The 461,373-nt window shown below is 63.6% G+C and carries 408 protein-coding genes, 12 tRNA genes, 7 pseudogenes, 2 riboswitches and 1 other annotated feature (1 of these 430 only partly in view); of the genes and pseudogenes, 227 read left to right on the top strand and 200 right to left on the bottom strand.

Features of this window, described 5'->3' with window-relative positions; translation table 11 throughout:
• On the top strand, positions 1–279 hold the 3' portion of the coding sequence (locus A7Q26_RS11075) for an acylphosphatase (RefSeq protein WP_066859410.1). Its footprint begins 3 nt before the window's first position; 279 of the gene's 282 nt are visible here — the last part of the coding sequence; its start codon lies off the left edge, out of view; its stop codon occupies positions 277–279.
• Between the two features lie 124 nt (positions 280–403).
• Here A7Q26_RS11075 and A7Q26_RS11070 read toward each other — a convergent pair.
• Positions 404–2,407, bottom strand: a pseudogene (locus A7Q26_RS11070) (TonB-dependent receptor).
• A gap of 355 nt (positions 2,408–2,762) precedes the next feature.
• Positions 2,763–2,985: riboswitch (cobalamin riboswitch) on the top strand.
• A 184-nt stretch (positions 2,986–3,169) separates the two neighbouring features.
• Here A7Q26_RS11070 and A7Q26_RS11065 point away from each other — a divergent pair.
• Complete coding sequence (locus A7Q26_RS11065) at positions 3,170–5,095, top strand: TonB-dependent receptor plug domain-containing protein (RefSeq protein WP_066859409.1); 1,926 nt, start codon at positions 3,170–3,172, stop codon at positions 5,093–5,095.
• A 35-nt stretch (positions 5,096–5,130) separates the two neighbouring features.
• On the opposite strand, the gene A7Q26_RS11060 is transcribed toward A7Q26_RS11065, so the two are convergent.
• A complete protein-coding gene (locus A7Q26_RS11060) occupies positions 5,131–5,988 on the bottom strand; it encodes an ABC transporter substrate-binding protein (protein WP_066859408.1) in 858 nt (285 codons plus the stop codon).
• 71 nt (positions 5,989–6,059) lie between these two features.
• Here A7Q26_RS11060 and A7Q26_RS11055 point away from each other — a divergent pair, with 71 nt between their 5' ends.
• The 15 genes from A7Q26_RS11055 (at position 6,060) to A7Q26_RS10985 (ending at position 21,621) form a co-directional block, all read left to right on the top strand.
• Positions 6,060–7,034, top strand: coding sequence for a FecCD family ABC transporter permease (locus A7Q26_RS11055; RefSeq protein ID WP_232313770.1), 975 nt, complete (start codon positions 6,060–6,062; stop codon positions 7,032–7,034).
• Positions 7,028–7,825 (top strand): ABC transporter ATP-binding protein, encoded by a 798-nt coding sequence (locus A7Q26_RS11050; RefSeq protein WP_066859406.1) that lies wholly within the window; start codon positions 7,028–7,030, stop codon positions 7,823–7,825. The genes A7Q26_RS11055 and A7Q26_RS11050 overlap by 7 nt, the downstream gene beginning before the upstream one ends.
• A riboswitch (cobalamin riboswitch) is annotated at positions 7,823–8,007 on the top strand. It overlaps the preceding gene by 3 nt.
• Positions 8,008–8,172: 165 nt before the next feature.
• Complete coding sequence (locus tag A7Q26_RS11045; protein WP_066859405.1) at positions 8,173–8,580, top strand: DUF1636 domain-containing protein; 408 nt, start codon at positions 8,173–8,175, stop codon at positions 8,578–8,580.
• The gene (cobT, locus tag A7Q26_RS11040; RefSeq protein WP_066859404.1) at positions 8,577–9,593 is read left to right on the top strand and encodes a nicotinate-nucleotide--dimethylbenzimidazole phosphoribosyltransferase; all 1,017 of its coding nucleotides are present in this window, start codon (positions 8,577–8,579) and stop codon (positions 9,591–9,593) included. The genes A7Q26_RS11045 and cobT overlap by 4 nt, the downstream gene beginning before the upstream one ends.
• A complete protein-coding gene (locus A7Q26_RS11035; RefSeq protein WP_066859403.1) occupies positions 9,590–10,159 on the top strand; it encodes a histidine phosphatase family protein in 570 nt (189 codons plus the stop codon). The genes cobT and A7Q26_RS11035 overlap by 4 nt, the downstream gene beginning before the upstream one ends.
• Positions 10,156–10,875, top strand: a complete 720-nt coding sequence (locus tag A7Q26_RS11030; protein WP_066859402.1) for an adenosylcobinamide-GDP ribazoletransferase — start codon at positions 10,156–10,158, stop codon at positions 10,873–10,875. The genes A7Q26_RS11035 and A7Q26_RS11030 overlap by 4 nt, the downstream gene beginning before the upstream one ends.
• A complete protein-coding gene (locus tag A7Q26_RS11025; RefSeq protein ID WP_066859401.1) occupies positions 10,872–11,852 on the top strand; it encodes a threonine-phosphate decarboxylase in 981 nt (326 codons plus the stop codon). The genes A7Q26_RS11030 and A7Q26_RS11025 overlap by 4 nt, the downstream gene beginning before the upstream one ends.
• Positions 11,845–12,783, top strand: a complete 939-nt coding sequence (cbiB, locus tag A7Q26_RS11020; RefSeq protein WP_066859400.1) for an adenosylcobinamide-phosphate synthase CbiB — start codon at positions 11,845–11,847, stop codon at positions 12,781–12,783. Before A7Q26_RS11025 ends, cbiB begins: the two co-directional genes overlap by 8 nt.
• A gap of 22 nt (positions 12,784–12,805) precedes the next feature.
• Positions 12,806–13,318 (top strand): bifunctional adenosylcobinamide kinase/adenosylcobinamide-phosphate guanylyltransferase, encoded by a 513-nt coding sequence (gene cobU, locus A7Q26_RS11015; RefSeq protein WP_066859399.1) that lies wholly within the window; start codon positions 12,806–12,808, stop codon positions 13,316–13,318.
• Positions 13,319–13,488: 170 nt separating this feature from the next.
• Positions 13,489–14,409 carry a formylglycine-generating enzyme family protein gene (locus A7Q26_RS11010; protein ID WP_066859511.1) on the top strand — a complete coding sequence of 307 codons (921 nt, stop codon included), beginning with the start codon at positions 13,489–13,491 and terminating at the stop codon, positions 14,407–14,409.
• Positions 14,402–14,752, top strand: a complete 351-nt coding sequence (locus A7Q26_RS11005) for a hypothetical protein (RefSeq protein ID WP_232313759.1) — start codon at positions 14,402–14,404, stop codon at positions 14,750–14,752. The genes A7Q26_RS11010 and A7Q26_RS11005 overlap by 8 nt, the downstream gene beginning before the upstream one ends.
• A 74-nt stretch (positions 14,753–14,826) precedes the next feature.
• Complete coding sequence (locus A7Q26_RS11000; RefSeq protein WP_232313758.1) at positions 14,827–15,678, top strand: formate/nitrite transporter family protein; 852 nt, start codon at positions 14,827–14,829, stop codon at positions 15,676–15,678.
• Positions 15,679–15,813: 135 nt separating this feature from the next.
• Complete coding sequence (locus tag A7Q26_RS10995) at positions 15,814–18,918, top strand: response regulator (RefSeq protein ID WP_066859397.1); 3,105 nt, start codon at positions 15,814–15,816, stop codon at positions 18,916–18,918.
• Positions 18,915–19,778 (top strand): CheR family methyltransferase, encoded by an 864-nt coding sequence (locus A7Q26_RS10990; RefSeq protein WP_232313757.1) that lies wholly within the window; start codon positions 18,915–18,917, stop codon positions 19,776–19,778. Before A7Q26_RS10995 ends, A7Q26_RS10990 begins: the two co-directional genes overlap by 4 nt.
• A complete protein-coding gene (locus tag A7Q26_RS10985; RefSeq protein ID WP_066859395.1) occupies positions 19,768–21,621 on the top strand; it encodes a response regulator in 1,854 nt (617 codons plus the stop codon). The genes A7Q26_RS10990 and A7Q26_RS10985 overlap by 11 nt, the downstream gene beginning before the upstream one ends.
• Positions 21,622–21,836: 215 nt before the next feature.
• On the opposite strand, the gene A7Q26_RS10980 is transcribed toward A7Q26_RS10985, so the two are convergent.
• The 6 genes from A7Q26_RS10980 to gyrA form a co-directional block, all read right to left on the bottom strand.
• Positions 21,837–22,040 carry a hypothetical protein gene (locus A7Q26_RS10980; protein ID WP_066859509.1) on the bottom strand — a complete coding sequence of 68 codons (204 nt, stop codon included), beginning with the start codon at positions 22,038–22,040 and terminating at the stop codon, positions 21,837–21,839.
• Positions 22,041–22,172: 132 nt separating this feature from the next.
• Positions 22,173–23,714 (bottom strand): SpoVR family protein, encoded by a 1,542-nt coding sequence (locus tag A7Q26_RS10975; protein ID WP_066859394.1) that lies wholly within the window; start codon positions 23,712–23,714, stop codon positions 22,173–22,175.
• Positions 23,711–25,018, bottom strand: coding sequence for a YeaH/YhbH family protein (locus tag A7Q26_RS10970; RefSeq protein ID WP_066859393.1), 1,308 nt, complete (start codon positions 25,016–25,018; stop codon positions 23,711–23,713). The genes A7Q26_RS10975 and A7Q26_RS10970 overlap by 4 nt, the downstream gene beginning before the upstream one ends.
• Positions 25,019–25,055: 37 nt before the next feature.
• Entirely contained in the window at positions 25,056–26,999 is a 1,944-nt protein-coding gene (locus A7Q26_RS10965; RefSeq protein WP_157102528.1) for a PrkA family serine protein kinase, read from the bottom strand.
• A gap of 382 nt (positions 27,000–27,381) precedes the next feature.
• Complete coding sequence (locus A7Q26_RS10960) at positions 27,382–27,729, bottom strand: DUF952 domain-containing protein (protein WP_066859391.1); 348 nt, start codon at positions 27,727–27,729, stop codon at positions 27,382–27,384.
• Complete coding sequence (gene gyrA / locus A7Q26_RS10955) at positions 27,726–30,404, bottom strand: DNA gyrase subunit A (RefSeq protein ID WP_066859390.1); 2,679 nt, start codon at positions 30,402–30,404, stop codon at positions 27,726–27,728. The genes A7Q26_RS10960 and gyrA overlap by 4 nt, the downstream gene beginning before the upstream one ends.
• A 277-nt stretch (positions 30,405–30,681) precedes the next feature.
• On the opposite strand from gyrA, the gene A7Q26_RS10950 reads away from it, so the two are divergent.
• The gene (locus A7Q26_RS10950) at positions 30,682–31,956 is read left to right on the top strand and encodes a hypothetical protein (protein WP_066859389.1); all 1,275 of its coding nucleotides are present in this window, start codon (positions 30,682–30,684) and stop codon (positions 31,954–31,956) included.
• Positions 31,957–32,056: 100 nt separating this feature from the next.
• The gene (locus A7Q26_RS10945; RefSeq protein WP_066859508.1) at positions 32,057–33,301 is read left to right on the top strand and encodes a tetratricopeptide repeat protein; all 1,245 of its coding nucleotides are present in this window, start codon (positions 32,057–32,059) and stop codon (positions 33,299–33,301) included.
• A gap of 27 nt (positions 33,302–33,328) precedes the next feature.
• On the opposite strand, the gene A7Q26_RS10940 is transcribed toward A7Q26_RS10945, so the two are convergent.
• Positions 33,329–33,802, bottom strand: a complete 474-nt coding sequence (locus tag A7Q26_RS10940) for an Lrp/AsnC family transcriptional regulator (protein WP_066859388.1) — start codon at positions 33,800–33,802, stop codon at positions 33,329–33,331.
• A 204-nt stretch (positions 33,803–34,006) separates the two neighbouring features.
• Between A7Q26_RS10940 and A7Q26_RS10935 the strand changes: the two genes are divergently transcribed.
• The 3 genes from A7Q26_RS10935 (at position 34,007) to A7Q26_RS10925 (ending at position 36,926) form a co-directional block, all read left to right on the top strand.
• Entirely contained in the window at positions 34,007–35,731 is a 1,725-nt protein-coding gene (locus A7Q26_RS10935) for a sensor histidine kinase (protein ID WP_066859387.1), read from the top strand.
• 50 nt (positions 35,732–35,781) lie between these two features.
• Entirely contained in the window at positions 35,782–36,819 is a 1,038-nt protein-coding gene (locus A7Q26_RS10930) for a polysaccharide deacetylase family protein (RefSeq protein ID WP_066859386.1), read from the top strand.
• Between the two features lie 31 nt (positions 36,820–36,850).
• Positions 36,851–36,926, top strand: a tRNA-Ile gene (locus tag A7Q26_RS10925).
• A gap of 42 nt (positions 36,927–36,968) precedes the next feature.
• On the opposite strand, the gene A7Q26_RS10920 is transcribed toward A7Q26_RS10925, so the two are convergent.
• Positions 36,969–38,078: a glycosyltransferase gene (locus A7Q26_RS10920; RefSeq protein ID WP_066859385.1), complete on the bottom strand. Its 1,110-nt coding sequence runs from the start codon at positions 38,076–38,078 to the stop codon at positions 36,969–36,971.
• Positions 38,079–38,137: 59 nt separating this feature from the next.
• On the opposite strand from A7Q26_RS10920, the gene A7Q26_RS10915 reads away from it, so the two are divergent.
• From A7Q26_RS10915 to A7Q26_RS10885, 7 genes are all read left to right on the top strand, one after another.
• Positions 38,138–39,001, top strand: a complete 864-nt coding sequence (locus A7Q26_RS10915; RefSeq protein WP_066859384.1) for a lysophospholipid acyltransferase family protein — start codon at positions 38,138–38,140, stop codon at positions 38,999–39,001.
• Positions 39,002–39,029: 28 nt separating this feature from the next.
• Positions 39,030–39,674 carry a phosphoribosylanthranilate isomerase gene (locus A7Q26_RS10910; protein WP_066859383.1) on the top strand — a complete coding sequence of 215 codons (645 nt, stop codon included), beginning with the start codon at positions 39,030–39,032 and terminating at the stop codon, positions 39,672–39,674.
• 99 nt (positions 39,675–39,773) lie between these two features.
• Positions 39,774–41,015, top strand: a complete 1,242-nt coding sequence (gene trpB / locus A7Q26_RS10905; protein ID WP_066859382.1) for a tryptophan synthase subunit beta — start codon at positions 39,774–39,776, stop codon at positions 41,013–41,015.
• A gap of 2 nt (positions 41,016–41,017) precedes the next feature.
• Entirely contained in the window at positions 41,018–41,833 is an 816-nt protein-coding gene (trpA, locus tag A7Q26_RS10900) for a tryptophan synthase subunit alpha (RefSeq protein WP_066859381.1), read from the top strand.
• Positions 41,830–42,678 (top strand): acetyl-CoA carboxylase, carboxyltransferase subunit beta, encoded by an 849-nt coding sequence (gene accD / locus A7Q26_RS10895; RefSeq protein ID WP_066859380.1) that lies wholly within the window; start codon positions 41,830–41,832, stop codon positions 42,676–42,678. Before trpA ends, accD begins: the two co-directional genes overlap by 4 nt.
• Before the next feature lie 37 nt (positions 42,679–42,715).
• Positions 42,716–44,050 carry a bifunctional folylpolyglutamate synthase/dihydrofolate synthase gene (locus tag A7Q26_RS10890; RefSeq protein ID WP_066859379.1) on the top strand — a complete coding sequence of 445 codons (1,335 nt, stop codon included), beginning with the start codon at positions 42,716–42,718 and terminating at the stop codon, positions 44,048–44,050.
• A 67-nt stretch (positions 44,051–44,117) separates the two neighbouring features.
• Positions 44,118–44,558: a DUF6628 family protein gene (locus tag A7Q26_RS10885; RefSeq protein ID WP_066859378.1), complete on the top strand. Its 441-nt coding sequence runs from the start codon at positions 44,118–44,120 to the stop codon at positions 44,556–44,558.
• Here the strand turns inward: A7Q26_RS10885 and A7Q26_RS10880 are convergent.
• Both A7Q26_RS10880 and A7Q26_RS10875 read right to left on the bottom strand, forming a co-directional pair.
• Positions 44,543–45,868: an AmpG family muropeptide MFS transporter gene (locus A7Q26_RS10880; RefSeq protein ID WP_066859507.1), complete on the bottom strand. Its 1,326-nt coding sequence runs from the start codon at positions 45,866–45,868 to the stop codon at positions 44,543–44,545. The genes A7Q26_RS10885 and A7Q26_RS10880 overlap by 16 nt on opposite strands.
• A 75-nt stretch (positions 45,869–45,943) precedes the next feature.
• Complete coding sequence (locus A7Q26_RS10875; RefSeq protein WP_066859377.1) at positions 45,944–46,402, bottom strand: response regulator; 459 nt, start codon at positions 46,400–46,402, stop codon at positions 45,944–45,946.
• A gap of 174 nt (positions 46,403–46,576) precedes the next feature.
• Here A7Q26_RS10875 and A7Q26_RS10870 point away from each other — a divergent pair, with 174 nt between their 5' ends.
• The 3 genes from A7Q26_RS10870 to A7Q26_RS10860 are packed head-to-tail and all read left to right on the top strand — an operon-like array spanning position 46,577 to position 49,058.
• The gene (locus A7Q26_RS10870) at positions 46,577–47,764 is read left to right on the top strand and encodes a pseudouridine synthase (protein WP_066859506.1); all 1,188 of its coding nucleotides are present in this window, start codon (positions 46,577–46,579) and stop codon (positions 47,762–47,764) included.
• Positions 47,761–48,300, top strand: a complete 540-nt coding sequence (rsmD, locus tag A7Q26_RS10865; RefSeq protein WP_066859376.1) for a 16S rRNA (guanine(966)-N(2))-methyltransferase RsmD — start codon at positions 47,761–47,763, stop codon at positions 48,298–48,300. The genes A7Q26_RS10870 and rsmD overlap by 4 nt, the downstream gene beginning before the upstream one ends.
• A gap of 2 nt (positions 48,301–48,302) precedes the next feature.
• Complete coding sequence (locus A7Q26_RS10860; protein ID WP_066859375.1) at positions 48,303–49,058, top strand: class I SAM-dependent methyltransferase; 756 nt, start codon at positions 48,303–48,305, stop codon at positions 49,056–49,058.
• 14 nt (positions 49,059–49,072) lie between these two features.
• On the opposite strand, the gene A7Q26_RS10855 is transcribed toward A7Q26_RS10860, so the two are convergent.
• Positions 49,073–49,519, bottom strand: a complete 447-nt coding sequence (locus A7Q26_RS10855; RefSeq protein ID WP_066859374.1) for a globin domain-containing protein — start codon at positions 49,517–49,519, stop codon at positions 49,073–49,075.
• Between the two features lie 109 nt (positions 49,520–49,628).
• Between A7Q26_RS10855 and A7Q26_RS10850 the strand changes: the two genes are divergently transcribed.
• A complete protein-coding gene (locus A7Q26_RS10850; protein WP_066859373.1) occupies positions 49,629–50,090 on the top strand; it encodes an Rrf2 family transcriptional regulator in 462 nt (153 codons plus the stop codon).
• On the opposite strand, the gene A7Q26_RS10845 is transcribed toward A7Q26_RS10850, so the two are convergent.
• Positions 50,065–50,556, bottom strand: coding sequence for a Fe-S oxidoreductase (locus A7Q26_RS10845; protein ID WP_066859372.1), 492 nt, complete (start codon positions 50,554–50,556; stop codon positions 50,065–50,067). The genes A7Q26_RS10850 and A7Q26_RS10845 overlap by 26 nt on opposite strands.
• Positions 50,557–50,692: 136 nt before the next feature.
• Positions 50,693–51,091 (bottom strand): GFA family protein, encoded by a 399-nt coding sequence (locus A7Q26_RS10840; RefSeq protein WP_066859371.1) that lies wholly within the window; start codon positions 51,089–51,091, stop codon positions 50,693–50,695.
• 118 nt (positions 51,092–51,209) lie between these two features.
• Here A7Q26_RS10840 and A7Q26_RS10835 point away from each other — a divergent pair, with 118 nt between their 5' ends.
• Both A7Q26_RS10835 and A7Q26_RS10830 read left to right on the top strand, forming a co-directional pair.
• The gene (locus tag A7Q26_RS10835) at positions 51,210–53,486 is read left to right on the top strand and encodes an ATP-dependent helicase (protein WP_066859370.1); all 2,277 of its coding nucleotides are present in this window, start codon (positions 51,210–51,212) and stop codon (positions 53,484–53,486) included.
• A 57-nt stretch (positions 53,487–53,543) separates the two neighbouring features.
• Complete coding sequence (locus tag A7Q26_RS10830) at positions 53,544–54,134, top strand: potassium channel family protein (RefSeq protein WP_325229675.1); 591 nt, start codon at positions 53,544–53,546, stop codon at positions 54,132–54,134.
• A gap of 29 nt (positions 54,135–54,163) precedes the next feature.
• Here the strand turns inward: A7Q26_RS10830 and A7Q26_RS10825 are convergent.
• The 3 genes from A7Q26_RS10825 to A7Q26_RS10815 form a co-directional block, all read right to left on the bottom strand.
• Positions 54,164–54,239 (bottom strand) — tRNA-Ala (locus A7Q26_RS10825).
• Positions 54,240–54,412: 173 nt separating this feature from the next.
• Positions 54,413–54,488 (bottom strand) — tRNA-Ala (locus A7Q26_RS10820).
• 88 nt (positions 54,489–54,576) lie between these two features.
• Positions 54,577–54,915 (bottom strand): TIGR02300 family protein, encoded by a 339-nt coding sequence (locus A7Q26_RS10815; protein WP_066859368.1) that lies wholly within the window; start codon positions 54,913–54,915, stop codon positions 54,577–54,579.
• Positions 54,916–55,064: 149 nt separating this feature from the next.
• Between A7Q26_RS10815 and aroA the strand changes: the two genes are divergently transcribed.
• From aroA to A7Q26_RS10785, 6 genes are all read left to right on the top strand, one after another.
• Positions 55,065–56,405, top strand: coding sequence for a 3-phosphoshikimate 1-carboxyvinyltransferase (gene aroA, locus A7Q26_RS10810; RefSeq protein ID WP_066859367.1), 1,341 nt, complete (start codon positions 55,065–55,067; stop codon positions 56,403–56,405).
• On the top strand, positions 56,402–57,031 hold the full coding sequence (gene cmk, locus A7Q26_RS10805; protein WP_066859366.1) for a (d)CMP kinase: 630 nt from the start codon (positions 56,402–56,404) through the stop codon (positions 57,029–57,031). The genes aroA and cmk overlap by 4 nt, the downstream gene beginning before the upstream one ends.
• Positions 57,032–57,206: 175 nt before the next feature.
• Positions 57,207–58,919: a 30S ribosomal protein S1 gene (gene rpsA, locus A7Q26_RS10800; protein WP_066859365.1), complete on the top strand. Its 1,713-nt coding sequence runs from the start codon at positions 57,207–57,209 to the stop codon at positions 58,917–58,919.
• 163 nt (positions 58,920–59,082) lie between these two features.
• Positions 59,083–59,385, top strand: a complete 303-nt coding sequence (locus tag A7Q26_RS10795; RefSeq protein ID WP_066859364.1) for an integration host factor subunit beta — start codon at positions 59,083–59,085, stop codon at positions 59,383–59,385.
• A gap of 48 nt (positions 59,386–59,433) precedes the next feature.
• Positions 59,434–59,519 (top strand) — tRNA-Leu (locus tag A7Q26_RS10790).
• Positions 59,520–59,702: 183 nt separating this feature from the next.
• Complete coding sequence (locus tag A7Q26_RS10785; protein WP_066859363.1) at positions 59,703–61,487, top strand: cation:proton antiporter domain-containing protein; 1,785 nt, start codon at positions 59,703–59,705, stop codon at positions 61,485–61,487.
• Here the strand turns inward: A7Q26_RS10785 and A7Q26_RS10780 are convergent.
• From A7Q26_RS10780 to A7Q26_RS10760, 5 genes are all read right to left on the bottom strand, one after another.
• A complete protein-coding gene (locus A7Q26_RS10780) occupies positions 61,484–62,431 on the bottom strand; it encodes a glutaminase (RefSeq protein WP_066859505.1) in 948 nt (315 codons plus the stop codon). The two genes, A7Q26_RS10785 and A7Q26_RS10780, sit on opposite strands and share 4 nt — an antisense overlap.
• Before the next feature lie 66 nt (positions 62,432–62,497).
• Entirely contained in the window at positions 62,498–62,989 is a 492-nt protein-coding gene (locus tag A7Q26_RS10775) for a methylated-DNA--[protein]-cysteine S-methyltransferase (RefSeq protein WP_066859504.1), read from the bottom strand.
• An 80-nt stretch (positions 62,990–63,069) separates the two neighbouring features.
• On the bottom strand, positions 63,070–64,473 hold the full coding sequence (locus A7Q26_RS10770) for an efflux transporter outer membrane subunit (protein WP_066859362.1): 1,404 nt from the start codon (positions 64,471–64,473) through the stop codon (positions 63,070–63,072).
• A gap of 5 nt (positions 64,474–64,478) precedes the next feature.
• Entirely contained in the window at positions 64,479–67,652 is a 3,174-nt protein-coding gene (locus tag A7Q26_RS10765) for an efflux RND transporter permease subunit (RefSeq protein WP_066859361.1), read from the bottom strand.
• A 3-nt stretch (positions 67,653–67,655) separates the two neighbouring features.
• Positions 67,656–68,816, bottom strand: a complete 1,161-nt coding sequence (locus tag A7Q26_RS10760) for an efflux RND transporter periplasmic adaptor subunit (protein ID WP_066859360.1) — start codon at positions 68,814–68,816, stop codon at positions 67,656–67,658.
• Positions 68,817–68,935: 119 nt separating this feature from the next.
• Here A7Q26_RS10760 and A7Q26_RS10755 point away from each other — a divergent pair, with 119 nt between their 5' ends.
• Positions 68,936–69,526 carry a TetR/AcrR family transcriptional regulator gene (locus A7Q26_RS10755; RefSeq protein ID WP_066859359.1) on the top strand — a complete coding sequence of 197 codons (591 nt, stop codon included), beginning with the start codon at positions 68,936–68,938 and terminating at the stop codon, positions 69,524–69,526.
• 161 nt (positions 69,527–69,687) lie between these two features.
• Here A7Q26_RS10755 and A7Q26_RS26160 read toward each other — a convergent pair whose 3' ends face one another.
• The 4 genes from A7Q26_RS26160 to A7Q26_RS10740 all read right to left on the bottom strand — a co-directional run bounded on the left by A7Q26_RS26160 (position 69,688) and on the right by A7Q26_RS10740 (position 75,065).
• Positions 69,688–69,813 carry a hypothetical protein gene (locus tag A7Q26_RS26160; RefSeq protein WP_269747245.1) on the bottom strand — a complete coding sequence of 42 codons (126 nt, stop codon included), beginning with the start codon at positions 69,811–69,813 and terminating at the stop codon, positions 69,688–69,690.
• A 103-nt stretch (positions 69,814–69,916) separates the two neighbouring features.
• A complete protein-coding gene (locus A7Q26_RS10750) occupies positions 69,917–72,808 on the bottom strand; it encodes a M16 family metallopeptidase (RefSeq protein ID WP_066859358.1) in 2,892 nt (963 codons plus the stop codon).
• 121 nt (positions 72,809–72,929) lie between these two features.
• Positions 72,930–74,309: a DEAD/DEAH box helicase gene (locus A7Q26_RS10745; protein WP_066859357.1), complete on the bottom strand. Its 1,380-nt coding sequence runs from the start codon at positions 74,307–74,309 to the stop codon at positions 72,930–72,932.
• A gap of 285 nt (positions 74,310–74,594) precedes the next feature.
• The gene (locus tag A7Q26_RS10740; RefSeq protein ID WP_066859503.1) at positions 74,595–75,065 is read right to left on the bottom strand and encodes a pyridoxamine 5'-phosphate oxidase family protein; all 471 of its coding nucleotides are present in this window, start codon (positions 75,063–75,065) and stop codon (positions 74,595–74,597) included.
• 97 nt (positions 75,066–75,162) lie between these two features.
• Between A7Q26_RS10740 and A7Q26_RS10735 the strand changes: the two genes are divergently transcribed.
• From A7Q26_RS10735 to A7Q26_RS25880, 11 genes are all read left to right on the top strand, one after another.
• The gene (locus tag A7Q26_RS10735) at positions 75,163–75,738 is read left to right on the top strand and encodes a NifU family protein (protein WP_066859502.1); all 576 of its coding nucleotides are present in this window, start codon (positions 75,163–75,165) and stop codon (positions 75,736–75,738) included.
• 85 nt (positions 75,739–75,823) lie between these two features.
• Entirely contained in the window at positions 75,824–76,450 is a 627-nt protein-coding gene (gene tsaB, locus A7Q26_RS10730; protein WP_066859356.1) for a tRNA (adenosine(37)-N6)-threonylcarbamoyltransferase complex dimerization subunit type 1 TsaB, read from the top strand.
• Entirely contained in the window at positions 76,447–76,926 is a 480-nt protein-coding gene (locus A7Q26_RS10725; RefSeq protein WP_066859355.1) for a GNAT family N-acetyltransferase, read from the top strand. Before tsaB ends, A7Q26_RS10725 begins: the two co-directional genes overlap by 4 nt.
• 112 nt (positions 76,927–77,038) lie before the next feature.
• A complete protein-coding gene (locus A7Q26_RS10720; protein ID WP_066859354.1) occupies positions 77,039–77,461 on the top strand; it encodes a MucR family transcriptional regulator in 423 nt (140 codons plus the stop codon).
• Between the two features lie 121 nt (positions 77,462–77,582).
• Positions 77,583–78,005 (top strand): Fur family transcriptional regulator, encoded by a 423-nt coding sequence (locus A7Q26_RS10715; protein ID WP_017184208.1) that lies wholly within the window; start codon positions 77,583–77,585, stop codon positions 78,003–78,005.
• Positions 78,006–78,011: 6 nt separating this feature from the next.
• A complete protein-coding gene (locus A7Q26_RS10710) occupies positions 78,012–78,770 on the top strand; it encodes a lysophospholipid acyltransferase family protein (protein ID WP_066859353.1) in 759 nt (252 codons plus the stop codon).
• Between the two features lie 9 nt (positions 78,771–78,779).
• Entirely contained in the window at positions 78,780–80,129 is a 1,350-nt protein-coding gene (miaB, locus tag A7Q26_RS10705; protein ID WP_066859352.1) for a tRNA (N6-isopentenyl adenosine(37)-C2)-methylthiotransferase MiaB, read from the top strand.
• A 121-nt stretch (positions 80,130–80,250) separates the two neighbouring features.
• Positions 80,251–81,249 (top strand): PhoH family protein, encoded by a 999-nt coding sequence (locus tag A7Q26_RS10700; RefSeq protein WP_066859351.1) that lies wholly within the window; start codon positions 80,251–80,253, stop codon positions 81,247–81,249.
• A gap of 19 nt (positions 81,250–81,268) precedes the next feature.
• Positions 81,269–81,781, top strand: a complete 513-nt coding sequence (gene ybeY, locus A7Q26_RS10695; protein WP_066859350.1) for an rRNA maturation RNase YbeY — start codon at positions 81,269–81,271, stop codon at positions 81,779–81,781.
• 8 nt (positions 81,782–81,789) lie between these two features.
• On the top strand, positions 81,790–82,725 hold the full coding sequence (locus tag A7Q26_RS10690; protein WP_066859349.1) for a hemolysin family protein: 936 nt from the start codon (positions 81,790–81,792) through the stop codon (positions 82,723–82,725).
• 111 nt (positions 82,726–82,836) lie between these two features.
• The gene (locus tag A7Q26_RS25880; protein ID WP_066859348.1) at positions 82,837–84,315 is read left to right on the top strand and encodes a DUF2142 domain-containing protein; all 1,479 of its coding nucleotides are present in this window, start codon (positions 82,837–82,839) and stop codon (positions 84,313–84,315) included.
• A gap of 39 nt (positions 84,316–84,354) precedes the next feature.
• Here the strand turns inward: A7Q26_RS25880 and A7Q26_RS26225 are convergent.
• From A7Q26_RS26225 to A7Q26_RS10670, 4 genes and pseudogenes are all read right to left on the bottom strand, one after another.
• Positions 84,355–84,729: pseudogene (locus A7Q26_RS26225) on the bottom strand (phosphatase PAP2 family protein); the annotation flags it as partial.
• Between the two features lie 178 nt (positions 84,730–84,907).
• Positions 84,908–86,323 carry a dihydrolipoyl dehydrogenase gene (gene lpdA, locus A7Q26_RS10680; RefSeq protein ID WP_066859347.1) on the bottom strand — a complete coding sequence of 472 codons (1,416 nt, stop codon included), beginning with the start codon at positions 86,321–86,323 and terminating at the stop codon, positions 84,908–84,910.
• Between the two features lie 17 nt (positions 86,324–86,340).
• A complete protein-coding gene (locus A7Q26_RS10675; protein WP_066859346.1) occupies positions 86,341–86,757 on the bottom strand; it encodes an acyl-CoA thioesterase in 417 nt (138 codons plus the stop codon).
• Positions 86,757–88,049: a pyruvate dehydrogenase complex dihydrolipoamide acetyltransferase gene (locus A7Q26_RS10670; RefSeq protein ID WP_066859345.1), complete on the bottom strand. Its 1,293-nt coding sequence runs from the start codon at positions 88,047–88,049 to the stop codon at positions 86,757–86,759. Before A7Q26_RS10670 ends, A7Q26_RS10675 begins: the two co-directional genes overlap by 1 nt.
• A 186-nt stretch (positions 88,050–88,235) precedes the next feature.
• On the opposite strand from A7Q26_RS10670, the gene A7Q26_RS10665 reads away from it, so the two are divergent.
• A complete protein-coding gene (locus A7Q26_RS10665) occupies positions 88,236–88,691 on the top strand; it encodes a universal stress protein (RefSeq protein WP_066859344.1) in 456 nt (151 codons plus the stop codon).
• Between the two features lie 121 nt (positions 88,692–88,812).
• On the opposite strand, the gene rnr is transcribed toward A7Q26_RS10665, so the two are convergent.
• Entirely contained in the window at positions 88,813–91,113 is a 2,301-nt protein-coding gene (rnr, locus tag A7Q26_RS10660) for a ribonuclease R (protein ID WP_066859343.1), read from the bottom strand.
• A 95-nt stretch (positions 91,114–91,208) separates the two neighbouring features.
• On the opposite strand from rnr, the gene A7Q26_RS10655 reads away from it, so the two are divergent.
• Both A7Q26_RS10655 and A7Q26_RS10650 read left to right on the top strand, forming a co-directional pair.
• On the top strand, positions 91,209–92,330 hold the full coding sequence (locus A7Q26_RS10655; protein ID WP_066859342.1) for a 2OG-Fe(II) oxygenase: 1,122 nt from the start codon (positions 91,209–91,211) through the stop codon (positions 92,328–92,330).
• Positions 92,331–92,377: 47 nt separating this feature from the next.
• A complete protein-coding gene (locus A7Q26_RS10650; protein WP_066859341.1) occupies positions 92,378–93,445 on the top strand; it encodes a PA0069 family radical SAM protein in 1,068 nt (355 codons plus the stop codon).
• 209 nt (positions 93,446–93,654) lie between these two features.
• Here the strand turns inward: A7Q26_RS10650 and dnaE are convergent, their stop codons facing one another.
• Positions 93,655–97,200, bottom strand: a complete 3,546-nt coding sequence (dnaE, locus tag A7Q26_RS10645; protein WP_066859340.1) for a DNA polymerase III subunit alpha — start codon at positions 97,198–97,200, stop codon at positions 93,655–93,657.
• 122 nt (positions 97,201–97,322) lie between these two features.
• Here dnaE and A7Q26_RS10640 point away from each other — a divergent pair, with 122 nt between their 5' ends.
• Positions 97,323–99,134, top strand: a complete 1,812-nt coding sequence (locus A7Q26_RS10640) for a diguanylate cyclase (RefSeq protein ID WP_066859339.1) — start codon at positions 97,323–97,325, stop codon at positions 99,132–99,134.
• Here A7Q26_RS10640 and A7Q26_RS10635 read toward each other — a convergent pair.
• Together A7Q26_RS10635 and A7Q26_RS10630 are read right to left on the bottom strand one after the other, a co-directional pair.
• Positions 99,120–99,812 carry an ABC transporter ATP-binding protein gene (locus tag A7Q26_RS10635; RefSeq protein ID WP_066859338.1) on the bottom strand — a complete coding sequence of 231 codons (693 nt, stop codon included), beginning with the start codon at positions 99,810–99,812 and terminating at the stop codon, positions 99,120–99,122. The two genes, A7Q26_RS10640 and A7Q26_RS10635, sit on opposite strands and share 15 nt — an antisense overlap.
• Positions 99,805–101,055 carry a lipoprotein-releasing ABC transporter permease subunit gene (locus A7Q26_RS10630; protein WP_066859337.1) on the bottom strand — a complete coding sequence of 417 codons (1,251 nt, stop codon included), beginning with the start codon at positions 101,053–101,055 and terminating at the stop codon, positions 99,805–99,807. The genes A7Q26_RS10635 and A7Q26_RS10630 overlap by 8 nt, the downstream gene beginning before the upstream one ends.
• A 507-nt stretch (positions 101,056–101,562) precedes the next feature.
• Here A7Q26_RS10630 and A7Q26_RS10625 point away from each other — a divergent pair.
• Positions 101,563–102,030: an Hsp20 family protein gene (locus A7Q26_RS10625; protein WP_066859501.1), complete on the top strand. Its 468-nt coding sequence runs from the start codon at positions 101,563–101,565 to the stop codon at positions 102,028–102,030.
• 128 nt (positions 102,031–102,158) lie between these two features.
• Here A7Q26_RS10625 and A7Q26_RS10620 read toward each other — a convergent pair whose 3' ends face one another.
• The 8 genes from A7Q26_RS10620 to ccmC form a co-directional block, all read right to left on the bottom strand.
• Positions 102,159–104,087, bottom strand: a complete 1,929-nt coding sequence (locus tag A7Q26_RS10620; protein WP_066859336.1) for a potassium transporter Kup — start codon at positions 104,085–104,087, stop codon at positions 102,159–102,161.
• A 131-nt stretch (positions 104,088–104,218) separates the two neighbouring features.
• Positions 104,219–104,863, bottom strand: a complete 645-nt coding sequence (locus A7Q26_RS10615; RefSeq protein WP_066859335.1) for a tetratricopeptide repeat protein — start codon at positions 104,861–104,863, stop codon at positions 104,219–104,221.
• Positions 104,860–105,270, bottom strand: a complete 411-nt coding sequence (locus A7Q26_RS10610) for a cytochrome c-type biogenesis protein (RefSeq protein ID WP_066859334.1) — start codon at positions 105,268–105,270, stop codon at positions 104,860–104,862. The genes A7Q26_RS10615 and A7Q26_RS10610 overlap by 4 nt, the downstream gene beginning before the upstream one ends.
• Positions 105,267–105,794 carry a redoxin family protein gene (locus A7Q26_RS10605; protein WP_232313756.1) on the bottom strand — a complete coding sequence of 176 codons (528 nt, stop codon included), beginning with the start codon at positions 105,792–105,794 and terminating at the stop codon, positions 105,267–105,269. Before A7Q26_RS10605 ends, A7Q26_RS10610 begins: the two co-directional genes overlap by 4 nt.
• Positions 105,791–107,734 (bottom strand): heme lyase CcmF/NrfE family subunit, encoded by a 1,944-nt coding sequence (locus A7Q26_RS10600; protein WP_066859332.1) that lies wholly within the window; start codon positions 107,732–107,734, stop codon positions 105,791–105,793. The genes A7Q26_RS10605 and A7Q26_RS10600 overlap by 4 nt, the downstream gene beginning before the upstream one ends.
• Positions 107,735–107,861: 127 nt before the next feature.
• Complete coding sequence (gene ccmE, locus A7Q26_RS10595; protein ID WP_066859331.1) at positions 107,862–108,308, bottom strand: cytochrome c maturation protein CcmE; 447 nt, start codon at positions 108,306–108,308, stop codon at positions 107,862–107,864.
• Between the two features lie 10 nt (positions 108,309–108,318).
• Positions 108,319–108,450, bottom strand: a complete 132-nt coding sequence (locus A7Q26_RS26155; protein WP_269747243.1) for a hypothetical protein — start codon at positions 108,448–108,450, stop codon at positions 108,319–108,321.
• A gap of 1 nt (position 108,451) precedes the next feature.
• Positions 108,452–109,177, bottom strand: coding sequence for a heme ABC transporter permease CcmC (ccmC, locus tag A7Q26_RS10590; RefSeq protein ID WP_066859500.1), 726 nt, complete (start codon positions 109,175–109,177; stop codon positions 108,452–108,454).
• 237 nt (positions 109,178–109,414) lie between these two features.
• Between ccmC and purF the strand changes: the two genes are divergently transcribed.
• Together purF and A7Q26_RS10580 are read left to right on the top strand one after the other, a co-directional pair.
• Entirely contained in the window at positions 109,415–110,875 is a 1,461-nt protein-coding gene (gene purF, locus A7Q26_RS10585; RefSeq protein ID WP_232313755.1) for an amidophosphoribosyltransferase, read from the top strand.
• Positions 110,876–110,962: 87 nt separating this feature from the next.
• A complete protein-coding gene (locus tag A7Q26_RS10580; protein WP_066859329.1) occupies positions 110,963–111,673 on the top strand; it encodes an SDR family NAD(P)-dependent oxidoreductase in 711 nt (236 codons plus the stop codon).
• Positions 111,674–111,676: 3 nt separating this feature from the next.
• Here A7Q26_RS10580 and A7Q26_RS10575 read toward each other — a convergent pair whose 3' ends face one another.
• Together A7Q26_RS10575 and A7Q26_RS10570 are read right to left on the bottom strand one after the other, a co-directional pair.
• Positions 111,677–112,942, bottom strand: a complete 1,266-nt coding sequence (locus A7Q26_RS10575; RefSeq protein WP_066859328.1) for an SAM-dependent methyltransferase — start codon at positions 112,940–112,942, stop codon at positions 111,677–111,679.
• Positions 112,943–112,978: 36 nt separating this feature from the next.
• On the bottom strand, positions 112,979–114,355 hold the full coding sequence (locus A7Q26_RS10570) for a cryptochrome/photolyase family protein (protein ID WP_066859327.1): 1,377 nt from the start codon (positions 114,353–114,355) through the stop codon (positions 112,979–112,981).
• 195 nt (positions 114,356–114,550) lie between these two features.
• On the opposite strand from A7Q26_RS10570, the gene A7Q26_RS10565 reads away from it, so the two are divergent.
• Genes A7Q26_RS10565 through A7Q26_RS10535 form a run of 7 tightly spaced genes read left to right on the top strand, consistent with a single transcriptional unit; the run spans position 114,551 to position 121,321 of the window.
• Positions 114,551–115,036, top strand: coding sequence for an RNA pyrophosphohydrolase (locus A7Q26_RS10565; RefSeq protein ID WP_066859326.1), 486 nt, complete (start codon positions 114,551–114,553; stop codon positions 115,034–115,036).
• Between the two features lie 55 nt (positions 115,037–115,091).
• A complete protein-coding gene (locus A7Q26_RS10560) occupies positions 115,092–116,000 on the top strand; it encodes a DUF481 domain-containing protein (RefSeq protein WP_066859325.1) in 909 nt (302 codons plus the stop codon).
• Between the two features lie 58 nt (positions 116,001–116,058).
• Positions 116,059–117,300, top strand: coding sequence for a hydrolase (locus A7Q26_RS10555; RefSeq protein ID WP_066859324.1), 1,242 nt, complete (start codon positions 116,059–116,061; stop codon positions 117,298–117,300).
• Complete coding sequence (locus A7Q26_RS10550) at positions 117,297–118,316, top strand: arginine N-succinyltransferase (RefSeq protein ID WP_066859323.1); 1,020 nt, start codon at positions 117,297–117,299, stop codon at positions 118,314–118,316. The genes A7Q26_RS10555 and A7Q26_RS10550 overlap by 4 nt, the downstream gene beginning before the upstream one ends.
• Positions 118,313–119,572, top strand: a complete 1,260-nt coding sequence (locus tag A7Q26_RS10545) for an N-succinylarginine dihydrolase (RefSeq protein WP_066859322.1) — start codon at positions 118,313–118,315, stop codon at positions 119,570–119,572. The genes A7Q26_RS10550 and A7Q26_RS10545 overlap by 4 nt, the downstream gene beginning before the upstream one ends.
• Before the next feature lie 31 nt (positions 119,573–119,603).
• Entirely contained in the window at positions 119,604–119,819 is a 216-nt protein-coding gene (locus tag A7Q26_RS10540) for a hypothetical protein (protein WP_066859321.1), read from the top strand.
• Between the two features lie 53 nt (positions 119,820–119,872).
• On the top strand, positions 119,873–121,321 hold the full coding sequence (locus A7Q26_RS10535; protein WP_066859320.1) for a cobyric acid synthase: 1,449 nt from the start codon (positions 119,873–119,875) through the stop codon (positions 121,319–121,321).
• Positions 121,322–121,375: 54 nt separating this feature from the next.
• Here the strand turns inward: A7Q26_RS10535 and A7Q26_RS10530 are convergent.
• Positions 121,376–121,452 (bottom strand) — tRNA-Arg (locus A7Q26_RS10530).
• Between the two features lie 51 nt (positions 121,453–121,503).
• A tRNA-Arg gene (locus A7Q26_RS10525) sits at positions 121,504–121,580 on the bottom strand.
• A gap of 141 nt (positions 121,581–121,721) precedes the next feature.
• On the opposite strand from A7Q26_RS10525, the gene A7Q26_RS10520 reads away from it, so the two are divergent.
• Positions 121,722–122,216, top strand: a complete 495-nt coding sequence (locus A7Q26_RS10520) for a hypothetical protein (protein WP_066859319.1) — start codon at positions 121,722–121,724, stop codon at positions 122,214–122,216.
• A gap of 36 nt (positions 122,217–122,252) precedes the next feature.
• On the opposite strand, the gene ppdK is transcribed toward A7Q26_RS10520, so the two are convergent.
• From ppdK to A7Q26_RS10505, 3 genes are all read right to left on the bottom strand, one after another.
• On the bottom strand, positions 122,253–124,952 hold the full coding sequence (gene ppdK, locus A7Q26_RS10515) for a pyruvate, phosphate dikinase (RefSeq protein WP_066859318.1): 2,700 nt from the start codon (positions 124,950–124,952) through the stop codon (positions 122,253–122,255).
• A 141-nt stretch (positions 124,953–125,093) separates the two neighbouring features.
• The gene (gene glyS / locus A7Q26_RS10510; RefSeq protein ID WP_066859499.1) at positions 125,094–127,268 is read right to left on the bottom strand and encodes a glycine--tRNA ligase subunit beta; all 2,175 of its coding nucleotides are present in this window, start codon (positions 127,266–127,268) and stop codon (positions 125,094–125,096) included.
• Positions 127,268–128,140, bottom strand: a complete 873-nt coding sequence (locus tag A7Q26_RS10505) for a glycine--tRNA ligase subunit alpha (protein ID WP_066859317.1) — start codon at positions 128,138–128,140, stop codon at positions 127,268–127,270. Before A7Q26_RS10505 ends, glyS begins: the two co-directional genes overlap by 1 nt.
• A gap of 135 nt (positions 128,141–128,275) precedes the next feature.
• Here A7Q26_RS10505 and A7Q26_RS10500 point away from each other — a divergent pair, with 135 nt between their 5' ends.
• From A7Q26_RS10500 to pth, 4 genes are all read left to right on the top strand, one after another.
• Positions 128,276–129,169, top strand: a complete 894-nt coding sequence (locus A7Q26_RS10500; RefSeq protein WP_066859498.1) for a TraB/GumN family protein — start codon at positions 128,276–128,278, stop codon at positions 129,167–129,169.
• Between the two features lie 4 nt (positions 129,170–129,173).
• On the top strand, positions 129,174–130,055 hold the full coding sequence (locus A7Q26_RS10495) for a TraB/GumN family protein (protein ID WP_443018157.1): 882 nt from the start codon (positions 129,174–129,176) through the stop codon (positions 130,053–130,055).
• 155 nt (positions 130,056–130,210) lie between these two features.
• Entirely contained in the window at positions 130,211–130,825 is a 615-nt protein-coding gene (locus A7Q26_RS10490; RefSeq protein WP_066859315.1) for a 50S ribosomal protein L25/general stress protein Ctc, read from the top strand.
• Between the two features lie 120 nt (positions 130,826–130,945).
• The gene (gene pth, locus A7Q26_RS10485) at positions 130,946–131,512 is read left to right on the top strand and encodes an aminoacyl-tRNA hydrolase (protein WP_066859314.1); all 567 of its coding nucleotides are present in this window, start codon (positions 130,946–130,948) and stop codon (positions 131,510–131,512) included.
• Positions 131,513–131,599: 87 nt separating this feature from the next.
• Here the strand turns inward: pth and A7Q26_RS10480 are convergent, their stop codons facing one another.
• From A7Q26_RS10480 to A7Q26_RS10465, 4 genes are all read right to left on the bottom strand, one after another.
• Positions 131,600–132,904 (bottom strand): HlyD family type I secretion periplasmic adaptor subunit, encoded by a 1,305-nt coding sequence (locus A7Q26_RS10480; RefSeq protein WP_066859313.1) that lies wholly within the window; start codon positions 132,902–132,904, stop codon positions 131,600–131,602.
• Entirely contained in the window at positions 132,901–134,628 is a 1,728-nt protein-coding gene (locus A7Q26_RS10475) for a type I secretion system permease/ATPase (RefSeq protein ID WP_066859312.1), read from the bottom strand. The genes A7Q26_RS10480 and A7Q26_RS10475 overlap by 4 nt, the downstream gene beginning before the upstream one ends.
• On the bottom strand, positions 134,625–136,037 hold the full coding sequence (locus A7Q26_RS10470; protein ID WP_232313754.1) for a TolC family protein: 1,413 nt from the start codon (positions 136,035–136,037) through the stop codon (positions 134,625–134,627). Before A7Q26_RS10470 ends, A7Q26_RS10475 begins: the two co-directional genes overlap by 4 nt.
• Before the next feature lie 269 nt (positions 136,038–136,306).
• Positions 136,307–136,391 (bottom strand) — tRNA-Leu (locus tag A7Q26_RS10465).
• A 147-nt stretch (positions 136,392–136,538) separates the two neighbouring features.
• Here A7Q26_RS10465 and A7Q26_RS10460 point away from each other — a divergent pair.
• The 6 genes from A7Q26_RS10460 (at position 136,539) to A7Q26_RS10435 (ending at position 142,804) form a co-directional block, all read left to right on the top strand.
• Complete coding sequence (locus A7Q26_RS10460; RefSeq protein WP_066859311.1) at positions 136,539–136,964, top strand: MerC domain-containing protein; 426 nt, start codon at positions 136,539–136,541, stop codon at positions 136,962–136,964.
• A 265-nt stretch (positions 136,965–137,229) separates the two neighbouring features.
• The gene (zwf, locus tag A7Q26_RS10455) at positions 137,230–138,693 is read left to right on the top strand and encodes a glucose-6-phosphate dehydrogenase (RefSeq protein ID WP_066859310.1); all 1,464 of its coding nucleotides are present in this window, start codon (positions 137,230–137,232) and stop codon (positions 138,691–138,693) included.
• On the top strand, positions 138,686–140,512 hold the full coding sequence (gene edd / locus A7Q26_RS10450; RefSeq protein ID WP_066859309.1) for a phosphogluconate dehydratase: 1,827 nt from the start codon (positions 138,686–138,688) through the stop codon (positions 140,510–140,512). The genes zwf and edd overlap by 8 nt, the downstream gene beginning before the upstream one ends.
• Positions 140,513–140,641: 129 nt before the next feature.
• Positions 140,642–141,616, top strand: a complete 975-nt coding sequence (gene glk / locus A7Q26_RS10445; protein ID WP_066859308.1) for a glucokinase — start codon at positions 140,642–140,644, stop codon at positions 141,614–141,616.
• A gap of 2 nt (positions 141,617–141,618) precedes the next feature.
• Positions 141,619–142,239 carry a bifunctional 4-hydroxy-2-oxoglutarate aldolase/2-dehydro-3-deoxy-phosphogluconate aldolase gene (gene eda / locus A7Q26_RS10440; protein WP_066859307.1) on the top strand — a complete coding sequence of 207 codons (621 nt, stop codon included), beginning with the start codon at positions 141,619–141,621 and terminating at the stop codon, positions 142,237–142,239.
• A 52-nt stretch (positions 142,240–142,291) separates the two neighbouring features.
• A complete protein-coding gene (locus A7Q26_RS10435) occupies positions 142,292–142,804 on the top strand; it encodes a hypothetical protein (RefSeq protein WP_066859496.1) in 513 nt (170 codons plus the stop codon).
• A 182-nt stretch (positions 142,805–142,986) separates the two neighbouring features.
• On the opposite strand, the gene A7Q26_RS10430 is transcribed toward A7Q26_RS10435, so the two are convergent.
• From A7Q26_RS10430 to A7Q26_RS10410, 5 genes are all read right to left on the bottom strand, one after another.
• Positions 142,987–143,571, bottom strand: a complete 585-nt coding sequence (locus A7Q26_RS10430; protein ID WP_066859306.1) for a gamma carbonic anhydrase family protein — start codon at positions 143,569–143,571, stop codon at positions 142,987–142,989.
• Positions 143,572–143,583: 12 nt separating this feature from the next.
• Positions 143,584–145,794, bottom strand: a complete 2,211-nt coding sequence (locus tag A7Q26_RS10425) for a spermidine synthase (protein WP_066859305.1) — start codon at positions 145,792–145,794, stop codon at positions 143,584–143,586.
• The gene (gene hemB / locus A7Q26_RS10420; RefSeq protein ID WP_066859304.1) at positions 145,794–146,789 is read right to left on the bottom strand and encodes a porphobilinogen synthase; all 996 of its coding nucleotides are present in this window, start codon (positions 146,787–146,789) and stop codon (positions 145,794–145,796) included. The genes A7Q26_RS10425 and hemB overlap by 1 nt, the downstream gene beginning before the upstream one ends.
• Positions 146,790–146,872: 83 nt before the next feature.
• Positions 146,873–148,381, bottom strand: a complete 1,509-nt coding sequence (locus tag A7Q26_RS10415; protein ID WP_198162910.1) for an FkbM family methyltransferase — start codon at positions 148,379–148,381, stop codon at positions 146,873–146,875.
• 45 nt (positions 148,382–148,426) lie between these two features.
• On the bottom strand, positions 148,427–150,016 hold the full coding sequence (locus A7Q26_RS10410) for a M28 family metallopeptidase (RefSeq protein ID WP_066859302.1): 1,590 nt from the start codon (positions 150,014–150,016) through the stop codon (positions 148,427–148,429).
• Positions 150,017–150,134: 118 nt separating this feature from the next.
• Between A7Q26_RS10410 and A7Q26_RS10405 the strand changes: the two genes are divergently transcribed.
• On the top strand, positions 150,135–150,884 hold the full coding sequence (locus tag A7Q26_RS10405; RefSeq protein ID WP_066859301.1) for a head GIN domain-containing protein: 750 nt from the start codon (positions 150,135–150,137) through the stop codon (positions 150,882–150,884).
• Positions 150,836–151,558, top strand: a complete 723-nt coding sequence (locus A7Q26_RS10400; RefSeq protein ID WP_066859300.1) for a GIN domain-containing protein — start codon at positions 150,836–150,838, stop codon at positions 151,556–151,558. Before A7Q26_RS10405 ends, A7Q26_RS10400 begins: the two co-directional genes overlap by 49 nt.
• Before the next feature lie 273 nt (positions 151,559–151,831).
• Here A7Q26_RS10400 and A7Q26_RS10395 read toward each other — a convergent pair whose 3' ends face one another.
• The 5 genes from A7Q26_RS10395 to A7Q26_RS10375 all read right to left on the bottom strand — a co-directional run bounded on the left by A7Q26_RS10395 (position 151,832) and on the right by A7Q26_RS10375 (position 158,357).
• Positions 151,832–152,956: a tyrosine-type recombinase/integrase gene (locus tag A7Q26_RS10395; RefSeq protein ID WP_066859299.1), complete on the bottom strand. Its 1,125-nt coding sequence runs from the start codon at positions 152,954–152,956 to the stop codon at positions 151,832–151,834.
• 21 nt (positions 152,957–152,977) lie between these two features.
• A complete protein-coding gene (locus A7Q26_RS10390; protein ID WP_066859298.1) occupies positions 152,978–155,818 on the bottom strand; it encodes a type ISP restriction/modification enzyme in 2,841 nt (946 codons plus the stop codon).
• Between the two features lie 67 nt (positions 155,819–155,885).
• On the bottom strand, positions 155,886–157,118 hold the full coding sequence (locus tag A7Q26_RS10385; protein WP_066859297.1) for a tyrosine-type recombinase/integrase: 1,233 nt from the start codon (positions 157,116–157,118) through the stop codon (positions 155,886–155,888).
• 209 nt (positions 157,119–157,327) lie between these two features.
• Positions 157,328–157,401 (bottom strand) — tRNA-Gly (locus A7Q26_RS10380).
• A gap of 47 nt (positions 157,402–157,448) precedes the next feature.
• A complete protein-coding gene (locus A7Q26_RS10375; protein WP_066859296.1) occupies positions 157,449–158,357 on the bottom strand; it encodes a sugar kinase in 909 nt (302 codons plus the stop codon).
• 175 nt (positions 158,358–158,532) lie between these two features.
• Between A7Q26_RS10375 and A7Q26_RS10370 the strand changes: the two genes are divergently transcribed.
• Together A7Q26_RS10370 and A7Q26_RS10365 are read left to right on the top strand one after the other, a co-directional pair.
• Positions 158,533–160,494, top strand: a complete 1,962-nt coding sequence (locus tag A7Q26_RS10370; protein ID WP_066859495.1) for a hybrid sensor histidine kinase/response regulator — start codon at positions 158,533–158,535, stop codon at positions 160,492–160,494.
• Between the two features lie 151 nt (positions 160,495–160,645).
• A complete protein-coding gene (locus A7Q26_RS10365) occupies positions 160,646–161,524 on the top strand; it encodes an alpha/beta fold hydrolase (RefSeq protein WP_066859295.1) in 879 nt (292 codons plus the stop codon).
• A gap of 27 nt (positions 161,525–161,551) precedes the next feature.
• Here A7Q26_RS10365 and A7Q26_RS10360 read toward each other — a convergent pair whose 3' ends face one another.
• Positions 161,552–162,484: an NAD(P)H-dependent flavin oxidoreductase gene (locus tag A7Q26_RS10360; RefSeq protein WP_066859294.1), complete on the bottom strand. Its 933-nt coding sequence runs from the start codon at positions 162,482–162,484 to the stop codon at positions 161,552–161,554.
• Positions 162,485–162,622: 138 nt separating this feature from the next.
• Here A7Q26_RS10360 and A7Q26_RS10355 point away from each other — a divergent pair, with 138 nt between their 5' ends.
• Positions 162,623–163,681, top strand: a complete 1,059-nt coding sequence (locus tag A7Q26_RS10355; protein ID WP_066859293.1) for a hypothetical protein — start codon at positions 162,623–162,625, stop codon at positions 163,679–163,681.
• Between the two features lie 70 nt (positions 163,682–163,751).
• On the opposite strand, the gene radC is transcribed toward A7Q26_RS10355, so the two are convergent.
• Positions 163,752–164,423, bottom strand: a complete 672-nt coding sequence (gene radC / locus A7Q26_RS10350; protein ID WP_443018156.1) for a RadC family protein — start codon at positions 164,421–164,423, stop codon at positions 163,752–163,754.
• Positions 164,424–164,584: 161 nt separating this feature from the next.
• Between radC and A7Q26_RS10345 the strand changes: the two genes are divergently transcribed.
• From A7Q26_RS10345 to A7Q26_RS10310, 8 genes are all read left to right on the top strand, one after another.
• Positions 164,585–167,815, top strand: coding sequence for an intermembrane phospholipid transport protein YdbH family protein (locus A7Q26_RS10345; RefSeq protein ID WP_066859291.1), 3,231 nt, complete (start codon positions 164,585–164,587; stop codon positions 167,813–167,815).
• Positions 167,812–168,000, top strand: coding sequence for a YnbE family lipoprotein (locus A7Q26_RS10340; protein ID WP_066859290.1), 189 nt, complete (start codon positions 167,812–167,814; stop codon positions 167,998–168,000). Before A7Q26_RS10345 ends, A7Q26_RS10340 begins: the two co-directional genes overlap by 4 nt.
• Positions 167,997–168,395: a YdbL family protein gene (locus A7Q26_RS10335; RefSeq protein ID WP_066859289.1), complete on the top strand. Its 399-nt coding sequence runs from the start codon at positions 167,997–167,999 to the stop codon at positions 168,393–168,395. Before A7Q26_RS10340 ends, A7Q26_RS10335 begins: the two co-directional genes overlap by 4 nt.
• 170 nt (positions 168,396–168,565) lie before the next feature.
• Positions 168,566–168,889, top strand: coding sequence for an AtpZ/AtpI family protein (locus tag A7Q26_RS10330; RefSeq protein WP_066859288.1), 324 nt, complete (start codon positions 168,566–168,568; stop codon positions 168,887–168,889).
• A gap of 47 nt (positions 168,890–168,936) precedes the next feature.
• Positions 168,937–169,722 (top strand): F0F1 ATP synthase subunit A, encoded by a 786-nt coding sequence (locus A7Q26_RS10325; protein ID WP_066859287.1) that lies wholly within the window; start codon positions 168,937–168,939, stop codon positions 169,720–169,722.
• A 54-nt stretch (positions 169,723–169,776) separates the two neighbouring features.
• Positions 169,777–170,004 carry a F0F1 ATP synthase subunit C gene (locus tag A7Q26_RS10320; RefSeq protein ID WP_004207392.1) on the top strand — a complete coding sequence of 76 codons (228 nt, stop codon included), beginning with the start codon at positions 169,777–169,779 and terminating at the stop codon, positions 170,002–170,004.
• Between the two features lie 87 nt (positions 170,005–170,091).
• Positions 170,092–170,586 (top strand): F0F1 ATP synthase subunit B family protein, encoded by a 495-nt coding sequence (locus A7Q26_RS10315; protein WP_066859286.1) that lies wholly within the window; start codon positions 170,092–170,094, stop codon positions 170,584–170,586.
• Positions 170,579–171,193 (top strand): F0F1 ATP synthase subunit B family protein, encoded by a 615-nt coding sequence (locus A7Q26_RS10310; protein WP_066859285.1) that lies wholly within the window; start codon positions 170,579–170,581, stop codon positions 171,191–171,193. The genes A7Q26_RS10315 and A7Q26_RS10310 overlap by 8 nt, the downstream gene beginning before the upstream one ends.
• 626 nt (positions 171,194–171,819) lie before the next feature.
• On the opposite strand, the gene A7Q26_RS10305 is transcribed toward A7Q26_RS10310, so the two are convergent.
• Positions 171,820–173,202, bottom strand: a complete 1,383-nt coding sequence (locus tag A7Q26_RS10305; RefSeq protein ID WP_066859284.1) for a DEAD/DEAH box helicase — start codon at positions 173,200–173,202, stop codon at positions 171,820–171,822.
• A 121-nt stretch (positions 173,203–173,323) separates the two neighbouring features.
• The gene (locus A7Q26_RS10300) at positions 173,324–173,758 is read right to left on the bottom strand and encodes a hypothetical protein (protein WP_066859283.1); all 435 of its coding nucleotides are present in this window, start codon (positions 173,756–173,758) and stop codon (positions 173,324–173,326) included.
• Between the two features lie 77 nt (positions 173,759–173,835).
• Here A7Q26_RS10300 and A7Q26_RS10295 point away from each other — a divergent pair, with 77 nt between their 5' ends.
• The 7 genes and pseudogenes from A7Q26_RS10295 (at position 173,836) to A7Q26_RS10265 (ending at position 180,311) form a co-directional block, all read left to right on the top strand.
• A complete protein-coding gene (locus tag A7Q26_RS10295) occupies positions 173,836–175,275 on the top strand; it encodes an FAD-binding oxidoreductase (protein WP_066859282.1) in 1,440 nt (479 codons plus the stop codon).
• Between the two features lie 118 nt (positions 175,276–175,393).
• Entirely contained in the window at positions 175,394–176,182 is a 789-nt protein-coding gene (locus A7Q26_RS10290; RefSeq protein WP_066859494.1) for a SapC family protein, read from the top strand.
• 295 nt (positions 176,183–176,477) lie between these two features.
• Positions 176,478–176,552 (top strand) — tRNA-Glu (locus tag A7Q26_RS10285).
• A 160-nt stretch (positions 176,553–176,712) separates the two neighbouring features.
• On the top strand, positions 176,713–177,273 hold the full coding sequence (locus A7Q26_RS10280; protein WP_269747248.1) for a tyrosine-type recombinase/integrase: 561 nt from the start codon (positions 176,713–176,715) through the stop codon (positions 177,271–177,273).
• Positions 177,274–177,323: 50 nt separating this feature from the next.
• Positions 177,324–178,551 (top strand): annotated as a pseudogene (locus A7Q26_RS24570) (IS3 family transposase).
• Positions 177,605–177,721 (top strand) — a sequence feature (AL1L pseudoknot). It overlaps the preceding pseudogene by 117 nt.
• 53 nt (positions 178,552–178,604) lie before the next feature.
• A complete protein-coding gene (locus A7Q26_RS10270) occupies positions 178,605–179,252 on the top strand; it encodes a hypothetical protein (RefSeq protein ID WP_066859280.1) in 648 nt (215 codons plus the stop codon).
• Positions 179,253–179,264: 12 nt separating this feature from the next.
• A complete protein-coding gene (locus A7Q26_RS10265) occupies positions 179,265–180,311 on the top strand; it encodes a hypothetical protein (RefSeq protein ID WP_066859279.1) in 1,047 nt (348 codons plus the stop codon).
• Here A7Q26_RS10265 and A7Q26_RS10260 read toward each other — a convergent pair.
• Positions 180,306–180,836, bottom strand: coding sequence for a sensor histidine kinase (locus tag A7Q26_RS10260; protein WP_066859278.1), 531 nt, complete (start codon positions 180,834–180,836; stop codon positions 180,306–180,308). The two genes, A7Q26_RS10265 and A7Q26_RS10260, sit on opposite strands and share 6 nt — an antisense overlap.
• Positions 180,837–180,985: 149 nt before the next feature.
• Between A7Q26_RS10260 and A7Q26_RS10250 the strand changes: the two are divergent.
• From A7Q26_RS10250 to A7Q26_RS10240, 3 genes and pseudogenes are all read left to right on the top strand, one after another.
• Positions 180,986–182,075, top strand: a pseudogene (locus A7Q26_RS10250) (IS3 family transposase).
• Positions 182,076–182,474: 399 nt separating this feature from the next.
• Positions 182,475–183,716: a cytochrome P450 gene (locus A7Q26_RS10245; protein ID WP_066859276.1), complete on the top strand. Its 1,242-nt coding sequence runs from the start codon at positions 182,475–182,477 to the stop codon at positions 183,714–183,716.
• Positions 183,717–183,874: 158 nt separating this feature from the next.
• The gene (locus A7Q26_RS10240; RefSeq protein ID WP_198162909.1) at positions 183,875–184,462 is read left to right on the top strand and encodes a TetR/AcrR family transcriptional regulator; all 588 of its coding nucleotides are present in this window, start codon (positions 183,875–183,877) and stop codon (positions 184,460–184,462) included.
• 39 nt (positions 184,463–184,501) lie between these two features.
• On the opposite strand, the gene A7Q26_RS25875 is transcribed toward A7Q26_RS10240, so the two are convergent.
• Positions 184,502–184,870 carry a hypothetical protein gene (locus A7Q26_RS25875; RefSeq protein WP_232313753.1) on the bottom strand — a complete coding sequence of 123 codons (369 nt, stop codon included), beginning with the start codon at positions 184,868–184,870 and terminating at the stop codon, positions 184,502–184,504.
• Between A7Q26_RS25875 and A7Q26_RS10235 the strand changes: the two genes are divergently transcribed.
• Positions 184,863–186,806, top strand: a complete 1,944-nt coding sequence (locus tag A7Q26_RS10235; protein ID WP_232313752.1) for a TonB-dependent receptor — start codon at positions 184,863–184,865, stop codon at positions 186,804–186,806. The genes A7Q26_RS25875 and A7Q26_RS10235 overlap by 8 nt on opposite strands.
• A 39-nt stretch (positions 186,807–186,845) precedes the next feature.
• Here the strand turns inward: A7Q26_RS10235 and A7Q26_RS10230 are convergent, their stop codons facing one another.
• The gene (locus A7Q26_RS10230) at positions 186,846–188,114 is read right to left on the bottom strand and encodes an alkyl sulfatase dimerization domain-containing protein (RefSeq protein ID WP_066859493.1); all 1,269 of its coding nucleotides are present in this window, start codon (positions 188,112–188,114) and stop codon (positions 186,846–186,848) included.
• A 151-nt stretch (positions 188,115–188,265) separates the two neighbouring features.
• On the opposite strand from A7Q26_RS10230, the gene A7Q26_RS10225 reads away from it, so the two are divergent.
• Complete coding sequence (locus tag A7Q26_RS10225) at positions 188,266–189,072, top strand: SDR family NAD(P)-dependent oxidoreductase (RefSeq protein ID WP_066859273.1); 807 nt, start codon at positions 188,266–188,268, stop codon at positions 189,070–189,072.
• A gap of 18 nt (positions 189,073–189,090) precedes the next feature.
• On the opposite strand, the gene A7Q26_RS10220 is transcribed toward A7Q26_RS10225, so the two are convergent.
• Positions 189,091–189,303, bottom strand: a complete 213-nt coding sequence (locus A7Q26_RS10220; protein WP_066859272.1) for a ferredoxin — start codon at positions 189,301–189,303, stop codon at positions 189,091–189,093.
• Between the two features lie 107 nt (positions 189,304–189,410).
• Between A7Q26_RS10220 and A7Q26_RS10215 the strand changes: the two genes are divergently transcribed.
• From A7Q26_RS10215 to A7Q26_RS10200, 4 genes are read left to right on the top strand one after another with little or no spacing between them, the layout of a single operon-like run.
• Positions 189,411–190,604 (top strand): NAD(P)/FAD-dependent oxidoreductase, encoded by a 1,194-nt coding sequence (locus A7Q26_RS10215; RefSeq protein WP_066859271.1) that lies wholly within the window; start codon positions 189,411–189,413, stop codon positions 190,602–190,604.
• 22 nt (positions 190,605–190,626) lie between these two features.
• Positions 190,627–191,274 carry a TetR/AcrR family transcriptional regulator gene (locus A7Q26_RS10210; protein ID WP_084439088.1) on the top strand — a complete coding sequence of 216 codons (648 nt, stop codon included), beginning with the start codon at positions 190,627–190,629 and terminating at the stop codon, positions 191,272–191,274.
• Between the two features lie 23 nt (positions 191,275–191,297).
• On the top strand, positions 191,298–192,524 hold the full coding sequence (locus A7Q26_RS10205; RefSeq protein WP_066859270.1) for an acyl-CoA dehydrogenase family protein: 1,227 nt from the start codon (positions 191,298–191,300) through the stop codon (positions 192,522–192,524).
• A gap of 10 nt (positions 192,525–192,534) precedes the next feature.
• The gene (locus tag A7Q26_RS10200) at positions 192,535–192,849 is read left to right on the top strand and encodes a putative quinol monooxygenase (RefSeq protein ID WP_066859269.1); all 315 of its coding nucleotides are present in this window, start codon (positions 192,535–192,537) and stop codon (positions 192,847–192,849) included.
• Positions 192,850–192,855: 6 nt separating this feature from the next.
• Here A7Q26_RS10200 and A7Q26_RS10195 read toward each other — a convergent pair whose 3' ends face one another.
• From A7Q26_RS10195 to A7Q26_RS10185, 3 genes are all read right to left on the bottom strand, one after another.
• Entirely contained in the window at positions 192,856–193,932 is a 1,077-nt protein-coding gene (locus A7Q26_RS10195) for a CaiB/BaiF CoA transferase family protein (RefSeq protein WP_198162908.1), read from the bottom strand.
• Position 193,933: 1 nt separating this feature from the next.
• Positions 193,934–194,863 (bottom strand): 3-keto-5-aminohexanoate cleavage protein, encoded by a 930-nt coding sequence (locus A7Q26_RS10190; RefSeq protein ID WP_066859267.1) that lies wholly within the window; start codon positions 194,861–194,863, stop codon positions 193,934–193,936.
• Between the two features lie 78 nt (positions 194,864–194,941).
• The gene (locus tag A7Q26_RS10185) at positions 194,942–197,599 is read right to left on the bottom strand and encodes a LuxR C-terminal-related transcriptional regulator (protein WP_232313766.1); all 2,658 of its coding nucleotides are present in this window, start codon (positions 197,597–197,599) and stop codon (positions 194,942–194,944) included.
• A gap of 195 nt (positions 197,600–197,794) precedes the next feature.
• Here A7Q26_RS10185 and A7Q26_RS10180 point away from each other — a divergent pair, with 195 nt between their 5' ends.
• From A7Q26_RS10180 to A7Q26_RS10160, 5 genes are read left to right on the top strand one after another with little or no spacing between them, the layout of a single operon-like run.
• Positions 197,795–198,958 carry an acyl-CoA dehydrogenase family protein gene (locus A7Q26_RS10180; protein ID WP_066859266.1) on the top strand — a complete coding sequence of 388 codons (1,164 nt, stop codon included), beginning with the start codon at positions 197,795–197,797 and terminating at the stop codon, positions 198,956–198,958.
• 39 nt (positions 198,959–198,997) lie between these two features.
• Positions 198,998–199,999 carry a quinone oxidoreductase family protein gene (locus A7Q26_RS10175; protein ID WP_066859265.1) on the top strand — a complete coding sequence of 334 codons (1,002 nt, stop codon included), beginning with the start codon at positions 198,998–199,000 and terminating at the stop codon, positions 199,997–199,999.
• Entirely contained in the window at positions 199,996–200,775 is a 780-nt protein-coding gene (locus A7Q26_RS10170) for an SDR family oxidoreductase (protein WP_066859264.1), read from the top strand. Before A7Q26_RS10175 ends, A7Q26_RS10170 begins: the two co-directional genes overlap by 4 nt.
• Complete coding sequence (locus A7Q26_RS10165; RefSeq protein WP_066859263.1) at positions 200,775–201,632, top strand: SDR family NAD(P)-dependent oxidoreductase; 858 nt, start codon at positions 200,775–200,777, stop codon at positions 201,630–201,632. Before A7Q26_RS10170 ends, A7Q26_RS10165 begins: the two co-directional genes overlap by 1 nt.
• Complete coding sequence (locus A7Q26_RS10160; protein ID WP_066859262.1) at positions 201,629–202,135, top strand: nuclear transport factor 2 family protein; 507 nt, start codon at positions 201,629–201,631, stop codon at positions 202,133–202,135. Before A7Q26_RS10165 ends, A7Q26_RS10160 begins: the two co-directional genes overlap by 4 nt.
• A gap of 13 nt (positions 202,136–202,148) precedes the next feature.
• Here A7Q26_RS10160 and A7Q26_RS10155 read toward each other — a convergent pair whose 3' ends face one another.
• Genes A7Q26_RS10155 through A7Q26_RS10140 form a run of 4 tightly spaced genes read right to left on the bottom strand, consistent with a single transcriptional unit; the run spans position 202,149 to position 207,570 of the window.
• Positions 202,149–202,976 carry an SDR family NAD(P)-dependent oxidoreductase gene (locus A7Q26_RS10155; protein ID WP_066859261.1) on the bottom strand — a complete coding sequence of 276 codons (828 nt, stop codon included), beginning with the start codon at positions 202,974–202,976 and terminating at the stop codon, positions 202,149–202,151.
• A 39-nt stretch (positions 202,977–203,015) separates the two neighbouring features.
• On the bottom strand, positions 203,016–204,173 hold the full coding sequence (locus tag A7Q26_RS10150) for an acyl-CoA dehydrogenase family protein (protein WP_066859260.1): 1,158 nt from the start codon (positions 204,171–204,173) through the stop codon (positions 203,016–203,018).
• Positions 204,161–206,338 (bottom strand): 3-hydroxyacyl-CoA dehydrogenase NAD-binding domain-containing protein, encoded by a 2,178-nt coding sequence (locus A7Q26_RS10145; protein WP_198162907.1) that lies wholly within the window; start codon positions 206,336–206,338, stop codon positions 204,161–204,163. Before A7Q26_RS10145 ends, A7Q26_RS10150 begins: the two co-directional genes overlap by 13 nt.
• A 26-nt stretch (positions 206,339–206,364) precedes the next feature.
• The gene (locus A7Q26_RS10140; protein WP_066859489.1) at positions 206,365–207,570 is read right to left on the bottom strand and encodes an acetyl-CoA C-acetyltransferase; all 1,206 of its coding nucleotides are present in this window, start codon (positions 207,568–207,570) and stop codon (positions 206,365–206,367) included.
• A 145-nt stretch (positions 207,571–207,715) separates the two neighbouring features.
• Between A7Q26_RS10140 and A7Q26_RS10135 the strand changes: the two genes are divergently transcribed.
• The 7 genes from A7Q26_RS10135 to A7Q26_RS10105 are packed head-to-tail and all read left to right on the top strand — an operon-like array spanning position 207,716 to position 214,361.
• A complete protein-coding gene (locus A7Q26_RS10135) occupies positions 207,716–209,380 on the top strand; it encodes a class I adenylate-forming enzyme family protein (protein WP_232313750.1) in 1,665 nt (554 codons plus the stop codon).
• Between the two features lies 1 nt (position 209,381).
• A complete protein-coding gene (locus A7Q26_RS10130; protein ID WP_066859258.1) occupies positions 209,382–210,164 on the top strand; it encodes an SDR family NAD(P)-dependent oxidoreductase in 783 nt (260 codons plus the stop codon).
• A 10-nt stretch (positions 210,165–210,174) separates the two neighbouring features.
• Entirely contained in the window at positions 210,175–211,017 is an 843-nt protein-coding gene (locus tag A7Q26_RS10125; RefSeq protein WP_066859257.1) for a fumarylacetoacetate hydrolase family protein, read from the top strand.
• A 27-nt stretch (positions 211,018–211,044) separates the two neighbouring features.
• Complete coding sequence (locus A7Q26_RS10120; RefSeq protein ID WP_066859256.1) at positions 211,045–211,986, top strand: VOC family protein; 942 nt, start codon at positions 211,045–211,047, stop codon at positions 211,984–211,986.
• 25 nt (positions 211,987–212,011) lie between these two features.
• Positions 212,012–212,737, top strand: coding sequence for an alpha/beta fold hydrolase (locus A7Q26_RS10115; RefSeq protein WP_084439073.1), 726 nt, complete (start codon positions 212,012–212,014; stop codon positions 212,735–212,737).
• Complete coding sequence (locus tag A7Q26_RS10110; protein WP_066859255.1) at positions 212,734–213,513, top strand: SDR family oxidoreductase; 780 nt, start codon at positions 212,734–212,736, stop codon at positions 213,511–213,513. Before A7Q26_RS10115 ends, A7Q26_RS10110 begins: the two co-directional genes overlap by 4 nt.
• A 50-nt stretch (positions 213,514–213,563) precedes the next feature.
• Positions 213,564–214,361 carry an alpha/beta fold hydrolase gene (locus A7Q26_RS10105; RefSeq protein ID WP_232313749.1) on the top strand — a complete coding sequence of 266 codons (798 nt, stop codon included), beginning with the start codon at positions 213,564–213,566 and terminating at the stop codon, positions 214,359–214,361.
• Between the two features lie 54 nt (positions 214,362–214,415).
• Here A7Q26_RS10105 and A7Q26_RS10100 read toward each other — a convergent pair whose 3' ends face one another.
• The 6 genes from A7Q26_RS10100 to A7Q26_RS10075 form a co-directional block, all read right to left on the bottom strand.
• Entirely contained in the window at positions 214,416–214,928 is a 513-nt protein-coding gene (locus tag A7Q26_RS10100; RefSeq protein WP_066859253.1) for a nuclear transport factor 2 family protein, read from the bottom strand.
• A 96-nt stretch (positions 214,929–215,024) separates the two neighbouring features.
• Positions 215,025–215,339 (bottom strand): 2Fe-2S iron-sulfur cluster-binding protein, encoded by a 315-nt coding sequence (locus A7Q26_RS10095; protein ID WP_066859487.1) that lies wholly within the window; start codon positions 215,337–215,339, stop codon positions 215,025–215,027.
• Positions 215,339–216,559, bottom strand: coding sequence for a cytochrome P450 (locus A7Q26_RS10090; protein WP_066859252.1), 1,221 nt, complete (start codon positions 216,557–216,559; stop codon positions 215,339–215,341). Before A7Q26_RS10090 ends, A7Q26_RS10095 begins: the two co-directional genes overlap by 1 nt.
• A gap of 109 nt (positions 216,560–216,668) precedes the next feature.
• Complete coding sequence (locus tag A7Q26_RS10085) at positions 216,669–217,685, bottom strand: zinc-dependent alcohol dehydrogenase (RefSeq protein ID WP_066859251.1); 1,017 nt, start codon at positions 217,683–217,685, stop codon at positions 216,669–216,671.
• 59 nt (positions 217,686–217,744) lie between these two features.
• Complete coding sequence (locus A7Q26_RS10080) at positions 217,745–218,530, bottom strand: SDR family NAD(P)-dependent oxidoreductase (RefSeq protein ID WP_066859250.1); 786 nt, start codon at positions 218,528–218,530, stop codon at positions 217,745–217,747.
• A gap of 5 nt (positions 218,531–218,535) precedes the next feature.
• Entirely contained in the window at positions 218,536–219,678 is a 1,143-nt protein-coding gene (locus tag A7Q26_RS10075; RefSeq protein ID WP_157102525.1) for a sulfotransferase family protein, read from the bottom strand.
• A gap of 145 nt (positions 219,679–219,823) precedes the next feature.
• On the opposite strand from A7Q26_RS10075, the gene A7Q26_RS10070 reads away from it, so the two are divergent.
• A complete protein-coding gene (locus A7Q26_RS10070) occupies positions 219,824–220,669 on the top strand; it encodes a helix-turn-helix domain-containing protein (RefSeq protein ID WP_198162906.1) in 846 nt (281 codons plus the stop codon).
• Here the strand turns inward: A7Q26_RS10070 and A7Q26_RS10065 are convergent.
• The 13 genes from A7Q26_RS10065 to A7Q26_RS10010 all read right to left on the bottom strand — a co-directional run bounded on the left by A7Q26_RS10065 (position 220,657) and on the right by A7Q26_RS10010 (position 233,434).
• Positions 220,657–221,169 carry an SDR family NAD(P)-dependent oxidoreductase gene (locus A7Q26_RS10065; RefSeq protein WP_232313765.1) on the bottom strand — a complete coding sequence of 171 codons (513 nt, stop codon included), beginning with the start codon at positions 221,167–221,169 and terminating at the stop codon, positions 220,657–220,659. The genes A7Q26_RS10070 and A7Q26_RS10065 overlap by 13 nt on opposite strands.
• A complete protein-coding gene (locus A7Q26_RS25870; protein ID WP_232313771.1) occupies positions 221,085–221,393 on the bottom strand; it encodes a hypothetical protein in 309 nt (102 codons plus the stop codon). Before A7Q26_RS25870 ends, A7Q26_RS10065 begins: the two co-directional genes overlap by 85 nt.
• Positions 221,390–223,003, bottom strand: coding sequence for a GMC family oxidoreductase (locus A7Q26_RS10060; protein WP_066859247.1), 1,614 nt, complete (start codon positions 223,001–223,003; stop codon positions 221,390–221,392). The genes A7Q26_RS25870 and A7Q26_RS10060 overlap by 4 nt, the downstream gene beginning before the upstream one ends.
• Positions 223,000–224,148, bottom strand: coding sequence for a serine hydrolase domain-containing protein (locus tag A7Q26_RS10055; RefSeq protein WP_232313747.1), 1,149 nt, complete (start codon positions 224,146–224,148; stop codon positions 223,000–223,002). The genes A7Q26_RS10060 and A7Q26_RS10055 overlap by 4 nt, the downstream gene beginning before the upstream one ends.
• A 23-nt stretch (positions 224,149–224,171) precedes the next feature.
• Positions 224,172–224,696 (bottom strand): VOC family protein, encoded by a 525-nt coding sequence (locus A7Q26_RS10050; protein ID WP_232313746.1) that lies wholly within the window; start codon positions 224,694–224,696, stop codon positions 224,172–224,174.
• Between the two features lie 35 nt (positions 224,697–224,731).
• Entirely contained in the window at positions 224,732–225,646 is a 915-nt protein-coding gene (locus A7Q26_RS10045; RefSeq protein WP_066859244.1) for an oxidoreductase, read from the bottom strand.
• Between the two features lies 1 nt (position 225,647).
• Positions 225,648–226,046 carry a MaoC family dehydratase gene (locus A7Q26_RS10040; protein ID WP_066859243.1) on the bottom strand — a complete coding sequence of 133 codons (399 nt, stop codon included), beginning with the start codon at positions 226,044–226,046 and terminating at the stop codon, positions 225,648–225,650.
• Positions 226,043–226,492 carry a hypothetical protein gene (locus tag A7Q26_RS10035; RefSeq protein ID WP_066859242.1) on the bottom strand — a complete coding sequence of 150 codons (450 nt, stop codon included), beginning with the start codon at positions 226,490–226,492 and terminating at the stop codon, positions 226,043–226,045. The genes A7Q26_RS10040 and A7Q26_RS10035 overlap by 4 nt, the downstream gene beginning before the upstream one ends.
• An 8-nt stretch (positions 226,493–226,500) precedes the next feature.
• Positions 226,501–227,664: an acyl-CoA dehydrogenase family protein gene (locus A7Q26_RS10030; protein ID WP_066859241.1), complete on the bottom strand. Its 1,164-nt coding sequence runs from the start codon at positions 227,662–227,664 to the stop codon at positions 226,501–226,503.
• Positions 227,665–227,733: 69 nt separating this feature from the next.
• Positions 227,734–228,555 carry an SDR family NAD(P)-dependent oxidoreductase gene (locus A7Q26_RS10025; protein WP_066859240.1) on the bottom strand — a complete coding sequence of 274 codons (822 nt, stop codon included), beginning with the start codon at positions 228,553–228,555 and terminating at the stop codon, positions 227,734–227,736.
• Positions 228,556–228,601: 46 nt separating this feature from the next.
• Positions 228,602–230,272 (bottom strand): arylsulfatase, encoded by a 1,671-nt coding sequence (locus tag A7Q26_RS10020; RefSeq protein ID WP_084439071.1) that lies wholly within the window; start codon positions 230,270–230,272, stop codon positions 228,602–228,604.
• Positions 230,272–232,665: a TonB-dependent receptor gene (locus tag A7Q26_RS10015; RefSeq protein ID WP_066859239.1), complete on the bottom strand. Its 2,394-nt coding sequence runs from the start codon at positions 232,663–232,665 to the stop codon at positions 230,272–230,274. The genes A7Q26_RS10020 and A7Q26_RS10015 overlap by 1 nt, the downstream gene beginning before the upstream one ends.
• A 91-nt stretch (positions 232,666–232,756) precedes the next feature.
• A complete protein-coding gene (locus A7Q26_RS10010; protein ID WP_084439070.1) occupies positions 232,757–233,434 on the bottom strand; it encodes a TetR/AcrR family transcriptional regulator in 678 nt (225 codons plus the stop codon).
• Positions 233,435–233,491: 57 nt separating this feature from the next.
• Between A7Q26_RS10010 and A7Q26_RS10005 the strand changes: the two genes are divergently transcribed.
• A complete protein-coding gene (locus A7Q26_RS10005; RefSeq protein ID WP_066859237.1) occupies positions 233,492–234,415 on the top strand; it encodes a Rieske (2Fe-2S) protein in 924 nt (307 codons plus the stop codon).
• Between the two features lie 17 nt (positions 234,416–234,432).
• Entirely contained in the window at positions 234,433–235,479 is a 1,047-nt protein-coding gene (locus tag A7Q26_RS10000) for an aromatic ring-hydroxylating dioxygenase subunit alpha (RefSeq protein WP_232313745.1), read from the top strand.
• Positions 235,480–235,579: 100 nt separating this feature from the next.
• On the opposite strand, the gene A7Q26_RS09995 is transcribed toward A7Q26_RS10000, so the two are convergent.
• Positions 235,580–236,368, bottom strand: a complete 789-nt coding sequence (locus A7Q26_RS09995; RefSeq protein ID WP_066859236.1) for an SDR family NAD(P)-dependent oxidoreductase — start codon at positions 236,366–236,368, stop codon at positions 235,580–235,582.
• A gap of 1 nt (position 236,369) precedes the next feature.
• Positions 236,370–236,936, bottom strand: coding sequence for a nuclear transport factor 2 family protein (locus A7Q26_RS09990; protein WP_157102524.1), 567 nt, complete (start codon positions 236,934–236,936; stop codon positions 236,370–236,372).
• Between the two features lie 24 nt (positions 236,937–236,960).
• Here A7Q26_RS09990 and A7Q26_RS09985 point away from each other — a divergent pair, with 24 nt between their 5' ends.
• From A7Q26_RS09985 to A7Q26_RS09965, 5 genes are all read left to right on the top strand, one after another.
• On the top strand, positions 236,961–238,355 hold the full coding sequence (locus A7Q26_RS09985; protein ID WP_066859234.1) for an aromatic ring-hydroxylating dioxygenase subunit alpha: 1,395 nt from the start codon (positions 236,961–236,963) through the stop codon (positions 238,353–238,355).
• A gap of 23 nt (positions 238,356–238,378) precedes the next feature.
• On the top strand, positions 238,379–238,939 hold the full coding sequence (locus tag A7Q26_RS09980; RefSeq protein WP_066859233.1) for a 3-phenylpropionate/cinnamic acid dioxygenase subunit beta: 561 nt from the start codon (positions 238,379–238,381) through the stop codon (positions 238,937–238,939).
• 166 nt (positions 238,940–239,105) lie between these two features.
• Positions 239,106–240,692: a phytoene desaturase family protein gene (locus A7Q26_RS09975; protein ID WP_066859232.1), complete on the top strand. Its 1,587-nt coding sequence runs from the start codon at positions 239,106–239,108 to the stop codon at positions 240,690–240,692.
• Positions 240,689–240,907 carry a hypothetical protein gene (locus A7Q26_RS09970; RefSeq protein WP_066859231.1) on the top strand — a complete coding sequence of 73 codons (219 nt, stop codon included), beginning with the start codon at positions 240,689–240,691 and terminating at the stop codon, positions 240,905–240,907. Before A7Q26_RS09975 ends, A7Q26_RS09970 begins: the two co-directional genes overlap by 4 nt.
• Positions 240,904–241,428, top strand: a complete 525-nt coding sequence (locus A7Q26_RS09965) for a flavin reductase family protein (RefSeq protein WP_066859230.1) — start codon at positions 240,904–240,906, stop codon at positions 241,426–241,428. The genes A7Q26_RS09970 and A7Q26_RS09965 overlap by 4 nt, the downstream gene beginning before the upstream one ends.
• Before the next feature lie 78 nt (positions 241,429–241,506).
• On the opposite strand, the gene A7Q26_RS09960 is transcribed toward A7Q26_RS09965, so the two are convergent.
• Complete coding sequence (locus A7Q26_RS09960; RefSeq protein WP_066859229.1) at positions 241,507–242,382, bottom strand: SDR family oxidoreductase; 876 nt, start codon at positions 242,380–242,382, stop codon at positions 241,507–241,509.
• The gene (locus A7Q26_RS09955; protein WP_066859228.1) at positions 242,382–243,185 is read right to left on the bottom strand and encodes an SDR family oxidoreductase; all 804 of its coding nucleotides are present in this window, start codon (positions 243,183–243,185) and stop codon (positions 242,382–242,384) included. Before A7Q26_RS09955 ends, A7Q26_RS09960 begins: the two co-directional genes overlap by 1 nt.
• A gap of 41 nt (positions 243,186–243,226) precedes the next feature.
• Here A7Q26_RS09955 and A7Q26_RS25545 point away from each other — a divergent pair, with 41 nt between their 5' ends.
• Together A7Q26_RS25545 and A7Q26_RS09945 are read left to right on the top strand one after the other, a co-directional pair.
• Positions 243,227–243,490, top strand: a complete 264-nt coding sequence (locus A7Q26_RS25545) for a hypothetical protein (RefSeq protein ID WP_198162905.1) — start codon at positions 243,227–243,229, stop codon at positions 243,488–243,490.
• Positions 243,474–244,124: a TetR/AcrR family transcriptional regulator gene (locus A7Q26_RS09945; RefSeq protein WP_066859226.1), complete on the top strand. Its 651-nt coding sequence runs from the start codon at positions 243,474–243,476 to the stop codon at positions 244,122–244,124. The genes A7Q26_RS25545 and A7Q26_RS09945 overlap by 17 nt, the downstream gene beginning before the upstream one ends.
• Here the strand turns inward: A7Q26_RS09945 and A7Q26_RS09940 are convergent.
• On the bottom strand, positions 244,121–246,541 hold the full coding sequence (locus A7Q26_RS09940) for a TonB-dependent receptor (RefSeq protein ID WP_066859225.1): 2,421 nt from the start codon (positions 246,539–246,541) through the stop codon (positions 244,121–244,123). The two genes, A7Q26_RS09945 and A7Q26_RS09940, sit on opposite strands and share 4 nt — an antisense overlap.
• Before the next feature lie 227 nt (positions 246,542–246,768).
• Here A7Q26_RS09940 and A7Q26_RS09935 point away from each other — a divergent pair, with 227 nt between their 5' ends.
• The 5 genes from A7Q26_RS09935 to A7Q26_RS09915 are packed head-to-tail and all read left to right on the top strand — an operon-like array spanning position 246,769 to position 251,219.
• Positions 246,769–247,923: a sulfotransferase family protein gene (locus A7Q26_RS09935; protein ID WP_066859224.1), complete on the top strand. Its 1,155-nt coding sequence runs from the start codon at positions 246,769–246,771 to the stop codon at positions 247,921–247,923.
• Between the two features lie 14 nt (positions 247,924–247,937).
• A complete protein-coding gene (locus A7Q26_RS09930) occupies positions 247,938–248,717 on the top strand; it encodes an SDR family NAD(P)-dependent oxidoreductase (RefSeq protein ID WP_066859223.1) in 780 nt (259 codons plus the stop codon).
• On the top strand, positions 248,714–249,460 hold the full coding sequence (locus A7Q26_RS09925) for an SDR family NAD(P)-dependent oxidoreductase (RefSeq protein ID WP_066859222.1): 747 nt from the start codon (positions 248,714–248,716) through the stop codon (positions 249,458–249,460). Before A7Q26_RS09930 ends, A7Q26_RS09925 begins: the two co-directional genes overlap by 4 nt.
• The gene (locus A7Q26_RS09920) at positions 249,457–250,689 is read left to right on the top strand and encodes a hypothetical protein (RefSeq protein ID WP_066859221.1); all 1,233 of its coding nucleotides are present in this window, start codon (positions 249,457–249,459) and stop codon (positions 250,687–250,689) included. The genes A7Q26_RS09925 and A7Q26_RS09920 overlap by 4 nt, the downstream gene beginning before the upstream one ends.
• Positions 250,686–251,219, top strand: a complete 534-nt coding sequence (locus tag A7Q26_RS09915) for a VOC family protein (RefSeq protein WP_066859220.1) — start codon at positions 250,686–250,688, stop codon at positions 251,217–251,219. Before A7Q26_RS09920 ends, A7Q26_RS09915 begins: the two co-directional genes overlap by 4 nt.
• Before the next feature lie 69 nt (positions 251,220–251,288).
• On the opposite strand, the gene A7Q26_RS09910 is transcribed toward A7Q26_RS09915, so the two are convergent.
• Positions 251,289–252,230, bottom strand: a complete 942-nt coding sequence (locus A7Q26_RS09910; protein WP_066859219.1) for a hypothetical protein — start codon at positions 252,228–252,230, stop codon at positions 251,289–251,291.
• 177 nt (positions 252,231–252,407) lie between these two features.
• Positions 252,408–253,430 carry a LysR family transcriptional regulator gene (locus A7Q26_RS25135; protein WP_198162904.1) on the bottom strand — a complete coding sequence of 341 codons (1,023 nt, stop codon included), beginning with the start codon at positions 253,428–253,430 and terminating at the stop codon, positions 252,408–252,410.
• A 110-nt stretch (positions 253,431–253,540) separates the two neighbouring features.
• Here A7Q26_RS25135 and A7Q26_RS09900 point away from each other — a divergent pair, with 110 nt between their 5' ends.
• On the top strand, positions 253,541–255,838 hold the full coding sequence (locus A7Q26_RS09900) for a TonB-dependent receptor (RefSeq protein WP_198162903.1): 2,298 nt from the start codon (positions 253,541–253,543) through the stop codon (positions 255,836–255,838).
• Positions 255,839–256,145: 307 nt separating this feature from the next.
• Positions 256,146–256,814 carry a hypothetical protein gene (locus A7Q26_RS09895; RefSeq protein ID WP_157102521.1) on the top strand — a complete coding sequence of 223 codons (669 nt, stop codon included), beginning with the start codon at positions 256,146–256,148 and terminating at the stop codon, positions 256,812–256,814.
• An 88-nt stretch (positions 256,815–256,902) separates the two neighbouring features.
• Here A7Q26_RS09895 and A7Q26_RS09890 read toward each other — a convergent pair whose 3' ends face one another.
• The 6 genes from A7Q26_RS09890 to A7Q26_RS09865 form a co-directional block, all read right to left on the bottom strand.
• On the bottom strand, positions 256,903–258,132 hold the full coding sequence (locus A7Q26_RS09890) for a cytochrome P450 (RefSeq protein WP_066859484.1): 1,230 nt from the start codon (positions 258,130–258,132) through the stop codon (positions 256,903–256,905).
• 62 nt (positions 258,133–258,194) lie between these two features.
• Positions 258,195–260,579: a TonB-dependent receptor gene (locus tag A7Q26_RS09885; RefSeq protein ID WP_066859215.1), complete on the bottom strand. Its 2,385-nt coding sequence runs from the start codon at positions 260,577–260,579 to the stop codon at positions 258,195–258,197.
• A gap of 129 nt (positions 260,580–260,708) precedes the next feature.
• Positions 260,709–261,452: an SDR family NAD(P)-dependent oxidoreductase gene (locus A7Q26_RS09880; protein ID WP_198162902.1), complete on the bottom strand. Its 744-nt coding sequence runs from the start codon at positions 261,450–261,452 to the stop codon at positions 260,709–260,711.
• A 2-nt stretch (positions 261,453–261,454) separates the two neighbouring features.
• On the bottom strand, positions 261,455–262,816 hold the full coding sequence (locus tag A7Q26_RS09875) for an MFS transporter (RefSeq protein WP_066859213.1): 1,362 nt from the start codon (positions 262,814–262,816) through the stop codon (positions 261,455–261,457).
• Positions 262,817–262,890: 74 nt separating this feature from the next.
• Positions 262,891–264,363: an MmgE/PrpD family protein gene (locus tag A7Q26_RS09870; RefSeq protein ID WP_066859212.1), complete on the bottom strand. Its 1,473-nt coding sequence runs from the start codon at positions 264,361–264,363 to the stop codon at positions 262,891–262,893.
• Between the two features lie 25 nt (positions 264,364–264,388).
• Positions 264,389–265,267, bottom strand: a complete 879-nt coding sequence (locus tag A7Q26_RS09865; protein ID WP_066859211.1) for a fumarylacetoacetate hydrolase family protein — start codon at positions 265,265–265,267, stop codon at positions 264,389–264,391.
• Positions 265,268–265,431: 164 nt separating this feature from the next.
• Here A7Q26_RS09865 and A7Q26_RS09860 point away from each other — a divergent pair, with 164 nt between their 5' ends.
• The 5 genes from A7Q26_RS09860 (at position 265,432) to A7Q26_RS09840 (ending at position 271,498) form a co-directional block, all read left to right on the top strand.
• Entirely contained in the window at positions 265,432–266,574 is a 1,143-nt protein-coding gene (locus A7Q26_RS09860) for a CaiB/BaiF CoA transferase family protein (protein WP_066859210.1), read from the top strand.
• 88 nt (positions 266,575–266,662) lie between these two features.
• Positions 266,663–267,565: an acyl-CoA thioesterase gene (locus A7Q26_RS09855; RefSeq protein WP_066859209.1), complete on the top strand. Its 903-nt coding sequence runs from the start codon at positions 266,663–266,665 to the stop codon at positions 267,563–267,565.
• Entirely contained in the window at positions 267,552–268,757 is a 1,206-nt protein-coding gene (locus A7Q26_RS09850) for an MFS transporter (RefSeq protein ID WP_066859208.1), read from the top strand. The genes A7Q26_RS09855 and A7Q26_RS09850 overlap by 14 nt, the downstream gene beginning before the upstream one ends.
• Before the next feature lie 147 nt (positions 268,758–268,904).
• On the top strand, positions 268,905–270,557 hold the full coding sequence (locus tag A7Q26_RS09845; RefSeq protein WP_066859207.1) for an FAD-dependent oxidoreductase: 1,653 nt from the start codon (positions 268,905–268,907) through the stop codon (positions 270,555–270,557).
• Positions 270,558–270,568: 11 nt separating this feature from the next.
• The gene (locus A7Q26_RS09840) at positions 270,569–271,498 is read left to right on the top strand and encodes a cupin domain-containing protein (protein WP_066859206.1); all 930 of its coding nucleotides are present in this window, start codon (positions 270,569–270,571) and stop codon (positions 271,496–271,498) included.
• A 23-nt stretch (positions 271,499–271,521) separates the two neighbouring features.
• On the opposite strand, the gene A7Q26_RS09835 is transcribed toward A7Q26_RS09840, so the two are convergent.
• Entirely contained in the window at positions 271,522–272,505 is a 984-nt protein-coding gene (locus A7Q26_RS09835) for a LysR family transcriptional regulator (RefSeq protein ID WP_066859205.1), read from the bottom strand.
• A 216-nt stretch (positions 272,506–272,721) separates the two neighbouring features.
• On the opposite strand from A7Q26_RS09835, the gene A7Q26_RS09830 reads away from it, so the two are divergent.
• From A7Q26_RS09830 to A7Q26_RS09810, 5 genes are read left to right on the top strand one after another with little or no spacing between them, the layout of a single operon-like run.
• Positions 272,722–273,417 (top strand): SDR family NAD(P)-dependent oxidoreductase, encoded by a 696-nt coding sequence (locus A7Q26_RS09830; protein WP_066859204.1) that lies wholly within the window; start codon positions 272,722–272,724, stop codon positions 273,415–273,417.
• Positions 273,418–273,427: 10 nt separating this feature from the next.
• A complete protein-coding gene (locus A7Q26_RS09825) occupies positions 273,428–274,642 on the top strand; it encodes a cytochrome P450 (protein ID WP_066859203.1) in 1,215 nt (404 codons plus the stop codon).
• A gap of 22 nt (positions 274,643–274,664) precedes the next feature.
• On the top strand, positions 274,665–274,886 hold the full coding sequence (locus A7Q26_RS09820) for a ferredoxin (RefSeq protein ID WP_066859202.1): 222 nt from the start codon (positions 274,665–274,667) through the stop codon (positions 274,884–274,886).
• The gene (locus A7Q26_RS09815) at positions 274,883–276,118 is read left to right on the top strand and encodes an NAD(P)/FAD-dependent oxidoreductase (RefSeq protein ID WP_066859201.1); all 1,236 of its coding nucleotides are present in this window, start codon (positions 274,883–274,885) and stop codon (positions 276,116–276,118) included. The genes A7Q26_RS09820 and A7Q26_RS09815 overlap by 4 nt, the downstream gene beginning before the upstream one ends.
• Positions 276,115–276,918: an SDR family NAD(P)-dependent oxidoreductase gene (locus A7Q26_RS09810; protein ID WP_084439066.1), complete on the top strand. Its 804-nt coding sequence runs from the start codon at positions 276,115–276,117 to the stop codon at positions 276,916–276,918. Before A7Q26_RS09815 ends, A7Q26_RS09810 begins: the two co-directional genes overlap by 4 nt.
• A 44-nt stretch (positions 276,919–276,962) precedes the next feature.
• On the opposite strand, the gene A7Q26_RS09805 is transcribed toward A7Q26_RS09810, so the two are convergent.
• On the bottom strand, positions 276,963–277,160 hold the full coding sequence (locus A7Q26_RS09805; protein WP_066859200.1) for a ferredoxin: 198 nt from the start codon (positions 277,158–277,160) through the stop codon (positions 276,963–276,965).
• A gap of 227 nt (positions 277,161–277,387) precedes the next feature.
• Here A7Q26_RS09805 and A7Q26_RS09800 point away from each other — a divergent pair, with 227 nt between their 5' ends.
• The 3 genes from A7Q26_RS09800 to A7Q26_RS09790 are packed head-to-tail and all read left to right on the top strand — an operon-like array spanning position 277,388 to position 281,755.
• Positions 277,388–278,881 (top strand): aldehyde dehydrogenase family protein, encoded by a 1,494-nt coding sequence (locus A7Q26_RS09800; protein WP_066859199.1) that lies wholly within the window; start codon positions 277,388–277,390, stop codon positions 278,879–278,881.
• Between the two features lie 10 nt (positions 278,882–278,891).
• Positions 278,892–280,142, top strand: a complete 1,251-nt coding sequence (locus A7Q26_RS09795; protein WP_066859198.1) for an MFS transporter — start codon at positions 278,892–278,894, stop codon at positions 280,140–280,142.
• A complete protein-coding gene (locus tag A7Q26_RS09790) occupies positions 280,133–281,755 on the top strand; it encodes a spinster family MFS transporter (RefSeq protein ID WP_232313744.1) in 1,623 nt (540 codons plus the stop codon). Before A7Q26_RS09795 ends, A7Q26_RS09790 begins: the two co-directional genes overlap by 10 nt.
• A 99-nt stretch (positions 281,756–281,854) precedes the next feature.
• Here the strand turns inward: A7Q26_RS09790 and A7Q26_RS09785 are convergent, their stop codons facing one another.
• From A7Q26_RS09785 to A7Q26_RS09770, 4 genes are read right to left on the bottom strand one after another with little or no spacing between them, the layout of a single operon-like run.
• Positions 281,855–282,808, bottom strand: coding sequence for a LysR family transcriptional regulator (locus A7Q26_RS09785; protein ID WP_198162901.1), 954 nt, complete (start codon positions 282,806–282,808; stop codon positions 281,855–281,857).
• Positions 282,805–283,938, bottom strand: coding sequence for a PrpF domain-containing protein (locus A7Q26_RS09780; RefSeq protein ID WP_066859196.1), 1,134 nt, complete (start codon positions 283,936–283,938; stop codon positions 282,805–282,807). The genes A7Q26_RS09785 and A7Q26_RS09780 overlap by 4 nt, the downstream gene beginning before the upstream one ends.
• Positions 283,935–285,056 carry a CaiB/BaiF CoA transferase family protein gene (locus A7Q26_RS09775; RefSeq protein ID WP_198162900.1) on the bottom strand — a complete coding sequence of 374 codons (1,122 nt, stop codon included), beginning with the start codon at positions 285,054–285,056 and terminating at the stop codon, positions 283,935–283,937. Before A7Q26_RS09775 ends, A7Q26_RS09780 begins: the two co-directional genes overlap by 4 nt.
• 17 nt (positions 285,057–285,073) lie before the next feature.
• Entirely contained in the window at positions 285,074–286,045 is a 972-nt protein-coding gene (locus tag A7Q26_RS09770; RefSeq protein ID WP_198162899.1) for a ketopantoate reductase family protein, read from the bottom strand.
• 241 nt (positions 286,046–286,286) lie between these two features.
• Between A7Q26_RS09770 and A7Q26_RS09765 the strand changes: the two genes are divergently transcribed.
• From A7Q26_RS09765 to A7Q26_RS09745, 5 genes are all read left to right on the top strand, one after another.
• Positions 286,287–287,441, top strand: a complete 1,155-nt coding sequence (locus A7Q26_RS09765) for an acyl-CoA dehydrogenase family protein (protein ID WP_157102520.1) — start codon at positions 286,287–286,289, stop codon at positions 287,439–287,441.
• A gap of 9 nt (positions 287,442–287,450) precedes the next feature.
• Complete coding sequence (locus tag A7Q26_RS09760) at positions 287,451–288,344, top strand: enoyl-CoA hydratase/isomerase family protein (protein ID WP_198162898.1); 894 nt, start codon at positions 287,451–287,453, stop codon at positions 288,342–288,344.
• Entirely contained in the window at positions 288,341–289,531 is a 1,191-nt protein-coding gene (locus A7Q26_RS09755) for a CaiB/BaiF CoA transferase family protein (protein WP_066859193.1), read from the top strand. Before A7Q26_RS09760 ends, A7Q26_RS09755 begins: the two co-directional genes overlap by 4 nt.
• The gene (gene prpB / locus A7Q26_RS09750) at positions 289,528–290,442 is read left to right on the top strand and encodes a methylisocitrate lyase (RefSeq protein WP_066859192.1); all 915 of its coding nucleotides are present in this window, start codon (positions 289,528–289,530) and stop codon (positions 290,440–290,442) included. The genes A7Q26_RS09755 and prpB overlap by 4 nt, the downstream gene beginning before the upstream one ends.
• Before the next feature lie 84 nt (positions 290,443–290,526).
• Positions 290,527–291,684: a CaiB/BaiF CoA transferase family protein gene (locus A7Q26_RS09745; RefSeq protein WP_066859191.1), complete on the top strand. Its 1,158-nt coding sequence runs from the start codon at positions 290,527–290,529 to the stop codon at positions 291,682–291,684.
• A gap of 6 nt (positions 291,685–291,690) precedes the next feature.
• Here the strand turns inward: A7Q26_RS09745 and A7Q26_RS09740 are convergent, their stop codons facing one another.
• The 4 genes from A7Q26_RS09740 to A7Q26_RS09725 all read right to left on the bottom strand — a co-directional run bounded on the left by A7Q26_RS09740 (position 291,691) and on the right by A7Q26_RS09725 (position 298,138).
• A complete protein-coding gene (locus tag A7Q26_RS09740) occupies positions 291,691–292,191 on the bottom strand; it encodes a nuclear transport factor 2 family protein (RefSeq protein ID WP_066859190.1) in 501 nt (166 codons plus the stop codon).
• A 13-nt stretch (positions 292,192–292,204) separates the two neighbouring features.
• Entirely contained in the window at positions 292,205–293,677 is a 1,473-nt protein-coding gene (locus A7Q26_RS09735; RefSeq protein ID WP_066859189.1) for an aldehyde dehydrogenase, read from the bottom strand.
• A gap of 68 nt (positions 293,678–293,745) precedes the next feature.
• A complete protein-coding gene (locus tag A7Q26_RS09730) occupies positions 293,746–295,980 on the bottom strand; it encodes a TonB-dependent receptor (protein WP_066859188.1) in 2,235 nt (744 codons plus the stop codon).
• A gap of 46 nt (positions 295,981–296,026) precedes the next feature.
• A complete protein-coding gene (locus A7Q26_RS09725) occupies positions 296,027–298,138 on the bottom strand; it encodes a PQQ-dependent dehydrogenase, methanol/ethanol family (protein ID WP_198162897.1) in 2,112 nt (703 codons plus the stop codon).
• A gap of 700 nt (positions 298,139–298,838) precedes the next feature.
• On the opposite strand from A7Q26_RS09725, the gene acnA reads away from it, so the two are divergent.
• On the top strand, positions 298,839–301,517 hold the full coding sequence (gene acnA / locus A7Q26_RS09720; protein WP_066859186.1) for an aconitate hydratase AcnA: 2,679 nt from the start codon (positions 298,839–298,841) through the stop codon (positions 301,515–301,517).
• A gap of 172 nt (positions 301,518–301,689) precedes the next feature.
• On the opposite strand, the gene A7Q26_RS09715 is transcribed toward acnA, so the two are convergent.
• Positions 301,690–303,945: a TonB-dependent receptor gene (locus A7Q26_RS09715; RefSeq protein ID WP_198162896.1), complete on the bottom strand. Its 2,256-nt coding sequence runs from the start codon at positions 303,943–303,945 to the stop codon at positions 301,690–301,692.
• Positions 303,946–304,221: 276 nt separating this feature from the next.
• Positions 304,222–305,403, bottom strand: coding sequence for a cytochrome P450 (locus tag A7Q26_RS09710; RefSeq protein ID WP_232313743.1), 1,182 nt, complete (start codon positions 305,401–305,403; stop codon positions 304,222–304,224).
• A gap of 146 nt (positions 305,404–305,549) precedes the next feature.
• On the opposite strand from A7Q26_RS09710, the gene A7Q26_RS09705 reads away from it, so the two are divergent.
• A complete protein-coding gene (locus tag A7Q26_RS09705; RefSeq protein ID WP_084439062.1) occupies positions 305,550–306,269 on the top strand; it encodes a TetR/AcrR family transcriptional regulator in 720 nt (239 codons plus the stop codon).
• Here A7Q26_RS09705 and A7Q26_RS09700 read toward each other — a convergent pair.
• From A7Q26_RS09700 to A7Q26_RS09690, 3 genes are read right to left on the bottom strand one after another with little or no spacing between them, the layout of a single operon-like run.
• A complete protein-coding gene (locus A7Q26_RS09700) occupies positions 306,262–309,744 on the bottom strand; it encodes an indolepyruvate ferredoxin oxidoreductase family protein (RefSeq protein ID WP_066859183.1) in 3,483 nt (1,160 codons plus the stop codon). The genes A7Q26_RS09705 and A7Q26_RS09700 overlap by 8 nt on opposite strands.
• Positions 309,737–310,444 carry a glutathione S-transferase family protein gene (locus A7Q26_RS09695; protein WP_066859182.1) on the bottom strand — a complete coding sequence of 236 codons (708 nt, stop codon included), beginning with the start codon at positions 310,442–310,444 and terminating at the stop codon, positions 309,737–309,739. The genes A7Q26_RS09700 and A7Q26_RS09695 overlap by 8 nt, the downstream gene beginning before the upstream one ends.
• Positions 310,431–310,739 (bottom strand): Rieske (2Fe-2S) protein, encoded by a 309-nt coding sequence (locus tag A7Q26_RS09690; RefSeq protein WP_066859181.1) that lies wholly within the window; start codon positions 310,737–310,739, stop codon positions 310,431–310,433. The genes A7Q26_RS09695 and A7Q26_RS09690 overlap by 14 nt, the downstream gene beginning before the upstream one ends.
• Positions 310,740–310,948: 209 nt before the next feature.
• Here A7Q26_RS09690 and A7Q26_RS09685 point away from each other — a divergent pair, with 209 nt between their 5' ends.
• Positions 310,949–311,977, top strand: coding sequence for an AraC family transcriptional regulator (locus A7Q26_RS09685; RefSeq protein WP_157102518.1), 1,029 nt, complete (start codon positions 310,949–310,951; stop codon positions 311,975–311,977).
• A gap of 20 nt (positions 311,978–311,997) precedes the next feature.
• Here A7Q26_RS09685 and aldA read toward each other — a convergent pair whose 3' ends face one another.
• The 3 genes from aldA to A7Q26_RS09670 all read right to left on the bottom strand — a co-directional run bounded on the left by aldA (position 311,998) and on the right by A7Q26_RS09670 (position 315,979).
• On the bottom strand, positions 311,998–313,425 hold the full coding sequence (gene aldA / locus A7Q26_RS09680; RefSeq protein WP_066859179.1) for an aldehyde dehydrogenase: 1,428 nt from the start codon (positions 313,423–313,425) through the stop codon (positions 311,998–312,000).
• A 17-nt stretch (positions 313,426–313,442) separates the two neighbouring features.
• Positions 313,443–314,657: an alpha-hydroxy acid oxidase gene (locus tag A7Q26_RS09675; RefSeq protein ID WP_066859178.1), complete on the bottom strand. Its 1,215-nt coding sequence runs from the start codon at positions 314,655–314,657 to the stop codon at positions 313,443–313,445.
• A gap of 71 nt (positions 314,658–314,728) precedes the next feature.
• Complete coding sequence (locus A7Q26_RS09670) at positions 314,729–315,979, bottom strand: cytochrome P450 (protein WP_066859177.1); 1,251 nt, start codon at positions 315,977–315,979, stop codon at positions 314,729–314,731.
• A 240-nt stretch (positions 315,980–316,219) separates the two neighbouring features.
• Between A7Q26_RS09670 and A7Q26_RS09665 the strand changes: the two genes are divergently transcribed.
• The 5 genes from A7Q26_RS09665 to A7Q26_RS09645 are packed head-to-tail and all read left to right on the top strand — an operon-like array spanning position 316,220 to position 319,926.
• Entirely contained in the window at positions 316,220–316,939 is a 720-nt protein-coding gene (locus A7Q26_RS09665) for an ester cyclase (protein WP_066859176.1), read from the top strand.
• 14 nt (positions 316,940–316,953) lie between these two features.
• Positions 316,954–318,027, top strand: coding sequence for an aldo/keto reductase (locus tag A7Q26_RS09660; protein ID WP_066859478.1), 1,074 nt, complete (start codon positions 316,954–316,956; stop codon positions 318,025–318,027).
• Positions 318,024–318,386: an EthD domain-containing protein gene (locus A7Q26_RS09655; protein ID WP_066859175.1), complete on the top strand. Its 363-nt coding sequence runs from the start codon at positions 318,024–318,026 to the stop codon at positions 318,384–318,386. Before A7Q26_RS09660 ends, A7Q26_RS09655 begins: the two co-directional genes overlap by 4 nt.
• 23 nt (positions 318,387–318,409) lie before the next feature.
• Positions 318,410–319,609, top strand: coding sequence for an MFS transporter (locus A7Q26_RS09650; RefSeq protein ID WP_066859174.1), 1,200 nt, complete (start codon positions 318,410–318,412; stop codon positions 319,607–319,609).
• A complete protein-coding gene (locus tag A7Q26_RS09645) occupies positions 319,606–319,926 on the top strand; it encodes a DMT family transporter (protein WP_066859173.1) in 321 nt (106 codons plus the stop codon). Before A7Q26_RS09650 ends, A7Q26_RS09645 begins: the two co-directional genes overlap by 4 nt.
• A 6-nt stretch (positions 319,927–319,932) precedes the next feature.
• Here A7Q26_RS09645 and A7Q26_RS24560 read toward each other — a convergent pair.
• The 4 genes and pseudogenes from A7Q26_RS24560 to A7Q26_RS09625 form a co-directional block, all read right to left on the bottom strand.
• A pseudogene (locus A7Q26_RS24560) lies at positions 319,933–320,249 on the bottom strand (2Fe-2S iron-sulfur cluster-binding protein); the annotation flags it as partial.
• Positions 320,246–321,172, bottom strand: a complete 927-nt coding sequence (locus A7Q26_RS09635) for an enoyl-CoA hydratase-related protein (RefSeq protein WP_066859171.1) — start codon at positions 321,170–321,172, stop codon at positions 320,246–320,248. The pseudogene A7Q26_RS24560 and the gene A7Q26_RS09635, both read right to left, overlap by 4 nt.
• 15 nt (positions 321,173–321,187) lie before the next feature.
• Positions 321,188–322,393 carry an acetyl-CoA C-acetyltransferase gene (locus tag A7Q26_RS09630; RefSeq protein WP_066859170.1) on the bottom strand — a complete coding sequence of 402 codons (1,206 nt, stop codon included), beginning with the start codon at positions 322,391–322,393 and terminating at the stop codon, positions 321,188–321,190.
• 13 nt (positions 322,394–322,406) lie between these two features.
• Complete coding sequence (locus A7Q26_RS09625) at positions 322,407–323,189, bottom strand: SDR family NAD(P)-dependent oxidoreductase (protein ID WP_066859169.1); 783 nt, start codon at positions 323,187–323,189, stop codon at positions 322,407–322,409.
• 138 nt (positions 323,190–323,327) lie between these two features.
• Between A7Q26_RS09625 and A7Q26_RS09620 the strand changes: the two genes are divergently transcribed.
• Complete coding sequence (locus A7Q26_RS09620; protein WP_066859168.1) at positions 323,328–324,383, top strand: NAD(P)-dependent oxidoreductase; 1,056 nt, start codon at positions 323,328–323,330, stop codon at positions 324,381–324,383.
• 456 nt (positions 324,384–324,839) lie between these two features.
• On the opposite strand, the gene A7Q26_RS09615 is transcribed toward A7Q26_RS09620, so the two are convergent.
• A complete protein-coding gene (locus tag A7Q26_RS09615; protein ID WP_198162913.1) occupies positions 324,840–325,433 on the bottom strand; it encodes a PAS domain-containing protein in 594 nt (197 codons plus the stop codon).
• 430 nt (positions 325,434–325,863) lie between these two features.
• Between A7Q26_RS09615 and A7Q26_RS09610 the strand changes: the two genes are divergently transcribed.
• Together A7Q26_RS09610 and A7Q26_RS09605 are read left to right on the top strand one after the other, a co-directional pair.
• Positions 325,864–327,135, top strand: coding sequence for an ammonium transporter (locus A7Q26_RS09610; RefSeq protein WP_066859167.1), 1,272 nt, complete (start codon positions 325,864–325,866; stop codon positions 327,133–327,135).
• A 4-nt stretch (positions 327,136–327,139) separates the two neighbouring features.
• Complete coding sequence (locus A7Q26_RS09605; RefSeq protein WP_066859166.1) at positions 327,140–327,985, top strand: glycosyltransferase; 846 nt, start codon at positions 327,140–327,142, stop codon at positions 327,983–327,985.
• Here the strand turns inward: A7Q26_RS09605 and A7Q26_RS09600 are convergent.
• Complete coding sequence (locus A7Q26_RS09600) at positions 327,982–329,313, bottom strand: MFS transporter (RefSeq protein ID WP_066859165.1); 1,332 nt, start codon at positions 329,311–329,313, stop codon at positions 327,982–327,984. The two genes, A7Q26_RS09605 and A7Q26_RS09600, sit on opposite strands and share 4 nt — an antisense overlap.
• A 187-nt stretch (positions 329,314–329,500) precedes the next feature.
• Between A7Q26_RS09600 and cyoA the strand changes: the two genes are divergently transcribed.
• From cyoA to A7Q26_RS09565, 7 genes are read left to right on the top strand one after another with little or no spacing between them, the layout of a single operon-like run.
• Positions 329,501–330,616, top strand: coding sequence for a ubiquinol oxidase subunit II (gene cyoA / locus A7Q26_RS09595; RefSeq protein WP_084439059.1), 1,116 nt, complete (start codon positions 329,501–329,503; stop codon positions 330,614–330,616).
• 5 nt (positions 330,617–330,621) lie between these two features.
• Complete coding sequence (gene cyoB, locus A7Q26_RS09590; protein ID WP_066859163.1) at positions 330,622–332,622, top strand: cytochrome o ubiquinol oxidase subunit I; 2,001 nt, start codon at positions 330,622–330,624, stop codon at positions 332,620–332,622.
• Between the two features lie 29 nt (positions 332,623–332,651).
• Entirely contained in the window at positions 332,652–333,254 is a 603-nt protein-coding gene (gene cyoC / locus A7Q26_RS09585) for a cytochrome o ubiquinol oxidase subunit III (protein WP_232313762.1), read from the top strand.
• Positions 333,251–333,667 carry a cytochrome o ubiquinol oxidase subunit IV gene (gene cyoD, locus A7Q26_RS09580; protein WP_066859161.1) on the top strand — a complete coding sequence of 139 codons (417 nt, stop codon included), beginning with the start codon at positions 333,251–333,253 and terminating at the stop codon, positions 333,665–333,667. The genes cyoC and cyoD overlap by 4 nt, the downstream gene beginning before the upstream one ends.
• On the top strand, positions 333,664–334,383 hold the full coding sequence (locus tag A7Q26_RS09575) for an SURF1 family protein (protein WP_066859160.1): 720 nt from the start codon (positions 333,664–333,666) through the stop codon (positions 334,381–334,383). The genes cyoD and A7Q26_RS09575 overlap by 4 nt, the downstream gene beginning before the upstream one ends.
• Entirely contained in the window at positions 334,380–335,705 is a 1,326-nt protein-coding gene (locus A7Q26_RS09570; protein WP_066859159.1) for an ATP-binding protein, read from the top strand. The genes A7Q26_RS09575 and A7Q26_RS09570 overlap by 4 nt, the downstream gene beginning before the upstream one ends.
• On the top strand, positions 335,695–336,228 hold the full coding sequence (locus A7Q26_RS09565; protein ID WP_066859158.1) for a response regulator transcription factor: 534 nt from the start codon (positions 335,695–335,697) through the stop codon (positions 336,226–336,228). The genes A7Q26_RS09570 and A7Q26_RS09565 overlap by 11 nt, the downstream gene beginning before the upstream one ends.
• A gap of 55 nt (positions 336,229–336,283) precedes the next feature.
• Here the strand turns inward: A7Q26_RS09565 and alaS are convergent, their stop codons facing one another.
• The 5 genes from alaS to A7Q26_RS09540 all read right to left on the bottom strand — a co-directional run bounded on the left by alaS (position 336,284) and on the right by A7Q26_RS09540 (position 343,471).
• The gene (gene alaS / locus A7Q26_RS09560) at positions 336,284–338,950 is read right to left on the bottom strand and encodes an alanine--tRNA ligase (protein ID WP_066859157.1); all 2,667 of its coding nucleotides are present in this window, start codon (positions 338,948–338,950) and stop codon (positions 336,284–336,286) included.
• Positions 338,951–339,018: 68 nt separating this feature from the next.
• On the bottom strand, positions 339,019–339,297 hold the full coding sequence (locus tag A7Q26_RS09555; RefSeq protein WP_198162894.1) for a barstar family protein: 279 nt from the start codon (positions 339,295–339,297) through the stop codon (positions 339,019–339,021).
• A 16-nt stretch (positions 339,298–339,313) separates the two neighbouring features.
• Positions 339,314–340,573 carry a M24 family metallopeptidase gene (locus tag A7Q26_RS09550; protein ID WP_066859155.1) on the bottom strand — a complete coding sequence of 420 codons (1,260 nt, stop codon included), beginning with the start codon at positions 340,571–340,573 and terminating at the stop codon, positions 339,314–339,316.
• Positions 340,560–341,186 (bottom strand): glutathione S-transferase family protein, encoded by a 627-nt coding sequence (locus tag A7Q26_RS09545; protein ID WP_066859154.1) that lies wholly within the window; start codon positions 341,184–341,186, stop codon positions 340,560–340,562. The genes A7Q26_RS09550 and A7Q26_RS09545 overlap by 14 nt, the downstream gene beginning before the upstream one ends.
• 170 nt (positions 341,187–341,356) lie before the next feature.
• Complete coding sequence (locus A7Q26_RS09540) at positions 341,357–343,471, bottom strand: malate synthase G (protein ID WP_198162893.1); 2,115 nt, start codon at positions 343,469–343,471, stop codon at positions 341,357–341,359.
• 138 nt (positions 343,472–343,609) lie between these two features.
• Between A7Q26_RS09540 and A7Q26_RS09535 the strand changes: the two genes are divergently transcribed.
• The 4 genes from A7Q26_RS09535 (at position 343,610) to A7Q26_RS09520 (ending at position 348,325) form a co-directional block, all read left to right on the top strand.
• Complete coding sequence (locus tag A7Q26_RS09535; protein WP_066859153.1) at positions 343,610–344,533, top strand: LysR family transcriptional regulator; 924 nt, start codon at positions 343,610–343,612, stop codon at positions 344,531–344,533.
• Positions 344,534–344,543: 10 nt separating this feature from the next.
• Positions 344,544–346,811 (top strand): NADP-dependent malic enzyme, encoded by a 2,268-nt coding sequence (locus tag A7Q26_RS09530; RefSeq protein WP_066859152.1) that lies wholly within the window; start codon positions 344,544–344,546, stop codon positions 346,809–346,811.
• A gap of 52 nt (positions 346,812–346,863) precedes the next feature.
• Complete coding sequence (locus A7Q26_RS09525; protein WP_066859151.1) at positions 346,864–347,550, top strand: L,D-transpeptidase family protein; 687 nt, start codon at positions 346,864–346,866, stop codon at positions 347,548–347,550.
• Between the two features lie 61 nt (positions 347,551–347,611).
• The gene (locus A7Q26_RS09520) at positions 347,612–348,325 is read left to right on the top strand and encodes a GNAT family N-acetyltransferase (protein WP_066859150.1); all 714 of its coding nucleotides are present in this window, start codon (positions 347,612–347,614) and stop codon (positions 348,323–348,325) included.
• Positions 348,326–348,547: 222 nt separating this feature from the next.
• Here the strand turns inward: A7Q26_RS09520 and groL are convergent, their stop codons facing one another.
• Together groL and groES are read right to left on the bottom strand one after the other, a co-directional pair.
• Positions 348,548–350,191 carry a chaperonin GroEL gene (groL, locus tag A7Q26_RS09515; protein ID WP_066859149.1) on the bottom strand — a complete coding sequence of 548 codons (1,644 nt, stop codon included), beginning with the start codon at positions 350,189–350,191 and terminating at the stop codon, positions 348,548–348,550.
• Positions 350,192–350,319: 128 nt separating this feature from the next.
• On the bottom strand, positions 350,320–350,607 hold the full coding sequence (gene groES, locus A7Q26_RS09510; RefSeq protein ID WP_066859148.1) for a co-chaperone GroES: 288 nt from the start codon (positions 350,605–350,607) through the stop codon (positions 350,320–350,322).
• A gap of 378 nt (positions 350,608–350,985) precedes the next feature.
• On the opposite strand from groES, the gene A7Q26_RS09505 reads away from it, so the two are divergent.
• Together A7Q26_RS09505 and yghU are read left to right on the top strand one after the other, a co-directional pair.
• Positions 350,986–351,420 (top strand): universal stress protein, encoded by a 435-nt coding sequence (locus A7Q26_RS09505; RefSeq protein ID WP_066859147.1) that lies wholly within the window; start codon positions 350,986–350,988, stop codon positions 351,418–351,420.
• An 87-nt stretch (positions 351,421–351,507) separates the two neighbouring features.
• Positions 351,508–352,376 (top strand): annotated as a pseudogene (gene yghU, locus A7Q26_RS09500) (glutathione-dependent disulfide-bond oxidoreductase).
• A gap of 203 nt (positions 352,377–352,579) precedes the next feature.
• Here the strand turns inward: yghU and A7Q26_RS09495 are convergent.
• Positions 352,580–353,191 (bottom strand): NAD(P)-dependent oxidoreductase, encoded by a 612-nt coding sequence (locus A7Q26_RS09495; protein WP_066859146.1) that lies wholly within the window; start codon positions 353,189–353,191, stop codon positions 352,580–352,582.
• Positions 353,192–353,295: 104 nt separating this feature from the next.
• Here A7Q26_RS09495 and A7Q26_RS09490 point away from each other — a divergent pair, with 104 nt between their 5' ends.
• The 3 genes from A7Q26_RS09490 (at position 353,296) to A7Q26_RS09480 (ending at position 357,046) form a co-directional block, all read left to right on the top strand.
• The gene (locus tag A7Q26_RS09490; RefSeq protein ID WP_066859145.1) at positions 353,296–353,685 is read left to right on the top strand and encodes a winged helix-turn-helix transcriptional regulator; all 390 of its coding nucleotides are present in this window, start codon (positions 353,296–353,298) and stop codon (positions 353,683–353,685) included.
• Between the two features lie 124 nt (positions 353,686–353,809).
• Positions 353,810–355,114, top strand: coding sequence for a chromate efflux transporter (chrA, locus tag A7Q26_RS09485; protein WP_084439058.1), 1,305 nt, complete (start codon positions 353,810–353,812; stop codon positions 355,112–355,114).
• A gap of 120 nt (positions 355,115–355,234) precedes the next feature.
• A complete protein-coding gene (locus A7Q26_RS09480; protein ID WP_066859144.1) occupies positions 355,235–357,046 on the top strand; it encodes a DUF885 domain-containing protein in 1,812 nt (603 codons plus the stop codon).
• Between the two features lie 214 nt (positions 357,047–357,260).
• Here the strand turns inward: A7Q26_RS09480 and A7Q26_RS09475 are convergent, their stop codons facing one another.
• Positions 357,261–358,745, bottom strand: coding sequence for a replicative DNA helicase (locus tag A7Q26_RS09475; protein ID WP_066859143.1), 1,485 nt, complete (start codon positions 358,743–358,745; stop codon positions 357,261–357,263).
• A 114-nt stretch (positions 358,746–358,859) separates the two neighbouring features.
• Here A7Q26_RS09475 and A7Q26_RS09470 point away from each other — a divergent pair, with 114 nt between their 5' ends.
• The 6 genes from A7Q26_RS09470 (at position 358,860) to A7Q26_RS09445 (ending at position 364,820) form a co-directional block, all read left to right on the top strand.
• Complete coding sequence (locus A7Q26_RS09470) at positions 358,860–359,342, top strand: UPF0262 family protein (RefSeq protein WP_066859142.1); 483 nt, start codon at positions 358,860–358,862, stop codon at positions 359,340–359,342.
• A 13-nt stretch (positions 359,343–359,355) separates the two neighbouring features.
• Positions 359,356–360,039: a GH25 family lysozyme gene (locus A7Q26_RS09465; RefSeq protein WP_443018155.1), complete on the top strand. Its 684-nt coding sequence runs from the start codon at positions 359,356–359,358 to the stop codon at positions 360,037–360,039.
• Positions 360,039–360,497 (top strand): cytidine deaminase, encoded by a 459-nt coding sequence (locus A7Q26_RS09460; protein WP_066859473.1) that lies wholly within the window; start codon positions 360,039–360,041, stop codon positions 360,495–360,497. Before A7Q26_RS09465 ends, A7Q26_RS09460 begins: the two co-directional genes overlap by 1 nt.
• A gap of 6 nt (positions 360,498–360,503) precedes the next feature.
• Entirely contained in the window at positions 360,504–361,058 is a 555-nt protein-coding gene (gene dcd, locus A7Q26_RS09455) for a dCTP deaminase (protein ID WP_066859141.1), read from the top strand.
• A gap of 14 nt (positions 361,059–361,072) precedes the next feature.
• Positions 361,073–361,843, top strand: a complete 771-nt coding sequence (locus A7Q26_RS09450; protein WP_066859140.1) for a metallophosphoesterase family protein — start codon at positions 361,073–361,075, stop codon at positions 361,841–361,843.
• A 136-nt stretch (positions 361,844–361,979) separates the two neighbouring features.
• The gene (locus tag A7Q26_RS09445; RefSeq protein ID WP_066859139.1) at positions 361,980–364,820 is read left to right on the top strand and encodes a TonB-dependent receptor; all 2,841 of its coding nucleotides are present in this window, start codon (positions 361,980–361,982) and stop codon (positions 364,818–364,820) included.
• A 58-nt stretch (positions 364,821–364,878) separates the two neighbouring features.
• On the opposite strand, the gene A7Q26_RS09440 is transcribed toward A7Q26_RS09445, so the two are convergent.
• Together A7Q26_RS09440 and A7Q26_RS09435 are read right to left on the bottom strand one after the other, a co-directional pair.
• Positions 364,879–365,568 (bottom strand): anti-sigma factor family protein, encoded by a 690-nt coding sequence (locus A7Q26_RS09440; protein ID WP_066859138.1) that lies wholly within the window; start codon positions 365,566–365,568, stop codon positions 364,879–364,881.
• A complete protein-coding gene (locus A7Q26_RS09435; RefSeq protein ID WP_066859137.1) occupies positions 365,565–366,053 on the bottom strand; it encodes an RNA polymerase sigma factor in 489 nt (162 codons plus the stop codon). Before A7Q26_RS09435 ends, A7Q26_RS09440 begins: the two co-directional genes overlap by 4 nt.
• An 89-nt stretch (positions 366,054–366,142) precedes the next feature.
• Between A7Q26_RS09435 and A7Q26_RS09430 the strand changes: the two genes are divergently transcribed.
• On the top strand, positions 366,143–367,393 hold the full coding sequence (locus A7Q26_RS09430) for a S8 family serine peptidase (RefSeq protein WP_066859136.1): 1,251 nt from the start codon (positions 366,143–366,145) through the stop codon (positions 367,391–367,393).
• Between the two features lie 99 nt (positions 367,394–367,492).
• On the top strand, positions 367,493–368,119 hold the full coding sequence (locus tag A7Q26_RS09425; RefSeq protein ID WP_066859135.1) for a hypothetical protein: 627 nt from the start codon (positions 367,493–367,495) through the stop codon (positions 368,117–368,119).
• An 85-nt stretch (positions 368,120–368,204) separates the two neighbouring features.
• Here the strand turns inward: A7Q26_RS09425 and A7Q26_RS25860 are convergent, their stop codons facing one another.
• The 3 genes from A7Q26_RS25860 to A7Q26_RS09415 form a co-directional block, all read right to left on the bottom strand.
• Positions 368,205–368,378: a hypothetical protein gene (locus tag A7Q26_RS25860; RefSeq protein ID WP_232313742.1), complete on the bottom strand. Its 174-nt coding sequence runs from the start codon at positions 368,376–368,378 to the stop codon at positions 368,205–368,207.
• A 210-nt stretch (positions 368,379–368,588) separates the two neighbouring features.
• On the bottom strand, positions 368,589–369,296 hold the full coding sequence (gene ctrA, locus A7Q26_RS09420) for a response regulator transcription factor CtrA (RefSeq protein WP_066859134.1): 708 nt from the start codon (positions 369,294–369,296) through the stop codon (positions 368,589–368,591).
• A 279-nt stretch (positions 369,297–369,575) separates the two neighbouring features.
• A complete protein-coding gene (locus tag A7Q26_RS09415) occupies positions 369,576–370,469 on the bottom strand; it encodes a LysR family transcriptional regulator (protein WP_066859133.1) in 894 nt (297 codons plus the stop codon).
• A gap of 128 nt (positions 370,470–370,597) precedes the next feature.
• On the opposite strand from A7Q26_RS09415, the gene A7Q26_RS09410 reads away from it, so the two are divergent.
• Both A7Q26_RS09410 and wrbA read left to right on the top strand, forming a co-directional pair.
• Positions 370,598–371,317 carry a pirin family protein gene (locus A7Q26_RS09410; protein WP_066859132.1) on the top strand — a complete coding sequence of 240 codons (720 nt, stop codon included), beginning with the start codon at positions 370,598–370,600 and terminating at the stop codon, positions 371,315–371,317.
• Positions 371,318–371,434: 117 nt separating this feature from the next.
• Positions 371,435–372,034, top strand: a complete 600-nt coding sequence (gene wrbA, locus A7Q26_RS09405) for an NAD(P)H:quinone oxidoreductase (RefSeq protein WP_066859131.1) — start codon at positions 371,435–371,437, stop codon at positions 372,032–372,034.
• Between the two features lie 124 nt (positions 372,035–372,158).
• Here the strand turns inward: wrbA and A7Q26_RS09400 are convergent, their stop codons facing one another.
• Positions 372,159–372,365 (bottom strand): hypothetical protein, encoded by a 207-nt coding sequence (locus tag A7Q26_RS09400; protein WP_198162892.1) that lies wholly within the window; start codon positions 372,363–372,365, stop codon positions 372,159–372,161.
• Between the two features lie 146 nt (positions 372,366–372,511).
• Between A7Q26_RS09400 and A7Q26_RS09395 the strand changes: the two genes are divergently transcribed.
• Positions 372,512–372,967, top strand: coding sequence for a carboxymuconolactone decarboxylase family protein (locus A7Q26_RS09395; RefSeq protein WP_066859130.1), 456 nt, complete (start codon positions 372,512–372,514; stop codon positions 372,965–372,967).
• Positions 372,967–373,827: a sigma-70 family RNA polymerase sigma factor gene (locus A7Q26_RS09390; RefSeq protein WP_066859129.1), complete on the top strand. Its 861-nt coding sequence runs from the start codon at positions 372,967–372,969 to the stop codon at positions 373,825–373,827. The genes A7Q26_RS09395 and A7Q26_RS09390 overlap by 1 nt, the downstream gene beginning before the upstream one ends.
• An 87-nt stretch (positions 373,828–373,914) precedes the next feature.
• Here A7Q26_RS09390 and A7Q26_RS09385 read toward each other — a convergent pair whose 3' ends face one another.
• Together A7Q26_RS09385 and A7Q26_RS09380 are read right to left on the bottom strand one after the other, a co-directional pair.
• Positions 373,915–374,469 carry a hypothetical protein gene (locus tag A7Q26_RS09385; protein WP_066859128.1) on the bottom strand — a complete coding sequence of 185 codons (555 nt, stop codon included), beginning with the start codon at positions 374,467–374,469 and terminating at the stop codon, positions 373,915–373,917.
• Between the two features lie 98 nt (positions 374,470–374,567).
• On the bottom strand, positions 374,568–375,518 hold the full coding sequence (locus tag A7Q26_RS09380; RefSeq protein ID WP_066859127.1) for an acyltransferase family protein: 951 nt from the start codon (positions 375,516–375,518) through the stop codon (positions 374,568–374,570).
• 69 nt (positions 375,519–375,587) lie between these two features.
• Between A7Q26_RS09380 and A7Q26_RS09375 the strand changes: the two genes are divergently transcribed.
• The 4 genes from A7Q26_RS09375 (at position 375,588) to A7Q26_RS09360 (ending at position 378,365) form a co-directional block, all read left to right on the top strand.
• A complete protein-coding gene (locus A7Q26_RS09375) occupies positions 375,588–376,265 on the top strand; it encodes an RluA family pseudouridine synthase (protein ID WP_066859471.1) in 678 nt (225 codons plus the stop codon).
• Positions 376,252–376,656 (top strand): alternative ribosome rescue aminoacyl-tRNA hydrolase ArfB, encoded by a 405-nt coding sequence (gene arfB / locus A7Q26_RS09370; RefSeq protein WP_066859126.1) that lies wholly within the window; start codon positions 376,252–376,254, stop codon positions 376,654–376,656. The genes A7Q26_RS09375 and arfB overlap by 14 nt, the downstream gene beginning before the upstream one ends.
• Positions 376,657–376,700: 44 nt before the next feature.
• The gene (locus A7Q26_RS09365; RefSeq protein WP_066859125.1) at positions 376,701–377,186 is read left to right on the top strand and encodes a GAF domain-containing protein; all 486 of its coding nucleotides are present in this window, start codon (positions 376,701–376,703) and stop codon (positions 377,184–377,186) included.
• 147 nt (positions 377,187–377,333) lie between these two features.
• Entirely contained in the window at positions 377,334–378,365 is a 1,032-nt protein-coding gene (locus A7Q26_RS09360) for an RcnB family protein (protein ID WP_066859124.1), read from the top strand.
• 29 nt (positions 378,366–378,394) lie between these two features.
• Here A7Q26_RS09360 and A7Q26_RS09355 read toward each other — a convergent pair whose 3' ends face one another.
• The 3 genes from A7Q26_RS09355 to A7Q26_RS09345 all read right to left on the bottom strand — a co-directional run bounded on the left by A7Q26_RS09355 (position 378,395) and on the right by A7Q26_RS09345 (position 383,209).
• Positions 378,395–380,911, bottom strand: coding sequence for a sensor domain-containing protein (locus tag A7Q26_RS09355; protein WP_066859123.1), 2,517 nt, complete (start codon positions 380,909–380,911; stop codon positions 378,395–378,397).
• Between the two features lie 117 nt (positions 380,912–381,028).
• Positions 381,029–381,847 carry an arginyltransferase gene (locus tag A7Q26_RS09350; RefSeq protein WP_066859122.1) on the bottom strand — a complete coding sequence of 273 codons (819 nt, stop codon included), beginning with the start codon at positions 381,845–381,847 and terminating at the stop codon, positions 381,029–381,031.
• 114 nt (positions 381,848–381,961) lie between these two features.
• Positions 381,962–383,209 carry a threonine ammonia-lyase gene (locus tag A7Q26_RS09345; protein ID WP_066859121.1) on the bottom strand — a complete coding sequence of 416 codons (1,248 nt, stop codon included), beginning with the start codon at positions 383,207–383,209 and terminating at the stop codon, positions 381,962–381,964.
• A gap of 98 nt (positions 383,210–383,307) precedes the next feature.
• On the opposite strand from A7Q26_RS09345, the gene A7Q26_RS09340 reads away from it, so the two are divergent.
• Together A7Q26_RS09340 and A7Q26_RS09335 are read left to right on the top strand one after the other, a co-directional pair.
• Positions 383,308–384,177: an NAD(P)-dependent oxidoreductase gene (locus tag A7Q26_RS09340; RefSeq protein ID WP_066859120.1), complete on the top strand. Its 870-nt coding sequence runs from the start codon at positions 383,308–383,310 to the stop codon at positions 384,175–384,177.
• Positions 384,174–385,904 carry an amidohydrolase gene (locus tag A7Q26_RS09335; RefSeq protein ID WP_066859119.1) on the top strand — a complete coding sequence of 577 codons (1,731 nt, stop codon included), beginning with the start codon at positions 384,174–384,176 and terminating at the stop codon, positions 385,902–385,904. Before A7Q26_RS09340 ends, A7Q26_RS09335 begins: the two co-directional genes overlap by 4 nt.
• Positions 385,905–385,941: 37 nt before the next feature.
• Here the strand turns inward: A7Q26_RS09335 and A7Q26_RS09330 are convergent, their stop codons facing one another.
• From A7Q26_RS09330 to A7Q26_RS09230, 21 genes and pseudogenes are all read right to left on the bottom strand, one after another.
• Positions 385,942–387,684: an MFS transporter gene (locus A7Q26_RS09330; RefSeq protein ID WP_066859118.1), complete on the bottom strand. Its 1,743-nt coding sequence runs from the start codon at positions 387,682–387,684 to the stop codon at positions 385,942–385,944.
• 2 nt (positions 387,685–387,686) lie between these two features.
• Positions 387,687–388,433, bottom strand: coding sequence for an FkbM family methyltransferase (locus tag A7Q26_RS09325; RefSeq protein ID WP_066859117.1), 747 nt, complete (start codon positions 388,431–388,433; stop codon positions 387,687–387,689).
• Positions 388,430–389,575 (bottom strand): glycosyltransferase family 4 protein, encoded by a 1,146-nt coding sequence (locus A7Q26_RS09320; RefSeq protein WP_066859116.1) that lies wholly within the window; start codon positions 389,573–389,575, stop codon positions 388,430–388,432. The genes A7Q26_RS09325 and A7Q26_RS09320 overlap by 4 nt, the downstream gene beginning before the upstream one ends.
• Positions 389,572–390,885 carry a hypothetical protein gene (locus A7Q26_RS09315; protein ID WP_198162891.1) on the bottom strand — a complete coding sequence of 438 codons (1,314 nt, stop codon included), beginning with the start codon at positions 390,883–390,885 and terminating at the stop codon, positions 389,572–389,574. The genes A7Q26_RS09320 and A7Q26_RS09315 overlap by 4 nt, the downstream gene beginning before the upstream one ends.
• Positions 390,882–391,619, bottom strand: coding sequence for a class I SAM-dependent methyltransferase (locus A7Q26_RS09310; RefSeq protein ID WP_066859115.1), 738 nt, complete (start codon positions 391,617–391,619; stop codon positions 390,882–390,884). Before A7Q26_RS09310 ends, A7Q26_RS09315 begins: the two co-directional genes overlap by 4 nt.
• Positions 391,620–391,681: 62 nt before the next feature.
• Positions 391,682–392,812: a glycosyltransferase family 2 protein gene (locus A7Q26_RS09305; RefSeq protein WP_066859114.1), complete on the bottom strand. Its 1,131-nt coding sequence runs from the start codon at positions 392,810–392,812 to the stop codon at positions 391,682–391,684.
• Positions 392,813–392,816: 4 nt separating this feature from the next.
• Positions 392,817–394,166, bottom strand: a complete 1,350-nt coding sequence (locus tag A7Q26_RS09300) for a sugar transferase (RefSeq protein WP_066859113.1) — start codon at positions 394,164–394,166, stop codon at positions 392,817–392,819.
• A gap of 65 nt (positions 394,167–394,231) precedes the next feature.
• Positions 394,232–394,522, bottom strand: coding sequence for a hypothetical protein (locus A7Q26_RS09295; protein WP_066859112.1), 291 nt, complete (start codon positions 394,520–394,522; stop codon positions 394,232–394,234).
• Positions 394,523–394,527: 5 nt separating this feature from the next.
• A complete protein-coding gene (locus A7Q26_RS09290; protein ID WP_066859111.1) occupies positions 394,528–396,423 on the bottom strand; it encodes an XrtA/PEP-CTERM system amidotransferase in 1,896 nt (631 codons plus the stop codon).
• Positions 396,424–396,434: 11 nt separating this feature from the next.
• A complete protein-coding gene (xrtA, locus tag A7Q26_RS09285; protein WP_066859110.1) occupies positions 396,435–397,970 on the bottom strand; it encodes an exosortase A in 1,536 nt (511 codons plus the stop codon).
• A complete protein-coding gene (locus tag A7Q26_RS09280; protein ID WP_066859109.1) occupies positions 397,967–399,181 on the bottom strand; it encodes a TIGR03087 family PEP-CTERM/XrtA system glycosyltransferase in 1,215 nt (404 codons plus the stop codon). Before A7Q26_RS09280 ends, xrtA begins: the two co-directional genes overlap by 4 nt.
• Positions 399,178–400,251, bottom strand: coding sequence for a FemAB family XrtA/PEP-CTERM system-associated protein (locus A7Q26_RS09275; protein ID WP_066859469.1), 1,074 nt, complete (start codon positions 400,249–400,251; stop codon positions 399,178–399,180). The genes A7Q26_RS09280 and A7Q26_RS09275 overlap by 4 nt, the downstream gene beginning before the upstream one ends.
• Positions 400,252–400,263: 12 nt before the next feature.
• Positions 400,264–401,334, bottom strand: coding sequence for a FemAB family XrtA/PEP-CTERM system-associated protein (locus A7Q26_RS09270; RefSeq protein WP_066859108.1), 1,071 nt, complete (start codon positions 401,332–401,334; stop codon positions 400,264–400,266).
• The gene (locus A7Q26_RS09265; RefSeq protein WP_066859468.1) at positions 401,331–402,176 is read right to left on the bottom strand and encodes an XrtA system polysaccharide deacetylase; all 846 of its coding nucleotides are present in this window, start codon (positions 402,174–402,176) and stop codon (positions 401,331–401,333) included. Before A7Q26_RS09265 ends, A7Q26_RS09270 begins: the two co-directional genes overlap by 4 nt.
• 721 nt (positions 402,177–402,897) lie before the next feature.
• Positions 402,898–403,863: pseudogene (locus A7Q26_RS26315) on the bottom strand (XrtA/PEP-CTERM system-associated ATPase); the annotation flags it as partial.
• A gap of 23 nt (positions 403,864–403,886) precedes the next feature.
• Positions 403,887–405,491: a hypothetical protein gene (locus A7Q26_RS09255; RefSeq protein WP_066859106.1), complete on the bottom strand. Its 1,605-nt coding sequence runs from the start codon at positions 405,489–405,491 to the stop codon at positions 403,887–403,889.
• On the bottom strand, positions 405,488–406,408 hold the full coding sequence (locus A7Q26_RS09250; RefSeq protein WP_066859105.1) for a P-loop NTPase: 921 nt from the start codon (positions 406,406–406,408) through the stop codon (positions 405,488–405,490). The genes A7Q26_RS09255 and A7Q26_RS09250 overlap by 4 nt, the downstream gene beginning before the upstream one ends.
• A gap of 14 nt (positions 406,409–406,422) precedes the next feature.
• Entirely contained in the window at positions 406,423–407,943 is a 1,521-nt protein-coding gene (locus A7Q26_RS09245; protein WP_066859104.1) for an XrtA system polysaccharide chain length determinant, read from the bottom strand.
• 2 nt (positions 407,944–407,945) lie between these two features.
• Complete coding sequence (locus tag A7Q26_RS09240) at positions 407,946–408,590, bottom strand: XrtA/PEP-CTERM system exopolysaccharide export protein (protein WP_066859103.1); 645 nt, start codon at positions 408,588–408,590, stop codon at positions 407,946–407,948.
• A 131-nt stretch (positions 408,591–408,721) separates the two neighbouring features.
• The gene (locus A7Q26_RS09235; protein ID WP_066859102.1) at positions 408,722–409,954 is read right to left on the bottom strand and encodes a pyridoxal-dependent decarboxylase, exosortase A system-associated; all 1,233 of its coding nucleotides are present in this window, start codon (positions 409,952–409,954) and stop codon (positions 408,722–408,724) included.
• Entirely contained in the window at positions 409,951–411,477 is a 1,527-nt protein-coding gene (locus A7Q26_RS09230; RefSeq protein WP_066859467.1) for an acyl-CoA ligase (AMP-forming), exosortase A system-associated, read from the bottom strand. The genes A7Q26_RS09235 and A7Q26_RS09230 overlap by 4 nt, the downstream gene beginning before the upstream one ends.
• 83 nt (positions 411,478–411,560) lie before the next feature.
• Between A7Q26_RS09230 and A7Q26_RS09225 the strand changes: the two genes are divergently transcribed.
• Positions 411,561–412,571 (top strand): GNAT family N-acetyltransferase, encoded by a 1,011-nt coding sequence (locus A7Q26_RS09225; protein ID WP_157102515.1) that lies wholly within the window; start codon positions 411,561–411,563, stop codon positions 412,569–412,571.
• A gap of 27 nt (positions 412,572–412,598) precedes the next feature.
• Positions 412,599–412,889: a phosphopantetheine-binding protein gene (locus tag A7Q26_RS09220; RefSeq protein WP_066859101.1), complete on the top strand. Its 291-nt coding sequence runs from the start codon at positions 412,599–412,601 to the stop codon at positions 412,887–412,889.
• A gap of 76 nt (positions 412,890–412,965) precedes the next feature.
• On the opposite strand, the gene trxB is transcribed toward A7Q26_RS09220, so the two are convergent.
• Positions 412,966–413,928 carry a thioredoxin-disulfide reductase gene (trxB, locus tag A7Q26_RS09215; RefSeq protein WP_066859100.1) on the bottom strand — a complete coding sequence of 321 codons (963 nt, stop codon included), beginning with the start codon at positions 413,926–413,928 and terminating at the stop codon, positions 412,966–412,968.
• A gap of 186 nt (positions 413,929–414,114) precedes the next feature.
• On the opposite strand from trxB, the gene mtgA reads away from it, so the two are divergent.
• Positions 414,115–414,813, top strand: a complete 699-nt coding sequence (gene mtgA / locus A7Q26_RS09210; protein ID WP_066859465.1) for a monofunctional biosynthetic peptidoglycan transglycosylase — start codon at positions 414,115–414,117, stop codon at positions 414,811–414,813.
• Positions 414,814–414,869: 56 nt separating this feature from the next.
• On the opposite strand, the gene A7Q26_RS09205 is transcribed toward mtgA, so the two are convergent.
• The 6 genes from A7Q26_RS09205 to A7Q26_RS09180 form a co-directional block, all read right to left on the bottom strand.
• Positions 414,870–417,371 carry a TonB-dependent receptor gene (locus A7Q26_RS09205; RefSeq protein ID WP_066859099.1) on the bottom strand — a complete coding sequence of 834 codons (2,502 nt, stop codon included), beginning with the start codon at positions 417,369–417,371 and terminating at the stop codon, positions 414,870–414,872.
• Between the two features lie 368 nt (positions 417,372–417,739).
• On the bottom strand, positions 417,740–419,008 hold the full coding sequence (gene clpX / locus A7Q26_RS09200) for an ATP-dependent Clp protease ATP-binding subunit ClpX (RefSeq protein ID WP_066859098.1): 1,269 nt from the start codon (positions 419,006–419,008) through the stop codon (positions 417,740–417,742).
• A 139-nt stretch (positions 419,009–419,147) separates the two neighbouring features.
• A complete protein-coding gene (locus tag A7Q26_RS09195; protein WP_066859097.1) occupies positions 419,148–419,783 on the bottom strand; it encodes an ATP-dependent Clp protease proteolytic subunit in 636 nt (211 codons plus the stop codon).
• A 90-nt stretch (positions 419,784–419,873) separates the two neighbouring features.
• Entirely contained in the window at positions 419,874–420,881 is a 1,008-nt protein-coding gene (locus A7Q26_RS09190; RefSeq protein ID WP_066859096.1) for a glycosyltransferase family 2 protein, read from the bottom strand.
• 141 nt (positions 420,882–421,022) lie between these two features.
• Complete coding sequence (gene tig, locus A7Q26_RS09185; RefSeq protein WP_066859095.1) at positions 421,023–422,618, bottom strand: trigger factor; 1,596 nt, start codon at positions 422,616–422,618, stop codon at positions 421,023–421,025.
• A 59-nt stretch (positions 422,619–422,677) separates the two neighbouring features.
• Positions 422,678–422,762 (bottom strand) — tRNA-Leu (locus A7Q26_RS09180).
• 124 nt (positions 422,763–422,886) lie between these two features.
• Between A7Q26_RS09180 and A7Q26_RS09175 the strand changes: the two genes are divergently transcribed.
• The 3 genes from A7Q26_RS09175 (at position 422,887) to A7Q26_RS09165 (ending at position 424,812) form a co-directional block, all read left to right on the top strand.
• Complete coding sequence (locus A7Q26_RS09175) at positions 422,887–423,081, top strand: hypothetical protein (protein ID WP_066859094.1); 195 nt, start codon at positions 422,887–422,889, stop codon at positions 423,079–423,081.
• Positions 423,082–423,260: 179 nt separating this feature from the next.
• Positions 423,261–423,866, top strand: a complete 606-nt coding sequence (locus A7Q26_RS09170; RefSeq protein ID WP_066859093.1) for an RNA polymerase sigma factor — start codon at positions 423,261–423,263, stop codon at positions 423,864–423,866.
• Entirely contained in the window at positions 423,784–424,812 is a 1,029-nt protein-coding gene (locus A7Q26_RS09165; RefSeq protein ID WP_066859092.1) for a FecR family protein, read from the top strand. Before A7Q26_RS09170 ends, A7Q26_RS09165 begins: the two co-directional genes overlap by 83 nt.
• On the opposite strand, the gene A7Q26_RS09160 is transcribed toward A7Q26_RS09165, so the two are convergent.
• From A7Q26_RS09160 to A7Q26_RS09150, 3 genes are read right to left on the bottom strand one after another with little or no spacing between them, the layout of a single operon-like run.
• A complete protein-coding gene (locus A7Q26_RS09160) occupies positions 424,813–425,514 on the bottom strand; it encodes an NAD-dependent deacylase (RefSeq protein ID WP_066859091.1) in 702 nt (233 codons plus the stop codon). It lies immediately after the preceding gene.
• A gap of 40 nt (positions 425,515–425,554) precedes the next feature.
• Positions 425,555–426,208: an MOSC domain-containing protein gene (locus A7Q26_RS09155; RefSeq protein ID WP_066859090.1), complete on the bottom strand. Its 654-nt coding sequence runs from the start codon at positions 426,206–426,208 to the stop codon at positions 425,555–425,557.
• Between the two features lie 57 nt (positions 426,209–426,265).
• A complete protein-coding gene (locus A7Q26_RS09150; RefSeq protein WP_066859089.1) occupies positions 426,266–426,484 on the bottom strand; it encodes a DUF2945 domain-containing protein in 219 nt (72 codons plus the stop codon).
• Positions 426,485–426,607: 123 nt separating this feature from the next.
• On the opposite strand from A7Q26_RS09150, the gene A7Q26_RS09145 reads away from it, so the two are divergent.
• From A7Q26_RS09145 to A7Q26_RS09130, 4 genes are all read left to right on the top strand, one after another.
• On the top strand, positions 426,608–427,786 hold the full coding sequence (locus A7Q26_RS09145) for a glycosyltransferase family 4 protein (RefSeq protein ID WP_066859088.1): 1,179 nt from the start codon (positions 426,608–426,610) through the stop codon (positions 427,784–427,786).
• 28 nt (positions 427,787–427,814) lie between these two features.
• Complete coding sequence (locus A7Q26_RS09140) at positions 427,815–429,131, top strand: replication-associated recombination protein A (protein ID WP_066859087.1); 1,317 nt, start codon at positions 427,815–427,817, stop codon at positions 429,129–429,131.
• Entirely contained in the window at positions 429,128–429,985 is an 858-nt protein-coding gene (locus A7Q26_RS09135; protein ID WP_066859464.1) for a hypothetical protein, read from the top strand. Before A7Q26_RS09140 ends, A7Q26_RS09135 begins: the two co-directional genes overlap by 4 nt.
• A 29-nt stretch (positions 429,986–430,014) precedes the next feature.
• Positions 430,015–430,089: transfer RNA gene (locus A7Q26_RS09130), tRNA-Thr, on the top strand.
• Between the two features lie 477 nt (positions 430,090–430,566).
• Here A7Q26_RS09130 and A7Q26_RS09125 read toward each other — a convergent pair.
• Positions 430,567–431,007, bottom strand: coding sequence for a cupin domain-containing protein (locus A7Q26_RS09125; RefSeq protein ID WP_066859086.1), 441 nt, complete (start codon positions 431,005–431,007; stop codon positions 430,567–430,569).
• Positions 431,008–431,129: 122 nt separating this feature from the next.
• Between A7Q26_RS09125 and A7Q26_RS09120 the strand changes: the two genes are divergently transcribed.
• Positions 431,130–431,432 carry a glycine zipper 2TM domain-containing protein gene (locus A7Q26_RS09120; RefSeq protein ID WP_066859085.1) on the top strand — a complete coding sequence of 101 codons (303 nt, stop codon included), beginning with the start codon at positions 431,130–431,132 and terminating at the stop codon, positions 431,430–431,432.
• A 115-nt stretch (positions 431,433–431,547) separates the two neighbouring features.
• On the opposite strand, the gene A7Q26_RS09115 is transcribed toward A7Q26_RS09120, so the two are convergent.
• Positions 431,548–431,823 (bottom strand): hypothetical protein, encoded by a 276-nt coding sequence (locus A7Q26_RS09115; protein WP_066859084.1) that lies wholly within the window; start codon positions 431,821–431,823, stop codon positions 431,548–431,550.
• 153 nt (positions 431,824–431,976) lie between these two features.
• Positions 431,977–432,384, bottom strand: coding sequence for an EVE domain-containing protein (locus A7Q26_RS09110; RefSeq protein ID WP_066859463.1), 408 nt, complete (start codon positions 432,382–432,384; stop codon positions 431,977–431,979).
• Between the two features lie 102 nt (positions 432,385–432,486).
• Here A7Q26_RS09110 and A7Q26_RS09105 point away from each other — a divergent pair, with 102 nt between their 5' ends.
• Complete coding sequence (locus A7Q26_RS09105; RefSeq protein WP_066859083.1) at positions 432,487–433,434, top strand: isopenicillin N synthase family dioxygenase; 948 nt, start codon at positions 432,487–432,489, stop codon at positions 433,432–433,434.
• Positions 433,435–433,491: 57 nt separating this feature from the next.
• Here A7Q26_RS09105 and A7Q26_RS09100 read toward each other — a convergent pair whose 3' ends face one another.
• Positions 433,492–433,875 (bottom strand): dihydroneopterin aldolase, encoded by a 384-nt coding sequence (locus tag A7Q26_RS09100; protein WP_066859082.1) that lies wholly within the window; start codon positions 433,873–433,875, stop codon positions 433,492–433,494.
• A 122-nt stretch (positions 433,876–433,997) separates the two neighbouring features.
• On the opposite strand from A7Q26_RS09100, the gene A7Q26_RS09095 reads away from it, so the two are divergent.
• The 4 genes from A7Q26_RS09095 to A7Q26_RS09080 are packed head-to-tail and all read left to right on the top strand — an operon-like array spanning position 433,998 to position 436,959.
• Positions 433,998–434,534: a GNAT family N-acetyltransferase gene (locus tag A7Q26_RS09095; protein ID WP_198162890.1), complete on the top strand. Its 537-nt coding sequence runs from the start codon at positions 433,998–434,000 to the stop codon at positions 434,532–434,534.
• A gap of 58 nt (positions 434,535–434,592) precedes the next feature.
• Positions 434,593–435,159 (top strand): DUF1285 domain-containing protein, encoded by a 567-nt coding sequence (locus A7Q26_RS09090; protein ID WP_066859081.1) that lies wholly within the window; start codon positions 434,593–434,595, stop codon positions 435,157–435,159.
• The gene (locus tag A7Q26_RS09085) at positions 435,156–435,767 is read left to right on the top strand and encodes a CoA pyrophosphatase (protein ID WP_066859080.1); all 612 of its coding nucleotides are present in this window, start codon (positions 435,156–435,158) and stop codon (positions 435,765–435,767) included. Before A7Q26_RS09090 ends, A7Q26_RS09085 begins: the two co-directional genes overlap by 4 nt.
• Positions 435,748–436,959 carry a CCA tRNA nucleotidyltransferase gene (locus A7Q26_RS09080; RefSeq protein ID WP_066859079.1) on the top strand — a complete coding sequence of 404 codons (1,212 nt, stop codon included), beginning with the start codon at positions 435,748–435,750 and terminating at the stop codon, positions 436,957–436,959. The genes A7Q26_RS09085 and A7Q26_RS09080 overlap by 20 nt, the downstream gene beginning before the upstream one ends.
• On the opposite strand, the gene A7Q26_RS09075 is transcribed toward A7Q26_RS09080, so the two are convergent.
• The 3 genes from A7Q26_RS09075 to A7Q26_RS09065 form a co-directional block, all read right to left on the bottom strand.
• A complete protein-coding gene (locus A7Q26_RS09075) occupies positions 436,923–438,677 on the bottom strand; it encodes a putative bifunctional diguanylate cyclase/phosphodiesterase (protein ID WP_066859078.1) in 1,755 nt (584 codons plus the stop codon). The two genes, A7Q26_RS09080 and A7Q26_RS09075, sit on opposite strands and share 37 nt — an antisense overlap.
• 60 nt (positions 438,678–438,737) lie before the next feature.
• On the bottom strand, positions 438,738–441,026 hold the full coding sequence (gene parC, locus A7Q26_RS09070; RefSeq protein ID WP_066859077.1) for a DNA topoisomerase IV subunit A: 2,289 nt from the start codon (positions 441,024–441,026) through the stop codon (positions 438,738–438,740).
• A 117-nt stretch (positions 441,027–441,143) separates the two neighbouring features.
• On the bottom strand, positions 441,144–442,064 hold the full coding sequence (locus tag A7Q26_RS09065; RefSeq protein WP_066859461.1) for a LysR substrate-binding domain-containing protein: 921 nt from the start codon (positions 442,062–442,064) through the stop codon (positions 441,144–441,146).
• 131 nt (positions 442,065–442,195) lie between these two features.
• Between A7Q26_RS09065 and A7Q26_RS25540 the strand changes: the two genes are divergently transcribed.
• From A7Q26_RS25540 to A7Q26_RS26150, 5 genes are all read left to right on the top strand, one after another.
• Positions 442,196–442,366 carry a hypothetical protein gene (locus A7Q26_RS25540; protein ID WP_198162889.1) on the top strand — a complete coding sequence of 57 codons (171 nt, stop codon included), beginning with the start codon at positions 442,196–442,198 and terminating at the stop codon, positions 442,364–442,366.
• A gap of 63 nt (positions 442,367–442,429) precedes the next feature.
• A complete protein-coding gene (gene otsB, locus A7Q26_RS09060) occupies positions 442,430–443,209 on the top strand; it encodes a trehalose-phosphatase (RefSeq protein ID WP_066859076.1) in 780 nt (259 codons plus the stop codon).
• A 32-nt stretch (positions 443,210–443,241) separates the two neighbouring features.
• A complete protein-coding gene (locus A7Q26_RS09055; protein ID WP_269747240.1) occupies positions 443,242–445,059 on the top strand; it encodes a glycoside hydrolase family 15 protein in 1,818 nt (605 codons plus the stop codon).
• Positions 445,056–446,462 carry an alpha,alpha-trehalose-phosphate synthase (UDP-forming) gene (gene otsA, locus A7Q26_RS09050; RefSeq protein WP_066859459.1) on the top strand — a complete coding sequence of 469 codons (1,407 nt, stop codon included), beginning with the start codon at positions 445,056–445,058 and terminating at the stop codon, positions 446,460–446,462. Before A7Q26_RS09055 ends, otsA begins: the two co-directional genes overlap by 4 nt.
• A 31-nt stretch (positions 446,463–446,493) precedes the next feature.
• Complete coding sequence (locus A7Q26_RS26150) at positions 446,494–446,628, top strand: hypothetical protein (protein WP_269747239.1); 135 nt, start codon at positions 446,494–446,496, stop codon at positions 446,626–446,628.
• Between the two features lie 17 nt (positions 446,629–446,645).
• Here the strand turns inward: A7Q26_RS26150 and A7Q26_RS09045 are convergent, their stop codons facing one another.
• The 4 genes from A7Q26_RS09045 to wecB form a co-directional block, all read right to left on the bottom strand.
• Positions 446,646–448,778, bottom strand: coding sequence for a GumC family protein (locus A7Q26_RS09045; protein ID WP_066859075.1), 2,133 nt, complete (start codon positions 448,776–448,778; stop codon positions 446,646–446,648).
• Positions 448,778–449,452, bottom strand: a complete 675-nt coding sequence (locus A7Q26_RS09040; protein WP_232313741.1) for a polysaccharide biosynthesis/export family protein — start codon at positions 449,450–449,452, stop codon at positions 448,778–448,780. The genes A7Q26_RS09045 and A7Q26_RS09040 overlap by 1 nt, the downstream gene beginning before the upstream one ends.
• A 153-nt stretch (positions 449,453–449,605) precedes the next feature.
• Positions 449,606–450,916, bottom strand: coding sequence for a UDP-N-acetyl-D-mannosamine dehydrogenase (gene wecC, locus A7Q26_RS09035; RefSeq protein WP_066859073.1), 1,311 nt, complete (start codon positions 450,914–450,916; stop codon positions 449,606–449,608).
• A 78-nt stretch (positions 450,917–450,994) separates the two neighbouring features.
• Positions 450,995–452,128, bottom strand: a complete 1,134-nt coding sequence (gene wecB, locus A7Q26_RS09030; protein WP_066859072.1) for a non-hydrolyzing UDP-N-acetylglucosamine 2-epimerase — start codon at positions 452,126–452,128, stop codon at positions 450,995–450,997.
• A gap of 167 nt (positions 452,129–452,295) precedes the next feature.
• On the opposite strand from wecB, the gene A7Q26_RS09025 reads away from it, so the two are divergent.
• Complete coding sequence (locus A7Q26_RS09025; protein ID WP_066859071.1) at positions 452,296–453,609, top strand: UDP-glucose dehydrogenase family protein; 1,314 nt, start codon at positions 452,296–452,298, stop codon at positions 453,607–453,609.
• Positions 453,606–453,734, top strand: coding sequence for a hypothetical protein (locus A7Q26_RS26145; RefSeq protein ID WP_269747238.1), 129 nt, complete (start codon positions 453,606–453,608; stop codon positions 453,732–453,734). Before A7Q26_RS09025 ends, A7Q26_RS26145 begins: the two co-directional genes overlap by 4 nt.
• A 6-nt stretch (positions 453,735–453,740) precedes the next feature.
• Here A7Q26_RS26145 and A7Q26_RS09020 read toward each other — a convergent pair whose 3' ends face one another.
• On the bottom strand, positions 453,741–454,589 hold the full coding sequence (locus A7Q26_RS09020) for an ABC transporter permease (RefSeq protein ID WP_066859070.1): 849 nt from the start codon (positions 454,587–454,589) through the stop codon (positions 453,741–453,743).
• Between the two features lie 116 nt (positions 454,590–454,705).
• Here A7Q26_RS09020 and A7Q26_RS09015 point away from each other — a divergent pair, with 116 nt between their 5' ends.
• Positions 454,706–455,398 carry a GcrA family cell cycle regulator gene (locus tag A7Q26_RS09015; RefSeq protein ID WP_066859069.1) on the top strand — a complete coding sequence of 231 codons (693 nt, stop codon included), beginning with the start codon at positions 454,706–454,708 and terminating at the stop codon, positions 455,396–455,398.
• 60 nt (positions 455,399–455,458) lie between these two features.
• Here A7Q26_RS09015 and A7Q26_RS09010 read toward each other — a convergent pair whose 3' ends face one another.
• Positions 455,459–456,301: an outer membrane protein gene (locus tag A7Q26_RS09010; RefSeq protein WP_066859068.1), complete on the bottom strand. Its 843-nt coding sequence runs from the start codon at positions 456,299–456,301 to the stop codon at positions 455,459–455,461.
• A 158-nt stretch (positions 456,302–456,459) separates the two neighbouring features.
• Between A7Q26_RS09010 and parE the strand changes: the two genes are divergently transcribed.
• Positions 456,460–458,436, top strand: coding sequence for a DNA topoisomerase IV subunit B (gene parE / locus A7Q26_RS09005; protein ID WP_066859067.1), 1,977 nt, complete (start codon positions 456,460–456,462; stop codon positions 458,434–458,436).
• A gap of 50 nt (positions 458,437–458,486) precedes the next feature.
• Complete coding sequence (locus tag A7Q26_RS09000; RefSeq protein WP_232313740.1) at positions 458,487–459,770, top strand: serine hydrolase; 1,284 nt, start codon at positions 458,487–458,489, stop codon at positions 459,768–459,770.
• 43 nt (positions 459,771–459,813) lie between these two features.
• Here A7Q26_RS09000 and A7Q26_RS08995 read toward each other — a convergent pair whose 3' ends face one another.
• On the bottom strand, positions 459,814–460,470 hold the full coding sequence (locus tag A7Q26_RS08995) for a uracil-DNA glycosylase (protein ID WP_066859066.1): 657 nt from the start codon (positions 460,468–460,470) through the stop codon (positions 459,814–459,816).
• 23 nt (positions 460,471–460,493) lie between these two features.
• Here A7Q26_RS08995 and folK point away from each other — a divergent pair, with 23 nt between their 5' ends.
• Entirely contained in the window at positions 460,494–461,003 is a 510-nt protein-coding gene (folK, locus tag A7Q26_RS08990; RefSeq protein WP_066859065.1) for a 2-amino-4-hydroxy-6-hydroxymethyldihydropteridine diphosphokinase, read from the top strand.
• A gap of 41 nt (positions 461,004–461,044) precedes the next feature.
• Positions 461,045–461,120, top strand: a tRNA-Lys gene (locus A7Q26_RS08985).
• Positions 461,121–461,373 lie beyond the last annotated feature (253 nt).

Here is a 461,373-nt window from a genome sequence, read left to right as displayed (position 1 = left end):
CCGCTTGTCGCCCGCCGCCTGATGATCCACGGCCGGGTCCAGGGCGTCTGGTACCGCGCCTGGACGGTCGAGACGGCGCGCGGGCTGGGGCTGGTGGGCTGGGTCCGCAATCGAATCGACGGCTGCGTCGAGGCGCTGGTTCAGGGCGAGGCGGACCGGATCGACCGCTTCATCGCCCTGGCGCAGGATGGTCCGCCCGCAGCGCAGGTCGCGCGGATCGATGCCACGGATGCGCCGGTCGAACCGTTCCATGCGTTTGACAAGCGGGCGACGACCTGAACCTGACCGTCGCCGCGCGGGGGCGCCTCATCCGGGCTTGAACCGGATGACGTCGCCAGGCGCCGCCTTCACGAAGGCCGGCGCGGGAGGGGAAATGCGAGTTCGGCGCTGTTGCCGCACTGGGTCAGCGGCTGAAGCTCAGGCCGATCCAGAGCGTGCGCGGCGTGCCGAGGTCGATCGATCCGCCCGCATTGCGGGTCACGATCTCCTCGTCGAACAGATTTTCGCCACGCGCCACTAGGCTCACGCCATGGCCGATTGGCAGACGCGCGACCGCATCCATGGTCAAGGCGTCGGGCAGGACGTCGCTTTGCAGATCATCCTCATATTGATCCGCGACATAGCGCAGGGTCGCCGACAGTGACGGCCCCTGCTGCGGCGCCCAGGCCAGCGTCGCGCTGGCGGCATGGCGCGGACTTTGGGCCGGGGTGAAGCCGTCAAAGGCCGCGCCGGGGGCATGGACCGTGCTGTGGCTATAGGCGTAGGAGGCCGACAGGCGGACATCGCCCAGGGCCGCCGCCGCCGTCAGTTCGATCCCCTTGGCGACGATCCGTTCGACATTCCGCCGCTGGCGGGTGATGCTGTCGATCGTCACATTGGCGATGGCATGGTCCAGCCGATTGTAGAAAGCGGTCGCCGACAGGCTGATCCCCTCGGCCGGGGTCAGGTCGATCCCGGCTTCCGCCCCCTTCAGCTTTTCCGGCACCAGCGCATCGTTGGCCCGTGTCGTGATCGGAAAGACGACGAAGGGGCGATAAAGTTCATTCAGCGTCGGCAGGCGGAACCCGCTATAGGCCGCCGCCCGCAACGCCAGTGCGTCGCTGGCCTTGTAGAGCGCGCCCACCTGTCCCGACACTTCCCAGTTGGACCGGTCGGCAAAGTCCCCGCCAGTCGCCGCGCCGGTCGTGGCGCTCACCTGCCGGTAGAAGCCGTTGCGGATCGTCCAGCGATCCGCCCGCGCGCCGCCGGTCAGCACCAGTTTTCCGATGCTCCAGTCGTCCTCGACGAACAGGCCGGTCGTCCACTGATCGCCACCGGCATGGCGCAGGAAGGTGCGCGGATTGCTGGCGATATTGGCGTTATAGGCGTCCTCGTACATGTCGCCGGTCGCAAAGCGCGTATCCGCGCCGATCCGCAGCACATGGTCGGCACCGACCGGAGGGCGCAGTTCGATCTTGCCGCCAAGGCCGGTGGATGGCGTGTTGCGCTGGTCGAGCGACTTGCGGAAGCTGGAGGACGAAATGACGATGTTGGAGAAGTTGCGCGTTTGGATATAGGCCAGCGCATCGACTTGCCACGGCCCCCGCGAAATATAACGGATGCTGGCATCCTGCCCCTGGCTCATGCTGTCCGCGCCGACAAAGCGCAGCGTGCGCTTATCCTCGAACAGGGTTGCGCGGAATTGCAGTTCTGACGTGGCGCCGATCGGCGCGACGGCGCGCAGATTGGTCGACCAGCCATCATAGGCGGCCGGCACGGTCGCGGCGTTGCGCTGGCTCTTTGGCGTTGTCTGGAAACCATCGCCCCGGTCCCAGCTGCCCGACAGGGAGACATAGCCGCTGCCCACGTCCGGCGTCACGGTCGCCGACAATTCGGTCGAATCGCGGCTGCCGTAGAAGGCGCTGGCGGCGACATCGGGCAACTGGTCGCGGGTCGCGCTCGCCATCTCGATCGTGCCGGCGACCGCGCCCGCTCCGAAGGCGCCGATGCCGCCTCCGCGGGTGACGCGCACCACCGACAGCCGTTCAGGAACAAGCGCGCTGAAGGGGATATAGCCGAAGAAGGGATCGGCGATCGGCACCCCGTCGAGCAGCATCAGCGTGCGGCTCGACGCATTGCCGCCCAGCGCGCGCAGCGTCGCGCCCTGATTGGACGGATTGGAGGATCGGCTGTCCGACCGGCGGAACTACTGGAAGCCGGCGACATCGCCCAGCACCGTCTCGATCCGCCCGGATGCGCTGTCCAGCAGCCGCTGCCGCTCGATCACCACCGATCCATAGGCCGGCGTGCCCGGCGGCAGGTCAAGCCCCGCGCCGGTCACGACGATGGACGGCGCATCCCCCGGCGCTTCGGCCCAGGCGACAGTCGGGACAGCCAACAACAGGATGGACAGACACGGCTTCTTCATGGCGCTCCCCTCGATTTGGCCCCCTTTGTGGTTTTTCACCGCTTTTGCAAACGGAAAGGGGCCGCTGGCGATATCCCTCTCCGTAGATGGCGGGCTTAGGACGCTCGACGCCTTGCGGACTGAAACCGGCGAAATGCCGCATGAGAAGTTCGCTACGGCCCAATGCGTCCCATAGCCCGAAAAAGCATTGGATATTTTTGCGGTCAGGATCTGACCCGTGGAATGTCCAGCACATGGCGCCATTCGCCTTACATGTTGCCCGTGGTCTATAGCTGGGCTTCCAGCCCCCAAACGCGAAAGCCGTTTGCGAAAATGGCGCCTGGCGCTATGGGCAGGCGCGTGGGGAGCAGATGCGCCCCGCATGATCGCGCCGGTGCCCCTCGGGGCTTGAATGGGAACATGGTGAGGCGGCTTCGTTCAGAGGCCGGCAAATCCAGGGCTGTCCCTGCAACTGTAAGCGGTGAGCGCGATGCACGGGTTTCCGGAACGATCCGGGACGGCCACTGGGGAAACCTGGGAAGGTGTGCATCGCGCGACGACCCGTGAGCCAGGAGACCTGCCGGCGTGGGTCGCTCATTGTCCCAGGTCCAGGGAAAGGCCGGGGCACGGAGAATGTCCGTCGAGCGACGACCAAGCGGCGCGGGCCGCTTCGGCGCAGGGTATGCGGGCGCATGACGCCGGCTCGCCGGTCCTGCGCCGGTCGATCGCACGCTGCGCATCGGCAGGCCCCGCCTTCGTTGCCGGTGTTCGGAGGGGGCCTCCATGAAATTTGTCACGACCATTTCCCTGATTGCCATAACGGCGGCGGCGCCCGCGCTGGCGCAAGCGCCCGACGGCGAAGCCAGCGCCCTGCCCGGCGACGCGATCATCGTCACCGCGTCACGCTCCGGCGAGGGCGTGAAGGCGAGCCAGTTGGGCGCGTCCGTCACGGTGATCGACAATGCCACGCTGGAAGCGCGGCAGACGCGGATCGTGTCCGACGTGCTGCGCGACGTACCCGGCATTGTCGTCAGCCGCATCGGCGGGGTCGGTGGCCAGACTCAGGTTCGCCTGCGCGGCAGCGAATCCAACCATGTGCTGGTGTTGATCGACGGCATCGAGGCGGCCGATCCCTATTATGGCGAATATGACTTCGGCACGCTGATCGCCGATCCGGCCGCCCGGATCGAGATATTGCGGGGCCAGCAATCCTCGCTCTACGGCTCCGATGCGATCGGCGGCGTGATCAACTACATCACCCTGTCGGGCCGCGAAGCGCCGGGCATCAGTGGTCGGATCGAGGGCGGCTCCTTTGGCACCGTCAGCGGCGCGGCACGCGTCGCGGGCGCCGGCGACGGCCTCGATTATGCGCTGTCCGCGTCCTATTACGACACGGACGGCTATCCTACCGCGCGCGGCGGCAGCAGGGACATCGGCTCGCAAAGCCTGGGCACGAGCGGAAAGCTGAACTGGACGCCGACCGACAATATCAAGCTGACCGGCGTGGTGCGCTACAGCCTGACCAAGGCGGACACCAACAACAGCGAATTCGATCCGTCCAGCCCGCTCTTCGGCTACACCGTCGACAGCCCCGGCGTGCGGTATCGTAACGAAGCGCTCTATGGCTTGCTTTCGGCGCAGATCACGGGACTGGACGGTCGTTGGATCAGCACCTTGTCGGGCCAGTTCGCGGACACTACGCGCAAGGGCTATGCCTCCTATGGTTTCGACTATGGCGACAAGGGACGGCGCTATAAAGGCTCCCTCACCTCCAGCCTGACACTGGGCACCGAGGCGGTCACGCACCGCATCACCGGCGCTGTCGATGTGGAGCGGGAAAGCTTCCGCAACCTGTCGAGCTTCGCTTTCATGGGCAAGCGGCATACCGACAATCTGGGTGTGGTCGGCCAGTATGAACTGACGGCGGGCGGCCTCTCGCTCGGCGGTTCGGTGCGCTATGACGAAAATGACCGGTTCGACGACACCACGACCTGGCGGGTCCAGGGCAGCTATCTGCTGCCCACGGGCACGCGCATCCGCGCCGCCTATGGTACAGGCGTCAAGAACCCGGGCTACTACGAACTTTATGGCTATATGGACGGCACCTATATCGGCAACCCGAACCTGAAGCCGGAAAAGTCAGAAGGCTGGGAGGCGGGATTGGAGCAGAGCGTCGGTGGCTGGGCGACGATCAGTGCGACCTGGTTCGATTCCACGCTGAACAATGAAATCTATACCTCCTATCCCGCACCGGACTATGTCGCGACGCCCGCCAACCGCGACACGAAGAGCAAGCAGCATGGCATCGAAGCGTTCGTCAGCGCCCAGCCCCTGCCGCAACTGCGCTTCGACCTTGCCTATACCTGGCTGAAGGCGAAGGAGGATGGCGTCCGCGAAATCCGCCGGCCGAGGCATGTCGCGAGCGTCAACACCACGGTGACGAGTGCCGACCAGCGCTTCGCGACCACGCTGACGATCCGCTATAACGGCAGGACGACCGACACCGCCTATACCGATCCCAGCTATGTTCCCGTGACCGTGTCGATGCGGGAATATGTGCTGGTAAACCTTAGCCTCGACTACAGGATGTCCCGCAATGTGGCGCTGTTCGGCCGGATCGAGAACCTGGCGGACGAGCAATATGAGGAAGTGTTCAGCTTTGCGACCGCCGGTCGCGCTGCCTATGGCGGCGTGCGGCTGACCTTCTGATGACAGGGACGGCGCGCCATCGCTCCGGAAGCCTGTCAGCGATGCGCGCCGTCCAACCGCGTGATCTGATCCGCCATGCTACGCGCCGCGCGCGCGTAGCTGGGACCGCCGCACACCGTCCAGGCCTGTGGGATACTGATGCGTGGAATGTCGCGCAGCGCGGGATGGTGCAGCATTTCGCTGCCCTGATCGGTGATGCGGTCGGTCGCGCTTTCCACGATCAGGAAATCGGGCCGGGCGGCCACCATTTCCTCCAGGCTGACCTGCGCCAGCGCCGGCTTCCCCAGTTTCGCGGCAAGGTTCACCAGCCCCATGCGCTGCATCAGGTCGTCGATCAGCGTGCCGGTGCCGGTCATGAAGCCGCGTCGCTGATAATAGGCGGCGACCCGTCCAGCGCCCGGACGAGGCAGATCGGCGAGTTCGCGCTGCATCCGGGCGATCATCGCCTCCCCCCTGTCACGATGCCCAACCGCGGCTGCGGTCGTGCGGATCGAACGGTAAATGTCGCCCAGCCGGTCGGCGCTCTCAAGATCAAGTGCCCTCACGTCACGATCGAGACCCATCAGAACCGCGTTGCCGCGCGCCGGCATACCCGCCACCAGATCGGGGCCGATGGCCAGTATCTGCTCGGCGGAATGGGTGAGGATCGGCAATCCGCGCGCCCTTGCCGCTTCGGCCGACATCTGGGTATCGACGGCATTGCGGGTCAATCCCGCGATCTGTCGCCGATCGGCCAGCGCCAGCACCAGTTGATCGGCACACAGGTTGAGCGACACGATCCGCTGCGGCGGCCGGGTTGCGCTGGGCGCGGCGCGGAAGGCGGTGGCCAACAGCCCGGAACCTGCCATGGCGGCACACAGGCAGGCGAAGAGAAGAAAGACCTTGCGCAACATGCGTCTTCCCATAATCGCACCTTCATGCGTGGCAAGGCGATAAGATGACAGAGACGACGCACAATCGCGCCATGCTCCTTGCCGGGTTGGCGGCCGTGGCGGCCGCTGCGACCATTGGCTCGCTGCTGCTCGGCCCGGTCGACATTCCGATCGCGCGGATCTGGGCGGCGCTCTTCGGCGGGGCGGATCATGCTACACGCGTGATCCTGTTCCAACTGCGCCTGCCCCGGACGCTGATTGCCCTTGCCGTCGGCGCTATGCTGGGGCTGGCTGGCGCCGCGATGCAGGGCTATCTGCGCAATCCTCTGGCCGAACCGTCGGTGCTCGGCACATCGAGCGCCGCGGCGCTGGGCGCGGTCGGCGCGATCTATTACGGCCTTGCAAACATCCATCCGGTGATGCTGCCGCTTCTGTCGATTGGCGGCGCCTGTCTCTCGCTGCTGCTGCTGTTCCTGCTGGCCGGTCGGTCGGAAAGTCCATTGACGCTGATCCTGGCCGGGATCGCCGTGGCGACCGTGGCGCAGGCCGGGATTGCTCTGGCGCTGAACCTGTCACCCAATCCCTTCGCCGCCATGGAGATCATGACCTGGCTGATGGGTAGCCTGGAAAATCGGTCGTTCGACCATCTCTGGATCGCCCTGCCCTGCATCGTCGCCGGCCTGGCGTTATTGCTGTGGAATGCACGATCGCTCGATGCACTCACCCTTGGCGAGGATGGCGCGCAGGCGCTGGGCGTCGACCTTCGCCGCACGCGGTTGCGGCTGATGCTGGGCACGGCCATCGGCGTGGGCGGCGCAGTAGCCGTGTCGGGCGCGATCGGTTTCATCGGCCTCATCGTGCCGCATCTGCTGCGCCCGCTGACGGACCGCAGCCCTTCGGCGATCCTGCTGCCCTCGGCGCTGGGCGGCGCGGCATTGCTGACCCTCGCAGACATGGCGGTGCGGTTGATCGACACGGCGAACGAGTTGAAGTTGGGCGTGGTGACAGCATTTCTCGGCATCCCGATCTTCCTCCTCCACCTGATGCGCGAGCGGCGGCTATGGTGATGCTGGAACTGGACCGGGTCTGCGTCGCACTGGGCCGCCGCCAGGTGCTGAGCGGCGTTTCGGCAACCTTCGGCGCCGGGGCGCTGGTAGGGATCGTCGGTCCCAACGGCGCCGGCAAATCCACCCTCGCGCGGGCCATGCTGGCGCTGGTACCCGCGCAGGGGCGCGTCCTGATCGACAGCTCAGATGTGGCCGCCATGCGCCGCGATGACCTCGCCCGGCGGATCGCCTATCTTCCCCAGGGCCAGACGCTGCACTGGCCGCTAACGGTCGAGCGCCTGGTCGGCCTCGGTCGCCTGCCCCATCTCGGACCCATGTCGCGGATCGGCCCGCACGATGCCGCCGCCATCGACCGGGCGATGACGCGGGCCGATGTGCTGGACCTGCGGCAGCGAGTCGCGACCGAATTGTCCGGCGGCGAACGCGCACGTGTCCTGCTGGCAAGGGCGCTGGCGGTCGAAGCGCCCACCCTGATCGCCGACGAACCGCTCGCCAGCCTGGACCCCGGCCACCAGATCGACGTCATGGACCTGCTCCGCGCACAAGCGCATGACGGCGCGCTCGTCATCGCCGTCCTTCATGACCTGACCATGGCGGCTCGCTATTGCGACCGGCTCCTGCTGATCGATCAGGGAAGGCTGGTCGCCGACGGCACGCCTGCGGATGTCCTGACCAACGGCCATCTTCGCGACGTCTACGGGATCGAGGCGGAGGTGCATCTGGGCGGAGCCTGGCCAACGGTCACGCCGCTGGCGCGCAGCCCGTTGACCGCGCCATCGAAATCGATGTAACGCGGCGTCGCGACAGGTTCCCCGGAGACGGGGACGAAGATGGGAACGGGACAAACCCGGCTGCCCCTGCAACTGTACGCGGCGAGCCATCGGCCATATGCCATTGGGACGAATGTCCCGAGAAGGCGGCCGACCGGCGCTGACCCGCAAGCCAGGAGACCTGCCTGTCGCCGTCGTCTTTCGCGCGGACAGGGTGAGCCGGGCGGACGGGGGTCAACCCGAGCGACGACAGGGAAGCCGCGCGAAGCGCGGTCGATGTCGTGCGCGCCAGGGCAATCGCATCGGCCGGTTCGGGCGGCATTGTCGATGGGGGTAGCCGTGCCGCTATTTGTTGAGCGAGATGTCCAGTGCTGAAGCCGGTCGATACGGGACCGGCCGTGGTGGCGTGCAACACCTGCCGTCACAGTCGCGACGCGCGGGAAGATCAGGACGGCGCGCGCGGTGGCGCGCGACTGGCCGCCGCCCTGAAACGCGTGAAGGCCAGCGATCCGCGCTATGATGGCATCGCCGTGCAGGAAATGCCGTGCCTCTTCGCCTGCCAGGATTTCTGCACCGTCCACCTGCGCGCGCCGGACAAGGTCGGCTATGTGCTGGGCCGTTTCGAGCCGGGCGAAGAGTCCGCCCGCGCCATCCTCGACTATGCCGTCCATTATGCGGCGAGCGAACATGGCCGCGTGCCCTTTTCACAATGGCCCCAGGGCGTCAAAGGTCATTTCATCACGCGCACGCCGCCACCGGGATTTGTCGCCGAATGACCAGCTATGGCTCGATCGCCGCCTTCGAAGCCGCGCTGTCCGACTTGCCTGCGCCGGATTGGGTGGCGGAGGCGGCCGCCCGCGCGCGGCAGGCGCAATTGACCAAGCCGGCTGGCTCGCTCGGCCGCCTGGAGGACGTCGCTATCTTCCTGGCGGGCTGGCAGCGCCGGGAACGCCCCCGAATGGACCGGGCGCGCGCGGCCGTCTTTGCGGGCAATCATGGCGTCACTGTCCACGGCGTCAGCGCCTTCCCGACCGGCGTCACGGCGCAGATGGTCGCCAACTTCCGCGCGGGCGGCGCGGCCATCAACGCATTGTCGGGCGCAGCCGGGCTGGACCTCAAGGTCGTCGCTCTCGACCTGGACCGGCCCACCGCCGATTTCTCGGCGGTGGCTGCCATGACGGCCGCGGAATGTCTCCACGCGCTGAATGCCGGAGCGGCAGTGGTCGAAGAAGGCCTGGACCTCCTCGTCCTCGGGGAGATGGGCATCGGCAACTCTACGTCCGCCGCTGCCATTTGTGCGCGCAGCTTCGGCTCCGCAGCGGAAACCTGGGTCGGTCCGGGCACGGGCGTCGATGACGCGGGCATCAGCCGCAAGATCGACGTCATAGACCGCGCGATCGCACGCCACGCCTCGGCGCCCCGCTCCGCCTTCGAGACATTGCGCCTTGTTGGCGGCCGGGAAATCGCGGCCATCGCGGGCGCGGTGCTGCGCGCGCGCCAGCTCTCGGTGCCGGTGCTGCTCGACGGTTTCATCTGCTGCTCGGCGATCGCGCCGCTCGCCGTCGAACGTCCCGCGATCACGGCGCATTGTCTTGCTGGCCATTGTTCGGCCGAGCCAGGTCATGCCCGATTGCTCGAACAGCTCGACCTGGCGCCGTTGCTGTCGCTGGGGATGCGTCTGGGGGAAGGTAGCGGGGCAGCGGTCGCCGCTGCCGTCGTCCGCGCTGCCTTGGCCGCGCATGATCAGATGGCGACTTTCGCGCAAGCCGCCGTCTCCGGATCGACATGAACAGCTTTCCGCTGCACCTGCTGCGCCATGGCGCACCGCTGCATCCCGGTCTGATGCTGGGGTGGAGCGACGACGCGCCCACGACGGAGGGCATCAGCGCCTGCGTGCGGCAGGTGGCGGATCTCGATGTAGAGCGACTGGCCACGTCCGACCTGCAACGATGCAGCCTGACCGCCAGCGCGATCGGCGATGGCCGGCACCTGCCGGTGGAGAGCGATCCCCGCTGGCGCGAACTGGACTTTGGCGCATGGGACGGTTTGCCGGCCAGCGCCATTGATCCTGACGCGATCGGGCGCTTCTGGAACGATCCCGACCTGCACCCCCCGCCCGAAGGCGAGCGCTGGGCGGCCTTGGTCGACCGCATCGGCGCGGCCATTGCGGGCCTCGCGCCCTGCCCCACGCTGGTCGTGACCCATGGTGGCGCGATGCGTGCCGCGCTTCACATCCTCTGCGGCATCCCCCTGCCGCAGCTGTGGGCATTCGACCTGCCTTATGGTGCGCTGCTTTCGCTGGACGTCTGGCCGGGCACGCCCCGCGCCGCCCGGATCAAGCGGTTGCGCGCATGAAGGGGCTGATCCTCGCCATCCAGTTCCTGACCCGCCTGCCGATGCCCCGCGTCGCCGCGGACGGCGGGGATTTCGCTGCCTCGATCCGCTGGTTTCCGGCGGTCGGCTTGATCATCGGCGCGATGATCGCGGTGGCTGCCTGGGGTGGCGCGCTGATCGATCCGTGGCTCGGCGCCCTCGGCGCATTGACCCTGTGGGTGCGGATAACGGGTGGGCTTCATCTCGATGGGCTGGGCGACATGGCCGATGCCGCCGGCGCAGCGCACAAGGACCGCGCGCGGCTGATCGCGGTCCTTGCCGACCCCCATGTGGGCAGCTTCGCGGTCGTGACCATCGTCCTGCAACTGATCGCCAAGCTGATCCTGCTCCGCCTGCTCATCGAGACGCAGGCTTTCGCCATGATCGCGGTCATCCCATTTGCCGCGCGTATCGGTCCCCTCTTCTGGTCCCGCGCCCTGCCGCAACTTCATGATGGGCTGGCGGCGCAGTTCCGCAACGCGGTTCGTGTGCGCGATCTTGCGATATGGACCGCGGCCCTCGCCGTCATTGCACTGGCCTCTCCCCCGCTGCTCGCGACGCCCCTGATCCTGCCGTTCTGGGCCATGTGGCTCCGTCGCCGCATCGGCGGCATTTCGGGTGACGGGCATGGCGCGGGCATCGAGGTGGCGGAAAGCCTGCTGCTCCTGTCTGCCTTGCTGTGGGTTCAGGCGGTATGACGGACATCTGGACCTGGCATGGCGGCGCGCTGGAGGCGGCGAAACGCCATTTCGGGGCGGGCGCGGAACCGTGGATCGACCTGTCGACCGGCATTAATCCGAAAGCCTGGCCCGGCACGGCGGGACTCTCCATCGACTGGCGGCGCCTGCCCGAACCCGACAGTTTGCGACAACTCGAAACCGCAGCAGCTGTCCATTTCGGTGTCGACCCGCAGCATGTCTGCGCCGTACCGGGAACCGAAACGGGGTTGCGACTGGCGGGGTGCCTGATCGGCGGCCCGGCCCGCCATGTCGCTCCCAGCTATCGCACCCATGGCGAAATGATCGCAGGCTCCAGAGCGATCGAATGGATCGCCACGGGCGTCTCATCGGAAACGCTGATCCTCGCCAATCCCAACAATCCCGACGGTCGGTGGCTGGACCGGGAGCAAATGCGCGCATTGCTGGAGGCGCGCGCGCATCACGGCTGGCTGCTGGTCGACGAAGCCTTTGCGGACAGCGATCCGGCGATCAGCGTTGCATCTTTGGTGAGCGAAACGCGAAGGCTGCTCGTCTTCCGCTCCTTCGGCAAATTTTTCGGGCTGGCCGGCGTGCGCCTTGGCTTCGTGATCGGCCCCTCGCATGTGCTGGCGCCGTTGCGGGAGCAGTTGGGCGCCTGGCCACTTTCCACGGCGGCGATCGCGATCGGGACCGCCGCCTATCGCGATCGACCGTGGATCGCGGCAACCCGCGAGCGGTTGGACCACGAAGCCGCGCGGCTTGACGCCGTGCTTGTGCGATGCGGGCATCAGCCGATCGGTCGCTGCCCGCTGTTCCGGCTTATCGAGACGGACGAGGCGCCTCAACTGTTCGACCGGCTGGCCCGCGCGGCGATCCTGACGCGGCCCTTTGAGCCCGACCGTCGCTGGTTGCGGATCGGACTGCCGCCCGACCAGGCGGCGCTTGACCGTCTCGAGCGGGTCATGGCGCATGGCTGATCCGGTCGCGCTGGGCGCACTGATGCTGGACGCCGCGCTCGGCTGGCCCCATTCGCTCTATCGCCGCATAGGCCATCCGGTCGGATGCTTCGCGCGCCTGATCGATGGATGCGAGACGCGCTGGAACCGGCCGGAGCGATCATTCGCCGTGCGCCGGGCGCTGGGTATTGTCACGGTCCTGATGCTCGTACTGAGCAGCGGCGGCCTGGCCTGGATGCTGGCTCGCCTCGCAGCCCAGGTTCCGGGAGGTCTTGCCTGGACGGCTCTTGCCCTGTTCGCTTGGCCGGGCCTGGCCCAGCGCAGCCTGTTCGATCATGTCCGCCCGGTTGCCATCGCGTTGGAAACCGGCGATCTGCCGGCCGCCCGCATCGCCGTCAGCGCCATTGTCGGCCGCGACACGGCGGCCCTTGAAGAATGCGGGGTCGCACGGGCCGGCATCGAAAGCCTCGCCGAAAGCTTTTGCGACGGGGTCGTGGCTCCGCTCTTCTGGCTGCTGGTCCTGGGGCTGCCCGGCATCTGGGTCTATAAGGCCATCAACACCGCGGACAGCCTGATCGGTCATTATGAGCAACGCTGGCGCGCTTTCGGCTGGGCCGCAGCCAGGACGGATGATCTGCTCAATATCATCCCGGCGCGACTGTCCGGCCTGCTGCTCTGCGTTGCGGGCGGGGGCGGCTGGCGTATATTGTTGCGCGACGCGCGTAACCATGCGTCCCCCAATGCCGGGTGGCCCGAAGCGGCCATGGCGGGGGCGCTTCGTGTCCGCCTTGCCGGCCCCGTATCCTATGACGGTCATGTCCATGCCAAGCCATGGATCGGGGGCGAGGGACTGGATGCGATCGCCGGCGATGTCGGACGTGCGCTCGCCATTTACCGCCGCGCCTGCATTCTGCTGTGGCTGATCGCCGCTGTCGTCGCGTGGTTGTCATGACCCTGCCCAAAAGGAGCTTTGCATGGACGGACATCGCCTTTTCGTGCTGGGTGGCGCCAGATCCGGCAAGAGCCGCCATGCCCAACAGCGCGCCGAGTCGCTTGAAGGACGCCTGACATTCGTCGCGACCGCCCAGGCCGATGATGATGAAATGCGCGACCGCATCGCCCGGCATCAGGCCGATCGCGACCAGCGCTGGAGGACGATCGATGCTCCCGTCGCTCTCCCCGAAGCGATCCAGGCGCTCGACGGCCGGGACCATGTCCTACTGGTCGACTGCCTGACCCTGTGGTTGTCCAACCTCTTGCTGATGGATGCCGACATTCCTGCCGCGTGCGATCGGTTGACGCGGGCCGTCGGTGACTTCTCCGGTCACATCATCCTCGTCGCAAATGAGGTCGGGTTCGGGATCGTCCCCGACAATGTGCTTGCCCGCCGGTTTCGCGACGATGCCGGTCGGTTGAACCAGCGGGTGGCGGCGATTGCCGATGAAGTCCTGCTGGTCGCAGCAGGGCTGCCGCTCCGTCTGAAATAAATCCGTGCGCCGCCAGTAGAATATCTGCCGATCGGGCCATTGCGGCGCTCCGCCTTCCATCGCTACAATGCAGCCTGCACCGTCCGTTGGAACATATCGCGTCATGCCTTTGCCGGCCCATCTTCCGAACAGCCGACATGACTGAGATCGCAGTCGCACGCACGCAGGACATGCGCTTCGTGCCTGGTGGAACCTTCCTGATGGGCTCGGACCGCTTCTATCCGGAGGAAGCGCCCGCCCGGCGGGTCCAGGTCGACGGCTTCTGGATAGACGAGGCGCCCGTCACCAACCGGGACTTCGCCCTGTTCGTCGCGGCCACCGGTTACCGCACGCTGGCGGAAATCGCGCCGGACGCCAAGGATTATCCCGGCATGGACCCGGCCATGGCGCGGGCCGGATCGCTCCTCTTCCAGCGCACAGCCGGCCCGGTGGACCTTTTCGATTACAGCCAGTGGTGGACTTTCAGCTTCGGCACGGATTGGCGCCATCCCCACGGCCCGGACAGCAGCGCGGAGGAATTGCCCGATCACCCCGTGGTTCATGTCGCTTATCAGGATGCCGAAACATATGCCCGCTGGGCCGGCAAGGCGCTGCCGACCGAGGCCGAATGGGAATATGCCGCACGGGGCGGCCTGGACGGGGCGGACTATGCGTGGGGCGACACGCTTGCGCCTGACGGACGGATGCTTGCTAATTACTGGCAGGGCGCCTTTCCCTACGGCAATACGCTGGAGGACGGCTATGAGCGCACGTCGCCCGTGCGCTCCTATCCCGCCAATGGCTATGGCCTCTACGACATGATCGGCAATGTATGGGAATGGACGACAGACTGGTTCGCCCAGCACCGGATAGAGCGCAAGGCGAAGGGGAGTTGCTGCGTGCCGTCCAACCCCCGCGGCGGGACGAAACGTGAGAGCTTCGACCCAGCGACGCCCCGCGTCTCCATCCCCCGCAAGGTGCTGAAGGGCGGATCGCATTTGTGCGCCGCCAATTATTGCCAACGCTATCGGCCGGCAGCGCGCCATCCCCAGGCGGTGGACAGCGCGACCAGCCATATCGGTTTCCGCTGCATCGTTCGCGATCATGGATGAAGATAGCGCGGAACCCTGCACGCCACAGACCATTGTCGCCGGCGTGACAAAAGCCACTCCCTTCACGCTCGCCTTCGACTGCTGGAGCCTCGGCGTCGAGGCCTGGTCCGTGATCGGGCTGCGCATTCCCCGCCTGATGGCCGGCAATCCGGCGGCCGCGATCGAGGCGCACCGGATGGTTGCGGAAAAGATCGAGGCAGTCACAATCCTGCAATGGAAGATGATGACGGGGGAACTCGGACGAACGGGCCACGAAGCGCTCGCCCATTCGGTCGCCCATTACCGCAAGGCGGTGGCGAAGAACCGGCGCCGTCTGGGCGGAAGGCGCGCCGCGCGGGGATAAACGCGATCGGCACCAAATGAAACGGGTGCGGAACAGACTGGTCGCCTCGGCGTCTCACCAGGATGGACGATCATTTGAAACCTGACCATGCGCTCTCGGCAGATGAAGCGCGCGACGTCAACCAGCGGCGCGCGAGTTCGCCCATGGTCGTCCACGAGGTCGTCCGGCTACAGGGCGAGGAGGAGTTGAAGCGGCCCATCCTGTCGATGGTCCTGTCCGGCATGGCAGCTGGCCTTGCGATCAATGCCTCGCTCCTCACCGAACTATATCTGCGTATGCGTCTGCCCGACACACGGTGGGCGGAACTTATTTTTCTCGCCGGTTACCCGGTCGGCTACGTCATCGTCATCATGGGCCGGCTCCAGTTGTTCACGGAAAGCACCATCACGGCGGTTCTGCCCGTCGCGGCGCATCCGGATTGGGAAAATCTGGGTCGGCTGCTCCGCCTCTGGTCCACCGTTCTCCTGGCGAACCTGCTTGGCGTCGTCATCGTGGCTGCGCTGATGGCAAACGAAGTCATCATCACACATGACCAGCGTCTGATCGCACTGGATATATTGGAGAAGCTGCCGCGCCAGGAGGGGCTTCAGACCCTGACCCTCGGTATCCCCGCCGGTTTCCTGATGGCGGCCATCGCGTGGATACTTCCCAGTGCGAAAGGCAGCGAATTCTGGGTCATTTCGATGCTGACTTACGTCATCGCGCTAGGCGGGTTCAGCCATGTCGTGACAGGTTCGTCCCAGAGCGCGTTTCTCTGGCTGAACGGCGTCATGTCCTTGACCGAGATGATGGCCGACTTCATCCTGCCTGCGCTCGTCGGCAATGTCATCGGAGGAACTGGCCTGTTCGCGGTTCTGGCCCATGGGCAGATGCGGAGCGATGTAAAGGCTGCGGAGCAGGATGCCGACGCGGCCCCTCCGTCCTGATGGCGATGCGTCGCGGGAACTCTTTGCGGATTTGCTCGTTCGTGCGGAGCGGCCGCGCGGGGGCCGGCATCTTTGCAAGGGGGTATTGATCCAGTGCGTCGCGGTCGGCCGGCCGCTCGTCCAGATCCGATCATCATGAAGAACAAGTACGCTGGTAGCACCAATTTCGTCCAAGGCTGGCTCTATGCAGGGCTGATCGCCCTGCTCATGCTGCCGTTCCTCGCAGACCTTGTCTTCCCGCTGGGGACGGCCGTGTGGGTGGCTTATCTCCTTCCGGTGGTGCTGGCCTATCTGGCCCGGCGACCACAGGTACCATTGATCACCGCCACGGCGGCGACCATCTTGACCGCGACGGGCTTTTTCTACGCGCCGGCCGGCGTCGATCCGACGGTTGCCTTTCTCAATCGTTCACTCGTCGTAGGCGTCTTCTGGATTCTTGCCGTCATCGGATTGCTTTTCATCCGCAACAGGCTGGCCATCTTGCAGGAGGAATGGTTGCGCGGCGGGCAACTCGGCCTGGCCAAGGCGGTCGGCGGCGAACAGCCCTTGGCTGAACTGGCCAACAGCGCGCTGACCTTTCTGGCCGAATATCTCCAGGCGCAGGCCGGCGCGCTGTATATCGCCAACGGCGACGGCTTCCGCCGTTACGCCACCTATGCCGTTCCCGCCGATGCGCCCCTGCCGGAGCGGTTCGACGCCGGCGACGGATTGCTGGGACAGGCCGTCGCCGACCGTCGCAGCTTCCATCTCGACAAGGTTCCGGCGGACTATCTGTCCTACGGATCGGCCCTTGGTTCCGCCAGGCCCGAGACGCTTGTCATCGCCACCGCTCAGTCGGGTGGCGCGATCAATGCGGTGATCGAACTCGGCCTGCGCGCTGGCGCGGGTGACAATGCACTTGCGCTGCTCGATCGGGTTCACGATCAACTCGGCGTCGCCATCCGATCGGGCAAATATCGGGCGCGGCTGCGCGAACTGCTGGAAGAGACGCAGCAGCAGGCGGAAGAATTACAGGCGCAGAGCGAAGAATTGCGCGCCAATAACGAGGAACTGGAACAGCAGAGTCGCCAACTCCAGGAATCTGCCGCACGGCTGGAGGCCCAGCAGGCGGAAATGGAGCAGACCAACGTCCAACTCGAGGAGCAGGCCCGCCAGCTGGAAATTCAGCGCGATGACCTGTCCCGGTCGCAAAGCTCGCTCAAGACCCAGGCAGAAGAACTCACACAGGCGAGCCGTTACAAATCCGAATTCCTCGCCAATATGAGCCATGAGTTGCGCACACCGCTCAACTCGCTGCTCATCATGGCGCGATTGCTGGCGGAAAATCGGGGTGGCAACCTGTCTGCCGAACAGATCCGCCATGCCGAGACGATCGAAACGTCGGGGAATGACCTGCTCAACCTCATAAATGACATTCTCGACATATCGAAGATCGAGGCCGGCAAGCTGGAGTTGCAGCCGCGCCGCATCCGCATCGCTGCGATGCTGGACAAGCTGACCGCGATCTTCGGCCCGTCCGCGGAGGCCAAGGGGCTGAGCTTTGCGGCGGACGCCGGCCCTGGCACGCCCGTCGACATGGAGAGCGACCCGCTTCGGATCGAGCAGGTGCTCAAGAACTTCCTCTCCAACGCGATCAAGTTCACCGATCGAGGCTCGGTGTCGCTGGAGGTGGCCAGTCGAGACGATGGCCGCATCGCCTTCACGGTCCGTGACACCGGTGTAGGTATTGCGGCGGACCAGCAGCAGCTTATCTTCGAGGCGTTTCGACAGGCGGACGGAACCATCAGCCGGAAATATGGGGGAACCGGGCTGGGTCTCTCCATCTCCCGCGAACTGGCCCGGCTGCTGGGAGGACAGGTCGAGGTAGAGAGCAAACCCGGTGAAGGCAGCGCTTTCACGCTCATCCTCCCCGAACGCTTCGATCCTGCCGTAGCGACGCTGGCGGATGTGCCGCAGGGAACCGCCACGCTCCGCACGCCGCCATCGAACCCGAAACCCGGTCGCACGCGCCCCGGTCCGGCGACGCCGGATGATCGCGAGCAGCTCTCCGGTGACGCCCGGGTCATTCTGATCGTCGAGGATGATCCGGTATTTGCCCGGATTCTGTGCGACATCGCCCATGAACTCGGGTTCCAGTGCCTGGTGGCGGGGACGGCGGATGAAGGCGCGCTGATGGCACGGCAATATGTGCCGAATGCCGTCATCCTGGACATGAACCTGCCCGACCATACCGGCCTTTCGGTGCTGGACAGGATCAAGCGCGACGTGCGGACGCGGCATATTCCGGTCCATGTCGTTTCCGTGGACGACGACAGCCAGGCCGCTCTTTCCAGTGGCGCCATCGGCTATCTCTTCAAGCCTGTGCGCGAGGCACTGACCGACATGCTCGCGGGGCTGGAAGCCCGCATGTCCCAGCGTGTGCGGCGGGTGCTGGTGGTCGAGGATGACGCGCAGCAGGCCGAAAGCGTCAAGCTGCTGCTGGCCTCGCGTGATGTCGAAACCATCCAGGCTCATTCGGCCGCCCAATGTTTCGAGCAGCTGGGTCAGGAAACCTTCGACTGCATGGTGCTCGACCTCAACCTGCCCGACAGTTCCGGCCTCGACCTGCTCGATCGGCTGAGCAATGATGATGCGGTCGGTTTTCCGCCGGTCATCGTCTATACCGGCCGCGACTTGTCCCATGACGAGGAAATGCGCCTGCGACGCTATTCCAAGTCGATCATCGTCAAGGGCGCCAAGTCGCCCGAACGACTGCTCGATGAAGTGACGCTGTTCCTGCATCAGGTCGTGTCGGACCTGCCGGAACCGCAGCAGGCGCTGATCGCCAAGTCGCTCAATCGCGATGCCGCGCTGGACGGGCGCAACATTCTCGTGGTCGAGGACGACATCCGCAATGTCTATGCCCTGACCTCGATATTCGAACCGCACGGCGCGAATGTCCGGATCGGGCGCAACGGGCGCGAAGCGCTGGACCTGCTCGACGAAGCTGCCAAAGGTCTGGCCGATCCGGTCGACCTGGTGCTGATGGACGTGATGATGCCGGAGATGGACGGGCTCACGGCCACGCGGGAAATCCGGACCAAGCCCTGGGGCAAGCAATTGCCGATCATCGCGCTGACCGCCAAAGCCATGGCACGCGACCAGCAGGATTGCCTGGATGCGGGCGCCAATGACTATCTCGCCAAGCCGCTGGACGTCGACAAACTGCTCAGCCTGACCCGAGTCTGGATGCCGCGATGAGCGAGCCGATCTTCGCACCCCATGAAGAACTGGAACTGGATCTCCTGCTGGAGGCGATCCACCGCCATTGCCATTACGACTTTCGTGGCTATTCGCGAGGCTCCCTTCACCGTCGCCTCGCTCGCGCGCAGCAACGCCACCATTGCGAGAGCCTGTCACAGCTACAACATCTCGTGCTGCGCGACTCCTCGGTTTTTGCCGATCTGATGGGGTTCCTCACCATCCAGGTGAGCGAGATGTTTCGCGACCCGGCCTATTTCCGCGCGCTCCGCGAACAGGTGATCCCGCACCTGCGCACATATCCTTCGCTGAAGGTCTGGATCGCGGGATGCGCAAATGGCGAGGAATTCTACTCGATGGCTATCCTGTTCCGGGAGGAGGGACTGGAAGATCGCACCATATTCTATTGCACCGACATCAGCCCGGCCGCGCTGGAGAAGGCGGAGGCGGGTATCTATGATCTCGACCGAATCCAGCAGTTTACCGAGAACCATCGGCTGGCGGGCGGCAAGACGTCACTGTCGGACTATTATACCGCGGCCTATGGTGCGGCCGTGTTCGACAAGGGCCTGCGTCGCCGTGCGGTCTTTGCCGAGCATAATCTGGCCAGCGATGAGGTGTTCGCTGAGGCGCAGCTGGTTTCCAGCCGCAATGTCCTGATTTATTTCGACCGTGACTTGCAGGATCGCGCACTCGGCCTGTTCGGCGGTTCGCTCGTGCGAGGCGGCTTCCTGGGGCTGGGTTCGAAAGAGACATTGCGGTTTTCGCGCTACTCCGATGCCTTCGCTGATTTTGACGAACATCAGAAAATCTATCGCCGCAACCTCATCGACCTGAAAGCGCTCGACCATGCTGCCTGAGACCGCAAAAATCCTCGCCGTCGACGATGTCGAGGAAAATCTGACGGCGATCGAGGCGTTGCTCAAGGCGGACGGGATCGAGATCATCAAGGCCCGGTCCGGACTGCAAGCACTGGAACTGCTTCTCGTCGAGGATGTCGCGCTGGCTCTGCTCGATATCCAGATGCCCGGCATGGACGGGTTCGAACTGGCCGAACTGATGCGCGGCACCGAAAGGACGCGCCGTGTGCCGATCGTATTCCTGACCGCCGTCGGCACCGACGAGATGCGGCGCTTCCGGGGCTACGAGGCCGGGGCGATCGACTATCTGTTCAAGCCCGTCGACCCGGACATTCTGCGGCACAAAGTCAGCATTTTCATCGAACTATTCCGGCAGCGACAGGAATTGGCGCGGGAAAGGGATCAGCACGCCGCCGCCCTTTCCCGTTTGCAGGCACATGGCGACAACTCCCCGCTCGGTATCGTCGAGTTCGACGCGGGCCAGCACATCATCTCCTGGTCGGCCGGCGCCGAGCGAATGTTCGGCTGGCGCGCGCCCGAAGTGGCGGGTTTTAAGGCGCTGGAATTCGATTGGCTCGACCCGGACGACGCCGGAGCCTTCAGCACGCTGATCGGCGACATGATTGCCGGGCGCAGGCTGAGGGACATGCAGCCATTGCGAATGCGTACTGCGCAAGGGACCAGCCTGGATTGCGAATGCTATTGGTCCGCTTTGCTCGATGCGCGCGGACGCCTCGTGTCCGTTAACGCCCAGATCCTTGACGTTACCGAACGCAAGCGCGCCGAAGAGACGCAACGCCTGCTCGTCGGCGAACTCAACCATCGGGTCAAGAACACGCTCGCTTCGGTTCAGGCCATTGCCGTGCAAACACTTCGCCATTCCAACGGCCCCTCCGATTTCGCACCGACCTTTACCGGCCGCATACATGCGCTCGCCCGCGCTCATTCGCTCCTGAGCAGTTCTACCTGGCAGGGCGCGCGGCTGAGGGAACTGATCGATGGTCAGGTGGACATCGGCGCGGTCGATGTCGGGCAATGGGACATTAATGGGCCGGAACTGGAACTTGCGCCGGAGTTGGCGCTGCATCTCGCGCTCATCCTGCACGAACTGGTCACCAATGCCCATAAATATGGGGCGCTTTCGATGCCGGGAGGACGATTGAGCCTGAACTGGGCAGTCAGGGACGATCGCCTGCTCATTAACTGGGAAGAGCGCGGAGGTCCGAGCGCAGGTACCCCGACGCGAAAGGGCTTCGGCACGGCGCTGATCGAGCGTAGTATGCGCGCCGAAGGCGGCGCGGCAGTGGCTGACTACGCATCCGAAGGCGTGCGCTGGACCTTGTCCCTTCCGATGGGGCCGCGCATCAATCGCGTCGTGTCGCGCGACGCGGGAAAGGAACTGACGAGCAGCGACCGCAGCGGGCCACCGGTCGCCATTGCCGGCCGCAACATCCTCCTGATCGAGGACGAGCCGCTGGTCGCGATGGAACTGGCCGCGCTACTCGAAGATCATGGCGCCGTCGTCCCGGCGGTCGCCGCATCGGCCGACGAAGCCATGGCGCTGGTAAAGACCGGCGGTTTCGACGCCGCCCTGCTGGACGGCAATCTTCAGGGCGCACCGGTCGATGCCATCGCACAGGCACTCGCCACCAACGGCATTCCGTTTGCGTTTGTTACCGGCTACGGCCGCGAAAATCTGCCGGCCGGCTTCGACAGCCATCCCGTTATCGGCAAGCCTTTCGACCGGTCGACCATCCTCAATGGCGTGACAACTCTGTTTTATTCATGCCAAGGAAGTGCCGCCTGTGCGCAAGGCACAATCCAGCGCCCTGGCGTAGGATGACGTTTGAGCTAATCCTTCGAGGTTCGCTTGCAGGATTTGCTGATCCCGGCGACTGGCGGGGCGAGGCAGACTTGCAAATCCGTACTACTGATCAAGAACTGGGGAGACGCCATGGGAATAAGCAGGCTGCCTAGATACTCGTCCGAGAGGGCGAAAAACTACTCCAGAATTACATTCCGCGTCCGTGGTACTGCATAAGGCGCTTCCCACGGGACTCACTGAAACGGAGCGGCGGAAAGCTCCAGCAAAGGCCGGTTGACAGGCGCGGCTTCCACCCCACCGGCTTCCGCGCGGCGGCGGAATTCTGCCGCCATTGCCTGGTGCATCTTGCGCGCCGAAACGTCGTCCGTGCTCCTAGCGAGTTGTTCGTGCATACGCGCCCGCTCCAGGCATTCTGCGGAGGTAATATCATTCACCATGACGCACTCCTGCTGTTTCGCGAGTACTCCGTCGCGTGCCACCCGCAGAAAACGCGCGGATTTTAACGCTTCCACCGCCGAATGGAAATGGAATCTTCACCGATGCGGCAAACGGCGCGATCACGGCCAATCCTAGCGCAGCCAGTTGAGCCTGGGTTGGGCGACATGGTTCTTCAGTTCGCGGCGCGTATCGGCATCAACCTCTTTCAGGGCGACTTCATAACCCCATAGATTGGCGAGGTTTTGCAAAACCAGGACGGCGTCACCGGGATCGAGCACCACCCCGTCCAGCACCGAATGCTCCAGCATCAGTCTGCGGTCGCCAGCCAGATCGACATCGACGACCTGAATGTCCGGTTCTTGTCGCCCGATATCATATTCGCGCGCCAAAGCCCGCCGGATCCGTCGGTAGCCGCGTTCGTCATGAATTGCGTCGACCCGCAATTCCGACTCGCCCGTCCGATCGACAATGCTGAACAGCCGCCAGTGTCGGATCAGGCGGGGGCTGAGAAATTGGGAGACGAAGCTTTCGTCCCGATAATTGGCCCATATATCCTTCAGCACCTCGACCGGATCGCCGGATCCGGCAATCGTGCCAAACCATTCACGATCTTCCTCTGTCGGTTCCCGGCAGATCCGGTCGATATCCGACATGATGCCGAAGCCCAGCGCATAGGGGTTGAAGCCGCCGAAGTGGCCGGAATCATAGGTAGGTTGATAGACGACATTGGTATGCGACTGGAGAAATTCCATGAAGGCGCCGTCGGTGAGCAGGCCACGCTCATGCAGCGTCGTCATGATGCGATAATGGGTATAGGTCGCCGCCCCCTCATTCATCGCCTTGGTCTGGCGTTGGGGATAGAAATATTGGGCGATCAGGCGGACGATACGCAGCACTTCACGCTGCCAGCTCTCCAGCCGGGGCGCCGTCTTTTCCAGGAAATAGAGGATATTTTCCTGGGGCAGACCGAGCGCGGCGCGGCGTGCGTCGCTGGGCACCGCGTCGGCGCGAGCGCCGACGGGCACAGTGCGCCACAAATCGTCATAGATGCGGTCGCGATAAGCCTGCCGCTCAGCCTCCCGCGCGGCCTCGCTCTTGAGGTCACGGGGACGGACGCGGGGATAGCGATGAACGCCCTGGTTCATCAGTGCATGGGCCGCGTCCAGCACACGCTCCACCGCCAACTGGCCATAACGTTCCTCGCACTGGGCGATGTAGCGCTTCGCGAATTCCAGATAATCGAGAATCCCTTCCGCATCGGTCCATTGCCGGAAGACATAATTATTCTTGAAGAAATGATTATGCCCAAAGGCAGCATGGGCTATCACCAGCGTCTGCATGGTCGCACTATTTTCCTGCATCAGATAGTTGATGCAGGGATTGCTGTTTATGACCAGTTCATAGGCCAACCCCCGCTGTCCCTTTCGATACAGCATTTCATTGGTCACGAACTGTTTGCCGAAGGACCAATGTTTGTAGAAGAGCGGCATACCGATCGACGAATAGGCGTCCAGCATCTGTTCCGCGCTGATGATTTCTATCTGGTTGGGATAGATATCCAGCTTCATTTCCTTGAGCGCGATCGGCTCGATCGCATCATGGATACGGTTGATAAGAGCAAAATCCCAATCGCTGCCCGTGAACAGCGGGGCATCCGCCTGCCTCGCCTTCATCCGCTTTTCTCCGCCATGCCCCTGCGCTGGAATAGTTCGCGGAAGACTGGATAGATTTCCCGCCGATGATGCACCTTGCGCATCACGAAATGGCGATGCGCTTCACTGACCGGTGCATAGGCCTGCCACAGGCCGGTGGTGGTGCCGATCATGTCGACATCGGCAAACTCCTCGCGCCCGACCTCCAGATAAGCGACATATTGCGACATGGGCAGGATGTCGTCCTGCATCAGGTTCACCACTCGGCCATTGTCCGACTGCATCGTATCGCCGTCCGAAGCCTGCGCCACATAGATGTTCCAGTCGTCGGGCCGATAGCGTTCCTTGATCACTTCCAGCAGCTTCTCAAGCGCGCTCGATACCAGCGTCCCGCCCGTCACCGTGCTGTAGAAAAAGGTCTGCTCATCGACCTCCGCCGCCCGGTCGGTGTGATGGATGAACACCACTTCAACATGCTCATAGCAGCGTGACAGGAACAGATGGAGCAGCGCGAAGAACCGTTTGGCGAGATCCTTCATATGCTCGGTCATGGAGCCGGACACGTCCATCAGGCAGAACATCACCGCCTGCGCAACGGGCTTGGGCACCGTTTCGAAGCGGCGGTAGCGCAGGTCGACCGGGTCGATATAGGCGATCAGGTTGCGCCGACGGATGATATGTGCCCGCTCCTCACGCAGCGCTTCCAATCTTGCGGCACCGTCGGGTGTGGGCGGACTCTGGCGCTCGATCTCGGCGATCTCGTCCTCGATCCGCCGCAGCTCGCCGCCACTCGGCCGGCGCAGCGCCAGCCGACGCGACAGCGCCTTTTGCATGGTGCGCGGCACGGACAGGTTGGACGGATTGCCTGCGGTCGAATAGCCCGCGCGCCTGATCCCGTCGACTGCGCCCCCGATCAGCCTACGCTTCGCCAGGTCGGGCAACTCCAGATCATCGAGGAAAAGGTCTAGAAATTCCTCGCGGCTGAGCACGAACCGGAAATCATCTTCCCCCTCGCCCTGCCCCGCCTGCGATCCCGCTCCCCCACCGCCGCCGGGGCGCTTGATCCTGTCGCCCTCCATATAGTCGCGATTGCCAGGCAGTACGCGCTCGCGATTGCCGCCCTGCGCTGCGCGGTGCAATGTGGGTTCATGGATGGCGTCCCGCTGGATCGAAATCTGGCCCTGCTTGTCCAGATCCTTGATGCTGCGATCCTTCAGGCTGTCACGCACCGCCTGCTGCACATAGGCCTTCGCCCGACGCACGAAGCGTTGCCTGTTGACCAGGCTTTTGCCCCCCGGATTCAAACGTCTGTCGACTATGTGCATGGCACCGCCGGTTTGTCTTCGAGGAAGCCTGGCTCCGTCATCCCGCCTGCTTGACGCGGATATACCATTCGACCAGGCGCCTGACCTGCCGTTCGGTATAACCCCGCTCGATCATGCGGGCGACGAATTCATCATGCTTGGTCGCCGTCTCGCCGTCCTTCTTCGATCCGAAACTGATGACCGGCAGCAGATCCTCGACCTGGCTGAACATCCGCTTCTCGATGACTTCGCGGATTTTTTCATAGCTGGTCCAGCTGGGATTGCGCCCGTCATTGCTGGCCCGCATCCGGAGTGCGAACTTCACCACCTCGTTTCGAAAATCCTTTGGGTTGGCGATCCCCGCCGGCTTTTCGGTCTTGGACAATTCCTGGTTTATGACCTCCCGGTCCAGCAACTGGCCGGTATCGGGATCCTTGAAATCCAGATCCTCGATCCATGCGTCGGCATAGGCGACATAGCGGTCGAACAGGTTCTGGCCATAGTCGTTGTAGGATTCCAGATAGGCCTTCTGGATCTCGTTGCCGATGAACTCGGCATAGCGCGGGGCCAATTCGCCCTTGATGAACTCCAGATAGCGGGCCTCGACGTCGGCGGGGAATTGTTCCTGCCGCACCATCCCTTCCAGCACATACATCAAGTGAACAGGATCGGCCGCAATCTCGTTGCTGTCATGGTTGAAGGTTGCCGACAGCGCCTTGAAGGCGAAACGGGTGGAAGTGCCCGACATCCCTTCGTCCACGCCGGCCGCGTCCTTATACTCCTGGAGGCTTTTCGCTCGCGGATCGATCTCCCGCAGCATTTCGCCGTCATAGACGCGCATCTTTGAGTAGAGGTTGCTATTCTCATGCTCGCGCAGCCGGGTCAGCACCGAAAAGCGGGCCAGCATGTCGAGCGTTCCTGGCGCGCAGGGCGCCTTGCTGAGGTCGGATTCCCGCAGCAGCTTCTCGTAGACCTGCCGTTCCTCGCTTGCTTGCAGGGAATAGGGCACCTTGATCACGTAGATGCGGTCAATAAAGGCTTCGTTATTCTTGTTGTTCTTGAAATTGGCCCATTCGGATTCATTGCTGTGGGCCATGACGATGCCGTTGAAGGGAATGGCGCCGATATTTTCCGTACCGATATAATTGCCCTCCTGCGTCGCGGTCAGCAACGGGTGGAGCATCTTTATGGGCGCCTTGAACATCTCGACGAATTCCAGCATCCCCTGGTTCGCCCGGTTGAGGCCGCCCGAATAGCTGTAGGCGTCGGGATCATTCTGCGAGAGCATTTCCAACTTGCGGATATCGACCTTGCCGACCAGCGAACTGATATCCTGGTTATTCTCGTCTCCCGGCTCGGTCTTGGCGATGGCGACCTGCCGCATCCGTGAGGGCATCATCCGCACCACCGAAAAGCGCGTCAGGTCGCCGGCATATTCGTCCAACCGCTTGCGGCACCAGGGACTGATCATTCCCGTCAGGCGACGGCGGGGAATCGCATAATTTTGCTCGATGACGTCGCCATGGGTTTCGGCGTCGAACAGCGCCAGCGGACTTTCGAAGATCGGGCTGACCTCGTCCCCGGCCTTCAGCACATAGATGGGATGGACTTCCATCAGTGCCTTCAAACGCTCGGCCAGCGAGGATTTGCCGCCGCCAACCGGGCCGAGCAGATAGAGGATCTGCTTGCGCTCCTCCAGCCCTTGGCTCGCATGACGCAGGAAGCTGACGATATGTTCGATCGTCCCTTCCATGCCGTAGAAATTGGCGAAGCTGCGATAACGACGGATCGTCCGGTTCATGAATATCCGGCCGAGCCGCTGGTCGCGGGACGTATCGATGATGTCCGGCTCGCCGATCGCCGCCAGCAAGCGCTCAGGAGCGGATGCGTGCATCAGCGGATCGCTACGGCATCCCAGCAGATAATCCTCGATGGACATTTCGGCTTGCCGCCGATCGTCGAACTTTGTCGCGAAGCTCGAAAACAGTTCATTTTTCGTCACAGGCGACTCCCGCCACATGCGCCACTATGTTGAATATAATACGAAAGCGGGGACAAAAACAGCCCGTACAAGATGGCAATCGAAAAATGGTCAACATTGACAAGGACGCGCTAAATTCCTCGCAAAATCCGCGATGACATCCATTTTCAATTATGATTGACTTCCCACTTCTGGGAAATTTCAAATATCGGCAGGACGAATTACGACGCCGACACACAAGCCTGGTGCGCCGATATACTGCCACGGCGATGAACGATCGCCTCCAAAAGGCATAATGTCACCACTTGCCCTCGCAGGGAAGAGGCTTCCATCCGTTCAACTAGTCCGACGACCGCGATTCAGGCGTGCGCCCGAAGCCTGCCGTCCGAAACCCTGCCGAAGATCAAAAGCCGGCCGGGAAGAGGTGATTGCCCTGGTCGTCCAGACGCAGCACCACCTTGCCCGCCACTGCGGTCATCGGCAGGTCGCCATAGAGGTGAGGAAAGAGTGCTCCGCCGCGCGATTCTTCCCACCGGATGGCGTCGCCGAAAGCGGCGAGGTCGACCATCAGCATGACCAGCCGATCCTGCCCCGCAAAATGCTTGGCGACGGTCTCTGCCGCCTGCTCGCGCGTCGACATATGGATATAACCATCGGTCAGGTCGATCGGCGCCCCTTTGAAGACGCCGTCGGCCCTGAACTGGTCAAATTGCTCGGCGGTCAGGACCTTGTAGGCGAAGAGGTCGCTCACGCTTCAGTGGCTTCCGGTTCGCCATCCTCGTCGCTTTCCTCGATCTTGGCCGCGCTCACCACATGCTCGTTATCGGCGACGTTGAACAGGCGGACACCGGCCGAATTGCGGCCAATGACCCGCAGGCTGTCGAGGCCCATGCGGATGAGCTTCGCCTGATCCGTGACCAGCATCAGCTGGTCCGCCTGGGTCGCCGGGAAGCTGGCGACTACCAGGCCGTTGCGGCCGATATTGTCGATATTGGTGATACCCTGACCACCGCGTCCCGTGCGCCGATAGTCGTAGGCGGAGGACAGTTTTCCATAGCCATTGGCGCAGACGGTCAGGATGAACTGTTCCTTGCCTTGCAATTCGGCGAAACGTTCCTCGCTCATCTGCGGCGTGCCTTCCTTCTCCGGCTTCCATGGAGCAAAGCGGAGATAATCGTCGCGTTCTTCCTGCGACGCGCCCGCGCGGTGCAGGACCGAGAGCGAGATCACCTCGTCATCACCCTTGAGCGTCATGCCGCGCACGCCTGTCGAGGTGCGGCTCTGGAATTCGCGAACGTCGGTTGCCTGGAAACGGATCGCCTTGCCCTGGCGCGTGGCGAGAAGGACGTCATCCTCCTCCGTGAGCAGCGCGACGCCGATCAGGCGGTCGGTGCTCTCATCATCGAAGCGCATGGCGATCTTGCCGTTCGAGGGGATGTTCGCGAAGGCATCCATGCTGTTGCGGCGAACCGTGCCGTTCGCGGTCGCGAACATGACGTGCAGATCCTTCCAGCTTTCCTCATCCTCGGGCAGCGGCAGGACCGTCTGGATAGTCTCGCCGGGACCGAGCGGCAGCAGGTTGACCATTGGTCGGCCGCGTGTCGCCGGGCCGCCTTCGGGCAGGCGCCATACCTTCATGCGGTACACTTTGCCCGCAGTCGAGAAGAACAGCACCGGCGTATGGGTCGATGTCACGAAGAGTTCGGTTACGGCGTCCTCATCCTTGGTCGCCATGCCGGAACGCCCCTTGCCGCCGCGCGCCTGGGCGCGGAAGCTTTCGAGCGGCGTGCGCTTGATATAGCCCTGCACCGTGACGGTGACGACCATCTCCTCGCGCTCGATCAGATCCTCGTCCTCGATTCCGTCGGCAGCGGCCGTGATCTCGGACAGGCGCGGTGTTGCGAACTCGCGCTCGATCGCCTCGAACTCCTCGCGCATCACGGCATAGAGCTTCACCCGGTCGCCAAGGATAGCGAGATATTCCGCAATGGCTTCGGCCAGTTCGGCCAGTTCCTTGCCGATTTCATCACGGCCCAGCGCCGTGAGGCGATGGAGGCGCAGATCAAGGATGGCGCGAACCTGAATGTCGGACAGCTTGTAGACGTCGCCATGGACATCTGTTTCGACCGCTTCGACCAGGCGCAGATAGGGCGCGATCTCGCCGATCGGCCATTCGCGCGCCAGCAGCTTTTCACGCGCTTCGGCCGGACTGGACGAGCCGCGAATGATCTTCACCATCTCGTCGAGATTGCTGACCGCGACAACGAGGCCGAGCAGGATATGAGCGCGGTCCCGCGCCTTGTTCAGCTCATATTTGGTCCGGCGAGTGATGACTTCTTCGCGGAACCTGACGAAGGCTTCGATGATCTCCCGCAGGCCCAGCAGTTCCGGACGACCGCCGCGAATGGCCAGCATGTTCGCCGGGAAGCTCGACTGGGCCGGTGTATTGCGCCACAACTGGTTCAGCACCACATCCGGCGTCGCGTCGCGCTTCAGGTCCATGACGATCCGGACGCCTTCACGGCTCGATTCGTCGCGGATGTCGCTGATGCCCTCGATCCGCTTGTCCTTCGCGGCTTCGGCGATCTTTTCGACCAGGCCGCTCTTGCCGACCTGATAGGGGATGGCCGTCAGCACGATCGAGCGGCGGTCGCCACGCCCTTCCTCGACCTCGTGGCGCGCGCGCATCATGATCGAGCCGCGCCCGGTATGATAGGCGCTGCGCGCGCCCGACTGCCCGAGAATCAGCGGCGCGGTCGGGAAGTCCGGCCCGGGGACGATCTGGATCAGTTCGTCTGTGGAAATGGCGGGATTGTCGATATAGGCCAGGCAGGCCCGCAGCACTTCGCCCAGATTATGCGGGGGGATGTTGGTCGCCATGCCGACCGCGATGCCGCCCGCGCCATTGACCAGCAGGTTCGGGAAGCGTGCGGGCAGAACCTGCGGCTCATTTTCCGAGGCATCGTAATTAGGCTGGAAATCGACCGTGTCCTTGTCGAGATCCTCCAGCAGGGCGCCGGCCACCTTGGCCAGGCGCGCTTCGGTGTAGCGCATTGCCGCTGGCGGATCGGGGTCCATCGAGCCGAAATTGCCCTGGCCGTCGATCAGCGGCACGCGCATCGACCAGTCCTGGGTCATGCGCGCCAACGCATCGTAGATGGAGCTGTCGCCATGCGGGTGATATTTACCCATCACCTCACCGACCAGACGGGCGGACTTGCGATAGGGGCGATTGTAGACGAAGCCAGATTCCTGGGCCGAGAAGAGAATCCTGCGATGGACCGGCTTGAGGCCGTCGCGCACGTCCGGCAGGGCGCGGGCGACGATGACCGACATGGCGTAATCGAGATAGCTGGTCTTCATCTCCTCGACGATGGAGATGGGACTGATGTCCGAAGGGTCGGCGAGGACAGTCTCGTCGGTCAAAGCGATTCTCTTTTTTCAGGATGATGATGTGCTGCCCGATCCCTAGCCCAGCGAAACAAATCTGTCACCCCTCGCGCGCGCTCGCGCGCCTGCGCGCGCAGCCTAGGCAGTATGTGCCCGCTCATGGCCGCTAACGGAACGAAGGCGACGCATAACGGTTGCAAATCGTGCCGATTTAGGCTTGTTCAATGCCCATTCACGCGTCGCCCCCTAATCGGCGCTTAACCCCGAAAGGTCGCCTGAGTCCCCTGTCAGGCACGCAAAGGAGATGAGGATCATGCGTTTTGTTACCCCGGTGGCGCTCGCGCTGGCTCTGGCGCTGACGGGCGGCGCCGTTTCGGCACCCGCCTTTGCCGCGAAGAAGGAAGAGAAGAAGGCTGGACCGAAGCTCAACGTCTCCCCCGACGTGATCAAGGCTTTGCAGGCGGCGCAGAAGGCAGCGGAAGCGCAGGATTTCGCGGGTGCAAAGGCCGCGCTGGCCGAAGCCGACAGCAAGGCGCAGTCGAACGACGACAAATATCAGATCGGCGCGATCAAGCTGAACACCTCGATCGCGGCTAAGGATAATGCCCTTCAAGGCGAGGCGCTGGCCCAGATGCTCGACAGCGGCCTGACGCCGCCGGAACAGGCGGGCCAGTTCAATGCGGTCGCTGCCGATCAGGCCTTGGGCGCGAAAAATTATGACCTCGCCATCCAGCGGGCCGAGGCGGCTCTGGCCGCCGGATACAAGCCTGCCGCGGTGAATCCGACGCTTGCCCAGGCCTATTTCGGCAAAGCGGGGACGGCCAACGCTTCGGCCGAACCGGCACGCGGCTTCAACCAGAAAGGGCTTGCCGCGCTCAAGGCTGCTGCGGATGCCGCGAAGGCTTCGGGGCAGCCCGTGCCGGCGCAATGGTACCAGATTGGCGTGGGCCGCGCCGAAGCGGCGAAGCTGCCGGAAGTGACGGAATGGGCGAAGATGGCCTATCAGGCCGAGCCGAGCGGGCAGAATCTCCGCACGCTCGTCCGCCTCTTCCAGCGCGCCAATCCCGCGATTTCCAACCGCGAAAATCTGGACGTGCTTCGCCTGCTGGGGGCTTCCGACGGGCTGGTGATCGCGGCCGACTACACCGAATATGCTGAGATGGCGTCGAAGACCGGCATCTACGGCGAAGTGAAGTCGATCATCGACAAAGGCCGTTCGAAGGGCGTGCTGAGCGCCAGCGCGGGCGCCGATGTCTACCAGACCGCCGTGCCCAAGATCGCCGGCGACAAGGGTTCTCTCGGTTCTGCCGAAGCCGACGCGAAAAAGGCGGCTAACGGCAAGATCGCGGCGGCCACTGCGGATGCGTATCTCGGCTATGGCGACTATGCCAAGGCGGCGGCGCTGTTCGAACTGGCCAAGCAGAAGGGCGGCGTCGATGCGGATGAGGTGAATACCCGCCTTGGCATCGCCAAGATGATGGGGGGCGACACGACCGGTGCGAAGGCAGCGTTCCAGTCGGTCCAGGCCGGATCGCGCAAGCAGATCGCCGACCTTTGGCTGGCCTATCTGGGCACCAAGGGCGCCTGATCCTGCCACGCGCTGCCGCCTCCACGGCGGCAGCGCCGCGCTGTATGTTGCAATGATGCCGGCAGGTTCCGGTCTGGATATGGGGGAGGCCAGGACGGCCATGCGTGTATCGACGGTTATTTCGTGCGGCCTGTCCGTGGCGGCGGCGGTAATGCTCGCTGGCACGCCTGCTCTGGCCAAGAAGAAGCTGGTGGTCGCCGGCCCGCCAATCACGATGTCGGACGTGTTTCGCGCCAATGTGGAGTCCGCCGAAGCGGCGCTCAAGGCAAGGGATGTGACGACGGCGGCGACGCATATCAACGCTCTGATGCCGACGACCGATTTCGAGGCCTATGCCGCAGCCGGCCTTCGCTATCAGCTCGCGGTGCAGCGGCGGGACGTGCAGGCCCAGCGGATCGCGCTGACCGATCTGTTCAAGACGACCGCCGTTCCCCGGACAGACGCTCCCCGCTTGCGCTACATCGCGGGCTACCTTTCCTATGTCGTGGGCAATTATGATGATGCCCTGGCCCAACTCGATTACGCCAAGACGCTTGGCTATGACGGCGTGGATGCGACGATGCTGAGGGCGGACATCGCCATGCGGCGCAACAAGCCGAAGGACGCCCGTCCCTATTTGCAGGCAGCCATCGTGCAGAAGCGCGCTTCTGGCGAACCCGTTCCGCTCCCCTGGATCGACCGCAGCATCGCCATGGCCTATCAGGCCGGGGACTGGGCCGAAGTCAGCCAGCTATACCGCGAGCGGCTCGCGCGATCGTCCAGTCCGGAGGACTGGCGGTCGGCACTGACCAACTATCTGTCCGTCGGCAGCCTGGAGTCCCAGGCCCAGCTTGATCTCTACCGGTTGCAGGCGGCCAATGGGGCGATGGCGAGCGAGCGCGACTATCAGAACTATGCCCAGTTGGCGGAAAAGGCCGGCTATTATGCTGAAGCCAAGGCCATCATCGAGTCCGGGCGCAAGGCCGGCAAGCTGACCCCGACTCAGGCGGTCACGAGCCAGTTGCTCAAGAGCGTGACCCCCAAGGCCACCAAGGAAATTGCGGGCTTGCCCGCACTGGCGAAGAAAGCAGCCTCCGCATCGACCGGCAAGGATGCGCTGGCGCTGGGGGACAGCTACGTGTCGCTGGGTCAATTTCCGCAGGCGGTCGAGCAATATCGCCTGGCCTTGACCAAAGGTGGCGTCGATGCCGGACGGGTCAATGCCCGGCTCGGCATGGCGCTGGCACGATCAGGCGACCTGGCGAGCGCCCAGACCGCACTCAGTCAAGCTGGCAATGGCGACTGGGGGAATGTTGCAGGATTCTGGTCGGTCTGGATCGACCAGCAAAGCAAAAAGGCGGCATAAATCCGCCTTTAACCTTCCGCTGCCGGCTCAAACCGGCAGCGGCACGCCCGGCAGATTCTTTGACGTGCGGATGGTGAGCGACGTCTTCACGCTCACGACATTGGGGGCCGGCGTCAGCTTGGACGTCAGGAACTGCTGGAAGCTTTGCAGATCCTTGGCCACCACCTTCAGAATGAAGTCGATTTCACCGTTCAGCATGTGACATTCGCGGACTTCCGGGAGGCCGGCGACATGATCCTGGAACGCCTTGAGATCGGCTTCCGCCTGGCTCTTCAGACTGACCATGGCAAAGACTGTGATGGTGTAGCCCAGCATCGCCGGGTCGACCACGGCATGATAGGAGGTAATGGCCCCAGCCTCCTCCAATGCGCGCACGCGGCGCAGGCACGGAGGAGCCGTCAGGCCCACTTTCCGGGCCAGTTCCACATTGGTCATTCGTCCGTCCTGCTGCAACTCTCCAAGGATCTGCAGGTCGATGTCGTCGATATTCGGCCCGGCCATTATTCCGATTATTTCCTGTCCTGTTTGAGAGGCTCATCATAATAATGTTTCAGGACAATGCAATTGTCCCACTATGCGACGTTGCGTTTCTGTCGCGACACCGACTCTCTTTCCCTTTTCGTAACGAATGCCTATCCATAGCATCTGCAACGGAGCGCGCGGTCTGACCCCAGGTCGGTCCAGCGCCGCATATGGGGATTTCGGGTGCGGTTCAACGATCTCATGCTTACGGTGCTGGCGGCGGATGACCCCAGTGGCCCGAATGCGGTGACGTTGTGGCGCCAGTGCGTAGACCTGCTTGCCCAGCAGGATCGGGCGGATCGCGCGCCGATGGCGCCTGAAGAAAAGTCCGCGCTGCTCGACCGGCTGAGCGGATTGCGGCCCAAGCTCAGCGAGGCCCAGCGAATCGCAACCGTGGTCGAACTCGGACGGCGGCTGCGTTCGACGGCACTGGTGTCCTTTTTCGGAAGCGATCGACCGTCCATCGCGGCCGCCGCGATGGCGCGGGCGGAACTGCCTGACGACGCATGGGCGAGTCTTTTGCCGGAACTCACGCCCACGGCTCGCGGCGTGTTGCGCGGCCGCCGCGACATGGGGCCGGCGACGCGGCAGGGCTTGGAGGCATTCGGTCCCACCGATCTCGTCCTCACCACCGCACGGCAGGACATGGTGGGCGACCCTGCCCTGTTACTGACCGGTGAAATGGCAGCGGTCGAGGCAGATGGCGCACCGGAAATGCGGAGCGCAACAGTCACGCCCTTGCGACCACCCGCTCGCGGCGAGGACCAGATCCGTAACCTGGTGGATCGCATCGCGCAATTCACCAGCACGCGGCGGCCAACGCCCGAGCCTGCGCCGGCACCCGAAGAGACCCGGCCTGCCGCGCGCGCCTTCGCCTTCGAAACCGACGCAGCCGGCGTGATCCTGTGGATAGACCAGGGTCCGCGCGCGGCATTGATCGGCCTCTCGCTGGGAGAAGCCGTGATGGAAGGCGGTAGTGGACCGGACGGTCATGTCGCGGGCGCTTTTGCCCGGCGCAGCGCCTTCCGCAATGGCCGCTTCAGCATTGTCGGAGGCGCGATGGACGGGGAATGGCGGCTGTCGGCCACGCCGTTCTTCGATCCGCGTTCGGGACGTTTCCAGGGCTATCGCGGCCAGGCGCGCAGGCCTTATCTGCATGAAGTTGCCACGCCGCCGGAATCGCCGCCAATCACTGGCCTGTCGGCTGATTCGCTGCGCCAACTGGTGCATGAACTGCGCACGCCGTTGAACGCCATATTGGGCTTTGCCGAGATCATCGAGCAGGAACTGTTCGGCCCGGCGGGTGACGCCTATCGCGATATGGCGGGCAAGATCGCGGTCGATGCCCGCCATCTGCTGACCGCATTCGACGATCTGGACCTGGCGGCGCGCGCGTCGCGCGGCGATGAACCTGCCGCTCCCTGCCTGATCGATTCCGCGCATCTGGTCATGCAGGTCGCTGCCCGCTTTCGCGAACAGAGTGGAGCGGCACTGCCCGCGCCGCTCGACATTGCCATAGCCCCGAATTTGCCGCCGCTGCTGATCGATCCGGTCCAGGGCGAGCGCATGGTGCAGCATCTGTTTCGCACATTGATCTCCGTCTCGCCGGCGGGTGAGGCCGTGACGGGAGCCTGCTGGATGCGTCCAGATGGCGCGCAAGGCCGCATCGTGCTCGCGGTCGACCGGCCGTCCAGCCTCGTCGGCCTAGAAGAGAGGCAGCTGCTAGATCCGGGCTATGGTGCGGATGGCGAGTGGGCGGACGGGCCATTGCTGGGCATCGGCTTTTCGCTGAGACTCATCCGCAGTCTGGCCAGCAGCTGCGGCGGCGGTCTTGAGATCGAATCCGGCCGCCTGCTGCTGGTCCTGCCCGCCGCATCGGCGGCGAACGACGCGGCGGATCTGGGCTGACACACAATCAGCGAAACTCTCTGGCAACCATTGGCCGCTAGGGACGTGTCATGACTGCTTCCGTACATGACGGCAATCTGCTGGCGCCGCCGCTGGCCGAGGATATGATCCACCTCGATCCCGCGTTCGGGACACGCTTCATGCTCTTCATCGATACCGAGGAAGAGTTTGATTGGAATGCGCCGTTCAGCCGCGCAGATCATGCCGTTTCGGCGATCGACGGTATGGCGCGCGGTCAGGCCTTTTTCGCGGCGGCCGGGGTCAAGCCTGTCTACGTGACCGACTATCCCGTAGTAGAATCGGACGCGGCGGCCGCTATGATGGGGGAATGGGCAAGCGACGGAGCGGCCGATATTGGCGCCCATCTCCATCCGTGGGTCAATCCGCCCCATGTCGAGGATGTCAATGCGGCCAACAGCTATGTCGGCTTTCTGCCCGAGGCGGTCGAGCGCGCGAAACTCGAAGCGCTTTGCCGACGACTGGAGGAACGCTTCGGCGTGCGTCCCACGGCCTATCGCGCGGGGCGTTATGGCGTTGGGCCAAACAGCGCCCGCTTGCTGGAGGAAGCGGGTTTCAGGCTCGACAGTTCAGTTCGCAGTCGGTTCGATTACAGTGCGCAACATGGTCCCGATTTTCGCGGCCTGCCGCAAAATCCCTATTGGGCCGGACCCGCGCGCACTCTGGTAGAATTGCCGCTGTCCACAGCTTTTGTTGGAATGATGCGCGGGGGCGGAGAGCGATTCTATCGGGCGGCCCAAAGCATGGGCCCGATTGCTGGCGCCCTGTCGCGCGCGCGGATGTTGAGCCGGGTGCCGCTAACCCCGGAAGGCGTCCCGGCGCATGAAGCGATAGCGGCGATCGACGCGCTGATCGAGGAACGCGCCAGGGTTCTCAACTTCAGCTTCCACTCGCCCACGCTCGAACCGGGACACACGCCCTATGTCCGCACCGAAACGGACCGAAGCGCTTTTTTCGCGTGGTGGGACGCCATATTGACCCATCTCGCCAGGCGCGGCGTCCGCGCCGCCAGCCTCGGCGAATTGCTCGCGGCCATTCCTGCGCGCAGGAAGGCTTGCCAAGCGGCGTGATGCTGCCTAATCCCGCCCATGTTCAAGGGTGGGGCCTGTAGCTCAATGGTTAGAGCTGGCCGCTCATAACGGCTAGGTTGCGGGTTCGAGTCCTGCCGGGCCCACCATGAATTTCAGGGAGCTGGCGATTTTTGCGAAGCTTGAGACGTTTAGCGCAGCTTCTCGATCCGCACGACCGCCCCCTGCTTCACCCAATAGTCAAACCCACCCCAGCGGATCCGGTCCGAGCAGGCCGCCGCCAACTGCATCCCCAAATGCGTCCAGCACACGGCAAATGGCGCCAATATGTCCCACCAGAGCGATCGGCGGGCCGCCTGCACCTGCTCCGGTTCCAGTATGTCAGCGATGATCCGCGCCCGCACCAATGCCCTGCCCGCCGCCGCCCCGTAGCCGATCATGACTGCGGGCCAGCCGCCATACAGCAACGCCCACAACCAAAACGCCGACTGGACCGCGACCAAGGCGGTCGCCAAGCGCCACATGCCCGCGCTGTTGGTGATGACATGCCGATATTGTCGAACGCCGAAGGCCAGCGCCCCACTCGCCTGCAACGGGCTCGCCACCAGCAAGTCCCGCACCGGCCGCAGCCGCAGCTTCGCGCGCCAACCGGCCAGCCCAACTGCCATGTCGTCGGACAGCCGCCCCGCCAACGCCGAATCCAGGTCCAGCCGGTCCGCCACCGCCCGCGATATCGCCATCGCGCCGCCCCAGGGCATGGTCGCGTTGGCCGACCGCGGCATTGTCGCTAATTGCATCTCCACCGCGCCGACCAGCGCCGCGACCATGTTGCGTTCGGGGAGTAGAAGCCGATAGCCGGTGACGATGTCCGCCTTGTCCCGGACCAGCGGGAAAAGCAGCCGTCCGACCAGCCGCGTCGGCGGATCAATGTCGGCATCGATGAACAGCAGCCAGCGATCCTCTGGCCGCAAAGCGCGTAGCGCCGCGCGCAGCTTATGCACCTTCTGGCCTTCATCCTGCGCGATTCCGGCGGCGACGATCTGCACCCAGCCGCCTTCCCGCGCCGCCAGCGCGTCGGCCGCCGGACAGACGCCCGATGTCGCAATCAGCAAACGAAAAGCCGCGCTTTGCGCTTTCAGCCGCGCGATCAGTACCGGTCCGCCATCCCAGTCGTCGCGGACGCTCAGAATGGCCACTGCGCCATCGGGAGCCTCGATCTTCCGGTCTGTCGGCACATGGCGCAGATACAGCGCCACCCCCATGAGGGTCAGCGCCTGAAGCAGCGCCCATATCCAAAGCATGATCGTCACGGCGCTGCGCCCCTTTACCGTCTCAACTGCTGCTGTATGACGCTATCTTCATGCTCTCCAACCCTTTTCTCTTCATGCTGCTTCGCCGGTTGCCGGCCACCCCGGCATCATGGCTTGGAGGGTGGCTGTCATCCCGCATCGCACGCCCGCGCATGAAGTTGCGGGATGCGCGCGCGCGCGCCAATCTGGCGCTCCTCCGCCCCGATCTGACCCCCGCCGATCGCGAATCCCTTCTGACGCACCGCTGGGAAAATATGGGGCGCACCCTGGCGGAACTCGCCAATATCGACCGGCTGGTCGACGGAGCGCATATCCAGGTCGAAAACGCGGCGGACTATCAGGCCGTGCTGGACGCGCCGCGTCCGCTGATCGGTCTGTCGGTCCATCTGGGCAACTGGGACCTGCTGGGCGCGCATGGCAAGGCATCGACCGACCGGCCCGGCCTTGGCGTCTATGCGCCCCCGGCCGATGAAAAGACCGCTGCTCAACTCGGCAAGGCGCGGCAAAGCTATATGGATGAAGTCGTAACCGGCGATGGTGCGGCACGCCGCATATTGAGGCATCTGACCCGCCATCCCCGCGCCAGCCTGTTCATCCTGCTGGACGAACGGCGCGACCGGCAGGTCTGGTTTCCGACGTTCGGCCGGCCGGTGGAGCCGTCCGGCAATCTGTCGATCGCGCTGCGGCTCGCGCGCAAGACCGACGCGCGTTTCCTGCCCTTCTATCTTCTTCGTACCAGCGGCCCCCATTTCAGGCTCCACTGGCATCCGCCGCTCGATCCCGCGATGATGAGCGACGCAGAGATCGTCGCCGCGCTCGATCGGTTTCTGGGAGACGCCTGCATCACCCATGCCGACCAGTGGCTCGCATTGCATGACATGGACCTGACCGCAGACGGCCACCATGTGACTTGAACGTCCATCCCCGCTAAAGCCCGCTGCCATGTCCCGACTCGCGATCAAGATTTGCGGCCTTTCTACGCCCGAGACTGTGGGGGCAGCCGTTCGCGCGGGCGCAAGCCATCTGGGCTTCGTCCATTTCCCCAAAAGTCCGCGTCACGTCGAGCCTGAGCAAATGGCCGCGCTCGCTGCAGCCGTCCCGGCCCATGTCGAGCGGATCGCGGTTGTCGTCGATCCCGACGACGAACAACTCACCGGGCTGACCAGGAGCGGCGTGCTGACTGCGTTCCAGCTTCACGGCAAGGAAAGCGCTGAACGGGCGGCGGCCATCCGCCAGCGTTTCGGCCTGCCGGTATGGAAGGCAATCTCGGTCAAGACGCGTGCCGACATCGATGGCGCCAGCCGCTATTCGGGCGCTGTCGACCGGCTGCTGTTTGACGCCAAGACGCCCGACGGCGCGGCTCTCCCTGGCGGCATGGGTCTGCGCTTTGACTGGACATTGTTGTGCGGCCTTTCCATCCCGTCGCCTTGGGGGCTGTCGGGCGGCCTGTCGATCGCCAACGTGTGCGAGGCGATCCGTGTCACCGGCGCGCCTCTGATCGACGTTTCGTCTGGTGTCGAAGACGGGCCGGGCATCAAGAGTGTGGACAAGATCACGGCCTTCTGCAAAGCGGTGTCCGCATGTTGACGCTGAATGCCCTTGCCCTGCGCATCGAAGGACGATGGCGCTGATCGCTTCCCTTGAACCGAAGCGAACACCCATATCTGTCCCGGAAAGACTGACATCATGATCGATATTGCTACCTTGCCCAACAGCCTGCGATCCCAGCCCGACAAGAGCGGCCATTTCGGCGCATTCGGCGGCCGCTATGTCGCCGAAACGCTGATGCCGCTGATCCTGGAGCTGGAGAAGGTCTACAAGGCCGCCAAGGCTGATCCCGAATTCGACGCCGAATATACCGAACTGCTCCGTTCCTACGTCGGTCGCCCCAACCCGCTTTACTATGCCCAGCGGCTGACCGAAGCGCTGCGCGCCAGAGCGGAGCCGGGCAAGGGCGCAAAAATCTATCTGAAGCGCGAGGAACTGAACCATACCGGCGCGCACAAGATCAACAATTGCATCGGCCAGGCGCTGCTCGCCCGGCGCATGGGCAAAAAGAAGGTCATCGCCGAAACCGGCGCGGGCCAGCATGGCGTGGCCACCGCGACCGTCGCTGCCCTGTTCGGCATGGAATGCAAGATCTTCATGGGCGCGAAGGATGTGGAGCGGCAGAAGCCCAATGTCTTCCGCATGAAGCTGCTGGGCGCGGAAGTGATCCCGGTCACATCGGGATCCGCTACGCTCAAGGATTCGATGAACGACGCGCTGCGCTACTGGGTGTCGAATGTGCATGACACATTCTACATCATCGGTACGGCAGCGGGGCCGCACCCCTATCCCGAACTCGTCCGCGATTTCCAGTCGATCATCGGCAAGGAAACCCGCGCGCAGATGCTGGAGGCCGAAGGCCGCCTGCCCGACTTGCTGATCGCACCGGTTGGCGGCGGCTCCAACGCCATCGGCCTGTTCCATCCCTTCCTGGATGATCCCGAGGTCGCGATGATCGGTGTGGAAGCGGCGGGCGAAGGGCTGGACAAGAAGCACGCCGCGAGCCTTGCCGGCGGCGCGTCGGGCATCCTCCACGGCAACCGCACCTATCTGTTGCAGGACGAGGACGGCCAGATCACTGAGGCCCACAGCATTTCCGCCGGCCTCGACTATCCCGGCATCGGCCCGGAACATAGCTGGCTGCACGAGATCGGCCGGGTGCAATATATGCCGATCAGGGACGACGAGGCGCTGGAGAGCTTCCAGACGCTCAGCAAGCTGGAAGGCATCATCCCCGCGCTCGAATCCGCCCATGCCGTGGCGGCGGCCGAACAGATCGCGCCGACGCTGGACGCAGACAAGATCATCGTCATCAACCTGTCGGGCCGGGGGGACAAGGACATCTTCACCGTCGCCGACGCGCTGGGAGTGGAGATGTGAGCATGGATCGTCTGGCCTCCCGCTTCGCCGCCTGCAAGGCGCAGGGCCGCGCCGCGCTCATCACCTTCGTGACAGCCGGCGATCCCGACGTTGCCGCCACCCCAGCCATCCTCGACGCGCTGGTTGCGGGCGGGGCGGACATCATCGAACTGGGGATGCCCTTCACCGATCCGATGGCCGATGGCCCGGCGATCGAACTGGCGAACCTGCGTAGCCTTGGTTCCGGCACGAAGACTAAGCATGTCTTCGCACTTGCCGCTGATTTCCGGGCGCGTCATCCCGATACGCCCCTGATCCTGATGGGCTATGCCAATCCGATGCTGGTGCGGGGGCCCGACTGGTTCGCCGATCAGTGCAAGGCTGCGGGCGTCGACGGCGTCATCTGCGTCGATATCCCGCCGGAGGAAGATGCCGAGGTCGGCCCCGCCCTGCGCGGCGTCGGCGTCCACCTTGTTCGACTGGCGACGCCGACCACCGATGCAGCACGCCTGCCCGCCGTGCTCGATGGCGCCAGCGGCTTCCTCTACCATGTCGCCGTCGCCGGTATCACTGGCAAGCAGCAAGCGGCACAGGCCAATATCGAAATCGCTGTGGAAAAGCTGAAGGCGGCCACCGACCTGCCGATTGCGGTCGGTTTCGGCGTCCGCTCGCCCGAGCAGGCCGCCGCGATCGGTCGCATCGCCGACGGCGTGGTGGTCGGATCGGCGATTGTGGACATCGTGGGATCACATGGCGATGCCGCAGCTCCCTTCGTCCAGAATTTCGTCGCTGCCCTCAGCAGCGCCCTCACCGCAAACACCCAAGAGACCGCCGCATGAGCTGGATCAACCGCGTCCGCAACGCCCTCCCCTTCACGAAGAAGGAAACCACAGCCGAGACGCTGTGGCACAAATGCCCCTCCTGCATGGAGATGATCTTCATCAAGGAGTGGGAGGAGAATCTCTCGGTCTGCCCGCGCTGCGACCATCATGGCCGTATCGGGCCCAATGAGCGGTTCGAGCAGATCCTCGACGCCGGCTTCATCCTGCTGCCGACACCGCATGTACCCGAAGACCCGCTCAAATTCCGCGACAGCAAGCGCTATCCCGATCGCATCAGGGCTGCCCGCAGCGCCACAGGCGACCAGGATGCGCTGATCAACGCGCGCGGCGCGATCGACGACGTGCCCCTCGTGATGGGCGTGCAGAATTTCGCCTTCATGGGCGGTTCCATGGGCATGGGCGTGGGCGCGGCCTTCATCCAGGGCGTCAATGACGCGATCGCCCATAAATGCCCTTATGTCATCTTTACCGCCGCCGGCGGCGCGCGGATGCAGGAGGGAATTCTTTCCCTGATGCAGATGCCCCGCGCCACCGTGGCGATCCAGAAGCTCCATGCGGCCGGCCTGCCCTATATCGTCGTGCTGACCGATCCGACGACGGGCGGCGTCACCGCGAGCTATGCGATGCTGGGCGATATCCAGATCGCCGAGCCGAACGCGCTGATCGGCTTCGCCGGACAGCGCGTGATCGAAAACACGATCCGGGAAAAGCTGCCCGAAGGATTCCAACGCGCCGAATATCTGCTGGACCACGGTATGCTCGACATGGTGGTCCATCGCAACGAATTGCGCGATACGCTGGCGCGTGTGATCGGCTATCTCAGCCCGCGCGCCGCCGCCTGATCCAGACATCATCGCGCGACAGGGGGGAGCAAGCGCCATGGCCGACCACGCCGTTTCGGATGATCCCCAGGTGCAAGCCCAACTAGACCGGCTCTGGTCGCTGTCGCCCGGTGCCGATGTGCTGGGCCTGGAGCGCATCACCCGGCTGCTGGAGCGTCTCGGCGATCCACACCGCGCCCTGCCCCCGATCTTCCATGTGGCCGGCACCAATGGCAAGGGGTCGACCTGCGCCTTCCTGCGCGCGGCAATGGAGGCGGACGGCAAGAGCGTCCACGTCTTCACCTCGCCGCATCTGGTCCGCTTCAACGAGCGAATCCGGGTGTCGGGCCAGCTCATCGCCGACGAACAACTCGCCCGTTACCTGGAGCGCGTCCTCGATATCGCAGAGGGCGTGAACGCCAGCTTCTTCGAAGTGACGACCGCCGCCGCCTTCCTTGCCTTTGCTGAACATGACGCCGATGCCTGTATCGTCGAAGTGGGGCTTGGCGGGCGGCTCGACGCCACCAATGTGATCGTCGATCCGGCAGTGTGCGGCATCGCCCAGCTCGGTATCGACCACCAGGCTTTCCTGGGCGACACGCTCGATCGGATCGCCGCCGAAAAGGCTGGTATCGCCAAGCCCGGCGCCGCGCTCGTGACCCAGCGTTATCCCGACTCGCTCTTCCCGGTGATGCAGGACGCCGCCGATCGGGCCGGCACGGTTTGGATCGGCCAGGGCGAAGGATGGGACGCAGCCGTCTATCGCGACCGGCTCCATTATCGCGACGCTCTGGGCAGGCTCGACACGCCAATGCCGCGCCTTGCCGGCGCGCATCAGGTTCAGAATGCTGCCCTCGCCTTCGCCATGTTGCGCCATCAAAATGCGGTGCCGCTTCCCGAAGCCGCGCTCAAGGCCGCCCCACTCTGGGCGCAATGGCCCGCACGGCTACAGCGGCTGGAGCATGGCCCGTTGATCGCTCCCCTCCCCGAAGGCAGCACAGCGTGGCTGGACGGCGGCCATAATGCAGGTGCGGGCGAGGCGATCGGCGCCTATTTCACCGCCGACCGGCTGGAAGGGCAGAAACTGCACCTTATCATCGGCATGTTGGCCAACAAGGAAATGGACGCCTTCCTCGCGCCGTTCGCTGGCAAGATCGCGCATATCCATGCCTTGCCCGTGCCCGGGCATGACCATCATCCGCCTGAACGGTTCGCGGCCGTTGCCGCGACGTGGGGCATCGGCTGCACGGCCCACGCCGGGCCGGAAGCGGCCATCCGGGCCGTCGCGGCTGGCGCAACCGCGTGGGGCAACGCGCCGCCAAAGCTTTTGATCGGCGGCTCGCTCTATCTGGCGGGCGAGATTTTGCGACTGAATGCGCAACTGCCTGATTGAATATACTTGCGACTGACTCGCAATAGCGTATGCTGCGTTACCTGACTAACGCAAAAGGCGCGATTCTATGGCTTATGGAGAGACATCCCCCCTCGACCTGCCCCGTCCCATCCCGGGGGGCTATGGCAATCGCCTCTTCCTGTTCGTGATGCGGCGCATGGCGACTGCCGGCGTCAATGATGCCCATGCCGCCAATGCAATGCTGGGCGCCTTTGGCCGCAGCTATCGCAGGCCATTGGTGCTGATGCGCGCGATGATGCTGGAACTGGCGCGCGCGTCGAGCCGCAAGATATTGGTCGCGCCCTGCTGCTGCGCCCGCATGACCGCCGATGAAGCTCTGATGATGCAGGCGACGGGCGATGCCCTGCGTGATCCCAACGCCGCTTATGGGCGGGTCAGCGAACTGCTGGGCAACGATCATGCGCTGGGTGCGCTCACCTGCCTTCAGGCGGTCGCGCAGGCCCATGCGGACCTCGGCCGTCCGCTCGATCTCTACGCGGCGGGCTGACCGCCCGCCTCGGTCGCCGCGGTCCCGACGCTGGCATCGATCAGCCCGGCACGCATCATCAGCCAGAAAAGAAGGATCCCCGGCACCGCCAATGCGGTCGTGAACAGGTAGAAATCGACATAGCCGAACCGCTCGATCAGCGCGCCGGCGGTCGTCCCGGTCAGGAAGCGCCCGACGATGCTCGCCGCCGCCGAAATCAGCGCATATTGCGCCGCCGTAAAGCGCAGGTCGCATAGTGCGGAGAAATAGGCGACCACCGTCACGCCCCCGATGCCGCTGGCGAAATTCTCGAAGCCGATGGCCCCCGCCATGCCCCAGTTGCTTTTTCCCAGCGCGGCCAGCGCGGCGAAGCTGAAATTGGAAATGCACATCAGGATGAGGCTGAGCAGCACCGAGCGCTTCATGCCCAGTCGCGCATAGAAAATACCGCCGACGAAGATGCCGATCAGATAGGCCCAGAAACCCATGCCGACGTCGTAAATGGCGATCTCGTCATTGCTGTAGCCCATGTCGTCGAACAGCAGGCGGAAGGTCAGGTTCGCCAGCGTGTCGCCGATCTTGTGCATCAGGATAAACAGCAGGACGAGGAGCGCCCCCCGGCGCTGGAAGAACTCGACCAGCGGCCCGGTGATCGAGGCCATGACTTCGCCGACGCCGCGACGGGCGACTGGTTCCCGGTGTCGTTCCGGCTCACCCATGATAAGCCCGGTCAACATCGCCGGAAGGGCAAAGGCCGCGCAGGCCAGATAGGCGCCGTGCCAGCCGATCCTCGCCGCCAGCACCAGCGCCAGCGACCCGGCGGCGACCGATCCTATCCGCCAGCCATATTGCGACATGCCCGAGCCGACACCCAACTGTTCCGGTTTCAGCAGTTCGATGCGATAGGCGTCTATGACGATGTCGTAGGTGGCACCGGCCACGCCCACCAATATCGCGGCATAGGCGGTCTGGACCAGGCTGGTCTTGGGATCGACCAGCGCCAGATAGCTCATTGCGGCCATGACGAACAGCCCGGCCAGGATCAGCCACGATACGCGCTGTCCCAACCGACCGAGAATCGGCAGCCTGACGCCATCCACGATCCAGGCCCATAGCCATTTCAGATTATAGACGAGGAAGGCGAGCGTGAACGCCGTCACCGCCTTCTTGTCGATCCCGTCCTGTGCGAGCCGCGTCGTCAGCGTTGCGGCGATCATCGCAAAGGGCGCACCCGACGAGACGCCCAGAAAAAAGGCGGCCAACGGCGCCTTCTGCACATAGGGCTTCACGGCGTCGAGCCAGCCATGGCTGGCATCAATGGTATCGGTCATGGATGCGCGCGTCCCCCGTGGCGTCAATTCGGGGGCCACCATATGGCCTGATCGCGCGCTGGCAAGGGGCGACGATCAGCCTTCGGCGGCGAACAGGCTGAGGCCATGCGGTAATTTCGGTCGACGGGCGCCGCGCAACACCGCGTCGACCACATGGATCGCGGCGACCAGTTCGCGTGGCGCATAGGGCTTGGCCAGGCATCCGACCGCCAGCGTGCGCGCGTCGATCGGACAGCGGCCCGTGACGAACAGGACGGGTAGCCCCAAGGCAGCGGCGTGGCGCGCGACGTCGACACCGCTTTTCTCGCCATGCAGGGCGACGTCGGCGATCACCAGATCGACCCCGCCTTCGTCGATGACGCGCACGGCATGGCCATATTCATCGACTGTCGCAGCGATGCGATAGCCGGCCTGCTCCAGCGCATGTTCATTGTCGAAGGCGACCAGCGGCTCATCCTCCACCACCAGCACGGTGCGGACGGCCTTGCGGCGCGGCCCGCGAACGTCTCCCTCTTTCACCAATCCGAAAAACATTTGCCAAGTCCGCCCTGTTTCCGCCATGCACCCGATGAAACGCCGCGCTCCCGGACAGGGTTGCCCAGGGACCGCCCAGGTCCCCCTCACCCAAACGCCGGAGCGGCACATTTCAGCCTGTTGCTGGCTTTCGCCCATATGGGAATGGCCAGTGCGCAAGAAAAGGAACTGCCCGTGTCACCGCCGAAAAAATCCGGACCTCCCCGCCGGGCAGGCCCTGGCGGGCCGAAACGTCCCGGCGGTCCCGATCGGCCGACGGGCAAGCGCCCGGCCGCGCCCACCTCACGCGCCACTTCGCTGAAGGACGACGATGCAAGACCCCGCGCCGATCGTGGCAAAGGCGATCGGACAGAGCGCCCTCGCGCGGATCGCCCCCGTCCGGACAGGGCGCGCGTAGATGCCCCACGCGCGGCGGCCCCCTCGCGTCGTCGCGCGGCGCCACAGGACAGCCCCGCCAATCTGAGCGAAGGCGACCGCACCGATCGTCCCCGCGCGGAGCGGAGCCGGCCCGAACGACAGCGGACGGAGACCCGCAAACCCTATTCGCCACGCAAGCCGGGGGCAAAGAAGCCAGCGCCCGCCCGCCCCGCCAATCCGCACCCGGCCCACGCAGCCGCTTCGGACGGCAAGGGCGAGCCGCAGCGCATCGCCAAGCTGCTGGCTCGCGCCGGCATCGCCTCCCGCCGGGAAATCGAGCGGATGATCGAAGAAGGACGGATCGCGAAGGACGGCGTCCTGCTCGATACGCCCGCCACCCTGCTCACCTCGCTGCACGGCGTTACGGTCGATGGGATCGCCGTCGCCGCGCCGCCGCCCGCGCGCCTCTTCCTCTTCCACAAGCCGGTCGGCTGTCTTACGACCGAGCGCGATCCGGCCGGACGGCCAACCATTTACGACCGCCTGCCCGCTGGCCTGCCGCGCCTGATGCCGATCGGCCGGCTCGACATGAATACCGAAGGGCTTCTGCTGCTGACCACCGATGGTGGTTTCAAGCGCCAGATGGAATTGCCCTCGACGGGCGTGCCGCGCACATATCGGGCGCGCGCTTTCGGTGAAGTCAGCCAGCAGCAACTGGAGGATCTGTTCGACGGGCTGGAGATAGACGGCATCCGCTATGGCCAGATCGAAGCCAATCTGGAACGGCGCACGGGTCGCAATCAGTGGATCGAAATGGCCCTGACCGAAGGCAAGAACCGGGAAGTCCGCCGCGTGCTCGAGCATCTCGATCTCAAGGTCAATCGCCTGATCCGCACCAGCTATGGCCCCTTCCACCTGGGCGAGCTGCCGGTCGGCGCTGTCGAGGAGGTACGCCAGCACGACCTGATCCAGTTCCGCAACAGTCTGAAAGCCGACACGAAATGAGGATCATTTCCGGCCAATGGCGCGGTCGGCCGCTGACTGCGCCCAAGGGCGATGCCACGCGCCCGACCGCCGACCGTACCCGCGAGACGCTCTTTTCCATGCTGACTAGCCGGATCGGATCGTTCGAGGGTCTGGCGGTGGGCGACTTTTTCGCAGGCTCCGGCGCACTGGGATATGAGGCGCTGTCGCGCGGCGCGGCCTCCTGCCTGTTCGTGGAGCAGGACAAGGCGGCGCTGGACGTGATCCGCGCCAATGGCGAGAAGTTCGGTGTCCGTCCCGACATCCGGTCCGGCAGCGTCATGTCACTTGGGCCGGCAGCCAGGCCGCTCGACCTCATCTTCATGGACCCGCCCTATAATACGGGCGCGGGGCAGGTGGCGCTCGACAAGCTGGCGCGGCTCGGCTGGACGGGCAGCGCGACCTGGGTCAGCATCGAGACTGACCGGCGGGAGGATGTCGAGGTCAAGGGGTTCGCCATCGACGCCGTGCGCGACGTGGGCAAGGCGCGACTTACCTTGCTGCGCGCCGAGGACTGAGCATGATGGCGGAGCGTGCGCCCAACTGGTTCGACCAGGGCGGCGCCAGCTACCTGCTCTATCGTCCCGGCTATCCCGATGATCTGGCGGCCGTGCTGGCGGCGCTTGCGCCTGACCGCCGACTTGCGGTCGATGTCGGATGCGGCAATGGTCAGTTCACCCGCCATCTCGCCGACCATTTCGAGACGGTCGTCGGCGTCGATCCCAGCGCCGACCAGATCGCCCATGCTGCGCCTGATCCACGGATCGTCTATCGCTGCGGCCCTGCCGAAGCGCTGCCCGTCGCGGACGGATCCGCCGGCCTGATCACCGCGGCGCAGGCGGCACACTGGTTCGACCTTCCGGCCTTCTACGGGGAGGCACGGCGCGTCGCGTCCAGGGGCGCGGTCATCGCCCTGGTGAGCTATGGGGTCGTCCGGCTCGACCCCGGACCGATCAACGACCGGCTGGCCCGCTTTCATGATGAGGATATAGGCCCCTATTGGCCGCCCGAACGCCACATGGTCGAAAATGGCTATGCCGACATGGACTTTCCCTTCGCGCCCATCGTCGTGTCGCCAATGGCGATCCACCGTGAATGGAGCGCGCGTCAGTTGCTCGGCTATGTCGGCACATGGTCGGCTGTCCGCCGGGCGCGCGACGCCGGGCAGGCGCAGCGACTGGCGGATTTCGCGGCCGAGCTGACCGCATTATGGGGCGATCCCGATCAGACGCGCGCTATCCTGTGGCCGATCAGCGTGCGGGTGGGGCGGCTTTAGTCCGCCCCACCGGTTCAGGCCGCGGCCGCGTAGGCCTCTTCCTCCTTGGCGATCAGGATATCGGCCAGGAACTGATAGGCCTCCGCCCAGGCCGCCAGGACTGCATCGGTGGCGACGTCGTTACCCAGCACCTCGCGGATCGCGGGCAGCAGCGCTGCGGCGACCTTCGGATAATGTTCCGGTTTCACCCCGGTGTCGACATGGCGGGCTACCATCCGCGAGACCGCACCGCCCAGCGCCTCCAGCTTGTCGATATTCTCGGCATAGCCCAGGATCGCCGCCGCCAGTCGCCGCGGCTGCTCGCCGCTTTCCTGCGCCGCCTGGTCGAACATGGCCTTTACCTCCTCGTCCTGGAACAGGCGGGAATACATGGCGGTGGTGATCGCGACGCCGTGCTGGCGCAGCGCAGGACCGGTGGATTTCACGATGGCGATGGTTTCGGCAGACAGCGAATTGGACACCTGATGGACCTTTCTCCAGAGTCGATAAGGTGCATTTACAATACATGTTATAAGATGTAAATGTGTTACATGTTTCAAGGCGCCTGTTGCGCCCCTATCGAGAACAGCGATGCAGCTGACCCGCCACACCGATTATGCGCTGCGCGTGCTGCTCCACCTGACCGTCGTTCCGACCGGTCGCGCGACGATCCCGGAAATCGCGACGGCCTATGGCCTGTCGCGCAATCATCTGATGAAGGTCGTTCATCATCTGGCGCAGGGCGGCTTCATCGAAACCCAGCGCGGGCGCGGCGGCGGCTTTACCCTGGCGCGTCCACCGGCGCACATCCGCATCGGCGCGGTGGTACGGCACAGCGAGCCGGACATGAAAATGGCGGATTGCGCGGCTTGCGCAATCCGCCCGGCCTGCGGCCTGTCAGGCGTTCTGACCGAAGCGACGAACGCCTTTCTCTCTGTTCTCGATCGTTACAGCCTGACCGATGCTGCGAGGGACCGGGGCCGGCTGGCGGCGTTGATTGCCGCCCTGCCCGCCCCTGCGCCAGGCGTCAGCGAGGCTTGCGTCCCTTCCTGACCTCGCCGGGATTGATACAGCTGTCCTGCACTGCGCGCGAACAGACCGGATAGTCCTTCGCCTCGCTCGGGGGCGGTGTCATGTTGCCGCCCACCGTCACAGGATTCGAGGAGGAGCCGACTGGCGCGGCCGGGTCTTTAGGCACCTCGGCGGGCGCCGGCGTCATTCCGGGATCGGCGGGAACAGCGCCGGTGGGCAGTCCTGCATTGGGATCGGCACCAGCAGGCGGCGACGGCGGCATGGCAGGTTCAGCCGGTGTGGCCGGCATGGCTGGATCGGCCGCCGGCGGCGGCATTGCTGGATCGGCGGCCGGGGGTGGCATCGTGGGCGTTGCGGGATCAGCGGGCGGTGTCATGGCGTCACCGGGAGGCTGGCTGCTCGGCGCGGGCGTCTCCTGCGCGACCGCGATTCCGGACAAGGTGGTGAAACTCAGCAGGGCCGCGCCCGCCAGCAGAATCTTTTTCATCGGGATCATCCTTTCCTATGTTCTTCGCCCCGTTCGCCCGATCGGGCAGCGAAAGAACCGGCAGGATGGGTTGGACGTTCCTTACGCCGACGACCAGATGTGCCGGATGCGCGCCGGACGACCTTTCTTCGCGCGTTCAGTCCCCTTCGGGATAACGGTCGAACTTGGGAAGATCATGGGCCTTGTCCATCCAGGGTGCCGCTTCCGCCATTTGCACATGCGCCTGCGGCGGTAGCGCGGCGGGATCGTCCAGCGTCGCGGTCTGGATGTCGATCGATCCGGGGAAGATGACGGGATTGGTGTAGAACAGCCCCGTTCCGCAAACCCCGCAGAAATGGCGGGTCGCGTTTTGCGAAGACTGGTAGCGCACCGGATCGCCGCTGATCTTCACCTTCTCCTCCGGAAACAGCGCCCAGCCAACCATCGGCGCGCCGGCGCTGGCGCGGCAGTCGGCGCAATGACAGATTGCGCTGTAGGCGGGGTCGCCCTCGGCTTCGTAGCGGATCGCGCCGCACTGGCATTTACCCGAAACCATGGCTCGTCCCTCCTTGCGTGATTCGCCTTTTGTTCTCATAGAAAGGCCCCCACGGCAAGGGCACGCGTCAAGGCCGTACCCCTTGCTCAACCTTCCCCCTGTCCCTAGTTGATCGAAGATGATGCTGCCAGCCCCCACTCCCAACGACCCGCCCTATCTCAAGGGGCTGAACGAACCCCAGCGGGAAGCCGTGCTGACCACGGAAGGCCCGGTACTGGTGCTGGCCGGCGCAGGCACGGGCAAGACCGCGGCGCTGACCGCGCGGCTCGCCCATCTGATCGCCACGCGCCGCGCCTGGCCGTCGGAAATCCTGGCTGTTACCTTCACCAACAAGGCGGCGCGGGAGATGCGCGTGCGCGTCGGCGCGATGATCGGCGATGCGGTGGAGGGGATGCCCTGGCTCGGCACCTTCCACGCCATCGCCGCCAAGATGCTGCGGCGCCACGCTGAACTGGTCGGACTGCAATCGAATTTCACCATTCTCGATACCGACGACCAGTTGCGGCTGATGAAGCAGCTGATCCAGGCGGAGGGGATCGACGAGAAGCGCTGGCCCGCACGGCAGCTGGGCGGGCTTATCGACCAGTGGAAGAACAAGGGCTGGACGCCCGATGATGTCGGCGCGGGCGAGAGCGAGGGCTATGCCCATGGTAAGGGGCAGAAGCTCTACGCGGCCTATCAGGCGCGGTTGCGCGACGTAAATGCGTGCGATTTCGGTGACTTGCTGTTGCATGTTCTGACGATTTTGAAGAAGCATCGCGACGTGCTGGAGCAATATCAGCAGAAATTCCGCTATATCATGGTTGACGAATATCAGGACACCAACTCCAGCCAATATCTATGGCTGCGGCTGCTGGCCCAGACCCGCAAGAATATCTGCTGCGTGGGCGACGACGATCAGTCCATCTATTCGTGGCGCGGAGCCGAGGTCGCCAATATCCTGCGGTTCGAAAAGGATTTTCCGGGCGCGACGATCATCAGGCTGGAACAGAATTATCGCTCCACGCCCCACATATTGGGCGCGGCGTCCGGCGTCATCGCGGAAAATGGCAATCGCCTGGGCAAGACGCTCTGGACCGACATAGATGTCGGCGAGAAGGTGCGGGTGATAGGCGTATGGGACGGGCCGGAGGAAGCCCGGCGGGTCGGTGAGGAGATTGAGGCGGTCCAACGCGGCGGCGGGTCGCTGGACGAGGTCGCGATCCTGGTCCGGGCCCAGCATCAGACCCGCGAGTTCGAAGACCGCTTCATCCAGATCGGCTTGCCCTATCGCATCGTCGGCGGCTTCCGCTTTTACGAGCGCGCGGAAATCCGAGACGCCCTCGCCTATCTGCGGCTGGTCAACCAGCCTGCCGACGACCTGGCGTTCGAGCGGATCGTCAACGTGCCGAAGCGTGGCCTGGGCGACAAGGCAGTGGAGAAGCTGCACCGACTCGCGCGGGCGCAGGGCATCCCCCTCGCTCTCGCCGCTGCACGCATCCTAGACACTGACGAACTGACGCCGCAGGCGCGCCGTTCGCTGGGCGCGTTTATCGCCGATCTCGCCCGCTGGCGCGATCGGGCGGCGCAATTGCCTCATGCCGAACTGGCGCGGCAGATATTGGACGAAAGCGGCTATACCGCGATGTTGCAGGCGGAGCGCACCACCGAAAGCGCCGGGCGGCTAGAAAATCTCTCCGAACTCGCGCGCGCGATGGAGGAATATGAGACGCTGGGCGCCTTTCTGGAGCATGTCAGCCTCGTCATGGACAATGAAGCGCAGGCGGATGAGCGCAAGGTCACCATCATGACCATCCACGCCGCCAAGGGCCTGGAGTTCGACACCACATTCCTGGTCGGCTGGGAGGAAGGCGTGTTCCCATCGCAGCGAGCGCTGGACGAAGGCGGGCAGAACAGCCTGGAGGAGGAACGGCGGCTCGCCTATGTGGCGATCACGCGGGCGCGTCGGCGCTGCACCATCATTCATGCCGCCAACCGCCGCATCTACGGCCAGTGGACCAGCAGCATCCCGTCGCGCTTCGTCGGCGAATTGCCGCCCGAGCATGTGGAGGAAGAAAGCAGCATGTCGGGCGGCGCGTCGCTGTGGCGCGCCAACTGGTCGGAACGCGACGATCCTTTCGCCAATGTCGCGAGGGGCAGCGGGCGCGGGCCGGGCTGGCAGCGGGCGCAATCGTCCGGCCAGTTCAGCCGCGAGCCGGTGCGAATCGTTGAGGCGCGTGCGTCCGCAGTGTCGCTGGGCAACAAGGGACGCAGCGACATGAGCGTGGGCCTGCGCGTGTTTCACCAGAAATTCGGCTATGGCACCGTTGCGGAGATCGAGGGCAACAAGCTGGAGATCGATTTCGAGACGGCCGGGCGGAAAAGGGTGATGGACAGTTTCGTGTCACTGGCTTGACGCCGTGCCCGCCATTGTCTGAGAACGCCCGCGTCGCTGCATATGAGATGCCGGCCGGTGATCGAACCCAAGGCCCGCAATGGCGCTTGTGGACAGGACGGAAGCCCAGCACAATGTGATGCGATGACGCTCGCGCAACAGCTCCTCGCCGCCACATTCGTCGTAGCCACGACAGTCGTGGTACATCTGATTGGCCTGGCTCTGCTTCTTGCCGTCCTCAGTCGTTATCGTCGTGCGTCACGCCGTCTGCTGGTCATTGTCCATAATGCAGCCGCAATCCTGGTGGCGGCCTTCGGCCTTTTTGCGCTTCATTCGATCGAGATCTGGATATGGGCGGGCGTGTATCAGTGGCTGGCGGCTTTTGCCGACTTCGAACACGCCATTTACTTCTCGACCTCGACCTATGTCACGATCGGCTATGGCGACGTCGTTCTGCCGCCGGGAATGCGGATCCTGGGCTCGATCGAGGGGGCCAGCGGCATCATCCTGATCGGCTGGTCCACAGCCTTCTTCTTTTCGATCGTCGACCGGATGAAGCTGCTGGAACGCCAGTTGGAAAGCGACCATGCGCGACCCCCAGCCGACCTATCCGACGCCACCCATAGCGAGAAGGCAGAAAGGCGCTCGGCAGAGCCTGAGAAAGGCTGAGCCGGCAGGCGACAGCGCAGATTGGAAAATGGTGGAGCCTAGCGGGATCGAACCGCTGACCTCCTGCATGCCATGCAGGCGCTCTCCCAGCTGAGCTAAGGCCCCATCGTAGCGGCATCGGCCGCTATATGGTCAGGCCATGTCCGGTCAAGACCGTCGGCCGATTATACTGTCCCTCGCGATGCCGGGCGGAGGCCTTTCACAACCTCAAGCCCTTGCTTTACGCTCGGGAGTTTTTCGGGAAAATGTCCCCCGGACATTTTCTGCCTCCGAAACACTGGTGGAGCCTAGCGGGATCGAACCGCTGACCTCCTGCATGCCATGCAGGCGCTCTCCCAGCTGAGCTAAGGCCCCGTCACCAGTGAAGCGCCGTTTGGGTCCGGCGCTTCGGAGGTCGCTGCCTCTAGGGTCAGGCGACCCCGTTGGCAAGCACAAAATTCAATTAATTGTCGTCGTCATTATCGTCGCCGGCAGCGTCGACGCCCAGGTCGTCGTCACCGCCCAGATCGACGTCATTGTCCGGCGAATCGCCATCGTCATCGACGTCCAGATCGATGTCCAGATCGTCGTCGGCGGTCTCCAGCTCGCCATCGGCGGTCTCGATGACCTTCTTGGGCGCAACTTCCTCATAAGGCAGCGGCTGCTTCGACTTCAGCACCGGTTCCGGTTCCCAGGCGGTGTTGCAGTTGATGCAGTTCACCGGGTCATCCTTGCCCAGGTCGTAGAAGCGAGTCGCGCATTTCGGGCAGGTCCGCTTCGTGCCCCATTCAGCCTTCACCATGTCCGGCCTGTTCCTTCTTCGATGCTCAAACAGAAATCACGCGGCGCGACGGATGTCGCCCGCGAAACGTCGGGCGCCTTGCCATAGCGAAACCGCGCTGTCAAAAGCCGCTCGCATTTTTTCGGTTCCAAGACATCGGATACCCCCCAGTGACCCAGCATGACGAACAGCCCGCCCCCCGCACCTTCACCGCCGCGCCGCCCCTGTCCGGAAGCGTCACCGTACCGGGGGACAAGAGCATTTCCCACCGATCGCTGATGCTGTCGGCTCTCGCCGTTGGCGAAAGCCGGGTGGAAGGGCTGCTGGAAGGCGAGGACGTGCTGGCCACGGCCGCCGCCATGCGCGCCATGGGCGCGGACATTCAGCGCGACGACGACGGCATCTGGCATATCCATGGCGTCGGAGTCGGCGGCCTGCTCCAGCCGCAGACCGCGATCGACATGGGCAATAGCGGCACCTCGACCCGCCTGCTGATGGGGCTGCTCGCCAGCCATGACCTGACCGCCACTTTCATCGGGGACGCGTCGCTCAGCAAGCGCCCGATGGCCCGCGTGACGGAGCCGCTCTCACGCATGGGCGCCAGCTTCACCACCAGCCCCGGTGAACGCCTGCCGCTCACCATGAAGGGCGCCTGCCCGGCCGTGCCGCTCGACTATCGCCTGCCCGTCGCGTCGGCCCAGGTGAAGTCCGCGATCCTGCTCGCCGGCCTCAATACGCCGGGCATAACCCGCGTCATCGAGCCGATCCCGACCCGCGATCATAGCGAGCGTATGCTAAAGGGCTTTGGCGCGGACATCGATGTCGAGGTCGAGGCGGACGGCACGCGTATCATCACGCTGGTCGGCGAAGCAGAATTGAAGCCCCAGCAGATTGTCGTGCCGGGCGACCCCTCTTCCGCCGCATTCCCCATGGTCGCGGCCTTGCTGGTGCCGGGTTCGCGGGTGACGATCGCCAATGTCGGCCTCAATGCGACACGCGCCGGCCTCATCGACCTGCTGCGCGAGATGGGCGGATCGATCGAGGTCGTGAACGCCCGCGAGGTCGGCGGCGAGCCGGTCGGCGACCTGATCGTCACCGCATCGGCGCTCAGGGGCATAGAACCCGATCCGGCCCGCGCGCCCAGCATGATCGACGAATATCCCGTCGCCTTCATCGCCGCCGCCCTCGCCGAAGGCCGCAGCATCTTCCGCGGCCTGGAAGAATTGCGAGTCAAGGAATCCGATCGCATCGCAACGATGGCCGAGGGGCTGCGCACCATTGGCGTCCGCGTGGAGGAACTGGAGGATGGCCTCATCATCGAGGGCAGCGGCGGCGCGGCGCTGGCCGGGGGCGGCCCGATCGCGACGAAGCTGGACCATCGCATTGCCATGAGCTTCGCCGTCGCCGGCCTAGTATCGAAGGATGGCGTTACCATCGACGACATGCGCCCGGTGGCGACCAGCTTCCCGACCTTCCTGCCGCTGCTCCAGTCGCTCGGAGCCATCGCATGATCATCGCCGTGGATGGCCCGGCCGCTTCGGGCAAGGGCACGATCGCCAAGGAACTGGGGCGGCATTACGGACTGCCGGTGCTCGACACGGGCCTGCTCTACCGCGCGGTCGGTCTGTCGGTCCTGAAGCAGGGCGGCGACCCGGACCTTGAAGCCGACGCGCTGGCCGCGTGCGACTTCGGCGACGCGATCCTGAGCGATATGGCGCTGCGCAGCGAGGCCGTGGGCAGCCTCGCCTCGCGCGTGTCCGTCCACCAGAGCGTGCGTGACGCGCTGGTCCAGCGTCAGCGTGACTTCGCCACGCAGCCGGGCGGCGCCATCCTGGACGGGCGCGACATCGGCACGGTGATCGCCCCCGATGCCGACGCCAAGATATTCGTCACCGCCAGCGTCCATGTCCGCGCGCAGCGGCGCTACAAGGATGCCCTGGCCCATGGCGGCCACCCCGACATGGACAGCCTGATCGCGGACATCCAGGCCCGCGACACCCGCGACATGAGTCGCGACCATGCCCCCCTGAAGGTCGCCGACGGCGCGGACTTGCTAGATACGTCGGATTTGACTATAGACGCCGCCGTCCAGCGGGCCATCGCGCTTGTGGACGCCCAGCTTGAAGGTCGCCCCTGAGGCGTGACCCGATAAGGCGCGCGGATATTCCGGGCGCCCTTTTCGCTTTTCATGGCCGAGCGTTCCAACGCCCAACTCCTTGGATACGTTCAGGGTATTCGGCCCTGCGCGTGGTTTGGCCAAAGACCATCGGATACAACCGATTGGCCAGCAATGACGAGTGAAGGACTATATAATGGCCTCTGTGGCATTCCCCTCGCGCGACGATTTCGCCGCGCTGCTCAATGATTCTCTCGGTGGCGAGGACGGCGGCTTCGAAGGCCGCGTCGTCAAGGGCACCGTTACCGCCATCGAAAACGACCTCGCCGTCATCGACGTCGGCCTGAAGTCGGAAGGCCGCGTGCCGCTGCGCGAATTCGCGATGCCCGGCCAGAAGGCCGACCTGAAGGTCGGCGACGAAGTCGAAGTCTATGTCGACCGCGTCGAAAACGCCCATGGCGAAGCCATGCTGTCGCGTGACCGCGCCCGCCGCGAAGCCGCCTGGGACAAGCTGGAAGCCGAGTTCACCGAGAGCGCCCGCGTCGAAGGCGTCATCTTCGGCCGCGTCAAGGGTGGCTTCACCGTCGATCTGGACGGCGCTGTCGCGTTCCTCCCCGGTTCGCAGGTCGACATCCGCCCCGTGCGCGATGTCACCCCGCTGATGGACATTCCGCAGCCCTTCCAGATCCTCAAGATGGATCGCCGCCGCGGCAACATCGTCGTGTCGCGCCGCGCCATCCTGGAAGAAACCCGCGCCGAACAGCGCAGCGGCCTCATCCAGACGCTGGCCGAAGGACAGATCATCGAAGGCGTCGTCAAGAACATCACCGATTATGGTGCGTTCGTTGACCTGGGCGGCATCGACGGCCTGCTGCACGTCACCGACCTGTCGTACAAGCGCATCAACCACCCGAACGAGATGATCAACATCGGCGATACCGTCCGTGTCCAGATCATCCGCATCAACCGCGACACCCAGCGCATCAGCCTCGGCATGAAGCAGCTGGAAAGCGATCCGTGGGAAGGCGCATCGGCCAAGTATCCCGTTGGCGCCAAGCTGTCGGGCCGCGTCACGAACATCACCGAATATGGTGCGTTCGTCGAACTGGAAGCCGGAATCGAGGGTCTGGTCCACGTTTCGGAAATGTCCTGGACCAAGAAGAACGTCCACCCCGGCAAGATCGTGTCGACCAGCCAGGAAGTCGAAGTTCTGGTTCTGGAAGTCGATCCCGAGAAGCGCCGCATCAGCCTCGGCCTCAAGCAGGCCCAGAACAACCCCTGGGACAGCTTCGCCGAACGTCACCCGATCGGCTCGACCGTCGAGGGCGAAGTCAAGAACGCGACCGAATTCGGCCTGTTCATCGGTCTGGACGGCGACGTCGACGGCATGGTCCACATGTCGGACATCGCCTGGGGCATTTCGGGCGAAGACGCGCTGGCGCTGCACCGCAAGGGCGAGACGGTTCAGGCCGTCGTTCTCGACATCGACGTCGAGAAGGAACGCATCAGCCTCGGCATGAAGCAGCTTGAGCGTGGCGGCCCTGCCGCTGGCGGCACTGCCGCTGCCGCTGCCGGTCTCAACAAGAACGCGATCGTCACAGTGACCGTTCTGGAAGTTCGCGACGGCGGCCTGGAAGTCCAGGCTGGCGAAGATGGCGCCGCCGGCTTCATCAAGCGCAGCGACCTGGGCCGCGACCGCGACGAGCAGCGTCCGGAGCGCTTCCAGATCGGCCAGAAGTTCGACGCCATGGTGACCGGTTTCGACCGTGCCAAGAAGCCGACCTTCTCGGTCAAGGCGATGCAGATCGCCGAAGAGAAGCAGGCTGTGGCTCAGTATGGCTCGTCGGACAGCGGCGCGTCGCTGGGCGACATTCTGGGCGAAGCCCTCAAGGCCAAGAGCGAAGGCTGATCCCCTTAGGGATTACCTCAGAAAAGCCCGCCGGAACCCAGGTTCCGGCGGGCTTTTCTCATTCTTGGCCATCCGAAACGATCTTGCGCCAGCCAATTGCCAACTTCTTGCAAAAGCTTTATGAAATGCAGGAGGGGAACAGCAGAGGGGCGCTGGTGGAGCAATGATCCGATCGGAACTGATCCAGAAGCTGACGGAAGAGAATCCGGAACTGACCGTTCCGGAGGTCGAGCGCATCGTCGACCTTTTCTTCAAGGAAATCGTCGATCGACTGGCCACGGGTGGGCGGGTCGAATTGCGGGGCTTCGGCGCCTTCACGACGCGCGCCCGCGAAGCGCGCACAGGCCGCAATCCGCGTACCGGCGAACAGGTGCCGGTCTGCGCCAAGCGCGTACCCTATTTCAAGCCGGGCAAGGAAATGCGCGAACGGCTGAACGCCGTCGGCGAAACCGCTGCCGAGGCTTGACCTCGCCCGCGCCAGCCTTCAGGGGGAAATCCGCCCTGAAGGTTTCGGGCGGACGTGGCGAAATCGGTAGACGCAGCGGACTTAAAATCCGCCTTCCCCTGGAAATGCGGGTTCAAGTCCCGCCGTCCGCACCAACCTGATTCGACTGGGTTTTCCGGCGCGCTTTGCCTTGATGAGGTCTAGCCGTTCCTACAGTCTATTTCGGCACTGTTCCGACAGGTCAGTCCGCGGGTGGAAGCCCGGCCCCGCCCGGATAAATTCGGGCTTTTTCTTGCGCAGGGGTAGAAATTGCCCGCGCCAGCCGCGATGATGGCCGCATGGCAGGCGTGATCAATCCCAATAGTTTCAGTGACTCCCTCGTCATTCTTGGCGCGGCGGGGCTGGTCATTCCCGGCTTTGCCCGTTTTCGCATCAGTCCGGTGATCGGCTTCATCCTGGTTGGCCTGGCGGTCGGACCGGCGGGTCTTGGGGCGTTGGTCGGCCAATATCCCTGGCTCTATCATGTCACCATCTCCAACCGGGAAGCGATCGAACCCTTTGCCGAACTCGGCGTCATCCTGCTGCTCTTCTCGATCGGGCTGGAACTCAGCTTCCGGCGCCTGTGGACGATGCGGACGCAGGTCTTCGGCGTTGGCGCGGCCGAACTGATCGGCAGCGGCCTGCTGATCGCGGCCGGCCTCTATCTGCTGGGACAACCCACCGCCGGTGCGATCGGGCTGGGACTGGCGCTGGCGCTGTCCTCGACCGCCGTGGTGTTGCCGATGGTCGGCACCCAGACGGCCGTCGGCCGCGCGGCCTTCTCCATGCTGTTGTTCGAGGATCTCGCCCTCGTCCCCATCATCTTCATGCTGGGCGCGCTGGCGCCGTCCGTTGCCGCGAGCCCGGACGGCGCATGGAGCGAAATGGCCAGCACATTGCTAAGAGGCGGCGTGACAATCGCCATCATGCTGGTGATGGGCCGCCTCTTCCTGCCCCACGTCTTCAGCCAGGCGGCGCGCACCAAGAGCCCCGAGGTGTTTCTGGCGGCCAGTTTGCTGGTTGTCATCATATCCAGCATGGCGACGTCGATCGCCGGCCTGTCGCCGATCGTCGGCGCGCTGCTCGCGGGCCTGCTGATCGCGGAAACCGATTATCATGGCGAGGTCGAGGTGATGACCGCCCCGTTCAAGGGGCTGGCGCTCGGCGTATTCCTCATCACCGTGGGCATGAGCCTGGATGTCCGCGTCATTCTCGCGAACTGGGAAAGCCTGCTGCTGGCGGTTGTCGGCGTGGTGGTGGCCAAGATGCTCGTGACATCGACGCTGCTCTACATCTCGGGCGCGCGCAAGGGCGTGGCGCTCGAAGTCGGGGTGCTGATGTCCAGCCCTTCCGAAACGACGCTCATCGTGCTGTCGGCGGCCGCTGCGGCCCAGTTGATCCTGCCATCGACCGCCGCCTTCTGGCAGATCGTGACCGCGATCGGGCTCACCATCACGCCGCTGCTCGCGCGGGTCGGCCATGACATTGCCCGGCGACTGGAAATGGCGCTGGGGGAGGAAGTCGTCGAACCTGAACATGACCAGACCGAGGCGGCCGCTGTCGTCATCGGTTTCGGCCGGGTCGGGCGCATGGTGTGCGACCTGCTACGCACGCATAACCAGCGCTTCATCGTCGTGGAATCCGACCCCGATGTCGTGGCGGAGGCGCGACGGAGCGGCTATCCGATCCTGTTCGGCGATGTCGCCCGTGCGGAAATGCTGGACAAGCTGCGGCTGGGCCATGCCCGCGCGCTGATCCTGACGATGGACGATCCTGTGCTGTCCGTGCGAGTGACCAAGCGCGTGCGCGGCTGGGTGCCCGACCTGCCGATCATCGCGCGCGCGCGCGACACGGATCATGCGGCGCAACTCTACAAGGCCGGGGCCAGCGACGCGGTCCCGGAAACGCTGGAAAGCTCGCTACAACTGGCGGAGACGGCGCTGGTCGACCTGGGCGTCGCGATGGGCCCGGTGATCGCGTCCATCCACCAGATGCGCGAGGATCTGCGCGTTGGGATCAAGGATGCGGCGCAATTGCAGACCGCGCCCAAATTGCGCCGCCTGCGCGCCGACGAGATCGGCTAATCCGCGTCCAGCGACGCCGGGCTGAACACCGACCAGCCGGTCCGGCGCGCCAGTTCCTCCAGCGCGCGGGTGCCCAGTTCACTGTTGCCGCTGGCGTTCAGCCCCGGCGACCAGACTGCGATCGACGCGCGGCCCGGCACGATCGCCAGAATGCCACCGCCGACGCCTGACTTGCCCGGAATACCGACGCGAAAGGCGAAATCGCCCGATGCGTCATAATGCCCGCAGGTAAGCATCAGGGCGTTGATGCGCCGCGCGCGGCGCGGCGACACCACCCTGCCCCCGCCGGGATGGCGGCCATCCAGCATCAGATAGCGGCCGGCCAGTGCGAGTTGGCGGCAGTTCATCTCGATCGCGCACTGATGGAAATAGGTGCCCAGCACGAGATCGACGGGATGACGGACATTGTCGAACGCCCGCATATAGTTGGCGAGCGCCATGTTGCGGAAACCGGTCGCGGTTTCCGACGCAGCCACCGCCTCGTTGATCGCGATGCCGTCATCGCCCGCGAGGTAACGGACGAAGCGCAGCATTTCCCCGATCGCCACGCGCGGCTGATGTCCGCCCAGATTGACGTCAGCGACGACGATCGCACCCGCATTGATGAAGGGATTGCGCGGGATGCCATGCTCATGTTCCAGCTGGACGATCGAATTGAACGCATTGCCAGAAGGCTCCCGACCGACCCTGTCCCAAAGCTGGTCCCCGACCTTGCCCAATGCCAGGGTCAAGGCAAAGACCTTGGATATGGACTGGATGGAAAAGCCCATATCAGCATCTCCGCCCGTCAGGAGGCGGCCGTCCGCCGTCGCGATCGCGATGCCGAACTGGCCCGGGTCGACCTTGGCGAGTTCAGGAATATAGCTGGCGACGGTCCCGCGTTCATCCGCCTCCGCCATGGCCGCCACAATATCGGCGACGATCGCATCCAAATCCGGTGTCATGGTCGCGCTGCATATCCCCGCTTCGGTGCCAAGCATAGGGAAAGCACAGATTTTGGACAGCCATAATCAGCCCCGCCGATGCGCCTGTTCATGCGCGAGCAGCCAGCGCTTTGTCTCCAGCCCGCCCGCAAAGCCGGTCAACGCGCCGTTGCTGCCCACGACCCGGTGGCAGGGCGCGACGATCGACAGCGGGTTGCGTCCGTTCGCGGCGCCGACCGCGCGCACCGCGGATGGATGGCCGATGGCGCGCGCAATCTCGGCATAGCTCCGCGTCTCACCATAGGGAATGTCGAGCAGCGCGCTCCAGACGCTCTGTTGGAAATCAGTGCCCCGCGGATCGAGCGGCAGGTCAAAACGATGTCGGCGACCGTCGAAATAGGTCGTGAGCTGGGCGATCGCTTCGACTAGGACCGGATGATCGGGCTGCTCCCGCTCCGCGTCAAGGCGGACCCGTCCAGGCGCGTCGTCCGGCCAGAGGATCGCGACCAATCCGACGTCACTCGCCACGAGCGGAAGCGCGCCCACCGGCGACGGGAATGTCGTGCGGACAAGGTTCATGTGGATCTCCATCGTTGCCGCGCCGCCATAGCGCGGAACGATGACCTTCACTTCCTTTCCCTTGCGCTCAAAGCGACGGCCTATTTCAGGCCGCCACCCATTGCGCGGTAGAGTTCTACCAGATTGGTCGCGCGGGTCAGCCGCGTTGCCAACAGGCTCTGCTCAGCCGTGTAAAGCGAACGTTGCGAATCCAGGGTGGTCAGGAACGTGTCGACACCCCCGCGAAACCGTGCCTCCGACAGGCGGTAGGCGGTCCGGGCCGCGTTGCGCTGCGACGTTTGCGCTTCGAGTTGCTGCCCCATCGTCCCACGCCGGGCGAGCGCATCGGCTACCTCGCGGAAGCCGGTCTGGACGCTTTTCTCATAGGTGGCGAGCATCGCGTCATAGGTCGCCTTGGCATAGCGGAGATTACCCTGGTTCTTGCCGAAATCGAAGATGGGAAGCGTCGCGGAGGGCGCCACCGACCAGAAGTCCGATCCCGATGCGAACAGGTTGGACAGCCCCAGACTGACCGATCCGAGCGCAGCAGTCAGTGAAATGTTGGGGAAGAAGGCCGCGCGCGCCGCGCCGATATTGGCATTGGCGCTGCGAAGCTGATGCTCGGCCGATGCGATGTCCGGCCGGCGCAGCAATATTTCGGAAGAAATGCCGGCGGGCAGCGTGTCGATCGTCACGCCGGATTCCGGAAGGGACTGCGGCAGGTCTGCGGTCGGGACGGTGGTGCCCGCAAGCAGGTTGAGCGCATTCTGGTCCTGCGCGACCAGAGTCGTCGCTTCCGCAATATCCGATCGGGCAGCGTCGTAGCTGGTCTGCGCCTGCCGCACCTCCAGTTCGGAGGCGACGCCCTTGTCGAAGCGCGCCCGGGTCAGTTCCAGCGTCTTGCCGAACGCCTGCTCCAGATCGCGGGCGATACGCAGCCGGTCCTGATCCGCCGCCATGGTAAGCCAGGCATTGGCCGTTTCCGCGATCAGCGTCGTCTGCGCCGCGTTGCGATTTTCCACGCTGGCGAAATATTGCTCCTGCGCGGCTTTAGTCAGGTTTCGCACCCGGCCGAACAGGTCGATTTCCCAGGCCGAAATGCCGACCTGCGCCTGATAGATGTCGGCGCGTCCGGAACCGGCCTGCGAAAAGGGCTGGTCCTGATAGGTGGCGGTCCCGCCCGCGGCAACCGTGGGCAGCAGGTCGGCGCGCTGCACCTTATATTGCGCCCGCGCCTGTTCGACATTGGCCAGCGCCAGGCGCAGGTCGCGATTATTGGCGAGAGCGGTTTCGATCACCCGCGCCAGACCGGCATCGGTGAAGAAATCGCGCCAGCCGGTATCCGCAGGCACGATCGCCCCCTGCCCGTCAGCGGGGGTATAGGCCGGCCCCTGCGGACTGGTAGCGGGCACCGGCAGCTCCGGCCGGACATATTTGGGCGCCATGTCGCAGGCCGTCAGGGCCAGCGAAAGGGCGACGGCGCCGAGCGCGTTCATTTTGCGCATGGTGTTCAAGCCTCCTGCGGGGCGCCGGACGTTGCCGTATCGCCTGCCGCTTCCTGGTTCTTATGTTCGCGGAACAGCCGCTTCACGACGGTGAAGAAGACCGGGACGAAGAAGATCGCCAACACTGTCGCCGACAACATGCCGCCGACCACCGCCCAGCCGATCGCATTCTGGCCGCCAGCCCCTGCCCCCTTCGCGACCGCCAACGGCAGAACGCCGAAGATGAAGGCGAAACTGGTCATAAGGATCGGCCGCAGGCGCAGCTTGCCCGCCTCCAGCGCCGCCTGCGCGGGAGACAGTCCTTCACGCATCTTTTCCTCGGCGAACTCCACGATCAGGATCGCGTTCTTCGCCGACACGCCGATGGTCGTGATCAGGCCGACCTGCAGATAGATGTCATTGTCGAGCCCGGCCAGCGTCGCGGCGATCACAGCACCCAGCACGCCCAGTGGCACCACCAGCATGACCGCGATGGGAACCGACCAGCTTTCATACAGCGCGGCAAGGCAGAGAAACACGATCAGCATCGACAGCGCGTAGACATAGGGGGCCTGGCCACCGGACGTGCGTTCCTCGTAGGAAATGCCGTTCCAGCTGTAGCCGATGCCCGCAGGCAGCTTGGCGGCATATTCCTCCATCGCCTGCATCGCCGCGCCGCTCGATACGCCCGGTGCGGGCGCGCCCTGGATGTTCATAGACGGAACGCCGTTGAAACGCTCCAGGCGCGCCGGTCCCTGGACCCATTCGGTCGTGGCGAAGGCCGACAGGGGCGCCATGGCGCCAGTGCTGCCACGGACATGGAAGGCGCCGATGGCCTCGGGCGATGTGCGGAACGGCGCATCCGCCTGCACATAGACCCGCTTCACGCGGTCACGGTCGATGAAGTCGTTGACGTAGGAACTGCCCAGATTGGTGCTGATCGTATCGTTCACGTCGGCCTGGGCGATGCCCAAAGCGCCGGCCGCGGCCTGATCGACATTAAGCTTGAGCTGGGGCGTATCTTCCAGCCCGTTGGGACGGACCTGCGCCAGGCGCTTGTCCGCCATCGCCATGCCGAGCAACTGGTTGCGCGCTGCAAGCAGCTTGTCATGGCCCAGATTGGCCTGATCCAGCAACTGGAAGTCGAAACCCGACGCGTTGCCCAGTTCCTGCACCGCCGGCGGGACGAAAGCGAAGGCCATGCCGGCGGAGATTTTCTGAAAGGCCATGTTGGCGCGCAGCGCGATGGCCGGAACCTGGTTGTCGCTGCCCTGGCGATCCTCCCAATCCTTCATGCGCGCGAACACGATGCCGACATTCTGCCCCTGTCCGACGAAACCGAAGCCCGCGATCGTGAAGACCGCCGAGACATTTTTCTTCTCATCGACCAGATAATGATCGCGCATCCGGGCGAGCGCGCGCTCGGTTTCCTCCAGCGTCGTGCCCGCAGGCAGCGACACCTGGTTGATGATGATCCCTTGGTCCTCGTCCGGCAGGAAACCGCTCGGCAGGCGCAGGAAGATGAACGCCATGCCGATCACGATCAGGCCATAGACCAGCATCGTACGGCCCCAACGACGCTCCACCTTCTCGACACCCCGGCCGTAGCGGACCACGCCCTTGTCGAAGCTGCGATTGAACCAGTCAAAGAAGCGACCGAAGATCGAACCGACCGGCCCGTTCCAACTGTGCCCATGCGAAGCCGGCTTCAGGATGGTGGCGCATAGTGCGGGTGTCAGGATCAAGGCGACCAGCACCGACAGGATCATCGAGGAGACGATCGTGATCGAGAATTGGCGGAAGATAACGCCGGTCGATCCGCCGAAAAAGGCCATCGGCAGGAACACCGCAGACAGCACAAGGCCGATGCCGATCAGCGCGCCGCTGATCTCGTCCATCGACTTTCGCGCGGCCTCCTTGGGGCTTAGACCTTCATCCTGGATCAGGCGTTCGACATTCTCGACCACCACGATCGCGTCGTCGACCAGCAGGCCGATCGCCAGCACCATGCCGAACAGAGTCAGCGTGTTGATGGTGAAGCCCGCCACGCTCAGTATGGCCAGCGATCCCAGCAGCACCACCGGCACGGCAATGGTCGGGATCAACGTCGCCCGCCAGTTCTGGAGGAACAGGAACATAACGACGAATACCAGCAGGACGGCTTCGAACAGAGTGTGGATGACCTGCTCGACCGACAGCCTGACGAAGGTCGAATTGTCGACCGGGAAATCATATTTCACCCAGCTCGGAAAATTCTTCGACAGTTGATCGACCCGGCTCTTGACCGCATCGACCGTGTCGAGCGCATTCGCGCCCGGCGCGAGCTTGACGCCGAAGCCCGAGGCCGGATGGCCATTGAACTTCACACCGAAGCCGTAATTTTCCGCGCCCAGCTCGACCCGCGCAATGTCGGACATCAGCACGACCGAACCGTCGCTGTTGCTGCGCAGGCGGATGTTACGGAACTCTTCGGGGGTGCGTAGGCGCGACTGGGCTGTGACCGTGGCATTGAGCGCCTGCCCCTTTGGCGAGGGCGATCCGCCAATCTGGCCCGCCGAGACCTGCGCATTCTGTGCGGTGATCGCTGATTTGACGTCGCCGGTCGTGACGCCCAGATTTGCCATCTTGTAAGGATCGAGCCAGATACGCATCGCATATTGTGACCCGAAGAGCTGGGTATCGCCGACGCCGGTCACACGGCTGATAGGATCCTGGAGGTTCGACGCGATGAAGTCGGCGGCATCCTCTTGGTCGTGGATGCCGTCATCGGCGTAGACCGACATGATGAGAAGGAAGCTGGAGGTGGACTTGCTGACGCGTAGCCCCTGCTGCTGCACCTCCTGCGGCAACAGCGGCGTGGCCTGCGACAGCTTGTTCTGTACCTGGACCTGCGCGATGTCGGGATCGGTGCCCTGTTCGAAGGTCAAGGTGATGTTAAGATTGCCCGAACCGTCACTGGTCGACGAAAAATAGCGCAGATTGTCGATGCCCTTGAGCTGTTGCTCGATGATCTGCGTGGTCGTGCTTTCCAACGTCTGGGCATTGGCGCCCGGATAGCTGGTCTGGACCGTCACCGCCGGGGGCGCGATCTCGGGGAACTGGGCGACCGGCAGCGAGCGGATCGCCAGCAGACCGGCCAACATGATGACGATGGCGATGACCCATGCGAAGATGGGCCGGTCGATGAAATAGCGGGCCATGGTTCAGTTCGCTCCGCCCTGTGCGGCATTCTGCGCCGCTGCGACCTGCTGCGGAGCGCCGGGCTTCACCACCGTGCCGGGGCGCAGGTTGACCAGCCCCTCGACGATCAGCCGGTCTCCCGGCTTGAGGCCGCTGGTGACGATCCATTTGTCGCCGGCCGCGCGATCGACCTCTACCTGGCGAAGTTCGACCTTGTTGTCCCGGCCCACGACCATGGCCGTGGCGCGGCCGCGCGGATCGCGGCTGATGCCCTGCTGTGGCGCCAGGATCGCCTGCGTTCGCTGACCTTCGACCAGTCGCGCGCGGACGTACATGCCAGGCAGCAGCAGGCCATCGGGATTGGGGAAGGTCGCGCGGAGGGTAACGGCGCCCGATGTCTGGTCGACCGTCACTTCCGAAAATTGCAGCCGTCCTTCGATCGGATAGCTGCTGCCGTTGGGAAGCAGCAAGGTGATGCGTGCGCCATCCGCCTCACTCACGCCCCCGCTCTTCATCGCCTGCTTGAGGTCGATGATCTGCGCAGCGGACTGGGTAACGTCGACATAGACCATGTCGGTGCGCTGGATGGTGGTCAGCGCGTCAGCCTGGCCAGCCTGGACGAGCGCGCCGGGAGTGAAGAGCGACCGGCTGATACGACCGGAAATGGGCGCGCGGATACGGGTGAAATTCTGGTTCACCTGCGCCGCCTGCACTGCACCACGCTGCGCCGCAACATTGGCGCGCGCCTGCTGCGCCGCCGCAACCGAGTCGTCATATTGCTGCTTGCTGACGGCATTGATGGCGACCAGTTCCTTGTAGCGCTGCGCCTGAAGGCTGGTCGATTGGATCGTCGCATTGGCACTGGCGAGCGAACCCTGCGCCTGCGCGAGGGCTGCGCGATAAGGTGCATCATCGATTTCATAGAGTAATTGCCCCGCCCGCACGAAGCCGCCCTCCTGGAACAGGCGACGACGGATGATTCCGCTGATTTGCGGGCGAACTTCGGCCGTTTCAAAGGCCGTGACACGACCCGGCAGCTCGTTCAGCAATGGCACCGACTCGGTCTTGAGCGTCACGACGCCCACGGCGGGCGGCCCTGGCGCTGGCGGAGCGCTCTCGCCGCACCCACTCAGCGCCAAGGCCGACGCGCACGCCAGCAATCCAGTGAAAATCCCCTTTTGCATCGCCTGATTTCCGTTTCGATTTGGATCATATGTATGGAATGAACGTTCATTCCGCTTGCCGCGCAGGTAGGATCATGCCACAGAATATTCAAGAGGCGAAAAACGCCAAGGGGTAGAAAATGGTTGCAGTGCAACATGAGAGAGATGGCAGAAGCCGCATATTGTCCACCGCGCGCGACCTGTTCGCCACGAGGGGCTTTCACCAGACATCGATGGCGCAACTCGCTGCCGCCGCGCAGGTTTCCGTGGGTCAGATCTATCGCCTATTCAAAGGCAAGGAAGACATTATCGAAGCGCTGGTGAAGGCCGATTCCGACGCATGGGCTACGGATATGGCCGCGTTGCGCTCGCAACTCGATGCCGGGGCGATGAGCATCGAACAGACATTCGAGCAGATATTGCTGCACGGGACCGACAATGCGAACGACGAGGCGCTGTCGTTCGACATTTTGGCGGAGGCGTTCCGCAACGAGGCCGTTGGCGAGACGATCGGCACGCTGTGCGTCGGATTCCGCTCCATCCTTCGGGAATTTGCCTGCGTCGCCAATCCCGAGCTTTCAGGGGAAGCCCTGGATGCCGCCGAAGAACTGATTCTTGCCTGCATGTTCGGCCTTGGCCATCGCAGCCTGTCGCGACCCAAGCTGAGCGCTCCGATCGCGGCCCGCCGCGCCGCCCAGATGATCATCGCCGGGCTGAAGGCCGTCCGCTGACCGGCGTCAGCGCAGCCGCCGGTACACGTCTACGGTTTCGTTGGCGCAGCGATCCCAGCTATAGCCGCCCGCGTAAAGGCAGATTGAGATCGTATCGGGCGTACTCCCATGGGCCCGGGATGAAAGGCCGGGCTGGCCGCGAGCGAGACCGCAATGATCCATTAAAAGCGGATCTCACGCACGCCATTGATCAACGTCGAGCGCTGCGACAATTCCCAGCTGTAGCGGCCGATGCCCGAAAGCTGCTGCTCGAGCGCCTCGACGGACAATCTGACCCGCAGGCTCACTGCACGCCGTCCGACATTCCCGATAGTCTCCAATCAGCTTCGGCCGCGCGCCTGGCGGGACGGTCGCTGCCGGAGCAAGCGAAATGACCGGCCAGACCCATAGCTATTTCGCCGCCGCGCCTTCAGGCAGGACGATCGCCGACCAGCTCTTGCCCGGAACCAGATATTTGGCGGCCAATGCCTGAAGCTCCGCCGGCGTGACGCTCAGCAGATCGCGGGACATGGACTGCATCGCCTGGATGTAGCGGGGATCGTGGGTCGCGCCTTCCATCTGGTTCATCCAGAAGGCGTTGCCCGTGCTGGCGCGCATCAGCAATTGCTGCATCGGCGCTACCGCCCGCTGCAATTCATCGGCACTGACCGGGTTCTTGGCGAGGTCGGCCGCGGTCGCCTTGACCACATCGTAGAAATAGCTGATCCGATCGGGCCGGATCTGGCTGGTGACGAGGATATAGCCACCGTTTTCGTATGAAAAGGGCCAGTTATTCTGGACACTAGGGGAATAGGCCGCGCCTTCGGTCGACCGCAGCTTGTCGAACAAGCGATCGTTGAAGATCTGCGTCAATATCTCAAGCTGGCGCGCCTCCTTCTGCAAGCCGAACCCACCCGATGTCGGCCATGCCATGACCGCGGCGGCCTGATCCTTGTCGCCATTGTGGCGCAGGATGACGGGCGCCTCGACATGGGCTGGGAAGCGCATCGCGCGGTTCGTGGCCGGAACCGGCGTATCGGGCCGCGCCGGCAGCGCGCCGAAGGTCGCCGCCACGGCATTGATCGCGTCCTGCGGCTCGACATGGCCGAAAATCTGGATTTCGATCGGCCCGGAGGCCAGTACCGGCTCCCAGGTCGCGCGGAAAGCCTGGGGCGTCAGCGCCTCGATTTCCGCGCGTGACGCGGTGCGGAAACGCACATCCTTGTCATGGAGCAGCCAGTTGAGGTCACGCCCAAGCACCGCGTCGGGGGACCGCGACATCGCGTCATAAGCGACGATCGCACCCGTCTTCACCCGACCGATCGGGGCGGGGTCCCATCCGGGCGCCGCCAGCTTGGCCGCGAACAGGCGCAACTGATCCTTATAGTCGGCCGGTCGCGTGACCGCCTGCAATTCGAAGGCGTCGTCGTCGATACCGAAATCCAGGCCCATTCGCCGGCCGATGGTCAGTTCGTCCAGTTCCCGCTGCCCCAGCTTGCCGATGCCGCTGGCGACCAGCGCATAATCGCCCGCCCAGCTCGCCACCGGCCTTGTCGGCGAGAAGGCCTGCTGCCCGTGCCCGAACCGCACATTGATACGCACCTTTTCCGGCTCGGCATCATTGGCGAACAGGATCAGCTTGACGCCGTTGGCGAAGCTGATGCTTTCCATGCCCGGCAGCCCCGCCTGCGTCCGAGATACCACGGCCCCGGGTGTCCCCAGGCTCGGCAGGTCGTCCATCGTTACCGGCTTGTCCGCCAGGCGGGCGTTCGTCGCCGCCTTGACGGGCGCAGCGACGGCCGCCGCCAGCTTCGCATCCACGCCCGGTTCCACCTTGCCCGTCACCAGCATCGCGCGGAATACCCCGGCCGAAAAGAGACGCCGCGTCGAATCCAGTATCTTGGCCGGAGTCATGGCGGGCTTCCCCGCGCGAAAAATATCGACGGCCGCCTGCGGACTGACCGTCGTCTCGCGAATATCAACCGCGCTGACCAGATCGCTGGCCTGCTTGGCGCCCGCTTCCGTCGATGCATTTTCGACCTGGATCGCCAGCGCCATGTCCATCTGCGCATATTCGCGGTCTATTTCCGCCTGGCTTGGCGGCGTGGCCTTGGCATCCTCCACGATCGCGCGGACGTCCGCCAGCGCCTTTTCCCAATCATTGCCGCTGGGGATGATCGACAGGAAAGTGCCGTCCGCCGACCGGCTGACATCCTGCTGCTCGACGCTGGCCTGGAGGAAGCTGCCCCCCGCGCGGGCCGCCTGCTCGAACCGGCGGCCGATGATCTGCAACGCCAGCATGTCGGTCAGCTTGTCCTGATTGTAGACGATGGTATCGGCATGAGGTGTCCAGTGCCGCAGCCAGGCCATCGTCAGCCCCGTTGGCGCGCCCGGTTCCACCAGAAAGCGGGTCGCGGGCAACGTCGCGTCCGGCGTGCCGAAGTCGGGGATCGCCGCCCCTTTGCCAGGCACCGTCCAGCCGGCAAAATTATCCTTGATCAGTTGCTCGGCCACGGCGGGGTCTATGTCCCCCGATATGGCGATGACGGCATATTCCGGGCGATACCAGCGCTGGTGGAATGCTTCCATCCTCGCCGCGGTCGCCGCGTTCAGCGTCGCCACCGTGCCGATCGGCGCATGTTCGGCGAGGGGCTGGCCCGCGAAGAAATGCTGGCGACTGGCGTCCGATATGCGGCTCTGCGGCCCGTCGCTCTCGCGCTTTTCCGCCAGCACGACCGCCCGCTCGGCGCTGACCGCACTGTCGACGATGTTGGGATCGACCATCATGCCGGCCAGGATCTTCATGCTTTCGCCCAGCGTCGCCTGCGTCGCCTGCGGCAGGTCCAGCGCATAGGTGGTCCCGGTCGGGGTAGTCTGGGCGTTGCTGTCGCTGCCGAAGGTCACGCCAAGCCGCTGCCAGATCCGCTTGGATTCGCCATCAGGCACATGGCGGGAGCCCCGGAAGGTCAGATGCTCCATATAATGGGCGTAGCCCTGTTCGTCGTCCCGCTCCATGAGCGAGCCGGCGTCAATCCGCAGACGGACCGAAACCTGCCCCGGCGGCACGCCATTGCGCCGGATCGCGTAGCGCAGTCCGTTCGACAGCGTCCCGAACCGCCAGGCCGCGTCGATCGGCACATCGCTATTTTCGTAGAGCCACGGTCGGACCTGCGCCTGGGTCGTTCCCGCAGCGGCCGGTGCGGTAGTCGTGGCGGTCCTTGCTGCGAGCGGCAGCGAAGACCCCGACAGAAGCAGGGCAAGGATGGTGAGCGATGCGGCCGGACGGCGGGAGAAAAAATGCATAGGCGCGAAAGCCTAACGGCATTTTCCTGAATGGCCACTGACAATCATGGTCATGCCTGCCTTCGTTTCGGTCGCGCCGGGAAACTTTCCCGACGCGTCCGAAGCGAACGGCATCAGGCAATCAGCGCGGGGCGCCGGTGCGCTGGACCGCGCCCTTATGTGCGCCCACGCCGCCACGACGGCGACGGCGGAACGGCTTTTTCTCACCGCCCTCCGAATCCGCGCGATGCGCCCGGTCGGGCGTCCCGCGCTGCGCCTTCTGCCCGTCCTGGTAGCGGCGCTGCCCTTCGGCCCGCTTGGCCTGCTGCTGCGGCGTCTGGCTCGGCCCCTTGCGCGGTGCGGCGGGCTTGGGAAGGTTGCGAACCGCCTCCAGGAAATTCTCCGGAAGCGGTGCTATGTCGAGCTTTACGCGCGTCGCCTTCTCTATGGCCTTGAGATAGGGCCGTTCATCATCCGCCACGAAGCTGATCGCCACGCCCTCGGCGCCGGCACGCGCGGTGCGACCGATGCGGTGGACATATTGTTCGGGCACGTTGGGAATTTCGAAGTTGATGACATGGCTGACGCCCGACACGTCGATGCCGCGCGCAGCGATGTCGGTCGCGACCAGCAGTTTCACCTTGCCCTGACGAAACGCCTGGAGCGCGGTCGTGCGCTGGCCCTGGCTCTTGTTGCCATGGATGGCAAAGGCATCGATGCCCGCGCCTTCCAGGAAACGCACGACCCGGTCGGCGCCATGCTTGGTGCGGGTGAAGATCAGGGCGCGGTCAATATCCTCGGTATTGAGGACGATATGCAGCAATGCCTGCTTTTCCGCCTGATTCACGAAGGTCGCCTGCTGACGCACCCGTTCCGCCGTGGTGGATTGCGGCGCAACGCTGACCTTGACCGGATCGTTCAGGAACTGGCCGGCCAGCGCCTCGATCTCCTTGGGCATGGTGGCGGAGAAAAACAGGTTCTGGCGGTCGCGCGGCAGCAATTTGGCCACCCGGCGCAGCGGATGAATGAAACCCATGTCCATCATCTGGTCGGCTTCGTCGAGCACGAAGATTTCGGTGTCCTTGATGGTGAAGGCGCGCTGGTCGATCAGGTCGAGCAGGCGGCCGGGCGTGGCGACAACGATGTCGACACCCTGCGACAAAGCCCGGATCTGCTTGTTGATCGGCACGCCGCCGAACACGGTTTCGACCGACAGCTTGAGGAAGCGGCCATAATCGCGGAAGCTCTGCGCGATCTGCGCGGCGAGTTCGCGGGTCGGCGACAGCACCAGCATCCGGCAGCCCTTGACCGGCGTCACCTTGGGATTGCGCGCAAAATAGTCGAGACTGGGCAGCGCGAATGCCGCGGTCTTGCCGGTGCCGGTCTGGGCGATGCCGCACAGATCCTTGCCCTCGAGCAGAACGGGAATCGCCTTCTGCTGGATTGGTGTCGGGGTGGCATATTTCTTTGCGGCAAGCGCCTTCAGGATTGGCTCGGACAAGCCAAGATCTGTAAATTCCATGGATAAACTCACAAGTCGGCCATGCGCCGACTTCGCTGCGGACGCAGCAAGGGCGCGAGGCGGGTTACGAAACGACCCGCGTGAAAAGGGAAGCCTCAAGCTTGGCGCAGACTGTCATTGGCCGGTCCTCCAACCCTTCGGGGGTTCGGGACGATCACGCTGCCAATCGCTGGGGACCACAGGGGTCATCTGCTGCGCTGCGGCGCATATGGAGGAAGTGCGGGCAAATAGCAAGCGGCCCCGACCATCACAGCGGAGCCGCCACATTCTTGAATGGAATAGGGATCAGAGCGCGACTTCGGCGTGCTTCCCCTTCATTTCGCTCCGCACGTCGCCGCCGAACATCATCTTGAACACACCTTTGAGCGAGAGGTCGGCGCGCCAGATTTCAGCCTTACCGAGGTCCAGCCGAAGCATCAGCAGGTTGGGATCATTCCGCCCGCCCGGATACCAGGCCTCCACCTGCTTCGACCAGTAACGATCGATCACCGCCGGGTCGGTCTCGGGCACGAGCGTCCCTTCGATGCAGGCGAAGAGATGATGGTCCTTGGCCACGAACTGCGCCATCGCCGGTCCACCGGGCGCCAGGCGATTGTCCTTGGCCGTATAGAACCAGAAGCAGTGATTGGCCTGCGGATCGAGTTGCGCCGTCATCGGCAGGCTGTGTTCCGCATTGCCCTTCAATCCCACCATCAGGAAGGGGCTGCTCGACAGATCGGCCCAGAAACGGTCGCGGATATCGGCTTCGTCGGTCATCATCCTGTCTCCTTAAGGCTTTCCCCTTCAATGGTCGTCGCACGACGAAGTTCCCGAAACGCTTGATCTTGGTCGCGCCAATCGCCACATGAGCGCCATGTTGATCGAGACCGAACTGACGCCCAACCCGGCCACCATCAAATTCCTGCCTGGCCGCGAGGTCATGGGTGCGGGCACGCGCGATTTCGCGACGCCCGAGGAAGCGGAGGCCTCCCCGCTGGCCGACGCCCTGTTCGGCCTGGGTGACGTGACCGGCGTGTTCTTCGGCAGTGATTTTGTGTCGGTGACGATCGCACCGGGATCGGAATGGTCGGACGTGAAGCCCGACATTCTTGCCACGCTGCTGGAGCATTTCTCCGCCAACATGCCGCTCTTCGCGCCCGGCAGCGCGGCCGGCATCACTGTCCCGGCCGATGATGACGGCTTTGCCGACGACCCGGAAGATGCCGAAATCATCGAGCAGATTCGCGAGCTGATCGACACGCGTGTCCGCCCCGCCGTCGCCAATGACGGCGGCGACATCATCTATCGCGGCTTCGACAAGGGCACCGTATACCTGAAGATGCAGGGCGCTTGCTCGGGCTGCCCCTCCTCCACCGCGACGCTGAAGAACGGGATCGAGCAACTGCTCAAACATTATGTTCCCGAAGTGACCGAGGTGCGCGCGGTCTGAACCACGCCGCCGATTTGGCAAATCCGGCCGGATCGACTAACCGCTAGGCGAATCCGCATCCTGCGGCCGCTTGAGGGAGTGATTTTTGCGCCTGCTGGTGATCGACACTGCGACACAGGCCCTGTCCGTGGCGCTGCTGGAGGACGGTGCGCCGATCGGCCGATTTCACGACATTGTCGGGCGCGGCCATGCCGAAGCGCTGTTGCCCGCCATCGCCGCCCTGCCCGATGGCGGTCGAGCCGGCGCGATCGCCGTCGATGTCGGACCCGGCAGCTTTACGGGTGTACGCATCGGTATCGCCGCCGCGCGCGCGTTGGCGCTCGCCTGGAACATCCCGCTGCACGGCTACAGCGCCCCGGCACTGATCGCTGCGCGCGCGGCCCGGTCTCATGAAGGCGGCCCGCTGATCGTCACCATCACCGGCGGGCATGGCGAGCTTTTCTGGCAGAGCTTCACCGCCGACGGCCTGACCGCCACCAGCGACATCGCCTCGACGCCGATTGCAGCGCTTGCCGAACGGATCGACGCAACAACCATCTTCGGGACAGGGGCCGAAGCGCTGGTCACCGCGCGCGGATCGGGCGCAGCGGCGACTCTGTACCCCGATGCAGGCGACTTCATGCTGATCGCCGACCTCGCGCCCCTGCCCCCGGTTCCCATCTACGGCCGGGGCGCGGACGCAAGGACCATGGCGGAGCGCGCCGCATCATGATCCCCGGCCTCGTGCTCGACAGCTATGACGAAGCGGATCGCAACGCGATGTCTGACGCCATGGATGTCATGGTCGCAGCCTTCGACCCGGTCTTTGGCGAGGCGTGGACGCTGCCTCAGGTCGCCGGCGTCATGATGATGCCCGGCACCTGGCTGACGGTCGCGCGGGTGGACGCCACACCGCTCGGCTTCGCACTGGTCCGGTCGGTGCTCGACGAATGCGAATTGCTGCTGCTGGCCGTGGCTCCGCTCTGGCGCGGGCGTGGTGTCGGGGAAACCCTGTTGCGCGATAGCCTGACGACAGCGCGCCGCAGAGGCATCTTGTCGATGAACCTTGAAGTACGCGCCACCAACAACGCCGTCCGCCTGTATGAGAAAGCAGGCTTTGAATATGTGCATCGGCGCCCTGGTTATTATCGTGGTAAAGATGGTCAACTTTATGATGCACTGAGTTTTCGCAAAGACATGCGAATTTGACGCATTCCGGTATTGCGAAATGGGACGCCAAGGTTTAGCGAGGCCGTACCGCTCCTGAAATCAATTCCTCGGGCGGGTCGCAACACAATATAGCCTTGTAGGAAATAGAAAAATGGAAACCGAATCGGCTCAGAGCGAACTGCTCATTACTTTGACATCGGATATTGTCGCCGCCCATGTGTCGAACAACAGTGTAGCGGTCTCGGACGTATCTTCGCTGATTCAGAATGTTCATGCCGCCCTGTCGGCTCTGAACCAGCCGGTCGCCGCCCCGGAAGTAAAGCCGGAGCCAGCCGTTTCGGTCCGTTCGTCGATCAAGCCGGATTACATCATCTGCCTTGAGGACGGCAAGAAGCTGAAGATGCTCAAGCGTCACCTGATGACCCATTATCAGATGACCCCCGAAGATTATCGCGCCAAGTGGGGCCTGCCGGCCGACTATCCGATGGTCGCGCCCAATTATGCCGAACAGCGCCGCAGCCTGGCGAAGAAGATCGGCCTGGGCACCAAGCGTCGCCGCACCCGCAGCAAATAATCGTCGCACCTGGCAAAAGCCGGTTGCAAGAGGGGCGCGTCGTGGACGCGCCCCTTTCCTGTCTGGGTAAAAGCCGCTAGGCTTTGTCCGAATTTTCGCCAAAGCCAATAAGCGAGCCTGCATGAACCGCAAAATCGACGTCGAAGCCCTGTGCCATGAAAAGGGGCTGCGCATCACCGAGCAGCGCCGGGTGATCGCCCAGGTGTTGAGCGACGCAACCGATCATCCCGATGTCGAGGAACTGCATAAACGCTCTGCCGCCATCGACCCCGGCATCTCCATTGCGACGGTTTACCGCACCGTGCGCCTGTTCGAGGAGGCCGGCATCCTGGAACGCCACGACTTCGGCGACGGGCGCGCCCGGTATGAAGCGGCGCCGGAATCGCACCACGACCATCTCATTGATGTCGAAACCGGCAACGTCATCGAATTCGTGGACCCGGAACTGGAACAGTTGCAGAAGCAGATCGCCGAGAAGCTGGGTTTCCGCCTGGTCGACCATCGCATGGAACTCTACGGCGTCGCGCTTGACCGCAAGAACTGATCCGACTTGGCCCGCCTGCGTCGACTGGTTCGCATCGGGGCGCTCGTCGGCAGCCTGCTGATCTGCCTTCCATTGCACCTGATCTGGCGGCTTGTCCGCCGCAGATCGCCTTGGCCGCGCCGTTTCCTGGGGCTGGCCGCGCGCTCGGTCGGGGCAGAGGTGCGGATCGAGGGGCGCCCGCATGACGGCGATATATTCCTGCTCGCCAATCATGTCAGCTGGATCGACATCTTGGCGCTGGGCGGCGCGACCGGCGCCGCCTTCGTCTCGCATGACGGCGTGGCCGGCTGGCCGGTCATCGGCTGGCTCGCCGCACAGAACAACACTTTGTTCGTCACGCGCGAACGGCGCGGCGCACTGTCCGGCCAGCTCGACGCGCTGCGCGCCGCGATGCTGGGTCATCAACCCGTAGCGCTCTTTCCGGAAGGCACAACCAGCGACGGCAGCGGCTTGCTGCCGTTCAAGCCATCGCTGCTTGCGGTGCTTCTCCCACCACCGCGCGCGGTGATGATCCAGCCCGTGCATATCGACTATGGCGACGCGACCCACGCGATCGCCTGGCATGGCGACGAGCCTGCCGGCGCCAATGCGAAACGCATCCTGGATCGCAAGGGGCGGCTGCCGGTCACGCTCCGCTTCCTGGAGTCGTTCGATCCCGCAGCCTGCGCCGATCGCAAGGCGATCGCCGCCCTGGCACATGGAAAGATCGCGCGAAGCATTGCCATGCATCAGCGCCCTTCCGCTCCGGCCTTGCCCCCTGTATAGCTGGACAGCATGAATCGTAACGACGCCCCAAAGACTCCAGCGACTTTCCACGTCAAATCCTTCGGCTGCCAGATGAACGTCTATGATGGCGAACGCATGGCCGAGATGCTGGGCACGCAGGGCATGACCGTTGCGGCGGACGGCAGCGAAGCCGATCTCGTCATCCTCAACACCTGCCACATCCGCGAAAAGGCCGTGGACAAGGTCTATTCCGACATTGGCCGCCTGACCCGCGAGGATGGCACGCGCCCGATGATCGCCGTCGCCGGCTGCGTCGCCCAGGCGGAGGGGAGCGAGATCCAGCGCCGCGCGCGCAGTGTCGATATCGTCGTCGGCCCGCAAGCCTATCACCGCCTGCCCGACCTGATCGACAAGGCGGGCCGCGGCGAGGACGCCGTCGATACCGACATGCCACTGGCCTCGAAATTCGGCGCCCTGCCCGCCCGTACAAAGCAGGCCCGCCCCACCGCCTTCCTGACGATCATGGAAGGCTGCGACAAATTCTGTACCTATTGCGTCGTGCCCTATACGCGTGGCGCGGAAATAAGCCGGTCGTGGAGCGCGATCATCGACGAGGCCAAGGCGCTGGTCGATGGCGGCGTGCGCGAGATCACCCTGCTCGGCCAGAATGTGAACGCATGGACGGGCGAGGACGACAAGGGCCGCAAGCAGGGCATGGATGGTCTGGCCCGCGAACTGGCGAGAATCCCGGACCTGAAGCGCATTCGCTACACCACCAGCCATCCCAACGACATGAGCGACGGCTTGATCGCCGCCCATGGCGACGAACCCAAGCTGATGCCCTTCCTCCATCTGCCGGTGCAGTCGGGCAACAACCGCATTCTCAAGGCGATGAATCGCAGCCATAGCGCGGAGAGCTATCTGCGCATCATCGAGCGCGTGCGCGAAATGCGGCCGGACATCGCGCTGTCGGGCGACTTCATCGTCGGCTTCCCCGGCGAAACCGACGCTGAGTTCGAGGATACGCTGAAGATCGTCGAGCAAGCGCGTTACGCCCAATGCTACAGCTTCAAATATAGCCCCCGTCCCGGCACGCCCGCCGCCGACATGGATCACCAGATCCCGGCCGCGGTCATGGATGACCGGCTTGCCCGGCTCCAGGCGCTGATCAACCGTCATCAGGTGGAATTCAACAGCGCCACCGTCGGCCGTACCACGGACATTCTTCTGGAGCGAAAGGGCCGCTATCCCGGCCAGGTCATCGGCAAGTCGCCCTGGCTCCAGTCGGTGGTCGTGACCGCGCCGGAACTCAGCATCGGCGACATGGTCGAAGTCGATATCATCAGCGCCGGCCCGAACAGTCTGGCCGGCGAAATCAGCAGGAGGAAGGCCGCTTGAACCTACTCAAAGTCGTTCCCGCACACAGGGGAACCCATCTCCGAACCTGTCCTTCAGGCTCAATCGAAGGGAGATGGATCGCCGCTTTCGCGGGGATGACGGAAAAAGGGAGGATCTGAGCATGGCCAAGAAACCGCATCACCGCGAAGACATCGCCGAACGCGCCCGGCTCGAAGTCACGTTCGACCGGCCGCATCTACTGGGTGCGCTGTTCGGACAATATGACCAGAATCTGGTGGCGATCGAAAATCGCCTGGGCGTCTATATCGCCGCGCGCGGCAACAAGCTCCAGATCGAGGGCGAGGCCGAAGCCGCCGCCCGCGCGCGGGACGTGATGACCGGGCTCTACAATCGCATCGTCGCGGGGCAGGAAATCGATGCCGGTGCGGTCGAGGCGGTGATCGCCATGTCGTCCGAACCGACGCTCGACGGCATCATCCGCCAGGATGTTGCCGAACCGCCCAAGGTGATGATCCGCACGCGCAAGAAGACCATCGTTCCGCGCTCCGCGACACAGGTCACATACATGGAAGCGCTGACCCGGAACGACATCATCTTCGCGCTCGGCCCGGCCGGCACCGGCAAGACCTATCTCGCCGTCGCGCAGGCGGTGAGCCAGCTCATCACCGGCAGCGTCGATCGCCTGATCCTGTCCCGCCCCGCCGTCGAAGCGGGCGAGCGGCTGGGCTTCCTGCCTGGCGACATGAAGGAGAAGGTCGACCCCTATCTCCGGCCGATCTACGATGCACTTTATGATACGCTGCCGGCCGAACAGGTCGAGCGACGCATCGCATCGGGCGAGATCGAGATTGCTCCGCTCGCCTTCATGCGCGGTCGTACCCTGGCCAATGCCTTCATCGTGCTGGACGAAGCCCAGAACACCACCATTGCCCAGATGAAGATGTTTCTGACCCGCTTCGGCGAGGGCAGCCGAATGGTCATCTGCGGCGATCCCAAGCAGGTCGACCTGCCGCAACCGGGCATATCGGGCCTCGCCGACGCGGTTGCGCGGCTCGATGGCGTGGACGGAATCGCGATGGTGCCCTTCGGCATTGGCGACGTCGTCCGCCACCCGGTCGTCGGCCGTATCGTCCAGGCCTATGAGGGGCCGGATGCCTGATAAATGGAAAGATGTCTGAATGATTGAAGTCGCCGTCCTCCATGAAGAAGGCTGGCCCGGCATCGACTGGGACCTGCTGGCCCAGCGTGCCGTCGTCACCGCCATCGCGCACAGCCCCTATGCCGCTTTCGCGACGGACGAAGCGCTGTACGAGGTGGCGGTCAAGCTGACCACCGACGAGGAGGTGCACGCCCTCAATCGCGCCTATCGGGACAAGGACAAGCCGACCAACGTCCTGTCCTTCCCGATGGTGCAGGACGATCTGCTGGAAGTCACCGGCAACACCGATGATGGCGAAGTGCTGCTGGGCGATATCGTGCTGGCCGAAGGCGTTTGCGCCGCAGAGGCCGCAGAAAAGGGCATATCGGTTGCCGATCATGCCACGCATCTGATTGTTCATGGGACTTTTCATTTGCTTGGATATGATCATATGGACGACAATGAAGCCGAAGCGATGGAAGCGCTGGAGATTGCCGCGCTCCTCAGCATGGGCCTTTCCGATCCCTACGGGGACCGCGTAACAGGGGACTGAGTAGAAATATGGCTGAAGGCAGCCCGAAGGACAGCGCCTCTTCGAAAGAAGCGGACAGTAGCAACGAGGGCGGCTTATGGAGCGGCATCAAGTCGCTCTTGTTCGGCGAGGGTGAGGAAACCAGCCTCCGGAAGGAGCTGGAGGAAGCGCTCGACGAATATGACGAGGACGAGCAGGACGAGAACCCGCCGGCCAAGGGCGACCTGTCGGCGATCGAACGCCAGATGGTCCGCAACCTGCTCCATTTTTCCGAACATACGGTAGACGACGTGGCGGTACCCCGCTCCGACATCATCGCGATCGAGGAGAAGGCGAGCTTCGCCGATCTTGCCGCCCTGTTCGCCGAAGCGGGTCATAGTCGCATCCCGGTCTATCGTGAAAATCTCGACACCATCGTCGGCATGATCCACATCCGCGATGCCTTCGCGATCCTCGCCGGAAAGGCGCCGGTGCCCGATACGCTGGAACCGCTGATCCGCCAGCCGCTCTACGTGCCCGAAAGCATGGGTGCGCTCGACCTGCTCGCCGAAATGCGCGCCAAGCGCACCCATCTCGCCATCGTGCTGGACGAATATTCGGGGACCGAAGGGCTGCTAACCTTCGAGGATCTGGTCGAGGAAATCGTCGGCGAGGTCGAGGATGAGCATGACGACGCGCCCGAAGCGATGCTCGTGCCGCTGGAAGGCGGCCTCTGGGAAGCGGACGCCCGTGCGGAACTGGATGATGTCGCGGAGGAGATTGACGAGCGGCTGGGCGATGTCGAGGAAGATGTCGACACGCTGGGTGGCCTCGCCTTCGTCCTCGCCGGCCGCGTACCGGAACCCGGCGAGATCGTCGAGCATGGGACGAGCGGCTGGAAACTGGAGATCGTCGCCAGCGACGGCCGCCGCGTCACGCGCTTGCGCCTGCACCCGCCGGTCGAACGGGAAGTGGTGGACGAATGAAGCTGCACGCCGGCAATTTCCGGTAACTGACGCGAAATATTAAGTCTCTGCGCGCATAGCATGGCCTCGGAAAAAGCTGGGCGTGAACCGTCCTGTTGGGCATGGCGGGCGATGCGGAACGAACGACAATCGATGCGACGATATGGCAGCGCGGACATGCTGTTCGCTGCGCCTTGGAGCGGTGTCGAAAAGCTGCTGCTGGCTATCGTCTGCGTGGCCACCCTGTTTTTCGCGATCGTGACGCCGCCCTTTCAGGCACCCGACGAGAATCAGCATTATATGAAGGCGCTCTCGCTGGCGCAGGGCAATATCCTGACCGAGCAGCGCGGCGAGGCGATCGGCGCCGACCTGCCGCGAGCGGCGCTCGACATCCACGCCGTCGATTTTCCGACCGACGTGCCGCCAACGCCCCGTCGGTTCGAGCGCGACCAGTTGACCCGCAGCGCCGCTGCCGATCCCGCGCGCGCCGGCACGGCCTTCGCCGACTTCCCCAATGTCGCCAGCTATGCCCCCAGCCTCTACGCACCGGGCGCGGCGGGCCTGACGATCGGCCGGACGCTGGCGCTGCCGTGGATCGACGCCTTCTTTGTCGGGCGGCTGGTCAATGCGGTGACGGGCCTGATGTTGCTGATCGCTTCGCTCGCGCTGTTGCCCTTTGGCCGCAATGCCATGCTGGCGACCGCGCTGCTTCCGACCTTCGCCTATCAAACCGGCTCGCTGTCACCCGATTCCGTCATCAACGGTCTTGGCTTCCTCGGCCTCGCGCTGGCGCTACGCACCGGCTTCATGGGCGCCCCGCCGACGCGATCGGCGGCGCTGGTCGTAACCGCGCCGGTGCTTGCGCTGTGCAAGGGCGTCTATCTGCCGCTGATAGCGGCAGGCCTGCGCTGGACGGGCGATCGCCGTCCATGGCTGATGCTGGGCGCAATGGCGCTGGGCGCGGTCGCCTTCATCGGCTGGATGCACTATTCCGGCGGCAGCCAGGCGCTCTATCATATCCAGTCCCGCAAGACCGGCGAAACGATGATGACCGCGCCGCTGCGCGATCAACTCGCCATCATGGTGGCCGATCCTGCGGCCTATGCGCGCATCCTGACAAGCAGCGTGATCGAGCGCGCGCCCGTCTATGCGCTCCAGATCGTCGGCCGCTTCGGCTGGAACGCCATCCTGCTGCCCTTGCTCGCCTATCCGCTGGCTGCGCTGATGCTGGGCGCTGGCGTGGCGAGCGGGTCGGGCGCGCGCTTCGGCATCGGCCAGCGGCTCTGGTGGCTGGCGGTCGCGGCGGGCGGGGCGCTGCTCGTCGAAACCGCCATGTATCTGACCGGAACGCCGCTCGGCGCCGACTATATCCAGGGAACACAAGGGCGCTACTTTCTGCCCCTCCTGCCGCTGCTATTGCTGGCCCTGTCGCCCGATCAGCCGGTGCGGGGCGCGCCGCGTCTTCTCCTGCTGACGGCCATAACGCTAACCTTGGTCGCTGCCGCCACGGCCTTCGACAGCTTCTGGGTCCATGGCTTCATCACCCGCGACGGGATGCCGCCGCATGAGGGCATCGGTCGCGCGCTGCTCCTCCCCTCTCCCCGCTGGTAGCCAGACCGAACAGAAGGCGAGCCAGCCCAGCCCCTCGATCCAGCCGGCGGTTACATCGCTGGGCCAATGGACGCCCAGCCACACCCGGCTGACCCCGATCAGCGCGATGATCGCGGCGGCCGCGCCATAGACCCGGCGCCGCCCGGCCAGCATTGCCAGCGCGCCGAAGACCATCATGTTGCCCGCCGCGTGGCCGCTGGGAAAGCTGTAGGTGTGGACGATGTCCAGGTGCGGCAGCAAGTCCGGCCGGGGCGCGGCAAAGACCTGCTTCAGCAAAAGGTTGAGGACGGTCCCGCCCGCGATCGTCGTGGCCAGCCACAGCGCCGCCGTGCGCCGCCCGGTCCACAGCAGGGGCGTCAGCACCAGCGCCAGCAGCAGCAGTCGCCCCACGGTCCCTCCGATCGCCGACGCCATCCGCATCAGGACGGTGACATACTGCCCGGCACCGCTCTCCCGCGCCTGGCCGGCGGCCATCATCAGCCCAGCGTTCAGTCCGTCGAGCCACCCCGCACGCTGCAACAGCGCGATCCCGAGCACGCAAAAAAGCGCGAGAGCCAAAGCCCCCGCGCCTTTCACCAGCGTTATGCGTCGATCAGATATGAAGCGCACGGCCATAGGCCGCGAGCACGCTTTCGTGCATCGATTCGGAAATCGTCGGATGCGGGAAGACCGTGTGCATCAGTTCCGCCTCGGTCGTCTCCAGCGTCTTGCCGATGGTATAACCCTGGATCATCTCGGTCACTTCCGCACCGATCATGTGGGCGCCCAGCAATTCGCCGGTCTTGGCGTCGAACACGGTCTTGGTGAAGCCTTCGGCCTCGCCCAGCGCGATCGCCTTGCCATTGCCGATGAAGGGGAACATGCCGACCTTCACTTCATAGCCGGCCTCCTTGGCCTTAGCCTCGGTCAAGCCGACCGACGCGATCTGCGGATGGCAATAGGTGCAGCCCGGAATATTGCGCACGTCCATGGCATGGGGATGGACATCCTTGTTGCCCAGCGCCTGCGCGATGGCTTCGGCGACGATCACGCCCTCATGGCTCGCCTTGTGCGCCAACCATGGCGGCGCGGTCACGTCGCCGATCGCCCAGAAGCCGTCGACATTGGTCCGGCCATAGGCGTCGGTCTTGATGTGGAAGCGCTGGTCCGGCTCGATGCCGACATCTTCCAGCCCCAGATTTTCGACATTGGGGACGATGCCGATGGCGACGATGACATGGCTGTATTCGGCCGTGACATCCTTGCCGTCCTTGCCCTTGATCGTCGCGGTCACGCCCTTGTCGCCGGTCGCGATCTTCTCGATCTTGGCGCCGGTCATGATGGTCATGCCCTGCTTCTTCACCGCCTTTTCAAGGAAGGCGGAGACATCCGCGTCCTCGACGGGAACGATGCGATCCATCATTTCCACGACGGTCACGTCCGCGCCCATGTCGTTGTAGAAGCTGGCGAACTCGATTCCGATCGCGCCCGATCCGATGACCAGCAGCTTCGTCGGCATTTCCGGCGGCGTCATGGCGTGGCGATAGGTCCATACACGCTTGCCGTCGGCCTTGAGCTGCGGCAGATCGCGGGCGCGGGCGCCGGTCGCGATGATGATGTGCTTCGCCGTCAGTTCTTCGGTCTTGCCATCCTTGGTGACGCTCAGCTTGCCCTTTCCGGTCAGCTTGCCGTCGCCCATGTGGACGCTGATCTTGTTTTTCTTCATCAGGTGCGTGACGCCCTGATTGAGCTGCTTGGCGACGCCGCGCGAGCGCTTCACCACCGCCTCTATATCGGCGCTGATCTTCTCGGCCGCCAGGCCATAATCCTTGGCGTGCTGCATATAATGGAAGATTTCCGCGGAGCGCAGCAGCGCTTTGGTGGGGATGCAGCCCCAGTTGAGGCAGATGCCGCCCAGATTTTCGCGCTCGACGATCGCGGTCTTCAGCCCCAACTGGGCGGCGCGGATCGCGGCGACATAGCCGCCGGGGCCGGAGCCCAGAACGATGACATCGTAATTCTCAGCCATGGTCAGTCTCTCTTGTCTTATTCCGCCGGCCCGGAATGGGTCGGGAGGGGCGGCACGGAACGGGGCTGGCGATCCTCTCCGATCGCCACGAAGGTGAAGGTCGCGCGGGTGACACGATAGCTGCGGTCGTCATGGCGCGCACGGCGCCATGCTTCTACGTCGATCTTCATCGACGTGCGCCCGACGGAATTGAGGGTTGCGAACACCGATACCTCATCGCCGACGATGACCGGGCGCAGGAAGGACATGCCCTCCACCGCAATGGTGACGGCGCGGCCATGGCTGTAGCGGGCCGCGACGGAGCCGGCCGCCGAGTCCATCAGGCTCATCAGCCAGCCGCCGAAAATATCCCCATGGGGATTGGTATCGGCGGGCATGGCGATGACGCGCACCGCCGGGCTTTCGGCCGGCGGCTGCTCGTCGGGCGCAGCCATCAGGCCAGCATACCGATCGGGTTTTCGACCAATTCCTTGAACGCCTTCATCAGGCGGGCGCCATCGGCGCCGTCGATCGCGCGATGGTCGAAGCTGCCGGTCGCCGACATGACGGTCGCGATCTGAAGCGAGTCATCGACCACATAGGGTCGACGGTCTCCCGCGCCGATCGCCATGATCATGCCCTGGGGCGGGTTGATGACCGCTTCGAACTGCTTGATGCCGAACATGCCCATGTTGGACAGCGATGCGGTGCCGCCCTGATATTCCTGCGGCGCGAGCTTGCCGTCCTTGGCGCGGGCGGCCAGATCCTTCATCGCGGTCGAGATCGCGGCCACGCCCATGCTGTCGGCGCCCGTCACGATCGGGGTGATGAGGCCGCCGGGGATCGACACGGCGACGCTGATGTCGGCACGTTTGAATGCAAGCATCTGGTCGCCCGCGAACTGCACGTTGCATTCGGGCACCTGGATCAGCGCCACGCCGAGCGCCTTGATCAGCAGGTCGTTGACCGACAGCTTGACGTTGCGGCTGGCCAGACCGGCGTTCAATTCGCTGCGCAGCTTCAGCAGCTTGTCGAGCTGCACGTCCACCGTCAGGTAGATGTGCGGCACCTGCTGCTTGGATTCGGTCAGGCGGCGCGCGATCGTCTTGCGCATACCGCTGAGCTTGATGACCTCGTGCGGGATGCCGAAATCCTGCGCGGCGGCAGCGACCGGAGCCGGCGTGGAGGCAGACGCCGCGGGAGCCGGCGCGGCGGTGGCAGGCGTAGCCGGCTTGGCCGCCGGAGCAGCGCCCTCAAGGTCGGCCTTCACGACGCGGCCATTGGGACCGGAGCCGGCCACGGCCGACAGGTCGACGCCCTTCGCCTCGGCCAGGCGGCGCGCCAGCGGGCTTGCCTTCACGCGATTGTCGGCCGCAGCGGGAGGCGCCTTGGCGGGGATCACATCCGCCTTCGCCGCGGGTGCCTCGGCTTCCGACTTGGCGGGAATGGGGTCGGCCTTCGGCGCGGGGGCGCCGCCACCAGCGGCAGCGGCCGCAACATCCTCACCCTCTTCGGCGATGATGGCGATGACGGTGCCGACCTTTACGCCTTCGGACCCTTCGGCGACCAGGATCTTGGCGACCACGCCTTCATCCACCGCCTCGAACTCCATCGTCGCCTTGTCGGTTTCGATCTCCGCGAGCAGGTCGCCCGACGACACCGTGTCGCCCTCCTTGACCAGCCACTTGGCCAGCGTCCCTTCCTCCATGGTCGGGGACAAAGCGGGCATCTGGATCGTCTTGCTCATGCGTTCGGGGCCTCTTCTTGATTATGCGGCACGCGCCATTTGGTGCCCCGTTTCCACCCATTCGCCGGATCGGTCAAGCGAGCGCTTGCGGAAGCCGGATTTATCCCCCACATTTCACCTCACTGGTTCGTTGGCGTGTTTTTCCCGACCGTCCGGGCCATCAGTTCAACGCGGGGGCGATAAGAAGTGCGGACATATCTGGTTGTCGTGGACGAATCGCCGGAGGCCGAAACCGCGCTGCGCTTCGCCGCGCGGCGCGCCTCCAAGACGGGCGGCGCGGTCCGCATCCTGGCGCTGATCCCGCCGGCGGAGTTCGTCCAGTGGGGCGGCGTACAGGCGACGATGGAGGATGAGGCGCTGCAACGGGCCGAGGCGCTCGTGACCAGCGCCGCAGGCACGCTGACCGACGAATCGGGCATCCGCCCCAGCATCACCGTGCGTCAGGGCGAAGCCGTGGCGGTCGTGCGCAAGACGCTGGAGGAAATGGACGATGTCGCCGCCCTGGTGCTGGGTGCAGCCGCCAGCGGCAATCCGGGCAAGCTGGTGACCCACTTCGCAGGCGCGGACGCGGGCAAGCTGCCCTGCCCGATCATGATCATCCCGGGCGGCCTGGACGCCGACGCGATCGACCGGCTGAGCTGAATTTTTGGAAGCGGCCTTCCCCGCGGAGGCGGCTATCCATCTCCTGAGCGTTCTGCTTGGTGCGATGGCGGAGATCGGTTCCCGCTTTCGCGGGAATGACGGCAAGGGTTAGGGCGGGCTTCTATCTTTTATGCTTCCCCCGCTTCGCCCCGATATGCCGGATATTGGCGGGCCGCCCGCGCTTGATCCCCGGCCGCGTGCGATCCCGCTTCATCGGTCCTCCGCGCGGGCTAGGCGCATCGGGCAGTTCGAAGCGCAGCGCGCCATTGATCGGGTCCGCCTCCGCCAGCCGTAACTCCAGCCGCTGGCCGACGGTGTAGCGATCGCCGCTCTCCACGCCCTCCAGCGCCCGGCCCGCCTCGTCATAGAAAAATCGCTCCGCACCCAGCGTCGACACCGGCACCAGCCCGTCGCCGCCCAGCCCCTCGACCGTGGCGAAGAAGCCGAAATTCTGCACCCCGGTGATCCGCGCCTTCACCAGTTCGCCGACATGCGCCGACAGGAACGCCGCGACATAGCGGTCGATCGTCTCCCGTTCCGCTTCCATCGCGCGCCGTTCATGGCCGGAGATCATTTCGCCGACCCGACCCATATTCTCATAATCCTCCTGGCTGAGCGAGGAGCGATCGGGGATCACCCCGCCCTTGGGCGCGGGGAGTTCCAGGCCATGGGCGCCCACCAGCGCCCGATGCACCAGCAGGTCAGCATAGCGGCGAATGGGCGAGGTAAAATGGGCGTAGCTGCCCAGCGCCAGGCCGAAATGCCCCATATTCTGGGGACTGTAATAGGCCTGCGTCTGGCTGCGCAGGATCTGCTCCATGATCTGGGGCTTTTCCTCCGCCTCACCGATCTTCGCGATCAGCTGGTTGAAGGTCGAGGGCTTCACCACCTGTCCCAGCGCGAAGCTGATGTCGAACGTCGCCAGATATTCCTTGAGCGCCACCAGCTTGTCGCGGCTCGGCGGTTCATGGACGCGATACATGACCGGCGCCTTCTTCTGCTCCAGCGCCTTGGCCGCCGCGACATTGGCGGCAATCATATAGTCCTCGATCACCATATGCGCGTCGAGCCGCTCGCGCACGGCGACGCTCACGATCTTGCCATGCTCGTCCAGCACGACCCGCCGTTCGGGCAGGTCCAGCGCCAGCGGATCGCGCGCCGCCCGCGCCTTGTGCAGCAGCGCCCAGCAGGCCCAGAGCGGCCGCAGCGCCGGCTCCAGCAATTCATGATCCTTTTCGCCATTTATCGCCGCCTGCGCATCCTCATAGGCCAGCACGGCCGCCACGCGGATCACCGCCCGCGTGAAGCGCCAGGCCGTCACCTTGCCCTGCGCGTTGATGGTGAGGTGGCACGCCATTGCCGCCCGGTCCTGACCCGCGCGCAGCGAACACATGTCGGACGAAAGCTGATGCGGCAGCATCGGCACGACCAGGTCGGGGAAATAGACGCTGTTGCCCCGCTTCCTCGCTTCCTTGTCGAGCGCGCTGCCGGGGCGGACATAATAGCTGACGTCGGCAATGGCGACGATCGCCTTGAAACCGCCCGGATTGGCACCATCTTCGTCGGGCGCGGCCCAGACGGCGTCGTCATGATCGCGCGCATCGACCGGGTCGATCGCCACGATCGGCAGATGGCGCAGATCCTCACGCTTTTCCTCATGCAGCGGCAGGGCGGACGCCTTCACGGCCTCCTCCTCCACTCGCTCGGGGAACACATGGGGGATGCCATGCTTGTGGATCGCGATCAGGCTGAAGCTGCGCGGCGCAAAGGGATCGCCGAGAATATCCGTCACCCGCGCCGAAATGCGCGGCGGCCGCCCATGCGGTTCGGCCAGTACCAGATCGCCGGGCTTCGCCGTGCCGGCGTCGCTGATCGGCGTATCCTTGCGAATGCGCTTGTCCACCGGCCGCAGCCACAGCTTGCCGTCGGCCATCTCCTCGACCACGCCAAGCAATTCCTCGCTGGCCTTGGCGAGCTTCTTCATCGGATGTGCGATCCAGCCGCGCCCCGCCTCCTCGGTCCGGGCAAGGATGCGGTCGCCGATCGTCAGCGCCCCGCGTTTGCCGCGTTCCACCACGCGCAGTCTCGGCGCGGGCTGGCCTTCCGCTTCCCACCGTTCGGGCGTGGCGATCAGGGTCGTGTCATCGACATCGACGATCCGCAGCACCGTCACCTTCGGCACGCCGCCCATCTTGTGAAAGGCGCGCGCCGGGCCGATGTCGATCAGCCCTTCGTCCGCCATGTCCTTGAGCAGCGCCTTGAGCGCGATCTTCTCCTGCCCCTTCAGGCCGAACGCCTTGCCGATCTCGCGCTTGCCGGCGGGCGTGTCGGACTCGGCGATGAACGCCATGATCTGATCACGGGAGGGGAAGCCGGCGGGCCGGACCTTTGCGGGTTTCTTGTGCTTCTGGGTCGATGCCATGGATCGGGTATAGGGACGCCATCCCGCCAGTGGTAGCCATTATTCGCCGGCGAAGCCCCCTTGCAGGACCGCCCCGTCCGACGCAATCTCCCGGCATGACACGTCAGCTCAATCCGGGAGAGGTGGCGCCCTGGTTCCATGGCGCGGCGCTGGACGGCAATCCCAACTACGCCTTCAGCAGCGTGGGCGGCCGTTGGATCGTGATGCTCCTGATGGGCAGCGGGACAGCGGCGGGCAGCCAGGACGCGCTGGACCTGGTGGCGCGCCACCGCGCGATGTTCGATGACGAGGGCGCCTGCTTCTTCGGGGTGACGATGGACCCGCTGGATGCTGCGCAAGGACGGATCGCGCAAAGCCTGCCGGGCATACGCTGGTTCCTGGACTATGATGGCGCGATCTCAGCGCAGTTCGGCGCGCTCCGGGGTCGGGACGGGCAGCGGGCCTATCATCCCCATTGGCTGCTGATCGACCCGATGATGCGTGTCCGCCACGTCGCGTCCCTCGCCGAAGGAGACGGGCTGATCGCCATGCTGCGCGACAGGCCGCCGCTCCGGCCCGACATCGACGCCCCGGTCCTTGTCGTGCCCGACATTTTCTCCCCTGACCTCTGCCGCCGGATGATCGCGCTGCACGCGCAGCAGGGCGGAGAGGATTCTGGATTCATGCGGGAAGAGAATGGGATCACCGTCCTGAAGGTCGATCACACGCACAAGAAGCGACGCGATCTCGTAATCCAGGACACGGCGTTGATCGATCATCTCAAGGCGCGCATGGGCCAGACGCTGCGTCCCATGATCCAGCGCGCCTTCCAGTTCGACGTAACGCGCGTCGAACGGTTTCTGATCGCCTGCTACGACGCGCAGGAGGGCGGTTATTTCCGGCCGCATCGGGACAACACGACCAAGGGCACCGCCCATCGCCGCTTCGCCTGCACCGTCAACCTCAATGCCGAGGAGTTCGACGGCGGCGAACTGCGCTTTCCCGAATTTGGTGCCCGCAGCTACCGCGCCCCCACCGGCGGCGCGCTGATATTTTCCTGTTCGCTGCTACATGAAGCCTTACCGGTGACGCGCGGCCGCCGCTACGCCTTCCTGCCCTTCTTCTACGATGATGCCGCGGCCAGCCTGCGCGAACAGAATATCCGCTTCGTCGCGCCGGAAATCGGCGGCTACCGGTCGGGACTGCACGATCGCCCGCAGCGGGAAAGCGCCGGCTGAACTCTGGCTCACTTGCCAATGTTCTTTGTTTGTTCTATTGTTGTTCCATGACTGCGCACAAGGGCCGAGGTGCAACATCGAACGGCGAAAGCCGACGCTTCAACCTGCCCGAACGGCAGGCCGATGGCGACTGGCTGGATGCGTCCGAAGCGATCGACGGGGAAGCGCCGCGCCTACGCACGGAGGTATCGGTCGAACATCCCCGCACTATCATCGCCCGTAACCAATCCCCTGACATCGCCTTTAGTCAGTCGATCAACGCCTATCGAGGCTCCGAGCATGGCTGCATCTACTGCTTCGCGCGTCCCACCCATGCCTACCACGATCTGTCGCCGGGTCTGGATTTCGAAACGAAGCTGTTCGCCAAACCCGACGCCGCGAGGCTCCTGCGGACTGAACTTATGAAGAAAGGCCATGTCGCCAGCCCGATCGCCATGGGCACCAACACCGATCCCTATCAGCCGATCGAGAAGGATTGGCGGATCACCCGGGAGGTGCTGGAGGTGCTGGCCGAAACCCGCCACCCGACTTTCATTACTACCAAATCCGACCGCATCCTGCGCGACATCGACCTGCTCGCCGACCTTGCGCGCGACAATCTGGTGGCGGTGATGATCTCCGTGACATCACTCGACCCAAAGATTGCCCGCACGCTCGAACCGCGCGCGCCGCATCCCGACCGCCGCGTTGCTGCGATCGCGCGGCTGGCGGAGGCGGGCATACCCGTGTCGGCGAACATGTCGCCCATCGTCCCCGCCATCAACGACCATGAGATTGAAAGCGTCGTCGCGCGCGTCGCCGCCGCTGGCGCCCGCGACGTCAACTATATCCTCGTCCGCCTGCCGCACGAGGTCGCCCCGCTCTTCCGCGCCTGGCTGGCCGAACATTATCCCGAACGCGCGGGCAAGGTGATGGCGATGATCCGCGACATAAGGGGCGGCCGCGACAATGATCCCAACTTCGGCAGCCGAATGAAGGGGCAAGGCGTCTGGGCCGACCTGATCCGCACCCGCTTCCGGCGCGCCCGCCGCCAAGCGGGGCTGGGCGGAGAGCCTCTGACCCTCCGCTCCGACCTTTTCCGCCCGCCCGAAGGCGCGCAGATGCGGCTGTTGTGAGTGGGATGGGAGATCGACCTGACAGAAAGAACAGCGGAAACTCGTCCGTCATCCCCGCGAAGGCGGGGATCCATCTCCCCAGCGTGGCGCGGGACGCGAGGCCAGGAGATGGGTTCCCGCCTGCGCAGGGACGACGAAAAGGATGGCTGGCGGACTGACCGCTTCCCGTTCCATGACAGCCCGCGTCTGGTCACACCTGCCTCGCGCCATCACCCCACCAGCCGCATCCCCGACCGCCGCGTGCGCGTGCGATAGCCGTCCGCTTTCACGTCCATCCGCTCGAACCGATGGATCGACAGGCCCGCGATGGTCGCAATCGCATCGACCTGGTCCGCGCCCAGACTGTAACGGTCGCCCAGAAACACGCGCGCCGCCTGTCCGCCACCCACCGGCGCGCGCAGGAACACCTCGCTGCGGCCACCGTCGGCGCCCGCAAGCAGCGCCGCCAGCGACGCAACCGCCTGCGGCGTCTCGACATCGACGGTCAGCTCCATGCGGGATGCACTGGCGATCTGGCGGAATGGCTCGACCCCGCGCACGGTGACGCGCGGCGTTTCCTCGCCCGGCAGCCGATCCAGCTCCACCACCAGCAGCGCACAGTCGCCGTCAGTCACCAGTTCCTCGATCGCCTTGCACGCGTCCTCGTCGAAACAGCTCGCCTGGAACTGCCCGCTCTGGTCGGAAAAGGTCGCATTGGCGTAGCGCGCGCCGCGCCGCGTCTCGCGCCAGCGCACATCCTCGACCATCGCGGCCATGATCGTCATCACCCGGCCTTCCGCATTGGGCGTGCCCATCGGCGCCTGGCAGATGGCGCCATAGCTGCGCGCGCCGCGCGCATCGGCCAGATGCTTGTAGCGATCGACCGGATGGGCCGAGAAATAGAAGCCGAACGCCTCCTTCTCCTGCGCCATGCGATCCGCCACGGTCCAGGCCTGGTGCGGCGGAATACGCACGTCGGCGTGCGGCGTCTCGACGTCGCCGAACAGGCCGCCCTGCCCGCTTTCGCGCGCCTGCGCATTGCTGGCCGCCACCGACAGGATGGTCTCCGCCGCCGCATGGACGCCCGCCCGGTCGGCATGGATGCCGTCGAACGCGCCCGCCGCGGCCAGGCTTTCCAGCTGCCGCCGATTGAGCAGGCGGGGTTCGATCCGGTCGGCGAAATCGTCGAGCGACTTGAACGGCCCGGCCGCCTCGCGCTCGGCAACCAGTTGCTCCATCGCCTTCTCGCCCACGCCTTTCAGCCCGCCCAGCGCATAGCGCACGGCGAAGCCCAATCGCTTGTCATCCCCTTCATGCGGCACCGGCTCTACGGAGAAATCCGCCAGGCTGCGATTGATGTCAGGAGGCAGGCAGGACAGCCCCATGCGCCGCATATCGTCGACGAAGATGGTCAGCTTGTCGGTCAGATGAATGTCGAAGGCCATCGACCCGGCATAGAATTCCGCCGGATAATGGGCCTTCAGCCAGGCGGTCTGATAGGCGAGCAGCGCATAGGCCGCCGCGTGTGACTTGTTAAAGCCATAGCCCGCGAACTTGTCGATCAAGTCGAACAGTTCATTCGCCTTGGCGGCCGGGATATCGCTCTTTTCCGCGCACCCCTCGACGAAGCGGGACCGCTGCGCGTCCATCTCCGCCTGCACCTTCTTGCCCATGGCGCGGCGCAGCAGGTCGGCGTCGCCCAGCGAATAGCCCGCCAGTATCTGCGCCGCCTGCATCACCTGTTCCTGATAGACGAAGATGCCATAGGTTTCTTCGAGGATCGGCTTCAGCAATATGTGCGGATATTCAATCTCTTCCTGCCCGTTCTTGCGACGCCCGAACATCGGAATATTGTCCATCGGTCCGGGGCGATAAAGCGACACGAGCGCAATGATGTCGCCGAAATTGGTCGGCCGCACCGCCGCCAGCGTCTTACGCATTCCTTCCGATTCCAGCTGGAACACGCCCACCGTGTCGCCGCGCTGGAGCAGTTCGTAGACCGCCGGATCATCCCAGGCGAGCGTATCGAGATCGACCGCCACGCCCCGCGCGGCCAGCAGCTGCACCGCCTTCTGCAACACCGACAACGTCTTGAGACCCAGGAAGTCGAACTTCACCAGCCCCGCCCCCTCGACATATTTCATGTCGAACTGAGTCACCGGCATGTCGGATCGCGGATCGCGATAAAGCGGCACGAGCTGGCTCAGGGGCCGGTCGCCGATCACCACGCCCGCCGCGTGGGTGGAGCTGTGGCGCGGGAAGCCCTCCAGCTTCATCGCATAGTCGATCAGGCGGCGGACCTGATTGTCATTGTCATATTCCGCCTTGAATTCGGAAACGCCGTTCAGCGACCGTTCGAGCGTCCAGGGATCGGTCGGATGGTTGGGCACCAGCTTGGCGAGCCGGTCGACCTGGCCATAGCTCATCTGGAGCACGCGGCCGGTATCCTTGAGCACCGCGCGGGCCTTGAGCTTACCGAAGGTGATGATCTGAGCCACATGGTCCGCGCCATATTTATTCTGGACGTAGCGGATCACCTCTCCCCGCCGCGTTTCGCAGAAGTCGATGTCGAAGTCGGGCATCGACACGCGCTCCGGGTTCAGGAAGCGCTCGAACAGCAGCCCCAGTTGCAGCGGATCGAGATCGGTGATGGTCAGCGCCCAGGCGACCAGCGACCCCGCGCCGGACCCACGGCCCGGCCCCACCGGAATATCATGATCTTTCGCCCATTTGATGAAGTCGGCAACGATCAGGAAATAGCCCGGAAAGCCCATCTGGATGATGATGTCGGTCTCGAACTTGAGGCGTTCGAAATAGGGCCGGCGCGCCTCCTCCGTGACGATGCCGGCCTTTTGCAGCCGCACCTCCAGCCCCGCTGCGGCCTGGTCCCGCAGCATGGCCGCCTCGCCCTCGATGTCTCCAGCCAGGCTCGGCAGGATCGGCCTGCGCTTTGGCGCGGCCACGGCGCAGCGCTGCGCGACGACCAGCGTATTGGCCAGCGCCTCGGGCAGATCCTCGAACAGTCGCTTCATCTCCGCCGCCGGCTTCATCCAGGCGTCGGGCGAACTGGTCCGGCGATCGGGCGTTTCCACATAGGCGCCGTCGGCGATGCACAGCATGACGTCATGCGCCCGGTGGAAATCGGGTTCGGCAAAGCAAGTCGGGTTGGTCGCGACCAGCGGCAGGTTGCGATCATAGGCAAGGTCGAGCAGATGCGGCTCGGCCTTGCCCTCCACCGGGTCCAGCCGCCGGCAGAGCTCGACATAGAGCCGATCTGGAAACAGCGCCTCCAGCCGCTCGGCATAAGCGATCGCCGCCTCGGGCTGATCTTCGGCGAACAGCCGCGCCAGCGCTCCTTCGCCACCCGCAGTCAGGGCGATCAGCCCATCGGTCCGCCCATGCAGCGCCTCGATCGTCACATGCGGCACTTCCTCGACCGGCCGGTCGAGATGCGCCATCGAAACCAGCGCACAGAGATTGTCATAGCCCGCCGCATCCTGCGCATAGAGCGCAAGCCAGTCATGCACCGGCGCGGCATTGGCCGGGCGGCCGGGCCGCAACAGGCCCAGCATCGCGCCGATGACCGGCTGCACCCCTTCATCCTTGCAGGCGTCGGAAAAGGCCATGGAGCCATAGAGCCCGTTGCGATCGGTGATCGCGACAGCGGGAAAACCCAGCGCCCGCGCCTGCTTCGCGATCTTCTTGGGATCGATCGCCCCTTCGAGCATGGTGAAGGAGGAAAAGACGCGAAGCGGTACGAAAGCGGCATGAGGCATGACCCGTTCTACCCATGGCCGGCGATTCGCCGCTAGCCCTTGAAACAGGAAAGCTGTGGACAAGCAGGATGGCGCCAATGGTTAATCAAATCCCAAGATTTGCGCCCTAGACTCGCGCGACCATGCGTCTTTCCACCATCACCAACTGGGCCTATGGCGCCACTGTCGCCCTCACCCTGCTGTCCGGCTCGACAATGTTGCTCGCTTCGGGTGCAGAACAGCGCGAGCGCGCCGCGGTTGCCCAACGCGCCACATTCGATCAACTCACCGCCTCTCTGGAAGAAGATGTCTATCGCCTGAGCGAACAGGCCCGCAGCTTCGTCGTCACCGGCAACCCCAGCCACTTGATCGTCTATCGCCGCGAACGGGCTGCCTTGCGTTCGGTGGAAGATCGCGTCCGGTATCTGAAGAACGCCGGCGCCCGTGTCGGGGAACTCCAGGCGCTGCAACAGGCGCTCTATTGGGCCGATGCGCTGATGGACGAACAGGACGCCGCGCTCCAGGCGGCTCGACAAGGCGACGATCGGACTGCCCGCGCCATTTTGTTCGGCGACGAATATGGCCGTGAAATGGACCGGATCGCCGGCCAGGTCGCCAAATTTCGGTATCTGCTCGAAACCCGCACTGAACAGGCGGTGGCGGCCGCCACCGAAACGGCGCGTCAATGGCGCAGCATGTCGGAAATCATGCTCGCCGCGACGGCGCTCCTGTTCCTGTGCGTGCTCTATTTCATCCTGAAGCAGCGCATCCTGCACCCTGTCGTAAGGCTGAGCGACGTCGTCACCCGGCTCGCGGCGCAGGACTATGCTGCCATCCCGCCCGACCTGCGTCAGGTCGACGAGATCGGCGACATGGCGCAGGCGATCCGCATCTTTCGCGAAAACGGGCTGGAACGGCAACGGCTCGAACAGGAGCAGGAACGCAATCGGGCGATGCGCGACCTTCTGTCCCGTATGACCCAGCGGTTGCAGGGCTGCGACAGCATGACCGACCTTGCCGAGGTCGTCCGCCGCTTCACGCCCGAAATCGCCCCGCTCTTTGCTGGTCGGCTCTATGTCCAGGACAGCCGCACCGCCCTGATGCAGCAGGTCTGCGCCTGGGGTTCGCCCACATTTTCCCGACCGGATTTCCCGCCGTCTGCCTGTTGGGCGTTGCGGCGCGGCCAGCCGCATCGACCGGCGGGCCGGACCATCGACATAGGCTGCGACCATATGGACGAGGGCGGCGACGCGCCGACGCTCTGCATTCCCCTGATCGCGCAGGGCGAGAGCATCGGCCTCCTCTATCTCGAGCAACGGCCGGAAGCGTCAGCCGACGAGGTCGGTCGAAGCGAGAAATATCTGGAAATGCTGGCGGAAAATATCGGTCTCGCCCTCGCCAACCTGCGCCTGCGCGATGCGCTGCGCGAAATGGCGATGGCCGATGCGCTGACCGGCCTCGCCAATCGTCGCCATTTCGACCAGATGCTGAAACATCACACCGAACAGGCCGAGCGGCACCAGTCGCCCCTGTCCTGCCTGATCCTGGACATCGACCATTTCAAGCAGTTCAATGACCAGTTCGGCCATGATGCGGGCGACGCCGTGCTTCAGGCCGTGGGGCAGGTGCTGGGTCAGGCCATGCGGGAAAAGGGCCATGCCTTTCGCCTGGGGGGCGAGGAATTCGTGCTGCTGATGCCCGGTTTCGCGCCGGATCAGGCGCTGGAGCGGGCAAATAGCGTACAGCGGGACATTCGCAATTTGATGGTCGAACATCGGGGCAAGCCCTTGGGCCCGGTGACAGCCTCCTTCGGCCTTGCCACCTTCCCCGACCATGGATCGGCCGACCGGCTTCTGCGGACCGCCGACGCAGCGCTGCTGCGCGCCAAGCGCAACGGCCGCGACCGGATCATCCTTGCGACGGAGCGCGATCCGTCCGCTTCAGAGGCCGCCTGATACGGCTTCTTCCAGCCGCCCTTCGTGCAGCCGCACGACACGGTCCATCTTCTCCGCCAGCCGTTCATTATGGGTGGCGACCAGCGCGGCGGACCCTTCGCCGCGCACCAGGCGCAGAAACTCCGCCAGCACCACATCGGCCGTGCGCTCGTCCAGGTTCCCCGTCGGTTCGTCCGCCAGCACCAGCGCAGGCCGGTTGGCCAATGCGCGGGCGACAGCGACGCGCTGCTGCTCGCCGCCCGACAACTGGCTCGGCCGATGGTCCAGCCGATGCCCCAGCCCCAACGACGTCAGCAGCGATTCGGCCCGCGCTTTCGCCGCCGGCATGTCCACATCGCGGATCACCTGGGGCAGGATCACATTCTCGGTCGCGTTGAAATCCGGCAGCAGGTGGTGGAACTGGTAGACGAAGCCCAGCGCATCGCGCCGCAGCCGGGTGCGCCCGTCATTGTCCAGCTTCGCCGCCTCCTCGCCATCGATGCGGATCGACCCGTCAAAGCCGCCTTCCAGCAGGCCCACCGCCTGCAACAGTGTCGATTTTCCCGATCCCGACGGCCCCAGCAGCGCAACGATCTCGCCCGGCCCGACCGACAGGTCGACGCCACGAAGCACGTCGATCGTGACGCCCCCCTGGGTGAAGCTGCGGGTAAGGCCGCTGACCTTCAGAACATCATTCATAGCGCAGCACCTGCACGGGATCGGTATTGGCCGCCTTGAAGGCCGGATAAAGCGTGGCGAGGAAGCTGAACAGCAACGCCATGACGCAGATGATGACGATCTCCACCGGGTCCGCCTTGGATGGTAATTCGGTCAGGAACCGGATCGATGGATCCCAAAGATTCTGCCCCGTCACGAACTGGATGGCGTTCACCACGCTCTGGCGGAAGAAGAGGAAGGTGAAGCCCAGCAGGATGCCGGCCACCGTCCCCAGCGCGCCGATGGTGACGCCCACGGTCATGAATATGCGGACCAGTCCCGCCCGGCTCGCCCCCATCGTCCGCAGGATGGCGATGTCGCGGGTCTTCGCGCGCACCAGCATGATGAGCGAGGAAAGGATGTTGAACACCGCGACCAGCACGATGATCGAGAGGACCACGAACATCGCCACCCGCTCGACGGCAAGCGCCTCGAACAGCGAACTGTTCATCTGACGCCAGTCGGTGATGACCGCGCGCCCGGCCACCTTGCCCGCCAGCGGTTCCAGTATCTGGCCGACCCGGTCGGCATCGACCGTCTCGACCTCGATCATGCTGACGACATCACCCATCAGCAACAGGGTCTGGGCATCCTCGATCGGCATGACCACGAAGGCCTTGTCATAATCATAGATGCCGACCTCGAAGATCGCCGCGACCTGATAGCCGACCTCGCGCGGCACCGTGCCGAACGGCGTCGCCCGCCCGGACGGATTATAGATGGTGATCGTGTCGCCGACCTGAAGCCCCATATTCTCGGCCAGGCGCGATCCGATCGCCACCTTGCCGCCATTGGGCGTCAGCGCGTCCAGGCTGCCTGCGATGATCTTGCCCTTCATCGTCTGGTTGTCGCGAATGTCGGCGACCGTCATGCCCCGGACCAGCGCCGGCTCGAACCGGCCCTGGAAGATCGCGCCCAGCGGCTGCTCGATCATGGGGGTGGCCGTCGTCACGCCCGGCGTCGCCCGCGCCTCCTTCAGCACGGCCTGCCAGTCCGGCAGCCGGCCGCCATAGCCCTGCACCACCGCATGGCCATTGAGGCCGACGATCTTGTCGAACAGTTCAGCGCGAAAACCATTCATCACGCTCATGACGATGATGAGTGCGGCGACGCCCAGCATCACCGCCGCCAGGCTGATGCCGGCGACCAGGAAGATGAACCCCTCTCCCTTGCCCGGCAGCAGGTAGCGCTTGGCGATCATGCGTTCGTAACGGGAAAGAATCATGTGGCGCGAACGGCCCTTTGAAAAATGGTCTGTTTCATCGTCTAGGGACGCGGGCCTCCAACGGCAAGCATTGCCGGATTGTTGCATCGCCGCCACAGCCCCGAACCGAAAATCATCGCCCCCCGATTTTGACCGTGACTCGGCCCTGCTGCGGGCATAGCAAGACACTCGAAGCACAGGTGAAAGGCCGTGGTTCAGGGATACTGCATCCCGCTTCGAGCTTAGGGGGCTAAGAAGCGGTCGAGGCAGGCCAAGGGGGAGACGAGCAATCGTCCATGAAGCACCCGGATCGTGAAAACACGGTCCGGGTGCTTTTTTATTGCCCTGCCTTCGCCCACCGGACCATTGGACAAAAGGTCCCAGGACCGTTCTTCGGACCTCTTGAAACCGAAAAATGAGCAGACCATATCAGGCGCGTCCGGCCGCCATATGGGGTCGGACATCGTATCGCCGGATGCCAGTTTCAGGGTCCGGCATGTTCATTTTGCTCTTTGGGAGATGATGACAATGCGTGGTTTTGACCTGACCCCCTATCGCCGCTCGACCGTTGGCTTCGATCGGCTGTTCGACCTGATCGAAAACAACGCCCGGCTGAGCCAGGGCGACAATTATCCGCCCTTCAATATCGAGCGCCTGTCGGAGGATCGCTATCGTGTGACTCTGGCCGTCGCAGGCTTCCGTCCCGACGAGATCGACATCACCGCCCAGCAGAATCTGCTCCAGGTGATCGGCCGCAAGGATGACGCCACGGCGACCGACCGCTCGAAATATCTGCATGTCGGCATTGCCAACCGCAGCTTCGAACGCCGTTTCGAACTCGCCGACTTCGTGCGGGTGGAGAAGGCGGATCTGGCCGATGGCCTGCTGGTGATCGACCTGCTGCGCGAAGTGCCCGAGGCGATGAAGCCCAAGAAGATCGCCATCAACGGCGGACAGCTGGTGGATATCACCGCCCAGGATCGCGACGCCGCCTGAGCGTCCGATGACCTGAAATGATGGAGGGCGCGACCGAATGGCCGCGCCCTTTTTGCTGTCCTGTTCGGAAACGATCGCTCACCATCGTTCCACTCTGAACAGTGTGAACTTCCACATATGAAAAGCGATCAGATCTCGACCTGGCTACCGAGTTCGACGACGCGGTTGGTCGGCAGGCGGAAGAATTCCATCGCACTTTCAGCGTTGCGCAGCATCCAGGCGAAGATTTTTTCGCGCCACAGCGGCATCCCCGGCTTGGCCGACGGCAACAGCGTCTGGCGGGCGAGGAAGAAGCTGGTGTCCATCATCTTGAACGCCTGGCCGCAGCCGGTGACATTCTTGAGCGCGGCGGGCACGTCCGGTTCCTGCATGAAGCCATAATGGAGGACGAGACGGAAGAAGCCTCTGCCCAGATCCTCCAGCCGGCACCGCCCGTCATCCTCGACCACGGGCACATCCTTGATCTTGACCGTCAGCAGGATCACGCGCTCGTGCAGCACCTTGTTGTGCTTCAGGTTGTGCAGCAGCGCATGGGGGACGCCGTCGGGCGTCGAGGTCATGAACACCGCCGTCCCGGGGACGCGAACCGCGCTATTGGCCGCCGACGCCACGAAGACCGGGATCGGCATGGCCGCTTCGCGCAGCCGGTCCTGCACTAGCCGCCGGCCGCGCGACCAGGTCGTCAGCAGCGTGAAGATCACAAAGCCGATCAACAGCGGGAACCAGCCGCCGTCGGGAACCTTGGTCAGGTTGGCCGCCAGATAGGCCCCGTCGACCAGGAAGAAGACCGACAGCAGCGGCGCGGAATAATACCATTTCCAGTGCCACAGACGGTAGAGCAGCACGGTCAGCAGCAGATTGTCGATGAACATCGCGCCCGTGACCGCGATGCCATAGGCTGCGGTCAAGTTGGAAGACGTCTGGAACACCAGCACCAGCAGGATCACCATGACCATCAGCCCCCAGTTGATGAGGGGGATGTAGATCTGGCCCGCGGCCGAGGCGCTGGTATGGGAAATGCGCAGGCGGGGCATGAACCCCAACTGGATAGCCTGCTGCGTGACCGAGAAGGCGCCGGAAATGACGGCCTGCGAGGCGATAATTGCCGCCAGCGTCGCCAGCACGATCAGAGGCAACTGCCCCCATTGCGGCGCCAGGTTATAAAAGGGGCTGTGCAGCGCATCCGCGCCCTCGCGGAACAGCAGCGCTCCCTGTCCCATATAATTGAGCATCAGGGCGGGCAGCACGAAGAAGAGCCAGGACACGCGAATCGGACTGCGGCCGAAATGGCCCATGTCGGCATAGAGCGCCTCGGCCCCTGTTACCGCCAGCACAACCGACCCCAGCGCAAGAAAGGCAGGCAATGGGTCGGTCACGAAGAACATGAACGCCCAATAGGGATTGAAGGCGTAGAGAATGCCCGGCGTCTGCACGATCGAGATGAGGCCCAAGCCTGCGATAGTGACGAAATAGAGCAGCATGATCGGCCCGAAGAGCGATGCCACCCGGTTCGTGCCCAGGCCCTGTATCCAGAACAGGCCGAGCAGAATGAGCACAGCGACCGGCAAGATCGCCGGCGCCAGTTCGGGATTATAGACCGCCAGACCCTCGACAGCGGACAGGACCGACACGGCCGGGGTGATCATCGAATCGCCGTAGAAGAGGGCAGTGGCGAACACGCCCAACAGAACGATGCCGCGCGACCAGCGCTGAGTCTTCGTCTGGCCGTTGATCAGCGCCAGCAGCGCCAGGCTGCCGCCTTCGCCCTTATTGTCGGCGCGCATGATGATGCTGACATATTTCAGCGTCACCACCAGCATCATCGACCAGAACATCAGGCTGATGACGCCCAATATATGATCGGGATCGAGGGTCAGGGGATGATGGCCGGCGAAGGTTTCGCGGAAGGCATAGAGCGGGCTGGTGCCGATATCGCCGAACACGATGCCGATCGCGCCGACGACAAGCTTCAGCGTGGCCTTCTGCCGGGCATGACCATGACCGCCATGCTCGTCCTCGGCCGAAGAAGGCGCGGTGTTGGGAAGAAGATCAGCCATGGAGAAAATGCCAAATGGTCATCGGACACCAGGCTGAAAGGAACCGGGTTGAAAAGGATATGTCATACCCTGCATAGCGGCGCGCCCTATCACGCCTCCCGACAGGGTGCAATCATCCGCGCTGCGGCGCGTCATTGCGGGACGGAAGTCGCTTGAGCAAGCATGGCGTCGATACGCGCTATATTCGCTTGAAGTTCCGCCTTGACCTGGCTGTCCGCCGGCGCGCTGGCCGCCAGCGGCGCCCACAGGTCGCGGGCCGCCTGAAGCTGACCCGCGCGGGCGAGAGCCAAGCCGTAGAAATAGCGGGGCGCTGGCCCTTCCGGATCGAGCGCCAAGGCACGACGATAAGCGAACTCGGCCCCCGGCGAAATCACGCCATCGGCATGATTGACCAGCGCATTGCCCAGACCCAGCCAGAGATTGGCGTCGTCGGGCGTGTCGCGCAGGCCCGAAAGAAGGACGTTGGCCGCTTCCTTGGTCTTGCCTTGTCGTGCGAGCCCGTCGGACAGCATCATCCACTGCGCCGCGGGCCCGAATCGTTCGGCCAGGCCGCGCCGCTTTTCCGCCTGCTCCTCGTCAAAGGCCTCGCCCTTGGTGTCGGCCTGCCGGCGCGGCGCGCCTGCCTGCCCTGGATGGCCCTGCCAGGCATAGCCCGCAAGCCCCAGCAGCAAAGCGGCAGCCGTGATCTCCCGCACCGACCGGGGAATACGGCCGATGAGAAGCAGCGCGACAAAGGCAAGCGCCGCAAGCCCGAACGCGATGAACCAGCCTGTCATGAACCCTTCCTCCGCTTGATTCGACCGCGCAACAGCAGCAGGCCAAGACCCAGCAGCAGCAGGGGTGCCACCCAGAGCGGCCAGAGGATCGGCGAGGCGGTCGGCTCATAGCTGACCCAGTCTCCATAGCGGGCAATCAGCCAGGCGCGAATGGCCTCCGGCTGTTCGCCCGCCATGATCCGCTCCCTGATCTGCGATCGCATGTCGCCGGCCATGCTGGCGTTCGAATCGGCGATCGACTGGCTCTGGCAGGTGAGACAGCGGATGGTTTCCATCAACGCCCTCGCCGTGCGCTCCTGGCGATCATCAGGGATTTGCCGGTCCGCCCAGGGCGCCGGCGGCAGGGCGGCCTGCGCGGCGAGCGGGGCGGCAACGAGCACGAGCAGCAAGGCGGGAAAAACCCTCATTGCGCGCTCCTCAGCCGGTCCAGGATCATCGGCACATCGTCCGCGCGAATGTCGCCGATATGCTGATAGGCGATGCGCCCCTGGCCATCGATCACGAAGGTTTCCGGGACGCCGGACGATCCGAGCGCGATCTGCACGCCGCTGCGCGCATCCAGGCCGATCCGGTCATAGGGATTGCCGTAGCGCTGGAGGAAGCGATCGACATCGGCGCGGGCATCGCGGATCGCGATGGCGTCTATCTCCACCCCCGCCTGCCTGAGCGCCATCAATTGCGGCGCTTCGGCCGCGCACGGCACGCACCAGCTGGCGAAGATGTTGAGCAGGCGCGGCTGGCCGGTCGCGAGATCGGCGCTGGCGAGCGCAGGCCGATCGCTGGCGCCGGCGGGCAAGGCGAAGGCCGGAAGCGGCTGGCCGACAAGGCGCGAATGGATGATCCGGTCATCGGGCTGGAACAGCCCGCTCGCGAACAGGCCGACAAAGGCCAGGAACAGGATGAACGGCAGCCAGATCAGAAGCTTCCTCACGCCACCGCCTCCCATGGCTGAGACTGACGCGCGCGCCACTTCATCAACCAACCGCGCCTCTCGCGGCCGACCAGCGCCAGCACGCCGCCCAGCGCGATCAGGATGCCGCCGAGCCAGATGAGCGTGACGAACGGCTTCCACCAGATGCGCAACTGCCAACGGCCGCCTTCAACCTCCTCGCCCAGCACGACATAGAGTTGTCCGTTCCAGCGGGTCAGTAAGGCTGCTTCTGTGGTCGTGGTGGGCGGCGAGGCGAAGAAGCGCGACTGCGGGCGGATGAGGACCGGCGTGCCGCCCCGGTCGACCTGCATGTCGGCCTGGAGCGCAGTCCAATTGTCGCCGGCGAGCGGGGCGATCCGGGTGAAACGCAGCGTCCAGCCCGCGGTCTTGATGGTGTCGCCGGGGCGGGCCGCAACGAGCTTTTCCACCGTAAAGGCCGAATCGCAGGCCATGCCGGCCAGGCTGACCGCGCAGCCCAGATGCGCGATGACCATGCCCCAAGTGAAGAGCGGCGTGCGCAGCAGGTTGCGCTTCCACAGCGGGGCCAGGCTCGTCGCGCCGACCGCAAGGGCAATGACAAGGCCGAGGAACGGCAGGATGCCCATGCGGTCCCAGGCAAAGATGGACAACGAAACAGACACCAGAATCGCTATGAAGGCGGGAAACAGCAAACGTTTGGCGATAACCGACACCCGATCGCGCCGCCAGCGGGTGAGCGGGCCGATCGCAAGCGCCAGCATCAGCGTCAGGGCAATTGGCCCGGCGATCCGGTCGAAATAGGGCGCGCCAACCGACACCTTGTGGCCGAAGGCTTCGGTCATCAGCGGATAGAGGGTGCCGATCAGCACGACGCCCAGAATCACCGAAAGCAGCAGGTTGTTGACCACCAGCAGGGTTTCGCGGCTGACCAGTTCGAACGGCGCGCCTTCACGCACCGAACCGATGCGCCAGCCGAACAGGGCCAGCGCGCCGCCGATATAGACAGCGAGCAGCGCCAGAATGAAGCTGCCGCGCTCGGGATCGACGGCAAAGGCGTGAACGCTGGTCAGGATGCCGGACCGCACCAGAAAGGTGCCGACCATCGACATCGAAAAGGCGATGACCGCCAGCATGATCGTCCAGGCGCGCAAGGCGTCGCGGGTCGCGAGCACCGTGACGCTGTGCAGCAGGGCGGTGGCCGCCAGCCATGGCATCAGCGAAGCATTTTCTACCGGATCCCAGAACCACCAGCCGCCCCAGCCCAGTTCATAATAGGCCCAATAGCTGCCCGCCGTTATGCCGAGCGTGAGCAACACCCAGGCAGCCAGCACCCAGGGCCGCATCGCGCGGGCGAAGGCAGCGTCCACACGGCCCGTCAGCAGCGCACCGACGGCGAAGGAAAAGGCGACCGAGAGGCCGACATAGCCGAGATACAGGGTGGGCGGATGAAAGGCGAGGCCGGGGTCCTGAAGCAGCGGGTTCAGCCCCTGCCCGTCGGGCGGCGGCGGGTCGATACGGGTGAAGGGATTGGAGGAAAACAGCAGGAAGGCATAGAAACCCAGCGAAATCGCGGCCTGCCCGCCCAGCGTCGCCATATGGGTATCACGCCGCAGCGCCCGTTCGAACAGGGCAACGGCGGCGCCCGCAACACCCATCACCGTTACCCACAGCAGCATCGACCCTTCATGATTGCCCCAGGTGCCAGCGAACTTGTAGAGCCACGGCTTCATCGAATGGCTGTTGGTCGCGACCAGCAGCACCGACATATCCGAACGCAGAAACAGCGTGATGAGCAGCGTGAAGGCACCGGCGGTCAGTGCGCCCTGCGCCACGGCGGCGGGACGGACGGCAGCCAACAGTTCTGGCTTGCCGCCTTTCAGCCCGGCGAAGGCAAGGACAAGTTGGAGCAGCGCCAGCGCCGCGGCGAGCCAGAGCGCGGCAAGGCCGGTCTCTGCGATCATGCGACACGACCCCCGTTCACGTCATTCCCCCGCAGGCAAGACTCCGTCTCCGGCGTCATCGCCAATCCGCAACGTTTGGGAGATGAATCCCCGCCTGCGCAGCGATGACGGTGCTGGTGGAGATTGCTCACCGTTCCACCTTCATCTCTCGCGTGGTCTCGTTATAGCTCATGCCTTCCAGTTCGCGGGGCATGTAGCGTTCGTCATGCTTGGCCAGCAAATTGCTGGCGACGAACATGCGCTGCGCGTCGAACGATCCTTCCGCCACGACGCCGCTGCCTTCCTTGAACAGATCGGGAGCGATGCCGCCGAAGGTGGCGGGGACGGTCGCCTTGCCGTCCGTCACATCGAAGCGGATGGTGACGCCGTCGGCCGCCCGCTTGAGGCTGCCTTTTACCACCATGCCGCCCAGCCGGATGGCCTTGCCAGGCTCCACGCCCTTGGTCTTCACGTCGCCCGGCGTGTAGAAATAGGCGGCCTCGTCCTTCAGCGCGGACGCGGCCAGCAGCCCGGCGCCGATGATCGCCGTCAGCCCCGCCAGCGCCAGGATCAATCTTTGATGCTTTGCCTTCATGACGACGCTTTCATGGCCGCTCGGCGAAGCTCTCGACCGCGCGTTCGGCGCGGCACATCGCACGCCAGCTCAGCATGGTGACGATCGCCGTTCCGATCGCCGTCACCGCATAGGCGGCGATCACGAAATCCCACTGGTTCATCCTATCCTCTCGCCAGGCGCTGCATCCGCGCCTCGACCTTGTTCCGCGCCAAGATGGCCCGCATCCGCATCAGCACGATCGCCCCGAACCAGAGCGAAAAGCCCAGTAGCGTGAGGCCCAGCGGCCAGAGCAACGCCGCGTCGATGCTGGAGCCGCGCAGCGTGATGCTGGGTCCCTGGTGCAGGCTGTTCCACCATATGACCGAACGATTGATGATCGGAATATTGACCGCGCCGACCAAGCCGAAAATGGCCGTGACATGGCTGACGCCCCCCGCCTGCCCGTCGCGCGCGCTGGCGTTGGCGAGCGCGATATAGCCGAGATAGAGGAAGAAGAGCACCAGCATGGAGGTCATGCGCCCGTCCCATTCCCACCAGGTCCCCCAGGTCGGGCGCCCCCAGATGGAGCCAGTCATCAGGCAGATCGCGGTGAAGAGCGCGCCGGGCGCGGCGATGGCGCGTCCCGCAACCGCCGCCAGCGGATGCCGCCAGACCAGCTGCATCAGCGCGGCGACCGCTATGCCGGTCCAGCCACCCATGCCGAGCCATGCGGCCGGCACGTGAATATAGAGTATCCGCACCGTCTGTCCCTGAAGATAATCGGCCGGCGTCACGAACAGGCCGCAGACCGCGCCCGCGAGCAGCAGCGCGAGGCCGGGCCAGAACAACCAGCCGGTCAAGGGACGCGCGATCTTCAAAAAGCGGGCGGGATTGGCGAAACGATGCATCAGGGCTGCGTGTGTAGCCGCGCCGATCACGCTGCGCCAGTAGGGCATTTTGCCGATGGCGCGACGTTGAAAAACGGTTGATCGGACAACGGCTGATCCCGGAAACATAGCGTTTGCGCAGCATATCCTGCCTTTTTTGTGACAGGGAGGCGACAAACGAGCCTCGACCGACTATATGCGCGCGGAAAGGCAGCCCGCTGGGGCGCGCCAAGAACGGCTATGGAACCGCTCGCACCCATGATTACGACCAATCCCTTCGACGACGACAAGTTGCGCGAGGAATGTGGCATTTTCGGCGTTTCCCGCGGGGAAACGGCGTCGGCCATCGTCGCGCTCGGCCTTCACGCCCTGCAACATCGCGGTCAGGAAGCAGCCGGCATAACCAGCTGGGACGGGCATGATTTCCATACCCACCGGGCGATGGGGCATGTGGCCGGCAATTTCGACCGGGACGAAGTGATTCGCGGCCTGCCGGGCGACAGCGCCTGCGGCCATGTGCGCTATTCGACCACGGGCGAAACGTCACTGCGCAATGTTCAGCCGCTTTACGCGGAGCTGAATTCGGGTGGCTTTGCGATTGCCCATAATGGCAATATCTCCAACGCGATGAAGCTGCGCCGCGAGTTGATTCGCCGCGGTTCCATCTTCCAGTCCACCTCCGACACCGAAGTCATCATCCATCTGGTGGCGACCTCCAGCTACCGGACGCTGCTCGACAAGTTCATAGATGCGCTCAAGCAGGTCGAGGGCGCCTATTCGCTGATCGTCATGACCCCGGAGGGCATGATCGCCTGTCGCGACCCGCTGGGCATCCGCCCTCTCGTCATGGGCAAGCTGGGCGATGCGACGATCTTCGCCTCGGAAACCGTGGCATTCGACGTGGTCGGTGCGGATTATGTCCGCTCGATCGATCCGGGCGAACTGGTGATCGTTACCAATGACGGCCAGATCCGGTCGCACCGGCCGTTCGGAGAGACGCACGCGCGCCCCTGCATCTTCGAGCATGTCTATTTCAGCCGCCCCGATTCGATCATCGACAATTCCAGCGTCTATTCGGTGCGCAAGGCGATCGGCGCGCAACTGGCGATCGAGAACCCCGTCGAGGCCGACTATGTCATCCCGGTGCCCGACAGTGGCGTGCCCGCTGCGATCGGCTATGCTCAGGAGTCGGGCATCCCGTTCGAACTGGGCATCATCCGCTCCCACTATATCGGCCGCACCTTCATCCAGCCGGGCGACAAGGTCCGCCATCTGGGCGTGAAGCTGAAGCACAACGCCAATCGCGCTCTGATCGAGGGCAAGCGGATCGTGCTGATCGACGATTCGATCGTGCGCGGCACCACGAGCCTCAAGATCGTGCAGATGATGCGCGAGGCGGGCGCGGCGGAGGTGCATATGCGGATCGCATCGCCCCCGACCAAGCATAGCTGTTTCTACGGCGTCGACACGCCCGAACGGACCAAGCTGCTGGCGCACAAGCTGGACGTGGGCGGAATGCAGGATTTCATCCATGCCGACAGCCTGGCCTTCATCTCGATCGACGGCCTCTACAAGGCGCTGGGCGAGGCGAAGCGCGCGGACATCCGGCCGCAATATTGCGATGCCTGCTTCACCGGCGACTATCCCACCACGCTGACCGACCAGGACGAGGCCGTGGTGACCAATCAGTTCGAACTGCTCGCCGAACGGGTGGTCTGACAGTTCTGGGGCGGCCGCGCACGGCCGCCCCTTTCCCTTTTCCGATACCAGATGATTCCGGCGACCGGCCGGAGCGACGGGAGTCCCATGTCCGACCTTCCCCTTTCCGGCAAACTGGCCCTTGTGACCGGCGCGAGCCGTGGCATCGGCGCAGCGACGGCGCAAGCTCTGGCCCGCGCCGGCGCGCATGTCGTACTGACGGCGCGGACCGGAGGTGGTCTGGAGGAAGTGGAGGAACGTATCCACCAGGCGGGCGGCCATGCGACCATCGCGCCGCTCGACCTGATCGACGGCGAAAGCATCGGCCGTCTGGCGCAGGCGATCGGCGGTCGTTGGCAGGCGCTCGACATCCTTGTCCTCAACGCCGCGACGCTGGGATCGCTGGCCGCTGTGCAGGCGGTCGACGCCAAGGAATTTGCCCGGTTGCTGACCCTCAATGTCGCTGCGCCCCAAGCTTTGATCGCGGCATTCGACCGAATGCTGCGCGCCAGTCGGGACGCCCGCGTGGTGGCGCTGACATCATCCGTCGCTAGTCCTCGCGCCTATTGGGGCGCCTATGGCGCGTCCAAGGCGGCGCTGGAAACCCTGGTAGGCGCCTATGGCGAGGAAGTGAAGAATATCTCCGCCATCCGTACCCATATCGTCGATCCCGGTGCGACTCGGACGGCCATGCGCGCTCGCGCCTTCCCCGGAGAAGACCCCGCGAGCGTCAAGGGGCCGGAGGCGGTGGGGGACGCGATCGTGCAACTGGTGATGGCTGATACTCCCACTGGGCACCGGATGCGGGTGCCGGACTGAAGCTCAGACGGGCTTGACAAGCGTCACCTGCGCCACGTCAATCCCGCCGCCGCGAAAGCCGCCTTCGCAATAGTTCAGATAATAGCGCCATAACGCCACGAAATGCTGGTCGAAACTCGCCGGCAGCCGGCCTTCTTCGATCACCCGGTCGAAACGAAGCCGCCAGCGTCGCAGCGTCTCCGCATAATGGAGGCCGAAGCGGCGCTCGTCCCGCCATTCCAGTCCCTGTTCTTCGGCCAGTGCGCGAAAACGGCTCTCGGAGATCAGCATCCCACCGGGGAAAATGTAGGTCTGGATGAAATCGGCGCCACGCGCATAGCCGTCGAAAATGGCGTCATCGATCAGGATATATTGGATCGCCGCCCTGCCGCCGGGCCTGAGTAGCCGGTGGATCGCGGCGAGATAGTCGGGCCAATAGCGCTGGCCGACGGCTTCCACCATCTCGACACTGGCGAGCCCATCATATTGCCCCTCCGCGTCGCGATAGTCGGTCAGCAATATCTGGGCGCCCGATCCCAGTCGGTCGCGGGCATAGTCGGCCTGCTCGGTGGACAGGGTGAGACCAGTATAGTGAACGGCCTGCCGCTCCATCGCCTGCTCAGCGAGGCCGCCCCAGCCGCAGCCGATCTCCAGCAGCGCATCGCCATCCTTCAGGTCCAGCCGGTCGAGGATGGCATCGACCTTGCGGTGCTGCGCCCGCTCCAGACTTTCGATAGGGCTATCCGGATCGAGAAACAGGGCACTGGAATAATGCATGTTCTCGTCCAGCCAGAGGCGGTAGAAGTCGTTTCCGAGATCATAGTGATAGGCGATGTTGTAGCGCGATCCGCTGCGGCTGTTGCGCCGCGTCCAGTGCGCCAGACGGCCGATCCAACGTGCCGGTCCGCGGGCGCGAGCGACCTGCCCCAGCGCGACCGCATTGCGCATGAACAGTGCGAACAGCGGCACCGGATCGGGGCTTGACCACTCCCCCGCCGCCCAGGCGCGATACCAGCCGGCCGACCCACCACTGGCGAGGCGGACGAGCGCGCGCCAGTGGTGAATTTCGACGATGCAGGACGGTCCTTCGGCGCGGCCACCCAGCAACCGGCGTGTGCCGTCGGGCAGGCCCGCCTCAAGCGCGCCCTGCTCGAGACCTTGGTCGATCCGGTCGAGAAGCCGATGAAATATCGGCGCCAGCCATCGTGCTATTCGACCGGACGCACCGCTGCGGGGCGGATGCCGGACAGACAGGGCGCGCCGGCCGCGGCGAGGATCTATGGCGTTCATGTCGCCGATCCTGCCGCAAGGTGAACGCCGCCGCAATCACCCCTTCATGCGTCGATAGGCGTCAAGCGCGCGCTCCCTTCCCTCCCGATGCCCGATCATCTTGGCGGGATAGGCCGGCGGACGCGCACCGTGTGCATCGGGATCATGAATGACCGCATCGGGGAGGTGGGCCAGTTCGGATACCCATCGCCTGATATAGTTGGCCGCATCGAACTTTTCCGACTGGCTGAGCGGCGCCATGATCCGGGTGAACAGGTTGGCATCGACACCGCTGCCTGCCACCCACTGCCAGTTGACACTGTTGTTGGCATAATCGGCGTCAACCAGCGTATCCCAGAACCAGCGTGCGCCGTGCCGCCAATCGATCAACAGGTGCTTGATGAGGAAGCTGGCGGCGATCATGCGAACGCGATTATGCATCCAGCCCGTCGCCCAGAGCTGCCGCATTCCCGCATCGACGATAGGATAGCCGGTCTGCCCTTGCTGCCAGGCGACGAGATCGGCGTGCGCTTCGGGAAGGTCCCGCCAAGGCAACCGGTCGAAATCGTCGCGGGCATTTTGCGATCCATAGGCGGGGAAGCTGCAAATCTGGACATGGGCATAATCGCGCCAGATCAGCTCCTTGAGGAAGATTGTGGCATCATGACCTGAAGATGCAACGCGGTGCCAGACATAGGCGGGCGACACCTCGCCGAAATGAAGATGGGGCGACAGGCGCGATGTTCCCTCGACAGCGGGAAGATTGCGTGCGTTGGGATAGTCGCGCACCTCTTCAAGAAAATCCGCGACATTCCTGCGTGCGCCCTCCTCTCCGGGGGTCCAGTCCGTGACAAAACCCGCCGACCAGTCCGGCCTGGTCGGAAGCAGCCCCCACCCATCAAGCGAATCGCTGGCGGGCCAACGGGCCGGGGCTTGTATGCGGTGCGGCGCGGGCGACGGTGCGGCCGGCGGCATATGGTTCATTAACGCGCGGGCGAAAGGCGTGTAGATGCGATAGAGGCCGCCGCCGCCCGTCCTGACCGCGCCGGGCGGCAACAGCAGCCCACCGTCATGCAGGCATAGATCGAGCCTTTTCGCGACCGCTTTCTCGGCGTTCCGCCACCAGGGTTCATGATGACGCAGCGCGTGAACACGCGACGCGCCGACCTCCCGCGCCAACTCTTCCAGTGTTTCCGCGCTTCCGCCCCGACGCAGGAGGAGCCGCGATCCCCTGGCGCGGAGGCTTTCATCGAGCCGGGCGAGGCTGTGATGCAGCCACCAGCGCGATGCGCCGCCTATCGCCCATTGGCGGGGAGCTTCGTCATCGAGGATATAGACCGGAAGGACGGCGCCTTCCGACGCTGCGGCGATCAGTGCGGCTTGGTCGGAGAGACGGAGATCCTGGCGAAACCAGAGCAGAACGACTTGGGTCATGCGTCCGCAATGCGCGCTCGTGCGGCAAGTTCCAGCCGACCAATGGGGCATATCTGCGACGAGACCCGCCGCAAATCGCACGAATCGCGATTCGATCATGGACGTGACGCAGAGCGCCGCTTATCGTGTCACGGTCATTATGCGTCGGCGCTTTCCAGGGGTGGGACCGCGCCGGCAGCCAGAATCAGGGGACGAATGGCTTCGATGCCGAATGATCAGGAACTGGGATACCGACCATGTGTCGGGATCATGCTCGTCAACATGGATGGCAAGATTTTCGTTGGCCAGCGGCTCGATAACGCGGTCGAAGCCTGGCAGATGCCGCAGGGCGGCATTGATGAGGGCGAGGATGTCCGCGCCGCCGCCTTTCGGGAATTGCATGAAGAAACGGGCATCATCCGCGACCATGTGGAAATCATCGCCGCGACGCGCGAGGAGCATTTCTACGACCTGCCGCCGGAACTGATCGGGAAGCTGTGGGGCGGCAAATATCGCGGCCAGCGGCAACATTGGTTTCTGGCCCGCTTTCTGGGCAAGGACAGCGATATCGACATCCAGACCAAGCATCCGGAATTCCGGGACTGGAAATGGGCCGCGCCCGAAACGCTGCCGGAATTGATCGTGTCCTTCAAGCGCAAGCTGTATCGGGATATTTTGCAGGAGTTCAGGGCGCTTATCTGAAGCGGTTGACGCAAAAGGGGCTTAAATTCCGCTGTCGGGCGGCTAAGAAAGGGCCATGCGCGCACCCCTGATCCTGCTGTCTTTCGCCTGCTTCCCCTTCTCGACCGCCGCGGTCGCGGCCGATACTGCTTTGCTGCCGCCGGCCGTGCGGGAGATGCTGGAGGCCGCCATCGCCAACGGCAACGAGACGGAAATCGTGACCGTCGCAAAGATCGCCCGTCAGACCAATCCCGAATCGGCCAACGCGATCCAGCAAATGGTCGCGAGTTGGAAGGAACGGACCAAGGCGACGCACGACACGCTGATACGCGAGGCCAGCTTCACCGACCTTTGGACCGGTCGGGTCGCGGCGGGCGGCTTCCGGTCCACCGGGTCGACGAGCGAGTTCGGCATCAGCGTCAATGCGACGGTGTCCCGCACCGGGCTGCAATGGAGCCACAAGCTGACAGCCACCACGGACTATCGTCGCGCCAATGGCGTGACATCGCGCGAACGTTACCTCGGAAGCTATGAGCCGCGCTACGAGTTCGATCCGCGCGGCTTCGCCTATGGCCTGGTACAGTTCGAGCGGGATACGTCGATCGGCTATGATGAACGCTACACGGGGTCGGTCGGCGTCGGATACAAGCTGGTCATGAGCAAGCCGCTCGATCTGTCGGTCGATATCGGTCCGTCAGTCCGTCATGCCAATTATCTGACTGGCGAGCGCGAGACCAAGATGGGCGCGCGCGGTTCGATGGCCATGGCTTGGCGCGCCTCCCCCACTTTGACCTTCAAGCAGACGGCTTCGGGCTATGCGGAGAGTGATGTCTACACGCTCAATTCGCTGACTTCGCTGGAAACCAAGGTCGCCACACGCTGGTCGGCGGCGTTGTCCTACAATATCCAGTATGAATCGGAGACGATGCTGTCGGCGCGGGATTTCGACACGCTCAGTCGCCTGACCCTGACATATGATTTCTGATCCACGCAATTTTCGTGCGGGGGTGGAGGCGCGGGTCGGGCTCTGATAGACCCCTGCCATGACCCTCCTGACTCCAGCGGAATTGAGGATTCTGGACCATGCCGCGGCTGCACCCATGCTGGCGCAGGTGCAGGATTGGGCTGCGGTCAACAGCGGATCGCGCAATCTGGATGGCCTGGCGCGCATGGCGGCGATGCTGGCCGCTGACTTCGCCCGGCTGCCCGGCACCGTTCGGCTGGTCGAGCCGACGCCGGTCGAGAATGTGGCGCCGGACGGGCGGGTGGAGACGATCCCCCATGGCCGTCACCTGCATGTGGCGGTGCGCGCCGATGCGCCGATACGATTGTTGCTGACGGGCCATATGGACACGGTCTTTCCCGTCGATCATGCCTTTCAGCAGCAACGCTGGCTGGAGCCGGGCATCCTGAATGGTCCGGGCGTTGCCGACATGAAGGGCGGCATTGCCGTGATGCTGGCTGCGCTGATGGCGATCGAAACGTCGGATGCGGTGTCGAGGCTGGGCTATGACATCGTCATCAACAGCGACGAGGAAGTGGGCAGCCCCTCCTCCGCCGCGCTTCTGCGCGAGGTCGCGCGAGGAAAAGTCGCGGCCTTGACCTACGAGCCGGCGCTCCCCGACGGCACGCTGGCCGGCGCGCGGGCCGGCAGCGGCAATTTCTCGATCATCGTCACCGGGCGCAGCGCCCATGCCGGGCGCAACCCGGATGAAGGCCGCAACGCGCTGCTGGCGGCGGCGGACCTCGCCTTGCGGCTCAAGGCCGGCAGCGGCGCCGGATTTTCCTGCAACCCTGCGAAGATCGACGGTGGCGGGCCGAACAATGTCGTGCCCGACCATGCCGTTCTGCGCGTCAATTTCCGTCCCCGTACGCCGGAGGACGAGATCGCTGCACGGACGCTGATCGAGACCATGATGACGGCGATCGCGCACGAACATGACGTCAGCCTGCACCTGCATGGCGGCTTTGGCCGTCCGCCCAAGCCGATGGACGGGAAGGCCGAGCGGTTGTTCGGCCTTGTCCGGCAATGCGGCGCGGACCTGGGCCTTGCCATTGGCTGGCGCGATACCGGCGGCGTATGCGACGGCAACAATATCGCTGCCTGCGGCGTGCCGGTGGTGGATACGATGGGTGTGCGCGGCGGCAGCATCCATAGCGAGGCCGAATATCTGCTGACCGACAGCCTGATCGAGCGCGCGCAATTGTCGGCGTTGACGCTGTGGCGGATCGCGCAGGGAGGATTCCAACCGGGACAAGATATGAAAGAGGGGATGACCGCTTGAGCTTCATCATGCGCATCGCGCGCGCGGACGATCTGCAGACGCTCTATGAAATGGCGAAACTTACCGGAGGCGGCTTCACCAACCTGCCGCCCGACCGCAAGGCGCTGGCCGCCAAGCTGGAACGCACCGAAAAGGCGCTGGCGCGGGCGAATGAGGGCATAGAGGACGAACTGATCGTCATGGTGCTGGAGAATGTGGAGACCGGCCAGGTGCGCGGAACCTGCCAGATTTTCTCCACCGTGGGGCAAAGCTGGCCCTTCTATTCCTATCGCCTGGGCGTGCTGACCCAGCATAGCCGCGAACTGGGCCGCACGTTCCGCGCGCAGATGCTCTCGCTGACCACCGACCTGGAAGGTTCGGTCGAGGTCGGCGGCCTCTTCCTACACCCGCGCGAACGGGCCGAGGGGCTGGGCCTGTTGCTCGCGCGTAGCCGCTATCTCTACATCCGCAATCACCGGGCGCGCTTTGGCGACAGGATCATCGCGGAACTGCGGGGCGTCATCGACGAAGCTGGCGGATCGCCCTTCTGGGACGGGCTTGCCGGTCGCTTCTTCGGCATGAGCTTTCAGGAGGCGGACGAGTTCAACGCCGTCAATGGCAACCAGTTCATCGCCGACCTGATGCCCAAGACGCCGATCTATACCGCGATGCTGACCGACAGCGCCCGCGCGGTCATCGGCCTGCCCCATCCCAATGGCCGCGCGGCGATGCGGATGCTGGAAACCGAAGGATTCGATAATGCCGGTTATGTCGACATTTTCGACGGCGGCCCGACCATGGTGGGACAGATAGACCAGTTGAAGACGATCGCGGCCGCGCGCGATGTCACCCTGTCCACCACGCATGAGAAGGGCGGCGACAAGATGCTGATCGCCACCGGGCGGCTGGCCGATTATCGTTGCACCTGGGGTTTCGTGCAGGAAGGCGCGGACGGCGCGGTGTCGCTGGACGCGGCCAGCGCCGTCCGGCTGGGGCTGGATATTGGCGAGACTTTCACCATGGCGGGACGGGCATGAGCGTTACCGAGATCAATTTCGACGGGCTGATCGGACCAAGCCACAACTATGCGGGGCTGAGCCTGGGCAACCTCGCCTCCGCGCGCAACGCCGGGCAGGTCTCGCAGCCAAGGGCAGCCGCGCTCCAGGGTATCGAGAAGATGCGCGGCAACATCCGGCTTGGGCTGAAGCAGGGCATCTTCCTGCCGCAATGGCGTCCTGACGGCGCCTGGCTTGCGCGGCTGGGAACCGATGTGGGGGACGCGGAGCCCCATATCCGGGCGGCGGCCATGTCGGCCTCCTCCATGTGGGCCGCCAATGCAGCGACCGTGTCGCCCGCCGCCGACGCCGCCGACGGGCGGACACACCTGACCGTCGCAAACCTGGTGACGATGCCGCATCGGAGCCATGAATGGCCCCAGACGCTGGCGCAGTTGCGCGTCGCCTTTTCCGATGCCCGGGCCTTCGTCGTGCACGACCCGGTACCGCCCCCCTTTGGCGACGAGGGCGCCGCCAATCATATGCGGCTGACCGAGCGGCACGACCTGCCCGGCGTCGAGATATTCGTCTACGGCCAGTCGGGCGGCCCCTTCCCCGCGCGGCAGCATGTCGAGGCGAGTCGGGCAGTCGCGCGACTCCATGGACTTGCGCCGGCACGCGCATTGTTCGTGCAGCAATCGGAGGAAGCGATCGCGGCCGGCGCCTTCCACAATGACGTGGTCGCCGTGGCCAATGAGCGGGTGCTGTTTACCCATGAACTCGCCTTTGCCGACAAGGCGCTGTTCCATGCACACTTGCGAGAGGCTCTGCCCTGTGTCGAGATCGTGGAAGTGCCGGCGAGCGCCGTCAGCCTGGCCGACGCGATCAAAAGCTATCTGTTCAATGCACAATTGGTGACGTTGCCCGACGGGGCCATGGCCCTGATCCTGCCGACCGAGGCGCAGGAGACGCCGGCCGTCTGGTCCTGGCTGCAACAGATGGTGGCCGGGAACGGCCCGATCCGGCGCCTGGTCCCGGTCGATGTGCGCCAGTCCATGGCCAATGGCGGCGGCCCCGCCTGCCTGCGCCTGCGAGTCGTCGCCGACCCCGCCAATATCGACCCGCGCTTCCTGGTCGATGAGGCCAAGCTGGACGATATTGCGGGTATAGTGTCCGATTATTGGCCAGAATCGATCGCGCCCGACGATTTGGGCGATACTCGGCTGATTGCGCGGATCGAGCAATCATGGTTAGCCCTTGTTGACCATTTGCAGCTTTCAGGCGACCTGGCCCCCTGACCGCAAGGGGCCGGCGCCGGGTGGGACGACCATGGAACGGATCAAGGGCCTCTTCATCATCAAGACCAAGTTCGAAGCGTTCCTGGTCATCTATGCCCTGGCGCTGGGCGCCGCCGAACGCGGGGTCGCCTATATGCAGCAATATCCGGGCACCGGCGGCCAGTTGCTGGCGCTTGCCTGTTCGGGCGCCGTATTCATGGCGGGCGGCATGATCATCGACGCGCTGGAATATCGACGCGGCATCTGATCGGTATCGTCGACGCGCTTGCCCTGCCCGCCCGCTGACGGCAGGAGGGGGCCATGGGCGCTATCATGTTGCAGGGAACCGGGTCGGACGTGGGCAAGTCGGTGCTGGTCGCCGGGCTGTGCCGGGCGCTGGTGCGGCGGGGCTATCGGGTCCGCCCGTTCAAGCCGCAGAACATGTCCAACAATGCCGCCGTGACGAGCGACGGGGGCGAGATCGGCCGGGCCCAGGCGTTGCAGGCCATGGCTTGCGGCGTAGCGCCGCACACGGACATGAACCCGGTGCTGCTGAAACCGCAGGCCGACCGGACGTCGCAGCTGATTGTCCATGGACAGGTGCGCGGCGCGTTGGGTTCCGGCAATTTCCGAGCGGCGCGGGGGCAATTGCTGGCCGCGGTGCTGGAAAGCTATGGCCGGATGAAGGCGCAATGCGACATCGTCGTCGTCGAGGGTGCTGGCTCGCCCGCCGAGATCAACCTGCGCGCGGGCGACATCGCCAATATGGGCTTCGCCCGCGCCGCCAATGTCCCGGTCGTGCTGGTGGGTGACATCGATCGGGGTGGCGTGATCGCGGCGGTGGTCGGAACGCGGACGGTGATCGACCCGGAGGACGCCGCGATGATCCGAGGCTTCCTGATCAACAAGTTTCGCGGTGATCCCGCCCTTTTCGAGGATGGTTACGCCCAGATCGAGTCGCTGTCGGGGTGGCGCGGCATGGGCGTGGTGCCGTGGCTGGACGCTGTCTCGCGGCTGCCGAGCGAGGATGCGGTGGTGCTGGAGCAGCGGAGCTTTTCGAGCGAGGCGCCGCTGGTAGTCGCCTGCCCGGTGCTGCCGCGCATTTCCAATTTCGATGATCTCGATCCGCTCAAGCTGGAACCGGCAGTCGACCTACGCATGATCGGACCCGGCCAGCCGATCCCGGCGGAGGCGGCGCTGGTGATCCTGCCCGGTTCCAAGGCGACGATCGCCGACATGAGGGCGCTGGTGAAACAGGGTTGGGACATCGACATTCGGGCGCATCATCGGCGTGGCGGTGCCGTGCTTGGCATTTGCGGCGGCTATCAGATGCTGGGCCGGTCGATCGGCGATCCCGAGGGGCTGGAAGGGCCGCCCGGCTCCGTCGCCGGACTGGGCCTGCTCGACGTGCAGACGGTGCTGAGCGGAACCAAGACATTGAAGGCAGTGCAAGGGCGGGCGCTGGGGGCCGATTTCAGCGGCTATGAGATGCATATGGGGCGGACGGGCGGGCCCGACTGCGCGCAGCCCTTTGCGCTGCTCGACGGGCGGCCGGACGGCGTCCTCAGCCGCGACGGGCGGGTGATGGGCAGCTATGTTCATGGGCTGTTGGCCAGCACCGACCTGCGCGATGCGCTGCTCCAGCGTGTGGGCGGGCGATCGGCGGGCGCGGATCATGACCGATCGGTCGAAGATGCGCTGGATGACATCGCGGTGCGGCTTGAGACCCATGCCGACATCGACGCGATGGTTGCGCTGGCGACGGGCTGAGGGCAAAGAAAAAGGCGGACTTGGCCGCCTCATACCCCTGATTTCTGGAAGAAATGGCGCACCCGGAACGATTCGAACGTCCGACCCTCAGATTCGTAGTCTGATGCTCTATCCAGCTGAGCTACGGGTGCGTTTTTTCTGGCAGGTCGAGCTTGAAGCCTATCCCTGCCGCTTTTCCAAAATGGCGCACCCGGAACGATTCGAACGTCCGACCCTCAGATTCGTAGTCTGATGCTCTATCCAGCTGAGCTACGGGTGCGTTGGAGACGCGCAGATAGAAGCGTCCGGCCAATTGGGCAAGCCCCTTTTTACACTTTTCCTACGGTTAAATCCGGGGCCCGGCCCGGTCGGCAACCTTTGCGGCGCTCCGCCGTTCAGCACGCAGGAAAGGATGCTATCCATGAGCTTCACCATGAACGAACTGGTGCTGTTGCTGATCGCCCTGGCCATCGGCTGGCTGCTGGGCCTGATGATGAGCGGGCGCGGCAAATATCGACGCTATTGGCGGGACGAGCAAGTAGCGCATCGCACCGCGATCAAGGACCGGGACGCCCGGATCGAGGCCGCCAATTTGCGGATCGCCGAGTTGGAACGCCAGTCGGCCGGCCCGATCGGAGCCGGCACGGCAACCGCAGTCTCGGGCGCGGTGCATGGGCGCGACGACCTCAGCCGAATCAGGGGCATCAGCCAGGCGCAGGAAGTGGCGCTCAACGAGGCGGGCTATCACCGCTTCGGGCAGATCGCCGCGATCAATGCCGAACAGGAAGCGACGCTGGAGGCGAGGCTGGGCCTGAAGCCGGGCACCATCGCGCACGAGGACTGGCGGGGTCAGGCGGTCGAACTGGAACGGGGCGAAAAGCCCGGATTGTTCAGCCGGCTGACCGGATCGGCCTGAACGAAAAAGGGCGGGAGTTGCCTCCCGCCCTTTCCTTTATTTCTTCGCCAGCGCGGCCTGGGCCGCAGCAAGACGCGCGATCGGCACGCGGTAGGGCGAGGCCGATACATAATCGAGGCCGGTCGCTTCGCAGAAGGCGATCGAGGCCGGATCGCCACCATGTTCGCCGCAGATGCCCAGCTTGATGCCGGGACGGCTCGCACGGCCACGTTCGGCCGCCAGTTCGATGAGCTGACCCACGCCCTCCACATCGATACTGACGAACGGATCACGAGCGAAGATGCCCTTGTCGACATATTGGGTCAGGAAGCGGCCGGCATCGTCACGGCTGATGCCGATCGTCGTCTGCGTCAGATCGTTGGTGCCGAAGGAGAAAAATTCGCCGACTTCGGCGATTTCGCCCGCCTTGAGCGCCGCGCGCGGCAACTCGATCATCGTGCCGACCAGATACTCCACCGAAGCGCCCTGCTCCGTGAACACGTCCTGCGCGACCTTGTCGACGATCGCCTTCATCAGCTCCAGCTCCTTGCGCGTGGCAACGAGCGGGATCATCACTTCGGGGATCGGCGCTTCGCCACTGCGCTGCTTGACCAGCAGCGCCGCTTCGAAGATGGCGCGGGCCTGCATCTCGTAGATTTCAGGATAGGTGACGCCCAGGCGGCACCCGCGATGACCCAGCATCGGGTTGAATTCATGTAGTTCTGCGGCGCGACGCTTGAGCGTGTCGACACTGACGCCGGCGCCCTTGGCCACTTCCTCAAACTCGGCTTCACCATGCGGCAGGAATTCGTGCAGCGGCGGATCGAGCAGGCGGATGGTGACCGGCAGGCCGGCCATCACCATGAAGATCTGCGCGAAATCGTCCCGCTGTTCGGGCAGCAGCTTGTCGAGCGCGGCGCGGCGGCCCTTCTCGCTGTCGGCCAGGATCATCTCGCGCACGGCGGTAATGCGCGCGGCGTCGAAGAACATATGCTCGGTGCGGCAAAGGCCCACGCCCTCCGCGCCGAAATCACGCGCGGTCTGGCAGTCGAGCGGGGTTTCGGCGTTGGCGCGGACCTTGAGGCGGCGGACCTTGTCGGCCCATTGCATCAGGATGCCGAAGTCGCCGGCCAGTTCGGGCTGCACGGTCGGCACTTCACCCGCCATGACTTCACCGGTGGCGCCGTCGATGGTCAGGATGTCGCCTTCCTTCAGCTCGCGATTGCCGATGCGCAGGATCTTGTTGGCATTGTCGATCGACAGGCTGCCCGCGCCCGAGACGCAGGGACGGCCCATGCCGCGCGCGACCACGGCGGCGTGGCTGGTCATGCCGCCGCGTGCGGTCAGGATGCCCTTGGCCGCGTGCATCCCATGGATATCCTCCGGGCTGGTTTCGACGCGGACCAGGATGACGGCATCGCCGAGTTCGTTGCGACGCTCGGCAGTGTCGGCGTCGAACACGATCAGACCGCTGGCCGCGCCCGGCGAGGCGGGCAGACCCTTGGTCAGCACGTCGCGCGGCGCCTTGGGATCGAGGGTCGGGTGGAGCAACTGGTCAAGCGCGGCGGGATCGACGCGAGCGACCGCCTCTTCCTCGCTGATGAGCCCTTCGCTCGCCATTTCGACTGCGATCTTGAGCGCGGCCTTCGCGGTGCGCTTGCCGGACCGGGTCTGGAGCATCCAGAGCTTGCCCTGCTGCACCGTGAACTCGATGTCCTGCATGTCGCGATAATGTTTTTCGAGGATCTCGAACACCCGGGCCAGTTCGGCATAGGTTTCGGGCATCGCCTCTTCCATCGACAGCGGCTTGGCCCCTGCCCGCTCGCGCGCCTGCTTGGTGAGGTACTGCGGCGTGCGGATGCCCGCGACCACGTCCTCGCCCTGGGCGTTGATCAGATATTCGCCATAATAGGCATTTTCACCGGTGGCCGGATCGCGGGTGAAGGCCACGCCCGTCGCCGAGGTGTCGCCCATATTGCCGAACACCATAGCCTGCACATTGACGGCGGTGCCCCAGTCGCCGGGGATCGAGTTCAGGCGGCGATAGACCTTGGCCCGGTCGGCCTGCCACGAGCCGAACACGGCGTTGATGGCACCCCAAAGCTGGTCATGCACATCCTGCGGGAAGGGCTTGTTCCAGAGCTTGGCGACCAGCGCCTTATATTCACCGACCAGCACCTTCCAGTCGTCGGCGGTCATTTCGGTGTCGAGAGTATAGCCCTGATCTTCCTTGGCGATTTCGAGGGCTTCCTCGAAGGCGCCATGGTCGAGTTCGAGCACCACGTCCGAATACATCTGGATGAAGCGGCGATAGCTGTCCCAGGCGAACCGCTCGTCCCCGGATGCAGCAGCCAGGCCAAGGACGGTTTCATCGTTGAGGCCGAGGTTGAGGACCGTGTCCATCATGCCGGGCATGGAGATGCGCGCGCCGGAGCGGACCGAGACGAGCAGCGGATCGGCCGCGTCGCCAAAACGCTTGCCGGTGACGGCCTCGATATGGGCAATGCCGGCGGCAACCTGCGCCTTCAGGCTGTCGGGATAGACGCCGCCATCGGTATAATAGCGGGTGCACATTTCGGTCGTGATGGTGAAGCCCGGCGGCACCGGCAGGCCGATCGCGGCCATGCCATCGAGGTTGGCGCCCTTGCCGCCCAGCAAGTTCTTGTCGCCCTTCCCCCCATCATTCACGCCACCGCCAAAACGATAGACATAGCGGGTCGAAGTGCTGCTCATCTGGGCCTCTTCCGTCATAACCATAGTGTCCGGCTCTCCCTGCACTGATTGCCGAGTTTGTGCGTTGCAACAATGTTGTCGCAATTAGCGTCATAATACTTGATGGGATAGGAAATATCCCGCTTAACTTCGAATATTTCCCGTAGCTTTTGGAATATCGTTTCGTTATCCCGTAATTTTCGAAAAGTCTGCCACATTGTGCACTGCATCACGAACCCGCGCCAGCAGCGCGAGGCGAGTCGTGCGTTTGGCCGGATCGGCGTCATTCACGGTGACGCTGTCGAAAAAGGCGTCGATCGGCGCGCGGAGAGTCGCGAGCGCGGCCATGGCGTCTTCGAAGCGTTCGTCCGACACGGACCGTGCCGCCGCAGGTTCCGCCGCGTCAAGCGCGGCGATCAGGTCAGCTTCCGCTTTTTCCGGATCGTAGGAAAGGGAAATTGCTTCCGCCTTTTCCACGCCTTCCTTCTTTAGGATATTCGCGGCGCGCTTGTACCCGGCGAGCAGGTTGGCGCCGTCGTCGGTCGCGACGAACGACTGGAGCGCCTTCACGCGGGCAAGCAGGCGGACGAGATCGTCCTCGATTTGTCCGGTTTCTTGGCCGAGCGCGAACACCGCGTCGATCAGGTCGTGACGGACGCCGGCTTCCTTCTGCTGGACCTTGAGGCGGTCGGCGAAGAAGTCGAGGAGAAGCTGCTTTATGCCTGCAGCATCAACAAGTGTTTGAGGAGAATGGCTTAACCCAGAGCCATACTCCTGGGCCTCGATTTCGCTGAACTGTTTATATCCCCATATCCAACGTTCACCCTCGTCGTTGACACGGCACAAAACGTCCAAAGCTGTATCGATCGCTAAGGAAAATCCCAATCGGAGATTTGACTTGATCGTCAACGCTTGGACAGCCAACATCGCGCGCCGAAGGGCGAACGGATCTTTCGATCCCGTAGGCAATGTCTTCGCTGCAAAAAAACCGACCAAGGTATCCAGCCTGTCGGCTAGCGACACGGCCACCGTAACCGGCGCGGTGGGGACTTCATCGCCCTGCCCGACCGGCTTGTAATGGTCGCGGATGGCGTCGGCGACGGCATCGGGCAAACCTTCGGCGCGGGCGTAATAGCCGCCCATCACGCCCTGCAATTCGGGGAATTCGCCGACCATTTCGGTGACGAGGTCGGCCTTGGCGAGGCGGGCGGCCTGTTCGGCCTGGCCCGCGTCGGCGCCCTTGACGATCCCCTCTTCCACCAGCCAGCGGGCGAGCTTCGCGACGCGCTCGACCTTGTCGGCGACGGTGCCCAGCTTTTCGTGGAAGGTGATGCGCTCCAGCTTCTGCGCGTGGTCCGCGAGGCTGGTCTTGCGATCCTGCTCCCAGAAGAAGCGGGCATCGCTCAAACGCGCGGCCAGCACCTTGCGGTTGCCCGCGATGATCGCCGCACCGCCATCCTTCGCCTCGATATTGGCGGTGCAGATGAAGGCGGGCGCCAGCTTGCCTGCCGAATCGCGCAGCACGAAATATTTCTGGTTGATCCGCAGCGTCAACTGAATGACTTCGGGCGGCACCTCAAGGAAGGCCGGGTCGAAATCGCCGAGCAGCGGCACCGGCCATTCGGTCAGGCCAGCATTTTCCGCGACCAGCCCCTTGTCCTCGATCACGCTGTAGCCATGGGCGGCGGCGGCCTGCGTGGCCTTCGCCTCGATGATCGCCTGGCGCTCCTGATGGCTGGCGATGACATGGCAGGCGCGCAGCTTTTCGACATAGTCGTGCGCGCTGCCGATGGTAATCTCACCGGGATGATGGAAACGGTGGCCGAGCGTGGCATAGCCCGACCGAATGCCCTCGATCTCGATGTCGACCAGGTCTTCGCCCAGAATCGCGACGATGCCCTGCAACGGACGGACCCAACGCAGGCTCTCGGTCGTCTGGCTGGCGACGCCCCAGCGCATCGATTTGGGCCAGGGAAAGGCGCGGATGACGGCTGGCACGGCTTCGGCCAGCACCTGCGCGGTGGCGCGGCCGGGCTTGTTCACGACAGCGAACCAGACACCTTCGCGATCTTCGAGCTGGTCCTGCGTCAGGCCGGTCTTGCGCAGGAAGCCTTCGAGCGCCTGCGCCGGGGCGCTGGTGCGCGGGCCCTTGAATTCTTCGCTGACCGCCGCGGTTTCGAGCGGCAGGTCGCGGGCGATGAGCGCGAGGCGACGGGGCGTGACGAAGCTGTCGATGGCGGCGGGTTTGAGGCCCGCCTTCGCCAACTCCTCAGTGAAGAGGCGGGCGAGGTCGTCTGACGCCTTCAACTGCATTCGCGCCGGGATTTCCTCGCAGCGCAGTTCGAGGAGGAAGTCAGTCATCACGCCGTCCACCCGTTCACTTCCATCCACTTTTCGCAGCTGCCCTTGGCGAGGTCGCGGACGCGGCCGATATAGCTGGCGCGTTCCTGCACCGAGATGACGCCGCGCGCCTGGAGCAGGTTGAACACATGACTCGCCTTGATCGCCTGGTCATAGGCGGCGAGCGGAACCCCGGCTTCCAGCGAAGCCTTGCACTCCGCCTCGGCGTCCTTGAACCAGCGGAACAGCTTTTCGGTGTCGGCGATCTCGAAATTCCATTTCGACATCTGCTGCTCGTTCGCCAGGAACACGTCGCCGTAGGTGACGCCCGCGTCATTGAATTTCAGGTCGTAGACACTGTCGACGCCCTGAATATACATGGCGAGACGCTCCAGCCCGTAGGTCAGTTCGCCTGCGACCGGCTTGCAGTCAAAGCCGCCCATCTGCTGGAAATAGGTGAACTGGGTGACTTCCATGCCGTCGCACCAGACTTCCCAGCCAAGCCCCCAGGCGCCGAGCGTCGGGCTTTCCCAGTCATCCTCGACAAAGCGGATGTCATGGACCAGCGGGTCGATGCCGATCTCCACCAGCGATCCCAGATAGAGTTCCTGGAGGTTCGCCGGGCTGGGCTTCATGATGACCTGATATTGGTAATAATGCTGGAGCCGGTTGGGGTTTTCGCCATAGCGGCCGTCGGTCGGGCGGCGGCTGGGCTGCACATAGGCGGCGTTCCAGGCGTTGGGACCAAGGCTGCGCAACGTCGTCGCCGGGTGGAAGGTGCCCGCGCCGACTTCCATGTCATAGGGTTGGAGGATGACACAGCCCTGTTTCCCCCAATAGGCATGGAGGGTCAGGATCAGGTCCTGGAAGGAAAGCGCTTTGCCTTCGGCCACGGATGGTCCCTGTCAAAATAGCGTTTTTACGTGTCGCGCGCCTTGGCGCATGGGGCCGACAGGGTCAAGGAAAAGCGGCGGCAAACAGGGTTAAGCCGCTTGCCCTTCGCGCGCGCGCTGCGCATGGAGGAAGGCATGACGATCTTCTCCGCCTTGCTGCGTGGCCTGAGCGCCGCGCTGCTGCTGGTCGGCGGCGTGGCGCAAGCCCGCCCGGCCGCGACCGCCACCCCTGCCCTGTGGCAGGTGAGCGATGCCGACACGACCATCTATCTGTTCGGGACCGTCCATGTGATGAAGCCGGGCATCGACTGGTTCAACGGCCCGGTGAAAAGCGCTTTCGACCGGTCCGACCTGCTGGTGCTCGAGATCATCGAGCCAGACAATCCCAACGAACTGGGTGCGACCATGGGCGGCATGGCGCTGGCGAAGGACGGGGTGAAGCTGTCCGACCGGCTGAGCGGCGAAGCGCGGGCCAGATACCAGGCGGCGATGGAATCAAGCGGCCTGCCCTGGCGGACATTCGACCTGTTCAATCCCTGGATGGCGGGCATGGCGCTGTCGGTCGCGCCGCTGGCGCGCCTGGGCTACAAGAATGACCTGGGCGCAGAGAAGATATTGCGTGGCGCGGCGCAGGCGGCGGGCAAGCCCGTCGATGCGCTGGAGACGGTGGAGCAGCAGGTCGGCTTCTTCGCCGGCCTGCCGATGGTCCAGCAGGTCCAGTTCCTGAACGCGACGGTGGACGGCCTGCCGGAGATGGAGAAGGAATTTGGCGACCTGCTGACCTACTGGCAGGCGGGCCAGCCCGACAAGCTGGCGAAATCGATGAACGAGTCGCTGGAAGCCACGCCGGAACTGGCGCAGGTGCTGCTGATCGGGCGCAATGCCAATTGGGCGAAGTGGATCAAGGCGCGGCTGGAGCAGCCGGGCATAACGTTCGTCGCCGTCGGCGCGGGCCATCTGGCGGGCAAGGGCAGCGTGCAGGACCAGCTGAAGGCACTGGGCGTCGCCTCGCACCGGGTGAAGGATTGAGATGATGCGGCTCGTCACCCGTTTCCTTGCGCTCTGCGCCCTCACCCTGGTCGTGGCCTGCGACAAGGCGCCCGAGCCGCCGCCGGTACGGGGCGGCCCGGCGCTGTGGCAGGTGCAGCGCGGCGCGCTGACAGGCTGGCTGTTCGGCACGATCCACGTCCTGCCCAAGGGTGTCGCCTGGGACACGCCTGCGATCAGGGAGGCCATGGAGCGGGCCGACCGGCTGGTGCTGGAAGCGGCGGACTTGCAGGACGAGCAGAAGACGCTGGCCCTGTTCGAGCAGATGGGACGCAGCCCCAACCTGCCACCGCTGGAAGCGCGCGTGCCGGAGGGCGAAAAGGCGCCGCTGTTGAAGGCGATCGGCGATGGCGGGACCAGTTCGCAACTCCTGTCCGGCTATGAAAGCTGGGCGGCGGCGATGCTGCTGTCGGCCGCCAGCCAGCAGGGGCTGGGCGTCAGCCAGGATGACGGAGTGGAGCCGGTCCTGATCGCGACCTTCAAGAAGGCCGGCAAGCCGATCGAAGGGCTGGAGACGGTGGAGCGGCAGTTCGGCGCATTCGATACGCTGCCCGAGCCGGCGCAGGCCAGGCTGCTAGTGCAGACCGTCCATGAAGCCAAGGACATGAAGGCACTGTACGACCGCATCCTTACCGCCTGGACGAAGGGCGACATGGACGCGATCGCCAGGGAGGATCAGATCGGCGAACAGCCCGACCCGGTGGTCGAGGAAGCCATATTGGTCGCCCGGAACCGCGATTGGGTGAAGGCGATCGAGCCGATGAAGGGTCGCCCGTTCATCGCCGTGGGCGCCGGGCATTTGACCGGGCGGGAAAATCTGATCGATCTGCTCAAGGCCAGGGGGTTCACGGTCACGCGAGTGCAGTGACGCCTCGCGCCCACGCCCGGCCCAAAACGAACGGACGTCGTGAACAGCAGCACACTTGCCTTTCGGCCCTATTCTGCTAAAGGGCCGCCTTCCCGCGATGGTCATCCCTGGAGGCGTGGCGGGAAAATGTACAATCAAGCTTTTGGAGACACGCAATGAGCGAGCAGCTTACGCTGTCGGCCGAGGCACGCGATCGGGCAGGCAAGGGAGCCTCCCGCGCTCTCCGCCGCGAGGGCCGCGTACCCGCCGTCATCTACGGTAACAATGAAGAACCCCTGTCGATCCACGTCGAGGAAAAGCTCCTCAACAAGCAGCTCGGCACCGGCCACTTCTTCAATTCGGTCATCATGGTCGAAGTCGGCGGCAAGACCGTCCGCACGCTCGCCAAGGACGTGGCGTTCCACCCCGTCTCCGACCGTCCGCTGCACGCTGACTTCCTGCGCGTTTCGGAACATGCCTCGGTCCACGTCAACGTGCCGGTGCGCTTCGAGAATGAAGACGCCTCGCCGGGCCTGAAGAAGGGCGGCGTTCTGAACGTCGTCCGTCACGACATCGAACTGATCGTCGACGCCGCCAAGATTCCCGAAGACGTCGTTGTCGATCTCTCGGGCTTCGAAGTGGGCGATTCGATCCATATCAGCGCGGTGACGCTGCCCAAGGGCGCGAAGACCGCGATCGACGATCGCGACTTCACCATCGCCACCATCGTTGCTCCCTCTTCGCTGAAGAGCGCCGAAGGCGACACGACCAAGGAAGCCGAAGCCGAATAAGGCTTTTGCGACCGCAAGGTTTCTGCTCAACCCCGTTCGGGCTGGGCCTGTCGAATTCTGGCGCGCGCGCCCATCGACAGGCTCAGGGCGAACGGGGTTTTGCCTGTTTGGAGTAGCGACATGCAGATCTGGGCGGGCCTCGGCAATCCGGGGGCGCAATATGCGATGCACCGGCACAATGTCGGCTTCATGGTCGCCGACCTGATCGCGGACATGTATCGCTTCTCCCCACCGAAGAAGCAGTTTCAGGGCTGGGTGCAGGAAGGGCGGATCGGACCGGAGAAGATCCTGCTGATCAAGCCCGCCACCTTCATGAACGAAAGCGGCCGGTCGATCGGCGAGGCGATGCGCTTCTACAAGCTGACGCCGCAGGATGTGACGGTGTTCCACGACGAACTCGACCTGGCGCCGATGAAGGTCAAGGTAAAGCGCGGCGGCGGCAATGCCGGGCATAATGGACTGCGGTCGACCGATGCCCATATCGGCGCCGAGTTTCGCCGGGTCCGAATCGGCATCGGCCATCCGGGTCACAAGGACAAGGTCCATGGCTATGTGCTGGGCAATTACGCCAAGAGCGAGATGGACGCGCTGGCCGACATGCTGGGCGCGATCGGCGCCGAGGCGGAGTGGCTCGCCAAGGGCGACGATGTCCGCTTCATGAGCGAGGTCGCGCTGCGACTGGCATAGAAAAGGCGCCCGGCGGAACCGGGCGCCTTTCTTGCGGGCAACGTCTGGTCATTTCGTAACAAGACCATCAACTTGGCCGTCAGTAGCCTATTCCCGGAACGCCGTCTCGCTCAAATGGGTCAGCGGTGTCAGGATATAGGCCAGGATCGATCGCTTGTCGCCGAGCAGGTTGACGTCCGCTCCCATGCCAGGCCCGATTGCGAGCCTCCGCCCCGCATCATCGGTGATCGCATCGCTGGCCGTGCGGACCCGGACGAGATAATGGCTGTCCCCTGTCCGCTCGTTCACTACCGCGTCCGGCGAGATGGCGACGACGCTGCCCTCCATCGAACCATAGATGGCGCTGTCATAGGCGGAAATATGCACCTTCGCCTTCTGCCCCAATCGGACCGAGGCGATGTCCTTGGCGGCGACGGCGGCTTCGATCAGCAGGCTGTCGCGCCCAGGCACCATTTCCAGCAGCGGGTCGCCGGGTCGAACACTGCCGCCGACCGTGGTGACGAAGACCCGGTTGATCCGTCCATCGACCGGCGCGCGGACCACAGTCCGGGTGAGCTTATATTCATAGGCCGGCATTGCCGCCTGACGCACCGACATGTCGGCGCGCGCGGCGGTCAGTTCATCGGCGGCGCGCGACAGCCAGTCGCGCTTCTGCTGCTGCGCGCTCGCCTGCGCCTCGGTCAAGACCGAGCGCGCGCGCCCGACCGCCGCCGCAGCGCCCGCCGCTTCGCTGCTCGACACGGCAAAGCTGTTCTGCGCCTGAAGCAAGGAACGGCGCGGCTCGATCCCTTCCTGCACCAGTGGCCGAAGGAGGTTGAGATCGGCGCGCGCCGTCTCGCGGGCGGAAATGCGTGCCTCTTCGGTAGCGCTCGCCTCCGTGATGGCGCGCCGGGCCTGGGCCACCCGCGCGGCCGCGACGTTGTCGAGACTGGCCAGTTCGGCCATGCGCGATCGGTGGAGGCTCTGCTCCACCGCAATCTGGCTGGCCATCAGCGGATTGCGCGGCTGCGGAAAGACCGGGGAGCGCCCGGCGATCTCGGCTTCCAGCCGGATGATCTTGAACTGGAGCGCATCGCTGCTCGCGCGGTTGCTTTCCAGTTCAGCGCCGGGCTGAACCGGGCTGAGCCGAACCAGCGGCGCTCCGCGCTTCACATCCTGCCCGGTGCGGACCAGGATCGATTCGATCACACCGCCCTCCAGGTTGGAGATGACTTGCAATTGTGAGCTGGGAATCACCTTGCCGATAGCGCGGACGGTGCGGTCGATCTCCGTCAGCCAGGCCCAGATCAGGAAGATCAGGAAGAAAGCGGCGATGACCCAGAGAATGATGTTGGCCGGCACGCGCGGCTTGATGGTCGTCGCGGGCGGCTGGAAAGGCAGTTCGGCGCTCATGCGGCCTTCCCCCTGGCAAGGCGCTGCAACACCGCGTCGCGCGGACCATCGGCGACGATCTTGCCCCGGTCGAGCACGACAATCCGGTCGACCATGGACAGCAGCGACGTGCGATGGGTGATGAGCAGAAGGGTGCGTCCGGCAACTTCGGACTGGAGGCGGGAGATGAGGTCGGCTTCGGTCTGCGCGTCCATCGAACTGCTCGGCTCGTCGAAGATAAGGATGGGCGGTCGCCCCGCGATGGCGCGCGCGATGGCGATCGACTGGCGTTGGCCGCCCGACAGGCCATCGCCGCGATCGGCGAGACGCAGGTCATAGCCATTGGCGATCTGTCCCATGAAACGATGCGTGCCGCTGATTTCCGCCGCGCGAATCATTTCCTCCTGCTCGACCCCCGGCCGGTCGAGGCAGATATTCTGCCGCACCGAGCCGGCGATAAGAACATTGTCCTGCATTCCTGCGCCGATCAGCTTGCGCAATTCGGCCGGGTCATATTGGCGCAGGTCGACGCCGTCGATCAGCACGACCCCCTCTTCAGGTTCGTAAAGTCCCAGCACCAGCCGCGCGAGGGTGGACTTGCCCGATCCCACGCGACCCAGGAAGCCGACCCTTTCCCCCGGCCTGATCGCGAGGCTGACGCCGTCCAGCGCCTTTTCCGGCGCGCCGGGATAGCGGAAGGAGACGTTGCGCAGTTCAATCGCGCCCTCCAGCCGGGCCGGATGCAGTGCATCGCCTTGCGGCCCCTCGGTCGGGGTTTCCATCAGCGCGTTGATCTGGCGATAGGCGACGCGTGTTGCGGAAAGGCGCGACAGCAAGGTTGCGATCTGGGCCAGTGGGGCAAGCGCCCGGCCACACAGGATCGAACAGGCGAGCAACGCGCCGGTCGTCACCTCATGATTGCGCAATAGTCCCACGCCGACGATGATGATGCCGCAATAGGCGATGGTCGATGCGCTGTTGGCGACCGTCATGGGGATGGCGGCGGCCAGCCGCTGGCCCAGCGAGCTTTCCGAATGGCTGACAAGCGCGGCCTGCCAGCGACGGCTGAGCATCGGGCCGGCGCCGATCGCCTTCACCGTCTCCAGGCTGCCGATCGCCTCGATCAGCACCGATTGCTTGACCAAGCCGTCGCCCAGGCTGCGGGCCGACAGCCGGTCGAGCGCCGGCGTGGTCAGCAAGCCTGCGCCGATCACTACCGGGATCATCGCCATCGGCAGCAACACCAGCACACCGCCCAGCCACGCGATGACCGCAAGCGTCACGATGATGAAGGGAACGTCGATGATGGCCGTCAGCGTCACCGACGCGAAGAAATCGCGCAATGTTTCCAGTTCACGCATCAGGCCAGTCAAGGTGCCGGTCGAACCGCGTCGCTGGTCCAGTCGGAGCGCCAGCAGCCGGCTGAACAGCGTCTCCCCGACGTCATGGTCGATATTGGCGCCGGCGATATCGACGAAATAAACGCGCAGCAGCCGCAGCACGAAGTCGAAGACGAGGACGAAGACGAGGCCGATGCTCAGCCCGATCAGCGAGGAGGAGCCGTCATTGGGAACGATGCGGTCATAGACGGTCATGGTGAAGAGCGAAGATACCAGCGCGAAGATGTTGATGAGGGCGGCGGCGACCGCGACCTTCATGTAAATCGCCTTGTTGCGAAGCATCGGCTCGATCAGCCAAGGGGCGAAACGCGGTTTGGCAACGGCGAGCAACGGCTCTTGGATCATGGCGTGGGGTTCCCGTCATTGCGACCGTCGGCCGAATCGACCCGGATCGACAGATCGTCGAGCAGCCGCCCGGTCCGACCGCGCAGGATGAAGCGCGACAGGTCGCGCTCCGCCAGCGTCTGGACATAGGTCGCGATGGAATAGAAATAATTGTCTTCGGACGTGATGAGATCGAAAAGGGTGCCGCCCGAGGTTTCGAACCGGGTGGCATAAACGTCGCGATTGGTGCGGCTGGCAAGATAGGCCGCCTCTGCCGCCGCAAGCTGCGCTTCAAGTCCATGCACATCCGCCCAGGCGATTTCGGCGTCGCGCAGCGCTTCGCGACGGATGCGCGCGGCATAGGCCTCCGCCGCGTCAGCCCGCGCCGTCGCCTGATCGGCGCGCGCGTTGATCCCGACGCCGATCTGCGCGCGCAGAATGAGGCGGCCGCGCACGTCATAGTCGCCCGAGTTTTCGAACACGCCATAACGCCCCGCATCCACGCCCGCCGCTACGGTCGGCAGGCGCTCGGCGCGAACGGCACGCGCATCCTGCCGGGCGGCGCGCGCTTCCGCGTCGGCCTTCTGCACGGCCGGCGCACGCAGAACCAGCGCCTCCAGCGCCTCACGCCCCTGCACGTCGTCGGGTAACGAGACGCGGCGGATCCATTCGGGCGCATCATGTCCTGCGAGCGCGCGATATTGCGCCTCCGCGCTGGCCCGGTCCCGGCGGAAGCTGGCCAGCCGGGTCTGAATCGTCGCGATGGAGCTGTCGATCCGCGGCAGGTCGCCCCTGGCCGAAAAACCCTGAGCGATGCGCCGCTCCACCGCCGCGCGCAATACGGTCTGACGCTGGGCATATTCCAGCGCCGCCTGCTCCATCAGCCGTTGCGCGAAAATGGAGTACCAGGCGGTGACGAGCCGAAGCGCGACATCCGCGCCATAGCCCAGGGTCGTGGTCCGCGCCGCCTCGACCCGCGCATTGCCGGCATTGATACGACTGGAGGTGGCGCCGAAATCGAGCAGCCGCTGGCGGACGGATGCCGACGCGTCGGTTCGCCCCTCCGGCCGGGCGCGTTCGATTATGTTGCCCGGATCATTCGAGAAATTGCGCGCGAAAGACCGGTTCGCATCGACCGTCAGGTCGAGCGACGGGAAAAGTACCGAGCGAGCCTGCATCCGTGCTGCCTCCGCCTCCCGCTCCCCTGCGCGCGCTTCGTCAAGTACCGCGTTGGTTTCCACCGCGGATTGCACCTCGTCGCGCAACGGTCCGATCGGGCCGACCTGGCGCGCAAGGTCGAGCAGCGGGTCGGAGCGGACGGGACGGGAAAAGGGTTCGGAATTGGGCGGTAACAGCAGATTTTGCTGTGCCTGCGCAGTGCCGGACGAGATCAACGACCATGACGCCACCAGGATGGCTGCGGCCGGCATCCATCGAGCGCGTAAGGCAAGCCTTCCCCAAGCCTGCGTTTCCATCGACAAAAGCCTGACATCCCAAAACCACGCGCATTTCGTTCCCCCACATGATCTTCCTGTTCCGGAAATTCATCATGCGCGAGCGCGGCCCGATCGATAATGCCCGAGATGACCGGCGCGCGCAACGCGCCTCACCCTGTTGGGCGGCCTAATAGCACGCTACGTCGGGAATTGGAGAATGGGTCGAGGGGATCGGCAAGACTCAGGCCGTTCCCGTCAAAGGATGGTGCGGGTGGTCGGGCTCGAACCGACACTCCTTTCGGAACCGGATTTTGAGTCCGGCGCGTCTACCAATTTCACCACACCCGCACGGCTGGTGCCGCCAGATGGCAAAATCCGCCGCGGGCGTCCAGCCGAAAATCGGATTGACGGCTCAAAGCGTGATCCGCGTGCTTGACTATGCCCCCTGGCGCCTCCATCTGACCATCAATGTAATATTATATCATTGGACAAGATATGGCTTCTTGCAGGACCATTGGTCGGGCGACTACGGAAAATGGAGGAACCGCGCGGAACTGGCTCGACGGATTCGCTGTCTGCGCCTCGTCGCTTTGCACCCTCCATTGCATCGGACTGCCCCTGCTCTTCGCCCTGCTTCCAGCGCTGGCGACACGCGTCGACCCCGGCGAGACCTTCCATATCGTCATGCTCGCGATAGCGATTCCGACTAGCCTGGTCGCGCTGCGCGGAGGGCGGCGCCGACATGGCAAGCGGTTGCCGCTATTCTTCGGCCTGTCGGGCCTGCTCGCGATGAGCATCGGCGCGCTATTGGTAGAAGGCGCGCTGCACGAAGCCGCATGGACTTTGACGGGCAGCGCCCTTCTGGCCGGCGCGCATATCCTAAACTGGCGGAGCACCAGGATGAAAACCGTGTCATCCTGAATCGACACGATCCCGACATTGCGCAGCGGCGGACGCAGGGCGAATCATCCGGACGATATGCGCGTCCTCAGTGTGCGTCGGCTTCGCAGCCCCGACGGACGCCGATCTTGAGGACAGCCTGATTCCAGCGGATTGGGCGCGCCCGGACCCATAATGTTGCGGTTGAAGGCCGTGCTCGATAGGCTTCTTGCGTAACGATCCGCGCACGCTATAAGGGCGGCATCGTGCAGACATAGACAACTTACAAACGGAGAAGGATCTTCCTTTGACCGAGCCGTCTGCCACGTTCCTGTTATTCGGCGCCACCGGCGACCTGGCCCGCCGCATGATATTCCCGTCGCTCTACAACCTCCTGTCGGACGGGTTGCTGCCCGAAGACTTCCTGATCGTCGCATCGGGCCGGTCGGAGATGGAGGACGAGGATTTCCGCAACGAAGTCTGCGCCGCGCTGGAGCAGTTCCTGCCCGCCGACCGCTATGATCCGGCGATTGCGGCGACATTTCGCACGATGATCGGATATCAGCCGGTCGAGGCGGGCAATAGCGCGCAGTTCGCAGCGCTCGCCGCACGCATCGACGGCCGCCTGGAGCGCGGCCTGTCCGTCTATCTGTCGACGCCGCCCTCGCTTTTCGCGCCGACCGCGCAGGGACTGGCCGACGCCGGCCTGATTACGCCCAAGACCCGGATCGCGATGGAAAAGCCCATCGGCAAGGATCTCGCCTCCTCGAGAGAGGTGAATGACGGCATCGGCGCGCTGTTCGCGGAGGAGCAGATTTTCCGTGTCGATCATTATCTGGGCAAGGAAACGGTCCAGAACCTGCTCGCCCTGCGTTTCGGCAACGTGATGTTCGAACCGCTGTGGAACGCCAGCGCGATCGACCATGTACAGATTACCGTCGGCGAGACGGTGGGTCTCGAAGGGCGCGTCTCCTATTATGACGGCGTCGGCGCGCTGCGCGACATGGTGCAGAATCACATGCTCCAGATCCTGTCGATCATCGCCATGGAGCCGCCCGCAAGGATGGACCCGACCTCCGTCCGCGACGAGAAGGTGAAGGCGCTGCGGTCGCTGCGCCCGATGACCGACGAGACGGTCAAGACCCACAGCGTGCGCGGCCAATATACGCCCGGCGCGGTGCAGGGGCAGATCGTCACCGGCTATGCTGACGAACTGGGCAAGCCATCTGACACCGAGACCTTCGTCGCGTTGAAGGCGTTTGTCGACAATTGGCGCTGGCAGGGCGTCCCCTTCTACCTGCGCACCGGCAAGCGGATGCCCGCGCGCCAGTCGGAAATCGTCATCCAGTTCAAGCCGGTCCGGCACAGCATCTTCGGCCGCGATGGCCATGGCACGGGACTGGAACCCAACACGCTGGTCATCCGCTTGCAGCCGGAAGAATATATCCGCCTCCAGATCATGAGCAAAAGGCCGGGCCTGGAGCGGCAGGTCCATCTCGAGGAGGTCACGCTCGACGTGTCGCTGACCGCCGCCTTCGCCGGACAGCGCCGCCGCATCGCCTATGAGCGGCTGATCCTGGATCTGCTGGCCGGCGACGCCACTCTTTTCGTCCGTCGTGACGAGGTGGAGGCACAATGGACCTGGATCGACAGCATCATCGACGGGTGGAAGGAGGCTCATGTGAAGCCCTCCACCTATTCTTCGGGGAACTGGGGCCCGTCCTCGGCCATTGCCCTGATCGAACGCGACGGAGCAAGCTGGCATGACTGATCTTCACCCCGTAATCGCCCAGGTGACGGAGCGCATCGTGCGGCGCAGTGCTTCGCGCCGCCGCCAGTATCTCGACCTGATCGAGCGCGGCCGCGAAGCCGGCACCAATCGCGACCAGTTGTCCTGCGGCAACCTAGCCCATGGATTTGCCGCGAGTGGCGAGGACAAGGCCGTCATCCGCACGGGCGCGGCGATGAACATCGGCATCGTCACCTCGTACAACGACATGCTCTCGGCGCATCAGCCCTATGGCCGCTATCCCGAGCAGATCAAGATCGCCGCGCGCGAAGTGGGCGCCACGGCGCAGGTGGCAGGCGGCGTGCCGGCCATGTGCGACGGCGTAACCCAGGGCCAGGCGGGCATGGACCTGTCGCTGTTCAGCCGCGACACCATCGCCCTGTCGACCGCCGTGTCGCTCAGCCATGCGATGTTCGAGGGCACGCTGCTGCTCGGCATCTGCGACAAGATCGTACCGGGCCTGCTGATCGGCGCGCTGCGCTTCGGCCATCTGCCGACGATATTGATCCCCGCCGGTCCGATGCCGTCGGGCCTGGCCAACAAGGAAAAGGTGCGAATCCGCCAGCTCTATGCCGAGGGCAAGGTCGGCAAGGAAGAGTTGCTGGAGTCCGAAAGCGCCAGTTACCATGGCGCGGGCACCTGCACCTTTTACGGCACGGCCAATTCCAACCAGATGATGATGGAGATGATGGGGCTGCACATGCCCGGCGCCGCCTTCGTCAATCCCGGCACGAAGCTGCGCAGCGAACTGACCCGCGCGGCGACGCACCGGATCGCAGACATCGGCTGGGACGGAGATGACTATCGGCCGCTCGGCCATTGCGTCGATGAAAAGGCGATCGTCAATGCGATCATCGGGCTGATGGCGACGGGGGGCTCCACCAACCATGCGATCCACCTGCCCGCCATCGCACGAGCGGCCGGAATCAGTATCGACTGGACCGACTTTGCCGAAATTTCCGACGTGGTGCCGCTGCTGGCCAGGGTCTATCCCAATGGATCGGGCGACGTTAATCATTTCCACGCGGCGGGCGGCATGGCGGTCATCATCCGCGAACTGCTGGACGCCGGCCTGCTACACCGCGACATCATGACGGTCGCGCGGGCCGACCTCAGCGATTATGGCAAGGAGCCGGTGCTGGAAAACGAGGCGCTGCAATGGCGCGACGTTCCGGCTTCGCGGGATGAAGCCATGCTGCGGCCGGCCGCCAACCCTTTCCAGGCCGATGGGGGCATGAAGCTGCTCCAGGGCAATCTGGGCCGCTGCGTCATGAAGGTGAGCGCGGTCGATAAGGAACGCTGGACGATCGAGGCGCCCGCCGCCGTTTTCCACGACCAGGACGATGTGTTGCGAGCATTCAAGGCGGGCGAGCTGGAGCGCGACGTCGTGGTCGTGGTCCGCTTCCAAGGGCCGAAGGCCAACGGGATGCCCGAGCTGCACAAGCTGACCCCGGCGCTCGGCGTCTTGCAGGATCGCGGCTTCAAGGTCGCGCTGCTGACCGACGGTCGCATGTCCGGCGCGTCCGGCAAGGTGCCTGCCGCCATCCACCTGTCGCCCGAAGCCTTGGGCGGCGGACCGATCGGCAAGCTGCGCGACGGCGACATGGTGCGCGTGTGCGCGGAGAGCGGCACGGTCGATGCGCTGGTCGACGCGGCGACATGGAACGCGCGGGACATCCCCGCCGCTCCGCCGCCGCCCTATGACACGGGCCGCGAACTGTTCGCCTTGTTCCGCCATCATAGCGACCTGGCGGAAGCCGGCGCTTCGCCGATCCTGGCTGCGATGGAAAGCGAGTTTTGAAATCATCACCTCCGTCGTTCCAGCGAAGGCGGAAATCCATCTCCCGGCGTTGCGGCTGAAAGCCATGGCGGGAGTTGAATCCCCGCGGTCGCGGGGATGACGATCAGAATATAATCGAGGCGCCTCAATATGACCGACATCATCGCCGCCGACATCGGCGGGACCAACGCCCGTTTCGCCCGCGCCTCATTGGACGCGAAGGGCGTGCCGACGCTCGGCACCGTGCGCAAGTACAAGGTGGCCGACTATCCCAGCCTCCAGGCCTGCTGGGCCGCCTTCGCCGAGGATGAGCGGAAGGACGGCAATGGTGACCTGCCCAAGGCCGCTTCGATCGCCTTCGCCACCGCGATCGGGCGCGAGGTCATCAAGCTGACCAATAGCAATTGGGTGATCCGCGCCGATACGCTGGCCGACGATCTGGGCGTGCGCGGCGTGCGGCTGGTCAATGATTTCGAAGCGGTGGCACACGCCGTGTCGCGCCTGCCGGACGAAAATCTGCCGCTGCTGTTCGGCGAGGACCGTCCCTTCCCGAGCGATGGCGGTGTCACCATCCTGGGTCCGGGCACGGGCCTGGGCGTCGCGATGATCGCCTATGATGACGGACATCCTCATGTCATCGCGACCGAAGGCGGTCATCTGGACTTCGCCCCGCTCGATCATATGGAAGAGAAGATCCTCTCCTATCTGCGCGACAAGTTCCTGCGCGTGTCGACGGAGCGGATCGTGTCCGGGCCGGGCCTCAACTATATCTACAAGGCGCTGGCGACGATCGGCCATGACCGTGTGATGCTGATGGAAGACCCCGAATTGTGGCAGGCCGCGCTGGACGACAGCGATCCCTTCGCGCGCGCCGCGCTGGAACGGTTCTGCCTCTGCTACGGATCGGTCGCGGGCGACCTGGCCCTGGCCCATGGCCCGCACAGCGTGGTGCTGGCCGGTGGGCTGACGCAACGGATGCGCGACTTTCTGCCGCACAGCGGCTTCCATACCCGTTTCACGGCCAAGGGCCGGTTCGAAAGCCTGATGGCGACCGTACCGATTCGCATGGCCATCCACGATGAAATCGGCCTGTTCGGGGCCGCAGCCGCATTCCGGGAGAAGTAATGATGAGCAAGCTGACCGTCGAGCAGGTGATGGAACTGGCCCCGGTGATCCCGGTGCTGGTGGTCGATCGAGTCGAGGACGCGCTGCCGATCGCGCGCGCTTTGGTCGCGGGCGGCCTGCCCGCGCTGGAGGTGACTCTGCGCACCCCCGCCGCGCTGGACGTGATCCGTGAAATGGCCAAGGTCGAGGGCGCGGTCGTCGGCGCAGGCACGGTGCTGAACCCCGCGCAGCTCGACGCGGCGATGGAGGCCGGCGCGCGCTTCATCGTCAGCCCGGGCCTCACCAAGCCGCTGGGCAAGGCGGCGATCGCAGCGAAGATTCCCTTCCTGCCGGGCACCGCCACCGCCGCCGACATCATGCGCGGCATGGACATGGGGCTCAGCCATTTCAAATTCTTCCCGGCGGAAACCTCGGGTGGCCTCCCCGCGCTGAAGGCGCTCGCCGCGCCGCTGCACACGGCCCGTTTCTGCCCTACCGGCGGCATCACGCCACAAAGCGCCCCTGAATGGCTGGCCCAGCCCTTCATCAAATGCGTCGGCGGCAGTTGGGTCGTGCCCAAGGGGCCGGTTGACCCCGCCAGGATCGAAACGCTGGCCCGCGAAGCCGCCGCCCTCCCCCGTTAAGGATGATGCGGGATCGGTTGCGCGCCGGGCCGGGCCGTCCTAGATGCAGGTCATGAACCCTCGTCGCCTCTTTGCCGCCCTCGCCCTGTTCCTGTCGGGCTGCGCCGGCGCACCGCAGGGCTATCCCTCGCTTGCCAAGCGGCCGATCGAAAGCGCCGCGATGGCCGAAGTCGGCACAGCGCCCGCCACCGTGCCAGCCGACCCGGCGCTGTCCGAGGAGATCGCACGCCACCTCGGTCAGGCGGGCAAGGGCGCGGCGGCATTCGACGCGGCCTATGCCAAGGCGGATCGCGCCGTCGGCGCGGCGTCCGGCGCTGCCGTTTCATCCGACGCCTGGGTCTCCGCGCAGGTGGCGATCAGTTCGCTCGAAGCTGCGAGGAACGACAGCGTGTCGGCGCTTGCCAGCCTCGACACCCTTTATGTTCAGCGGAGCAACGCCATCGCCGACGGCAAGGCGCGCGGCGGGCTCGAGGATGTCGACGCGGCGCGCAGCGCGACGCTGGCCCTGGTCGATCAGCAGAATGACCGGATCGACGCGATGAAGTCGCGATTGCCGCAGCCTTAGGGCTAACTATCGCGAAGCAACCAGAGGCAGACAGTCAAGCGCGATGCGACGCCGCTCGAGTGCGGTCATACTGTATTACCGTCCTCCGGGTCGCGCGGGTAGCGGGACGTCGCCTTCCCCTTGAAGCGTTGTGCGAAATTGACAGTCCGCTAATCACCTTTTCGCGAAATGACCGCCCTCGCCTACTCCCCGGCCGCCTTGACTGCGCCCTTGTGCGCCTTGGCGGCGTGAACATAATGATCCACGCCCTCGCGCATGTCGATCAGCGCTTCATCGCTCAAGTCGCGCATATATCTGGCGGGGCGGCCTGCCCAGAGCTGACGATGGGGCACCGTCTTTCCCGATGACAGCAGCGCACCGGCCGCCAGCATCGAGTCGCTTTCCACCTTCGCGCCGCTCATGACGATCGCGCCCAGCCCGACGAACGCCCTGTCGCTAAGGACGCAGCCATGGATCATCGCCATGTGGCCGATCAGCACATCTTCACCGATGATTGCGGGCCAGCCATCGCTGGGACGTCCGTCGGCACGATCGCCGGGGCTGTCGCAATGGATGATCGTCCCGTCCTGCACATTGGTGCGGGCGCCGATCCGCACTCGGTTCACGTCGCCCCGGATCACGCAATTATACCAGATGCTGGCATCCTCGCCGATCTCGACATCACCGATGATCCGGCATCCCGGCGCGATGAAGGCGCTGGGGTGGATGATCGGCGTCTTGCCCGCAAAGGGGATGATGCTGACGTCGGGGTAGACCGGGACCGACATGGTGGCTCTCCTCTAGGGTCTGATCTTCAGGATCGGCAGGATGCTGGCATGGTCGTCCGACCAGACGCTGAAGCCGGGACGGGCCGGCAGCGGCTGCCAACTGGCCGCCCCGCTCGCTCGCGCCAGTCGATCGAGTTGCGTCCCGTCGCGGGACAGGGCGATCCACACCGACGCCGCATAATGGCGTTTTGCGTCCTTCGGGTCCGGCCGGTAATGGCGCAATCGCGCTTGCCAGCCCTCCGCCGTCGCGTCCGCCGCGATAACCGGCCGCAGGTCGAGATAGCGGTTGGAAATATGGATCAGCAATAGTCCATCCGGCGCCAGGCGACGGCCATAGATGGCCAGTGCCTCCCGCGTCAGCAGATGCACCGGAATGGAATCGGAAGAGAAGGCGTCGATCACCAGCAAGTCGGCGCCTCCGGCCGCTTGCCGCGCCAGCGTCATGCGCGCGTCGCCCACGACGATGGCGGCGCGGGGCTGGCAGCGCGACAGGAAGGAAAAATGTGCCGGATCGCGCGCGATGTCGACCATGGCGGGGTCGATCTCGTAGAAGCGCCATGTCTGTCCGGGCTGGATGTAACAGGCAAGCGTCCCCGCCCCCAGACCGACGACGTCGATGCGTGAGCCGGGGCCGAACAGTGAAGCCGCATGGCGGAGCGCGAGGCCCACTCCCGAATCTGGGGCATAATAGCTGGTCGGTTCGCGCTCTCGGCCGGGTGTCCGGTCCTGGATGCCGTGCAGCGTCGTGCCGTGGAACAGGATACGCTGGGTCGCCCCTCTGTCTGCGACCCCATAGACGCCGAAATAGCTGCGGGTCAGCATCCCCGGCGTCAGGGATTGGGCCAGCTTTTCCCAGCCGCTGAGGCACAGCATAAGATAGAGCAGCAGGCCGGCGGTCAGCAACCGGTGGCCGAGCGCAGCAATGCCCAGGGCGATGATAGTCAGGAAGCTGGCCGTCTTGATCGCCGGCGACTTCCATTCCGGCATCACCATGCCCCCGCCGATCACCGACAGCAGCAGACCGGCCACCAGGATCAGCGCGCCGAGCCAGACACGCCGGCGCGGGTCTTCCCACAAGAGGCGCGGCAAACGCAGAAATGGCTCGCGCGGCGGCAGCAGAAGCGCGGCGGCGACAAGCAGGATCGGATATTCATAGGTCCAGTCGAAGATCAAAGGCGCCAACAGCGCGCAGAACAGGCCGCCGACCATGCCGCCGACCGACATGATCAAATAGAAACGCGTCAGATGCACCGGCGCGGGCCGAAGCTCGTAAAGCCGGGCATGGAGCGCCACGGCCGTCACGAACAACACGACAAGGATGCCGAGCGCCACGAAAACCGGGAATTTGACGCCCCCGGTGAAGGCGATGCACGCGCCAATCAGCAGAATGATCGGCGCGATCAACACGCATAGTTCGGCGGGCCGCCGGCCGACCGCGAACGCCAGACTGAAACTCAGCAGATAGAGGCCGAGCGGCAGCACCCAGAGCAGCGGCATCGCCACGATATCGGTCGTCAGGTAGAGGCTGGTCGCCAGCATCAGTCCCGACGGAACCGCCGCCAGCGCGGTCCAGTGCAGCATCGTCCGGCCGTCCGGCGGCGGCGGCGAGGCTTCGACAGCCTCGGTCGCCATCCTTCCGTCCGGCGGCAAGCGACGCGCGCTGGCATAGACCAGAAAGAAGAGCGCACCATAGCAAAGCGACCAGAGGATACTCTGCGCCTTGAGCGTCAGTAGCGGTTCGACCAGCAGCGGATAGGCGATCAGGCCGGCGAAGCTGCCCAGATTAGACGCGGCATAGAGCGGATAGGGATCGCTCCTGTCCGCGATTGCGAACCAGCGCTGCAACAGGGGCGCCTGGGCCGCGACGACGAAGAAGAGCGGCCCGATCGACGCGCCGAGCAGCCAGAGCACCCAGAAGGCCGGCTCCATGCCGGCCGGCGGTTGCCACGCCGCAAGTCCGATCGGCAGGAAGATGGCGCAGACCAGGAACAGGCCGAGATGGATCATCGCCTGCCGCCTCACGCCGAAGCGGCCCAGCCAATGGGCGTAGGCATAGCCGGCAAGCAACAGCGCCTGATAGACCAGCATGGCCGAATTCCACACCGATGGGGCGCCGCCCAGCCGGGGCAGCGCCATGCGCGCGATCATGGGCTGGACCAGGAAGAGCAGGAACGAGCCCGCGCAGATCGTGACGACGTAGCGCGGGCGCGTTCCCATCCGCATCAGGCGCCGAGCAACCTGGCGGCGTGGAGCGCATGATAGGTCAGCACGCCGGAGCAACCCGCCCGCTTGAACGCCATCAACGTCTCCAGGATCAGCGCGTCGCGGTCCCCCGCCCCGGCCGCTGCGGCATGTTCGATCATCGCATATTCGCCCGACACCTGATAGGCGAAAACCGGGACGGCGAAACGGTCCCTTACCCGCGCCACGATGTCGAGATAGGGCAGGCCCGGCTTCACCATCACGCTGTCCGCCCCCTCGGCCAGATCGAGCGCGACTTCGCGCAGCGCTTCCTCGCCATTGGCAGGGTCCATCTGGTAATTTTTCTTGTCGCCCTTGAGCAATCCGCGCGAACCGACCGCATCGCGGAACGGACCGTAGAAGGCGCTCGCATATTTGGCGGCATAAGCCATGATCTGGACATTGGCGTGGCCGGTTTCCTCCAGCGCCTCGCGGATCGCGCCGACGCGACCGTCCATCATGTCGCTGGGCGCGATGATGTCGGCGCCCGCAGCGGCCTGGTTCAGCGACTGCCCGATCAGCACGTCGATGGTGGCGTCGTTGACGACATAGCCCGTCTCGTCGAGCAGCCCATCCTGGCCATGGGCGGTATAGGGGTCCAGCGCCACATCGGTCAGCACGCCGATATCGGGAACCGCATCCTTGATCGCGCGGATCGCCCGGCACATGAGGTTATCGGGATTGAGCGCTTCGGCGCCGTCATCGCTGCGCCGTTCGGCCTGGGTATTGGGAAAGAGGGCGAGACAGGGGATGCCGGCGTCGCGCGCGTCCCTGGCCCGTTCCACCATCAGGTCGACCGACCAGCGCGAAACACCCGGCAGCGCCGCGATCGGCTCTTCCACGGCCTGCCCTTCGGTCACGAACAGGGGCCATAAGAAGTCACTGGGCGACAAGCGGTTTTCGGCGTGCATCGCCCGGCTCCAGGCAGCAGCGCGCGTGCGGCGCATACGCAGCGCCGGATAGGGTGCATGGGTCATGGAGCGGGTGTAGGCGTCGGCGTGCAGGGGATCAAGCGGGGTGCTGCTGGCAAGAATCTCCTGCGCTCAAGTTTCATCCCGATCTACGAAGTGACATTGTCAGCGATATCCTCCGCAAGGCGATCAATTTCGGCGGGCGGATTCCGACTGACGAGTGCATAGGCCAAATCGCCTTCCTGCCAACAGGCTACCGATGTGCCGTTGCGGCTCATTACGTCGGGCCTGGATGGTGCGACCTTGTCATCCCGCACTGCAAACAAGGACATGGACGCAGACTTGCCGTTGCTGATGGTCATCTGAAGGCTGGCTCCGCTGTCCGACGGGAAGAGCTGAACGTCTATTACCCGCCACCCGGCAGGCAGTTTCGGCAATGCGATGCGCGTGAAGGCGGCGACTTCCTGTGGATCATAAACAGCAGGTGGCGAACGGCGCAACCGCGTGCGCACCTGCGCTATGTCATGGGATTGCAAGGCTTCCTCGACGAAATATTCTGCGGGCGGGGCGGATGCGGAGAACCCCGTCCGCGCGATCATCCAGCCGCCGATCACCAACAACACAGCCGCCGCGATCTGTGACAAATGGACCCAGCGCATACCGTTCTCTTGACGAGCGGTGCGCCGTCGCGCCGCTTCAAGGGGGAAGGCCGAAGAAACTTGCTGGTCCCGCGAGAGTGGCGATTCCCGATGGAACACAGCGTCGAAATGGCTCGCCGCGTCGACATCGTTGGTCCAGGAAAAGCCGTGCCGATAGAGCAGTGCATAGATGGCCTGCGGATCAACGCCGTATCGGCCCAAATTCTTCTCATCGACCTCCACTACAACGCCACACGTCTGTGGCAGGGCCAGGATCGGTTCCAGGCCCTGAAGTACCGAATGCTCGAATCCTTCGACGTCGATCTTGACGAGTATCCGGCGGTCACCGATCAACTTCAAGAGTCCGGGGAAATCCTGAATTGAGAGCGACATGACGCGCTCCCCCCCACGCTCGATTGCATCGGGCGCGATCGCGAACCTGCCAGAATGGCCGACCGCGCTGTTATCAAGAAGTTCAGGCCGGGTCAGCGCGGACAAGGCCATGTTGAAGGGCAGGATATTCTCCGCATCGTTGATGTGGATGTTTCGCACCAGCTTCGCGAAAGTCGAAAAACACGGTTCGAAAGATACAACCAGTCCCTCCGGACCGACGCGCTCGGCCGCCAGAAGGGCAAACACTCCACAATTGGCCCCCACGTCGATGAAACAATCGCCGGGGTTCAGCCGCTCAACCTCATTGGACACGACTGTCCCATATCTGGCCGTTACCCCCAGTTGAAATGTTCTGTCATGTACGTCCATGCCCAAGCGGAAGCTGCCGTAGCCCGATCGCACCGACGTCCCGTTCACCATTTTCGCGAAGGGCGAGAGAATCCGCCATTTCCCGCGAAAATTGGGAACCTGGTGCACATAAAAGTCCATCAGTGCGGATCGAAAATTCCCGGCCAATGTCACAGCAATTTCTCCATTCGTCCGCGCAAGGCGTACGCGACTGGCGACGTCGAATGGGCAACTTTTATGTTCTAATCCAAGGTTCAGAAAAGCGAGCGAACCGGACATAGGCGCTATCCGGATGGAGTAATGCATGTTCGAAAGGCCCGGTCGCTATTTCGCGAACCGCCTGAAGAAACTGCCCTGGTTCCAGCGCGGCCGCGCGGCCGCATTGGCGACCCGCAGCGTGACCGCAGTGACATAGTCGTTCAGCTTCGCGCTTTCCGCCGGCAGCACCGGCTGGTTCAGATCGTCGAAGGGCGAATGATAGAGATTGGCGCGCCACGCCTTCTCCGTCTCCGCCTCCGGCGTGCCGGCCTTGAAGCCATATTTGAAGAAAAGCGCGGGGATGCCTTCGCGGATGAAGGCATATTGGTCCGACCGGATGAAGACGTTGCGGTCCGGGAAGGGATCGGACGTGATCGGCAGGCCCATGGCCGCGCTGACAGCTGCTGCATCCTGCCCCAGCGAGCTCTGGTCATAGCCGATGGGCGTCACGCTGGTCAGCGGGAAGATCGGCAGCGCCATGTCGAAATTGAGGTCCGCGACAATGTCCTTCTGCGGCACCGTTGGCCGGCGGGCGAAATAGCGCGACCCCAGCAATCCCTTCTCCTCCGCCGTCACGATCGCAAAGAGGATGGAGCGCCTGGGCTTCACCTTGCCGGCCTTCAGCGCGCGGGCGATTTCCAGCAGGCTGGCCACTCCGGACGCGTTGTCGAACGCGCCGTTGTAGATGGCATCGCCCTTTATGGGTGTGCCGATACCATAGCCGTCCAGATGGGCGGACAGGACCACATATTCCTGGCGCAGCTTCGGATCGCCGCCCGGCATCATGGCGACGAGGTTGGGCGAACTGACATCGCGTCGCTTGGCCGCGACCTGCGCCTTCAGCCGGAGCGCCAGCGGGAAGCTCGGCACCGGGGCGGAAGCGTCCGCCGCCGCTGCGATCTGGTCGAAAGTCTTGCCAGAGCCTTCGAACAAAAGGGCCGATTTGGCGGGATCGAACTGGGCTCCCAGAAAGGGCGTCTGGGTGTCGCGCAGGCTGTTGTCCGTGAAATAGAGGGCCGGCGCGCCGGCCAGCGCAATCCGCCGCGTCCAGGGAATTTCGACCTGCTTGGGCGTCACCAATGTAATGAGGCCGAGCGCGCCCCGCGCCGCAAGCCAGTGCGCGCGCTCTGAACGGGCGTGCGACTTCAATGCGCCGGAGATGGTGGCGGGCCCGCCCGACAGGACGACCACGATCTTGCCCTTGAGGTCCAGCCCGGCGAAATCATCATGCCCGACCTCCGGCAGATGCAGGCCATAGCCCGCAAAGACCATCGGCGCGTCGATACTTTCCGGAACCGGCCCGCCGCTGCCCGAAACGATGAGGTCGCCCGGCACTGCCAGCGCCTTTTCGCCAGCCGGACCGACCAGCGCGGCACTGCTCCGGTCGGAGAGGATCACCTGTTCGACGAAGGACACGGGCTGCTTGTATCCTTCCGTTCCCATCGGCTTGAGGCCAAGCGCCCGGAACTGCCCGATGACATAGTCGGCCGCGCGGTCATAGCCCGGCGTGCCTGTGCCGCGCCCCTCCATGCCGTCATTGGCAAGCGACTGGACATGGCTCCACCAGCGTGCGCCGCCGTCGCCCGCGTCCTCTGCACGGGCCGCGCCGGCAGCAATCAGCGAAAGAAGCGGAAGAGCGAGATGAGACAGGCGCATGGGTTTGGGACTCCGCGTGTTCGGTAGACTATCTTGGCCGGAAAAGTCCGACGAACAAGGGGCTTGGAACCACCACTGCCAATGTGTATTGTTGCGACAACACACTTAGGAGATAACGATGCCGCTCCCCCTTCCGCTTTTCGCGCTTGTCATTGCCGGACTGAGCCTGTCGACCAGCGCCTGCTCGCGCACCGAAAAGTCACCCTCCGCCGAGGATGTCGCGCGCACCGCGCAGGACTGGTCCGCCCTCAAGGACTTCACCGCCATCGAAGCGACCGGTCCCGACAATGTCGCCGTGACCATCGCGCCCGATTTCTCGATCAAGGCGGAGGGCGATCCCAAGTCGGTGGCGGACCTCGCCATCAGCGTCAAGGACGACAAGCTGGTGATCGGTCGCAAATCCAAGGGTGACTGGAACTGGGGGCGCAGGAATGGCGACAAGGGCGCGACAATCCGCATCACCATGCCTGCCATCCGGGCCGCCGACCTGACCGGGGCAGGCGATTTCGACCTAGACAAGGCGGAGGGCGAAAGGCTGGACCTGTCGCTGACCGGCGCCGGTGACTTCCGCATCGGCATGGTGAGGCTCAAGTCGCTGTCGGCCGATATCACCGGCGCGGGATCGGTGAAAATCTCCGGCACGGCGGACACGGCGAAGCTGTCGATCACCGGCGCCGGCGACATTGACGGCGAAGCGCTGAAGGTCGGCAGCGCCGACGTTTCGATACTGGGCGCGGGCGACATCGACTTTGCCTCCGACGGGAAGGTTGCTATCAGCATCATGGGACCAGGCGACGTGACGGTGAAAGGCAAGGCGCAATGCACGACCAACGGCGTGGGACCGGGCGAAGCGCGCTGCATACCCTGATTACGGCGAGCCTGGCGATCGCCGCTCCTGCGGGCGCGGCGACGCGGGGTTTCACCATCACGAGTTTCGACGCGATCCGCGTGGACGCGCCCGTCATCGTAGTGCTCACTACCGGGACCGGCGCGTCGGCGCGGGCGGAAGGCGATCAAGGTGCGCTCGACCGGCTGAAAGTCGACGTGTCGGGACGACTGCTCACGGTGACCATGGACCGTCCCCGTCCCGGTGAGAAAAGCGGTGGCGCAGCCACGTTGCGGCTGTCGACGGGCATGATCGAGCGCGTGGTGCTGACCGGAGGCGGCTCCATTGCCGTCAACCGGATGAAGGGGCTGGCGGGACAGATCATCCTCGGCGGCAATGGCGATGTGAGAGTGGGGGATGTTCAGCTCGACCGGATCGACCTGATGCTGGCGGGTGGCGGACGCGCGACTCTGACGGGCCGGGCCGGCGTGGCGAATATTCGCGTCAACGGCCCCGGAGCGGTCGCTGCGGAACCACTGCGCGTCCGACAGGCCAGCATCAGCAATGATGGCCCCGGCAGCGTCATCCTGACGACGGAGGTGACAGCGAAAATCGTGGCGACCGGATCGGGCGATGTGACGGTCGGCGGCAAGCCCGCCTGCACCGTCGACAATCGCGGCACAGGGCGCATCCTGTGCGGTGGCGAGCGCTATTAGGCAAGGCCAGCCCTACCTGCACCCATGCGCGCGGTCGAGCAGGAAGATGGGTGATTTCGGCCTGTGGAGCGGGTGAGGGGAACCGCGAAATGTCCAGTTAATGTCGGTATTTAGCCATTTCTTCGGCCTTTATTTTTCAAAGTACCCCCAATCATACCCCCAGACGCGCTGGCTAGAGGTGAATGGTGGCGGTCAGAGCGCAGCCGAACTGCCAATTCCAAGCCGCACAGAAGCGCAGGCTCGACGGTCTGATTCGGGAATGGACCCAATTGATCACCCAAGCCCGTCACCTGTCAGCGTCTGCATGGCTGCCATGACTTGTGCGACCATGGACGGGTCTATGCTCGCGGCCACTTTGCCAGCCGCGCCGATTCCTGCCCCCATGCCCCGGATTAATTCTGCCTGTCGGTGCGGGGCAACGGTGCCGTAGCTGGTAAGCGTCGTCATCACCCGTTCATGCCCTAGATTCTGCGACCACGCCTTGAACGCTTCGATCGTCGTGCAAACCCGCTCCCCGTGCTGCACGAGCGTATCGCGGAACGAATGGGGGTTGAAATAGGGCAGTCCAGCCGCCTCGAATGCCTTTCGGAAAATGTCGCGGATCGGTCCGGCCCCTTGCCAGCATTCGCCCCGGCGAAGCCCTACCGGCGCAAAACCCCCATTTTCGCCAAGTCCGATTTGCGTCGGTGGAAACAGCGGGTCGTCATCGCCCCAGAGCAAGACGGTGCGCAGATAGTAGCACCAGTCTTGCACAATCTTGAGCGCGTCGCCGCCAACTGGGAAAAACCACGTTGAAAACGTTTTGCTGGCCTTGGTTTTAACGTCGCGGGCATCCTGATTGACACAGCCCTGCACCAGATCAACGTGCTTGAGCCGGAACGATGCCAGCGCCCCGTCGCGCGCGCCAGTCAACAGCGCGAAGGCCACCAGCGCCCGGTTGCGCAATTCAATCGCGGACCCCGCTGGTATGGCGGCTATGACATGGTGGACCTGCTCCAGCGTGGGAAATGCCTTGTGCCGCACCGCCTTGGCAATCCGCACGTCCTTTTCGGCCAGGTTGAAATAGTCGGCATCGGCATAGGACAGGCGGGATTTGTAACCGGGTTGCCCCGCCAGCCAGACAAAGAACGCGCGCAAGGCGGACAGGGTGGAATTGACCGTTGCCCGGCTCAGCGGCTTGCCGGTGCGGACCGCCGGTTGCTTGTCCAGCTTGTGCTTGAAGGCTACCGCCTGCGCCCGGTGAAATGTCTTGAAGTCCTTGCGCGCGTTCGCCTCTTCAAAGCGCGCCAGCGCCTTGGCAACGGCATCGATCGATGCTTCATCCCGGCGCTTCGCTTCCTTCAGGTAGGTGAAGTATTCCCGCTTGATTCGGGCGTTTGCGGCATTGTGTTTTGCCATGGCTATCGGTCCTTTCGATTGTCACAATTCAGGGAAGAGGCGGTGCGCTCCTATAAAGTCGATTTTCAGGAACTCGACATAGGTGGCGCGGTAGGCTGGACTGTGCAGCACGCCATAGATGTAATCGAACACCTTGACCTCATCGGGGCGGGCCTCGGCTGTGGCCTCGCGGAAGGCATCGGTGCCATCGGGCACGGCTGGCGTCCCGGTCAGTCCAGCCGCCTTGCGGATTTGGGCGAATAGCTTGAGGTCGAAATTGACGCGGATGGTCTGATCTAGCGTGCCTTCCTCGGGATAGAGGTAGAGAGGCATGTTATAGGTGATGTCGTACGCGCTAAATGCCTTGTGGGCCGCGATGCTATCGCCGACCAGTGCGCCAATTTCGTCCTTTGTTTGGCGCGTCATCATGAGGTTAAAATTGCTAGACTTTGTGAGGTGCCGCATCACACTTTCACGCCATCTCCAGAGCAGGCGGTTGTCGAAATACGTCCAGCGCGAGTCGAATGGCCGGTAGGAAATTGGGACGATCAGGGCCTCATCCAAGGTCAGTTTTGATCGTCCATTCACTGCCCAATCGGCGTAATTTTTGCCCAGCCCATAACGTACTTTCAATTCGGCGGCGCTGCATCCGGAATTGAGCAGGTAGTCAATGTTCGCCTTCAGTTGGGCAGGGGTGTCAGCAATGATGAAACCGTCGCCCATAGTGACAATCCCGGTGACATTAGCAGGCATCAGTTCCGCCACCGAGAAGCCCTTGGCGTATGCGGCCTCCACATCATAATCACGCAACACGAAAGGGTGGTGCGGGGCCTTGTGAGGCAGAGCAGTGGCGGCAAGGCTGGCGGTAGTGCCATCCCAAAGCCGGGCGTATTTGCCATCGCGGGTGCCCCATAGTTCGCCGTGGCGCACCTCTGCCAGCGGCTTGGGTGCCTTGCCATTGCGCCGGTGTTTCACGGCAATGATGATCGCCACGCCCTGCATGATGTCGAACACATTTTTGTCTGGCGAGCCGTCGGGGCAGACTTCCTTTTTGTTGGAATTGCCGTGCAGGTCCAGCACATGGATGCGATCAAAGGTCTGCATCAGATGCCAGCGCATCCCGCGAAAGGTGGGGTTATCAAGATAGCCGTGGTTAGTGATGAACCCCAGCACACCTTCACCGTTCTGTTCAATCATGTGTTCGGCAAGACGCAGGAACTTCACATAATCATCTTGTAACCAGTGCTTGCGCTCGCCGAAGTGAACGCCATCGACATATTTGTAATCCTCGATCTTGTCGGCGATCCATTTGCCGTTGTTCTGGCTGATGCCCGAATAGGGCGGGTTGCCGATCACGCACATGATGGGGGTCTGGCGCTTGATGTCGCTTGCGGCTTTCGCCTCGTTGGCAATGGCGCGGGACAGGCCGAACAGGGTCTGTTCCACCCGCTCGCCTTCCTCAAGGCTGTTGGTGAGGTAAACCCCAAGGCGCGGCGGCTTGGCTGATGGCTTGTAGCCCAGCCGGGTCAGGATCATGTCCAGCTTCATGTGGCACATGGCATAGCTGGCCATCAGCAGCTCGAATCCATGCAGGCGCGGGATTAGGTCACGCTCGATATAGGCCGATAGCTGCCCCGGTGCGACGCCCTTGATCCGTTCGGAAACCAGCTTTACCACTTCGGCCAGAAAAGTGCCGGTGCCGGTGGCGGGGTCCAGAATCTGGACGCGGTGGACTTCCTTCTTGATATACGCGGGCTTGCCGGTCTTGGGATCGTTCTGGCCGGTGTCCCAATCGATGGTGATTTTGGAGGTGTCGGCCAAGCCGTCTGGCAGGCCAAATTCGGTTTTCAGCACCTCGTCCACCGCGCGCACGATGAAATTCACTACGGGTTCGGGCGTATACCACACACCGCGCGCCTTGCGCTTGGCGGGGTTATATTCGGCCAGAAAATCCTCATAAAAATGAAGGAAGGGGTCTTGCCGTGCCGTGATCTTGCCGAAATTGCGCAGCACCTTGTCCATGTCGGTGGCGCAGAACACATTACAAAGCTCATCGATCACGCGGCGCAGGCGTTCGTCCAGATTGGGGCCTGCGATGTAGATGAACAGTTCGCGCAGGAACGGGTTAGTCTTGGGCAACAGGTCCAGCGCCTCGGCACGGGTGAAGCTGTCGGGCGTCTCATCATGCAGGCGCGCGGCGAACAGGCCATAAGCGATGGTTTCGGCATAGATGTCGGCAAATTCCTCAACGGTGATGTCGTGGATCAGGCTGGCCTTGAAGGCCTCATACTGGCCGATCAGGTCGGTTGCCGTGCCGGTGGAATCCTGGGCCTTCATATCCGCCACGAGGGCGCGGCCCATTATGTCCTTTATGATTGCTGCCTTGCCCGCCATCATCGCGGCCAGCTTTGCCGATGAGGTGACGCTAAGCGGGGTAACATGCGCGAAGTCGCGCAGTCGGTTTTCCAGCGCGGTGAAATTGGCGGGGTGCGCGGGCAGCGTCGGGGCGGCATCGGCGATGCTGATGAAATCCACCGCCTCGCCATCGCGGATGAATTCAAAGTCCAGCCCGTTGGTGTAGATCAGGTTGGGCAGCCCCTTTTTGTAGCGCTCTTTCTGGGCTTTGCTGTAATCGGTGGCGGCGAATTTTCGCACGTCCTTGCCAATATCCTTGGCCTCGCACCAGCCGATGGCCACGGCAGCCCGGTTGAACACGAAATCAGGCGCGCCAACATCGGTGAGGTGCTTTGGCTCATTGATGACAGTGAGTGCGACGTCGATGGAAGCAAACAGCTTGGCTAGGGCGGGGCGAAAACTATGTTCGGTTGTCTGGCCGCTGCCGTAAAGCGCGCGTATTTCACTCAGATAGCCTTGAATATCCATTTACGCTGTTGCCCCTCACACATTCGATTGGGGGGCTTAACGCCAGTCGTCCGCATCGCCAAGCGGATCAAACGGCTTCACGGTTAGGGAAGGCCACAATGTCCGCCCCTTTCCGTAGCTGGTCGAGATAGTCCGACCACCATTGCGCCATGTCCACGCGCTCGTTCCAGTGCGCCCCCCGATGATAGGCCGCGCGCACCTTGTCGCTGTCTCCATGGGCCAGCGCACGTTCGATGGCGTCTGGATGCCACTTGCCGCTTTCATTAAGTAGCGTTGAAGCCATGGCGCGAAACCCATGCCCCGTCATTTCATCGCTGGCATATCCCAATCGCCGCAAACTGGCATTGATAGTGTTTTCGCTCATCGGGCGCGCGCGGGACCGGATGGAAGGGAACACATAACCCGAAGGGCCGGTAACGCCTTGCACTTCGCGGAACAGGGCGATGGCTTGGCGTGAAAGCGGAACGTGGTGCGCCTTGCGCATTTTCATCTTGCCCGCCGGAATGATCCAGAGTGCGCCGTCCAGATCAAACTCGCTCCATTCGGCATGGCGCAGTTCGCCGGGGCGGACGAAAACATGGGGCGCAATCTGCAAGGCCAGCTTGGTTATGCCGCTGCCCTCATAGTCATCTATTGCCCGCAATAATTGGCCAACCTTCTTTGCGTCTGTGATCGCGCCATAATGGGTTACGGTTGGGGCAGTCAGTGCGCCGCGCAAATCGCGGGTAGGGTCCGATGCCAGCCGCGCCGTCGCCACCGCATATCGAAATACCGCGCCAGCCAGTTGTAGGCTGCGCCGCGCGCTTTCCAGCTTACCTTTGCCTTCAATGCGCCGAATGGCCGCCAGCACATCTGCGGGTTCAATCTCGCCTATCGGTAACTTGCCGATGGAGCCGCAAACCAGTGATAGCAGATATTCGCTGCGAATTGCCGTGGCGGGTGCCCAGCCTTTTGTACCGTCGCGCCTGCGCTTTTCGCAAAACTCATCGCAGATTGCCTTGAACGTGTCCGCTGCCTGTATGCGCGCCCGCACCTTGTCACGTTGCTTCTCGCGTGACGGGTCTTTGCCAAGGGCGATCAGTTCTCGCGCTTCCTCCCGACGCCTGCGCGCTTCCCCAAGCCCGATTTCGGGATAGGCTCCGATAGCCAGCAGCTTCTCGCTTCCATCGACGCGATATTTCAACCGCCATAGCTTGCCACCTGCCGGGGTGATCAGCAGGAACATGCCGCCGCCGTCCGCCAACTTGATCGCCTTTGCGCCGGGCTTAGCATTGCGGATTGTGATGTCAGTCAGAGCCATATTCGCCAGCCTTTCCGGGGTTTCCCCCCAAAGATACCCCCAACGCTGGGGGTATCGATTCGGCCATTTTGCAAATACCCCCCAATCGTACCCCCAGCGGCTGGTGGCTGAACACGAACGCGGGTGAACGCTTGCGGCCTGATAGCCGCTAAATACCTTGGATTTTTGGGGTTTGTCTAGACGAATGCGAACGTCTGCGGACAGGGGATTGGAGCGGGTGAGGGGAATCGAACCCCCGTCGTCAGCTTGGGAAGCTGCTGCTCTACCATTGAGCTACACCCGCGAAGCCCAGCGTCCATGGCCCAAGCCATGGGGCGCTGTCAACGGAACTTAATAGGGCGAGTCAGCATCCCGGGCCGGAATGGCCCCGCGCCGGCCGATATTCCATCCCGCAAGCCGGTGGCCCGCCAGCGCCGCTTCGACAGGCGCCGCGCCCGCGAGCCTTGCGTGGAGATAGCCCGCATTGAAGGCGTCGCCCGCGCCACTCGAATCGACCACGTCGATCCGGCGGGGCGGTGCGACCAATTGGTCGCCGACGAGGCAGCCCTCTCCGCCCAGCTTGACGATGATCTCCCGCCCTTCTCCCGCGCCCCAGCGCGCCGCCGCATCGCGTGCATCGTCCACCTCGCCCATCTCGACCTCATCGGCCAGCGTCGGCAGGCCGATGTCGGCCAGCGCGATCGCCCGGTCGCGCCAATGGCAAGCCGTCGTCGCGTCGGGCCAGAGCCGCGCGCGATAATTGCCGTCGAAGGCCACCTTTCCGCCGCGCGCCTTGACCGCCGCGCACAGGGCCAGCAGCGCTTCACGCCCTTCGTCAGGCAGAATGGCCAGCGTGATGAGCGAGAAGTAGAGCAGATCCGATTGGGCCGCCGCCTCCACCATCGCCTCGCTGTCGGGGAGCGCAAACATACGCCGTGCGGCGGCTTCGCTGCGCCAGTAATGGAAGGTCCGCTCGCCGGTCGCGTCGGTCTCGATGGCATAGAGACCCGGAAGACGATCGGCCGCGGCGAGCACCAGCCCGGTATCGACGCCCTCGGCTTCCCACTGCGCGCGCAAGTCCGCGCTCATCGCGTCAGCGCCCAGCGCGCTCGCTAGCCGAACCGTATCGCCGGAACGGGCCAGGTGTACGGCCGTGTTGATCACGTCGCCGCCATAACGCAGGTTCCAACTGTCCCCCTGCCCGCGGCTCAGTTCCAGCATCGCCTCGCCAATGACCGTGATCGTCGCGCCTGCACCCATGCTCTTCCCTCGTCCCGTGCTGATTGCTGCGCTGCGTGGTGGGCAGACCGTTCCCGCAAGTCAAGTCGTCCGCGTACATATCCGCTTGCGGATGAGAGGAACGTTCGTCACTGCCTTGCGTTTTGCCCATGGCAAAAGGGCGCGCTTCTTTCACTGCGCCCTGATCGGGGAACTCATGACCAGCCTAACGTCGGACAGTGGCAATCGCTTTGAACTGCTGGTGCAGAGCGTCACGGACTATGCCATCTACATGCTCGACCCCAGCGGGTTAGTCATCAGCTGGAACGCCGGCGCCTGCCGGTTCAAGGGCTATGAAGCCGACGAAATCATCGGCCAGCATTTTTCCCGGTTCTACACACCGGAGGACCAGGCGAAGGGAATGCCCGCCCGCGCCCTGGCGACCGCCGAAAGGGAGGGACGCTTCGAGGCCGAGGGCTGGCGCGTGCGCAAGGATGGCACCTGTTTCTGGGCCAATGTCGTCATAGACCCGATCCGCGATCCCCAAGGGCGACTGCTGGGCTTCGCCAAGGTCACAAAGGATCTCACCGAAAGACGCGCTGCACAGGAAGCGCTGCGCAAGAGCGAAGAGCGTTTTCGCCTGCTGGTCGAGAGCATCAGCGACTATGCGATCTACATGCTGGACCCGGTCGGCACCATCACCAGCTGGAATCCGGGCGCCGAACGGTTCAAGGGCTATAAAGCGCACGAGATATTGGGAGAGAATTTCGCGCGCTTCTATTCGGACGAGGACCGGCTGGCCGGCCTCCCCTCCCGTGCGCTGCACACCGCCGAGCGCGAGGGACGGTTCGAGGCCGAGGGGTGGCGCATCCGCAAGGACGGGTCGCGCTTCTGGGCCAATGTCGTGATCGATCCCATCCGCGACCCCGACCATGGCCAACTGCTGGGCTTTGCGAAAATCACCCGCGACCTCACCGAGCGGCGCGAGGCGCAGCGGGCGCTCGACGACGCCCGCGACGCCATCATCCAGTCGCAGAAGATGGATGCGATCGGCAAGCTGACCGGCGGCGTCGCCCATGATTTCAACAATCTGCTCGCCGTCATCGTCGGCAGCCTGGATCTGGCGCGCCAAAGGATGGCGAATGGCGCGGACATCAGCCGCTATCTCGACAATGCCATGGCGGCAGCCGAACGGGGCGCGACCCTGACCCAGCGTATGCTCGCCTTTGCGCGGCGGCAGGAGCTGAAGCTCCAGAGCGTGGACTGCATCGGCCTTGTCCGCGGCATGGCGGAACTGCTCCAGAGCACCATCGGCGCCAGCGTGGCGATCGAAACGCGCTTTCCCCTGGCGCTCGCGCCCGCCCACGCCGATCCCGCGCAGCTGGAACTTGCGCTGCTCAACCTGGCGGTCAATGCGCGCGACGCCATGCCCGATGGCGGCAGGATCAGCATCGAAGCGAGCGAAATATTCGTCGCCGAGGAAGCCCCGCCGGGCCTTTCTCCCGGACGCTATATATGCCTGTCCGTGGTCGATGAAGGCGAAGGCATGGACGCCGCGACGCTGGAGCGGGCGCGCGAGCCCTTTTTCACGACCAAGGGCGTCGGCAAGGGTACGGGCCTTGGCCTCTCGATGGTGCATGGCTTTGCGCAACAATGCGGCGGCGCTCTCGACATCATCAGCGCGCCCGGCCTCGGCACGACCGTCTCCCTATGGCTTCCCGTATCCCAGGCCCAGCCGGCAGAGGAGCATATCCCCAGCCTGGACCTGCGGGACAGCGCGCCGGTGCCTCTCGTCATCCTGGCGGTGGACGACGACAATCTGGTACTGATGAACACGGCGGGAATGCTGGAAGACCTGGGCCATACCGTGTTCCAGGCCAGCAATGCCGCCGACGCATTGCGGATGCTGGAGGAAGCCAATGTCGATCTGGTCGTGACCGATCATGCCATGCCCGGCATGACCGGCGCGCAACTGGCCGATATGATCGAGCAAAATCATCCGGGCCTGCCCGTCATCATCATTACGGGTTTCGCCGAACTGCCCCCCCACGCCAGCCGCCGCCTCCGGCTCGACAAGCCGTTCAAACAAGCGGAGCTGGCCAGGGCAGTGATGGAAGCGAGCCATGACGCTTCCTCCGGCCGACTGATCCGGTTCACCGCGCCGTTCGATCACGACTGATCATTCCCTTCGCCGCGAAGCAGCAATTCATTTGAAACGCGTTGCCGAAATACAAGAAAAAACGTCCTTTTCATTCTTTCGCGCTTGCAAGCATGGGCCAGTTGGCCAATGGGGGCCGGACAGCCATCCCCTCCAGCCGCCGCAGGACCGAATGGACATGCCGACCGTGCCGACCCCGACTTCCCATTTCTTCACGTCGCTGCGGTCCCGGCTGCACTATCTGGACTGGGGCAATCCTTCCGCCCCGCTGCTGATCCTGCTCCACGGTGGCTTCGACCATGCTCGGAGCTGGGACTGGACGGCGCGGTTGCTGGCGAAGGACTATCATGTCATCGCACCGGACCTGCGCGGCCACGGCGACAGCGCCTGGTCGGCCGAAGGTTCGTACATGATGGCCAATTTCGTCTATGACCTGGGGCTGCTGGTCGATCTGCTCGACCGCGCGCCAGTAACCATCGTCGGCCATTCGCTCGGCGGATCGATCAGCTTGCGCTATGCCGGGCTTTTCCCCGACAAGGTGCGCAAGATCGTCGCGATCGAAGGATTGGGCCTGTCGCCCGATCGGTTGAAGCAGAAGGCGGAGGAAAATGTCCCCGATGCCTGGCGTCTGTGGATCGACGGCCGGCGCGCCAGCGCAGCTCGCGCCGGACGACGCTATCCCACGATCGAAGCCGCGATCGGCCGTATGCGCGAACGCAACGAGCATCTCTCGGTCGAACAGGCGCTGCACCTGACCCAGCACGGCGTCAACCGTAACGAGGATGGCAGCTATAGCTGGAAATTCGACCCCTATCTGAACAACGCCGCGCCCCAAGCGGGCACCGATGCGGACCTTCCGGAATTCTGGGCGCGCATCGCCTGCCCGACATTGCTTTGCCTGGGCAAGGACAGCTGGGCCTCCAATCCCGAACGGGACGGACGCATGGCGCACTTCCGCGACGCGCGACTGGTCGAGTTCGCCGATGCCGGGCACTGGCTGCACCATGACCAGTTCGACCGTTTCATCGCGGAGTTGCGCGCGTTCCTGTGACCGGCGGGCAATGCGCCCCCGCCGCGTTCAGGCCGTGAAGTCCGCCACGGCCGCCCGATACTCCGCCTGCAACTGGGCAATGAAGTCGGCAGCCGGCTGAACCTTGGCAATCGCGCCGATGCCCTGTCCCGCCCCCCAGACGTCGCGCCATGCCTTCTTATCGCCGCCAGTCAGCGATGCAAAGTCCATGTCCTTCGCCTCCGGCAGACTATCGGGGTCCAGCCCCGACGCGACGATGCTGGGGCGCAGATAATTGCCATGGACGCCGGTGAACACGTCGGAATATACGATGTCTGCCGCCCCGCCTTCGACGATCATCTGCTTGTAGGCGGCATCGGCATTGGCCTCCGCCGTGGCGATGAAAGGCGAGCCCATATAGGCGAGATCCGCGCCCATCATCCGCGCCGCCGCGATCACCCGCCCGGTCGCGATCGCGCCGGAAAGCGCCAGCGGTCCGTCAAACCACTGACGGATCTCCTGAACCAGCGCGAAGGGCGACAGCGTGCCGGCATGGCCGCCTGCGCCGGCGGCGACCGCGATCAGGCCATCTGCGCCCTTTTCGATCGCCTTGCGCGCGAAGACATTATCGATGACGTCATGCAGGACGATACCGCCATAGCTGTGGATCGCCTGGTTCACATCCTCCCGGGCGCCGAGCGACGTGATGACGATCGGCACCCTATACTGGACGCACAGTTTCAAATCCTCCTCCAGCCGCGCATTGGTGCGATGGACGATCAGGTTGACGGCGAAGGGCGCATCCTGGTCGGTCAGTGCCGCGCCCAGTTGCTGGAGCCAGGCCTCGAACACTCCCGAAGGCCGCGCGTTGAGCGAGGGAAAGGCGCCGACGATGCCGCTGCGGCACTGCGCGATGACCAGGTCGGGCTGCGACACGATGAACATCGGCGAACCGATCAGCGGCAGCGACAGGCGGTCACGGAGCAGCGGCGGCAGGCTCATGCAGGAAAATCCTCTCTCTTCAACTTATCCCCGCGCTAACACCGCTCCAGCCGCGGAAAAAGGCGAAAATAGCTGTATTGATGATATAATACAGTGATGATAGGATGACGTGGCCCAAATGTCCCAGGAGCAGGACCGATGTATAGCGAGAGCGACCTACAGGATGCCGTAGCGGCCGGCGCGATGACGCCCGAGGCCGCTCAGGCATTTCGCGACCATGTGGCCAAACTACGCGCCTCACCCATGGTCGATGAAGAACATTTCCGGCTGCTGACCGGGTTCAACGATATCTTCGTGGCGATAGCCAGCGTGATCATGCTCGTGGCGGTCGGCTGGCTCGGTAACAGCCTGCGATTCGGGGCGGAAGAGCATCATCCGGCCTTCATGTCCGGCCTGCTGGTCGCTGCGGCGAGTTGGGGGCTGGCCGAATATTTCACGCGGCAGCGGCGCATGGCGCTGCCGTCCATCCTGCTGCTGTGCGGTTTTGTCGGCGGTGTCGCCTTCGCGCTCGGCTCACTCGCGGCGCAGATATTCCCGGATGCCGGCGAACGGCAGGCCGCGTTGATCTTTTCCGGCGTGGCCGCCCTGAGCGCCGTCGCCGCCTGGGCGCACTGGCAGCGCTTCATGGTGCCGATCACCGTTGCGGTCGGCGCCGCTGCGGCTGCTGGCGTGATCGCCAGCCTCATCATTTCCGCCTTTCCCACCAGCGTGCAGCTCCCCTATCTGCTATTGCTGGCATCGGGCCTTGCGATTTTCATCCTCGCGATGCGATGGGACATGAGCGACCGGGCGCGCACCACACGCCGTTCCGATGTCGCATTCTGGCTACATCTTGCCGCCGCTCCGATGATTGCCCACTCGCTGTTCCACCTGCTGGGCGTGTTCGATGGCGACGAGATCAGCGTCGCGAAGGCGCTGATGGTGATCGCGCTCTACATCGCCTTCGGACTGGTGGCGCTGGCGATCGACCGGCGCGCGCTGCTTGTGTCCAGCCTCGCTTATGTGTTGTTCGCCCTCTATGCCCTGTTCAAGCAAGCGGGCGCGGTCGAACTGTCGGCCGCCTTTACCGCCCTTGTGATCGGATCGGCGCTGCTGCTGCTGTCAGCGCTGTGGCACCATGCGCGGGCGCTGGTCGTCAACGGGCTGCCGCCGGCATTGACCGATCGCCTCCCCTATCTGGACCGCGCCGTTGCCTGATGGCCGCGCGACGGCCGGGTGGTAGCCGTGCGACATGCGCGGACCATCCGGCCCTATTGCCGCTCTCGCCCTACAACAGTCCCTTCGCCCGCAGGCTGACATGCCCCTGGGCCCCGATGATGATATGATCGTGGACGCTGATCCCGAGGCGTTTGCCGGCGTCGATGATCTGGCGGGTAATGTCGATGTCCTGCCGACTAGGCTCGGGCGACCCGCTGGGATGGTTGTGGACCAGGATCAGCGCCGCCGAGCCGAAGTCGATGGCGCGCCTGATAACCTCGCGCGTGTAGATCGCTGCCTGGTCGATCGACCCGTCGCCCATATGGTCGTCGCGGATCAACATATTGCGGCTGTTGAGGTGCAGCACCCGGACGCGCTCGACGCCCAGCCAGGCCATGTCGGCGCGCAGATAGTCGAGCAGCGCCTGCCAGCTGCCCAGCACCGGCCGCGCGGCGACTTCGTTGCGGAGCATCCGCAGCGCTGTAGCCTGAACGATCTTGATCGCGGCGACGCTGGTGTCGCCCATGCCGGGCACGCGGGCGATAGCTTGCCAGTCGGCCGTCATCAGCTCACCGATGCCGCCAAAGGTCCGCAGCAATTCCTTGGCCAGCGGCTTGGTGTCGCGTCGGCGGATGGCGAGCGCCAGCAGATATTCGACCAGTTCATGGTCGTGCAGCGCATCGCCCCCGCTATCCGCTAGTTTCTGTCGCAATCGCGCGCGATGCCCCGCGCCGTCATGCATGGCTTTCGCGTCCTGTTCGGCCAATCTTCCGTCCCCTTCGTCGACGCCAAGTGACGCTATGCGTTGCGAAATCGCCGGGCAAGGATATTTAGGGGGGCACAGACGTTATGGTCCCGTTACGGACCATCAGCGTCAAGCGAGAGCCGGGGTTGGCCATAGGCATGAAAGAAGAAGACGGCGAAGAGGCGATTCGCCGGGCATGGCTGCGCTGGCTTGGCGTGGGAACAGGCTCGCTGGCGCTGGTGCTGGTCGGTCTGTGGACCCAGCGTGCGCCGATCGCCGAGAATTTCGTGAGCCGGGAACTCAATCGGCGCGGCGTCCAGGCCAGCTATGACCTGATCGATGTGGGCCTGCGCACCCAGCGGATCGAGAATATCGTGTTGGGCGACCCCGCGAGGCCGGACCTCACCGCCCGCTGGGTAGAAGTCGACATCGCCTTTGCAGGGCTGACGCCGCAGGTCGCCGCCGTGCGTGCAGGCGGCGTGCGGATGCGCGGTTCCTGGCATGACGGAGCGATGCGGCTGGGCGAGTTGGACCGGTTTCGCGATCCCGATTCGACAGCGCCCTTCAGCCTGCCCGATATTCGCGTCACGCTGAGCGACGCCCGGGTGACGCTGGACACCGATGCCGGGCGGATCGGGATGCAGATCGACGGCAACGGCCATCTCCGGTCCGGTTTCAGGGGCCGGCTGGCAGCCGCAATGCCGCGCGCCGCGATCGCGGGCTGCAGCCTGTCGCACACGACCGCTATGATGACGATCGCGATGCAGCAGGGCAACCCGCAGCTATCGGGCCCGGTGCGCGCCGACGCGCTCGCCTGTCGCGACGCCGGCGCAGCGATCGCCAGGCCGGCGGCCGTCGTCGACATCTCCTTGGACAAGGCGCTCGATCACTGGAGCGGACATGTCGACCTATCGGGCCAGGCGCTCAAGGGTGGCGGCCTGGTGCTGGCCTCACCTGACGGCCGTATCGACTTCGATGGCAACACAACGCGGACCGGCGGCAAGCTGCGCATAGTCGCGACCGCGCTGACCGGGCGCGGCGCGGTTTTACGTGATGCCGCGCTTTCGGGCGACTGGGTGCTGGACCAGGACGGCAACAGCCTTCAGGGTCTGTTGTCGGGCCAGGATCTGCATCTGGCCGGACGCGCTCCGCTGACCGCGCTGCGCGCGGCGACCGCGGGGACTCCGGTCTCCCCCCTCGCGGTGAAGCTGGCCGACGCTGTCGAGAAGGCGGGACGCCGCAACCGGCTCCGCACCACCTTCGCCCTCGTGCAGAAGCCGGGCCGCGGGAGCCTCGTCCTGACCGACACTGGTCTGGATGCGCAAAACGGCGCACGCGTCGGGATCGCACAGGGCGGTCAGTTGACGCTGGCCTGGCCGGGCAAGGCTGCGGGACTGGATTGGGCGCTCAATGGCGCCATCACCACGCAGGGCGGCGGCCTGCCCCAGGCCGCGCTGCGCCTCGCGCGGCGGCCAGGAGGCGGCTTTGGCGGCGAGTTGTTCTCCGATCCCTATGCGGCGGGCGAAGCGCGGCTCGCACTGGACCGGGTGCGCTTCACCGCGGATCGTAATGGCGCCACCCGTTTCACGACCGCCATGCGGCTGGACGGACCACTGCCTGACGGCCGCCTGCGCGGGTTGACCCTGCCCATCAACGGACGGATCGCGGCCGGCGGAAGGGTGGCGATCAATCCCGATTGCGTGCCCGTGTCGCTGCTGGAAGCGCGTTACGGCAATTTCGCGCTGGGCCGGACCCGCCAGACTTTGTGCCCGGTCGATGGCGGCGCGATGGTCGCTGTGGGACCGGACGGGATTCGCGGAGGCGCGGCGATTCGCGATCTGGCGCTCGATGGCCACACCGCCGACAGCCCCCTGCGCCTTACGGCCGACCATGCGCGCGTTGTGCTGGGCAAGACAGGCTTCGCGCTCGCCAATCCCGCCCTCACGATCGGCCCGCAGGATGCCCCTGTGCGCCTGTCCGCCGCGTCGATGACGGGCGCGATGACGAAAGATGGCTTTGCAGGGAAGCTGAGCGGCATGGGCGGGCAGATCGGTTCGGTGCCGTTGATCGTGGAACAGGGCGCGGGCGACTGGCGCTTTGCCAAGGGTCTGTTCGGGCTGCGCTCCACCATGACACTGCGCGATTCGCAGCCAGCGCCGCGCTTCACCCCGCTGACGGTGCCGGATTTCACCCTCACCCTGAACGATGGCCGCATCGCCGCTGCAGGCACGATGGCCGCACAGCGCAATGGCGCAACGGTCGCCAAGGCAGACATTGCGCATGATCTGGCCAGCGGCCGGGGTCATGCCGACCTGGGCGTCCCCGGCCTGACATTCGGCTCGGGTCTCCAGCCAGAGGATGTGACGCCGCTGGCGCTCGGCGTCGTCGCCAATGTGACCGCCACGGTCACGGGCCAGGGTCGAATCGACTGGAACGGCTCTACCGTCACCAGCAATGGCACATTTCGCACCGACGATGCCGATCTGGCAGCCGCCTTCGGCCCGGTGGAAGGGCTGTCGGGCGAGATACGCTTCAAGGACCTGATCAATCTGGTCACGGCGCCGGGACAGGAAGCGCGTATCCGGACCGTCAATCCGGGCGTCGAGGTGCATGACGGCGTGGTGCGCTATCGCCTGGAAGCGGGGCAGAAGGTGCGGATCGAAGGCGGGGGCTGGCCTTTTTCCGGCGGACAGCTCGTCCTGCTGCCGACGACTATGGATTTTTCGGCCGACGTCGACCGTTACCTGACCTTCCGCGTCATCGGCCTGGACGCAGGCGCGTTCATCCAGGCGATGCAACTCGACAACGTCTCCGCCACCGGCACGTTCGACGGCATCATGCCGCTGATATTCAATGCCCAAGGCGGGCGCGTCGCGGGCGGCGTACTGGTGGCGCGGCAGCAGGGGATGCCGCCGCTGATGATGCCCGAAGGCGTGCTGCCCAGCATTCCCTGCGACCCTGCCCGCCAGTCCGGCATATTGTCCTATGTCGGACCGGTATCCAACGAGCAACTGGGCGCAATGGGGCGCATGGCCTTCGACGCGCTCAAGGATCTCCAGTATAAATGTCTGACAATCCTGATGGACGGCGCGCTGGATGGCGAGATGGTGACGAACGTTGTCTTCAATGGCGTCAACCGGGGCAGGCTGGGCGATGTGCCGGGCGGGATCGCGCGCAACTTCATCGGCCTCCCCTTCATCTTCAACGTGCGGATCGCCGCGCCCTTCCGCGGATTGCTGGGTACGGCCCAGTCCTTCATCGACCCTTCCCAGCTGATCCAGAACAGCATAGGCGACCAGGTGCAGGATGAAATGCGGGCGGCCTCGCAACAAGAACTTGCGGTTCAGCCTCGCGAAAGCGAGACTGTGCCAGACGGGGAGCAGAAATGAAGACACGAGCAATCATGACCGCCGGTTTCGCCGGCCTTGCGCTGGGGGGATGTATTCAGGTGAAAGCCCCCGACAGGCCGATCGAGATCAACCTGAACGTGAAGGTGCAGCAGGAGGTCGTCGTCAAGCTGCAACGCGACGCCCAGAATCTCATCCAAAATAACCCGGAGTTGTTTCCGCAATGACACGCAGGATGCTCATCGCCGCAGGCGCCGCTGTTGCGCTGGCAAGCTGCCTTGTGATCACCGCGCCCGCGCGCGCCCAGTCGGGCGCCGTCGCCGCCGCGATGAATGCGGGCACCGTGGGCGAGCAGGCCGACGGCTATCTCGGCATCGCAGGGACGGTGGGTGCCGAAGTTCGTTCCGAAGTCGAATCGATCAACATCAAGCGCCGCGCGGCTTATACACAGCTTGCAGGACAACGCGGCGTGACCGTCCAGGACGTGGCCGCCGCCACCGGATGCCAGACGCTCAGCAATCGCGTGAAGCCCGGCCAGGTGTACCGGATCGGCGCCGGCGCATGGCAGACCAAGGGTGCCGGGCCGGTCGCCCTGCCGTCCTACTGCGCCAATGCGGGATGATATTCCGCGGTAGCGGACTTTTCTCATCCCTTCGTACCGCACGGATATTCTCTGCCGCAACCATGGTTGACTATCCGCAATCGCCTTTCTAAACGGGCCGCGCCTTGACGGGTGCAGCCGCAAGCGCCATGCCGACCGCCATGGGGTGAAATACCCGATGGAGGAGGCGCATGGCAGCGGATACACCCGGACAGGACCCGGCGGGCGAGGACTCGCGGATCGCTTCCCTTGAGGAGCGGATCGCAAAGGCCGAGCATGTCGAAAAGGTCAGGCAGGGGGCTACGGAGCAGCAGGCGGACGATGGGTCACGTCTGGGCAACCGGGTTCTGGCTGAACTGATCGGCGGTCTTGTCGGTGGTGCGTTGATCGGCTGGGTTCTCGACCGGCTGTTCGGCACATCCCCATGGCTCCTGCTCGTGTTCCTCGGTCTCGGGATCGTGGCGGCGTTCAGGAACATCATCAGATTGACGACGGCGAAGCGTCCCGACCAATAGGGACGCTTTTGTCATAGTCCGAAGGCTTAGACGTTACAGGGGTCAACGTGGCAGAATCCGGCAAAATCGATCCGATGCACCAGTTTGCGATCGAACCGCTGTTCGGGACGGATCATCTGTCGCTCGGCGGCTTCAACATCGCTTTCACCAACAGTGCGCTTTACATGGTGCTCGCAGCCGTGGTGCTGTGGGTGTTCGTGATTGGCGGGATGAAGCGGGAACTGGTGCCCGGCCGGTGGCAGATGGCGGTCGAATATATGACCGGCTTCATCAAGAACCTGCTGATCGCCAACATCGGCGACAAGGGGCGGAAGTATATTCCCTACGTCTTTTCGCTCTTCATGTTCATCTTGCTGGCGAACCTTCTGGGTATGCTGCCGCTGGGGCTTTTCGGGCTTCACCCCTTCACCTTCACCAGCCATTTCACCGCAACCGGCGTCCTCGCGATCATGAGCTTCTCGATCGTCCTGATCGTCGGCTTCGCCAAGCATGGCTTCCACTTCTTCTCGCTGTTCGTGCCGCACGGCACCCCGGCGCTGATGGTGGTACCGCTCTTCTTCATCGAACTCGTCTCCTTCATGGTGCGTCCGTTCAGCCTGGGCCTGCGACTGTTCGTCGCGATGACCGCCGGACACGTCCTGCTGAAGGTGCTTGCGGGCTTCGTCATCAACAGCGCCAATGCTTCGCCAGCATTGGGCCTGACCGTTGGCACCGCCAGCTTCGTCCTGATGGTCGGCATCAGCGCGCTGGAAATGCTGGTCGCGGTCATCCAGGCCTATGTGTTCGCGCTGCTGACCTCGGTCTATCTCAACGATGCCGAGAACCTGCACTGAGTTTCGATTGATTTTCCTCAACGTTTAGACAGATTTAACAAGGGAGTTTACGACATGGACGCAGAAGCCGCAAAGCTGCTCGGTGCTGGCCTGGCCGCGATCGGTGCGGGCATCGCCGCCCTCGGTGTGGGCAACGTCTTCAGCTCGTTCCTGGAAGGCGCGCTGCGCAACCCGGGCGCCGCTGACGGTCAGCAGGGCCGCCTGTTCATCGGTTTCGCCGCGGCGGAACTTCTGGGTCTGCTGGCGTTCGTCATCGCCATGATCCTGGTGTTCGTGGCCTGATCACGAATCCGGAGCGGGCAGTGCGGCGTGATCGCCGGCCCTGCCCGCTTCCCTTATTGACCGCCCTCTGATCGGACGGACCGTAACATGCCTCAAATCGCGCAAATCGCCGAAACCTATTCCAGTCAGATCTTCTGGCTGCTGGTGACGTTCGGCTTCGTCTTCTTCGTCATTGGCCTGGGCATGGTTCCCAAAGTCCAGGGCACGGCGGACGCGCGCGACGCGAAGATCAGCGGCGATCTGGATGCGGCCAAGGCGGCTTTCGCCCGTGCCGACGAAGCCGAGGCGGACTATCGCCTTCGCGACGCAGAGAACCGCGCCGCTGCCCAGGCCGTTATGGCCAAGGCGAAGGCGGAAGCGGCCAAGTCTTCGGAAACGAAGCTCGCCGCCGCGGATGCCGAGGTGGCGAACAGGATCGCTGCGGCCGAAGGCCGTATCCAGGCTGCGAGCGACGCGGCGCTGGGAGAAATCGAAACCGTCGCCGCCGATGCGGCGCGCGACATGGTGGCTCGCATTGCCGGCGTCGAAGCGTCGGAAGAAGCAGCCCGCAACGCAGTAAAGGCGGCACTGGCCCATGGCTGAGGCAGCAGCACAGCATTCGGCGGAAACGCCCCCCACGCTCGATCAGGCCATTCATGCCGAAGGCATGGAGCCGGTCGGCACCGTCGCCCATGAAGGCGCGGTTCCCCACACCGATCCCAAGGCGATCGGCATGGACGCCACCGCCTGGGTCAGCCTGGCGATGGCGGTGTTCATCGCTATCCTGCTTGTCAAGAAGGTGCCTGCCCTGATCGGCAAGGCGCTGGACGGCCGGATCGCTCAGATCAAGGAACAACTCGCCGAGGCCTCGAAGCTTCGCGCTGAGGCTGAAGCGCTCAAAGGCGAGTATGAAGCCAAGCTGGCGGCCGCCGCCGGTGAAGCGGAAGCGATGCGCAAGGCTGCGGAGCATGAGGCCGAAGGGCTGATCGCCGACGCCAAGATCAACGCCGAAGCCCTGGTCGCCCGTCGCCAGAAGATGGCAGAGGACAAGATCGGGGCCGCGGAGCGTGCTGCGATCGCCGGCATCCGGGCCAAGGCGGTGAGCGCGGCAACTGCCGCCGCCGCCACCCTGATCGCCCAAGGCCACGATGCCAAGGCGGACAAGGAACTGGTCGAAGGCGCTATCAGGAATCTCGGCACGATTAATTGAGCAGCCCGCACTGAGGCGGAAACGAAAAGGGCCGATGCGCATCGTCGCACCGGCCCTTTTCGTTTGGCCGCCCACCGCCAGACGCTGCGGGCTTGCCTGGTCTCTACACTCATTCGGATAGACAGCTGCTCGCATCAGAACGCCGCGATGCGCCTCGTGTTCATTTACAGCCCGCTCGCCTCGGGCAAGCTGACATCGGCCGCATCATCGTCGAACGCATCTACCTACGCTGTCCCACAATCATTTGATCGTGGGACAGCCTGCGCGAAAGCTTGTGGATGCCCGCGATTTCGCAGGCTGCGCGACCCGGCCCGATCGCTCCTATTCACCGTCGCGCCTGAGCCCAGCGTTGCGAGCAACTTTCCCGCGCGTCTTTTCGAGGAGGTATGCCGCGCAGGTGGCAACGGATCGTGCCGCATATGGGACGCGGAGCTGCCTGACGCTCCTGCACGAACTCAGACCGGCCCATGCCACCGCCGCACTTTCCGATCGACGTCGACGCCACCACGGCGTCCGACGCCGCCGATACGATCATTCAAGCACTTAGATAAAGCCGATAGGTTAGTTGCGGGGTAACAGGGCCATGTTCCGGAAGAAAACAATCGCCGTCACCGTTGCGATACCGGTCAGCCGGCAAAGCCGACCGAGAGGAAGGCAGGCACCGGACCGTTCCAGCCGTCATCCGGCCCCTCGTCGGCCGCGTCGTGGCGACGCTGGCGCTGCGGGACGGCGGCGCGATCCTTGCGGTCGTCGCGGCGGTCGTCGCGGGGACGCTCCTCGCGCCGTTCGCTGCGAGGGCGCGCATCGCGCTTTTCGCCCCGTGGACGGTCATCCTGGCGATCCCGGCCCTCGGCACGCTGATCTTCGTGCGGAGCTTCGGCACCGGTCGCACCGGCCGGCAGATCGGCATAGGCGATCTTGGTACCGATCAGCTTCTGGATATTGTCGATTGCCTCGGCGTCCGCTTCACTGACGAAGGTATAGGCGACGCCGGTCGCACCGGCGCGACCCGTGCGGCCGATGCGGTGGACATAATCGTCGGGGTGCCAAGGCGCATCGAAGTTGAAGACGTGACTTACGCCCTTGATGTCCAGCCCGCGGGCTGCGACATCCGACGCGACGAGGATATTGACCCTGCCCTCGCGGAACCGCTCCAGTTCGGCGATGCGCGACGCTTGGTCGATGTCGCCATGGATCTCGCCCGACTTGAAGCCATAGCGTTGCAGGCTCTTGTTGAGTTCGCGCACCGTGGTCTTGCGATTGCAGAAGATCACCGCGCTGGTGACATCCTCGACGTTCAACATGGCGCGGAGGGCCTCGCGCTTCTTGCGCGAATCGACTTTCACCAGATGCTGGGTGATGTTGGTGGAGGCAGTGGCCGGCCGGGCCACCTCGATCGACTTGGGGTTGCTGAGGAAGCGGTCGGCGAGTTTCTTGATGACCGGAGGCATGGTCGCCGAGAAAAGGAGCGTCTGGCGCTGCGCCGGCAGCTTGGTGCAGATTTCCTCGATGTCCGGGATGAAGCCCATGTCCAGCATTCGATCGGCTTCGTCGATGACGAGCATCGAGCAGCCGTTCAGCAATATCTTGCCGCGCTGGAACAAATCCATCAGCCGGCCGGGCGTGGCGATCAGCACGTCGACGCCGCGTTCCAGAGCCTTGATCTGATCGCCCATCTGCACGCCACCGATCAGCAGCGCCATGGAGAGCTTGTGATATTTGCCGTACTTCTCGAAATTCTCGGCCACCTGGGCGGCGAGTTCGCGCGTCGGCTCCAAAATCAGGCTGCGCGGCATGAGCGCACGAGCGCGACCATGGGCGAGGATATCGATCATCGGCAGCACGAAGCTGGCGGTCTTGCCCGTCCCCGTCTGCGCGATGCCGATAATGTCCTTCATCATCAGCACGGAGGGGATAGCCTGCGCCTGGATGGGCGTCGGCGTGTCATAACCGGACTCGGTTACGGCCTTGAGCAATTCGTCGGAAAGGCCGAGATCGGCGAAAGTCATTCAATGGTCCGGGACAGGAGGTGGCCTGCCCTGCGCGTCCGCGGGACAGAAATCGGCCGCGACTTGCGGAAATATCGGCCTCTTGTCAAGAAAATCGCGTCATTGCCCGCCATCAATTCGCTTAATCGTCCGACTCTGCGGCAATCAGGCGACGAAAGCTGTCGATCGCGCAGCTCAGGCCGCTACGCGCGTGCAACTCGTCCCGCCCCGAACAGAGCGACCCGTCCTCATGCGGTTCCACATAGAAACCCGAATAGAAGCCGGTCGAATCGCAGCCCCGTTCCAACCGGGCGCGATAGCGATGCTCATCCGCAAGCAACAGGTCCACGCCATTGCGCACCAGGATGTTGGCCCCACGAATGGAACGGAGCGCGATGCAGCGCGGTCCTTTCTTCTCTTCCCAGGCATCCCCGGCTTCCGGCGCGATTCGCGGCGGCGCCTTGCCCTTGCGGGGCATCGGCACGCGAATGATGACGCGCTGCTGAATCGTCAGCTGCGCCAATTGCACAGGCTCTCCGGCAGGCGCGGCAAGGAGCAGCAGAACGGAATGAAACAAAATGGACCCCTTCTTGCGATCCCACGCTATCGACCAACGGTTGAACAGTCGATGAATTCCGGGGCATAGGTGCGTCCATGATCGGACAGGACATCATCGACCGCTTCGCCGCCCTGCTTGGCCCCAAGGGCGTCACCGACGAACCCGACGATATCGTTCCTTGGGTCAGCGACTGGCGTGGCCGCTACCATGGCGCTGCAGCAGCGATCTTGTCGCCCGCGTCGACGGCGGAAGTCGCCGCCGCGGTGAAGCTGGCGGCGGAACTGGGCGTCGCTTTGGTGCCCCAGGGCGGCAATACGTCGATGGTGGGCGGCGCCACCCCGCCGGCGGATGGTTCCGCCCTCATCCTCTCGCTGCGTCGGATGAACCGCATCCGCAGCCTGTCGCCCGAGGACAATCTGGCGGTTTGCGAGGCTGGGGTTATCCTGAGCGTGTTGCACGACGCAGCGGAAGCCGCCGGCCGCCGCTTTCCCCTCAGCCTGGGAGCCAAGGGATCGGCCACGATCGGCGGCCTCGTATCCACCAATGCCGGAGGCACGCAGGTGCTGCGCCATGGCACGATGCGCGCGCTCGTCGAAGGGATCGAGGCGGTTCTGCCCGATGGCAGCATCTTTGACGGGCTGGACGCGCTCAAGAAGGACAATCGCGGCTACGACATAAAGCAGTTGCTGATCGGCGCCGAAGGAACGCTGGGCGTGGTCACGGCGGCATCCTTGCGGCTGGTACCCGCCATCGCGGCGCGGGCGGTGGGCTGGGTCGGCGTCAAGAGCCCCGCCGATGCCCTCCGCCTGCTGCGCCTGACCGAGGAAAAGCTCGGCGACAGCGTGGAAGGCTTCGAGGTGATCGCGAACGATACGCTGGGCTTCGTCCTCGGCCATGTACCCGGCACCCGCTCGCCGATCGAACCTCGCACCCCATGGCATGTATTGATCGAGGTGGACCATGCCGACCTGTCGGAACCTGGTCCGTCGGAACGGCTGGAAGGGGCGCTGGCAGAAGCCTTCGATCGCGGCATCGCCATGGACGCCGCGATCGCCGCGAACGAGGCCCAGGCCGAGGCCTTCTGGCGGATTCGCGAATCCCTCTCGGAATCGGAGCGGGCGCAGGGGCCGGCGCTGCAATATGATATCAGTGTGCCGGTTGCGAAGATGCCCGCCTTCATGATCGAGGCGGCGTCGGCGGCGGAAGCGACCTTTCCCGGTACGACTGCCTCGTCCTTCGGCCATCTGGGCGACGGCAATGTCCATTTCCATGTCCGCGCTCCCAGGGGAACGAGCGACGGCCCGGCGTGGATCGCCGCACAGGGTCAGGTCATCAACGCCTTCGTCCACGATGCCGTGGTCGCAGCCGGGGGCTCCATTTCTGCCGAACATGGCATCGGCCAGATGAAGCGGGCGGAGTTGGGCCGCCTCGCCAGCCCTGCCCGGATCAGCGCGCTGCGCGCGATCAAGGCGGCCTTCGACCCCAAGGGCCTGTTCAATCCCGGCAAGCTGATCCCGCTGCCCGGCGAAGGCTGAGCGCGGGCCACCGACAAAGCGATTGCACCCGACCCGCAAGGCCTATATCGCCCTGCCCCAATCTACGGACCCGCGGCGCAGGTCAACGCGTCGCATCATTGAGAGAATGGACCTGATCATGGCCAGTGCGCCCGCGAACAACCTGCCGATCTTCTATAACGACCTGCTCCCGCTCAGCACCGTGGATCATGCGGATTTCAAGAGCCGCAGCGTGGAAACGGCACCCTTCCTCACGACGCAACATGCCGTGCCGCTGACCGTCGATGAATTCGTCAACGCGCAGCGCTTTGCGCCGATCATCTTCTCGGCCGGCGCGGACTCCGTGCCGCTGCTGCTGATGGGCCTCAATGAAGGCGTCAACATCTTCGTCGATGATGAAGGCAAGCTGCGCGGTCCGGCCTATGTCCCCGCCTATGTCCGTCGCTATCCCTGGATGCTGGCCAAGCTGCGTCCCGACAGCGAGGAATTGTCGCTCTGCTTCGACCCCACAAGCCCTGCAATCGGCGCGTTCGAGGAAGGCAATGCCCTGTTCGAGGACGGCAAGCCCAGCGAACTGACCCAGGGTGTGCTGAAGTTCTGCGAGGATTTCGAGCAGGCAGCGGCCCGCACCGGCCAGTTCGTCCGCGAGCTTCAGGAACTGGGCCTGCTGATGGATGGCGAAGTGTCGATCCAGACCCCGATCGCAGACCAGCCCTTCGTCTACCGTGGTTTCCGCATGATCAATGAGGAAAAGCTGCGCGACCTGCGCGGCGACCAGCTGCGCAAGATCAATCAGAGCGGGATGCTGCCGCTGATCCACGCCCATCTCTTCTCGTTGCAATTGATGCGCGAGATTTTCGAGGCGCAGATCGCCCAGGGCAAGGGGCCGATCGCCATGCCCGAAACCCCGGTCCCCGTAGAAGCCTGAACGGCAAGTTAACCCGAACCGGCTCAAATAATTGATGGAAGCCAGGGCGCATCCCTCTTGAAAGGCAGTGCGACCTGGCCTATCTCTTGAACATACGGCGCACCTGCCCCCCTTTCGGGTGTGTCGTATGGGCGCCTCCCCCCTTTGGAGGCGTCTCCTCCCTGAACCTTGGCCACCCCATGCTTGCATGGGGTGGTTTTTTATTATCCAGCGATAATGGCGCACGCGCTTTCTCTTGACGCGGCGGATCGGCCTGCTAAAGCGCTCCCCCTGCCCGGCCGCCATGCGGCCATGTGGCCCCTTCGTCTAGCGGTCAGGACGCGGCCCTCTCACGGCTGAAACACGGGTTCGATTCCCGTAGGGGTCACCAGAATACTCTCCCAGAGAGTATCAGAATGTGCCGAGAACGGCGGAATTCTGCGGTTTTTCGTGGTATAGGTATCCCATACGGAGCGGTCTCGGACCACCGGATACCAGCAACTTGATGGTATGTCTGATGGTAGCGCGGCCCTCCTCGAAAAGGAGATACCATCAAGGCGCTCACCGCCGCTGCGATCAAAAACGCCAAGGGCAAAGCCAAGCCCTATAAACTCACCGATAGCGATGGCCTTTTCCTCTATGTGACGCCCAATGGTGGGCGCTACTGGCGCATGAACTACCGCCACCTTGGCAAGCAGAAGACGTTGGCCTTCGGGGTCTATCCCGACATCGGCCTTGCCGACGCCCGTGAGCAGCGCGACGCCGCCCGCAAAGTGCTGGCGAAGGGGAATGATCCCGCCGAGAAGATCAAGCTGGATCGGATTGCCGCCACCGTAGCCGCGTCCAACAGTTTTAAGGCGGTTGCCGACGAATGGTTGGTGAAAGTCGAGCGCGAAGGCCGCTCCGCCGTCACGATGAAAAAGCTGCGCTGGCTGCTGGCGTTCATCAATGCGTCGCTGGGCAAGCGCCCTGTCACCGCCATCACCGCGCAGGAGGTGTTGACCATGCTGCGTAAGATGGAGGGCAAGGGCCGCTACGAGACGGCCAAACGCCTACGCAGCACATGCAGCCAGATATTCCGCTACGCCATCGCCACGGCGCGCGCGGAGTGAGCCGCCCCGGGTTTGCCGGAGGCTCCAACTTCTGAGTAAGTGGAGCCAATATGAGCAGGACGACGAACAAGTTTGCACCTGAGGTGCGCCAGCGGGCGGTACGCATGGTGCTGGATCACGAGGCAGATCATCCCTCTCGCTGGGCGGCGATGGTTTCTATCGCCGAGAAGATCGGGTGCTCGGCACACACACTGAACGAGTGGGTAAAGAAGGCCGAGGTGGACAGCGGGAAGCGCGCTGGCGTGCCTACCGAGATGGCTGATCGCCTGAAGGCGCTGGAACGCGAGAACCGCGAGCTGCGCCAGGTCAACGAGATATTGCGCAAGGCGAGCGCATATTTTGCCCAGGCGGAGCTCGACCGCCCGTTCAAACGATGACGGCCTTCATAGACGAGCATCGCGCGGAATATGGGGTCGAGCCGATTTGCAGGGTTCTGCCGATTGCCCCATCCACCTATCATGAGCGCGTCGCGCAGCGGCGTGATCCAGAGCGCCTGTCTGATCGTGCCCGGCGCGATCAGGATCTGAAGCCAGAGGTGGTCCGGGTCTTTGCCGAGAATTTCGGGGTGTACGGCGTGCGCAAAGTCTGGCGGCAGATGAACCGCGAGGGCTTTGCAGTCGCCCGATGCACTGTCGAACGGCTGATGCGCGATTTGGGCTTACAGGGGGTGGTCCGTGGCAAGCCTGTGCGGACCACGATCAGTAACAAGGCTGCGCCATGCCCGCTCGATCACGTCAACCGGCAGTTCCATGCTCTGGCGCCCAACATGCTTTGGGTGTCGGACTTCACATATGTCGCGACGTGGGCGGGCTTCGTCTATGTCGCCTTCGTAATCGACGTCTATGCCCGCTACATTGTGGGCTGGCGCGTCAGCAGAACTGCGCATGCCAGCTTTGTGCTGGATGCACTGGAGCAGGCTATCCATGAGCGGCGCCCTGTTCACCGTGGCGGCCTTGTCCACCACAGCGATCGCGGCAGCCAATATGTCTCTATCCGATACTCGGAGCGCCTTGCAGAAGCCGGGATTGAACCCTCGGTTGGCAGTGTTGGCGACAGCTATGACAATGCTTTGGCTGAGACGATCAATGGCCTTTACAAGGCCGAGGTGATCCATCGCAGGGGACGGTGGCGATCTTTTGAAGCTGTCGAATATGCCACGCTCGAATGGGTGGACTGGTTCAACAACAGGCGCTTGCTGAAGCCAATCGGCAATATCCAACCGCTGAAGCCGAAGCACAATATTATGCCATGCTGGACGACGTCTCCATGGCTGCGTAACTTAAACCAAATAGCCTCCGGCAAACCCGGGGCGGTTCACAAAGGACTTCTATGTGCGCTCCAACATATGGCTGCCGATCCAGGCCAGCGGCGTGCAGAAGGAATTTCAGCAGGCGTTATATTCCTACGAAATGCCACACGATCACAATTTTCACTTTGTCACCGTTGGGTACTTCGGGCCGGGATATCAGACAAATCTCTATCGCTACGACCGCGACAAGGTGGAAGGCTATGAGGGCGAGGCCGTCGATATTGAGGAGTGCGGCATGGAGCAGCTCACACCTGGGCGGACGATGGTGTATGAAGCTGGGCGTGACATCCACACGCAAAGGGAGCCGGAGGCTATATCGGTTTCGCTCAACCTGATGTGCCGCCCGACCCGCATGACAGAAACTCCTCAGTTCATCTTCGACGTTTCTACAGGAAGGATCGCGAAGGGCGCCGGCGATCTGGTTTCAACGCGTCTTTTGCTGTTGGAGTTTTTCCGACATGTCCATGACGAAGATACTGTGCAGTTGCTGGCCGATATCGCCGTGGACCATCGTTGCGTGCGGACGCGTGCCCATGCGTTGAACATCTTAAGGGATGTCCGGCCAGATGAGGGCGACTTTTTTGAAGGGAAAGCCACCCTTGACGCGATCACGCTTAGCAAACGGACATTGGCATTCGGAAGCGGAACGCGCGATCATGTCACAGCGTAGCAAAGGGCAGATATGTCGCGGAAACCCTTAGCGGAAGGCGGGCGTAATGACCTGTCTGAGGTTGGCCCTGGGAAGATGGTAGGAAGCATATCGCTTTTTCTGCTCAAGCTCATAGTGGCTGCGGCCTATGTGAAGATCATGCGCGTTTCAATCGGGGGGCTGTCTCCTGAAACTGGTGCCATGGCTGCCATCGTCGCCAATTTATGCATAATCCTGATGGCCCATTTCTATAATCGCGCCTCGTTCGGCCTGAGGCACGTCAATGCTCTTCTCGCTGCAACCTGCATTTCCTCCGTCGTCGTCATGCCGCGTGAGGCGCGCGCATACCTAATAGATGGTTGGGGTATATGGCTGCTTGCGGTGCCGGTCCTGTTGCATCTGTTGTGGGGCGGGGTGCGTGCAATTGCCATGTTCCGCGGCGATAGCGCCAACCCGCGCGAGCGCCTCCAGAATGCCTTGGGACAGCTTCTGCCCGAAGCCCTTGCGCGCGTGGCTGCCGCCGAACTGACGATCATCTCCAACGCCTTCCTCTGGATGTCTCCGCCCGATGTGCCTACCGGTGTCCAAAGCTTTAGCTACCATCGCTTGGTCGCACCGATTTTATGGGCGTTCTTTTGCCTTGCCGTCGTTGAAGCGCTCGGCGTTCACCTGCTTGTGGGATTGTGGAAGCCATCCCTAGGTTGGGTCATCTTCATCATAAGCGACATCAGCCTGCTGTATCTTCTCGGCCTGATCTGCTCGCTTCGGCGCATGCCGGTCACGATCGATGATCAAGACGTGCGCATACGGGCCGGCATCCTTTATGATTTCCGTGTCCCACTGGCGTCGATCATAAATGCGAGCATCGCCTTCCCTTCATCGGATGTGAAGCGGCCAGGGACAATCAAGACGTCGCTGATGACATTTCCCAACATCATGCTAGAGGTGTCCCCCCCTATTCCATCGCCCAAGCCTCTTGGGCTAGGCGAACCCGTCCACCATGTCGCGATGGCACTGGACGACAAGGTAGCCTTCATCAACGCCCTTCGATCCAATGCGGTGCAGTCTGCCACATTATGAGGACTGATCCGACGTCGGGAGTGCGATGATTACACGCAGGCCGGGCTTATTGTCCTCGAGGCGAATGGCCCCCTCATGAAGTCGTACCACTGCGTCGATCAGCGCCAAGCCGAGGCTAGCACCTGGGCTTGACCGTGAAGCATTCAGTTTCACGAAACGGCATAAAGCTCGTTCATGGTCTTCTGCGGGCACGCCGTGGCCGCGGTCCGCTACCTGCAGCCGAACATATCCCCCGATGCGATCGATGGTCAGATCACAGATGCCGCCATGCATTGCATGACGGAAGACGTTGTCGATCAGGTTCGCCACGACCTGCCCAAGCAACTGCTCGTGCCCAAAGACGATCGAGGCATCGTCACGGGCAGAAAATGTGAGCCTTATGCCCTGCGATGCTGCAGCCGGCTCATAGGCATCAACAAGATCCTGCACGAGCGCGGCCATGTCCACCTCCACAAAATCCGATCGATCTATGCCGGCTTCCGCCCGACTGATCTCCATAGCCACCGACGTGATGCGAAGGGCCATGTCAGCCTCCTTCAACAGAGGTGGCTTGGGAAAACTGGACAGTGAGATAAGTGGATTTTCTGCCTGACGGTGACCAGGATGGCTGCGAGACAGGAGCAGAGATGAGCAAACGACCCCGCCGGAACCACAGCCCGGCATTCAAGGCGTAGGTGGCATTGGCTGCCGTGAAGGGCGAGAAGACGCTGGCCGAGTTGGCGCAGCAGTTTGACGTGCATCCGAACCAGATCGCGACGTGGCGTAGCCAGTTGCTGGAGGGCTCGGCAGGCGTGTTTGGTTCGGACAACACGTCGGAAACGGGCGAGCCGCCGGTCGACGTGAAGACGCTGCACGCCAAGATCGGCGAGTTGACGCTGGCGAATGATTTTTTGGCCGGCGCGCTCGGGAAGGCCGGTCTGTTGCCGAGCGCAAAACGATGATCGACCGTTCCCACAGTTTGCCGCTGGCACGGCAGGCGCGGGAACTGGGGATCAGCCGGGGCAGCGTCTATTACCTGGCCAAGCCGGTTTCGGCGGCTGATCTGAGGATCATGCGGCGCATCGACGAACTGCACCTGGAATTTCCGTTCGCAGGCAGCCGGATGCTGCGCGATCTGCTGCGGCAGGAAGGCATCGGGATCGGCCGCCAGCATGTCGCCACGCTGATGAAGAAGATGGCGATCGAGGCGATTTGCCGTCGCCCGAACACATCGAAGCCGACGCCAGGGCACAAGATCTACCCCTACCTGCTGCGCAAACTGCCGATTGTGCGGCCCAACCAGGTCTGGGCAACTGACATCAGCTACATTCCGATGGCGAGGGGGTTCGTCTATCTGTGGCCATCGTCGATTGGTTCAGCCGGAAGGTCCTGGCCTGGCGGGTGTCGATCACGATGGAGGCCGACTTCTGCATCGAGGCGCTGGAGGAGGCGCTTGCGCGCTACGGGAAGCCGGAGATTTTCAACACCGACCAGGGCAGTCAGTTCACTTCGCTCGCCTTCACCAGCGTGCTGCACCGGGAGGAAATCGCCATCAGCCTGGACGGACGGGGCGCATGGCGCGACAATGTAGTGGTCGAGCGCCTGTGGCGATCGGTGAAATATGAGGAGGTTTACCTCCGCGCCTACGCCGCGGTCAGCGAAGCCCGGGTATCGATCGGTCGTTATCTGAACTTTTACAACGCAAGGAGGCCGCATTCGAGCCTTGGTGCCCGGACCCCGGACCAGGCATATTTTGACAACCTGCCGCTGGCGATGGCAGCATGAATTTGGCCGCCGATATGGGGCGGCACTCCGGTCGGGCTACACCCTTTCTCCATGACGCCCCATATCGGCAGTGCGAGCTAACGACCGCAGGCGATCCACTTATCAAGTGCCGATCCCTGTTCAAGCCACCCAAGCCAGCTCTGAGGGACTACTCTTTTCCAGTGCAGTGGTGGTCGGTGCATAATCGACAGGGTGCGGCATCGGCCTCTCGCCCGCCTCCACCATGTCCATCATCCCGCCCCGTCCACGACCTGCCGATCGATAGGCTCACTCGACCGCGCTCAGATGCCATGTCCCGTTATCAACCAACTGGTTGATTGTTAATCCGGCCGCTGCCAGCCTTCCGGCGTCATCGGGGACGCCGCAACGGCTGTGGACGGCCTATTCCAAGGAGAGACCATGCCGATCGACATGCATCGCGCCACACGACTGGTGCCCGAAGGGACCACGATCGACGCTTTTGCCGATCGCGACCCATTTTCATTCTATGACCAGTTGCGCGCGATCGGGTCGCCGGTCTGGGATACATCCGCCAATGCTTGGCTCATCCTGGATTTCGATCAGTGCGCCCAGGTGGAGCGCGATGAAAGCCAGTTCGCCAACGCCTATATTTTCGCAGACGAGCTGACCCGGCAGATCAAGGGTGGCGGCGCCAATATCACGTTGAGCCGGGACGAGCAGCATGACAGGCTGAGGCGGTTCCACCTGAAACTGCTGTCGCCGGCCAACGTCACCCGCTTTCGGGACAGTCACATCCGGCCCATTGTGGATTTCGTCGCCACTGGCTTGAGAGGCAAGCACAAGGCGGACCTGTTCGAAGACTATGCGACCCGCATCCCCCCGCGCGTCATATGTTCGCTGTTGGGGATGCCGTTCGAGGACGACACGATGATGGCGCGCATCCTCGAACTCAACGAAGAGATCGTGAATTTCATTGCATCGGGCTACAAAAGCGACGCCTTGCGCGATCGCGCATTGGCCGCGTCGACTCAACTGAATGACGCGTTACGCCCCTATATCCGGGCACGCCGAGACACACCAAGTGATGATTTCATCAGTCGGGTCTGGAAGGAGGCCCCCGATGCGGGGATCGAGATGGACGAAGATGCCGCGCTCGGCCTATGCCGTGAACTCTATTTTGCGGGGTCGGACACGACCGTCCATGGGATAGCCAACGCACTATATCTGCTGCTGGCCGATCCCGACATGATGGCGCAGATCAGGATCGACCGCGGCAAGCCGTTGTCGGCCTTGATCGAGGAATCGTTGCGATTGCTCAACGTCGTGCAGTATCGCCATCGCATCTGCATAGCCGACAGCGTCATCGGCGATGTGCCGATCGCGAAGGGAGAGACTGTCATTCTGGTCCACGCAGCCGCGAACCGCGATCCGGCGAAGTTTGGCTGTCCGGCTAGCGTGGATATCAGCCGCCGTGCGCCCACCGATCACCTTGCTTTCGGAAAAGGCTCACGGTCCTGCGTCGGGTCGCAACTGGCTCGGGTCGAAATGCGCGTGGCTATCGAAACGCTGCTCGATCGCTTTTCCGAGATCAAACTCGATCGAGACGCAGCCCCGCCCCGGTTCCAGGCGCTTTACATGCGGTCGATGGCGCCACTGCATGTGCGTCTAACCCAACGGTAGTTTGCGCCATTCGACGCTCGCATCTAAGTCATCATGCTTAGCCACGAAACTCCTTCTGGAATTGCGATATGATGCAGCAGCATGACGAAGCGCCTGCCAATCAGCCTTCTCGCGGCAAGATGGTACGCAAACCACGTGATGACCGCTGGCGCGAGATATTGGAGGCCGCCGTCGTCGTCTTTCATGAAAAAGGATATAGCGCTGCCACGCTTCAGGACATCGCCAACCGGGTCGGCATCCTGAAAGGCAGCATCTATTATTATATCAAGACCAAGCCGGACCTTCTGGAAGCCTTGTTGACGCAGGTTCATGAAGACGGGCTGGCGATGGTGCGCGTACAGGCCGCCGTGCCTGGCAACGCGCTCGACAAACTGGCGTCGGTCATCCGCGGATATGTCGCCTATATCATAGACAACCAGGCAAAGAGCGCCGTCTACATCCATGAAGTGCAGCGCCTGCCGCTCGCTCATCGCAACCGGATCTTGCGCGACCACAGCCTGCGAAACGAAATCCAGGTCCTGATCGAACTTGGACAGTCGGAAGGCCTTATCGCCGATGACCTGGATTCCCAATTGACCGCACAAGTGATGCTGAGCGGCCTGAACGCAATCTACCAATGGTATCGCCCAGACAAGGACAGACCCAGAGACCTGCTGGTAGATCACCTGGTCCGAGGCAGCCTCCGCAGCCTGGCCAGCGCGAAGGGCCTTGCCCATATCGAAGCGAAACTACCTTCCGTCCGATAGGACCGAGCCGCGCTAATCGTCCTTAGCGCGGGTCTGCAATCAATCAAACAAATGGTAGATTGCGCTCGCCGATGCGGCAAATATGGTCGCGACCTTTGCCGCGCAGGCCCGGACAAGATGCGAAAACGCATCATAATTGGGGGAGATTGCCATGAAAACGCTTTCGATTTTTCTTGCCGCGGGGGCCGCCGGCGCGCCGATAGCCACCATTTCCATGCCGGCAATGGCCGCGGATGCCACGATCCAGCAGGGCGACGCGGCAATTTCCTCCTCAACAGATGCAGTCGGATCAACGCTGGAGGATATCGTTGTTACTGGTCGCAAGCGCGCGCGCAGCGAAGCCTTGCAGGAAACCCCGGTATCCATCACCGCGCTCACATCCACGCAATTGGAGCGGGCGGTGGCCAAGGACCTGACCGATGTCGGCCGCATGACACCTAACGCATCGCTCCAGCCATCCGCCCAGCGCGGCGTGCAGAATTTCGCCATTCGCGGCATGGGCGTGTCGGGCTCGACGCCTTCGGATGAACCCGCCGTCGGCATCTTCCAGGACGGCGTCTATTGGGGGTCCAACTATGGCGCTTTGAACGAACTGTTCGACATTGAAAGCGTGGAAATCCTTCGCGGTCCGCAGGGCACGCTGTTCGGCCGCAACGTAACGGGTGGCGCAGTGACGTTCCGGTCCGCCAGGCCCACACAGGAGAGGTCGGCCAAGATGATGCTGGGTGTGGGCAACGGCCTAATGCTGGAAGGGTCGGCCGTGGCCAACCTGCCCGTCGTCGCCGACACACTGGCTGCCCGTGTCGCGATACTTACACGCCGGAACGAAGGGCTGTTCAGGAATGACGTGACCGAAGGCTCCTATGGCCAGACCTCGACCTTTGTCGCGCGGCCAAGTATTCGCTGGACGCCAAGCACCGATATCGATGTCACCCTGCTGGGAGAATATTATGTCCAGACGGGAGACCCCGTCGTGGTGCGGGGTGTCGCACCCAATACCGTTCCTGGTGGCCCGCTGACCCTCGCCGAAAGGGAAGGCTATTCCACGCCATCGGACTATTTCACTGTTTCGCCGGGCGATGATGGGTTCAGCAACGTGAGGGTCTATTTCGCCATGCTGGAAGCGAATATCAACATTGGTCCAGGCGTACTGACGTCGATCACCGGCTATCGCAAGGTACGGTCGCGCGTATTGACCGACTTTGACGGCACCCCCAGCAACGGCTTCCTGCAGGGAGTTCAAAATGACCAGCATCAGTGGAGCAGCGAATTGCGTTATGCTGCCGACCTGGCCGACTGGCTGTCGATGACCGCAGGCGTCTATTATTTCGACCAGAGCTTTTCTTTCGGCGAAACCCGCGACCTCAACAATCACGCAAATCGACTGGCCACCCGGTCGATGCTGGACAATGATAGCTTTGCTGTCTTCAGCGAGGTCGACTTGAAGCCCCTCGATGCCCTGACAGTGACACTGGGTGGGCGTTACACCAAGGAAAAGAAGGTGGCCAGTTCGGCGGCCTTCGGCAAGTGCACCTTCGATCTTGCTACCTGCACCTTCACTGGGCCGGCCCGATATAAGGGCGACAATTTCTCGCCCAAGGTCGGTATTTCCTATCAGATCGATCAGGGACCGCTGTTGTTTGCGTCCATGACAAAGGGCTATCGCAGCGGTGGTTTTGCCCTGCGCGGGACTGCGCTGGCATCGCCCTATGATCCGGAAAAGGTGACCGCCTATGAAGCCGGGTTCAAGAGCGACTGGTTCGAGCGCCGCCTGCGGCTCAACATCTCGGCCTATTACAACAAATATAAGGATCTCCAGCGTACGGTACTGGCTACCGATCCGGTCCTAGGGGTCATCCAGTCCGTGTTCAACGCGGCCAATGCCGAGATCAAGGGCGCGGAATTCGAAATCAGCGCCATTCCCGTGGAGGGTCTGACCCTGAGCGCCACCTATGGCTATACCAGGGCCCGCTATAAAAGCTTTTTAGGCGTTGCCGATCCGGCCAGCCGTCGTTTCGTGCGCGTGCCCGAACATACCGGAAATGTAGCCGCCGACTATGAAACGGAACTCGCCAACAGTGACCGTGCCGGCTTCCATCTGGGCGCAGCCTATTCGAGCAGATATTTCTACGACGACCCCAATCTGCTTTCGCAAAAAGGCTATTGGCTGGTCGATGCCAACATCTATTATCGCCTACAGAACGGCCTGACCATTTCCGCCTATAGCCGCAACCTCACCAACCAGAAATATGCGAGTTGGGGCTCGTCTCTGGGCGCTTTAGGGCAGAATATCTTCCCCGGCGATCCCCGCACCTATGGGGTGCGCCTTACCGCCGAATTTTAGGTTCGCTCTTGGCCGGGCGGATATGGATCGCCTGCCCGGCTATATTTCGCCGATCATCTGCCTCGCCTGTCCGATCTTCCATTCCAGCCAGGTGAGTTCATCGTGACTTTCGCCGCCGCTCGCCGCGATCAGCGCTTCGAGCGCGGCGATCTCGATCCTTCGCGCCCGGACATGGCTGGGGTCGGCCGCCTGGGCTACGTCCAGCATATGCAGCGCCTCGACCGGTCGTCCGGCGGCCAGATGCGCCTGAGCCGCCGCGACCAGCATATCCGCGCCGCCCGCCATGGCGGCAAGTTCCGGCCAGATCGCGGCAGGCGCCACGCCATAGAGTTCCGTCGTCGATTCCTGGCGGAACCACCCGGTATATTCCTCCCATATGGCGCGCACATACCAGCGTTCCGGGCCGCGGCCCGGCGCGGTCTTCAGTTCCGGGGGCAAGCGGATGGCCTGCATCAGTTGATACAGGCTCTTGCCCGCATTCATTCCCTCGACGGTGTTGTCATGCAGGAAACGCACCGCGTCACGCAATCGAGTGAGATCGCCTGCAATCCTGTCCGCCCCTTCTATTGGCGCACCGTGGCCGGTGATGAGGAGTGCCGGTTGCAGGTCGATCAGTTTCTGGACATCGCGTAGAAACTGCGGGATGCTGCGATCGCGATCCCCGCGCGGTGTATAAAAATGCGGCAGCGCGCCATAGAGAGCGCCCAGGAAGTTGCCGGTAAATGCCGTCCTGTGATCGGGCAGCCAGACGATCAGGGCATCGATCGTCTCACCGGAGGGCGTTGCGTAGAGTTGCACCCGCGTGTCGCCCTGCGTGAAGGCGTGACTGTCGACAAAGCGCGTCGCCGCTTCGAAGGCCGCGACATTGGCTTCGGGCTTCCAGGCGCTTAGATGCCTGGGATCGGGCATCAGATTGCCGACGATCCGCGCGCCGCGCGGGCCGAAAAACGGGTTGAGCATGGCGCGTTCCCGTTGAATGTCCGGGAAGAGCCGAGTCACGATGGTTTCGGTGCGGTCGTCCGCGAAATCGGCCCATCCCCCCAGATGGTCCGGGTGGCTTTGTGTCAGGATGATCGTCCGGACATCCAGCGGGCGCCCCAGCAACTGCTCGAACCGTTCGCGGTGCCGCGGCCCCTGGTAGGACATGCCGCTATTGATGACGATGTCGCCCGCCGTCGTCGTCACGAGATGGGCATTGGATGTTCCCCGCGAATACAGGATATGGTCATTGACGCGCTCGGCCGGCTTTTCCGGTTCCCACGCCACGGCCTGGATAAGAGGATGATCGGCGCTGCTGTATCGCGGCATGGACGGACTCCTGATCTTCAAGACATTTGCCGACCAGATCATATCCTGGCGATACGGCATTGTTGCCTGTCCCCAGACAGGTGTAGCGGCGGCCATCGAGGGAATATTCTGCGCGCCGATACCCCCGCTGGGCGGAGGAAGGGAGAGCAGAATGGACATGGGCGTAGCCGGCAAGATCGCTATCGTAACCGGCGGTGGACAAGGCATAGGCCGGGGCATCGTTCGATGCCTGGCGCGCGCAGGTATCCGACTGACGATTGCAGAGATCAGCGAGGATCATGGGCAGGCGGCCGCAGACGAAATCAATGCGACCTATCCCGGCACGGCCATATTCCAGCATACCGACGTATCGGACAAGCGGCAGGTGTACGATGCCGTCGCGCGGACGGTCGCACATTTTGGCGGCCTCGACATCGTCATCAACAATGCGTCGGCGCTGACCCCCAATGTCCTGCTGGAACAGAAGACCGACGATATGCTGGGCCGTACGATGGGCGCGGGCGCATGGGGAACATGGTGGTTCATGCACGCAGCTCTGCCGCATATGCAGGCGCGTGGCGGTGGCGCTTTCGTGAACTTCTATTCCATCGATGCCGAAGCCGCCGCCTGGCTGCATGCCGACTATAATATGAGCAAGTCGGCGATCCTTGGCCTCAGCCGGTCGGCGGCGGTCGAATGGGCGCGTTATGGCATTCGCACCAATATCATAGCGCCAGCTGCGGCGGGCACGGTGTTCGAGGCGCTGGAGCGGGACAATCCTGGGTTTGGCGCGATGGCCGCCGCTGGCAATCCGTTGGGCCGCGTCGGCGATCCGGAAACCGATATCGCGCCCGTCGTGCTGTTCCTGGTTTCCGATATGGCGCGTTACGTCAATGGCGAGACCATCCATGCCGATGGCGGCCAGCACCTGCCGCGCTATGATTCCCGGCCGCCCGATCTGGCGGCCATCACCCGATGACCGCCCGGTCGCCATCAATCAATCGACTTCCTCGATCGCCAACGCCGATTGCGGGCAGGCATCACACCCCTCCCGCGCCAGATCTTCCATACCCTCGGGCACGATCGGATCGTCCACATAGACGATACCGTTGGCATCCAATTTGTACACGTCCGGGCATATTTCCGCACAGACGCCATAGCCGCAGCAGGCGGCCTTATCGATGACGATCTTGAGCCGTGGGCTCGACATGACGCTCTCCTGATCCTTCCGTTAAACGCTGAGTACGTTTTACATCTTGCACAGATATTGCGCAATCTGTATATTGCGCACAAGCAAATGAGGATGAGGACGTAAAAGTGTCGGGCGAAGCGTTCAGAACCCATATCATTATCGGCAGTGGTCTGGCCGGATATGGCGTCGTGCGCGAATTGCGCCGTAACGATCCGAACGCGACCATCATGGTCATGACCCGGGACGCGGGCCATTTCTATTCCAAGCCGGCGCTGTCCACGGCTTTGGCCAAGCAGAAATCGCCCGACGCGCTGGTGACGATGCCAGCCGAACGGATGGTGGCTACCCAGAAGATCTGCCTGCGCGCGAATATGCGGGTCACCGCGATCGATACGGCAGCACACACCATATCGGTCGGTGGTGAGAACTTGAACTATGATACGCTGACACTGGCGACGGGCGCGCAGCCTGTGCGGATGCGGCTGGATGGAAATGCCGCCGAAGCGCCTTTTTGCATCAATGCGCTGGACGATTATGTCGCCTTTCGCGCTGCATTGGCAGCAGACATGCATGTCGCCATCATCGGCGCCGGATTGGTCGGTACCGAATTTGCCAATGACCTTTCCCATGTCGGCCACCGCGTCACGGTCATGGACCCGCTGGCAGGCCCGCTGGGTCAGTTGGTGCCAACGCAGGTCGGGCGGGCAGTTCGCGATGCCCTGACGGGACAAGGTGTGGATTGGCGCCTCGGCATGAGTGTTACGGCCATCGATCATGCGGTGACAGGCTATCGTCTCACCTTGTCGGATGGAGCAACGGTCGAGGCCGACATCGTCATATCCGCGATCGGCCTGCGTCCCGATACCGCCCTTGCCCAAGCGGCGGGGATCACGGTCGGGCGCGGGATTATCGTGGACGATCACGGCCGCACAAGCGCCCCCGATGTCTATGCAATCGGGGATTGCGCCCAATATCCCCACGGCCTGTCCGCCTATGTCACGCCGATCATGACGGCGGCGCGCGCCATTGCCGCGACCGCGACGGGCACGCCGTCATCCATGCAATTCCCACCCTTGTCGGTTCAGGTAAAGACCAGTGCCTGCCCGCTGGTCCTGCTGCCACCACCGGCCGGTCTCTCGGGCGACTGGCGATGCATCGAAGAGCATGAAGACGCGCTCAAATATCTGTTCGTCGACGGCGACGGCGCTGTGCGAGGCTATGCCATGACAGGCCGCTTTTGCGACGAGCGCATGGACATGGACAAGGCCATTCACGCATCAGTCATTGGCACCTCCGAAAGCTTGCGCCATGTGGCGTGAACGCAACAATGGAGCTGGCAAGATGGAAGATAGCGAACGAGCGCCCGAAGACGGGCATCGGATCAGGGACAATGCCGTTTCCCTGGAAAGCCCCCCTGCCAGCGTTCTCAGAATCCTGAAGGGCGCGTTGCAGGCGCTGGGCGAGCGCGGCGCCAACCGTCTGTCGATGAGTGACATCTGCCACGTGTCCGGCGTGTCACGCGGGACGCTCTATCGCTATTTCGCTACGAAGGAAGACGTGCTGGCGGCAGTCAGCGACTATATTTCCCTGACGTTCGAGAACGGCATCCGCGATGTCGCCCGCGATATCGCGGATCCGGTTGAGCGGCTAAACGCCGTGCTGCGCTATCATAACGACTACAGCACCTTGCAGGAATCGGACAAGACGCTGCTCGTCGAGCCCGCGTTCGTGGTGGAGTTTTTCCGCAGCCATTTTGTCCGGCATCGCGCCGCGATGCGCGACGCGCTTGACCCGGTGTTCGATCATTTCGAGGCGAAGCGTCGCTCACCGATCGATCGCGACGGGATTGTCGAAATGATGATCCGTTTGCAGGTCAGCCGACTGATCCTGCCTACCGACCCTCTCTGGCCCATTCGCTGGCAGGAACATGCCAATCTGATCGAGGCCGCCTTGCGCGACCCGACGATCCGCATTCCGCCGCCAGCCTGACAATCTTAGGAAAGGATATAAGCATGGCTACCCTGCTCAAGACTGATGATAGGATTACGCCCTTTGCGGATCATAAGCTGCCGGGCCTGATCGAGCAGGCGCGCGCCATCCAGCCCTTGTTGCAGGAAAAGGCCCCGGAGGCCGAAAGGCTGCGGTCGCCCACCAAGGAAGCCGAGCAGGCGCTGCGCGCGATGGACGCATTTTCGCTGCTGCTGCCCGAACGGGTCGGAGGGGTGGGCCTTTCCCTCTCAGCCTTCGCCCGCGTCCAGATAGAAATTGCCAAGGGCGATCCGTCCATGTCCTGGGTGGTGCAGATCATCAACGGCACCAGCTGGATCGGGTCGCTGACCGCCGACGCGCTTCAGGATGAGTTGTTCAAGAATGGTCCGACTCTGATCTGCGGCGCCTATAACCCGCCGGGCAAGGCGCGAAAGGTGGACGGCGGCTTTATCGTCACCGGCGCATGGCCCTATACGTCCGGCTCCCGCCAGGCCGACTGGGCGCAATGCGGCATCCTGTTCGAAGGGGACAATGTCCCTACCGCGCCGGGCATCAGCATGGCTTATATTCCCATGAGCCAGATCGAAATGAAGGATAGCTGGTACGTGACCGGCATGCAGGGCACCGGTTCCGATACCAGCGTCGCGACGGACGTGTTCGTGCCCGACCATATGATCGTCACGATGGACAAGCCCTATGGCACCATCGTTCCGGGCAAGCGTCATTTCGGCGCAGCATCGGACTGGATGTCGCCGGTGCCCAGCGTGCGCGCGACTGGCATAGCCCAGTTACTGGGCGCCGCCCGGCGGATGCAGCAAATCTGCGAGGCGGAATCGAAGACAAAACCCGTCGTGACGACCATGTTCAAGGCCCGGACCGAGTCCGCAGTGGTGATCCACGAGCTTGGTCGGGTCGCCGCGCAACTCGACAGCGCCGAAACATTGCTGTTCGCCTGCCTCGCCGAACTGGATGCCCTAGCCTTGCAGGGGGAAAAGCCGCCCCTCGCCGTGTGCAGCCGCCAACGCGCCCAGGGAGCGCAGGTGATCGGCCTGATCCATGCCGCGGTGGAGCAGATCATGTTCATTTCCGGGTCGTCGGCCTTTGCGCTCAGCAACCCGCTGCAGCGTTACTGGCGGGACGTCCATGTCGGACTGCGCCATATCCAGAACAACCCGATGATCGGCTATGAGATTTACGGCCGCGACAATCTGGGCGCCCTGCCCAACATCACGCCACCGGGCGCCTATTGAGCGCGGCGCGGTGATCCTGTTCGACGTCAGCCTGGAAGCGTTGCCAGGCCGGGAGGAAGAGATGGCGTCCCTCCTGCGCCGAACCATGGTCGCCACACAGGTCGAGGATGGCTGCATCCAGTATCGCTTCACGCGCGATCTGGATGCGGTCAACCGCTTTCACCTGATCGAGCTATGGCGAAACGAGGCCGCGCTGATGGCGCACGCGAGCGGACCGACCTTTCGGGCGTTTCTTGCTGCTTTGCCGCCACTGGGCAGACTGTTGCAGTCGACGCCCAGGCAAGGCGACCTTGCGCCCTACCTCTTCGTGCGCCCCAACGCCTGATCGAAATCAGGACCAGCGGGCAATCGCGGCATCCATGTCGATCGCGATCGAGGGCTCGATGGCGCCGGGCGTTGCGGACAAGCGCGGTGCCGGCGCTGCCTGATCGACATCGTTGTGCCGCACGAACATGTGCCGTGCGGTGTTGGCAGGATGGCCGACTGCCTCGCGCATCGACAGGACCGGCGTGACGCAGGCGTCGGTATCGGCAAAATGCGCCTCCCAATGATCGCGCGTCCGAGCAGCAAAGACAGTGGCAAAACGTCGCTCCATTTCAGGCCAGCACGCCTTTTCATTCTGGACAAAATCAGCTGGATCGAGATCCAAGCCCGCGAGCAGTTTCGCAAAAAATTGCGGCTCCAGCGCGCCAACTGCCACATAGCCGCCATCCGCGCAGGCATAGCAACGATAGAAGGGCGCGCTGCCATCGAGCAGATTGACGCCGCGTTCGTCCCGCCATTGCCCGGTCGAGAGGAAGGCCTGGAACAGGCTCATCAGATTGGCGACACCATCCACCATCGCGGCATCCACGACCTGGCCAATACCGGTCGCGCGCGCCGACAGGATTGCCGATACCATGCCCAGCGCGAGAAACATCGTGCCCCCCGCATAGTCGCCCACCAGATTGAGAGGGACGAAAGGACGCCCGCCCTTGTCTCCCATCGCATGGAGCGCGCCCGTCAGCGCGATATAGTTGATGTCATGCCCCGCGGCCTGCGCCAGCGGCCCGGTCTGGCCCCAGCCCGTAACCCGGCCATAGACCAGCCGGGGATTGCGCGCGAGACAGACATCGGGACAAAGGCCCAGTCGCTCCATCACGCCTGGCCGCGATCCCTCGATCAGGCCATCGGCATGATCGAGCAGGTCGAGCAGGCGATCGCGGTCGGCCGCCTGTTTAAGGTCGAGCGCAACATGGCTGCGTCCGCGATGCAGCACCGCCGCGCCCACATCGGCCCACGCCCCCTGCCCCGGCCGACCAACACGAACAATATCCGCCCCCAGCCCGGACAAGAGCATCCCCGCCAGCGGCACCGGGCCGATGGCATCCATTTCGACCAGCCTGACGCCCGATAATGGTCCCGCCATGTCAGAAATTCACCCGATCGCCGCCCTTAAGGTCGAGCATCGCCCGCGCCTCATCCGGGGTCGCGACTTCCAACCCCATCCCCTCAATGATCGTACGGGCCAGCGTCACCTGCTGGGCGTTGGTCGTCGCCAGCTTTCCGCGCCCGGCCCAGAGTGAATCCTCCAACCCCACGCGCACATTGCCCCCCATGGACGCCGCCATGGCGACGATGCTCATCTGCCGCGCGCCCGCACCCAGCACCGACCATTGATATTGATCGCCAAACAGGCGGTCGGCCGTGCGCTTCATGTGCATTACGTCGTCAGGATGGCTGCCGATACCGCCCAGGATGCCAAAACAGGTCTGGATGAACAGCGGTGCCTTCACGAGGCCGGCATCGAGAAAATATTTGAGATTATAAAGGTGACTGGTGTCGTAGCATTCGAACTCGAACCGGGTGTCCTTTGGCGACAGGATAGCCAGAATATGCTCGATGTCGGCATATGTATTCTTGAATACCAAATCTTTCGACGCCGCCAATGCTGTCGGCTCCCAGTCATATTTCCAGTCAGTATAGCGTTTGAGCATCGGAAACAGGCCAAAGCCCATCGTCCCCATGTTGAGCGACGCGACTTCAGGCGCAAACCTTTGCGCGGGTCGGATACGCTCCTCCACCGGCATCGATGGATGCCCTCCGGTAGTAAGGTTCAGCACCGCATCACTCTGTTGGCGAATGACTTTGAGGAAGGGTTCGAACAGGTCGGGATTCTGGTCCGGGCGCCCGTCATTGGGATTGCGGGCATGGAGATGAATGATCGCCGCCCCCGCTTGTGCCGCGCAGATCGCCGATTGTGCAATCTCATCGGCAGTGATCGGCAGGTGGGGCGACATGGACGGCGTATGGATCGCCCCCGTCACGGCGCAACTGATGATGACCTTGCCCTTGCTCATGTTATGGCGATGTCCTTTTTGGTTCATTGGTGCCGTGGACGAGTCCATCGAATCACCACCCTGCCAAGCGGCAGGGTATCAGCCCAACAGCCCCAATGCCCTGGCGCGCAGGACAGCCTGTGGCCGACGCCGGACCCCGAGTTTGTCGTATATCTGCTGCATGTACCATTTGACCGTGCCTTCGGTCAGACCCAACCGATTGCCGATTTCCCGATTGCGCAGGCCTCCGCTCACCAGAGACAATATCTCTATCTCGCGGCCCGCAATCCGGTCGCCAAGGCCGCTTTCGGACTCGTCATCCGCCTCGACCGGCTGCTTCAAACCGAACCGTTCCAATAGACCAGCAGCGAACCTGTCTACGACATTGTCGACCTGCGGACTGTCACCATAGGCTTCTAGCAGCAGCTTGCCCACGACTTCCCCTGCATCGATGAATATGCGGACCCAGCCCGGCTCCGCCGCTGCCGCCGCTGCGCTGCGAATATGGCGCCGAGCCTCACTGGCCTCACCGCCGAGCACAGCGATTTCCGCGAGCAGCAGGTCGAACAGCACGACGGAGCGTATCGCCCCACTGCGCTTGGCCAGTTCCTGCCAGCGCCGCGCGATCCGCCGCGCTCGCACCAGCCGGTGCTGACGTATTTCCAGCCTGACCCACGCAATCGCTCCGGCCTCCTGACACCGGCTTGGCGTCATGGTCGGCACCGGCTCGACATCCTGATCGAACCCCGCCGCGCGGTAGGCCATGGCCGCAGCCTCCCGATGTCCCTCGCGCAGCAATATCTGAACCTGCAGTCCCATGGCGAAACTGCGCAGGCGATCCAGGCCGCATTCCAGGGCGACCAGATGGGCTTCCTCCAACACCGCCAAGGCCGCTGACACATTGCCTTCCGCCGCCAGCAGGCGGGCCCTGACCAGGTGGCCGGCACATAGCTGATCGGTATAACCCAATTCGCGCGCGGCACTCAGATGATGATCCACCAGATCACGCGCACGGGCCAGATCGCCCATGTCGTAATGCAATTCCGCGAGCGGCAATGCCGGCAAGGCGGCAAGCCCCGAACCAATGCCGTCATGAGCCCTGGCCATTTCCAGGGATTGTTCGAGCAGTTCCCGCGCAGCGGCGGTCTTGCCCTGCACCGCCAGCGTTGGCGCGACCGCCGCCTTAAGCGCAATCGAGGCGAATCTGGAACCCGGCCGACCTAGGGCGCGCCGCGTCTCCGCTTCAAGCTTCAGCGTGTCATGGAAATGGAACAATTCCCGTCGTGCCGCCATGAGCTGGGCCAGCAAGGTGCAACTGATATAACCATTGTCGTCGCCAAATTCGCCAAGCAGTTCCTCGCTCAGCCTTTCGACCAGCGGCATGTCGTCGCGCGCTGCGGCCAGCAGCGAACGGCGGTGGCGCAGTAAAAGATCGAGTCGGGCGATTCCGGGCGCGTCGCAATCGGCCCCCTTCCGCATGCGATCCAATTGAGTTTCCACCGCCGCTAATAGATATTCCGCCGACGGAAAGGCCAATGCCCGAATCTTGCGCCACGCCACGCAGAGCATGATGCCCGGACGTCGCGACAGCAGGGTCCAAGGCAACTTTTCCGCCAGCGTCACGATCTTGGGCAAATGACCTTCATAAGTCAGCGCCTCGCAGGCATCCTCCAGTGTTTCGGCGAGGAAGTTGAGGTCGCCGCTCGCGTCAGCCTGTTCGACCGCCGCCAACCGTTGGCCCCGCGACAGATAATAATTCGCTGCGCGCTTGTGAAGCAGGCTGGCGCGTGCCGCATCGCGATCCAGCAGCCGATCATGCATCAACTCGCGAAACAGCGGGTGCATCGCATGGATGCCCGCTTCGCCATCGACAATATCGATGAACAGGCCCTGCCGAACTGCTGCGGTCAGAAAGGCGCCCGCATCTCCGCGCGTCGTAATGGCCATTGCCTCATGGCGATCGATCCGATCCAGTATCGAGATATCCGTGAGGAACTGACGCATTTCGCCCTGCATCGGCAAGAGCACTTCTTCCTCGAAATAGGCACGGACATTCTCGCGCAGCCGCACCAGGCCGGCGTCATTGCGAAGCTTGGGAATATCGCGGGGAACGGGAAAGCAAGCAACCATCATCGTGCCCGCGGGCCAACCAGCCATCGAATGATGAACGATATGGCTCCATTGCACGTCGACAGGCTCGCGCGCCATGGCCGCTATCAATCCTGCGGTTTCCTCACTTGAAAAACGCAGTTCATCCACGCCGACTTCGGTCAGATAGCCAAGGGAACGCAAGCGCGCGACAGGAATAGCGGTCTGGTTTCGGCTGGACAGGATCGTGGTCAGACTGTCGCGGGCATTGCCGATGATCATGGTCAAATACTCGATCGCATCGGGCGGTAGATATTGCGCGTCTTCTATCACCAGAACCGGACGCTGCTTCAGCGCTGCGAAATCCGTCATCATATGAGATTGAAGATCGGCGAAGGGTACCCCACGCCATTCAAATCCCGTCGAAATGCCGGCCTCACGCAACGTTTCCTGAAATTGTACAACACTTGCAAAGGCCGACCGGCAGGCAATCCACAAGACTGGTCGCCCTTCTTCCCGAAAAGCGTTCACCCAATGTCTTATCGCTGTCGTTTTGCCATATCCGGCTGGAGCGCAAACGCTGGTTACCCGCGATCCGCCAACAGATTGAGTCAGAGCACGCAGCCCCTGCCGTTCGACAGGTATGAAATTTTCGCGCGGGGGTATCACGGACGACGGAATGACGTTCACCGATGCTCTCCTTGCCGTCTCGCCTCGTGCGGGCGAGCTTATGTTCAGCCGGTGAAGTCGATCACGAACGGCTGCGCTCTCCACCTATCTAAAGGCAGGTGAGCAGAAGGGCCATAGCCAATCAGAAGGACACACGACACGTGACGCCCGGCTGCACGGCAATTGGAGAAGACAATGGATTTCGGACTGCCTGAAGAATATGTGTCCTTCAAGGACATGGTGCATCGCTGGGTCGATGCGGAAGTTCCAAAGAGCTGGGCGCGGGACCTGGAAAAGGACGAGCATAATTATCCGTTCGCCCTGTGGGACAAGTTTACCGAAGCGGGGTTCCACGGCGTCGGCATTTCCGAAGAATATGGCGGTCAGGGTGGCGACGTCATCATGCAGATGGTGCTGGCGCGTGAACTGGCGCGATCGCTGGGTGGCCTAGCCTGGATATGGGGCATAACCTCCTTTGCAGGGTCCAAGTCCATTGGCATTTACGGCAGCGAAGAACAGAAGCGTAAATATCTTCCGCTCATCGCATCGGGAAAGCTCAAGGCCGCGATCGCGTTCACGGAACCTAGCGGTGGCACCGACCTGCTGGGTGGCATGCGCAGCACGGCCGATCGCGTGGAGGGCGGCTGGAAGCTGAACGGCGAAAAAATCTGGTCATCTTCCGCCCATGTCGCCGACTATCTGCTGGTGATCGCGCGCACCAACAAGGATGTCCAGAAGAAGCATCAGGGCCTGACCCTGTTTTGGGTGCCCACCAATACGCCGGGCGTAAAGATTACGCCGCTGTCCAAGCTGGGTATGCGGTCGATGGGCAGTTGTTCCATTCATTTCGAGGATGCTTTCGTCGCCGATGAATATGTCCTCGGTGAGCCCGACAAAGCCTGGTACATGCTCTTGCCCACGCTCAACAATGAGCGGATCATGGTCGGCTCCTTCTGCTTGGGCGTCATTGACGGCGTGCTGGAAGATGCGCTCGATTATATGAAGCAGCGCAAGGCCTTCGGAAAATTGATCGGCGAGTTTCAGGCGCTCCAGCATTATGTCGCCGACATCGCCACGATGCAGACGACCACCGAACTGCTGGTCAACTATGCCGCGTGGAAAATGACGACCGGGCAAGATTGCGGGCTGGAATCCAACATGGTGAAGCTGGTCGCATCGGAAAATGCCAACAAGGCGGCGGATCTGGGCATCCAGATACTGGGCGGCATGGGCTATTCGGCGGAAACCGACATGCAGCGTTACTGGCGCGATTCCCGCCTGTGGCGGATCGGCCCGATTACCAATGAAATGGTTCGCAACGGCATCGCCGAGACGCTTGGCTTGCCGCGCTCTTTCTGAGCGCAGCAATGCAACGGCAGTTCCGGGAGGGATAGGATAATGAAGGCACTTTTTCTTGCATCGGCGGATGGCCCCGACAGTGTGCGCGTGGCAGAGATCGACACACCCACGCCGCAAGCCGGCGAGGTCCGCGTTGCGGTGAAGGCCGCTTCGGTCAACCATCGCGAACTGTTCATCACCCAGGGGCTCTACCCCGGCATGACCGTGCCCGCGACGCTGGGATGTGACGGCGCTGGTGTCGTCGACATGGTGGGCGCTGGCGTGACCGGCGTGTCTGTAGGCGACGCGGTGGTGCTCTATCCGGGCCGAAACTGGGGCGCGAACCGCCATGCCCCTGCCGCTGATTTCGGATTGCTGGGCATGCCCTTTCCCGGCACCATCGCGCAATATGTATGCGTGCCCGCTGATAATCTGGCGCCCAAGCCTGCCTTCATGAGCTTTGAAGAAGCCGGCGCCATGCCGTTGACCGCACTGACATCCTGGCGAGCGTTGATGTTCAAAGGGAAACTGGAAGCGGGCGAAACGGTCCTGATCAGCGGCGTAGGTGGCGGCGTGGCGACCTTTGGCTTGTCCTTCGCCGTGGCAAAGGGCGCCAATGTCTATGTGACAGGCGAAAGCCAGGACGTGATCGACCGCGCCATCGCGATGGGCGCCAAGGGCGGGCTGCTCTACACCGACGCGGACTGGCGCAAGAAGGTGGGCAAGCTGACGGGTGGTGTGGACGTAGTGCTGGACGGCGCTCCATCCCCCAGCTTCGCCAATTATGTCCGCGCGATCAACCCGGGCGCGCGGATCGTGATTTACGGTTCGACCGCCGGCAATGAAGTGAAGTTCAACGCGACCGACATCTTCCTGAAAAGCGCCAGCATTGTGGGCAGTCAGGTGGGCGATCCACAGGACTTCCGCGACATGCTGCTGTTTGCCGAGAAACATCAGATCAAGCCGGTGATCGAAAAGACTTTCCCGCTGGATCAGGCGAAGGAAGCGCTGCTGCACCTGCGCGACAATCATCATTTCGGCAAGATCGTGGTGACAGTATGAGCGAGGGCCTGTTCGACCTGACAGGCAAATATGCGCTGGTGACTGGCGGCGCGCAGGGCCTGGGGCGGATGATCGCCGAGGGCCTGCTGCGCGCCGGCGCCGCTGTCGCCATCACCTCGCGCAATGCACAGATCGCCGAGGATTCGGCCGCGCAAATGCGCGCGATCGGTCCGTGCACGGCCTATGCCGCAGACCTGTCGACACCCGAGGCGGCCGTCGAACTGGTGCGGCGCTACACCAGCGACGTCGGCAAATGCGACATATTGGTCAATAATGCGGGCAAGACCTGGGGCGGGCCGATCGACAGCTTTCCCGACAAGGCGTGGCCCGGCGTGATGGCCGTTAATGTCCAGACGCCTTTTACCATGGTTCGCGAGTTGCTGCCCCTGCTGCGTGCCAGCGGATCGGGCGGCGACCCCGCGCGCATCATCAACATCGGGTCGGTTGCGGGCGTCAAGGTCGAGCGGCTCCAGGCGTACAGTTATGCCGCCAGCAAGGCGGCGATTCACATGCTGACGCGCGACCTTGCCGGGGATCTCGCCCACGACAATATCACCGTCAATGCCATTGTTCCGGGCTTCTTCCCGACGAAGATGACCGCCCATATGCGGGACGAGGACAAGGTTGATCCTTCCCTGCTCACGCATATCCCGATGAAGCGGTTGGGCGCCCCGGACGATATTGCCGGCGCAGTCATATTCCTGTGCTCGCGCGCCGGGGGGTATGTTACCGGAGCGCAATTGCCAATCGATGGCGGCCTGGTGGGGTGTGGGTGATGCAGCAGCGTAAGGGCAATTTCGTCTTTGTCGGCGGTACGCACGGGATCGGCCGCGCGGCCGCAATGGCTACGGCGCGCGGTGGATCGGCGATCTTGCTGGTGGCGCGCAACAAGGATGCCGGGGATGCGGCCGTCCGGGACATGATCGTTGCGGGCGCGCGTGAGGCGCAATTCCTGGCCGCGGACCTGTCGACCGTCGCGGGCATGAAGGCGGCGGCCGACGGGATCATGGCCTGGAAGCCGCAACTCCATGGGCTGACACACAGCGCGATGAGCGCATTCGGTCACAAGATCGTGACACCCGACGGGCTGGAATTCGCCTTTGCCATCCAGTATCTGGCCCGCGCGATCATTAACCGGTTGTGCGTCGCGCAACTGGCTGCGTCGGGGGACGGCAGGATCGTCCATATTGCGGGCGCGGTGCCCTATAAGATGGCGCGTCCGGTGTTGGACGACTTGCAATTCGAGCGGCGCAAATGGTCCTTTTTCAAAGCCATTTTGACTACCCATGTCCAAGGTTTCGAATTTCTGGACGAGGCGGCGCGGCAATGGGCCGATCTGCCCGTGCGGCTTTACGCGACCGGTGTGGGGTCGACCAAGACCAAGGCGATGCAGGATCCGGACATGCCGCTGATCATGCGGATCATGGCCCGCTTCGGGACGACCCCGGACAAGTCCGCGCGCAACGCCATCCGCCTGTTGCTAGACGCCGAGCCACCAGCCCTCAAGGTGGCGATCCTGCCCAAGCCGGACAGGTTCACACCTGAACCAATGGACGTACCGGCAGCAGAAGCGGCAGCGCTGTGGGACATCACCACCGCGCTTTCGGCCCGGCACGGCGTGATCCTTCCATGACGCTCGACATACAGTTGCTCGCCGATCGGATCGCCATCGAGGAACGGCTGCTGCTCTACGCCCATTATCTCGACTCCGGGCAGTTTGAGCGGGTCGCGAGCGAGATTTTCACCCTGGACGCCAATGTCGATTTCGGTGGCGCCAACGTGAAAGGGCGCGACGCCATCCATGCGCAGGTCATGGGCTATAAGGATGCGTTGCAGGGCTGCTCGCACAATATCTCGAACATCATCATCGCCGTCGATGGGGACGAGGCGCGGACATCATCCCGTGTCATGGCCTGGCACTGGCTGAACCAGCCCGATGCCGATCCTTATGGACAAACCGATCTGCTGGCGGTGGGTGGCTATGAAGACCGGCTGCGCCGCGTCGCAGGCGTCTGGCGCATCCACGAGCGGCGCGGTCTCAATTTCGGGACGGGCGTCGGTGTCGGCATCGTCCCGGATCCGATGAAGCCCATATTCCAGGGCATGTGGGGACGGCGCCCGCAATGGCCGGAATAACGCGCGCGTACCGCTAAAGCGTCCAGCCACCGCCGACGGTGATGACCTGCCCGGAAATATAGTCCGCTTCCGGCAGGCAGAGCAGATAGATGGCCCCTGCGGCTTCATCCGGGGTGCCCGCGCGGCCGAGCGGTATGCCCCGCTCCATGCTCTCCAAAATCTCCTGGCTGACGCCCGCCTTGATCTCCTGCCCCTTCATGGTGATGGTCGACTTGCCGGCTTCGCCAGCCGTCATGCGGGTCATGATGGCGCCGAAGGCGATGGCGTTCGCCGTCACATTATAGCGACCCCATTCCTTGCACAGCGTCTTGGTTAGGCCCACGATCGCCGCCTTGCCCGCCGCATAGCCCGCCTGCCCCGGATTACCGCCCAGCCCGGCCACGGAAGAGATATTCACGATGGTTCGCCGCCGCGCCCTTCCGCCCGCCGCCATTTCCGCCTTTGCTGCGGCGGCGATGATCGGCTGAGCCGCGCGCAGGATGCGGAAGGGCGCATTCAGATGGACATCGATCATCGCCGCCCATTGTTCGTCGGTCGTCTTCTGGATCACGCTGTCCCAGGCATAGCCCGCATTATTGACGATGATGTCGATGCCGCCGAAAGTATCGACCGCAGCCTGTACGAAACGATCGCCAAAATCGGGGGCTGTGACATCGCCCGAAAGAACGGCCGCTTCAACGCCCAGCGCCCGGATTGCTTCGGCACTTTGCTGTGCCACATCCTCGTCCAGGTCGTTTACGACTATATTGGCGCCCGCTCTGGCAAGTTTCAGGGCGATCGCCTTGCCGATGCCCCTGCCGGACCCCGAAACCAGCGCGGTCTTGCCCGTCAGAACTGACATTTTTCTTTCTCCATGAAATTACCTGGGTATCTGGCGGGCCTAACCCAGCTTGCGTTCGTCTAGGCCAAGGCCGCGTCCGATGATCTCAAGCATGATCTCGCTTGTCCCGGCGAATATCCGGCTGATCCGCGCGTCGCTATACATGCGGCTGATGCGATATTCGTCCATATAGCCCGCCCCGCCATGCAGCTGGACACAGTCGTCCATCACCCGGCCTTCCAGCTCGCTCGCCAGCAGTTTCGCCGCCGAAGCGTCCTCCGCCGTCAGTTCGCCCGCATTGAGAAGCACCACGCACTGGTCGACATAGGTCTGGATCGCATCCAGTTCGGCGCGCATCTGCGCCATCTTGAACCGGCTGTTCTGGAACGCGCCGATCGGCTTTCCAAATGCCTTGCGATCCTTCACATAGTCCAGCGTCAGGTCGAAAGCTGTCTGCGCGGTCGCCATGAACCCGATGGCCGCTACCAGCCGTTCTTGCGCCAACAAACGCGCCAGATATCGGAAGCCTTGCGTCGGATCGCCCAGGATGTTTTCCTTCGGCACTTTGACGTCGGTAAAGAACAGTTCGGCGGTATCCTGCGACTTCAGGCCCATCTTGGCGAGCTTGCGCCCGCGCTCAAACCCTTCCATCCCCCGCTCGATCAGAAACAGCCCGAGACCATGGCGCGAATGGGGGTCGGTACGCGCCGCCACGATCACCAGGTCGGCCAATATGCCGTTGGAAATGTAGGTCTTGGCGCCGTTCAGCAGCCAGTGATCGCCCTTGTCCTCGGCCCGTGTCTTCATGCCCGCGAGGTCGCTGCCGGTCGATGGTTCGGTCATCGCGACCGCCAGGATCGTCTCCCCGCTGACGATGCCCGGCATGAAGCGCCTTTTCTGGGCATCGGATCCGAGCTTGGCGATGTAGGGCGCGACGAGATCGCTGTGCAGATTGATATAGAAGCCTATGTCGCCGTGGCGCATATTCTCCTCGATGATGATCTGTTCAAAGCGGAAATCGTCAATGCCGGCGCCGCCATAAGTCTCGTCCGCCCAGGTGCAAAGGAAACCTTGCGCGCCGGCCTTCGTATAGGCCTCCCGATCGACCTGTCCCGCCTCGCGCCAGCGCTCGGCATGGGGACCGATTTCGGTTTCCATGAAACGCCGGACGCTGTCGCGGAACTGTTCGTGCTCTGGTTCGAAGATCAGGCGGCGCATTCGGCTTCCTTCGTCGCGGCGACGTCCTTGGCGGGGTAGAAGGGCTCACCCCTCGCCGCCTTGTCACGCAGCCAGGAAGACGGCGCGAAGCGCGGCCCGTACAGCTGCGCCATCCGGTCGGATTCTGCCACGAACCGGGCGATTCCAATGGTGTCGACATAGCTGATCGTCCCGCCTGTCCACATCGGGAATCCCCAGCCGAAGGCGGCGCCCAGATCGGCATCTTCGGGCGTTTCCAGCACGCCTTCTTCGAGGCAGCGGATCGTCTCCATCGCCTGCGCATAGAGCAGGCGTTGCTTGAGTTCTGCGAGGTCCGGCTGCTCCGCTTTTGGCGGAAACAACTCAGCCAGGCCGGGCCACAGATGCTTCGTACCCCCTTCGGGATAGTCGTAGAAGGCGCCGCCCGCCTTGCGGCTGGTGCGACCGGCGTCGCGCATCCGGTACATCGCAGGCATGCCGGCGGGCGGCACGAAAGACGTCCCCTCCTGCGCGATAGCCTGATCCACGATCTTGATCGGCAGGTCCAGCGTAACCTCATCAAGCAAAGCGAGCGGACCGACCGGGAAGCCGGCCGATTTCGCCGCATTTTCGATCCGTGCCGGCTCGACGCCATCGGCCAGCATCGCGGCGCCTTCGTTAATCAGCATTTGGAACACCCGGCTCGTGTAAAAGCCGCGGCTGTCATTGACGACGATCGGCGTCTTGCGGATCTGCGCGATGAAATCCAGGCTTTTGGCGAGCGTCTCCGGGCTGGTCTGCTTGCCCATGATGACTTCGACCAGCCCCATCCGATCGACCGGCGAGAAGAAATGCAAGCCGATGAACTGATCCGGACGGTCCGACGCCTGAGCCAGATTGGTGATCGGCAGGGTCGATGTATTGGTCGCGAAGATCGCGGACGACGGCATGACCGCCTCGGCCCGCTTGGTGACTTCCGCCTTGATCGCGACATCCTCGAACACCGCCTCGACGATCAGGTCGACATCCGACAGCGGCGCATAGTCGTCGGTGGCCAGGATGCGCGCGAGTATGACGTCGCACGCATCCTGTGCCATGCCGCCCTTCTCGACCGCCTTGCCCAATATTTTGACGGCATAGTCCTTGCCCTTCTGCGCCGACGGGATGTCGCGGTCGATCAGCACGACCTCGATGCCGGCCTGCGCTGCGACCAAGGCGATGCCCGCCCCCATCATGCCTGCGCCCAGCACACCGATCTTGCGCACCGAACTTTTGTCGATCCCCTTGGGACGGCGGGCGCCCTTTTCCGCAGCCTGCTTGGAAATGAAACTGGTGCGGATGATGTTGCGGGCAACCGGATCGGTCAGCAGCAGCGCGAAATATTTACTTTCGACCGACAGCGCCCGATCGAACGGCAATTGCACGCCCTCGAACACGCAGGACAGGATGGCCGCAGGTGCGGGCAGATTATAGCCAGCCTTGCCGATGGCGCCCGCTGTCGCCGCGGTGAACATCGCGGCGGATTCGGGCAGGACCATCCCACGCGATTCGGGCAGGGCGAAGCCTTTCTTGTCCCAGACGCGTTCGACATCCGGGGCCGCGGCGACCAATGCCTTGGCCTTTTCGATCAATTGTTCCGCCGGCACCACGGCATCGACGATCCGCAGCTTCAACGCATCGGCGGGCTTCACCGAACGGCCTGACAGTAGCAGATCGAGCGCCGTTTTGACGCCAGCGATGCGCGGCAGCCGCTGCGTGCCGCCCGAGCCGGGAAGCAGGCCGACATTCACCTCCGGCAGGCCGACGACGGCCTTGGGATCGTCCACCAGCACGCGATAATGGCAGGCCAGCGCCAATTCGAAACCGCCGCCCAGGCACAGGCCGTTCAGTGCGGCGGCGACGGGCTTGCCCATCGTTTCCAGCGCGCGATGCATGGCGGTGGCCGACTGGCTGAACGCATAGGCCTCCGCCCGCGTCAGCGTTCCATAACCGTCGACCAGCAGTTTCAGGTCAGCGCCCGCCATGAACGCTTTCTTGGCCGAAGTGATGACCAGTCCCTTGATGGCGTCGTCGGCTTTGATCGTCGCAATGGCCGCGGTCATTTCCGATAGCCATGCTTCCGAAACGACGTTCATGCTTTCGTCGGCATTGTCCAGCGTCAGGATGGCGATACCATCATCGCCGGTTTCGATTGTGATGTGGCGCATGTCGATTTGCTCTATCTTTATGGAGTTCAGACGCGTTCGATGATGGTCGCAGTGCCAAGACCGTTGCCCGCACAGAGCAGGGTCATGGCGGTGTTCTGGCCGGTGCGTTCCAGTTCATCGAGTACGGTGCCCAGGATCATGGCGCCGGTCGCGCCGAGCGGATGGCCCAGCGCGATCGCACCGCCGTTCACGTTCACCTTGCCATGGTCGATGTCCATACGGTTCATGAACCGCATGACGACGCTGGCGAAGGCTTCGTTGAGTTCGTACAGATCGATGTCATTCTTCGTCATGCCCGCATTGCGCAGCGCCTTGTTGGCGACGTCGGCCGGAGCGGTCAGCATGATCGTGGGCTCCGAGCCGATTGAGGCCCAGGCGCGGATTCTGGCGCGGGGCTTGAGACCTGCCGCCTTGCCGAAATCGGCATTGCCCAAAAGTACGCCGCCCGATCCATCGACGATGCCCGAGCTGTTGCCGCCGGTGTGTACGAAATCCAGTGCCTCGATCTGCGGATAGCGTTCGCGCGCGACCCGCTCGAAACCCATTGCGGCCATGCCTGGAAAGGCGGGCTTCAGGCCGGCCAGGCTTTCCACGGTCGTGCCAGGCCGCCTATGTTCGTCATGCGTCAACACAACTTCGCCCAACACGTCGCGCACGGGGATGACTGATTTGTCGAAGCGGCCTTCGTCCCAAGCCAGGGCCGCGCGCCGCTGGCTCTCTGCTGCATAGCCATCGACGTCCGAGCGGGTATAGCCGTCAAGCGTCGCGATCAGGTCCGCGCCGATTCCCTGTGGCGCGAAATAATTATGCCATGCAACGCGCGGGTCGGCGGACCATGCACCACTGTCATAGCCCATAATGACCCGGCTCATCGACTCCACCCCGCCGCCGATGCCCGCCTGGCTCATGCCGCTCATGATCTGGCCGGCGACGTTGTTCACCGCCTCCAGCCCCGATGCGCAGAAGCGGTGAACCTGCTGCCCGGCGACGCTCTGGGCATAGCCCGCATTCAGTACCGCGGCGCGGGCCAGAACGCCCCCCTGCTCCGCCACCGGCTGCGCGCACCCGATCACCACGTCGTCCAGCAGGGCGGTATCCAGCCCGTTGCGGTCCCGCAACGCCTCTAGGACCTGCGTCGCCAGTTGAACGGCGGGAATTTCATGCAGCGCGCCATCGGGGCGCCCCCGGCCGCGCGGCGTGCGCGCATGATCATAGATAAAAACGTCCGTCATCATCCCCATCCCGGAAATTAGCCTTCGATAATGTCCCATCGAACCCGCCCGGCGCATCTTCACCTACCAAAGGACAGGATGGCGGCGCGCTTTCCGACAGCAGAAGGGACAGCGAACAAGCGGACGCTGTGGGAGCGGATAAACGGTGATCGAAGGAATGGAGGACCCCGCGCGGCTGCGGATCGAGGCGACGTCGCTGGGCGACCTGCTCTTGATGGCCTGGGACAAAGCGCCAGATGCGGAGGCTTTGGTTTTCCCGGACGCGCGACTGAGTTATGACAACCTGGTCCGTCGCGCTATGCTCCGCGCCCGGCAATTGTGGGCCGCCGGCATCCGCCCGCGCGATCATGTCGGCATCCTGCTGCCCACATCGGTCGATTTTGTCGAAACCCTGTTCGGCGTCGCCTTTTGCGGGGCGACCAGCGTGATGCTCAATGCACGCTACAAACCGATGGAAATCGCTTACGTCACGAACAATGCCGACCTGAAGGCGATCGTGACAACCCGCAAAGCGCAAGAGCATAGCGACTTTGTCGGTCGTATAGAAAAGGCCTTCCCCGACCTTGCGGAGCGGTCAGGCAACGCCGGTCTTTCCATCGCCACCGCACCGAAATTGCGCCATATCCTGCTGATGGAGGATAATTCCCCGACAGGTTTCACCAGCATCTCGGATCTGAATGTCGATGCCGTGGAAGAGGCCGACATTCACCAGGCGCGGATTTGTGTGCGTGTGCGCGATCCGGCGATGATCCTCTATACATCGGGCACCTCATCGAATCCCAAGGGGTGCCTGATCAGCCATGAAGCGATCACGCGCGAGGCCCGGATGCTGGCGACGCGCTGGTCCTACACGGCGCAGGACCGGGTGTGGAGCCCATTGCCGCTGTTCCACGTCGCCGCCATGCTCGGAATGCTGTCGGTGCTCGACCGGTGCGGCACATTCGTCGGAATGCCACATTTCGATCCCGGCGAGAGCCTCAGGATGATCGAACGGGAAAAGGCGACCTCGCTCTTCGTACCCTTCGTAACCTTTTTGCAGGGCATGATGTACGCGCCCGAATTCGCCTCTGTCGATCTCTCCCATGTCCGTCACATCAACAGTTGCTTCGCCGCCCAGCCGGAAAAAGTCGGACGGACCTGGCGCGAGAAGGCACCCCATATCCTGCATGTGGGGACGTTTGGAATGACCGAGGCCTTCGGCGTGGTGACAACCGGCGGCGAAGGTATGGACCCGGAAACCGGCTTCCATACTCTTGGCTATCCGCTGCCAGGTATCGAAGTGCGGATCATCGACGCCGAAACCGGCAACGACCTGGGCGTCGACGCCCATGGCGAGGTGCTGATCCGTGGCTTTGGCATGTTCGACGGCTATTATCGAGATGCCGAAAAAACGGCCGCCGCCCTGGATGCGGACGGCTGGTATCATAGCGGCGACATCGGATCGGTCGATGCCGACGGCCACCTGATGTACCGTGGGCGGTTCAAGGATATGCTCAAGGTCGGGGGCGAGAATGTCGCCGCCGCCGAGGTTGAGGCCGTGCTTGCCATGCATCCGGCCGTCAAGCTGGCGCAGGTCGTGGGCATACCCGACGATCGGCTCGTCGAGATTCCGGCGGCCTTCATAGAGGGCGACCCGGCAGCCGCAACCTCCGAGGAGCTGATCGCCTTTACCCGCGACCGCCTGTCCTCCTTCAAGGTTCCGCGCCACATCCGTTTTGTCGACGAGTGGCCGATGTCAGCCTCGAAAATCCAGAAATTCAAATTGAGGCAGAAGCTGATGGACGAACTTGGCATCGTGGCGGAGGGGTAAGATGCGCATAGTGATAACAGGAGCGTCCAGCGGCATCGGCCGGGCCGTCGTATCGGAACTCATGGCCGAGCGTCAGATTGCAGGCCCCCATAAATTGCTGCTGGTCGATCGGGACCGTGCAGGCATAGAGTCGCTTGTCGCACGCCACGGACCGGGCGTTGCCGCGATGGTGACCGATGTCGGTATGACCGATTGCGGCGACAGGATCGCTGCCGCCGCGATCGCGCATATGGACGGTGTCGACGGGCTGGTCAGCAACGCCGGGTTCATTCTCGCGGGCTCATTGTCCCAGATCGATCCGGAGGCGTTCGACAAGGCCTTCGCCATCAATACCCGCGCAACCTGGCTGATCGCCAAGGCGCTATATCCCATAATGAAAGAGGGCGGCGGCGGTAGCATGGTGGCAACGGCATCCATGTCGGCCCATCATGCGACCCCACCGCTCGGTGCCTATGCGCCCAGCAAGGCCGCCCTGCACATGATCGTCAAGCAACTGGCGAACGAATGGGGCCCAGATGGCATCAGGGTGAACAGCGTATCCCCCGGCCCGACCCTGACAAACATGACATCGGCCGGCTATGCCGATCAGCAGATGCGGGATGCGCGGATCGCAGGGATTCCCACGCGCCGGATCGGCGAGCCGGAGGATGTGGCAGAGGCCATCATCTTCCTGCTCAGCAACCGGGCCCGCCAAATCAACGGCGTCGACATATTGGTCGATGGCGGCCTCAGCACAACCCTGATGACGGCAACCGGTGCCGGATTGGGCCAGGGAAAGAAATGAAGGTGATATCATGAAATTTGCGCGCGTTTCAAAAAATGGCCTGTCCGGCATTGCTATCCAGAATGGCAAGGCCGTCCATGCCCGCCTGGACGGCAATGACGATCTCGACGCTCTGGTCGCGGGCGGCGAGGCAGCGCTGGCCGAGGCGTTCGCCGCGATCGCGGCTGAGCCAACCGTTGCGGAATCCGATTTGACGTTCCTGCCGGTGCTGGCACGTCCAGGTAAGGTCATTTGCCTGGGGCTGAACTATGCCGATCATGCGGCCGAGGGCGGCTTTGCGGTGCCCGAATTTCCGACGATCTTTGCCCGCTTCGCATCCAACTTAATCGGTCATGGCGCGCCGATCCTGAAACCGACGACGTCCGAGCAACTCGATTATGAGGGCGAAATGGTCGCGGTGATCGGAAAACGCGGACGCAACATCGCCAAGGACAAGGCGCTCGATCATGTGATCGCCTATTCGGTGTTCAACGACGGGTCAGTACGCGATTATCAGCTCAAGACCCCGCAATGGACTGCCGGCAAGAATTTCGACGATACTGGCGCTTTCGGCCCCTGGCTCGTCACCGCCGACGCCGTTCCCGCTGGTGGCAAGAATCTGAAGATCGAAACCCGCCTCAACGGGAATGTCATGCAGTCGGCCAATACCAGCCAGATGATCTTCGACGTCGAGGATACGGTCGCCCTGCTGTCGACTTTCCTGACTCTGGAAGTCGGCGACGTGCTCGTCATGGGAACGCCATCGGGCATCGGGCTGGCACGCACACCACCTGTATTCATGAAACCGGGCGATACGGTCGAGGTGGAGATCGAAGGTATCGGCCTGCTGCGCAACCCTATCGGGGCAGCATGAAGGCTTGACCGGGAAAGGAGAAAGGCCATGGGCGAGACAATCAGGCGGCCCGGCACATTGGCGGCCCATTCGATCGACCATTTCGCGATAGAAGTGCCAGACCTGGAAGAGGCGCGGCATTTCTACACGCTGTTCGGTCTGGATGTGCAGGACCGGGACGGCGCGCTGGAGCTTTATGCCAGGGGCCATCCCCATCGCTGGGCGATCATCACTGGCGGCAGCAGCGCAAAACGCCTGCGCTATCTGAGCTTCGGGATCTTCGCCGATGAGGTGGACGCCTTCGCCGCGCATCTGCGCGATCAGGGCGTGACTTTCATCGATCCGCCCGCCCACGCCGAACGTGATGGTATCTGGTTTGCCGGCACAGACGGTCTACCCGTCAATGTCCGCGCCGCCGAAAAATCGGCTCCCGATGAAAAGAGCCAGTTTCATTTTGCCAGCGCTGCGCCAGGGGTGTCGGGCGCGATCCCGAATTCCCGCGCGCCCAGCGTGCATCCGCGCCGTCTGTCGCATTTCGCGTTGTTCACGACCGATGTGGATGCGGCCATTGGCTTTTACGAGCGCACCCTTGGCCTGCGCCTGTCGGACCGAAGCGGTCCAGTAGTCGCCTTCCTGCACGGCGCGCACGGTAGCGATCATCATCTGCTGGCGCTTGTCCTGTCTGACCGGCGGGGCATGCATCATAATAGCTGGGACGTGGGATCGGTCCAGGAAGTGGGACTGGGCGGAACAACGATGGCAAAGGCGGGATTTGATCGCGGCTGGGGCATGGGGCAGCATGTGCTGGGCGCCAATTATTTCTATTACGTCCGCGATCCGTGGGGCAGCTACTCGGAATATTCGGCCGACATCGATTTCATCCCCTCCACCTGCGACTGGCAGGCGAGCGATCATCCGCCCGAAGACAGCATGTTCCTGTGGGGACCCAATCCGTCGGAAGAATTCATCCAGAATACGGAACCGGCCTGAAGCGCCGGGGAGAGGATAAAGAGACATGACCACATTTCTTCTGATGCATGGCGGCGGCATGGGTGGCTGGACCTGGAAATATGTCCGCCCCCTGCTGCGGGCGGCCGGGCATGAGGTATTTTCGCCCAGTTTCACCGGCTTTGCCGAACATGCGCATCTCATGCGCCGCGATACGACGCATGGCGTGCATGTGCAGGACATATCCTCCCTGATCGCGTGCGAAGACATGCAGGATGTCGTCCTGGTCGGCCACAGCTATTCAGGCACCGTGATCCCCGGCGTGGTGAAGGCACATCCGAATGCGGTCCGGCGCGCCATATTTCTAGACGCGATCGTCGCGCGGTCGGGCGAGCGGGTCGCTACCGCCATGGGCATGGTGCCCGAAGAGCAGGCGGCGGGCCTTGATGCCATGCTGGCGGCCGGCGATGGCCCGATTGGGTCGGGCGTGGATGAACAGCAGCGCGCAATGGCCAAGGACAATCCGCATATGATGGATAGCGAACGGGAAGCCTGGTTGCTGCGCCATCTTTCCGACATGCCGCTACGCTGCACGATCAGTCCGATCGAGACCGGCGCGGAAACGTTGACCATCCCTGTCGACTATATTGCAGCGCAACATACGATCATGACCATCATGCACGACCGAGCGCGGGAACTGGGCTGGACGATGCACCAACATCCTGGCGATCATGCGCTGCTGGTGGGCGATCCCGAAGGCGTTGCCAGACTGCTGCTGGACATCTCTGCATGATCGATCCTGCACAGCTCTTCTCCGTTGCCGAGCGGACGGCGTTGGTTACTGGCGCAAGCAGCGGCATCGGCCGCATGATCGCGACCGGCCTAGCCGCAGCGGGCGTCACCGTCTATGCCTGCGCCCGCAACGCAGAGCGACTGACGGACGCAGCGCATGCGATCGTGACGGAAACGGGCGGACGGTGCATTGCCCTGCCCGGCGACATATCGACACTTGCGGGGATAGAGGCTGTTGTCGCAGCGCTGTCCAAGCAGGAAGCGTCCCTCCACATCCTCGTCAACAATGCCGGCACACTGTGCGACGCGCCGATCGACGACTATCCCGAACAGGGTTGGGACGATGTGGTCAATCTCAATCTCAAAAGCTGCTTCTTCCTGACCCAGAAGCTGCTGCCGATGTTGCGCGCGGGCGCGACCTCCGAGCGGCCATCGACCGTCATCAATATCGGCTCCGTCGGCGGCCTGCGCATCGGCCCGCGCGAAACCTATGCCTATGCTGCCGCCAAGGCCGGTCTGCACCATGTCAGCGGCTCACTCGCCAAGCGGCTTGGGCCGGAAAATATCACGGTCAACAGCATCGCGCCGGGCTTTTTTCCGTCCGATATGACCCGGATTACCTCTGGCGAGATGCATGACATGCTCATCGGCATGGTGCCTCGCCGCCGCGTCGGGGAAGCGCAGGATGTCGCGGGTGTCGCCATCTTCCTGTCCTCTCCCGCCGCTGCCTACATAACGGGAACCGTCATACCGCTGGAAGGCGGCATGTCACTCTGACCGGGACGATGCGCCATGATGGAACTTTGCTTCATTTCGATGGAGATGGCGTGCGGCTCGCGGCATCCGCCTGGGGCGACCCGGCCAACCCGCCGGTCTGTTTCTTCCATGGCGGCGGCCAAAGCCGCAGGTCCTGGGCCGGCGCCGCGCGCGCCGTCGGCGAAGCCGGCTATCTAGGCCTGACATTCGACCTGCGCGGTCATGGCGACAGCGACTGGGCCAATGACGGTGACTATGATCTGGGCGCCTATGCGCGCGATGTCGGACGGCTGATCGACCAGTTGCACGGAACTGTCACGCTGGTAGGCGCATCGCGCGGCGGCCAGGCGGCGCTGGTCGGCGGTGCCCGACACCAGCCGCGGATCAGGCTGGTGATGCTTGCAGACGTATCGCCCAGGACACAGACTGACGGCGTCGATGCGATCCGGCAGTTTCTGCGCCGTTCTCTGTCGGGCTTTGCGCATGTCGATGAAGCCGCTGATGCCCTTGCCGCCTATCTGGCCCAACCTAGGGTTGCCAATGCCGCTGGTCTGCGCAAGGCAATGCGGGAAGAAAATGGACGTCTGTTCTGGCATTGGGATCCGCGGACGGCCGCGCTGGAATTCATCAGTCCACCGTCTGAACAGGCCGCGATGGAACAGGCCGCGCAATGCTTCCGTCGCCCTTTGGTCCTGGTCCGGGCGGAACATGCCAGCTTGGTGACGGACGAAGCCGTCGTGGCCTTTCGCTCCCTGGCGCCGCAGTTGGTCGTGGAGGAGGCGAGCGGCACCCATCATATGTTTACCGGCGACCAGAACGACATATTCGCGGCACGACTGCTGCATCATCTGGGCAACGCCGTCGGGTGAGTCAAAAAGGGCGGCTTCATTCGCATGACGCCGCCCTTTCCCCCTTAACTATAATCAGGCGTAGGGATCTTTGGGCATTTCGACGTTGATCACCCCCAGCCCCTGCAACATGCTCAGGACATCGGCGATCGAATAGATATGGACGATCTTGTCCTCCTTGAACTTGATCGTCGAATACCACCAGACATTGATCTCGCGCCCGCTCGGCTCGTGCCCCCAATATCGCCCGCCGCTATGCTTGCCCCAATGATGGCACAGAACAGTAATCTCGTCGTCGCCCTTCCCCCAGGCGTTGACCGTGCGATAGACGCAGGGCGGAAACACATTCCACAGCGCCATGGGTGACGTTTTCCAGGTCGCGTAGGAACCCAAATCAGGACGGTTGGGGTTGCTGTAATGCATTTCGGGATGGAAGAAATCGTCCATCTCCTGACCAAATTCGCCCCGGTTCAGGACGACGTGCAGATCCATCCACTTGCCGACCAGTTCGGCCTGACGCGGCGTCAATCCCGCGCAGATTTCCGTCCGCTTTTCCGGCGACAGAGTAAAATCCTCGATACTGGTCATATACGCTCTCCTGAGATGGTTTTGACTTGTTTGGGATACCAACAGGGCCCGTAATGTTGCGTCACGCGACCTGCCGCACAACGACGTCCGTGCTGTTCAATATTGGGACGATGGTACGTGAAGCACCAGGCCGTCCATATCGTCCGTTGCTATCAGCTGACACGACAGACGGCGACCGTTGGCCTCCTCCTCGTCCAGCATGGATTGCTCCCCCAGCTCGGGCGCAGGCAGCCGCGCGCGCCATTCGGACGGCACGACCACCTGGCAGGTGGCACAGGCACAGGCACCGCCACATTCGGCCAAAATGCCGATGACGTCGGCATTTTGGGCGCAGCGCATCAGCGATTCGCCCACCGGGACATCAAGGATCTTTTGCGCACCGTCGGCCTGAACGAAGGTAATCCGCGGCATCAGGCGGTCCACCGCAGCGGTAAGGCGACAGGCTGGATCATGCCAAGATGATATTGCACGTCATACTCTTCCTGGACATGAAATTGCGGGACGAGTGCGAGGAATTCTTCCATCGCGATCCGCATTTCCCGCCGGGCCAGATGCATCCCGACACACAGATGCGGGCCATAGGCGAAGCTGACATGACGTGGCTTGCGGTCGAAGCGGACTTCGGCGGGATTGTCATATTCCTCCGGGTCGCGGCCAGCCAATGTTGTGGACATCGCCACCTTGTCGCCCGGCATGAACTGCACGCCATTGACCTCCACCGGCTTGACCACCGTTCGGAATGTCGTGACCGCGGGGTAGGCCCGCATCAGTTCCTCGATGGCGTTGGGGATCAGGTCGGGTTCGGCGCGTAGCCGGGCCTGATCTTGGGCATGGGTCGCCAAGTGCCAGAATTGCAGCCCCATATGGGTCGAAACCGTATCCAGCCCGCCGATGAACAGGTTGAAGGTGAACCCGATCAGTTCGTCGCGGGTCAGCGAGCGGCCGTCCAGTTGCGTATGCACGCCATAGGAAATCAGGTCGTCGGTCGGATTCTCGCGCCGATCCTCTATCGCAGCTTCCAGATAATCAACGACCTTGCGCGTCGAAGCCGCCATGACGCTCAGGTCCGACGAGTGGAGAAGACCCATTTCCCATTCCAGAAACGTCTTGGTCTGGTCCTGCGGCAGGCCCATCAGTTCCATGAATATCCGGATCGGAAATTCGAACGCAAAATCGGTCATGAACTCGCAGGCGCCTTTGTCCTTGAAGGACAGCACATAGTCGCGGGCATAGGCGCGTATCTTGTCTTCCAGTTTCGTCATCGCCTTGGGCGTGAACAACGGGTTGACGAAGGCACGGTACAGGCGATGCATCGGCGGGTCGGTTTCCGCGGGCAGGCTGCTCCAATTCTCGCCAATCAGCTTGGGAAAAGGCGAAAAATCCTTGTTGGAAAAATGGTCGGTATCGAAATAGATCGCGCGCAGATCCTCGGTCCGCCGCACGATCCAGGCGGGCGTGCCACCCGGATAGGCATGGGGGGTGTAGAAGATCGGCGGCTCGCGGTGCACCGCGTCGGCCAAGTCAGTGAATGGATTGCGATCCGTCGTCATCCCGAAAATGAAGGGGAAGGGACGGACCAGATCATCGGGCACATGGTCCGGCTTGGGTATGACCGGCATCTCAAAGGGCATTGCATATCTCCATGACAGCATCTTGGCGCGCCATTGCCGGACAACAGGCGGCGTCCCTCCGCTTTGGACACCTATCCAACGGCAGGGCCGGATCGATTGTCTCCGCCGTTCACGGCTCGAACAAGAGCATGACCTTGGCGCTTGTCGGGCTTTTCGCGGCCTCGAACGCCTCCTCAAAACGGCTGAAGGGGAAGCGGTGGCTGATATAGGGCGCGACTTCATCGGGCGACATTTCCTCCAGTGCCGCCAGCACGTCATGCAGTTCGGTCGGATAGGCGACGGCCGGGGTCAGGCAGATCTCGCGGATCAAAAGCCCTTGAAGGTCGAGCGCGACAGGCAGGGGATAGACTGCGGTTAAGACTATACGACTTTGAAACTTGCCCATGGCGATCGTCTGTTCCAGCAGCGATGGCGCGCCGGCCATGTCGAGAAAAACGTCGGTCCCAACCGTGGATGCGCCGAACATCGGAGCTTCCTCCCCATGCAGACGGATCAGTTCGGCCTTCAGGTCCACCTGCGACGAATTGACCAGATGGGTCGCGCCCATAGCGCGGGCATGGCGCAACCGGTCGTCCGACAAATCGACCGAGACGATATCGCTAAAGCCGCGCCGTTTCAGCCAGAAGACCGCGCCCAGCCCGATCGGCCCGGCGCCATAGACGACGACCTTCTCGCCCGCCTTCAGCCCGGCCTGATTGACACCGTGCAGCGCCACCGCCAGCGGTTCGACCAGCGCTGCCCGTTCGGCCGACACCCCGTCCGAAAGAGGCAGAAGATGCTGGCCCAGCCGGGCGTCGCGGATCAGCAGATAATCGGCAAAGGCGCCTTCCGATCCGCCATTGCCGATGACATTGTCATAGGCCGCGGCAGGGTTGACGACGACGCGCTGGCCAACCTTTATGCCCTCGACAGCCGCGCCTGCGCCGACGACTGTTCCGGCCGCTTCGTGACCCAGCGGCCAGGGCTCGCCATCGCCACGCAGAAATCCATATTTGGCGAAGGACAGGTCACTACCGCATATGCCGCACGCATCGATCCGGAGCAGGACGTCGCGCTCACCGCAGGCGGGGACGGGCCGCTCGTCGACCCGGACGTCGCCGGGACCGTGGATATAGACTGCTTTCATCGATGGCCTCCGCAGTTCAGGGGAAAATCGGGAGGGCCGGCTGGAGCCCCCCGCATGGCTCAGTTGGCCGCCGAATGGCCGCCATCGATGATGATGGTGTCGCCGGTATGATAACGGGCCGCGTCGCTCGCCAGATAGACGGCGATGCCCTCGAAATCCTCGGGCGTGCCGCAGCGTCCCATCGGCGACCGGGCGGTGAACATGTCGATCACCGGCTGGGCCCCAGCGCCCGCCGCCATGACCATTTCGGTGATGATGAAGCCCGGGGCTACCACATTGACCCGGACGCCATGCGGCCCAAGCTCCAGCGCCAGTGCGCGGGACATGGAAGCCAGCGCGCCCTTGGCCGCGCCATAATGGCTCATGGTCGGCACGCCGCCGAAGATCGACAGGCTGCCGCAGATCATCAGCGACCCGCCCGGATCCCCGGCCTGCGCCCTGGCCACCATATGCCGGGCGGCTTCCCGCAGGGTGTAGACCGCGCCATGCTGGTTCACGGCGAGCAGGCCGTGATAGATGTCGTCCTCCATATCCACAAAGGCCGCGCGGGTGGTGAAGCCGGCATTGGCGACGACGGTATCGAGCCGCCCCATCCTGTCGATCGCGTCCGCCATCCCCTGCCTGACGGCGGCGCTGTCCGCGACATCGACCTCCTGCGCCACCACGCGTCCCCCAAATTGGGAAAGATGCGCAACGGCGTCGCGGTTCTGGGCGGCACGGCGGCCCCAGACGACGATGTCGGCACCCGCCTTCGCCAGGCCGCGCGCATAGCCCAACCCCAGGCCGCTGTTAGCGCCCGTCACCAGCGCGACCTTGCCGGTCAGATCGAACATATTGATCGCCATGACGCCTAGCCCTCCATCTCAATATCGAACATCTTGAGATAGGCCTCGAACCAGGGCGTTACCGCATCCCTGGTCAGGCCGAATTGTTGGAAATCATAGCGGTGGCGGCCAAAGCGCCCCTGCGGATTGTTGGCCAGCCAGCTACGCATCCGCGCTTCGACGTCCGGCGTGAAATCGTCGCCCAGCCAGCCGTAGAGCGCCCTCATCTCGCCGATGGGGTCGCGCAGCAGCGCGGCATAATGAAGATGGTAGAAGGGATCGGTCGGCTGCTCGGCCATGACGGCCATCGGCCGGGCCAGATGCTCGTGCAACTGGCGCGGATAGGTGGTGCGGATATGGGCGTGGTCGCTTTGCGAGAGCGACAGCAGCTCCGCCTTGCTGATCATGCTCATCAGCGAATTGAGCGATCTATAGGGATCGCGATGGGTCCAGATGATCCGCGCGTCTGGATACATCTTCATCAGCGTGCGGATGCCCAGCGCGTGGGACGGCAGCTTCAGCGCCCAGCAGCCCGGCGCCTGCGACTGCAATATCTGCAGATAGAGGCGATGATAATCATAGGCGGACTGAAGATCGGCCGACAGATACCAGTCGGAATAGCCCTTCCACGCCGACATGGACTCGACGAACAGCGACTTGAAATCATGCGCCATCACGAAGGTGCATTCGGTCGGGCCGTCGGGCGCTTCATAATGGATCGCGGCGAAGCTGCGCCCCGCTTTCTCCATGTCCTCGTCAAACGCATACATGGCGTCAATGACGGGGTTGGAATAGAGGGTCGCGGTCGTGGGCGGAGGCACGGGCTGCGCCACTTCCCAACGAAGCAGGGACCGCCGGTTGCGATCCGCGCCCAGCAGATAGCTGGCCAGCGTCGTGCCGGTGCGCGGCATCCCCATGACGAAGACGGGCCGCTCGATCTTCTGATCGCGCACTTCGGGATGGCGGCGCGCGTAGTCGGCGACCTTCAGCCGGGTCGCCAGATTTTCGCTGTACATGTGCATTAGGAACGCCTTGCCCTGCGGGGTGCGCAGCGGGTTGGCGTCCAGCGCCTCGACCGCCAGGTCCAGCCCCTCGCGAAATCCCTTGGCATCGAAGTCGTTGAGCTGCGCCTTGTCGCGCGCCATCTGAATGATATCGTCGGCTCGCACCGCCCTCTCCCGCTCTTTTCGTTGGGGCGATCATGCCACCGCAGGTCCCCGCCCTCCAACGGATAGGACGACAGCGAGCGCGCCAAGACTATTGTCGGACGGACTCGACGGGCGGCGCAGATCGTCCCGCGCTGGAGCGGATGCCATGCTATCGGATGACTCTGTTCCATCCTCGTTCAACCTAGAAGTCCGGGGGCGTGCTGGCACGGCACGGGCACGGGCCGAGGTGCATCGCTATCGCTGGAACCAGCCGCAGCAGCAGATTTTTGTCGATGGCCGGCATTGCATCGACATGGTGCTCTCGCGTCGTCCGCCACGCGCGGTGGGCCGCTTCATGGACTCGCAAAAAATGGCCAGCGGCATCGGCCCGCTGATATTCCTGCCCTGCGAAATGCCCGTCGAGACACGGTGGCTGGCGGGCGAGCAGGATTCGGTGTGCTGCGCAATCGACCCGGCCCTCGCAGCGGAGCAGGACCGGCGACATTTTTCCGTCGGTAGCCTCGACCTTCACAATGATTTCGCGCGCACCGTCATGGCCCGCATCGCGCGCGAGGTCATGTTTCCCGGTTTCGCCAGCGATCTGCTGATCGAATCGCTGTGTCAGGCGCTGCTGATCGACCTGTGCGGGCGCCGGGATGCTGGACCGGCATCGACCGGCGGCCTGTCACGGCACAAGCTCCAGCGCGTGATGGACATGATGGAGGCCGACGGCGCTTTGCCCGAAGTGGCGGACATCGCCCTCGCCTGCGACCTTTCCCCCCGCCATTTCGCCCGACTGTTCCGCGCGGCCACGGGCAAGAGCGTGGGGCGCTTTGCCGCCGAACGGCGCATGACCCGCGCCCGAAGCCTGCTTGGAGACACGGGCATGATGGTGAAGGAAATCGCCTGGCGCTGCGGCTTCGACAATGCCGCCGCCTTCTCCGCCGCGTTCCGCCGATCAACCGGCTTCACGCCCCGCCAGTACCGGTCGGCGACGCGTCAGAGCGACTGACCGCCATCCAACACCAGCGTCTGGCCCGTGATGAAGGCGGATCGCGGAGAGGCGAGGAAGGCGACCGCCTCGGCCACGTCCTGCGCTTCGGCAAAGCGGCCCAGCGGGATGCGTCGCCGGATGCGGTCCCATGTGGCGGCATCATGCATCTCGCGCTGATAATGCGCGCCCAGCCCCGCATTCACCATGGCGGGCGCGACGCAATTGGCGCGCAGGCCATGGGGCCCCTCCTCCTTGGCGACGGCGCGGCACAGCGCCTCCATGCCCGCCTTGGGCACCGACGACAGCGCATCGCCGGGCGGGAAATGGACATTAGCAAAGGATGTGACGGCGACCACCGCGCCACCGCCACGCGCGCGAAAGATCGGCAAGAGCTGCCGAACCAGCGTCGTGAGGCCGATCAGTTCGGTCTCGATCACATCGCGCCATTGATCGTCGGACGTGTCGGCCACCATCGGCTGTTCGATCGCATGGCCGCTGGCGACGACGACGCAGGCCAGATCGGGGAGGGCAGCCAGCGCCGCCGCAACGCCTGCCCTGTCGCACAGGTCGATGCGACCGGAACCGCGCCGCCGATCTCCCGCGCGACAGAAGCCGCACCCACCGCGTTGTGGCAATAGCCGACCGCAACCCGCTGCCATTCCGCCCCCAGCCGGCGGCAGATGGCCGACCCGATCCCGCCCGCCCCGCCCACGACCAGAACCGTGCCGGGCAGCACCGTCATGCCTGCCCCTCGGCCAGGATCATGTCCGCACCCTTTTCCGCGATCATCATCGTGCTGGCATAGGTATTGGCCGATACCATGCTGGGCATGATCGACGCATCAACGACGTGCAGCCCCGTCATGCCATGCACCCGCAGTCGCGGATCGACGACCGCCATGGGGTCGCTGCCTGGCCCCATTTTGTTGCTGCCCACCAGATGATAGCTGCTGTTGCCGTTGGTCCGGGCAAATTGCAGCAGGTCCGAGTCCGACGCGCAATCGAACCCCGGAAACAGCTCGGTCTCGATCAGTTCGGCCAGGGGCGCGCTGGCGAAGATCGCCCGCGCCGCGCGCAGCCCCGCCACCAATACGCGCTGGTCGTAGGGATCGCTCAGATAGCGGGGGTTGATGTTGGGCGCGTCCATCGGGTCATTGCTGGCGATCCGCACATAGCCCGCGCTGTTGGGCCGCATCTGCCAGGCGCCGCAGGTCATGCCGGGGCAGTCGTCCAGCCGACCGATAAAGCCCGCCTTGTAGCTGGCCGGGGTGAAAACCAGCGAATAATCGGGCAGGTCGAGCGCCTGCTCGCTCTTGCCGAAGACATGCACCAGCGCGGGGCTGAGCGTCAGGATGCTGGGCCGCCCGCGTATCCAGCGCGCAATCTCGCGCACCAGCGAAAGGCCACTGGCGCGCGCGTTCAGGCTGTCGACACCCGGCCTGGCCCGCGCCACGATGCGCGGGCTGTAATGATCCCTGAAATTCTCGCCCACGCCGGGCAGGTCATGGGCGACATCGACGCCCCGGTCGCGCAACCATTGCCCCGGCCCTATCCCGCTCAGTTGCAGCAGCTTGGGGCTGTGAACGGTTCCGGCTGACACGATGACCGACCGCCGCGCCGACACCACATGCCGCTCCCCGCCGCGTCGATAGGCGACGCCGGTTGCCCGCCTCCCTTCCAGCACGATCTGGGTGGCGAGCGCCCCTGTGCGAACATCGACGCCATGGCTGGCCCGCGCCGGGTGCAGGAACGCAAAAGCCGTGCTTTGCCGCCGCCCCTTGTGGATGGCGCTCTGGTAGAAGCCCACGCCTTCCTGGCGCGCCCCGTTATAGTCCGGGTTGAAGGGATGGCCGCATCGTTGCGCCGCCGCGACGAAGGCGTCCACGATCGCGCTGTTCCATGGCGATGTCGTCACCGTCAGCCGCCCGTCCGTGCCGCGATAGGCGGGGTCTACAGCGTCGCCGATGCGCCGTTCCGTGCGGCGGAATAGCGGCAATATATCGGCATAGGACCAGCCGCTATTGCCGCTCTGCGCCCAGCCGTCGAAGTCCGCCGCCTGCCCCCGGTTGTAGACCATGCCGTTGACCGAACTGGACCCGCCCAGCACCTTGCCCTGAGTATAGAGAATGGCGCGATTGCCGCTGTCGGGATCGGGGTCTGACGCAAGCTGCCATGTCACCATGGGGTCGAACAGCGTCTTCATGAACCCTGCGGGTATGCGGATATAGGGGTTGGTATCGGGCGGCCCGGCTTCCAGCACGCATACGGTCCGCCCCGCCTCCGACAGGCGCCACGCCAATATGCCCGCCGCCGTGCCGCCGCCGACGATGACATGGTCGAAAATCTCGCTCATGCCAGACCCAGCGCGCTGCGGATCGTGTCGGCGATATCCATCAGCGGATGCTCCCCGGCGGTGCGCGGACGACTCATGCGGTTGTGGCAGAAGGCTACGGCAAGGCCCGTGTCGGGATCGGCCCAGCCCAGTGATCCCCCCGCCCCCGGCACGCAGATGGTGCGCGCGCCCTTCGCCGGTGCGGTGAACGGCGTGGTGGCGTTGTGCATCCAGTAGCCGCCCTGGCTCAACGTCATCGGTGCGTTGAAATAGACCGGGTCGGGCACGGAATTATCGGCGCGCGGCAGGCAGGCGGCATCGACACGGTCTTTCGAGAGCAGACGCTTGCCGTCCAGTTCCCCGCCATTGGCCAGAATCGCCCAGAATCGGGCCTCCGACCGTGCGGTGAAGATACCGCCCACCGCCGCGATGCAGGCGCGCCGGACCGCTGGCCGGTCGAATATATCGGGGATCAGCCGGACGTCATTGGGCAGCGACCGGGCGAACAGCGACCCTTCGGGCGCGGGGGAGCCGGACTTGTCATCGACCAGGCGAGCGATCCGGGGCTCGACCGCCGGGTCGATGCCCAGCCACAGATCCGGGATGTCGAACGGCGCGCTGATCTCCTCCCGAACGAAAGTCGCAAAATCGCGGTGCGCCGGGTCGGTGCGCCGCACGATCTCTCCCAAGATCCAGCCAAAGGACATGGATTGATAGGCGGGCTGTCCGTGCGGCAAGATCGGCGCCATCCGCGCCAGCCCGGCGGTGATGAAATCCCAGTCGCATATCGTCTCCACGCTCGTCCCCGGCGGCATCTGGGGCATGCCGGTGACATGGTTCAATGCGTCGCGGACGGTGATGTGGCCCTTGCCGTTCTGGCCGAATTCCGGCCAGTAGGTTGCGATCGGCCTGTCATAGTCGAGCAGGCCCTTTTCCGCCTGGACATGAATGGCGGTGCTGGGGATCGCCTTGCTCACCGAAAAGACGTTGAACAAGGTGTCCCCGTCGACCAGGCGGCCATCGCGCGGATCGGCCACCCCCGCCCAGCAGTCGATGACCAGTTCGCCCTTCAGATAAGCCGCGACCTGAACGCCGATCTCGCCCCTGTCGGTGATGGCGCGGACGAGCGACGCGCGCACCGCATCGTTGGCGGCATGGTCTACCACGGCCTGTCCTTTCCCTTCGTCCATTATTTGGCTGCGGTCGAGTCCGGACCCTGATAGGCGAACTTGCCCGGCGCATGATGCCATTTGCCGTCATCATGACTCTCATAGGGGGATGCGACCTCGATCAGACAGCCATGCGTGCTCTTGGCGCCGACCCAGCTCCATTTCTGCCAGGTCATGTCGGGATCATTATAGGTCTGGCCATCGCCCGGCAGGTGCAGCCCTTCCGCCTTCAGTTTCGCCATCGCACCGGGCACGTCGTCGGTCGTGAAGCACAGATGATGGACATGTTCGCCCACCTTTTCGAGCCGGTCGCCCATCGGCGTCCCCGGCGCGGGCTGGATGAACTGGATTTCGGTGGAATGATCGTTGACGAAGGTCGCCCAGCGCATCCCCGCGTCAGCGCCGCTGGAAAATTCGTCATAGCGCACGATCCGCTTTTCCAGACTGGCCGGGTCCAGAACTTTCAGGATCTTGGTCCAGTCCTCGACCGCCTTGTCGAGATCGCGCACCACCATGCAGACATGGGCAAAAGGGCCACTGGGCATCGTTTTCACTCCTTCGTTTGTCTATCCCGCGCAGGTCAGTCCCACCGCGCCCCGGTCAATTTTTCCGCCATGGTCCACAGCCGCGCGGCAGCAGCCGTGTCGCGCCCGGCCCTGGGCCCTTCCACGACGACCGGCGCGCCCCTGATGCCGCCCCATCCGTCCGGGCCGAAATAGCTGCCGCCTTTGGTCATCGGATCGGTAGCAGCGCGCAGCATCGGCAGCGCGCCGGCAGCGGTCGACTGGCCGATCCGGCGGGTTACGAAGTCGCCGATCACCGTCACGACAGACCGGCGCATGCCTTCACGTCCGATGCCGGGACCGGCCTTCTGGAGGTTGGACTCGGCGACGCCCGGATGCGCGGCGAATGCCGTCACAGGCCATCCCTTCACCTTCGCCCGCCGGTCCAGTTCCCTCGCGAACAACAGCATGGCGAGCTTGGACCGGCCATAGACCTTGCCCGGCGCATAGCCGTTTTCGGAAACGAGATTGTCGAAATCCATCTGCACATGCCCCGCCGCGATGCTGCTGACGTTGACGACGCGGGCGCCGCCGCTGGCGTTCAGCGCGGGCAGAAGGGCGTGGGTCAGCACAAAATGGCCCAGGAAATTGGTCGCCATCTGCATTTCGAAGCCATCGGCGGACCGACCCAGTTCCGGGATCAACGCGACACCGGCATTGTTGATCAGCAGGTCGATCTTAGGCTCGCCCTGAACCACCCGTCCGGCAAAATCCCGCACCTGTGCGAGGTCGGCGAGATCGAGCCGCTCGAAAGTCGCGCCCATGGCCTGCGCCGCCGCCGCGCCCCTGTCCTCCCGTCGCCCAGACAGGATGACGCGTGCCCCTTTTTCCGCCATGCGCGCGGCGATCTCCCGTCCCAGCCCGTCGGTCGATCCGGTGACGAGCGCCACCTTGCCATCCAGCCGGGGCATATCGGACACGGTCCAGCCCATGTCAGGCGTCGTCCTCCACCATCGTCGCCACCCCGGCGATCACCCGGCCGCGTCCGTCGGCGTCCAGCCAGATTTCGCAATCGACCTTGCCAGCGCTGATGCCCGTCACCGTGCCGCCGGCCGTCACCGCATCCCCTTCCAGCACATTGTCCATGTAGCGCACGTCGATGCTGCCGATCCGCTGTCCCGGAAAGGCCGCCATCAGCATGTTGATGACATAGGCCAGGTTCGCCGGCCCCTGATTGATCCGCCTGTCGCCCAGCCCCGCAGCCTTCACCGCCTCCACCTCCAGATGGATGGGGTTGGGATCATGCAATGCCTTGGCCCACAGTTGCATCGCGGCGGGATCGATGAAAGCGATGTGAAAGGGCGGCAGCGCCTGCCCGACGGTGGCGGTCATGCCAGATCCTTTCGCGGCAGCGCCCATGTGTTGGTGGTCGCCAGCACCGGCGCGCCGTCCGTACCGACCAGCCGCAATTCATATTCCATGATGTCCATGACCCCCAGCTTGCGGCTACGCTTGCGAGTCAGGCCCTTGATCTCGCCCTCCACGCGATAATCGACGTCGGTCATGATCCTGCCCTGGAAATCCACCCGCGACCCGCCCATCATCGGCCCGTCATTGACGTCGAAGTCACAGGCCGCGCACAGTCCCGCGACAGTCTTGCCCATGCCGACCTGCGTGGCGACAAAGAACCAGATGGGATGGGCGCTGCCATCGGCCGCCGGCTCGCATCCTGTGGAACGGCACAAGGCCGCATTGTCCTGCGCCGAAATCGCAAAGGTGCGCTCGCTCGACAGGGATGTCCCGGCGACATCGGGGGGTGGCGGCAGATCCTGTTCCATGGGGTCCCTCAAAAAGATCGTGGCAGGCCGAGACTTTCGGCAATGGAGTTGCGGACCATCTCGTTGGAAATGGGGGTCATGCGCAGGATGCGGTGATCGCGCCAGTAACGCTGCATGTCGGTTTCCGCCGAATAGCCCATGCCGCCCAATATCTGGATGCCAAGGTCGGCGGCCCGTACCGCATTCTCTGTCGCGACCATCTTGAGCATATTGGCCTCTATCCCACAGGCCATGCCCTGCGCCTGCATCCAGGCGACATTGTAGAGCAGCAATTCGGTCTGGACCTGCCAACAGGCGATGTCCGCAACATAATGTTGCAATGCCTGAAACTCGCCGATCAGCCGCCCAAAGGCCCGCCGCTGCTGCATGTAATCGAGCGCATCCTCCAGAACCGCGTCGATCGCCCCCAGGCATTGGGCACCGACCATGATCCGCTCATTGTTGAGCGTGGGTAGCATCGCACCCCATGCCTGGCCGGGCTCGCCCAGCACATCGCAATCCGGCACGAAAACGCCGTCATAATGCACCGCGCACGATCCCATGGCGCGCATCCCAAGCTTTGGCAGCAGCGTCGAGCTAATGCCCGCACTCCTGGCATCGACGAAGAAGAGCGTCAGGCCATGATGCTTGCGCGCGACATTCTTTTGCGTGCGGGCGAGCACAAGCAGCCGGTCGGCCGCCTTCGCGCCCGTCGTCCACATTTTTTCGCCGCTGAGGATCCAGCCGCCATCGACCTTTTCGGCAAAAGTCTTCATCGCACCGAGCACGTCGGTGCCCCCGCCGGGCTCCGTCATGCTGAGCGACACGCGCAGGTCGCCGGCCGCCATGGCTGGAAGCCAGCGCGCCTTCTGCGCCTCCGACCCCACCGCCGTGATCGTCTTGGCCCCGCCGAAGGACGTCAGGCCCCACACCCACAGCAGGCCGCCAGCCGTTCGCGCCAACTCGCGGGCAAAGATCATCTGCATGACGACGTCGCCGCCCAGCCCGCCCCATTGCTCGCCTATGCCGATGCCGAAAAAGCCCTGCGCCTTCAGCCTGTCCCAAAGCGCATAGGGATAATGGTCTTCGTCGGCCTCCAGCGCGCGGCACCAGTCCTTGGGAAGCTCCGCATTCACCCAGCGCCGCACCATGTCGCGAAAGGCCAGTTGCTCGTCGGAAAGCGCGAAATCCATGCTTCTGTCCTAGACGTGACCCGAACGGCAAAACCCTATCCAGTGGCAGGCGCCGAACCGCTCGTCGGCCTATTGCCGACCGGCCATCTGCGCCTTCATCCGGCTGACGTCGGCGAACACCGGGCTGTGCGCGGTAAATCCGCCATCGACCGGCACCACCGCCGACGTGACGAACGCAGCCGCATCGGATGCCAGGAAGGCGATCACTTCAGCCACATGTTCGGGCTTGCCCAGATAGGGCGTCAGGTGATGCTCCATGAACAGCGCCTTGGCCGCATCGGGAAACGTGCGATCGAGCGCCTCGGTCATGACAAGCCCGATTAGCGCCAGATTGGCGCGGATGCCTTGCTTGCCATATTGGGTGGCGACATATTTCATCAAGCCGATGAGGCCCGCCTTTGACGTGCCATAGGCGATCTGGTCGAGATCGCCCTGCAATCCCTTGCCCGACCCGGAAAAGACGATGGCCCCGCCGCCGGTCTTGAGCATGTGCGGAATTGTATATTTGCAGGCCAGCATCGCGCCGCGCAGATTGACTGCCATAGTCCTGTCCCACAGCGCGCTGTCCATCTCGATCACCGGGCCGTCGGCCATCATCGCCGCCGGATCGGTCATCGCCGCATTGGAAGCCAGGATGTCGATCCGGCCGAAATGACCGGCAACCTTTTCGGCCATGGCGGCAATGCTGCTTTCGTCCTGCATATCGGCCGCCACCGCCAGCGCGTCTCCGCCCGCCGCGCCGATCGCATCGACCACATCGGCCAGATTGGCCTCGGTCCGCCCCGTCACCGCGACCTTAGCGCCACGCTCCGCCATCAGTTTCGCCGTCGCAGCGCCAATGCCGGACCCGCCGCCCGTAATGATCGCGACCTTGCCATCCAGTCTGCTCATAGGATTTTCCTTCCCGGTCCTGTCCATTTTTCGTTGTTGCCGCTCGTCAGTGCTGATGGCCTGCGGCAGGCGGTGATGGCGGTGCTTCAGGCAATCCGTGGCGCATGGCATAATCCTTCCACGCAGCCTTCATGCCTGCCACCATGTCGGGATGATCGCCCGAACGATCCTGCCGTTCGGCGGGATCGTCGATCGTGTTGAACAATTGCCATTGTCCGCTGCCAAAAGGCGCGGGCACGCGCAGCAGCTTCCACGGACCCTGGCGCACCATAGCCTGACCATAAAATTCCGCCGCGACGTGGGTGATCGGCCGGTTGTCCTTGCCCGACTCCAGCCATGGCAGGATGTCTGCGCCCTCCAGATAGGCGACCTTGCGATCGCCGATCCTGTTCTCGACCGGCACACCGGCCAGCTTCAGCAATGTCGGCGCAATGTCGCGCACGTCGCCGACTAAGGCGTTGGTCGCGCCAGCGGGCAAACCGGGATAGTTCCAGATGGCGGGCACTAGTGTCCCGCCTTCCGTAAGGAATCCCTTGAACAGGCGCGAGGGCGCGGAGGATGCTTCCGACCATTGCGGGCTGTAGAACAGGAAGCTGTTGGCACCGCCCATTCCGGCCAGACTGTTGTCGGCCTTCGCATATTTGTCCGCCACGCCTGGCATGACCGAAAAACGGTCGGCCGTTTCGCCTGCCGGACCATTATCGGACAGGAACAGGATCAACGTATTATTGCGCTGACCGCTTTTTTCCAGCGCCGTCAGAACCTTGCCGACATTGGCGTCGAGCCGCGAGATCATCGCGGCGTACACTTCTGCTTTGCGCGCCTCGACCGCTTGCTGCGCGGGCGTCAGCGCGTCCCAGCTTTGCTGGCTGGGACCGAAGCTGGCGCTGTCCATCGGCAGCGTACCGGGCAGCACGTCTTTCGCCCTCATCGCTGCCATCCGGCGCTGGGCCAGCGCGTGCCAGCCATCGGCATAGCGTCCTCTATAGTTGGCGATGTCTTCGACGGGCGCCTGCAGCGGCGAATGCGGTGCGGTAAACGCCAGATAGGCGAAGAAGGGTGTCTTCTTCCCGACCTTGCCGATCTGCGCGATGATCTTTTGCGCATAGACATCCGAGGAATAAAAATCCGTTCCCGGCGTGACGCTCTTGTCATCCTCGACATAGGTCGCGCTGGTCAGCGGGTTGGGATCTTCGCTGAAGCCGCCCCGGCCGAAATGATTGGCCGCACCCTGGAGCAAAGCATAACTATGCTGGAAACCGCGTTGCGCGGGCCGTTGCCCATCGGCCTGGCCCAGATGCCATTTGCCCGCCATCAAGGTCGCATAGCCCCTGGCGGCGAAGCGTTCCGCCAGGGTCGCGACCCGCTGGCTCAATGCGCCCTCGAACCCCTCGCGTCCGCGCATGGCGGGCGGTATCCCTTCCGCCATGGCGCCAAGGCCCGCGACATGCGCGTCAGCACCTGACAACAGCATCGCCCGGGTCGGCGAACAGGATGGCGCCGAATGGAAATGCGTCATACGCACGCCGCCCGCCGCTAGCCTGTCCAGATTGGGCGTCCTGATCTCGCCACCATAGGCGCCGATATCCGAATAGCCCAAATCGTCGGCCATGATGATCAGGATGTTGGGCCGCGCGGCCGGCTTGTCCTTTGCCTGCACCCCTTGCGACAGCATCAAGGCAACGCCCATCAGGGCCAGTCGCGCGGCCTTGCGCATCAGAAGCTGACCTTTGCCGAGATGCCCCAAGTCCGCTGTTCGCCGACCACCACCGAACTGGTAGGGAAGGATGGCAGAAGCACCACCGACGCGGCATAATATTTCTCACCCGTCAGGTTTCGCACGAACAGGCCCAGATCGACGCCGCTATTTCCGATATTGCGCCAGTCGATCCGCGCGTTCGCAAGCTTGTAGCCCGGCAGGTTCTCGCCCACCTGTCCGGCGAAATCGTCGGTCATGAACAGGTCGGCGTTCAGCACGACGTCGCCATCGGCCGGGTGGATCGGCGTCGTCCAAGACACCGCCATCGTGCCCGCGAATTTGGGCGAGGGCAGGTTCACGTCGGCCGCGGTGAAGTTGAAACCGGCCGGGATCGTCAGTTTGTCGACCTTCTGATTGGTGTAGGCGCCGTTGAAGCTGAAGGTGAAGTTCCGCGTCGGGCTCACGACGGCCTCAAATTCCACGCCCCAGATGGTGAGATCGGCGACATTCACTCCCAGCGACCCGCTGGTCGGCTGGTCGGGCGCTGTGTTGGGAATGCCCAGAGTCTGCGTGTTCAGGAACTGAAGCGCATTTTTATATTTGCTATAATAGGCCGCAACGTTCAGGTGCCCCCGTGCGCCGCCGGCGCTGAAATTATATTTCGTACCAAACTCGACGTCGGTCAGCGTTTCTTCCTTGGTCTTCTGGAATGGGCGCAGGTCGGGGCAGGTCCCGAAGGTGCAGCCGGTCCCGCCGGTCGTGAACTGGCTTTCGAACAGCGGCGTGTTGACGTTCGCGCCGCGATAGCCGCGACGGCTCACGACATAAAGAAGTAGGTCTGACGACAGCTTGTAATCGAGGCCCAGCGTCCAGCTTGGCGCCTCGCCTTTGTTGGTGACGATGCCCACGCCGTCGACCACACCAAGCGCGGCCTGCGTTTTGCACGTCGCGTAGTCAACATAGCCGACCGCAAAAAAGCCACCACATGCGTCAGCCTTGTCCCAGCTATAGCGCGCGCCCGCGGTCAGTTTCAGGCTATCGGTGATATCAAGACCGACCTGGCCGAACAGCGCGTAATTCTCGTTCTTGACGTGAGCAGTGATCGACGACGTCGGGGTTGCCGGGGTCGAAAATGCATCGAAGCGTGAGCCGGAAGGACCATTGGGCTCGTCCCTGTTATAGAAGGCACCGACGATGAAATTGAAGCCGTCAAACTCACCCAGAAACTGGAACTCGTCGGTAATATATTTGCGATCGATTGTATTCGCCGCGCGGAATAGCGTGAAGGGGGTGTCCACGGGTGCGCCCAAGAGCGTCGTCGGCAGATAAAGCGGCCCCGTCGCGCCTGTATTAATCAACTGGCGGTTATAGGTTTCGCGATAGCCAAAGATGTTGCGGATGGTAAAAGCGCCGAAATTATAGCTGCTGTCATTGGTAATGCTTTTGGCGCTGCGATAGGCTACGCCGCCATTTTCACCCGCGTCATAAGCGCCATAATAGCTCTTTCCCGCCAGATAGGCATCGGTCTGCGCATCCAGCGACGCACCGAACAAACCGCCGACCACCGGGCCGAGTTGCGGCGCGAACAGGTTGCCAAAGCTGAAATTGCGGCGAAGCAGCGAAACACCTGCCGCTCGCTCATCAGCCTTGAAATATTCATAGATGGTTGTGGATTTGAACCCTTCGAACGGCTCCAACAGCAACGAGATGCGAAACGCATCCTGATGGATATTATCGAAGTCCGGCCCACCGCTCAGATTTTCGATCCGCCCGTCCTGACGTCTGATCTGTCCGGCAAAGCGGAGCGCAACATGGTCGGCGATGATCGGAATGTTGAGCGCGCCTTCGATCGCTCGGTAGTTGAAACGACCATAGGTCGCCAGGGCATAGCCCTCGAACTGATATGTCGGCTGCTGCGTGCCGACCAGCACCGCGCCGCCCAGCGTGTTGCGGCCAAACAGGGTGCCCTGGGGGCCTTTGAGCACCTGGATACTGCCGACATCATAGGTCGGCAGGTTGGAACCGAGCGAGGGCAAAGGCACGTTGTTTACATAGGTGACGACGCCAGGTGTCGCCTCGCCCAAAGGGATCTGACCGATGCCGCGCAACGACATGCTGGAATTGCTCTTGCCGCCCGCCGACGAGAAGGTGAAACCGGGCGTTATCGCCTGAAGATCGGAAATCTGCTGCACGCCGCGACTGGCCAGCGCTTCGCCGGAAAAGGCTGTGATCGATGCGGGGACGTCCTGCAATTTTTCCTCGCGGCGACGCGCGGTGACGACGATGTCGCCCAACGATGCCGATTCCTGAGGGGGAGACTGTGTCGTCGCAACATCTTGCGCATAGCCGCTTACCGGCAATGCCGCTGCGACCGTAGCCAATAGCCAGCCTGTCTTGCCAAACTTTATCATATTCTCTCCCGAGCAGTCTTATGTCGGGATGCAAAATCGGTACGGCGCGCCACTTCTTCACCTATCCATGGGAAGGCGGTGCCGACCTGCATCAGCCAGTGGCCGCTTTTACCAGCACAGCCACAAACCGATCCCTTATGTTCTCCTGCCCTTCGGCGGGCGTGTCCAACCGCTCCGCCAGCGGCCGGGCGGCATAATAGGTGCCAACGCCATTCACCAACAGCGACATGAACGCGATCGCCGATACCGGCTTACTCCCATCCCTGGCGAGCGCCTGAAGCAGTGCTTCAAGCTCACGGCGAAAGGGCTCGACAAATGTTCCGACCAGATGGTCTAGTCGCCAACTTTCATGAATTCCCTCGATCGCGAAAAGGCGCGTCACCTCAGGATGAGCCGCCGCCGTGTCACAATAGGTACGGATCAGTTTCACAATCCGTTCCTGCGGAGGCAAGTCGACTTGCGCAAGCACGGCAAAGGAGGCGGCCGAAGACTGGCCGACGCGCAAGTCAACCGCCCGTTTCCACATCTCGGCCTTCGTCCCGAAGCGCAGCGGCAGCAAATTGTGACTGACGCCCATTCGTCGCGCCATGTCCCTGAGCGATGTCGCCTCATAGCCCCATTGCGTGAAGATATCGAACGCCTGCGCTAGCAACGTATCGTCATCGCCCACAGGCTCGGCCGAGCGCGGCGGCCGTCCTCGAGGCCTTGTTCCGGGGACTTTTCGTATGTCTTTCGATGTCACTTCGCACGTTCCGTTGTTGCGCGTCATCTATCCAGCTTGACTCTAAATTGTCATCTGTCAATTTAATAGGAGAGAGGGCCCGATATGTTGATAGCAGAGCATAGCCGCCAACCCATCGCCATTGCGTTGTCGGAAGAAGTGACCAGCCTAAAACCGCTGGGCGTGGATATAGGGGACCAGCAGATCGTTCTGTGGCGGGACGGTGATGGCGTCGCCCATGCGCTGGAAGATCGCTGCCCCCACCGCCGCGCACCGCTGTCGCTGGGCTGCGTGCGCCAGGATGGGCATTTGCAATGCGGCTATCATGGCTGGTCCTTCGACGGCACCGGACAGATCATCGATATTCCCCAGATCCGGCAGCAGGCCAAATTGCCGGCGATCTACAGCGCACAGGCCTTCCCGACGATCGAACGGGATGGCTTCGTCTTTGTCGGCGACGCGGCACAGGCGGCCCCACAGGTCAATGCCGGCGACACCCCCGATCTTCCGCTGCACGGCACCGCATACAGCCCGGTCGATCAGGCGCGCCTGATGGCGTTGCTGCTGGATGGCCCGCAATTGCTGATCGCCCTTCCCGGTATCCACATCAGCGAATATCCGCTGGCCGATCCGCAATGGCTGGACGGGATGATCGTCTATGAACGTGCTTGCAGAAGGTCGAGCGGATTGCTCGGCGGTCGCTGGCTCAACGACCATTGGCGCGCGGAATTTCCCTTCGCGCTGCGTTTCATGATCCACCCCCGCACCGGCTTTTGTCGGCTCGTCCTGCGCGATGGCGACAATGAAGCGGTCATGGAAGCCGCATTGTCGTTGGTGGAGGCGCGGCGTGGCACCACAGCAATACGATGGCGTGCACGCCATCGCACCAAGACCGGCCGCAGGCCGCCGCTGTCGATCACCGGTTCGCCTGACGGCAACGCTATGCGCATCCTGCCGCGCGACGTGTCCACCATATTGCATGAACCGGCGATGGCGCATGACCTCCCCGCTGTCGCGCTGACCGCCTGAACCCGAAGGACCTGGCCATGAACCATTTCGCCAACATGCTGCCCCCGGAAAATGACCCCAGCTTCAGTGTCAACAGTTGGACGCCGCGCGATGTCATTCTGCGCGATGCCTGGTTTCCGGTGGCGAACGCGCATCATGTCGGCCGGAAGCCAGTGCGCCGGTCGATCCATTCCCAGCCCTATTATCTGTGGCGCGATGGCAATGGCGTCGCGGTCGCCAGCGAATTTCATCCCGCCAATCCCGTGAAGGATGGCGGCTTCTTCACCGGGGGAACGGGCTTCTATCCCGCCATCGAGCGCTGGGGCTATATCTGGGCCTGGTATGGGGATCCCGCGAACGCCGATGAGATGGTCCTTCCCGATGTGCCCTATCTGCCGCGCGATGGCGGACTGCCCAAATATATGTCGGGCACCGTTCGGTTCGACTGCACGTCCGCGCTCAGCCTGGAAAATCTGATCGACCTGACCCATGCCGATTATCTCCATGCCAGCGTCGTGGGCGACGACCTGTCGGATGACGACGGTATCGAAGTTGTCACCACGTCGGAAACGGTGACGATGATCCGCACCTGCAAGGGCAAGTCGGTCGCGCCGGTCATGCGTTATGTCGGGGGTACATTTGCCCGCACGCAGGACGTGCGAGCCGTCATCCACATCTTCCTGCGAAGCCATGTGGCGCTGGCCTATGGCCGCTACCGCCCCGGGTTCGACGTGCCGTTATTCCATCCTTGCATCCCCGAAACGCGTGACCGGTGCAGGCTGGACTATACCTTCAACATGTCGGGGACGCTTAGCCCGTTCCGCTATGTCATGCCCAAGGCGAGCTACATCGTGTCGGGGCAGGATAATTATATGACCCGGCCGCAAAACCAGGCCTATCTTGAGCCGACCAGGCGCCGCGATCTGCATAGCCCGTTCGATCAGTCCGGCCAGAAATATCGCGCCGGAATGCAGGCCCTCGCGCGCCGCCAAGCCGCCGGCGATTACAGCTATCGGTCCGACGGACTATTGAGCGCGGATTGCAGCGAATTGCTGGGCATCGACCGCAAGCAATATCAACGCTGACCAGGTCCGCACGGCAGGTTCGGTCACGGCTTTATCAGCTTCGGGCCAAAGCGGGATGGCGGATCGACCAGGTTACGATCGGCGATCCGCCATCCGGGCCCTACAACAACAGGAAGCCGCCATCGGCGATCAACAGATGACCCGTGACAAAGGCTGATGCGTCGGACAGTAGATAGACCGTTGCAGCGGCGATGTCCCCAGGCAAACCCAGTCGACCGACGGGCAGCGGCATCTTGGTCATCAGCTTTTCGGTCTCCAACGGTCCTGGGGACCGCAGGGAACCCTCAGTCGGAACAGGTCCGGGCAAGATGGCGTTGACCCTGATGCCCTGCTCCCCCAGCTCCAGTGCCGCCTGCCGCGTCCATGAATGGACCGCGGCCTTCATCGCATTATAGCCTGTCAGCCCGCGCATCATCGGATGGACGCCACCAAGCGAGCCGATGTTGACGATGGCGCCGCCCCGTCCCTGCGACGTCATGATGCGCGCAGCTTCCTGCGCCAACAGCAACGGGCCGCGCAGGTTCACCGCGTACAGCCGGTCCAGCAACGTAGCGTCAGTCTCGCTGAAATAGGCCTTGTCCTGAATCGCCGCATTGTTGACCAACAGGTCCAGCCCGCTAAAGGCGGAACTGGCCTGCTCCACCGCCGCGCGGACGTCCGTTTCCTTGCCCTGATCCATAGTGATCGCGATGGCCTCGACACCCAACGCGGTCAATTCGGCGGCTGCCTTGGCTGCACCTTCCCCATTGATGTCGGCAAGCGCGACCTTGGCGCCGGCGGAACCGAGATAAAGGGCAATCTCGCGCCCCATGCCCTCAGCCGCGCCGGTGACCAACACAGATTTGCCCGTCAGGCCGAATAGCGCCTGGATGTCGATCGATGCGGCCATGTCAGTTCATCTCCGCATGTTGACGCACCAGCTTGAGACGCGCGATCCGCCATTGATCGTCCTCGATCGCATATTCCGCCTCATACCAGCCAAGGGCCCGCGTCGATCGGAACGGTACCGGCGATTCGACGCCATCGGGCCAGGCGACAAAGTCCTGCATCGACCAGATCCCGCGCGCCTTTCCCGGAGCTGTCAGTGCTATTTCGGGCTCGTGTACCTGATGCATGGTCACGGCCTGTTGCATGAAGCCGCGAACCTGTTCGACGACCTTCCCGCGACCCGATATGAGTTGCTCGCCCATGGCTGGCTTTATGTCATCGGACACATCCATCACCACGTCGGCCGTAAAAACCTGCCCCCATTCCTCCCATGATTTCCTGTCGAGCAACCGACAGTAGCGCGCCTTGAGCGCGCGAATCTCGGCGATCGCTTCCAATCTTTCCAACGCATCCATGCATCCCTCCTCTTCTAGTCGTTGCTCGCCGCACGCTCCGATCGGCCAGTCATTTCCGCCGACATATAAATTGATTATTGAACGAATCGTGCATTTTCTGTATAACTCGTTCAACCAATTTCACCCATGGAGAGGAATATGCTCGACAAGTCGCCACTTCGGCTATCCGACGGCACATCGCTGGACGAGCTGATCAAGGTCGAAACCAATGAGGTGTCGATGCGCCTGCTGCACGACCAGGAAATTCACGACCTCGAAATGGAACGGATTTTCGGCAAAACTTGGCTGCTGCTCGGTCATGAAAGCGAGATTCCCAAGTCCGGCGATTTCGTCACCCGCTATATGGGCGAGGACCAGGTCATCGTCTCACGCGATCGCGCCGGGGAAATCCATGTGTCGCTCAATGTCTGCCCGCATCGCGGGATGAAGGTGTGCACGGCGGAAATCGGCAATGCGCAGGTGCATCGCTGCATCTATCATGGCTGGGCGTTTCGCACGGACGGCAGCTTCGTGGGATCACCCATCGAGCGGGAGAATATGCACGGCACGATCATGGCGAAGGAGCAGCTTGGCCTGCGCAAGGCCCGCGTCCATCTCTATGCCGGCATGATCTATGCCACCTGGAATATCGACGGACCGTCCTTCGACGAATTTCTGGGCGACATGAAATTCTATTACGACATGTTATTCGACCGGACCGAGGGCGGCCTAGAACTGCTCGGTCCGCCGCAGCGTTTCGTTATCAATGCCAATTGGAAGACCGCGGCGGAACAATCGGCGGCGGACGGCTTCCATACGCTGACGCTCCATCGTTCGCTGATGGAAACGGGCGTCATGGCCGCCGACCCGGAGACGATCTACGCCGCCGCCCCGGCGATGTATGGCGTCGATATCGGCCATGAACATGGCCATGCGCTCCGCTGCATCCCGGCGGAAACAATCTTCGCCTTCCTGATCGGCCGTACCGACATCAAGGAAATGAGCGTCGAGGAGCGGATGGAGACGCTGCCGCCACCCGGAATCCAGAAGGAATTGCTGGACCAGGTACGGGCCAAGATGAGCGCCGACCAGCTTCGCCTCCTCGCCACCTGCGCGCCGCAGGTCGGTGGCATGTTCCCCAACATCCTGCTCGCCTTCATCTACGCCCCGCGTGACGATGACGGCTATCCCGGCGCACTTACGCTGCACACCTATAATCCGCGCGGCGTGGGACAGGTCGAGTTTGTCAACTATATTTTCGCCGAACGCGATGCGACGCCTGAAATGAAGCGCGATATGCTCGCCAACTCGGTGCAGCAGACCGGCACGTCGGGCACGATCGAACAGGACGACGCGGACACCTGGCCGCAAATGTATCTGAATGCCAAGGGCGCTCAGGGCCGACGATCCACCCTGAAATATCAGGCGTTACTGGGCGTCAACAAGCCTGAAAACTGGCCCGGCGGCGGGTTGGTCTATGATGGCTTCACGAAGGACGACACCCAGTGGAACTGGTGGATGTATTATCGGGAACTGATGTCGACACCGGCCTGAACTTGCTGATTGGGAGAGAATGAATGGCAACCGCAGAAATGACCGCGATCGGCGAAATGACGGGCGCGCGCGTGATGGTTGGATCACCCATCTATAATGAAGTGACGCAGTTTCTGTATGAGGAAGCGCTGGCGCTCGATCACCGCGATTTCGACACCTGGACGGCGATGCTGGCGAAGGACCTGCGCTATACCGCACCGCTGCGCATCACCCGCACGGGGCCTGCCCGCAACGACGACATCGTGCGCAACGCCCGGCATTTCGACGACGATTATCGCTCGATTATGGGCCGCCTGGGTCGGTTGGGCACCAAGAGCGCCTGGGCCGAAGACCCGCCTTCACGCACCCGGCGTCTCGTCACCAACATTCTGGTACGCGACACCGACCGGGAGGATGAGTTTGCGGTGAGCAGCTATCTTTACATGAAGCGCAGCCGCTATGATGATCCCACTTACAAGGAAATTTCGGCCGAACGACGTGACATGCTGCGCCGAATCGGACCGGCCCATTGGCAGATCGCCCGCCGCGAGATCATCATCGACCAGTCGGTTCTGGGCATGTCGAACCTCGCGGTCTTCCTCTGAAGGTGAGCGAGGACGGGCGGACAGGCCGCCCGTCCCCGCCATCGCACGCCGTTCGATCTCGTCCGCGTGCTTTGATGATCGTTCCCTATCCATCGACAGGCGATGAATCGCCTCTGCCCCGCGCACAGCGGATGCAATTCGACAAATTCCGTTACGGGAGAGAAATGTGGCCCAGACCTATGACTATGTAATCGCCGGCGGCGGCCACAATGGCCTGGTGGCGGCATGTTATCTGGCCAAGGCGGGCCTGTCCGTCTGCGTGGTCGAACGCAATGACAAGATCGGCGGAGGGGTCATAACCCATGACAACACGACCCTGCCCGGTTTTCGCCATGACACCCATAGCGTTGCCCACACGATGCTGCAGGCCAATCCGCTGCTCGTCAACGACGAACTGGGCCTAAAATCCAAATATGGGCTGGAATATCTCAACCCCGGCAAGATGACGGCGGCGATCTTCGATGATGGCACCATCCTCGAATTCCACACCGGGCTGGAAGAAACATGCCAGTCGATCGCCAGGATTTCGGAGCGGGATGCAGAGGCCTATTACCGCTTCAACCAGACCGTGTTCAAGATGCTCGACATGCTGGTGATGGGCATGTTCTCGGTGCCGCCGGCTGTCGGAATGCAGGCGATGATGATGGACCAGACGCCCGAGGGCCGCGAGTTGATGCGGCTTCAGGCGATCAGTAGCTGGGACCTTATCAACGAATGGTTCACCCATCCCAAGATCAAGATCGGCCTGGCGCGCTACGCTTCCGAAGCGATGACCAACCCTTTCGACAATGGCACGGGCTTCGGCTTCTACATCATCCTGCCCTTCATGCACAAATTCGGCGCCGGCGTACCGGTGGGTGGATCGGGCGCGCTGGTCGATCGCCTGCTCATGTGCCTGAGCGATCATGGCGGCGTGACGCAACTCGGCAGCACCGTCTCGCAGATCCGCATGGACGGCGGCAAGGCTTCGGGCGTGATCCTGGACAGCGGCGAGGAAATCCTCGCGCGCAAGGGCGTGATCGCCAATCTGCATGTCAAGCAGGTCTTCCCCCATATGCTTCCGGGACAGGAGATGCCCGCCGGCTTCCAGAACCATGTGAACACGCTAAAATCCGCCAGCATCCAGCCCTTCGTCATGCATCTGGCGCTGAACGAAGAGCCCAAGTTCAAGATCGGCGACAGCGTCGATCCCTTCTTCTGGATCGAACGGTCGCACAGCGATGTGGAGGAATTCGCGCAGGCCTTCCGGGACATGGAATATGGCATTCCGCGCCGCGACTTCGCCGCTTGGGTCGGCCAACACAAGATCGACAAGACCCGCGTGCCCGAGGGCAAGAGCGCGCTGCACATCTACGCCTTTGCACCCTATAATCTCAAAAATGGCGGCCCGGCCAAGTGGGACGAGATCGGTGCGGAAGTGGCGCAGGGTTTCCTCGACGATCTGCGCGAAGTCACCACCAACATGGGCGATGAGAATATCCTGGCCACCAAATTTTACACCCCGCTCGATCTAGAGCGCGGCAATATCTCGATGATCAACGCCGACATCGGCCATCTGGGCCTCTACAACTTCCAGCTGGGCGGGATGCGCCCGGTACCAGGCTATGCCCAATATAAAATGCCTGTGGACGGCCTCTATATGTCGGGCGCCTGCACCCATCCGGGCGGCGGCGTCACCGGTGCGTCGGGCCGCAATGTCGCGCAGGTCATCTTTGACGATCTCGGCATCGATTTCGAAAAGGTCATCGCATGAAAGTGCACAATAAGGATGGCATCGAGATGATGGACATAAAGTCCATCGACAAGGATGGCGACAAGCTGGTCATCAAAGGCAAGATGATGGGCAGCATGGCGACCGTGATCCATGTGAAGCCAGAGGACCTCTGGGACGCCTTCAGCATGGTTTCCTGGAAAACGCTGTTTTCCCTGCCGATTATGCTTCTGCGCGGACGGAGCGTAAAAAAATGACTGCTTCCGCCATCGATGCGGTCACCTTCCGTCATGTCATGAGCCATTATCCCACCGGCGTCTGTGCCATAACCGCAGCGCGGCAGGATGGTCCTCCGGCGGTCATGATCGTTGGATCCTTTACGTCGGTCTCGCTGGCGCCGCCGCTGGTCGCATTCTTTCCGGGCAAACAATCATCCACGTGGCCCATGATCGAAAGCAGCGGCCAATTTTGCGTCAATGTGCTGGCGGATGACCAGGGTACATTGTGCCGGAAGCTGTCTTCCAAGGCGCCTGACAAATTTGCAAATGTCGCGTGCCATCCGTCCAACCTTGGTAATCCCATCTTGGACGGCGCGCTGGCATGGATCGATTGCAAGCTATTTGCCGTCCACGAAGCGGGCGATCACCATATAGTGATCGGCCACGTCGATGCATTGGAAATCCACGCGCCGGGCAATCCCCTGATTTTCCACAAAGGAAATTACGGTGGGCTTGCGTCAGCGGTGACCGTTTCCGACTATTCCATTAACATTCGCTGACGCCGGATTCTGGCCAGACTATTTTCATTTTCTGCCTTAAAGCACGGCGGGATGGAGCACGCGGGTTAACCGCCGCCATCATCCGCGCATGTCCAGCACCCACCGCCGTGCAAACTCCGCGTACCGCGTAGCCTTGCGACCAATAATCGCCTCAAGCACAAAGCCATTGCCGCCGTCATAGCCATGGGCGTCATGATAAGCACACATGCCCGCCACCGTTTCCACCGTCCATGCCGGCGCGCCGGTAGCGCGCATAGCCGCCGACCATTCCGCGGCATCCTGCTTCCCGGCTTCCACCTTGCGCCCCATCGCATCGCTCAAAAGCGCCGCCATCTGCGTGCCAGTCAGAATATCGTTGCTGCACAATTCATAGATGCCACCGCGCAGGCAGGGATCTGTCATGGCGATCGCGGCAGCCTCCGCAATGTCGACCACGTCGACCATCGAATAATGTCGCTCAGGGTCCCAAGGCCATGCGAACCGTCCCGTCGCCTGCACCTTCGGCCAGATAAAGCCGAGATTTTGCATGAACATCGCCGGTTGCAGAATGGTGCAGCAAAGCCCCGACGTCAGCAAAGCCTGTTCCACGCGCAGCTTGTTCACATGATGCCGCAGTTCTGGAATGATTGAGTGAAAACAGGACATGAACAGAAAATGTCCGATGCCCGCGCGCCGGGCGGCCGCGATCATGGATACGCCGATCCGGTCTTCGTCCTCGACCACCGATGGCGGGATATGCAGCACGCTATCCGCGCCGGCCAACAAGCGATCGAGATCGGCATCGTTCCTGAAATCGCCACGCACGACCTCCAGCGCGCCCAGCGCCTGAAGCTTCGCTGCGGAGGTATCGCTGGAGGAGAGGATTTTCAGGCGATGTCCCCGGCCCCGCAAAGCAGCGATGATCGGGCGGCCCAGCATCCCCGAAGCGCCGGTCATGGCGATGCTTTGCGTCATCAGAGCAGCCCCTCCACCTGGCCGCCGTCACACAGGATGGTCTCACCGGTCGTAAAGCCGGACCCCTGCGAGCAAAGGAACAGCGCCAGCGACGCGACTTCATCCACCTTGCCCGGTCGATTCAGGGGATTGTTGGCGAAGAACTCGTGCATGATGTCGTCAAAGCTGCGCCCCGATTCCGCCGCGCGCGCATTGAGCCACTCGGTGGATTGCTCGGTCACGATCGCGCCGACGCCGATGGTGTTGAAGGTGATGCCGAACCGGCCATAATCGCCCGCCAGTGTCTTGTTGAGGCCGATCGCCCCCGGACGGGTGGCATTGGCAAGCACGTAAGAGAAAAACGGCGTGGTGCGCAGCGGCGATTTGGCGGTGCCGGACCCGACCGTTACGACACGACCCCATCCCGCATCCTTCATGCCCGGCAGTACCGCGCGGACCATATTCATGTAGCAGACATGGACCAGATGATAGGCCAAGCGAAAATCATCATCGTCAAGATCGGAAAACGCACCGGGTTTCGGTGCAAGCATATTATAAATTGCAATTTCCGGCGGACCGAATGCGGATTTGGCCACCTCCACCGCCGCCGCATAATTGCCGACTTCGGTCAGGTCCCCCGCTACGCCGATCGCCTTTCCCCCAGTGGCACGAATGGCATCCACCGTAGCGTCGATCGCGGCCTGTTCACGCGCGGCGACTACCACCTTGCATCCTTCAGCCCCAAGCATTTCGCTGATCCTGCGTCCGATGCCCTTGCTGCCACCGGTGACCAGTGCGACTTTCCCGCTAATTCCCAAATCCATGACATACCTCTCTTTTCGGCCAGATCATGGAGCACCGGACTTTGGATAAACCTGTCGTGCGGAAGGGTCGGCCGGCACACGCGCTGGGGATTGGTTTGGTCTTGACTCGGCTGGCTATCGAAACCACGCCGGAAATTATGAAGGACGCGGTCATCGAACATCAAAAATCGCCCAATGCAGGCAAGCTGCAGAATGTGGTGGATGTCGTGCGGTTCATTGCATCCGACGACGCAGTCGCCGCCCGCGACAAGTCTGGCGCCGCGGATCTCGGCCGAACGGTTCGGTCCATTGTCGCCACGCGTTGATCGCCCTCGACGCGGCCGGCCACGGCTCGATGACGGCCCGGCGCTGGACAGGCATCGGCTGATCGCGGTGCTGATGGACATTGCGCGGGCGGAAGGGTTGGAGGCGCTCAACATGCGTCGCGTAGCCGGCGATTTAGGTGTTTCCCCCCGCCTGCTTTATCATCATGTGCATGACAAGGAGGACATGGTCGCGCTGCTCGCGGACGAGATTACCGGCAGCACGATGCCCGATCTTTCCCAAGGCAATTGGGATGATCGCTTGCGCGCGGTCAATGCCGCGACGCAGCGCGCCTTTCGAGAATATCGCGGCATTCCAGCTAATATTCTTTCAAAAGCATTGCGGACCCATAACCGCGTCCACGGGACCAGGATGCGCGAAGGCGTGCTTCAGGCGTTGCGCGACGCCGGATTGAATGCGGAGCAGGTGGAGATCGCCTTTGTGCAATTCTCGATCATCACGCTGGGCAGTCTCGTTCTACATGAAAATCTGTCGGACGCGGATGGTCATCTCGCCATTCCCGCCGAGCGCGTCGAACATGGTATCGATCTCGGTCTCGACCTGCTGATCTTCGGGATCAAGCGACTGGCGGACGGGCAGTCACTACTGCCCGTCCGCGATCAGGGTCTGGACTAGCGCCCGCCGCCGCCAAATGTATAGCTGAGCGTCAGGCCATAGGTTCTTGGCTCGCCTACATATTCGGTGGCGATGCCCAGATCCGTGTAGAGATCGGGGAAAGCGCGGGTGACATATTTTTTCTTGGTAAGGTTACGGCCCCAGACGGCGAGTTCGCTGCCGGGATTGTCAAACTTTAGCGCGATGCGCCCGCTCAGCAACCCGTAAATTGGAATTTTGCCGAGCCTATTCTGTACGTCGCCGCCATTCGCTGGATTGCCTTGCGATGTGTAGAAGCGCTGACTACTCACATAGCTGTAATCCAAATGGAAGCTGGCTTCACCGATACCGGTGGGAACCACCTGCGTCGCGCCGATACTATACTGGACTTGCGGAACCTGGATGAGGGGTTCGTTGCTGCGGTCGCCACTGGCGTCCACAAAGCTGCCGCGATCGAATTTGCCGGAGAGGTAGGACAGATTACCCTGCACCTGCATCCCCCGCCATGGTATAAGGACCGTCTCCAATTCCACGCCATCAAGCTGTATATCGCCCGCATTGGAGATGAAAGAAGTGGAAATCGGCGGATTGCCGACACCAACGCTGACGACGCGCTGCGAGTCTTTCAACCAGCTATGGAAAACGGCCATGTTCAAGCGCAGACGGCGATCGAACATATCAGCCTTGAAGCCGAATTCCACGTCGGTCAGTTCTTCGGGGCTAAAGGCAGGCACCGCGCCGATGCGCAGGTTCCAACCCCCGGCATGCGACGCCCGGCTGCTCTTGGCATAGAGGAACAGGCCATCCGTCGCCTGATAATCCAGTCCGATCGTCCAGGCGGGATAATCGAACTTTACGCGGTTGGTCTGCGTACAATTTGCAGGATTGCCGTCATCGGGGACGATGGTGCAGTTGGGTCGGAAGCCGCCCGCAGCCGAATTGAAATATACGGCATTGCCCGGTGCACCAGAAACCTGCAAATTATGCAATTCGACGGCACGTTTGTCCCACGTCCAGCGCAATCCAGCGGCTAGGCGAAGTTTGTCCGTGAGATTATAATAGCCCTGAAGATAGCCTCCAAATGTCGTGTTGGTGATGTCCGCATCGTTGCGGCCGACATAGCCAACAGAAGGCGGTGGCCCCATATCCTTGAACAGGCCGAAGGGCTGAAAATCCGAAAACTCGACGCCGGTTTCCCGAGAATAATAGAGACCGGAGATGATGTTGAAGCGATCCGTTAGGTCAGCACTCAATTGAAGTTCCTGCGAGAAGGCCTTAGACAAATACCCGCTTTCGGTGGATAGGACAGGAATGGGTGTCGCATCCAGATCGATGAAGCCACGTGCATTGCTGTATCGGTAAGCCGTGATCGACTTGATATCGGCACTGCCCACGCTGGCCTTTACGGTGGCAGAGAAACCATAGGTCTTCGTATCATTATATGGCAGCAACAAGGGCACGTTGGCATTGGCGGAATAGCCAGTACCATTGGTCTCATACCAATTGCTCTTGTTGTGCGCGAAGCTGTTCATGATGGCCGCTAATGACGGCCCGACGGGCGTTGCATCGGCCGGATTGGGATCGAGCGGGAAAATGCCGCCCAGCGGACTCAACGGATTGGCCGCTGCAAGCGTGACGAGCTGGCCGCTGTCCTTCTGGTGATTATAATCACCCGCCAGCACAACGGAAAAATTACCGTCCGGCGCCTCCCATTTCAGCTTGCCGCGCACCGCATGGCTTTTCAGGTCGTTGACCGGCCGATCCAAGGTCACGTTGCGACCGTAGCCGTCGCGTTCCTTATAGTCATAGTTCAATCGCAAGGCCAATTGGTCGCCCAGCGGCACGTTGACCATCGCGCCGCCCTGAAACGCGTTATAATTGCCATATCCCGCCTTGATGCGCGCGCTGAATTCCTGCTGCGGATCTACCGTGAACAGGTTGAGCGCACCACCAGTGGAATTGCGGCCGAAAAGAGTGCCTTGCGGACCGCGCAGGATTTCCGCGCGGTCCAAGTCCGTCAACTCCACCTGCCCCTGCGAAGGCCGCGGGACATACACCCCATCGATGTAGATGGCGACGGCGGGATCGACGGCGACGCTGGCGTTAAGCGAGCCCTGCCCACGAATTGCGACAAAGGCGAAACTGGACGCCGAAGGCGCGCCGGTCGCGACCGTGAGACTGGGCGCGGTCCGCTGAAGGTCGGTGATATCACTTACCTGTGCCGTGGTTAGCGCGTCACCGGAAAGCGCGGTAACGGCGACGGGCACGGTCTGGACATTTTCCTCGATCCGACGCGCCGTAACCACGATATCCGCTATGCCGATAGCGCCGGAAGCGGCGTCTTTCGCCACCGGAACAGCTTGCGCAAGAGAAACCCCGGAAATGCTCAAAGCGGTGCTCGCAAAAAGCATCGCGCCAACGTTGGCCCGTTTCATCATTATATCCTCCCCTACGGATGACATCATTATTTTTGTATGATTATTCTGGACTGCCCCTGGTACTACAAGGCGGCATCCAGCCCGCACCTATCTTCTGACAGGATTTTGCAGGACCCCTTTACAACAAGACCGGTATCGCCCCCACCGGCAAGCTTGGGTTCACGCCCGCTTGACCTCAACCTGCATTTAATACACGCTGTGGAATAAATAGAAGCAGAGGCTCGAGGATGTTGAACAAGGATATATTGCTCGCGGAGGCAGAGCAGGCGACCGGACTGTCGGATTGGGGCGACGATCAGAGCTGGCGCACCGGGCTTTCGATCTTGATCGAAGCGACCGAGGCGATGGCCCCGCCAGACGTGCTCCGCAACGATGTGCATCATCGGATCGTCCATCACCTGACCACGCGGCTCCGTCTGGTTAAGGATGCGCGCGATCATCCGGAGATTACAGCGCAAGTCATTGAACGGCCGCTCGTCGTCTGCGGCCTGCCCCGCACCGGTACTACGATCATCTACGATCTGCTCACCCGCGATCCCCTTGCTCGTGCGCCGCGCGAATGGGAATGGTTCATCCCTTGGCCCGCCCCGGAAGCAGCGACCTTCGACAGCGACCCGCGCATCGCAGCCGTTACCGCGATGCAGGAAAACTGGCTGGCGCACGCGCCCGAATTACGCACCATCCAGCGCTTCGACTGCACCCAACCCGGTGAGTGCAATCACGGCATGTCGCATCATTTCGCGGGTACGAATTTCTGGGCGGAACTGGGTGTTCCCAAACATGCGCAATGGGTAATCGATCACATTCCCGATGGGCTGTACCGCACCCATAAAAGGCTGTTGCAGCAATTCCAGTGGAAAGGCCCCAGGGGCCGATGGATGTTGAAATCGCCCAATCATTTGTTCGATCTTCAGGGACTATTGGGCGAATATCCCGATGCGGGCCTGATCTGGACTCACCGTGATCCCGTGTCCACTTTCTCCTCGCTTGCTTCCATGGTGTTCGGCTTCCAAAAAGCAGTGGGCTCGACCCAGACGAAGCAGGCGATCGGTCGCCAAGTATTGGAGTTATGGATCGAGGCGGTGGGTCGGGCAACCCGGGTACGGGCTGCTCGTCCCGACGTAGAGGCGCGGATCATCGACCTTGCCCATGCCGATGTCGTACATGATCCGATCGGATCGGTACGCCGGATCTACGACAAGTTCGCCATTGCGTTCACGCCCGCGCATGAGGCGCAGATCGCGGATTTCCTCGCCACGAGCCCGTCGCGATTGGGCAAGCACGTCCATAGCCCCGAAGAATTCGGCATCGATCCCGCCGAAGTGCAGGACCGTCTCGCCGCCTATTATGCCCGTTTCGGCCACCTGCTGGCGCGTCCGTAAGGAGTAGTGAAGACATGAGCATTTTGGATCGTTTCCGTCTGGACGGACGCACTGCTATTCTGACAGGTGTTGGCCCAGGCGTGGGCGAACATGTGGCCAAGGCCTATGCCGAATTGGGCGCAAATGTAGTGATCTCGGCACGATCGCAGGACCGACTGGACCGGATCGCGGCGGAGATCAATGCGGGCGATGGCGGTCGCGCCGTCGCCGTCCAGGCCGATGCCGGGAAGGCCGAAGACCTTAAGAAGCTGGTGGATGCAGCGCACGACGCATTCGGCCCCGTCCATGTCGTCTTCAACAATGCCGCAGGCGGGATCGTCTATGGCAAGGACGGTAAGGGCATATGGGACAATGACGACGCGGTTTGGGAACAGGCTATGCAGCTTAACCTGATGGCGACATGGCGGCTCGCCGAACTGACCACGGACGATATGCAGGCGCATGGGAAGGGCAGCATCATTTCGGTCGAAAGCTGCGGCGGCTTTACGCCGATCCCGCCGGCCATCGCCTATGGGGTCAGCAAGGCCGCTCTCCTCTTCTTGGTACGCGAACTGGCCAAGGCGCTGGCGCCCCATACGCGCGTCAACTGCCTCTGCGTGGGATCAATGAGCCCCGATGGCAAGGAGGCTGACATCCACAAGGGCCTTGGCCTGGCCGAACGCAATGCCATCAAGCGTTTCGGCGCAGCGGACGAGGCGGTGGGCGCCGCGATCCTGCTCGCCAGCGACGCTTCAAGTTACACCACCGGCAGCACCATCTTCACCGAAGGCGGGCGAGTGGGAACCATCGCATGACCATGCTGGCCGACAAGGTCGCGATCATCACCGGCGCGGGCAGCGGGATCGGCCGCGCGGCGGCGCATGTCTTCGCCGGCCATGGCGCAAGGCTGGTGCTGGCCGACATTGATGACGCAGGAGCACGGGCAACGGCCGAAACGATCGGCTCCAATGCCATCCCGATCTCCTGCGACATCACTCGCGAAGTGGATGTCGCGCGGATGACGGCACTGGCTATTGAGAAGTGGGGCCGGATCGACTGTGCGTTTAACAATGCTGGCATCGGCCCACCGCCGATCGGGGTAGGCGATCTCACGCTGGCGGACTGGAAGCCCATCCTTGATGTCGATCTGCTCGGCACCTTCCTGTGCGTGAAACATCAGGCGGCGGCAATGACGAAGACTGGCGGCGGATCGATCGTCATCAATGCCTCCAACGCGGGCAAGGCCGCCGTGCCGAAGATGGCGCCCTATGCCGCCGCCAAGGCCGCGGCGATCAGCCTGGCCCAGACCAGCGCGGTCGAGTTCGCGTCGCGCAACATCCGGGTCAACGCCATATGCCCCGGCCTGATCCAGACAGAGACGATCCAGGCGATCATCGATGCTGGTTTCGATGTCCGTCAGGGACTTCAGATTCCCGCCGATCGCGCCGGGCGGCCGGAAGAAGTCGCCGAACTGGCCGCATGGCTGCTGTCGCCGTTTGCCTCCTACGTCACGGGCCAGGCGATTTCTGTCGATGGCGGCGCGAGCGCGATGCAATGACCCACCCCCTTGCCACCGCGGACCAGCAATGGACCGAGCTGCTTGCGCTGCGGCTGGTCGAACGGCCCGATGTCCGCGCCGCGCGCGAGCAGGCGCGCGCGCTGCTGCTGGCGGACCCTGCCGCCCAAAGCTTTTCCGCGCGGCTTGGCCTCGACCGGGCGCTCGACCTGTGGATGATGGCGCTAGCAATGCGAGAGGCCAATGGCGACCCTGCCCGCCCCAGGGTGGTGTGGAATGTGGACAACACGCCGCGCCACTGGCTTGGGCATGTCTATCCCGGCGGCGCCGTCGCGGTGGACAATCCCGACAATATGAACCGCGAAATGCCCATCGATGGCGACGGCCGCTATACGATCGACATCGCCTTTTCCGACAATCCAAGTTCGCTTAGCCTCGTCTTGGAAATCGAGCCGGAACATCATGCGGGGATCGGCGAAAACGTCGCGACGCTGACTACCCTTGATCTCAATCCCCGGCCGGGCAAGACCCTGACCGTGACGGTCGACAGCGCCCCGACCAACGGTCGTGCCTTCCATATGCAAAGCCGTCCCGGCGCACGGCTCCAGCTCTATGCACGCGACAGCCATGCCGACTGGGCACAGACACCCGCATATATCGGCATCCGTCGCCTGGATCCCGTGGCGACGGCGGTGCGTGATGAAGAAGATATTGTGAGTGCAATCCTGTCCGCAACGGTGCCATTCGTGCGCTTCTGGCTGGGTTTCAAGGACAGTTTCCTTGGGTTTCCCCATCCCAACAGCCTGATAGGTCCGATCGGGCGCGTCGGCGGCTGGGGCTTTCTCGCCGGCGGCCGCTATGCCATTCCCGAAGGCAAGGCGCTGCTTGTCCGCATCGATCCTGCGCGTGCGGCTTATAACGGCTTTCAGGTGACGGACCCCTTCACCATCGCCCCCGATCCCGTTCACCGCACCTCCAGCCTCAACACCACCCAGACTGTGGCCGATGCCGATGGCGGCTTCACCTATGTCGTCGCGGCACGCGACCCCGGCACGCCCAACTGGATCGATACGGTGGGATTGACCGAAGGCTGGATGCTGCTGCGCTGGCAGGGCGTGTCCCCCGATGCCGATCCGGCACGCTTCATCCGTGAGGTGCGGCTGATCGATCTCGATGCGATCCCGCCCGATCTTCCCAGAGCCACGCTGGCCGACCGCATCGCCGCGATCGACCTACGCGCGCGGCTCCACCATGCAAGGACTAGGACATGATCCAACCCGAAGGCAGCATCATGGAGCTTTGCCATGTCGTCGGCGACATGGACAAGGCTATCGATCATTGGGTGGACGTGATGGGCGCCGGTCCTTTCTATGTCTTCAATATTCCGGCCATGCCGGGGCAAACCCATCGCGGCGCGCCAACTGCGGTCGATCTGCGCATCGCCTTTGGCTTTTCCGGCGGGTTGCTGATCGAATTGTTGCAGCAGACCAATGGCGCGCCGTCAGTATTTCGTGAAATATTGGAGACCAAGGGCGAAGGCTATCATCATGTAATGCTGCGCCTACCGTTCGACGAGGGCAAGGAACGATTGGAGCGCAACGGCTATGGCATCGCCTTCGCCGGCACTCTGCCCGGCGGCGAGCGCTTCGCGCTGTTCGATACGCGCGCGGGCAATGGCGGCTACATCGAACTGATGGACCTGACCGCGGCGAGTTTCGGCCCGATGGAGAAAATCCACGCCGCGCATCTGGCATGGGATGGCAAGACGGACCGCAAGCGTGACTTCTTCTCACTCATTTAACTGCGCCATCCTCGACGAAAGGTCAGGCCCGCGATGCGGTTGACCATGCGCGAGACGCCAGCACCGTCATCATAGCGGCTTCCCGCCCGGCCGCGGCTCCAGCCGCGAAGACAGGCCGGCCGCGTCCGAAACCCATGTCGGCACGTCGCCTTCAAGGACCGATACGGCAGCGCGCCGATCGCCACGCACCAGAACCACTTCCGCCCCCGCATCACCGCTCACAATCTGGCGCAGCTTCGCCCGTTCGCGTTGCACCCTGATCTCGCCAGTCGCATAGTGGCTGTCACCAACCTGCACCGATCCGGCCACCACTGCGATGAGCAACTCGGTATCCCATTGCGATTCGGGCAAGATGATGTCACCCGCCCCCGCCTTCACAACATGAACCGCCGGTCCAGCCGATGCGTCGCCCAGCAAGCCGGATACGACCGCTCCCGCAGCGAGCGTTTCGCCCCGGCCATTGACGAAGCCCCGCACGCAGAGTCCCGCGGTCGTGGCGATCGCCGTCGTCCCACGGTTCCCCTCCGGCAGGGGATAGGCCTTGCCCGTCACCGGCGCGCCATAGATTTCGTCATATTCGAAGACGGTCGCCTCGTCCTTCTTGGTCGCAATTGTCGCCTGGTTGCCGCGCCGGTCGCCCATCACCAGCATCATCCAGTTTTCTGATGCGATCGGATGCTCCTGATAGACCATGCCCGATTCCTGAAACGAATAGTCGCCAGGGTGCAGCCTGCGTCCGGCCAGGCTCCATTCGCCCCGCATAAGCGTGCGGAACTGGTCGCTGCCATGATGGTGAAGCGGATCGATACTGTGGCGCCAGTCCAGCGGCTCGTCGTCGCGCTTCGTCACCAGGCCAAGCTGGATCATCGGCCCCGCATCCACGTCGCCGATGCCGAATATGAAGGCGCGCAGCGACCCCTTTTCCGTTAATCTCGGCCACGCCTCCTTATCGGCGTAGGAAATGTCGAGATGCTCGCCCTCGATCGCCAGTCCTCCATGACCTTGAAACACCGTCTACATACTCCATCCTATGCTGCCAGCCATGATGCGGCAGCGCATGACAGCTGTTCGTAGGACAAAATAGGCGAGGCATGGAAAGCATAAGTGCAGCCTATCCATGTCCTTAAGACATGCGGTTGAGCAATCACGGCGTCATGCCAGCTCGTCCTGGCAGGCTGACAAGTCATATCATAAATTGGCTGGACGCGGTTGCCGTAACGCCAGTTCGATGAATTCGCGGACCTGAGGCTTGCGCCGATCGATATAGGCAAATCCGATGTCGCACCTCTGTTCGGGGCTGAACCGGCGAACGACCACGTCTCCATATCGACTGGCGATGAACCGCCACGCATGGAAGGAACCAACGCCCGCCTGCACCATCGGAAATAATACGCTCAGATCCTCTACTTCAAGCACGATGTTAGGCCGGATGCCCGCGCGCAGGAACAGGTCGTCGAAGGTCTTTTGCCGCCGGGTCGATGCCTGGATCGATATCATGGGTATGCTAGTGAGATCGCATAGCGGGACGGGATCGGGCAAATCGAGATCGGGCGGCGACACCAAGACGATTTCCAGACTGTCCCACGCCACCCAGCGAGCACCATGGACCAGCGCCGGCATCTGCCCGAACACCAGGTCGATCTGTTCATTCGCCAGCGCGTCGCTCATCGCCTCGACCGATTCTGTCGTGGTGAGATTGAGGTGCATGTCGGGATAGCGTTTCAACAGATCGCGGAAGGCCGGCGCTATCGCGGCCAGCATGGTCGATTGAGCGGCGATATTGAGCAGCGGCGCTTGCCGCTTGCGAAGGGCCGAGCGCTGGACTTCCTGTGCGGCCGCGACCGCCCGACGCGCCGGAATCAGCGCCGCTTCTCCTTCGGGCGTCAATGTCAGCTTGCGATCGGTCCGCTTGAGCAGGGCGGTGCCCAGTTCCTCCTGCAATTGCGCAAGGGCCCGTGATAGCACCGGCTGCGTGACGCCAAGCCTGGCCGCGGCCTGCGTCAACGATCCTTCGTCCGCCACGGCTGTCAGATAGCGCAGCTGTTGCAGAGTAATAGCCATTAGACATGAATAAAGTAGTCCATGATGAGTACGGCCTATCGAAAGATGGGTAAAATTTGACGTCTGCCAGCATCTGCGTCGCGAAAAGATGTCGTGAGAGCATATTATCGATTCAGTTATGTCCTGCGGTCGGCTTGTTTCCAAATCCATGGATTTTATTGTTCGATCGCGATCCCGCTCGGACGAGGGTCGAAATGCCAACAGGCAAAAGTGGGGAGGATCGAAACATGCCGATCGACGGGCGGTTGAAGCGGACAATTTTGGCATTGACGATTGGCGGCGCGCTCCCGGACCTCGCCTGGGCGCAGGCGCCTCAACAAGGCGGCGCAAGTCTGGACGACATCGTCGTTACCGCGCAGCGCCGCGAGGAAAGCCTTCAGAAAGTACCAATCTCAGTGACGGCACTCGGCACGGAGAAGCTGGAGCAGCAACAGGTTACGGACGTCCTGTCCCTGACTCGCGTTGTTCCTGGATTGCAGGCCAAGCCGACGCTCACCCCGCTGGAAATATCGGTCGCCATCCGCGGCGTCACCCAGCTGGTGCCCTCCATCAACGCTGATCCCGCGATCGGCAGTTATATCGATGGCGTCTACAATGTCGTGAATGCGGGATCGAACAATGCGATGATCGACATGGAGCGCGTCGAAGTGCTCAAGGGTCCGCAAGGCACGTTGTTCGGCCGCAACACCATCGGCGGCGCGATCAGCATTACGACTGCAAAGCCCACGTCGGAATTGGGCGGCTATGTCGAGGGCAGCTACGGCAATTTCAACGCTTGGAGCGGCACTGCGGTGCTAAATGTCCCCCTCCAGCCAGGCATCATCGACACCCGACTCGTATATCAGCACAGCCAGCATGACGGTTATGGGCGAAACTTCACCACGGGCAATCCGACCAGCACGATCAACCAGGACTATTTTCGTGGCACGGTTAGACTGACCCAGGATAGTGGACTGGAAGCGCTCGTCAGTGGGTTTTATACCAATGCCAAAGGCTTCGGCTTTCCGACCAACCTGGCCTATTTCGATCCGACCAACTTCTTGAACGGCTTAATTCCGGCGCTCAGCGGCAATCCCGGCGACCTTCTAAGCAATTATGTCGATACGCCGGGCCGGGGCCAGCATGACAGCGTCTCCAACACCGACTCTCGCTTCGCGCTCAGGCAATTCGGCGTTACCGGGACCCTCAACATTCCGCTTACGGACAATGTGAACTTCCGCTCCATTTCCGCTTATACGCGCACCAAATATAATACGGCGAACGATCTGGACGGGACGCCCTACGACGTTCTGGAGCTGGTTCGCTATCCGATCGCGGCCAAACAATATTCCCAGGAAATGCAGCTGTTCGGCGATGCCGTGGACGGTGCGCTGAGCTGGATCGGCGGGGTCTATTATTTCCAGGTCACCGGCAGCCAGTTCAGCAATGCCGCGGTCCTGCAATCGCTGGTGGGACCGACCGTCAATGTCGGCGGACCTTTCATCAAGAACATCTCCACATCGGCCTTCGCCCAGGCAAGCTACGAGATTGCGCCAGGCCTGAAGATCACGGGCGGGCTTCGCTATGTGGTCGACAAGCGGCGTGTCCTGTACCGCGATCATGTCGCAACCAACGATTATGCCTATCTGGTCTGCAATATGGCGAACGCGCCGGGCAATCCCGATTACAACGCCTGCCGGTTCGCCGCTCAGGCGAAATATCATTATCTTCCCTTCACAATCGGCATCGACTATCAAGTGGACTCCAACACATTGGTCTACGCCAAACTCTCCCGTGGCTTCCGGTCGGGCGCGTTCGGGCTGACAGGACCGGCGGCGACCTTCGTTGGCAACGGCATCACGCCTGAGCAGGCGAGCGCGGCCAACGCGTCGGCCATCGCGCAATTCGGCCCGGTTTCGCCGGAAAGGCTGGTCAGCCCGGAAGTGGGTTTGAAGGTCGATCTTTTGGACAAGCGCCTGCGCATCAACGCAGCCGGCTTCTATTCAGACTACAGCAATATCCAGCTGAACGTGAACGGCGATGTACCTGCCGGCTGCACCAGTTGCACCCCACCGGGCATCCTGACCAACAGTGGCAAGGCGCGCATTTGGGGTGGGGAAATCGAGGTTTCGGCCATTTTGGGGCTCCTGCATATCGACGGAGCCTTGGGCTATGCCGATCCCAAATATGTGGACGGCCCGCAGAAGGGCCAGCCGATCGTCAACATCTCCAAACTCAACACATCCCTCAACGCAACTTTGCCGATCGAAACCGACGCCGGCACGCTGACCTTGGGCGGCGGCTGGTCCTATCGATCGAATATGGTGATGTATTCGTTGTCGCCCGGGCTGCCATTGTCGCTCTACCCTACCTTCTCGCAGGCCGGGTTCAGCCTGTTCGACGCGCGGCTCTCGTTCGCGCTGGCGAACATGCCACTGACGATCACCCTGTTCGGACAAAATCTTGCGAACAAACGATTCATCGCCGCAGGCACCAGCTTTGCCCCGCCTCTGGGCTTCACCAGCAACAGTCCGGGTATGCCGAGAACCTACGGTCTCAGCGCCCGATACAGCTTCTGACCGAAAGGATTGATCGGTGTTATATGCGCAGGGCATAAGCTTTGACGGTGCCCACATGGACCTCAGCTTTCGGGACGCCGGCTGCTGGACGACGGTATCCCCGGAAAAAGGATCACCGCCGAGCCTCTGGATCAGCCTGGGCGATCCGGAGGCAGGCCCTGCAGTCCAACTCGGCATCTGCCCACCTGTCCCACAGAAAATATGGCTGGATACCCATTATCACGCAACGGATCAGATGCGCGCCGTCATCCAGGGTGGCTTTCAGCTCCAGCGAAAGCATATGCGGCCTGGCGATTTCGGATTTCAAATGGCGGGTATCGCCTATCGCGAAGGGCTGGTCGAAGGCGGCGAGGATCCGCTGTGGATGTTCGCTATCCATGGCGACCGGCGCGGCGCGCGTTCCACCACGACACGGCATGACGGTTCGTTCGAGCTAGGCGAAGTCGCCAAAGACCAGCTTGATCGACCGGTCCCGTCCACGGACGACCCCTATTGGCGGGATGTCCCCGGCGGCGACCGAGGCGTCTCCGCACTGGCGGTCAGCCAGGGTCGCACGGTGGGCGGGTTCCACTGGTGCAATTTTAGCGAATCCAAGGATTGGCAGGTCATTACCCCAGGCGTGCAGGTGTGTGCCGCGTTGTTCGGCGATGCCGAAGTCGGGCCCATGATCCTTGCCATTCGCGCCGATCCAGACGCGAAAATTTTACCCCGGCATAGCGCTGCGACCGAAATTCTGATCGTGCCGGTGGCCGGCTCGGTTGCCGCAGGCATGTCTTGCCTGAGCGTGGGGGACGTCCGCATTATTCCCGCGTCACATGGCGTCGACGCATTGGTGGCGGGACCGGCTGGCGCGAACATCCTGTATATGATTGCGGATCGCCGTGCCGCCGCGGATATTGTCGCGCTAGACGGACGGGGCGACACCATGTTTGACGCATGCCGCACCTTCGCGAAAATGCTGGGGGATCCCATTTGAGAGACAAGCCCGAAAAATAAGGCCTTTTGCCTCGGTCATGGGTTACGTGCCCATCGGATTGTCCGATTGTCATAATGAGCCGGCATTCTCACCAAAGGACTGGTAGGCTCCGCAGTCCGTGCACCAATTGCTCATTCTTGAATTCCAATTGTTCAAATGGAATTGCAAGCCTCAAATCGGGAAGCCGTTGGAAAAGCGTACCGAATACGATCTCAAGCTCCATCCTTGCAAGCGATTGCCCGAGGCACTGATGGATGCCGAATGAAAACGCCATATGGTTCGAGGCATCGCGCTCGACATCGAAACAGTCGGGGTGAGGGTAGACCTCCGGGTCATGATTGGCTGCTGTGATCAGTGCATAGACGCCCTCCCCCTTTTGGACGAGATGGCCTCCAATTTCAACGTCGGCAGTCGCGACGCGAGCAGAGTTATATTGCACAATCGAATTAAAGCGAAGCATTTCGTCCACGGCACGCGCAACCGTATCTGGCTGCGCCTTCATCTTTTCCAATTGGTCTGGATTACGAAGCAGCGTCACGATCCCCAAAGTAATCTGGTTGGTAGTCGTTTCATGCCCCGCGAGATAGAGCAGCGACACCATGCTGACCGCCGCCTGGTGGGAAAGATGTCCTGGCAAGATTTGGTCAATGACGAGCCGGCTTAGCAAATCCTCTCCGCTCCCCGGATTTGCTTCCCGCTCTCGCAAAATCCGGTCGATGATGATGCCCATCTGCCGCGCGGCTTCAGCCGGCACGGAAGGGTCGGCAGTAATGTCATTCTTCTGTGCGCCGAATGCTTCCATGTCTCGGTGATATTCGGCAGGCACACCGAGCATCAAAGAGATCACGATGGATGGAAGCGGCCCGGCAAGCGCGGTGACCAGATCGGCAGGCTGCCCACCCGCTTCGATCCTATCGAGCAGGTCGTCCAGCACGGACTGAACGCGAGGGCGAAGTTCCTGCATGCGCTTGAATGTGAATTCCTTCGTGATCATTCGGCGATAGAAGCCATGATCCGGCGGATCCATGGTGATGAAACTCTGATAGGCTTCCAACGCCGATGCGCGGGCGGGCGACAGAGTGGGATATCCCGGCGTGCTGGGCACGGCACTGAAATGGGGACTGGACAGCAGTTCCCGCACGTCCTGCCAGCGGGTGAAGGCCCAGGCTGTTTCCCCATTCCACATGGTGACTCGCCGCGGTCCTGCTTCCATTCGCATGGATTCATACTCAGGTGGTGGCGACAGCGGGCCTGCGGACCGCGCGAGAGGAAATGGACAACGCGCGTTTTGCTGATTGCCGATTTCGTCTGACTGCATCGAATTCACCCCTATGCTTGAACTGGTGAAGAACGCCGCAGCCTCTCAGCTGCGGCGCTCCGTCATAAACCTTTGATCGAAAAGGAAATCGCAACCGATCTTGCGCGCTGAAGCAGCTTATAAGCAACACCCGGTGAGGTCGCGATGGTGGACCCCGATGCGATCACCTTGCTGTTCCCAAGATTTTTCCCGGTAATAGCGAATTCCCAGCGGCGATCTTCCGGACCCACTCCCAACCGCAGATCAACCTGCGTGTAGCGATCCTGCTGAACGATCGGATCGTCGGTGGGGCCAAGATAATAGCTCGACGAATAGAAGAGATTTGGGTCGAGCCGCGCGGTGACGTCGCCGTCCACGGGAACCGTTACAGTCGCCCCGATGCTCCCTGAGAATTTCGGCGCAAATGGGGTCGGACGACCGGAAAGATCCTGGACGCAGGTGGAGCCGATGGTCGCGATCTGCAAAGCGGTACAGGCTGCGGTCCGATAATCCTTGAAATAGGAGTCGATATAAGCCCCGGCTGCATTGATCGAAAGGAAGTCGGTCGCCTTCAAGGACAGGCTCATTTCCGCACCCTTTGACACCGATGACGCCGCGTTCCCAACGGTGGTGATATTCGCACCCGTCGGCCCGATCGTCGTCAATGACTGTTGAAGGCCCTTATAATCGAGATAGAAAAGATCGAAGGTGAAGAACAGCCTGCGATCGAGAGCCGATCCCTTGATACCGATTTCGTAAGAATCGACATTCTCCGAATCGAACTGCGCAGGACCGTTGCCGTCGCTATAACCCCCTGCCTTGAACCCTTTGACATAGGCGGCATAGGCCGTGATCTGGGGCAGAAGATCATATTGCAGGCTGACCGACGGCATCAGCTTGCTGTAGCTCGTATGCGGATCGACAAACCCGGCCGCGCTTCCACCGGCCAAAGGAATGATCTTGCCTTGCGTGACGGCATCGAGCGGCTGGAAATCGGCTGGATCAGCGGTCGGACCGCCGATCCCGACGATGAACGAACGCGACGCATCCTTTTTCACGCTCGTGTAGCGCAGGCCGGCATTCACTTTGAATTGATCGGTGACTTTGGCACTCACCTGGCCAAAGACCGAGCGGGTCTGATCCTTCTGGAAAAGGTTACGATTGGTGCTGATCGGCGTTGCAGCGCTTGTCACCGGCGCGCCTGCCGCACCGATGGAGGGTGCGCCATAAAGCGAAGAGAAGCTGCGGCTTGCAAGCTTGCCATGGGAGTAATAGGCGCCGCCGACCCACTGGAGCCAACTGTCATTCGACGACTCGATCCGTAACTCCTGCGCATAATTCTTATAGGTTTCGTTCTGACTGAACGGGGAATAATAATATCCGGCTACGCCAGTGACCGGGATCGGCGTCGCATTCAGGAACGTGCGGGACTTCTGATAACCATAGCTGGATATCGAGTTGATCGTTACACCGTCCAACTCAAGCCGGTTCGTCCATGCGACCTCGGTCATATCGAGCCGGAAAGCCGATGGACCCGCGAGCGATCTGAAATCCAGCTCATTGTCGATGACGCCACCATGTTGGTTCAGATAGGCGAGGCACGGCCCTCGCGCGGCTGGAAAACCTGTGGGCGGAGGGCAACCGGTGATTTCGGCGCTGTAAGTGCCGCGATCCCGGTTGCGTGCGTAATCGACGCGAAGATCGGACTGAAAATTCGAGGAGGGCTTCCAGCGTAGGGAAGCGCGGCCGACCATGTCACGCAGATGGGGCTCATCGACCTTCAGATTGTCGTTCCAAGTGTAGCCGTTCATGCCCGAGAACTGGATCGCCGCCCGAGCCGATAGAGTGTCACTGATCGGTCCCGTAGCGCCGGCTTGCAGAATATATTGGCCGTCGGACGGCGCATAAAGCGCCTGTGCGTCATAGCCGAACGTCTCAGAGGGTTTTTTCGTCGTAATATTGATCGCACCAGCAACAGTATTGTTACCGAAGAAGGTCGTCTGCGGGCCATTCAGGACTTCGACGCGCTCAACATCGAAAAGACCCGCCTGGATCGAGCGCGATCGCCCCCGATAGACGCCGTCCACGAAAGTTCCGACGGACTGTTCGAACCCGGCGTTCAGTCCCGACCCCACGCCGCGGATATGGATGTGGTTGGCCTGCGGATCGGTACTGAGCTTGATCCCAGGCGTGCGCTGGGACAGATCGACCAAATCTGTCGTGCCACGCTTTTGCAGGGTGTCACCGGTCGTCACATTTACGGAGATAGGAACATCCTGCAATCTCTGTTCACGGCGTTGCGCCGTGACGACGATGTCGGCTGCCCCACCTTTATCGGCCTGCGGTTCTTGTGCGGGAACGTTTTCCTGCGCGAGTGCGACGCTCAGGGGCGCCAAACAAGCGACAGTAGAAAGCAAAATGGCACGACAATGCACTCTCATAACTATCCTCCCCAGCGCGACGAACATATTGATGTCGTTCTACCGCTCTATTTCCTACCCCTGCAGCTTCTCTCTCACGGCAACATTATTCCAATATGTTTTACCTGTATGTTCAGACTGATTGCATCTACCTGCAGGGGTTCAAGAGCATCGCAATCAGCGAGCCACACTGCCCCCGTCGATGGGCAAGGCCACGCCGTTGACAAATGAGGAGGCATCCGAACAGAGCCAAAGCACAGCCGCACCAATCTCCTCGGGCTGCGCGGCGCGCTGCATGGGATTGGCCATCGCGGCTTTTTCTGCAAAGCCTTCACCAAAGCGCGATCGGGTTAGGGGCGTATCAACCAATCCCGGACAGATGGCGTTTACACGCACCCCCTGCCCCCCGAATTCCACCGCAGCCGCTTTAGTGAGGCCCACCACACCATGTTTTGCTGCGCCATAAATCGCATCGGAAGGCACGCCGCGCAGGCCGGAGCGGGACGCATTGTTGACGATGCTCCCTTTTCCGTTAGCGATCATATGGGTCAACTGCGCCTGCATGCACATCCACACGCCCTGCAGGTTGACGGACATGACGGCATCCCAGTTCGCCTGAGTTGAACTCAGAAGGCTTCGCGATCCGTCAACGATTCCCGCGTTGTTAAAGGCGCAATCGATCGAGCCGAAATGTTCGACCGCCTTACGTATCATCTCCTCGATGGAGGAACGTTCGCCGACGTCGGCATGGATGAAAATGGCTCTTCCCTGCTCCGCGGCAATTTCCGCGGCTACGGCTTCACCCGTTTCGCGCGATCGTTCAGCGATCACGACTGCAGCCCCAGCCGCCGCCAGCGCCAGACAGGCCGCCCTGCCGATGCCTGATCCTCCGCCCGTTATCAGTGCAGTCTTGCCCCTCATGCTCATAGCTCGCCCTCTCGTGCTTGCAGTTCCATGACCATTTCCCTGTGCTTCGACGCCGTCACCTTGAAGAAAAGGACGACAACCGCCGATGCAACGGCGAGTGCCGCCGGCGCGAGGCAGATCACGGCCCACAATCGCCCCAAGGTCTGGTCCGTCTGACGCGCGTTGACGATGAGCCCACTCCAGTCGAGCAGCAACCCAAGCAGCCCGCCTCCGATTGCGGTCCCCGCCTTGTTCGCCAGCGAGAGAAATCCGAATGAATAGGACTCCGCCCGCGCGCCCAATTTCCAATGCCCATAGTCAACCGCATCCGCCGTCATCGCATAGAAATTGACGATGACTGCGCTTTTGCCCGCACCGATCAGGAAATAAGAGAGCAGAATGGGAAGGCTTCCGACAACGCCGAAAATGTAGATGGACACGAAAGCAAAGGCCATCACTATGCAGCCCGTCGCCCATATCCGCGCCTTGCTCGTTCGTCTGATCGCCGCACTCCACAAGGGCGGCATGACGATCCCGCCTACGCCGATTGCGACGACCGCAAACTTGGCCTCTTCGGGCCGCATCAGGATATATTTGAAGAAGTAAACGACGCCGCTGTTCATGAGCATATAGCCAGCGAAAAAGATCAGGGTCGAGGCAAGAACCAGACGCATCTGGCTGTTGCGGAGGATGAGGGCCAAACCCGGGATGAATTGCCCGGTATCGTCATGACGCCCCCCCGCCCGCTCCCGCGTCGCCAATGCGGAATAGAGCACCGAAATGCCGGCTGCGGTTCCAAAGATGGCCCCGAACATCGTGAAGCCCCGCGCCGGATCGGTTCCGCCCAGCTTCTCAACTGTGCTGATACCCAGATAGGCGGCCGCCATAAGACCCAGATTATTGGCGACTGCCTTCCACGCGCCGATCGCCGAGCGCTCATCCGCATCCGAAGACAGACGACCGATCAGCGCGGAATGCGGCGCCAGCGTGAAGGCATAGCAGATGCGATAGCAAAGATGCGTGATAGCGGCATAAATCCACAATTGCCCCGCCGAAAGATCGGGCCGTGAGAACATCAGGGCAAAGAAAACCGCGAGGGGGGCTGACACCCCGATCAGCAGCGGACGATAACGGCCCAGAGGACTATGGTGATGGTTTGCGACCCAGGCCGCAAAGACGCTGGAAAAGGCGTCGGCGAACGTTCCCAGGAATACGATCCCGCCCGCGGATGCTGGCGGGATGTGCAGAATATCCGTGTAGAAATAAAGCAGCAGGACGGACACGCTGGTCTGCACCATGCTGATCCCGAACAGCCCGGCGCTGTACCCGAACTTCATGGAGACGGGGACGCGCGCGGCCCCCTTGGCGGAATCAGCCATGCTGCGCCCCTTCTTGTCGTTTCACGCGACCGGGCCGACGACAGCGCGCATTTACCCTGTCCCCGACTTGCTTTTCACCCTCGCTTGAGACTGGCAGACAGTTCCCGCATCGTGTCGGTCAGCGCCGACACATCGGCATGGTCTTCCAACGTCTCGACCGCAGCTACCATCCGGTCAGCCAGCGCTCGCAATTGGCTGGTGTCCCCATCCGCGCGATCATCGACTCCCAGCATCATGTGGAATTTCCGAACGATATCTTCATCGGAAAAAATGGTGCCGTCGGACCAGGGGTCGCCCAGCGACATGTTGGCGGTTCCGCTGAATATCTTGCCACGGGCATGGACATCCACGCCTCCCGGCACGCCTCGCCATTGCCCGCCCGTCATCCATTCACCGATATTCGCCGATGTCGGCTCCGGCTCGACCACGACCTTCTCGCGGAAGGCCATGATGGCCGGATCGCGCAGAACCACATCTTCATACCAACGAGGACCGGCTGGCACATCATGGGCAAGAGCCGCCATGGCATGAGCATGGCTGAATTCAGCGGACAGCATGTCGGTGGGATGTTGGTCGCGGAAAATCCGGGTCAAAGCAAAAGGATTGGCGCGCACAACGACCCGTTCGATCTCGTCCGCCTTCAGGTTATTTTCCCGCCTTATGTCCGCAAAGGCGGTCAACGGGTGATGGATCCACCGGCAGCAGGGCCATGGCTTGTAGGTCGTATTCAGTATCTGCCACTCTTCACCCACCTTGCCGAGCAATGCCTCATCATCATGGCCAGGCGAGCCATACCAGCGCCAAAAGGCATTCTCCCCATCTAATATGTCAAGAAAGCCAGTGCTGCCCATGCCCGCAAGCATGGTCGCGGAAACTCCGACTTCGGCACACCATCCTGCATCGGCATATTTATACATGGGCTGCTGGGGCGATTCAGCCCATTTGCGCAAGGTCGGCTGAGGCGAGTTGGCGCCCGCAATGCCAAAGGCGTGATTGGTCTGTTCAGGTGTCAGGCCTGCGGCACTCACGGATGCACCAACAGCAGCCCAAACCATGGTGGCCGCCGGGCCGCCCAATTCATTCCAGCCTATAACCTCGCCATTTTCGATCTGCATCGGCGGGCCCATCCAGCTACCGACCCGCGCGCCGACATCGAAACCAACCGCGACGGCCTTCAGCAAATCCGCGCCCGATTTTCCTGCATCCTCCACCAGTGCCAAAGCCGAAAAGATCGTGGCATTGCCGAAATGGGTGGAGGTAGGGAAAGTATCGTCGGCATCGAGAATATTGGCCAGCCGCGCATTGCTATAGGCTGCGGTGGTCACGGAACTGCGGTGCGGCAGCCCGATGACCGTCGCCCGTTCCTTTCCGCCCAGCGCGTCGGCATAGGCCAGCGAGATCGATCCGCTCGGCGTGTTGATCGCCCCGATCGCGCAACCAATGGTGTCCAACAGCAATCGCTTGGCCTCGCGCACCACCGGCGATGGGAGCGCCTCGAAAGACGTGGTTGCCGCGAATCGGGCCAGGGTTTGGGTCAGTTCAGTCATAAATCCTCTCCAAAGCGTGTCCCGTTCAGGCCGCTGGCTTGTCCCACACGGGGTTGTATCCATTCGCGCCGCGTACCACAGGCAGTCGCATAGCGCCGACTTTTTCTATCTGAATATCAAGGACATCGCCGTCTTCGATCGGACCGACACCGGCTGGCGTGCCCGTCGCGATGATGTCACCGGGATAAAGCGTCATGACGCTCGATGCCATGGCGATCATGTTCGGGATGTCGACGATCAGATTGGCCGTATTGGCCGACTGCCGCACCTCGCCATTGATACGCAATTCCAGCGCGAGATTGGCCGGATCCGCGATTTCGTCGGCGGTCGTGATCCAGGGGCCGACCGGACAGAAGCTGTCGAAGGATTTCCGCATGACGCGCTCTTCCTTGCCGCGAATGACCACGTCGACCAGGCAGGCATAGCCGAAGATATGATCGAGCGCCCGCTCGACAGAAATGTCTCGTCCGCCCTTGCCGATGATGATCGCCATTTCGCATTCATGATGGATCTCACGCCCAGCGACGGAAGGCAGTTCGATCGGATCGGCAGGGCCGGACAGGCTGGAATTGGCCTTCAGGAAGAAGCCCTGACCGCCATTTTTGAAGGTGGAGATCAGCCCATCCTTCATTTCCGCGATATGCGCATGATAATTTGCGGGGAAGGCGATGACCTTGTTCGGCCAGGGGACTGGCGTTTCCAGCCTGACGCTTGCCAGCGGCATCCGCGGCCCAGAGGCGACCAACCTTTCAATCTCCCCTTTTCGCTCTTCGAATTCCGAAATGAAGCGCAACATCTCGGTAGGCGGCCACGCGGCAGAGCGTGAACCCGCCGGCACGATTTCGACAATCTCGTCGCCCACGATCAGGCCGATCTTGTTGCTATCGAAGCTCGCAATTTTCATTCATACTCTCCACGGAACCGCTATCGCGCTTGGGATGCATCATCGGCGGGCTGCAGCCATTGTTGGAAATATGAAATTCGTCTGGTTTGATAGCGTGCGAGAGAGGCCTGCGGCGTGGCAGCGCGATATTCGATCTGATAGGTGCCAGGCGGAGAGGAGATCGCATGGCTGCGCTGGACGGACTGAAGATCATCGACCTGACTCACATGGTGGCCGGCCCGCTCTGCACCATGTTGCTTGCGGATTTGGGCGCCGACGTCATTAAGATCGAACCCGCGCACGGGGACACGTCGCGCCATCTGGGTGAGCCGATTGCCGGTCACGACACGGACTATTTCCTGGCCTATAATCGCAACAAGCGCAGCGTCGTACTGGACCTGAAGGATGCCGAAGATCTTGCCGTGCTTCGGCGGATGATCGACGCCGCTGACATGGTGGTCGAAAATTTCCGGGCGGGTACGATGGAGCGTCTCGGCATCGGTTATGACAGCCTTCGCCAGTCCAATCCTGGCCTGATCTACTGCTCCGTGAGCGGTTACGGTCCAGCAAGCGAAGCGGCTCATCGCCCCGCGGTGGACCCCGTCATCCAGGCGCTTTCCGGCATCATGCAATTGACCGGATCAGCGGAAAGCGGCCCACTCAAGACCGGCTTTCCGCTGGGCGACTATGTCGCCCCGCTCTTCGCCACGATCGGCGTGCTTTCCGCGCTACGCGAGCGCGATCGAACAGGGATCGGGCAGAGGGTCGATATTTCCATGTTCGAAGCTATGGTCTTTTCGCTCTTGCCGCGCGAAGGCACCTTCTTCGCCAAGGGCCGCGAGCCGGTCCTACGCGGCAATGCCCACGGACAGATGGTTCCGGCGAACAGCTATTTTACCGCCGACAATCGCCAGATCTATGTGTTCATCCACAGCGATAAATTCTGGACCGCATTGACCGATATGCTCGATGTCGACGCATTAAAAAGCCCTGACTTCGCGACCAATGCAATGCGCATCGCCCACCGCGAGCAGGTCGACCAGCTGATCGCGCAGGCGTTTCTTCAGCACTCGCTGAACTATTGGAATGAGAGGATCGACCGCTTCGCCGTTCCGGCTGGGGCGATCCGCACCTTTCCAGAGGTATTTGACGACCCTCTCGTCCGCGATCAACTGATGGAAACGCTCCCCCATCCTTCCGGCGAGTCGATACATCTTCTGCGAAGCCCGATCCGACTGAACGGCGCGCTCCCATCGATACGCCGATCTCCCCCTGCCCTGGGCGAGCATCAGGAGGAAATCATCCATGCGCTGCTGGAACGGCCATGAAACCCACCAGGCATTTCGTCCTGGTCGAGAGATCATGCTGGCATCTACTGGTTTCCAATGATCAAGGACGAGGCGCGAGTTAAAGAGAATGGGCCTTTTTCCCCATTGGGACGAGTTGGATATCTTGCCACCTCTTTCCATCGAGCCGTCCGGCGAGGATCGGTTCGTCAACAGGATTGCTCAGGCCAACACATTCGGCTGGATGTTCGGTGGTCAATGCATGGGCCTTGCCATTGCGGGCGCTTGCCAGACCGTTGCCGATCGGTGGGTGCATGCCGCATCCGGTTTCTTCTTGCGGCGTGGTCCGGTCGACAAAGCCACGACCATCGACGTCTCCCGCACTTTTGACGGCAGCAGCTTTTGCGCGCGGGACGTGACACTCAGCGAGGATTCCAAGCCTGTTTTCAGAGCGCAAACATCCTTCCAGCGTCCCCAAAGCGGCGTGCGTCACAGCGATGTCATGCCGACCGTGGCACCGCCCGAAAGGCTTCAGAATATTCAGCAACTGATGAACGGCACCGATGATCGGATCAAAAAAGGCCTGACCCGGCGCATATCGGTGCCGCCGGTGGTGGATCTTCGCCCCGTTTCCCCCAGCGCATATGCGATCGGCGAGGACGCCGGGAGCCGCATGGCGTGGATGCGAATCACCGCCATGCCCGATATCGACCAGAATCAGCAGCGCGCGTTGCTGGCCTATCTTTCAGATTACTGGCTCGCTGGCACCGCTGCTAATCGTCACGATAATCTTGACCCGGACATGCGGCTGCTCATGAGCAGCCTTAATCAGTCGATTTGGTATTTCGGCGCATTTGATCTTCGCGACTGGCATTTCTTCAAGGTGCATTCTCCCGTGTCAGAAATGGGGCGCGCCATCGCCCGTTCCGATATCTTCACTCGGTCGGGTGAAATCATTGCCTCTACCGTGCAGGAGGTATTGATACGGGAAAATGACGTCAAAGAGACTGAACCAATCGATGACAGCATCTGATCATCGCGGGCCTTTCTCCGTAGCGCTGTTCCGTCCGCTGTGGGCCATCGCCCTCACCGCCAACATATGCGCCCTCACCCAGACCGTCGCCGCCGGGTGGACGATGGCTGCGGCTGGCTCCGCTGCGCAGGTCGCCTCCGTGCAGACCGCGCTTACGTTGCCCATCATGCTGCTTGCGATCATTGCCGGCACGCTCGCCGATCATCTCGGCCCGCCGCGCATCATGGCCACTGCCTTTGCACTGATGTTCCTGTCTGCCACCGCCCTGTCCTTGCTGGCTATGGGACAGCTTGTATCGCCGAACATTCTGCTCGCCGCCTGCTTCCTGTTCGGCTGCGGCACCGCCCTGCTTAACCCGACGCTGACCTCGACGGTCGGCGACTATCTTCCTTCAACGATATTGCCCGAAGGTCTGGCGGCCATCGGCATTGCCAACAACCTCGCCCGCTGCGTGGGGCCAGCGCTGGGCGGATTGCTGGTGGCGGCGACGGGTCCGACGGTCACCTATATCTTCAACGCCGCTGCGGCTTTAACGATGATGATCGTGGTAGCCAGAGCCCTCCAGCACAGTCGGCAAGACAGTAACGGGCCTATTGGCAAGGCCATTCTTGATGGCTTCCGGCTGGCGGGCCAGTCTCCGGCCCTGCGCATCGTCCTAAGCCGCAGCTTTGCCTATTCCGCCGCTTCCAGTGCAATCTGGGCGCTGATGCCGCTGGTCGCTCGCGACCAGTTGCATGGCGATGCCAAAGCCTATGGCCTGCTCATGAGCGGCCTGGGCCTTGGCGCGATCCTCTTTGCGCTCCGCGTCCGCATAATCCGAACGCGCCTTGGGATGGAAGGCACGGTGCGCTGTTTCACTGCCGTCGGCGCCCTCGCCCTGCTCATCCTGCCCCATCTTCATGCCCTGCCTCTGGCGTTTCCCGCCCTGTTGCTGCTGGGGGCGAGTTATACCGGGGTGATGACCGTCTGGAGCGCCACCGCACAACTCAGCGCCCCACGCCATCTCGCCGGTCGTGCGGTGGGGTCCTTTCACACGGCATTGTTCGGCGGAATGGCGTTGGGAAGCTGGTTCTGGGGCCATCTGGCGCAATCGATCGGCTTGCCTCTGGTGCTTTCACTCTCAGGCCTGGCTGTGGCCGTAACGCTCCTCACAGGCTGGCGCTGGCCCGTGCCAACCATTGCGGCGGACTGAACTTTTCATCGTCCCATCTCCCCCAGCAGGCGCATGTATCTGGAAAGCATATTGGCCCATATGTTCGAACCAGATGTAGTCCTCTCCATGCAGACCGTAGAAGCGCGAGAGCCATAAGGGCTCCTCTGGCGCAGCGAAGAGGGGATCATGCAGACACATACCCAGATATTGATCGTTGGCGCTGGACCGGTTGGCCTCGCCCTGGCCGGAGACCTGGCCCAGCGCGGCACGCCTTGCTGGCTGGTGGAACGAACCGATGGCGCCATCACGCAGCCCAAGATGGATATGGTCGGCATCCGCACCATGGAATTCGCTCGTCGTTGGGGGATTGCCGATTGGGTGCGCAACTCGCCCTATCCGCGCGACTATCCACAAGATAATGTCTATCTGGAATCCCTGACCGGCTTCGAGTTCGGCCGCGAGGTCGTGCCAAGCAAGGACGCGGAACCCCTGCCGCTGCAAAGCCCGGAAAAGCGGGAACGCTGCCCCCAGGATATGTTCGATCCGATCATGCAGCGCTTCGTTCGGCAACATTCCGAAGTGACCACCAAATATCGCACCCTCGTGACGGCGGTGAAGGAATTTCCCGACAAGGTAGTCGCATCGCTGCGCGATCTTGAAACCAATGAAGATTACGAAGTCAGTTGCGACTATCTGGTGGGCACCGATGGGGGCGCCAGTTTCGTGCGGGAGCAGATCGGCATCGGCATGGTCGGCAAACCCGTCCTCACCCATACGGTCAACATCATCTTCCGCTCGGCCGAACTTCCCAAGCTGCATGACAAGGGGCTTGCCTACCGCTTCATCTTCATCGGCCCCGAAGGAACCTGGCTGACGATCGTCGCGATCAATGGCAAGGATCGCTGGCGCATGTCGATCGTGGGCGACGATCAGAAGCGGGAATATTCCGAAGCCGAAATTCACGACCTCATCGTGCGGGCCGTGGGCTGCGAATTCCAATATGAAATCGAATCCGTCATGCCGTGGGTGCGGCGCGAACTGATCGCCGAACAGTACGGGACCAAGCGCGTGTTCATCGCCGGCGATGCTGCGCATCTGATGTCGCCCACGGGCGGTTTCGGCATGAATACGGGTATGGGCGACGCGGTCGACCTGTCCTGGAAGCTGAACGGCGCCCTCGCCGGCTGGGGCGGGCCTGAACTGCTGGCCTCCTATGAAGCGGAGCGCAAGCCGGTTGCGGCGCATAACATCGCCGAATCCAGCGGCAACCTCAAACTGATGCTGGAGCCGCGCAAGACGCCGCCGCCAGCCGAAATCTTCATGCCCGGTGCCGAACACGACGAAGCGCGCGCCCGCTACGGCAAATGGTATGGGGATATGATGAAGCGCGAATGGTACACCATCGGCATTCACATGGGCTATATCTACGCCAACTCGCCGGTCATCGTGCCGGACGGCTCTCCGGTGCCCGAACAGGAAACGGCTCGCTATGTCCAAACCAGCACGCCCGGCGCGCGGGCGCCGCATGTCTGGCTGAAAGATGGCCGTTCGACGCTCGACCTGTTCGGCAACGGCTTCGTTCTGCTACGGTTGGGCGCCGACGCACCCGACGTTACGCCTTTCGTCGAGGCTGCAACCCGTGCGGGCCTGCCCCTGAGCGTCGTATCGATCGACGAACCTGCCGTGATCGAGGCTTATGAGCGCAAACTGGTGCTGGTCCGCCCCGATGGCCATAGCTGCTGGCGCGGCGACGAACTGCCCGCCGACGCGGCCTATGTCATCGATGTGGTGCGCGGCGCCGGGCGCCAGCGGGCGCAATCGGCCAGTGCAGCCGCCTGAGGGAGCGCGACATGGCGACTAATCCGCATAGCAGCGCGCCGGACGGCTATTTCGATCAACTTGAAGCCTGCGGCTTCTCGCCGGGATGGGCGAAACGCGAACCGCAAATGTGGGCGGAGCCGCGCAGGCGGTTCGTCCCGACGGTCTGGCGCTACAGGCAGGCGCTCGATGCGCTCACCAAGGCAACCGAGTTCGTCTCGACCGAGTTCGCCGAGCGGCGCAATCTCATCCTGGTCAATCCGATCGAGAATAATATCTACCCGACCTGCCGTCATCTGGTAGCCGCCTATCAGCTGGTGCTGCCCGGCGAGACCGCACGATCACATCGGCATTCGCCCAATGCCCTGCGGCTCGTGCTCGATGCGACCGAGGGCGTCTACACGCTCGTCGACGGCATTCGGGTGGACATGGCGCCGGGCGACGTCGTGCTGACGCCGCAATGGCATTGGCATGGCCATGCCAATTATAGTGACACACCGGCTTTCTGGATCGATTTTCTCGACGTCCCCCTGGTCCAGAATCTCGAAAATATGTTCTTCGAACATCATCCTGACACGCTGGAGGCGGTGACAGGCGCAGCACCGGATTCGGAACTGCGGTTCAAGGCGGGTTTGCTGAAAGACAGGGCCGCGCAGGAAGGTGATCATCGCTTCGGCGAGGCGCACATGCCGACCATTGCGCTCCATGCGATCAATCTCAGCCAGAGCCAGAAACAGGACCATGGCGCGCGGATCGACAACAGCATTTTCGCGGTGACGGCGGGCGAGGTCTCGGTCGAGGTTGAAACGATGGGAAGCGTTTCCATGACACGCGGCGACGTTCTCGTCATACCGAGCTGGTATGCCTATTCGCTTCAAGGCGGCGCCGGAGGCGGCGCGATGTTGCGGGTGACTGACACACCCGTTTTCGAAAAGCTCGGCTTCCGGGACGTTCGCGCTTAGAATGCGACAAGAGGGCGATGTCCTCAGTCGTGGGTCTGCCGCCCCATCCCGATGGCGGCAGACCTTATACATTCTAGCAGCCAGCGGATCGCCGGCTTTTCCCGATAGTCCGCATGCGTCAGGCTCTGAATAACCAGTGGCGCAGACTGATAAGGTGGATCGAAGCGCAGCAGCCCGAATGTCTCGCCGAAGCGGTTCACCGCGCTCTCCGGCACGAGGCAGACTGCATCGCTGCGCGATACCGCCGCCATTCCCGCAAGCGAATCTGGAACGAAGGTCGCGACACGCCGCCGCAGTCCTGCGTCGAGCAACGATTCTTCCAGCGAGGCAATGCCATTCTGGATGACAAGTCGCTCCAGTCCCTGCCTCACATCGAAGCTTTCGACTGTATTCTTCGCCTGGCTGTCGATGTGGATATCGATGTGCGGCAGGCGGGACAACGCCTCGATAGTCAGCTTCCCCGCAGCTGCCGGGTGATCGCGCCGAATGACCCAGACATAGCTGTCGCGCAGGATTTCCTCCGCAACGAAACGCGGAGGCGTTCTGCGAAAATGCCCTAAAGCCACGTCCAGCGCGCCGCTATCCAGATCATCCACCACGCTGTTGTAGATGAGCCGCAGGTCGACCCGCGCATTGGGCGCGCGCCGTGCGACATCCGCAACCACTTCGGGCAGCAACACGGTGGTCAGATAAGGGACGCAGGCGACCCCGAAAGTTCGGTCGGTCGCCGCCGGGTCAAAATCAGGTGGCGCAATGACCTCAGCCAGTTGCGGAAGAAGAACCCGCAACTGCGCCGCAACGGCATGAGCCCTTGGCGTCGGCAGCATGCCGCGCGGCCCACGGGTAAAAAGTTCGTCCCCCATCATCATCCGAATCCGCCGCAGTGCGTGGCTGACGGCCGATGGCGTTATGAACAGCCGCTCCGCTGCGCGCGACACCGATCGTTCCTCATACAGGGCCTCGAAAAGGCGGAATAAGTTGAGGTCGACGCGGTCGATATTGGCCATTTTCCGGTCCCACAGTGATTTGAATAGAATTCACATTCTTCGGTCCCCGTTATCACTAGACCTCAAAAGCCTGCCGATCAACAATGGCGGCGAGCAGCGTTTCAATGCTGCGCAAAAAGAAAGGAGCGGCGCCTCAACAGGTGATCGTTCCAGCCAGGAGAGACGGGTCAGACGCCACGCATCTCCTGGTCATAACGAATTTGAGATGGAGTAGGCATGACGCAATCAGTCGCCATTGTTACAGGCTCGAACGGCAAGACCGGCCAGGCCATTTTGAGCGCGCTTTCTGAAGCGGGCTACAAGGTTGTCGGCCTCGACGTCGCCAATGAAGGGTTGGGCGGATACGCCTATCGACGTTGCGACGTCACCCGTTACGATGACATCGTCGCCGCCGTTGCGGCGGTCGAGGAAGAGTTCGGCACGATCCGCGTACTCGTCAACAATGCCGGCGTGTGGCACGGCAAGACCTTCTTCGACATCCGTCCCGAAGATTATGACCTGACCTATAATGTCAACACGCGCGGCCCCTTCTTCCTATCGCAGGAAGTCGCCAAGCGGCTGATCGCAGCGGGCGGTGGCGGGGTCATCGTCAATCTCGCCTCCATCGTCGCCGGCGCGGGCAGCGGCGTGACCGACTATGGCGGCTCGAAAGCCGCGATCGTCAACTTCACCAAGAGCATTGCCAAGCCGCTTGGGGCGCACGGCATCCGCGTCGTCGGCGTATCGCCCGGCACCATCAACACCGCGATGGGCGAAGCCGTACCAGCGGAAATCCGGAACAAGCTGATCGCCTCCAGCGCACTCCAGCGCGCGGCCGATCCCGAAGAGATCGCTTCGGTGATCGCATGGATGGTCAGCCCCGGTGCCGGCTATGTCACCGGCGCGACGCTGGACGTCAACGGCGGACTGTAAGGAGAAGATCATGTCGACCGCCGATAGCCTCGACCTACCGGTCTTTCCGGCCCAGCGCGGGTGCCCCTTCGACCCACCGCCTCTCTACGGAGAGGCGCGTGACGCGGGCAAGCCGCTGTCCATGCAGCTGTTCAACGGCCAGAAGATCTGGGTTTTCACCAGCTTCGAAGATGTCCGTGCCGTGTTGGCGGACAATCGCTTCAGCACGGTCCCAACGACGCCCGGCTTCCCGATGCAGTCGGAGGCGCGCAACGCCGTGCTGCAACTGCCGCCGACCTTCATTCGCATGGACCCGCCCGATCATGGCCGGTTGCGGCGGATGTTCACCAAGGAATTCATGGTCAAGCGCATCGACGCCATGCGTCCGCGCATCATGGCACTGATCGAGGATCTTTACGCGCAACTGGAAGCCAAGGGGCCGCCCTTCGAAATGGTGGAGGATTTCGCCCTCCCCCTCACCTCGACGGTCATTTCCGAATTTCTCGGCGTGCCGGTCAGCGACCGGGAATTTTTCCAGGAACAGAGCCGCCTCAAGGTGCTGATGGATGTCGACCCGATCATCCCGCAGGAGGCTTCCCAGAAGCTGATCGATTATTTCGACGGCTTGCTGCGGGAAAAGGCGAAGGATCCTCACGCCAATGACGATCTGCTGAGCCGCCTGATCATCGAACAGGTGCAGCCGGGCCATCTGTCCCATGACGATGCCGTGCTGCATGCGGACCTGCTGACCATGGCGGGTCATGAGACCACCGCAAACCAGATCGTGCTGGGCACGCTGAACCTGCTGCAGAATCCCGATCAAAAGGCTCTGCTCCTTCAGGACCCGGCCCTGCTGAAAGGCGCGGTCGACGAAATGCTGCGCTACAACAGCATCGTGCAGTTCAACGGCGCGCGGGTCGCTCTGGAGGACATCGACGTCAACGGTCATCTGGTCCGCAAGGGAGAAGGCGTTTTCGCCCTTATCGCAGCGGCCAATCGCGATCCCAAGGCGTTCGAGTGCCCTGACCGGTTCGACGTCACTCGAGCGCCCGACAATCATCTGGCCTTCAGCTACGGCATTCACCAATGCCTGGGTCAGCCGCTCGCCCGGGCGGAATTGCAATCGGTTTTCGGCACGCTGTTCCAGCGCTTCCCGACGCTGGCTCTCGCCGTGCCGTTCGAAGAGCTGGAATTCAAGGGAGACCATTTCGTCTACGGCCTCGAAGCGCTGCCGTTGACCTGGTGAGCCCATAGAGGAGAGGGCAGACATGAAAATCCATATCAGACAGGATCTGTGCGTGGGCGCCGGCCTGTGCGTTCTTTCCAGCGCGCAGATTTTCGATCAGCGCGAGGAGGATGGCGTCGTCGTCCTGTTGCAGGACAACCCGCCGCCTGAATTGCAGGATGCGGTGCGCGGCGCTGCCCGCAAATGCCCCTCACTCGCGATCATCGTTGAAGAAGATGATCCGGCGGGGGCCACCTCCGCATGAGCGACGTCGTCATCATCGGCGCTGGACAGGCGGGCTTGCAGCTCGCCTCCTCCCTGCGCGACAACGGCTTTGCCGGCTCGATCACGATGGTCGGCGATGAAGTACATCCGCCCTATCAGCGCCCGCCCTTGTCCAAGGCCTTTCTCGCCGGCACCGCGCCCGAATCCATGCTCTTCATGCAGGAGCCGAAATTCTTCGCAGACCACGCGATTGACTTTCGGGCCAATGACGCGGTGGACACGATCGATCGGGAACTGAAGCAGGTCAATCTCCGCTCCGGCGCGTTCCTGCCCTATTCCCATCTCGTCATCGCGACAGGCACCCGCAATCGCGCGCTGCCCTGCGTCGAAGGCGAGACATCGGGCGTCGTGTCCCTGAGAACCATCGAGGACGCCAAAGCGCTGATGCAGGGGCTTGAGCGGGCCACGAAGCTGGTCGTCATCGGCGCTGGTTTCCTGGGGCTGGAGGCTGCCTCCATCGCCTCGGACGCGAAGATCGAGGTCCGGGTCATCGAAGCGGGCAGCCGGGCGCTCGGCCGAGTGGTCAGCGCCCCTGTTTCGGAAGCAGTCCAGGCCGCGCATGAAGCGCGCGGCGTCATTTTCTCCTTCAACGAGGCGGTGGTTGCACTTCATTCAACGGACGGTCATGTCAGCAGCGTCGAGTTGGGATCGGGCGAGCGCATCCCGGCAGATCTGGTGCTCGTGTCGATCGGCGTCGTGCCCAACAGCGAGCTTGCGGCCGCCTGCGGCCTCACCGTTCACAATGGCGTCGTCGTCGACGCGCAATTGCTGACTGAAGATCCGAATATCTCCTCGATCGGGGACTGCGCGGCCTTTCCCTTCGCCGCCGATGGTGGCCGCATGGTCCGTCTGGAATCCGTCCAGAACGCCGTGGATCAGGCGCGATGCGTTGCCGACCGGCTAACCGGCAAGGTTGAAGCCTATGATCAGGTGCCGACCTTCTGGAGCGATCAGGCAGGCCTGCGCCTGCAAATGGCCGGTCTGGCGCGGGGCGACGAAGATGTCGTGGTGCGGCGCGACCCGGCAACGGGAAATTTCTCCGCCTATTGCTACCGGGGTGATAGCCTGGTGGCCGTGGAATCAGTCAGCCGCCTTCCCGACCATATGCAGGCGCGTAAGCTGCTGCGGATGAAGATCAGCCCGTCCCGCGAGCAGGCGGGCGATCCGACCTTCGATCTCAAACAACTTGTCAACAAGGAGACTGCTGCGTGAGTGCACGCTTGTCCGAACGGAAGGTGATCGTAACCGGCGCGGCCCAGGGCATGGGTCGCGCCATTGCAGTTCAGGCCGCGCGCGAAGGCGCCGCTTTCGTCACCATCGCCGACGTAAAGGAAGAGGCGGGAGAGGAAACCGCCGAGCTGGTACGCCAGCAGGGCGCCAAAGCTCTGTTCGTGAAAACCGATCTGCGCGACGGCAGGGCGATCAAGGCGATGATCGATGCAACGGCCGCGAACGCGGGCGGCATCGATGTGCTGGTGAACAATGCGGGCATCACCGACGACGCCGTCGCCAAAAGGATCGAGACGATCGAGACGCTGACCGAGGAAATCTGGGATACGGTCATGGACGTCAATCTGAAGGCGACCTGGCTTGCGATGAAATATGCGACGCCCTACCTCAAGCAGTCGACACTCTCTCCCGCTGTGGTCAATGGCGCTTCGGTGGCCAGTTCCGTCGCCTATCCTGGTCTTCCGACCTATGGTCCCAGCAAGGCCGCCGTGGTGCTGCTGACGCAGGGCGCGGCGATCGATCTCGCCCCCTATGGCATTCGCTGCAACGCCTATGCGCCGGGCGCGATAGACACGCCAATGCTCTCGCACAGCCTGGAGTCATTCGAAGACCGTGAAGCGGCGGCCAAGCGGCTTTGGGGTCCGCATCTCATCCAGCGACTGGGCACGCCCGAAGAAGTCGCGATGCTGGTCTGCTTCCTCGCTTCGGCGGAGGCATCCTTTTCGACCGGCGCAGTTTTCCGTGTGGATGGCGGCACTCTCGCCTGGCGCGGTGTGCATTGAAACAGGCGCCGGCCGATCGCCAGATCGGCCGGCGCACCCCACCTTTAATTGTCGTGAACCACGATCGCCAGCGTCGGGCAAAGCCTGGCTGCCGCAATGGCGGCGTCCCGTCGATCTTCAGGTGCATCTTCGCGCACCAGATAGACGATGCCGTCATCTTCATTCTGCTCGAAAAGATCTGGAGCCGCGACGACGCACTGGCCCACGCCGATGCATTTTTCCGGGAAAATCTCGATACGCATTCCAAACTCCTCTCATCGCACCTTTTTCGGCTCGCAGTGGAGGATGAGACAAACTGTATTTTGATTCAAGTGACACCTCTTCCACACCAAGTTGAATTTCATTCACACGATGGTCGGCATGACCGTCCGATCAAGCAAACGAAAATCATATTGTTTCCAACGGCCCGCTCCGGCGTAGGCCTAGCGTAAGCCTGCGGTTGTCAGCGATGTTACCAGGAGAGATTGACATGAGTTTCCACGAGCGGATCGAAGCACCCGCACGCGCCTTCCTCGAAAAAAAGCATCAACTGCTCATCGACGGCAAGGCCGTCGAAAGCCGGTCGGGCGAACGGCTCGACATCATTGATCCGGGCAATGGCAAAGTCATTGCCACGTCCGCCGCTGGTACTGCCGAAGATGTCGATCTGGCGGTGGCAGCAGCGCGGCGCGCATTTGAAGGCGACTGGGCCAAGGTCAAACCGAACCAGCGCGCCCGTCTGATGATTCGCTATGCCGAACTGATCGAGGCGCATGGCGACGAACTGGCGCAGCTTGAATCCATCAATTCCGGCAAGCCGCTGACCTTCTGCCGCAACGCGGACATCCCCAATGTCAGCGAGATGTTCCGCTATATGGCGGGCTGGGCGACCAAGATCGAGGGCACGGCCCCCAATGTCTCGCTTCCGGGCGAATGGGCGGCCTATACGCTCCGGGAGCCGGTCGGCGTGGTCGGCCAGATCCTGCCATGGAACTTCCCCCTCAACCTCTTCTCCTGGAAGGTGGCACCAGCCCTCGCCAGCGGCTGTACGATCGTGTTGAAGCCCGCTGAACTGACGCCATTGACCGCGCTGCGCATGGCCGAACTGGCACTGGAGGCGGGCATCCCCGCCGGGGTGCTCAACATCGTCACCGGTTGCGGCAATCCCGTGGGCGCGGCCATTTCCGAACATCCCGGCATCGACAAGGTTTCCTTCACCGGGTCCACCGAAACCGGCAAGAAAATCCTGCATGCCGCGACCGGCAACCTCAAACGAGTGACGCTGGAACTGGGCGGCAAGTCGCCGGTCATCGTGTTCCCCGACGCCGATCTGGACGCCGCCGCCGCTGGCGCCGCGCGCGCCATCTTCTTCCATGCCGGGCAGGTTTGCGCGGCCGGATCGCGCCTGTTCGCGCATGAGGCTATTCATGACGCCCTGGTAGACCGCATCGCCGCCATCGCCTCCAAGATGAAGGTCGGCTACGGCCTCGACGATGATTCCGACCTCGGGCCTGTTATTTCCCAGACGCAGTTCGATCGCGTGACAGGCTATCTCGCCGCGGGGCAGGAACAGGGCGCGCAGGTCCGCGTCGGAGGCCAGCGCGTCGGCGACAGCGGCTACTTCATCCAGCCCACCATCCTCACCGGCACGAAGCCCGGCATGTCCGTGGTCGACGAGGAAATTTTCGGCCCTGTCCTGTCCACCATGACCTTCAGGGACGAGGATGATCTCGATTCCATCGCCTCGCAGGCCAATGCCTCGCCCTATGGCCTTTCAGCCAGCGTATGGACCAGGGATGTTCGCATCGCTCATCGGCTGGCTCGTCGGATCAAGTCCGGCGCGGTGGGTGTGAACGTCCATTCGGCGGCAGACGCCTCCCTTCCCTACGGCGGCTTCAAACAGTCCGGCTGGGGGCGCGAGCGCGGCTTCGATGCCATCGAATCCTATACCGAAGTGAAGGCGATCACGCTCAACCTGAACTGAGTTCGCTGCGATGTCCACCGACGAACCCGTGCCACGGCTATGGAGCAGCAGGGCTTTCCTTCTGCTTTGGACTGCCACGGTCGCTTCGAACCTTGGCACGCAGGTTCAGTCGGTGGCGTCGGCCTGGCTGATGACCGATATCGGCTCATCGGCGCAGGTCGCGTTGATCCAGTCCCTCATCTCGCTTCCGTTGATGATCCTTGCGCTTCCGACCGGCGTGCTGGCGGATGTTTTCGATCGCTGGCGGCTCATCGCCTTTGCCTATTTCCTGATGTTCGCAGCCGCACTGGCCGCGGCCTGCGCCGGTTTCGGCCAAGGCATGACGCCTGTACTCCTGCTGCTGCTTTGCTTTCTGTTCGGATCGGGACAGTCCTTTTTCGGCCCCACATCCATGGCAGCGGTCAGAGATAGCGTTCATGCGTCCTTGATCGCGGCTGGCGTGGCCGCGCTATCCATCGCCTTCAACCTTGCCCGTTGTCTGGGACCGGCATTGGGAGGCGGCCTTGTGGCTGCCGGAGGTGCCAGCTGGGCCTTTGCGATCAATGCGGGCATGTGCGGATGCGTGCTACTGCTGCTGCTCGCCATGCCGCGCGCACCTGTGGGCAAGGAAAGGCAGCGCCCCGCCCTGCTCGCACTTCTGGTCGAAGGATTGCGCTACAGCGTGGTGGATCGCCCGATGCGGGTGATCGCATTGCGGATGTTTGCCTTTACGGCCAGCGCCAGTCCGATCTGGGCGCTACTACCCCTGCTCGCCCGCGTGCAGTTGCATGGGACTGCCGTCACCTATGGCATCACCATGAGCGCGCTGGGAATCGGGGCACTCGCCATTTCCTTTTGCATCCGGCCCCTGCTGGAGCGCTTTTCCGGCGAGACGATCTTTCGCTGCTGCAACGCGGTCAGCGCCTTAGCGCTGCTGAGCCTACCCCTGACGTCGCATTGGTTGATTGCTGCCATCCAGCTTTTCGCGGCCGGCGCTGCCTGGGTTGCATCGCTCACCATCTTCAATATCGCGGCGCAATCGAATGCGCCGACGCCCATGGTCGGCCGCGCCATCGGCATCTTCTATTCATCCGTCTTCGGCGGGTTGACCATCGGCAGCGCGCTGTTCGGCCATATCGTCGAAACAAGCTCACTCACCAGTGCCTTCCTGCTTTCAGGCGGGCTTGTCGTATTGACGCTGATCTCAGGCATCGCCTGGCCTGTGCCGGTCCCATCAGCCCTTTCCCTTCCGCTCGAACCCCGTGAGGCCCCATGCACATGACGATCCAGAACAAGACCGAACCGGCCTGGTATCGGTGGTATATATTGACGGTGCTGGTTGGCGTTTATGCGTTCAGCTATGTCGACCGCCAGATCGTCACCGTGCTGGCTCCCTTTCTGAAACATGACCTGGGCGTGTCGGATGCACAACTGGGTATCCTTTACGGCACAACCTTCGCACTTTTCTACGGGCTGTTCGGCATAGCCCTCGCGCGACTTGCCGACGGCTGGAGCCGGGTGCGGACCCTGGCGCTGGGCCTTTCCTTCTGGTCGGTGATGACGGCCCTCTCGGGCGCTGCCGGGAATTTCACCCAGCTTGGCCTTGCACGGATCGGCGTCGGCGTCGGCGAGGCCAGCTCGACCCCGGCCGCCGTTTCTATCCTGGGCGATTATTTCGACAAATCGCAGCGTGCAACGGTACTCGGGCTATATTCGATCGGCGTCTATGTCGGCGCAGGGCTTTCGCTGGTGATCGGCGGCTCGGTGGTCGCCTTCTGGCAAACCCATTTCCCGAATCCGGAGGCGGCACCGCTGGGTCTAGCGGGTTGGCAGGCAGCCTTCATGGCCGTCGGCGTTCCCGGGCTCCTGCTGGCGCTGCTCATCACCCTGACCATCAGGGAACCCGTGCGCGGTCGCCTTGAGGGCGTTGTGCATCTGGGTGATGCAACACCATTCCGCAGCGCCTTGCGGGAAGCCTCTGCCATGCTGCCGCCGTGGAACATCCTGCGCCTCGTGCGCGAGGGCTATCCTCGAACGGAAATCAGGAAAAACCTGATGTGGCTGGCGCTCGCTGCCGTCTTCGCCTTCCTCATAATCCGATTTACGGACGGGCTGTTGAGCGCCGACCGCCGTCCAGTTGTCGGCTATCTTGCGGGGCTGGAGATCACCAGCAACGTCATCCAATGGGTCGCAATGTCAATTGCCTTCTACGCGGTGGCCAGTTGGTTCCAGTCGCTCCGATTGCGCGACCCCGAGGCGTCGAGCATGCTGACCTCCTCGCGCACCTTCTGCGCCCTGACCCTCGCTGGCGGCTTCCTCGCCTTCTCGATGAACGCGACGACGGGCTTCGTCTTTGTCTACGCCAATCGCTATCTTGGCTTCACCGCCGCAAACGGCCTTCAACTTGGAGCCATCGCGGCCATTTGCGGCGGTCTGGGCATCACCGTCAGCGGCTATCTTGCCGACTATGCGCGACGCCGGTTCGTGACGGGTCGTCTCTGGTTCACCAGCCTGACCGCCGCCGTCTTTACGCTGGCTAGCCTCGTCCAGTTTACGACGCAGAATGTATCGCTGTTTTACATGGCCTTTGCTGTGTCGACCTTTTTCGTGCCCATGTGGTTTGCGCCCAATCAGGCGACGACGCAGGATCTGGTGACGCCGCGCCTTCGCGGCACGGCCTTCGCGATGTACTCGCTGGGCGCCAACATATTGGGACTGGGTCTGGGACCCTATACGGTCGGCCTGATCAGCGATGCTACCGGGGATCTGCGGTTCGCGATCCTCTGCGCCTTGAGCACGTTACCCTTCACGATATTGGTATTGGCCTATGCAGCCCGCCATCTCCCAGCAGATGAACGGGTCGCCCAGCGCGCGGCCATGGGCATGACGCAATGAGGTGCTGAATGGCAAGAGCGCAAAACCGACTCGGCTTTGCGCTCTTGCAAATGTGGAGCAGCAACTATTCCTTAGTCGCCGACCTCTAAAAATTTGCCTTTAATATGCCGCGCGCTTCATGAAAATATGAGGATGCAGGGGCAACATAAGCTCTGCCTGCTTTCTCGCGGCATCGATGAAGTGATCCAGCAACGGAGATTCCGCATCCTTGCGCGTCGCCAGGGCGAAGGTGATACCGACCGTCTCTTCCTTGAGCGGACGATAGACCACCCCATTCGTCTGCATCAGTTCGATGATGCCCGGCACGATCGATATCCCCAGACCGGCGGCAACCAGACACACGGCGGTATGCATGTCTGACACTTCATGCGCGATATTGGGCTCCAACTCATGGCTGTCGAACACGTCGAGTACTCGGTCGGAATAGCCCCGCTGTGGCCCGCGCGCGACCGCCACCAAAGGGCGGTTCACGATTTGGGACAGGCTGATGCTGTCACCAAATTCGTCGGCCATGCTGGCCGGGATCGCGACCGTCAGCCGCTCGCGATATAATATCTCGGTGTGGATATCGCGCTGATGGATCGGACCGCGCAGTAGTCCGACCTCGATCACTCCCTCGTTCAGTCCGGCGATCTGCTGCGCGATCGTCATTTCCGTCAGGTTGATTTCCGCATTGGGAACCCGAACGCTGAAATCGCGCAGCACGGCGGGCAGGAACGAATAGACCGCCGAATAGATTGCGCCGACCCGCAGATTGGCACGCGCGCCTCGCTCCACCATATGGACCGCAGCCTCGGCGGCCGCAGCCGCGTTGATGACCCGATGTGCATAGTCGACCAGCACTTCACCAGCCGGCGTCAGACGGACATTCCGCTTTTCCCGAATGAAGAGCTGGGTACGCAAATCCTGCTCCAGACTGAGGATCTGCTGGCTGAGCGGTGGCTGGGCTATGCCGACCTTCTCGGCGGCGCGGGTAAAATTCAGTTCCTGCGCAACGGCAAGGAAATAGCGAAGCTGCCTGATATTCATGGACGTGTTATAGGCGCTGCTCATGACGGCTGTCGACCCAGCGCAGTTGCGGGGACCAGCACATTTCCTTCCATCAGGCGTCGCGCGGTGCGAAAGACGGTGACGCTGCGCGCAATGCCATTTTCTACGATGGCGTCGACCGGCAGGACGCCTGAGGCATGAGCGATCCGCAGCGTTCCGGCGCCGGTTTGCTGCACCAGATCAGCGACCACGCTTCCCGGCAGACGAGCCGCGACGGCCAGACACATCGCCCCGGTCAGAGGCGTCGCCTTGTGCGGCTGTCCAGCCGAAATCATCCGAACCTGAATATCCGCGTCTTGAGATGCCGCAGATACGATCGCCACAAGAGGAAGGTTCGGCACCAATGTCCGTGCCTCTTCCTGCGTTTTGGTGACGCCCATCGCCAGCGAGGCCGCCACGCGCAATTCATCCAGCAAGGCCAGCATGCCGGGGGCAGCATCGATATCGGAGGGTTTTTCATCCCCCTTCATGCCCAAAGCGTCAGCCGCCACGAACACAACCGGATTGGCGGCGTCGACGAGCGAAACCTCAAGCGCCCGTCCATCGACCATCAGGATCTGGCGCGCCTGCCCAGTCGGCAGCAGCAGTCCGGTGGCCGATCCGCCGGGGTCTAGAAAGTCGAGCCTGATGGGAGATCCTGTCCCCGCGACCCCCTGGATCGCAAAATTGCCCGATACCGCCGCCTGCCCGTTTTCAACCTGCACATGGGCATGGATGATCTTGCCAGAGGCGACATGATGAATGCGCACCAGCGCTTCACCATCGGAAACCTCCACCAGCCCCTGGTCGATCGCATAGGGTCCGACCGCAGCAGAGATATTGCCGCAATTGCCCCGATAGCTGACGTTAGTGCCCTTTACCGCGACTTGCGCGAAAATATAGTCGACATCAGCATCGGGATGGGTCGGCGGGCCGATGACTGCTATTTTCGAGAGCGACGATATACCCCCGCCCAGACCGTCCAGTTGCCGTCCTCCCGGATCGGGGCTGCCCAATGCTGCCGCAAAAATCGGCGCCCAGGAATCTCGATCGTCGACGCTGCCAGGCAGATCGTCCGTATGGAAAAAAAGCGCGCGGCTGGACCCGCCGCGCATATAGACCGATTTCAGCCCGACCTGCCCGCCTGCACTCATGCGAGCATATCATTATCCTGCCCCAGCGCGGGTGCAGGCATCAGCGGACGCAGGACATTTCCATCGACGGTCATCGGATAACGCGGCGCGCGCACCGTTCCGAGGGGCGTTTCCATCTCGGCATAGACCTGATTGTGCAGAAGCTGCGCATCCTCCAGTCCCGCATCGGGACTATTCACCGGGGCGGCCGGCACCTGCGCCTCACCGAACAGCGGCAGCCATTCCGCAGTCGTCTTCTCCTTCAGCGGATCAGCGATGATGGAGAAAAAGCGATAGGTCCGCTCCCGCCCATCGGCGATGGCGCGAAGCTCGTCCTTACGCCCTTCGCAGCCGACCACCTGCAAGGTCGCGCTCAACTGCTTGCCCGTGACCGGAGAGAGGACCATGTGGCCATCCTTCGTCGCCACGACCACCTGCGGCGGCGCGTTCCAGTCACGGCCGTCGTCGATGAAGGTCCGATGCTGGAGCATGTCGGGGAAATTATAATAGCTCATCATGTCGAGCATCGATGTCTGTAGATGCATGCCCTTGCCGGTGCGCGCCCGGCCGGCAAGCCCCGCCAGCGCCATCTGGCACGCGAAAAGTGCGCCGATCTTGTCGGCCAGGAAATGGTTGGTAGCACGCGGCACCCCGTCGACGGCTTCGAACGCCAGCAGGCCGCTGCGTCCCTGCAACAGCGCGTCATATACCGGTTCGCTCGACAGCGGGCCATCGGGACCATAGCCGGTGATGGACAGGCGGATCAGCCGTGGATTGATCGCGCTGATCACATCATTGCCAAGACCTAGCTTGGCCGTCACCTGCGGCTTGCTGTTCTCGATGAAGATGTCCGCGTCGGCCAGCAAGACCTTGAGCTGCGCGAGGCCCGCTTCCGATTTAAGATCGATCGTCACGGCGCGCTTGCCGTTGTTACCGTTGAGCCAATAGATGCTCGTTCCCTCGCGCGTCGGTCCGACCGCCCGGTAGGGATCGCCGGTCGGCATTTCCACCTTCACCACGTCAGCGCCCATATCGCTCAACATTTTCGCGCTGAACGGGCCGGCAAGATAGGTCGCCATCTCCACGACCTTGATCCCGTCCAAAGGCCGGACGAATGCCGAATTGTCGGAGGAAGTCACGCCTGTATCTCCTGTCATCAATGTTTCGCGGTACGCAGCGCCATCAGCGAAAGGATTGCGTCCAGCGCCGGGGTCGGCATTCCGGCCATTTCCTTCACGGCACGGATCGACTGTTTCAAAATCTCGATTTCCAATGGCCGACCCGCTTCGAAATCCTGAAGCATCGACATTTTGTGCGCGGGCGCGGAGAGCGTTACGCCTATCCGCTTTTCGACCGGCACCGTGATCGTCAGGCCAATCCGCTCTGCAATCGCGTCGGCTTCGCGCATCATAGCGGCAATGCTGTTCAGCGCATCGCCGTCCGCCCCGATCGCCCCATTGGTCGCCCCGGTCAGCACCGCCACGGGGTTCCAGCAGAGGCTGTTTACGAACTTGATCCAGATGTCGCCGCGAATATTGGGTCGAACGGGGGTTCGAATTCCCGATTGCGTCAAACAGTCGGCCAACGCCTTCGCGCGCTCGGAAAGGTCGCCGTCCAGCTCGCCCAACATGCATGTCGCAACCGGTCCATCCTGATGCACGACGCCGGGCGCCGCCGAATGCGCGCCGATCCAGTAAACGATACCGAGCACCTGCGCAGGCGGCATGGCCCGCATCTGCACGCCATCGGGATCTAGCAGGGATACGGAATCGGCCTGCCCACCAAGGCTGGAAAGCAATGCCGCCGGAATGCCGGTGGTCGGCGGCAGAATCATCGTGTCAGGGCCGATCAGGGGAGCCAGTTGCGGCAGTGCCGAGCGAAGCTGGTGGGCCTTCAGCGTCAGCAGCACGGCGTCTTGCGCGCCAAGCGTCGCCGGATCGTCCGTCACGCGGGGATGGGCGACAAAGGAACCCGACGGCGTTCGCACCTCCAGCCCACGATCACGCACCGCCGCCAGATTTTCACCCCGCGCCACCATGTTCACATCGCACTGGCCCGCGCGGGCCAGATGACCCGCAATATAGCCCCCGATCGCACCCCCGCCAAAGATACAGATTTTCACCATCATTCTCCTGCCCTCTCCTATAGGCCGCATCAGGTGCCGGGCGCGACTAAGGAAAGCGCATGATATGGCAATCGTCTGGTTTCAGACCGGAAAGCATAACGGCCGCCATCAGAGGCAATCCGTTTTGATCGATTATATTTCCATATTGGTGATGGCGCAGTGGCCAACCTATGGTTTCCCCAACAGACAGTGCGCCCCTAACCGTGACGCACGACCAATGCCATCGAGCGAGAGGAGCTTCGATTTGAATCTGGGCGAGGAAAAGGAATTCTTTCGCGAGACCATCCGCCGACTGACCCAGGACAAGCTGGCGCCGATGGTCGAACATCTCGAAAAGACGGACGAGTTCCCCCGCGAAGCCGCCGAGCTTTTCGGCGAAATGGGACTGTTGCAGTTATGGATCCCCGAGGAATATGGCGGCCCCGGCGGCGACCTGACCACCGTCTGCGTTGCGAAGGAAGAAATAGCCCGCGGCAGTTCGCTTGCCCTTTCGACGCTCTGCGCCAACAATTCGGTCGGCCTCATCCTGCCGCTGCTGCATTTCGGCACGGAAGCCCAGAAGCAGCGCTACCTGACGGAAGCGGCAAAGGGGAAAACCATCGCGGCCGTCGCCATGACCGAACCGCAAGCCGGTTCCGACGTCGCAAGCATGCGGACCACGGCTCGCAAGGATGGAGACAGCTACGTCATCAACGGCCAGAAGAACTGGATTACCTGGGGCGCTGACGCCAATTATACGCTGGTGTTCGCCCGCACCAGCGGGGAGCGGGGCCATGACGGGATCAGCGCATTTCTCGTCGACACCAAGACGCCGGGCTATCATGTCGGTCGTAAGGAAGAGAAGCTGGGACGCCATGGCGCCCCGACCTGCGGCCTGTTCTTCGAGGATATGCGCGTCGAGGCGGACTGCATGATCGGTGAGGAAGGCAAGGGCTTCAAGGCCTGTATGCGCATCATGGACCTCAACCGTCCTACGGTGGCGGCCTCTGCGCTGGGCATGGCGCAGTCCGCCCTCGATCTTTCAGTGAATTATGCGCGCGAACGCGTGCAGTTCGGGAAACCGATCGCCGATCTGCAAGCGATCCAATTCAAGCTCGCGAACATGGCGATGCATGTCGAAGCTTCGCGCGCACTGCTCTATTCCAGTGTCGGTGAAATCGACAGCGGCGATCTCTCCCGCCTGCCCTATCTCGCTTCGACCTGCAAATGCTTCATCTCGGACGTCGCCATGGATGCGGCGCTGGAGGCGGTGCAGATCCTCGGCTCTTACGGCTATTCGAAGGAATATCCCGCCGAACGGCTGATGCGCGATGCCAAGCTCAACCAGATTCTGGAGGGCACGAACGAAATCCATCATATCATTGTGGCACGCCGGCTTCTCCAGGCTGCGGCGCAATAAGAGGGCAGAATGATGACCGAAGAAACCGCCCGCCCCGCAGGCTCTGTCGATTATGAAGCCCGCAACGGGCGCGCCTATATCACCCTCAACAATCCGTCGAAGAAGAACGCGATGACGGACGCGATGTGGGACGAGTTGATGCTCGCCTATGATCGCGCGGAAGCGGACGACGATGTCCGGGTGATCGTGCTCACCGGTTCGGGCAACGACTTTTGCACCGGTCATGACATGGCGGAGGTCGGCAACCAATATGGCCCGACCACCCTTGACGCCAAGGGCCGCCCGCGCCGGCCCAGCCAGCGCGCCCGTCTGCGTTATGACAAGAAATATGTCGCGCGCTTCGAGCGCATTTTCAGTTGCCTGACGCCGACGATCGCGTTGGTCCGTGGCTATTGCCTGGGTGGTGGCCTCTATCTCGCCGAAGCCTGCGATCTGGTGATTGCGTCCGAGACCGCCAAGATGGGTCATCCCGAACAGAAGCTCGGCCTGTCCGGCGCCGCCTATTTCGATGCCTGGGAAATGCTGACGCTGGGCATCCGCAAGGCGCGCGAACTGCTGCTGATGGCCGACGTCTGGAATGCGCAGGAGGCCTTCGCGGCGGGACTCATCAACAAGTTGGTGCCCGATGAGGAGCTTTCCAGCAAAGGCGAGGAATGGGCCGAGCGGATCGTCCGCCTGCCGCGCGACGGCATCGCCATCGGCAAGAGCGCGACCTTGCTCGCCATGAACGCGCTCGGCGTCAACACCCAGTTCGCTTACGGCCCGGTCTATCATGCGCTCGCCTCCAACATGCGGTGGGAGGAGGATGAAGTGAACTTCTTCAAGCAGAAGCGGGACAAAGGAGTCACCGCAGCGAATAAAGAGCGCGAAGCGCGCTATGATGTGAAGGATGGCGAGGCATGAGCGCGCTCAAGGGCATAAAGATCCTCGATTTCACGCAGATGATGACGGGGCCGATGGCGACGATGCTGCTGGCCGATGTCGGGGCCGATGTCGTCAAGGTGGAGCAGCCGGCGGGCGACCCGTTCCGCAAGTCCGGCGAGACCGGGATCGAGGGAGACGGCGCTTTCTTCCTGGGCGTCAATCGCAACAAGCGCGGCGTCGTCATCGATCTCAAGACAGCGGAAGGACAGGAACAGGCCCGCAAGCTCGCGCTCGAAGCGGATGTGCTGGTCGAGAATTTCCGTCCGGGTTTTACGGACAAAGTCGGCCTCGATTATGAGGATCTGAAGAAGCACAATCCCAAGCTGATCTACTGCTCAATCACAGGTTTTGGCCGGGAGGGGCCGGATGCCTCGCGCCCCGCGCTGGATCAGGTCATTCAGGCCTATTCCGGCCTGATGCAGGTCACGGGCACCCGCGATTCCGGGCCGCTCAAGATCGGTTTTCCGTTCAGCGATCTGGTGACAGCCCTGTTCGGCACGATTGGCATATTGACGGCGCTTCAGGCCCGTCACCAGTCCGGCCTTGGCCAACGCGTCGATCTGTCGATGATGGATGCCTCTCTCTTCAGCCATGTGCCGCGTGACGTCTATTTCTCGCTGACCGGCCAGACGCCCGAACGGTGGGGCAATGAGCATTGGGACATCGTGCCCAATAATGTCTACGGCACCGCCGACGATCAGGACATCATGATCATCACCATCAACGACAAGTTCTGGAAGATTTTGTGCGAGGCGATGGGTGATCCGGGCTTTGCCACCGACCCCAAATTCGCAACCAAGGACGCGCGCCTCGCGAACCGGCAGGAACTGGACGATCGCCTCGCCGCGCTGTTCCGCACCCGGACACTGGCAGAATGGGATCCGATCCTGAGGGAAGCGGGCGCCATTTATGGGCCGGTGCGAACCTGGCCGGAGGTCTTTGCCGATCCGGCCACGCAGCGTAACATGCTGCGCACCCTCACCCACCCGTCGGGCAAGGCATTTGAGGTCATCAACAATCCGCTGCGCTTCTCCGAAACGCCGACGAACATCCATTCGCCGCCCCCGGTGCTGGGCCAGCACAATGACCAACTGTCGCTCGACAGCATTTGGTCCGCGTCGGATGACCGGCAAACGGGCACCCCAGAACAAAAGGAAGTCTCATGATCCCGCTCATTGCCGCCAATATCGACAAATCGAGCCGTGCCGCGCGCCTTCGCTCCCTTATCGAGCAGCCCGAAATCCTCCAGATGCCCGGCGCCCACAATGCCCAGGCCGCGCTTCAGGCGCAGGCAGCCGGCTTCCAGGCGCTTTACCTCTCCGGCGCGGCGATGAGCGCCTCCATGGGTCTGCCCGACCTGGGTATTATTTCGGTCGATGATGTCTGCTTCTTCGTCCGCCAGATCGTCCGGGCGACGGATCTGCCTGTGCTGGTCGACGGCGACACCGGCTATGGCGAAGTTCTCAATGTCATGCAGACCGTGCGGGCATTCGAGGAGGCTGGCGCTGCCGCCATCCAGCTGGAAGACCAGATCCTGCCCAAAAAGTGCGGCCACCTTAACGACAAGCGGCTTGCCTCCGCCGATGACATGGCCCGCAAGGTCGCCGCCGCCGCCAAGGCGCGCAAGGAAATGCTGATCGTGGCGCGAACCGATGCCGCAGCCAGCGAAGGCGTGGAGGGCGCCATCAAGCGCGCCAACATGTATGTGGAGGCAGGGGCGGACGTGATCTTCTCCGAAGCACTGACCACGCCCGAAATGTTCCATGCCTTCACATCAGAGGTGAAGGCGCCTTTGCTCGCCAACATGACCGAATTCGGCCGTTCACCCCTGCTGACGGCAACCGAATTGCAGGCGATCGGCTACAGCATCGTGATCTGGCCGGTCTCCTCCCTCCGCGTTGCCAACAAGGCGCAGGAAGAGCTGTATGCGGCGCTTGCCCGGGACGGCAGCGCTAAGTCCATGCTCGACCGGATGCAGACTCGGGAGGAGCTGTATCGTACCATCTCCTACCATGAGTATGAATCGCTCGACGCCAATATCGTCCAGAGCATCGCGCCTACGGAAGCCTTCGCCTGAGTCCTTCGTGGGACGGCCCGCCTGCTTGCATGGGCGGGCCGATATCATTGCGCATGACGCGCTCCCCGCTATGATTTGACGACCATGGTGAAGAAGCCCATCCTCAACGACGTTCGAATTCTGGACCTGACGACAGTCATGTTCGGCCCCTATTGCACCGAAACGCTCGCAGCCATGGGGGCAGACGTCATCAAGCTGGAACCCGCAGGAGGTGATGAATCTCGGCGGGTCGGAAAGCCGAGCCGCACAAGGCGGATGGGCCCGCTTCACCTGACGATGAACAGGGGCAAACGGTCGATCGACTGGGATATCAAGACCAAGGAGGGCGCAGAAGATCTACACGCGCTGATCCCTCATTGCGACGTCATCATCCATAATCTGCGGGAGCAGGCCGCGATCCGCGCCGGCCTCGATTATGATACCGTTCGCTCCCTCCGGCCAGACATCATACATGTTCACTGCACAGGTTTCGGCCGCGACGGTCCCTATGCCGGTCAGCCAGCCTATGACGACATCATCCAGGCGCTTTCCGGCACTGCTTCGCTTCATCCGATGGTGACGGGTGAGGGCCCTCCCCGCTTCCAGCCTACGGCATTGGCCGACAAAGTGTCGGGCCTCCATGCGACCTATGCGGTTCTCGCGGCCCTCTATCATCGTGAACATAGTGGTGAGGGACAGACGATCGAAGTACCGATGTTCGAGACGGTCACCCATTTCCTGCTTCAGGAGCATATGTACGGTCGGGTGTTTGACCCGCCCAATGCGCCTGCTGGCTATCCCCGGCAGCTTGATCCCGATCGCCAGCCTATGGCAACGCGGGATGGATATATCGTCGTAGCCCCCTATACCGACGAGCGCTGGCTGCGGCTCTTCACCCTGCTGGGCCGCACCGACCTGTTCGAGCAGGAGGCTCTGTCGACCCCGCTCCTGCGGCTGCATAATGTGGCGATCATGCAAAAGGAGCTAGAGGCGATGCTGCCCGAGAGGGAGAGCAAGGAATGGCTCGACCTGCTGCAGCGTCACGATATTCCCGCTTGCCGCGTCAATTCCTTGGACGACCTGTTTGACGATCCGCATCTGCAAGCGGTCGGGTTTTTCGAGAGACGAACGCATCCCACCGAAGGACAATATGTGGGGATGCGAGCGCCTGTGCGCTTCGGCGCTGGCGTCGCAACCGAGTTGCTCGACGCCCGCGCGATCGGAGAGGATAGCGAGGCTGTGCGCCGGGAGATTGGACGCTAACCGCCCTTACGCATAGGCGGCGTTCAACAGCGCGGTGTCATAATATTCCTCGAAGCTCTTGATCCTGCCGTTCTCAAATTTGAAGATCTGGACGTAGCGCCCCTGATATTTGAGCGGTTTGCCGCCCCAGACGGCGCCCGTCTGGACGTCGATGTCGCTGCTGGCTTTCGTGACGATCACATTGGGATCTTCCCCCACCATCACATCGTCGATGATCCAGTTGAACTTGCCCGTCATGCCGTCATGGATCGGATCCCAAAAGCCACGAACCTCCTCCCATCCCGTGCGAACCGCTGACTTGCAAACGGCCACACCGTCCGTGACGAACGGCGTGATCACCTGTGGGCCGTCTTCGACCCAAAGGTCATAGAAGCCCGCCTTATCGACCAGATAGGCCGCAAAAAAGGCTTCGATCACCTTCAGATTTGCCAGCGCGGTCGGATTGCGAGTGCCGATTGGCGCGGTGATCTTCACCTTCTGCTCATCTGTTACGATCGTCACGCTCATTCCTCTCTTTCGGTCAGGCATCCATGATGATTGTCTTGGCCTCCAGATAGGCACGTAGCCCATCGACGCCGCCTTCGCGACCAATGCCCGATTGTTTGAAGCCGCCAAAGCCGATGGCCATGTCGCTACGCCATGCGTTGTGCCCGACCGTGCCGGACCGCAACTGACGCGCAACGGCATAGCCGCGCGCCGGATCGTTGGTGAAGACCGAATTATTGAGGCCGAACACCGTGTCATTGGCAATCGCGACAGCTTGCTCATCGCTGTCGGCAGGAATCACCGTAACCACAGGGCCGAAAACCTCTTCGCGGGCGATCATGTCATTATTGCTGACATGCGCGAAGATCGTCGGTTCGAAGAAATAGCCCCGATTGAGATGCGCTGGACGACGTCCACCAGACACAAGGTTATTGCCGTCGCGAACCGCATCCTGGACCATCTCCTCCACCTTGTCGCGCTGCCGCGCCATGGCGAGCGGCCCCATCCCGACCACTGGATCGAACGGGTCGCCCACCCTGACCGCCTCGAATTCGGCCTTCAACGCGTCCACGAACAGATCATGCCTGGAGCGGGGAACGATATAGCGCGTCAGAGAGGAGCATATCTGTCCGGTCATGGCGCAGGCCGATCCAGCGAGCGACCGGGCGGCGCGTTCCACATCATAATCGTCCAGGATAACCGCAGCGGACTTGCCGCCCAGTTCCAGCGTGCAACGCGCGATCCGCTCTCCGCAAATCGACGCGATGCGTTTGCCGACGGCGCTTGAGCCGGTGAACCCGATCTTGTCGACATCGGGATGGCGGACCAACCGCTCCGATGCTTCACGATCCGCCGTCAGAACATTGAGCACGCCCGCCGGAAGACCGACTTCCTCCGCAATTTCCGCCAGCAAAAGCCCGGTTCCAGGTGCCTCGGGCGAGAGCTTGAGCACGATCGTGCAGCCCGCCAGCAGAGCCGGTGCGACCTTATAAGCCATGATGTTGACCGGCGCGTTCCATGGGATGATCGCGCCAACGACGCCCACCGGCTCGTAGCTGATGAACGCATGATCGCCACCGCCGGGCGGCGCGTCGAAACGCTCCTCAAAGGCAAAACTGCCGGCCAGTCCGGCATAATAACGATAGACACCGCCAATCGTCCCGCCGAAGGCGACAGCGATCGAATGCAATATCCCCATTTCATTGGGCCAGATCGTCGCGATTTCGGCCACCCGCGCATCGAGCCGATCAGCGATCGCCAGGAGATAGGGTGCTCGCTCCGCCGGCGTCATGCGTGGCCATGGCCCGGCATCGAAGGCTCGCCGTGCGGCATCCACCGCGCGATCGATGTCCGCCACCCCTGCCTCGGCCACTGTCAGGAAAATCTCTTCGGTCGCAGGTGACCGGACGGTCAGGGAACCGCCGCTCAAAGGCGCTACCCACTGGCCGTCGATGAACAGCCTCTCCGGCGACTTGAGAATACCCTGCGCGTTGGCCGGTCCTACCATGTTGTATTTTCTCCATTAAAGGCACCGGCCGATCGCCATATGACCGACCGGCACCATTTTTATACGCCTTAGAAGTTGACGGCCAGCGTGGCGCCATAGGTCGCCGGGGCTTCCAGATTGCCATAGATCGGATAGCCCCAGAGCGGGATGCCCAGAGTCTTGTTGCCAGCGATGGTCTCGTCGGTCAGGTTTTTCCCCCAGAAGGTCAGCGACCAGTCGTCGCCGGAGCTGTATTTGATCGACGCGTTCAGCTTGGTGACGCCCTTCTGGCTCAGAACCTTGTCGTTGAATTCGCTGAAATAGATACGCGATTGGTAGGAAGCATCGCCCGACAACGTCAGGCTGGATTCGCTTCCTACCGGGACCACATAGCTTCCGCCAAGCGTCACGGCATGTTTGGGCGCGCCGGGCAGCATCTTCCCGTTCAGATTTTCGGCCGGCGCGTTAGGGAATAAAGGATTGACCGAGGTGAAATCCTTGAAGGTCGCGTCCAGATAGGTGTAGTTGGCGTTCAGCGTCAGCCCGTCAACGGGGCGTGCGTTGATCGAAACTTCGAAGCCCTTGTTGGTTGCGGTTGCGGCATTGGTCGTCAGCGTGGCCAGCCCCAATATCTTGTTCACCTGCAGATCCTTATAATCATATCTGAAGGCGGCGGCCGAAATATCGACGGCGTTATTCAGCATTCGCGCCTTGGCGCCGATTTCATAGGCCCAGATTTTTTCAGGATTGATAGCCGGATTGACCTGCCCGACATTGAAGGTTCCACTCTTGAAACCGTTGGTGGCGGATGCATAGACCAGAACGCCGGGCGCCACATCATATTCGAGACCGAATTTCGGATTGAAGGCGTTCCATTTCCGACCGTCATTCAACGGCGTTACCGTTCCAAAGGTAAAGGTACCAGTCGATTTGCGTTTTTCGGAGCTGTACCGCCCCGCCACGGTCAGTCGTAAGGCGTCGAGCAGAGAATAGGTGCCCTGGATGTAGGCCGAATAGGCATCAATCTTCAAAGTTCCCTGCTGGATATAGTCAATTCCCAGCTGAATAAACGGCACCAGCACAAGATTGCGCAAATTTTCATGATAATAGGAAAGGCCGCCGGTCACCTGCAAACGATCAGCATCCCAGTTGAAGACCAGTTCCTGACTGGCCTGATTTGACCATTCATTATAGTAGGTGCTGCCAAGACCTGCGGTCGTACCATCGGAACTCGCGTCATTGTGCCGCTCAAATTTGCGCCAGCCAGTGATGGAGGTCATGCTGAGGCTGTCAGTCAGCGAAACGGTACCATTGAGGGTGATCGCATATCCTTTGCGGCGATTTGTGTTGCCGCGCAGAGCCGTGGCAGCATCCTGTTGCCCTGCGATCTGCGTTCCACCGAAATCGACGACGCCAGACAGCTGATAGCCCGGATAGGCGCCAAAATTGGTAGCATAATTATTATTGTCGGCTTCATGGTTATATTCACCGATCAAGCGAATATCGACGTCGTTGGACGGGTTGTAACGCAAGGTCGCACGCACGGCCTGCGACTTGGCGTCATTCACGGGATGGTCGGTGCCGAAATCATAGCCATAGCCGTTGCGGTCCAGCAGTTTGAAAGCAACACGCGCATTCAGGTCACCACCTGCCCCCGTAAGCGGCAGATTCAATGCACCTTCAGCCTGATGCAGCGAATAATTGCCAAGGCTGACGTTGACATAACCACCTGCGTCGCTCTCCGGGTTATTCGTAATCAGATTGATGGCGCCGCCGGTCGCGTTCCGGCCATAAAGCGCCCCCTGCGGCCCACGCAGCACCTCGATACGGCCGATGTCGAAGAAGGAGGAAAGCTGTGCTGCAGGCCGGCCGACATAGACACCGTCCGTATAGAAGGCGACGCTTGAATCCGCGCCGGATGCGAAGGAGGATAGACCGATGCCGCGGATGAACACGCGGTTGACGCCCTGCTGCTGACCACTGCGAATGCCGGGCGAAACGAACTGCAGATCGACAAGGCCCGTCACCTGCTTCTGTTCGATCAGTTTGTCGTCCAGCGCCGTCAGCGAGAGCGGCGTCTTGAGTGCCGTCTGCTCGCGGCGCTGCGCGGTCACGATGATGTCGCCTGCCTGCGGTGCGCTGGCATTTGCCTGATTGGCACCGGCAACGGCCTGTTCGGCAGGCGGCGTCGCGACAGGTGGCGCGCTATCCTGCACCGACGGCGCCGACTGGGCGGCCGCAGTCTGCGACATGACTGCCGTCACCGCGAGCAGCGCAACTTCCGGCAGCAAGCGGCTTTTGCGCGAGTAAATTGCATGGAACATTTTCAAATCCTCCCATTGTTGGCACCCATGCAGGACGCCGATATTTCTAATTATTTGGTTCCTGGGCTCGCAAAAGGCGGGCTTTGGAGGCGACATAAGCGCGGACATCCTCGGCTTTTTGCGGCGTCAACGTCTTCGAAAAATTGACCATCCCCCGGTCCTGAAGAAGCCCTTCCAGGACAACCGAATTCCACGTTGCCTTATCCGCCAGCGACGGCGAACGCCTGAGATCCGGCAGGACACCACCCGACACGCCGCCCGGACCGTGGCACCACCCGCAGGTCGTTTCATAAATGCGCTCTCCGCGCCCGATCTGAGCCGTCGTAAAAACGTCCGACGGTACAACCGAGGGCATAAGCGAGGGAGCCTGATAGGCGTTCAGGCTGGCCTTCCCTCCCAGCCTGAACGCCAACACCCGGCCGTTAGGCTTGGGGCGTTTGTCGGCGGTGAAGGGGGAAGTCAGGCCATAGCCGCCGCCCGCACCTGAAACGACCAGAATATATTGCTGCCCATTGACGGCATAGCTGATCGGGCTGCCCACGATCTGGGTTTCCGCCTGAAACTTCCAGAGGCGCTTCCCCGACGTCGCATCGAATGCCTCGAAAGCGCCCGTCGGATTACCTTCGAAGACAAGCCCGCCAGCGGTCGCCAGCACGCCCGCTGCCGCGGGACCGGGTTGCTCTGCCCGCCAGACCTCCTTCTGATGTACCGGATCCCAGGCGATGAGCGCGCCCTTCAGCGATGCCGCGATCGCCTTGCGCTCCGCTTCGCCGTCGGGCAGCGCGTTTTTATCCGAATAGGTTCCAAGGTTGAAGGTCTGCGGGCGATAGCGATAGCCGCCATCTTGTTGATAAAAGAACGGAACATCCTGCACCGGAAGATAGACAAGCCCTGTCTTGGGACTGAAGGCCATCGGATACCAGTTATGAGCCCCATAGGCCGAAGGCGACATCAGAAATGGTGCTTTTTCATACCTTGCACCCGCAACTTCACGCGGCCGACCAGTGGCCGGATCTATTTCGGTAGCCCAATTAACATGCGCAAAAGGCCGCGCCGAAATCAACTGTCCGCTGACGCGATCCAACAAGTAGAAGAAGCCGTTCTTGGGCGCCTGCATCAGCACCTTGCGCAGACGACCCTCGATCGGCAGCGTCGCGAGGATGATCGGTTGGGTCGCAGTAAAATCCCACGTTTCTGCAGGCGTTTCCTGATAGTGCCAGATATATTTTCCCGTATCCGGATTGAGCGCCACTATCGAAGAAAGAAAGAGATTGTCGCCCTGCCCACCTGAACGGTACCGATGATTCCATGGGGTGCCGTTACCAACACCTATATACAGCTGATCAAGCTCTTGATCATAGACGATCGCGTCCCAAACTGTGCCGCCACCGCCGGTTTTCTTCCATTCGCCGTCGAACCAACTGCTATTGGCAAATTTCCGTAGTGCCTCGTCCGATGCGGCGCCGTCTGCTTTGCCGTCAGCATTGGGCACGGTGTAGAACCGCCAGGCCTGCTTGCCGGTATGTGCGTCATAAGCCGACACATAACCACGGACGCCCAGTTCGGCACCGGCATTGCCGATGATCACCTTTCCCTTGACAACCCTCGGTGCGCCCGTGATCGAATAGGGCCTGCTCTGGTCGACCGTATTGACTGACCAAATAGGATTGCCACTCGATGCGGATAAAGCGATCAGTCGACCATCAAATGTTCCGACAAAGATTTTACCGTCATAATAGGCTGCACCGCGGTTAACGACATCGCAACAGCCGCGCACAGCACTATCGCCGGGAACCTTGGGATCGAATTGCCAAAGTTTGCGGCCGCTCCTTGCATCGATCGCCACCACCTTCGACCAGGCAGTGGTCAGATAGATGCGCCCGTCTACGACCAGCGGCGTCGTTTCCTGCCCCCTGTTTGTATCCAGTTCCAGCGACCAATCCAGCCCCAGATCTCGGACGTTGCCGATTCCAATTTGATCTAGCGCGCTGAACCGCTGCTCAGCATAAGAGCCACCATGCATAACCCAGTCCTGCGGCCGGGAAGCGGCGGCTAAAAGGCGATCATCCGTCTTGACTAGTTCGTAAGATTGTATCTCGACATGCTCATTTTGACAGCCAGCGGCAGCGCAGCAGGCAGCGGAAAGGAGAAATCGCACGCCAAGCCTTAAGCCTCCTCTCGGCCCACCGTCGACATGCAACGCCCTCTTCAACACCTGCTCCTGCTGACATCCTTCATCGTTGACATAATCATTGTCCGGAAGCGCGGCGGCATGGAAGTATGGCTTATCAATAGGTCGATATGTTATGCGTCTGGTTCATGCAGGTCGAAGCTCAAGCCTTGCCGTCCAGCCAACAGATGCAGTTCGGTCAGAAGAGCTACGTAGTAAAAATAGCCCACCAAGGAACAATCATAGTGCGTGGCAATCCGGCGGCAGCTGGTCGATCGTTGGATATGAGCGGTTTGATGCGGCTCGCGAGGCATGCAAGTCTTGTTGCGCTCACGGCTGCGCCGCTGTTGCGATCGAATATCGTGCAATATTATTTCCAGATGGATCCCCAGAGGACTTGCCGGTCCATAGTCAGTGGCTCAGAGGAACGGGGACACCGTTGTTTGACGTCTATTTTCTGATCTTTCCTAAGCCAACCCGGCGACCGCAAGGTCGGAAGCTCTCATAGCCGGCAGGCCTGCGATAAAGGAAGCGATCTGAGGAGATGTCGAGAGACTGAGCATCAGCAATCCAGTGGAATTTTAAACCAAAAACACAGTGCCTGCTCGCGGTCTGCAGCGTCGCTCAGTCAGCAAGTCGCCAGGTGATCAGATGCCGAGTTAGTCCGCCACATCACAGGAATATCAACATGACTGCCATTGGTTCCGATCGCCTCCGCACCCGCGATACACTTGTCGTCGATGGGCAGACCTACGCCTATTACAGCCTCCCGAAAGTCGCCGTACAACTAGGCAATGTCGATCGTCTGCCATTCAGTCTAAAGGTCCTGCTCGAAAACCTCTTGCGATTTGAGGACGGCGTATCGGTTACTGTTGAGGATATTCGGGCGCTGATCGAATGGCAAGCAGATCGCCAATCCTCTCGCGAGATTCAGTATCGTCCAGCGCGCGTATTGATGCAGGATTTTACCGGCGTTCCTTGCATCGTAGATCTTGCCGCGATGCGCGACACGATGAATCGCTGGGGCGCTGACGCCTCTCGCATCAACCCGCAGGTGCCGATCCACCTTGTGATCGATCATAGCGTCATGGCAGACAAGGCGAGTGAGCCAGCCGCCTTCGAACACAATGTTAAGATGGAATATGATCGTAACACTGAACGTTACGCATTCCTCAAATGGGGAGCAAGCACGCTCGACAATCTGAAGGTGGTGCCGCCAGGCACGGGGATCTGTCACCAGGTAAACCTGGAGCACATCGCCCAGACTGTCTGGACCAGCACGGATAAGGACGGCACGCCCATCGCCTATCCCGACACCTGCGTCGGCACGGACAGTCACACCACCATGGTCAGCGGCCTTGGCGTTCTCGGTTGGGGCGTGGGCGGGATCGAGGCGGAAGCGGCCATGCTGGGACAGCCCGTCTCCATGCTGATCCCCGATGTCGTGGGGTTCCGCCTGTCCGGCACCATGTCGGAGGGCGTGACCGCCACCGACTTGGTACTGACAGTTACGCAGATGCTTCGTCTACACGGCGTAGTAGGTCGCTTCGTCGAATTCTACGGCCCCGGCCTGGACGCCCTTCCTCTCGCCGACCGCGCGACCATTGCGAACATGGCGCCAGAATATGGAGCGACCTGCGGCTTCTTTCCAATTGATGAGGCGACGCTCACCTATCTACGACTGACGGGACGAACCAAAGAGCGCGTGGCGTTGGTCGAAGCCTATGCGAAGGCTCAAGGGATGTGGCGCGACGCCTTCACACCCGATCCCGTTTTCACCGATACACTGGAACTCGACCTTTCTACCGTACTGCCATCAGTTGCCGGTCCGCGCCGCCCGCAGGACAAAATATTGCTGTCCGATGCCTCCAGGGGCTTTCGGAGCGAATTGGCAACCGGCTATGGCAAAGGCGAGGAACTGGATCGCCGCGCCGCCGTTGCGCATACCAATTTCACCTTGGGACATGGCGACATAGCCATCGCAGCGATCACAAGTTGCACAAACACTTCCAACCCCTCCGTGCTCGTCGCCGCCGGATTGGTGGCACGAAAGGCTCGGGCGCTCGGGCTGAAGCCAAAACCCTGGGTCCGCACCACGCTCTCGCCTGGCAGCCAGGTCGTAACGGATTATCTGGTGCGCTCCGGACTCCAGCAGGATCTCGACGCGTTGGGCTTCAATTTGACCGGCTATGGCTGCATGATCTGCATCGGCAACTCAGGTTCACTCGACAAGGCGATTTCGCAGACGATCAATGATGCCGGCCTCGTCACCGCCGCAGTCCTCTCCGGCAACCGCAATTTCGAGGGGCGCATCTCGCCAGACGTCCGCGCCAATTATCTGGCCTCGCCGCCACTGGTGGTCGCCTATTCCCTGCTCGGCAGCGTCGCTCGCGATATCACGACTGAACCGTTGGGCATCGGGGCCAACGGACAGGCAGTCTATCTGAAGGACGTCTGGCCTTCGAATGCGGAAATACAAACCATTATCGCTTCCTCCATCGACGCAGAGATGTTCGCCAGCCGTTATGCCAATGTCTATGAGGGCGATGATCGCTGGAAAGCGCTGTCCTTGAAAACTGGCGATACCTATAATTGGCCAACCGCTTCGACCTATGTCGCCAATCCGCCCTTTTTTGAGGGGCTGGAACGCGAAGCCGCACCGGTTGCGGACATTCTCGACGCAAACACCCTGGCTCTCTTCGGCGACTCCATAACTACCGACCACATCTCTCCGGCAGGATCAATCAAGTCGGCCTCGCCTGCGGGACAATGGCTGCTGGATCGGCAAGTGCAGCCCGCAGACTTCAACAGCTACGGCTGCCGCCGAGGCCATCACGAGATCATGATGCGTGGCACATTCGCCAACATCCGCATCCAGAACGAGATGATGGGCGGACTGGAAGGCGGCAACACTCTCTTCGAGGGAGCGGCTCTGCCGATCTACGAGGCCGCAATGAGACACAAGGCGAAGGGTACGCCATTAGTGGTCGTGGCCGGTAAGGAATATGGCACCGGCTCCTCGCGCGACTGGGCAGCGAAGGGGACTGCCTTGCTTGGCGTCCGCGCCGTGATTGCGGAGAGCTTTGAGCGCATTCACCGTTCGAACCTGGTCGGTATGGGTGTGCTGCCACTGCAGTTTGCAGACAAGGTGAATCGCCAGACGCTGGGCCTGGATGGAACGGAGCGCTTTACGGTTCGGCACGTCGCCTTCCTCCAACCGAGACAGGCCGTAACGGTCGAGGGTATCCGAAGCGATGGCTCGACTTTCACGATTGAAACTCTGTGCCGCATCGATACCGCGGACGAAATGGGCTATTTCATGAGTGGCGGCATCTTGCCCTACGTACTCAGGAAGCTATCGGCGTAACCCATGTCCGACTTGCCACGATCGATGGACATGAGGGCACATCTTGTCGAGGCATCTGAAGAAACACGCCCCCTTTAGCAAGGTGCCGACTTCCCGAACGCAGAGATGTGCCGCCGTCTCGCGACGACAGCACATCCCTGCGACCCTAGGCTGCCCGCCAGGACACGGAGGATTATTTGAAACCGAACTTCAGGGTCACGCCATAGGTTGCTGGTTTGGCCGCATAGCGGACGACGACATCCTGTGTGACGAACTGATTGGTCCAGTAATATTCGTTGAAGACATTGCGTCCCCAGACAGACAGGCTCCACCTGTCGTCCCGCGCTTTGATACCGACGCGCATATCAACCGTGGTGAAGGCATCGATGACCGACGATGGCGCAACGCCGAGCGTGGAATTGGTCGTGCTGTTGTAAAGCATGTTCGCGCCCACAAAAGCATTCAGATCGTCGTTTAGATCCCATTCGTAATTGATATCCCCGACCAAATGCCATTTGGGTGAGAATGGCAGCGACGATCCGCTGAAGTCGCCTGCGACCCGCTCATTATTGATGCCGGTGAAATCGAGAACCTTGGAATCGACATAGGTGACGGCACCCCGTAAGGTGAGGCCCGATACCGGCCGCGCCGTGATCTCGACCTCCGCACCATTGATCCTGGATTTCGGCACGTTCACCAGCTTCTCCAGCTGATTGAATACCGGGTCGATCACGAGACCGCGGATCTGCTTGTCCTTGTAGATATAGTGGAAGGCGGCGACATTGAACTGGAGAGCGCGATCCAGCGCCGAAATCTTCGCGCCGACTTCATAAGCCGTCACCGATTCCTGCGTCACCGGCGTCAACTGCGCCGTCGTGGAGGCCGGAAGGGTCGGGAAACTGCCCGACTTGTACCCCCGCGACGCCAGAGCGTAGAGGAGAACGTCCTGCGTCGGTTTGTAGTTGACGCCCAGCCGCCAGGAGAAATTATCTTCGTTCAAACTATCGGTGTAGGGTACGCGTGTATTTTCAAAGGTCGTCGCATCCATGCTGAGGCAGGACGTGGGACCAAGCGCCGCGCCGGGCGTACCCGAAATCGCGTCCGAAAGAACCCCAAAAGTCGTTTGCATCCCGATGTCGCCGGTCATGCAGGAGGTGTAATCATTCTTGCTCTTGGCATAACGGGCGCCCGCCAGCAGGGTCAATTGCTGGGTCACTTCCGCCTCGACATTACCGAAGATCGCCCAGTCGCGGATGTCCTGCGTTATCGTCGTCGTCGACGCGGCGATCCAGGGACCACCCGGCAGAATGGCGGTATTCGTGGAATCCCCGGTCAGAATATCATTCGCGCTGCGCACCTTGTTCTTGGCATAATTGCCGCCGATCAGCCAGTTGAGGCCATGCATGTCGCCGGACAGCCGAAGCTCCTGATTGAAGCTCGAGACGCGGCCATCCGCATTAACGCCCGCATTCTTGAGGGGCGTGCCGTCGCGATCGACCGAGTAGTTTTCATTATAGCGGGAATAAGCGGTGATCGACGTCAGGGTGATATCATCGGTCAATTCATAGTCATTACGCAGCGAAAGCTGATAAAAGCCATCGTCGCGCGTCAGATCCCGATCACCGTCCCAGTCGGCGGCCCTGGCGTTATCCGGTGCCGGGCTCAAGGTCCGGAACACGGCGATCCGGCGCAGTGTCTCGGTCAGATCCGCGGCACCGGCGGCTGCGGCAAAAGGCGCCGTCGCCTCGTTGAGTTGCAGGAACAGCCCCTGAAGCTGGCCGGCCTGCGTGTCGGACTTGTCGCGCCAGCCATTGGCGCTGAACAGCATCGTCAGGCGCTCGGTGGGCTTCCACTCTGCCTGAAAACGGCCACGCAACTGATCCTGACGACCGAGGCTGGCGTCGCGATTGTAATTATACTGCCACGGCCCGGATATGGTCGCCGCCCCTGCCAGTCGAACGGCCAGAGTGTCGCTGACCGGGCCACTGATGAAGGCTTCGCCATCGAATGTGTTGAAACGGCCATAAGAGGCGGTCACCCCCGCTTCGAGCGATTGCGTCGGCTTGGCCGCGATATAGTTGATCGCGCCGCCGGTCGAATTTTGTCCAAAGAGAATACCCTGCGGCCCCTTCAGAACCTCGACCCGCTCCAGATCGAGCGACACGCCCTGCGTGAACGCGCCATAGGCAAGCGGCACCTGATCCACATAGACGCTGACTGCCGGACTGGCACCCAGCGTGTAATCGTTGAAGCCGACGCCGCGCAGCGTGTAGAGCGGCGTTCCGTCCTGGCTCTTCGTAAAGGTGAAGCCGGGCGTAATCTTGGCCAGATCACCTGCGTTGCTCACGCCGGCTGAGGCCAGCTGATCCGCCGAGGCCGCCGTGATCGAAAGACCAACGTCGTTCAGGTTTTGCGCCCGCTTCTGGGCAGTCACGATAATGTCGGCCACCCCCCCGGAGGAAGCCTGTTCAGGCTCCTGTGCTGGCGGTGCCGCACGTTCCTGCGCAAATGCTGAAGAAACACTCGCGATCGCAATCACCGAAACTGCAGTTGCAAGAAGTCGCGACGAAAATTTCGTCATCATAATCCCCTCCAGATCATGCGGCTTTACTCGACGGAAACCGCGTTTTTACTGTGCATCCTGTGATAGGCTATCTGGCGGACGACGACATGGCGGGCCGTGACAGTTCGGAGCGAAACGCGCCATGATGAGACGATCAGCGCGTCACACGGCCGGTCTGCTGGGCCTCGGCCAAACCAGCTTCAGACTCTCCAGACCACAGGTGACCCCCAGGAGATTGACCGGAGTGGTGCCCGGCGCCAAAGCAAAATCGGGTATGCGGCGGAGCCATTCCCGCAGAAAAATCGCGATTTCACGGCGAGCCAGCGTAGCGCCCGGACAGCTATGGGGACCGGCGCCGAAAGCCAGATGACGCGCAGACTTCTCTCGATCAAACCTGACTTCCAATGGATCGTCCACCCGCCGATCGTCCAGACCGCAAAGCATGTTGATCGGCAAAATCGTATCATTCGCGCGGAATGGGACGCCCTTGTAATCAAAGTCTTCCTGAACCACCCGTGCCGCCTGCACGATGCCGAAACGCCGGAACAGTTCCTCCATTGCATCACGAACGAAACGATCGTCGTCCAGTCGGGCGGTCAGCACCGCGCGATGCTCGGCATGGGTGGCAAGAAACAGCGTGATGTAGGACAGCATGGATGCGATCGTATCCAGCCCCCCGAAGAGGATCAGGGTCATGTAGGATATGGCATCCATTTCGCTGATCATCTCGCCGCCCACTGCCGCATTGACGACGATCGAGGCGAGGTCGTTCCCCGGCGCTGCACGCCGCGCCCGCACGATGTCGGTCACGTACAGGAAGATAGCCTGCTGCGCCTGCTGGCGGGCGTCCAGTGTGCCGCCCTTTATGAATTTTTCCACCAGTGGAATGAGGTAGTGGCGCTCCTCTCTCGGCAGATCGACCAGATCGAGGAAGATGTTCATCGGCATGATGTTAGCGAAATCGGCTACGAAATCGCATTCGCCACGATCGATCAGATTATCGATCAGATCGTCGACAAGCTGGCGCACGCGCGGCTCCATATCGTCCACGATCTTGGGAAACAGGGCGCGACTGAGTGGCTTGCGCAGTTCAGTGTGCAAGGGTGGATCGGCTTCCAACGGCAGGGATCGTGGCGCGTTATCATCCCTCGGCAGGAAGACGCGATTGCTGGAAAATCGTGCGGGGTCGCGCAGCATCATCTCCACATCCTCCGCACGTGTCGCGACCCAGTGGCCGCCGTTGCGCGGGGTCCAGAAAATGTCCGGGCTTGCCTTCTGAACGGCGTGGAAAGCCGCCTGCGCATCCGCACTGCCGCCGGGGACGCTATACATGTCGAAATCCACGACCAGCGCCTGTGGCACATGGTCGGGCCGAACTGCCAACGAAGCCGTCACACCCTCTTCCCGCATCGATTTTCTCCCGAAATCACATAGCGGCTTTTAGCAATATTGAAACTTGCTTCAATAACACTTGCTGGGCATAACGGGACATGGTCAAGCAGATCATGACAAAGCAGCACTGCTCTGATTTAGGGGTTGCCCCATCACGCGGGCGGCATCAGGAAACCGTTATGACACAGGAGAAGCGAGCTTCACCAAGAAGGAGAGCGCCCCGTCTCTCACCCGAGGATCGCCGCGCGCATTTGCGAGATGTCGCCCTCCAGCTTCTGGCCGACCATGGTCTGGGGCATACGAACCACTCAATGGTCGCTAAACAGGCAGGCGTGTCACTGCCCACCATGATGCATTATTATGCCAAACATGGCGATCTGGTCGACGACGTGCTCGCCCAAGTCGCGAATTTCCTGTTGAATGATATCGCGTCACGCGCAGCGGCGCAGGAACCCGATCCGATCGCAGCGGTCGAGGAGATGCTGGTGTCCCTCGCGCGATCCATCGACACGCATCAAAATGTCGTGCGGACCTGGCTCGACTGGAGCACCGCCACACGGCATCCGGCATGGCCCCGCTACCTTGCTTTTCGCGAGGCAGCCTGCGCAATCGTCGCCGCAAAGCTGAAGGAAGGGCGTGCCATAGGCGCTATAAGCAACGCGCTGATCATTGATGAAGCTGCGGAAGTTGTTGTCGGCCTCGCTCACATGATTGCCCAGATGCGGTTTACCGGGTCTACGATCGCGCAGACCCGGCTTGCCGTCCAGCATCTGTTGATCGGCTATCTTGGGGCTGGTCCTCCCCGCGCGATCAGTTGAATGCCGCTTCCTGCACCTGCTCCGAAGGTGCATGGTCCCTTTCGAATTTCGTCAAAATCTGTGTTTCTAGCGCTCTGACTTTCTCGACATTGGCCTCTTTGACATGACCATAGCCGCGAATTTGGGCTGGGAGCGACGCGAGCTCAACCGCTGCGGCATGGTTATGCGGGGTAAGGCGCTCGGCAATCCTGACCATCAGTGTCTCATAGTGATCAATGAGACCGCGCTCCATGCGGCGTTCCTCGGTATAGCCGAAGACGTCGAACGCGGTGCCACGCAGCCCTTTCAGGCGAGCAAGCAACCCGAACGCATGGCCAACCCACGGCCCGAACTCGCGCTTCAGAAGATGCCCCGTCTCAGGATCTCGCTTGGAGAACAGCGGCGGCGCCAGATTGTAGCGCAGCTTGGCACCATCCTCGAACGTCTCCTTCAGTTGCTGCCGGAAAGCCGGGTCGGCGTGCAGCCGGGCCACCTCGTATTCATCCTTGTAGGACATGAGCTTGGCAAAGTTGCGCGCCACCATCACCGACAGCGCGTCCCTGCCCGGCGTGGCCCGCTGCTCCGCCTGCGCCACCACATCGACCAGATCGCGGTAGCGCTGCGCCCAGCCTGCATTCTGATAATCGGTCAGCAGGTTGGTGCGATGGGCGACGATATCCTCCAGCTTCGTGAGCGGCTGAAACTCGATCTCCTGCACCTGTGCGGCCACCGCCTGTCCGATCCGCTGCGGATCGACCGCCTGCAACCGGCCCAGCGAGAAGGCCGCCTTGTTGAACGCGATCGCGACGCCGTTGATCTCCACGGCCCGCTCGATCGCCTCTGGCGAGACGGGGAGCAGGCCCAACTGGCTGGCATAGCCCAGCATGAATAGATTGGCCGCAATCGTATCGCCAAGCAGCGCAAGGCCAAGACCCGTGGCGTCGACGCTTTCCAGCTGCGCCGACATTTTGCGCAACCGCCGCACCAACAGGCCCTGATCCAGCGTCAGGTCGGGATTGCGCTGGAACGCCGGGGTCGGGGTGACGCGGGCGTTGACCACGACCTTCGTGCGCTCGCCATCCAGCGTGACCGCCGGCTCCTTGGCCAGCGCGGCAACAGCGTCGAACGCCAACGCAAGGTCCGCTTCGCCGATGCCCAGCTTCTGCGCGCCCAGATCCTCATTCTGCGCGGCGATGCGGACATGGCTGAACACCGCGCCATTCTTCTGGCTAAGGCCCGTCATGTCGAACACGGAGGTCGACTTGCCCTCCAGATGCGCGGCCATCGCCAGCAGCGCGCCGATCGTGACAACCCCGGTCCCGCCAATGCCCGACACCATGATATTATAGGCGCCCCCTGCCAGCGGCACCAGCGCGGGCGACGGCAGGGCGATGTCGGTTTCGCTGGCCAGCTGCGCTTTCTTCGGCTTGCGCGGTTCGGCATCCAGCACCGTCACGAAGCTGGGGCAGAAGCCCTTTACACAGCTATAATCCTTGTTGCAATTGGACTGGTCGATCTGCCGCTTGCGGCCCAGTTCCGTCTCCTTGGGCCAGACGCTGACGCAGTTGGACTGGACCGAACAGTCGCCGCAACCTTCGCAGACCGCCGGGTTGATGAACATCCTCTTGGCCGGATCGGGGAACTTGCCGCGCTTGCGGCGGCGGCGCTTTTCCGCCGCGCAGGTCTGTTCATAGACGATGACGGTCACGCCCGACACGTCGCGCAGTTCCTTCTGCACGGCATCATAGGTGTCGCGATGATGGACGGTGACGCCGGGGCCGAGCCCGCTTTGCGCGTCGTACAGTTCGGGCCGGTCGGTCACGACGACGCAGCGCGTCGCTCCTTCGGCCAGCACCTGCCGGGTGATGTCGCCGGGTGTCAGCGGTCCGTCTACCGGTTGGCCGCCCGTCATCGCCACGGCATCGTTGAACAGGATCTTAAAGGTCATGTTGACCTTCGCCGCGACCGCGCCCCGCACCGCCAGCAGGCCGCTGTGATAATAGGTGCCATCCCCCATATTCTGGAAGATATGGTTCATGTCGCTGAAGTAGGCGAGGCTGTACCAATGGGCGCCCTCCCCGCCCATCTGTGTGTTGGGCAGCATCTCCGGCCCGGAATACATCGCCATCGCGTGGCAGCCGATGCCGCCCGCCGCGATCGATCCTTCGGGAAAGCGGGTGCCGGTGTTGTGCGGGCAGCCCGAACAGAAATAGGGCGATCGCGCCGCATCGGCGGGCTTCAGCGCCGCCACCGTCTCCAGCTGGCGCGACAGCCGCTGCGCGCGCGCCGTCAGCGCTTCGTCGTTCACGCCCAGACGCCGCAGCCGTTCGGCAATGACGATCGCCAGTTGCACCGGCTCCAGTTGCTCGTCCGCCGGGATCATCGCCACCCCGTCTTCGTCGAGCTTGCCGACAATGCGCGGCATGTTCGCCTGACCGTAGAGGATCGCCTTGGCCTGGTTCTCGACCAGCGGATCCTTTTCCTCGATGATCAGCAGTTCGCTCTGTCCGGCGGCGAACTCGGCCAGTCCTTCGCGCTCGACCGGATACATGCAGCCCAGCTTGTAGAAGGACAGGCCCAAGGCCGCCGCCTTGTCCCGGTCCAGCCCGAGCATCTTGAGCGCCTGCCGCACATCCTGCACCGCCTTGCCGGTCGACACGATGCCCAGCCGCCGCTGCGGCGTATCGATCAGCACCTTGTCGATGCCGTTGGCGCGCACGAACTTGCCGATCAGCGGCCACCGATAGCGCTTCAGCACGATCTCCGACCCGATGCGGTCGATATGGGTGGGGTAATTGTGGAAGCCATTGGCCGGGGCCGGGCCGCGATCGGGGCAGACCGGCCCATTGTCCCGCATCCCGATGTCGACCGTCATCGTCTGCTCTAGCGTCTCGTTGGTCAGCTTGAAGCCAGTATAGAGGCCGGTATAGCGCGACATGGCAAAGCCCAGCAGGCCAAGGTCAATCACATCCTGCACGTCGGACGGCGCCAGGATCGGCATGCCCGCATGCATCAGCGCCACCTCGCTCTGATGCGCCACGGTGGAGGATTTGCCGCTATGGTCGTCCCCCGCGACGATCAGCACCCCGCCATTCGGGTTGGTGCCTGCGATATTGCCATGTTTGAACGGATCGCCAGACCGGTCCACGCCCGGTCCCTTGCCATACCAGATGGCGAACACGCCATCGCGATTGGCGCCGGGTGTGGTCGCCAGCATCTGCGTCCCCCACACCGCCGTCGCCGCCAGATCCTCGTTGACGCCTGGCTGGAACAAAATGTCGTGACTCTTGAGCAGATCTTTGGCCCGCCACAGTTCCAGATCATAGGTGCCCAGCGGCGATCCGCGATAGCCCGAAATGAAGCCCGCCGTGTTGAGGCCGTTGCGGCTGTCGATCTCCTTTTGAAGCAGCGGCACGCGGATCAGCGCATGCGTGCCGCTCATGATCACGCGGCCATCGTCGACCGTATATTTATCGTCCAGTTTTACGTCACGCATGATGGGTCTCTTTCAGCTCCGGCTCTTGCCAGGCAGCCGCCTTGTCGCGGAGGTAGGCAGCAAAGGCGGCGTCAAAATCAGTAAGTACGGCCCGGCTGCTCGGCCGGTCGGCCATCGCGTCGAACCAGTCGCGAAGGCCCTCCACCTGATCCAGCAGCGACATGTCCCAGGTGAAGCGCGCCACCCGCTCGCCAATGTCGAAGGTGTAAAAGGCGAAGAGGTCGGCGGTCGTCAGCGCCTCGCCCATCAGAAAGGGCTTGGGCGTCACCAGATGCCCCAGCGCCCGCATCGCGCGATCCAGCACCGGGCGCGCGGCGGCAATGGTCTGCTCGCTGTTGTGGCCACCCATGAATACGCCGGGAAACAGCGTGCGCAGCGGCACCTCGATATAGAGCTGCACGATATTGACGACCTGCCGCACCCGCGCACGCGAAAAGGGATCGGACGGCAGCAGCGGAACACCGCCCCCCGCCTCCTCCAGATAATCGAGGATGGCCACTGTTTCGGCGATGCACCCCTGCGGTGTCTCCAGATAGGGAACCTTCCCCATCGCGCTGCGCGCCAAAAACGCTTCATCCTGGCTCGCACGCTCAAGGACCAGCTCAAACGCCACATCCTTCTCGATCAGCGCCGCCCGGACAGCGTTGAAATAGTTGCTCACCGGATAACCGTGCAGCCGCGAAGCGTCAGGCCGGGACATTGACAGACACCAATATGTCGTCACCGTCGCGCCGGACGGCATAGGTCGTCAAAACGAGGTCAGGGTCTTCCTCGCAGCTGCCCGAGGGAAGATTGAAGGTCCAGCCGTGCCACGGGCAAATCAGCTGACCGTTGCAGACTTCTCCCTGATGGAGCGGCCCTTGCGCATGGGGACAGCGCGCCGCCGTGGCGACCGGCTCTCCCTCTACAAGGAATACCAGTAGCTTGGTCCCGTCAACGGTGGCCCGGATCGGCTGTTTAGCCTCCAGTTCCGCCATGGTGCCTACCTTGTGCATCCCGCCCACTCTCCTTGCGCCATTTGCGTCTCTGATCGATACTTATCTTGATGCGGCGCTTGCGGGCAGGGCCGACAACGCCATGTCACGGCAAAACGTGACAGCACGCCCGGTTTCGCCACGAAATGCGTTGACGGGAGCCTTCCAAAGCGCGACCCTCAACCCAGCAAAAAAGGACAATATGTCCCTGTCGCTTTTAGGAGAGTGACGTGACTGTAACGGGCATTGCACGGTCCGCATCGACGGGATGGGTACTGGCGATTATTCGCGCCATGCGAACCGAGGGGGTTGATACCGATGCCGTGCTGGCTGAAATCGGCATGGACCCGGCGCTGCTGGAGGGCGGCTTCAGCCGATATTCTCAGGCCGATGTCTGGAAATTGTGGCGCAAGGCCGTCGAGCTGACCGGCGACCCGGATTTCGGTTTCAAGGTCGCTGCCGAAGTGCGCCCGGCGACTTTCCATGTGGTCGGCTACTCGATGAGTTGCTCGTCAACCCTGTCGAAGGCGCTGCATCGTTTCGCCTATTATTGCCGCCTGATATCCGATTCCGCCACGGCGACGCTGACGGAAACGCAGGATCAGGTCATGCTTGAATTCCACTTCGACACGGGCGGCGATCCACCGATCTATCAGACGGTCGATACCGTGGTCGCCAGCGTCCTGTCCTACCTTCGCTGGATCATCAACGAGCGGCTGGTGCCGGTGGAGGTCCGCTTCGCCCATGAAAAGCCGGCAATGACCGCGAATTTCTCCAAATTCTTCGGCTGCCCAGTGCAGTTCGAGGATGCGCAAAACGGCATGGTCTTCCGCAAGCAGGATCTGGAACGCCGCATCCTGTCCTCTGACGAGGAACTGGCGTCCCTGCTGGACGGAGCGGCCAATCGCCATCTGGAACAGCGCATGGTCGGCCGCTTTGCGACGCGGGTCCGTGATCTGATGATCGCCCAATTGCCGGACGAGGTCCCGTCGAAGGTGGAAACGGCGCGGCGTCTGGGCATGACCGAACGGACTTTGCTGCGACGGCTGAAAAATGAGGGGACGACGTTCGCCGATGTATTGCGGCAGTTGCGCGAAGAACTGGCTTTCCAATATCTTCAGCGCGGCATGTGCCTCAGCGAGGTTGCCTATCAGCTGGGCTTTTCCGACAACGGCACCTTCTCTCGCGCATTCAAGCAATGGACGGGCCGTCGCCCCAGCACCGTTTTCAGCGAAGAGCCTGTGGCGAAGGCGGCCTAAACCGCCTTTCGCCGCGCGACTCAGGTCTGGATATAGGCGACCTGGGTGTGGGTATATTCGTATAGTCCGTGCTTGCCGTCCGTGCCGCCTATGCCCGACTTGCGCACCCCGGCATGGAAACCTTGAATCGCCTCGAAATGCTCGCGATTCACATAGGTTTCGCCAAAGCGCAGTTCCGAAATCGCCTTCATCGCCGATGACAGGCTGCGGGTGAAGATGGAGGAGGACAGACCATAATCGCTGGCATTGGCAAGGGCGATGCCTTCGTCCAGATCGCCAATCTCATTCACCACAATCACCGGCCCGAAAATCTCCCGATGCATGATGTCCATGTCAGGCGTCGTTCCGGAAAGCAGGGTGGGCCGATAATGACAGCCGGGGCCTTCGAGCGCGGATCCACCAGCCAGCACCTCCGCGCCAAGCGAACGGGCATTGTCGACCAGCGCTTCGATCCGCTGGACTGCGGCACGATTGATGACAGGACCCATTGCAACCTGCACCTCGCCCAGGGGATCGCCCTGGCTGATCGCCCCGATGGACGCGGCCAGCTTTTCCCGGAATTGCTGCGCCACGCCCTTCTGGACATAGACGCGCTCAGCACAATTGCAGGCCTGCCCCGTATTGATGGTCTTGGACATGGTCAGCGTCTGGACGGCAAGATCCACATCCGCATCGTCGAGCACGATCACAGGCGCTTTCCCGCCCAATTCCAGATTGACCTTGGTTATGTTGCGCGCCGCGCTGGCCATGATCGCGGAACCAGCGGCCGAGCTACCTGTGAAGCTGATCATCTGAACGGTCGGGTGCGACACCAACGCCGCCCCTGTCGTCTCACCACGTCCGCAAACAAGGTTGAATACGCCCGCCGGAAGGTCGGTTTCCGCAACCAGCCGCGCAAAGGCCGCCGCACCGAAAGGCGTTTCCTCCGACGGTTTGACGACGATCGTGTTGCCGGTGACGAGGGCAGGCGCGACCTTGCGTGCAACCATGAAGAAGGGGAAATTCCATGGCAGGATACCCGCCACCACCCCCATCGGCCGCCGGAACATCAGCATGGTCTCGCCCGGTCGGTCGCTGGAGATCACCTCCCCCTCGATCCGGCGGCCCCATTCGGCCATATAATCGAGATATTCGGCCGTCAGCGCGATCTCCAGCTCCGCAAGGGGCAGGACTTTGCCTTGCTCCAGAGCTGTGATCCGCGCCAGCTCCGGCAATTTCTCCCGGATTTTCGCAGCGATCGCCCGGAGGGCAAGTCCGCGTGTATGGGCGGGCAAGCGACCCCAATCCGCCTGAGCAGCATCGGCGGCGCGAAGAGCGGCATCGACCACACCCCTATCCGCATCGGGCGCGCGTCCGATCAGGGCACCCGTTGCGGGGTTGAGGACATCGATCACATTGTTGCCAGAGGTGAATTCGCCGCCGATGAAATTTTCGAAGCTTAGGTCCATGGTAGGTGCCGCCCTGGTCAGAGGATGTTTCGCAATGGGGTGGCGGAACGCCCGGAATCCTTGTCGGCAAGAAAGTCCGGCACATCAGTCGCCAATCGAATATGATTGCGGCCCAGATCGCTGAGGCTGGCGCAACCGAGCAGGCCTAGCGTGCGTTCGGTTTCGGCACGCAGCAGTTCCAGAACGCGCGCGACGCCAGCAGCACCAAAGGCGCTGAGCCCATAGAGATAGGGCCGCCCCGTCATGCAGGCGGTCGCCCCCATGGCAAGAGCCTTTACGATATGACTGCCGCGACGAATGCCACCGTCGAGGATGATCTCCAGTCGATCGCCCGTCGCATCGACAATATCCGCCAGCAGGTCGATCGTGGGCGCCGCGCTATCCAGCTGGCGCCCGCCATGATTGGACAGGATGACCGCTGTTGCGCCCGATGCGGCTGCCATGCGCGCATCGCGAACGGACTGGATGCCTTTGATCGCGAAAGGACCGCCCCAATATTGCGCGATGCGTTCCACCGCGCTCCAGGTGATGTTCCGTTCCATGCGCGCCGCAAAATAGGCCGACAGGGTCGAAAGATCGCCGCCGCCCTCCGCAGCGGCGACATTGGGCAGGCTGAACGCCGTACTGGTCAGATAATCGGCACACCAGCGCGGACGCAATGAGAAGGCCATCAGACTGGCGGGCGTCAGGCGCGGCGGCACGGTCAGGCCAGTCCGCAAATCCCTTTCGCGGTTGCCCGCAACGACCGTATCCACCGTCAGGCAGAGGGCATCGAAACCGGCCGCCTTGCAGCGATCGATCATCGCGAAATTCAGCTTCTCGTCATTCAGCAGATAAAGCTGAAAAATCTTCGCCCCGGCACTGGCCCGCCCGACATCCTCGATGCTGGATGTCGCCATGGTCGATAGCGCATAGCCCACGCCGCTTCGCGCAGCTTCCCGCGCAACGCCCAGCTCGCCGTCGCGATGGAACATGCGCGTCATGCCCGTGGGGGCAAGCAGAAGAGGCCATGTCAGATCGCGGCCCAACACCCTGCGCGACATATCGATCGACCGAATATCCTTCAAATAGTCGGGGACCAGATTATAACGATCGAACCCCTCGACATTGGCTCGCACGGTCCGTTCGTCATCCGCGCCACCCGCGATATAATGATAGAGCGGCGCAGGCAGGCGTTTCCGCGCGAGCCGTTCGAAGTCGGCGATATTATGGCAATTGCCGGTTCGAGCCATGCCCGTCAGGCCTCCCTGTAAGACGCCGCTTCAGGCGTCCTTGTTCTTTTCATCACTGCGTCTTGCGGACGTCACCGCACCTTGTAGCGCACCGGCAGGACATGGGGCCCGCGCGCGAAATAGGAATCCAGCCAATGGACCTCGTCCGAAACCGGCTCGATCAGCGAAAAGCGTGAGAAGACGACTTCCAGCGCCGACTTCGCCTCCATCCGGCTGAGATAATTGCCCAGACAGAAATGCGGCCCCTGTCCAAAGGACATCAGCGGCACCTCGATCTTGCGATCGATATCGAAGACTTCGGGATTGTCGAACTTGCTCTCGTCGCGGTTCGCCGAGGCCAATATGGGCATGATCGCCGATCCAGCCGGAATCTTTACACCGGCAATCTCCGTATCCACCGTCGTATGGCGGAAGATAATCTGGACCGGGGGATTGTAACGCAGCACCTCCTCCAGAGCCGCCGGGATCAGGCCGTGATCCGCCAGCACGCGGTCGAACACGTCGCGATGTCGGTTCAATTCGATCAGGGTGGTTCCCAGCAGGTTAGTCGTCGTCTCGACACCACCGATCAGCAGCAGGATCGCCATGGATAGCACCTGATTGCGTGACAGCTTCTGCCCGTCGACTTCGGTGGTGATGAAGGTGGAGATCAGGTCGTCGCCCAGATTCTGGACCCGGTCGTCGTAAAGTTCCTCGAAGAAGTCGCGCATCTTCCTGGCGCTCGCGGCGATATGGGCTAGCTTCTCTGGCCCATAGGCCGCCCGATTGGCCGCCGACAGCACGTCGTCGACCCAAACCTTGAACTCGGCCCGGCGATCGGTTGGCACACCCAATACCTCAGCCACGACCGTGACCGGGTAGAGCGCCGTGAACTCCCAGGCAAAATCAAACTCCCCTTCCGGGCCATGCTTGGCGATAATATCGTCTACCAGCAGATTGGCGATTTCATAGGTGCGATCGCGCAGGCCATTCACCTTGGACGGTACGAACGCCTTGTTGGCGATCCGCCGGAGCTGCATGTGGCCGGGCGGGTCCATCGATATCATCGGCGCCTCCTCCGGCACCGGATCATATTCGCCGAGCAGCGCAGGCCAAAACTTGCCGGAACTGAAAGTACGCCCGTCCTTCAGCAGCGCGTCGATATCGTCGTAGCGCGCAACGCCATAGGCCTGAAGGCCTGGAAGCCATTTGACCGGTTCATTTCGACGAAGCTCTACATAATAGGGATAGGGTTCATGCTTCACCTGCGGGTCCAGCGGGTCATATTCCAGCTTCCCGCTCGCGCCGCCGGCATTGGCTTCCATGATCGCCGTCATCGTCATCCCACTCCACATCCTCGCGCCGGTCGTTTAGGCGGCGCTGTTGTTGCAGCAAGACTGCGCTATTCCGGGGCGTGATCGAAGGGCGGATCGTGCCAGTCGGGAGCAGGATGTGCCAGATATGGCCCTGATGTCACGTTTCGCCCTCACCTGACCCAATCTGCTGTAGATTCCGGACGGGGCAACCGACACACTCCCATCAAGACCGAAAATGCAGAACGACAGCAGGAGAGGCCCGGAGCCATGCATATTCTATACGCGCCGTTGGTAAATGACGCCCATCTTTCGCCCGATCAGCAGGACGTGCTGCAAAGGCTGCGCAGCAGCACATCGATCACCGCCGACGCCCCCATCGCGCAGGGCGGCGGCGCCCGCGAACATAAGAGCTTCGAAGCGGCGCAGGATTGGGTGACGGCCTTTTTCGACAAGGGCGCCGAAGAGGTGCTGGGCTATTATGCCGACGATTTCGTCTGGGAAGACATTGAATTCATGCAGACGATCACGACCAAGGAGGATCTCTACAAGGCCTTCGTCGTGTTCAACAACAGCGGCCCCGACAGCCCCTTCGGCATCCACAAGTTCGAGGTTCTGACCTATGACGGCGGCCCCGCCGGCCGTTCGCGCGGGGTCCGCCGCACCGAAGGCACGCCGCCCGAATGGCAGGGCGAGCTGGAGGGCGACTATGCCCGTTTCGCGAACAACATCTATCTGGGCGCCGACCTGGACTATGATGAGTGGGGCTATATGCAGTGGGTCTGGAAAGCGACGCACAACAGCGACTTTTTCGGCATCCCCGCGGCAGGCAAGACCACGGTGACGCGCGGCACCACGACCCAGATGTACAAGAATGGCAAGATCGTCCGCTGCCGCACCCACTGGAATTTCCGCGAATTCGCCATGCAACTGGGCCTCATTCCGGCGCCCGATGAAGCATGGCGCAACAATCCGGGCCTGAACGCCTGATCGGACGGAACGCCATGCGCTATTCCCTGCTAGGCCGCAGCGGGCTTCGGGTCTCGAAGCTCGCCCTTGGCACCATGACCTTCGGGACGGCGGCTGATTGGTCGCGTCCCGAAGAGGAATGCCGCCCCGTTTTCGACGCTTATGTCGAGGCTGGCGGCAACTTCATCGACACCGCCAACATGTACACTGGCGGGGAAAGCGAAAAGATGATCGGGCGCTTCATCGCGTCCGATCGGGATCGTTTCGTGGTAGCGACCAAATATGCCAATGCCGTTCCCGGCGGCGGCGATCCCAATGCGGCGGGCGTGCATCGCAAGAGCATCGTCCGGTCGCTCGATGCCAGCCTGAAACGGCTGGGGACCGATTATATCGACCTGTACCTCGTCCACTGGTGGGACTTTACCACCCCGGTCGAAGAGGTGCAGCGGGCGCTGACCGATGCGATAGCGGCAGGGAAAATCCTGCACATCGGCCTTTCCGATGTTCCCGCGTGGGTCGTGTCGCGCGCGCAAACCTTTCACGACCTACGCGGGCTGGCGCCGATCAGTTGCATGCAGCTGGAATATAGTCTGGTGCAGCGTTCGATCGAGCGCGAACATATACCGCTCGCCATGACGCATGACATCGGCATCACCGCATGGTCACCGCTTGCTGGCGGCATATTGAGCGGTAAATATACGCGCCCCACCTCAACTGGTGACGACGCACCCAAGCGAATGGATTCCATGCAGTTGCAGCAACTCGACGCCCGCAATCGCGCGATCGCGATCGCAGTCGACGAAATCGCCGGGGAACTGGGCGTCAAGGCATCGCAGGTTGCGCTGGCCTGGATCATCGCGCGCGGCATCATTCCCATTGCAGGGGCTACGCGGGTGGAACAGATGCGGGAAAATCTGGCAGCGGTGACGCTGGATCTGCCGCAGGATGCCATAACACGGCTGAATGCGGCCAGCGCGTTCGACGCCGGGCATCCCTATTCCATGCTGAACTGGGACATGCCGATGGCGCTTGGCTATGGGGGCATGTTCGACCAGATCGATATTCCGCGCTTTCCTCCCCATGACTTCGGACCGCAGGATGATCGATGATGGCGGCGACCCTCATCGTCTTCATCAAACGTCGGGCAGGCATGGAGCCAGCTGCATTTTCGCAATATTGGCGTGGCGTCCATGCGCCGCTGCTGCTGGCCTGTGAGGATTTCAGCCGTCACATACTGCGCTACGAACAGTTCCACGGGAACGCCCAACTGGCGGCGCTGTCAGCGATGTTCGGCGCAGCCGGAGAATTTGACGGCGTCGCGGCGATCACCTTTGCCAGTTCAGAGGCGATGGAAAAGGCCTTCGCCGAACCGCGCTATCTGTCGAATGTAAGACCCGACGAACCCCGCTTCGTCGATCTCGACAATTGCCTTTCCTTCATTGCCCATCCAGAACTGATCAAGGGATAGATGTCGGTGTCGGAGAGGATCGCATGGGGGAAAGATTGGCGCATCGACAGGCCGATATGGTGCGATCGCCGCTTGTTGCCTTCATCTGTTTCCTCATCGCGATACTGGAGGGTTTCGACCTTCAGGTCGCGGGCATCGCCGCGCCCAATCTGAAGGCCGATTTTTCGCTCGATCCCGCCATATTGGGTTGGTTTTTCAGCGCCAGCACCATGGGCCTGCTGATCGGCGCTCTGGCGGGCGGGCGACTGTCCGACCGGCTGGGGCGGGAGAGGATATTGCTTTGGTCGGTCGTCGCATTCGGCACAGCCTCGATCCTCACCGGCCTGTCCCAAAACCCCGCCATGCTGATCGCAACGCGCATCGCCACCGGTCTCGGTCTGGGGGGCGCGCTACCCAATCTGCTGGCCTTTACATCGGACCATGCACCGCCGGGGCGGGAACGCCGTGCCGTGGCATGGCTCTATTGCGGCGTCCCGATCGGCGGGGCGGCGGTCAGCCTGATCGGCGCAGCGCTGGGGACCGACTGGCGAACGCCCTTCATCATCGGCGGCGCATTGCCGCTGCTGCTGGCAGCCATTCTATGGCGCGTCATGCCGCCCGCCAGCGCGCCGATGCAATTGAAGGACAAGCCGCAGGGCGTGGCCGACGCGCTTTTCGGTGGCGGACGAATGACATCGACGCTGCTGATCTGGACCAGCTTTTTCGCCACGTTGGTCATTCTCTATCTGGTGCTCAACTGGCTGCCCACGCTTCTGACCGCATTGGGGCTGGATCGTCGCACGACATTTCTGGCGCAGCTTGCCTTCAACGGGGGCGGCCTTGTCCTTTGCGCGATCACGGCGCCATTGCTCGATCTGCGGCGGGGGTGGCTCGTCGCACTCGGCGCCTTCACCACCATCCCCCTGCTTCTCTGGTATGCCCCTACCATCAACGAAGCTCAGACCGCGATCCTTTTCGCGTTCCTGTTGGGCGGCGCGATACTCCTCACCCAATCCTATCTCTACGCTCTCGCTCCGCGTCTCTATCCCGTCGCGTCCCGCGGAACGGGCGTGGGGGCTTCAGTGGCGGCAGGACGAATCGGTTCGATCGCCGGTCCGCTATTGGGCGCCACGCTGGTGTCCGCTGGCGGAGAGATGGGTACCGTGCTGCAAGCTATTATCCCTGTAGCTCTGGCGGCCGGGGTCGCAGCCATTCTGGTGTCGTTCCGGCAACTCCGATCATGACCGGCTGGCTCTGGCTTACACTCGCCATCATTGCCGAGGTCATCGCCACTTCAGCCCTCAATGCCAGCGCCGGCTTTACCCGCGTGGGCCCAAATATTCTGGCAGTCGCGGGCTATGTGCTGGCGTTCTACTGCCTGTCCGTAGCCTTGCGCACGGTGGCGCTAGGTCCAGCCTATGCGGTGTGGTCCGGTGCGGGGATCATGCTGCTAGCGCTTATCGGCTGGCTCGTCTTCAAACAGGCGCTGACCGCCCGGCAACTTGCCGGGCTGGTCCTGATCCTGACAGGCATCCTGTTGATGCGCGCTCCTGGTGCCTGAGAAACAGTCCTCAGACGCAATGACGATATTCAGCGCCTCACTGATGTCATCGACCATAAGCTGGCACGCGAGACGCGAATGTTCCGTGCGGTGATCGCTGCTGTCGAGAAGATCGTTCTCATCTTCGCTCATTGCCTCGAACCGACCGCCATTTTCAGGAGAGACACAGACGTGACAGGTCGCGCAGGAGCAGCATCCTCCGCAAAGGGGGCCAGCATCTCGTCCAGCCCGGCATTCCTGATCATCTCCATCAGATTCATGCCGGGCGTGACGGCGATTTCATGCACCTCACCATCGCGCAAGGTTATCGTGACTCCGCTCATCCTGCCGACAACTTCCTGCGATTCAAGAACGCCGCGACCTTTTCAGCGGCAGCATCTGTTCGCAATGTGTTGAAGAAATAGCGGCTCTCGATCCGCAACCCGGCGTCAATGGGAACCTGCGCACCTTCATAGAGTGCCTTCAATATATTCCCGTCCGCGTCATTACCGCATTCCGAGCCCCGCCGCGCAGCAATCGACGGGCCGAACACTGCGTAGCCGGTCGCCGTGTGCGGGCCGCCGCCCGGCAGCTTAAAGCCCTTCTCGTCCCATGGCGCGATGGATTGTCCACCCTCAGCTATCCATTGGCGTGCCCGATCGAAGGCTTGTTCACGGCTCGCTCTTGTATGGATGATCCCTAAAGCAAGCGCGTCGCCCACGTGGATCGGCTTGCCGTCGAGGACGTAGGGAAGCGAAGCATTCAAGCCCGCCAATCGCATAAGCCGCTGGGTGCCCCCGGCACCGGGCATCAGGCCCAGCGAAGCTTCCGGCAGGCCCAAGCGCAGCCCTTCCTCGTCCACCGCAATCCGGTAGTGGCAACCCAGGGCCAGTTCGAGGCCACCGCCGAGCGCTGCGCCAGCGATCACCGCGACGAGAGGCTTTCCTACCGTCTCAAGGTCACGAATGCGGTTGCTGAAATGGCTGGCCTGCATAAGCGCAGTCCGTAATTCCTCTTGCGTGTTCGCTGCCCTCCACCGCTCGATATCGGCTTGCAGCTCATGCAAGTGCGCGCCCGCGCAAAAGTTACCGTCCTTGCCAGAGTGTAGAATGGCGCCGACGATCCGTTCATCCCGACGAATGGTGTCGGCCAGCACGCCCAGATCATGCTGCACGGCATGGCTGATCGTGTTCATCGACCGGCCGGGCATGTCGAAGGTGACGATGGCGATACCGTCTGCACCGACATCCAGGGTGAAATTTTCCATGTCTCTTGCCTCCCCTCAGACGCGTTCGATGACGGTGGCGGTGCCCATTCCCGCCCCGACGCAGAGGTTGATCAGCGCCGTCGCCTTGCCCGACCGCTCCAGCTCATCCACCATCGTTCCCAATATCATGCCCCCAGTCGCGCCCAGCGGATGCCCCATGGCGATCGACCCGCCATTGACGTTGATCTTCGCCGGATCGATCTCCAGCGCCTGAATGTAGCGCAGGACCACCGCTGCAAAGGCTTCGTTCAATTCATACAGGTCAATGTCATCGCGCTGCATGCCCAGACGATCGAGCAGCTTGCGCGTCACGAACTCCGGGCCGGTCAGCATGATCGTCGGATCAGACCCGATCGAAGCCGTCCCAAGGATTTTCGCCCGTGGCTTCAGCCCCGCCGCTTCGCCCGCTTCCTTTGACCCGATCAGCACCGCCGACGCGCCGTCGACGATACCGGACGAATTGCCGCCATGATGGACATGGCTGATCGGCCCCATATCGGGATAGCGCGCCTGCGCCACCGCGTCATAGCCCGATTCCCCCATCTTCACGAAGGCGGGCTTCAGCCTGGCGAGCGAGTCCATATCCGTCTGCGGGCGCATATGTTCGTCATGGTCGAGGATGACGATCCCCGCCTGATCGAGCACCGGCACGATCGACCGGGCAAAGCGGCCCTCCTGCCATGCCAGCGCCGCGCGCCGCTGGCTTTCGACGGCGTAGGCATCGACATCCTCCCGCCCGAAACCATGGATGGTGGCGATCATGTCCGCGCCGATGCCCTGCGGCGCATAATAATGGTCGAAGGCAAAGACCGGATCGACCATCATCGCGCCGCCATCGGCCGCCAGCGCCACCCGCGACATGGATTCCACGCCGCCCGCGATCGCAAAGCGCGCTTCACCCAGCGCGACCTTTGCCGCCGCCATGTTGCACGCCTCCAGCCCCGATGCGCAGAAGCGGTTGACCTGCACACCGGGCACGCGCTGGTCGTATCCCGCGACAAGGGCGGCGATACGGGCGATGTCGCTGCCCTGTTCGCCGACCGGCATGACGCAGCCCAGAATGACATCATCGACCAGCGCCGTATCCAAGCCATTGCGGTCCCGGATCGCCTGCAACATCTGGGCCGCTAGCGACAGCGCGGTGATCTCATGAAGAGAACCGTCGGGCCGTCCCTTGCCGCGGGGCGTGCGGACGGCATCGTAAATATAGACGTCGGACATGATCGTTCCCTGTTCAGCGAGGAGCGAGACGGATCGCGCCGTCGAGACGGACGGACTCGCCGTTCAGATAGCTGTTGCCGATCATGTGCAGCGCCAGCGCCGCATATTCCTCCGGCGCGCCAAGACGCTTGGGGAAGGGCACCGAAGCCCCCAGGGCGACCTGCACATTTTCCGGCAGGCCGCGCATCATCGGGGTCAGGAAAAGGCCGGGCAGGATGGTGTTGATGCGAATGCCCTCCCCCATCAGATCGCGCGCGATCGGCAACGTCATGCCCAGCACGCCAGCTTTGGACGCCGAATAAGCCGCCTGCCCCATCTGGCCATCCTGCGCCGCGACGCTGGCAGTGCAGATGATCGCTCCCCGCTCGCCATCGGCCAGCGGGTCCAGATCGAGCATCCCCTGCGTGGCAGCGGCGATGCAGCGGAACGTGCCCATCAGGTTGATCTGCACGACCCGTTCGAAATCCTTCATCGGGAAGCGCGCCGTGCTGCCGTCCGCCTTGTTGCGCGACGCAGTCTTGATGCCGTTCGCTATGCCCGCGCAGTTGACGAGGATGCGTTCCTGCCCATGGGCGGCGCGGGCCTTGGCAAAGCCTGCATCGACCTGCTCGTCGGACGTCACGTCGACCTTGCAGAACAGGCCGCCGATGTCCTTGGCTACCGCCTCGCCAACCGTCTCATTCATGTCGAAGATCGCGACCCGCGCACCGGCCGAGGCCAATGCCCTGGCCGTCGCTTCACCCAGCCCCGAAGCACCGCCGGTCACCACTGCCGCGCCCTGTCCGTCTATCAACATCCTCACCGTCCCATTCTGACCGATATGTTGGCGCGATGCTTGGCACGGCCGCCACGGCAAGCGAACGGCGATGAGTGACAGGATATGACTCTTGAGGACAAATTCGGGACAGCGCAATTTGTCACCTCGCGCTGATTAATGGCACCCACGGTCATCGACTATTTCGGGTCGATCCCGAACATGGTCGCAAGCAGATATGGGGACGCATTAATCATGCACAATATTCTTTTCGTTGGCCCCGGAAGTGCTAAACCGTTTCTTGAGCAACTGGCGGGTGCGATCCCGGATCAGGCAGCGCATGTCCGAAGCCTTTACGATATCGGATCACCTTCCGAATGTGCGGGCTGGGAAGCCGTGGACATTCTGGTCGCCTTTGCCGTTCCCTGCACCGCTCAGGACATGGCGCGCGCGCCACGATTGAAGGCTGTCGTCATTCCGTCGCTCGGATTTGAGGGCGTCGATGTCGCGGAAGCGACGGCACGGGGCATCAGCGTGGCCAATGGGCATGTAACGGAAAATTTTGAAAGCGTCGCAGAGGCGGCCTTTCTTTTCATGCTGATGTCGCTCTACCAGATCCGGGCGGTCGAGGATCGGTTACGACAGGGCGTGGCGCGCGCCGGTCCGCCCACGGCCAGGATGCTGAAGGGCAAGACGATCGGCATCATAGGTTTCGGCAACATCGCGCGTGCGCTGGTCCAGCGCCTCGCGGGATGGGGCGCCGATATCCTACTGTGCACCCGTACCGCCAACGCGACGAATCAGCAAAATATCAACCATTGCGATCTGGCCACCCTGCTTCAGCGCAGCGATATCGTTCTGCCGCTCCTGCCGCTGACGAGCGACACGCATTACATGCTTTCCAAAGCGCAATTCATGGCAATGAAGAAGGGGGCGATCCTCATCAACCTGTCGCGGGGCGCGGTGATCGACGAAGCCGCGCTCTCTGATCCGGAGGTGGTGGCGCATCTGGGAGGCATCGCACTGGACGTCTTCGAATTCGAACCCTTGCCAATGGCCAGTCCGCTGCGCGATCACCCCAAGGCGATCCTGACCGGTCACGAGATCTCCCATACCCAGGAAAATCTACAGGCTTTGTTCCGAACGGCGAAGGCGAACATTTTTGCCGCGATCGACGGTCGGGCCATGCCGACCCGGCTCAATTCCGATGCTGGTGACTCGAGCGCGCTGCATTGAATGAGATGCAGGACGCGCGTTCAAGGCTCAGAACTCGCTGATCACAGCCAGAAGAGAGGGGGGCGCCGTCCGCAAGGGCGGAGAAGAAGACGGTCCCACTCCGATCGTAGCGGATTGCGACGCGGACGTCAGTCGTAGAGGCGGCCGAGCATAATCTCGATGCGGTTGCGATGCTTGTATCGGTGCGCCTCGTATTGGACGGGCATGGAGCGGGATTTGCGGTCTGGAACGCAAGGTTGATGATCTTCTTTTCAACGGCGTCCCTGAACCATTCGGCGTCATAGCACCGATTGGCCAGCCTCCACTGTGCCTTGCCAGACTTGTGCACCGGGTTGTAGAACATCTCGATGTAATCTAGGGGCTACTCATTCAATGCCCAAGCAATCAGTTCAGGGTAGCAACGGCACAGGGGTTGCAAGACAGCAAAATGCCCGCCAATTCGTCCGGCGCAGGCCGTCAATAGCCGGCCTCAACCGCCAGTCGAATGGCGTCCGCCGGCGTCGATACGTCCAATGCCTTGAGCAAGGCGGCCTTGTGCATTTTCACGGTGCGCTCCGACAGGTTCAGCGCATGGGCGATCTGCTTATTCAGTTGCCCCGCCGCCATCTGGATCAGAACCTCGCGCTGACGTCTCGTCAGCGCGGAGACACGCATATACGCATCCGACCGCCTGGCAGCGTCGGATGCGTCACCGACCGTTTCCCTGATCTCCATGAGAGACCCGAGATAATATAGTAATGTTCCGGTTTCGTCGAAAATCGGCGCCACCAGCACGGCATTCCGAAACGGCGTACCGTCCTTCTTGTAATTGAGGATTTCGACCAGGATGGGGCGGCGGTTGCGGATCGCCGTCCGCAGGCTTTCGGTCAGCCAAGGTTCTGTCCCGGTCCCGGTCAAGAACCGGCAATTGCGCCCCACCACTTCGTCAGATGCATAGCCCGTCAGCGCTTCGAACGCGGCATTGCAGGCCACGATCGGAACATCAGCCTGTCGCGGATCACAGATCAGGGCCGCTATCGGACTTGTGGCGATCAGGTCCGACAAGGACATATTGAACTCAGCTGCAAACCGATCATTACCGCACCATAGGTCATGTTGCGCTGGCCGTACAACGCAAGTGAGGCGATTGCGAACCATATCGTTGGCTCGACCATTGCCCGGCCGATTTTCTCTCAACATCCTGCGGCGTGCCGCAATTTCGGAACACCGCCCGACCGTGCCCAACGACCGGCTACGACGAGACCGACGGACCAGCTTTGACCCAGGGAGAAACTTGTGAAAGGCGGGCATCGCGGCCCCGGCTACAACGAAATAGACAGTTGCGCGAAAGTGGCAACTTTCGTGAATTGAACGCATCATATATGCTATTTCGTGACTGAATATCACCAAATGGCTTGAGGTGGGGCCGGCGGCATCCTTATCAAATTCTTCACCCTGATGCGGCTAGAAGCGGACGCCTCTCGACCCGACGGACCATTTGATGCGCCCTTATGCCGCCCTCTCCCTGATTTTCCTGCTGGTGGCGCCGGACGCGGCGCGCGCGCAGGTCGCTGTGGCCGACAGCGGGGATACGGCCTGGATGATGCTCTGTGCGCTGCTAATGTTCGCGGCTGCGCTGCCCGGCCTGATGCTGCGTCACGCCGGACAAGTGAATGTCCGCAACGCCCTGTCCGTCATGGCGCAGGGCGCCGGGGTGGCGGCCGTCGCCTCGATCGGCTGGGCGATTGCCGGCTACAGCCTGGTCTATGCGCCGGGCAGCGAATGGCTGGGCGGCGGAGGCAATCTCCTCCTCGCCAATCTGGGCCAGTTGCGCGACGGTCTGACGGTGCCGGAATCGGCCTTCGTCCTGTTCCAGCTGGCCGCGGCGTTGGTCGCCGCCTGCCTGCTGGTCGGCGGGGTGGCGGAGCGGACGCGGATCGGCTGGTTCTTGCCCTTCACGCTGCTGTGGCTGTTGCTGGTCTATGTGCCGGTCGCCCATGCAGTCTGGGCCGGCGGCTGGCTGGCGGGGCTGGGCGTCATGGATTTCGCTGGCGGGCTGGTCGTCCATATGGTCGCCGGCTTTTCCGTGCTGGCGCTTGCCCTGATCGTCGGCCCGCGGCGGGAGCCGTCCGGCGGAGGCCATAGCATGGTGCTGAGCATGGCGGGTAGCGCGCTGGTCTGGATCGGCCTGTCTGGACTTGTCGGCGGATGGGCGCTGGGCGCGACCGACGACGCCGCGACCGCCCTGCTCAACCATCATCTCGCCGCCTGCGCGGCGGCGCTGACCTGGGCCTTGCTGGACCAGCTGCTGTCGGCGCGCAGCAGCGCGAGCGGCATCCTGTCCGGCGCGCTGGCGGGCATCGCCGCCATTGCCGCCTCCGCCGCGCTGGTCGGGACCGGCGGCGCGATGCTGATCGGCGTGATCGCGGCGCTGGCCAGCCGGATCGCCGCAGCCATTGTCGGCCGCAGGGTCGATGACGGCGCAGGCATCTTCCTGATCCACGGGGTGGGCGGCGCTACCGGCGCCCTGCTGTTGCCGGTCTTCGCCCTGCCCCTGTTCGGCGGCGTCGGCTTCGACGCCGATGTCCATTTCAGCAGCGCGCTGATCTATCAGGCGATCGGTGTCCTGATCGTGGCGCTGTGGGCGATGGTGGGGAGCGCGATCGCGGCGCTGATCGTGTCGATCATCATCCCGATGCGGGTCGATGCACCGATGGAAGCCGCCGGGCTCGATGCGGCCCAGCACGGCCAGCAAGGCTGGGACTTTCGTTGATCCGATGACCGTCACGGTCGCCATCTTCGCCCATCAGGAGGAGCGCCGGATCGCCGGCTGCCTCGCCTCGCTGCCACTGGACCGGCCAGGCACGCTGTTTCATGTTCTGGTGAACGGCACTACAGACGCCACGGTCGAGCGGGCCAGGGCTGCGGCGGGCGGACGCACGAACGTGATCGTCCATGACATCGCGCAGGGCGGCAAGTCACGCACCTGGAATCATTGCGTCCACGACCTGCTGACCGGGGATGATGACGCGGTGATCTTCATGGACGGTGACGCCGAGATTGCAGCGGGTTCGATCGACGCGCTGGTAGCCGACCTGGCCGCCCATCCAGCCGCCAATGCCGCCGCCGGAATGCCGATGAACGGGCGGATGGTGGAGGCCTATCGCGCGGGGCTGCGCGCCGAGGGCGGCCTGTTCGGCGATCTTTATGCGCTGTCGGGCCGTTTCGTCACGGCGATCCGCGCGCGCGCGCTGCGGCTGCCCGATGACCTGATCGGCGATGACGGGATGATCGCGGCATGGGCGCATACCGACCTCAGGGATGACAGCCATTGGGAGCATGACCGGGTGCTGGCCTGCGATGGGGCGGGATTTCTGGCGGAGCAGGTGAGGTTCGCCCGCCCATCGACCTGGGCGATGCAGTATAAGCGGCTCATCAATTATTCGGTCCGCTTCTTCCAGAACCGGATCGTGTCGGACATCATGACGCGCGAGGGGCCGGTCGGCCTCCCCGCGCGTCTGGATAGTCTCTATGCGGACTGGCTGCCCCGCTTCCGCCCGCGCCCCGGCCTGACCGGATGGTTCGACCGCAAGGCGCTCGAGCGGATGCGGGCCGCCGCTTAACGGTCGCGGCCGGCCAGCTCCTTGTTGACGTAGAGCGCGACCATCGTCGCCACCGCGCCAGACAGAAGATAGATGCCCGAGGCGGCCAGGCCGAACTTCACCGACAGCAGCAGCGCCACCAGCGGGGCGAAGCCTGCGCCGACCAGCCAGGCAAGATCGGAGGTGAGCGCCGATCCGGTGTAGCGCGCCTCCGTGGCGAAGTTGGACGCCACCACGCCCGACGACTGACCGAAAGCGAGGCCAAGCAGCATGAAGCCGAGGATCATGAAGGCGACCTCGCCCAGTTCCCCACCGTTGAGCAGCAACGGCGCCATGACGCTGAAGATCGCGATGCCGAGCGCCGACCATGCGAGGAGCGAACGGCGGCCGATCTGGTCCGCGATGAAGCCAGACACGACGATGGCGAGCAGGCCGACCGACGCCCCGATCATTTCGATGATGAGGAAGCGTTCGAGCGGCTGGTCGGTGTAAAGCGCGACCCAGCTGAGCGGGAACACCGTCACCATGTGGAACAGCGCGAAGCTGGCCAGCGGGGCGAAGGCGCCGATGATGATGTTGCGTCCTTCCGCCTTCACCGTGGGCAGGACGGGCGAGGGTTGCAGATCCCGCTGCTCGAACAGCCGTTCGAATTCATGCGTGACCACGATCCGCAGACGGGCGAAGAGCGCCACGACGTTGATCGCAAAGGCGACGAAGAAGGGATAGCGCCAGCCCCAGTCGAGAAAGTCCGCCTCCGTCATGTTGAGCAGGAAGAAGGCAAACAGTCCGCTCGCCACCAGCAGCGCCAGCGGCGCGCCGAGTTGCGGCACCATCGCGTACCAGCCGCGCTGATGCTGCGGCGCGTTGAGCGAAAGGAGCGATGCGAGGCCGTCCCAAGTGCCGCCGAGCGCGATCCCCTGCGCGGCGCGCAGGATGAGCAGCACCACGGCCGCATAATGGCCGATCGTCGCATAGCCGGGCATGAAGGCGATCGAGGCGGTCGATCCGCCCAGCAGGAACAGGGCGATCGTCAATTTGGTGCCACGGCCGTAGCGTCGGTCGATGGCCATGAAGATCAGCGAGCCGATCGGTCGGGTGATGAACGCCACCGCGAAGATGGCGAAGGAATAAAGGGTGCCGGTCAGCGCATCCACATAGGGAAAGACCAAACTGGGAAACACGATCACCGAAGCGATGGCGTAGACGAAGAAATCGAAAAATTCGGAGGTGCGACCGATAATCACCCCGATCGAGATATCCCCCGGCGCAATCGAATGGTCGCGCGCGTTGATCTTCCGCGCGTCATCCTCAAGTTGCGTGGAGGTGAAGGCAATGGCCCCAGAACTCATAAGCATCCGCTCCCTAGCTGGGCCGGCGGCGCCTGTTTCAAGTCTTCCGACGGCCAGAGAATGGCAACATAACAGAAAACCCACAGAGTCTAAGCAGTATCCCACACCCAGAACATTTTTTGCGGCCGCACACAATTGGACAAATTGCCCACTGGCCGACTCCGTGCGGACCCGCTAGTCGCGCGCCATGTCTACCGCTCCCTCCCCCCACCGGATCAGGCTCCTGCGCTGGTCCGCTCCGATCCTTGCGGCGCCGCTGGCGGGCTGCAACTGGGTCGTGATGAACCCGTCGGGCGATATTGCAGTGCAGCAGCGCGATCTGATCCTGATCTCGACCGCGCTGATGCTGCTGATCGTCGTCCCCGTCATGGCGATGGTCGTCTGGTTCGCGGTGCGCTATCGCGCCACGAACGAGGCGACCCAGAAGGACTATGATCCGGACTGGGATCATAGCACCAAGCTGGAGCTGCTGATCTGGTCGGCGCCGCTGCTGATCATCATCGCGCTGGGCGCGCTGACCTGGGTCAGCACCCACAAGCTGGACCCCTATCGCCCGCTCGACCGGATCGACGCGAAGACCGCGATCGACCCGAAGGTCAAGCCGCTGACGGTGCAGGTCGTCGCGCTCGACTGGAAATGGCTGTTCATCTACCCGGAACTGGGGGTTGCGACGGTCAATGAGCTGGCGCTGCCGACCAATGTCCCGGTCCGCTTCGACATCACGGCATCGACCGTCATGAACAGCTTCTACGTCCCCGAACTGGCCGGCCAGATCTACGCCATGCCCGGCATGAAGACGCAGCTGCACGCCGTCGCCAACAAGGCGGTGTCCGGCACCGGCTTTTCCGCCAACTATTCGGGCGCGGGCTTCACCCACATGCGCTTCGGGTACAAGGCGCTGGATCAGGCCGGTTTCGACGCCTGGGTCGCCAAGGTGAAGGCCAGCGGCGCGGCGCTAGACCGCAACGTCTATCTGACCCTGGCCAAGCCCAGCGAAAAGGCGCCCGTGGCCTATTTCACCGCCGCCGATCCCAAGCTGTTCGACGCGGTCGTGAACCTTTGCCCCAAGCCCGGCCAGCGCTGCATGAGCGAGCTGATGCACATCGACCAGATGGGCGGCGCGGGCAAGGAAGCGGCGAAGGAGACGCACGGTCTCCAGTATGACTTCCCCAACAGCCATGTGATCGACCAGACGGAGCGCAACGAAGGCAAGCAGACCGCCCCCGACGCGCCCGGCGCTGAAAAGGCTCCGGCCGATCACTCCTCTCACAGCGGCGCTGACGCGCACGCGCAGCATCGGTAAGGCCCATGACTGGCACAATGACAACAGCACAGATGATCTTCGGTCGTCTGACATGGGACAGCTTCCCATGGCATGAGCCCATCGTCGTCGCGACATTCTGCGCGGTGGTGCTGGGCGGCGCGGCGCTGGTCGCGGCGCTGACCTATTTCAAGCTCTGGGGCTATCTCTGGAAGGAGTGGTTCACCAGCGTCGATCACAAGAAGATCGGCATCATGTACATGGTGCTGGGCCTCATCATGTTCCTGCGCGGCTTTGCCGATGCCATCATGATGCGCCTGCAACAGGCTTTGGCTTTTGGCGGGTCGGAGGGCTATCTGAACGCCCACCATTATGACCAGGTGTTCACCGCCCATGGCGTGATCATGATCTTCTTCGTGGCGATGCCGTTCATCACCGGCCTGATGAACTATATCGTCCCGTTGCAGATCGGCGCGCGCGACGTCAGCTTCCCGTTCCTCAACAATTTTTCCTTCTGGATGACGACGGGCGGCGCGGTGCTGGTGATGGCTTCGCTGTTCCTGGGCGAGTTCGCCCAGACCGGCTGGCTCGCCTATCCGCCGCTGTCGGGGATCGACTACAGCCCGGCCACGGGTGTCGATTATTATATCTGGGCGTTGCAGGTGGCAGGCGTCGGCACGACATTGTCGGGCATCAACCTGATCGCGACCATCGTGAAGATGCGCGCGCCGGGCATGTCGCTCATGAAGATGCCGGTCTTCACCTGGACCTCGCTGTGCGCGAACGTCCTGATCGTCGCCTCCTTCCCGATCCTGACCGCCACGCTGGTCCTGCTGTCGCTCGACCGTTATGCCGGCACCAACTTCTTCACGAACGACTTCGGCGGCAACCCGATGATGTACGTGAACCTGATCTGGATCTGGGGCCACCCGGAAGTCTATATCCTCATCCTGCCGCTGTTCGGCGTCTTCTCTGAAGTCGTCTCCACCTTCTGCGGCAAGCGCCTGTTCGGCTACACGTCGATGGTCTACGCCACCTGCACCATCATGGTGCTGTCCTACCTGGTGTGGCTGCACCACTTCTTCACCATGGGATCGGGCGCCAGCGTCAACAGCTTCTTCGGCATCACGACGATGATCATCTCGATCCCGACGGGCGCCAAGCTGTTCAACTGGCTGTTCACCATGTATCGCGGCCGCGTCCGCTTCGAACTGCCGATGATGTGGACGGTGGCGTTCATGCTGACCTTCACGGTCGGCGGCATGACCGGCGTGCTGCTGGCGGTGCCGCCTGCGGACTTCGTGCTGCACAATTCGCTGTTCCTGATCGCGCACTTCCACAACGTCATCATCGGCGGCGTGCTGTTCGGCCTGTTCGCCGCGATCAACTACTGGTGGCCCAAGGCGTTCGGCTTCAAGCTCAACCAGTTCTGGGGCCATGTGTCCTTCTGGTGCTGGAACATCGGCTTCTGGCTGGCCTTCACCCCGCTCTACATCATGGGGCTGATGGGCGTGACCCGCCGGATGCGCGTGTTCGACGATCCGTCTTTGCAGATCTGGTTCGTCATCGCCGCGATCGGCGCCGCGATCGTCGCGGCCGGCATCGGTGCAATGCTGGTGCAGTTCGCCGTCTCCATCTGGAAGCGCGACGAGCTGAAGGTGGAGGGCGATCCCTGGGATGGCCGCACGCTGGAATGGGCGACCAGCTCGCCCCCGCCGGAGTATAATTTCGCCTTCACGCCGGTCGTCTATGACGCCGACAGCTGGGCGGACATGAAGAAGAACGGCTATCAGCGTCCGCTGACCGGCTATCAGGCGATCCACATGCCCAGCAGCACCGGCGCCGGCGTCATCCTGGCCGCCCTCGCCACGGTCTGCGGCTTCGCGCTGATCTGGTATATCTGGTGGCTCGCCGGCCTCAGCTTCCTGGGTCTGATCGCGGTCGCCATCGGCCACACCTTCAACTACAAGCGCGACTTCTACATCCCGGCGGATGTCGTCACGCGCACCGAGGAAGAGCGCACGCGCATCCTCGCGGCGGGAGTCTGACCATCATGAGCAGCGCAACTGCGACCACCATGGAACCTCGGGCCTATCATCTGCCCGAGGAACCGCACCTCCATGAAGGCCACAGCACCATGCTGGGCTTCTGGATGTACCTGATGAGCGACTGCCTCATCTTCGCCATCCTCTTCGCCACCTATGCCGTGCTCGGCGGCAATTTCGCCGGCGGGCCGGGGCCGAAGGATCTGTTCGACCTGAACCTCATCGCGCTCAACACCGCGATGCTGCTCTTCTCTTCGATCACCTACGGCTTCGCCATGCTGGCGATGGAAAAGAACAGGGTCAGCGCCACCCAGGGCTGGCTGCTCGTCACCTTGCTGTTCGGCGGAGCGTTCCTGTTCATCGAACTCTACGAATTCTCGCACCTGATCCATGAGGGTGCGGGCCCGTGGCGTTCGGCTTTCCTGTCGGCCTTCTTCACCCTGGTCGGCACCCACGGCCTGCACGTCACCTTCGGTTCGATCTGGCTGATCACGCTGATGGTGCAGGTCGCGAAAAAAGGCCTGATCCCCGCCAATAAGCGCCGCCTGATGTGCCTCAGCATGTTCTGGCACTTCCTCGACGTCATCTGGATCGGCGTCTTCACCTTTGTCTATCTGATGGGAATGCTGCGATGAGCGATGCCGTCCACAGCCACGAAAGCCACGGGCATCATGACGACCACGCCCATGGGCATCATGATGAAGGCGCGCATGGCAGCTATGGCAGCTACATGATCGGGTTCGGCCTGTCGGTGATCCTGACCGCCATCCCCTTCTGGCTGGTGATGTCGGGCACGCTCGGCAATCCGCAGCTGACCGGCTTCATCATCATGGCCTTCGCCGCCGTGCAGGTGGTGGTCCACATGATCTACTTCCTGCACATGAACACCCGCGTCGAAGGCGGCTGGTCGTTCATGGCCATGATGCTGACCATCGTGCTGGTCGTCATCACCCTGTCGGGTTCGATGTGGGTCATGTATCATCTGAACGCCAACATGATGCCCCATGCCGACATGAACGCCATGCAGCATATGAGCGAGATGCCGTGACAACGGCGGAAACCGGGGGGCGCCGCCGGCGCTCCCCGGCGTTCCTGATCGGCCTGACGCTGATCGCCCTCCTTCTTTTTTCCGGCTTCTGCGCGCTCGGCGCCTGGCAGGTCCAGCGTCTGGGCTGGAAGCGCGACCTGATCGCCCGCGTCGACGCCCGTATCCATGCCGCGCCCGTAGCGGCGCCCGACCGCGCGCGTCGCGACGACGAATATCGGCGCGTCGCCACGAGCGGCGTCTTCCTCCATGATAAGGCCGCGTTGGCGCAGGCCTCCACCGTCCGGGGCGCCGGCTATTGGGTGCTCACCCCGCTGCGCCGTCAGGACGGCACGATCATCCTCATCAACCGCGGCTTCGTACCCGATCGCAAGACGGCCTATGACCGTCCGCAAGGGACCGTGCGGATCGCCGGACTGCTGCGGCTGACCGAGCCGGGCGGCGGCTTCCTGCGCGACAATGATCCCGCTGCCGACAGATGGTATTCAAGGGATGTGGACGCCATCGCACGGGCGCGGGACATCGGCACGGTCGCCAACTATTTCATCGATGCCGAAGCGCGCCCCTCCTCCGCCGGCTTCCCGGTCGGCGGGCTGACGGTCGTGTCCTTCCCCAACAATCATCTGCAATATGCGATCACCTGGTTCGTACTGGCGGCGATGACCCTGGGCGCCTATATTCTCGTCATGCGCCAGACAGGAAAAGACGGCCGGGGATGAGCGCCAAGGCGCCGAACCGCGCGCGCTGGTTGCCCAGCCAGTGGCCCGCCGACGCGGCCGGCCGCAAGAATATGGCGCTTCTCGTCCAGCTTCGCTGGATCGCCATCGCCGGGCAGATCGCGACCATCCTGATCGTCCATCATGGCATGGGCATCCGCCTGCCGCTGCTGCCGATGCTAGTGGTTCCCTGCATCGCCATCGCCATGAACCTGGGCAGCCTGATGGTGCTGCGCGGCCGCACCGACATCAGCCATGCCGAGCTGTTCCTGGCGCTGCTGTTCGATGTCATCGCGCTCACGACCCTGCTGTACCTGAGCGGCGGGGCGACCAATCCATTCGTGTCGCTCTATCTGGTGCAGGTGGCGCTGGGGGCCATGCTGCTCCATCGGTGGAGCGCCTGGGGGATCGTCACCGTGTCGTCGCTCTGTGCGGCAGGCCTTGGCTTCGCCTACCGTCCGCTCAACCTGAGCGACGCGCTGGAGGGGCGGCTGTTCGACCTCCACATCGTCGGCACCTGGATCTGCTTCACCATGATCGCGGTGCTGCTGGTCCTGTTCATGACCCGCATCAACCAGAATCTCCAGGTGCGTGAAGCCTATCTCGCGCGGCTGCGCCAGCAGGCGGCGGAGGAAGAGCATATCGTGCGGATGGGATTGCTGGCGTCGGGCGCCGCGCATGAATTGGGCACGCCCCTCGCCCAACTGGCCGTCGTGCTGGGGGATTGGCGGCACATGCCCGAAATCAATCGCCACCCCGCGCTGGTGGAGGAGGTCGGCGAGATGGAGACGGCGGTCAAGCGCTGCAAGGCGATATTGAGCGGCATCCTTATGTCCGCCGGCGAGGCGCGCGGCGAGGCGCCGGAAGTGACCAATGTCCGCGACTTCATCGACATCATCGCGCGCGACTGGCGCGGCGCCAATCCGGGCATGGCGCTGCGTTGCGACTTTGGTCCCCATGATTACCCCCGGATCGTCGCCGATCCGGTGATCCGCCAGGCCGTGACCAACCTGCTCGACAATGCGCGCGAGGCAGGCGCGACCTATATCAACATGATGGTCAGCCGGGACAGCCAGTGGCTGCATATCGCCGTGCGCGACAATGGCCCCGGTTTCAGCGATGACATGCTCGCCGATGTCGGCAAGCCATACCGGTCGAGCAAGGGCAAGCAGGGCGGCGGGCTTGGCCTGTTCCTGGTGGTCAATGTGGTGCGCAAGCTGGGCGGAAGGGTCGACGCCAGCAATGGCGCGGAAGGCGGCGCGATGATCCTGCTTCGCCTGCCGCTGGCGACACTGGCCCTGGAGGAGACAGGCTTTGGCGACTGAAAGGCAGTTGTTGATCGTCGAGGATGACGACGCTTTCGCCAAGACGCTCAAGCGCTCCTTCGAGCGGCGCGGCTATGAAGTGCTGCTGGCCGACAGCCTGGAAGCGGTCCACCGCCTGCTCGCCACGCAGCGGCCGGGATTTGCCGTCGTGGACCTGAAGCTGGGGCCGCAATCCGGGCTGGCTTGCGTGCAGGCGCTGCACGCCCATGATCCCGCAATGCTGATCGTCGTGCTGACCGGGTTCGCCAGCATCGCGACCGCGGTGGAAGCCATCAAGCTGGGTGCGACCAACTATCTGGCCAAGCCGTCCAACACGGACGACATCGAGGCGGCATTCGCGCGGTCGGGCGGGAATCCGGACGCGCCGCTCGCGCCGCGCCCGACTTCGATCAAGACGCTGGAGTGGGAACATATCCACGAAGTGCTGAAGGACAGCGACTTCAACATTTCCGAGGCCGCGCGGCGGCTGGGGATGCACCGGCGCACCCTGGCCCGCAAGCTGGCGAAGCGGCAGGTCGGCTGAGGATCACGTCATGGAGCCGCCTCCCCGCCGAAGCAGGGAGAGGCGGATGCAGGCGTCAGGCCGGGACGCTGGCGAGCGCAGCCTTGACCGCGTCGAGCGCAGCCTGCGCCTTGTCGCCATCGGGGCCACCCCCCTGCGCCATGTCGGGGCGGCCGCCGCCGCCCTTCCCGCCCAGCGCTTCCACGCCCGCGCGGACGAGATCGACGGCGCTGATCTGCCCCTTGAGGTCGTCGGTCACGCCCACCGCGATGGTGGCGCGGCCTTCCACCACGGCGAGCACGGCCGATACGCCGCTGCCCAGCGTCGCCTTGTTCTGATCGACGATGCCGCGCAGTTCCTTGGGGTCGAGCCCGTCGATGACCTGGCCGAGAAAGTCGATGCTGCCGACCTTCTCCGGACCGGCCGCCTGGGCGGACCCGCCGCCACCGAGCGCCAGCGCCTTCTTCGCGTCGGCGAGGTCGCGTTCCAGCTTGCGGCTCTGTTCGACCAGCGCGGCGATGCGCGCGGGCACGTCTTCGGGCGTGGTCTTGAGCGCGGCAGCGGTCTGGCGCAGCTTCTCGTCGCGCTCGCTCAGCCACAGGCGCGCGGCCTCGCCGGTCAGTGCCTCGATCCGGCGGACGCCCGAGGAGACGGCGCTTTCCGAGACGATCTTGAACAGGGCGATGTCCCCGGTCGCGCGGACATGGGTGCCGCCGCACAGTTCGACCGAATAGCTTTGTTCGTCGCCCCCAACGCCCGGACGCCCCATGGACAGGACGCGGACCTCGTCGCCATATTTCTCGCCGAACAGCGCCATGGCGCCGGCCGCGATGGCGTCATCGGGCGTCATGAGGCGGGTCGTGACCTCTTCATTGTGACGAATTTGCGCGTTCACATCGGCCTCGATCGCGGCGATCTGCGCCGGGGTGAGGGCTTCGGGGTGCGAGAAGTCGAAGCGCAGGCGATCGGGCGCGACCAGGCTGCCCTTCTGCGTGACATGCGCGCCCAGTTCCTTGCGGAGAGCGGCGTGCATCAGATGGGTGGCGCTGTGATTGGCGCGGACGCGATCGCGACGCTCCACATCCACGACCAGGTGGACGGTGTCGCCGATCTTGACGCTGCCCGCCTCGATCGTCGCGCGATGGGCGTGGAGTCGACCGAGCGGCTTGGACGTATCCTCGACCTTCGCGGACAGGCCGGCTTGCGACGTGATGACGCCCGCGTCGCCCATCTGGCCGCCGCTTTCGCCATAGAAAGGCGTCTGGTTGGTGACGATGGTGACGGTGTCGCCAGCGCTCGCGCTGTCGAAGTTCACACCGTCCTTGACGATCGCCAGCACCTCGCCCTCGCCCTCGGTCGAGGAATAGCCGATGAACTCGGTATTGCCGGCCTTTTCAGCGATGTCGAACCAGATTTCGTCCGACGCCTTTTCGCCCGATCCCTTCCAGGCGGCGCGCGCGGCGGCCTTCTGTTCGGCCATGGCGCTGTCGAAACCGGCGCGATCGACGGTCAGGCCGCGCGAGCGCAGCGCGTCCTCGGTCAGGTCATAGGGGAAGCCATAGGTGTCGTAGAGCTTGAACGCGGTCTCGCCGGGCAGCGTGCCGCCTTCGCCAAGGTCGCCGGTCGCTTCGTCGAGCAGACGCAGGCCGTTTTCCAGCGTCTTGCGGAAGCGGGTTTCCTCGCGCAGCAGGGTTTCCTCGATCAGCGGCTGGGCGCGGACCAGTTCGGGATAGGCGCCGCCCATTTCGGAGACGAGGCTGGAGACGAGGCGATACATCAGCGGGTCTTTCGCCCCGATGATATGGGCGTGCCGCATGGCGCGGCGCATGATCCGGCGCAGGACATAGCCACGGCCTTCGTTCGCAGGCAGCACGCCGTCCGCGATCAGGAAGCTGGTCGAACGCAAATGGTCGGCGATGACGCGATGGCTGGCCTTGTGCTCGCCGTCGGTCGCGGTCTTGCTGAGCGCGCCGCTCTCGGCGATCAGCGCCCTGAACGTGTCGGTATCATAATTGTCGTGAACGCCCTGAAGCACGGCGGCGATGCGCTCCAGCCCCATGCCGGTGTCGATCGAGGGCTTGGGCAGTTCGCTGACGATCTCGTTCGCTTCCTGCTCATATTGCATGAAGACGAGGTTCCATATCTCGACGAACCGGTCGCCATCCTCTTCCGGGCTACCCGGAGGGCCGCCCCAGATATGGTCGCCATGGTCGTAGAAGATTTCCGAGCAGGGACCGCAGGGGCCGCTGTCGCCCATCGCCCAGAAATTATCCTTGGTCGGGATGCGGATGATGCGCTCTTCGGGCAGGCCGGCGATCTTCTTCCACAGGTCGAACGCCTCGTCGTCCGTGTGATAGACGGTCGCGGTCAGCTTGTCGGCGGGCAGCCCCCATTCCTTGGTCAGCAGGGTCCAGGCATGGGTGATCGCCTGTTCCTTGAAATAGTCGCCGAAGCTGAAATTCCCCAGCATTTCAAAGAAGGTATGATGGCGCGCGGTATAGCCGACATTGTCGAGATCATTATGCTTGCCACCGGCGCGGACCGACTTCTGGCTCGACGTCGCGGTCTTGTAGGGGCGCGTCTCCAGACCCGTAAAGACATTCTTGAACGGCACCATGCCCGCATTCACGAACATCAAAGTCGGGTCGTTGTGCGGCACCAGCGGGGCGGACGGAACGATGGTGTGGCCGTTGGCCCCGAAATAGTCGAGGAAGGAGCGGCGAATGTCGTTGGTCGAGGTCATGCGCGCGATTTAGTGGGAAGCGGCCCGCCGCACAAGCGGGGGATTTGGTCGCGGTGTAACATCACTCTTCAGATTAGTTGTAGCGTGACCTCCACACCATAGTCATGTCGCGCATCGGCGAACATGGTTGCCGCCTGCGCCAAAAAATCGGACATCTCGGCCGGCAGGCGGTCGATATTTCTTATCGTCACACAAAAGGGCGGCTCGGCCGCGTTAATGTCACCCAACAGGCTGTCGTATAGCGCGTCTAAATTAAGGCCATGCCAGTCGGGTGCTCCCAGTTTTGGCAACAAGGCCAGATAGAAGTCCAATGGCTTTGTCCAGCCGCACGCATCGAGTTCAATCAACCTCATCTTACCATATTTATCCGATCGGCTCCTCAATCGACACCGGCGGTTTCGAGAACCATGCCGGTCCCTGCCGGGTCATGTGGAAACAATCCTCCATGCGGACGCCCATCACGCCTGGCAGATAGAGGCCCGGCTCATTGGAAAAGCACATGCCGATGTCCAGCTTCGTGGTTTCGCCATGGACGAGGTTGACCGGCTCATGCCCCTCCATGCCGATGCCGTGGCCGGTGCGGTGGGACAGACCGGGGAGCGCATAGCCGGGGCCGTAGCCCTGTGTTTCGTACCAGCGGCGCACGGCATCATCGACCGATCCCGCCGGGACGCCCAGCCTTGCCGCCTCGATGGCGATCATCTGGCCCTGCGACACGTCGTTCCAGACCTTGCGCTGCTGCGCGGTGGGCGCGGCGCCATGGACGAAGGTGCGGCTGATGTCGGACTGATAATCCTCGACCGTGCAGCCGCAGTCCATCAGCACGACCTCGCCTGCGCGCACCGCCTGCGGCTTGCCCGATCCATGCGGATAGGCGGCGGCTTCGCCGAGCAGGATCAGGTTGAATTCGACTTTGCCGCCCAGTTGCTTCGTCGCGGCGCTCATCAGCGCACCGATGTCGGCGGGGGTCATGCCGGGCTTCACCTGCGGGTAGGTCCAGCGATAGGCGGCCATGGTGACGTCGGCGGCAGCCTGCATAAGCGCGATTTCGGCGGCGGTCTTGCGCATACGGATCGCGCGGGTGACGGGGTCTTTCACCAAAGTCGCGGCAGGCAACGCGGCGTGCAGGCCATCGACCGCGAAATAGCGGACGGTTTCCTCGATGCCGATGCGGCCCTTCACCAAACCCTTTGCGGTCAGGAAGTCAGCGATCGGGGCATAGGGACTTTCATGCTCCTGCCACACGCGCACCTCGGCCGGGATAGCGAGCGATTCGTCGATCGACGGTTTCTCGAAAAAGGGGCAGACGATGAGCGGCGCACCGCTGGCCGGGATAACGGCGGCGGTCAGACGTTCGCTGCGGTGCCAGCGGATGCCGCTATAATAAATGAGGCTGGCACCCGGTTCGATCAACAGCGCGTCGATGCCCGCCGCCTGCATCGCCGTTTGCGCGCGGGCGAGACGGTCTGCGCGCTCGGCCTTGCCGATCGGGGCGACAGCGCCAGTGAGGGATTTCAGCGCCTCGGCGGCTTTTTCCTGCGCGAAGAGACGCGGGGCGACGAGCGACGTGGCGATCCCGGCGGCGGCATAGCGCAGTAAGGTGCGGCGGTCAGGCGTAGGCATATGCGCCTCCGGTCTTGAGGGCGGCCTGATAGGCGGGTCGGGCGTGCATCTCGTCCAGCCAGCGGATGATGTTAGGGCGCGATTCGCTCAGGCCGCCACGCGCGCGGGACGCCTCCAGCGGGAAGCTCATCATCATGTCGGCGGCGGTGAAGGCGTCACCCGCAAAATAGGGGCGCGACGCCAGTTCGGTTTCGAGCCAGTCGAGATGATCGTCCAGCATCTTCTGCACCGTGGGCCGCGCGGGGCGACCGAGCAGGCCGAGCTTGCCGATGATGAGCAGCGCCAGCAGCGGCGGCATCATCGATCCTTCGGCATAGTGCATATATTGGCGGTAGCGGATCGCGCTTTCCGTATCGGCAGGCGGGCCGAAGCGGTTGCCGGCGCGGGCGACCAGATGCTCCATGATCGCGCCGGTTTCGATCAGGCGATGGCCGTCCACCTCCACCACCGGGGAGCGACCGAGCGCGTGGATGGCGCGCAATTCTGCGGGCGCGCGCATCGTCTTGGCGTCGCGTTCGTAGCGGCGGACTTGATAGGGTTCGCCCAGTTCCTCCAGCAGCCAGAGGATGCGTTGCGACCGGCTGTTGTTCAAATGATGGACGATGATCGTCATGGCGGCTCCCTTGCTGCGCGCCGGTCAGGGCGTAACGCAGCATGGAAGGGTTGCCAAGTTCAAGCCAGGCCCTGTCATCCCGCGCAGGCGGGAATCCTTCTCCCGACCTCGCGCAGGAGGATGGCTTTGGAGATGGATCCCCGCCTGAGCCGGGATGACCGAGCTTATTTTCAGGCGTCGACCAATGCCCCTTGCGCCTTCTGCTTCGCGCGGAAGGCGTGGAGGAGGGGTTCGGTGTAGCCGCTGGGCTGCTCGACGCCCTCGAACACCAGGGCACGGGCGGCCTGATAGGCGAGGCTCTCCCCTTCCCGGCCGCTCATCGGCTGGTAGAGCGGATCGCCTTCATTCTGGGCGTCGACCTTGGCGGCCATGCGGGCCAGCGCGGCGTCGACCTGATCGGGCGTGCAGATGCCGTGCAGCAGCCAGTTGGCCATATGCTGCGAGGAGATGCGCAAGGTCGCGCGGTCCTCCATCAGGCCGATGTCGTGGATGTCGGGCACCTTGGAGCAGCCGACGCCCTGGTCGACCCAGCGGACGACATAGCCGAGGATACCCTGTGCGTTGTTGTCCAGTTCCTGCGCGATTTCCTCTTCCGAAAAGTTGCGGCCGACCGCGACCGGGATGGTCAGCAGCTTGTCGAGCGGCGCGACACCCTCCGCCGTGCGCTCCGCCTGACGGGCGAAAACGTCGATGCGGTGATAATGGGTCGCGTGCAGCGTCGCGGCGGTGGGCGAAGGCACCCAGGCGGTGTTGGCGCCGCTCCGGGGGTGGCCGACCTTCTGCTCCAGCATGTCGGCCATGCGATCGGGCGCGGCCCACATGCCCTTGCCGATCTGCGCCCGGCCCGACAGGCCGCAGGCGAGGCCGATCTGGACGTTGCGATCTTCATAGGCGGCGATCCAGTCGCTCGTCTTCATCTCGCCCTTGGGGATCATCGGCCCGGCCTGCATCGACGTGTGCATCTCGTCCCCGGTGCGGTCGAGGAAGCCCGTGTTGATGAAGACGATGCGGTCGCGGACGGCATGGATGCAGGCGGCGAGATTGGCCGAGGTGCGGCGTTCTTCGTCCATGACGCCGACCTTGATCGTGTGGCGGGCGAGGCCCAGCATGTCCTCGATCGCGTCGAACAGGCGGTTGGTGAAGGCGGCTTCCTGCGGCCCGTGCATCTTGGGCTTGACGATATAGACGCTGCCCGCGCGGCTGTTGCCGCCGTCGCGCGCCAGATCATGCATGGCGATCAGGCTGGTGACGATGCCGTCCAATATGCCTTCGGGCGCTTCGTCGCCATCGGGCAGGCGGATGGCCGGGTTGGTCATCAGATGCCCGACATTGCGGACGAACAACAGGCTGCGGCCCGGCAGGGTGAAGCTGCCGCCGTCCGGCGCGGCGTAGGCGCGGTCGGGGTTGAGGGCGCGGGTCATCATCCTGCCACCCTTCTCGAACGTGTCGGTCAGGTCGCCCTGCATCAGGCCCAGCCAGTTGGCGTAGGCCGCGACCTTGTCCTGCGCATCGACGGCCGCGACCGAGTCTTCAAGGTCACAGATGGCGGTCAGGGCGGATTCGAGGATGACGTCGGCGATGCCCGCCGGGTCGGTCGCACCGATCGGGTGGGTAGGATCGAAGACGACTTCGATATGCAGGCCGTTATGACGGAACAGCTTGCCCTTGGCGCTGGTGCCCACGAACTGCAACGGATCGGCGAGGATGATGTCGTCGCTCGACAGGTCAGCCCAACTGCCGGTCGCCAGCGGGATCGCATCGTCGAGGAAGACCTTGGCCCAGGCGATGACCTGTGCGCCGCGGGCGGCGTCATAACCATTTCCCGCCGCCGCGCCGGGAATGGCGTCGGTGCCGTAGAGCGCGTCATAGAGGCTGCCCCAGCGCGCATTGGCGGCGTTCAGCAGGAAGCGGGCGTTGAGGATGGGGACGACCAGCTGCGGCCCGGCCATGCGGGCGACTTCTTCGTCGACATTCTCGCTGCCAACGGTGAAGGGCACGGGTTCAGGGACGAGATAGCCGATCTCGCGCAGGAAGGCCTGATAGGCCTGGCCGTCATGCGGCTGACCCTTGCGCTGTTCGTGCCAGCTGTCGATCTGCGCCTGAAGCGTATCGCGCTTGCGTAGCATCGCCCCGTTTTCGGGAGCGAAGCGGGCGAAGATGGCGGCGGCGCCGGCCCAGAAGGCGTCGGGCGCGATGCCAGTGCCGGGTAGCGCGCGGCTGTCGATGAAATCGGCCAATTGCTCGGCGACCTGGAGGCCGGCTTTGTCGATCATGCGGTCGGTCATCATCTTCTCCTGCACATTTCCTGTTCGTCATTCCCGCCTGCGCAGGGACGACGATAATCCTGGAAAGTGTTTACGCGATTCCCATTATGTCGTGTAGACGCTATTATGCGAATACAGTCATTCCTATGGTGAACGAATATGATGGATCCCGACCATGAATTGTTCGTGAGCATAGTGGACGAGGGCGGGCTGGCCGCAGCCGGGCGGCGGCTGCATATATCGCCAGCCATGATGTCCAAGCGGCTGGCGCGGCTGGAGGAGCGGCTGGGCGCGAAGCTCGTCCATCGCACCACGCGGCGGCTGGCGCTGACGCCGGCGGGCGAGCGGCTCCATACCGACCTGCGTGGCATATTGGCGGCGCTGGAAGAGGCCGAGCGGCGGGTGTCGGGCGCGTCGGCGGTGGCGAGCGGGCCGCTGCGCATCACGGCGCCGACCTCCTTCGGGCGGATGCATCTCGCCCCCTACCTCCAGCGCTTCATCGACGCGCATCCCAAGGTTGAACTCAGCATCGACCTGTCGGACGATTTCGCCGACCTGATCGAAAGCCGCGCGGACCTCGCCATCCGCATCACCGCCGATCCGGGGCCGGGGCTGACAGCGAAAAGGCTGGCGACCAACCGCCGCATCCTGTGCGCCGCGCCCGCCTATCTGGAGCGGTTCGGCGTGCCGGAGACGATCGCGGACCTGAAGGAGCATCGCCTGCTGGCAGCGGAAGGCCAGATGCCCTGGCGGCTCGTCGGGCCGAAGGGGCCGGTCCCCGTCGAGGGACGCAGCCATGTCCGCACCAACAGCAGCGAACTGGTGCGCGAACTCGCGCTGGCCGGCGGCGGCATCGCGCTGCGATCGCTCTGGGACATCAGCGACGCACTGGCTCGATGCGCCGTGCGGCAGATATTGCCGGCTTATGAGGGGTCGAGCGATGTAGGCCTGTTCGCGGTGACGCTGCCGCAGGCCAATCCGCCCCGCGCCATCACGGCCTTCGTCGAATTTCTTGTCGGACTATATGCCCCGACGCCACCCTGGGAGCTATCGGCGGTTGCCCTAGCGAAACGCAGTCATTAAGGCGCATCGCATGGACGATAACACCCGCCGCGCCGCCCTCGACTATCACCGCTATCCGCAGCCCGGTAAGCTCCGCATCGAGCCGACCAAGCGCATGGTCAACCAGCGCGACCTGGCGCTGGCCTATTCGCCCGGCGTCGCCGCGCCCTGCGTCGAGATCGCCGCCGATCCCGACAAGGCGATGGACTATACCGCGCGCGGCAACCTGGTCGCCGTCATCTCCAACGGCACGGCCGTGCTCGGCCTGGGCGCGATCGGCGCGCTGGCGTCCAAGCCGGTGATGGAGGGCAAGGCCGTCCTCTTCAAGAAATTCGCGGATATCGACGTGTTCGACATCGAGGTCGATACCACCGACCCCGACAAGTTCGTCGAGGCCGTCGCGCTGCTGGAGCCGACCTTCGGCGGGATCAACCTGGAAGACATCAAGGCGCCCGAATGTTTCGCGATCGAGGCGCGGCTGAAGGAACGGATGAATATTCCGGTCTTTCATGACGACCAGCATGGCACCGCCATCGTCGTGGCCGCCGCCGTGCGCAACGCACTGGTGTTGCAGGGCAAGACGCTGGCCGACGCGAAGCTGGTGACGTCTGGCGCGGGTGCCGCTGCGCTCGCCTGCGTCGACCTGCTGGTATCGATGGGCCTGCCGGTCGAGAATGTCACGATGACCGACAAGGACGGCGTCATCCATGCTGGCCGCGAGGGCATGTTGCCCAACATGGCGCGCTATGCCCGCACCACCAATGCGCGCACCCTGCCCGACGTGCTGCCGGGCGCGAACCTGTTTCTGGGTCTGTCCGCGCCGGGCGTACTGAAGCCCGAATGGCTGCCGCTGATGGCGCCCAACCCGCTGATCTTCGCACTGGCCAACCCGGAGCCGGAAATCCGCCCGGAGGCTGCCCGCGAAGTGCGCCCGGACGCGATCATCGCCACCGGCCGGTCCGACTATCCCAACCAGGTCAACAACGTCCTGTGCTTCCCCTATATCTTCCGCGGCGCGCTGGACGTCGGCGCGACGCAGATCAACGAGGCGATGAAGGTCGCCGCCGCCGACGCCATCGCCGGCCTCGCCCGCAAGCCCGCTCATGACAGCGTGGCGCAGGCCTATGGCGGTCGCAAGCTGGTGTTCGGCGCAGACTATATCATCCCGACCCCCTTTGATCCGCGCCTGATCGGCGAGATCGCCGTCGCGGTCGCCAAGGCGGCGATGGACAGCGGCGTCGCGAAGAAGACGCTGGACCTGGACGAATATAAGCGCAGCCTGGCGCGCCAGAGCACCCGATCGGGCCAGTTGATGCTGCCCGTGTTCGAGGCGGCGCGCGGCAGCGCCTGCCGCATCGCCTATGGCGAGGGGGAGGATGAACGCGTACTGCGCGCGATACGCGACGCGCTAGACGAAGGCATCGTCCGTCCGACCATCATCGCGCGCCGCCGCATCCTGGCGCAGAAGCTGCCGGAAATGGGGCTGAACCTCGACCTCGACAATGATGTCGAGGTGATAGATCCCGAAACCGATCATCTGGTGATGGGCGAACTGGTCGAGGCCTATCGCGCGGTCGCTTCGCGCCGTGGCGTGCCGGCCGACGAGATTTTGCGCCATGTTTACCGCCGCCCGACCATCACCGCCGCCCTGCTGCTGCGCACCGGGCGGGTCGATGCCGCGCTGGTCGGCGGCCGATCCGAATATTGGGGCCAGGTCGAACATGTGCTGCGGATCATCGACCGGGTGCCCGGCCACAGCCGCGTTTACGCATTGTCGGGACTGATCCTGGACGCGGGCGCGCTCTTCATCACCGACACCCATATGGTGCCGGACCCGACGCCCGAGCAGATCGCGGAAATGACGCTGGCGGCTTCGGCCGAATTGCAGCATTTCGGCCTTGCGCCGCGCGCGGCATTGCTGTCGCATTCCAATTTTGGCGCATCGCACACCGACAGCGCGCGCAAGATGCGCCGGGCGCTGAAGCTGGTCCGCGAGGCTGCGCCGGAACTGGCGGTGGATGGCGAGATGCATGCCGATGCGGCCCTGAGCCAGGCGTTGCGCGAGCGGTTGATCCCCGATTCCCGCTTCGAGGGACCGGCCAACCTGCTGGTCATGCCCAATCTGGACGCGGCGAACATCACGCTGACCGCCCTGTCGGCCGCCTCCAGCTCGCCCACGGTCGGGCCGATGCTGATGGGCCTGACGAAGCCGATCCATGTGCTGACGCCCGGCGTCACATCGCGCGGCATCCTGAACCTGACCGCGATCGCGGCGGCGGAAGTGGCGCGGGAAGGCTGAACTTAACCTTTCGCCGCTACGCTGCCGCCTGAACGGAGGCATGAGGAACGTAATGGCGGGTTTGTTGAAAAGCGTTGTGGCCAGGCTGGCGCCCAAGCTGGCGGTCGCGCTGCTGCTGGGCGGTGGCGCGCTGCTGACGATGCAGTGGATCGACCGGCCGGCGGCAAGCGATGCAACCCCGGCTGAACTCGCCGCCGAGAAAACCGCGCCAGCCCCCCCTCCGACCAAGCCTGCCGAACGGCGCAGCGACCAGCCGATGCACGTCGATCCCCGCGCGCTGGCGGTGAAGCGCGTGCTGCGGATCGACGGCCCGTTCCGCCATGGCGACTATGTCTGGGACGAGAAAGGCGCACCGGCCACAGGGCCGGTGGTCATCACCGTGGACCTGAAGGCCGAGACGCTGTCGGTGTTCCGCGCCGGCTACGAGATCGGGGCGGCGGTCATCCTCTATGGCGCGACCGACAAGCCAAGCCCACAGGGCGCCTTCCCGATCACGCAGAAGGACGCCGACCATGTGTCCAACCTCTATGACGCGCCCATGCCCTATGCGCAGCGGCTGACCAGCGACGGCGTCTTCATCCACGGCAGCGACGTCGAATATGGGCGCGGCACTCATGGCTGCATCGGCGTGCCGGTCGCGTTCGCGAAAAAGCTGTTCGGCGTGACGAAACTGGGCGACATCGTCGTCATCACCAATGGCAAGATGCTGGACGTGAGCAAGGCGCAGATTGGCGGTTGACGTCAAGAGGCCGAAGCGGTGCATCTGCCCGTCCCTTTCCTCCGGCCCGACGAGTCGCACGATGACCTCCCCTGCCTCCGATCCTGCCGCGCCCGGCCACCCGCTCGACCATCCGGTCTGGCACAGCCTGAGGTCCGGCTGGTCCGCGCTGGCGGAAGGCGACGCGCTGGCGATGCGCCTGCACACGGAACACGGGCCCTTTGCCGCGACGGCAGGCCAGGAACTCGCGGCCCTGCGCCCGCTGATCCCGGCGGACGGCGAATTATGGCTGGTCGGCCGGGACGCAGCGGCGACGGCGCCGCCGGACATCCATGTCGCGCGGACCGCGCTGCTGGCGCAGATGGTCGCGCCGCGCGTGACCGCCGCGACCACCACCCTGCCCGACTGGGTCGTGCTGGGCGAGGAGGATGCGTCGACCATGCTGGAGCTGGCGCTGCTGACCAAGCCCGGCCCCTTTCGCCCCCTCACCCACCGCCTCGGCCGCTTCATCGGCGTGCGGGAGGGCGGCCGGCTGGTCGCGATGGCCGGCGAACGGATGCGGATGCCGGGCTTCACCGAAGTCAGCGGGGTCTGCACCCATCCCGACTGGCGCGGACGCGGCCTGGCCGGCGCCCTGATGCGGGTGGTGATGCAGGCGATGCTCGATCGTGGCGAAACGCCCTTCCTTCATGCCTATGCCGCGCATGACCGGACGATCGCGCTTTACCGGACCCTGGGCTTCGAGGTGCGCGCGCAGCTGCCGATGATGGTCGTGACGCACCCGCCCGCGAACTGAGAGCGAGCGGCCGGATGCCAGCACATCCCCCCTCACCCGGCTTCGGCCAGGCAGCAAGCTGAGAAGCCTGCGCATCCCTCTCCCTCAAGGGAGAGGGGTTGATGGGCCTCAAACACGGCCTGCCGCACTCACGCACGAAAGAGGCCGGCGGATCGCTCCGCCGGCCTCGTTCTTATCCCATGGGGCATGAGACCCCAGCCTGCGCTGGGGTGACGCTTCGCGTCAGAAGTCCATGCCGCCCATGCCGCCCATGCCGCCCGGCATCGCCGGGGCCGACGACTTGTCTTCCGGCAGCTCGGCGATCGAGGCTTCGGTGGTGATCAGCAGACCGGCAACCGAGGCAGCGTTCTGGAGCGCGGTACGCACGACCTTGGTCGGGTCGATGACGCCAGCGGCGACCAGGTTTTCATAGGTGTCGGTCGCAGCGTTGAAGCCGAACGAGGTGTCGTCCTGATCCAGCAGCTTGCCCGACACGACAGCGCCGTCCTGACCGGCGTTGGCGGCGATCTGGCGCACCAGCGAGGTCAGCGACTTGCGGACGATGTCGATGCCGCGGGTCTGGTCGTCGTTCGAGCCCTTGAGGCCTTCCAGAGCCTTGGTGGCGTACAGCAGGGCCGTACCGCCGCCGGGGACGATGCCTTCCTCGACAGCCGCGCGGGTCGCGTGGAGAGCGTCGTCGACGCGGTCCTTGCGCTCCTTGACTTCGACTTCGGTCGCGCCGCCAACCTTGATGACGGCTACGCCGCCAGCCAGCTTCGCCAGACGCTCCTGGAGCTTCTCGCGGTCATAGTCCGAAGTGGTGACTTCGATCTGCGCACGGATCTGCTCGGTGCGGCCCTTGATCGACTCATGGTCGCCAGCGCCGTCGACAATGACGGTGTTGTCCTTGTCGATGGTGACGCGCTTGGCGGTGCCGAGCATCGCGAGCGTGACGTTTTCGAGCTTGATGCCGAGGTCTTCGGAGATGACTTCGCCCTTGGTGAGGACGGCGATGTCTTCCAGCATGGCCTTGCGACGGTCGCCGAAGCCGGGCGCCTTAACTGCCGCGACCTTCAGGCCGCCGCGCAGCTTGTTGACGACCAGGGTCGCCAGCGCTTCGCCTTCAATGTCTTCCGCGATGATGAGCAGCGGACGACCCGACTGCACCACGGCTTCGAGGATCGGCAGGATCGACTGGAGGTTCGACAGCTTCTTCTCGTGGATCAGGATGTACGGGTCAGCAAGCTCGACCGCCATCTTTTCCGGGTTGGTGATGAAGTAGGGCGACAGATAGCCGCGGTCGAACTGCATACCTTCGACGACGTCCAGCTCGAATTCGAGACCCTTGGCCTCTTCGACGGTGATGACGCCTTCCTTGCCGACCTTTTCCATGGCTTCGGCAATCTTCTCGCCGACTTCACGGTCGCCATTGGCCGAGATGATGCCGACCTGGGCGACTTCGTTCGAACCCGAAACCGGCTTCGAGCGCGACTTGATGTCATCGACGACCTTGGTGACGGCGAGGTCGATGCCGCGCTTCAGGTCCATCGGGTTCATGCCGGCGGCAACCGACTTCATGCCTTCGCGCACGATCGCCTGGGCGAGAACGGTCGCGGTGGTGGTGCCGTCACCAGCGATGTCGTTGGTCTTCGAAGCGACTTCGCGGACCATCTGGGCGCCCATATTCTCGAACTTGTCCTTCAGTTCGATTTCCTTGGCGACCGAAACACCGTCCTTGGTGATGCGGGGCGCGCCGAAGCTCTTGTCGATGACGACGTTGCGGCCCTTGGGGCCGAGCGTCACCTTGACCGCGTCGGCCAGGATGTCGACGCCGCGCAGGATGCGCTCACGAGCGTCACGCGAAAACTTTACGTCCTTCGCTGCCATGATCTTTCACCTTCTTTGAGAATTGCAAAATATGCGAAGTTCACACCGTTGCAGGTGTCGGAATTCCGCGAAAAAATCAGATTTCTGCCCGGTTCGCAGCTTAGCCAATGAGGCCAAGCCCGTTGGCGTTAGCCCACAATACCGAGAATGTCCGATTCCTTCATGATGAGCAGGTCTTCGCCATCGACCTTGACTTCGGTGCCCGACCATTTGCCGAACAACACGCGATCGCCAGCCTTGACGTCCAGCGGCGTCACCTTGCCGTCTTCGGCCTTGCTGCCGGTGCCGACGGAGACGATTTCGCCTTCCTGCGGCTTTTCCTTGGCGGTGTCGGGGATGATGATGCCACCGGCGGTCTTCTCTTCCGCTTCCACGCGGCGGACGAGAACACGGTCGTGCAACGGACGAAATGCCATGTTGATTGCCTTTCCCTAGCGTCTTGGGATCAGATGGGCGAGAAGGACGCCGGGTTCATGCCCCGAAATGCCTTTTTCACCCTTCCTTCTCCCGATGAACTCTTCGTTGTTAGCACTCCCTGATGAAGAGTGCTAGCGGCGTGAATATGGAAAAGTCGTTTCTCGGGTCAAGGGTGGAATCGCAGAAAAATTTTCCACCCCTGTCTGTGGCCGTTCGCCGCGCTCCATAGCTCCGCGCGCGACGCGGGTCACGAGGTCCGCGACGGGATGGGCGGATATTGCGGCTGTTCCGGATTCCCCCGATCTGGAGTATCATCGCAGACAGGGCGCGGCAGCGTGCAAGACGCCCGTAAGGCCGGCATTCGGCGGGAGAGGATAATGAGCTACGCGACGATCCTTGTGGCCGTGGACATCGACAATCCGGCGCTGGCCCACGCCGCCATGGCCAGCGCGGCGGAGGTTGCCGGAGCGCAGGGGCAGGTCCACATCCTCTATGTGCGCCATCATCTGCCGACCCGCTATTCCGCCCTGCTCGCCAGCGATTTCGACGAACGCGAGGGCGCCGAAGCGCGTGCCCACATGAAGGCATGGGCGGATGAGACGCGACTCGATCCGGCGCGGACCCGGTTCGTCACCCATCGCGGGCGGGTGCGCGACGAAGTGCTGAACGAGGCGGAAAGCTGCAAGGCCGACCTTATCATCCTCGCCTCGCACCAGCCCTCGCTCGTGTCCCGCCTGCTCGGCTCCAATGCGTCGGCCATCGTCCACCAGTCGCCGATCAGCGTTCTGGTGGTGCGGGTCGGCGAGAAATAATCACGCGGCGGCGGGCGACACTCGGTTGCGGGCGGCAAGGCCGCTTCCTACCTGCGGGCGAGAACGCAATATCGGAGCCACGCCCGCATGACCGACAGCTATACCCCGCCCAAAGTCTGGACCTGGGACAAGGAGAGTGGCGGCGCCTTCGCCAATATCAATCGCCCGATCGCCGGGCCGACCCATGACAAGGCGCTGCCGGTGGGCAAGCATCCCTTCCAGCTCTATTCGCTCGCCACACCCAACGGGCAGAAGGTGACGATCCTGCTGGAGGAATTGCTGGAGGCGGGTATCACCGCGGCGGAATATGACGCCTGGCTGATCCGCATCGGCGAGGGCGACCAGTTTTCCAGCGGCTTTGTCGAGGTCAATCCCAACAGCAAGATCCCGGCGTTGATGGACCATAGCACGTCCCCGCCCCAGCGCGTGTTCGAATCCGGCGCGATCCTGCTCTATCTGGCCGAGAAGTTCGGCAGGTTCCTGCCGACCGACCCGGCCGGGCGCACCGCGGCGCTGAGCTGGCTGTTCTGGCAGATGGGCAGCGCGCCGCTGCTGGGGGCGGCTTTGGCCATTTCTTCGCCTATGCGCCCGAAAAATACGAATATCCGATCAACCGCTATGCGATGGAGGTGAAGCGGCAACTGGACGTGCTCGACCGCCATCTGGCGGAGAATGCGTATATGGCCGGGAGCGAATATTCGATCGCCGACATCGCCATCTGGCCCTGGTATGGCGGGTTGGTGCTGAACCGGGCCTATGAAGCGGCAGAGTTCCTGGACGCGCGGAGCTACGGCAATGTGCTGCGCTGGGCCGAGCAGATCGACGCCCGCCCGGCGGTGAAGCGCGGCCGCATGGTCAACAAGGCGAACGGGCCGCTGGAGGAACAACTGCGCGAACGCCATGACGCCGGCGATTTCGAGACTAAGACCCAGGACAAGCTGGAGGGAGCGCAGTAAGCGTTGCGCATCTGGCGGAGGGTCGCTTCAGGTGAGGACTTGGAGCGGCCATTTTTGGACACATCCACATCCGTTGGCGCTGAGCCTGTCGAAGCCCCATTTTCTCTTTCAAGCCTTGCGTCTGGAAGAAGAAGTGAAGCCCTTCGACAAGCTCAGGGCGAACGGGAGTCGGAAAACCGGAACGTCGCCTAGCTACGCCGCCCTCAATAGCCCACGGTGAACCGCGCGCGGCTGTGCCGGGGCGTCTCGATTTCGTCCGCCATGGCGATGGCATAGTCGGCATAGGAGATGCTGCTGTTGCCGTCGGCGTCGACCAGCAGTTCGTCCCGACCGAGGCGAAAATGTCCGGTGCGGTCGCCGACGAAGAAATAGGCCGAGGGCGAGAGGAAGGTCCAGTCGATGTCGTCCACCCCGCGCAGATTGTCTAGAAAGGCCGCGCCCCTGCCCGCTTCGGCCTTATAGGCTTCGGGGAAGTCCGGGGTGGTGATGAGGGCGACGCCGGGCGCCACCTCCAGACTGCCGGCACCGCCAACCACCAGATAGCGCGGCACGCCCGCCGCCCGCATCACGCCGACCAGCGAAGCGGGATCGGTGTCGGAGAACATCACCGCGCTGACCACCACGTCATGGCCGCGAATCGCTTCGGCGAGCGCGGCGGGATCATTGACGTCGCCGGCAAGGGCGGTGACGCCTTCGGCATCGACGGCGTTTTCCGGATGGCGCGAAATGGCGGTCACCCGATGCCCGCGCCGCGCCAGTTCCGTGCTGATTTCCCGGCCCGCACGGCCGCTGCCGCCGATGATCGCTACCTTCATGGCTGATATCCTGTATGGTTACTGATGGAAACCAGATAGCGATCAGGCTATCAGGGCGACAAGAAGGCACTTTGCCGTCACCTGGTTACGCCAAGGATACCGACATGACCGATCCCCAGCCGCTTCGCGTGGGCGACGCCTATGATCCCGACTGTCCGACGCGCCAGATCCTCGACAGGATCGGCGACAAATGGGCGGTGCTGGTGCTGCTGAGCCTGAAAGACGGGCCGGTGCGGTTCAACGATCTGCGGCGGCGGATCGGCGCAATCTCGCAGAAGATGCTGTCGCAGACGCTGAAAAGCCTGGAGCGCGACGGGTTGGTCAGCCGGGCCGCCTTCCCCACCGTGCCGGTGACGGTGGAATATGCGTTGACGCCGCTGGCCGGCGGGCTGATCGGCATATTGGACCAGATTACCCGCTGGGCCGAGGCCCATGTGGGCGCCATCATGGCGTCACGGCGGGCGCATGACGGAGAGGGGGCGCTGGCGGCCTGAATCCGCTTGATCCCGCCACGACGCGCCGCCATGATCGGCGCACGGGGCAAGGCAATCCCCCGTTCAGGCGTTCCCCGCCCAAGCATTGCGGCGAAAAGGGCGTTGTCGCCCAGGGGGAACGTGCGTGTCGCATCCAAGTTTTTCGGACCTTGTCCATGTTTTCGGCAAGATCGGCTTTCTGAGCTTCGGCGGGCCGGCGGGTCAGATCGCGCTGATGCATCGCGAACTGGTGGAGGAGCGGCGCTGGGTGGAGGAAGGTCCGTTCCTGCGCGCACTCAATGTCTGCCACCTGCTGCCGGGACCGGAAGCGCAACAGTTGGCGACCTGGATCGGATGGCGGCTGCATGGGACGAAGGGCGGGCTGGCGGCCGGGTTGCTGTTCGTGCTGCCCGGCGCGGCGGTGATGATGGGGCTGGCGATCCTCTACGCCTATGCCGCCGACCTGAAGCCGGTGGCGGCGCTGTTCCTGGGGATCAAGGCGGCGGTGCTGGCGATCGTGACTCAGGCGTTGATCCGCATCGGCCGGCGGGCGCTCGACACCGGGTTCAAGCGGGTGCTGGCGGTCGCCGCCTTCCTGGCGCTGTTCTTCTTCGCCCTGCCCTTTCCGATCGTCGTGCTGGGCGCGGGCGCGCTGGGCTTCGTGCTGGCGCGGTGGCGACCGGCATGGCTCAAGGCGGACGGCGCGGCGCCGGAAAGTGCGCCGGCGGGGCCCCGGCCCTGGGCGCAGACGGCGCGGACCATCCTGCTCTGGCTGCTGATCTGGGCCGCGCCGATGGCGGCGATCCTGCTGCTGCTGGGGCCGGACCATGTGCTGTGGAGGATCGGCGCCTTCTTCTCGCAACTGGCGGTCGTCACCTTTGGCGGCGCCTATGCGGTGCTAGCCTATATGGCGCAGGAGGCGGTGCAACAGATGCACTGGCTGTCGGCAGGCGAGATGACCGATGGCCTCGGCCTCGCCGAAACCACGCCGGGGCCACTTATCCTGGTGACGCAGTTCGTCGGCTTCCTGGGCGCCTTCCGCGCGCCCGAGCCATTTTCGCCGCTGATCGCCGGGATATTGGGTGGTCTGGTCACGCTCTGGGTCACGTTCGCGCCCTGTTTCCTGTGGATTTTCAGCTTCGCGCCGTGGATGGAGCGGCTGGAACATGCGCCGCGGTTGCAAGGCGCGCTGGCCGCTCTGACGGCGGCGGTCGTGGGCGTGATCGCGAACCTGACCCTGTGGTTCGCGCTGCATGTGCTGTTCACGCGGCTTGAGACGATACGGACGGCGGGGATGACGCTGCTGCTGCCCGATCCGGCGAGCCTGGACTGGCGCATCGCCCTGATCGCCATGGGCGCGGCGGTGATGATCTTCCGGTTTAAGCAGGGCGTGATGACCACGCTTGCGGTGGCGGCGGTGGCGGGGCTGGCGCTGTCCTACCCGCTCTGACCACGCACGAACATATTGCAACAGCGTAACTTTGTTACAAAGCACTGGACGAGCGGCGTCGGCGGAGTAAGACAAGAGCCTGAAAAATCAGCAGCCAGACAAAATCAGGGAGTCGCCGCCATGGACCGCCGTTCCTTTCTTTCCACCGCCGGCGCCGCCGCGCTCGCCACCGCCGCGCCGCGCGGATTTGCGCAGGTCGCGGGCAACGACGATGCGCGGCTGTCCGCCACCTTCGCCGCAATCTTCGAACGCGCGCTCGACCTGTCGCCGGGGATGGTGACGAGCCTGGGCCTCGACAAGGGCGCGCGCGCCGGGGCGAAGAGCCTGCTCGATGACAACAGCAAGTCGGGCATGATGAAGAAGCTGGCGGCGACGCAGGCGGCGATCCAGGAATTGCAGGGCTATGAGGCGGCCAGCCTGTCCGACGCGCAGCGGTTGAACCTGGAGGTCATCCTTTATTCGCTGGGCCAGCAGACGGTCGCGCCGGCGACATTCGGCCTCAACAGCGTGCAGCGGCCCTATCGCATCTTCCAGCAGGGCGGCAGCTATTTCCAGACGCCCGATTTCCTCAATACCGCCCATACCATCAACGCGGCGGCGGACTGCGACGCCTATGTCGCGCGGCTCGACGCCTTCGCCCGCAACCTGCGGACCGACACGGCGCTCCAGCGGGACGAGGCGGCGCGCGGCTATCTGGCGCCGGCCTGGTCGCTGGACCTGACGCTGGGGCAACTGAAAAAGCTGCGCGGGCAGCCGGCGGCCGCATGTTCGATGGTCCAGTCGCTGGTGAAGCGCGCGGCGGCCAAGGGCATTGCGGGCGACTGGCAGGGGCAGGCGAGCGCGATCGTGGAGCGGGCGATCTACCCCGCGCTGGATGAACAGATCGCGGCGATCGCGGCGCTCAAGGACAGGACGGCGGCGGGCGATGGCGTATGGCGCACCCCACGCGGAGACGAAATCTACGCCGCCGCGCTCAGCCAGGCGACGACCACCGATCTCAGCGCCGACCAGATCCACGCCATGGGGCTGGAGCAGGTCGCCGACATCAGCGCGCAGTTGGACAGCATTCTGAAGGGCGCGGGGCGGACCAGCGGCACGATCGGCGAGCGGCTGGCGGCGCTCAATGTCGATCCGACGCAGCTCTATGCCGACAGCGCGGAGGGGCGCGCCGCCCTGCTGGCGCAGCTGAACCGCGATCTCGACGCAATGAAGGCCAAGCTTCCCAATGCCTTCTCCACGATTCCTGATACTGTGCTGGAAATTCGTGCGGTGCCCATCGAGATCCAGGATGGCGCGTCCAACGGCTATTATAACCGCGCGGCGCTGGATGGATCGCGACCGGCCATCTACTTCATCAATCTCAAGGATGTCGGCGACTGGCCGAAATATGGTCTGCCCGCGCTCACCTATCATGAGGGCGTGCCGGGCCATCATCTGCAAATCTCGACCGCGCAGAATGCGGGCGACGTGCCGATGCTGCGCAAGACCGCGTTCATGAGCGCCTATACCGAGGGCTGGGCGCTCTATGCCGAGCAACTGGCGGACGAACTGGGCGGCTATGCGACGCCGCTCGACCGGGCGGGTTATCTCCAGTCCTTTCTGTTCCGCGCGGCGCGGCTTGTCGTCGATACCGGCATCCATGCGAAGAAGTGGAGCCGCGAACAGGCGACCGACTATATGGTGGAGAAGACCGGCTTCGCCCGGCCCCGCTGCCAGCGTGAGGTCGAACGCTATTGCACCCAACCGGGGCAGGCGACCAGCTACAAGGTCGGCCATGGCGTGTGGAGCAAGGCTCGCAAGGCGGCAGAGGCGGAGCTGGGCGATGCCTTCGATATCAAGCAGTTCCACGCCATTCTTGAGGAAGGCGCGATGCCGCTGTCGATGCTGGAGAAGCGGGTAGCGGCGCGGGCCAAGGCGGCCAAAGCCCAATAATCTTTTTCGTCATCCCGCCGAGGCGGGAATCCCTCTCCCTGACATCGAACCTGGTTCAAGGTCCGGAGAAGGGTTCCCGCCTGGAGCTGTTTGCGATCCTGGTGGATCGGATCAACCGCTCCACTGGTTTTATGCGATTGACGACTCATCAGAAGATTCCATCTGATGGGAAATCGCTCTGGGCGGGAATGACGACGATGATTGTTGTCTCAGCTCATTCGTAGCTCAGATCCTCATAGCTGTCCTCGGCCAGGTCGGAGAAGCGGGTGATCTTGGCGTCGAACTTCATGCGGATACGGCCGGTGGAACCGTGGCGCTGCTTGGCGACGATGACTTCCGCCTTGCCGTAGATGCGCTCCATATTTTCTTTCCACGCGGCGTAGGCGGCCTCGTCGTCGGGCTTGGGTTCCTTGGCGGCCTCGTAATAATCCTCGCGGAACACGAACCAGACCATGTCCGCGTCCTGCTCGATCGAGCCGGATTCGCGCAGGTCGGACAGTTGCGGCCTTTTGTCCTCGCGCTGTTCCACCGCGCGGCTGAGCTGCGACAGGGCCAGCACCGGGACATGAAGTTCCTTCGCCAAGGTCTTCAAACCACGAGAAATTTCCGAAATTTCATTGACGCGATTCTCGTTCCCCCGCCCGGTTCCCTGGAGTAGCTGGAGATAGTCGACGACGATGAAGCCGATGTCGTGGCGGCGCTTGAGGCGGCGCGCGCGGGTGCGCAGCGCCGCGATGGTGAGGCCGGGCGTATCATCGATGAAGAGCGGCAGTTCCTGTAGCTCCCGCGCGGCGCGGGACAGATTCTGGAAATCGGCGCGGCTGATCTTGCCCATGCGCAGCGCTTCGCCGGAAATGCCGGACTGTTCGGCGAGAACGCGGGTCGCCAGCTGGTCCGCCGACATTTCGAGCGAGAAGAAGGCGGTCTTGGCGCCCATATTCTTTTCCGCCGGGATGCCATCGGCATTGTCCCGCAGCCAGCGCGACGCCGCATTATAGGCGATATTGGTGGCCAGCGAGGTCTTGCCCATGCCCGGACGTCCCGCCAGGATCATGAGGTCCGAATTGTGCAGGCCGCCGATCTTGGCGTTGAGGCTGTTGATCCCGGTGGTGATGCCCGACACATGGCCGCCACTGTTGAGCGCGCGCTCGGCCACCTGCACGGCGGCGGTGGATGCGGTGAGGAAACTTTTGACCGATCCCGTCTCGCCCTCACCCTCCGACACCTTGTAGAGAGCGACTTCGGCCGCCTCGATCTGCTCACGGGGATTGACATCCTCGCTGGTGTCCATTGCATTTTCAACAAGTTCTCGGCCGACGCTGACAAGCTGGCGCAGCAACGCAAGGTCGTAGATCTGGCTGGCGAAGTCGCGCGCGCCGATCAGCGCCGCGCCATTGCCGGTCAGTTGCGCCAGATAGGCCGCCCCGCCCAGTTCCCGGAGCGCGGGATCCTGTTCCAGCATGGGCTTGAGCGTTACGGGGTTGGCGACCATGTCCTTGTCCAGCAAGCGCATGATCGCGTCGTAGATGCGGCCGTGCAGCGGCTCGAAAAAATGTTCGGCCTTGAGCCTGAGCTGCACATCCTCGGCAATGCGGTTGTCGATCATGATCGCGCCCAGCAGCGCGGCCTCCGCCTCGACATTGCGCGGCAGTTCGGTTCCGCCCGTTTCGGCGGGATTCAATTTCAGCAGTTCGACCATGCGCCCTCTTTCCTCTCCCGACACGCGCCGCGCAAGGGCAATATCCGAAAGCATCTGTGGATAAGTCCCGCTTGCATTTCGGCGCGCGCCGCCGCACTGACAGTGCGCTTGCATATGGCTGATCCGCGCATCATAGACATCCAGCTCGACCAGCGCACGATCCTGTGGCGCAATGCCGACGTGGAGCAGGAACGGCGCATCGCGATCTTCGACCTGCTGGAGGATAATCATTTCGCGCCCCAGCGCGTTCATGACGACGGCTATGCCGGTCCCTACAAGGTGATGCTGCGGGTCGAGGAAGGTCGGCTGGTGATCGAGATCAACCGGGAAGACGACAGCCCGCTGGAGGCGATCATCCTGGGGCTGGGCCGGTTCCGCCGCCCGATCCGCGACTATTTCGCGATCTGCGACAGCTATTATCAGGCGATCAGCAATGCGTCGCCCCAGCAGATCGAGACGGTCGACATGGCCCGCCGCGCCATCCACAATGATGCGGCGGAGGTCCTGAAGGAGCGGCTCGAAGGCAAGATCGACGTGGATTTCGACACGGCGCGGCGCCTTTTCACGCTGATCTGCGTGCTGCATATCAAGGGGTAGAAAGATCAGGGTTGTGACTTTGGGGGGCCTGCTGTTCCGGATCGGGGCGGGACTGGCGGTGGTCGCGGCGCTGGCTCTGGCGCTGTGGCTCCATGCGCGCGCCTGGGCCCCTGACCGCGAGCAATATCCGGTGCAAGGCGTCACCATCAGCGCCGACAATGGCGTGGTCGACTGGGGCACGCTGGCCGCGCAGGGAACGGATTTCGCCTATGTGCGCGCGGTGGATGGCGCCGGCCGGCGCGACCCCGCCTTCGCCGCCAACTGGCGCGCCGCGCGCGCGGCGGGGATGCGCTATGGAGCGTTCATCGATTTGAGCCTGTGCCGCCGGCCGAGCGACCAGGCGACCGGCTTCATGACCACGGTGCCGCGCGACAACGCCGCGCTGCCCCCGGTCATCCGACTTGCGTTCCAGCCGGGATGCAGGGCGCGGCCGCGGCGCGACCAGCTGCTGTCGGACCTCAACACGCTTATCAACCTGGTCGAGGGCCAGGCGGGAAGGCCCGCCCTGCTCAACCTGACCGAGGATTTCGACAAGGCCTATGATGTCGGGTCGGGCATCAACCGGACGCTGTGGCTGGACGGCAATTTCTTCCCGCCCGATTATGCCTCCAAGCCCTGGGTGATGTGGACAGCCAGCGATATGCGGCATATCGACGGCGTCGATGGTCCGGTCCGATGGAATGTGGTGGCGCCGTGATGAGTGAAACAGACGATATCCAGATGCTGATCGCCGCCGCGCGCGAGGCGATGGCGAACGCCCATGCGCCCTATAGCCGCTTCGCCGTGGGCGCGGCGGTGCGGCTGACCGACGGCAGCATCGTCACCGGGTGCAATTTCGAGAATGCGAGCTACGGCCTGTCGCTCTGCGCCGAGACGGTGGCGCTGGCGAGCGTCAATGCGCAGGGGCGTTTTGGCGACGTAGCCGCGATCGCGGTCGTGGGCGGGGCAATGGATGGTCCGCAGGACGCGCTCGTCACCCCGTGCGGGCGATGCCGCCAGATCATGAACGAGGCCGAGCAGATGGCCGGCCGCACCCTGGCCGTCTATTGCGCCACGCCCGGCGGCGACCGGGTGCTCGACCTTCGCGTCGCCGACCTTCTTCCCCATGCCTTCGGTCCGGCGGACCTGGGCATCGGCCCCATCAAAAAGAGCTGAGACATCATGGCCATTCTTTCCGACAAGTGGATTCGCGAACAGGCGCTGACGACCGGCATGATCGAGCCGTTCGTGGAGAGCCAGAAGCGCGACGGCTGCATCAGCTATGGCCTGTCCTCCTATGGCTATGACGCGCGGGTCGCGGACGAGTTCAAGATCTTCACCAATGTCGACAGCGCGGTGGTGGACCCCAAGGATTTCGCGGCCAACAGCTTCGTCGACCGCAAGACCGACTGCTGCATCATCCCGCCCAACAGCTTCGCCCTGGCCCGCACGGTCGAATATTTCCGCGTGCCGCGCGACGTGCTGGTGATCTGCCTGGGCAAATCCACCTATGCGCGGTGCGGCATCATCGTGAACGTGACGCCGCTGGAGCCGGGCTGGGAAGGCCATGTCACGCTGGAGTTTTCCAACACGACGCCGCTGCCCGCCAAGATCTACGCGAACGAGGGCGCCTGCCAGTTCCTGTTCCTCCAGGGCAACGAACCGTGCGAGGTCAGCTATGCCGATCGCGCCGGCAAATATATGGGCCAGCAGGGGGTGACACTGCCCCGCCTGTAGGCGACACTGGGTCCATGAGCTTCTGGCGCATCGGAAAACAGCGGCACGCCGAACCTGATGATCGCCCGCCGCCGAGCATAGGCGAGGATGGGCGCTGCTATGCGATCGGCGACATCCATGGGCGACTGGACCTGCTGGAGCAGTTGTTGCGGCTGATCGCCGCCGACTGCCTGACGCGGGAACCGATGGCTTCGCGCCTGCTATTCCTGGGCGACCTGGTCGATCGCGGCCCCTCATCGCGCGCGGTGGTCGATCGTGTCATGGGGCTGGTCGACCGGGAGGATGCGATCTGCCTGAAGGGCAATCATGAGGAATTGTTCGTCGCGGCCGCTTATGGCGACGAACGCGTCGTTCCGACCTTCCGCCGGGCGGGCGGCGCGCAGGCACTGGCCAGCTACGGCCTGACGCCACGCCAGTTCGAAACGATGGAGGACGCCGCCATCGTCGCGTGGATGCAGGCCCATGTTCCGCGCGCCCATGTCGATTTTCTGGATGGCTGCCCGAACAGTATCGAGTGGGGCGACTATCTCTTCGTCCATGCGGGCATCCGTCCCGGCATAGCGATCGACGATCAGGACCCGGTCGACCTGCGCTGGATCCGACGGGACTTTCTGGACCACGACCGCGCCCACCCCAAGATGGTCGTCCATGGCCACAGCATCACCCCGGACGTCGACCTGCGCACCAACCGGATCGGCGTCGACACCGGCGCCTATTTTTCGGGAAGATTGACCGCCATCGGCCTGGAACGGACCGACCGCTGGTTCCTCCAGACCGGAAGCTGAAGACGCGCGGCGGTCCGCCAAAGATAATTTCGGACAAATGTCCTGCTTTGCCCGAATGAAATAGTGGATCGCACGACCACATTCGTTCCCTAGCAGCAGAACGGCAATAATTGTCGTCGCATCAGGGGAACAGACAATGCGTATTCGCCATGCCGTGGCGGGGGCTGCCCTCGCCATCAGCCTTGTTTCGCCCAGTCAACTTGTTGCCGCGGCGACCACGGACGCTTCACTGGTCCAGCGTCACAAGTTCGACATCCATGTCCAGCCGCTGAGCGGGGCGCTGCGGCAATTGTCCGCCCAGTCGGGCGTGCGTATTCTCTTTCCCTATGACGAGGTCGCCGCGATCCGCAGCCGCCGCGTACAGGGATGGATGTCGACCCAGGAAGCGCTGGCGCGCCTGCTTGCGGGCACCGACCTCAAATCCTCCGAAGCAGGCGCCGGCGTCATCGCGCTGGCATCCCCCGCCAGCCGCAGCGCCGCCCGGCGCAGCCCGCTGGCGCTGCAATATGCGCAGGCCAGCGTGCCGGGCGCAGGGTCGGACACTCTGGCGATGGCCCCTGCCCCCGAGCCGGTCGAGGATGCGACGCCGATTATCGTCACCGGTACCCGCACCACCACCCGCACGGTCGCCGAGAGCCTGGCGCCGATCGACGTGCTGGGCGCGAAGGATCTGGAAACCAGCGGCAAGCAGTCGGTGCGCGACCTGCTGGGCACGCTGGTCCCCTCCATCAACGTTTCGAATAATGGCGCGGGCGCGAGCTGGGCGGTGCGTACCCTGTCGCTGCGCGGTCTGGGCGGCGACCAGCTGCTGGTGCTGGTGAACGGCAAGCGCCGGCACAATACCGCGACCCTGTTCATCAACGGGTCCGTCCAGAACGGCCAGTCGCCGCCGGACCTGGACCTGATCCCCGGCAACGCGATCCAGCGAATCGAGGTGCTGCGCGACGGTGCGTCGGCGCAATATGGGTCAGATGCGATCGCGGGCGTGGTCAACATCATCCTGAAGAACGACACGGCGGGCGGCGCGGCGCTGACCATGGGCAGCACCGCGGACAATGGCGGCTGGCAGGGGCGCTGGCAGATCGACAAGGGCTTTTCGATCGGCCCCGACGGCGGCTATATCCATCTGTCGGCGGACGGCGTGTTGCAGGACAATACGGTCGTCGCCAGCAGCCCGATCACCACCAATCCCTTCTACCCGACCGGCGACGCGCGCAATGCGAACCCGGACCGCATCCGCGCCAAATATGGCCAGCCGCAGGTGATCGGTGGAAATGTCGGCTATGACGCGATGATGCCCGTGGGCAATGGCGGGCTGGAACTCTACAGCTTCGGCACCTATTCCAAGCGCCACGCCGCCGGCTGGCTGACCTATCGCAATCCGGCCGCGCTCAACAACATCTACGCGATCTACCCGGAAGGCTATATCCCGCGCATCCACGTCTATGACGAGGATTTCCAGGTCGCCGCGGGCCTGCGCGGAGAACTGGGCGGTGGCGTCAATTTCGACTTATCCACAAGTTATGCACAGGATGAGGTCAAATATTCGCAGACCACATCGCTCAATCCGTCCATGGGCACGGCCAGCCCCACCCATTTCTACCTGGGCAAGATCCGGTTCGATGAATGGACCAGCAACCTGGACCTGACCAAGGAATTCGATGTCGGCCTGAGCGAGCCGCTCGCCCTGGCGGTGGGCGCCGAATATAAGAAAAACAAGTTCCTGATCGGCGCCGGCGACCCGGAATCCTATATCGACGGCAAATATGTGTCGCCGGCGGGAAGCTGGCTGGCGGGGGTGACGCGGACTGGCGTCGGCTCCCAGGGCGTCACCGGCTTCCTGCCCGAGGGTTCGGGCAGCTGGAGCCGCGACAACTGGAGCGCCTATGTGAACCTGGAAGGCGAGATTGTTCAGGGCGTGGAATTCGGCCTGGCCGGGCGGCATGAGGATTATTCCGACTTCGGCACGACCGATACCGGCAAGGCATCGATCCGCATCGAACCGACGCGCGGCTTCGCCATTCGCGGCACCGCCAGCACCGGCTTCCGCGCGCCGACGCTGCAACAACAGCATTACGCGTCATCGTCGACCATCAACGTGCCGGTGAACGGCGTCAACCAGCTGCTGCCGGTGCAGGCGCTGCCGGTCGACGGGGTTGCCGCGCGCGCTCTGGGCGCGGTGTCGCTGAAACCCGAAAAGTCGACCAACTTTTCGGCTGGCATCGTCATCACTCCCGCGCCGAACCTGAACCTCACCATCGACGCCTACCAGATCAAGATCAAGGACCGCATCCTGCTGTCCGAGACGCTGAGCGGTACGGTGGTCATGAACGCGCTGGCTGCGGCGGGCATCCAGGGCGTGGCCGGTGGCCTGATCTTCTCCAACGCCGCCGACACGCGCACCCGCGGCCTGGACATCGTCAGCACCTATCGCGCGGGACTGGGCGACATGGGAACAGCGACGGTCAGCCTGTCGGCCAACTTCAACAAGACGATCTTCACCCACATCGACCCGGTTCCCGACGTGATCGCCGCTTCGGGACTGGCGCTGATCGGCCGCGCCAAGATCGGCGATCTGTCGGAAGGCACGCCACGCAACAAGTTCATCGCGAACATCCTGTGGGAAAAGGATGCGTTCAACCTCAACCTGCGCGCCACCCGCTTCGGCAAGATCACCCAGCGGGCCAGCGCGCGCGTCTATCACACGAGCGACTATGTCGCCTGCACCGCGGGCAGCGCCGGCTGCACGCTGGGTTTCGTGGACGAGGTGTTGTCACCCAAGGCGATCCTGGACCTGGAGATCGGCTACAAGCTGGCCAAGGGCGTGAAGCTGTCGATCGGAGCGAACAATCTGCTTAACACCTATCCCGACAAGCTGAAGCCGGTGAACCGCGCGGCGGGCAGCCTTTACAACGCCTATGCCCCCTATGGCATCAGCGGCGGCTTCTATTATGGCCGGTTCAACCTGGAGTTCTGAGGGACAGGGGAGCACAAGCGCCCCCTGACTTCGGTCTCGAAGCGCGGATGACACACGGTCAGCGCCATCCGCCCGCCTGCGCCGCCCGCTCGCCGGCGGTATCCACCGGCGCACCGTCGATCAGCGCATCGACGGTCGCCATCACCCGCGCATCAGCCGAGGACGCCTGGCGATAGGCCGTCCCCTGCCCCGCGCCCGGCAGCGCCTGCTGCACCTGCCATCCTTCACCCTGACGACAGGCGACGCCTGCCAATGCACCGTCGAAACTGCGGCACCAGCCGCCGCCCTTGCGCCGGAAGCTGACGCCGATGCGGATCGCGACGCCATCCTGCGCCGACGCCAGTTGCGTGTCGAGCGCGGCGGCCAGCGGACCTTGTGCCACCATCACACCATCGAGCAGACCGATTGGTCCTGTCCCCTCGCCCGTCATGCGGCCGATGCCAAGGCCGAGCAGGAGGCTGGCGGCGATCGCACCGCCCATCGCCCAGTCACGCCAGCGCGGCGCCGTGCGCGTGATCGGGGTCACGCGTTCGCCGTCGGTCAGCAGGGCGCTGAACCGTTCGGGCACCGGCTCTTCCGCGACGGGCAAATAATGGCCGGTCAGGCGCGCGCGCAACCGCAGGTGCAGGTCCAGCCGCGCCGCCAGTGCCGGATCGTCCGCCACCGCGCGTTCGACGCGTCGGCGATTGACCTCGTCCAGTTCTCCGTCGACCAGCGCGATCAGCATGGCTTCGTCGATCCGGTTCATGCCGCTTCTCCCATCAGTTCGATCAGCGCGCCGCGCCCGCGCACCAACCGCGAAGTCAGTGTCCCCATTGGGATACCCAGCACCTGCGCGGCCTCCTTGTATGACAGCCCCTCCACCAGCACGAGCGCGATGGCTTCGCGCTGTTCCTCCGGCAGGGCCTGCATCGCCCGGTCTACATCGGACAGGGCCATATGTGCCTCGATATCGCGGTCGCCGGCATGGCCGATGTTCGCGCCCGCCTCTTCGGGGGCGAAGGTCCGGGCGGCGCGCTGCCGCGCACGCGCCTCGTCGATCCAAAGATTGCGCATGATCCGGTACACCCAACTGTCGAGACGGCTGCCCGGCTGCCACTGATCGCGCGCATTCAAGGCACGCTCCAGCGCCGCCTGGCACAGATCGTCGCCGTCGGCGCGGTTGCGCGACAGGCTGGCGGCAAAGCGCCGTAACCTGGGGAGTATCGCCAACAGGTCGCGCTCGAACGACATCAGGTCTCCGTCTCTTGTTCGCTGGATGAAACGCCCTTCCTCGACCGTTTCATCCCCGATGAGAGAAGACAGATGGAAATTTTTTCGCAATGGATGATTTTGCGGGTGAAGGGACTGGTGAGACAGAGATGAAATTGACGCGCCCCTGGATGATCGCGGGGCTGATCCTGATCGCTCCGGAAGGCCAGGCCCAGTTATTGCCAGACGTCGGACGAGCGGTGCCCGACCTGCTCGGACGGGTCGAGGGCGCAGTCGACGCAACCGGTATCGAACGCCTGTCCCCCGACCGTCTTGCCGGACGGCTCGCAGCGATGCGGGCGACGCGCCTAACCAGTTTGCTGCGCGACCATGGCGACCGGGTCGAACTGGATGATCGCCGTGCGCCGGCCCGGCGTGGCATCATCCTGCTGACCGGCGCCGATGCGCCCGCGCTGGCGGCGCTGCAGGCCGCTGGCTATGGGGTGGAACATGAGGTGGTGAAGGGGTTGGACCTGCCCTTGGTCCGCCTCACCGTGCCGCAGGGCCGCAGCCTTGCACGAGCGCTGCGTGAGGTGCGCAGGATCGCCCCGCGCGGGCAGGCCAGTGCGGACAATCTCTATTTCCCCAGCGGCTCCACGCGCGCGCCCACCCGCGATGCGCTGGCGGGCGGCCAGATCGAGGGGCGTGCCGCCGGATTGATCGACGGCGGCGTCGCGCGCCACCCCGCCCTGACCGGCGCGATCGAGCAGCGCGGCTTTGCGCAGGGGGCGCCCCGCGCCAGCGCCCATGGCACCGCCGTCGCCTCGCTCATCAGCGGTGCCGGCATCGTGAGGGGGGCCGCCCCTGGGACGCCGTTGCTGGTCGCGGACGTCTATGGCGATGATCCGGCCGGCGGCGGCGCCTTCGCCATCGCACGCGCCCTGGGCTGGATGGCGGCGCGCGGCGTGCGGGTGGTGACGGTCAGCCTGGTCGGGCCTGCCAATCCGCTGTTGGAGGGCGCGATCCGGCTTGCGCGGGACAAGGGCGTGATGGTGGTCGCGGCGGTCGGCAATGACGGGCCTGCCGCCCCGCCTGCCTATCCGGCCTCGTACCCCGGCGTGATTGCGGTCACGGGCATTGATGCGCGCGGTCGCCCGTTGCCCGAAGCGGGACGCGCACTGCATATCGATTTTGCCGCGCCAGGTGCGGATATGCAGGCGGCGGACGCCTTTGGGGGCAAGGCGAAGGTGCGGGGCACCAGCTTTGCCGCGCCACTGGTTGCCGGACGGTTGTTTGCCAGGGGCAGCGTAGAAGCACTGAACACCGAAGCGACCAAGGGAAAACCGCCGATCCTGTGCGGATCATGCCGAAATATGAATTGAATTTCCGAGCCTTGCTAAATTTTTCCCGGTTCCGGGATTAAAGCGCCTTCGCCTCCCGTTCTCCTTCCATCGCATCGACACATATCAAGGAGATGAGCGATGAAGACGAAGTTTCTGATTGCCGCCGCCTGCCTTACCGCGCTGACCATGGCGCCCGCTTCCGCCCAGTTGCTGGGCGGCGGGGGCGGCCTGGGCGGATCACTCGGCGGCGCCTTGGGTGGGTCCGGCGGCCTTGGCGGATCGTTGGGTGGTGCGCTGGGCGGAGCCGGCCACCTCGACCGCAGCATCGACCTGGACGATGGGCGCGTGGGCGCCAGCGGATCGCACCAAGGCCGCGCCTCCGCCGAGGGCGCGACGACTCGCAAGGGGAAGACCCGCAGTACCTCGGGTTCGGCCGAAAGCTCCGCCAGCGGCAGTCTGGGGGTGGACACGCTGGGTGTCAGCGACGCGCGCAACGCCGTCGCGCCCGTTCGTGACCGCGCCAGCGACACCGCCGGCACCGCGCGGGATCGAGCGACCGCCATTGCGGAGAACGCCCGATCCCGCGCCACCAACACGGTGACCAACGGTCGCGATCGGGTGGAGAATGTCGCGAGCCAAGGCGCGAACAGCGTCGGTGGAACGCTGGACAATGCGGCATCGATCGACGCCAGCGGGCAGGTTTCGGGCAGCGGCCAGGGAGCGGCATCGACCGGATCGTCCGGCCCGGATCAGGCGGAAGACTGACCCCCGCAGGAGCATGGCTCCGACGCCTGGAACGGGCCGGCGACCTTTCGGGGATCGTCGGCCCGTTTTTTTCGTCAATCGAGCGTCAGCAGGCGGCGGATCGCAACGGTGCCGCCATGGATATGCAGGATGCCCTGCGGTCCGGCTGGTCGGGATCGGCGTTGAAGATATGGAGCGGCACGTCAGGCGCGCCGTCGCGACCGGGGATCGCGCGGATGTCTGGCGTCGCGACAGGACCGGGATAGTCGATCGGCGGCACATGCCGGCACGGATCGCCGGGAGGCTTTCATGGCTGAGATCGAGTTCGGGCAGAAAGTCGAGGACGGGGGCGCTTTTCGGGTCGATCAGGTGGCGGGTCGTCATGGCCTCTGCCACCTGTTTACATTCCTACTGCCCTCGTCGCCGCGACGGAAAAGGCCGGCGTCCTTGCGGACCCCGGCCTTTCCACCCCCTCAAACCGTCCCTGCGATCAGGCGACCTTCGCCTGCTCCTCCAGGATTTCATCCGGATCGCGCAGCACATAGCCGCGACCCCAGACCGTCTCGATATAATTGTCCCCGCCACAGGCCAGCGCCAGCTTCTTGCGCAGCTTGCAGATGAACACGTCGATGATCTTGAGTTCCGGCTCGTCCATGCCGCCATAGAGATGATTGAGGAACATCTCCTTGGTCAGCGTCGTGCCCTTGCGGAGCGAGAGCAGCTCCAGCATCGCATATTCCTTGCCGGTCAGGTGGACGCGGTTGCCGTCCACTTCCACGGTCTTGGCGTCGAGGTTGACCGACAGCTTGCCGGTGCGGATGACCGACTGCGAATGGCCCTTCGAGCGGCGCACCACGGCGTGGATGCGGGCGATCAGTTCCTCGCGGTGGAAGGGCTTTGTCACATAGTCGTCGGCACCAAAGCCGAAGGAACGCACCTTGCTGTCCATCTCGCTGACACCCGACAGGATCAGCACCGGCGTCTGCACCTTGGCCGCGCGCAGCTTCTTCAGCACGTCATAGCCGTGCATGTCGGGCAGGTTCAGGTCGAGACAGATGATGTCGTAATCATAGAGCTTGCCGAGGTCGAGACCTTCCTCGCCCAGGTCGGTGGTGTAGACGTTAAACCCCTCGGTCGTGAGCATCAGCTCGATCGCCTTGGCGGTGGTCGGTTCGTCCTCAATCAGCAGCACGCGCATATGAATGCCCCTTTGCGTCGCAGTCCCGTTCACCCCACCAGAACGGCTTCTGCTCCAAATCATTAACCAAAAAACTTCTGAAGGACAAAGGTTAATTTTTCGCTAACCGGCAGAAATCCACGAGTCGCGTCAAAACGAATCTGTTTACAAAGGGTTGAGGCCGAAACGGTCGGCCTTGAGTCAAGACGGATTCACCTGCGAAACGAGCCAGGACGCCGGTTCCGCAGCCAAGCAACCGGCCTGTCGGGAGAATTTTTTTACGGAGGTGAATGCGTGCGGTTAACAGCCGTGATGGCGGGTCAGGAAGTCGAGCAACGCGTCCACCCGCGCCGGCCGCAGGCGCGACGGCGGCGTCACCAGATGCAGGCCGAAGGGCGCCGAGCGCCAGTCGATCAATATTTCCTCCAGTTCGCCGCTTGCCAGCGCTTCCCCGACGATGAAGTCGGGCAGGCGCGCGATCCCGACCCCGAGCCGCAGCGCAGGCAGCATCGCCTCGCCGCTGTTGACCGTGATGCGGCTGCGCACCTGGACCACGACATTCTGCTGCCCGGGCCCGGCAAAGCGCCAGACGTCCGGCGTGGTCACGTTGGAATAGCAGAGGCAGTCATGGGTGCCGAGGTCCGCGGGATGCTGTGGCCGCCCGCGCGCATCGAGATAGGCGGGCGAGGCCACAACATGCATGGTCACGTCCGCCAGCCGTCGCGCGCGCAGGCTGCTGTCGGGCATGTCGGCGATGCGGATGGTCGCATCCAGCCCCATTTCGACGATGTCGATCTTCGCGTCGGACAGATGCAGGTCGACATCGACCAGCGGATGCTCCCTGGTGAACTGCGCCACGAGCGGCGCGACGCGCAGCAGGCCGAAGGTCATGGGAGCGCCAAGTCGCACCACGCCTGACAGTTCCGCCGTCTCGTCGCGCGCGGCCTCCTCCGCCGCCTGCCCTTCCGCCAGGATGCGATGGGCGTGGTCGGCCAGCCGCTTGCCGCTTTCGGTCAGCGCCAGACGGCGGCTGGTGCGGTTGAACAGGCTGGTGTCGAGATGCTCCTCCAGCCGCGTGACCGCCTTGGACACCGTGGCCTTCGATACGCTCAGCGCCTTGGCCGCGTCAGTGAAACTGCGATGCTCGACGACCGCGGCGAACATCGCCCAGGCCTCGAAATCAGGTAGTCGCATCAGGAAACAATCCGTTTCAAAGCTGCTTGTTCAAGAAACGATCTTGATGACTAGATTGACGGAAAGCAAGCGGAAGCATTCGCCTCCGCAACGAACCTTCGGGTTCGACAACCCAGAGGCAAAGACTCATGACGACGACCACTGCGAGCCGCATCGAGCGCCGCCCGTTCGCGTCGCTTGGCCATGCCGACCATGGCTGGCTCAATGCACGCCACCATTTTTCGTTCGCGGACTATCATGACGAAGAGCGCATGAACTGGGGCGCGATCCGGGTCTGGAATGACGACGAGATCGGCCCCCGATCCGGCTTCCCGCCGCATCCGCACAGCGACATGGAAATCATCACCTATGTCCGCACCGGCGCGATCACCCACCAGGACAGCCTGGGCAACAAGGGCCGCACCGCTGCGGGCGACGTTCAGGTCATGTCGGCCGGCACCGGCATCCGCCACGCCGAATATAATCTGGAAGACACCACCACCACCCTGTTCCAGATCTGGGTCATCCCCCGTGCACGCGGCGGCCAGCCCTGCTGGGGCGCCAAGCCCTTTCCGAAGGGCGACCGTTCCGGCCGACTGGTAGTGCTGGCCAGCGGGCATGACGCGGACAAGGAAGCGCTGCGCATCCGCGCCGACGCCCGCCTGCTGGGCGGCACCATCAAGGCAGGGACAAGCGTGACCTATGACAGCGGCGAAGGGCGCCACCTCTATCTGGTTCCGGCGACGGGGCGGATCGAGATTGACGGCCAGACCTTCGAGGCGCGCGACGGCGCAGCGATCATCGGCGGCGCGCCCATCACCATCACCGCGATCGAGGACGCCGAAATCGTCCTGGTCGACAGCATCTGACGCTTTCGGTCCGTCCACTCCCCCTCCCCCCGGACGGACCGGGCCGCCCGCATATCCCCCTCCCTCATGCGGGCGGCCACCCTGCTTTCATCGACGTTCCGACAAGGAGATATGACAATGGCAAAGGTTCTGGTTCTCTATTATTCCTCCTACGGCCATATCGAGACGATGGCCAAGGCCGTGGCCGAAGGCGCCGCCGCCGCCGGGGCACAGGTCGATATCAGGCGCGTGCCCGAAACCGCGCCGCTGGAAGTCGCGAAGAACGCGCATTTCAAGCTCGACCAGGATGCGCCGGTCGCTTCCGTTGCCGAACTGGCGGATTATGACGCGATCATCATCGGCACCGGCACCCGCTTTGGCCGGATGTCGAGCCAGATGGCGGCTTTCCTCGACCAGGCGGGCGGCCTGTGGGCGCGCGGCGCACTGAACGGCAAGGTCGGCGGCGCCTTCACCTCGACCGCGTCGCAGCATGGCGGGCAGGAAACCACGCTCTTCTCGATCATCACCAACCTGCTGCATTTTGGCATGACCATCGTCGGCCTCGACTATGGCTTCCAGGGCCAGATGGGCGTGGACAAGGTGCGCGGCGGATCGCCCTATGGCGCAACTACGCTCGCCGATGGCGACGGCAGCCGCCAGCCGAGCGAGGAAGAACTGGACGGCGCCCGCTATCAGGGTCGCCGCATCGCAGAGACCGCGATCAAGCTGCACGGCTGATCGCTGCGCGCGACGTCATTCCGTCGAGCAGCATGGAAACGGCCTTCGGGTCGCATGAAGGTTGAAAACATGCTGCGGGGCCGGCGCATCGGGACTATGCGCCGGCCCCAATGCGTTTTGGCGTTTATCCCGGCGTCTTGGGCGTGACCCAGACCTCGACCGGGGTGATGAACTTGCCCGGTGCGGGCTTGCCGACGACGACGCGGTCGGCCGTCACCAGCTCCCCATTTTCAAGGTTGAACGACACCCAGGGCTTGGGCATGCGCTCGAACTTCATCTTCTGGATCGGCTGGCCGGTGGCCGTGTTCATGATGGTGGTGATGACTGACATAGGGCGCGCCCGCTAACGCCCGGCGACGCCCTCTGTCCAGAGCCGCAGGCCACGAAAATCGCGTGGGTCGAAAAAATTTCGCCGCCCATGTCACATCCGGCATTGCCGTCTCGTCATGTCAGCAATCGTAACGAAGGAGCTGCATCATGACCGACAAGATCAATCCCTACACCGCCGCGCCGCAACTGATGAAGAGCTGGACGGCCCTGTCGACCGCCGTCGCCGACAGCCTGGAACCGAGCCTGATCGAGCTGGTGAAGATCCGGTCGTCGCAGATCAACGGCTGCGCCAACTGCATCAACATGCACACGTATGAAGCGCGGGAGAAGGGCGAGACAGAACAGCGCATCTACCTGCTTTCCGCCTGGCGCGAAGCCCCCTGCTATACCGAGCGCGAGCGCGCCGCGCTGGCCTGGACGGAGGCGCTGACGGAAATCGCCAAGGGCCACAATCACGAAGCCGCCAGGGAAGCGCTGAACTGGGAGTTCACCGAGGAGGAGCAGGTCAAGCTGACGCTGATGATCAACATCATCAACGGCTGGAACCGGATCGCGGTGGGGTTCAACCTCTGGTACGACATGCCGATGAAGGCGGCAGCCTGATGGAGCGGGGGACGCAGGAGGACGCGGCGGCGCGGTTCGACCCGCTGCGTCCCCGCCTCATCCGCGTCGCCTACCGGATGCTGGGGTCGGTCGCCGATGCAGAGGATATGGTGCAGGAGGCGTTCATCCGCTGGATGGGCGCGGATCGCGCCGCAGTGCGGGAGCCGGAAGCCTTTCTCCGCCGCACCGTGACGCGGCTCTGCCTCGACCAGCTCAAATCGGCGCGGGTCCAGCGGGAAACCTATGTCGGCCCCTGGCTGCCCGAGCCGCTGGTGGAGGAAGAGGAGGAAGAGGACGATGTCGCCCTGCCGCTGATGCTGGCGCTGGAGCGGCTTTCGCCGCTGGAGCGCGCCGCCTTCCTGCTGCACGACGTGTTCGGTTTGGACTTCGAAGAGGTCGCCGCGACGGTAGGACGCGATTCCGCCGCCTGCCGCCAACTCGCCGCGCGCGCCCGCAGCCATGTGCGCGACGCCCGCCCGCGCTACCAGGTTGAGAAAGCCCGCGGCATGGAGATCGCCTCCGCCTTCTTCGCCGCCTCGCGCAGCGGGGACATGACCGCGCTCGGCGCGATGCTGGCGGCCGACGTGAGTTTCCACAGCGATGGTGGCGGCAAGCGACCTGCCGCGATACGGCCGGCGATCGGCTTTGGCCAGGTCATGCAAGTGCACAAGGCGCTGGCGGTGCTGTTCGGCAAATATGGATCGACGCTGCTGCGCACCTGCATCATCAACGGCCTGCCCGGCTTCGTCACCCGCGAGGCCGATGGCGAGGTGCAGACGACGGCGCTGGATATCGAGGATGGCAAGGTCACGGCCATCTACATCATGCGCAACCCCGACAAGCTGCGCCATCTGCATTGAGGATGGGGTTGAGGCGGCGGCGGCCAGAAGCGACCAATGCCGGTCGTTCGCCCGCCATTTTTCCTAATTCGTTACCTGCCGTAGAACCTATTCGTCCCCGATCAAGCGACTACCCGTTTTCGTAGGCGCCGTCCCAAAAGTGATGTCGCCTAATTGCTGCTTCCATATCCTGCCATTGAACGGTTCCGCTTGTGCTGCGGTCATTCCATCAGGGGTTCTAAAAAGAAGAAAGCCGGTCCCGTCATCGGCTTTTGCCAGCGAGCCTACTACCCAACCGGCCTTTTTAATTTCGGTCGCTAACGCTTGCAGCACATCAATTTTTCCGCCCGCTATATACGACCAAGGAGGGCTGATGACCTGATTTGGATCGGCCTCATTCCCGATGAAGCCGAGGTCGATGTCATCTTGGCGTTTTATCTCTGCCAGAACGCAATCGATCTTTTCGTAAGATGCATCGGAGGATGGTTGGAGCCTCACTGAGCGCCCAGTTCCAACCTTCACCCAATCGATCGGGGTTTTGCATTTTCTAGAAATTTCGGCCGGTAGATTTTTAATACTGCCCTCAGGCTCTCTCGCCGTCGCCATTGTGGCGCCGGAAATGATGACCGCAGTAGCCAAGCTAATGCGCCAAACCATTTTCATATTTCTATAATCCATAATGCTCTGGGGCCGCTTTCCAGCATTATAGTGCCGAGAGCCGACGGTCGGCAATCCACCCCATTTCTTGCCGTTCCCTCTGCCTATAGAAATATCCGCCGCAGCGGCGTCACCCGGATCAGGTGGAAGGCGACGAACGGCAGCAGCAAGGCGAGCGCAAGCAGCACGGCCTTGCCCATATAAGGCGTCAGATAATGGACCACCGCGACATGGAGATACATGATCACAAGCGAAGCGCGCCCAATCGTCGCCACCGGCCCGGCGTAAGGCGCGATCAGGGCTGACAGGCGGAAGATCAGGAGCGACGTCGCCACCGCCACGCCGATCGACAGCAAGGGCCAGCCATAGTCGGCGATCTTCATGTTAAGCGTGGGCAGGACGCCGCCCAAACCCAGCACCGCCAGCGCGCCCAGCGGCAGGATCATGCGGTTATGCCAGGGCACGCGCGGCCAGACCGCGCCAACCCAGAGCAGCAGGAACGCCATCGGCACGCTCAGCAGCCCCAGCGGCGACGCGTGAGTCCACCAGCCCAGCACATAGGCGAACAGCAGCATCGGCAACAGGAGCAGTGCCCAGCGCCGGTCCAGCGGATCGGGCCAGCGGTTCAACGCGACGTTGAACAGGATGCGGGCGATCATCAGGCAGGGCACGAACCAGAAGATGATATAGGGGCCGGGCAACCAGGTTCCGCCCAGCAGGATCGGCGCCAGATCGTCCGGCCAGTGACGGAATATCGGCCTTTGCCCCTTGAGCGGCTCGATGATCTGTTCAACGATCAGAAGCAACGCGAGGAAGGCGGCATAGGGCCGCATCTGGCTGGCGATCTGGCGGCGGGTGAAGGCGCCCACCGGCTGCGGGCGCGAGAGCATCCCCGATAGCAGGAAGAAGAGCGGCATGTGGAAGCTGTACATGGCGTCGCGCAGTGGGCCGCGCGTCCAGACATGGCCGATGACGACGGCGATGATGCCGATCCCCCGTGCCACATCGACCCAGTCGAGCCGATATTGCGCCTGTGGCTGCCCCCTTTTATCCATCGCCGTCACGCCCTATAGGATGCGGCGCGTGCGTCAATCGCCCCCCTTCCCTTGATCGGATTTTCCCACTTGGCCCTGCTTACCGACCATGTCCTGTTTATCGATGGCGAGGCGCTGATCCTCGACAAGCCCGCCGGCCTGCCGGTGGACGCGCCGCGCGACGGGTCGATCGCGCTGGAGAACCATCTCGCTTCGCTGACATTCGGATTCCAGCGCTGGCCGTTGCCCGTCCACCGGCTGGATCGCGATACCAGCGGTTGCCTGCTGCTCGCGCGCAATCCCAAGGCGCACAAACGCTTCGCCGCAGCATTCGAGGCCGGAACCGTCGTCAAACGCTATGTCGCGGTGCTCGAAGGCGTGCCGGCGGAGGATGAGGGCACGATCGAACTCTCGCTCAAGAAGGTCAGCACCGCCGCGCAGGGATGGCGCATGATCGCGGCGAAGGCGGGCAAGCCCGCCGTCACCCACTGGCGCAAGCTGGCGGAGAAGGATGGTCGCGCGCTGATCGCCTTCACCCCCGAAACCGGCCGTACCCACCAGATCCGCGTCCATGCCCAGCATGGGCTGGGCTTCGGCATCGTCGGCGATCCGGTCTATGGCGATGGCATGGGCAAGATGCTGCTCCACAGCCGCTTCCTGAGCGTGCCGCGTGGCGACAAGCCCCCGGCGGAGGCGACCGCGCCCTTGCCCGCCACCTTCGTCGCGGCCGGCTTCGGGCCGGAGATACTGGACGATGCCGGACTTTGAGATTCCCGATGATGCGCTGGAAGAGCGCTTCATCACCGGGGGAGGCCCCGGCGGCCAGAATGTGAACAAGGTCGCGACCGCAGTGCAACTGCGCGTCAACCTGTTCCGGCTCGGCCTGCCGCCCTATGCCTATCGCAAGATCAAGGAACTCGCCGGATCGCGGCTGACGTCCGCCAACGAGATACTGATCCAGGCGAACCGCTTTCGCACGCAGGAGGCCAATCGCCAGGACGCGCGCGACCGGCTGGCCGAGATGATCGCCAGGGCGCATGAACGCGACGCCCGCCGCATCGCCACCAAGCCGGGCAAGGCCGCCAAGGCCCGCAGGGTCGACGCCAAGAAGGCGCGCAGTTCGGTGAAACAGGGGCGCGGCAAGGTACGGATGGACTGAGCCATGCTCTGGTCAGAACGGCATCGACCGCCTACATCGGCCGCATGTACGACTTTGCCCCCGATGCCGACGCCGACAAGGCGACCCTGTATGCGGACCTTCTGTCCGCAGCCGATGCGCTGACGCGCGATGAAGCCGATGGGGTCGCCAACATGGCGAACCTGTCCGCGCTGATCTGGCAATATCTTCCCGACCTCAACTGGGCCGGCTTCTACCGGATGGTGGACGGCGAACTGGTGCTTGGCCCCTTCCAGGGCAAGGCGGCGTGCATTCGCATTCCGCTGGGCCGGGGGGTGTGCGGGACGGCGGCGCAAACCGGCGAAACGCAGCTGGTGCCCGACGTCCACGCCTTTCCCGGCCATATCGCCTGCGACGCGGCGAGCGCGTCCGAGATCGTCGTGCCGCTGGTCGTCGATGGCCGGGTGGTCGGGGTTCTGGACCTCGACAGTCCGCGCGTGGCCCGTTTCGATGCGGAGGATGCGAAGGGGCTGGAAGCGCTCGCCGCAAGGATCGCCAGCCGGATCGGCTGACCCCCGTTAGCCCGCCTGCCGCACGCCCCGTTTCGGGACAGGGTGCCGCGGCTGGACGCGTGGATGCAGGCGGATCATCATGCTAAACGACGCGTTAGCATTTTGGCCCGCGCGTCCGCGCGCCGTGGCAAACAGGGAGACTAGATCATGCGGATGGCAACTCTGGCCCTGATCGGCGCCAGCCTGGTACTGACGGGTACGACGACCCCCGCCATCGCCGGCGGCAAGCCGGGCGCGCAGCCGCCCCGCGTCGGGATGGGCGGAACCGCGATGCACCGTTGGGGGCCGCGCCATAATGGACGCTGGTTTGCCGGCTGGCGTGCGCCGGGGGGATGGGGCGCCTATCGCCGTCCGGTCCATGGCTATATCCTGCCGCGCTACTGGATCAGCCCCGCCTATTATATCGCCAATTACGGCGCCTATGGCCTGCCGGCGCCGGCGCATGGCTATGGCTGGTCCCGCTATTATGACGATGCGGTCATGACCGACCGTTATGGCCGCGTCTATGATTACCGCAGCGATGTCGACTGGGACCGCCATGAGGGCGGCTATGACGATCGCTATCCCGGTCCGCCCCGGCGCGACGATGGCGTCGGCGGCGCGGTGATCGGCGCAGTCGTGGGCGGCGTGGCGGGCAACCGCATCGCCGGACGCGGAAACCGTACCGCCGGTACGCTGATCGGCGCCGGTGTCGGCGCGGTTGCCGGCATGGCGATCGACAAGGCGGAGGACGGACCGCGCCACGCGCCGCCCCCCCCGCATCACCGGGGCGCGGACTATGATGACGGCCGGGGTTATGACGACGATGTGGTGGCCCGCCATGGGGACGATGGCGAAAGTCAGTATGACGGCCGCTGGACCGGCACCTGGACCACCGACGACGGCCGCAAGGTCAGCGGCACCTATGAAGGCCGTTTCGAGGGCGACGTGCGCGGCGCGGGTGTCGATTATGACGCGCCGCCCTATGGCCCCGGCCCGCATTGGGGGGCCGGCCCCGCGCCGATGGTGAGCCATGGCGGCGGCTATATCGCCGGGGGCTATTATTATCCCGCGCCGATCGTGACCACCGTCACGGTCCAGCCGGCCGCAACCTCGACCACGACGACCAGCTATGTGACCGAGAAGGTGCGATACCGCACATCGGCGGGCAAAGTCCGCCGGGCCTGCCGCTGCAAATAGGGGGCCGTTGACCGGCGCGCCCGCGCCGGTCAACGGCCGGGAAAGACGGCGGTGAAGGGTTGCGGCCGGCCGAAATGGAATCCCTGGCCGATCAGGCAGCCCCGGCCGAGGAGCAGTTGCGCCTGCTCCTCCGTTTCCACGCCCTCCGCAACCACTTCCATGCCAAAACTGCCGCCCAGCTTCACGATGGCGTCGACGATTGCCGCATTGCCTTCATCCTGCCCGATATTGCTGACGAAGCTGCGATCGATCTTGAGCACATCGACGGGATAATGTTTGAGATGGCTGAGCGAGGCATAGCCCGTGCCGAAATCGTCCAGCGCGACGCGCACGCCGGCTTGCGAAAACTGGCGGAGTGCGATGGCCACCTGATCCGCGCCGCGGCCCAGAAAGACGGTCTCCGTGACCTCGATCTCGACATGGGCGGCAGGGATGTCGCGCCGGTGCAACTGCTCCAGCACGCTGTCGGCAAAGCCCGCCTGGGTGAAATCGGCCGCTGAGGCGTTGATCGCAATCCGGCCCGGATCATGGCCCGAGGCCAGCCATTGGCAAAGGTCGCGCAGCACGGCGTCCAACATGCGCTGGGTCAGCGCAACGGCGATTTCTCCATGGTCGAAGGCCGCCGCGATGCTGGCGGGCAGTTGCACGCCCATGCGCGGGTGCAGCCAGCGCAGCAACGCTTCATAGCCCAGCACCCTGCCGCTGCGCAGGTCGACCTTGGGCTGATAATAGGGCATGACCAGATCGTCGGCGATCACCTGTCGCGCCATGCGCAGCATCGAGCCGCGTTGCTGCGCTTCGGCCCGCAGGCTCGACCGGAACAGCGTCAGACGGCCGCGCCCCGCCGCTTTGGACGCATAGAGGGCCAAGTCCGCCGCCTTGAGAAGTTCGTCTGCCTCTATGCCGTCCTCGCCGAACAGCGCCGCACCCATGCTGACACCGCAGTCGAGCGAACGGCCCTGATGCAGGTGCGGCCTGCGCAACTGCTCGGCCAGTTGCCCACTCCAGCGTTCGAGCGACGCCGCGCTGTCCAGCGACGGCGCGATCAGACCGAATTCGTCGCCCCCCAGCCGACCGAGCACCGCATCGGACGGCGCGACCGCCGCGAGCCGCGCGGCAAAGCCGCAGAGCAGCGCATCGCCCGCATCATGGCCCAGCGAATCATTCGTGCGCTTGAGATCGTCGATGTCGAGCAGCAGCAAGCCGAACCGTTCGCTCCGCTGCACCGCATCGGCCGCCATTTCCTCCAGCCGCGCCTGCCACAGGGCGCGGTTGGGCAGCAGGGTCATCGGATCATGTGTCGCCGCCCAGCGGATACGCTCTTCCGCGTCATGTTCTTCCGTCACGTCGAGAAAAGTGACGATGATCCGCAGCGGCCGCCCCGCCTCGCACCGGGTGGTCCAGCCTGTGCTCTTGATCCAGCGCAACGCACCGTCATTCGCGCGGACGATGCGCAGCGTCGCTTCGAAATGGGGTGGCACGGTGCCCCCCGCGACAGCATCCAGCATGGCGCGCAGACTGTCCCGGTCCCCTGGATGTACCAGCGAAAGCGCGAGTTCGTTGGTTGCGGGCACATCGTCCGCAACGCCCAGCATGGCGCGCAGTTCAGGCGACCAGTTGCGCGTGCCCGCCATCGCGTCGAAATCCCAGATGCCAAGCCGCGCCGACTGGACCGCGAGGCGGAACCGCTCCTCGCTGTCGGCCAGTGCGCTCTGCGCCAGGCGACTGGCATGGACATCCTCCAGCGTGCCGTACCAGCGGATGATCCGGCCCCGATCATCGCGGCGCGCAGCCGCGCGGGCGCGCATCCAGCGAAAGTCGCCATCCCGCAGCAGGATACGATAATCGACGTCGATCGGTTCGCCGCTCGCCAGATGCTCCTGCCACAGGGCCGTCACGCGCACGACATCCGCTTCGTGCAGCGCCGCGATCCAGCCCGTGCCGAGCGCATCCTGCGCGGTCATGCCGGTCAGGTCCTCAAAACGCGGCCCGACCTCCTCGATGCTGCCGTCCGGCGCCGCAGTCCAGGGCACCTGCGGGCTGAGATCGACCGACCAGCGATAATGTTCCCGGCTTTCCGTCAGGGCTGCTTTGAGCGCCATCGTTTCCGACCGGTGGCAGTCCTGAATATCCTCCACCGTCCCGATGAACAGGCTGTTGCCGCCCGATCCCGCCGCGCGCCGCAGCCGGATACGGCACCAGCGACGTCCGCCATCCGCACAGCGCAGGAGCAGCGTAATGGGCGCGGGATGATTGCGCGTCGCCGCATCGAGCAATCGGCGCAGGTCGGCGGGGTCGAACGCGGCGCGCCAGCCATGTCCACGCGGTTCGCCCGCGAATCGCAGGGTCGCACGCCCCTGCTCGGACCGCCAGGCCAGCATGTGACCCCGATGATCCACCACCCAGCGAAACAGGGCCGGCGACAAACGATCGAAAAGGGGCGAATCAAGGAGATTGTTACGGTCGGGAAACAGCGTGTGCGAGGCCCGATCACGGAGCGGAATCAGCCGCGCGTCGTCGAAACGGCGATCAGCAAAGCGATCCACCGCCGTCCTCCAATCCCACTTTCCTCATCCTGCCCATGAGAGGCAGTTAGAGGAAAAAGTTAAACAATTTAATCAACGGCGCACGAAATCTGTCGCAAATGAAGGGCTTTTGCCGAATTATTTGCGCAGGATCGCAGCAAGTTCGACGGGAAGCGGCGGCCCGTCCCGACGCGGCATGTCGCGCAGCGCCTGCTCCTGCTCGCTGGGGTCAAAGCGCACCCAACCGTTACGGCCGAGCTTTTCGAGCGGGCGGTAGCGGACCTTATACTGCATCCGGGTCGACCCGTTCACCCAATAGCCCAGATAGACATAGGGCAGTCCGGCGCGGGCGGCGCGCAGGATATGGTCCATGATGATATAATTGCCCAGCCCCTGCCGGTGCGGCAATTCGGTGTCGAAGAAGCTGTAGATCATCGACAGGCCGTCGCCCTGTCGGTCGGTCAGGCAGGCGCCCACCAACTTGCCCACGCGTCCGTCGACGCCCGGCTCGCGATATTCGATGACATGGCTGTCGACGGGCGTCTGTTCGACCATGTCGGCAAAGTCCATCTCGTCCATTTCGGTCATGCCGCCGCCGGGATGACGGGAGTGGAGATAGCGCTGGAGCAGGGCGAACTGTTCTTCGGTCGACCAGGGCTTGCACGCGGTGACGACCAGATCCTCGTTACGGCGCAGGAGTTTGCGCTGCGTCGCATTGGGCTGGAATTCCTGGGCCACGACACGCACGGACACACAGGCCGAACAATCGGCGCAACTGGGCCGATAGGCGACATTCTGGCTGCGGCGAAAACCGATCCGCCCGAGCGCGTCGTTGAGCTCGGCGGCATTGTCGCCGCTCAGTTCGGTAAACACCTTCCGCTCGCTCTTGCCGGGAAGGTAAGGGCAAGGACTGGGATTTGTGACAAAGAAACGCGGAAAACGGAAAGGCGCAGTCACGCTTTCTCCTCCATCCCTGCTCTGTGTCGGCGCTGGCTCATGGACGGACTATGCCGCTCCGATGCCCGGCTGGAAAGGGCATTTACTACGAAAAATCGGAAGCGGCACGTCCCATTATGCAACCTCGATGGGGGCGACCTCATAGCCTGCCTCGCCCAGCGCCGCGATCAGCCGCTGGAGGTGCGCCCTGTCCCGCGTCTCGCACTCCACGTCCAGGCTGAGACCCTTGGCCGGCAGGTTGGTGAAGATGCGTTGATGCGCCAGTTCGAGGATGTTGACCGCCTCCTGATCGAAGATGCGGGCGACATGGAACAGCGCGCCCGGCCGGTCCTGGAGGATGATGCGCAGCCGCGCCAGGCGGCCCGATCGAGCAAGGTCGCGCAGCAGGACATTGGCGAGCAGGCGCGTATCGATGTTGCCGCCGGTCAGGATCAGGCCGACATTGCGCCCGACAAACTGCTCGCGATAGCTGAGCAGCGCCGCAAGACCCGCCGCCCCGGCACCTTCGACCACGGTCTTCTCGATCTGCAACAGCAGGCTGAGCGCTTCCTCCAGCCGCCGTTCGTCGACCAGCAGGACATCGTCGGCCAGCCGCTCGACGAAGCGGCGGGTGATCTCGCCCGGCTGCTTGACCGCGATACCCTCCGCCAGCGTATCGCCGTCGCAGGGCAGGTCCGCGCCCTTGATGAAATCATACATGGACGGATAGAGTTCGGCCTGCACGCCGATCAGCCGGATGTCGGGCTTCATCGCGCGCGCGGCCGTCGCCATGCCGGAAAACAGGCCGCCACCGCCGATCGGGATGACCAGCGTGTCGATCTCCGGCGCATCCTCCAGCATTTCGAGCGCGACGGTGCCCTGCCCGGCCATGATGTCGGGTTCGTCGAAGGGATGAACGAAGGTCAGCCCCTGCTCCACCTCCAGCTTGCGGGCATGGGCATAGGCGTCATCGAACTTCTCGCCATACTGCACCACGGTCGCGCCATGGCCGCGCGTCTGCGTGACCTTCACGATCGGCGTGGTGGTGGGCATGACGATGGTGACGGGCACGCCCAGCCGCTTGCCATGATAGGCAAGCCCCTGGGCATGATTGCCCGCCGATGCGCCGATTACGCCCTTGGCCTTCGACGCCTCATCCAGTTGCAGGAGGCGATTGAGCGCACCGCGTTCCTTGTAGGCGGCGGTGAACTGGAGATTTTCGAACTTGAGATAGACCTTGCAGCCAAGCATGTCGGACAGCGTCTGGCTGATCAGCGTCGGCGTCTTGACGATCGCGCCGGCAATGCGGGTGCGGGCGGCAAGGATGTCATCGACGGTGACGGGCAGCGGCAGCGCGCTTTCGATCTTGGCTAGCGTGTTCATGGGCACGCCCCCTAGACGAAAATTGCCCGCGAAGAAACTGGCACTGTCGGAAAACTCGCCTTATGGCGGGGATGGACGCACGAAATGTACGAGGCTTGATGGCTAGGATCGCGTTTATCGGCTTGGGAATCATGGGTGGCCCGATTGCGGGCCATCTGGCGCGGGCGGGGCATGATCTGACGGTCTATAACCGCTCCATCGGCAAGGCGAAGAGATGGGCCGAAGCCTATGGCGGCGCGGTCGCGATCAACCCGGCCAAGGCGGCCGAGGATGCCGAGATCGTGATCAGTTGCGTCGGCACCGACGACGACCTGGCGCAGATCACGCTGGGACGCGAGGGCGCGTTCCGGGCGATGCAGCCGGGCAGCCTGTTCATCGACCATACCACCGTGTCGGCGCGGATCGCCCGGCAATTGTTCGTCGAGGGCGAAAGCCGGGGCATTCACAGCGTCGACGCGCCGGTATCGGGCGGTCAGGCGGGCGCCGAGAATGGCCGCCTGTCGATCATGTGCGGCGGCAGCGAACCGGCGGTGGCGGCGGCGAAGATCGTGATGCAGGCCTATGCCGCCCGCATCGTCCATGTCGGCGGCGCGGGCGCGGGCCAGACCACCAAGATGGTGAACCAGATCTGCATTGCCGGCGTGATTCAGGGGTTGGCGGAGGCGATGCGCTTCGCCCAGGCCGCGGACCTAGACCTCGATACGGTGTTCGAGGCGATTTCCGGCGGCGCGGCGCAGAGCTGGCAGATGGATCATCGCTGGAAAACGATGGCGCAGGACGAGTTCGACTTCGGCTTCGCAGTCGACTGGATGCGCAAGGATCTGGGGCTGGCGCTGGAGGAAGCGCGCGCCAACGGAGCCACCCTGCCGGTGACGGCATTGATCGATCAATATTATGCCGATGTGCAGGCCATGGGCGGCCATCGGCAGGACACCAGCGCGCTGGTGCGGAGACTTACCCGAGCATGATCCGATTTCTCTCTTCGAGCGCGCTGAAGAGCGCCGCCCTGGCGCTCGCCACCCTGCCCGCGCTTGCCCCCCTGCCCGCGCTTGCATCGGGCGTGGTCGACAATGTGAACGGCATCGCGATCGACGCGAACGGCAGGATCGTCCGTTTCGGCGCGCTGATGATCGACGACGACGGCAAGGTCGAAAAGCTGATCCCCGGCCGTTACCAGGAACCCGAATACAAGCCCAAGAAGCCCAAGCGCGGCCAGCCCTGGCCCGAACGACCCAAGGGGCCGACGTTCAAGCTGGACGGGGGCGGCAAGACGCTCATCCCCGGCCTGATCGACGCGCATGGCCATGTCATGGGCTATGGCCTGTCGCTCATCACGCTGGACCTGTCGGACACGACATCGCTGGGACAGGCCCAGGAGAAAATCCGGGCCTATGTCGCGGCCAATCCGGGGCGCAAATGGATCATCGGCACCGGCTGGAACCAGGAGGCCTGGGGGCTGGGCCGCTTCCCCACGGCTGCGGATCTGGACGCGGCGGTCGGCGACATTCCGGTCTGGCTGGAGCGGGTCGACGGCCATGCCGGCTGGGCCAACAGCGCCGCCATCCGCGCCGCTGGCGTGACGGCGGCCACCAAGGCGCCGGCGGGCGGGCGCGTCGAGATGGCAGCGGGCAAGCCGGCGGGCGTATTCGTCGACAAGGCGATGGACCTGATCCAGAAATTCGTGCCGCCGCCCGCGCCCAAGGACCGCGACCTGGCACTGGAGAAGGCGCAGCGCGCGCTGCTGTCGATGGGCATCACCGGCATCGCCGACATGGGGACCGGCATCGAGGATTGGCAGGCCTTCCGCCGATCGGCCGATCGCGGCGCGCTGCGCGTGCGGATCATGTCCTATGCCGCCGGCCTCGACAATATGGTGCTGATCGCCGGGCCCGAGCCGACGCCCTGGCTCTATGACGATCATCTGCGCATGGGCGGGATCAAGCTGCTGCTCGACGGGGCGCTGGGTTCGCGCGGGGCGTGGTTGAAGGCGGACTATGCCGACGCGCCGGGGCAGCGCGGCCTCACCATGATCCCCGGAACGCAGCTGCGCAACATCATGAGCCGCGCGGCGATGGACAATTTCCAGGTCGCTGTCCATGCCATCGGCGACGCGGCCAATGGCGAGATACTGGACGCGATCCAGGAACTGAACGACACCTACAAGGGCGACCGGCGCTGGCGCGTCGAACATGCGCAGATCATCGACCCGGCCGACCTGCCGCGCTTCGGACCGCTCGGCGCGATCGCGTCGATGCAGCCGGTGCACGAGGCGTCGGACTGGCGCATGGCGACCACGCGCATGGGCATGGACCGGCTGAAGGGTGCCTATGCGTGGAAGGCGATGCTCGACAATCGCGTGCCGCTCGCCTTCGGCTCCGACGTGCCGGTGGAGAGCCCCAACCCCTTCCCCGGCATCGCCGTCGCCATGAGCCGCGAGGATGCGAAGGGCGAGCCGGCAGGCGGCTGGATGCCCGAGCAGCGGGTGAGTTTCGAGGCGGCGCTGGACGGCTTCACCCGGCAGGCGGCCTATGCGGGCTTTGCCGAAAAGAGGTTCGGCAGCCTGATTCCGGGACAGCGCGCCGACTTCCTTCTGATCGACCGCGACATCAGCAGCGCGCGGCCGGCCGACATCCGCCAGACGCAGGTGCTGGAAACCTGGATCGGCGGCAAGCGGGTCTATGTGAAGGGGCAATAGAGCGGGCTGTTCGGTCAGTGCGCCAGATTGCCGGCATTCACATCGCGTTATCGGCGGCGTTGAAGGCGTCCTCGAACGTCTCGGGCAGCGGGGGCTGAACCGGCTTGTCGCAGCCCACTTCCTTCATGTGCGCGCGCAAGGCGTCCATGCGGCTGAGGTTCCAGCGCGCCAGCGGCACGCCCAGCGGACGGAATTCGGCGCGGTCGAACAGTTCGACGACATAGGAAGCGCAAAGCATATCCACCTGCTCCAGCGTCAACATGCCAAGGTTCATCACCATCGGCTTGCCGGGCACGCCATCGCGCCCGCGCACAAGATCGGTGACGTACAGGCCGCCGCGCGGATCGATCAGCACGACGTCGGCCTGGCTCGAATCGATCAGCTTGTGGCTGGCCGCATAGGGCGCGACGAAGGCATGGGTGCGCCAGACCAGGAAGGCGCTGGACAGGGCCGTGACAAGCAGGGCGAGCAGGATCGGGCGCATAGCCCCTTCCGGCCGGAAGCGCGCCCAGCCCAATCCCGCGAGCAGGCAGAAGGGGCCGATGAAACCATGGGCGTAGCGGAAGCCCCAGCCATAGCCCTGCGCCAGCGCCAGCATACAGCCCGCGAGGCAGCCCAGCGCCAGCGGCAGCGCGATTTCCTGCCCCCGGATCATGGTGCGCCAGCGCATCGCGACCATGCCCAGCACGGCGAGCGGCACCATCAGGATATTGTTCCAGGCGACGTAGCGGCTGATGTTGACGAGCGGTTGCCAGCGATCGCCGAGCCGCTGGAAAAGGCTGCCCACCTTGTCAGCGACGCCCGCCGACGGGCGGATGTCGGTCGGCGCGCCCAGCGCATGGAGCAGGAAGCCCGGCCAGAGCTTCGCCCAGACGATGACGATCGCGACCAGCGTGAGCGTATGGAAGGCCGCCACCGCCCAGCGCCGCGCCAGCAGCATCCAGAGGATGAAGGGCGCGATGAAGATGGGCGGGAAATGCCATTGGTGCAGCCCCGCCGCGATCAGTGCGACGACGCCGGCGCTGAGATGGCCGACCACGCCGCCGCGCAGCACCAGCGCCAGCCAGATCATGTTGAGCGCGAAATGGCCCGTCATGGCATAGGGGGTCATGGCCGTGACCCATAGCTGGCTGGAAGAGAAGCCCAGCAGCACCGTCACCCAGACCGCATCGGGCCGGTCGGGCATCAGGTGCAGCGCCACCCGCCAGAGCGCAAACAGCCCCGCCATCAGCAGCGCCGGTCCGGCGAGGTTTGGGTCGCCCAATTGCCAGAAAATCGCCTGGATCGCGCTGTTTACCGGCAGATAGGCCGCCGTCCAGTAGTCCGCCGCGCCGAAAGGCGAGAAGAATTCGGGCATGATCGCCCGGCGATAGGGTTCCCATTCGACCGGGATCGGCCGGGCAAAGAGTCCTTCGCGCATATAGGCGGCGGCAAAGCGGGCAACTTCCTCGTCGCGGCTGATCGCGTAATTCTGGAACAGGGCATAATGGCCGGCCCACGCGGCCATGCCCAGCAGCAGGATCAGCGGCACGACGATGCGCGCGGTCGGACGGGGGAGAGCAAAGCCCTTCCCTTCCGCCCATGGCGCGGCCAGCGCCAGCAATAGCAGCGATCCGAGCAGAGCCGGAAAATCCTGGTCCAGCAGCAGGATCACCGCCAGGCTGATCCCCTGCCGATAGGTCACATGCCACAGGAAGGTCGCACCCAGCCACAGGGTCAGGCCGATCGCCCCCGCCAGGAACAGGCGGCGCGCGGACAGGAAGCCGGCGACCTTGCCCATGGTCAGCTCTCGACCAGCGCCCGGTTGACGAAAATGCCATCCATCTCGACCAGGCGCGGGAAATGGCCCTTGTTGTTGGCGAAGAAGGCGGAGGGCACGAAGCCGCGTCCCTCCAGCCAGTCGATCATCGCGCGATAGCCGGTGCCGCCTTCATAAATGGGGCGGACGCCCAGTTCCGTCTGCACGCCCAGCATCTTGCCCAGCACATCGCCCGCGCCTTCGCAGACCGACAGGTCATGGCCCTGCGTGTCCATCTTCAGGAAGGGGCGGGCGAAGCCATGCTGCGCCATCAGTTCGGGCAGCATGGTATCGAGGCGACGGCACTGCATCTCCACCGTCTTCGTCACCTTGTTGCGATCGGCGAAGATCGCATCCTGCTCCCCGGACGGCCTTTTGAGCGAACTGAACTGATCGGCGGCCATGATGTTGAAGCTGGCGCTCCCGTCGAAATCCGACAGTGCCATGTTGAACACATGCCAGTTGCGATCGGACGCGGCATGTCTCTGCAACTCGGCGAACACGTCCGGGTTCGGCTCGAACGACAGGATCAGCCCCTTATAGCCCGCATCCTTGCGGACCATCGTCGCATATTGGCCGCGATTGGCGCCGACGTCGAACAGGCAGTCGACCGCGAAGGTCGACAGGAAGCGCCTCAATGCCTGAACCTCGGGATATTGGTGGACGCGGCCGGCCAAGGCGAGACGCATGGCCAGCTTGCGGTCGGCAAGTTCGCGAAGATAGCGGTTCATGCGCGCCCGGCCAGCACATTGTCGTAGATGCCGATCGTCGCCACCGCCATATCCTTCCAAGACCCCATTTCTTCACCATAGGCGCGCGCGCGCGCGCCATATTCCAGCCTGATGGCCGCGCTTTCGACCAGCGGCAAGAGGGCTTGGGCAAGGGCGGGTGCATTTCCCGCCGCCGCCCGGACCGCGACGCCGTCCGGCAACTGGCCGAACATGCCTGCGTCGGACGTGACCATCGCCTTGCCATGGTGCAGCGCCGACAGGAAAGCGCCGCTCGAATCGATATGTCGATAGGGGAAGGCGATCATGTCGGCGCGCGCCATGTGCGCGTCGAGCCGGCCTTCGGTCAGGAAACCGAAATCGGTGATGAGGCGGTCGCCAAAGCCCGCCTGCGCGACCGCATCGGTCAGGGGCGCCACGTCCATGAAGGGCTTTCCGGCCAGCACCAGTTCGAAAAGATAGCCCGCGCGCCAGAGCTGGAGACAGGCCTCGATGAGAAGGTCGATGCCCTTGTAGGGGCGGATCGTGCCGAAGAAGAGGAGGCGCGGCAGGGTCGGCGGAGGGATGGCGGCGAAGTCCTCGCTCGACGCGGCGGCGAGGCGCATGGGCGGGTGTGGCGTCACATGGATGCGCGCGGGATCGACGCCCTGCCCGACCAGCGCGGCCCGGGTCGTGTCGCCATGCACCACCAGCGCGTCGAACAGGTCGAGCAGCGCGCGATAGCCCCGGCCCTGCAAGCCGGCATCGGCATGATAGGCGTCGGCATTGTGGACGGTGTGGACCAAAGCGGTCCGGCCCTTCAGCCGCTGGAGCATCAGCCGGTCGGCGGGCGCGAGCGGGAGCCACTGGACATGGACCAGTTCTGCATCCGTCAGCGGCGCAATATCGCCCAGCGCGCAGGCCAGCCCATATTCGGCCGCCTTGACGATACGGAAGGCGCGGCCCTCGCCCATTTTCACGCGCAAGGCTTCGCTGCGGCGGAAGAAATGGGGGAGATAGGCATAGCCCTGCGGCGCGATGGCGTCGGTCGCGCGCATCGGGCGGCCGAGCAGGGTTACCTCTGCCCCCTGCCCCGCCAGCGCCGCGCAAAGACTGTCGTCATAGCGCCCGGTGAAGAGCGACGGATCGAGCATCGCGATGTTCATACGCGCAGCAGCCTCTTGAGCGACAGGAGGTGCAGCCCGGCCACGCCCAGCAGCGTCAGCGCGTAGAGCGCAAGAAAGGCGATGTCGAAACGGTCGGGCCAGAGCAGCAGCGCGAGCGGCGCGCTGCCCAGCGAGCCGGCGAGGAAGGGGAGCGAGCGCGCGAGCAACTGCCTGAACCGCCCCAGCGCCGCCTGCACATAGACGGAGACGCAGAGAATGGTGAGCGCCGCCAGCGCAATGATGATGAGGCCGATGTCGGCCCGGTCGACCGCCGCGCGCCCGTCGAACAGGATCGCGAACAGCCGGTCGCCCGCCACCAGCAACACTGCCGCCAGCGCAACGGCAAAGACCATCGCCGCGCCCAACGCCCGCAGCAACAACTGCCGGAGCCGGGCCTTGTCGCCGGCATGATAGGCGCGGGTGATGCGCGGCAGGGCAGCTTCGACCATGGCGCGCACCAGCATGGACAGCGATCTGGACATCTTGAAGAAGAAATCGAACACCAGCATCGGCCGCGCGTCGGATGTCATCGCCGCTATGGTGAAATAGGGCGCGTTATAGGCGATGATGTCGGACACGGTGAAGGCCGCCGATGCGCCGATATCGCGCAGATAATGGGCACGGACATGGCCGCCCCCGACGCGGAAGGCGAGCCAGTGGCGGCGGTTCATGTTCAGGCGGCGATGGACATGGGCGATGGCCCAGCCGATCACCGCGATGCTGGCGACCAGTTGCAACGCCACCGAGAGGCGCGGGTCGAGACCAGCCAGGATCGCCAGCAGCAGCCCGATCGTCACGACACGCCGCGCGCAATCCAGCCCTTCCCACAGGAAATTGCCGTCGACCGCCGCCAGCGCCCGCTTGGCGAGCAAGGCCGGCAGGTTGAGGCAGGCCGACAGGAAGAAGAGCAGGAACAGCAGCGGCATCCCCGTCGCCAGCCAGCCGCCCACGAGCGCCGCGATCAGGATCAGCGTCGCACCCGCCACCAGCACGGCAAGGAACAGGAACAGCACGCCCATCTCCTCCAGCCGGAAGCCGCCGTCAGCTGCGGCTTCGCCGCTGTCATCGTCTCTGGCCAGCCAATGCTGACGCAGCCGGGCATAGATGATGCTCGTGAGGCCGAACTCCGCCGAAATGGTGAAGTTGCCGAAAGCGACGAGCAGCAGGAAGGCCTGGAACTCGGCGATCGGCAGCACGCGCACGAAGACGAAGGTGACGGCAAAGCCCCACAGCAGCACCAGCCCGACATTGGCGAGCTTGACCAGGGCCAGGATGCGGGCACTGCCCTCCACCCGTGCGAGACGGTTCATGCGGGCTTGCGCGCCCGGAACAGCCGGTCGTCAAGCGCATGGAAATGGCGCGTGGCGACGTCGATCGAGGCGGCGTCGATCTCCTCAAGGTCGAAGCCGGCGGCGCGGATGCGGTCGGCGAAATCGGGGCCATATTGGCGGACATGATCCCACTGGCCGAAACGGCGTTCGCGTTCGCGCGGGGGCATGTCGAAGCTGCCGTCCTCGGTCGGTCGGTCCCAAAGCGGGACGATCAGCCAGGCTTCGCCGCCGGGCTTGAGCGCGCGGAGAATGTTGCGCAGCACGGCCATGTCGTCGGGCACATGCTCCATGACATGGCTGGCGTAGAACAGGTCGTAGCGATCGCTGTCGGCCAGTTCCATCAGGTCGACGCGGCGCATGTTCGGCACGCTGTAGCGCGCCGGATCGAGGTCAGCCGGCGCGTAATCTGCGGCGGCGGAGAAGCGCCTGACCAGGCTGCCTTCATTGGGGGCCATGTGCAGGATCGCGCCCTGCGTCGGCACGATCAGCGTCCCCTGCCCGATCAGCCAGTTCATAAGCCGCTCGCGCGGCGAGGCGCCACATTCCGGGCAGCCCCATTCGCCGTTGTCGCCATAGCGGAAGAAGCCAACCACCGTCGCGCCGCAGGCGGGGCAGCCGCGGTTTGCGCGTGCGCCCATCGCCTTGCGCACTTTGAGCGCCGCCTTGGTCAGATGCTTGCCGGCGGCCTTGGCCACCCGCTGGACAGTAATCACGTCATTCTCCGCTTGGGGTCTGGCAAGCGCCTATACAATATCGCGCGGCCTTGGCGAGAGGGTCAGCGCGACTTGGCGGGGTTCCATGTCGTGACGGTGCGCCCGCTCATCGCCTTGAGCACGCCCTGCAAGGTGGCGGCATAAGCGATCAGCACGTCGACCAGCGCTGCAAACGGGCCGCTTGTCGAGCGGACGCCGATCCAGACAGCGAAAGCGACAGCTAAGGCGCCAGCGAGGTATAGTGTCGGCGAGAGACGTAGCGCCAGCGCGCCCGCCGCCACCGCGCCGATCAGGATGAAGACCCCGCCGAACCAGCGGATGATCTTGCGCGAGGTATATTTGAAGCGGTCGATCACGGTCATTTGCCTGAGTTGCGGACGCAGATGGCTGTGCGTGTGCCAGGCGCGCGCGGCGATGCGGACCTTGCGGCGATATTCATCCTTGCGCGCCGTGACGAGCCGTTCGCGGGCGATCACGTCCTTCGCCTTGACGAGCCGCCGGCCCGCGAAGACCACGGCCATGGACACGGTGAGGTCGTCCAGGACGCTGTCGGGAAATGCGGGGTAGAGGCTCCGCCGGATCGAAAAGATGGAGCCGTCGGCGCCCAGCACATTGCCGGTACGCGATTCCTCGTCCTTCAATCTTTCCTCCAGCCGCCAGTAGAGCGACCCGACCGAGGCAGTGGCGCTTTCGTCCGCGCCGACATAGTGAAGCGAGCCGAGCACACCGCCGATCGCCGGGTCGGCATAACGGGCTAGCAGCCGATCGACCGCCTCCTCGTCCAGCAGCACATTGGCGTCGGTGAAGATCAGCACATCGCCCCGCGCCCGCGCCGCGAGCTGCTTCATGCCATGCGCCTTGCCGCTGCGGCCGGGGCCTCGGATCAGGGCGACGAGGTCGCCCCGTGCCGCGATCAGGTCGCCAGTGCCGTCGGTGGAGCCATCGTCGAAGGCGAGACATTCGAGCGCGGGATAGCGGCGCTTGAGCATCGCCAGATTGGCGAGCTTGTCCGGCATCGTGTCGGCTTCGTTGTAGGCGCAGAAGAGGAGCGACGCGCTGGGCGCCGGCCCTGCGACAGGCTGTTCGGGCCGGGTCGGCAAGGCGCGAAGGATGAGCGGGTAGCCAAGAAAGGGCCAGGCCACCGCCACCAGGCACAGCAGCAGGATGGCAGCAAGGATCAGGTTGGTCGCCATCGGCTCAATAGGCCTTGTGGTGGACGAGCACGCCCAGTGTCGCGACGATGATCCGCATGTCGCGCCAGATCGACCAGTCGCTGACATATTCAAGGTCGGAGCGGAGGCGGTCGATCAGATCCTGATGATGGTCGGTCGCGCCGCGATGGCCGCGCACCTGGGCCAGGCCGGTCATGCCCGGCTTGATGCAGTGCCGTTCCCAATAGCGGGCGTCGACTTCCCAATAGAGGCTGTCCCCCGCCTTGGCGGCGGCGGCGTGCGGGCGCGGGCCGACGATGCTCATGTCGCCCTTCAGCACGTTGAAGAGTTGGGGCAGTTCGTCGATGCTGGTCTTGCGCAGGAAGGCGCCGACGCGCGTCACCCGGTCGTCGTCGCGCCTGGTGAGCGTCGCGGCTTTATGGTCGCTCGCCTCGCTGCGCATCGAGCGGAACTTGTAGATGGAGAAGGGCCGCGCATCCTTGCCGATGCGCGGCTGGCGGAACAGGATCGGGCCGGGACTGGTCAGTTTCACCGCCAGCGCGGCGCCGACAAGGATCGGCGACAGGAGGATCGTGGCGATGGTCGCGACGATCAGGTCGAACAGGCGCTTGATGAGGCGATCCCGGAACTGGAGCGGACCGCCCGCGACAATGATGGTCGGCTGCCCGTCAAATTCGTCCACCCGCGCAGGGGCGAAGCGCAGCAGTTCGGGCACGACGATCTCGCCCCGGGCGGAGAGCGACTTGAGCGCGGCCGACCAGTCGTCCATCCGTTCGAGCGGACAGGCGACGATCACCCGCTCCGCCATGCCGACCGCCGCCGCGAGCCGGGCAGCCATGTCCGCATCATGCCGTTCGGGATGGAGATTGGCGTCGTCGGCCTGAATGATGTCCATGTGCGGGCCGGTCTCAATCGCGACCCCATCCATGATGACGGCGGTCAGATGCGGCACGTCACCCAGCAGGCTGACCGCCAGCCGCGCCACGGCGAGGCGGACGAGGGCCAGGGTGGCCGCGCCCAGCACGAGGCCGGCAAGGAAGGTCAGACGCGACAGTTGCTCGGCGATCTTGCCCAGATAGACGATCAGCAGCATCAGCAAAGCCGCCTGCGCCAGCGCCAGCAGCGCGCGGAATATGCCGCGCCGCACATGGTCCAACGTGTTGATGCCATAGGCTCCGCCCTGCACCGCAAGGATTGCGTAGAGCGGCGCGACCATGGCGAACATCACCAGGCCGTGCGGCTTGCCCGGCTCGCCCCAGAGCGCGCCCAGCACGAACCAGTTGGCGGCGAGAAAGGCGCAGAACAGGCCCGCCATGTCCCCCGCCAGACACAGCGCATAGAGCCGCAGCCGCACGATTTCCTTGGAGACTGTCACTTGCGCGCCCTGTTTATCGTCATGTGCCCCGTTGGCACCGGCTGGCGCGGGTTGCAAGGGGCGTTCTAAATGCAGTCACCTGTCGTGCATACGGACAGCAGCCCAATAAATGGCTGAGCAAGCACGAGTAAAATTGTGTAGATCGCCAACAGCGCTAGCAGATACTTTTCCTTCCAGCGCGCAAATGGAAAGCCGAGAAGCCAAAAGCCACTCATTCCCGCAGCGACTGACAGCGAGGCTGTAATCAAAGCGACAACTTCGCCGCTCCACCAAGGTCGAACAAGATGGGCAAACCCCAGCCAGATCAGCCAAGGCGCGCCTAAAATGACGCCAAGTCCCAGCCAGTTGCGCAACATGTTGCTCACACGCCGAACAACCGGGTCAGCGCCTTGTCCAGCATCAGCAATTGCCAGAGCAGCCGGCCATGGTCCGATACGCCGGACCGATGGTCGGCGGCGACCTTCGCCAGCATCCTGGCATCGAACCAGCCGGTCCTCGCCAGCGCGGAGCCGCCAGCGATCGCGGTCGCCTCGCCCGCCAGCGCGCCGCGGAACCAGGCGCTGATCGGCGTCACGAAGCCCATTTTCTGGCGATAGAGAATATCCTGCGGCAGGAACGGCTCCATCGCCTTCTTCATCAGATATTTGCCGCTGTTGCCGCGAATACGCTGCGTCACCGGCAGGCGTGCGGCGAACTCGACCAGTCGATAGTCGAGCAAGGGCTCGCGCGCCTCCAGGCTGACGGCCATGCTCATCCGGTCGGTCTTGGTCAGGATGTCGCCGGGCAGCCAGATGCGGATATCGGCATATTGCGCCCGGTCAAGCGGGTCGCGCGCGGGCGCATCAGCCATCGCCTTGATATAGCGGTCCTCGGCCCGATAGGCGCCGAGGCGGCTCTTCATGTCCTGGCCGAACAGGCGCTGGCGCAGAGCATGGGGCGTCACGCCGACCGAGGCGGCATAGGCTTCGCCGCCCTCCCCCGCCAGTTCGAGGAAGGTCGACTTGGCGCGCAGCGCGCGGGGCGCCCAGTCGGCCTTGGGATAATATTTCCCCAATGTACCGAACAGCGGCTGGCGCACCGACGCGGGGATCAGGCTGCGGAACCGTTCCCCCTGCATCTGGAAGCGGTGCCGGCGATAGCCCGCAAAGGCTTCATCCGCGCCGTCGCCCGACAGGGCCACCGTCACCTGTTCGCGCGCCAGTTCGCAGACGCGATAGGTCGGCAGCGCGGAGGCGTCGGCGAAGGGTTCGTCGAAATGGAAGGCGAGCGTATCGATCAGGCCATAATCGTCCGGCGACACGATCCGGTTGCGATGATCGGTGGCGAAGCGGCGGGCGACGCGGTCCGCATAGCCGGTCTCGTCGAGGCTGGCGACGTCGAAGCCGATGGTGCAGGTCTGGACCGCGCGGGCCGACGCCTCGGCCATCAGCGCGACGACGCTGCTGCTGTCCACCCCGCCCGACAGGAAGGCGCCGAGCGGCACGTCCGCCACCATGCGCGACCTGACCGCCTGGCGCATCAGCGCGACCAGTTCCTCTTCCAGCGCTTCGGGCTTGGCTTTGCTGCGATCGACGAAGCTGACGTCCCAATAGCGTTGCGGCTGCGGCAAAGGGCGACCGCGCACCAGGCGAAGTGTCTCGCCCGCGCCCAGCTTGCGCACGCCCGCCACCAGGCAGGCGTCGTCAGGGACATAGCCATAGGCCATATAATCCTCGACCGCCGACAGGTCCGGCGCGCGGCGCAGCAGCGGATGAGCGAGCAGGCTTTTGAGTTCCGATCCGAAGATCAGGCTGCCGTCGGAGAGCAGCGCATAATGGAGCGGCTTGACCCCCAGACGGTCGCGCGCCAGCCAGAGCGATTGCGCCCGCGCGTCGAACAGGGCGAAGGCGAACATGCCGTTGAAGCGGGTGACGCACTCCTCGCCCCATTGGCGATAGCCGTGCAGGATGACCTCGGTATCGCTGTGGGTGCGGAACACATGGCCCTTGGCCTCCAGCTCGGCGCGCACTTCCGCGAAATTGTAGATTTCGCCGTTGAAGACGACCGCCAGGCTTTCATCCTCGGTCAGCATCGGCTGCGCGCCACCAGCCAGGTCGATGATGGAGAGGCGCAGATGGCCGAGGCCCACGCCCGGCGCGGTCCAGATGCCGCTGCCGTCCGGGCCGCGATGCGGCATCACGTCCAGCATGGCGCGGACCCGCGCGGGATCGACCGGCTTGGCCGTTTCGAGATGGAAGATGCCCGCTATGCCGCACATGCGAAAGACCTCTAGCGGATACCGATGCTGCGGTCAGCCAAAACCCGCACGTCGCCCAGATCGGTCAGGAAGGCGGATATGGCGGAGTCAGCAGGGTGACCTTCCCCCTGTTCCGCCGAGACGAGGATGGCAACGGCGCGCTGGTCCTGTCCCAGCAGCCGGGCCTTCATCGTTTCCAGCTTGACCGTTGCCTTGCTGCCGGTCGGCGCCCGATCGCCCACGACGTAGAAGCTCACCACATGGCGCACCACCGGGCCGGGCGCGGTGATCTGCTCGCCACGCGCGTCGGCGGGCGCGCGAGCGGGCGAGGACCAGACCCATTCGCTGTCGGGATCAGCCGCGCCCTGGCCGAAGCCGACCAGTTCGCGCTGGTCCTCCTGCCGGGCATAAGTGGCGATGGCGAGATCCACCACCTGCCCGCGGCCATTGCGATAGCGGCCGCTCACGAAATGATCCGCCCCGTCGAAGCGGGGTATCCACGGATAGGCCTGCGGCGTGCTGGTGCGGGTCCAGCCCGCGACCGACGGCATTTCCAGCACCGGCGGCAACCCGGCAGCGGTCGCGGCGGTGGCGGCGAGCCAGAGCGGCGCGGCGATCACGAGCGCCAGCGCTGCGCCCGCCACCTTGCCCACCGGGCCGCCGCCCGCGCCTTCGCGCTGTAGAGCGCGCGGATCGAACCAGGGGTCGCCGGGCCTGCGGTCGAAAAAGGGCCAGGCGGCCGCCATGACGAGGAACATGACGATCGCGAAGAAGACCCAGCCATAAACGACATGGTCGAAGCCGACAGCGGCATCGACCGTGGTCAGGTGCGCCACGAGAATGGTGGCGAAGGCGCGGACGCCATTGGCCAGCACCGACAGGCCGAGCGCGCCAGTCATGAAAAGGATGCGGCGGTTCCAGCTGCGGAAGCAGACATTGCAGACCAGCGCGCCATAAGCGGTCATGGCGATCAGGAATTTCGCTCCGGAGCAGGCTTCAGCGACCTCGAAATAGCCGGTCGGCGTGGTGATGAAGATGCCCTCCATATGCGCGGGGACGCCTGACAGGTCGAGCAGCAGCATGGCGAGCCGCGCGGTCAGCAATTGCAGTGGCGGTACGATCTCCTCGCCGAAGGGGACCATGAAGAAGGCGTAAAAGAGCGGGAAGAGCAAAGCGCGGGCGACCGCCGGGCCGAGCAGCGCGATGGTCGCGCCCTGGAGCATGACGACCAGCGCGCCATGGCGGATCATCGCCACCCCCGCCGCCGCGCCGAGCAGCCAGGCAAAGGCGCCCGCGCCCAGCCAGAGCAGGCCCGGCGCCCAGGCGACCGGCTGCAACTGGCGCAGGCCGCCCAGGCGTTGCTGCACCAGCCAGGCGATGAGAAAGGGGATGAAGAGGCAATGGCCGAAGGTGGAGGCTTTCCACCAGATGGACACCATGGACCAGACATCGTTCAGGAAAAGCGAGAGGATGGCGAACGCCACCACGCCCAGCGCGATCAGATAGCGGCGCCAGCCGGTCAGGGCGATGAGCGGCACATGGTCGGACGCGATGGTGCGATCACTCATGCGACCGGAGCCCCGCCCAACAACAGATCGGGCAGCCGGTCGAGCGTCGCGGACCAGCGATAGCGTTGCTCCATCCGCTCCCTTGCCGCTTGCCCGAGCGCCGCCGCGCGGGCCGGGTCGGCGAGGAGCGCGATGATGCTTTCGGCTTCCTTCGCGGGATCGTCGGCGACCAGAAGATGCGCGCCATGGGTTGCGTCTATGCCTTCGGCGGCCTGCGACGAGGCCACAACCGGCCGGGCCATCGCCATGGCTTCGAGCACCTTGTTCTGGATGCCGCGCGCGATCCGCAGCGGTGCGACGACGACATCCGCCGCCGCCAGCCAGCCGCGCACATCGGGCACGCCGCCGGTCACGATCACGCCGGGCAGGTCGGCAAGCGTCTGCACCGACTTGACCGGGTTGCGGCCAACGATGGCGAAGCGGGCATCGGGATGGGCGGCGCGGATGGCGGGCAGGGTTTCGCGGGCGAAACTTTCCACCGCCTCGACATTGGGGCGATAATCCATCTGGCCGGTGAAGACGAGCAGCGGCCCCTGCCCTGCGTCGATGGGCGAAAAATCGGCGGCGGGATCGAAATAGTCGAGCGTGACGCCATTTTCGATCGCCACAACGCGACCCCGGTCGAGGCCCGTCGCCGCACGGAACATCTGCGCCTCGGCCTCGCTCACGAAGCTGGATATGGCGGCGCGCCGAGCGGTCCGTTGCTCGAAATCGAACAGCCGACGCCCTTCGCGCCGGTTGATCCAGGCCATGGGACCGCTGCCCTGCGCGCCATAGGCCGCATATTTGGCCGAATCGAAATCGACGAAATCCATCATCAGCGGGATATGCGCCGGCAGCACGGGCACGAAATGCGCCATCTGCGCCGAATAGGCGAAGACGGCGCGGACCGGCCGTTCCGCGAGCGTGCGGGCGACCCATTGGTGCAGGCCGGGATGATCGAACAATGCGATGAGGAGCGACTGGCGCCGGGCGATGCCGGTCAGGCCGGCGACGACCCTGGACCGGTCGCGCATCAGCACGCACTGGCTGGCGGCGACCTGCGCCAGTTCACCGGCAAAGCCCATGTCGCGATCATCGTCGGCGAAACAGCCGACATGGACGGGCGCCACCTGCGCCAGACGTTTCAGCAGATGACAGGAGCGGATCTTGTCGCCCCGGTCCGGCGGAAAGGGAATGCGGTGGCAGAGGAAAAGAATGTCTCCGCTCACCCCAGCCCTCGCGCGATATGCGGGCCGATCAGGTTGGCGAGGGATTCGGGCAGTTTCTTCCACAATTCGACCTTGCGCCGATATTGGGGCGACAGCGGGTTGACGTCGCGCGTCTCATGGCCCGGCGCGGTGCGCAGATGATAGCCCAGCGGTTCGCCCGCGAAGCCCCATGTCTTCTTCCATGCCGCCGGGCCGGTTCCGACCTTCGACCGGCCGAAGTCGAAAAGGGTGCAGCCCCGCTCGTGCGCGCGGCGCATCAGCCGGAAATAGAGCGCCTCGTTCGAGCGCATCGCGCGCGCGCCATCCGCTGCGCCGTGCCAGTAGGGCATACAGGCGCCGTGATGGTAAAGGCTGATGACGGCCGAGAGCGGCTTGCCATCCTTCGACACAAGGGCGATGTCGGCATCATCCCCGAACCGGTCGAGCACGGCGTCGAACAGGGCGCGGGGAAAGACGGGCGTGCCGAGATTGTGGACGCTGTGTGCATAGAGCCGATAGTGAATGTCGCGCAGTCTTTTGTCTCGGCCGACCTCGAAGGCCAGATCATTGGCCAGTCCCTTGCGGATTTCGGCCCGATGTCGCTTGGGCACGGCCTTGAGTTCCGCGGCGTCGTCCTCAGCCAGGGGACGGGAGAAACCGAGATAGGCGTCGGCCTTGTTTTGCCAGATGGGGTCGGTCGGCGCTTCGCCGCCGCGTAGTTCGACAGTCGTGCAGCCCAATGTCCGGGCGAGCGTCCAGGCGGCATCGGCCAGTGCCGGACCCGCCTTCCGGTGATCGACCAACATGCCGCCGTCGACCGCGAAGCCACTGCTGACCAGGGCGCGGCCGAACAGCGCAGACCGGATATGGGTGAGCGGCAACACGCCGGCGATTTTGCCACCCGGGCGGCGCGCGACCAGCATTTTCGCCTTCTGTCCGGTGCCCGCCTCGACCGCCATGATCCATCCCGGCCGGTGGAACGGCGTCGAAACGGGATGGGCCAGGACCCATTTGTCGAGTGCGGCGACCGTCGCGGGATCGGACAGGCGGGCCTCCTGCACGATAACCGCAAGATCAACAATCGCGTTCATGGTCATCTCCCCTCAGCCCAGTCCGCGCGCGATGAATGGTCCGACAAGGTTGGCGACCGGCAACGGCAATTTCTTCCAATATTCGATCCGTCGCTGATATCGGGCGCTGGTGGGATCGACGTCGCGCCGGGCTCCGTCCGGCGACCAGGCATGATAGACGAGCGGATGCGGTTCGAAGCCGAAGCTCCTCTTCCAGGCAGCCTGCCCGCTGCCGACCTTGGACCGGCCGAAGTCGAACCCGGTCATGCCCCGCGTCCGGGCATGGCCCATCAACCGATAATAGAGGAGTTCGTTGGACCGCAACCGGCGGGCATCACTGATGCCGCCGCCCCAATAGGGCATGACCCGGCCCCGATGGTAGAGGCTGAGCACGGCCGATACGGCCCGCCCCCCTTCCCGCACGATCAAAATGTCGGCATCCTGGCCGAACCGTTCCAGCACGGCGCGGAACAGGCGCGCGGGAAAGACAGGCGTGCCGAGATTGCGGACGCTGGTGGCGTAGACATGATAATGGTCGCGCAGATGGCGCCGGTCCCGGCCCACCTCGACCGTCAGCGCGGGATTGGCCAGCGCCTTTCGCAGTTCGGCGCGATGCTTGCGCGGCACGGCCAGCAATTCGGCCTCGTCATCGGCGGCGATCGGGCGGCTGAAGCCGACATGCTGCCCTTCCCGCCGGTCCCAGCCCGATCCGGGTTCCACGCCCCCGCGCAATTCGATCGGCAGGTTTCCGCGTGCGCGCGCAAGTTCCTGCGCCGCCGCGGCGAGCCTTGCCACCGCGCGCGCATCGTCGGCCAATATGCCGCCATCGACCGCGAAGCCGGTGGATATGAGCGCCTGCCCGAAGAACGCGCTCTTGACGTGATGGAGCGGCAGGAAGCCGATGATCTGACCCGAAGGCGCGACTGCCGTCAGCGCCAAGGCCCGGTTTCCCGTCGCCTCCTCGATCGCGCCGAGCCACGCGGGACGATGGAAGGGCGTTCCTTCCGCATGATCCAGCACATAGGCGTCGACCGCCTGCGCCTGCACCGGATCGCGCAGGTCGAGCATGGTTATGGCGATAGCGGCGCCGTTTCCTGCGATCATGTCGCGCGCGCCGCTTCGGCATCGGCCAGGGCGTCGACCCGAGTCCAGTCGAAATCACCGGTCAGGCGGCGCAGCTTGGCCGCCATCACCGACAGATTGCTGTAATGGCGCAGGCGGGAGCGCAGCGGCGCATCGGCCACGCGCGGCTGATCGGGATCGATTTCCCAGGGATGGAAATAGATGATCGCGGGCCGGCCGGCCTGTTCGTTGACCTGCCGGATCGCCCAGCGGGAAAAGCCATAGGGCAGCAGACGGAAGAAGCCGCCGCCGCCAGCCGCCAATGTGCGCTTGCCCAACCTGGCGGTCGTGACCGGCAACTCCACCAGCGGCGAATCCTTGACCGGCTTCCAGGCGAAGCGCGGAGAATCGGGCCAGCCATAATGGTCGTGCCGGATCGGCGCGACGCTGGAGGAATAGCGATAGCCTTCCTCCGCCAGGATCGGATGCGCCCAGGGCGTGCGCGGATCGATGGAGAAGCTGGGCGCACGATAGCCGGTCACGGCCTGCCCGCTCGCATCCTCCAGCAGGGCGCGTGCCTTGCGCAGGTCGGCGCGGAACTGGTCGGGCGTGAAGGTGAAGACGCGCGCATGGTCGTAGCCATGGCTCGCAATCTCATGCCCGCCCATCGCAATGCGCCGCATCAGCGCGGGATAGCGCTCCGCGACCCAGCCCAGGGTGAAGAAGGTCGCCTTCACACCCGTCTGCGCGAACAGATCCAGCACCGCATCGGTATTGCGCTCGACCCGGTGGGTCAGCCCGTCCCAGTCGGCACGGTCGATCGTGCGCTCGAAAGCGCCGACCTGGAACCAGTCCTCCACATCGACGGACAGGGCGTTGCGCATGGTCGTGTCACCCCGCCTTCGATCAGTGCGCGCGGGCCAGCGCCGCATCCTGTCCAGCGTCGGCCATCCGATCCTCACGCTCGACCCATTCGACCAGCATGGTCAGGACGCGGCGCAGCGCGGTATCCTGCTCCTCGGCGCGAAATTCGAGCGTGGAGAGGCGTTCCTCGACCAGGGTGAAGCAGTCCTTTAGCGCTTCGGGATCGACCGTCGGCACCGGCGCGCCGAAAGGCGCGTGGGCCTGGACCGCGCGCAGCGAGGCGATTTCGGCGCGCAGGGCGGCGATTTCGTCCTGCATGTCGCGGCGCAGCATATCGAGGGTCTCCTGCGGGTGGATTGGATCGACGATGTCTTCGTCCTGGTTGAGGGCGTGGACGGGGTCGAGTTCCGGTTCGTCGGAGTCCTGCCGGTCGGCCGAATGGCAGGCGACCGGCTCGTCCGGGGCGTCGACGGGCCAGACATCCTCGGTCGGCTCATCATGGGACGATGCGAAAGAGGGAACCGGGGACACCGGCTCGCTCTCCGCTTCGGCCGTACTGCCATAGGGAGCGGCGAAACGCGCAGGAGAGAGGAAACGCGGCTGATAGTCCTCGCCCTCCAGGTCCAGCGGTGCATCCTCATCCTGATCGACCGGATCGGCCAGGCTTTGCTCCGGCTGTTGCGGATCGGCGCCCGGCTGCTCGGTCCACGCGGATTCCGACGCCTCCGCCATGGGGAATACCGGCAAGGGTTCGGCAGATTCGGGTTCGACCGCCGCCGCCTCGGCTTCCACCGGATCGGCCCCATCCGGTTCGGCCGGTTCCTGGGCCAGATCGAGCACCGCCGGTTCCTGGGCCAGATCGAGCACCGACGGTGCGATCGGTTCGGGCATCAGGTCGACATCCATGCCCATGTCGGCGACCACGGCCGCCACGACATCGGCGTCGATCTCGTGCAATCCCTCGATCGCGCCCAGCAGCAGCACGCGGCTGACAAGCGCGTTGAGGCGGCGCGGCACGCCGCCGGTCGCGGCATAAAGGGCGGAGAAGGCGGCCGGGGTGAAGGCGGGGTTTCCGCTCCAACCCGCCACGCCAAGACGATGGAGGATATAGGGTTCGACCTCGCGCGGCATCATCGGTTCGAGATGATGGGTCGCGATCACGCGCTGGCGCAACTGTTCCAGTTCCGGCGATTTCAGCAGGTCGCGAAATTCCGGCTGGCCGAGCAGGAATATCTGGAGGAGCGACTGTCCGCCCAATTGGAAGTTGGACAGCATCCGCAGTTCCTCGATCGCCGAAATCCCCAGATTCTGGCCTTCGTCCACGATCAGCAGGCTACGCCGTCCGGCGCGCGCCTGGGCATGGAGAAAGCCCTCTATTCGTTGCAGGGTCGCCGCCTTGGTGAAGCCTTCCGTCTCCAGACCGAAGCTCTGCGCGGCGAGGCGCAACATGTCGTCGCCCTCCACCTGCGTCGACACGATCTTGACCGCGGTCAGGCGCGCCGGGTCGATCGTCTGCATCAGATGCCCGACCAGCGTCGTCTTGCCCGCGCCGATGTCACCGGTGATGACGATGAAGCCTTCGCCCTGGGCAAGGCCATAGCCCAGATAGGACAGCGCCTTCCGATGCGTGGCGCTCTCGAAATAATAATGCGGGTCCGGCGTCAGCTGGAACGGACGGCCCTGCAATCCGTAGAATTGATCGTACATCTCTTCGTCTCCAAGGCGATCGGTTAGAAGCTGTAGCGCAGGCCGACCTGCCCCATGGCGCTGATGACCGTGTCGATGTCATCGGCCTTGACGCCGTCGATACCGACGGACGCCGATGCCGACAAACGTCGGCTCAGCCCCTTGAAATAGCTGGTGAAAGCACCGTAGTTGAGGACATCGGGCCGTCCACCGCTGGCATCGAAATAGTTGATGTAGGCGACAGTATCGATGCTGTCCCGGTCGTTGAACATATAGGTCATCGACGCATTGCCGAACCAGTTTTCATCCCGCGACCCGCGGATCAGCACGGTCTGGCCCTGCGGCGTGATGAACTTGCGCTGCGAATAGCCGGCGCCCAGTCCCCAGCCCCACGGGCCGCGCCGCAGCGCATATTGCGCCGAAACGCCGCGATAGCGGAAATTGGCGTCGGTGATGCCCGACAGCGCGTCGTTGAAGCATTGCCCGCCGCCGGTGGCGGAGAAGGCGCAGCCGGTGAGGTCGCCGGTGAACGGATTGCGCACGACGTTGAGGTTGCTGCCTGACAGGGCGGCGACATCGGCCATGATCATCCGGCCGAAACTGTCGATGCCGTCGAAGACGACAAGCGCGAAATTACTGTCGCGCCCCTGCCAGAGGAAACTGCCCTGATAGGTCATGCCGCCATAGCGTTCGCCCACGCGCGCCTGAAGCGAGGTGCGATGGCTGGGCCGCCAGAGCACGCCCGCGTCCCAGATGATGTCGTCAAATTCATAGACCAGCGCGCGCGGCGAGCTTTTGTCGGTGACATAGCGGCCGTCGCGTATGACCGGCGCGCCCGTCGCGTCCAGCACCGGCGAGCGCTGGCTGATCTCGATGTCCTCATAACCGATGCCGCCGACCAGCGCGACGGTGCGCGACACCGGCAGGGTAGCGTCCAGCCGGCCCCAGGCGTCCTCGAACCGCTGGTCGAGCTGGCTGGCATCCTCCCGGTCATAGCCGGCGCTGGCGGTCAGGCCGACCGGCAGCACGGTTCCCGGCGCGAAGCCGACGGAGCCGAGCAGGCTGTGGGTCCAGCTGTCGGCGAAGGAGCCGCCGGGCAGCGCGCCGGGGAGGTCCGCATCGATATCGTCCTCCACCCGCGCATAGCCCAGCCGATAGGAGCCATTGACCGTGAAATCGCCGATCTGCGTCGTATAGGACGGGCCAACATAGCCGGCATAGACCTGACTGGTGTAGCTGCTGTCGTTGAGCGCCGTTGCGCCCGAAAGCCCGTCGGTCCGAACGCGCGTCGCGAGACCGCCGGCGTTGAGCGTCAGCCCGCGGGCGACATGGGCCTGCGCGCTCACTATGCCGCTGATGACGTCCTGGTCGGGCGTCTGGCTCCCCCAGCCGAAGCTGTGATTATATTGGGCGTCGATGGTCGCTTCCACGCGACGGCTCTGGATCTGGGCCGTCACGCCTGCCGTGACATTGGTATAGGTCAGCACGTCGCCATCGCCCTTGAGCGGCGCCATGACGACTTGGTCGATGCCGAGATAGGGCACGACATCGAGCCGCTGCCGTGGCTGCGACGATTGGGCGAGCGCCGGCACGGCCATGGCGGCCAGCGCAAACATGGACGCGCCCGAAATCCAATGGCGCGCCGTCATGACTGCTCGCCCCCCTTGGCATAATAGCTGCCGAAACGGCGGCCGCCCGTGAAGCTGACGGCGTTGAGCAGCAGTTGCACCTGCGTTCCGCCCTTCAGCATGGCGGCGGCTTCGCGGACCGCGCTCTCGCTCGTCCGGTCGGCGCGCACGACCAGCAAGGCGATCGCGGCATGGCTGGCGAGTACGGCGGCCGGAGAGGCTGCGAGCAGGGGTGGCGAATCGAAGATGACGATCCGTTCCGGGCGCCCCTCGGTCAGCCGCGACAGCAGGTGCTGGGTCCGGGCAGAGGCCAGATATTCGGTGTCATTGTTGCTCCGCTGTCCGGCGGGCAACACCGCCAGCGACGGCAGGTCGGTGCGGATGATGATATCCTCGATCGCGATCGACGGATCGGCCAGCGCGTCCATCAGACCCGGCCCGGCGGTCAGTCCCAGCTTGGCCGGGATGCCCGGCTTGCCAAAATCGGCATCGACCAGCAGGATTTCCCGATCCTTCTCCGCCGCCAGGCTGAGCGCCAGATTGATTGCGCAGAAGCTCTTGCCGTCGCCGCTATGCGCGGAACAGACGAGGATGCGATTGCCGCGCGGACTGGACTGCAACTGGGCGAGCAGGTCGCGCTTGAGCAGGCGGAACTCCTCGCTCATCGCGCTCACCGGACCGTCGGGCTGGAGATAGCCGGCCTCCGCCAGCGCCATGCGGTCGATCGGCTGGATCGGGCCGGTCCACGCAGGCGCGCGCATCGCCCGCGCATGAGCAGGAGCGGTCGCCTCGACCGCAGCTGCGGGCAGCGGCGGCAGGTCGGCCGAGAGGTCGACCGCTGGCGCGGCGCGGCCCTTAAGCGCGGCATTGAAATCATAGATTTCGGTGGCGCGCTCGATCAGCGATCCACGGCCCGTGATGGAGCTGTGCTGGTTCATGGTTTTCCGATCCTTCACGCCATGCCACGCTGGACAAATTCGACGACGATCAGCAGCAGGCAGACAGCGGCCAGGCCGCCGCTGGCGCCGGCGAACCATTTGAGCCGCTGCCGTTCGACCGCGACCTGCGCGGCGTTGCGCATCTGGCTGATCGAACCGGCCACAGGCAGGCCGATCGCCTTTTCGAGCCGGGCGGCGGTAGAGAAGCTGCCCTTGAGCTGGCCCATGGCGAAAGCCACACCGATCCCTGCGCCGATGCCCAGTATCAGCACGCCCAGCAGCAGCAGCGGCCGGTTGGGCGCGGATGGCGCGGTCGGGGCGCTGGGCGGCTGGATGACACGGAACTGGACGGAGCCGGTCTCGGTCTTGACCTCGCCGCGCAGCCGGATTTCCTCCCGGTCGGACATGAGCTTGTCATATTGAGTCTTGAGCGCCGCATAGTCGCTGTCGAGCTTTTCCTGCTCGGACGCGACGCCGGGTTCATCGACCTGGCGCGACATCATGGTGTTGAGATCGGCCTGAAGCTGCGCCTTGCGCGTCTGGAGCGCCTGCACGGTCGCTGCGCGCTCGGCCTGCATCGACTTGATCGATAGATAGGCGGGATTGGGCGTGCCGCCACCGCCGCTTGCGCTGCCGCCGCCCGCGCGACGCAGGGCATCGACCTCGCGCTGGGCCGCGATGACGTCGGGATGGCTAGCGGTCCAGCCGCGCGCGCGCATCGATGCGAGGTTGGATTGCGCCTGCGACAGCGCCGAGGGGCCGCCGGACGCACCCATGCCCGGAAGGGTCTGCGGCGTGCCGGCCAGTTGGCCGTTCATCGCGGACAGCGCGCTCTGCGCCTGGACCAGCTGCGAATCGAGCTGGTTGATCTCCATCCGCGCGGCGTCCATGCGCTGGCTGATGGAACCGGCGCCCGGCAACAGCCCGACATAGCGCTGGGCGAATTCGACGCGACGCTGGTCGGCGGCTTCCAGTTGCTTGCCGCGCGCGGCGATCTGCTGGTCGAGGAAAGCCAGGCTCTGCTTGGTTTCGTTGCGGTCGCCCGAGAGATTTTCTTCCTGGAAGATGTCGATCAGCTTCTGCACGATCTGTTGCGCAATACGCGCGTTGGCACCGTCCGACAGGCCCGAATCGGCCGAGATGGCGCTGATGTCGATCATGCTGGGATCGGCCTGCGCCATGACGGTGATATTCTCGCGCAGCCTGGTGATCTTCGCCGCGATGTCGCGCGGGCCGGCGACGGTCTGCGACAGATCGGTTTCGCGCACGACCTTTTCCAGATTTTCCGCGCTGGCGAGCGTACTGCGCACCCGGTCGAGATCCTGTTGCGACTGGACCTGAGTGATGCCCAGCTTGTCCTCCAGCAGCGACTGCGTGTTCACATAGACCCGCGCCTTGGACTGGTAGCTGTTGGGGATCAGCGCCACGCCCAGCCAACCGAGCATACAAACGCCCCAGGCGACGCCGAGAGCGATCCAGCGCCGGTTCCAGATGCCGTGAAGCAGAACCATCAGTTCGTCGTAAAGGCCCGCCATGGTCAGAACATGCTTTCGGGAATGATGATGACGTCGCCGGGCGCCAGCATGACGTTGGCACGGGTTTCCCCCTTCTTGAGCAGGTCGTTCAGGCGCACCTGATATTCCTTCTGCTTGCCCGTATCCTTGTCGAAGCGCACCAGTCGCGCGCGATTGCCCGCGGCAAATTCGCTGAGGCCGCCCACCGCGATCATCGCATCGAGCAGGGTCATGTTGGCGCGATAGGGAATGGAAGCCGGCTTTTCCGTCGCCCCCACGATCCGGACCTGCTGGCTGAAGGTGCCGCTGAAATTGTTGACGATCACCGACACCAGCGGATTTTCGATATATTGGGTCAGCGCCAGCTTGATGTCGTCGGCCAGCATTTTGGGCGTCTTGCCCACGGCTGGCATGTCGGTGATGAGCGGCGTGGTGATGCGACCGTCGGGGCGCACCTGAACCTTCGCGCCCAGTTCGGGATTGCGCCAGACGAAGATGGTGAGATCATCGAGCGGGCCGATGACATATTCCTCGCCCGGCCCCTCCTGCGTCGAGACGAAGGAGGCCGGGGGCAATTGCGGCCCGGACGGCCCGGAGGCGCAGCCCGACAAGGCGACGGCGGGCAGCGATGCACCGAGCAGAAGCCTGGAAACCGACACGAAACGCATATTTTCACCCCTTGTCGTGGCCATGCGCCATCGGCCGCCAAAGAGAAGAGGCGGCCCGAGGGAACAGGGCTTTGGGATTCTTCTTGCCCCGAAAGGGTAAAGATACCGTTAGGAGTTAAGTCCCGAGCAAATCAGCCAAGTAAAAGTTCGCGGGGACTTGGGTGGCCAAGGAAGGCGGCGGGGCTGGCCGATGCGCCATAGGCTCCGGCAAGGAAGATGGCGATGAGATCGCCCTCCTCCACCGGCGGCAGGGCTACCTTGTCCCCCAGCCGGTCGATCGGCGTGCAGAGGCATCCCACGACCGTTACCGGTTCCGCCGCCGGGGCGACGCCGAAACGGTTTGCGACCGCGATCGGATAGTTGCGCCGCACGACCGTGCCGAAATTGCCGCTGGCGGCGAGTTGATGGTGCAGGCCGCCGTCGACAACGACGAAGGTTTCACCCTGGCTGATCTTCACGTCGACCACGCGCGTCAGATAGACGCCCGCCTCGCCGACCAGCCAGCGGCCAAGTTCGATCGCGAAGCCGCTGTCGCGGAGAATGTCGGCCCTCTGCTCCAGAGCCGTGTCGAGCGCCGTGCCGATCGGCCGGATGTCGAGCCGCTGATCGCCGGGGAAATAAGGGATGCCGAAGCCGCCGCCCAGATTGACCAGCGGCGGGCTGGCGCCCACATCGTCGGACAGGCGTGCGGCAAGTGCGATGGTCGCGGCCTGGGTTTCGATGATCGCCAGCGGATCCAGATTCTGGCTGCCCGCGAAGATATGCCAGCCCTGCCACGCCGCCCCGGCGTCGATCACCATGCGGGCGAGCGCCGCCGCCCGGTCCGCATCGACGCCGAAGGGCTTGGCGCCGCCACCCATACGCATCCCCGACCCCTTGAGATCGAAGTCGGGATTGACGCGGACGGCAAGGCGCGGCGTCTTGCCGATCGCGTCGGCCACGGCCAGAGCGCGGCGCGCCTCCCCTTCCGATTCGAGATTGATGGTCACGCCCGCGAAGATGGCGGCGGACAGTTCGTCATTGCGCTTGCCCGGCCCGGCGAAGCTGATGCGATCGGGCGCCATTTCAGCTTCGAGCGCCATGTCCATTTCGCCACCCGAAGCGATGTCGAAACCGTCGACCAGATGCGCCATGCGCGCCAGCAGCGGGGCGAAGGGATTGGCCTTGATCGCATAATGAAGATGGAGCGTATCCGGCATGGCGTCTCGGAAATGGCGGACCTGCGCCTCGACGATCGCCATGTCATAGACGAAGAGCGGCGTGTCGCCCGCCTCGTCCACCAGGCTTTCCGCGCCGCAGTCGCCGATCAGCAGCATGTCGTCCTCGGCATCGAACCAGGACGGGATCGGACCCATGGGCTTCATACGCCAGACTCCCCGGTGCCAAAATCTCTCGACAGTGCAACCCGGTCGATCTTGCCATTGGGATTGCGGGGAAATTCAGGGCGCACGATGATGTCCTTGGGCTGCATGAAATTGGGCAGTTCGACCTTGAGCTGCGCCGCGACCGCTTCGGCGATGGCGGGATCGTCGGCGCGCAGGAGCAGGCGCACCGCCTGTCCCAGCCGGTCGTCCTTGACGCCGAGCGCCACCGCTTCGGCCACGCCGGGCACGGCGACGGCCGCCTCCTCGATCTCGGTCGGGCTGATGCGGTTCCCGGCCGACTTGATCATCGCGTCGTCGCGGCCGACGAAATAGAGCAGTCCGTCCGCGTCGCGCCGCACCGTATCGCCCGACCAGACCGCCATGCCGCCATAGCGCGACGCGGCCGGTGCCGGCCGGAAGCGTTCGGCCGTGCGCGCCGGATCGCGCCAATAGCCCTGCGCCACCAGCGGGCCGCAATGGACCAGTTCGCCCGGCTCGTCGCTGTCGGTCAGGCTACCGTCGGGGCGCACAACCAGGATTTCGGCGAAAGGGATGGCGCTGCCCATCGAATCGGGATGAGCGTCCACCAGAGCGGGCGGCAGATAGGTGGAGCGAAACGCCTCGGTCAGGCCATACATGGGATAAAGGTCCGCCTGAGGGAATAGTGCCCGCAGCCTCGCCACCAGCGGACGGGTCAGCGCGCCGCCGCTGTTGGTCAGGCGCTTCAATTTCGCGGCGACTTCCGGCGGCCATTCCAGTTCGGTCAGTTGCACCCAGAGCGGAGGTACGCCAGCCAATGTCGTAATGTCGCGCCGGTCCACCAGCTTCATGACGTCGCGCGGCGTCAGATAGTCGAGCGGATAGACGCAGCCACCCGAGAACCAGGTCGAAAGCAGCTGGTTCTGGCCATAGTCGAAGCTGAAGGGCAGGACGCAGGCGGTGCGATCGTTTGGCGCGAGTTTCAGATAGTCAGCCACCGCCACCGCGCCCAGCCATAGATTGGCATGGGTCAGCACCACGCCCTTGGGCCGCCCGGTCGACCCGCTGGTGTAGAGAATCGCGGCCAGATCGTCCGGCCTTGCGTCCGATGGGCCTATCCCCTGCCCGCCGCTCATGGCGCAGGCCGCATCATCTTCCCGGTGAAGCCGGCATCCGGGCGGGACGTCACCCGGCTTCAGGCTGTCGAGTCGCGCCGCCGTTCCTATCAGCAGCGCTGCCCCGCTGTCCGCCAGGATATGGGCGACCTGAGCATGTTTGAGCAGCGGATTGATCGGCACATGGACCAGGCCGGCGCGCGGCGCGGCCAGCGGCATCAGCGCCGCCACCGGCCCCTTGGCCACCCAGCTCGCGACCCGTGCGCCCGATTCCAGTCCGAAGCCCGCAAGCCAACCGGCCAGCCGGCCCAGCGTCTGTTCCAGTTCGGCATAGCTGTAGCTGCCCGATCGGCCGTCCAGCGCCAGCTGGACCGAATCGCCGCGAAGCAGCAGATGGTCCACCGGACTAAGCTGAGCGCCGTCGATCATGGAAGGATATTCAGTCACGGCCGCTTAACTCCATGTGCAGATTCTTCTCCTATGCGTGTCGTGACTGGGGCGGAGATAGTCGGTTGCGGGCGCCAAGGGAATATCACAGCCTGGATGATGTGCGGCAGGCGCTCGCCGGCCGCCTCGGTCGCGGCCATGTGCCTGCCCTTTTCGGAAGACTCGACTGGTTCGAGGCGCTCCATCGCCATTGCTGCGCCCAATTGCCGCTCCGCATCCTCCACGCTCAGGAGGGCGAGGCCGAAGTCTGGCTGTTCCTGGTCGCCCCTGCCCCGCGCCGGATCAGCGCGCTGGCGAACTGGTACAGCTTTTCCTGGGCGCCCATCTTCCTCGGTGCGCCGGACCCGGCCGCGCAGGCACGCCTGCTCGACGCGGTCGCCCGCGCATTGCTCGCGCAGTGCGCGCAGATTGACCTCTATCCACTCGAGGATGGCACCGAGCTGCTGAACGCCTTGCGCCGCGCGGGCTGGTTTACCGTAAGCCGGCCGATGGGCGGGCGCCATTTGCTGAAGATGGAGGGTCGCAGCTTTGAGGATTATTGGGCGGCACGCCCCGGCCGGCTGCGGAACCTGGTCCGGCGCAAAGGGCGCAACAGCCCCTTCGCCCTGTCGATCAGCGACAGGCTGACCGACGATCTGTGGACCGACTATGTCGATGTCCATGCACGCAGCTGGAAGGACGCGGAACCGGCGAGCGGCCTCGATTTCCTGCGCGCCCTCGCCGAACGGGAAGCGGCAGCGGGAACCCTGCGACTGGGTTTCGCCCGGCTCGACAGACGGGCGGTCGCGACGCAATTGTGGACGATCGAGCATGGCGTCGCGCTGATCCACAAGCTGAGCCATGACCGCGCGTGCGACGGCGGATCGCCCGGCACGCTGCTGAGCCACGCCATGTTCGAACAGGCGATCGATCAGGATCGAGTCACGCTGATCGACTATGGTACCGGCGACAATGGCTACAAGCGCGACTGGATGGAGCAACGCGTTCCGCTCCAGCGGATCGACGCCTTCAACCCGCGCGCGGCCTCCGCCTGGCTGCCCGCGGCGCGGACGGCTATTTCCGCGCTTGTAGGTTAGGCCGCGAGCCTTTATTCAGGCCCCATCATGCGGGCGCAAACTTCTCAACCGGTCGATCGGACCATCGATGTGGACAGCCTGATGCGAGCGCTGTTGCGCGACGTGCTGGGACTGACGCAGAGCCAAGTCGACGCGTTCGACGCGGACACTCCGTTGTTCGGCGCTCTGCCCGAACTGGATTCCATGGCGGTCGCCGGCCTGCTGACCGAGATGGAGGACCGTTTCGACATCCTGATCGAGGATGACGATATCGACGGTGACACGTTCGAGACTTTCGGAACCCTGGTAGCGTTCGCGCAGGCGAAGATAACGGGCTGAAACCCCGTTTCCGCGGCGAAGGCCCGGTTCTGGCGCCATCGTCCAAGACCCCGGCATTCGCCGGGGCCGCATATATTCAAGCCTCGACCAGTTCCTCGAAATCGGCCTCGGCCAGGAATTTCTCGACGTCGAGCGCGGCCATGCAGCCCATGCCGGCGGCGGTCACGGCCTGGCGGTAGATCTTGTCGGTGACGTCACCCGCCGCGAACACGCCGGGAATGGCGGTGCGGGTCGTGCCCTTTTCCACCAGGATATAGCCTTCGTCGAGCGGCAGCTTGCCGGTGAAGAGTTCGGTCGCCGGATGATGGCCGATGGCAACGAAACCACCGTCGGTCGGTACATGCGACTTTTCACCCGTGACCGTATCGATGAGGTCGACGCCCACCAGCCCTTCGGGCGTGCCGCCGCCGACGAACTGTTCCACCGCCTTGTTCCAAAGTACCTTGATGTTCGGATGGGCGTGCAGGCGCTGTTGCAGGATCTTTTCCGCGCGCAGCGAATCCCGGCGGTGGATCAGCGTCACGTCATGGCTGTGGTTGGTGAGGTAGAGCGCTTCCTCGACAGCGGTGTTGCCGCCGCCGATCACCACCACCTTCTTGCCGCGATAAAAGAAGCCATCGCAGGTGGCGCAGGCCGAAACGCCCTTGCCCTGGAGGTGCTCCTCGCCAGGCACGCCAAGCCATTTGGCCTGGGCGCCGGTGCAAATCACCAGCGTGTCGGCGACGTAGAGCGTGCCACTGTCCCCGCGCAGGCGGAAGGGACGCTCGCTGAGGTCGACGTCGACGATCTGGTCATACATCATCTGCGCGCCGACATGCTCGGCCTGGGCCTGCATCTGCTCCATGAGCCAAGGCCCCTGGATCACGTCCTTGAAGCCGGGATAATTTTCCACGTCGGTCGTGATGGTGAGTTGCCCGCCCGGCTGCATCCCCTGCACCACGATCGGCGCAAGGCCGGCGCGCGCGCCGTAGATGGCGGCGCTGAGGCCCGCCGGGCCGGAACCGAGGATCAACATGCGGGTCGAATGGGTAGCGGTCATAAGAGGCTTTCGGCTGCGATTCGTGTTGGCCAGAGAGATAGGCCGTGACGAAGCGCTGGCAAGCGAAGGATTTGCTTGGCGCCATGCAAGCTGGCCTGCGCGGGCCATGGCGTGAATGAAGACCCGCACTCGCTCTCGGCCGATCCGGCGGCTTGAACCGTGCCGCCGGCGCGTTACGCTGGCGGCATGAACGCACCTTCCGCCTTTGCCCGCAACCGCCGCTCGCGCTGGATCAGCATCCCGCTCAGGCTCCTCTTTGGCTTCGTCGCCCTGTCGCTGCTGATGGTAGTGGTCTACCGCTTCGTGCCGCCGCCCGTGACCTGGACGATGCTGCTTGACCCCAATGGCATCACCAAGGACTGGACCAGCCTGGACGAGATCGATCCGGACATGGCGCGGGCGGCGATCGCGGCGGAGGACGGGAAATTCTGCTCGCACCATGGCTTCGACGTGGACGCGATCGCCAAGGCGGCGATCCATAACGCCAGCGGCGGTCGCGTGCGCGGCGGATCGACCATCAGTCAGCAGACGGCGAAGAATGTCTTTCTCTGGCAGGGCGGCGGCTTCGTCCGCAAGGGTCTGGAAGCCTGGTTCACCGTCCTCATAGAGGCGATGTGGGGGAAAAGACGGATCATGGAGGTCTATCTGAACGTCGCCGAGACCGGGATCGGAACCTACGGCGTACAGGCGGGCGCTATTCGCTACTTCCGCCATGGCGCGGGCAAGCTGACCCGTGCCGAGGCAGCGCGCATCGCCGCCGTCCTGCCGCTGCCCAAGAAGCGCGCGGCCGTGGCGCCCAGCGGATTCACCCGCCGCTACGGCAATTCGATCGCCGCCCGCATCGGCGTGGTGCAGCGCGATGGGCTGGATGGGTGTCTGAAATAGCTGAAAAAGGAGGCGCGGATCGCTCCGCGCCTCCCCTTCCAGCAGCCATGCAACGATCAGAAGCCGACGACCACCGATCCTATGAAGGTACGGGGCGCGCCGATCTGGGCGAAGGTCACACTGGTGTTCGACAGTGTGCCGTCGAAACCGCCGACATAAACCTTGTCGAAGACGTTGGTCACGTTCAACTGAAGCGCGACGCCAGGGGCACCGAACTTCTCCAGCGAATAGCGCGCATCGATATCGACCAGTGTATAAGCGGGAGCCTTGGCACCGTAGACCTGCGTCGAGGTGCCGTTGATCGTCTGATAGACAGGCAGGTTCTGGTCGTTGATGTACCGCGGACCAGTACGCTTCGCCTGTATTCCAAGCCGGAAGCCTTCGATCTCCCCCTGCATACGGCCACCAAAGGTGTATACCGGAGCACCCGATTCCCGCTTGCCAGATGTCTGCGCCACAGTGGTGGCAGACAGTTCGACATCGTCCTTAATCTTCGACTTCAGATAAGACCCGAAGGCATAGAGCATGAACTCAGGGATAGGCTGATAAGTGATGCTGCCGTCAATGCCATATTTGTCGACGCGACCCAGGTTCCGATAGATGGTCGTGTCGAGATCGCGATCATAAGCCGAGGCGAGACGATCACTATAGATGGTGTACCAGCCGGAAAGTTGAGCCTGCAAAGCCGGCGACCGATAGCGCACGCCAAGGTCGAAATTGTCGGTCGTTTCCGGAGTCGGGCTGGCTCGATCATCGGTCGCAGCGTAGAAGAAAGACTGATACAAATTGTCCGTACCGGGAACCTGCAGACCCTTCGAATAATTGCCGAAAATGTCGAATGCGTCAGTTGCGTTGAAAACGAAGCCAGCGCTGGGCAGCAGCTTGTCATATTTGAACACTCGACGCTGCGGCCCCTGGACGGCGGGATTCGCCGCCGCATAAGCGGCTTCGCTCGTCGAGCCGGGATCGAAGCAGCGCAGGTTGCCCGAAGCCGTTGCAGTAGCGCAATAATTGTTCAGGTCACGCTTGAAGAAGGGCGCGCGTAGACCGACCGTAACAGTCAGCGCGTCCATGAACTTGCCACGATATTCACCCGACACCTGGTGCAAAATTGCGTAGGACAGTCGATTGCGCTTCTGCACAACAGCACCGCTGGCATCAACGATGGGGTTGTCGATCGGGAAAGGCTCCGCACCAAATCCATTATCGGTCAGATGCCCGGCTTCACCAGTCTGACGATGGCGACCCCGATCGAAGCTGTACGCGACGCGGACGGTGTTGTTAGAATCCAGATCGTAGCGTAGCGAGGCGATCAGGCCATAGCGATGCGTTTGCGTCTGGCTCGGCGTATGAATACGGACGGTGTCCAGCATATCACCGTCGCCATTAATGTCGCGGCCAAAGAAATATTGCGCGGCGCTCGACGACCCTTGGATAAAGCCGGTGGCGCCGGCAAGACCGGACGACGCGGAGGTCCGCCCTTCCGAACCGATGCTGGTGCCGCCGCCATTTGCCTTGGTGTACTGATAGCTGGGATCAACCGTCAGAATAACGCCATCAGCAAGCGTGAACCGCGAATTTATGCGGATGTTGCCGGTGTTTGAAGGATTGTAGCGATATTCGAAGTCCGAACCACAACTACTGGCCGTATCAGCCACCCCTGCGCGCGGGTCAGGCACGGTGCAGCGGGCCGTTTCGTAAAAGCGCTCGTCCTTGGTCACCGGGAAGCGGTTGCCGCTGCCGCCGCCCACCACACGATCGGCATCGAGCCGAAGCGGCACCGAGCCAAAGAAATTGTTCCGGTTTTCATTATAATGACCGGCGAGCGATATGAAATCGCCGTTGCTGCCGATCGGCTGATATATCTTGGCATTATATTGCTGCTTGTCGATCTCGCCGATGCCGCCATAGATGGCGTTATTGGTAGCGCGGCTGGCCGACAGGAAGGCTCGGGTGCCCCATTTGGTGAAGCTGCCCGTCTGCACCATGCCGAACAGGCGGAAAAATTCGAAGTCACCGACCGAAGCGACCATCTTGGCGCTGAAATCTTCGCTCGGCGTGATCGAACGATAGTTGACGGTCGACCCGGTCGCCGCAGCAGTCGGACTGTCGACGTCGGTCGAGCCCAGGTTGACGTTCACCTGCTCGATGATTTCAGGGTCGAGTTGCTGGTTAGAATAGAGAGCGTAGCCGCCAGTATCGTTGAGCGGCAGGCCATCGAAGGTCTGCGAAATGCGCTGGTCATCGAAGCCACGGATGGTCAGCGTGCCGCCAGCCGAACCGAACGGATCATTGTTCTGGAAGCTGACGCCCGGAAGCTGGTTGATCACTTCATTGATCGTCTGGCCTGGAGTCTGAGCCTGGATGAATTCGGCACCCAGCACTGCTTTCGCGCGGCTTGTGTCCGGCACAATCACACCCGCGATGCCTGCATCAGTCTTGGCGCCGGTCACAACGATCTCATTCTCGAAATCGATCGAACCGGTCGACTGCGCAAATGCAGCGCCCGGAATGGCGACAGCGATGATCGCGGCGCTACCCATCAGAAATTGTTTCATATGCCCCTTGTCCCTTTTCAAGAGTGGCGCGAGCCGCGCCCGAATGTCCCGCTCTTTCAAGCCGCTGCCGCCTGTGACGGCCTCTGGCGACGCCCCTGTGATGCTCTGATTGCAATTTTGTTACAATGCACCATCAGGACTGTCACAACCCTGCCGACGCCAAGACCAGCGTCCGGCTTGGCGGTACGGAATTGCAGGTAATTTGTTGAAATTTAATGACGAATTTTGACGCAACAGACCTAGTTTGACAGTGGTGCAATTTTGCAACGCGGCGAGAATTTTTGTGCAGCGCACGCACTGCACAACAAAAAAGGCCGGCGATCGCTCGCCGGCCTTTTTGGCTTACGCTACGGAAACCGTCGCAAAGATCAGGCGGCGTCCTCCGCCCGCTTCTTGTTGTCGCTGAACACGCGAATCGGTTCCTTGGTGCCGGCAACGACATCCTTGTCGACCACCACTTCGCCAACGCCCTCCATAGACGGCAGGTCGAACATGGTGTCCAGCAGGATCGCTTCCAGGATCGAGCGAAGCCCGCGCGCGCCGGTCTTGCGCTCGATCGCCTTCCTGGCAATCGCGGTCAGCGCGTCTTCGGTGAAGCTGAGTTCGACATTCTCCATGTCGAACAGCTTCTGATACTGCTTCACCAGAGCGTTCTTCGGTTCGACCAGGATCTTGACCAGCGCGGTCACATCCAGATCCTCCAGCGTCGCGATAACCGGAAGACGACCGACAAATTCAGGGATCAGGCCGAATTTGAGCAGATCTTCCGGTTCGCTCTGACGCAGCAGTTCGCCGGTCTTGCGCTCCTCGGGCGCGGCAACATGGGCGCCGAAGCCGATCGACTTGGCTTCCAGACGGTCGCCGATGATCTTTTCCAGTCCCGCGAACGCGCCGCCGCAGATGAACAGGATGTTGGTCGTGTCGACCTGGAGGAACTCCTGCTGCGGATGCTTGCGGCCGCCCTGCGGCGGCACCGAAGCGGTGGTGCCTTCCATCAGCTTGAGCAGCGCCTGCTGCACGCCTTCGCCCGACACGTCGCGGGTGATGGACGGGTTTTCCGCCTTGCGGCTGATCTTGTCGATCTCGTCGATGTAAACGATACCGCGCTGCGCCTTCTCGACATTATAGTCGGATGCCTGGAGCAGCTTGAGGATGATGTTCTCCACATCTTCGCCGACATAGCCCGCTTCGGTCAGGGTCGTCGCGTCCGCCATGGTGAAGGGCACGTCGAACGTCTTGGCCAGCGTCTGCGCCAGCAAGGTCTTGCCGCAGCCGGTCGGGCCGACGAGCAGGATGTTCGACTTCGCCAGTTCCACCTCGCCCGGCTTGGTCCCGTGGTTGAGGCGCTTGTAATGATTGTGGACCGCGACGGAGAGAACGCGCTTGGCGCGATTCTGACCGATCACATAATCGTCGAGCACGTCGCAAATTTCCTGCGGCGTGGGAACGCCGCCATCCTTCTTGCCGACGAGACCGCCCTTGGTCTCCTCGCGAATGATGTCGTTGCACAGTTCCACGCACTCATCGCAGATGAACACGGTCGGCCCTGCGATCAGCTTGCGCACCTCATGCTGCGACTTCCCGCAGAAAGAGCAGTAGAGGGTGCTTTTTGAATCGGAGCCGGTCAGCTTGGTCATTCGTCAATCTCTCTCCCCTCCCGGACTGGAACCGCAGAACCGTGTCCGGAGAGGGATTTTCTGGTCCAAAGGTCATCCTAGACCGCGGCGCGCCTTTTCCACAAGTGGAGAAAGTGGAGCACCACGGTAAAGATGGCCTTTAGCCCTCCGTGGTTTCCGCCGCGGCAGGGCGGCGATCGAACACTTCATCGACCAGGCCGAATGCCTTGGCCTCGTCCGCTTCCAGGAAGGTGTCGCGGTCCATCGCCCGTTCCACCTCATCCAGCGTGCGGCCGGTATACTGAACGTACAAGTCGTTCAGGCGACGACGGATACGCAGGATTTCCTTGGCTTGAATCTCGATGTCGGACGCCATGCCCTGGGCGCCGCCCGACGGCTGGTGCACCATGATGCGCGCGTTCGACAGCGCTATGCGCTTGCCCGGCTCGCCGGCGGCCAGCAAGAAGCTGCCCATCGACGCGGCCTGGCCTATGCAGACTGTGCCGACCTGCGGACGGATATATTTCATCGTGTCATGGATCGCCATGCCGGCCGTGACCACGCCGCCAGGCGAGTTGATGTACATCCAGATGTCCTTCTTCGGATTTTCCGATTCGAGGAACAGCAACTGGGCAACGATGAGCGAGGCCATATGGTCCTCGACCTGGCCAGTGACGAAGATGATCCGTTCGCGCAGGAGCCGCGAGAAGATGTCGAAGCTGCGTTCGCCGCGGTTCGACTGTTCGATGACGATGGGGACCAACGCGGCCATGGGATCGGACATGATATCGGTCATTGTGCTCTTTCAGAGTGGTTGCTTTTGCCCAGGCCCTACATCGGCACAAATGGCGGATGGTTCAAGGGGCTTGGCGCGCGGACCCGCCGATCAGTCGCGGCGGGCGAAGTCGGACGGGGCGCGGAAGGCGAGATAGGCGAGCCGGCGTACTTCGCGACGCCCACGCACGACCGTGTCCAGGATGAGGCCGCACATCATCGACAGGGTCGCGAGGATCATCAACCCCGTGACCAGGATCGCGGTCGGGAAGCGCGGCACCAGGCCGGTGTGAAAATAGGTGACGATCAGCGGCGCCGCCAGCCCCAGGCCCAGCGCCGTCAGGAAGGCCGCGATGATGCCGAAGAAGAGGACCGGCCGCTCGATGCGATAGAGGGTGATGATGGTGCGCAGGATGCGCCAGCCGTCGCGATAGGTGGAAAGCTTGCTGACCGACCCTTCAGGGCGCGCGCCATAGGCGGTCATCACTTCGGACACCGGCATCGCCAGTTCCAGCGCGTGGACGCTGATCTCGGTCTCGATCTCGAAGCCCGCGGACAGAACAGGGAAACTCTTGACGAAACGGCGTGAAAAGATCCGATAGCCCGAAAGAATGTCGGTGAAGCTGCGACCGAACAATTGCTTCAACAGGCTGGTAAGCGCCCAGTTGCCGAAGCGGTGGCCGCGTCGATAGGCGGCATCCACCTCGTCGCGGCGGCACCCGACCACCATGTCGAGATTATCGTCCAGCATCGCTGCGATCATAGCCGGGGCGGCGGCGGCCTCATAGGTCGCGTCGCCATCGGCCATGACATAGATGTCGGCATCGACGTCCGCGAACATGCGGCGGACCACATGGCCCTTGCCCTGCTGACCCACGCGGCGGACGATCGCGCCCGCACCGGACGCCAGCTCCCGGCTGCCGTCGCTGCTGTTATTGTCGAACACATAGATATCGGCGCCCGGCAACGCCCGGCGGAACCCCTCCACCGTCTGCACGATCGCGCCCGCTTCATTGTAGCAGGGCAGGATCACCGCGACGCGCGGCGCGACCAGCCCGGGCACCTTGCCCACGTTGTCGCCGGTCGCGCTCTCACCGGTCACTGGCGGAAATTCCTTCATCGTCGCACCTGGCCCCTGCCCCTTATGCCATCGCCATGGAGCATCATGATTAATATTTCATCTGCCATGCCGCCCGCGCAATGAAAAGCGCCCGCGCTTCCTGCTGGAAGCCGGGCGCTCGTCATGCCTGATCGGGCAAGCTTATTCGGCCTTGGCGGCAGCCTTCTTGGGAGCAGCCTTCTTCTTGGGCTTCTCCTCGGCGGCAGCCTCCTCAGCGACGGCTTCGTCCTTCTTGGCGGCCTTCTTGGCGGCCGGCTTCTTGGCGGGCGCCTCCTCGGCTGCGGGAGCGGCTTCGGCCTCGGCAGGCTCGTCGGCCTTCTTCTTGGCAGCGGCCTTCTTCGCCTTGGGCTTTTCGTCATGATGGTCATGACCACAGCCCGGACCATGGACGTGCGGCTTGAGGTCGCCATCCTCGGCCTCGATCGCGGCTTCGAGTTCCTCGCGGGTCACCGCGCGATCGGTGATTTCAGCCTTGTCGAACAGGAAGTCGACGACCTTGTCCTCATAGAGCGGCGCGCGCAACTGGGCGGCCGCCATCGGGTCTTGGCGAACATATTGCACGAAGCGCTCGCGGTCCTGCGGGCCGTACTGCTGCGCGGCCTGCATGATGAGGCGGTTCATTTCCTGATCCGAAACGGTCACGCCATTGGCCTGGCCGATTTCCGAGAGCAACAGACCCAGACGGACGCGACGCACGGCGATGGCGCGATAGTCGTCCTTCTCGGCTTCCATTTCCTTGAGGGCCGCTTCGGGATCTTCCTCATGGCCGGCTTCATGCTGGAGCTGCGCCCAGATCTGCTCGAACTCGGCTTCGACCATGCTCGGCGGAACATCGAAATCATGCGACGCGGCCAGCTGGTCGAGCAGCTTGCGCTTCATGTGAGTCCGGGTCAGGCCGTTATGTTCCTGTTCGATCTGGCCCTTGAGCAGTTCGTTCAGCTTTTCCAGGCTTTCCAGGCCCAGCGACTTGGCGAAATCGTCGTCCAGCTTGGGCTTTTCACCGTCCAGCACCGACTTGACGGTCACGTCGAAGGTCGCGGCCTTGCCGGCCAGATGCGCGGCGCCATAATCTTCGGGGAAGCTGACGTCGATGGTCTTTTCCTCACCCTTCTTCACGCCGGTCAGCTGTTCCTCGAAGCCGGGAATGAACTGACCCGAGCCGAGCTTGAGGCGGATGTCCTGGGCCGAACCGCCCTCGAACGCCTCACCATCGACCTTGCCGACGAAGTCGATGACCAGCGTGTCGCCCTCGGCGGCTTCATGGTCGTCGGCCTGTTCCTCAAGCGCGCCCTGCTGGGTGGCGATGCGGCCGGCAGCCTCGGCGACCTGCTCATCCGCGACCGCGACGGTCAGGCGTTCCAGCTTGAGGCCCTCGACGCTCGGCGCCGCGATTTCGGGCAGCACTTCCAGCGCGACCTTGACCTCGGCATCCTTGCCGAATTCGAAATTCTCGTCCAGCTCGACCGAGGGCTGCATCGCGGGACGCAGCTTCTGGTCAGCGATTAGCTTCTGGATGCTTTCCTGGATCGAATTGTTGAGCGCGTCGCGCTGCAGCGATTCCCCGTGCATCTTCTTCACGAGGTTCGCGGGCACCTTGCCGGGGCGGAAGCCGGGCATACGCACCTGTGGTGCGATCGCCTTCACTTCCTTTTCCACGCGGGCGTCGATATCCTTCGACGTGATGGTCACGGTATAGGCGCGCTTCAGGCCCTCGTTCAACGTCTCGACAGTCTGCATCTCTTCTCTCAAACGCTTTCTTCAGCTGAATTTCGGTGGCTTGGCCGCAGGCGGCGCTCTGGTGCGGGCGAAGGGACTCGAACCCCCACATCTTGCGATACCAGAACCTAAATCTGGCGCGTCTACCAGTTTCGCCACGCCCGCATCGGTCGCCGGTCGGCGCGGCATAGAGAAAAGCGCGCGCAGAGGCAAGGGATAGTGGAACCCGCCGCGGAACCGGTGGTGAGGGCCGAGCGTAGCGTCTTCGGAAGACAAAGGAGTGACAGCCATGGCCACCCGCCCAGACACCGGCCCGGACGGCGTTCCGCCGCCCGACAGAATCGAGCCTCAATCGCCCGACGAAATGCCCGCGCCCGACCTGCCGGTCGAAACGCCGATGACAGAACCCGACGAAATCAGCCCGGTCGGCCCCGACTATGACCAGCCGGATCGGGCGCCGACGGAGTTGCCGCCTCCCGACTGAGCAACGAAACGCAAGCGGGGCGCGGCTTATCCACAATAAATTTACCCAACCCTGCGCCTTTTTGGTTGATCGCTAAAAATTTGCCGCCCCTATGGCTGGACAGCCCCCTGCATCCATGATTGAACTGTGACGAATAAAATAATTCGGGAGAGGCGCGGCTGACAAAATAGGGGGTCAACGTGCAACGGGTTCGCGCCAAGCTGGAATGGTTCAAGACGGTGATCCTGCCACAGGAAGCCGCCCTTCGTGGCCGGCTCCGTAGGATATTGCCCTCCACCCACGAACTGGAGGACATGGTCGCAGAGGTCATGGCCCGCGCCTATGCCACGGACAATTGGGAAAATGTCACCACCGGCCGGGCCTATCTGTTCACCATCGCCCGCAATCTGGTGATCGACACCGCACGCCGCAACAAGGTGGTCAGCTTCGAGACGATCGCGGACCTGGAATTGCTGGGCGGAGAAAATAATATCGAGGCGCAGCTCCATGCCCGCGAAGCGCTGCGCCAGGTCGAGGCGATCGTCGAGTCGCTGCCCCCTCAATGCCGCCGGGTCTTCATTCTTCGCCGCATCCACGAAAAATCGATGCTGGAAATAGCGGAGGAGATGTCGCTGTCCGTTTCTACAGTTGAAAAACATCTGGCCAAAGCAATCGCAATAGTTATGCGGGCCTGGGCAGAACGTGAGGAAACGGACTTCGAGCGTGCAGGCGTCGGGACCAAGTTCAAGCTGCGGGGACAGGAACGCGATCGAAGCGGAAGCCGCGCGCCTGCTGGCCAGGCTTAACAGCGATCCCACCCCGCAAGACGAAGCCGACATCTGCACATGGATAGAATCCGATCCGCGCCACGCCGTGGCCTTCGCCCGAGCCGAAGCCGCCTGGGAAGCCGCCGAAAGGCTTAAAAGCGCCGCCGCCGATGTTACGCTGCCACCGCTTCATGCGATCGTCAGCGAAGAACAGCAGCGCCGCCTCTCCCGCAACATCATGGTCGCGGCCGCCGTTGCGGTCATGCTGTTCATCGTCGCGGCGATCGTGACGGTCCGCACCTTCAGCGGCGTCGAACGCCATGCCACCGCCATCGGCGAAATGCGCGACATCGCGCTGGAGGACGGCTCCACGCTGCATCTCAACAGCGACAGCGAAGCGGAAGTCCGCTTCACCTCCAATGGGCGCAAGGTCCGCATCCTGAAGGGTGAGGCATCGTTCGACGTGGCCCGCGACGCCGAACGCCCCTTCGACGTCGAAGCCCGCGCCGCCGTCATCCGCGCGGTGGGAACGGCCTTCAACGTGCGGATGCGGCCTTCGCTGATCGAACTGACCGTGACCCACGGCACCGTCACCGTCCATTCGGGCAACAGCATCCAGCAGAAGGTCGCGGCCGGCAGCGGCGCTGTCATCCAGCCGCGCAGCATCGCCCTCACCCGGCTGGGAACCAAGCTCATCGACCAGCGCACCGCCTGGCGCGAGCGGATGGTCGAGCTGGACGGCGAAACGATCGAGCAGGCGGCGGGCGAGTTCAACCGCTATCGCAAGGCGCCGATCCTGATCGGCGATACCCGTGTATCTGCGCTGCGGATCGGCGGGCGTTTCCGCACGACCGACAGCCGGGAGTTCCTGTCCGCACTGCAAATGAGCCTGCCGATCCGCGTGGTGAACGGCGAGGACGGGTCGGTGATGTTGCTGTATCGCGACGAATATCCGGCGGAAGCCGCCAATGCGACCGCCGGCTGATCAGCCCAGCAGTTCCCACACCAGTTCCGGCACCAGTTCGCTGGCCGGCCCCATCCGGCTTTCCTCGAAATAGAAGCTGCCGGCCGAGGGATCGAGATTGAGTTCGAGTGTCCGCGCGCCGACATGGCGGGCGGTCTGGACGAAGCCGGCGGCCGGATAGACCGCGCCCGACGTACCGATCGACACGAACAGATCCGCGTCGCGCAGCGCCGTATCGATCCGGTCCATCTCATAGGGCATTTCACCGAAGAACACGATGTCCGGCCGCAGCGCGGCCCGGCCGCAGCCTTCGCAGATGGACGCAGGCGGGAGCGGGCCGGCCCAGGCGACGGCCTTGCCGCAGGCGGCGCAGAGGGCCGATTTCAGTTCGCCATGCATGTGGAGCAACCGCCGCGCGCCAGCGCGCTCATGCAGGTCGTCGACATTCTGCGTGACGATCAGCAGGTCGCCGGCCCACGCCCGGTCGAGCGCCGCAAGCGCCTCATGCGCTGCATTGGGCACCACCTCGGCGAGCTTCGCCCGCCGCTCGTCGTAGAATCGATGGACCAGGCCGACATCCCGCGCCAGCGCCTCTGGCGTGCAGACATCCTCGACCCGATGTCCTTCCCACAATCCATCCGGCCCGCGAAAGGTGGCAAGGCCGCTTTCGGCGGAAATACCGGCGCCGGTCAGGATGACGATGTTGCGAATATCCTCGTTCATGGGCACAGCCTTAGCGATGCGATCATGGCTTCGCCAGCCGTCAGGCCGCGAGCTTGCGCGCCCGCTCCCGCCAGGCTTCCGCCAGCACATCCATGCCCGCGAGCGCGCGAACGGCATCGGGATCGGCCTTGTGCCCGCCGCCGATGAGCAGGCGAAACAGCCGTGCGACCGACCATTGCGGTAGAGGCCGGTCGAGCAAGGCCATCCGGGTTCCTGCCTCCGCCTCGCCTTCGCGGATCACACGAAAATAGATGCCGCAACGCCCGGTCCGGACAATCGTCGCCATCACGTCGCGCGCGCCGAAACGATGGTCGAGCTTCCAGCAGGGTTGGCGTCCATGGCTGACTTCCACGATCGCACTTCCCAGCGAGAAGCGATCACCCAAACACAGATCCTCCTCGGTCATCCCGCGCGAGGCGATATTCTCGCCGAAGGCTCCAGGGGCGTCTAGCAGCGGATGGTCCGGCCGAGCTTGCCGCCACCAGTCATAATGGTCCTGCGGATAGAGATGGATTGCCTTGTCCCACCCGCCATGATGGATGCGGTCAGCCACCGCATTGCCCTCCAACCCGTCCCAGCCAATCCGCACGGGGCCGTCGACCGGCCGCTTGGCAATGGCGCTATAATCCTCGCCGCGAAAGGGGACAGGCCTGCCGACCAGAAGGGCCTCGACGATCATGTGGGGCGTGTTCATGCCTCTCCATGCCATGACTGCGCCACTAACGCGATGGCCGGTCTGGAGCGAATGGCGTCAGGCGCTGCTGATTTCGGACCCCAGCTTCAACACTTCGGCGCCGCTGTCGGTGGCGATGAGATAGGCGGGGTCCTGCGGCGATCCGTTGCGGCGGATGAGCGACCCCTCGATCCTGCGCTCCACATGGTGGTCGAACCGCTCGGCGACACGTCCGCGGCCGACGCCCTGCCCCCAGTTCCACTTGACCCGCCTTCCCTTACGGAATGTCTCGGTCATCTGGGCATCCTCTCCTGCTGGGGCATATGCGTCGGCCGGCCTCTCATCCTGGCAGAAGGCAAAATTCCGGGGGGCTTTTGTGGTTCCCTTGGGTTTTTCATTCTCTTGGGCTAAGGCGCGCCGATGGATGCTACCGGCCTTCGCGTCGCCCTGTTCAGCGGCAATTACAACTATGTTCGGGACGGCGCGAACCAGGCGCTCAACCGCTTCGTCGGCTATCTGCTGAGGCAGGGCGCGGCCGTGCGCGTCTATTCACCAACGACGGACACACCTGCCTTCGATCCGGCCGGCGACCTTGTGAGCGCGCCGTCATTCGCCGTGCCAGGGCGCAAGGAATATCGGGTTCCCTATCGACTGTCGGCGTCATTGCGCCGCGATCTCAAAAACTTCCGGCCCAACCTGGTGCATGTGGCCAGCCCCGACCCGCTGGGCCATCGCGCGCTCAGTTGGGCGCGTGACCATGGCCTGCCGACGGTCGCGTCCGTCCATACCCGGTTCGAAACCTATCCGCGCTATTATGGGCTGGCCTTCCTGGAGCCGCTGATCGAGTCGCTGCTCCGCCGCTTCTACCGCCGCTGCGACGCCATCGTGGCGCCATCCGAATCGATGGCGCAACTGCTGCGCGAGCAGCGGATGAACTATGATGTGGGCATCTGGACGCGCGGCATCGATCGGGACATTTTTCATCCCGCCCGGCGCGACCTGGCCTGGCGGCGGTCGCTGGGCATCGCCGACGGTGTGCCGGCAATCGGTTTCATCGGCCGACTGGTGATGGAAAAGGGGCTGGACGTCTTTTCCGACACGATCGACCGACTGACCGAACGCCAGGTGCCCCACAAGGTGCTGGTGGTGGGCGAAGGCCCGGCGCGCGAATGGTTCCAGAACCGCCTGCCCCAGGCCGTCTTCACCGGGTTCCAGCAGGGGCAGGACCTGGGCCGCGCCGTCGCCAGCATGGACATGCTGTTCAATCCATCGGTTACCGAGACCTTTGGCAATGTGACGCTGGAGGCGATGGCGTGCGGCCTGCCCACGGTCGCCGCACGCGCCACGGGCAGCGAAAGCCTGGTCACCGAAGGGATCACCGGCCGCCTTATCCGGCCCGGTGCGATCGGCGATTTCGCCGACGCGTTGCAATATTATTGCCAGGACGAAAGCGCGCGCACTGCCGCCGGCAGGGCGGCCCAGGCCCGCGCCGAACGCAATGGCTGGGACCAGGTCAACCAGGCCCTGGTCGACACCTATCTGCGCGTCATCCGCCAGCGCGCCCAGGGAATGGTACCGCGTTCCAGCCCTGTTCCCTGATCGGCTCTCTGTCCCTATATCGGTCGCGATGGCCGATCTTTTTGCTTCCGATGACCCTGGCTCCGCCGATTTGGCGGACATCGCCCCGCTGGCCGACCGGCTGCGCCCGCGCACGCTGAGCGACGTGGTGGGACAGGAACATCTGACCGGTCCCGATGGCGCGATCGGCCGCATGGTGGCGGCGGGCCGGCTTTCCTCGATCATCTTCTGGGGGCCGCCTGGCACCGGCAAGACGACGATCTCCCGCCTTCTGGCGGATGCTGTGGGGATGCGGTTCGAACCGATCTCGGCGGTCTTTTCCGGAGTCGCCGACCTCAAGAAGGTCTTTGCCCTCGCCAAGGAGCATGGCCGGCGGGGCGAGAAGACGCTGTTGTTCGTGGACGAGATCCATCGGTTCAACCGCGCACAGCAGGACGGATTCCTGCCCTTCGTCGAGAACGGGACCGTCACGCTGGTGGGCGCGACCACCGAAAATCCGAGCTTCGAACTCAACGCGGCGCTGCTGTCCCGCGCACAGGTGCTTATCCTGCGTCGGCTGGACGCCGCGGCGCTGGAGCAGTTGCTGGACCGGGCAGAGGCGCTGACCGGCCGCCCGCTGCACCTGGACGTCGCAGCGCGCGAAGCGTTGCTGGCGAGTGCGGATGGGGACGGCCGCTTCCTCCTCAACCAGGTTGAGACGCTCTATTCGATCGACATTCCGCAGCCGCTCGATCCCGCCGGCCTTTCCGCCCTGCTCCACCGCCGCGTTGCGGTCTATGACAAGGATAGGGAGGGGCATTACAACCTCATTTCCGCACTGCACAAAGCATTGCGCGGATCAGACCCACAGGCCGCGCTCTATTATCTGGCGCGGATGCTGACGGCGGGCGAGGAGCCGCTTTACGTGTTGCGGCGGCTGGTGCGTTTCGCGACCGAGGATATTGGCCTCGCCGATCCGCAGGCGCTGGTCCAGTGCCTTGCGGCCAAGGATGCCTATGAGTTTCTCGGTTCGCCGGAGGGGGAGCTGGCGATCGTGCAGGCCTGCCTCTATTGCGCCACGGCCCCCAAGTCGAATGCCGGCTATATGGCGATGAAGGCGTCCTTCAAGTCCGCGCGGGACACCGGATCGCTGATGCCGCCGATGAACATCGTCAACGCCCCCACCAAGCTGATGAAGCAGGTCGGCTACGGCAAGAACTATCAATATGACCATGATGCGGAGGGCGGCTTTTCCGGTGCCAATTACTGGCCGGACGAGATGAGTCCCCAGATCTATTACAGCCCCACCGATCGCGGGTTCGAGGCACGCATCGCCGAACGCATCGCCTATTGGAACCGGCTGCGGGCGGAGCGCGGCCCGGCGTGACGCCCCGCTTCGCGCGCTTCGCCGCGATCGACTGGTCGGGTGCCAAGGGCGCGCGGCACAAGGGCATAGCGATCGCCCTGTGCGAAACTGGACAGGCCGTGCCGCGCCTGATCCGCGCGCCGGGCGGCATCTGGTCGCGGCAGGCGGCCACCGACTGGTTGCTGGAGACGGCGGCCCAGACATCCACCCTGTTTGGTTTCGATTTCAGTTTCGCCCCGCCCTTCGTCACGCGCGGCGCCTATCTGCCGGGCGATGCGGCGCCGGAGGACGGCCCGGCCTTCTGGGCCTATGTCGACGCAATCTGCGAGGACGCCGACCTGGGCGCGGCCAGCCTGCTGGAAGTTGCCCATCGCCGCCATTTCTATTTCGGCAAGGCGGATGGGGCGAAGGCCGGCTTCATGCACCACCGCGCCTGCGAAGCCCAATATAATGCAGGTGGCGCGGGCAAGCCTTCGACCGTCTATGATGCGATCGGCGCCGCGCAGGTGGCCAAGGCAAGCTTTGCGGGCATGAGGATGCTGCACAAGGTACGGCGGGAGGTGCCGGTCTGGCCCTTCGATCCCGTGCCCGCGACCGGATCGCTGGTCATCGAAATCTATACCAGCATCGCGGCTCGTGCCGCCGGGCGCCCCAAAGGCCGTACCAAGATGCGCGACACGGCCGCGTTGAATGCGGCGCTGTCGGCTCTGGGATCGGGCCAGCACATGGGGCCGATGCCCGACGACCATGGCGCCGACGCCCTCGTCACCGCCGCTTGGATGCGAAATGCGGCGCTGCGTCCGGACCTTTGGGCGCCACCGGCGCTGACGGCGAAAATTGCGCGAACAGAGGGCTGGACCTTCGGCGTGATCTGATAGTAAGGGCGTCCGACCCGAATGGGTGCGCCGGCTTAGCACAGCGGTAGTGCAGCGGTTTTGTAAACCGAAGGTCGGGGGTTCGATCCCCTCAGCCGGCACCATGACAGGCAGCGATGCCCGATCCCCAAAGCAAAATGGGGGCCGGCATTCCTGCCGGTCCCCACTTCCGTCGAGTCTAGCGATCCGCGTCCGTGAAGGATGCGATCATCGGCCCGGCGTGTCCTGCACGCATCCCTCGATCCGAGGTCGTTGTGCAGGCTGTGCTCCGGGTTATGGCCAAGGGCCGCCTTCCCGGTGCTGGTCATTTATCCGATGCCCGACGTTCACTTTCGCGCGTACCCGGCAGCGGCTTCTACGACCGATCCGCCATTTGCAGTTCGATCCTTGCGGGCCGGCCTGCGACGAACCATCGATCTGACTTCAAATTCCTGATTTCTCAAGGAATTCTGGATCCGGATCACTCCGCTTCCGTCATCTCGATATGAAGATGGTCTCACCATCTGCGAGTCGTTCAAAGCGAAATCGGACAATTTGGTGACGATTTTTGCGCAAAGCTGTGGATAAGTTCGAGCCTTCGCTCACACGGGAGGCGACCAACCCGCCGGCGCGAGAGAAAATCCCGCAAATTCAAAGCCTGGCGTCACCGTGCAGCTCACCAGCGTCCAGCCGCCCTGCGGCGCGGCCGCCTGCCAATGATGCGCGGGTATCCAGCCCTGCGGGGTCTGACCAGCCAGCACGTCGCCTCCCAACAGCATTTCGCGCGCCGGCTCCTCATCCGCGGCCACTGACAAGCGGAGCGGCGCGCCCGCGTGCCAGAACCAATGTTCGTCCGCATCGACCCGGTGCCAGTGCGACCGGTCATGCGCCTCCAGCAGGAACAGGATAGCCGTGCCTGCCGCCCGTTCTCCGGGGGCGGCAGGGGCGCGCCACGTCTCCCGATACCAACCGCCTTCGGGATGCGGCGCCAGACCGAGGGCCTGAATCAACGCCTGTCCCTGACGCCCATCTTCCGCGCACATCGTTTCACCTCAAATTTTATGTGTTTGAAAACAGAAACTTGGATCGTTGTCGTAGGTTCATGCAACTTCGATCAACATAAGGCGGTTCAAGCGACAAATCAGCTATCTGGAGGAGATACTCAATGCGTAAAGCCCTGCTAGCCCTGGCCGCCGTTTCGCTGGCCGTTCCCGTTTCCATGGCGGTGCCGACCGACGGTGCCCAGGCCCGCAAACATTATCGCTACAAGGAATGGCGTGGCCGGGACGGCCGCACCTATTGCCGCAAGTCCGACGGGACGACCGGCTTGATTATCGGCGGCGTCGGCGGCGCGCTGGTGGGCCGCGCGATCGACACCCGCGGCGACCGCGCGACGGGCACCATCCTGGGCGCCGCCGGCGGCGCGCTTCTCGGCAAAGAAATCGACAGCAAGCGCCGCTGCCGCTGATCGGTCGAGCGGGCGCCGCCCCTTGTCGGCGCCCGCTTCCGCAGCATCAGCGCCCATGAAAAAAGGGACGGCATCCCGTCGGATGCCGTCCCTATCTTTTATTTGGCCATAAGCCTTAGTTCGAGGCGGCGCCGCGCGCTTCCTCAACCTTGAAATTGACCTGCTGGCCGCCCGACACGCCTGAAACCTTGCCGTTCTTGACAGCGAGGTTGAAGGCCACGGCGTCGGGGAAGCGACGGCCGGAAATCACCTTGCCACCCTTGGTATCCTTCACCTGGTACACATAGGTGTAGCCCTCGTGGGTGAAGCGCTGCTTGGGGGCTTCTTCCGCCTGGACGGCGGTGGCGGCGATGGCGCTCAGCGCGCCGGCGACAATGAACTTGGACAGCATTCGCATGGGTAAACTCCTTGTGAATGCCGATCAAACACCTCTGTTTTTATTCTCGTTCTGTTGAGGCCGTCATATGTTGCGCCGCGGCAAATAGACAATCGCAAAAAACGGCGGTCCGATTGCAGCATGTGCAACCATGTCCCACCGACGCTCTCAAGCCTTTGACATGGCGAGAATATGGTCGAACTGCGCCTTGGTCAGGGGAGATACCGACAGGCGTGGCTGGCGCAGCATTGCCATGTCCGCCAGCGCCGAATCGGCCTTCATGGCCTTCAACGTCACCGGCTTGGCGAGCTTGCGATGCGGGGCGACATGGACTGCGATCCACTTGCCGGTGTCGTCGGTGCTGTCCGGTGCGGCTTCCTCGACAATCTCCATGATGCCGACAGCCTCCACGCCGATGTTGCTGTGGTAGAAGATCGAAAGGTCGCCTTTGCGCATCGCCCGCATATGCCCCTGCGCCGCATAGTTGCGCACGCCGTCCCATTCGGCCTTCCCCTTTTCGACCAGGTCGTCGTAGGAAAACACGTCGGGCTCCGATTTCATCAGCCAGTAGTTCATTTTGCCTCCTTGCAACAGCGGCCCGGCGCGATCAAGGATGCGCCCATACGCGGGCGGTCCCATATACGGTTCTGCCCCTTTTCGATCTTTGGAGAACAGAACGTGTCGCAAACGGTGCTGGAACAGGTGCCCGTCCTGTCCATGGCGGACATGCCCAAGGCGGATTTCGCCATTGCTTTCGGTGAATCCTTCCAACGCTTCGGCTTCGCCATGGTCAAGGACCATGGCATGGACCAGAGGCTGGTCGACGATGGCTGGGCGCTGGCTCGGCGCTTCTTCGCCCAGCCCGAGGCGGTGAAGCAGCGCTACAATGCCAAGATCAATGGCGGCCAGCGCGGTTATACCGCGTTCGGGACCGAGATCGCCAAGGGCGCGAGCGAAAATGACCTCAAGGAATTCTGGCATGTCGGCCGCGACCTGCCAGAAGGCGATCCGCTGGCAGCGACGATGCCACCCAACGTCTGGCCCGAAGAAATGCCGGAGTTCGAACCTGTGTTCGCCAGCCTCTATCGCGAGTTCGACCGCGTCGGCGCGGAACTGCTGTCCGCCATCGCGCTTTATCTGGGCTTGCCCGAACGCTGGTTCGACGGGCCTGTCGAGAATGGCAACTCGATCCTGCGTCTGCTCCACTATCCGCCGGTGTCACCTCAGGCGCCCGGCATCCGCGCCGGCGCACATGAGGATATCAACCTCATCACCCTGCTGCTGGGCGCGGAGGAAGGCGGTCTGGAACTGAAGGATCGGGACGGAAACTGGTTGCCGGTCGTGCCGCCGCCCGGCGCGCTGGCCATCAACGTGGGCGACATGCTGCAACGATTGACCAACCATGTGCTGCCGTCCACCAGCCATCGGGTGGTCAATCCGCCGCCGGAACGGCGCGGTCATTCGCGTTATTCCATGCCCTTCTTCCTGCACCTGCGGCCCGACTTCATGATCGACGCGCTACCGCAATGCGTGACCGAGGACAATCCGCGCCGCGAAGCGCCGATCAGCGCACATGATTATCTGACCGAACGACTGATCGAGATCGGGTTGATCAAGAAGGGGTAGGATCAAGGTTCGGGCGTGTCGACGATCGTTTCTAGACACGCTCGAAACGAACCGAGGCTATTTGCGCCCGCGACCCAGGGTGATGCCGATTTCCTCGCCGCGCTCGCTGAGCGCCAGCTTCACGATCTTCACCTCGACATGGCTGACCTTGTCGTCCTGGAGGAAGATAGTGTCGATGATATGGTCCGCCACCGCCTCGATCAGGGTGAAATGCACGCCTTCGGGCAGCGCGGTCGAGGCGGCGTGCTTGAGGTCCATATAGTTTTTGGACTGGGTGAGCGGGGCTTCGGGACCATAATGGTCGGCGATTCGCAACCGCGCGCGGATGGAAATTCGCAGCGGTTGCGGGAGGTGCGTCTCCTCCGAATAGATGCCGGTCAGCACATCGACGTGCAGATTGTTGACCTCCAGCGTCAGAAAATCGTCAAATCCAGTCTGCATAGCTCGCCACATGCGGCTCCCGGTCCAGCAGGCTCCTGCCGTCCGGGTGGCCCTATTTAGTCTTTCATTTTGCGAAGCGGGCGCTAAAGCCCGCCGCTCCGGCGCTGCCCCATGCGCCATTGATGGCGGATCGGCAAGACGTGTCTCACATTCTTCCCCTGGATAGTCAGCCCGAAGCGGCGATCGAGTGGCTGCTCGACGCGGCCTTCGGTCCCGACCGCCACGGCCGCACCGCCTATCGCATCCGCGAGGGAATGCCCTGGCTCGCCAGCCTGTCCTTTGCCGTCGTGGATGACGAGGGCGCGCTCATCGGGTCGCTGCAAAGCTGGCCGGTGGCGCTGACCCAGGCGGATGGTAGCCAGATCCCGCTAATCATGGTCGGCCCGGTGGCGGTCGAACCCGCACATCAGAAAGGCGGCCATGGCCGTGCCCTGATGGACATGGTGGTCGCCGCCGCGCGGGCGCAGCGCACCGAACCGCTGATGATGATCGGCGACCCGGAATATTATGGCCGCTTCTGGGGCTTTTCCGACGCGGGCACTGGCGGCTGGGACGCGCCCGGTCCGTTCGAGAAGCGCCGGCTGCTCGCCCTCTCGGTCGACGACCGGCCGGTCGGGGGCAAGGGAATGCTGGCTCCCCGGATCGCCGTCGCGGCCTGAACCCCCGCGCTGCAATTACTTCTTTGCGTTCCGAGCGATGCGCTCCTATCTCCGGCCCATGCCGATGGAGCCACTGCCAGACCTGTCCACCCTGTCGCTCGCCGATATTGCGCGCCTGGCGCAGGAAAAGCGCCTGCCACCGGTCGCGCAGTGGAACCCCGATCATTGCGGCGACAGCGAGATGCGGATCGCGCGCGATGGCACCTGGTACCATCAGGGTTCGCCGATCGGCCGCGAGGCGATGGTCCGCCTCTTTTCGAGCATATTGCGGCGCGAACCGGACGGCAGCCATGTCCTCGTCACCCCGGTCGAGAAACTCGACATAGTGGTGGAGGATGCGCCTTTCGTCGCGGTCGAACTCAGGAGCGACGGCGAGGGTCGTGACCGCACGCTGACCTTCCGGCTCAACAGCGGCGACCTCGTGACGGCTGGCAGCGACCATGGCCTGACCCTGCGAGAAACGCCCGACGGCCCCCACCCCTATCTCCATGTTCGGGGCGGCATGGAAGCGCTGATCGCGCGCAGCGTCTATTATGAACTGATGAACCTGGCGCTGGACGAGGGCGGAGAACGGGTCGGCCTGTGGAGCGAGGGCGCCTTTTTCGCACTGGACGGCCTGACATGACGCTGGCCGAGCGGCTGCGCGCCGCGCTCGACGCAGGCCATCGCCGAGACGACTTGTTGCAACCATCCGATGTGCGCGATCCGCGGATCGAGGGCGACATTCCGCTCGCCCCCGCGGCGGTGCTGGTGGCGATCACCGACCGGCCCGAGCCGGGGTTGATCCTGACCGAACGCTCGGCGCGGCTGCGGAACCATGCCGGCCAGATCGCCTTTCCGGGCGGCCGGGTGGATGAAGGCGATGCGGACGAGATTGCCGGCGCATTGCGCGAGGCGCAGGAGGAAATCGCGCTGCACCCCGACCATGTGCAGGTGATCGGAACATCCGACCGCTATCATACCTTCACCGGCTTCGACATCGTGCCGGTTCTGGGGGTCATCCCGCCCGACCTGCCGCTGCGCCCGCGGGAGGGAGAGGTTGCCGACTGGTTCGAGGTGCCCCTGGCCTATGCGCTCGACCCGATGAACCGGGTGCGGCGCGAGGTGGAGCTTGCCGGTGCCCTGCGACAATATTACGAGATCGACTGGCAGGGGCGCCGAATCTGGGGGATCACGGCCGCCATCCTCGCCAATATTTCCCGAAGGCTGGGCCATGACCGTCTTGCTGCCTGACGCAGAATGGCAGCATCGCCACGGTCTGGACAGCCTGTTCACAACCCTGGGCGCGGCCGAGGGCAAGGCGCGTCTTGTCGGCGGCGCAGTGCGCGACGGATTGCTGGGCCTGCCCGTCAACGATCTCGACATCGCGACCACGCTCGACCCGCAAGAAGTGATCGACCGGTTGAAGGCGGCGGGGGTCAAGGCGGTTCCGACCGGCATCGACCATGGGACCATCACAGCGGTGCTGCCGGATGGGCCGGTGGAGATCACCACATTGCGCCGCGACGTCAGCACTGACGGCCGCCGCGCGACGATCGCCTATACGGATGACTGGCGCGAGGACGCGGCGCGGCGGGACTTCACCATCAACGCCCTCTACGCCGATCCGCTGACCGGCGCGATCAGCGACTTTTTCGGCGGCATCGCCGATCTGGAGGCGCGACGCCTGCGCTTCATCGGCGACGCATCGGCGCGAATCGCCGAGGATCATCTGCGCATCCTGCGCTACTTCCGCTTCCTGGCGCGCTATGGCGACAACGAACTGGACAGCAGCGCCTACGATGCGTGCATCGCCGCCGCCAACAGCCTGATGGCCCTGTCGCGCGAGCGGATCGCAGACGAGATGCTCAAACTTCTGGGCGGGGCCGCGCCGGTCCATGCCCTGCGACTGATGGTCGAAGGCGGCATCTTGCGCCCCGTCCTGCCCGAAGTGGACAACGCCGGCGTTTGCCGGGTCGAAAGCCTGATCGCGCGGGAAGGTAAAGCCGCCATCGCGCCTTCCGCCCTCCGTCGCCTGGCCGCGCTGTTGCCGCCGGACCCGATGCAGGCGGACCAGGTGGGCGCTCGACTGAAACTGTCCAACAAGGCGCGCAAGCGGTTGATGGTGGCGCTGGAACCGGCGGTGGCCGGCGAAGCGCCTCGCGCGCTCGCCTATCGCATAGGCGTCGATGGGGCGACCGATAGGCTGCTGCTCGATGCCGGCCAGTCGCTGGACGCGCTGGCGGAACTGAACGGCTGGACGCCCCCGGTGCTGCCGATCAGTGGCGGAGCCTTGATCGCGCGGGGGCTGGAACCCGGCCCCGATGTCGCCAAGGCGTTGCAGGAAGTGCAGAAACTGTGGGTCGCGGAAGATTTCCCCAACGCCGCGCGGGTCGCGGAACTGACGGATCAGATCGTCTCGAAATTCCAGCGCGCGCGCCAGTAATCATAGGCATCATTTTCGCTCATCGGGCGCGCGAAATGGTAGCCCTGCCCCTGCCAGCAGCCCATCTTCTGGAGCGCGTGCGCCAGATCCTGCGTCTCGATTCCTTCGGCCGTGACCCGAAGGTTCAGCGATTCGGCCAGCGACAATATGGTTCGCACGATGACAGCCTTGTCCCGGTCCTCCAACATGGTCGACACGAAGCTGCGATCGATCTTGAGGATGTCGATCGGCAGGCTGTGCAGGCTCGCCAGGTTGGAAAAGCCGGTGCCGAAATCGTCCATCGCGATCGGCATCTGAAGATCCTTGAGCGCAAACAGCAATTTGCGAGCCTTGTCAGGGTCCGCGATGATCGCGCTTTCGGTGAGTTCGGCCGTTAGCCGGTTGCCGGTGACGCCCGAATAGCGCAGCGCCTCCTCGAACATTGAGGCCACATCGTCGCGCGCCATCTGGATCGGCGAAAGATTGACGTTCACCCCAACCGGGATCACCTGTCCGAATTTGGCATCCCAGCGCGACAGCGCCTGCGCGGCCTCATAGGCCGCCCAACGACCTAGCGACGTGATGAGGCCGCTTTCCTCGGCCACGGCGATGAACTCGGTCGGGGGCACCCGGCCCAGTTCATCATCGTCCCAGCGGGCCAGAGCCTCGAAACCGGTGATTTCGCCGGTCTGAAGATGGATGAGCGGCTGATAAGCCAGCGCCAGCCCACCTTGGGCCAGCGCGTCGCGCAGCCGGCTCTCGATCGAAAAGCGCCGCTGCGCCTCCTTGAGCACGCCGTTGCGGTAGATCTCGACCTTGCCGCTCCGCTTGGCGATCTTCACCGCCGCCTGTGCCTTGCGGACCACGTCATCGGGGTCCTCTTCCAGATTGATCGAAAGCGCGCAGCCGATCGCGCAATCCACCCTGATCTGGAGGCCGCTGAGCCGGATGGGCGAACTCAGCGCCTCCTTGATCCGCTGAACGATATGAAGAGCGTCAGACAGGCCATTGTTAAGACGAGCAAATATCGCAAAATCATTGCCACCGATACGCGCCAGGACGTCGCCCTGCCGCAATCCGGATTTCAGACGCTTGGCGACGGTAATCAGCAGTTCGTCGCCCGCCATCGGCCCCAGCGATTCATTCACCCGGCTGAACCGGCTGAGGTCGATGGCAATGATCCCGAACTGGGCGTGCTCCGGCCAGGCATTATTCCGGAGCCGGTCGTCGATTTCCTCGCCGAAGCCGGTGCGGTTAGGCAACGCCGTCAATCCATCCGACAGCAGTTCGCGCCGCAGATTCTTCTCGATCGCCCGCTCGGTCGTTCGGTCGGTAATGGTCAGCAGGATCTTGTGCCCGTCCTCTCCATCAGCCGGCAGCCGCCCCAGGGTACACATGAAATATTCCGGCCCGAGCTTGCCATCGCGGCCCATCTCAAAGCTGAGCGCATCGTTCCCTGACGCCAGGAAGTCGGCGATGCGCCCGACCCATTCATCGGCTTCTTGCACCTTCCCGGCAGTCCGTTGCCGATAACGGACCAGCGCGTCGAGGAAGCGGCGATTGCCGGCGACAACCGACAGGTTGCCGTTTTCGAGATATAATATTCCCGCGGATTGCGGCAATGCTGCAAGCCATTGATCGGCTGCAATCCCCGGATCAAGATGCGCGTCATCGTCCCCGCACAGAGGCTTACTGCTGGTCTTGTTGACCGGCCAGTTGCGCACGGACATGGATTCCATGGGTCCGGCCTATCGGGAAGCGGTAAATATTCCGGAAACGTCGTTGGGATTTGCGATGAATCAAAAGCGGTTATCGCGGGGGAAACCAGTCGGCGGCATACGCCCGGCGGCCCCCCGCGCGACTTTCCAGGGAGTCATGTCCGATTCGGTCCGGGTCCGACCCGATTCGCCTCCCATCGTCCAGCTGAGACCGTCCGACAGCCGGAAGGCGATGGCGTCGGAAAGTCCTCCGTCCCGGTAGCGCTGCAACTGCACGCCCTGCCCGCGCGCCATCTTCGGCATCTCGCCGATCGCGAAGACCAGCAATTTGCGGTTCTCGCCGATCACCGCGATGCTATCCGCCCCTGGCATGACGGGATGCACGACCGCCAGCTTGCAGCCGGCCCGGACATTCACGACCTGCTTGCCCTTGCGCGTTTCAGCGATGATGTCGCCCACCGCGGCAATGAAGCCCCGCCCATCCGAGGAAGCGAACAGGATTTCACCGCCGACCCTTGCCGGCATCAGCGCGACGATCGCGCCTTCATTGTCCATGTCCACCAGTGATCGCACAGGATCGCCGAAACCGCGCCCACCCGGCAGCTTGTCCGACGCCAGCGTGTAAATGCGCCCGGTCGACGTCGCGAGCAGCAGCTTGTCGGTGGTGTAGGCGTGGAAGGCATATTGCGGCCCGTCGCCTTCCTTGAATTTCAGCGTATCGGCAGCGGCAAGATCGCGGTGGCCGCTCATCGCCCTGATCCAGCCGCGTTCGGACAGGATGACGGTAATCGGCTCGCGCTCGATCATCGCTTCCAGCGGGATTTCCCGCGCGGGCGCGGCCTCTTCCACCAGCGAGCGGCGGCGGCCCAACTCGGTTTCCGGCCCATAGCGCTTGCGCAGCGCGGCCAGATCCTTCTTGAGACGGGTGCGCTGACGAGCGGGGCTTTCGACCAGTTTCTCCAGTTCCTCCTTCTCCTTGACCAGTTCGCCATGCTCGCGGCGCAGTTCCATTTCCTCCAGCTTCCGCAGGGAACGCAGCCGCATGTTGAGGATCGCCTCGGCCTGCCGGTCGGTCAGGCTGAATTCGGCCATCATCACGTCTTTCGGCTCATCCTCGGTGCGGATGATCTCGATCACCCGGTCGAGGTTGAGATAGGCGATGATATAGCCGTCGAGCAGTTCCAGCCGACCGGCGATCTTCTCCAGTCGATGCTGGGCGCGGCGGACCAGAACATCGATCTGGTGCTTGAGCCATTCGATGAGCAGCGGCTTGAGCCCCAGGACGCGCGGCGTGCGCGTGGCGTCCAGCACGTTGAGATTCAGCGGGAAGCGATTTTCGAGGTCGGTCAGGCGGAACAGGCTGTCCATCAGCACCTGTTCGTCCACCGTCCGGGCGCGCGGTTCGATGACGATGCGGATTTCGGTATCGGATTCGTCGCGCACATCGGCCAGGATCGGCAGCTTCTTGTCGTTGATGAGCGCCGCAATCTGTTCGATCAGCTTGGATTTCTGGACCTGATAGGGGATTTGCGTGACGACGGCGATCCAGGTGCCGCGTCCATTATCCTCCTTGTGCCAGCGCGCCCGCGTGCGGAAGGCGCCGCGCCCGGTAGCATAGGCTTCGGAGATGATCGACGGACTGTCGACCAGCACGCCGCCGGTCGGGAAGTCCGGTCCCTTCACGATCTGCATCAGCGCGGCATGATCGGCCTCGGGATCGTCGATCAGCAGATTGGCTGCATCGATCAATTCGCTGACATTGTGCGGCGGAATACTCGTCGCCATGCCCACAGCGATGCCGCTGGCGCCGTTGGCGAGAAGATTGGGGAAGAGGCCGGGGAATACCTCCGGCTCCTCATCCTCCCCATTATAGGTGGGACGGAAATCGACCGTTCCTTCATCCAGACCCGCCATCAGATCGGCGGCGGCTTGCGTAAGGCGCGCTTCGGTATAGCGCATCGCCGCCGCATTATCGCCGTCGATATTGCCGAAATTGCCCTGACCATCGACCAGCGGAGTGCGCAGCGAGAAATCCTGCGCCAGCCGCACCATCGCATCGTAAACCGACGCGTCGCCATGCGGGTGATATTTGCCGATCACGTCGCCGACGACGCGGGCGCATTTCTTGTAGGCGGTCGTGTTGCGCGCGGGATTGGCGACCAGCACGTCCGGGTTCGCACCGCCCGGCTCCATGCGCAGGAGGCGCATCGCCCAGAGCAGACGACGATGCACCGGCTTCAACCCGTCGCGCAGGTCAGGCAGCGAGCGAGCGGTGATAGTCGACAGGGCGTAGACGAGATAGCGCTCGGACAGCGCGTCGTCGAACGGGTGATCCTTGATGGCGTCGAACGGGTCGCGGAAATCAGTCATCGCCGATGGCTTAGCAAAGCGAGCACGAAACGGAAACGGATTTGCTCGGTCACCCGTCAGCTTGTCGAGGGCGGCGGTGATGGCGCGGTGGTCGTCCCACCGGATTAAGGACCGGCCTCAGCGTGGCAGATACCGTCCCTCCCCGTCCGCGGCGATCGCGGCTGCGAATTCGGCCATGATCCAGTCGCGGAATGCCTTGACCTTCGGAATGTTGCGCGCGTGGGGCGGATAGACGATCCAGTAGCTGGCGATCTCGCGGACATAGGAAGGCACGGCCTCCACCAGCAGTCCGGCTTCCACCTCCGTCTTCCAGAGGAAATGATTGAGGATGGCGATGCCCTGCCCTGAAATGGCGGCCCGACCTTCCATCACCTGGCTGTCGAGCGCGATGCCGGGCGGGCCGTCCGCCGGGTCGGCCTCCACCCCCATGGCGGCGAACCATTCGTGCCACCACATATCGTCGGGCGAGAGGCGCGGCGCCGCGTGCAACGCCTGCGCATCGGCAATGCGGCCGTGCCGCTCCAGCCAGGCCGGACTGCACATCGGGACAAGGCGATTGTGCGTTAGCAACCTTGCCTCCAGCCCCGGCCATTCCCCCTTGCCGCCCCGGATCGCGAGGTCCACTCCGTCGCGCGCCAGATCGACCACGGCATCTTCGGCCTGGATCCGCACCGCGAGTTGGGGGTGACGCATCTGGAACGCGCCGATCCGGGGCGCCAGCCAGAGATGCGCGAAACTGTTGGTGCAACTGATCGTCAGCACCGCGGCATGATCCTGCGTCAGCGCGGCAAAACCGTCGCGCATCAGATCGAAGGCGCGGGTGAGGACCGGGGCGATTTCCCGCCCCTTGTCGGTCAGAGCCACCTTGCGCCCGAGCCGCTGAAACAGGCTGAGGCCCAGCCGCTCCTCCAATAGCTTCACCTGATAGCTGACCGCCGCCTGGGTCATTCCAAGTTCCTGCCCGGCGGCAGTGAAATTCTCCAGCCGCGCGGCGGCTTCGAAGACGCGGATGGCGGAGAGTGGCGGGAGGGGGGACATGGACATTCAATAAGCTGAGCTTATTTACACCGTCCAGCCTTTTGTTGGCGCGCACCGCGCAAAAACTCCATTCCTGCGCCAGCGGACATCGCGCCGCTCCTTACCACCGACTCATAAGCGAGGATCGCATCATGCGTGACGAATATGACGACCGGCTGTGGAATGACGGCCGCGAACATGCCAACCGCAGCATCGACGCGTTGCTGGCCGGAATCATGCAGGCATTCCGTGCCCTGCACCGCGTTCAGTGGGCGTCGCCGTGGACAGATTCTCCCTCCCCCGACCGGCGCTGCCGATCGTAGAAAAGTGCCGCACCTGCGAGATGGGGGGTTGCGATTTCGACCGGGAGCGCCACTTTCAAGGCCGTGACCGACCCACAGCCCTCCCCGCCCGCCCTTCCCTCCCCACCCGTTGCCCTGCTGGCGGACGCGGCGCTTTTCCTCGATTTCGATGGAACGCTGGCACCGTTGGCCGAGACGCCCGATGCGGTGGATGTGGACGATGACCTCCTCGCCATGCTGGCCGGCCTGCGTGATACGCTGGACGGCCGACTGGCGATCGTCAGCGGCCGTTCCGTGACCACGCTCCGCACGCTTGGCTTTGGTGATTTTTTCCTTGCCGGCACGCATGGGCTGGAATTTGCCCGCCCCGGCGAACCGGTGGACGCGCCGCCCCGCCTGCCCGCCATCGACGCGGTGGAGGCAGCCTTCCATGCCTTCGCCGAAGACAAGCCGGGCCTGCTGATCGAACGCAAGTCGATCAGCGTCGGCCTTCACTTCCGTGGCGCACCGCCATGGGGCGAAGCGGCCCGCACGCTGGCGGAAGAACAGGCCGATGAGCATGGCCTGACCGTCCAGCACGGCAAGATGCTGTATGAGCTTCGCCCCGGCGGCGCCGACAAGGGCAGCGCGGTACGCAAGCTGATGGGACATCCCATGATGTCGAGAGGCGTGCCCGTCTTCATCGGCGACGACATCACCGATGAGGAAGGCTTTGCCGTGGCGGCCGAACTGGGGGGCGCGGGCATATTGGTCGGGACGCCCCGAGCCACTTTTGCGTCCTTCCGATTGGAACAGGTTGCCGCCGTCAGGCATTATCTGGCGCAGGGGATCGCCGCACAGGATTGTCGGCGCCCATCATCCTGAGCGTCGAAGGGGCCGGAAAAATCCAAGAGCCAATGTCTTCCATCCACGCCGGAAACGAGCGCACGCTCGACCTCTGGCCTATCGGCAACTGCCAGGCTTCCGCGCTGATCGACCGCGCGGGCCGCATGGTGTGGGCCTGCGTGCCGCGCGTGGACGGCGACCCCGTCTTTTCCGCGCTGCTGGATAACAAGGATTGGGACGACGGCCAGTCGCGCGGTTTCTGGGCGATCGAACTGGAAAATGTCGTCGCGATCGAGCAGCATTATATCCGCAACACGCCCATCCTGGTCACGCGCCAGAGTGACGCGCAGGGCAATGCGATCGAAACCTATGATTTCTGTCCGCGCCACAAGCAGAAGGGCCGCATCTATCGCCCCGTCGCCTTCATCCGCATCGTGCGGCCGGTGTCGGGCAGCCCCCGCATTCGCGTCAGGCTGAGGCCGACGACGAGTTGGAACGCGGACAAGGTGCCCGTCAGCTACGGCTCCAACCATATCCGCATGGTCCTGTCCTACATGGCGATGCGCGTGTCGACCAACGCCCCGATCGGGCTCATCAGTCAGGAAAGCTGGTTCCGGCTGGAACAGGACATGCATTTTTTCATGGGGCCGGACGAAGGCTTTTCGGACGCGCTGCGCCCCGCGATCGAGCGGATGCTGGACGACACCATCCATGAATGGCAACTCTGGGTGCGCGGCCTCGCCATTCCCGCCGAATGGCAGGAGGCGGTGATCCGGTCGGCCATTACCCTGAAACTTTGCCAGCATGAGGAAACCGGCGCGATCGTCGCCGCGCTCACCACCTCCATCCCCGAGCATGCCGACAGCGGGCGAAACTGGGACTATCGCTACTGCTGGGTACGCGACGCCTATTACACCGTCGAGGCGCTCAATCGCCTTGGCGCGCTCGACGTGCTGGAAACCTATCTCGTCTATCTCCGCAATATCGTCGATGGCGCGAAGGGCGGGCACATCCAGCCGCTCTATGACGTGCGCGGCAATGCGACGCTGACCGAATGGGAGGCCGACAGCCTGCCGGGCTATCGCGGCATGGGGCCTGTGCGAGTCGGCAACGCCGCCTACAGTCAGGTCCAGCATGACGCCTATGGCCAGATCGTCCTGTCATCGGTTCAGGGCTTCATCGACCAGCGCTTGTTGCGGATGGCGGGCCATGCCGATTTCGAGTCGCTGGAAGCGGTCGGCGAGCGCGCCTGGATGGTCTATGACCAGCCGGACGCGGGCCTGTGGGAATTGCGCACCCGCGCCCATGTCCACAGCTATAGCGCAGTGATGTGCTGGGCTGCCTGCGACCGCCTCGCCCACGCTGCCGCCGCACTCGACCTACCGCTGCGCGCCGCCCACTGGAAGAACCGCGCCGACACGATGAAGGCGCGCATATTGGAAGCCGCCTGGCGGAACGACAGCAAGGCGATTTCGGCCAATTTCGAGGATGATGCGCGCGACGCATCCCTGCTCCAGTTGCTGGACCTGCGCTTCCTGACCCCGGACGATCCGATGTTCGTCGGCACGCTGGCCGCGCTGGAGGCAGACCTGCGGCGCGGCAACGACATGCTCCGCTACAGCACACCCGATGATTTCGGCGAACCGGTGACGGCCTTCAACGTCTGCACCTTCTGGTTGATCGAGGCGCTGCATCGCACCGGACGCACCGAGGAGGCGCGTGCCCTGTTCGAGGAAATGCTGTCCCGCCGCACCGCTGCGGGCCTGCTGTCGGAGGACATCGACCCCATGTCCGGGGAACTATGGGGCAACTATCCCCAAACCTACTCGTTGGTCGGCATCATCAACTGCGCCGTCTTGCTGAGCAAACCGTGGAGCGCGATGCGATGAGCCGCCTGATCGTCATTTCCAACCGGGTCAGCCGCCCCAGCAAGACCGGCAACCAGGGCGGCCTGGCCGTCGCCCTGTCGCAGGCGCTACGCGAGAGCCGCGGCATCTGGGTCGGCTGGTCGGGGGAGATCACGGACAATTTTACCGGCCATATCGGCTTCGCCGAGGATGAAGGGGTCAAGACCGCGACGATCGACCTGGAAGAACAGGATGTCGACGAATATTATAACGGCTACGCCAACAAGACACTCTGGCCGTTGTTCCATTTCCGCATCGACCTGGCCGAATATGCGCGCGATTTCGAGGGTGGCTATAATCGCGTCAACCAGCGGTTCGCCGACACGGCGATGCCGCTGATCGAGCCGGAAGACATCATCTGGGTGCATGATTATCACATGATCCCGCTGGGCCAGATGCTGCGCGACCGTGGACTGAACAACCGGATGGGCTTTTTCCTTCACATTCCATGGCCGCCCACCCGCCTGCTGGTGTCGTTGCCCCATCATACCAAGCTGGTCAGCACGCTGTTCGCCTATGACGTGATCGGCTTCCATACCGAGGAATGGCTCGAATCCTTCCGCCACTATGTCGAAAAGGAGATGGGCGGGACGGTGGATGGCGATTTTGTCACGGTCGGTGACCGGACGATCCAGGCCGTCGCCTGCCCGATCGGTATCAACGCCAGGGAATTTGCAGAAGCGGCGGTAAGCGAGGATGCGGGCGACATGGTCGAACTGCTCCGCGCCTCGCTTCAGGACCGGGCGATGATCGTGGGCGTCGACCGGCTCGACTATAGCAAGGGGCTGGAGGAGAGGTTCAACGGCTATGCCCGTTTCCTAAAGGACCATCCCGAACATCACCGCAAGGTGCTGCTGACCCAGATCGCCCCCCCTTCGCGCGGGGAAGTTGAGAGCTATCAACAGATCCGCGCGACACTCGATTCGCTCGCGGGAAGGCTCAATGGCGAGTATAGCGATGTGGACTGGACCCCGATCCGCTATGTCAACCAGGGCTATCCCCGCGACAAGCTGGCCGGTATCTACCGAGCTGCGAAGATCGGCCTGGTGACGCCGCTGCGCGACGGGATGAACCTGGTCGCCAAGGAATATGTGGCGGCGCAAAACCCCGACGATCCCGGCGTGCTGATCCTGTCGCGGTTCGCTGGGGCGGCGATGCAGCTGAAGGACGCGCTGCTGATCAACCCATATAGCCCGGAAGAAATGTCCGACGCGATCAATCGCGCGCTGGCGATGCCGCTGGACGAACGCAAGCGGCGCTGGCGTGCGATGATGGACAGCGTCGAAGGGCAGGACATCAGCTGGTGGCGACAATGCTTTACCGGCCGGCTGATGGCGGTGGAGCGCCCCGCCATGCGGGCAGAGGCCGAAGCCGAGGCGGGTTGAGCGAAGGCCCGTCCGCCGCTACGCCAGCCCGATGCACATTGACGACGAAGACGAACCGCGCGGGCTGTGGCCCGCCATCCGCGCCCGATCCGGCGTGATATTGGGGGCCATCGGCCTTGCCGCCTGGATCGCCATGGTCTGGTTCATGTTCGGGGACGTCCTATAGGGCGGGCCAAAGGCTTCCTAACCGCCCCGATGATAGTCATATTCAAAGGCGCGTCCCTGCTGCTTGGTCAGGATGGCGCCGATGATGACGCCTCCCGCGCGGCGCAACCGATCGACCGAGACGCGGAGACCGCCATGATGGTTGCGGCCCCATTCTACGACCATCAAGCTCGCCTGCACGCGCGCGCCCAGAAGGGGCGTATCGCCCAGCCCTAGGATCGGCGGCGCGTCGATCAGGATCGTGTCATAATCGTCTCGCACCGCCGCCAGCAGATCGTCGAGCGCCGGCGTGGCCAGCAGTTCGGCCGGATTGGGCGGCACCGCGCCGCACGGCAGCAGCGCCAGGCGCTCGACGCCGGTCGGGATGATCGCGTCGGCCGCCCTCGCCTGCCCTGTCAGCACTTCGCTGATGCCCTTGCCGGGCGCGACGCGGAAGAGCGCGTGCTGCACCGGCCGGCGCATGTCGCCATCGATGACCAGCACGGTCTTGCCGAGACCCGCCAGCGCACGCGCCAAGGCATTGAGCGTCAAGGACTTGCCTTCCCCTTCCTGCGCACTGGTGACGAGGATGGAGCGCGGCAAGCCGCCTGCGGACGCCAGCAACAACGAACGCGCGATGGGCGTGAAGATTTCGGGCGGCTGCGGATTATCCCCCGTCACAGGCACCGCACCCAGCAGCGGCAGGCCCACCCGTTCGGCCAGCGTGTCCGCGGACGTCACCGCATCGTCGAATATATGCCGCGCCGCCACCAGCAACAGCCCCAGCGCCAGCCCGCCGAGCGCAGCAAGAAGCAGCGTTTCGCCGATCTTGGGCGAGAAAGGGTGCGCCGGCACGGCCGCCCGGTCCAGCGGCTGAATACGGCCGGCCTGGAAGCCCGCCTGCGACGCCATGTCGCGATAGCGTTGCAACAGGCTGTCATGCAGCATCCGATAGGTGTCGACCGACCTTTCATAGATGCTGAGTTGCACATCGCGTCCGCGCGCGGCCTGGGCATCGCGCTCCAGCCCCGCGATTTCGGTCGCGATCTGCTTCTCGCCATGGACGGCGACGTCATATTGCTCCTTGAGCGATGCACGGATGCGGTTCGCCATTTCCGTCGCCTGATCGTCCAAAGCCGCGAGCCTGGCGCGCGCCTCGCGCATTTCCGGGTGCGCGTCCTTGCGAAATTGCCGTTCCTCGACCAGCGCGGCGCGCGCTTGCGCCCGCTCCGCCATCAATTGCTGCATGGCGCCGTTGTTGAGCACCTCCGGCAGCGTCTCGACACTGGCGCGTCTCGCGCTTTCCCAGCGCTTCTGCGCGGCGATCCGTTCCGACACCGCCTGCGCGCGATAGCCGTTGAGCTGCGCCAGCCGGGTCTCGATCGACCCTTCCGATGGCGCGAACTTCGGTTCGGGCGACCGGGGCTTGCCCGCCTCCTGCGCGCCCTTATCCGGCTCGACAGGCGCTCCTCCGGTCCGGGCGGCATAAATGGCCAATTCTCGCTCCGCGCGCGAAAGGTCGCGCCGAGCGCCGTCCAGTTCACCCAGCAGGAAGCGCCGCGCCTGCACGCCCGATTCGAAGCCACGTTTGAGGTCCGACCGGATCAGGCTGTCGGCATAGCTGTTGGCGACCCGCGCCGACAGCACCGGGTCGGCGCTGACGAAGCTGATCCGGATGATCCGCGACTTGCCGGGCAGTTCCACCTCCAGATTCCGGCGCAGCAGGGCAACGACCCGCTCCTGCTCGACCTGCCTCTGGCTGAGGCCGGCCGAACCTTCCTTGGGCGGGCTGACGCCCATCCCCTCGAAAAAGGTCGGCGTGCCGACCAGTGCCAGGTCGCGCACCACCTCTTCGGCCAGCGCGCGGCTGCGCAGCACTTCCAATTCGGTCTGCATGACCGTTTCCGTGTCGTCGGTCATCGATCGCGCCGCGCCCGCGCCGGCGGCGCCGGCGGGCACGTCCTCCACTTCGACCGAAGCCGTGGCGCGATAGTCCGGCGTCGACAGCAGGATGTAGAGCAACGCCGCCAGCAGGCACAGCGCCATGGTGACGAACAGGATCACGCGGTGCCGACGCAGCACCGTCCAGTAGGTGCGCGCGGCGCTCGCCAACCGGGCACCAATGCCTTCCACTTCCGGGCTGTCCACAGGATCGATCCGGGTCGCGACCATCAACGATCTCCATCCAGCGCGATGAAGCCCGCAGCGATGGCCGGAACCGCGATCAGCGCGCCGCCCAATATCGCCTTGGCGCGCGACAGGCCGACGATCAACTGGTCGCCGGGCAGAATTTCGGGATCGGGCGCTTCGCCCTTTCGGATGGCGGCAAGATCGAACATCGCGGCCCGCCGCTCCCCATCCATGCGGCGCACGACCACGACCTGACCGAGGCTCGCCAGCCGGGTTGGTCCCTTGGCCAATGCTACTGCCTGGGACAGGGTCAATCGTCCCTCGATCGGATAGAGGCCGGGTTCCCGCACCTCACCGTCCAGCGTAATGCGACGACCCACCGCCTTCTTCACGAACAAGGTCACCTGGGGCGACACCAGATAGCGCTCACCCAACCGCCCGGCGATGACGTCGGCGGCCTCACCGGCGGTCAGGCCCGCGACCGGCACGTCGCCGATCAGCGGCATACGGACCATGCCAGCAGCCGTCACCTGTGCATCCTCCAGCGACAGGCCCGGCTCATGATAGACCTGGATGCGCAGCACGTCCTCGGGCGACAGGCGATAATCCATGCCCACGGCCGGCGGCGGCGGCACGATAGCATAGGCCGCTTCCCCCGCAGGCGCATCCTCCACGGTCGCGCAGCCCGTCAGACCCGGCAAGAGCAGGGCGGCCATCCAAAGTCGCGGCGAGCGCCAGCGCCTCATGCCTCATGTCCCCCTCTGGCGATTGATCCATGGCGCGGACAGGCGCCGTTGGATCCGGGGGTTAACGACGGGACAGGGCGATGGCAACTGTCGGCGCGACGGGGCGCGCCGCCACACTGACGGTCAGACGGCGATGCGGTCCGGTGCGGGCGCGATCCGGTGAGGCTGGTCGGGCCGACGGGGCTGATCGGGCCAGATGCCCCGCGTGTCATAGACCGCCTTGCCGGCGCGCTCGTCCACCGGGACCGATTTGAACATGTCATGATCGACCAGAATGACGAACACGCCACATTGTTCCAGAGCCGTATCGAGATCGATCAGTTCGGCCCCCGTCCCGGCAAACTCCATGGGCAGCGACTGCGCATAGGGTTCGACCAGCTTGATGCGGCGCCCATAGCGACGGGCGAGGCGCGCGGCGACCTTCACCGCCGGACTTTCGCGGAAATCGTCGATATTCGCCTTGAAGGCAAGACCGAGGCAGGCGACGTCCTCGCCCGCGAAGTCATCGATCATGTCCGACGCTCTGGCGACCACATGATCCGTCTTGCCATCATTCACCTCGCGCGCTGTGCGGATGATTCGGGCATTTTCGGGATCGCCATGGACGATGAACCAGGGATCGACGGCGATGCAGTGGCCACCGACACCGGGGCCGGGATTGAGGATGTTGACGCGCGGATGCCGGTTGGCGAGGCGGATCACCTCCCACACGTCGATATCCATATTCTCCGCGATCACCGACAATTCGTTGGCGAAGGCGATGTTGACGTCGCGGAAGCTGTTTTCGACCAGCTTCACCATTTCCGCTGCGCGGGCCGTGGTGGTGATGCAGGCGCCGCGCACGAACTGGCGGTAGAAGCCCAGCGCCTTGCGCGCGCAACGCGGCGTGATCCCGCCGATACAGCGGTCATTGTCGATCAGTTCGACCAGGATGCGGCCCGGCAGAACCCGCTCCGGGCAATAGGCGATGGCGATGTCGCCCTGGGCGCCCTGCCCGGGCATTCTGAGGTCGGCGCGCAGCGAGCCGATCACGTCGCGCAGCGCCTCGGTCGTGCCGACCGGAGACGTGGATTCCAGGATCACCGTGTCCCCGGGCTTCAGCACCGGCGCGATGGTCCGTGCCGCCTTCAGGACATAGGAGATGTCTGGCGCGCGATCTTCCGCCACCGGGGTCGGGACAGCAATGATGAAGACGTCGCTTTGCTCGACGTCCAGGCTGGCGCGCAGATGGCCCCGCGCGACCACGCCCTGAACCAGGCCGTCAAGATCGACTTCCTCGATATGGACTCGGCCCGAATTGACTGTTTCGACCACATGGGCCGACACGTCCACGCCCACTACCTGGCATCCCCCGCGCGCGATCAGAGCGGCGGTCGGCAGGCCGATATAGCCAAGGCCGATGACGGAAACCTTCTGCTTGGTGTCGACGGGCATGGGGCAGGCAATCCTTTGGGCCGGTTCGATTTGGCTGCCCTTCTGCGCGGAAATGCTGAAGATTTCGGTAATGAGACGTCAGGCGGCGCGTACCGCGGGTTTCACCATGGCCATCACCGCCGCAATCCGTTCCGCCGCCTTCCCATCGCCGAAGGGGTTGTGCGCGCGCGCCATCGCCTGATAGGCGTCTTCGTCATCGAGCAAGGCCAACACCGCGCGCACGATGCGCTCCCGGTCTGCCCCGACCAGCTTGGCTGTGCCCGCTTCGACGCCTTCGGGGCGCTCGGTCGTCTCGCGCATCACCAGCACCGGCTTGCCGAGCGAGGGCGCTTCCTCCTGCACGCCGCCGCTGTCGGTCAATACGAGATGGCAGAGGTCGAGCAGCCGCACGAAATGCGGATAGTCGAGCGGCTCGATCATCGCGACATTGGGAAGGCCGCCGAGCACGGCGTCCATCACCGGGCGGACATTGGGGTTGGGATGGACGGGGAAGATCACGGCCACGTCGGGCCGCGCGGCGATGTCCGCGATCGAGCGGGCGATCGCTTCCATCCCGCCACCGAAATTCTCGCGCCGGTGGCTGGTGACGGCGACGATCCGTTTACCCGCGAAGCGCGCAGCAAGATCGTCCAGCCCGCTCGCCAGGGACGGCTCCGCCAGTACCCGCGCGCGGGTCGCCAGCAGCGCGTCGATCACGGTGTTGCCAGTAATGTGGATACTCGCAGGGTCGCGATTTTCGGCTCGCAGCGCATCCGCGGCCGCCTGAGTCGGCGCGAAGTTCATATCGGCGATGCAGGCGACCACGCGGCGATTCACCTCCTCCGGCCAAGGGTGATGGATGTCGCCGCTGCGCAGCCCTGCCTCGACATGGGCAACCGGAATCTTGCGATAATAGGCGGCAAGGCTGGCCACCATGGTCGTGAGCGTATCGCCATGAACGACCACCCGGTCGGGTCTCTCGGCATCGAAAGCCTTGCCCAGTTCGACGATCAACCGGGCCGTCAGCCCGTCCAGGGTCTGGTTGGGGAGCATCACGTCCAGATCGATGTCAGGCGTTATGCCCGCTATCTCCAGCACCTGATCCAGCAGGTTGCGATGCTGCGCAGTGACGATGACGCGGGTTTGCACGCCCTGCCTGGCCCGCAGCGCATGGACCACCGGAAACATCTTGATCGCTTCGGGCCTCGTCCCGAACACAATGGCAATCTTCACGGCTCTTCCTTCTGCCTGCCCCTACGCTCCACCTGTCGCAGAAATTGGTATACAGCCCCTGAATCGCTTGCGCATTTTCTCGCTGCATTGCAGCGAACCAAATTGTGCAGAGGTTTTCCTGAAGCCATGCTACATCATATTCTTTCTTTGCGGAGCCAGAGCACCTCATGAAAATCACCATGATCGGCACAGGTTATGTGGGCCTTGTGTCGGGAGCCTGTTTTGCGGATTTCGGGCATGACGTCGTGTGCGTCGACAAGGATGCGGGCAAGATCGCGGCGATCGAATCCGGGCGGATGCCGATCTTCGAGCCGGGCCTGGACCAGTTGGTCGGCGGCAATGCGGCGGCCGGGCGGCTGACCTTCACCACCGATCTGGCAGCAGGGGTCAAGGGCGCGGACGCGATCTTCATCGCGGTCGGCACGCCCTCGCGCCGAGGCGACGGCCATGCGGACCTGAGCTATGTCTATGCTGCGGCGCGGGAGATCGTCGAGGCGCTGGACGGGCCGGCGGTGATCGTCACCAAGTCGACCGTGCCCGTGGGCACCGGCGACGAAGTCGAGCGGATCGCACGCGACCTGCGCCCGGACCTCGACATCCAGGTCGTCTCCAACCCCGAATTCCTGCGCGAAGGCGCCGCCATCGGCGACTTCAAGCGGCCCGACCGCGTCGTCGTGGGCACCACCGGATCGGACCGCGCCATCGCGGTCATGAGCCAGATCTACCGGCCGCTCAACCTCAACCAGGCGCCGCTCATGTTCACCGGCCGTCGCACCGCCGAACTGATCAAATATGCCGCCAACGCCTTCCTGGCGACCAAGATCACCTTCATCAACGAGATGGCGGACCTGTGCGAGGCGGTCGGCGCCGAGGTGCAGGACGTGTCGCGCGGCATCGGCCTCGACAACCGCATCGGTTCCAAGTTCCTGCACGCAGGGCCGGGCTATGGCGGCTCCTGCTTCCCCAAGGACACGCTGGCGCTGGTCAAGACCGGTCAGGACCATGACGCGCCGATCCGCATCGTCGAGACGGTCGTGCAGGTCAACGACCTGCGCAAGCGGGCGATGGGCCGCAAGATCGTCAAGGCGCTGGGCGGCGATGCGCGCGGCAAGACGGTCGCGCTGCTCGGCCTCACCTTCAAGCCCAATACCGACGACATGCGCGACGCCCCCAGCATCGCCATCGTCCAGGCGCTCGAGGATGCCGGCGCGAAGATCGTCGCCTATGATCCCGAAGGCATGGAGGTCGCCGCCCCGATGATGCCCGGCGTCACGATGGCAAAGGACGCCTATGAAGCCGCGAAGGGCGCCGACGCCCTCGTCCTCGTCACCGAATGGGACATCTTCCGCGCCCTCGACCTCAAGCGCCTCGCCGCCTCCATGACCGGCAACGCCCTCGTTGACCTGCGCAACATCTACCCCCTCGCCGAAGCGGCCGATGCAGGCTTCTCGCTCTCCCGCGTCGGTAGCGCGGGGCATTGATCTGGCCCTGGGAGGAAGGGCATGGTCATCACCGCGCCCTTCCTCGCATCCGTCACTGGATGATCGCAGCCCTGCTGCTGACCGGCATGATGATCGTCATGCCGGTTCTTTTCGCATTTATCTGAAGCGGCTCAGGCCTTGATCTTCCAGCCCCGGCGCAAAAGGCCATAGCAGAGACCACCGAAGATCAGGTTGAGCGCCAGCAGCACGAGGCTGCCCGTCGCCACATTGGTATCCGCCGCCGCGACGAAACCGTAGCGGAATCCCGAGATAATGTAGAAGAAGGGGTTGGCATGGCTGATCCCCTGAAAAAAAGGTGGCAGCCGGTCGATCGAATAAAAAGTGCCCGACAGCAGCGCGAGCGGACCGATCACGAAATTGGTGATCGCCGCGCCATGATCGAACTTTTCCGCCCAGATTGACGTCAGCACACCAAGAAAGGCGATGAAGCTGGTACCGAGCAGGCCGAACCAGATCACCGCCCAGAGATGCGCCGGCGTCACATGGACGCCGGGCCAGGCCACCATCGCCAGCCAAAGGGCACAGCCCACCAGCACCGCGCGCGTCACCGAGGAGGCCGCGAGCGCGAACAGCAGTTCACCAACCGAAATAGGTGGCATCAGATAGTCGACCAGAGTCCCCTGCACCTTCCCCACCATCAGCGAGAAGCTGGCATTCGCGAAACAGGCGTTGATCATGCCCATGATGATGAGGCCGGGCGCGATGAAGTCGGCAAAGGGGACCGCCTCCCCGCGTAGCGTCACGGTACGACCGCCGCCGCCCAGCGCGACGATGAAGATGATGAGGAACATGAGCGTGGTGATCGCCGGCGCCCATACCGTCTGGAGTTGCACCTTCATGAAACGGCGCACTTCCTTGCGATAGAGCGCCCAGGTGCCAGCCCAGTTCACGTTCCGTATCTGCGGCACCCCCGGTTCGGCAAACAACGATTCGGTGGCAATTTTGGGCTGGTCGTTCATGGGCAGATCGACTATCGGCTGAACCGTTGTGCCGCAAGGGGTCAGGTCCGGGGATTTGAACCTGCGCGCCGCGCTTCCCATATGGGAAGCCATAGACGATTTTTGAGGAGTTTTCATTGTCCTGGACCGACGAGCGTATCGACCAGCTCAAGGCGATGTGGGAACGTGGCCTGACCGCCAGCCAGATTGCGGACGAACTGGGCGGCGTCAGCCGCAATGCGGTGATCGGCAAGGCGCATCGCCTGGGCCTGCAATCCCGCCCCTCGCCGGTAAAGGCGAACGAGGCGCCCAAGAAGGCCGCCCCGCCGCGCAAGCCCGCCCCCGCACCCGAAGTGGAGGCGCCGCGCGCAGCCGCCGCACCGATCGCACCGCCACCGGCCCCGCCGCGCCAGCCAGCGCCGGTCGCGCCCGCCGCTCCGGCTGCGCCCGCAGTTGCCGCGGTGTCCGCGGATGCGCCGCCCCCTCCGCCGCAGCCGCGCATCGTCTCGGTCGGCCCCGGCGGCTTCCTGCGCCAGGGTCCGGGCGACCAGCAGGCACCGATCCCGCCCGCGCCGCCGCGCCGTCTCGTACCGGCCAAGCCCAGCCCGGAAATCGCAGACAAGACCAGCCTGCTCGACCTGACCGAGCGTATCTGCAAGTGGCCGATGGGGCATCCGGGCGAGCCCGACTTCCATTTCTGCGGTGAGCAGGTGAACCCCGGTTTCCCCTATTGCGTCGAGCATTGCGGGCGCGCCTATCAGGCGCAGTTGCCGCGCGGCACGCGCCGCCCACCGCCGCCGATGCCGTTTGGCGGCCCGCGCGTTCGGTAAGCCTATCGAAAAGGGCCGGTTCCCCAGGGGAGCCGGCCCTTTTCCATTCATATCGAACAATCAGAAGCGGAAGCTGGTCGTCACCATCACGCTTTGCGTGTCGAACTTGTCGCCGCGATTGATGCTGGCGCCGCCCGACGGGGTGATCCGGAAGGGATTGGTCGCCGGCGCGCTGCCCGCGCCGACATCGACCCGATAGTCGCCGACATTGTAACGGGTCCACAAATAGCGCGCGCCGATCGAGAAATTGCTCGAAACCTTGGCCTCGACACCGCCGCCCATGGTCCAGCCCCAACCATCCTCGCTCCGGCTTTCCTCCGTGAAGCTGTTGACGCCGTTACTGGTGTTGAAATTATTTTTCACCTTGGCGTAGGCCAAGCCTCCGGTGATGTAAGGCATTATGCCGCCAGGCGTCGTATAGCCCAGCCGCGCGCGCAGATTGGCATTCCAGTCGATCTTGCGCCGCATGGTGTAGAATGCCGGGGTCGTCGAAAATTCGCTGACCTTGTCGTCGACATAGGCTTGGCCGGCTTCGGCGACGACGCCAGCCACCAGGCTGCCGAACTGCATGTCATAGCCGACATGCCCCATCCAGCCGATCGCGTCCTTGTCGCTGTTGCAGCCGGCGCCCGGAGTCGCCCCGCGCGCCGCGCCGCCGCAGGTGCCCGGCGAAAAGGCATTGGCGCCGGCAGCGGTGGTCACGGCATCGTCATAGACGCCGTCGGCATCGGTATCGAAACGCAGATGCTCGCCGCCATCCCGCTTCTGCCAATTATAGCCGAACGAACCGCCGACATAGGGCCCGGTCCAATCGACCCCGCCGCCGCTGTCCTGCGCAAGGGCCGGCGTCGCCAGAACAAACGCCAGGGTGGCGCCAAGCGGCGCGATCGCGATCAACTTCATAATTATTTCTCCTCGCCTGAGCGGTCATTCGATCCGCCATCGCCAGCGCAAACGAGCCACCCCAATTTTTGTTGCACTGCAATCTGTTACTTTTCTTTGCTGGGGTTGCCCGCTTGCAACCCTTGCGCCCTTCGCCCGCCCGCTTATAGCTTGTGCCCATGTCCGAAGACCTGTTCGCCGCCAACACCTCACCCACGCAGCAATATGATGCTTCCACTATCGAGGTGCTGGAAGGACTGGAGCCGGTGCGCCGGCGTCCGGGCATGTATATCGGCGGCACGGACGAGCGCGCGCTGCACCATCTCGCCAGCGAGGTGCTGGACAACAGCATGGACGAAGCGGTCGCGGGTCACGCCACCCGGATCGAGGTGACGCTGGAAGCGGGCAACCGTCTGACCATCACCGACAATGGCCGTGGCATTCCCGTCGATCCGCATCCCAAATTCCCGGACAAGTCGGCACTGGAGGTGATCCTCACCACGCTCCATTCGGGCGGCAAGTTCGAGGGGAAGGCTTATGCCACCTCCGGCGGCCTGCATGGCGTGGGCATTTCGGTGGTCAATGCGCTTTCCACCACGACCGTGGTCGAAGTGGCGCGCAACAAGGAGCTGTTCCGCCAGAGCTTCTCGCAGGGGCTGCCCAGGACCGCGCTGGAGAAGGTCGGCGCGGCGCCCAACCGGCGCGGCACGTCGGTCAGCTTCATTCCCGACACCGAGATTTTCGGCGAACAGAAGTTCAAGCCCGCCCGCCTCCACCGCCTGGCCCGATCCAAGGCCTATCTGTTCGCGGGCGTGGAGATACGCTGGAAATGCGACCCCTCGCTCATCAGCGACGACACGCCCGCTGAGGCTGTCTTCCAGTTTCCCGGCGGCCTTGCCGACCATCTGAAGGAGCAGGTCGGCGACCGCGACTGTGCGACCAGCGTCTTTTTTTCGGGCAATCAGGATTTCCCGGGCATAGCGGGCCGGGTCGAATGGGCGGTCGCCTGGCCGCTCTGGTCGGACGGCAGCTACAGCTGGTATTGCAACACCATTCCGACGCCGGACGGCGGCACCCATGAGGCCGGCCTGCGCGCCGCGTTGGTGAAGGGCATCCGGGCGTTCGGCGATCTTGTCGGCCAGAAGAAGGCGAAGGACATCACCGCCGACGATATCATGACCTCGTCGGAGATCATGCTGTCCGTCTTCATCCGCGATCCCCAGTTCCAGAGCCAGACGAAGGATCGGCTGACCAGCCCCGATGCGGCGCGGCTGGTGGAAAATGCCGTGCGCGACCATTTCGACCATTATCTCACCGACCATATGGACCGGGGCAAGGCGCTGCTAGCCTATGTGCTGGATCGCATGGACGAGCGCCTGAAGCGCAAGCAGGAGAAGGAGGTCAAGCGCAAGACCGCCACCAACAGCCGCAAGCTGCGCCTGCCCGGCAAGCTCACCGACTGTTCCAATGATGATCCCGAAGGCGCCGAAATCTTCCTGGTCGAAGGCGATTCCGCCGGCGGTTCCGCCAAGCAGGCGCGCGATCGCAAGACCCAGGCGATCCTGCCGCTGCGCGGCAAGATCCTCAACGTTGCATCAGCGAACACCGCCAAGATACTGGCCAACCAGGAAATTGCCGACATGATCCTGGCGCTGGGCTGCGGCACGCGCAAGGACTGCAATCCCGACAATCTGCGCTATGAACGCATCGTCATCATGACCGACGCCGATGTCGATGGCGCGCATATCGCCACTTTGCTGATGACCTTCTTCTTCCAGGAAATGCCGGAACTGGTGCGGCGCGGGCATCTCTATCTGGCACAGCCCCCGCTTTACCGCCTGGTCGCGGGCGGCAAGAGCCTGTACGCCAAAGATGACGCCCATCGCGAGGAACTGCTGGCCAAGGAGTTCAAGGGCAAGAAGGTCGATATCAGCCGCTTCAAGGGTCTGGGCGAAATGAACCCGATGCAGCTGCGCGAAACCACCATGGACCCCAAGACACGGATGCTGATCCGCATCACGCTGCCCGACGATGTCGAGGACCGACAGCAGGTTCGCGACCTGGTCGACCGGCTGATGGGCACCAACCCCGCCCACCGCTTCGCCTTCATCCAGGAAAATGCCGCAGCGGTGGACGAGGAAGCGATCGACGCGTGAGGACCGGACCGATGGCTTTTCCTTCGGTCCGAAACCGGCGGAGGTAGCGCGTGCGTCCATGGTCGATCCTGTTCGCGCTGATTCTCCTGGCCCTTCCCATGCGCGCATCGGCCCAGGCCGATCCGACCTATCGATCCCGCGCCGAACAACTGGTTCGCATCCTCGCCGCTCCGGGTGACGAGGATGATTATTTTGCGCCCCTCTTCCGCGACGCCGTGCCGGTCGATCGCTGGCGCGCGGTCGCGGCCGATCTGCGCGCCCGGCACGGCCAGCCCCTTTCCCTCGGATCGGTCCGCAGCGAGACCGCAACGGCCGGCCAGGTCGAAATCCGATTCGAGCGAGCAACCGTGGGCTTCACCCTCGTCATCTCCCCGCAACCGCCCCATCGCGTGATCGGCCTGCACATCATCGGCGCGCGTACCGCCCATGACAGCCTGGACAAGGTGATGGCCGACATTGCCGCCCTGCCCGGCTCGACCGCCTTCGCCATCGCCAGGCTGACCGACGCAGGCCCGCAAATATTGTACGGCCATCGCACCGATACGCAGATGGCGACCGGCTCCAGCTTCAAGCTCTACATCCTCGCGGAACTGGCGCGCGCCGTCGCGGCCCGCGAACATCGCTGGAGCGACAGCATCCCGCTCGGTCCGAAGAGCTTTTCGGGTCGGCTGGCGGCGTGGCCGGACAAGGCGCCCATGACGCTGCACAGCCTCGCCACCGCAATGATCGCCGAAAGCGACAATAGCGCCAGCGACACGCTGCTGCTCGCGCTGGGCCGCGACCGGGTCGATGCCATGCGGCAAGCCGCCGGTCATGCCGATCCTGGAACGGCATCGCCGCTGCTCACCACGGCCGAAGCGTTCGCGCTCAAGATGCCCGCCAACAGCGATCTGCGCCGGCGCTTCGAGGCGGGTTCGCCCGCTTCGCGCCGCGCGTTGCTGCGAGAATCTGCCCAGCGACTGACCGCGGACAAGGTCGATGTGGGCAGCGTCGCCGAAATGCCGGTCGCGATCGAGAGCGTCGAATGGTTCGCAAGTTCCCGCGACATGATCGCCCTGCTCGACTGGCTGCGCCTTCATGGCGGCGACGCGCTGCCGATCCTGGCCGTCAATCCCGGCATTGCCCCGGCGGACGCGCGGCGCTGGCGCTATCTGGGGTACAAGGGGGGCAGCGAACCCGGCGTCATGGCGATGAACATGCTGGCGCAAGGGAGAGACGGCGCCTGGTATGCGGTCAGCGGAAGCTGGAACAACCCCGCAGCGCGGCTCGACGAGGCCAGATTCGTCGCGCTGATGACAAGGGCGCTGAACCTCTTGGCCGGGGATATTCACTGACCGGGTTGCTGCGCCTGCCGGTTCCGCCTTGTCGCGCCGATATCTAGATCGCTGCCAGTTCCACAGCGCGGGCAAACACCGCATCGAGCATGTCCGCCGTCAGCCGGCCGATATTCTGATTATATCGGGAGCAATGATAGCTGTCGATCAGCATCCGGCCATCGGGCATCCTATGTTCGGCCTGATGGGCAAAGCGCGCCTTGGGCAGCTTGCCGCCCAATATCTTCACCGCCGACTGGTGCGCGACCTCCCCCAGCGCGACGAAGGTGCGAGCGCGAGGCAAGGCCGCGACGGCATCCGCCAGGAACGGGCGGCAATTATGGATTTCCTGCGGCACCGGCTTGTTCTGCGGCGGCAGGCATTTGACCGCATTGAGGATGATCGCCCCCCGCAGGACTAGGCCATCGTCGGGGCGCCCGTCATAGCGCCCTTCGACCAGTCCATGCCGTGACAAGGTCGAGAACAGCAGAGTGCCGGCATGGTCGCCCGTGAACGGGCGTCCGGTCCGGTTAGCGCCCTGCCGGCCCGGCGCCAGGCCGATGATGGCGATGCGCGCCTGGGGATCGCCAAAGGCCGGCACCGGCGCATTCCACCAGTCAGGATGTTCGGCGCGGCATTCCTCGCGCAATGCGACCAGCCGGGGGCAGCGCGCGCAGTCGCGCGGCGGCTCGGTTTCAGGCAGGGGGCTTTCCAGGATCATCGCAAGCAGATAGGCGCAGCCCCATGGTGGACACAAGAACCCACATCTATGCGCTGGCGCTGGGATCGAACCGGCCGCTTTCCGCCCGGCGCACGCCGCCCCGCCTGCTCGCGGAGGCGACGGCGCTGATCGCAATGGAAACCCGATTGCGAGCGGTGTCACCGACCATCGCGACGCCGCCACTCGGTCCGTCCGCCCGTATCTTCGCCAATGGGGCGCTGCTGGTGGAAAGCCCCCTCGCCCCGCCGGCAATGCTCGCCCTTCTGCAACAGGTCGAAAACCACCTGGGCCGCCGCCGCCATCGTCGCTGGGGCGCGCGCAGCGTCGACATCGACATCATCCTCTGGTCTGGCGGGCGATGGGACAGCCGGACACTGACGATTCCCCATGCCGCCTTTCGCAGTCGGGCCTTCGTTCTCAACCCGTTGCACGCCATCGCGAGCGGGTGGCCCGATCCGGTCACGGGACTGCGCGTCCGCCATCTGCGCGCGCGCCTGCAAAAAGCAAAAGCGAAACGCGCGACAAGAGGTTGACCATCCGCCCCGCCCCCTCTAGGGGTCCACCACCTCTTCGGGGGCCCTTAGCTCAGTCGGTAGAGCAACTGACTTTTAATCAGTAGGTCGCTGGTTCGAACCCAGCAGGGCTCACCACCCCCCCCCCGGAACAGCATGAAATCGTTGGAAAACCGTACTCCAAACGGTTCCAAAACCGTACAGTCTCCTGAAACGGTCCCCCCGAATGCCGTCCCTAATGTCGAGGTAAAGCCTCGGAATTATTCGATAATCAAGTCATCCCGCGTCTACCGAAAGTGTCTATCGAACTAAACATATTTGCTCGTTAAGCATCGGACGGGCCAGCGTCTAACGCGCCCTCGCTGCGTAATACCAACCTGCATTGATCACG

Origin of the sequence: Sphingobium sp. TCM1 (assembly GCF_001650725.1) — a bacterium.
Classification (GTDB): domain Bacteria; phylum Pseudomonadota; class Alphaproteobacteria; order Sphingomonadales; family Sphingomonadaceae; genus Sphingobium.
This window is presented reverse-complemented; position numbering and strand designations above follow the sequence as displayed.

Coding starts and splice junctions, on each gene's coding strand:
- A7Q26_RS11065 (WP_066859409.1), top strand. CDS start 3,170: ATGAAATTTGTCACGACCATTTCCCTGATTGCCATAACGGCGGCGGCG.
- A7Q26_RS11060 (WP_066859408.1), bottom strand. CDS start 5,988: ATGTTGCGCAAGGTCTTTCTTCTCTTCGCCTGCCTGTGTGCCGCCATG.
- A7Q26_RS11055 (WP_232313770.1), top strand. CDS start 6,060: ATGCTCCTTGCCGGGTTGGCGGCCGTGGCGGCCGCTGCGACCATTGGC.
- A7Q26_RS11050 (WP_066859406.1), top strand. CDS start 7,028: ATGGTGATGCTGGAACTGGACCGGGTCTGCGTCGCACTGGGCCGCCGC.
- cobT (WP_066859404.1), top strand. CDS start 8,577: ATGACCAGCTATGGCTCGATCGCCGCCTTCGAAGCCGCGCTGTCCGAC.
- A7Q26_RS11035 (WP_066859403.1), top strand. CDS start 9,590: ATGAACAGCTTTCCGCTGCACCTGCTGCGCCATGGCGCACCGCTGCAT.
- A7Q26_RS11030 (WP_066859402.1), top strand. CDS start 10,156: ATGAAGGGGCTGATCCTCGCCATCCAGTTCCTGACCCGCCTGCCGATG.
- A7Q26_RS11025 (WP_066859401.1), top strand. CDS start 10,872: ATGACGGACATCTGGACCTGGCATGGCGGCGCGCTGGAGGCGGCGAAA.
- cbiB (WP_066859400.1), top strand. CDS start 11,845: ATGGCTGATCCGGTCGCGCTGGGCGCACTGATGCTGGACGCCGCGCTC.
- cobU (WP_066859399.1), top strand. CDS start 12,806: ATGGACGGACATCGCCTTTTCGTGCTGGGTGGCGCCAGATCCGGCAAG.
- A7Q26_RS11010 (WP_066859511.1), top strand. CDS start 13,489: ATGCGCTTCGTGCCTGGTGGAACCTTCCTGATGGGCTCGGACCGCTTC.
- A7Q26_RS11005 (WP_232313759.1), top strand. CDS start 14,402: ATGGATGAAGATAGCGCGGAACCCTGCACGCCACAGACCATTGTCGCC.
- A7Q26_RS10995 (WP_066859397.1), top strand. CDS start 15,814: ATGAAGAACAAGTACGCTGGTAGCACCAATTTCGTCCAAGGCTGGCTC.
- A7Q26_RS10990 (WP_232313757.1), top strand. CDS start 18,915: ATGAGCGAGCCGATCTTCGCACCCCATGAAGAACTGGAACTGGATCTC.
- A7Q26_RS10985 (WP_066859395.1), top strand. CDS start 19,768: ATGCTGCCTGAGACCGCAAAAATCCTCGCCGTCGACGATGTCGAGGAA.
- A7Q26_RS10980 (WP_066859509.1), bottom strand. CDS start 22,040: ATGGTGAATGATATTACCTCCGCAGAATGCCTGGAGCGGGCGCGTATG.
- A7Q26_RS10975 (WP_066859394.1), bottom strand. CDS start 23,714: ATGAAGGCGAGGCAGGCGGATGCCCCGCTGTTCACGGGCAGCGATTGG.
- A7Q26_RS10970 (WP_066859393.1), bottom strand. CDS start 25,018: ATGCACATAGTCGACAGACGTTTGAATCCGGGGGGCAAAAGCCTGGTC.
- A7Q26_RS10950 (WP_066859389.1), top strand. CDS start 30,682: ATGCGTTTTGTTACCCCGGTGGCGCTCGCGCTGGCTCTGGCGCTGACG.
- A7Q26_RS10945 (WP_066859508.1), top strand. CDS start 32,057: ATGCGTGTATCGACGGTTATTTCGTGCGGCCTGTCCGTGGCGGCGGCG.
- A7Q26_RS10940 (WP_066859388.1), bottom strand. CDS start 33,802: ATGGCCGGGCCGAATATCGACGACATCGACCTGCAGATCCTTGGAGAG.
- A7Q26_RS10930 (WP_066859386.1), top strand. CDS start 35,782: ATGACTGCTTCCGTACATGACGGCAATCTGCTGGCGCCGCCGCTGGCC.
- A7Q26_RS10920 (WP_066859385.1), bottom strand. CDS start 38,078: ATGCTTTGGATATGGGCGCTGCTTCAGGCGCTGACCCTCATGGGGGTG.
- A7Q26_RS10915 (WP_066859384.1), top strand. CDS start 38,138: ATGCTCTCCAACCCTTTTCTCTTCATGCTGCTTCGCCGGTTGCCGGCC.
- A7Q26_RS10910 (WP_066859383.1), top strand. CDS start 39,030: ATGTCCCGACTCGCGATCAAGATTTGCGGCCTTTCTACGCCCGAGACT.
- trpB (WP_066859382.1), top strand. CDS start 39,774: ATGATCGATATTGCTACCTTGCCCAACAGCCTGCGATCCCAGCCCGAC.
- trpA (WP_066859381.1), top strand. CDS start 41,018: ATGGATCGTCTGGCCTCCCGCTTCGCCGCCTGCAAGGCGCAGGGCCGC.
- accD (WP_066859380.1), top strand. CDS start 41,830: ATGAGCTGGATCAACCGCGTCCGCAACGCCCTCCCCTTCACGAAGAAG.
- A7Q26_RS10890 (WP_066859379.1), top strand. CDS start 42,716: ATGGCCGACCACGCCGTTTCGGATGATCCCCAGGTGCAAGCCCAACTA.
- A7Q26_RS10885 (WP_066859378.1), top strand. CDS start 44,118: ATGGCTTATGGAGAGACATCCCCCCTCGACCTGCCCCGTCCCATCCCG.
- A7Q26_RS10880 (WP_066859507.1), bottom strand. CDS start 45,868: ATGACCGATACCATTGATGCCAGCCATGGCTGGCTCGACGCCGTGAAG.
- A7Q26_RS10875 (WP_066859377.1), bottom strand. CDS start 46,402: ATGTTTTTCGGATTGGTGAAAGAGGGAGACGTTCGCGGGCCGCGCCGC.
- rsmD (WP_066859376.1), top strand. CDS start 47,761: ATGAGGATCATTTCCGGCCAATGGCGCGGTCGGCCGCTGACTGCGCCC.
- A7Q26_RS10860 (WP_066859375.1), top strand. CDS start 48,303: ATGATGGCGGAGCGTGCGCCCAACTGGTTCGACCAGGGCGGCGCCAGC.
- A7Q26_RS10850 (WP_066859373.1), top strand. CDS start 49,629: ATGCAGCTGACCCGCCACACCGATTATGCGCTGCGCGTGCTGCTCCAC.
- A7Q26_RS10845 (WP_066859372.1), bottom strand. CDS start 50,556: ATGAAAAAGATTCTGCTGGCGGGCGCGGCCCTGCTGAGTTTCACCACC.
- A7Q26_RS10840 (WP_066859371.1), bottom strand. CDS start 51,091: ATGGTTTCGGGTAAATGCCAGTGCGGCGCGATCCGCTACGAAGCCGAG.
- A7Q26_RS10835 (WP_066859370.1), top strand. CDS start 51,210: ATGATGCTGCCAGCCCCCACTCCCAACGACCCGCCCTATCTCAAGGGG.
- A7Q26_RS10815 (WP_066859368.1), bottom strand. CDS start 54,915: ATGGTGAAGGCTGAATGGGGCACGAAGCGGACCTGCCCGAAATGCGCG.
- cmk (WP_066859366.1), top strand. CDS start 56,402: ATGATCATCGCCGTGGATGGCCCGGCCGCTTCGGGCAAGGGCACGATC.
- rpsA (WP_066859365.1), top strand. CDS start 57,207: ATGGCCTCTGTGGCATTCCCCTCGCGCGACGATTTCGCCGCGCTGCTC.
- A7Q26_RS10795 (WP_066859364.1), top strand. CDS start 59,083: ATGATCCGATCGGAACTGATCCAGAAGCTGACGGAAGAGAATCCGGAA.
- A7Q26_RS10785 (WP_066859363.1), top strand. CDS start 59,703: ATGGCAGGCGTGATCAATCCCAATAGTTTCAGTGACTCCCTCGTCATT.
- A7Q26_RS10780 (WP_066859505.1), bottom strand. CDS start 62,431: ATGACACCGGATTTGGATGCGATCGTCGCCGATATTGTGGCGGCCATG.
- A7Q26_RS10775 (WP_066859504.1), bottom strand. CDS start 62,989: ATGAACCTTGTCCGCACGACATTCCCGTCGCCGGTGGGCGCGCTTCCG.
- A7Q26_RS10770 (WP_066859362.1), bottom strand. CDS start 64,473: ATGCGCAAAATGAACGCGCTCGGCGCCGTCGCCCTTTCGCTGGCCCTG.
- A7Q26_RS10765 (WP_066859361.1), bottom strand. CDS start 67,652: ATGGCCCGCTATTTCATCGACCGGCCCATCTTCGCATGGGTCATCGCC.
- A7Q26_RS10760 (WP_066859360.1), bottom strand. CDS start 68,816: ATGCAAAAGGGGATTTTCACTGGATTGCTGGCGTGCGCGTCGGCCTTG.
- A7Q26_RS10755 (WP_066859359.1), top strand. CDS start 68,936: ATGGTTGCAGTGCAACATGAGAGAGATGGCAGAAGCCGCATATTGTCC.
- A7Q26_RS10750 (WP_066859358.1), bottom strand. CDS start 72,808: ATGCATTTTTTCTCCCGCCGTCCGGCCGCATCGCTCACCATCCTTGCC.
- A7Q26_RS10745 (WP_066859357.1), bottom strand. CDS start 74,309: ATGGAATTTACAGATCTTGGCTTGTCCGAGCCAATCCTGAAGGCGCTT.
- A7Q26_RS10740 (WP_066859503.1), bottom strand. CDS start 75,065: ATGACCGACGAAGCCGATATCCGCGACCGTTTCTGGGCCGATCTGTCG.
- A7Q26_RS10735 (WP_066859502.1), top strand. CDS start 75,163: ATGTTGATCGAGACCGAACTGACGCCCAACCCGGCCACCATCAAATTC.
- A7Q26_RS10725 (WP_066859355.1), top strand. CDS start 76,447: ATGATCCCCGGCCTCGTGCTCGACAGCTATGACGAAGCGGATCGCAAC.
- A7Q26_RS10720 (WP_066859354.1), top strand. CDS start 77,039: ATGGAAACCGAATCGGCTCAGAGCGAACTGCTCATTACTTTGACATCG.
- A7Q26_RS10715 (WP_017184208.1), top strand. CDS start 77,583: ATGAACCGCAAAATCGACGTCGAAGCCCTGTGCCATGAAAAGGGGCTG.
- miaB (WP_066859352.1), top strand. CDS start 78,780: ATGAATCGTAACGACGCCCCAAAGACTCCAGCGACTTTCCACGTCAAA.
- A7Q26_RS10700 (WP_066859351.1), top strand. CDS start 80,251: ATGGCCAAGAAACCGCATCACCGCGAAGACATCGCCGAACGCGCCCGG.
- ybeY (WP_066859350.1), top strand. CDS start 81,269: ATGATTGAAGTCGCCGTCCTCCATGAAGAAGGCTGGCCCGGCATCGAC.
- A7Q26_RS10690 (WP_066859349.1), top strand. CDS start 81,790: ATGGCTGAAGGCAGCCCGAAGGACAGCGCCTCTTCGAAAGAAGCGGAC.
- A7Q26_RS25880 (WP_066859348.1), top strand. CDS start 82,837: ATGCGGAACGAACGACAATCGATGCGACGATATGGCAGCGCGGACATG.
- lpdA (WP_066859347.1), bottom strand. CDS start 86,323: ATGGCTGAGAATTACGATGTCATCGTTCTGGGCTCCGGCCCCGGCGGC.
- A7Q26_RS10675 (WP_066859346.1), bottom strand. CDS start 86,757: ATGGCTGCGCCCGACGAGCAGCCGCCGGCCGAAAGCCCGGCGGTGCGC.
- A7Q26_RS10670 (WP_066859345.1), bottom strand. CDS start 88,049: ATGAGCAAGACGATCCAGATGCCCGCTTTGTCCCCGACCATGGAGGAA.
- rnr (WP_066859343.1), bottom strand. CDS start 91,113: ATGGCATCGACCCAGAAGCACAAGAAACCCGCAAAGGTCCGGCCCGCC.
- A7Q26_RS10655 (WP_066859342.1), top strand. CDS start 91,209: ATGACACGTCAGCTCAATCCGGGAGAGGTGGCGCCCTGGTTCCATGGC.
- A7Q26_RS10650 (WP_066859341.1), top strand. CDS start 92,378: ATGACTGCGCACAAGGGCCGAGGTGCAACATCGAACGGCGAAAGCCGA.
- dnaE (WP_066859340.1), bottom strand. CDS start 97,200: ATGCCTCATGCCGCTTTCGTACCGCTTCGCGTCTTTTCCTCCTTCACC.
- A7Q26_RS10640 (WP_066859339.1), top strand. CDS start 97,323: ATGCGTCTTTCCACCATCACCAACTGGGCCTATGGCGCCACTGTCGCC.
- A7Q26_RS10635 (WP_066859338.1), bottom strand. CDS start 99,812: ATGAATGATGTTCTGAAGGTCAGCGGCCTTACCCGCAGCTTCACCCAG.
- A7Q26_RS10630 (WP_066859337.1), bottom strand. CDS start 101,055: ATGATTCTTTCCCGTTACGAACGCATGATCGCCAAGCGCTACCTGCTG.
- A7Q26_RS10625 (WP_066859501.1), top strand. CDS start 101,563: ATGCGTGGTTTTGACCTGACCCCCTATCGCCGCTCGACCGTTGGCTTC.
- A7Q26_RS10620 (WP_066859336.1), bottom strand. CDS start 104,087: ATGGCTGATCTTCTTCCCAACACCGCGCCTTCTTCGGCCGAGGACGAG.
- A7Q26_RS10615 (WP_066859335.1), bottom strand. CDS start 104,863: ATGACAGGCTGGTTCATCGCGTTCGGGCTTGCGGCGCTTGCCTTTGTC.
- A7Q26_RS10610 (WP_066859334.1), bottom strand. CDS start 105,270: ATGAGGGTTTTTCCCGCCTTGCTGCTCGTGCTCGTTGCCGCCCCGCTC.
- A7Q26_RS10600 (WP_066859332.1), bottom strand. CDS start 107,734: ATGATCGCAGAGACCGGCCTTGCCGCGCTCTGGCTCGCCGCGGCGCTG.
- ccmE (WP_066859331.1), bottom strand. CDS start 108,308: ATGAAGGCAAAGCATCAAAGATTGATCCTGGCGCTGGCGGGGCTGACG.
- A7Q26_RS26155 (WP_269747243.1), bottom strand. CDS start 108,450: ATGAACCAGTGGGATTTCGTGATCGCCGCCTATGCGGTGACGGCGATC.
- ccmC (WP_066859500.1), bottom strand. CDS start 109,177: ATGCATCGTTTCGCCAATCCCGCCCGCTTTTTGAAGATCGCGCGTCCC.
- purF (WP_232313755.1), top strand. CDS start 109,415: ATGATTACGACCAATCCCTTCGACGACGACAAGTTGCGCGAGGAATGT.
- A7Q26_RS10580 (WP_066859329.1), top strand. CDS start 110,963: ATGTCCGACCTTCCCCTTTCCGGCAAACTGGCCCTTGTGACCGGCGCG.
- A7Q26_RS10575 (WP_066859328.1), bottom strand. CDS start 112,942: ATGAACGCCATAGATCCTCGCCGCGGCCGGCGCGCCCTGTCTGTCCGG.
- A7Q26_RS10570 (WP_066859327.1), bottom strand. CDS start 114,355: ATGACCCAAGTCGTTCTGCTCTGGTTTCGCCAGGATCTCCGTCTCTCC.
- A7Q26_RS10565 (WP_066859326.1), top strand. CDS start 114,551: ATGGCTTCGATGCCGAATGATCAGGAACTGGGATACCGACCATGTGTC.
- A7Q26_RS10560 (WP_066859325.1), top strand. CDS start 115,092: ATGCGCGCACCCCTGATCCTGCTGTCTTTCGCCTGCTTCCCCTTCTCG.
- A7Q26_RS10555 (WP_066859324.1), top strand. CDS start 116,059: ATGACCCTCCTGACTCCAGCGGAATTGAGGATTCTGGACCATGCCGCG.
- A7Q26_RS10545 (WP_066859322.1), top strand. CDS start 118,313: ATGAGCGTTACCGAGATCAATTTCGACGGGCTGATCGGACCAAGCCAC.
- A7Q26_RS10540 (WP_066859321.1), top strand. CDS start 119,604: ATGGAACGGATCAAGGGCCTCTTCATCATCAAGACCAAGTTCGAAGCG.
- A7Q26_RS10535 (WP_066859320.1), top strand. CDS start 119,873: ATGGGCGCTATCATGTTGCAGGGAACCGGGTCGGACGTGGGCAAGTCG.
- A7Q26_RS10520 (WP_066859319.1), top strand. CDS start 121,722: ATGAGCTTCACCATGAACGAACTGGTGCTGTTGCTGATCGCCCTGGCC.
- ppdK (WP_066859318.1), bottom strand. CDS start 124,952: ATGGTTATGACGGAAGAGGCCCAGATGAGCAGCACTTCGACCCGCTAT.
- glyS (WP_066859499.1), bottom strand. CDS start 127,268: ATGACTGACTTCCTCCTCGAACTGCGCTGCGAGGAAATCCCGGCGCGA.
- A7Q26_RS10500 (WP_066859498.1), top strand. CDS start 128,276: ATGACGATCTTCTCCGCCTTGCTGCGTGGCCTGAGCGCCGCGCTGCTG.
- A7Q26_RS10495 (WP_443018157.1), top strand. CDS start 129,174: ATGCGGCTCGTCACCCGTTTCCTTGCGCTCTGCGCCCTCACCCTGGTC.
- A7Q26_RS10490 (WP_066859315.1), top strand. CDS start 130,211: ATGAGCGAGCAGCTTACGCTGTCGGCCGAGGCACGCGATCGGGCAGGC.
- pth (WP_066859314.1), top strand. CDS start 130,946: ATGCAGATCTGGGCGGGCCTCGGCAATCCGGGGGCGCAATATGCGATG.
- A7Q26_RS10480 (WP_066859313.1), bottom strand. CDS start 132,904: ATGAGCGCCGAACTGCCTTTCCAGCCGCCCGCGACGACCATCAAGCCG.
- A7Q26_RS10475 (WP_066859312.1), bottom strand. CDS start 134,628: ATGATCCAAGAGCCGTTGCTCGCCGTTGCCAAACCGCGTTTCGCCCCT.
- A7Q26_RS10470 (WP_232313754.1), bottom strand. CDS start 136,037: ATGCCGGCCGCAGCCATCCTGGTGGCGTCATGGTCGTTGATCTCGTCC.
- A7Q26_RS10460 (WP_066859311.1), top strand. CDS start 136,539: ATGGCTTCTTGCAGGACCATTGGTCGGGCGACTACGGAAAATGGAGGA.
- edd (WP_066859309.1), top strand. CDS start 138,686: ATGACTGATCTTCACCCCGTAATCGCCCAGGTGACGGAGCGCATCGTG.
- glk (WP_066859308.1), top strand. CDS start 140,642: ATGACCGACATCATCGCCGCCGACATCGGCGGGACCAACGCCCGTTTC.
- eda (WP_066859307.1), top strand. CDS start 141,619: ATGAGCAAGCTGACCGTCGAGCAGGTGATGGAACTGGCCCCGGTGATC.
- A7Q26_RS10435 (WP_066859496.1), top strand. CDS start 142,292: ATGAACCCTCGTCGCCTCTTTGCCGCCCTCGCCCTGTTCCTGTCGGGC.
- A7Q26_RS10430 (WP_066859306.1), bottom strand. CDS start 143,571: ATGTCGGTCCCGGTCTACCCCGACGTCAGCATCATCCCCTTTGCGGGC.
- A7Q26_RS10425 (WP_066859305.1), bottom strand. CDS start 145,794: ATGCGGATGGGAACGCGCCCGCGCTACGTCGTCACGATCTGCGCGGGC.
- hemB (WP_066859304.1), bottom strand. CDS start 146,789: ATGACCCATGCACCCTATCCGGCGCTGCGTATGCGCCGCACGCGCGCT.
- A7Q26_RS10415 (WP_198162910.1), bottom strand. CDS start 148,381: ATGTCCGGTTCGCTCGCTTTTCTGAACCTTGGATTAGAACATAAAAGT.
- A7Q26_RS10410 (WP_066859302.1), bottom strand. CDS start 150,016: ATGCGCCTGTCTCATCTCGCTCTTCCGCTTCTTTCGCTGATTGCTGCC.
- A7Q26_RS10405 (WP_066859301.1), top strand. CDS start 150,135: ATGCCGCTCCCCCTTCCGCTTTTCGCGCTTGTCATTGCCGGACTGAGC.
- A7Q26_RS10400 (WP_066859300.1), top strand. CDS start 150,836: ATGCACGACCAACGGCGTGGGACCGGGCGAAGCGCGCTGCATACCCTG.
- A7Q26_RS10395 (WP_066859299.1), bottom strand. CDS start 152,956: ATGGCAAAACACAATGCCGCAAACGCCCGAATCAAGCGGGAATACTTC.
- A7Q26_RS10390 (WP_066859298.1), bottom strand. CDS start 155,818: ATGGATATTCAAGGCTATCTGAGTGAAATACGCGCGCTTTACGGCAGC.
- A7Q26_RS10385 (WP_066859297.1), bottom strand. CDS start 157,118: ATGGCTCTGACTGACATCACAATCCGCAATGCTAAGCCCGGCGCAAAG.
- A7Q26_RS10375 (WP_066859296.1), bottom strand. CDS start 158,357: ATGGGTGCAGGCGCGACGATCACGGTCATTGGCGAGGCGATGCTGGAA.
- A7Q26_RS10370 (WP_066859495.1), top strand. CDS start 158,533: ATGACCAGCCTAACGTCGGACAGTGGCAATCGCTTTGAACTGCTGGTG.
- A7Q26_RS10365 (WP_066859295.1), top strand. CDS start 160,646: ATGGACATGCCGACCGTGCCGACCCCGACTTCCCATTTCTTCACGTCG.
- A7Q26_RS10360 (WP_066859294.1), bottom strand. CDS start 162,484: ATGAGCCTGCCGCCGCTGCTCCGTGACCGCCTGTCGCTGCCGCTGATC.
- A7Q26_RS10355 (WP_066859293.1), top strand. CDS start 162,623: ATGTATAGCGAGAGCGACCTACAGGATGCCGTAGCGGCCGGCGCGATG.
- radC (WP_443018156.1), bottom strand. CDS start 164,423: ATGCATGACGGCGCGGGGCATCGCGCGCGATTGCGACAGAAACTAGCG.
- A7Q26_RS10345 (WP_066859291.1), top strand. CDS start 164,585: ATGAAAGAAGAAGACGGCGAAGAGGCGATTCGCCGGGCATGGCTGCGC.
- A7Q26_RS10340 (WP_066859290.1), top strand. CDS start 167,812: ATGAAGACACGAGCAATCATGACCGCCGGTTTCGCCGGCCTTGCGCTG.
- A7Q26_RS10335 (WP_066859289.1), top strand. CDS start 167,997: ATGACACGCAGGATGCTCATCGCCGCAGGCGCCGCTGTTGCGCTGGCA.
- A7Q26_RS10330 (WP_066859288.1), top strand. CDS start 168,566: ATGGCAGCGGATACACCCGGACAGGACCCGGCGGGCGAGGACTCGCGG.
- A7Q26_RS10320 (WP_004207392.1), top strand. CDS start 169,777: ATGGACGCAGAAGCCGCAAAGCTGCTCGGTGCTGGCCTGGCCGCGATC.
- A7Q26_RS10315 (WP_066859286.1), top strand. CDS start 170,092: ATGCCTCAAATCGCGCAAATCGCCGAAACCTATTCCAGTCAGATCTTC.
- A7Q26_RS10310 (WP_066859285.1), top strand. CDS start 170,579: ATGGCTGAGGCAGCAGCACAGCATTCGGCGGAAACGCCCCCCACGCTC.
- A7Q26_RS10305 (WP_066859284.1), bottom strand. CDS start 173,202: ATGACTTTCGCCGATCTCGGCCTTTCCGACGAATTGCTCAAGGCCGTA.
- A7Q26_RS10295 (WP_066859282.1), top strand. CDS start 173,836: ATGATCGGACAGGACATCATCGACCGCTTCGCCGCCCTGCTTGGCCCC.
- A7Q26_RS10290 (WP_066859494.1), top strand. CDS start 175,394: ATGGCCAGTGCGCCCGCGAACAACCTGCCGATCTTCTATAACGACCTG.
- A7Q26_RS10265 (WP_066859279.1), top strand. CDS start 179,265: ATGTCGCGGAAACCCTTAGCGGAAGGCGGGCGTAATGACCTGTCTGAG.
- A7Q26_RS10260 (WP_066859278.1), bottom strand. CDS start 180,836: ATGGCCCTTCGCATCACGTCGGTGGCTATGGAGATCAGTCGGGCGGAA.
- A7Q26_RS10245 (WP_066859276.1), top strand. CDS start 182,475: ATGCCGATCGACATGCATCGCGCCACACGACTGGTGCCCGAAGGGACC.
- A7Q26_RS10230 (WP_066859493.1), bottom strand. CDS start 188,114: ATGCCGCGATACAGCAGCGCCGATCATCCTCTTATCCAGGCCGTGGCG.
- A7Q26_RS10225 (WP_066859273.1), top strand. CDS start 188,266: ATGGACATGGGCGTAGCCGGCAAGATCGCTATCGTAACCGGCGGTGGA.
- A7Q26_RS10220 (WP_066859272.1), bottom strand. CDS start 189,303: ATGTCGAGCCCACGGCTCAAGATCGTCATCGATAAGGCCGCCTGCTGC.
- A7Q26_RS10210 (WP_084439088.1), top strand. CDS start 190,627: ATGGAAGATAGCGAACGAGCGCCCGAAGACGGGCATCGGATCAGGGAC.
- A7Q26_RS10205 (WP_066859270.1), top strand. CDS start 191,298: ATGGCTACCCTGCTCAAGACTGATGATAGGATTACGCCCTTTGCGGAT.
- A7Q26_RS10195 (WP_198162908.1), bottom strand. CDS start 193,932: ATGGCGGGACCATTATCGGGCGTCAGGCTGGTCGAAATGGATGCCATC.
- A7Q26_RS10190 (WP_066859267.1), bottom strand. CDS start 194,863: ATGAGCAAGGGCAAGGTCATCATCAGTTGCGCCGTGACGGGGGCGATC.
- A7Q26_RS10180 (WP_066859266.1), top strand. CDS start 197,795: ATGGATTTCGGACTGCCTGAAGAATATGTGTCCTTCAAGGACATGGTG.
- A7Q26_RS10175 (WP_066859265.1), top strand. CDS start 198,998: ATGAAGGCACTTTTTCTTGCATCGGCGGATGGCCCCGACAGTGTGCGC.
- A7Q26_RS10170 (WP_066859264.1), top strand. CDS start 199,996: ATGAGCGAGGGCCTGTTCGACCTGACAGGCAAATATGCGCTGGTGACT.
- A7Q26_RS10165 (WP_066859263.1), top strand. CDS start 200,775: ATGCAGCAGCGTAAGGGCAATTTCGTCTTTGTCGGCGGTACGCACGGG.
- A7Q26_RS10160 (WP_066859262.1), top strand. CDS start 201,629: ATGACGCTCGACATACAGTTGCTCGCCGATCGGATCGCCATCGAGGAA.
- A7Q26_RS10155 (WP_066859261.1), bottom strand. CDS start 202,976: ATGTCAGTTCTGACGGGCAAGACCGCGCTGGTTTCGGGGTCCGGCAGG.
- A7Q26_RS10150 (WP_066859260.1), bottom strand. CDS start 204,173: ATGCGCCGCCTGATCTTCGAACCAGAGCACGAACAGTTCCGCGACAGC.
- A7Q26_RS10145 (WP_198162907.1), bottom strand. CDS start 206,338: ATGCGCCACATCACAATCGAAACCGGCGATGATGGTATCGCCATCCTG.
- A7Q26_RS10140 (WP_066859489.1), bottom strand. CDS start 207,570: ATGACGGACGTTTTTATCTATGATCATGCGCGCACGCCGCGCGGCCGG.
- A7Q26_RS10130 (WP_066859258.1), top strand. CDS start 209,382: ATGCGCATAGTGATAACAGGAGCGTCCAGCGGCATCGGCCGGGCCGTC.
- A7Q26_RS10125 (WP_066859257.1), top strand. CDS start 210,175: ATGAAATTTGCGCGCGTTTCAAAAAATGGCCTGTCCGGCATTGCTATC.
- A7Q26_RS10120 (WP_066859256.1), top strand. CDS start 211,045: ATGGGCGAGACAATCAGGCGGCCCGGCACATTGGCGGCCCATTCGATC.
- A7Q26_RS10115 (WP_084439073.1), top strand. CDS start 212,012: ATGACCACATTTCTTCTGATGCATGGCGGCGGCATGGGTGGCTGGACC.
- A7Q26_RS10110 (WP_066859255.1), top strand. CDS start 212,734: ATGATCGATCCTGCACAGCTCTTCTCCGTTGCCGAGCGGACGGCGTTG.
- A7Q26_RS10100 (WP_066859253.1), bottom strand. CDS start 214,928: ATGACCAGTATCGAGGATTTTACTCTGTCGCCGGAAAAGCGGACGGAA.
- A7Q26_RS10095 (WP_066859487.1), bottom strand. CDS start 215,339: ATGCCGCGGATTACCTTCGTTCAGGCCGACGGTGCGCAAAAGATCCTT.
- A7Q26_RS10090 (WP_066859252.1), bottom strand. CDS start 216,559: ATGCCCTTTGAGATGCCGGTCATACCCAAGCCGGACCATGTGCCCGAT.
- A7Q26_RS10085 (WP_066859251.1), bottom strand. CDS start 217,685: ATGAAAGCAGTCTATATCCACGGTCCCGGCGACGTCCGGGTCGACGAG.
- A7Q26_RS10080 (WP_066859250.1), bottom strand. CDS start 218,530: ATGGCGATCAATATGTTCGATCTGACCGGCAAGGTCGCGCTGGTGACG.
- A7Q26_RS10070 (WP_198162906.1), top strand. CDS start 219,824: ATGCTATCGGATGACTCTGTTCCATCCTCGTTCAACCTAGAAGTCCGG.
- A7Q26_RS25870 (WP_232313771.1), bottom strand. CDS start 221,393: ATGACGGTGCTGCCCGGCACGGTTCTGGTCGTGGGCGGGGCGGGCGGG.
- A7Q26_RS10060 (WP_066859247.1), bottom strand. CDS start 223,003: ATGAGCGAGATTTTCGACCATGTCATCGTCGGCGGCGGCACGGCGGCG.
- A7Q26_RS10050 (WP_232313746.1), bottom strand. CDS start 224,696: ATGCCCAGTGGCCCTTTTGCCCATGTCTGCATGGTGGTGCGCGATCTC.
- A7Q26_RS10045 (WP_066859244.1), bottom strand. CDS start 225,646: ATGGGCTGGACCGTGTCCGATATGCCCCGGCTGGATGGCAAGGTGGCG.
- A7Q26_RS10040 (WP_066859243.1), bottom strand. CDS start 226,046: ATGACCGCCACCGTCGGGCAGGCGCTGCCGCCCTTTCACATCGCTTTC.
- A7Q26_RS10035 (WP_066859242.1), bottom strand. CDS start 226,492: ATGGAACAGGATCTGCCGCCACCCCCCGATGTCGCCGGGACATCCCTG.
- A7Q26_RS10030 (WP_066859241.1), bottom strand. CDS start 227,664: ATGGATTTCGCGCTTTCCGACGAGCAACTGGCCTTTCGCGACATGGTG.
- A7Q26_RS10025 (WP_066859240.1), bottom strand. CDS start 228,555: ATGAGCAGACTGGATGGCAAGGTCGCGATCATTACGGGCGGCGGGTCC.
- A7Q26_RS10020 (WP_084439071.1), bottom strand. CDS start 230,272: ATGCGCAAGGCCGCGCGACTGGCCCTGATGGGCGTTGCCTTGATGCTG.
- A7Q26_RS10015 (WP_066859239.1), bottom strand. CDS start 232,665: ATGATAAAGTTTGGCAAGACAGGCTGGCTATTGGCTACGGTCGCAGCG.
- A7Q26_RS10010 (WP_084439070.1), bottom strand. CDS start 233,434: ATGACGCGCAACAACGGAACGTGCGAAGTGACATCGAAAGACATACGA.
- A7Q26_RS10005 (WP_066859237.1), top strand. CDS start 233,492: ATGTTGATAGCAGAGCATAGCCGCCAACCCATCGCCATTGCGTTGTCG.
- A7Q26_RS10000 (WP_232313745.1), top strand. CDS start 234,433: ATGAACCATTTCGCCAACATGCTGCCCCCGGAAAATGACCCCAGCTTC.
- A7Q26_RS09995 (WP_066859236.1), bottom strand. CDS start 236,368: ATGGCCGCATCGATCGACATCCAGGCGCTATTCGGCCTGACGGGCAAA.
- A7Q26_RS09985 (WP_066859234.1), top strand. CDS start 236,961: ATGCTCGACAAGTCGCCACTTCGGCTATCCGACGGCACATCGCTGGAC.
- A7Q26_RS09980 (WP_066859233.1), top strand. CDS start 238,379: ATGGCAACCGCAGAAATGACCGCGATCGGCGAAATGACGGGCGCGCGC.
- A7Q26_RS09970 (WP_066859231.1), top strand. CDS start 240,689: ATGAAAGTGCACAATAAGGATGGCATCGAGATGATGGACATAAAGTCC.
- A7Q26_RS09965 (WP_066859230.1), top strand. CDS start 240,904: ATGACTGCTTCCGCCATCGATGCGGTCACCTTCCGTCATGTCATGAGC.
- A7Q26_RS09960 (WP_066859229.1), bottom strand. CDS start 242,382: ATGACGCAAAGCATCGCCATGACCGGCGCTTCGGGGATGCTGGGCCGC.
- A7Q26_RS09955 (WP_066859228.1), bottom strand. CDS start 243,185: ATGGATTTGGGAATTAGCGGGAAAGTCGCACTGGTCACCGGTGGCAGC.
- A7Q26_RS09940 (WP_066859225.1), bottom strand. CDS start 246,541: ATGATGAAACGGGCCAACGTTGGCGCGATGCTTTTTGCGAGCACCGCT.
- A7Q26_RS09935 (WP_066859224.1), top strand. CDS start 246,769: ATGTTGAACAAGGATATATTGCTCGCGGAGGCAGAGCAGGCGACCGGA.
- A7Q26_RS09930 (WP_066859223.1), top strand. CDS start 247,938: ATGAGCATTTTGGATCGTTTCCGTCTGGACGGACGCACTGCTATTCTG.
- A7Q26_RS09925 (WP_066859222.1), top strand. CDS start 248,714: ATGACCATGCTGGCCGACAAGGTCGCGATCATCACCGGCGCGGGCAGC.
- A7Q26_RS09920 (WP_066859221.1), top strand. CDS start 249,457: ATGACCCACCCCCTTGCCACCGCGGACCAGCAATGGACCGAGCTGCTT.
- A7Q26_RS09915 (WP_066859220.1), top strand. CDS start 250,686: ATGATCCAACCCGAAGGCAGCATCATGGAGCTTTGCCATGTCGTCGGC.
- A7Q26_RS25135 (WP_198162904.1), bottom strand. CDS start 253,430: ATGGATTTGGAAACAAGCCGACCGCAGGACATAACTGAATCGATAATA.
- A7Q26_RS09895 (WP_157102521.1), top strand. CDS start 256,146: ATGGCGGGTATCGCCTATCGCGAAGGGCTGGTCGAAGGCGGCGAGGAT.
- A7Q26_RS09890 (WP_066859484.1), bottom strand. CDS start 258,132: ATGCAGTCAGACGAAATCGGCAATCAGCAAAACGCGCGTTGTCCATTT.
- A7Q26_RS09885 (WP_066859215.1), bottom strand. CDS start 260,579: ATGTTCGTCGCGCTGGGGAGGATAGTTATGAGAGTGCATTGTCGTGCC.
- A7Q26_RS09880 (WP_198162902.1), bottom strand. CDS start 261,452: ATGAGGGGCAAGACTGCACTGATAACGGGCGGAGGATCAGGCATCGGC.
- A7Q26_RS09875 (WP_066859213.1), bottom strand. CDS start 262,816: ATGGCTGATTCCGCCAAGGGGGCCGCGCGCGTCCCCGTCTCCATGAAG.
- A7Q26_RS09870 (WP_066859212.1), bottom strand. CDS start 264,363: ATGACTGAACTGACCCAAACCCTGGCCCGATTCGCGGCAACCACGTCT.
- A7Q26_RS09865 (WP_066859211.1), bottom strand. CDS start 265,267: ATGAAAATTGCGAGCTTCGATAGCAACAAGATCGGCCTGATCGTGGGC.
- A7Q26_RS09860 (WP_066859210.1), top strand. CDS start 265,432: ATGGCTGCGCTGGACGGACTGAAGATCATCGACCTGACTCACATGGTG.
- A7Q26_RS09855 (WP_066859209.1), top strand. CDS start 266,663: ATGGGCCTTTTTCCCCATTGGGACGAGTTGGATATCTTGCCACCTCTT.
- A7Q26_RS09850 (WP_066859208.1), top strand. CDS start 267,552: ATGACAGCATCTGATCATCGCGGGCCTTTCTCCGTAGCGCTGTTCCGT.
- A7Q26_RS09845 (WP_066859207.1), top strand. CDS start 268,905: ATGCAGACACATACCCAGATATTGATCGTTGGCGCTGGACCGGTTGGC.
- A7Q26_RS09840 (WP_066859206.1), top strand. CDS start 270,569: ATGGCGACTAATCCGCATAGCAGCGCGCCGGACGGCTATTTCGATCAA.
- A7Q26_RS09835 (WP_066859205.1), bottom strand. CDS start 272,505: ATGGCCAATATCGACCGCGTCGACCTCAACTTATTCCGCCTTTTCGAG.
- A7Q26_RS09830 (WP_066859204.1), top strand. CDS start 272,722: ATGACGCAATCAGTCGCCATTGTTACAGGCTCGAACGGCAAGACCGGC.
- A7Q26_RS09825 (WP_066859203.1), top strand. CDS start 273,428: ATGTCGACCGCCGATAGCCTCGACCTACCGGTCTTTCCGGCCCAGCGC.
- A7Q26_RS09820 (WP_066859202.1), top strand. CDS start 274,665: ATGAAAATCCATATCAGACAGGATCTGTGCGTGGGCGCCGGCCTGTGC.
- A7Q26_RS09815 (WP_066859201.1), top strand. CDS start 274,883: ATGAGCGACGTCGTCATCATCGGCGCTGGACAGGCGGGCTTGCAGCTC.
- A7Q26_RS09805 (WP_066859200.1), bottom strand. CDS start 277,160: ATGCGTATCGAGATTTTCCCGGAAAAATGCATCGGCGTGGGCCAGTGC.
- A7Q26_RS09800 (WP_066859199.1), top strand. CDS start 277,388: ATGAGTTTCCACGAGCGGATCGAAGCACCCGCACGCGCCTTCCTCGAA.
- A7Q26_RS09795 (WP_066859198.1), top strand. CDS start 278,892: ATGTCCACCGACGAACCCGTGCCACGGCTATGGAGCAGCAGGGCTTTC.
- A7Q26_RS09790 (WP_232313744.1), top strand. CDS start 280,133: ATGCACATGACGATCCAGAACAAGACCGAACCGGCCTGGTATCGGTGG.
- A7Q26_RS09785 (WP_198162901.1), bottom strand. CDS start 282,808: ATGAGCAGCGCCTATAACACGTCCATGAATATCAGGCAGCTTCGCTAT.
- A7Q26_RS09780 (WP_066859196.1), bottom strand. CDS start 283,938: ATGAGTGCAGGCGGGCAGGTCGGGCTGAAATCGGTCTATATGCGCGGC.
- A7Q26_RS09770 (WP_198162899.1), bottom strand. CDS start 286,045: ATGATGGTGAAAATCTGTATCTTTGGCGGGGGTGCGATCGGGGGCTAT.
- A7Q26_RS09760 (WP_198162898.1), top strand. CDS start 287,451: ATGATGACCGAAGAAACCGCCCGCCCCGCAGGCTCTGTCGATTATGAA.
- A7Q26_RS09755 (WP_066859193.1), top strand. CDS start 288,341: ATGAGCGCGCTCAAGGGCATAAAGATCCTCGATTTCACGCAGATGATG.
- prpB (WP_066859192.1), top strand. CDS start 289,528: ATGATCCCGCTCATTGCCGCCAATATCGACAAATCGAGCCGTGCCGCG.
- A7Q26_RS09745 (WP_066859191.1), top strand. CDS start 290,527: ATGGTGAAGAAGCCCATCCTCAACGACGTTCGAATTCTGGACCTGACG.
- A7Q26_RS09740 (WP_066859190.1), bottom strand. CDS start 292,191: ATGAGCGTGACGATCGTAACAGATGAGCAGAAGGTGAAGATCACCGCG.
- A7Q26_RS09735 (WP_066859189.1), bottom strand. CDS start 293,677: ATGGTAGGACCGGCCAACGCGCAGGGTATTCTCAAGTCGCCGGAGAGG.
- A7Q26_RS09730 (WP_066859188.1), bottom strand. CDS start 295,980: ATGTTCCATGCAATTTACTCGCGCAAAAGCCGCTTGCTGCCGGAAGTT.
- acnA (WP_066859186.1), top strand. CDS start 298,839: ATGACTGCCATTGGTTCCGATCGCCTCCGCACCCGCGATACACTTGTC.
- A7Q26_RS09705 (WP_084439062.1), top strand. CDS start 305,550: ATGGTCAAGCAGATCATGACAAAGCAGCACTGCTCTGATTTAGGGGTT.
- A7Q26_RS09700 (WP_066859183.1), bottom strand. CDS start 309,744: ATGCGTGACGTAAAACTGGACGATAAATATACGGTCGACGATGGCCGC.
- A7Q26_RS09695 (WP_066859182.1), bottom strand. CDS start 310,444: ATGTCCCGGCCTGACGCTTCGCGGCTGCACGGTTATCCGGTGAGCAAC.
- A7Q26_RS09690 (WP_066859181.1), bottom strand. CDS start 310,739: ATGCACAAGGTAGGCACCATGGCGGAACTGGAGGCTAAACAGCCGATC.
- aldA (WP_066859179.1), bottom strand. CDS start 313,425: ATGGACCTAAGCTTCGAAAATTTCATCGGCGGCGAATTCACCTCTGGC.
- A7Q26_RS09675 (WP_066859178.1), bottom strand. CDS start 314,657: ATGGCTCGAACCGGCAATTGCCATAATATCGCCGACTTCGAACGGCTC.
- A7Q26_RS09670 (WP_066859177.1), bottom strand. CDS start 315,979: ATGACGATGACGGCGATCATGGAAGCCAATGCCGGCGGCGCGAGCGGG.
- A7Q26_RS09665 (WP_066859176.1), top strand. CDS start 316,220: ATGCATATTCTATACGCGCCGTTGGTAAATGACGCCCATCTTTCGCCC.
- A7Q26_RS09660 (WP_066859478.1), top strand. CDS start 316,954: ATGCGCTATTCCCTGCTAGGCCGCAGCGGGCTTCGGGTCTCGAAGCTC.
- A7Q26_RS09655 (WP_066859175.1), top strand. CDS start 318,024: ATGATGGCGGCGACCCTCATCGTCTTCATCAAACGTCGGGCAGGCATG.
- A7Q26_RS09650 (WP_066859174.1), top strand. CDS start 318,410: ATGGGGGAAAGATTGGCGCATCGACAGGCCGATATGGTGCGATCGCCG.
- A7Q26_RS09645 (WP_066859173.1), top strand. CDS start 319,606: ATGACCGGCTGGCTCTGGCTTACACTCGCCATCATTGCCGAGGTCATC.
- A7Q26_RS09635 (WP_066859171.1), bottom strand. CDS start 321,172: ATGGAAAATTTCACCCTGGATGTCGGTGCAGACGGTATCGCCATCGTC.
- A7Q26_RS09630 (WP_066859170.1), bottom strand. CDS start 322,393: ATGTCCGACGTCTATATTTACGATGCCGTCCGCACGCCCCGCGGCAAG.
- A7Q26_RS09625 (WP_066859169.1), bottom strand. CDS start 323,189: ATGTTGATAGACGGACAGGGCGCGGCAGTGGTGACCGGCGGTGCTTCG.
- A7Q26_RS09620 (WP_066859168.1), top strand. CDS start 323,328: ATGGCACCCACGGTCATCGACTATTTCGGGTCGATCCCGAACATGGTC.
- A7Q26_RS09615 (WP_198162913.1), bottom strand. CDS start 325,433: ATGTCCTTGTCGGACCTGATCGCCACAAGTCCGATAGCGGCCCTGATC.
- A7Q26_RS09610 (WP_066859167.1), top strand. CDS start 325,864: ATGCGCCCTTATGCCGCCCTCTCCCTGATTTTCCTGCTGGTGGCGCCG.
- A7Q26_RS09605 (WP_066859166.1), top strand. CDS start 327,140: ATGACCGTCACGGTCGCCATCTTCGCCCATCAGGAGGAGCGCCGGATC.
- A7Q26_RS09600 (WP_066859165.1), bottom strand. CDS start 329,313: ATGAGTTCTGGGGCCATTGCCTTCACCTCCACGCAACTTGAGGATGAC.
- cyoA (WP_084439059.1), top strand. CDS start 329,501: ATGTCTACCGCTCCCTCCCCCCACCGGATCAGGCTCCTGCGCTGGTCC.
- cyoB (WP_066859163.1), top strand. CDS start 330,622: ATGACTGGCACAATGACAACAGCACAGATGATCTTCGGTCGTCTGACA.
- cyoC (WP_232313762.1), top strand. CDS start 332,652: ATGGAACCTCGGGCCTATCATCTGCCCGAGGAACCGCACCTCCATGAA.
- cyoD (WP_066859161.1), top strand. CDS start 333,251: ATGAGCGATGCCGTCCACAGCCACGAAAGCCACGGGCATCATGACGAC.
- A7Q26_RS09570 (WP_066859159.1), top strand. CDS start 334,380: ATGAGCGCCAAGGCGCCGAACCGCGCGCGCTGGTTGCCCAGCCAGTGG.
- alaS (WP_066859157.1), bottom strand. CDS start 338,950: ATGACCTCGACCAACGACATTCGCCGCTCCTTCCTCGACTATTTCGGG.
- A7Q26_RS09550 (WP_066859155.1), bottom strand. CDS start 340,573: ATGCCTACGCCTGACCGCCGCACCTTACTGCGCTATGCCGCCGCCGGG.
- A7Q26_RS09545 (WP_066859154.1), bottom strand. CDS start 341,186: ATGACGATCATCGTCCATCATTTGAACAACAGCCGGTCGCAACGCATC.
- A7Q26_RS09540 (WP_198162893.1), bottom strand. CDS start 343,471: ATGACCGACCGCATGATCGACAAAGCCGGCCTCCAGGTCGCCGAGCAA.
- A7Q26_RS09535 (WP_066859153.1), top strand. CDS start 343,610: ATGATGGATCCCGACCATGAATTGTTCGTGAGCATAGTGGACGAGGGC.
- A7Q26_RS09530 (WP_066859152.1), top strand. CDS start 344,544: ATGGACGATAACACCCGCCGCGCCGCCCTCGACTATCACCGCTATCCG.
- A7Q26_RS09525 (WP_066859151.1), top strand. CDS start 346,864: ATGGCGGGTTTGTTGAAAAGCGTTGTGGCCAGGCTGGCGCCCAAGCTG.
- A7Q26_RS09520 (WP_066859150.1), top strand. CDS start 347,612: ATGACCTCCCCTGCCTCCGATCCTGCCGCGCCCGGCCACCCGCTCGAC.
- groL (WP_066859149.1), bottom strand. CDS start 350,191: ATGGCAGCGAAGGACGTAAAGTTTTCGCGTGACGCTCGTGAGCGCATC.
- groES (WP_066859148.1), bottom strand. CDS start 350,607: ATGGCATTTCGTCCGTTGCACGACCGTGTTCTCGTCCGCCGCGTGGAA.
- A7Q26_RS09505 (WP_066859147.1), top strand. CDS start 350,986: ATGAGCTACGCGACGATCCTTGTGGCCGTGGACATCGACAATCCGGCG.
- A7Q26_RS09495 (WP_066859146.1), bottom strand. CDS start 353,191: ATGAAGGTAGCGATCATCGGCGGCAGCGGCCGTGCGGGCCGGGAAATC.
- A7Q26_RS09490 (WP_066859145.1), top strand. CDS start 353,296: ATGACCGATCCCCAGCCGCTTCGCGTGGGCGACGCCTATGATCCCGAC.
- A7Q26_RS09480 (WP_066859144.1), top strand. CDS start 355,235: ATGGACCGCCGTTCCTTTCTTTCCACCGCCGGCGCCGCCGCGCTCGCC.
- A7Q26_RS09475 (WP_066859143.1), bottom strand. CDS start 358,745: ATGGTCGAACTGCTGAAATTGAATCCCGCCGAAACGGGCGGAACCGAA.
- A7Q26_RS09470 (WP_066859142.1), top strand. CDS start 358,860: ATGGCTGATCCGCGCATCATAGACATCCAGCTCGACCAGCGCACGATC.
- A7Q26_RS09460 (WP_066859473.1), top strand. CDS start 360,039: ATGAGTGAAACAGACGATATCCAGATGCTGATCGCCGCCGCGCGCGAG.
- dcd (WP_066859141.1), top strand. CDS start 360,504: ATGGCCATTCTTTCCGACAAGTGGATTCGCGAACAGGCGCTGACGACC.
- A7Q26_RS09450 (WP_066859140.1), top strand. CDS start 361,073: ATGAGCTTCTGGCGCATCGGAAAACAGCGGCACGCCGAACCTGATGAT.
- A7Q26_RS09445 (WP_066859139.1), top strand. CDS start 361,980: ATGCGTATTCGCCATGCCGTGGCGGGGGCTGCCCTCGCCATCAGCCTT.
- A7Q26_RS09440 (WP_066859138.1), bottom strand. CDS start 365,568: ATGAACCGGATCGACGAAGCCATGCTGATCGCGCTGGTCGACGGAGAA.
- A7Q26_RS09435 (WP_066859137.1), bottom strand. CDS start 366,053: ATGTCGTTCGAGCGCGACCTGTTGGCGATACTCCCCAGGTTACGGCGC.
- A7Q26_RS09430 (WP_066859136.1), top strand. CDS start 366,143: ATGGATGATTTTGCGGGTGAAGGGACTGGTGAGACAGAGATGAAATTG.
- A7Q26_RS09425 (WP_066859135.1), top strand. CDS start 367,493: ATGAAGACGAAGTTTCTGATTGCCGCCGCCTGCCTTACCGCGCTGACC.
- ctrA (WP_066859134.1), bottom strand. CDS start 369,296: ATGCGCGTGCTGCTGATTGAGGACGAACCGACCACCGCCAAGGCGATC.
- A7Q26_RS09415 (WP_066859133.1), bottom strand. CDS start 370,469: ATGCGACTACCTGATTTCGAGGCCTGGGCGATGTTCGCCGCGGTCGTC.
- A7Q26_RS09410 (WP_066859132.1), top strand. CDS start 370,598: ATGACGACGACCACTGCGAGCCGCATCGAGCGCCGCCCGTTCGCGTCG.
- wrbA (WP_066859131.1), top strand. CDS start 371,435: ATGGCAAAGGTTCTGGTTCTCTATTATTCCTCCTACGGCCATATCGAG.
- A7Q26_RS09400 (WP_198162892.1), bottom strand. CDS start 372,365: ATGTCAGTCATCACCACCATCATGAACACGGCCACCGGCCAGCCGATC.
- A7Q26_RS09395 (WP_066859130.1), top strand. CDS start 372,512: ATGACCGACAAGATCAATCCCTACACCGCCGCGCCGCAACTGATGAAG.
- A7Q26_RS09390 (WP_066859129.1), top strand. CDS start 372,967: ATGGAGCGGGGGACGCAGGAGGACGCGGCGGCGCGGTTCGACCCGCTG.
- A7Q26_RS09385 (WP_066859128.1), bottom strand. CDS start 374,469: ATGAAAATGGTTTGGCGCATTAGCTTGGCTACTGCGGTCATCATTTCC.
- A7Q26_RS09380 (WP_066859127.1), bottom strand. CDS start 375,518: ATGGATAAAAGGGGGCAGCCACAGGCGCAATATCGGCTCGACTGGGTC.
- arfB (WP_066859126.1), top strand. CDS start 376,252: ATGCCGGACTTTGAGATTCCCGATGATGCGCTGGAAGAGCGCTTCATC.
- A7Q26_RS09365 (WP_066859125.1), top strand. CDS start 376,701: ATGTACGACTTTGCCCCCGATGCCGACGCCGACAAGGCGACCCTGTAT.
- A7Q26_RS09360 (WP_066859124.1), top strand. CDS start 377,334: ATGCGGATGGCAACTCTGGCCCTGATCGGCGCCAGCCTGGTACTGACG.
- A7Q26_RS09345 (WP_066859121.1), bottom strand. CDS start 383,209: ATGAACACGCTAGCCAAGATCGAAAGCGCGCTGCCGCTGCCCGTCACC.
- A7Q26_RS09340 (WP_066859120.1), top strand. CDS start 383,308: ATGGCTAGGATCGCGTTTATCGGCTTGGGAATCATGGGTGGCCCGATT.
- A7Q26_RS09335 (WP_066859119.1), top strand. CDS start 384,174: ATGATCCGATTTCTCTCTTCGAGCGCGCTGAAGAGCGCCGCCCTGGCG.
- A7Q26_RS09330 (WP_066859118.1), bottom strand. CDS start 387,684: ATGGGCAAGGTCGCCGGCTTCCTGTCCGCGCGCCGCCTGTTCCTGGCG.
- A7Q26_RS09325 (WP_066859117.1), bottom strand. CDS start 388,433: ATGAACCGCTATCTTCGCGAACTTGCCGACCGCAAGCTGGCCATGCGT.
- A7Q26_RS09320 (WP_066859116.1), bottom strand. CDS start 389,575: ATGAACATCGCGATGCTCGATCCGTCGCTCTTCACCGGGCGCTATGAC.
- A7Q26_RS09315 (WP_198162891.1), bottom strand. CDS start 390,885: ATGAACCGTCTCGCACGGGTGGAGGGCAGTGCCCGCATCCTGGCCCTG.
- A7Q26_RS09305 (WP_066859114.1), bottom strand. CDS start 392,812: ATGGCGACCAACCTGATCCTTGCTGCCATCCTGCTGCTGTGCCTGGTG.
- A7Q26_RS09295 (WP_066859112.1), bottom strand. CDS start 394,522: ATGTTGCGCAACTGGCTGGGACTTGGCGTCATTTTAGGCGCGCCTTGG.
- A7Q26_RS09290 (WP_066859111.1), bottom strand. CDS start 396,423: ATGTGCGGCATAGCGGGCATCTTCCATCTCGAAACGGCCAAGCCGGTC.
- xrtA (WP_066859110.1), bottom strand. CDS start 397,970: ATGAGTGATCGCACCATCGCGTCCGACCATGTGCCGCTCATCGCCCTG.
- A7Q26_RS09275 (WP_066859469.1), bottom strand. CDS start 400,251: ATGAACGCGATTGTTGATCTTGCGGTTATCGTGCAGGAGGCCCGCCTG.
- A7Q26_RS09270 (WP_066859108.1), bottom strand. CDS start 401,334: ATGATCGCAGGAAACGGCGCCGCTATCGCCATAACCATGCTCGACCTG.
- A7Q26_RS09265 (WP_066859468.1), bottom strand. CDS start 402,176: ATGCGCAACGCCCTGTCCGTCGATGTGGAGGACTGGTTCCAGGTCGGC.
- A7Q26_RS09255 (WP_066859106.1), bottom strand. CDS start 405,491: ATGACGGCGCGCCATTGGATTTCGGGCGCGTCCATGTTTGCGCTGGCC.
- A7Q26_RS09250 (WP_066859105.1), bottom strand. CDS start 406,408: ATGAACCAGCACAGCTCCATCACGGGCCGTGGATCGCTGATCGAGCGC.
- A7Q26_RS09245 (WP_066859104.1), bottom strand. CDS start 407,943: ATGGCGGGCCTTTACGACGAACTGATGGTTCTGCTTCACGGCATCTGG.
- A7Q26_RS09240 (WP_066859103.1), bottom strand. CDS start 408,590: ATGCGTTTCGTGTCGGTTTCCAGGCTTCTGCTCGGTGCATCGCTGCCC.
- A7Q26_RS09235 (WP_066859102.1), bottom strand. CDS start 409,954: ATGAAGCCCATGGGTCCGATCCCGTCCTGGTTCGATGCCGAGGACGAC.
- A7Q26_RS09230 (WP_066859467.1), bottom strand. CDS start 411,477: ATGATCGACGGCGCTCAGCTTAGTCCGGTGGACCATCTGCTGCTTCGC.
- A7Q26_RS09220 (WP_066859101.1), top strand. CDS start 412,599: ATGCGGGCGCAAACTTCTCAACCGGTCGATCGGACCATCGATGTGGAC.
- trxB (WP_066859100.1), bottom strand. CDS start 413,928: ATGACCGCTACCCATTCGACCCGCATGTTGATCCTCGGTTCCGGCCCG.
- mtgA (WP_066859465.1), top strand. CDS start 414,115: ATGAACGCACCTTCCGCCTTTGCCCGCAACCGCCGCTCGCGCTGGATC.
- A7Q26_RS09205 (WP_066859099.1), bottom strand. CDS start 417,371: ATGAAACAATTTCTGATGGGTAGCGCCGCGATCATCGCTGTCGCCATT.
- clpX (WP_066859098.1), bottom strand. CDS start 419,008: ATGACCAAGCTGACCGGCTCCGATTCAAAAAGCACCCTCTACTGCTCT.
- A7Q26_RS09195 (WP_066859097.1), bottom strand. CDS start 419,783: ATGACCGATATCATGTCCGATCCCATGGCCGCGTTGGTCCCCATCGTC.
- A7Q26_RS09190 (WP_066859096.1), bottom strand. CDS start 420,881: ATGAAGGAATTTCCGCCAGTGACCGGTGAGAGCGCGACCGGCGACAAC.
- tig (WP_066859095.1), bottom strand. CDS start 422,618: ATGCAGACTGTCGAGACGTTGAACGAGGGCCTGAAGCGCGCCTATACC.
- A7Q26_RS09175 (WP_066859094.1), top strand. CDS start 422,887: ATGGCCACCCGCCCAGACACCGGCCCGGACGGCGTTCCGCCGCCCGAC.
- A7Q26_RS09160 (WP_066859091.1), bottom strand. CDS start 425,514: ATGAACGAGGATATTCGCAACATCGTCATCCTGACCGGCGCCGGTATT.
- A7Q26_RS09155 (WP_066859090.1), bottom strand. CDS start 426,208: ATGAACACGCCCCACATGATCGTCGAGGCCCTTCTGGTCGGCAGGCCT.
- A7Q26_RS09150 (WP_066859089.1), bottom strand. CDS start 426,484: ATGACCGAGACATTCCGTAAGGGAAGGCGGGTCAAGTGGAACTGGGGG.
- A7Q26_RS09145 (WP_066859088.1), top strand. CDS start 426,608: ATGGATGCTACCGGCCTTCGCGTCGCCCTGTTCAGCGGCAATTACAAC.
- A7Q26_RS09140 (WP_066859087.1), top strand. CDS start 427,815: ATGGCCGATCTTTTTGCTTCCGATGACCCTGGCTCCGCCGATTTGGCG.
- A7Q26_RS09125 (WP_066859086.1), bottom strand. CDS start 431,007: ATGTGCGCGGAAGATGGGCGTCAGGGACAGGCGTTGATTCAGGCCCTC.
- A7Q26_RS09120 (WP_066859085.1), top strand. CDS start 431,130: ATGCGTAAAGCCCTGCTAGCCCTGGCCGCCGTTTCGCTGGCCGTTCCC.
- A7Q26_RS09115 (WP_066859084.1), bottom strand. CDS start 431,823: ATGCTGTCCAAGTTCATTGTCGCCGGCGCGCTGAGCGCCATCGCCGCC.
- A7Q26_RS09110 (WP_066859463.1), bottom strand. CDS start 432,384: ATGAACTACTGGCTGATGAAATCGGAGCCCGACGTGTTTTCCTACGAC.
- A7Q26_RS09100 (WP_066859082.1), bottom strand. CDS start 433,875: ATGCAGACTGGATTTGACGATTTTCTGACGCTGGAGGTCAACAATCTG.
- A7Q26_RS09095 (WP_198162890.1), top strand. CDS start 433,998: ATGGCGGATCGGCAAGACGTGTCTCACATTCTTCCCCTGGATAGTCAG.
- A7Q26_RS09090 (WP_066859081.1), top strand. CDS start 434,593: ATGCCGATGGAGCCACTGCCAGACCTGTCCACCCTGTCGCTCGCCGAT.
- A7Q26_RS09085 (WP_066859080.1), top strand. CDS start 435,156: ATGACGCTGGCCGAGCGGCTGCGCGCCGCGCTCGACGCAGGCCATCGC.
- A7Q26_RS09080 (WP_066859079.1), top strand. CDS start 435,748: ATGACCGTCTTGCTGCCTGACGCAGAATGGCAGCATCGCCACGGTCTG.
- A7Q26_RS09075 (WP_066859078.1), bottom strand. CDS start 438,677: ATGGAATCCATGTCCGTGCGCAACTGGCCGGTCAACAAGACCAGCAGT.
- parC (WP_066859077.1), bottom strand. CDS start 441,026: ATGACTGATTTCCGCGACCCGTTCGACGCCATCAAGGATCACCCGTTC.
- A7Q26_RS09065 (WP_066859461.1), bottom strand. CDS start 442,064: ATGTCCCCCCTCCCGCCACTCTCCGCCATCCGCGTCTTCGAAGCCGCC.
- A7Q26_RS25540 (WP_198162889.1), top strand. CDS start 442,196: ATGCGTGACGAATATGACGACCGGCTGTGGAATGACGGCCGCGAACAT.
- A7Q26_RS09055 (WP_269747240.1), top strand. CDS start 443,242: ATGTCTTCCATCCACGCCGGAAACGAGCGCACGCTCGACCTCTGGCCT.
- otsA (WP_066859459.1), top strand. CDS start 445,056: ATGAGCCGCCTGATCGTCATTTCCAACCGGGTCAGCCGCCCCAGCAAG.
- A7Q26_RS26150 (WP_269747239.1), top strand. CDS start 446,494: ATGCACATTGACGACGAAGACGAACCGCGCGGGCTGTGGCCCGCCATC.
- A7Q26_RS09045 (WP_066859075.1), bottom strand. CDS start 448,778: ATGGTCGCGACCCGGATCGATCCTGTGGACAGCCCGGAAGTGGAAGGC.
- A7Q26_RS09040 (WP_232313741.1), bottom strand. CDS start 449,452: ATGGCCGCCCTGCTCTTGCCGGGTCTGACGGGCTGCGCGACCGTGGAG.
- wecC (WP_066859073.1), bottom strand. CDS start 450,916: ATGCCCGTCGACACCAAGCAGAAGGTTTCCGTCATCGGCCTTGGCTAT.
- A7Q26_RS09025 (WP_066859071.1), top strand. CDS start 452,296: ATGAAAATCACCATGATCGGCACAGGTTATGTGGGCCTTGTGTCGGGA.
- A7Q26_RS09020 (WP_066859070.1), bottom strand. CDS start 454,589: ATGAACGACCAGCCCAAAATTGCCACCGAATCGTTGTTTGCCGAACCG.
- A7Q26_RS09010 (WP_066859068.1), bottom strand. CDS start 456,301: ATGAAGTTGATCGCGATCGCGCCGCTTGGCGCCACCCTGGCGTTTGTT.
- parE (WP_066859067.1), top strand. CDS start 456,460: ATGTCCGAAGACCTGTTCGCCGCCAACACCTCACCCACGCAGCAATAT.
- A7Q26_RS08995 (WP_066859066.1), bottom strand. CDS start 460,470: ATGATCCTGGAAAGCCCCCTGCCTGAAACCGAGCCGCCGCGCGACTGC.
- folK (WP_066859065.1), top strand. CDS start 460,494: ATGGTGGACACAAGAACCCACATCTATGCGCTGGCGCTGGGATCGAAC.